General features: G+C 60.2%; 394 protein-coding genes and 8 pseudogenes (1 of these 402 cut by a window edge). 210 read left to right on the top strand and 192 right to left on the bottom strand.

The genetic code is table 11. From position 1 onward, the window contains the following. Positions 1 to 186 carry the final stretch of an ABC transporter permease gene (locus ACA070_RS15210; protein WP_497451837.1) on the top strand. The gene continues 1,413 nt to the left of window position 1, outside the view, so 186 of the gene's 1,599 nt are visible here — the last part of the coding sequence; the start codon falls outside the window, past its left edge; it ends in the stop codon at positions 184 to 186. Next, positions 183 to 1,253 (top strand): ABC transporter ATP-binding protein, encoded by a 1,071-nt coding sequence (locus ACA070_RS15205; RefSeq protein WP_497451836.1) that lies wholly within the window; start codon positions 183 to 185, stop codon positions 1,251 to 1,253. Before ACA070_RS15210 ends, ACA070_RS15205 begins: the two co-directional genes overlap by 4 nt. 3 nt (positions 1,254 to 1,256) lie before the next feature. Here ACA070_RS15205 and ACA070_RS15200 read toward each other — a convergent pair. Beyond that, a pseudogene (locus ACA070_RS15200) lies at positions 1,257 to 2,147 on the bottom strand (site-specific integrase). Positions 2,148 to 2,549: 402 nt separating this feature from the next. Here ACA070_RS15200 and arnB point away from each other — a divergent pair. From arnB to ACA070_RS15160, 8 genes are read left to right on the top strand one after another with little or no spacing between them, the layout of a single operon-like run. After that, positions 2,550 to 3,698, top strand: a complete 1,149-nt coding sequence (arnB, locus tag ACA070_RS15195) for a UDP-4-amino-4-deoxy-L-arabinose aminotransferase (RefSeq protein ID WP_497451835.1) — start codon at positions 2,550 to 2,552, stop codon at positions 3,696 to 3,698. After that, positions 3,695 to 4,714 carry an undecaprenyl-phosphate 4-deoxy-4-formamido-L-arabinose transferase gene (gene arnC, locus ACA070_RS15190; protein ID WP_497451834.1) on the top strand — a complete coding sequence of 340 codons (1,020 nt, stop codon included), beginning with the start codon at positions 3,695 to 3,697 and terminating at the stop codon, positions 4,712 to 4,714. The genes arnB and arnC overlap by 4 nt, the downstream gene beginning before the upstream one ends. Beyond that, the gene (gene arnA / locus ACA070_RS15185) at positions 4,711 to 6,717 is read left to right on the top strand and encodes a bifunctional UDP-4-amino-4-deoxy-L-arabinose formyltransferase/UDP-glucuronic acid oxidase ArnA (protein ID WP_497451833.1); all 2,007 of its coding nucleotides are present in this window, start codon (positions 4,711 to 4,713) and stop codon (positions 6,715 to 6,717) included. The genes arnC and arnA overlap by 4 nt, the downstream gene beginning before the upstream one ends. After that, entirely contained in the window at positions 6,717 to 7,601 is an 885-nt protein-coding gene (arnD, locus tag ACA070_RS15180) for a 4-deoxy-4-formamido-L-arabinose-phosphoundecaprenol deformylase (RefSeq protein ID WP_497451832.1), read from the top strand. The genes arnA and arnD overlap by 1 nt, the downstream gene beginning before the upstream one ends. Next, the gene (gene arnT / locus ACA070_RS15175) at positions 7,598 to 9,247 is read left to right on the top strand and encodes a lipid IV(A) 4-amino-4-deoxy-L-arabinosyltransferase (protein ID WP_497451831.1); all 1,650 of its coding nucleotides are present in this window, start codon (positions 7,598 to 7,600) and stop codon (positions 9,245 to 9,247) included. Before arnD ends, arnT begins: the two co-directional genes overlap by 4 nt. Beyond that, positions 9,244 to 9,588 carry a 4-amino-4-deoxy-L-arabinose-phosphoundecaprenol flippase subunit ArnE gene (arnE, locus tag ACA070_RS15170; protein WP_497451830.1) on the top strand — a complete coding sequence of 115 codons (345 nt, stop codon included), beginning with the start codon at positions 9,244 to 9,246 and terminating at the stop codon, positions 9,586 to 9,588. Before arnT ends, arnE begins: the two co-directional genes overlap by 4 nt. Further along, the gene (gene arnF, locus ACA070_RS15165) at positions 9,585 to 9,986 is read left to right on the top strand and encodes a 4-amino-4-deoxy-L-arabinose-phosphoundecaprenol flippase subunit ArnF (RefSeq protein WP_497451829.1); all 402 of its coding nucleotides are present in this window, start codon (positions 9,585 to 9,587) and stop codon (positions 9,984 to 9,986) included. The genes arnE and arnF overlap by 4 nt, the downstream gene beginning before the upstream one ends. Then, positions 9,983 to 11,362, top strand: coding sequence for a UDP-glucose dehydrogenase family protein (locus ACA070_RS15160; protein WP_497451828.1), 1,380 nt, complete (start codon positions 9,983 to 9,985; stop codon positions 11,360 to 11,362). The genes arnF and ACA070_RS15160 overlap by 4 nt, the downstream gene beginning before the upstream one ends. On the opposite strand, the gene ACA070_RS15155 is transcribed toward ACA070_RS15160, so the two are convergent. Beyond that, a complete protein-coding gene (locus ACA070_RS15155) occupies positions 11,329 to 11,565 on the bottom strand; it encodes a hypothetical protein (RefSeq protein ID WP_497451827.1) in 237 nt (78 codons plus the stop codon). The genes ACA070_RS15160 and ACA070_RS15155 overlap by 34 nt on opposite strands. Between ACA070_RS15155 and ACA070_RS15150 the strand changes: the two genes are divergently transcribed. Then, the gene (locus tag ACA070_RS15150; protein ID WP_497451826.1) at positions 11,555 to 12,082 is read left to right on the top strand and encodes a GNAT family N-acetyltransferase; all 528 of its coding nucleotides are present in this window, start codon (positions 11,555 to 11,557) and stop codon (positions 12,080 to 12,082) included. The two genes, ACA070_RS15155 and ACA070_RS15150, sit on opposite strands and share 11 nt — an antisense overlap. Here the strand turns inward: ACA070_RS15150 and ACA070_RS15145 are convergent. After that, the gene (locus tag ACA070_RS15145) at positions 12,066 to 13,031 is read right to left on the bottom strand and encodes a LysR family transcriptional regulator (protein WP_497451825.1); all 966 of its coding nucleotides are present in this window, start codon (positions 13,029 to 13,031) and stop codon (positions 12,066 to 12,068) included. The genes ACA070_RS15150 and ACA070_RS15145 overlap by 17 nt on opposite strands. Before the next feature lie 307 nt (positions 13,032 to 13,338). Between ACA070_RS15145 and argH the strand changes: the two genes are divergently transcribed. The 11 genes from argH (at position 13,339) to ACA070_RS15090 (ending at position 25,317) form a co-directional block, all read left to right on the top strand. Next, on the top strand, positions 13,339 to 14,766 hold the full coding sequence (gene argH / locus ACA070_RS15140) for an argininosuccinate lyase (protein ID WP_497451824.1): 1,428 nt from the start codon (positions 13,339 to 13,341) through the stop codon (positions 14,764 to 14,766). A gap of 152 nt (positions 14,767 to 14,918) precedes the next feature. Further along, on the top strand, positions 14,919 to 15,797 hold the full coding sequence (locus tag ACA070_RS15135) for an amino acid ABC transporter permease (RefSeq protein WP_497451823.1): 879 nt from the start codon (positions 14,919 to 14,921) through the stop codon (positions 15,795 to 15,797). A gap of 10 nt (positions 15,798 to 15,807) precedes the next feature. Continuing rightward, a complete protein-coding gene (locus ACA070_RS15130; protein WP_438659849.1) occupies positions 15,808 to 16,572 on the top strand; it encodes an amino acid ABC transporter ATP-binding protein in 765 nt (254 codons plus the stop codon). A gap of 39 nt (positions 16,573 to 16,611) precedes the next feature. Next, positions 16,612 to 17,436, top strand: coding sequence for an ABC transporter substrate-binding protein (locus ACA070_RS15125; RefSeq protein ID WP_497451822.1), 825 nt, complete (start codon positions 16,612 to 16,614; stop codon positions 17,434 to 17,436). Positions 17,437 to 17,649: 213 nt separating this feature from the next. Further along, positions 17,650 to 18,498, top strand: a complete 849-nt coding sequence (locus ACA070_RS15120) for a polysaccharide deacetylase family protein (RefSeq protein WP_497451821.1) — start codon at positions 17,650 to 17,652, stop codon at positions 18,496 to 18,498. Continuing rightward, the gene (locus ACA070_RS15115) at positions 18,491 to 19,378 is read left to right on the top strand and encodes a polysaccharide deacetylase family protein (RefSeq protein WP_497451820.1); all 888 of its coding nucleotides are present in this window, start codon (positions 18,491 to 18,493) and stop codon (positions 19,376 to 19,378) included. Before ACA070_RS15120 ends, ACA070_RS15115 begins: the two co-directional genes overlap by 8 nt. Beyond that, positions 19,375 to 20,754 carry an MmgE/PrpD family protein gene (locus tag ACA070_RS15110; protein WP_497451819.1) on the top strand — a complete coding sequence of 460 codons (1,380 nt, stop codon included), beginning with the start codon at positions 19,375 to 19,377 and terminating at the stop codon, positions 20,752 to 20,754. The genes ACA070_RS15115 and ACA070_RS15110 overlap by 4 nt, the downstream gene beginning before the upstream one ends. A 106-nt stretch (positions 20,755 to 20,860) precedes the next feature. Further along, positions 20,861 to 22,039, top strand: a complete 1,179-nt coding sequence (locus tag ACA070_RS15105) for an MFS transporter (protein WP_497451818.1) — start codon at positions 20,861 to 20,863, stop codon at positions 22,037 to 22,039. Positions 22,040 to 22,198: 159 nt separating this feature from the next. After that, positions 22,199 to 22,906 (top strand): HPP family protein, encoded by a 708-nt coding sequence (locus ACA070_RS15100; RefSeq protein WP_497451817.1) that lies wholly within the window; start codon positions 22,199 to 22,201, stop codon positions 22,904 to 22,906. A gap of 149 nt (positions 22,907 to 23,055) precedes the next feature. Further along, a complete protein-coding gene (locus ACA070_RS15095; RefSeq protein WP_497451816.1) occupies positions 23,056 to 24,162 on the top strand; it encodes an enoyl-CoA hydratase/isomerase family protein in 1,107 nt (368 codons plus the stop codon). A gap of 3 nt (positions 24,163 to 24,165) precedes the next feature. After that, the gene (locus ACA070_RS15090; protein WP_219097380.1) at positions 24,166 to 25,317 is read left to right on the top strand and encodes an acyl-CoA dehydrogenase family protein; all 1,152 of its coding nucleotides are present in this window, start codon (positions 24,166 to 24,168) and stop codon (positions 25,315 to 25,317) included. A gap of 108 nt (positions 25,318 to 25,425) precedes the next feature. Here the strand turns inward: ACA070_RS15090 and ACA070_RS15085 are convergent, their stop codons facing one another. The 5 genes from ACA070_RS15085 to ACA070_RS15065 all read right to left on the bottom strand — a co-directional run bounded on the left by ACA070_RS15085 (position 25,426) and on the right by ACA070_RS15065 (position 31,255). Then, the gene (locus ACA070_RS15085) at positions 25,426 to 26,199 is read right to left on the bottom strand and encodes an enoyl-CoA hydratase (protein ID WP_497451815.1); all 774 of its coding nucleotides are present in this window, start codon (positions 26,197 to 26,199) and stop codon (positions 25,426 to 25,428) included. Positions 26,200 to 26,340: 141 nt separating this feature from the next. After that, on the bottom strand, positions 26,341 to 27,468 hold the full coding sequence (locus ACA070_RS15080; RefSeq protein ID WP_109631727.1) for an acyl-CoA dehydrogenase: 1,128 nt from the start codon (positions 27,466 to 27,468) through the stop codon (positions 26,341 to 26,343). A 140-nt stretch (positions 27,469 to 27,608) separates the two neighbouring features. Beyond that, positions 27,609 to 28,802 (bottom strand): acetyl-CoA C-acyltransferase, encoded by a 1,194-nt coding sequence (locus ACA070_RS15075; protein ID WP_497451814.1) that lies wholly within the window; start codon positions 28,800 to 28,802, stop codon positions 27,609 to 27,611. An 11-nt stretch (positions 28,803 to 28,813) separates the two neighbouring features. Beyond that, positions 28,814 to 29,575 (bottom strand): SDR family NAD(P)-dependent oxidoreductase, encoded by a 762-nt coding sequence (locus ACA070_RS15070; protein WP_497451813.1) that lies wholly within the window; start codon positions 29,573 to 29,575, stop codon positions 28,814 to 28,816. Between the two features lie 15 nt (positions 29,576 to 29,590). Beyond that, a complete protein-coding gene (locus ACA070_RS15065; protein ID WP_497451812.1) occupies positions 29,591 to 31,255 on the bottom strand; it encodes an AMP-binding protein in 1,665 nt (554 codons plus the stop codon). A gap of 373 nt (positions 31,256 to 31,628) precedes the next feature. On the opposite strand from ACA070_RS15065, the gene ACA070_RS15060 reads away from it, so the two are divergent. Then, positions 31,629 to 32,591, top strand: coding sequence for an IS110 family transposase (locus tag ACA070_RS15060; RefSeq protein ID WP_497450301.1), 963 nt, complete (start codon positions 31,629 to 31,631; stop codon positions 32,589 to 32,591). 91 nt (positions 32,592 to 32,682) lie between these two features. Here ACA070_RS15060 and ACA070_RS15055 read toward each other — a convergent pair whose 3' ends face one another. Further along, on the bottom strand, positions 32,683 to 33,699 hold the full coding sequence (locus ACA070_RS15055; protein ID WP_497451811.1) for an AraC family transcriptional regulator: 1,017 nt from the start codon (positions 33,697 to 33,699) through the stop codon (positions 32,683 to 32,685). A gap of 284 nt (positions 33,700 to 33,983) precedes the next feature. On the opposite strand from ACA070_RS15055, the gene efeU reads away from it, so the two are divergent. The 5 genes from efeU (at position 33,984) to ACA070_RS15030 (ending at position 39,563) form a co-directional block, all read left to right on the top strand. After that, positions 33,984 to 34,835 (top strand): iron uptake transporter permease EfeU, encoded by an 852-nt coding sequence (gene efeU, locus ACA070_RS15050; protein WP_497451810.1) that lies wholly within the window; start codon positions 33,984 to 33,986, stop codon positions 34,833 to 34,835. An 8-nt stretch (positions 34,836 to 34,843) separates the two neighbouring features. Continuing rightward, the gene (gene efeO, locus ACA070_RS15045; protein ID WP_497451809.1) at positions 34,844 to 36,043 is read left to right on the top strand and encodes an iron uptake system protein EfeO; all 1,200 of its coding nucleotides are present in this window, start codon (positions 34,844 to 34,846) and stop codon (positions 36,041 to 36,043) included. A gap of 17 nt (positions 36,044 to 36,060) precedes the next feature. Then, positions 36,061 to 37,359, top strand: a complete 1,299-nt coding sequence (gene efeB, locus ACA070_RS15040; RefSeq protein WP_497451808.1) for an iron uptake transporter deferrochelatase/peroxidase subunit — start codon at positions 36,061 to 36,063, stop codon at positions 37,357 to 37,359. Positions 37,360 to 37,382: 23 nt separating this feature from the next. Then, entirely contained in the window at positions 37,383 to 38,207 is an 825-nt protein-coding gene (efeO, locus tag ACA070_RS15035) for an iron uptake system protein EfeO (protein WP_497451807.1), read from the top strand. Between the two features lie 186 nt (positions 38,208 to 38,393). Continuing rightward, positions 38,394 to 39,563 carry an MFS transporter gene (locus ACA070_RS15030; RefSeq protein ID WP_461973767.1) on the top strand — a complete coding sequence of 390 codons (1,170 nt, stop codon included), beginning with the start codon at positions 38,394 to 38,396 and terminating at the stop codon, positions 39,561 to 39,563. A gap of 3 nt (positions 39,564 to 39,566) precedes the next feature. Here ACA070_RS15030 and pssA read toward each other — a convergent pair whose 3' ends face one another. Continuing rightward, positions 39,567 to 40,910 carry a CDP-diacylglycerol--serine O-phosphatidyltransferase gene (pssA, locus tag ACA070_RS15025; protein WP_497451806.1) on the bottom strand — a complete coding sequence of 448 codons (1,344 nt, stop codon included), beginning with the start codon at positions 40,908 to 40,910 and terminating at the stop codon, positions 39,567 to 39,569. Between the two features lie 216 nt (positions 40,911 to 41,126). Between pssA and ACA070_RS15020 the strand changes: the two genes are divergently transcribed. Continuing rightward, the gene (locus tag ACA070_RS15020; RefSeq protein WP_461989254.1) at positions 41,127 to 41,690 is read left to right on the top strand and encodes a TetR/AcrR family transcriptional regulator; all 564 of its coding nucleotides are present in this window, start codon (positions 41,127 to 41,129) and stop codon (positions 41,688 to 41,690) included. 57 nt (positions 41,691 to 41,747) lie between these two features. Next, complete coding sequence (locus tag ACA070_RS15015; protein ID WP_462027257.1) at positions 41,748 to 42,224, top strand: nuclear transport factor 2 family protein; 477 nt, start codon at positions 41,748 to 41,750, stop codon at positions 42,222 to 42,224. Positions 42,225 to 42,341: 117 nt separating this feature from the next. On the opposite strand, the gene sfnG is transcribed toward ACA070_RS15015, so the two are convergent. Further along, entirely contained in the window at positions 42,342 to 43,436 is a 1,095-nt protein-coding gene (gene sfnG, locus ACA070_RS15010; RefSeq protein ID WP_497451805.1) for a dimethylsulfone monooxygenase SfnG, read from the bottom strand. A 470-nt stretch (positions 43,437 to 43,906) separates the two neighbouring features. Between sfnG and ACA070_RS15005 the strand changes: the two genes are divergently transcribed. Further along, a complete protein-coding gene (locus ACA070_RS15005; protein WP_462027259.1) occupies positions 43,907 to 44,686 on the top strand; it encodes a TSUP family transporter in 780 nt (259 codons plus the stop codon). Here ACA070_RS15005 and nudC read toward each other — a convergent pair. The 3 genes from nudC to ACA070_RS14990 form a co-directional block, all read right to left on the bottom strand. Then, positions 44,654 to 45,484, bottom strand: a complete 831-nt coding sequence (nudC, locus tag ACA070_RS15000; RefSeq protein WP_497451804.1) for an NAD(+) diphosphatase — start codon at positions 45,482 to 45,484, stop codon at positions 44,654 to 44,656. The genes ACA070_RS15005 and nudC overlap by 33 nt on opposite strands. Before the next feature lie 6 nt (positions 45,485 to 45,490). After that, on the bottom strand, positions 45,491 to 46,303 hold the full coding sequence (locus tag ACA070_RS14995) for a crotonase/enoyl-CoA hydratase family protein (RefSeq protein WP_497451803.1): 813 nt from the start codon (positions 46,301 to 46,303) through the stop codon (positions 45,491 to 45,493). Between the two features lie 220 nt (positions 46,304 to 46,523). After that, on the bottom strand, positions 46,524 to 47,297 hold the full coding sequence (locus ACA070_RS14990) for a class I SAM-dependent methyltransferase (protein ID WP_497451802.1): 774 nt from the start codon (positions 47,295 to 47,297) through the stop codon (positions 46,524 to 46,526). Positions 47,298 to 47,478: 181 nt separating this feature from the next. Between ACA070_RS14990 and ACA070_RS14985 the strand changes: the two genes are divergently transcribed. From ACA070_RS14985 to ACA070_RS14970, 4 genes are all read left to right on the top strand, one after another. Then, positions 47,479 to 47,991 (top strand): cytochrome b, encoded by a 513-nt coding sequence (locus ACA070_RS14985; protein WP_497451954.1) that lies wholly within the window; start codon positions 47,479 to 47,481, stop codon positions 47,989 to 47,991. A 27-nt stretch (positions 47,992 to 48,018) separates the two neighbouring features. Continuing rightward, the gene (locus tag ACA070_RS14980) at positions 48,019 to 48,549 is read left to right on the top strand and encodes a tetratricopeptide repeat protein (RefSeq protein ID WP_497451801.1); all 531 of its coding nucleotides are present in this window, start codon (positions 48,019 to 48,021) and stop codon (positions 48,547 to 48,549) included. A gap of 66 nt (positions 48,550 to 48,615) precedes the next feature. Then, the gene (locus ACA070_RS14975; protein ID WP_461973786.1) at positions 48,616 to 49,101 is read left to right on the top strand and encodes an RNA polymerase sigma factor; all 486 of its coding nucleotides are present in this window, start codon (positions 48,616 to 48,618) and stop codon (positions 49,099 to 49,101) included. Then, on the top strand, positions 49,098 to 49,865 hold the full coding sequence (locus ACA070_RS14970) for an anti-sigma factor family protein (protein WP_497451800.1): 768 nt from the start codon (positions 49,098 to 49,100) through the stop codon (positions 49,863 to 49,865). Before ACA070_RS14975 ends, ACA070_RS14970 begins: the two co-directional genes overlap by 4 nt. A 204-nt stretch (positions 49,866 to 50,069) precedes the next feature. On the opposite strand, the gene ACA070_RS14965 is transcribed toward ACA070_RS14970, so the two are convergent. Then, the gene (locus ACA070_RS14965; RefSeq protein WP_497451799.1) at positions 50,070 to 51,371 is read right to left on the bottom strand and encodes an ATP-binding protein; all 1,302 of its coding nucleotides are present in this window, start codon (positions 51,369 to 51,371) and stop codon (positions 50,070 to 50,072) included. A 4-nt stretch (positions 51,372 to 51,375) separates the two neighbouring features. Next, positions 51,376 to 52,077, bottom strand: a complete 702-nt coding sequence (locus ACA070_RS14960; protein WP_084321554.1) for a response regulator — start codon at positions 52,075 to 52,077, stop codon at positions 51,376 to 51,378. Positions 52,078 to 52,362: 285 nt separating this feature from the next. On the opposite strand from ACA070_RS14960, the gene ACA070_RS14955 reads away from it, so the two are divergent. The 7 genes from ACA070_RS14955 to ACA070_RS14925 all read left to right on the top strand — a co-directional run bounded on the left by ACA070_RS14955 (position 52,363) and on the right by ACA070_RS14925 (position 60,690). After that, positions 52,363 to 53,520 carry an efflux RND transporter periplasmic adaptor subunit gene (locus tag ACA070_RS14955; RefSeq protein WP_497451798.1) on the top strand — a complete coding sequence of 386 codons (1,158 nt, stop codon included), beginning with the start codon at positions 52,363 to 52,365 and terminating at the stop codon, positions 53,518 to 53,520. Between the two features lie 14 nt (positions 53,521 to 53,534). Continuing rightward, positions 53,535 to 56,633 carry a multidrug efflux RND transporter permease subunit gene (locus tag ACA070_RS14950; RefSeq protein ID WP_497451797.1) on the top strand — a complete coding sequence of 1,033 codons (3,099 nt, stop codon included), beginning with the start codon at positions 53,535 to 53,537 and terminating at the stop codon, positions 56,631 to 56,633. A 156-nt stretch (positions 56,634 to 56,789) separates the two neighbouring features. Further along, on the top strand, positions 56,790 to 57,701 hold the full coding sequence (locus tag ACA070_RS14945) for a hypothetical protein (protein WP_497451796.1): 912 nt from the start codon (positions 56,790 to 56,792) through the stop codon (positions 57,699 to 57,701). A gap of 94 nt (positions 57,702 to 57,795) precedes the next feature. Next, positions 57,796 to 58,437 carry a DUF1345 domain-containing protein gene (locus tag ACA070_RS14940; RefSeq protein WP_497451795.1) on the top strand — a complete coding sequence of 214 codons (642 nt, stop codon included), beginning with the start codon at positions 57,796 to 57,798 and terminating at the stop codon, positions 58,435 to 58,437. 76 nt (positions 58,438 to 58,513) lie between these two features. After that, entirely contained in the window at positions 58,514 to 59,353 is an 840-nt protein-coding gene (locus tag ACA070_RS14935; RefSeq protein WP_497451794.1) for an AraC family ligand binding domain-containing protein, read from the top strand. A 53-nt stretch (positions 59,354 to 59,406) separates the two neighbouring features. Continuing rightward, positions 59,407 to 60,018 (top strand): LysE family translocator, encoded by a 612-nt coding sequence (locus ACA070_RS14930; RefSeq protein WP_497451793.1) that lies wholly within the window; start codon positions 59,407 to 59,409, stop codon positions 60,016 to 60,018. A gap of 168 nt (positions 60,019 to 60,186) precedes the next feature. After that, a complete protein-coding gene (locus ACA070_RS14925; RefSeq protein WP_497451792.1) occupies positions 60,187 to 60,690 on the top strand; it encodes a hypothetical protein in 504 nt (167 codons plus the stop codon). Between the two features lie 228 nt (positions 60,691 to 60,918). Here ACA070_RS14925 and ACA070_RS14920 read toward each other — a convergent pair whose 3' ends face one another. The 4 genes from ACA070_RS14920 to ACA070_RS14905 all read right to left on the bottom strand — a co-directional run bounded on the left by ACA070_RS14920 (position 60,919) and on the right by ACA070_RS14905 (position 66,688). Then, positions 60,919 to 63,351, bottom strand: coding sequence for an autotransporter outer membrane beta-barrel domain-containing protein (locus ACA070_RS14920; protein WP_497451791.1), 2,433 nt, complete (start codon positions 63,349 to 63,351; stop codon positions 60,919 to 60,921). Between the two features lie 262 nt (positions 63,352 to 63,613). Continuing rightward, positions 63,614 to 64,252 (bottom strand): hypothetical protein, encoded by a 639-nt coding sequence (locus ACA070_RS14915; RefSeq protein WP_497451790.1) that lies wholly within the window; start codon positions 64,250 to 64,252, stop codon positions 63,614 to 63,616. Between the two features lie 50 nt (positions 64,253 to 64,302). Further along, positions 64,303 to 65,721 (bottom strand): hypothetical protein, encoded by a 1,419-nt coding sequence (locus tag ACA070_RS14910; RefSeq protein ID WP_497451789.1) that lies wholly within the window; start codon positions 65,719 to 65,721, stop codon positions 64,303 to 64,305. 115 nt (positions 65,722 to 65,836) lie between these two features. Continuing rightward, positions 65,837 to 66,688, bottom strand: coding sequence for a hypothetical protein (locus tag ACA070_RS14905; RefSeq protein WP_497451788.1), 852 nt, complete (start codon positions 66,686 to 66,688; stop codon positions 65,837 to 65,839). A gap of 238 nt (positions 66,689 to 66,926) precedes the next feature. On the opposite strand from ACA070_RS14905, the gene ACA070_RS14900 reads away from it, so the two are divergent. From ACA070_RS14900 to ACA070_RS14880, 5 genes are all read left to right on the top strand, one after another. Continuing rightward, entirely contained in the window at positions 66,927 to 67,952 is a 1,026-nt protein-coding gene (locus tag ACA070_RS14900; RefSeq protein ID WP_497451787.1) for a LacI family DNA-binding transcriptional regulator, read from the top strand. 154 nt (positions 67,953 to 68,106) lie between these two features. Next, entirely contained in the window at positions 68,107 to 68,889 is a 783-nt protein-coding gene (locus ACA070_RS14895; protein WP_497451786.1) for a sugar phosphate isomerase/epimerase family protein, read from the top strand. After that, on the top strand, positions 68,882 to 69,868 hold the full coding sequence (locus ACA070_RS14890; protein ID WP_497451785.1) for a sugar kinase: 987 nt from the start codon (positions 68,882 to 68,884) through the stop codon (positions 69,866 to 69,868). Before ACA070_RS14895 ends, ACA070_RS14890 begins: the two co-directional genes overlap by 8 nt. 95 nt (positions 69,869 to 69,963) lie before the next feature. Beyond that, complete coding sequence (locus ACA070_RS14885; RefSeq protein ID WP_497451784.1) at positions 69,964 to 71,262, top strand: MFS transporter; 1,299 nt, start codon at positions 69,964 to 69,966, stop codon at positions 71,260 to 71,262. Positions 71,263 to 71,283: 21 nt separating this feature from the next. Further along, complete coding sequence (locus tag ACA070_RS14880; protein WP_497451953.1) at positions 71,284 to 72,264, top strand: NAD(P)-dependent oxidoreductase; 981 nt, start codon at positions 71,284 to 71,286, stop codon at positions 72,262 to 72,264. 129 nt (positions 72,265 to 72,393) lie between these two features. On the opposite strand, the gene ACA070_RS14875 is transcribed toward ACA070_RS14880, so the two are convergent. From ACA070_RS14875 to ACA070_RS14860, 4 genes are all read right to left on the bottom strand, one after another. After that, entirely contained in the window at positions 72,394 to 73,581 is a 1,188-nt protein-coding gene (locus tag ACA070_RS14875; RefSeq protein WP_497451783.1) for a pyridoxal phosphate-dependent aminotransferase, read from the bottom strand. 43 nt (positions 73,582 to 73,624) lie between these two features. Then, on the bottom strand, positions 73,625 to 75,250 hold the full coding sequence (locus tag ACA070_RS14870) for a methyl-accepting chemotaxis protein (RefSeq protein WP_497451782.1): 1,626 nt from the start codon (positions 75,248 to 75,250) through the stop codon (positions 73,625 to 73,627). A gap of 373 nt (positions 75,251 to 75,623) precedes the next feature. Next, entirely contained in the window at positions 75,624 to 76,766 is a 1,143-nt protein-coding gene (locus ACA070_RS14865) for a glycerate kinase (RefSeq protein WP_497451781.1), read from the bottom strand. Positions 76,767 to 77,055: 289 nt separating this feature from the next. Continuing rightward, positions 77,056 to 78,168, bottom strand: coding sequence for a sugar diacid recognition domain-containing protein (locus ACA070_RS14860; RefSeq protein WP_497451780.1), 1,113 nt, complete (start codon positions 78,166 to 78,168; stop codon positions 77,056 to 77,058). 170 nt (positions 78,169 to 78,338) lie between these two features. Here ACA070_RS14860 and ACA070_RS14855 point away from each other — a divergent pair, with 170 nt between their 5' ends. Beyond that, a complete protein-coding gene (locus ACA070_RS14855) occupies positions 78,339 to 79,649 on the top strand; it encodes an MFS transporter (protein WP_497451779.1) in 1,311 nt (436 codons plus the stop codon). A 257-nt stretch (positions 79,650 to 79,906) separates the two neighbouring features. Here ACA070_RS14855 and ACA070_RS14850 read toward each other — a convergent pair whose 3' ends face one another. Next, a complete protein-coding gene (locus tag ACA070_RS14850; protein WP_497451778.1) occupies positions 79,907 to 80,269 on the bottom strand; it encodes a DUF6124 family protein in 363 nt (120 codons plus the stop codon). A gap of 445 nt (positions 80,270 to 80,714) precedes the next feature. On the opposite strand from ACA070_RS14850, the gene ACA070_RS14845 reads away from it, so the two are divergent. From ACA070_RS14845 to ACA070_RS14775, 15 genes are all read left to right on the top strand, one after another. After that, positions 80,715 to 81,728 carry an aldo/keto reductase gene (locus ACA070_RS14845; RefSeq protein ID WP_497451777.1) on the top strand — a complete coding sequence of 338 codons (1,014 nt, stop codon included), beginning with the start codon at positions 80,715 to 80,717 and terminating at the stop codon, positions 81,726 to 81,728. A gap of 190 nt (positions 81,729 to 81,918) precedes the next feature. Continuing rightward, positions 81,919 to 82,191 (top strand): type II toxin-antitoxin system Phd/YefM family antitoxin, encoded by a 273-nt coding sequence (locus ACA070_RS14840; protein WP_497451776.1) that lies wholly within the window; start codon positions 81,919 to 81,921, stop codon positions 82,189 to 82,191. Further along, the gene (locus ACA070_RS14835) at positions 82,188 to 82,514 is read left to right on the top strand and encodes a type II toxin-antitoxin system RelE/ParE family toxin (RefSeq protein WP_497451775.1); all 327 of its coding nucleotides are present in this window, start codon (positions 82,188 to 82,190) and stop codon (positions 82,512 to 82,514) included. The genes ACA070_RS14840 and ACA070_RS14835 overlap by 4 nt, the downstream gene beginning before the upstream one ends. A gap of 528 nt (positions 82,515 to 83,042) precedes the next feature. Continuing rightward, positions 83,043 to 84,629 (top strand): glycogen synthase GlgA, encoded by a 1,587-nt coding sequence (gene glgA, locus ACA070_RS14830; protein ID WP_497451774.1) that lies wholly within the window; start codon positions 83,043 to 83,045, stop codon positions 84,627 to 84,629. Positions 84,630 to 84,645: 16 nt separating this feature from the next. Continuing rightward, the gene (gene treZ, locus ACA070_RS14825; RefSeq protein WP_497451773.1) at positions 84,646 to 86,442 is read left to right on the top strand and encodes a malto-oligosyltrehalose trehalohydrolase; all 1,797 of its coding nucleotides are present in this window, start codon (positions 84,646 to 84,648) and stop codon (positions 86,440 to 86,442) included. Beyond that, a complete protein-coding gene (gene malQ / locus ACA070_RS14820) occupies positions 86,439 to 88,517 on the top strand; it encodes a 4-alpha-glucanotransferase (RefSeq protein ID WP_497451772.1) in 2,079 nt (692 codons plus the stop codon). The genes treZ and malQ overlap by 4 nt, the downstream gene beginning before the upstream one ends. Then, positions 88,514 to 91,291: a malto-oligosyltrehalose synthase gene (locus tag ACA070_RS14815; protein ID WP_497451771.1), complete on the top strand. Its 2,778-nt coding sequence runs from the start codon at positions 88,514 to 88,516 to the stop codon at positions 91,289 to 91,291. Before malQ ends, ACA070_RS14815 begins: the two co-directional genes overlap by 4 nt. Before the next feature lie 21 nt (positions 91,292 to 91,312). Continuing rightward, positions 91,313 to 91,630: a DUF2934 domain-containing protein gene (locus ACA070_RS14810; RefSeq protein WP_497451770.1), complete on the top strand. Its 318-nt coding sequence runs from the start codon at positions 91,313 to 91,315 to the stop codon at positions 91,628 to 91,630. A 279-nt stretch (positions 91,631 to 91,909) separates the two neighbouring features. Beyond that, complete coding sequence (glgX, locus tag ACA070_RS14805) at positions 91,910 to 94,069, top strand: glycogen debranching protein GlgX (RefSeq protein WP_497451769.1); 2,160 nt, start codon at positions 91,910 to 91,912, stop codon at positions 94,067 to 94,069. 1 nt (position 94,070) lies between these two features. Beyond that, positions 94,071 to 95,060: an acyl-CoA dehydrogenase family protein gene (locus ACA070_RS14800; RefSeq protein WP_497451952.1), complete on the top strand. Its 990-nt coding sequence runs from the start codon at positions 94,071 to 94,073 to the stop codon at positions 95,058 to 95,060. Next, positions 95,057 to 95,815, top strand: coding sequence for a PIG-L deacetylase family protein (locus tag ACA070_RS14795; RefSeq protein ID WP_497451768.1), 759 nt, complete (start codon positions 95,057 to 95,059; stop codon positions 95,813 to 95,815). The genes ACA070_RS14800 and ACA070_RS14795 overlap by 4 nt, the downstream gene beginning before the upstream one ends. Next, positions 95,812 to 96,411, top strand: a complete 600-nt coding sequence (locus ACA070_RS14790) for an SAM-dependent methyltransferase (protein WP_497451767.1) — start codon at positions 95,812 to 95,814, stop codon at positions 96,409 to 96,411. Before ACA070_RS14795 ends, ACA070_RS14790 begins: the two co-directional genes overlap by 4 nt. Beyond that, complete coding sequence (locus ACA070_RS14785; protein ID WP_497451766.1) at positions 96,408 to 97,067, top strand: glycosyltransferase family 2 protein; 660 nt, start codon at positions 96,408 to 96,410, stop codon at positions 97,065 to 97,067. The genes ACA070_RS14790 and ACA070_RS14785 overlap by 4 nt, the downstream gene beginning before the upstream one ends. Before the next feature lie 125 nt (positions 97,068 to 97,192). Next, positions 97,193 to 97,951: a PIG-L deacetylase family protein gene (locus ACA070_RS14780; RefSeq protein WP_497451765.1), complete on the top strand. Its 759-nt coding sequence runs from the start codon at positions 97,193 to 97,195 to the stop codon at positions 97,949 to 97,951. Positions 97,952 to 98,204: 253 nt separating this feature from the next. After that, complete coding sequence (locus ACA070_RS14775) at positions 98,205 to 99,005, top strand: endonuclease/exonuclease/phosphatase family protein (RefSeq protein ID WP_497451764.1); 801 nt, start codon at positions 98,205 to 98,207, stop codon at positions 99,003 to 99,005. 12 nt (positions 99,006 to 99,017) lie between these two features. On the opposite strand, the gene ACA070_RS14770 is transcribed toward ACA070_RS14775, so the two are convergent. After that, a complete protein-coding gene (locus ACA070_RS14770) occupies positions 99,018 to 99,581 on the bottom strand; it encodes a hypothetical protein (RefSeq protein ID WP_497451763.1) in 564 nt (187 codons plus the stop codon). Position 99,582: 1 nt separating this feature from the next. Next, positions 99,583 to 100,353, bottom strand: coding sequence for a DUF2092 domain-containing protein (locus ACA070_RS14765; protein WP_497451762.1), 771 nt, complete (start codon positions 100,351 to 100,353; stop codon positions 99,583 to 99,585). A 528-nt stretch (positions 100,354 to 100,881) separates the two neighbouring features. Here ACA070_RS14765 and ACA070_RS14760 point away from each other — a divergent pair. Next, positions 100,882 to 101,955 (top strand): autotransporter domain-containing protein, encoded by a 1,074-nt coding sequence (locus ACA070_RS14760; protein WP_497451761.1) that lies wholly within the window; start codon positions 100,882 to 100,884, stop codon positions 101,953 to 101,955. Between the two features lie 107 nt (positions 101,956 to 102,062). On the opposite strand, the gene glgB is transcribed toward ACA070_RS14760, so the two are convergent. From glgB to ACA070_RS14745, 3 genes are all read right to left on the bottom strand, one after another. After that, positions 102,063 to 104,294 (bottom strand): 1,4-alpha-glucan branching protein GlgB, encoded by a 2,232-nt coding sequence (glgB, locus tag ACA070_RS14755; protein WP_497451760.1) that lies wholly within the window; start codon positions 104,292 to 104,294, stop codon positions 102,063 to 102,065. 2 nt (positions 104,295 to 104,296) lie between these two features. Continuing rightward, the gene (treS, locus tag ACA070_RS14750) at positions 104,297 to 107,638 is read right to left on the bottom strand and encodes a maltose alpha-D-glucosyltransferase (protein ID WP_497451759.1); all 3,342 of its coding nucleotides are present in this window, start codon (positions 107,636 to 107,638) and stop codon (positions 104,297 to 104,299) included. 182 nt (positions 107,639 to 107,820) lie between these two features. After that, positions 107,821 to 109,818, bottom strand: a complete 1,998-nt coding sequence (locus tag ACA070_RS14745; protein WP_497451758.1) for an alpha-1,4-glucan--maltose-1-phosphate maltosyltransferase — start codon at positions 109,816 to 109,818, stop codon at positions 107,821 to 107,823. Positions 109,819 to 110,025: 207 nt separating this feature from the next. Here ACA070_RS14745 and ACA070_RS14740 point away from each other — a divergent pair, with 207 nt between their 5' ends. Next, complete coding sequence (locus tag ACA070_RS14740) at positions 110,026 to 110,193, top strand: hypothetical protein (RefSeq protein ID WP_497451757.1); 168 nt, start codon at positions 110,026 to 110,028, stop codon at positions 110,191 to 110,193. Positions 110,194 to 110,196: 3 nt separating this feature from the next. On the opposite strand, the gene ACA070_RS14735 is transcribed toward ACA070_RS14740, so the two are convergent. Further along, positions 110,197 to 110,709 carry an MgtC/SapB family protein gene (locus ACA070_RS14735; RefSeq protein WP_497451756.1) on the bottom strand — a complete coding sequence of 171 codons (513 nt, stop codon included), beginning with the start codon at positions 110,707 to 110,709 and terminating at the stop codon, positions 110,197 to 110,199. A 126-nt stretch (positions 110,710 to 110,835) separates the two neighbouring features. Between ACA070_RS14735 and ACA070_RS14730 the strand changes: the two genes are divergently transcribed. From ACA070_RS14730 to mapR, 3 genes are all read left to right on the top strand, one after another. Continuing rightward, positions 110,836 to 111,069 carry a DUF3203 family protein gene (locus ACA070_RS14730; protein ID WP_497451755.1) on the top strand — a complete coding sequence of 78 codons (234 nt, stop codon included), beginning with the start codon at positions 110,836 to 110,838 and terminating at the stop codon, positions 111,067 to 111,069. A gap of 196 nt (positions 111,070 to 111,265) precedes the next feature. After that, positions 111,266 to 112,696 carry a cytochrome c oxidase accessory protein CcoG gene (gene ccoG, locus ACA070_RS14725; RefSeq protein ID WP_497451754.1) on the top strand — a complete coding sequence of 477 codons (1,431 nt, stop codon included), beginning with the start codon at positions 111,266 to 111,268 and terminating at the stop codon, positions 112,694 to 112,696. 165 nt (positions 112,697 to 112,861) lie between these two features. Further along, complete coding sequence (gene mapR / locus ACA070_RS14720; protein WP_131061905.1) at positions 112,862 to 114,271, top strand: GntR family transcriptional regulator MpaR; 1,410 nt, start codon at positions 112,862 to 112,864, stop codon at positions 114,269 to 114,271. A gap of 166 nt (positions 114,272 to 114,437) precedes the next feature. Here mapR and ACA070_RS14715 read toward each other — a convergent pair whose 3' ends face one another. From ACA070_RS14715 to tpx, 7 genes are all read right to left on the bottom strand, one after another. Beyond that, complete coding sequence (locus ACA070_RS14715; protein ID WP_497451753.1) at positions 114,438 to 115,184, bottom strand: SDR family oxidoreductase; 747 nt, start codon at positions 115,182 to 115,184, stop codon at positions 114,438 to 114,440. A 233-nt stretch (positions 115,185 to 115,417) separates the two neighbouring features. Then, on the bottom strand, positions 115,418 to 117,556 hold the full coding sequence (locus tag ACA070_RS14710) for a putative bifunctional diguanylate cyclase/phosphodiesterase (RefSeq protein ID WP_497451752.1): 2,139 nt from the start codon (positions 117,554 to 117,556) through the stop codon (positions 115,418 to 115,420). Between the two features lie 315 nt (positions 117,557 to 117,871). Beyond that, a complete protein-coding gene (locus ACA070_RS14705; protein WP_497451751.1) occupies positions 117,872 to 119,353 on the bottom strand; it encodes an efflux transporter outer membrane subunit in 1,482 nt (493 codons plus the stop codon). Then, entirely contained in the window at positions 119,350 to 122,457 is a 3,108-nt protein-coding gene (locus ACA070_RS14700) for an efflux RND transporter permease subunit (protein WP_462027319.1), read from the bottom strand. Before ACA070_RS14700 ends, ACA070_RS14705 begins: the two co-directional genes overlap by 4 nt. Next, positions 122,454 to 125,558, bottom strand: a complete 3,105-nt coding sequence (locus tag ACA070_RS14695; protein ID WP_497451750.1) for an MdtB/MuxB family multidrug efflux RND transporter permease subunit — start codon at positions 125,556 to 125,558, stop codon at positions 122,454 to 122,456. The genes ACA070_RS14700 and ACA070_RS14695 overlap by 4 nt, the downstream gene beginning before the upstream one ends. Beyond that, positions 125,555 to 126,871 (bottom strand): MdtA/MuxA family multidrug efflux RND transporter periplasmic adaptor subunit, encoded by a 1,317-nt coding sequence (locus tag ACA070_RS14690; RefSeq protein WP_497451749.1) that lies wholly within the window; start codon positions 126,869 to 126,871, stop codon positions 125,555 to 125,557. Before ACA070_RS14690 ends, ACA070_RS14695 begins: the two co-directional genes overlap by 4 nt. 178 nt (positions 126,872 to 127,049) lie before the next feature. Continuing rightward, positions 127,050 to 127,550, bottom strand: coding sequence for a thiol peroxidase (gene tpx / locus ACA070_RS14685; protein ID WP_497451748.1), 501 nt, complete (start codon positions 127,548 to 127,550; stop codon positions 127,050 to 127,052). 401 nt (positions 127,551 to 127,951) lie between these two features. Between tpx and ACA070_RS14680 the strand changes: the two genes are divergently transcribed. Next, on the top strand, positions 127,952 to 128,377 hold the full coding sequence (locus ACA070_RS14680; protein ID WP_497451747.1) for a YciI family protein: 426 nt from the start codon (positions 127,952 to 127,954) through the stop codon (positions 128,375 to 128,377). A 52-nt stretch (positions 128,378 to 128,429) separates the two neighbouring features. Here the strand turns inward: ACA070_RS14680 and ACA070_RS14675 are convergent, their stop codons facing one another. The 4 genes from ACA070_RS14675 to ACA070_RS14660 form a co-directional block, all read right to left on the bottom strand. Next, the gene (locus tag ACA070_RS14675) at positions 128,430 to 128,873 is read right to left on the bottom strand and encodes an SRPBCC family protein (RefSeq protein ID WP_497451746.1); all 444 of its coding nucleotides are present in this window, start codon (positions 128,871 to 128,873) and stop codon (positions 128,430 to 128,432) included. Between the two features lie 56 nt (positions 128,874 to 128,929). Further along, positions 128,930 to 130,453, bottom strand: a complete 1,524-nt coding sequence (locus ACA070_RS14670) for an S-type pyocin domain-containing protein (RefSeq protein ID WP_497451745.1) — start codon at positions 130,451 to 130,453, stop codon at positions 128,930 to 128,932. Positions 130,454 to 130,550: 97 nt separating this feature from the next. After that, positions 130,551 to 130,826, bottom strand: a complete 276-nt coding sequence (locus tag ACA070_RS14665; protein WP_497451744.1) for a bacteriocin immunity protein — start codon at positions 130,824 to 130,826, stop codon at positions 130,551 to 130,553. After that, complete coding sequence (locus ACA070_RS14660; RefSeq protein WP_497451743.1) at positions 130,823 to 133,390, bottom strand: pyocin-S2/colicin E7-DNase domain-containing protein; 2,568 nt, start codon at positions 133,388 to 133,390, stop codon at positions 130,823 to 130,825. Before ACA070_RS14660 ends, ACA070_RS14665 begins: the two co-directional genes overlap by 4 nt. A gap of 435 nt (positions 133,391 to 133,825) precedes the next feature. On the opposite strand from ACA070_RS14660, the pseudogene ACA070_RS14655 reads away from it, so the two are divergent. The 6 genes and pseudogenes from ACA070_RS14655 to ACA070_RS14630 all read left to right on the top strand — a co-directional run. Further along, positions 133,826 to 134,068: pseudogene (locus ACA070_RS14655) on the top strand (hypothetical protein); the annotation flags it as partial. Positions 134,069 to 134,168: 100 nt separating this feature from the next. Beyond that, positions 134,169 to 134,381 (top strand): hypothetical protein, encoded by a 213-nt coding sequence (locus ACA070_RS14650; protein WP_497451742.1) that lies wholly within the window; start codon positions 134,169 to 134,171, stop codon positions 134,379 to 134,381. A gap of 27 nt (positions 134,382 to 134,408) precedes the next feature. After that, entirely contained in the window at positions 134,409 to 135,812 is a 1,404-nt protein-coding gene (locus ACA070_RS14645; protein WP_497451741.1) for a DUF1254 domain-containing protein, read from the top strand. A 78-nt stretch (positions 135,813 to 135,890) separates the two neighbouring features. Beyond that, positions 135,891 to 136,202 (top strand): annotated as a pseudogene (locus ACA070_RS14640) (spermidine synthase); the annotation flags it as partial. Positions 136,203 to 136,298: 96 nt separating this feature from the next. Continuing rightward, a complete protein-coding gene (locus ACA070_RS14635) occupies positions 136,299 to 137,672 on the top strand; it encodes a J domain-containing protein (RefSeq protein WP_497451740.1) in 1,374 nt (457 codons plus the stop codon). Further along, the gene (locus ACA070_RS14630; protein ID WP_497451739.1) at positions 137,669 to 138,664 is read left to right on the top strand and encodes a DUF3829 domain-containing protein; all 996 of its coding nucleotides are present in this window, start codon (positions 137,669 to 137,671) and stop codon (positions 138,662 to 138,664) included. Before ACA070_RS14635 ends, ACA070_RS14630 begins: the two co-directional genes overlap by 4 nt. A gap of 113 nt (positions 138,665 to 138,777) precedes the next feature. Here the strand turns inward: ACA070_RS14630 and ACA070_RS14625 are convergent, their stop codons facing one another. Beyond that, complete coding sequence (locus ACA070_RS14625) at positions 138,778 to 139,449, bottom strand: DUF3313 domain-containing protein (RefSeq protein ID WP_497451738.1); 672 nt, start codon at positions 139,447 to 139,449, stop codon at positions 138,778 to 138,780. Between the two features lie 214 nt (positions 139,450 to 139,663). Here ACA070_RS14625 and ACA070_RS14620 point away from each other — a divergent pair, with 214 nt between their 5' ends. Then, entirely contained in the window at positions 139,664 to 142,018 is a 2,355-nt protein-coding gene (locus ACA070_RS14620; protein WP_497451737.1) for a tetratricopeptide repeat protein, read from the top strand. Between the two features lie 165 nt (positions 142,019 to 142,183). On the opposite strand, the gene ACA070_RS14615 is transcribed toward ACA070_RS14620, so the two are convergent. The 3 genes from ACA070_RS14615 to nirA form a co-directional block, all read right to left on the bottom strand. After that, positions 142,184 to 143,152, bottom strand: coding sequence for a hypothetical protein (locus tag ACA070_RS14615; protein WP_497451736.1), 969 nt, complete (start codon positions 143,150 to 143,152; stop codon positions 142,184 to 142,186). 263 nt (positions 143,153 to 143,415) lie between these two features. After that, complete coding sequence (locus ACA070_RS14610) at positions 143,416 to 143,895, bottom strand: DUF934 domain-containing protein (protein ID WP_497451735.1); 480 nt, start codon at positions 143,893 to 143,895, stop codon at positions 143,416 to 143,418. Then, positions 143,892 to 145,565: a nitrite reductase NirA gene (nirA, locus tag ACA070_RS14605; RefSeq protein WP_497451734.1), complete on the bottom strand. Its 1,674-nt coding sequence runs from the start codon at positions 145,563 to 145,565 to the stop codon at positions 143,892 to 143,894. The genes ACA070_RS14610 and nirA overlap by 4 nt, the downstream gene beginning before the upstream one ends. A gap of 425 nt (positions 145,566 to 145,990) precedes the next feature. Here nirA and ccoN point away from each other — a divergent pair, with 425 nt between their 5' ends. Together ccoN and ACA070_RS14595 are read left to right on the top strand one after the other, a co-directional pair. Beyond that, positions 145,991 to 147,418, top strand: a complete 1,428-nt coding sequence (ccoN, locus tag ACA070_RS14600) for a cytochrome-c oxidase, cbb3-type subunit I (RefSeq protein ID WP_497451733.1) — start codon at positions 145,991 to 145,993, stop codon at positions 147,416 to 147,418. A 15-nt stretch (positions 147,419 to 147,433) separates the two neighbouring features. Beyond that, positions 147,434 to 147,655 carry a cbb3-type cytochrome c oxidase subunit 3 gene (locus ACA070_RS14595; RefSeq protein ID WP_497451732.1) on the top strand — a complete coding sequence of 74 codons (222 nt, stop codon included), beginning with the start codon at positions 147,434 to 147,436 and terminating at the stop codon, positions 147,653 to 147,655. Between the two features lie 63 nt (positions 147,656 to 147,718). Here the strand turns inward: ACA070_RS14595 and ACA070_RS14590 are convergent, their stop codons facing one another. Further along, on the bottom strand, positions 147,719 to 148,213 hold the full coding sequence (locus tag ACA070_RS14590) for a hypothetical protein (RefSeq protein ID WP_497451731.1): 495 nt from the start codon (positions 148,211 to 148,213) through the stop codon (positions 147,719 to 147,721). A 280-nt stretch (positions 148,214 to 148,493) separates the two neighbouring features. On the opposite strand from ACA070_RS14590, the pseudogene ACA070_RS14585 reads away from it, so the two are divergent. Further along, positions 148,494 to 149,185: pseudogene (locus ACA070_RS14585) on the top strand (aspartate/glutamate racemase family protein). Between the two features lies 1 nt (position 149,186). On the opposite strand, the gene ACA070_RS14580 reads toward ACA070_RS14585, so the two are convergent. The 20 genes from ACA070_RS14580 to gspG all read right to left on the bottom strand — a co-directional run bounded on the left by ACA070_RS14580 (position 149,187) and on the right by gspG (position 183,965). Further along, a complete protein-coding gene (locus ACA070_RS14580; RefSeq protein WP_497451730.1) occupies positions 149,187 to 149,708 on the bottom strand; it encodes a GNAT family N-acetyltransferase in 522 nt (173 codons plus the stop codon). A gap of 185 nt (positions 149,709 to 149,893) precedes the next feature. Continuing rightward, complete coding sequence (locus tag ACA070_RS14575; protein ID WP_497451729.1) at positions 149,894 to 150,874, bottom strand: LysR substrate-binding domain-containing protein; 981 nt, start codon at positions 150,872 to 150,874, stop codon at positions 149,894 to 149,896. A 90-nt stretch (positions 150,875 to 150,964) separates the two neighbouring features. After that, on the bottom strand, positions 150,965 to 151,912 hold the full coding sequence (locus ACA070_RS14570; RefSeq protein WP_497451728.1) for a peptidylprolyl isomerase: 948 nt from the start codon (positions 151,910 to 151,912) through the stop codon (positions 150,965 to 150,967). Next, the gene (locus tag ACA070_RS14565; protein ID WP_497451727.1) at positions 151,909 to 152,388 is read right to left on the bottom strand and encodes a YbjN domain-containing protein; all 480 of its coding nucleotides are present in this window, start codon (positions 152,386 to 152,388) and stop codon (positions 151,909 to 151,911) included. The genes ACA070_RS14570 and ACA070_RS14565 overlap by 4 nt, the downstream gene beginning before the upstream one ends. 20 nt (positions 152,389 to 152,408) lie before the next feature. After that, a complete protein-coding gene (locus ACA070_RS14560; protein ID WP_497451726.1) occupies positions 152,409 to 153,038 on the bottom strand; it encodes a DNA repair protein in 630 nt (209 codons plus the stop codon). Between the two features lie 17 nt (positions 153,039 to 153,055). Further along, a complete protein-coding gene (locus tag ACA070_RS14555) occupies positions 153,056 to 154,756 on the bottom strand; it encodes a putative porin (protein WP_497451725.1) in 1,701 nt (566 codons plus the stop codon). Between the two features lie 39 nt (positions 154,757 to 154,795). Beyond that, entirely contained in the window at positions 154,796 to 155,500 is a 705-nt protein-coding gene (locus tag ACA070_RS14550; protein ID WP_497451724.1) for an energy transducer TonB, read from the bottom strand. Between the two features lie 2 nt (positions 155,501 to 155,502). Next, positions 155,503 to 155,928, bottom strand: coding sequence for an ExbD/TolR family protein (locus tag ACA070_RS14545; protein WP_461959094.1), 426 nt, complete (start codon positions 155,926 to 155,928; stop codon positions 155,503 to 155,505). An 11-nt stretch (positions 155,929 to 155,939) separates the two neighbouring features. Further along, positions 155,940 to 157,739 (bottom strand): DUF2341 domain-containing protein, encoded by a 1,800-nt coding sequence (locus tag ACA070_RS14540; protein ID WP_497451723.1) that lies wholly within the window; start codon positions 157,737 to 157,739, stop codon positions 155,940 to 155,942. Between the two features lie 22 nt (positions 157,740 to 157,761). After that, complete coding sequence (locus ACA070_RS14535) at positions 157,762 to 159,351, bottom strand: ShlB/FhaC/HecB family hemolysin secretion/activation protein (protein ID WP_497451722.1); 1,590 nt, start codon at positions 159,349 to 159,351, stop codon at positions 157,762 to 157,764. A 53-nt stretch (positions 159,352 to 159,404) separates the two neighbouring features. After that, entirely contained in the window at positions 159,405 to 160,007 is a 603-nt protein-coding gene (locus ACA070_RS14530; RefSeq protein ID WP_497451951.1) for a transposase, read from the bottom strand. Between the two features lie 1,045 nt (positions 160,008 to 161,052). Beyond that, positions 161,053 to 173,673: a filamentous hemagglutinin family protein gene (locus tag ACA070_RS14525; protein WP_497451721.1), complete on the bottom strand. Its 12,621-nt coding sequence runs from the start codon at positions 173,671 to 173,673 to the stop codon at positions 161,053 to 161,055. A gap of 210 nt (positions 173,674 to 173,883) precedes the next feature. After that, positions 173,884 to 175,056 (bottom strand): substrate-binding domain-containing protein, encoded by a 1,173-nt coding sequence (locus tag ACA070_RS14520; protein WP_497451720.1) that lies wholly within the window; start codon positions 175,054 to 175,056, stop codon positions 173,884 to 173,886. Between the two features lie 541 nt (positions 175,057 to 175,597). Continuing rightward, the gene (gene gspF, locus ACA070_RS14515) at positions 175,598 to 176,809 is read right to left on the bottom strand and encodes a type II secretion system inner membrane protein GspF (RefSeq protein WP_497451719.1); all 1,212 of its coding nucleotides are present in this window, start codon (positions 176,807 to 176,809) and stop codon (positions 175,598 to 175,600) included. Next, positions 176,809 to 178,227: a type II secretion system ATPase GspE gene (gene gspE / locus ACA070_RS14510; RefSeq protein ID WP_497451718.1), complete on the bottom strand. Its 1,419-nt coding sequence runs from the start codon at positions 178,225 to 178,227 to the stop codon at positions 176,809 to 176,811. Before gspE ends, gspF begins: the two co-directional genes overlap by 1 nt. Before the next feature lie 184 nt (positions 178,228 to 178,411). After that, complete coding sequence (gene gspD / locus ACA070_RS14505; protein ID WP_497451717.1) at positions 178,412 to 180,793, bottom strand: type II secretion system secretin GspD; 2,382 nt, start codon at positions 180,791 to 180,793, stop codon at positions 178,412 to 178,414. Next, a complete protein-coding gene (locus ACA070_RS14500) occupies positions 180,790 to 181,347 on the bottom strand; it encodes a type II secretion system protein M (protein ID WP_497451716.1) in 558 nt (185 codons plus the stop codon). Before ACA070_RS14500 ends, gspD begins: the two co-directional genes overlap by 4 nt. Then, on the bottom strand, positions 181,340 to 182,515 hold the full coding sequence (gspL, locus tag ACA070_RS14495; RefSeq protein WP_497451715.1) for a type II secretion system protein GspL: 1,176 nt from the start codon (positions 182,513 to 182,515) through the stop codon (positions 181,340 to 181,342). The genes ACA070_RS14500 and gspL overlap by 8 nt, the downstream gene beginning before the upstream one ends. After that, entirely contained in the window at positions 182,512 to 183,498 is a 987-nt protein-coding gene (gene gspK / locus ACA070_RS14490; protein ID WP_497451714.1) for a type II secretion system minor pseudopilin GspK, read from the bottom strand. Before gspK ends, gspL begins: the two co-directional genes overlap by 4 nt. Positions 183,499 to 183,506: 8 nt before the next feature. Beyond that, complete coding sequence (gspG, locus tag ACA070_RS14485; RefSeq protein ID WP_497451713.1) at positions 183,507 to 183,965, bottom strand: type II secretion system major pseudopilin GspG; 459 nt, start codon at positions 183,963 to 183,965, stop codon at positions 183,507 to 183,509. A gap of 147 nt (positions 183,966 to 184,112) precedes the next feature. Between gspG and gspI the strand changes: the two genes are divergently transcribed. After that, complete coding sequence (gene gspI, locus ACA070_RS14480; RefSeq protein WP_497451712.1) at positions 184,113 to 184,493, top strand: type II secretion system minor pseudopilin GspI; 381 nt, start codon at positions 184,113 to 184,115, stop codon at positions 184,491 to 184,493. A 31-nt stretch (positions 184,494 to 184,524) separates the two neighbouring features. Here the strand turns inward: gspI and ACA070_RS14475 are convergent, their stop codons facing one another. Then, positions 184,525 to 184,956 (bottom strand): type II secretion system protein N, encoded by a 432-nt coding sequence (locus tag ACA070_RS14475; protein ID WP_497451711.1) that lies wholly within the window; start codon positions 184,954 to 184,956, stop codon positions 184,525 to 184,527. 120 nt (positions 184,957 to 185,076) lie between these two features. Here ACA070_RS14475 and gspH point away from each other — a divergent pair, with 120 nt between their 5' ends. Both gspH and ACA070_RS14465 read left to right on the top strand, forming a co-directional pair. Beyond that, entirely contained in the window at positions 185,077 to 185,529 is a 453-nt protein-coding gene (gene gspH / locus ACA070_RS14470; protein WP_497451710.1) for a type II secretion system minor pseudopilin GspH, read from the top strand. After that, positions 185,526 to 186,134, top strand: coding sequence for a type II secretion system protein GspJ (locus tag ACA070_RS14465; protein WP_497451709.1), 609 nt, complete (start codon positions 185,526 to 185,528; stop codon positions 186,132 to 186,134). Before gspH ends, ACA070_RS14465 begins: the two co-directional genes overlap by 4 nt. A gap of 80 nt (positions 186,135 to 186,214) precedes the next feature. Here the strand turns inward: ACA070_RS14465 and ACA070_RS14460 are convergent, their stop codons facing one another. Genes ACA070_RS14460 through ACA070_RS14450 form a run of 3 tightly spaced genes read right to left on the bottom strand, consistent with a single transcriptional unit; the run spans position 186,215 to position 188,322 of the window. Further along, a complete protein-coding gene (locus ACA070_RS14460) occupies positions 186,215 to 187,141 on the bottom strand; it encodes a FecR family protein (RefSeq protein WP_497451708.1) in 927 nt (308 codons plus the stop codon). 51 nt (positions 187,142 to 187,192) lie between these two features. Beyond that, positions 187,193 to 187,738 carry an RNA polymerase sigma factor gene (locus tag ACA070_RS14455; protein ID WP_461959111.1) on the bottom strand — a complete coding sequence of 182 codons (546 nt, stop codon included), beginning with the start codon at positions 187,736 to 187,738 and terminating at the stop codon, positions 187,193 to 187,195. Next, positions 187,735 to 188,322 carry a secretin and TonB N-terminal domain-containing protein gene (locus ACA070_RS14450; protein WP_497451950.1) on the bottom strand — a complete coding sequence of 196 codons (588 nt, stop codon included), beginning with the start codon at positions 188,320 to 188,322 and terminating at the stop codon, positions 187,735 to 187,737. The genes ACA070_RS14455 and ACA070_RS14450 overlap by 4 nt, the downstream gene beginning before the upstream one ends. Before the next feature lie 287 nt (positions 188,323 to 188,609). Here ACA070_RS14450 and ACA070_RS14445 point away from each other — a divergent pair, with 287 nt between their 5' ends. Continuing rightward, positions 188,610 to 188,957, top strand: coding sequence for a hypothetical protein (locus ACA070_RS14445; RefSeq protein ID WP_497451707.1), 348 nt, complete (start codon positions 188,610 to 188,612; stop codon positions 188,955 to 188,957). Here ACA070_RS14445 and ACA070_RS14440 read toward each other — a convergent pair whose 3' ends face one another. After that, a complete protein-coding gene (locus ACA070_RS14440; protein WP_497451706.1) occupies positions 188,958 to 189,398 on the bottom strand; it encodes a carboxymuconolactone decarboxylase family protein in 441 nt (146 codons plus the stop codon). Positions 189,399 to 189,604: 206 nt separating this feature from the next. Between ACA070_RS14440 and pdxR the strand changes: the two genes are divergently transcribed. The 4 genes from pdxR (at position 189,605) to ACA070_RS14420 (ending at position 193,108) form a co-directional block, all read left to right on the top strand. Continuing rightward, on the top strand, positions 189,605 to 191,038 hold the full coding sequence (pdxR, locus tag ACA070_RS14435) for a MocR-like pyridoxine biosynthesis transcription factor PdxR (RefSeq protein WP_497451705.1): 1,434 nt from the start codon (positions 189,605 to 189,607) through the stop codon (positions 191,036 to 191,038). A gap of 123 nt (positions 191,039 to 191,161) precedes the next feature. After that, positions 191,162 to 191,455 carry an antibiotic biosynthesis monooxygenase family protein gene (locus tag ACA070_RS14430; RefSeq protein WP_462027353.1) on the top strand — a complete coding sequence of 98 codons (294 nt, stop codon included), beginning with the start codon at positions 191,162 to 191,164 and terminating at the stop codon, positions 191,453 to 191,455. A 305-nt stretch (positions 191,456 to 191,760) separates the two neighbouring features. Beyond that, entirely contained in the window at positions 191,761 to 192,174 is a 414-nt protein-coding gene (locus tag ACA070_RS14425; protein WP_497451704.1) for a cupin domain-containing protein, read from the top strand. A 226-nt stretch (positions 192,175 to 192,400) separates the two neighbouring features. Next, entirely contained in the window at positions 192,401 to 193,108 is a 708-nt protein-coding gene (locus ACA070_RS14420; RefSeq protein WP_497451703.1) for an ATPase, read from the top strand. Between the two features lie 166 nt (positions 193,109 to 193,274). Here the strand turns inward: ACA070_RS14420 and ACA070_RS14415 are convergent, their stop codons facing one another. Next, on the bottom strand, positions 193,275 to 198,176 hold the full coding sequence (locus ACA070_RS14415; protein WP_497451702.1) for an NAD-glutamate dehydrogenase: 4,902 nt from the start codon (positions 198,174 to 198,176) through the stop codon (positions 193,275 to 193,277). Positions 198,177 to 198,679: 503 nt separating this feature from the next. Here ACA070_RS14415 and ACA070_RS14410 point away from each other — a divergent pair. The 10 genes from ACA070_RS14410 (at position 198,680) to ACA070_RS14365 (ending at position 211,866) form a co-directional block, all read left to right on the top strand. After that, complete coding sequence (locus tag ACA070_RS14410) at positions 198,680 to 199,033, top strand: hypothetical protein (RefSeq protein ID WP_497451701.1); 354 nt, start codon at positions 198,680 to 198,682, stop codon at positions 199,031 to 199,033. A 276-nt stretch (positions 199,034 to 199,309) separates the two neighbouring features. Then, the gene (locus ACA070_RS14405) at positions 199,310 to 200,269 is read left to right on the top strand and encodes an AAA family ATPase (RefSeq protein ID WP_008150800.1); all 960 of its coding nucleotides are present in this window, start codon (positions 199,310 to 199,312) and stop codon (positions 200,267 to 200,269) included. A gap of 5 nt (positions 200,270 to 200,274) precedes the next feature. Next, the gene (locus tag ACA070_RS14400) at positions 200,275 to 201,219 is read left to right on the top strand and encodes a DUF58 domain-containing protein (protein WP_497451700.1); all 945 of its coding nucleotides are present in this window, start codon (positions 200,275 to 200,277) and stop codon (positions 201,217 to 201,219) included. Then, positions 201,216 to 201,710 carry a DUF4381 domain-containing protein gene (locus ACA070_RS14395; protein ID WP_497451699.1) on the top strand — a complete coding sequence of 165 codons (495 nt, stop codon included), beginning with the start codon at positions 201,216 to 201,218 and terminating at the stop codon, positions 201,708 to 201,710. The genes ACA070_RS14400 and ACA070_RS14395 overlap by 4 nt, the downstream gene beginning before the upstream one ends. Continuing rightward, a complete protein-coding gene (locus tag ACA070_RS14390) occupies positions 201,703 to 202,782 on the top strand; it encodes a vWA domain-containing protein (protein WP_497451698.1) in 1,080 nt (359 codons plus the stop codon). Before ACA070_RS14395 ends, ACA070_RS14390 begins: the two co-directional genes overlap by 8 nt. Beyond that, positions 202,779 to 204,515 (top strand): tetratricopeptide repeat protein, encoded by a 1,737-nt coding sequence (locus tag ACA070_RS14385; RefSeq protein WP_497451697.1) that lies wholly within the window; start codon positions 202,779 to 202,781, stop codon positions 204,513 to 204,515. The genes ACA070_RS14390 and ACA070_RS14385 overlap by 4 nt, the downstream gene beginning before the upstream one ends. Continuing rightward, positions 204,512 to 206,152 carry a BatD family protein gene (locus ACA070_RS14380; RefSeq protein ID WP_497451696.1) on the top strand — a complete coding sequence of 547 codons (1,641 nt, stop codon included), beginning with the start codon at positions 204,512 to 204,514 and terminating at the stop codon, positions 206,150 to 206,152. Before ACA070_RS14385 ends, ACA070_RS14380 begins: the two co-directional genes overlap by 4 nt. Positions 206,153 to 206,390: 238 nt before the next feature. After that, positions 206,391 to 207,635 carry an exonuclease SbcCD subunit D C-terminal domain-containing protein gene (locus ACA070_RS14375; RefSeq protein WP_438659136.1) on the top strand — a complete coding sequence of 415 codons (1,245 nt, stop codon included), beginning with the start codon at positions 206,391 to 206,393 and terminating at the stop codon, positions 207,633 to 207,635. Then, positions 207,632 to 211,273, top strand: a complete 3,642-nt coding sequence (locus tag ACA070_RS14370; protein ID WP_497451695.1) for an AAA family ATPase — start codon at positions 207,632 to 207,634, stop codon at positions 211,271 to 211,273. Before ACA070_RS14375 ends, ACA070_RS14370 begins: the two co-directional genes overlap by 4 nt. Beyond that, positions 211,270 to 211,866 (top strand): glutathione S-transferase, encoded by a 597-nt coding sequence (locus tag ACA070_RS14365; RefSeq protein ID WP_497451694.1) that lies wholly within the window; start codon positions 211,270 to 211,272, stop codon positions 211,864 to 211,866. The genes ACA070_RS14370 and ACA070_RS14365 overlap by 4 nt, the downstream gene beginning before the upstream one ends. Before the next feature lie 167 nt (positions 211,867 to 212,033). Here the strand turns inward: ACA070_RS14365 and ACA070_RS14360 are convergent, their stop codons facing one another. From ACA070_RS14360 to ACA070_RS14320, 9 genes are all read right to left on the bottom strand, one after another. Next, a complete protein-coding gene (locus tag ACA070_RS14360; protein ID WP_461959129.1) occupies positions 212,034 to 212,291 on the bottom strand; it encodes a hypothetical protein in 258 nt (85 codons plus the stop codon). Next, positions 212,288 to 212,500 carry a hypothetical protein gene (locus ACA070_RS14355; RefSeq protein ID WP_497451693.1) on the bottom strand — a complete coding sequence of 71 codons (213 nt, stop codon included), beginning with the start codon at positions 212,498 to 212,500 and terminating at the stop codon, positions 212,288 to 212,290. The genes ACA070_RS14360 and ACA070_RS14355 overlap by 4 nt, the downstream gene beginning before the upstream one ends. 115 nt (positions 212,501 to 212,615) lie before the next feature. Continuing rightward, positions 212,616 to 212,741: a hypothetical protein gene (locus ACA070_RS14350; RefSeq protein ID WP_497451692.1), complete on the bottom strand. Its 126-nt coding sequence runs from the start codon at positions 212,739 to 212,741 to the stop codon at positions 212,616 to 212,618. A 210-nt stretch (positions 212,742 to 212,951) separates the two neighbouring features. Then, on the bottom strand, positions 212,952 to 213,131 hold the full coding sequence (locus ACA070_RS14345; protein WP_010459844.1) for a hypothetical protein: 180 nt from the start codon (positions 213,129 to 213,131) through the stop codon (positions 212,952 to 212,954). A gap of 155 nt (positions 213,132 to 213,286) precedes the next feature. Further along, complete coding sequence (locus tag ACA070_RS14340; protein WP_497451691.1) at positions 213,287 to 214,456, bottom strand: lactonase family protein; 1,170 nt, start codon at positions 214,454 to 214,456, stop codon at positions 213,287 to 213,289. Continuing rightward, positions 214,449 to 214,748 (bottom strand): DUF5629 family protein, encoded by a 300-nt coding sequence (locus tag ACA070_RS14335; RefSeq protein ID WP_497451690.1) that lies wholly within the window; start codon positions 214,746 to 214,748, stop codon positions 214,449 to 214,451. Before ACA070_RS14335 ends, ACA070_RS14340 begins: the two co-directional genes overlap by 8 nt. 200 nt (positions 214,749 to 214,948) lie before the next feature. Continuing rightward, the gene (locus ACA070_RS14330) at positions 214,949 to 216,529 is read right to left on the bottom strand and encodes an aldehyde dehydrogenase (NADP(+)) (protein ID WP_497451689.1); all 1,581 of its coding nucleotides are present in this window, start codon (positions 216,527 to 216,529) and stop codon (positions 214,949 to 214,951) included. A gap of 10 nt (positions 216,530 to 216,539) precedes the next feature. Next, complete coding sequence (araD1, locus tag ACA070_RS14325; protein WP_497451688.1) at positions 216,540 to 217,532, bottom strand: AraD1 family protein; 993 nt, start codon at positions 217,530 to 217,532, stop codon at positions 216,540 to 216,542. Positions 217,533 to 217,684: 152 nt separating this feature from the next. Continuing rightward, entirely contained in the window at positions 217,685 to 219,007 is a 1,323-nt protein-coding gene (locus ACA070_RS14320; protein WP_497451687.1) for an MFS transporter, read from the bottom strand. 193 nt (positions 219,008 to 219,200) lie between these two features. On the opposite strand from ACA070_RS14320, the gene ACA070_RS14315 reads away from it, so the two are divergent. From ACA070_RS14315 to ACA070_RS14305, 3 genes are all read left to right on the top strand, one after another. Continuing rightward, the gene (locus ACA070_RS14315) at positions 219,201 to 220,937 is read left to right on the top strand and encodes an IlvD/Edd family dehydratase (RefSeq protein WP_497451686.1); all 1,737 of its coding nucleotides are present in this window, start codon (positions 219,201 to 219,203) and stop codon (positions 220,935 to 220,937) included. A gap of 208 nt (positions 220,938 to 221,145) precedes the next feature. Further along, entirely contained in the window at positions 221,146 to 221,865 is a 720-nt protein-coding gene (locus ACA070_RS14310; protein ID WP_131062060.1) for a FadR/GntR family transcriptional regulator, read from the top strand. A gap of 289 nt (positions 221,866 to 222,154) precedes the next feature. Then, positions 222,155 to 226,855 carry a dermonecrotic toxin domain-containing protein gene (locus ACA070_RS14305; RefSeq protein WP_497451685.1) on the top strand — a complete coding sequence of 1,567 codons (4,701 nt, stop codon included), beginning with the start codon at positions 222,155 to 222,157 and terminating at the stop codon, positions 226,853 to 226,855. 63 nt (positions 226,856 to 226,918) lie between these two features. Here ACA070_RS14305 and ACA070_RS14300 read toward each other — a convergent pair whose 3' ends face one another. The 9 genes from ACA070_RS14300 to ACA070_RS14260 all read right to left on the bottom strand — a co-directional run bounded on the left by ACA070_RS14300 (position 226,919) and on the right by ACA070_RS14260 (position 238,236). Then, a complete protein-coding gene (locus tag ACA070_RS14300; RefSeq protein ID WP_497451684.1) occupies positions 226,919 to 229,303 on the bottom strand; it encodes an efflux RND transporter permease subunit in 2,385 nt (794 codons plus the stop codon). Positions 229,304 to 229,331: 28 nt separating this feature from the next. Further along, positions 229,332 to 230,405, bottom strand: coding sequence for a WD40/YVTN/BNR-like repeat-containing protein (locus tag ACA070_RS14295; protein WP_497451683.1), 1,074 nt, complete (start codon positions 230,403 to 230,405; stop codon positions 229,332 to 229,334). A gap of 504 nt (positions 230,406 to 230,909) precedes the next feature. Continuing rightward, the gene (locus ACA070_RS14290) at positions 230,910 to 231,155 is read right to left on the bottom strand and encodes a hypothetical protein (RefSeq protein WP_497451682.1); all 246 of its coding nucleotides are present in this window, start codon (positions 231,153 to 231,155) and stop codon (positions 230,910 to 230,912) included. A gap of 566 nt (positions 231,156 to 231,721) precedes the next feature. Further along, positions 231,722 to 234,379 (bottom strand): aminopeptidase N, encoded by a 2,658-nt coding sequence (gene pepN, locus ACA070_RS14285; protein WP_497451681.1) that lies wholly within the window; start codon positions 234,377 to 234,379, stop codon positions 231,722 to 231,724. Positions 234,380 to 234,389: 10 nt separating this feature from the next. Further along, the gene (locus tag ACA070_RS14280; protein WP_461973993.1) at positions 234,390 to 235,220 is read right to left on the bottom strand and encodes a DUF2797 domain-containing protein; all 831 of its coding nucleotides are present in this window, start codon (positions 235,218 to 235,220) and stop codon (positions 234,390 to 234,392) included. Beyond that, on the bottom strand, positions 235,217 to 235,477 hold the full coding sequence (locus ACA070_RS14275; protein WP_090183249.1) for a YeaC family protein: 261 nt from the start codon (positions 235,475 to 235,477) through the stop codon (positions 235,217 to 235,219). Before ACA070_RS14275 ends, ACA070_RS14280 begins: the two co-directional genes overlap by 4 nt. A gap of 31 nt (positions 235,478 to 235,508) precedes the next feature. Beyond that, positions 235,509 to 236,378 (bottom strand): rhomboid family intramembrane serine protease, encoded by an 870-nt coding sequence (locus ACA070_RS14270; protein WP_497451680.1) that lies wholly within the window; start codon positions 236,376 to 236,378, stop codon positions 235,509 to 235,511. Then, entirely contained in the window at positions 236,375 to 237,346 is a 972-nt protein-coding gene (locus ACA070_RS14265) for a metallophosphoesterase (RefSeq protein ID WP_497451679.1), read from the bottom strand. Before ACA070_RS14265 ends, ACA070_RS14270 begins: the two co-directional genes overlap by 4 nt. Then, a complete protein-coding gene (locus ACA070_RS14260) occupies positions 237,346 to 238,236 on the bottom strand; it encodes an NAD(+) kinase (protein WP_010459816.1) in 891 nt (296 codons plus the stop codon). Before ACA070_RS14260 ends, ACA070_RS14265 begins: the two co-directional genes overlap by 1 nt. 107 nt (positions 238,237 to 238,343) lie before the next feature. Between ACA070_RS14260 and ACA070_RS14255 the strand changes: the two genes are divergently transcribed. Next, positions 238,344 to 239,294, top strand: coding sequence for a DUF1853 family protein (locus tag ACA070_RS14255; RefSeq protein WP_497451678.1), 951 nt, complete (start codon positions 238,344 to 238,346; stop codon positions 239,292 to 239,294). A 113-nt stretch (positions 239,295 to 239,407) separates the two neighbouring features. Here ACA070_RS14255 and ACA070_RS14250 read toward each other — a convergent pair whose 3' ends face one another. The 3 genes from ACA070_RS14250 to ACA070_RS14240 form a co-directional block, all read right to left on the bottom strand. Continuing rightward, positions 239,408 to 240,691: an arsenic transporter gene (locus ACA070_RS14250; protein ID WP_461985958.1), complete on the bottom strand. Its 1,284-nt coding sequence runs from the start codon at positions 240,689 to 240,691 to the stop codon at positions 239,408 to 239,410. Positions 240,692 to 240,722: 31 nt separating this feature from the next. Continuing rightward, the gene (locus tag ACA070_RS14245; RefSeq protein WP_497451677.1) at positions 240,723 to 241,070 is read right to left on the bottom strand and encodes a metalloregulator ArsR/SmtB family transcription factor; all 348 of its coding nucleotides are present in this window, start codon (positions 241,068 to 241,070) and stop codon (positions 240,723 to 240,725) included. Positions 241,071 to 241,315: 245 nt separating this feature from the next. Then, positions 241,316 to 241,876 (bottom strand): NADPH-dependent FMN reductase, encoded by a 561-nt coding sequence (locus ACA070_RS14240; RefSeq protein ID WP_497451676.1) that lies wholly within the window; start codon positions 241,874 to 241,876, stop codon positions 241,316 to 241,318. A 174-nt stretch (positions 241,877 to 242,050) separates the two neighbouring features. Between ACA070_RS14240 and ACA070_RS14235 the strand changes: the two genes are divergently transcribed. Together ACA070_RS14235 and ACA070_RS14230 are read left to right on the top strand one after the other, a co-directional pair. After that, a complete protein-coding gene (locus ACA070_RS14235) occupies positions 242,051 to 242,311 on the top strand; it encodes a hypothetical protein (protein WP_497451675.1) in 261 nt (86 codons plus the stop codon). Positions 242,312 to 242,399: 88 nt separating this feature from the next. Beyond that, on the top strand, positions 242,400 to 243,293 hold the full coding sequence (locus ACA070_RS14230) for a LysR family transcriptional regulator (RefSeq protein ID WP_497451674.1): 894 nt from the start codon (positions 242,400 to 242,402) through the stop codon (positions 243,291 to 243,293). Here ACA070_RS14230 and ACA070_RS14225 read toward each other — a convergent pair. The 3 genes from ACA070_RS14225 to dnaQ all read right to left on the bottom strand — a co-directional run bounded on the left by ACA070_RS14225 (position 243,259) and on the right by dnaQ (position 247,260). After that, a complete protein-coding gene (locus ACA070_RS14225) occupies positions 243,259 to 243,873 on the bottom strand; it encodes a GNAT family N-acetyltransferase (RefSeq protein WP_462027382.1) in 615 nt (204 codons plus the stop codon). The genes ACA070_RS14230 and ACA070_RS14225 overlap by 35 nt on opposite strands. Positions 243,874 to 243,887: 14 nt before the next feature. Beyond that, complete coding sequence (locus tag ACA070_RS14220; RefSeq protein ID WP_497451673.1) at positions 243,888 to 246,143, bottom strand: Orn/Lys/Arg family decarboxylase; 2,256 nt, start codon at positions 246,141 to 246,143, stop codon at positions 243,888 to 243,890. 358 nt (positions 246,144 to 246,501) lie between these two features. Next, entirely contained in the window at positions 246,502 to 247,260 is a 759-nt protein-coding gene (gene dnaQ / locus ACA070_RS14215) for a DNA polymerase III subunit epsilon (protein ID WP_010459800.1), read from the bottom strand. Positions 247,261 to 247,449: 189 nt separating this feature from the next. Here dnaQ and ACA070_RS14210 point away from each other — a divergent pair, with 189 nt between their 5' ends. Then, positions 247,450 to 247,755 (top strand): DUF2388 domain-containing protein, encoded by a 306-nt coding sequence (locus ACA070_RS14210; RefSeq protein WP_497451672.1) that lies wholly within the window; start codon positions 247,450 to 247,452, stop codon positions 247,753 to 247,755. Positions 247,756 to 247,881: 126 nt separating this feature from the next. On the opposite strand, the gene rnhA is transcribed toward ACA070_RS14210, so the two are convergent. Together rnhA and ACA070_RS14200 are read right to left on the bottom strand one after the other, a co-directional pair. Beyond that, positions 247,882 to 248,334 carry a ribonuclease HI gene (gene rnhA / locus ACA070_RS14205; protein WP_008028618.1) on the bottom strand — a complete coding sequence of 151 codons (453 nt, stop codon included), beginning with the start codon at positions 248,332 to 248,334 and terminating at the stop codon, positions 247,882 to 247,884. 91 nt (positions 248,335 to 248,425) lie between these two features. Beyond that, entirely contained in the window at positions 248,426 to 249,184 is a 759-nt protein-coding gene (locus tag ACA070_RS14200; protein ID WP_131062911.1) for a class I SAM-dependent methyltransferase, read from the bottom strand. Between the two features lie 65 nt (positions 249,185 to 249,249). Between ACA070_RS14200 and gloB the strand changes: the two genes are divergently transcribed. The 8 genes from gloB (at position 249,250) to fabI (ending at position 260,072) form a co-directional block, all read left to right on the top strand. Continuing rightward, positions 249,250 to 250,017 (top strand): hydroxyacylglutathione hydrolase, encoded by a 768-nt coding sequence (gloB, locus tag ACA070_RS14195; RefSeq protein ID WP_497451671.1) that lies wholly within the window; start codon positions 249,250 to 249,252, stop codon positions 250,015 to 250,017. Positions 250,018 to 250,116: 99 nt separating this feature from the next. Then, on the top strand, positions 250,117 to 251,574 hold the full coding sequence (locus ACA070_RS14190) for a transglycosylase SLT domain-containing protein (protein WP_497451670.1): 1,458 nt from the start codon (positions 250,117 to 250,119) through the stop codon (positions 251,572 to 251,574). A gap of 300 nt (positions 251,575 to 251,874) precedes the next feature. Next, positions 251,875 to 253,707, top strand: a complete 1,833-nt coding sequence (locus tag ACA070_RS14185) for an extracellular solute-binding protein (protein ID WP_497451669.1) — start codon at positions 251,875 to 251,877, stop codon at positions 253,705 to 253,707. Continuing rightward, entirely contained in the window at positions 253,704 to 255,545 is a 1,842-nt protein-coding gene (locus ACA070_RS14180) for an extracellular solute-binding protein (protein WP_497451668.1), read from the top strand. The genes ACA070_RS14185 and ACA070_RS14180 overlap by 4 nt, the downstream gene beginning before the upstream one ends. Positions 255,546 to 255,549: 4 nt before the next feature. After that, positions 255,550 to 256,623: a microcin C ABC transporter permease YejB gene (locus ACA070_RS14175; protein WP_497451667.1), complete on the top strand. Its 1,074-nt coding sequence runs from the start codon at positions 255,550 to 255,552 to the stop codon at positions 256,621 to 256,623. Between the two features lies 1 nt (position 256,624). Continuing rightward, entirely contained in the window at positions 256,625 to 257,644 is a 1,020-nt protein-coding gene (locus tag ACA070_RS14170; RefSeq protein WP_010459784.1) for an ABC transporter permease, read from the top strand. Position 257,645: 1 nt separating this feature from the next. After that, entirely contained in the window at positions 257,646 to 259,256 is a 1,611-nt protein-coding gene (locus ACA070_RS14165; protein WP_497451666.1) for an ABC transporter ATP-binding protein, read from the top strand. A gap of 21 nt (positions 259,257 to 259,277) precedes the next feature. After that, positions 259,278 to 260,072, top strand: coding sequence for an enoyl-ACP reductase FabI (fabI, locus tag ACA070_RS14160; RefSeq protein WP_008152082.1), 795 nt, complete (start codon positions 259,278 to 259,280; stop codon positions 260,070 to 260,072). A 183-nt stretch (positions 260,073 to 260,255) separates the two neighbouring features. On the opposite strand, the gene ACA070_RS14155 is transcribed toward fabI, so the two are convergent. Beyond that, positions 260,256 to 261,122 carry a LysR family transcriptional regulator gene (locus ACA070_RS14155; RefSeq protein ID WP_497451665.1) on the bottom strand — a complete coding sequence of 289 codons (867 nt, stop codon included), beginning with the start codon at positions 261,120 to 261,122 and terminating at the stop codon, positions 260,256 to 260,258. A 116-nt stretch (positions 261,123 to 261,238) separates the two neighbouring features. Between ACA070_RS14155 and ACA070_RS14150 the strand changes: the two genes are divergently transcribed. Then, positions 261,239 to 261,664: a VOC family protein gene (locus ACA070_RS14150; protein WP_497451664.1), complete on the top strand. Its 426-nt coding sequence runs from the start codon at positions 261,239 to 261,241 to the stop codon at positions 261,662 to 261,664. Continuing rightward, entirely contained in the window at positions 261,661 to 262,938 is a 1,278-nt protein-coding gene (locus ACA070_RS14145; RefSeq protein WP_497451663.1) for an amidase, read from the top strand. The genes ACA070_RS14150 and ACA070_RS14145 overlap by 4 nt, the downstream gene beginning before the upstream one ends. On the opposite strand, the gene ACA070_RS14140 is transcribed toward ACA070_RS14145, so the two are convergent. The 5 genes from ACA070_RS14140 to ACA070_RS14120 all read right to left on the bottom strand — a co-directional run bounded on the left by ACA070_RS14140 (position 262,929) and on the right by ACA070_RS14120 (position 267,991). Continuing rightward, complete coding sequence (locus tag ACA070_RS14140; RefSeq protein WP_497451662.1) at positions 262,929 to 263,522, bottom strand: GGDEF domain-containing protein; 594 nt, start codon at positions 263,520 to 263,522, stop codon at positions 262,929 to 262,931. The genes ACA070_RS14145 and ACA070_RS14140 overlap by 10 nt on opposite strands. Before the next feature lie 74 nt (positions 263,523 to 263,596). Further along, entirely contained in the window at positions 263,597 to 264,175 is a 579-nt protein-coding gene (locus ACA070_RS14135; protein WP_497451661.1) for a hypothetical protein, read from the bottom strand. 1 nt (position 264,176) lies between these two features. Beyond that, positions 264,177 to 266,345, bottom strand: a complete 2,169-nt coding sequence (locus ACA070_RS14130; protein WP_497451660.1) for a xanthine dehydrogenase family protein molybdopterin-binding subunit — start codon at positions 266,343 to 266,345, stop codon at positions 264,177 to 264,179. A 26-nt stretch (positions 266,346 to 266,371) separates the two neighbouring features. Beyond that, positions 266,372 to 266,827, bottom strand: a complete 456-nt coding sequence (locus ACA070_RS14125; protein WP_010459764.1) for a (2Fe-2S)-binding protein — start codon at positions 266,825 to 266,827, stop codon at positions 266,372 to 266,374. A gap of 318 nt (positions 266,828 to 267,145) precedes the next feature. After that, positions 267,146 to 267,991: an oxidoreductase gene (locus ACA070_RS14120; protein ID WP_497451659.1), complete on the bottom strand. Its 846-nt coding sequence runs from the start codon at positions 267,989 to 267,991 to the stop codon at positions 267,146 to 267,148. A 112-nt stretch (positions 267,992 to 268,103) separates the two neighbouring features. On the opposite strand from ACA070_RS14120, the gene ACA070_RS14115 reads away from it, so the two are divergent. Continuing rightward, a complete protein-coding gene (locus tag ACA070_RS14115) occupies positions 268,104 to 269,021 on the top strand; it encodes a LysR family transcriptional regulator (RefSeq protein WP_497451658.1) in 918 nt (305 codons plus the stop codon). Here ACA070_RS14115 and ACA070_RS14110 read toward each other — a convergent pair. Together ACA070_RS14110 and ACA070_RS14105 are read right to left on the bottom strand one after the other, a co-directional pair. Then, positions 269,018 to 270,172 (bottom strand): NnrS family protein, encoded by a 1,155-nt coding sequence (locus tag ACA070_RS14110; protein WP_497451657.1) that lies wholly within the window; start codon positions 270,170 to 270,172, stop codon positions 269,018 to 269,020. The two genes, ACA070_RS14115 and ACA070_RS14110, sit on opposite strands and share 4 nt — an antisense overlap. Then, positions 270,172 to 270,420: a transmembrane sensor/regulator PpyR gene (locus ACA070_RS14105; protein WP_461959166.1), complete on the bottom strand. Its 249-nt coding sequence runs from the start codon at positions 270,418 to 270,420 to the stop codon at positions 270,172 to 270,174. Before ACA070_RS14105 ends, ACA070_RS14110 begins: the two co-directional genes overlap by 1 nt. Before the next feature lie 262 nt (positions 270,421 to 270,682). Here ACA070_RS14105 and ACA070_RS14100 point away from each other — a divergent pair, with 262 nt between their 5' ends. From ACA070_RS14100 to ACA070_RS14090, 3 genes are all read left to right on the top strand, one after another. Continuing rightward, positions 270,683 to 271,180, top strand: coding sequence for a VOC family protein (locus tag ACA070_RS14100; RefSeq protein ID WP_497451656.1), 498 nt, complete (start codon positions 270,683 to 270,685; stop codon positions 271,178 to 271,180). Between the two features lie 35 nt (positions 271,181 to 271,215). Then, positions 271,216 to 272,049 carry an AraC family transcriptional regulator gene (locus ACA070_RS14095; RefSeq protein WP_497451655.1) on the top strand — a complete coding sequence of 278 codons (834 nt, stop codon included), beginning with the start codon at positions 271,216 to 271,218 and terminating at the stop codon, positions 272,047 to 272,049. Positions 272,050 to 272,218: 169 nt separating this feature from the next. Continuing rightward, a complete protein-coding gene (locus ACA070_RS14090) occupies positions 272,219 to 275,905 on the top strand; it encodes a hypothetical protein (protein WP_497451654.1) in 3,687 nt (1,228 codons plus the stop codon). A 20-nt stretch (positions 275,906 to 275,925) separates the two neighbouring features. Here the strand turns inward: ACA070_RS14090 and ACA070_RS14085 are convergent, their stop codons facing one another. The 6 genes from ACA070_RS14085 to ACA070_RS14060 all read right to left on the bottom strand — a co-directional run bounded on the left by ACA070_RS14085 (position 275,926) and on the right by ACA070_RS14060 (position 282,490). Next, positions 275,926 to 276,513 carry a LysE family translocator gene (locus ACA070_RS14085; RefSeq protein ID WP_497451653.1) on the bottom strand — a complete coding sequence of 196 codons (588 nt, stop codon included), beginning with the start codon at positions 276,511 to 276,513 and terminating at the stop codon, positions 275,926 to 275,928. Between the two features lie 270 nt (positions 276,514 to 276,783). After that, on the bottom strand, positions 276,784 to 278,292 hold the full coding sequence (locus tag ACA070_RS14080; RefSeq protein ID WP_497451652.1) for a tripartite tricarboxylate transporter permease: 1,509 nt from the start codon (positions 278,290 to 278,292) through the stop codon (positions 276,784 to 276,786). Positions 278,293 to 278,316: 24 nt separating this feature from the next. Next, positions 278,317 to 278,811, bottom strand: coding sequence for a tripartite tricarboxylate transporter TctB family protein (locus ACA070_RS14075; protein WP_497451651.1), 495 nt, complete (start codon positions 278,809 to 278,811; stop codon positions 278,317 to 278,319). Next, positions 278,808 to 279,779, bottom strand: a complete 972-nt coding sequence (locus tag ACA070_RS14070; RefSeq protein ID WP_497451650.1) for a Bug family tripartite tricarboxylate transporter substrate binding protein — start codon at positions 279,777 to 279,779, stop codon at positions 278,808 to 278,810. Before ACA070_RS14070 ends, ACA070_RS14075 begins: the two co-directional genes overlap by 4 nt. Before the next feature lie 124 nt (positions 279,780 to 279,903). Then, positions 279,904 to 280,974, bottom strand: coding sequence for a sterol desaturase family protein (locus tag ACA070_RS14065; RefSeq protein ID WP_497451649.1), 1,071 nt, complete (start codon positions 280,972 to 280,974; stop codon positions 279,904 to 279,906). 184 nt (positions 280,975 to 281,158) lie between these two features. Beyond that, positions 281,159 to 282,490, bottom strand: coding sequence for an aminotransferase-like domain-containing protein (locus tag ACA070_RS14060; protein WP_497451648.1), 1,332 nt, complete (start codon positions 282,488 to 282,490; stop codon positions 281,159 to 281,161). An 89-nt stretch (positions 282,491 to 282,579) separates the two neighbouring features. Here ACA070_RS14060 and ACA070_RS14055 point away from each other — a divergent pair, with 89 nt between their 5' ends. The 4 genes from ACA070_RS14055 (at position 282,580) to ACA070_RS14040 (ending at position 286,131) form a co-directional block, all read left to right on the top strand. Further along, complete coding sequence (locus tag ACA070_RS14055) at positions 282,580 to 283,476, top strand: DMT family transporter (RefSeq protein ID WP_497451647.1); 897 nt, start codon at positions 282,580 to 282,582, stop codon at positions 283,474 to 283,476. 543 nt (positions 283,477 to 284,019) lie between these two features. Then, entirely contained in the window at positions 284,020 to 284,649 is a 630-nt protein-coding gene (locus tag ACA070_RS14050) for a DUF3885 domain-containing protein (RefSeq protein WP_497451646.1), read from the top strand. An 89-nt stretch (positions 284,650 to 284,738) separates the two neighbouring features. Continuing rightward, complete coding sequence (locus ACA070_RS14045) at positions 284,739 to 285,200, top strand: hypothetical protein (protein ID WP_497451645.1); 462 nt, start codon at positions 284,739 to 284,741, stop codon at positions 285,198 to 285,200. A gap of 310 nt (positions 285,201 to 285,510) precedes the next feature. Beyond that, positions 285,511 to 286,131, top strand: coding sequence for a LysE family translocator (locus tag ACA070_RS14040; RefSeq protein ID WP_497451644.1), 621 nt, complete (start codon positions 285,511 to 285,513; stop codon positions 286,129 to 286,131). Positions 286,132 to 286,382: 251 nt separating this feature from the next. On the opposite strand, the gene ACA070_RS14035 is transcribed toward ACA070_RS14040, so the two are convergent. From ACA070_RS14035 to ACA070_RS14025, 3 genes are all read right to left on the bottom strand, one after another. Continuing rightward, positions 286,383 to 286,745: a DUF6124 family protein gene (locus ACA070_RS14035; RefSeq protein ID WP_497451643.1), complete on the bottom strand. Its 363-nt coding sequence runs from the start codon at positions 286,743 to 286,745 to the stop codon at positions 286,383 to 286,385. Positions 286,746 to 287,448: 703 nt separating this feature from the next. Further along, entirely contained in the window at positions 287,449 to 288,399 is a 951-nt protein-coding gene (locus tag ACA070_RS14030; protein WP_497451642.1) for an alpha/beta fold hydrolase, read from the bottom strand. Positions 288,400 to 288,461: 62 nt separating this feature from the next. Further along, a complete protein-coding gene (locus ACA070_RS14025; protein WP_497451641.1) occupies positions 288,462 to 289,667 on the bottom strand; it encodes an MFS transporter in 1,206 nt (401 codons plus the stop codon). Positions 289,668 to 289,772: 105 nt separating this feature from the next. Between ACA070_RS14025 and ACA070_RS14020 the strand changes: the two genes are divergently transcribed. The 7 genes and pseudogenes from ACA070_RS14020 to ACA070_RS13990 all read left to right on the top strand — a co-directional run bounded on the left by ACA070_RS14020 (position 289,773) and on the right by ACA070_RS13990 (position 294,545). Then, positions 289,773 to 290,414: a TetR/AcrR family transcriptional regulator gene (locus ACA070_RS14020; RefSeq protein ID WP_497451640.1), complete on the top strand. Its 642-nt coding sequence runs from the start codon at positions 289,773 to 289,775 to the stop codon at positions 290,412 to 290,414. Between the two features lie 105 nt (positions 290,415 to 290,519). Next, positions 290,520 to 290,666, top strand: a pseudogene (locus tag ACA070_RS14015) (LysE family translocator); the annotation flags it as partial. Positions 290,667 to 290,749: 83 nt separating this feature from the next. After that, complete coding sequence (locus ACA070_RS14010) at positions 290,750 to 291,241, top strand: arsenate reductase ArsC (protein WP_497451639.1); 492 nt, start codon at positions 290,750 to 290,752, stop codon at positions 291,239 to 291,241. Next, complete coding sequence (arsH, locus tag ACA070_RS14005; protein ID WP_497451638.1) at positions 291,241 to 291,930, top strand: arsenical resistance protein ArsH; 690 nt, start codon at positions 291,241 to 291,243, stop codon at positions 291,928 to 291,930. Before ACA070_RS14010 ends, arsH begins: the two co-directional genes overlap by 1 nt. Positions 291,931 to 291,994: 64 nt before the next feature. Then, positions 291,995 to 293,077: a bifunctional transcriptional activator/DNA repair enzyme AdaA gene (locus ACA070_RS14000; RefSeq protein WP_497451637.1), complete on the top strand. Its 1,083-nt coding sequence runs from the start codon at positions 291,995 to 291,997 to the stop codon at positions 293,075 to 293,077. A 41-nt stretch (positions 293,078 to 293,118) separates the two neighbouring features. Next, complete coding sequence (locus tag ACA070_RS13995; protein ID WP_497451636.1) at positions 293,119 to 293,922, top strand: isocitrate lyase/PEP mutase family protein; 804 nt, start codon at positions 293,119 to 293,121, stop codon at positions 293,920 to 293,922. A 5-nt stretch (positions 293,923 to 293,927) separates the two neighbouring features. Then, positions 293,928 to 294,545 carry a DNA-3-methyladenine glycosylase family protein gene (locus tag ACA070_RS13990; RefSeq protein WP_497451635.1) on the top strand — a complete coding sequence of 206 codons (618 nt, stop codon included), beginning with the start codon at positions 293,928 to 293,930 and terminating at the stop codon, positions 294,543 to 294,545. A gap of 207 nt (positions 294,546 to 294,752) precedes the next feature. On the opposite strand, the gene ACA070_RS13985 is transcribed toward ACA070_RS13990, so the two are convergent. The 3 genes from ACA070_RS13985 to ACA070_RS13975 all read right to left on the bottom strand — a co-directional run bounded on the left by ACA070_RS13985 (position 294,753) and on the right by ACA070_RS13975 (position 297,947). Further along, the gene (locus ACA070_RS13985; protein WP_497451634.1) at positions 294,753 to 295,850 is read right to left on the bottom strand and encodes an extracellular solute-binding protein; all 1,098 of its coding nucleotides are present in this window, start codon (positions 295,848 to 295,850) and stop codon (positions 294,753 to 294,755) included. Between the two features lie 2 nt (positions 295,851 to 295,852). Next, on the bottom strand, positions 295,853 to 296,962 hold the full coding sequence (aguA, locus tag ACA070_RS13980; protein ID WP_497451633.1) for an agmatine deiminase: 1,110 nt from the start codon (positions 296,960 to 296,962) through the stop codon (positions 295,853 to 295,855). A 100-nt stretch (positions 296,963 to 297,062) separates the two neighbouring features. Next, positions 297,063 to 297,947: a LysR substrate-binding domain-containing protein gene (locus ACA070_RS13975; protein ID WP_131062795.1), complete on the bottom strand. Its 885-nt coding sequence runs from the start codon at positions 297,945 to 297,947 to the stop codon at positions 297,063 to 297,065. A gap of 267 nt (positions 297,948 to 298,214) precedes the next feature. Here ACA070_RS13975 and ACA070_RS13970 point away from each other — a divergent pair, with 267 nt between their 5' ends. The 3 genes from ACA070_RS13970 to ACA070_RS13960 all read left to right on the top strand — a co-directional run bounded on the left by ACA070_RS13970 (position 298,215) and on the right by ACA070_RS13960 (position 300,056). Then, the gene (locus tag ACA070_RS13970) at positions 298,215 to 298,619 is read left to right on the top strand and encodes a PaaI family thioesterase (protein WP_131062794.1); all 405 of its coding nucleotides are present in this window, start codon (positions 298,215 to 298,217) and stop codon (positions 298,617 to 298,619) included. Between the two features lie 46 nt (positions 298,620 to 298,665). Beyond that, a complete protein-coding gene (locus ACA070_RS13965) occupies positions 298,666 to 299,154 on the top strand; it encodes a GFA family protein (RefSeq protein ID WP_497451632.1) in 489 nt (162 codons plus the stop codon). Between the two features lie 101 nt (positions 299,155 to 299,255). Beyond that, positions 299,256 to 300,056 (top strand): MipA/OmpV family protein, encoded by an 801-nt coding sequence (locus ACA070_RS13960; protein ID WP_497451631.1) that lies wholly within the window; start codon positions 299,256 to 299,258, stop codon positions 300,054 to 300,056. A gap of 112 nt (positions 300,057 to 300,168) precedes the next feature. Here ACA070_RS13960 and ACA070_RS13955 read toward each other — a convergent pair whose 3' ends face one another. The 3 genes from ACA070_RS13955 to ACA070_RS13945 form a co-directional block, all read right to left on the bottom strand. Then, positions 300,169 to 301,455 carry an ATP-binding protein gene (locus tag ACA070_RS13955; protein WP_497451630.1) on the bottom strand — a complete coding sequence of 429 codons (1,287 nt, stop codon included), beginning with the start codon at positions 301,453 to 301,455 and terminating at the stop codon, positions 300,169 to 300,171. Further along, the gene (locus tag ACA070_RS13950) at positions 301,456 to 302,163 is read right to left on the bottom strand and encodes a response regulator (RefSeq protein ID WP_131062811.1); all 708 of its coding nucleotides are present in this window, start codon (positions 302,161 to 302,163) and stop codon (positions 301,456 to 301,458) included. Between the two features lie 247 nt (positions 302,164 to 302,410). Continuing rightward, positions 302,411 to 303,019 carry a MiaE family protein gene (locus tag ACA070_RS13945; protein WP_046032069.1) on the bottom strand — a complete coding sequence of 203 codons (609 nt, stop codon included), beginning with the start codon at positions 303,017 to 303,019 and terminating at the stop codon, positions 302,411 to 302,413. Positions 303,020 to 303,180: 161 nt separating this feature from the next. Between ACA070_RS13945 and uspL the strand changes: the two genes are divergently transcribed. Continuing rightward, a complete protein-coding gene (uspL, locus tag ACA070_RS13940; RefSeq protein WP_497451629.1) occupies positions 303,181 to 304,044 on the top strand; it encodes a universal stress protein UspL in 864 nt (287 codons plus the stop codon). 107 nt (positions 304,045 to 304,151) lie between these two features. Here uspL and ACA070_RS13935 read toward each other — a convergent pair whose 3' ends face one another. After that, positions 304,152 to 304,622, bottom strand: a complete 471-nt coding sequence (locus ACA070_RS13935; RefSeq protein ID WP_497451628.1) for a DUF1289 domain-containing protein — start codon at positions 304,620 to 304,622, stop codon at positions 304,152 to 304,154. 509 nt (positions 304,623 to 305,131) lie between these two features. Here ACA070_RS13935 and acnB point away from each other — a divergent pair. Further along, entirely contained in the window at positions 305,132 to 307,741 is a 2,610-nt protein-coding gene (gene acnB / locus ACA070_RS13930; protein WP_497451949.1) for a bifunctional aconitate hydratase 2/2-methylisocitrate dehydratase, read from the top strand. A 167-nt stretch (positions 307,742 to 307,908) separates the two neighbouring features. On the opposite strand, the gene ACA070_RS13925 is transcribed toward acnB, so the two are convergent. Both ACA070_RS13925 and ACA070_RS13920 read right to left on the bottom strand, forming a co-directional pair. Continuing rightward, positions 307,909 to 309,570 carry a SulP family inorganic anion transporter gene (locus ACA070_RS13925; protein ID WP_497451627.1) on the bottom strand — a complete coding sequence of 554 codons (1,662 nt, stop codon included), beginning with the start codon at positions 309,568 to 309,570 and terminating at the stop codon, positions 307,909 to 307,911. A gap of 317 nt (positions 309,571 to 309,887) precedes the next feature. Further along, the gene (locus tag ACA070_RS13920) at positions 309,888 to 311,168 is read right to left on the bottom strand and encodes a serine/threonine transporter (protein ID WP_497451626.1); all 1,281 of its coding nucleotides are present in this window, start codon (positions 311,166 to 311,168) and stop codon (positions 309,888 to 309,890) included. A 268-nt stretch (positions 311,169 to 311,436) separates the two neighbouring features. Here ACA070_RS13920 and ACA070_RS13915 point away from each other — a divergent pair, with 268 nt between their 5' ends. From ACA070_RS13915 to ACA070_RS13905, 3 genes are all read left to right on the top strand, one after another. Beyond that, on the top strand, positions 311,437 to 311,820 hold the full coding sequence (locus tag ACA070_RS13915; protein ID WP_497451625.1) for a tautomerase family protein: 384 nt from the start codon (positions 311,437 to 311,439) through the stop codon (positions 311,818 to 311,820). Positions 311,821 to 311,889: 69 nt separating this feature from the next. Beyond that, the gene (locus ACA070_RS13910; RefSeq protein WP_497451624.1) at positions 311,890 to 312,486 is read left to right on the top strand and encodes a TetR/AcrR family transcriptional regulator; all 597 of its coding nucleotides are present in this window, start codon (positions 311,890 to 311,892) and stop codon (positions 312,484 to 312,486) included. Between the two features lie 101 nt (positions 312,487 to 312,587). Then, a complete protein-coding gene (locus ACA070_RS13905; RefSeq protein ID WP_497451623.1) occupies positions 312,588 to 313,556 on the top strand; it encodes a 2-hydroxyacid dehydrogenase in 969 nt (322 codons plus the stop codon). Between the two features lie 5 nt (positions 313,557 to 313,561). On the opposite strand, the pseudogene ACA070_RS13900 reads toward ACA070_RS13905, so the two are convergent. Further along, positions 313,562 to 313,722: pseudogene (locus ACA070_RS13900) on the bottom strand (type VI secretion system protein TssA); the annotation flags it as partial. Positions 313,723 to 313,932: 210 nt separating this feature from the next. Between ACA070_RS13900 and ACA070_RS13895 the strand changes: the two are divergent. The 3 genes from ACA070_RS13895 to ACA070_RS13885 all read left to right on the top strand — a co-directional run bounded on the left by ACA070_RS13895 (position 313,933) and on the right by ACA070_RS13885 (position 317,297). After that, complete coding sequence (locus tag ACA070_RS13895) at positions 313,933 to 315,000, top strand: phosphotransferase family protein (RefSeq protein ID WP_497451622.1); 1,068 nt, start codon at positions 313,933 to 313,935, stop codon at positions 314,998 to 315,000. 48 nt (positions 315,001 to 315,048) lie between these two features. Continuing rightward, on the top strand, positions 315,049 to 315,816 hold the full coding sequence (locus ACA070_RS13890; protein ID WP_219093920.1) for an SDR family oxidoreductase: 768 nt from the start codon (positions 315,049 to 315,051) through the stop codon (positions 315,814 to 315,816). Between the two features lie 365 nt (positions 315,817 to 316,181). Next, a complete protein-coding gene (locus tag ACA070_RS13885) occupies positions 316,182 to 317,297 on the top strand; it encodes a Gfo/Idh/MocA family protein (protein ID WP_497451621.1) in 1,116 nt (371 codons plus the stop codon). A gap of 3 nt (positions 317,298 to 317,300) precedes the next feature. On the opposite strand, the gene ACA070_RS13880 is transcribed toward ACA070_RS13885, so the two are convergent. The 5 genes from ACA070_RS13880 to ACA070_RS13860 form a co-directional block, all read right to left on the bottom strand. Continuing rightward, the gene (locus ACA070_RS13880; protein ID WP_497451620.1) at positions 317,301 to 317,927 is read right to left on the bottom strand and encodes a trimeric intracellular cation channel family protein; all 627 of its coding nucleotides are present in this window, start codon (positions 317,925 to 317,927) and stop codon (positions 317,301 to 317,303) included. 409 nt (positions 317,928 to 318,336) lie between these two features. Beyond that, positions 318,337 to 318,591, bottom strand: coding sequence for a DUF1652 domain-containing protein (locus tag ACA070_RS13875; RefSeq protein ID WP_497451619.1), 255 nt, complete (start codon positions 318,589 to 318,591; stop codon positions 318,337 to 318,339). A 195-nt stretch (positions 318,592 to 318,786) separates the two neighbouring features. Beyond that, positions 318,787 to 320,283: a helix-turn-helix transcriptional regulator gene (locus ACA070_RS13870; protein ID WP_497451618.1), complete on the bottom strand. Its 1,497-nt coding sequence runs from the start codon at positions 320,281 to 320,283 to the stop codon at positions 318,787 to 318,789. Positions 320,284 to 320,660: 377 nt separating this feature from the next. Beyond that, the gene (locus ACA070_RS13865; RefSeq protein ID WP_497451617.1) at positions 320,661 to 321,944 is read right to left on the bottom strand and encodes a Zn-dependent hydrolase; all 1,284 of its coding nucleotides are present in this window, start codon (positions 321,942 to 321,944) and stop codon (positions 320,661 to 320,663) included. 141 nt (positions 321,945 to 322,085) lie between these two features. Continuing rightward, the gene (locus ACA070_RS13860; protein WP_497451616.1) at positions 322,086 to 323,570 is read right to left on the bottom strand and encodes an NCS1 family nucleobase:cation symporter-1; all 1,485 of its coding nucleotides are present in this window, start codon (positions 323,568 to 323,570) and stop codon (positions 322,086 to 322,088) included. Between ACA070_RS13860 and ACA070_RS13855 the strand changes: the two genes are divergently transcribed. From ACA070_RS13855 to preA, 4 genes are all read left to right on the top strand, one after another. Then, complete coding sequence (locus tag ACA070_RS13855) at positions 323,569 to 323,721, top strand: hypothetical protein (protein ID WP_497451615.1); 153 nt, start codon at positions 323,569 to 323,571, stop codon at positions 323,719 to 323,721. The genes ACA070_RS13860 and ACA070_RS13855 overlap by 2 nt on opposite strands. Positions 323,722 to 324,123: 402 nt before the next feature. Continuing rightward, complete coding sequence (gene hydA, locus ACA070_RS13850; RefSeq protein ID WP_497451614.1) at positions 324,124 to 325,563, top strand: dihydropyrimidinase; 1,440 nt, start codon at positions 324,124 to 324,126, stop codon at positions 325,561 to 325,563. A 203-nt stretch (positions 325,564 to 325,766) separates the two neighbouring features. Beyond that, positions 325,767 to 327,134, top strand: a complete 1,368-nt coding sequence (locus ACA070_RS13845; protein WP_497451613.1) for an NAD(P)-dependent oxidoreductase — start codon at positions 325,767 to 325,769, stop codon at positions 327,132 to 327,134. Next, positions 327,135 to 328,409 (top strand): NAD-dependent dihydropyrimidine dehydrogenase subunit PreA, encoded by a 1,275-nt coding sequence (gene preA, locus ACA070_RS13840; RefSeq protein WP_462027450.1) that lies wholly within the window; start codon positions 327,135 to 327,137, stop codon positions 328,407 to 328,409. Between the two features lie 141 nt (positions 328,410 to 328,550). Here the strand turns inward: preA and ACA070_RS13835 are convergent, their stop codons facing one another. Further along, entirely contained in the window at positions 328,551 to 329,171 is a 621-nt protein-coding gene (locus tag ACA070_RS13835; protein ID WP_084320882.1) for a TetR/AcrR family transcriptional regulator, read from the bottom strand. Between the two features lie 138 nt (positions 329,172 to 329,309). On the opposite strand from ACA070_RS13835, the gene copC reads away from it, so the two are divergent. The 9 genes from copC (at position 329,310) to ACA070_RS13790 (ending at position 338,158) form a co-directional block, all read left to right on the top strand. Continuing rightward, positions 329,310 to 329,675: a copper homeostasis periplasmic binding protein CopC gene (copC, locus tag ACA070_RS13830; RefSeq protein WP_497451612.1), complete on the top strand. Its 366-nt coding sequence runs from the start codon at positions 329,310 to 329,312 to the stop codon at positions 329,673 to 329,675. Positions 329,676 to 329,678: 3 nt separating this feature from the next. After that, on the top strand, positions 329,679 to 330,536 hold the full coding sequence (gene copD / locus ACA070_RS13825) for a copper homeostasis membrane protein CopD (RefSeq protein WP_497451611.1): 858 nt from the start codon (positions 329,679 to 329,681) through the stop codon (positions 330,534 to 330,536). A gap of 249 nt (positions 330,537 to 330,785) precedes the next feature. After that, entirely contained in the window at positions 330,786 to 332,081 is a 1,296-nt protein-coding gene (locus ACA070_RS13820; RefSeq protein WP_497451610.1) for an OprD family porin, read from the top strand. Between the two features lie 298 nt (positions 332,082 to 332,379). Then, positions 332,380 to 333,198, top strand: coding sequence for an NAD-dependent epimerase/dehydratase family protein (locus ACA070_RS13815; protein WP_497451609.1), 819 nt, complete (start codon positions 332,380 to 332,382; stop codon positions 333,196 to 333,198). A 53-nt stretch (positions 333,199 to 333,251) separates the two neighbouring features. Continuing rightward, entirely contained in the window at positions 333,252 to 334,145 is an 894-nt protein-coding gene (locus ACA070_RS13810) for an SMP-30/gluconolactonase/LRE family protein (RefSeq protein ID WP_497451608.1), read from the top strand. Positions 334,146 to 334,206: 61 nt separating this feature from the next. Beyond that, positions 334,207 to 335,178, top strand: a complete 972-nt coding sequence (locus tag ACA070_RS13805) for a TRAP transporter substrate-binding protein (RefSeq protein ID WP_497451607.1) — start codon at positions 334,207 to 334,209, stop codon at positions 335,176 to 335,178. A gap of 78 nt (positions 335,179 to 335,256) precedes the next feature. Beyond that, positions 335,257 to 335,784 carry a TRAP transporter small permease gene (locus ACA070_RS13800; RefSeq protein WP_497451606.1) on the top strand — a complete coding sequence of 176 codons (528 nt, stop codon included), beginning with the start codon at positions 335,257 to 335,259 and terminating at the stop codon, positions 335,782 to 335,784. Next, entirely contained in the window at positions 335,785 to 337,065 is a 1,281-nt protein-coding gene (locus ACA070_RS13795; protein WP_497451605.1) for a TRAP transporter large permease, read from the top strand. A gap of 208 nt (positions 337,066 to 337,273) precedes the next feature. Next, the gene (locus ACA070_RS13790) at positions 337,274 to 338,158 is read left to right on the top strand and encodes an aldose 1-epimerase (RefSeq protein WP_497451604.1); all 885 of its coding nucleotides are present in this window, start codon (positions 337,274 to 337,276) and stop codon (positions 338,156 to 338,158) included. Here ACA070_RS13790 and ACA070_RS13785 read toward each other — a convergent pair. The 12 genes from ACA070_RS13785 to pedF form a co-directional block, all read right to left on the bottom strand. After that, positions 338,143 to 339,870, bottom strand: a complete 1,728-nt coding sequence (locus tag ACA070_RS13785; RefSeq protein WP_497451603.1) for a PAS domain-containing hybrid sensor histidine kinase/response regulator — start codon at positions 339,868 to 339,870, stop codon at positions 338,143 to 338,145. The genes ACA070_RS13790 and ACA070_RS13785 overlap by 16 nt on opposite strands. Then, on the bottom strand, positions 339,854 to 341,017 hold the full coding sequence (gene ercA, locus ACA070_RS13780) for an alcohol dehydrogenase-like regulatory protein ErcA (protein WP_461954414.1): 1,164 nt from the start codon (positions 341,015 to 341,017) through the stop codon (positions 339,854 to 339,856). The genes ACA070_RS13785 and ercA overlap by 17 nt, the downstream gene beginning before the upstream one ends. Positions 341,018 to 341,246: 229 nt before the next feature. Beyond that, positions 341,247 to 342,380: a pyrroloquinoline quinone biosynthesis protein PqqE gene (pqqE, locus tag ACA070_RS13775; protein ID WP_497451602.1), complete on the bottom strand. Its 1,134-nt coding sequence runs from the start codon at positions 342,378 to 342,380 to the stop codon at positions 341,247 to 341,249. Next, positions 342,377 to 343,129, bottom strand: a complete 753-nt coding sequence (gene pqqC, locus ACA070_RS13770) for a pyrroloquinoline-quinone synthase PqqC (protein ID WP_497451601.1) — start codon at positions 343,127 to 343,129, stop codon at positions 342,377 to 342,379. The genes pqqE and pqqC overlap by 4 nt, the downstream gene beginning before the upstream one ends. 144 nt (positions 343,130 to 343,273) lie before the next feature. Further along, on the bottom strand, positions 343,274 to 344,188 hold the full coding sequence (gene pqqB / locus ACA070_RS13765) for a pyrroloquinoline quinone biosynthesis protein PqqB (protein ID WP_497451600.1): 915 nt from the start codon (positions 344,186 to 344,188) through the stop codon (positions 343,274 to 343,276). A gap of 53 nt (positions 344,189 to 344,241) precedes the next feature. Next, entirely contained in the window at positions 344,242 to 344,313 is a 72-nt protein-coding gene (gene pqqA, locus ACA070_RS13760) for a pyrroloquinoline quinone precursor peptide PqqA (protein WP_010455123.1), read from the bottom strand. 257 nt (positions 344,314 to 344,570) lie between these two features. Beyond that, complete coding sequence (gene exaC / locus ACA070_RS13755; protein WP_497451599.1) at positions 344,571 to 346,091, bottom strand: acetaldehyde dehydrogenase ExaC; 1,521 nt, start codon at positions 346,089 to 346,091, stop codon at positions 344,571 to 344,573. 297 nt (positions 346,092 to 346,388) lie between these two features. Further along, on the bottom strand, positions 346,389 to 348,167 hold the full coding sequence (locus tag ACA070_RS13750; protein ID WP_497451598.1) for a PQQ-dependent methanol/ethanol family dehydrogenase: 1,779 nt from the start codon (positions 348,165 to 348,167) through the stop codon (positions 346,389 to 346,391). Positions 348,168 to 348,485: 318 nt separating this feature from the next. Next, positions 348,486 to 349,424 carry a quinoprotein relay system zinc metallohydrolase 1 gene (locus tag ACA070_RS13745; protein ID WP_497451597.1) on the bottom strand — a complete coding sequence of 313 codons (939 nt, stop codon included), beginning with the start codon at positions 349,422 to 349,424 and terminating at the stop codon, positions 348,486 to 348,488. Positions 349,425 to 349,440: 16 nt separating this feature from the next. Then, a complete protein-coding gene (locus ACA070_RS13740; protein ID WP_497451596.1) occupies positions 349,441 to 350,202 on the bottom strand; it encodes a quinoprotein dehydrogenase-associated SoxYZ-like carrier in 762 nt (253 codons plus the stop codon). Further along, entirely contained in the window at positions 350,199 to 351,077 is an 879-nt protein-coding gene (locus tag ACA070_RS13735; protein WP_497451595.1) for a substrate-binding periplasmic protein, read from the bottom strand. Before ACA070_RS13735 ends, ACA070_RS13740 begins: the two co-directional genes overlap by 4 nt. Before the next feature lie 3 nt (positions 351,078 to 351,080). After that, complete coding sequence (gene pedF, locus ACA070_RS13730) at positions 351,081 to 351,542, bottom strand: cytochrome c-550 PedF (protein ID WP_497451594.1); 462 nt, start codon at positions 351,540 to 351,542, stop codon at positions 351,081 to 351,083. 243 nt (positions 351,543 to 351,785) lie between these two features. Here pedF and ACA070_RS13725 point away from each other — a divergent pair, with 243 nt between their 5' ends. The 6 genes from ACA070_RS13725 (at position 351,786) to ACA070_RS13700 (ending at position 357,005) form a co-directional block, all read left to right on the top strand. Next, on the top strand, positions 351,786 to 352,970 hold the full coding sequence (locus ACA070_RS13725; RefSeq protein ID WP_497451593.1) for an ABC transporter substrate-binding protein: 1,185 nt from the start codon (positions 351,786 to 351,788) through the stop codon (positions 352,968 to 352,970). Between the two features lie 39 nt (positions 352,971 to 353,009). Continuing rightward, on the top strand, positions 353,010 to 353,984 hold the full coding sequence (locus ACA070_RS13720; protein ID WP_497451592.1) for a YVTN family beta-propeller repeat protein: 975 nt from the start codon (positions 353,010 to 353,012) through the stop codon (positions 353,982 to 353,984). Next, complete coding sequence (locus tag ACA070_RS13715) at positions 353,981 to 354,712, top strand: ABC transporter ATP-binding protein (RefSeq protein WP_497451591.1); 732 nt, start codon at positions 353,981 to 353,983, stop codon at positions 354,710 to 354,712. Before ACA070_RS13720 ends, ACA070_RS13715 begins: the two co-directional genes overlap by 4 nt. Further along, complete coding sequence (locus ACA070_RS13710) at positions 354,709 to 355,500, top strand: ABC transporter permease (RefSeq protein WP_497451590.1); 792 nt, start codon at positions 354,709 to 354,711, stop codon at positions 355,498 to 355,500. Before ACA070_RS13715 ends, ACA070_RS13710 begins: the two co-directional genes overlap by 4 nt. A gap of 225 nt (positions 355,501 to 355,725) precedes the next feature. Then, on the top strand, positions 355,726 to 356,283 hold the full coding sequence (locus ACA070_RS13705; RefSeq protein ID WP_497451589.1) for a PQQ-dependent catabolism-associated CXXCW motif protein: 558 nt from the start codon (positions 355,726 to 355,728) through the stop codon (positions 356,281 to 356,283). A 56-nt stretch (positions 356,284 to 356,339) separates the two neighbouring features. Beyond that, positions 356,340 to 357,005 carry a response regulator transcription factor gene (locus ACA070_RS13700; protein ID WP_094471953.1) on the top strand — a complete coding sequence of 222 codons (666 nt, stop codon included), beginning with the start codon at positions 356,340 to 356,342 and terminating at the stop codon, positions 357,003 to 357,005. A gap of 178 nt (positions 357,006 to 357,183) precedes the next feature. On the opposite strand, the gene nahK is transcribed toward ACA070_RS13700, so the two are convergent. The 3 genes from nahK to ACA070_RS13685 all read right to left on the bottom strand — a co-directional run bounded on the left by nahK (position 357,184) and on the right by ACA070_RS13685 (position 362,072). After that, positions 357,184 to 359,781: a hybrid sensor histidine kinase/response regulator NahK/ErcS' gene (nahK, locus tag ACA070_RS13695; protein ID WP_497451948.1), complete on the bottom strand. Its 2,598-nt coding sequence runs from the start codon at positions 359,779 to 359,781 to the stop codon at positions 357,184 to 357,186. After that, positions 359,750 to 360,913, bottom strand: a complete 1,164-nt coding sequence (gene nosP, locus ACA070_RS13690; protein ID WP_497451588.1) for a nitric oxide-sensing protein NosP — start codon at positions 360,911 to 360,913, stop codon at positions 359,750 to 359,752. The genes nahK and nosP overlap by 32 nt, the downstream gene beginning before the upstream one ends. Positions 360,914 to 361,265: 352 nt before the next feature. Next, positions 361,266 to 362,072 carry a sulfite exporter TauE/SafE family protein gene (locus ACA070_RS13685; protein WP_497451587.1) on the bottom strand — a complete coding sequence of 269 codons (807 nt, stop codon included), beginning with the start codon at positions 362,070 to 362,072 and terminating at the stop codon, positions 361,266 to 361,268. 162 nt (positions 362,073 to 362,234) lie between these two features. On the opposite strand from ACA070_RS13685, the gene ACA070_RS13680 reads away from it, so the two are divergent. Continuing rightward, the gene (locus tag ACA070_RS13680; RefSeq protein ID WP_497451586.1) at positions 362,235 to 363,098 is read left to right on the top strand and encodes an MBL fold metallo-hydrolase; all 864 of its coding nucleotides are present in this window, start codon (positions 362,235 to 362,237) and stop codon (positions 363,096 to 363,098) included. Between the two features lie 1,424 nt (positions 363,099 to 364,522). On the opposite strand, the gene bkdR is transcribed toward ACA070_RS13680, so the two are convergent. Beyond that, a complete protein-coding gene (bkdR, locus tag ACA070_RS13675) occupies positions 364,523 to 365,011 on the bottom strand; it encodes a Bkd operon transcriptional regulator BkdR (RefSeq protein WP_008005367.1) in 489 nt (162 codons plus the stop codon). Positions 365,012 to 365,197: 186 nt separating this feature from the next. Here bkdR and ACA070_RS13670 point away from each other — a divergent pair, with 186 nt between their 5' ends. The 5 genes from ACA070_RS13670 (at position 365,198) to ACA070_RS13650 (ending at position 371,414) form a co-directional block, all read left to right on the top strand. Beyond that, positions 365,198 to 366,433, top strand: coding sequence for a 3-methyl-2-oxobutanoate dehydrogenase (2-methylpropanoyl-transferring) subunit alpha (locus ACA070_RS13670; RefSeq protein ID WP_461954435.1), 1,236 nt, complete (start codon positions 365,198 to 365,200; stop codon positions 366,431 to 366,433). 1 nt (position 366,434) lies between these two features. Then, complete coding sequence (locus tag ACA070_RS13665; protein WP_438658656.1) at positions 366,435 to 367,493, top strand: alpha-ketoacid dehydrogenase subunit beta; 1,059 nt, start codon at positions 366,435 to 366,437, stop codon at positions 367,491 to 367,493. Then, entirely contained in the window at positions 367,494 to 368,765 is a 1,272-nt protein-coding gene (locus tag ACA070_RS13660; RefSeq protein ID WP_497451585.1) for a dihydrolipoamide acetyltransferase family protein, read from the top strand. 3 nt (positions 368,766 to 368,768) lie between these two features. Continuing rightward, positions 368,769 to 370,151 (top strand): dihydrolipoyl dehydrogenase, encoded by a 1,383-nt coding sequence (gene lpdA / locus ACA070_RS13655; protein WP_497451584.1) that lies wholly within the window; start codon positions 368,769 to 368,771, stop codon positions 370,149 to 370,151. Between the two features lie 243 nt (positions 370,152 to 370,394). Further along, positions 370,395 to 371,414 (top strand): branched-chain amino acid aminotransferase, encoded by a 1,020-nt coding sequence (locus ACA070_RS13650; protein ID WP_497451583.1) that lies wholly within the window; start codon positions 370,395 to 370,397, stop codon positions 371,412 to 371,414. Positions 371,415 to 371,467: 53 nt separating this feature from the next. On the opposite strand, the gene ACA070_RS13645 is transcribed toward ACA070_RS13650, so the two are convergent. The 3 genes from ACA070_RS13645 to ACA070_RS13635 form a co-directional block, all read right to left on the bottom strand. Then, on the bottom strand, positions 371,468 to 372,304 hold the full coding sequence (locus tag ACA070_RS13645) for a TIGR03915 family putative DNA repair protein (protein WP_497451582.1): 837 nt from the start codon (positions 372,302 to 372,304) through the stop codon (positions 371,468 to 371,470). After that, entirely contained in the window at positions 372,301 to 373,521 is a 1,221-nt protein-coding gene (locus tag ACA070_RS13640; RefSeq protein WP_497451581.1) for a putative DNA modification/repair radical SAM protein, read from the bottom strand. Before ACA070_RS13640 ends, ACA070_RS13645 begins: the two co-directional genes overlap by 4 nt. 80 nt (positions 373,522 to 373,601) lie before the next feature. Continuing rightward, positions 373,602 to 374,351 carry an ArsR/SmtB family transcription factor gene (locus ACA070_RS13635; protein ID WP_497451580.1) on the bottom strand — a complete coding sequence of 250 codons (750 nt, stop codon included), beginning with the start codon at positions 374,349 to 374,351 and terminating at the stop codon, positions 373,602 to 373,604. A gap of 82 nt (positions 374,352 to 374,433) precedes the next feature. On the opposite strand from ACA070_RS13635, the gene ACA070_RS13630 reads away from it, so the two are divergent. Continuing rightward, positions 374,434 to 375,546 (top strand): cytochrome P450, encoded by a 1,113-nt coding sequence (locus tag ACA070_RS13630; RefSeq protein ID WP_497451579.1) that lies wholly within the window; start codon positions 374,434 to 374,436, stop codon positions 375,544 to 375,546. A 143-nt stretch (positions 375,547 to 375,689) separates the two neighbouring features. Here the strand turns inward: ACA070_RS13630 and ACA070_RS13625 are convergent, their stop codons facing one another. After that, positions 375,690 to 376,571, bottom strand: a complete 882-nt coding sequence (locus ACA070_RS13625; protein WP_497451578.1) for a LysR family transcriptional regulator — start codon at positions 376,569 to 376,571, stop codon at positions 375,690 to 375,692. 116 nt (positions 376,572 to 376,687) lie between these two features. On the opposite strand from ACA070_RS13625, the gene ACA070_RS13620 reads away from it, so the two are divergent. From ACA070_RS13620 to ACA070_RS13610, 3 genes are all read left to right on the top strand, one after another. Further along, positions 376,688 to 377,719, top strand: a complete 1,032-nt coding sequence (locus tag ACA070_RS13620; RefSeq protein WP_497451577.1) for a D-cysteine desulfhydrase family protein — start codon at positions 376,688 to 376,690, stop codon at positions 377,717 to 377,719. 377 nt (positions 377,720 to 378,096) lie between these two features. Further along, positions 378,097 to 378,474, top strand: coding sequence for a DUF6124 family protein (locus ACA070_RS13615; RefSeq protein WP_497451576.1), 378 nt, complete (start codon positions 378,097 to 378,099; stop codon positions 378,472 to 378,474). 197 nt (positions 378,475 to 378,671) lie between these two features. Next, a complete protein-coding gene (locus ACA070_RS13610) occupies positions 378,672 to 379,019 on the top strand; it encodes a pyocin S6 family toxin immunity protein (protein ID WP_497451575.1) in 348 nt (115 codons plus the stop codon). A gap of 72 nt (positions 379,020 to 379,091) precedes the next feature. Here the strand turns inward: ACA070_RS13610 and ACA070_RS13605 are convergent, their stop codons facing one another. The 3 genes from ACA070_RS13605 to ACA070_RS13595 all read right to left on the bottom strand — a co-directional run bounded on the left by ACA070_RS13605 (position 379,092) and on the right by ACA070_RS13595 (position 380,228). After that, positions 379,092 to 379,430, bottom strand: a complete 339-nt coding sequence (locus tag ACA070_RS13605) for an FKBP-type peptidyl-prolyl cis-trans isomerase (protein ID WP_497451574.1) — start codon at positions 379,428 to 379,430, stop codon at positions 379,092 to 379,094. Between the two features lie 137 nt (positions 379,431 to 379,567). Then, positions 379,568 to 379,882, bottom strand: coding sequence for a hypothetical protein (locus tag ACA070_RS13600; RefSeq protein ID WP_497451573.1), 315 nt, complete (start codon positions 379,880 to 379,882; stop codon positions 379,568 to 379,570). A gap of 37 nt (positions 379,883 to 379,919) precedes the next feature. Then, complete coding sequence (locus ACA070_RS13595; protein WP_497451572.1) at positions 379,920 to 380,228, bottom strand: RcnB family protein; 309 nt, start codon at positions 380,226 to 380,228, stop codon at positions 379,920 to 379,922. A gap of 149 nt (positions 380,229 to 380,377) precedes the next feature. Between ACA070_RS13595 and ACA070_RS13590 the strand changes: the two genes are divergently transcribed. Together ACA070_RS13590 and ACA070_RS13585 are read left to right on the top strand one after the other, a co-directional pair. Continuing rightward, on the top strand, positions 380,378 to 380,983 hold the full coding sequence (locus ACA070_RS13590) for a DJ-1/PfpI family protein (RefSeq protein WP_497451571.1): 606 nt from the start codon (positions 380,378 to 380,380) through the stop codon (positions 380,981 to 380,983). A gap of 196 nt (positions 380,984 to 381,179) precedes the next feature. Next, the gene (locus ACA070_RS13585) at positions 381,180 to 382,991 is read left to right on the top strand and encodes a monovalent cation:proton antiporter-2 (CPA2) family protein (RefSeq protein WP_497451570.1); all 1,812 of its coding nucleotides are present in this window, start codon (positions 381,180 to 381,182) and stop codon (positions 382,989 to 382,991) included. 121 nt (positions 382,992 to 383,112) lie between these two features. On the opposite strand, the gene hcnC is transcribed toward ACA070_RS13585, so the two are convergent. The 5 genes from hcnC to ACA070_RS13560 all read right to left on the bottom strand — a co-directional run bounded on the left by hcnC (position 383,113) and on the right by ACA070_RS13560 (position 388,097). After that, a complete protein-coding gene (hcnC, locus tag ACA070_RS13580) occupies positions 383,113 to 384,363 on the bottom strand; it encodes a cyanide-forming glycine dehydrogenase subunit HcnC (RefSeq protein ID WP_497451569.1) in 1,251 nt (416 codons plus the stop codon). Continuing rightward, the gene (hcnB, locus tag ACA070_RS13575) at positions 384,356 to 385,765 is read right to left on the bottom strand and encodes a cyanide-forming glycine dehydrogenase subunit HcnB (RefSeq protein WP_497451568.1); all 1,410 of its coding nucleotides are present in this window, start codon (positions 385,763 to 385,765) and stop codon (positions 384,356 to 384,358) included. Before hcnB ends, hcnC begins: the two co-directional genes overlap by 8 nt. After that, complete coding sequence (locus ACA070_RS13570; RefSeq protein ID WP_497451567.1) at positions 385,762 to 386,076, bottom strand: (2Fe-2S)-binding protein; 315 nt, start codon at positions 386,074 to 386,076, stop codon at positions 385,762 to 385,764. Before ACA070_RS13570 ends, hcnB begins: the two co-directional genes overlap by 4 nt. 235 nt (positions 386,077 to 386,311) lie before the next feature. Continuing rightward, positions 386,312 to 386,851: a hypothetical protein gene (locus ACA070_RS13565; RefSeq protein WP_497451566.1), complete on the bottom strand. Its 540-nt coding sequence runs from the start codon at positions 386,849 to 386,851 to the stop codon at positions 386,312 to 386,314. A 301-nt stretch (positions 386,852 to 387,152) separates the two neighbouring features. Beyond that, complete coding sequence (locus tag ACA070_RS13560) at positions 387,153 to 388,097, bottom strand: hypothetical protein (RefSeq protein WP_497451565.1); 945 nt, start codon at positions 388,095 to 388,097, stop codon at positions 387,153 to 387,155. 375 nt (positions 388,098 to 388,472) lie between these two features. Between ACA070_RS13560 and ACA070_RS13555 the strand changes: the two genes are divergently transcribed. Both ACA070_RS13555 and ACA070_RS13550 read left to right on the top strand, forming a co-directional pair. Next, a complete protein-coding gene (locus ACA070_RS13555; protein WP_010455216.1) occupies positions 388,473 to 389,156 on the top strand; it encodes a response regulator transcription factor in 684 nt (227 codons plus the stop codon). Then, the gene (locus ACA070_RS13550) at positions 389,134 to 390,528 is read left to right on the top strand and encodes a sensor histidine kinase (RefSeq protein WP_497451564.1); all 1,395 of its coding nucleotides are present in this window, start codon (positions 389,134 to 389,136) and stop codon (positions 390,526 to 390,528) included. Before ACA070_RS13555 ends, ACA070_RS13550 begins: the two co-directional genes overlap by 23 nt. A 176-nt stretch (positions 390,529 to 390,704) precedes the next feature. On the opposite strand, the gene ACA070_RS13545 is transcribed toward ACA070_RS13550, so the two are convergent. From ACA070_RS13545 to ACA070_RS13535, 3 genes are read right to left on the bottom strand one after another with little or no spacing between them, the layout of a single operon-like run. After that, positions 390,705 to 391,115 (bottom strand): SRPBCC family protein, encoded by a 411-nt coding sequence (locus tag ACA070_RS13545; RefSeq protein WP_497451563.1) that lies wholly within the window; start codon positions 391,113 to 391,115, stop codon positions 390,705 to 390,707. Positions 391,116 to 391,142: 27 nt separating this feature from the next. Further along, entirely contained in the window at positions 391,143 to 391,940 is a 798-nt protein-coding gene (locus ACA070_RS13540; protein ID WP_497451562.1) for an SDR family NAD(P)-dependent oxidoreductase, read from the bottom strand. Between the two features lie 11 nt (positions 391,941 to 391,951). After that, a complete protein-coding gene (locus tag ACA070_RS13535) occupies positions 391,952 to 392,959 on the bottom strand; it encodes an aldo/keto reductase (protein ID WP_497451561.1) in 1,008 nt (335 codons plus the stop codon). Between the two features lie 199 nt (positions 392,960 to 393,158). Here ACA070_RS13535 and ACA070_RS13530 point away from each other — a divergent pair, with 199 nt between their 5' ends. Then, positions 393,159 to 394,055: a LysR substrate-binding domain-containing protein gene (locus ACA070_RS13530; protein WP_497451560.1), complete on the top strand. Its 897-nt coding sequence runs from the start codon at positions 393,159 to 393,161 to the stop codon at positions 394,053 to 394,055. Positions 394,056 to 394,277: 222 nt separating this feature from the next. Further along, the gene (locus ACA070_RS13525; RefSeq protein WP_497451559.1) at positions 394,278 to 395,465 is read left to right on the top strand and encodes an MFS transporter; all 1,188 of its coding nucleotides are present in this window, start codon (positions 394,278 to 394,280) and stop codon (positions 395,463 to 395,465) included. 156 nt (positions 395,466 to 395,621) lie between these two features. On the opposite strand, the gene ACA070_RS13520 is transcribed toward ACA070_RS13525, so the two are convergent. Continuing rightward, positions 395,622 to 396,965 carry an MFS transporter gene (locus ACA070_RS13520; RefSeq protein ID WP_497451558.1) on the bottom strand — a complete coding sequence of 448 codons (1,344 nt, stop codon included), beginning with the start codon at positions 396,963 to 396,965 and terminating at the stop codon, positions 395,622 to 395,624. A 286-nt stretch (positions 396,966 to 397,251) separates the two neighbouring features. On the opposite strand from ACA070_RS13520, the gene ACA070_RS13515 reads away from it, so the two are divergent. Beyond that, positions 397,252 to 398,685 (top strand): aldehyde dehydrogenase family protein, encoded by a 1,434-nt coding sequence (locus tag ACA070_RS13515; RefSeq protein ID WP_497451557.1) that lies wholly within the window; start codon positions 397,252 to 397,254, stop codon positions 398,683 to 398,685. A gap of 216 nt (positions 398,686 to 398,901) precedes the next feature. Here ACA070_RS13515 and ACA070_RS13510 read toward each other — a convergent pair whose 3' ends face one another. After that, positions 398,902 to 400,188, bottom strand: a complete 1,287-nt coding sequence (locus ACA070_RS13510) for an OprD family porin (RefSeq protein ID WP_497451556.1) — start codon at positions 400,186 to 400,188, stop codon at positions 398,902 to 398,904. A 195-nt stretch (positions 400,189 to 400,383) separates the two neighbouring features. On the opposite strand from ACA070_RS13510, the gene gcvA reads away from it, so the two are divergent. The 9 genes from gcvA to ACA070_RS13465 all read left to right on the top strand — a co-directional run bounded on the left by gcvA (position 400,384) and on the right by ACA070_RS13465 (position 409,204). Continuing rightward, positions 400,384 to 401,289, top strand: coding sequence for a transcriptional regulator GcvA (gene gcvA, locus ACA070_RS13505; protein ID WP_497451555.1), 906 nt, complete (start codon positions 400,384 to 400,386; stop codon positions 401,287 to 401,289). A gap of 93 nt (positions 401,290 to 401,382) precedes the next feature. Further along, positions 401,383 to 402,288 (top strand): NAD(P)-dependent oxidoreductase, encoded by a 906-nt coding sequence (locus tag ACA070_RS13500; RefSeq protein WP_497451554.1) that lies wholly within the window; start codon positions 401,383 to 401,385, stop codon positions 402,286 to 402,288. A gap of 278 nt (positions 402,289 to 402,566) precedes the next feature. Further along, positions 402,567 to 402,926, top strand: a complete 360-nt coding sequence (locus ACA070_RS13495) for a Zn-ribbon domain-containing OB-fold protein (protein WP_497451553.1) — start codon at positions 402,567 to 402,569, stop codon at positions 402,924 to 402,926. Next, complete coding sequence (locus ACA070_RS13490; RefSeq protein ID WP_497451552.1) at positions 402,923 to 404,068, top strand: thiolase family protein; 1,146 nt, start codon at positions 402,923 to 402,925, stop codon at positions 404,066 to 404,068. The genes ACA070_RS13495 and ACA070_RS13490 overlap by 4 nt, the downstream gene beginning before the upstream one ends. A gap of 3 nt (positions 404,069 to 404,071) precedes the next feature. Then, the gene (locus tag ACA070_RS13485; protein WP_497451551.1) at positions 404,072 to 404,836 is read left to right on the top strand and encodes an SDR family NAD(P)-dependent oxidoreductase; all 765 of its coding nucleotides are present in this window, start codon (positions 404,072 to 404,074) and stop codon (positions 404,834 to 404,836) included. Positions 404,837 to 404,846: 10 nt separating this feature from the next. Beyond that, entirely contained in the window at positions 404,847 to 405,653 is an 807-nt protein-coding gene (locus ACA070_RS13480; protein ID WP_497451550.1) for an enoyl-CoA hydratase/isomerase family protein, read from the top strand. 19 nt (positions 405,654 to 405,672) lie between these two features. Further along, positions 405,673 to 406,884: a CaiB/BaiF CoA transferase family protein gene (locus tag ACA070_RS13475; RefSeq protein ID WP_497451549.1), complete on the top strand. Its 1,212-nt coding sequence runs from the start codon at positions 405,673 to 405,675 to the stop codon at positions 406,882 to 406,884. A gap of 643 nt (positions 406,885 to 407,527) precedes the next feature. Next, positions 407,528 to 407,887: a DUF6124 family protein gene (locus ACA070_RS13470; RefSeq protein ID WP_497451548.1), complete on the top strand. Its 360-nt coding sequence runs from the start codon at positions 407,528 to 407,530 to the stop codon at positions 407,885 to 407,887. Between the two features lie 396 nt (positions 407,888 to 408,283). Beyond that, entirely contained in the window at positions 408,284 to 409,204 is a 921-nt protein-coding gene (locus ACA070_RS13465; RefSeq protein WP_497451547.1) for a LysR substrate-binding domain-containing protein, read from the top strand. Here ACA070_RS13465 and ACA070_RS13460 read toward each other — a convergent pair. The 4 genes and pseudogenes from ACA070_RS13460 to ACA070_RS13445 form a co-directional block, all read right to left on the bottom strand. Continuing rightward, positions 409,125 to 409,718: a DinB family protein gene (locus ACA070_RS13460; protein WP_497451546.1), complete on the bottom strand. Its 594-nt coding sequence runs from the start codon at positions 409,716 to 409,718 to the stop codon at positions 409,125 to 409,127. The two genes, ACA070_RS13465 and ACA070_RS13460, sit on opposite strands and share 80 nt — an antisense overlap. Positions 409,719 to 409,977: 259 nt before the next feature. Next, positions 409,978 to 410,076: pseudogene (locus ACA070_RS13455) on the bottom strand (hypothetical protein); the annotation flags it as partial. A 60-nt stretch (positions 410,077 to 410,136) separates the two neighbouring features. Next, positions 410,137 to 410,925, bottom strand: coding sequence for an SDR family oxidoreductase (locus ACA070_RS13450; RefSeq protein WP_497451545.1), 789 nt, complete (start codon positions 410,923 to 410,925; stop codon positions 410,137 to 410,139). A 65-nt stretch (positions 410,926 to 410,990) separates the two neighbouring features. Continuing rightward, the gene (locus tag ACA070_RS13445) at positions 410,991 to 411,929 is read right to left on the bottom strand and encodes a cyclase family protein (RefSeq protein ID WP_497451544.1); all 939 of its coding nucleotides are present in this window, start codon (positions 411,927 to 411,929) and stop codon (positions 410,991 to 410,993) included. Between the two features lie 630 nt (positions 411,930 to 412,559). Between ACA070_RS13445 and ACA070_RS13440 the strand changes: the two genes are divergently transcribed. The 6 genes from ACA070_RS13440 to ACA070_RS13415 all read left to right on the top strand — a co-directional run bounded on the left by ACA070_RS13440 (position 412,560) and on the right by ACA070_RS13415 (position 419,424). Beyond that, on the top strand, positions 412,560 to 412,835 hold the full coding sequence (locus tag ACA070_RS13440) for a hypothetical protein (protein ID WP_497451543.1): 276 nt from the start codon (positions 412,560 to 412,562) through the stop codon (positions 412,833 to 412,835). A gap of 287 nt (positions 412,836 to 413,122) precedes the next feature. Beyond that, the gene (gene mgtA, locus ACA070_RS13435) at positions 413,123 to 415,843 is read left to right on the top strand and encodes a magnesium-translocating P-type ATPase (protein ID WP_497451542.1); all 2,721 of its coding nucleotides are present in this window, start codon (positions 413,123 to 413,125) and stop codon (positions 415,841 to 415,843) included. Between the two features lie 170 nt (positions 415,844 to 416,013). After that, positions 416,014 to 417,669, top strand: a complete 1,656-nt coding sequence (locus ACA070_RS13430; protein ID WP_497451541.1) for a Na/Pi cotransporter family protein — start codon at positions 416,014 to 416,016, stop codon at positions 417,667 to 417,669. Next, entirely contained in the window at positions 417,657 to 418,010 is a 354-nt protein-coding gene (locus tag ACA070_RS13425; RefSeq protein WP_497451540.1) for a DUF2493 domain-containing protein, read from the top strand. Before ACA070_RS13430 ends, ACA070_RS13425 begins: the two co-directional genes overlap by 13 nt. Positions 418,011 to 418,226: 216 nt before the next feature. After that, on the top strand, positions 418,227 to 418,997 hold the full coding sequence (locus tag ACA070_RS13420; protein WP_497451539.1) for a PA4824 family protein: 771 nt from the start codon (positions 418,227 to 418,229) through the stop codon (positions 418,995 to 418,997). Between the two features lie 109 nt (positions 418,998 to 419,106). Further along, on the top strand, positions 419,107 to 419,424 hold the full coding sequence (locus tag ACA070_RS13415) for a DUF2388 domain-containing protein (protein ID WP_497451538.1): 318 nt from the start codon (positions 419,107 to 419,109) through the stop codon (positions 419,422 to 419,424). Positions 419,425 to 419,475: 51 nt separating this feature from the next. On the opposite strand, the gene ACA070_RS13410 is transcribed toward ACA070_RS13415, so the two are convergent. Together ACA070_RS13410 and ACA070_RS13405 are read right to left on the bottom strand one after the other, a co-directional pair. Next, positions 419,476 to 420,396, bottom strand: a complete 921-nt coding sequence (locus ACA070_RS13410; RefSeq protein ID WP_497451537.1) for a pyridoxal-phosphate dependent enzyme — start codon at positions 420,394 to 420,396, stop codon at positions 419,476 to 419,478. A 101-nt stretch (positions 420,397 to 420,497) separates the two neighbouring features. After that, complete coding sequence (locus ACA070_RS13405; protein ID WP_497451536.1) at positions 420,498 to 421,289, bottom strand: SDR family NAD(P)-dependent oxidoreductase; 792 nt, start codon at positions 421,287 to 421,289, stop codon at positions 420,498 to 420,500. 124 nt (positions 421,290 to 421,413) lie between these two features. Between ACA070_RS13405 and ACA070_RS13400 the strand changes: the two genes are divergently transcribed. Both ACA070_RS13400 and ACA070_RS13395 read left to right on the top strand, forming a co-directional pair. After that, entirely contained in the window at positions 421,414 to 422,361 is a 948-nt protein-coding gene (locus ACA070_RS13400) for a GlxA family transcriptional regulator (protein ID WP_497451535.1), read from the top strand. Positions 422,362 to 422,548: 187 nt separating this feature from the next. Then, positions 422,549 to 423,208: pseudogene (locus ACA070_RS13395) on the top strand (methyltransferase family protein). Positions 423,209 to 423,316: 108 nt separating this feature from the next. Here ACA070_RS13395 and ACA070_RS13390 read toward each other — a convergent pair. The 7 genes from ACA070_RS13390 to ACA070_RS13360 form a co-directional block, all read right to left on the bottom strand. Next, positions 423,317 to 423,985, bottom strand: a complete 669-nt coding sequence (locus ACA070_RS13390; RefSeq protein ID WP_497451534.1) for an HAD-IA family hydrolase — start codon at positions 423,983 to 423,985, stop codon at positions 423,317 to 423,319. Positions 423,986 to 424,032: 47 nt separating this feature from the next. Further along, positions 424,033 to 424,440, bottom strand: a complete 408-nt coding sequence (locus ACA070_RS13385; RefSeq protein WP_497451533.1) for a response regulator — start codon at positions 424,438 to 424,440, stop codon at positions 424,033 to 424,035. A gap of 110 nt (positions 424,441 to 424,550) precedes the next feature. Next, positions 424,551 to 426,158 carry a GMC family oxidoreductase gene (locus tag ACA070_RS13380; protein ID WP_497451532.1) on the bottom strand — a complete coding sequence of 536 codons (1,608 nt, stop codon included), beginning with the start codon at positions 426,156 to 426,158 and terminating at the stop codon, positions 424,551 to 424,553. Positions 426,159 to 426,318: 160 nt separating this feature from the next. Continuing rightward, positions 426,319 to 427,536, bottom strand: a complete 1,218-nt coding sequence (locus ACA070_RS13375; protein ID WP_046046632.1) for a mandelate racemase/muconate lactonizing enzyme family protein — start codon at positions 427,534 to 427,536, stop codon at positions 426,319 to 426,321. 1 nt (position 427,537) lies between these two features. After that, entirely contained in the window at positions 427,538 to 428,857 is a 1,320-nt protein-coding gene (locus tag ACA070_RS13370) for an MFS transporter (RefSeq protein WP_462027499.1), read from the bottom strand. Positions 428,858 to 428,941: 84 nt separating this feature from the next. Then, on the bottom strand, positions 428,942 to 430,366 hold the full coding sequence (gene aldA / locus ACA070_RS13365) for an aldehyde dehydrogenase (RefSeq protein WP_497451947.1): 1,425 nt from the start codon (positions 430,364 to 430,366) through the stop codon (positions 428,942 to 428,944). Between the two features lie 233 nt (positions 430,367 to 430,599). Next, positions 430,600 to 431,532 carry a LysR substrate-binding domain-containing protein gene (locus tag ACA070_RS13360; protein WP_497451531.1) on the bottom strand — a complete coding sequence of 311 codons (933 nt, stop codon included), beginning with the start codon at positions 431,530 to 431,532 and terminating at the stop codon, positions 430,600 to 430,602. Positions 431,533 to 431,716: 184 nt separating this feature from the next. Here ACA070_RS13360 and ACA070_RS13355 point away from each other — a divergent pair, with 184 nt between their 5' ends. Together ACA070_RS13355 and ACA070_RS13350 are read left to right on the top strand one after the other, a co-directional pair. Next, entirely contained in the window at positions 431,717 to 432,895 is a 1,179-nt protein-coding gene (locus ACA070_RS13355; protein WP_497451530.1) for a hypothetical protein, read from the top strand. Between the two features lie 228 nt (positions 432,896 to 433,123). Beyond that, on the top strand, positions 433,124 to 433,999 hold the full coding sequence (locus ACA070_RS13350) for a LysR substrate-binding domain-containing protein (RefSeq protein WP_497451529.1): 876 nt from the start codon (positions 433,124 to 433,126) through the stop codon (positions 433,997 to 433,999). A gap of 180 nt (positions 434,000 to 434,179) precedes the next feature. Here the strand turns inward: ACA070_RS13350 and ACA070_RS13345 are convergent, their stop codons facing one another. From ACA070_RS13345 to ACA070_RS13315, 7 genes are all read right to left on the bottom strand, one after another. Next, the gene (locus tag ACA070_RS13345; protein ID WP_497451528.1) at positions 434,180 to 435,544 is read right to left on the bottom strand and encodes an MFS transporter; all 1,365 of its coding nucleotides are present in this window, start codon (positions 435,542 to 435,544) and stop codon (positions 434,180 to 434,182) included. A 163-nt stretch (positions 435,545 to 435,707) separates the two neighbouring features. Continuing rightward, positions 435,708 to 437,141 (bottom strand): NAD-dependent succinate-semialdehyde dehydrogenase, encoded by a 1,434-nt coding sequence (locus ACA070_RS13340; RefSeq protein WP_497451527.1) that lies wholly within the window; start codon positions 437,139 to 437,141, stop codon positions 435,708 to 435,710. Further along, positions 437,138 to 438,172, bottom strand: coding sequence for an aldo/keto reductase (locus tag ACA070_RS13335; RefSeq protein WP_497451526.1), 1,035 nt, complete (start codon positions 438,170 to 438,172; stop codon positions 437,138 to 437,140). Before ACA070_RS13335 ends, ACA070_RS13340 begins: the two co-directional genes overlap by 4 nt. A gap of 10 nt (positions 438,173 to 438,182) precedes the next feature. Further along, positions 438,183 to 438,695, bottom strand: a complete 513-nt coding sequence (fae, locus tag ACA070_RS13330; protein ID WP_497451525.1) for a formaldehyde-activating enzyme — start codon at positions 438,693 to 438,695, stop codon at positions 438,183 to 438,185. 288 nt (positions 438,696 to 438,983) lie between these two features. Beyond that, on the bottom strand, positions 438,984 to 439,259 hold the full coding sequence (locus ACA070_RS13325; protein ID WP_497451524.1) for a pentapeptide MXKDX repeat protein: 276 nt from the start codon (positions 439,257 to 439,259) through the stop codon (positions 438,984 to 438,986). Between the two features lie 71 nt (positions 439,260 to 439,330). Then, positions 439,331 to 440,110 carry a molybdopterin-dependent oxidoreductase gene (locus ACA070_RS13320; RefSeq protein WP_497451523.1) on the bottom strand — a complete coding sequence of 260 codons (780 nt, stop codon included), beginning with the start codon at positions 440,108 to 440,110 and terminating at the stop codon, positions 439,331 to 439,333. Continuing rightward, entirely contained in the window at positions 440,107 to 440,727 is a 621-nt protein-coding gene (locus ACA070_RS13315; protein WP_497451522.1) for a cytochrome b/b6 domain-containing protein, read from the bottom strand. Before ACA070_RS13315 ends, ACA070_RS13320 begins: the two co-directional genes overlap by 4 nt. A gap of 172 nt (positions 440,728 to 440,899) precedes the next feature. Here ACA070_RS13315 and ACA070_RS13310 point away from each other — a divergent pair, with 172 nt between their 5' ends. Then, on the top strand, positions 440,900 to 441,841 hold the full coding sequence (locus ACA070_RS13310) for a class I SAM-dependent methyltransferase (RefSeq protein WP_497451521.1): 942 nt from the start codon (positions 440,900 to 440,902) through the stop codon (positions 441,839 to 441,841). A gap of 123 nt (positions 441,842 to 441,964) precedes the next feature. Here the strand turns inward: ACA070_RS13310 and ACA070_RS13305 are convergent, their stop codons facing one another. After that, the gene (locus tag ACA070_RS13305; RefSeq protein WP_497451520.1) at positions 441,965 to 442,738 is read right to left on the bottom strand and encodes a helix-turn-helix transcriptional regulator; all 774 of its coding nucleotides are present in this window, start codon (positions 442,736 to 442,738) and stop codon (positions 441,965 to 441,967) included. Between the two features lie 111 nt (positions 442,739 to 442,849). On the opposite strand from ACA070_RS13305, the gene ACA070_RS13300 reads away from it, so the two are divergent. Further along, a complete protein-coding gene (locus ACA070_RS13300) occupies positions 442,850 to 443,953 on the top strand; it encodes a polyamine ABC transporter substrate-binding protein (protein ID WP_497451519.1) in 1,104 nt (367 codons plus the stop codon). Between the two features lie 211 nt (positions 443,954 to 444,164). Then, positions 444,165 to 445,292 carry a DmpA family aminopeptidase gene (locus ACA070_RS13295; protein WP_497451518.1) on the top strand — a complete coding sequence of 376 codons (1,128 nt, stop codon included), beginning with the start codon at positions 444,165 to 444,167 and terminating at the stop codon, positions 445,290 to 445,292. 49 nt (positions 445,293 to 445,341) lie between these two features. On the opposite strand, the gene ACA070_RS13290 is transcribed toward ACA070_RS13295, so the two are convergent. Both ACA070_RS13290 and ACA070_RS13285 read right to left on the bottom strand, forming a co-directional pair. Then, a complete protein-coding gene (locus ACA070_RS13290) occupies positions 445,342 to 445,794 on the bottom strand; it encodes a cupin domain-containing protein (RefSeq protein WP_497451517.1) in 453 nt (150 codons plus the stop codon). A gap of 145 nt (positions 445,795 to 445,939) precedes the next feature. Then, on the bottom strand, positions 445,940 to 446,389 hold the full coding sequence (locus ACA070_RS13285) for a winged helix-turn-helix transcriptional regulator (RefSeq protein ID WP_497451516.1): 450 nt from the start codon (positions 446,387 to 446,389) through the stop codon (positions 445,940 to 445,942). Between the two features lie 194 nt (positions 446,390 to 446,583). Here ACA070_RS13285 and ACA070_RS13280 point away from each other — a divergent pair, with 194 nt between their 5' ends. The 6 genes from ACA070_RS13280 to msrA all read left to right on the top strand — a co-directional run bounded on the left by ACA070_RS13280 (position 446,584) and on the right by msrA (position 450,629). Then, a complete protein-coding gene (locus ACA070_RS13280; protein ID WP_497451515.1) occupies positions 446,584 to 447,366 on the top strand; it encodes an SDR family NAD(P)-dependent oxidoreductase in 783 nt (260 codons plus the stop codon). 170 nt (positions 447,367 to 447,536) lie between these two features. Continuing rightward, entirely contained in the window at positions 447,537 to 447,956 is a 420-nt protein-coding gene (locus ACA070_RS13275) for an organic hydroperoxide resistance protein (RefSeq protein ID WP_497451514.1), read from the top strand. Positions 447,957 to 448,494: 538 nt separating this feature from the next. After that, positions 448,495 to 448,947 (top strand): Ohr family peroxiredoxin, encoded by a 453-nt coding sequence (locus tag ACA070_RS13270; protein WP_461954486.1) that lies wholly within the window; start codon positions 448,495 to 448,497, stop codon positions 448,945 to 448,947. Positions 448,948 to 449,059: 112 nt separating this feature from the next. Beyond that, on the top strand, positions 449,060 to 449,512 hold the full coding sequence (locus ACA070_RS13265; RefSeq protein ID WP_497451513.1) for an Ohr family peroxiredoxin: 453 nt from the start codon (positions 449,060 to 449,062) through the stop codon (positions 449,510 to 449,512). 145 nt (positions 449,513 to 449,657) lie between these two features. Next, the gene (locus tag ACA070_RS13260) at positions 449,658 to 450,119 is read left to right on the top strand and encodes a MarR family winged helix-turn-helix transcriptional regulator (protein ID WP_462027520.1); all 462 of its coding nucleotides are present in this window, start codon (positions 449,658 to 449,660) and stop codon (positions 450,117 to 450,119) included. 3 nt (positions 450,120 to 450,122) lie between these two features. Beyond that, positions 450,123 to 450,629, top strand: a complete 507-nt coding sequence (msrA, locus tag ACA070_RS13255) for a peptide-methionine (S)-S-oxide reductase MsrA (protein WP_497451512.1) — start codon at positions 450,123 to 450,125, stop codon at positions 450,627 to 450,629. 46 nt (positions 450,630 to 450,675) lie between these two features. On the opposite strand, the gene ACA070_RS13250 is transcribed toward msrA, so the two are convergent. Both ACA070_RS13250 and ACA070_RS13245 read right to left on the bottom strand, forming a co-directional pair. Then, positions 450,676 to 451,764, bottom strand: a complete 1,089-nt coding sequence (locus ACA070_RS13250; protein ID WP_497451511.1) for a polyamine ABC transporter substrate-binding protein — start codon at positions 451,762 to 451,764, stop codon at positions 450,676 to 450,678. 38 nt (positions 451,765 to 451,802) lie between these two features. Further along, positions 451,803 to 453,104: an NAD(P)/FAD-dependent oxidoreductase gene (locus ACA070_RS13245; protein ID WP_497451510.1), complete on the bottom strand. Its 1,302-nt coding sequence runs from the start codon at positions 453,102 to 453,104 to the stop codon at positions 451,803 to 451,805. Between the two features lie 148 nt (positions 453,105 to 453,252). On the opposite strand from ACA070_RS13245, the gene ACA070_RS13240 reads away from it, so the two are divergent. Next, positions 453,253 to 454,146: a LysR substrate-binding domain-containing protein gene (locus ACA070_RS13240; protein ID WP_497451509.1), complete on the top strand. Its 894-nt coding sequence runs from the start codon at positions 453,253 to 453,255 to the stop codon at positions 454,144 to 454,146. Between the two features lie 42 nt (positions 454,147 to 454,188). Here ACA070_RS13240 and ACA070_RS13235 read toward each other — a convergent pair whose 3' ends face one another. Continuing rightward, positions 454,189 to 455,112 (bottom strand): LysR family transcriptional regulator, encoded by a 924-nt coding sequence (locus ACA070_RS13235; RefSeq protein ID WP_497451946.1) that lies wholly within the window; start codon positions 455,110 to 455,112, stop codon positions 454,189 to 454,191. 503 nt (positions 455,113 to 455,615) lie between these two features. On the opposite strand from ACA070_RS13235, the gene ACA070_RS13230 reads away from it, so the two are divergent. Beyond that, positions 455,616 to 456,992, top strand: coding sequence for an MFS family transporter (locus ACA070_RS13230; RefSeq protein WP_497451508.1), 1,377 nt, complete (start codon positions 455,616 to 455,618; stop codon positions 456,990 to 456,992). 132 nt (positions 456,993 to 457,124) lie between these two features. Here the strand turns inward: ACA070_RS13230 and ACA070_RS13225 are convergent, their stop codons facing one another. Then, complete coding sequence (locus ACA070_RS13225) at positions 457,125 to 458,018, bottom strand: LysR family transcriptional regulator (protein ID WP_497451507.1); 894 nt, start codon at positions 458,016 to 458,018, stop codon at positions 457,125 to 457,127. Between the two features lie 104 nt (positions 458,019 to 458,122). Here ACA070_RS13225 and ACA070_RS13220 point away from each other — a divergent pair, with 104 nt between their 5' ends. From ACA070_RS13220 to ACA070_RS13205, 4 genes are read left to right on the top strand one after another with little or no spacing between them, the layout of a single operon-like run. Next, positions 458,123 to 458,791 (top strand): RraA family protein, encoded by a 669-nt coding sequence (locus ACA070_RS13220; protein ID WP_497451506.1) that lies wholly within the window; start codon positions 458,123 to 458,125, stop codon positions 458,789 to 458,791. Continuing rightward, on the top strand, positions 458,788 to 459,450 hold the full coding sequence (locus ACA070_RS13215) for an RraA family protein (RefSeq protein ID WP_497451505.1): 663 nt from the start codon (positions 458,788 to 458,790) through the stop codon (positions 459,448 to 459,450). The genes ACA070_RS13220 and ACA070_RS13215 overlap by 4 nt, the downstream gene beginning before the upstream one ends. After that, a complete protein-coding gene (locus ACA070_RS13210; RefSeq protein ID WP_497451504.1) occupies positions 459,450 to 460,088 on the top strand; it encodes an RraA family protein in 639 nt (212 codons plus the stop codon). Before ACA070_RS13215 ends, ACA070_RS13210 begins: the two co-directional genes overlap by 1 nt. Beyond that, positions 460,085 to 461,299 carry a pyridoxal phosphate-dependent aminotransferase gene (locus ACA070_RS13205; protein ID WP_497451503.1) on the top strand — a complete coding sequence of 405 codons (1,215 nt, stop codon included), beginning with the start codon at positions 460,085 to 460,087 and terminating at the stop codon, positions 461,297 to 461,299. The genes ACA070_RS13210 and ACA070_RS13205 overlap by 4 nt, the downstream gene beginning before the upstream one ends. The last annotated feature ends 74 nt before the right edge of the window (positions 461,300 to 461,373 follow it).

Genomic DNA, 461,373 nt, shown 5'->3' with positions numbered 1-461,373 from the left:
AATGAGCTGACCGCGACCCTGCTGCTCGCCCCCAATGGCACGCGCACACTGGCCACCGGTTTCTGGGCACTGACCAGCGAAATCGACTATGCCGCCGCGGCGCCCTATGCCTTGCTGATGATTTTGCTGTCGCTTCCGTTGACCGGACTTCTTTATCACCAATCCAAACGAACGGCTGGCCGATGAACGCTCTTGAGCTCGATTCAATCTACAAATCCTACGGCGCTCACAAAGCCCTGGAGAACATCAGTCTGTCGGTACCCGCCGGCAGCCGAACGGTGATCGTCGGCCCATCCGGTTCCGGCAAAACCACATTGCTGCGGATGATCGCCGGCTTCGAATTCCCGGACACCGGCAAGCTGTCGCTCAATGGCCAGACGCTGGTCGACGACACCCATGAAATCCCGGCCCACCAGCGCTTGATTGGCTATGTTCCCCAGGACGGCGCCCTGTTCCCGCACATGACCGTGGCCGCCAATATCGGATTCGGGCTTTCGACCAAGGGTGACGCCAAGCACCAGCGAATCGCTGAGTTGATGGACAGCGTCGCCCTCGATTCGAGCATGGCCAGACGTTGGCCCCATGAGCTTTCCGGCGGCCAGCAACAGCGTGTGGCATTGGCCCGGGCCCTGGCACAGCAGCCGCGCTTGATGTTGCTGGACGAGCCGTTTTCGGCACTCGACACCGGCCTTCGGGGCGACATGCGCAAAATGGTCGCGCGGCTGCTGAGCGACGCCGGCGTCACCACCATTCTGGTGACCCATGACCAGAGTGAAGCGTTGTCGTTCGCCGATCAGCTGGCGGTGATGCGCGACGGTCGTCTGGTGCAGTCGGGGCATCCGCTGGACCTTTACCGCTATCCCGACGATGAAGAAACCGCGCTGTTTCTCGGGGATGCCGTGGTCATGCCCGCCCGGATCGAAGCCGGTTGGGCCCATTGCGATCTGGGCCGTATTCCGGTCAACAACCACCGCAACAACAAATCGGCGCAGATCATGCTGCGCCCCGAGCAACTGCAACTGGTCAGCATCCAGCCCAGTCCGACCGAAGTCGCCGGGTGCCGCGCCGTGGTAACCGAGCGGGATTTCAGCGGCAACACCTGCACCTTGACCGTGGAGTTGCAGCCTACCGTCGCCGGTGACCCGCACGGTCGATCATTGATGGTGCGCAGTTCCGGCATGTACGCGCCACCCGCCGGCAGTGCGGTTCATGTCTCGACCATCGGCCATGCCCATGTGCTGAGCGAACCGTGAACATCAAAGATCGAAACGATCCACCGCCCGACGCCGCTCGTTGTCATCGCGCACATCGTAGTTGGCCGTCGTCTGGATGTTGCTGTGATGAGCCAGTTTCTGCGCGATCGACAGGTCGTGCTCTTAGATCACCCGGGTAATGAACGAGCGCCGGAAATCGTGGGGCATGATTTTCACCCCGACCTGCGCACCGCGCTGCCGGGCGATGTAGTAGATCGCGTGTTTGGTGATGCGCTCGCGGGTGATGTGGCTGCCACGACGGATACGGTTGAACAGGAACGGGTCGTCCACCTCGCCTTCCTTGAGGTGTGAACGGCGCAGTTCCAGCCACGCCTGCAGTTTTTCAAAGGCCCAGGCCGGGGCGTATTTGATCAACTGCTTGTTGCCCTTGGCGATGACCCGCAAGCTGCGCTCGCTGAAATCCACTTGTGACAAGTCCAGGTTCACCGACTCGGATTTGCGCATCCCCGAGCCATACAAAATCCCGATGATCGCCGCGTCTCTCAACCCTTGAGGACGCGGGTCGGCGGCACACGCCGCCATCATCTCCTGAATCAGCGAGCGCCTGAGGTTGCGGCCTTGGGACAACCGCGTGCCGGCAATCCCTTTCACCGAGCGCATTTTCAGCAAGTGTTCCTGGCTGATCAGGCTCATGCGCCACGCCTCGTTCATCACTCCGCGCACCGCGTTGACGTACAGCGAAGAGGTATTCGGTGCGTACCCGTCTTCACGCAGGGCCGCGACCAGCGCAATGACATTCTCAGGTTGGAGTTGATGCCAGGGAATCTCCTCGACGTTCATGTCTTCGAAGCCCAGACGGTCGGCCGCATCCTGCAAAACGTAACGCATGGTCAGTTGGCTGGACGGCGCCAGTCGGGCCAGGTACACGGTCATCGGGCTGGTTTTCGACGCAACAGGATCGGTATCAGGTAAGTCAATCAAACGAAACGGCCTTGAGTGGAAACAATTCAGTAAAGACAACTAAGGATTGAAACATTCTTCATATAAAGCGGAACACTTCGGTGGGACTTTTCTTCTGCAAATCGCGATAAACGGTAGAAGTCTGAACAGTGGCTGTATGACTTTCAGATAAACGATTCGCAGACCGGTTTTTCATGTTCCTTTCACAAAATCGGGCATAACCTTCAATCAACCCGACGAGCCCTTGTGGGCCGTCACGCTGCCGGCCGCAGCCCGGAATGTCAATTGATGGCTTCCTGCTCTGGCGGATAAACCCTTGAAAACACGCTTCTTTCGGCGATTTCGCTGAAGGGCGTCGTTCGCCCGGAGATTCTAATGAGTGAGGCATTTCTCCCCTTCTCCCGCCCCACTATCGGCGATGAAGAAATCGCTGCCGCAGAGCAAGTATTACGTTCCGGCTGGATCACTACCGGACCGAAAAACCAGCAACTGGAAGAGCAATTCGCCCACTATGTCGGCTGCCGACACGCCGTTGCACTTTCGTCTGCCACCGGCGGTATGCACATCGCATTACTGGCATTGGGAATCGGTGCTGGCGACGAAGTCATTACGCCGTCCCAGACGTGGGTGTCCACCGCCAACATGATTTGCCTGCTGGGTGCCCAACCGGTTTTCGTCGACGTAGACCGCGACACGCTGATGAGCGACCTGGCAAGCATTGAAGCGGCGATCACGCCGCGCACCCGGGCAATCATTCCAGTGCATTACGCCGGTGCCGCCTTCGACCTCGATCCGCTCTACGCCTTGGCCGACAAACACGGCATCCCCGTCATCGAAGACGCCGCCCATGCGGCTGGCACCTTCTACAAAGGTCGGCATGTCGGAGCGAAAGGCACGGCGATTTTCTCGTTCCACGCGATCAAGAACATGACCTGTGCCGAGGGCGCGATGTTCGTCAGCGACGACGAAGCACTGGCAAACCGGGTGCGCATGCTCAAGTTTCATGGTCTGGGCGTTGATGCCTATGACCGCATGACCCACGGCCGTAAACCTCAGGCGCAAGTGATGGAACCAGGTTTCAAATACAACCTGGCCGACATCAATGCCGCCATTGCCCTCGTGCAACTGGAGCGTCTGGGGGAGATCAATGCCAAGCGCGCCGCGCTGGCGCGTACCTACCTGCAACGCCTCGAAGGTTCAACGGTGCAACCGCTGGCCATTCCGTCATACCCGCAGCGACACGCCTGGCACCTGTTCATCCTGCGCATCGACGCCGAGCGCTGCGGGCTCGACCGCGAAACGTTCATGAGAGCCTTGCAGGAACAGAACATCGGCACCGGCATTCATTTCATCGCCACGCACCTGCACACCTATTACCGCCGCCGTTTCCCCAACATTTACCTGCCCAACACCGAATGGAACTCGGCGCGCCTGTGCTCGATTCCGTTGTTCCCCGACATGACCACCGATGACGTCAATCGCGTTGTCGATGCCATTGAACACACCCTGGACAGAAGCCTTTGAAACCCTATCCGATCCGATGCGTGTCGATCGTTATCCCGGTCTACAACGAGCAAGACAGTCTGCCCGAATTACTGCGGCGCACCGAAGCGGCGTGCCAGCAACTGCACCATGACTACGAAATTGTGCTGGTGGATGACGGCAGCCGTGACAACTCGGCGCAAATCCTCGAGGACGCCGCCAATCGCGAGTGCAGCCCGGTGGTGGCGGTCATTCTCAACCGCAATTACGGCCAGCACGCGGCAATCATGGCCGGTTTCGAACAGTGCAAAGGCGACGTGGTGATCACCCTCGACGCCGACCTGCAAAACCCGCCGGAAGAAATCCCTCGATTGGTAGCGCAGGCCGAGCTTGGTTATGACGTGGTCGCCACGGTGCGCAGCAATCGCCAGGACTCCGCGCTCCGCCGCTGGCCGTCGAAGCTGATCAACCTCGCGGTGCAGCGTTCCACCGGCGTGGCCATGAGCGATTACGGCTGCATGCTGCGCGCCTACCGCCGCAGCATTGTCGACGCGATGCTCGCCTGCCGCGAACGCAGCACTTTCATCCCGATCCTGGCCAACAGCTTTGCCCGGCACACCACGGAAATCCTGGTGATGCATGCCGAACGTGAACACGGCGAATCCAGGTACAGCCCCATGCGTCTGGTCAACCTGATGTTTGACCTGATTACCTGCATGACCACCACGCCGCTGCGGCTGCTGAGCATCGTCGGTTTCGCCATGGCCGGCCTCGGTGTGGCGTTCGCCACCGCGTTGATCGTCCTGCGCCTGGTCTTCGGCGCGCAATGGGCCGGCGACGGCACGTTCGTGTTGTTCGCCGTGCTGTTCGTGTTCACCGGCGGCCAATTTATCGGCATGGGCCTGTTGGGCGAATACCTGGGCCGCATGTACAGCGACGTCCGCGCCCGCCCCCGTTTCTTCGTCGAGAAGGTCCTGCGTAGCCAGCCCGCCACCCCTGCTCCCGTTGTCACCGTCGACGGCCTCACTTCCACTTCTTCCGATCAGGTTCTCTCATGAGCGCAAAAGCTGTTGTCTTCGCCTATCACGATATTGGCTGTACCGGGATCGAAACTCTGCTCAACTCGGGCTTTGATATCGCCGCGGTGTTTACCCACGCCGATGATCCGAAGGAAAACGCCTTTTACGGCTCCGTGGCGCAACTGTGCGCGAGCAAGGGCATTCCGGTTCACGCCCCGGAAGATGCCAACCACCCGCTGTGGATCGAGCGCATCAGCAAGCTCAATCCCGATTACCTGTTCTCGTTCTACTACCGCCACCTGCTGAGCGAACCACTGTTGGCCACGGCCCGCAAAGGCGCGTTCAACCTGCACGGTTCGTTGCTGCCACGCTACCGGGGTCGCGCGCCGGCCAATTGGGTGCTGGTCAACGGTGAAACCGAAACCGGCGTGACCCTGCACCGCATGGTCAACCGTGCCGACGCCGGCGCGATCGTCGCCCAGCAACGAGTCGCCATTGACCGCAACGACACGGCGCTGAGCCTGCACGGCAAATTGCGCGTGGCCGCCACCGACTTGCTGCGCGATGCCTTGCCGGCGTTGCTCGCCGGTCAAGTCAGCGAAACCCCGCAGGACGAATCCAAAGCCACAGTGTTTGGCCGTCGCACCCCGGCCGACGGCAAGCTGGTGTGGAAGCGCCCCGCCGAAGCACTGTTCAACCTGGTGCGTGCCGTGACCCAGCCGTATCCGGGCGCGTTCTGCGCCGTGGGTGAACACAAGCTGATTGTCTGGAGCGCAGACGTTGCCAAGGGCAATGAAGGCCAGGCACCGGGCCGGGTCATCAGCGTCGATCCGCTGCGCATCGCCTGTGGCGAAGACTCGTTGGTGATCACCGCTGGCCAACGCAACGACAACGGCTTTTTCCTGAGCGGACCGCAACTGGCCAACGAACTGGGGCTGGTCGAGGGTTCGGTGTTGCGAGGCGCGGAGTCCGGCCGTGCGCCGCGTCGCACTCGCGTGCTGATCCTTGGCGTCAACGGGTTCATCGGCAATCACTTGTCCGAGCGCCTGCTGCGTGACGAACGATACGAGGTGTACGGACTTGACATCGGTTCGGACGCCATCGACCGCTTGCGCAGCCATCCGCGTTTCCACTTTGTCGAAGGCGATATCAGCATCCACTCCGAGTGGATCGAGTACCACATCAAGAAGTGCGACGTGATCCTGCCGCTGGTGGCGATTGCCACGCCGATCGAATACACCCGCAACCCGTTGCGGGTGTTCGAGCTGGACTTCGAAGAGAACCTGAAACTGGTTCGCTACTGCGTCAAATACAACAAGCGCGTGATCTTCCCTTCCACCTCCGAAGTCTATGGAATGTGCCAGGACCAGAACTTCGACGAAGACACCTCCAACCTCGTCGTCGGCCCGATCAACAAGCAGCGCTGGATCTATTCGATCTCCAAGCAATTGCTCGACCGGGTGATCTGGGCCTACGGCCAGAAAGGCCTGAACTTCACCCTGTTCCGCCCTTTCAACTGGATGGGCCCGCGCCTCGATCGTCTCGACTCGGCACGTATCGGCAGCTCCCGGGCGATCACCCAATTGATCCTCAACCTGGTGGAAGGCACGCCGATTCGCTTGTTCGACGGCGGCGAGCAGAAACGCTGCTTTACTGATATCGCCGACGGCGTCGAAGCGCTGGCCCGGATCATCGACAACGACAACGATGCCTGCAATGGCCAGATCATCAACATCGGCAACCCGGACAACGAGGCCAGCATTCGTCAGTTGGGCGAAGAGCTATTGCGTCAATTCGAAGCGCACCCGCTGCGGGGCAACTTCCCGCCGTTCGCCGGTTTCCGCGACGTGGAAAGCAAGGCGTTCTATGGCACCGGCTATCAGGACGTGTCCCACCGCAAACCGAGCATCGCCAACGCCAGGCGTCTGCTGGACTGGACGCCGACCGTGGAAATGAGCGAGACCATCGGCAACACCCTGGATTTCTTCCTGCGTGAAGCCATGCTTGAAATCGCGGAGCACGCTACAGAAGAAGCATGCTGATGCAGGCAGGCCTTCGAATCGATGTCGACACTTACCGAGGCACTCGTGATGGAGTGCCCCGGCTGCTGGAAATCCTCGATGAAGCACAGGTCAAGGCGACGTTTTTCTTCAGCGTAGGGCCAGACAACATGGGGCGCCATCTGTGGCGCCTGATCCGCCCGCAATTCCTCTGGAAGATGCTGCGTTCCAATGCTGCCGGCCTGTATGGCTGGGACATTCTGCTGGCCGGTACGGCCTGGCCGGGCAAACCCATTGGTCGCGACCTTGGGCACCTGATGCGTCAGGCCCGGGATGCCGGCCATGAAGTCGGCCTGCACGCCTGGGATCACCATGCATGGCAAGCCAATGCCGGGCGCTGGAGCGACGCGCAGCTGATCGAACAGATCCGCCAGGGCGTGGACACCCTCAGTGACATCCTTGGGCAAACAATCCAGTGCTCGGCGTCTGCCGGTTGGCGCGCGGACGAGCGTGTGATCGAGGCCAAGCAGGCGTTCGGCTTTCGCTACAACAGCGATTGTCGTGGCCAAAGCCTGTTCCGGCCGACCCTGGCCGGGGGTGGGTTGGGGGCGCCGCAAATTCCGGTGGACCTGCCGACCTTCGATGAAGTGGTCGGCCCTAGCGTCGCGGCCAAGGACTTCAACGGCTTCATTCTCGATCGATTCACCCCCGACAAACTCAACGTCTATACGGTCCACGCCGAAGTAGAAGGGATTCTGATGGCCAACGATTGCCGCCGACTGCTGGCCGATGCACGCCAGCGTGGCATCTGCTTCAAACCCCTGGGCGATCTGCTGCCCGAAGCCCTCGGCACCTTGCCAAGCGGCCGTGTCGTGCGCGGCACGCTCGCAGGCCGGGAAGGCTGGCTGGGAGTGCAAGGCGTATGAGTAAACGCTGGGCATTGCCGCTGCTGCTGGGGATTTTCCTGTTGGCGTACCTGTTGCCATTGGGCAGCCATGGTTTATGGATCCCCGACGAAACCCGCTACGCGCAGATCAGCCAAGGCATGCTCCTGAGCGGCGACTGGGTGTCGCCGCACTTCTTGAGCCTGCGCTATTTCGAAAAACCGGCGGCCGGTTACTGGATGATCGCCGCCGGCCAAGCGCTGTTTGGCCAGAATCTGTTTGGCGTGCGCTTTGCCTCGGCCCTGAGCACCGGCCTGAGTGTGATGCTGTGCTTCCTGATTGCCCGCCGACTGTGGAACGACCCGCGCAAGAGCTTTGCCTGTGCGCTGCTGTACATGAGTTTCACCGTCATCGCCGGCGCTGCAGGCTACGCCAACCTTGATCCGCAATTCACTTTTTGGGTGAATCTGAGCCTGGTCGGTCTGTGGTTTGCGCTGGACAGCGTCCGCCGTGGCCCGCGCCTGATCGGTTGGGCAGTGTTGGGACTGGCTTGCGGCATGAGTTTCCTGACCAAGGGTTTCCTGGCCTGGTTGCTGCCGGTGCTGATCGCCCTGCCCTTCATGGCGTGGCAAAAACGCTGGCGTGAGCTGCTGATCTACGGCCCTGTGGCGATTATCGTGGCCATCGCGGTGAGTTTGCCGTGGGCGCTGGCGGTCCACTCCCAGGAACCCGATTACTGGCGATTCTTCTTCTGGCACGAACACATCCGTCGCTTTGCCGGTGACGACGCCCAGCACGACGCGCCGTGGTGGTTCTATTTGCCGTTGCTGGTGGCGTTCAGTCTGCCGTGGGCAGCGTTATTGCCGTCGGCGCTTGCGCAGGCGTGGAAAAGCCGTGGCCAGGCCAGCATCGGTTTTCTGCTGCTGTGGCTGCTGATGCCGCTGCTGTTTTTCAGCCTGAGCAACGGCAAATTGCCGAGCTACATCCTGCCCTGCCTGCTGCCATTGGCCTTGCTGCTGGGCCATGCCCTGGCCGACCGGCTCAAGCTGGAACAAGGCCGGGTCCTGGGCATCAACGGCTTGCTGAACCTGCTGCTGGGCCTGACCACCCTGCTCGCCCTGGTTTATCTGCAACTGCAAAAGCCGATCTATGACCATGAACTGCACAACCTGGTGCTGGTGTTCATCGGCCTGATCGGCTGGATCATGGCCAACCTGCTGCAAGCCTTCAGACCCCTGCAATGCTGGGCAGCACCGGCGTTCGGCAGTCTTTTGCTGATTGGTCTGCTGCCCGCGGGGCTACCCAATTCGGTGGTGGCCAACAAGATGCCCGACCAATTCATCCTCGAACATGCCCAGGAACTCGGCCAGACCAACCGACTGCTCGCCAACGATCTCGGCGCCGCAGCCGCCCTGGCCTGGCGCCTGAAACGCCCGGACGTGGCGTTGTACAACACGATAGGCGAACTGAAATATGGCCTTGCTTATCCTGACTCGGTGCAGCAGCGCGTCGATCCCGATCAGGTTCAACAGTGGATGCGCAACGCCCGGCAAAGCGGCTCGGTCGGCGTGGTGATGCGGGTCAAGGGTGAGGACGAGCTGCAAGAAATCGAACGCCTGCCCAAGGATGGCAAACGCTATGAACAAGGCAATCTGGTGATTCTGATCTTTCCTCAGGGTGCGTCATGAGCCTGCTTCTGCTGTTGGCCGCGTGCCTGCTGACCTGTCTGGGCCAGATCGCCCAGAAGTACGCCGTCGAGAGCTGGCGCGCGAAGCCGTCGGCCTGGGGCGAGAAACTGCGCTCGCCGTGGTTGTGGCTGGCACTCGCTGCGCTGGGGTCAGGCTTGCTGATCTGGCTGCTGGTGTTGCAGCGCCTTGAAGTCGGCGTTGCCTATCCGATGCTGAGCCTGAACTTCGTACTTATCACGCTGATCGCCCGCTTTGTCTTCCACGAACCCATCGACCGTCAGCACTGGCTGGGCGTGGCGCTGGTGATCGGCGGCGTGATTCTGCTGGGGCAACACGCATGAGCCGGCGTCGCGGAATCACTTTCGCCATGGGCAGCGTGTTGCTCGGCAGCGCGGCGCAATTGGGCATGCGTTGGAGCATGACGCGCCTGCCGTCCCCCGAACACTTACTGACGTCCAGCATCGATCCGACAGCCGTCGCCGTGGTGCTGGGCGCGATCCTGGCCTACGCCCTTTCAATGGTTTGCTGGCTCGCCGCCCTGCGCGATGTGCCGCTGGGCCGGGCCTATTCGCTGCTGAGCATCAGCTACGCGCTGGTGTATCTGCTGGCCGCCAGCCTGCCGCTGTTCAACGAAACGTTCAGCCTTTCCAAAATCCTTGGGGTGGCCTTGGTCATGCTCGGGGTCATCGCCATCAATTCACGTCCAGCTCGCGCGCCCGAACTCAGGAGTGCCTCATGAAAATCAGTGTATTTGGTAGCGGTTACGTTGGCCTGGTGCAAGCCGCCGTCCTGGCTGAAGTCGGCCACGACGTGGTCTGCATGGACATCGACGAGAAGAAAGTCGAGTTGCTGCAACAAGGCCACGTGAGCATTTTCGAACCGGGGCTGGCCAGCCTGGTGCGCGAAAGCCTGGAAGCCAGACGCCTGCAATTCACCACCGATGAAAAACTCGCGGTGCAGCATGGTCAGGTGTTGTTTATCGCAGTCGGTACGCCGTCCCGGGACGATGGCTCGGCAGACCTGCGTTACGTGCTGTCCGTGGGCGAAGCGGTGGCCCGGCATCGTGAGCAGCCGGTAATTCTGGTAGAAAAATCCACGGTGCCGGTGGGCACGGGCGACACCTTGCGCGCGCATATCGACAAGTGCCTGATCAAGGTCGGCCGCTTGCTGCAGTTCGATATCGTCTCCAACCCCGAGTTTTTGAAAGAAGGCTCCGCCGTGGCGGATTGCCGGCGCCCGGACCGCATCGTGATCGGCTGTGAAAGCGATGACGTGCGCGATGTGATGCGCGACCTCTACGCGCCGTTCAACCGCAATCACGACCGCATCATGTTCATGGACCTGCGCAGCGCCGAGCTGACCAAGTACGCCGCCAACTGCATGCTGGCGACCAAGATCAGCTTCATCAACCAGATCGCCGAACTGGCCGAACACTTGGGTGCCGACATTGAATCGGTGCGCCTGGGCATCGGCGCCGACTCGCGCATCGGTTACCACTTCATCTACCCCGGCTGCGGTTATGGCGGCTCGTGCTTCCCGAAAGACATGCGCGCGCTGATCCACAGCGCTGAAGAGGCACACTGTTCCAGCGACCTGCTGCAAGTGGTGGAAGCGATCAATCAGCGGCAGAAGCACAAGCTGTTCGAGCGCATCAATGCGTTCTACAAAGGCGACTTGCGCGGCAAGACCTTCGCTGTGTGGGGGCTGGCCTTCAAACCCAACACCGATGACATGCGTGATGCGCCGAGCCGTGTCCTGCTGGAATCGCTGTGGGCCGCCGGCGCCAGCGTGCGGGCGTTCGATCCGGAAGCCATGCAGGAAACCCAGCATTTGTATCCCGACGAGTCGAAGTTGATGCTGATGGGCACACCGGAATCGGTACTGGCCGGCGCCGACGCGTTGATCATTTGCACTGAATGGCAGCAATTCAAGGCCCCGGATTTCGGCCTTATTCAGCAGCGGTTGAAGGCGCCGGTGATCTTCGATGGACGCAACCTGTACGACGCCGAACGCCTCGCCCGCAATGGTTTCCTGTACTTCCCGATGGGCCGAGGCGAATCACGCAAACTGCCGATTCCGCATCAGCAATGGCCGGCGGCGCAGGTTGTCGCTTGATTTGACACCGAGGTGTTGACGCATACCGATCCCTTGTAGCAGCTGCCGAGCAACGCGAGGCTGCGTTCGGCGACGAAGTCGTCGTAAAACCTGCGCATACGGTTTGCCTGATAAACCGCGTTGGCTGATTTCACGACTGCTTCGCAGCCGAACGCAGCCTCGCGTTGCTCGGCAGCTGCTACAGTGCCGCGCATGAATTTCATTGTCCGCCGTGCCCAACTTTCCGACGCCACCGCCCTCCCCGCCATCGAGCGTTCGGCGGCCGGGCTGTTTCGCTGTGACGCTTCTCTGGCCTGGCTCGCCGACGCTAAGGTGCACGATGCTGGGCACCATCAACGGGTGATCGAAACGGATGACGTCTGGGTGGCGCAATCGGCCGATGGCGCACTTATGGGATTTGTCAGCGCGGTCCAGGTCGACAACGAACTGCATATTCAGGAACTGTCAGTCAGCCAACACTTTCAGGGTCGCTGCGCTGGACGAAAGTTGCTGTTAGCAGCCATTGAATGTGCCCGGGATCGAGAACTCTATGGTCTGACCCTGACCACGTTTCGCGATGTGCCGTGGAATGAAGCGTTTTATCAGCGCATGGGCTTTGAAACATTGAGCCCCGCACAACTGAGCTCCCGTTTAACAGTGGTATTGAACAACGAAGTGGCCCATGGTTTACCCGGCGAACGCCGTTGTGCAATGCGTTTGATCCTTAGACTGGCGCCTTAAGATCCACACCCAGCGCCCGCGCAAATGCCTTGACCAGCGGACTGCGCACGGTGTTGTGCCGCAGGATCAGATTGAACGGCGTGACGATGCTGATCAGGTCCGGGCGCACCGCGCGAAATTGCCCCTGAGCCACCATCGATGCGGCGTAATGCTGGGGCAGAAAACCCACGAAGCGCCCGGTCTTGATCAACAACGCCACGGCTTCGACCTGGGTCGCCGACGCCGAAAAACTGTCGTAGTGGGCAAAATTCAGTTTGTCGCGATGAATCGCGTATCGGTGGTTGATGCACTCGTAATCCTTGAGCACATGGCTGCCAATTTCTGCCTCCGGCACCGAGAACAGCGGATGCCCGACCGCGCAATAAACCTCAGAACGTTCTTCGTAGAGTGCGTAGTAATCGAACTCTTCGCGTTTCTGATAAACCGGGACAATGCCTGCCACTAACCGACCCTCTACCACGCCTCTTTCCACTTCATCCAGTTGCGAGGCCTGAAGTTGAAACCTTACTTTCGGAGACTCTTCATTAATCCTTCTAAGCGCAGCAACTAACGGTGAATTAGCGTCAGAGATTGTATTGTCAATTACGCCCACGCCAAGATCGCCGACAAGTTCATTCTGCGCCGAACTAAGCCGATCACGAAAGTTGTCGACCGAGGCAAACAAGTCGATGGACGCCTGGTACACCAGGCTGCCTTCCTCGGTGAGGTGAAATCCTTCGCGGCCGCGGGTACACAGGCGCATGCCGATGCGGATTTCAAGGTCGGAGATCTGTTTGCTGATGGCTGCCAGCCCCACGTTCAGCTCGTTCTGGGCGGCACTGAAGCCCCCGGCCTCGACCACGGCCTTGAACACTTTGAGCAGTTTGAAGTCCAGACCACTGAGGGTCAGCGGTGCGCGATGCGCCGTTTTCAGCGGCGGGTTTCCGGAATTGGAAAGTGGGGTTTCCATAATGCTTATTTACCTCTGGCGCCCTATTCAACACTCTGTGCCCAACAACAAAAATAGTGCTGGTAAATAATAATGAACACAGAAAACCAGGCTTGGCAACCGCTAATAATCCCCGTACTTCAGTGCCAACTCACTGATTTCGAACTATTAAAAGCTGACACTTCGATCAGCTCTCGCCACTTCGTAACTGCCCCTATTGAAAACTGCTTTGGCCTGACCACGCCCGGTTGATTTTTTAACGATCCCGGCAACGGTTCCAGGCCCGGCACACCGATTTCAATTCGCTTTACCGACGAGGAAAACAACAATGTCTCAAACCACCGACCGTCTCTGGGGTGCGCGCTTCAAAAGCGGCCCATCCGAAGCCCTGGCGGCCTTGTCCCGTTGCCCCGAGCGCTACTTTCGCCTCACCCCGTATGACCTCGCCGGTTCCAAGGCACATGCCCGTGAACTGCAACGCGCCGGGCTGTTGAGCGAGCAAGAAACCCGGACCATGCTCGACGCTTTGCAACGCATCGGTGATGACTTCCGCGCCGGCAGCATTGCGCCGACCCTGGACGACGAAGACGTCCACACCTTCATCGAACGCCTGCTGACCGAACGCCTCGGCGCCCTCGGCGGCAAGCTGCGCGCCGGTCGTTCGCGTAACGACCAGACTGCCAACGACCTGCGTCTGTTCCTGCGGGATCACGTGCGCACCCTGGCCGTCGAAGTGCTGGCTTTGCAACAAGCATTGGTGGATCAGGCCGAGCAACATATCGAGAGCATTTGCCCGGGCTTTACTCACCTGCAACAAGCCCAGCCGATCGTCTTCGCCCACCACTTGCTGGCCCACGCGCAATCGATGCTGCGTGACGTGCAACGCCTGGTGGACTGGGACAATCGCACTTCGCTGTCGCCACTGGGCGCGGCGGCCATGGCCGGTTCTGCGATCGCTCGCCTGCCGCAGCAGTCGGCCAAGGAAATGGGTTACAGCGGCGTCTGCGAAAACTCCATCGATGCCGTGGCCAGCCGCGACCACGTCGCCGAGTTCCTGTTTATTGCCAGCATGTTGGGGATCAACATTTCCCGCCTCGCCGAAGAATTCTGCCTGTGGTCGTCGCGGCAATTTCGCTGGGTCGCACTGGACGATGCCTACGCCACCGGCAGCTCGATCATGCCGCAGAAGAAGAACCCGGACATTGCCGAACTGGCCCGGGGCAAGGCTGGCCGGCTGATCGGCAACCTCACCGGTTTGTTGTCGACGTTGAAATCCCTGCCGCTGTCGTACAACCGCGACTTGAGCGAAGACAAGAACGGCGTGCTCGACAGCGTCGATACCTTGTTGCTGGTGCTGCCGGCCATGGCCGGGATGGTCGCGACCATGAAGGTCAACGTTGAAGAATTGCGTCGTCAGGCTCCGCTGGGTTTCACCCTCGCCACCGAAGTCGCCGACTGGCTGGCCATGCGTGGCGTGCCGTTCAAGGAAGCACACGAAATCACCGGTGCGCTGGTCCAGGCTTGCGAGAAACACGACATTGAATTGTGGGAAGCGTCCCCGGCGCTGTTGGCCGAGATCGATCCACGCCTGACCGCGGAAGTGCGCGACAGCCTGACCCTCGAAGCCGCCATCGCTGCGCGCAGTGGCTGGGGCGGAACGGCGCCGCAACAGGTGCGCGAGCAGATCGGCCGTTTGAAGACCGCCCTCGCCGCGCAGCAGCAGTGGACCGAGAACTATCAGGGTTTCCGCCTCTAACGGCCGCCACGCATAACCCTGTGGGAGCTAGCCTGCTAGCGATTTGGCTCTGTCTGACAACCATTCGCTGATTGACACACCGCAATCGCTAGCAGGCTAGCTCCCACAAGGATCTGTGTTGGATTTGAAAGAACAGTGTACGGAGAAACAACATGAGCCAGACTCAGGCAGAACGACTCCAGTCGGAGCGAAAACTGGCGGAAAACCAGTTCGATATCACCCAGTACCACCATGTGCCTCGGCGCTACTACGGGCGGATTTTCTTCGCCACCGTTATCGTCATTGCGATTCTCGGGCTGGTACGGGCCTTCGCCGAAGGCAAGATCGAGTGGTCGTACATCGGCCAGTTCCTCACCTCACAAGCGATCATGTGGGGCTTGCTCAACACCATCGTCATGGCGGTGCTGGCGATGGCGCTGGGCATCGTCTTCGGGGTGATCACGGCGATCATGCGCATGTCGGCCAACCCGATCCTGCGCTACGTGGCGGTGACCTACACCTGGCTGTTTCGCGGTACGCCGCTGATCCTGCAACTGCTGTTGTGGTTCAACCTGGCGCTGATCTTCCCCACCATCGGCATCCCCGGCCTGTTCGAAATGGACACCGTGACCCTGATGACGCCGTTCGTGGCAGCCCTGCTCGGCTTGAGCATCAACCAGGGCGCCTACACCGCCGAGGTGGTGCGCGCCGGCCTGCTGTCGGTCGATACCGGTCAGTACGAAGCGGCGAAGTCGATCGGCATGCCGCGCCTGCAAGCGCTGCGCCGGATCATCCTGCCGCAAGCCATGCGGGTGATCATTCCGCCCGTCGGCAACGAATTCATCGGCATGGTGAAAATGACCTCCCTGGCGAGCGTCATCCAGTATTCGGAACTGCTCTACAACGCCCAGAACATCTATTACGCCAACGCCCGGGTGATGGAGCTGCTCATCGTCGCGGGTATCTGGTACCTGGCGACGGTCACCGTGCTGTCCTTTGGTCAAAGCCGTCTGGAGCGTCGATTCGCTCGTGGCGCCGGCAAGCGTTCTTGAGGAGTTGAACATGCGAAACATCGTCAAGGCCGTGAGCCTGAACAAGTATTACGACCAGTTCCACGCCCTCAAGGACGTCAACATCGAAGTCGAGCAAGGCGAAGTGCTGTGCATCATCGGCCCGTCCGGCTCCGGAAAAAGTACCTTGCTGCGGTGCGTCAACCAGCTGGAAAAGATCGATAAGGGCGGCCTCTGGGTCGACGGCGAACTGGTGGGCTACCGGGTCGTCGGCAACAAACTGCACGAACTCAACGAGTCGCAGATCGCCCGTCAACGCTTGTCCACCGGCATGGTGTTCCAGCGTTTCAACCTGTTCCCGCACATGACGGTGCTGCAAAACATCACCGAAGGGCCGTGCCAGGTGCTCAAGCGTTCGCCCAAAGAGGCGCACGAAGAAGCCCTGGAACTGCTCGCCCGCGTCGGCCTGGCCGACAAGCGCGACAGCTACCCGATCGAGCTGTCGGGTGGTCAGCAACAACGCGTCGCCATTGCCCGAGCCCTGGCCATGCGCCCCAAGCTGATGCTGTTCGATGAACCCACTTCGGCACTCGACCCGGAACTGGTCGGTGAGGTGCTGTCGGTGATGCGCGACCTCGCGCAAACCGGCATGACCATGATCGTCGTCACCCATGAACTGGGCTTCGCTCGCGAAGTCTCCAACCGCATGGTGTTCATGGACGGCGGGCAGATCGTGGAGGCTGGAAGCCCCGAAGAAATACTAATAAGTCCGCAAAACCCGCGCACCCAAAGCTTCATTTCTGCCGTTCGAACCTAGGTGCCGTTTGGCGCTCACAACACTCATAAGAGAACGACCATGAAGAACATAGTTATCCCAGCAGTACTCGCCGGCCTGATGGCTTCCAGCGTCTCCTTCGCCGCCGAATTGCCGGCCAGCATCAAAGAGAAAGGCGAGGTCGTGGTAGCGATCATGCCGAACTACCCGCCCATGGATTTCAAGGACCCGGCCACCAACACCCTCACCGGCCTCGACGTTGACCTGGGCAACGCCCTGGCCGAACGTCTGGGCGTGAAGATCAAATGGCAGGAAACCGGCTTCGAGCAAATGATCAATGCGCTGACCACCGACCGTGTGGACATGGTGATGTCAGGCATGACCGACACCGCCGAACGCCAGGCCAGCGTGACCTTCGTCGACTACTTCACCAGCGGTCCGCAGTTCTACACCTTGCAGAAGAACAAGGACTTCAACGAGATCACCGACCTGTGCGGCAAGAAAGTCGGCACCAGCCGCCGTACCACCTTCCCGGCGGAAATCGCTGAATACAGCAAGGCCCACTGCGAAGCCGCCGGCAAACCGGCCATCGTGGTCGTCGGCACCGAAGGCTCGGCGGACGCCCGTGCGCAACTGCGTCAGAGCCGTATCGATGCGGCGATGCAGGGCAGCGAGACTTTGTCGTACCTGAAGACTCAGGAAAAGGACATGTACAAGACTGTGGGCCTGCCGATTTCCGTGCAGTTCACCGGGCTGGGCGTGAGCAAGAAAAAACCTGAATTGAGTGAAGCGGTGAAGGTTGCGATGCAGAGCATGGTGGATGACGGCACTTACCAGACCATCCTGAAGAAATGGGACCTGGAACTGGGTGCGATCAAAACCGTAACCATCAACGCCGGCAAGTAACTCACTGGCCGTAGCAGCTGCTGCGTCTGCTCGTAGCAGCTGTCGAGCAGCGCGAGGCTGCGTCCGACTGCGAAGCAGTCGTGAAATCAGACAACGCGGTGTGCCAAGAGAACCTCGCGTGTTGGTTTGACGACTGCTTCGCAGCCGAACGCAGCCTCGCGGGCTCGGCAGCTGCTACAGATGTTTCAATCATAAATTGCCGGAGTGCCACTGATGTCCGCCTCTGCTCCGCCCATCTGGCCCGCCCCGCACAAAGCCTGCCTGGCCCTGGCCTTCGATCTCGACGGCCCCACCGGCGATGCCATGCTCAACGGCTCGATCTGGCGCAAGCCCGAGTACTTCGGTTTCGGCGGTTACGGCCCTTACCGGGCCTTGCCACGGATCCTCGATCTGCTCGACGAATACCGGATCCCGACGACGTTTTTCGTCCCGGCCTGGGTCGTGGAAAACTGGCCGAAACAATGCCAGGCGATTGTCGAGCGCGGGCATGAAGTGGCGTACCACGGCTACAAACACGAATCCTTTTACGCCCTGACGCTGGACCAGCAAAAGGACGTGATGAACAAATCCCGCGAGGTGTTCTGGAAACACCTGAACATCCGCGCCGAAGGTTTCCGCACCCCGTCCGGGGACTGGCGGGCCGAGACGCCGGCAATGCTGGTGGAAGCGGGCGTGACCTATTCCAGCAGCATGCGCGGCGACGACCGTCCGTACCTGGTGAAAGTGCCGGGCCATGAAACGCCGCTGGTGGAAATCCCCGGTCGCTGGGAAATGGACGACTACGCCTCCCTCGCCTACACCCGTGCGCCGGACTTCCCCTCCGGACTGGACCGCACCGCCAGTTACGCACTGACGCTGGACAACTGGTGCCGCGAGTTCGACGGCGCCATGAACGAAGGCCTGTGCCTGACCACCCTGTTCCACCCCAAGATCACCGGCAAACCGGGGCGCATCCTGCTGCTGGAAAAGCTCTTCGAACACATGCGTCAGCGTGACGACGTGTGGTTTGCCACCTGCCGCGATGTCGCCCAGTGGTGGCTCAAGGAGCATCACCATGGCTGATTCCACTGTCTGGCCCAAAGGCTACCGCTGCGCCGTGGTCCTGACCGTCGACTACAACGACATCCACGGCATCCTGACTCAAGCGCCTGAAGTCGCCGGGCGCGACAAGACGTTATCGGTCTGGCGTTACGGCACCCAGCGCGGCGTCGACCGTTTGCTCGATCTGTTCGCCGAACTCGGCGTAAAAAGCAGCTGGTGCATCCCCGGCATCGTCGCCGAGGAAAACCCGCAACACATTCGGGCGATTCAGGCCGGCGGGCATGAGATCGCCTGCGCAGGTTATCGCCATCAGAACTACGACCTGCTCGATCTCGCCGCACAAAGCGCCGAGATCGCCAAGGGATGCGAAGCACTGACGGCGTTGACGGGTCAGCGTCCGACCGGGTTTCGCATTCCGGCCGGCAACGGCGCGCCGGGTTTCATCGAAGCGTTGAGGGATCAAGGCATTCGCTGGTCGTCGTCGTGGCGCGGCGATGATTTGCCATTCGCTCACCCCACGGCCCCCGAAGTCATCGAGTTGCCGCTGCACTACGAACTGGAAGACGAACCCTACTTCGCCTTCAACCTCAGCCCGGCGGTGCCCCCGGCGCAATCGCGAATCGCCTCCTACAGCCACACCCTGGGCAACCTGCAAATGGACTTCGCCGGGTTTCACCGCTTTGGCTTGTGTTACGTGCTGCGCCTGCACCCGGAAATCATCGCCACGCCAGGGCGAATCGGGGTGTTGCGCGAATTGCTTCAGGGCATCCAGCAGCACGATGACGTGTGGATCGCCACGGCCGGCGAAGTCGCGCAATGGTGGGCGAATTCGGCAGTACCCGTGACCGAAGATCACCCGGCATCGGTGTATGAGCGCCATTATCGGGATTACCTCGTATGACTGAACGCATGCAGCGACTGGCGCAGTTTTGCGTCGACACTCGATTTGAAGATTTGCCACCGGCCTTGGTGGCGCAAGCCAGGCGGCACATTCTCGACACCTTCGGCGTGACCCTGGCTGGGGCGGACAGCGAAGTGGCGAAACAGGCGCGGCAGGTATTCGCGGGTGAAACCGGCGACACCCTGGTTTGGGGCACGGACTTGCGGGTGGGTGCTGCTCAGGCAGCGATCCTCAACGGCATCGCCGCCCATGCCCTGGAACTCGACGATACCGGTGGCTGCGATCACTCCGGCGCGGTGGTGCTGCCGGCGGTCATGGCCGCGGTGTCGATGCAGACAAAACCGGTCAACGGTCGCGAGTTAATTACCGCGGTGGTGATTGGCTACGAAGTCAGCCGCCGAGTGCTCGAAGCGTGCGGCGGTTACTCGGCGCACAACGGCGCTGGCTGGCATTCGACCGCGACCTGCGGGGTGTTCGGCGCCGCGGCAGCCAGTGCGCGGATTCTCGGCCTGAACGCCGCGCAAACCGTGTCGGCACTGGGCATCGCTGGCAGTTTCAGCGGCGGTTTGTGGGCCTTCATCCACGACGGCTCGCAAAGTAAAAAGCTGCACAGCGGTCGAGCGGCCGAAGGCGGATTGCTTGCAGCGCGGTTTGCTCAACAAGGCATCAGCGGGCCGAAGAAGTTGTTTGAGGATGTCTGGGGCGGTTTTCTCAGAACCCTGTCCGGCGTGGCTTCAGACCCGAGCGCGCTTGATGCGGATCTGGGCGTCGTGTGGAAACTCGCCCGCTGTTCGATCAAGCCCTACGCCGCGTGCCGGGGGACTCATTCGGCAATCGATGCGTTGGGGCTGCTGCTGGATCAACTGCAGGTCGGCGTCGATCACATTGAAGACATCGAGGTTTCGTTGTGCGGGTTTCTTCAGGATATGTGCGGCGGCCAGGATGTGACCAGTCTGGCGGCGGCCCAGATGAGCCTGCCGTATGCCCTCGCCGCCCGGCTGGTGCATGGGCATTGCCGGCTGGAGGCGTATGAAGATGCGCAACGGAGCGATCCGCGGATTGCTCACTGGATGTCGCGCATTCGCCTTGAAGTGGACCCGCAACTGTCAGAGGATGGCGAGCCCGTTGTCAGCGTGCGGACCGTGGACGGTCGGCAGGCAAGCCTTTGTGTCGACCCACCATTGGGCGCTCCGGGGAATCCGTTGAGTGATGAGGCGCTGGAGGAGAAGTTTTTCAGTCTGGCGATGCGGGTGATGCTGCGGGAGCAGGCTGGGGAATTGCTTGAACAGTTGTGGCGGTTGGACACGATTGAATCGGTGTCTTGTCTGTGCGGGCCTCTTCGCGGGCAAGCCTCGCTCCTACAGGTCATGCGTTGATCATGCGAACACCAACAACCCGTAGGAGCGAGGCTTGCCCGCGAATGGCCGCGCCTCGGTCCCGCGTCGAACACTACAAAATCTAAATAAGGACATTTGCCCCACCGTGGCCACTTACTCGCTCGTAATCCGTCGGTTGATGATCGTTTCGCTGACCATCGTCGTCAGCCGCGCCATCACCAGCCCGCTGCTCACGTTGTTCCTGAGCAACAAGCTCGGCCTCAACCAACAGGATGTCGGTTTGCTGCTGGGCATCGCGGTGTTCATCGCCACCCTGCTCGCGCTCTACGGCGGTTACATCATTGACCGTCTAGAGAAGCGTCGGCTGCTGATCCTCGCCATGCTCTCCAGCGCCATCGGCTTCGTGTTGCTGACCTTCGCCGAAAACCTCTACCTGACCACCGCCACCCTGGTGATCACCGAAACCGCCTCGGCGCTGTTCCTGATCGGCTCGAAGGCGATCCTCAGCGAAAACCTGCCCATGGGCCAGCGCGCCAAGGCCTTTTCGCTGCGCTACACCCTGACCAACATCGGCTACGCCACCGGCCCGATGCTCGGCGTGGTGATTGCCGGCGTGTACCCGATTGCGCCGTTCCTGATTGCCGGCGGCATCGCGTTCTTCAGTATTTTCCTGATGATCGGGATCCCCAAGGACTCGGCCCCGACGCCCGCAATCGGCCAGCCCCAGAGTTTTCTCAAGACGCTGATCACCCTGAAGAACGACCGCACGCTGATCATGTTCACTTGCGGCTGCCTGCTCAGTACCGTGGTCCACGGCCGGTTTACCTTGTATCTGTCGCAATACCTGCTGGTGACTCACGACTCCAAGCGTGCGCTGGAAACCATGGCCGCCCTGCTCGCGTGCAACGCCATCAGCGTGATCCTGCTGCAATACCAGATCGGCCGTTTCCTCAAGCGCGAGCAACTGCGTTACTGGATCGCGGGCGGTACCAGCCTGTTTATCGTCGGGCTGATCGGGTTCAGTCTGGCCGACAGCCTGGTGAGCTGGTGCGTGGCGATGTTCATTTTCACCCTAGGCGAAATGATCATTTACCCCGCCGAATTCCTCTTCGTCGACACCCTGGCCCCGGAAGAACTGCGTGGCAGTTACTACGGCGCACAGAACCTCGCAGCCCTCGGCGGTGCGCTGAGCCCGGTGATTTGCGGATTCCTGCTGATGCACACACCGGCGCCCACCATGTTTTATGCCCTTAGTGCGCTGACAGCCATGGGCGGGTTCCTGTGTTTCATGAGTGGTCGCCGAGTCGCCTTACAGCAAAAATAATGCACTCAAACTGCATTAATATGAATTTGTCAGCATCGGCAATGAACGGCACACTGTGCCCGTTCCTCCCCCAATTGTTGGAGCAACTTCAAGGGCTTTCTGGGTTTCCCAGCTAAGCCTTTTTTTTTCATGGTTTTTTGCCAACGGATCGTTTGCCTCATGCTCGCTCGCTGGTTACCTGCCGCCATCAACACCCGTCCTTCCGAATGGAGCCGCGCCGCCATCGGCATGTCCCTGGGCACGATGTTCAGCGTCTGGATTTGCGCGCAGGTCTTCGGCATGGAGGTCGCCCAGCATTTGATCGGGCCGTTGGGCGCATCGGCCGTGTTGTTGTTTGCGGTGTCCTCCGGCGCCCTCGCCCAGCCGTGGTCGATTCTGGGCGGATATTTGAGCGCCGGCGTCGTGTCGCTGCTGGTCGCTCACGTACTCGGACGAACCCTCGGCAGCGCATGCCTGGCCGCCGGCATGGCGCTGATTCTGATGTGTTGGCTGCGTTGCCTGCACCCGCCGGCCGGGGCGCTGGCGCTGCTGTTGGTATTGGCAGACCCGGCGACCATCGCAATGGACTGGCAAGCCCTCGGCCCAGTGATGCTCGGCGCATCGACCCTGCTGCTCAGTGCCTTGGCTTATAACAACCTGACGCGCATTCGCTATCCCAAACGCGCCAGCGAACCGGTGGCCGTGGTGCCGGCCGATCATCCACCGATCGATAGCCAGGCCATCACCGCCCAGGACCTGAAACTGGCGTTGGCGGAGATGGAAGCGTTCTTCGATGTCACGCCGGAAGACCTTGAACAACTGATCCATATCAGTGAGTTGCATGCCAAACGTCGCAGTATTGGTGAAGTCCTTAGCCAAAGATCCTGACAGCACACCTCCCACATTGAAAGTCATGCAAATATGCAGGAAGCACCTGCATATATCCCGGTTGTACATCACAATTTTGCACTGGTACGATCCGGGATCGCTCGCGCGCGAGCTTCTCTATAAAGAACAATAAAAGCAGGGAGTTAGTGATGACTGCTCAGGTTTCATCGAAGGGGACTTCGTCCATGGATGCCACGCAAAACGAAGTGCTGGCCGAGGTTCGCAACCACATCGGTCACCTGACCCTCAATCGCCCCGCCGGTCTCAACGCCATTACCCTCGACATGGTTCGCCACCTGCAGCGTCAGCTCGACGCCTGGGCGCAGGATTCGCAGATCCATGCAGTGGTCTTGCGCGGTGCCGGCGAGAAAGCATTCTGTGCCGGCGGCGATATCCGCTCGCTGTATGACAGTTTCAAAAGTGGCGACACGCTGCACGAAGATTTCTTCGTCGAGGAATACGCCCTCGACCTCGCCATTCACCACTACCGCAAACCGGTGCTGGCCTTGATGGACGGCTTTGTCCTGGGCGGCGGCATGGGCCTGGTGCAAGGTGCCGACTTGCGGGTGGTCACCGAGAAGAGCCGTCTGGCGATGCCGGAAGTGGCCATCGGCTATTTTCCGGACGTCGGTGGCAGCTACTTCCTGCCAAGGGTCCCCGGTGAGCTGGGGATTTATCTCGGCGTCAGCGGTGTGCAGATCCGTGCGGCCGATGCGCTCTATTGCGGTCTGGCCGACTGGTACCTGGAAAGCGACAAGCTCGGCACCCTCGACGAGCAACTCGATCAGCTCGAATGGTGCGACACGCCGCTCAAGGACCTGCAAGGCCTGCTGGCGAAACTCGCGGTGCAACAACTCCCCGATGCACCATTGAAAGCGTTGCGCCCGGCCATCGATCACTTCTTCGCCCTGCCCGACGTGCCGAGTATTGTGGAGCAACTGCGTGAAGTAACGGTCGCTGACAGCCATGAATGGGCCACGACCACTGCCGACCTGCTGGAAAGCCGTTCGCCGCTGGCGATGGGCGTGACCCTGGAAATGCTGCGTCGTGGCCGGCACTTGAGCCTGGAAGACTGCTTCGCCCTTGAGCTGCACTTGGACCGTCAGTGGTTCGAGCGCGGCGACCTGATCGAAGGCGTGCGCGCCTTGCTGATCGACAAAGACAAGAAGCCGCGCTGGAACCCACCGACCTTGCAGGCGCTGGACGCCGAGCACGTCGCGAGTTTCTTCAGCGGTTTTGACCAGAGCGGGAACTGAGCCATGCACGATATCGAATTGAGCGAAGAACAAGTCATGATCCGCGACATGGCCCGGGACTTTGCCCGCGGCGAAATCGCGCCCCATGCGCAAGCCTGGGAAAAGGCCGGCTGGATCGATGACGGTCTGGTGGCGAAAATGGGCGAGCTGGGCCTGTTGGGCATGGTGGTGCCGGAAGAATGGGGCGGTACCTATGTCGACTACGTCGCCTATGCCCTGGCAGTGGAAGAGATTTCCGCCGGCGACGGCGCCACGGGCGCACTGATGAGCATCCACAACTCCGTGGGCTGCGGCCCGGTGCTCAATTACGGCACCGAAGAACAGAAACAAACCTGGCTGCCGGATCTGGCCAGCGGCCAGGCGATCGGCTGCTTTTGCCTGACCGAACCGCAAGCCGGCTCCGAAGCGCACAACCTGCGCACCCGCGCCGAATTGCGCGACGGCCAATGGGTGATCAACGGTGCCAAGCAATTTGTCAGCAATGGCAAACGGGCGAAACTGGCGATTGTCTTTGCCGTGACCGATCCGGACCTGGGCAAACGCGGCATCTCGGCGTTCCTGGTGCCGACTGATACAGCCGGTTTCATCGTCGACCGCACCGAACACAAAATGGGCATTCGCGCCTCCGACACCTGCGCGGTGACGTTGAGCAATTGCACGATTCCCGAAGCCAACCTGCTGGGTGATCGCGGCAAGGGATTGGCCATCGCCCTGTCCAACCTCGAAGGCGGTCGCATCGGCATCGCCGCGCAGGCGTTGGGGATTGCTCGTGCGGCGTTCGAAGCCGCGCTGGCTTACTCGCGGGATCGGGTACAGTTCGACAAGCCGATCATCGAGCACCAGAGCATTGCCAACCTGCTGGCCGATATGCACACCCGGTTGAACGCAGCACGTTTGCTGATTCTGCACGCTGCGCGCTTACGCAGTGCCGGCAAGCCGTGCCTGTCCGAGGCTTCGCAGGCCAAGCTGTTTGCGTCGGAGATGGCCGAGAAGGTTTGCTCGTCGGCGATGCAGATTCATGGCGGGTATGGATATCTGGAGGATTACCCGGTGGAGCGGTATTACCGGGATGCGCGGATCACGCAGATTTATGAAGGGTCGAGTGAGATACAGCGGATGGTGATAGCCCGTGAACTCAAAAATTATTTGGTGTAAGCCCTAAAAGCATCGCGAGCAGGCTCGCTCCTACAAGGGATCTCATGAACACTGGAGATCCAATGTGGGAGCGAGCCTGCTCGCGATGGCGTCATTGAGAACGCCGCATTACTTACCGGTGAACTCCGCCTCACGCTTGGCAATAAACGCCGCCATCCCTTCCTTCTGATCCTGCGTCGCAAACGCCGCATGGAACACCCGGCGCTCGAAGCGCACGCCTTCCGACAGGCTCACTTCAAACGCGCGGTTGACGCTTTCCTTGACCATCATCGCAATCGGCAGCGACTTCTGGGCGATCAGCGCGGCGACTTTCAGCGCTTCCTCCAGCAGTTCATCCGCCGGCACGATCCGCGCGACAATCCCGCAACGCTCGGCTTCAACCGCATCGATCAATCGGCCGCTGAGGCACATTTCCATGGCCTTCGCCTTGCCCACTGCGCGGGTCAGGCGCTGGGTGCCGCCCATGCCCGGCAGCACGCCGAGATTGATTTCCGGCTGGCCGAATTTCGCCTTGTCGCCGGCGAGGATGAAATCGCACATCAGCGCCAGTTCACAGCCACCGCCCAACGCAAAACCGTTGACCGCGGCAATGATCGGCTTGCGGCGGTTGGCCACGCGATCGCTGTCGCTGAACAGGTCGTCCAGATAGATCTGCGGGTAGGTCAGCTCGGCCATTTCCTTGATGTCAGCACCGGCGGCAAAGGCTTTTTTCGAGCCGGTCAGCACGATGCAGCCGATGTTCGAGTCGGCTTCCAGGCCATCGAGGGCGTGGTTAAGCTCGCTGACGATCTGAGCATTCAACGCGTTCAGCGCCTGCGGACGGTTGAGGGTAATCAGGCCAACACGACCGTGGGTTTCCAGCAAAATCGTTTCGTAACTCATAACTAACTCCTGTTTTGCAAAAAGCTCGATCTCTGTAGCAGCTGTCGAGTGAAACGAGGCTGCGAGCTGTTGATCTTGCTCGTTAAAACAACATCAAAAGCTCGCAGCCTCGTTTCACTCGACAGCTGCTACAGGTCCTTTTCAGAGATTGCGCGAAATAACCATGCGCTGAATATCGCTGGTGCCTTCGTAGATCTGGCAAACCCGCACGTCGCGGTAGATCCGCTCCAGCGGGAAGTCGTTCAGGTAACCGTAACCGCCGAGGGTTTGCAACGCGGAGGAGCAGACCTTTTCGGCCATTTCCGAGGCGAACAGTTTCGCCATGGACGCTTCGACCAGGGCTGGTTTGCCGCTGTCACGCAGTGCTGCGGCGTAATGCACCATTTGCCGCGCGACGGCGATTTGCGTTGCCATGTCTGCCAGGCGGAACGCGACCGCCTGGTGTTCGATGATCGGCTTGCCGAAGCTCTCACGCTCACGGGCGTAGTCGCGGGCCGCCTCAAACGCGGCGCGGGCCATGCCCACCGATTGCGAGGCGATGCCGACACGGCCGCCTTCAAGGTTAGCCAGGGCGATCCGGTAACCTTCGCCCTCCTCACCCAATCGGTTGGCCACCGGCACTTTCACGTCTTCGAACAGGATCTGACAGGTGTCGGAGGCGTGCTGACCGAGTTTGTCTTCGACCCGTGCGACTTTGTAGCCCGGCGAATCGGTCGGCACAATCAGTGCCGTGATACCCCGCTTGCCGGCGCTCGGGTCGGTCACGGCAAACACGATCACCACTCCGGCGTTCTGCCCGGAGGTGATGAACTGCTTGCAGCCATTGAGCACGTAATGATCGCCTTCCAGACGCGCGCGGGTTTTCAAGCCGCTGGCGTCGGAGCCGGCCTGCGGTTCGGTCAGGGCAAAGGCCCCGAGCATCGCACCGCTGGCCAGGGGCTTGAGGAAACGTTCTTTCTGATCGTCGTTGCCGTACTTGAGGATCGGCACGCAACCCACCGAGTTGTGAACGCTCATGATGGTCGAGCAGGCGCCATCACCGGCCGCGATCTCTTCCAGGGCCATGGCGTAGGCCAGGTAGCCGGTGTCGCAACCGCCCCACTCTTCTGGCACCAACATGCCAAAGAAGCCCAGTTCGGCCATCTCGCCGATGGCTTCCTTGGGAAAGCGATGCTCACGGTCCCACTCGGCGGCGAACGGTTTCAGCCGTTCCTGGGCGAATTGCCGGGCCGCGTCGCTGATCTGAAGTTGTTCGTCATTGGGAATCATGGTGAATCCTTAAAATCCGGGGTACGACACAGAACTCTGTGGGAGCCAGCCTGCTGGCGATGGCGTCGTGTCAGTCAATGTTTACTTTTATGACACACCGTCATCGCCAGCAGGCTGGCTCCCACAGGGGCGAGGTTGGCCTAGTAAAGGCATTCCACGGCCATGGCCGTGGCTTCGCCGCCGCCGATGCAGATCGCAGCAACGCCGCGTTTCAGGCCTTTCTGGCGCAAGGCCGAGAGCAAGGTCACAAGGATTCGCGCGCCAGACGCACCAATCGGGTGACCCAAGGCGCAAGCGCCGCCGTGCACGTTGATCTTCTCGTGGGGGATTTCCAGTTTGGTCATGGTCACGAGACTGACGACGGCGAACGCTTCGTTGACTTCGAACAACTCCACTTCATCCACGGACCAGCCGGTTTTCTTCATCAGCTTCTTGATCGCACCCACCGGCGCCACCGGGAACAGGCCCGGGGTGTCGGCAAACGCGGCGTGGCCATGGATCACCGCCAGCGGTTTCAGACCTTGTTTCTGTGCTTCGGAACGGCGCATCAGCACCAACGCCGCCGCACCGTCGGAGATCGAACTGGAGTTGGCCGCCGTCACCGTACCGCCCTCGCGGAACGCCGGTTTCAGCGAGGTGATCTTGTCCAGTTTGGCTTTTGGCGGCTGTTCATCGTTGCTGATCACAACCTGCTCTTTGCCCACGGTCACGGTGAGCGGCACGATCTCGTCCTTGAAGCTGCCGTCGTTGATCGCTTGCTGCGCACGGGTGGTCGAGGCAATGGCGAATGCGTCCTGGGCTTCGCGGCTGAAACCGTTGGTTTCGGCGCAGTCCTCGGCGAAGGTGCCCATCAGGCGGCCCTTGTCGTAGGCGTCTTCCAGGCCGTCGAGGAACATCGAATCGAGCACGCGACCATGGCCCATGCGGTAACCGCTGCGGGCGCGGTCCAGCAAATACGGCGCGTTGGACATGCTTTCCATGCCGCCCGCAACGACCACGTCGGCGCTGCCGGCGACGAGCATGTCGTGGGCCAGAATCGCCGCTTCCATGCCCGAGCCGCACATTTTGTTCAGGGTGGTGCAGCGGGTCGATTTATCCAGCCCTGCACCCAATGCGGCTTGCCGCGCCGGGGCCTGGCCGAGGCCTGCGGGCAGTACGCAGCCAAACAGCACTTCTTCGACCGATTCAGGCGCGATACCGGCGCGTTCGACCGCTGCACGAATCGCGGCAGCACCCAGTTGCGGTGCGGTCAGGCTTTTCAGTTCGCCCTGGAAACCGCCCATCGGGGTGCGGACGGCGCTGACGATTACGATTGGATCGTTGGCAATAGTCATGACAAATCTCCTTACTTGGCGGCCATGCGCAAGGCACCGTCGAGACGGATCACCTCGCCATTGAGCATGCTGTTTTCAATGATATGCCTGACGAGCGCGGCATACTCGCCCGGTTTGCCCAGGCGTGGCGGAAAGGGCACGCCGGCCGCCAGGGACGCGCGGACTTCCGGGGTCATGCCAGCCATCATCGGCGTTTCGAAAATGCCGGGGGCGATGGTCATCACACGGATGCCGAAGCGCGCCAGTTCACGGGCGGCGGGCAGCGTCAGGCTGACAATCGCGCCTTTGGACGCGGCGTAGGCAGCCTGGCCGATCTGGCCATCGTACGCCGCCGCCGAAGCGGTGTTGATGATCACGCCGCGCTCGCCGTCGGCATCCGCTTCGGTTTCGGCGATGGCCGCCGACGCCAGACGCAGCATATTGAAGCTGCCGATCAGGTTGACGTTGATCACCTGGCTGAAACTGGCCAGCGCGTGCGGGCCGTTCTTGCCGAGGATCTTCTCACCACGCACGATGCCGGCGCAGTTGACCAGCCCGTTAAGGCCGCCGAAGGCTTTCACCGTCGCCTGCACCGCGGCTTCGGCGGCGGCTTCGTCGCTGATGTCGGCCACCACGCTTTGTGCGCCAAGACGTTCAGCCTGGGCCGCAACGGCTTCGGCGTTCATGTCCACCAGCATCACTTTGGCGCCGGCCGCCACCAGCATTTCAGCGGTGGCTGCACCGAGGCCCGACGCACCGCCGGTGACGAGAAAAACCTTGTTTTCGATCTGCATCATTGTGTCCTTGATTCAAGCTTTAACGTTCTTCGCGGCGGCCTCTTGAGCCTTGGCGATTTCCTGGTTGCGCAAGATAAAGCGCTGCAATTTGCCGCTTGGGGTTTTCGGCAACTCGCTGACAAATTCGATTTCACGCGGGTATGAATGCGCGGCCAGACGCTTGCGCACATGTTGGCGCAGCTCTTCGGCCAGTTCCGGCGCGGCGCGGTATTGCGCGCTGAGCACGACAAAGGCTTTGACCAACTCGGTGCGCTCCGGATCGGGTTTGCCGACCACGGCCGCTTCGACCACCGCCGGGTGTTCGATCAGCGCGCTTTCCACGTCGAACGGGCCCACGCGATAGCCGGAAGTAGTGATCACGTCATCGCTACGGCCGACGAAGCTGATGCTGCCGTCCGGGTTCCACTCGACGGTGTCGCCGCTCAGGTAATAGTTGCCGACGAACGCTTTGGTTGGCGCGCCTTCATAACCGGCGAACCAGCACATCGGCGACTGGGTGCGGTCGATGGCCAGGATGCCTGGCTGACCGACGCCAAGTTCTTTGTATTCGTCGTCGAGCACCACGATGCGGTGGCCCGGCGAAGCAAAACCGGCGGCGCCCATGTGGATCGGGTGTTCAATGCCGTGGTGATTGCACAGGACCATGCCCAGTTCGGTCTGGCCGTAATGGTCGTGAATGACCACGCCGAGGTTGTCGGCAAACCAGCGGATCACTTCCGGGTTCAGCGGCTCGCCGGCGCTGCTGACAATGCGCAGCTTGCCCTTGATCGAGCGGGCGAATTCGTCCCCCCCGGCAATCAGCAAGCGGTACGCGGTCGGTGAGCCAGTGAGGTTGGTGATCCCGTATTTGTTGATCACCCGGCAGGTACTTTCGAGGGTGAACGGGCCGTCGTAAAAGGTGATCGGATGCCCCATCGCCATCGGCCCGGTGACGCCAAAATAGATGCCATAAGCCCAGCCCGGATCCGCCACGTTCCAGAACGCGTCTTCGGGACGCAGGTCCACGGCGTCGCGGGTGTAGCTCTGGAATGCGACGATGGCCTTGAGCGGAACGGACAAGGCTTTCGACGGGCCGGTGGTGCCCGAGGTGAACATCAGCAGGAACGGGTCTTCGCCGGTCAGCAACACCGGTTCACACTCGGAGGGATAATTGGCCAGTTCGGCCCAGAAGCTGTAATCGCCACGGACGATGCCTTGGCCCTTTGGACCGGCGACAGTGACGAGGGTCGGGCAGTCGGCGACTTCATCGAGTTTGGAGCGATTGACCGCGTCGGTGACCACCACTTTGGCACCGGAGCAGCTGAGGCGGTGTTCGATGGCTTTCGGGCCGAAGGCGGTGAACAGCGGCTGATAGACCGCGCCGATGCGCCAGGTGGCGAACACGGTGATCAGCAATTCGATGTTACGTGGCAGCAGGCCGGCGACCTTGTCGCCTTTCTTCACGCCCTGGGCCAGGAGGAAATTGGCAAACCGCGCGGCTTTGTCCTGAAGGTCGCTGAAGGTGTACGTCGCGCTGGCGCCGTCGCGGCCTTCCCAGAACAGCGCAATGCGCCCCGGCAAGGCATGCCGGTCGCAGCACTCGACGCAGGCGTTGAGGGCAGTCAAATCACCCGCAAGTGCGGCGTCGACGGTGTGCTGATAATTGAACTGTGACGTGGCAGACAAGTAATCGCGCATTGCCAGAATCCCTCTGTATTTTTATTAGGTTGGGGGAACCGTAAAAACCACAGAAATACTCGCCCCGCGCGAGGATCGGGGCAATGGTCAAAGCTATCAAATTGTCTGACTGGTTTGGCCAAGGTTCAGGAGGTGTGGTGCCTTTGCGGGCCTCATCGCGAGCAGGCTCGCTTGTATGTTTAGACTTGAAGGGGTGGGCGGGACTAAAAGCTCGATTCCGACTCTAGCCAGTACGGACCGTGGGAGACTTCTCGTCCCGCCCTTTCTACCCAAAGCGCCGATAAGGAATTCATCGGTAAAACCGACGATAGAGGCAAGCCAGCGCAAGGGTAAACCCCGACAAGCACCTAAACCCTAGCTCCGAGGATTCGTCATGACAATCCTTACCTCGCCAACGGTAATCGGTATCGATGTGGCCAAGGCCGAAATCGTCGCTTACCGCGAAGACCTGAAAATCACTCAAGCCATCAACAACGATCGGGAAACTCTTGGCCGTTGGCTCAAAACGCTGCCTGCGCAAAGCTCAATTGCCCTGGAAGCTACCAGCATTTACCACTTAGACACGGTTGAGCTGGCCCACGAAATGGGGCATCGGGTTTACGTTGTGGATGCTTATCGGCTGAGCCACTACCGCGAAAGCATTGGCCAGCGGGCGAAAACCGACCCTTGTGATGCGCGTTTGCTGGCGCGTTACCTGACTAGCGAGCAGGAACGGCTGCGCATCTGGAGTCCACCTCCGCAGGCCTACAAAGTATTGAAAAGTCTGCTGCATAGACGCGCAGAACTCATCAACGTGCGTGTGGGGATCACGTTGAGCTGGTCGAGCGAACCGCTTCTGAAAGAGGAGTTGGCCCAGCAGTTGAAGTCCTTCAAACAAGCTGAGCAGGTCATTCAGAAGTTACTGCACAAAGTCAGCAAAGAAGCGGGGATCACCGAAAACATCAAGCGTTGCAAAGCCATTGAGGGGATTGGTGATCTTACTGCTATTGGCTTGGCGACCGCGTTCATGCGTGGCCAATTCGTCAGTGGCGATGCGTTCATTGCCTTTTTGGGGATGGACTTGAGAGCAAGAGATTCCGGGAAAAAGAACGGCCCACGTCACCTGAGCAAAAAAGGCGATACGGAGATACGGCGCCTGGCTCACAACGCGGCAATGGCGGCATGTCGGTCCCCCACTTGGAAACCGTACTATGAGTCCTACCTGGCCAGAGGCTTGGCAAAAACCCAAGCCCTGGTCATTCTCGCCCGCAAGCTGTGCCGGGTGGCATTCGCGCTCATGAAAAACCAGAGCGAATACCAGCCGAATTTGAGGCTGCAGGGTTCCCCTGCAACATAGAATCTCCCACAGGGATTTTTGTACGCCACAGATCCACTGTGGGAGTGAGCCTGCTCGCGATGAGGCCGGCTGCAACACCAACAAATCCGGATCAGTGGGCTTCGTTGAGGATCAAACTCCGGTAATGCCCAGGATTGGACCCCGACCACTTGCGAAACGCCTTATAAAACGAACTGGCATCAGCAAACCCCAACCGCGTAGCGATTTCGGCGAAGCTGATATGCGGCTCGGCCAGCCACACAATCGCCAACTCCTTGCGCACGCTGTCCTTGAGCCCTTGGTAGGTCTGCCCTTCTTCAGCCAGCCGCCGGCGCAAGGTCGAAGCCGACATGCACAGTTGCTGCGCCAAAGGTTCGGTCTCCGGCCACTGTTCAGCGGGCAACTGGCGCAAATCATGTTTGATCCGGCTCGCCAGGCTCTCGAGGTCACGGTACTTGACCAGAATATTCGCCGGCGCATGGGCCAGAAACCGCTTGAGCTCTTCAGTGCTGCGTTTGATCGGCAGGTCCAGGCAATCTGCCGAGAAAATCATCCGCGTGCGTGGCCGGTCGAAACGCAGGTTCTCGGAGAACATCACCTGATAGTCATCGCAGAAATCCGGCGCCGGGCAGCGCAATTCGATGGCCAGAATAGGTATGCGCCGCCCTGCCAGCCAACAGGCAACGCCGTGAACGATCATCCAGTAAGTGAAATACGTGAAGGCGCGGCGCGGGTCCTGATCGTCTTCCAGCAACACAATCTCCGCCAGGCTTTGCTGACGAACCAGCTGCGCCGGCATGTGTTCAAGCATCAACGACAGAAAGCTCAAGCCAGACGTAAGGCCGGCCGCCAGGCTCGGCTGGATCATCGAGCTGCGACACAGAAACTCAAGACTGCCGGATTTGAGCTTGCGCGGGTCCATGCCAAAAAACTCATCATCCCCGCGCCGGGCCAGTAAACGCCATAAGCGTGCATAGGCGGTGGCCGGAACCCGGGCATTGTTGGTTTGCAGCAGCGCCGGATCGATGCCGACCTTGTTCAACACCTCGTCGGTGGCGGCTCCGGGGGCGCAGCTTTGCAACAGTGCTTCGCGCACCAGTTGAATCGCGATGGTGTCTTTTTCCGACATTGAGCGGGGTGGGCCTTGTTCTTGGTTGAGTGCCGGCATCTTAGCGCAGCCGTCAGCTTGATGCAGAACCCTGTAGGAGTGAGCCTGCTCGCGATGAGGACCTGTCAGTCAACATGGATGTTGAATGTAAGACCGCTATCGCGAGCAGGCTCACTCCTACAGGGTATCGGGGGATATTCAGGGTTGTTCAGCTTACGTTCAGGTAAATGCCAATGAATGCCATTTGGGAATGAGTGTCATTATGTTACAAATTAGCACCCTATCTAATTCCGAGACGGTGCTGAATGCTTGTTCCTTTTCTGATCATGCTGCGCGAAGGCATTGAAGCCGCGTTGATCGTTGGCATCATCGCCAGCTACCTCAAACAGACCGGCCGTGGCCAGTGGATGCCGGCCGTGTGGATCGGTGTGTTCCTCGCCGTGGCGCTGGCCCTGCTGGTGGGCGGTGGTCTGGAGCTGGTCAGCGCTGAATTTCCGCAGAAACAACAGGAACTGTTTGAAGGCGTGGTCGGCCTGGTGGCCGTCGGCATTCTCAGCTCCATGGTGTTCTGGATGCGCAAAGTGGCGCGTTCGATCAAGCACTCGCTGCACGTCTCCCTCGATCACGCGCTGACTGGCTCCAGGCATCAAGTGATCGCACTGATCGCCATGGTGTTTTTCGCTGTGGCCCGTGAAGGCCTGGAAACGGTGTTCTTCCTGCTCGCCGTGTTCCAGCAGAGCGAAGGCCCGGCGGCACCGATCGGTGCCCTCCTCGGCCTGATCCTGGCGATCATCGTCGGCTTCCTCATCTACACCGGCAGCATGCGCTTGAACCTCGGCGCGTTCTTCCGCTGGACCGGGCTTTTCATCCTGGTGGTGGCGGCCGGCATTCTCGCCAACTCGGTGCAGGCCCTGCATGAAGCCGGAGTGTGGAATCAGCTGCAAACCGTGCTGTTCGACTTCAGTGCGACGCTACCGATGGATGGCCCGGTGGGCTCGGTGCTGGCCGGCATGTTCGGTTACCAGGACGCGCCGACGGTCAGCACCCTCGGGGCGTATCTGATTTATCTGGTGGTGGCGCTGGTGATGTTTTTTTACCCGGTTCCGGCTACCTGTCCGGCACCCGCCGAACAACCTTCTTCCGTTTCCAGCCAGTAAGGGCACCCATGCCAAATCAAGCCCCTCCCCAGGCCTCGCCTCCCCGCGCCTTGCGCTGGGCGGTGGCCGGTTCGGTGATCGTGATGATCGCCGCCGGTGGCCTGTTCTACTACGCCTCGAAAATGGCGGCGGCCAAGCGCCAGACCAATCATGACGAAGTCGTAGTGACCATTCACTCTCACAGCTGCGAGCCGAATGCGCTGACCGTTCCGGCCGGCCAAGCCAGTTTCCGCATCGTCAATCGCTCGGACCGGGCGGTGGAGTGGGAAATTCTCGACGGCGTGCTGGTGGTCGAAGAACGGGAAAACATCGCGCCGGGCCTGAGTCAGGTGATCAATGCCAACCTGTTGGCTGGTGACTACGCGATCACCTGCGGACTGCTGAGCAACCCGCGCGGCACCTTGCACGTGACCCCGACGGCTGCTTCCGAAGCGGCGGCCAAGGCCAAACCGTCAATGGTCGCGTTCGTGGGGCCATTGTCGGAGTTCCGGGTGTACCTGAGCAGCCAGGGCAGCGCGCTGATCAAAGCGGTCAACGCACTTGAGCAAGCGATCACGGCCGGTGACCTGAGCCAGGCACAAGCGCTGTATGTGCCCGCTCGAGCGGCCTATCAACGGATCGCCCCGGCCGCCCAGCGCCTGGCCCAACTGGACAACGCCATCAACGCCCGCGCCGATTACTTCGAGAAACGCGAACAGGATCCGGCCTTCAGCGGTTTCCACCGGATCGAATACGCGCTGTTCCAGCAACGCAACCTTGACGGTATGACGCCGGTTGCCCAGCGTCTGAAGAGCGATGTCTCCACACTCAAACAGCAACTGCTCGCCCAGTCGCTGCCACCGGAGCAACTGGTGAGCATTGTCGCGCGCAATTTCCACAGCCTCGCCGATGTACGTGCCAGCAGCGGTGAAGAAGAACGCTACAGCCACACCGACTTGAACGGTTTCGCCGGCAACCTCTTTGCCGCCCGCAAAGTCGTCGACCTGTTGCGCCCGTTGCTGACCAAATCCGCCGCTGTGCTGTTGCCGAGCATCGACAGCGCTGTCACCGCCCTCGACGCCGAACTCAATGGCCTCAAGGTCAAGGACGGCTACGCGAGCTACGACACGGTGAGCGCCGAACAGCGTAAGCAGATCGCCGACAAGGCCAAGGCGCTGGCCGATGCACTCGATGGAATCGATCCCGCCCTTGGCCTTTCCGGCCTTTAAGCAGAAGACCCAAACCGATGAACGATTCAGAACACTTCAACCTCCAGCGTCGCCGCGTATTGATGGGCATGGGTGCCGCAGGCGTGGCATTGGCGGGCACGGCGTTGAGCTGCCCCGCAATGGCCGCGAGCCCCGCGCAAGTCACCGAAGCGCCAAGCAGCGACAAGACCGAAGACCGCCACGCGTTCCACGGCAAGCACCAGACCGGCATCGTCACCCCGCGCCCGGCGTCCGGCATGCTGGTGTCGTTTGATGTGCTGGCCAGTGATCGCGAAGACCTGGAGCGTCTGTTCCGCACCCTCAACGAACGTATCGCGTTCCTGATGCAGGGCGGCCCGGTGGCTCAAGTCGATCCAAAACTGCCGCCAGTGGATTCGGGAATTCTCGGCCCGGTGGTCACGCCGGACAACCTGACCATCACCGTGTCGGTGGGCGAGTCGCTGTTCGACGAGCGCTTCGGCCTGGCCGCCGCCAAACCGAAACGGCTGATGCGCATGGTCGGTTTTCCCAACGATGCGCTGGAAGCCAATTGCTGCCACGGCGACCTGAGCTTGCAGTTCTGCGCCAACACCACCGACACCAACATCCACGCCCTGCGCGACATCGTGAAAAACCTGCCGGACCTGCTGCTGGTGCGCTGGAAACAGGAAGGCAGCGTACCGCCCCAGGCCCCGGCGAAACCCGGTGTGCCGGCGCAGAGCGCGCGCAATTTTCTCGGTTTTCGCGACGGCTCGGCGAACCCGGATTCCAACGACGCCAAGGCCATGGACAGCCTCGTCTGGGTGCAACCGGGCAGTGACGAACCGGCGTGGGCGGCCAATGGCAGCTACCAGGCGGTGCGGATCATCCGCAACTTCGTCGAGCGCTGGGACCGTACGCCCTTGCAGGAACAGGAAAGTATTCTCGGACGCATCAAAAGCACCGGCGCGCCCATGGGCGGAGCGCATGAAACCCAGGTCCCGGACTATGCCAATGACCCGGAAGGCAAGCTGACCAAACTCGACGCGCATATCCGCCTGGCCAACCCGCGCACCACCGCGACCCAGGCCAACCTGATCCTGCGGCGGCCGTTCAACTATTCCAACGGCGTGAACAAGAACGGGCAATTGGACATGGGCTTGCTGTTCATCTGCTACCAGGCCGATCTGGAAAAAGGCTTTATCACCGTGCAGACCCGACTTAACGGCGAGCCGTTGGAGGAATACCTCAAACCGGTCGGCGGCGGTTACTTCTTCACCCTGCCGGGTGTGACGGGCGACAAGGACTTCATCGGTCGCTCGCTGCTTGACGCCACCTCACCAAAAACCAACACCTGATCAACCCCCAACGGAACCGTCCCATGAAAAAGTCGCCACTCGCGTTATTGCTGACCCTTGGCTTGCTCAATACCCCGCTTTCGGCTTTCGCGGCGACGGCTCCGCTGGAGCTGGTACAGCCGATTTCGGACTACAAAATCTACGTCACCGAGCAACTGGATGAGCTGGCCAGCCACACCCAACAATTCACCGATGCGGTGAAAAAAGGTGACTTGGCCACCACCAAAAAACTCTATGCGCCGACCCGGGTTTACTACGAGTCGATCGAGCCGATTGCCGAGCTGTTCAGTGACTTGGACGCCTCCATCGATTCGCGGGTGGATGACCACGAAAAAGGTGTGAAGGCCGAAGACTTCACCGGTTTCCACCGCATCGAATATTCGCTGTTCTCGGAAAACAGCACCCAGGGCCTCGATGAACTGGCCGATGGCTTGAACAAAGACGTCAAAGACCTGCAAACCCGCGTTGCCGGCCTGACCTTCCCGCCTGAAAAAGTGGTAGGCGGCGCCGCTGCGCTGCTGGAAGAAGTGGCGGCCACCAAGATCTCCGGTGAAGAAGATCGCTACAGCCACACCGACCTGTATGACTTCCAGGGCAACATCGACGGTGCGAAGAAAATCGTCGACCTGTTCCGTCCGCAGATTGAAAAGCAGGACGCGGCGTTTATTGCCAAGGTCGACAAGAACTTCGCCAGCGTGAACACGATTCTGGCGAAGTACAAAACCAAAGATGGCGGTTTTGAGACGTATGACAAGGTGAAAGAGAATGATCGGAAGGCGTTGGTTGGGCCGGTGAATACGTTGGCTGAGGATCTGTCCACTTTGCGTGGGAAGCTGGGTTTGAATTGACGTTTTTTTAGCGTCTGTGCGGGCCTCTTCGCGGGCAAGCCTCGCTCCTACAGTTGATCGCATTCCCCTGTAGGAGCGAGGCTTGCCCGCGAAGACATTATCACGCTCACCAATATTCCTCCTGCCTTGCACATAACCCGCGCTAACATCCCCCGCCAATAACAAAAGCTCACGGAAGACTCACCCATGACCACCCCTGCCTTCGACCTGCGCCCACTCATGGTCGCCAACATGGCCTGTTCCATGTCGATGATGGCGTTCGTTTCCCTGATCGGGCCGATCGCCCGGGTGTTGGGCCTGGCCACCTGGCAGGCCGGCGCGGCGGTGACGGTGTCCGGGGTGATCTGGATGTTGCTTGCCCGCCCCTGGGGCCAGGCCAGTGATCGCTATGGCCGGCGACGGATTCTGCTGATCGCCACGGCCGGTTTCACCCTCGCCTATTGGGCCTTGTGCCTGTTCATCGATGCCTCGTTGCGGTTTCTGCCGTCAGCGCTGTTGGGGTTTATCGGGTTGATGATCGGACGCGGCCTGATCGGCGTGTTCTATGCGGCGATTCCGGTGGGTGGCAACGCGCTGATCGCCGACAACATCGAACCGCAACACCGCGCCAAAGCCATGGCTGCCCTTGGCGCGGCCAACGCCTGCGGCCTGGTGATCGGCCCGGCGATTGCGGCGTTGTTGTCACGCTTCAGCCTGAGCTTGCCGTTTTACGCCATGGCGATCCTGCCGTTGCTGGCGTTCGTGGTGCTGCGCTACAAGCTCAAAGGTCAGGAACTGCATCTACGGCAAGCGCCGCGCAAGGTTCATCTGAACGATCCACGACTGCGTCGGCCGATGGCGGTCGCGTTTGTGGCGATGCTGTGCGTGTCGATTGCGCAGATCACCGTTGGCTTCTTCGCCCTCGACAGGCTCGGCATGAGCCCGGCCGACGCCGCGCAAACCGCTGGCATCGCCTTGACCATGGTCGGGTTCGCACTGATCTGTTCGCAATTGGTGGTGCGTCGGCTCGAATGGCCGCCGCTGCGGCTGATTCGCGCGGGCGCACTGGTGGCGGCCGTGGGCTTTGCCGGCAGCATCCTGGCGGATACCGCGTGGGGTTTGTGGCTGTGCTTTTTCGTGTCGGCGGGCGGGATGGGGCTGATTTTTCCGTCGTTCGCCGCCCTGGCGGCCAACGCGGTCGACGCCTCGGAACAAGGCGCCACCGCCGGTTCCATTGGCGCCGCGCAGGGCTTTGGCGTGGTCATCGGACCGTTGGCGGCGACGTTGATCTACGACATTGAACCGCGCCTGCCCTATCTGGTGGCTGCCGGGCTATTGCTGCTGGTGGCGGTGTGGCCACAGCCCCGGCAGCACTGAGCCTTACAGAATGCGATAGAGCAACCGCTCGATCCGCACCCGACTGACACGCTTGAGGAACTTGGCCACCGCCGCCGGGTATTCCAGCAGGGTTTCCAGGTCCTGATAACGCTGGATGCGCGTGGTGTTCTGGAAAATCTCGCCCAGTTCTTTACTGCGCGGTTCCAGCAGTTCGCCCTTCGGATCGTCGATCAGCAGCGCGTTTTCCAGATCGAGACGGAACGCCCGTGGATTCAGGTTATTACCGGTCAGCAAGGTGTAGCGCTTGTCGATCCACATGCCTTTGAGGTGATAGGTGTTGTCACCGTCCTTCCACAGATGCAGGTTGAGCTTGCCGCTGTCGATGCTGTGCTGATGCCGTTTGGCGAAGCGCCGCAGGCTGATCTCGTAGAGATACGGCAGCGCCGCGATCACCTTGAACGGCTCGCTCGGCGGGATGAAGAAGTCATTCGCGGTCTTGTCGCCGACCACGATATCGATCTTCACACCACGGCCCAGCGCCCGGTTGATTTCCCGGGTCACCGCCAGCGGCAGGTTGAAGTACGGCGTGCAAATGGTCAGCTGATGCTGGGCACTGGCGATCAATTCGCAGATCACCCGGCTTAACGGGTTGTTCTTGCCCACGCCCAGCAACGGGCTCACCGACAAACCGCCCTTCGCCGTGCTGCCGGCCGTGGTGTCGTACGTCGCGTGCTTGAGGCGGCTGCGCAAATCGCCGATGTCGTTGCGCAGGCTGCGGGTGGTCGGCAGATTCGGCAGGTCGAGACGATGCACCGCTTTGGAGGCGACCAGGCCATGCTGGATCAGGTGCTGCATTGAATCGGCCAGCGCGTGGTTCTGCAGCAGGTGATAACGGTCGTAGCGGTACTTGTCGAACTTGTGCAGGTAAACGTTATTCAGGCTCGCGCCGCTGTAGATCACGCAGTCATCGATCACGAAGCCTTTCAAATGCAGCACGCCGAACAGCTCCCGGGTCTGCACCGGCACGCCGTACACCGGCACTTCACTGGCGTGAGTGCGCGTCGCCTCTTGATACCAGGCCGAGTTGCCCGGTTGTTTGCCGGCACCGATCAAGCCGCGCTGGGCGCGCAGCCAGTCCACCACCACAACCACGTCCAGCTCCGGACGCGCCAGTTTGGCGGCGTGCAAGGCATCAAGGATTTCCTGACCGGCCTCGTCCTGTTGCAGGTACAGCGCGACGATATAGATGCGCTGGGTGGCACTGGCGATTTTTTCCAGCAGGCAACGACGGAACTCGGCAGCGCCGGAAAGAATGGTGACGGCATCGGCGGTCAGCGGAAAACTGCGCAGTTTAGGCAGCAGAGAGCGTTTGAAAAGCGACGGCATAGGGCTCGCAAAGGGTCAATTCCGAATAGCCCGAGAGCTTACACCATGGATCAGCTTGGGTCTTGCTGGCGTCTGTACTGCCCCCATCGCTAGCAGGCTAGCTCCCGCAGGGGAATGCATTTCAAATGTGGGAGCTAGCCTGCTAGCGATAGCAATTTATCAGGCGCCACAAATATCCGCTTGACCAAGGAGAACGATCGTTCTACTGTTCGCCACATGAACGAAATCACTAGCAACGACACACGCGACATCATTCTGGATGTCACCGAAAAGTTGATCTACAAAAGTGGCATCGCTGCCACCGGGATGGATCTTCTGGTGAAAACCGCCGGCGTCTCCAGAAAGAGTATCTACCGCTACTTCGCCAACAAGGAGGAGCTGACCGTCGCCGCCCTGCAACGCCGCGACGTGCGCTGGATGCACTGGTACAAAAGCGAAGTCGACCAGGCCGAAACCCCGGCTGATCGCCTGCTCAACCTGTTTACCGTGCTCAAGGCCTGGTTCGCCTCCGAAGGCTTCCGCGGCTGCGCGTTCATTAACACAAGCGGTGAAACCGGCGACCCGCAAGACCCGGTTCGCCTCGTCGCCAAAGACCATAAACAAAAGCTGCTCGACTACGTGTGCGAGCTCTGCACCGAACATGGCGCTACCGATCCGGAGAAGCTGGCCAAACAGCTGCTGATCCTGATCGATGGAGCCATCACCGTGGCGCTTGTCATGGGTGATCACAGTGCCGCCGATAATGCGCAATGCATGGCGCGAAAGTTATTGGACCTGTAAACACTTAAACCAAGCCCGACAACTTGCTTGAACTTTAATTTGAGAGGGAGACTTTAAATGTCCAACACCGAAGTTCGTCCGCCATTACCGCCCTTCACCCGTGAATCGGCCATCGAAAAAGTTCGCCTGGCCGAAGACGGCTGGAACTCCCGCGACCCGGAACGCGTGTCGCTGGCCTACACCCTGGACACCAAGTGGCGTAACCGCGCCGAGTTCGCCTACAACCGTGAAGAGGCCAAAGGTTTCCTGACGCGCAAATGGGCCAAGGAACTGGATTACCGCCTGATCAAGGAACTCTGGGCTTTCACCGACAACCGCATCGCCGTGCGTTACGCCTATGAATGGCACGACGACTCGGGCAACTGGTTCCGTTCCTACGGCAACGAAAACTGGGAGTTCGCCGAGAACGGCTTGATGGCCAACCGGTTTGCCTGCATCAACGACATGCCGATCAAGGAAAGCGACCGCAAGTTCCACTGGCCGCTGGGGCGTCGTCCGGATGATCACCCGAGCCTGTCCGACTTGGGCCTGTAACCACATAGCCCACTGTAGGAGCCGGCTTGCTGGCGATAGCGGTCATCCAGTCGACATCATCGTTTATTGGCAAACCGCTTCGCCAGCAAGCCGGCTCCTACAGGGGTTTTAGGGTGTTCAAGCGACTGCGGTTTGCGGTTTGGCCGCTGTTTTTGCTTCAAGCTCTCGCACCAACGGCAACACCCGCTTGCCGAAATATTCCACCTCTTCCTGAAAGTGCAGGAACCCCGCCAGCACCAGGTCCACGCCCACTGCTTTCAACGCCACGATGCGCTCGGCAATCTGTTGCGGCGTGCCGATCAGGTTGGTCTTGAAGCCGTCGTTGTACTGCACCAGGTCCTCAAACGTCGACTTGGCCCAGTTGCCCTCGCCCTCTGGCGACGCCCTGCCCGCTTGCTTCGCCGCATCACCAAAGGCATTCACCGCTTCCGGGGCCGCCTGATCGATGATTTGCGCCAACACGGCCCGCGCCTCTTCTTCCGTATCCCGGGCGATGACAAACGCGTTCACCCCGATCTTCACCGAATGATTGTTGGCTGCAGCCTTGACGCGAATGTCGTCGACCTGGGCCTTGATGCCTTCAGGCGTGTTGCCATTGGTGAAGTACCAGTCCGACACCCGCGCCGCCATGTCTCGGGCTGCGCGCGAACTGCCGCCCTGGAAGATTTCCGGCTGGCCCAGCGGTTTGGGCTTGAGGCTGTAGTTGTCGAACCGGTAGAAGTCACCGCGGAACGTGAAGTTGTCCTGACTCCAGATGCCTTTGAGCGAGCGGATGAACTCCTCTGAACGGCGATAACGCTCGTCGTGTTCCAGCCAGTGTTCGCCAATCGCCTGGAACTCGCCCTTGAACCAGCCGCTGACGATATTCACCGCCACCCGGCCGTCAGTCAGTTGATCGATGGTCGCCAGTTGCTTGGCCGCCAACGCCGGCTGCCAAGGCCCCGGCAGGATCGCCGCGATCACTTTCAGTTTAGTGGTAGCGGCCAGCAACGCATGGCTGAAGGCGACCGATTCGTGCTGGAACTCGGCACCGTAACCGGCGGTGAAACGAATCTGGGTCAGGGCGTATTCAAACCCGGCCTCTTCGGCCAGCTGCGCCAGTTTGCGGTTGTAATCGATGCCCCAATGGGTGCGTTGTTCGATCTTGCTGACCACCAGCCCGCCGCTGACGTTCGGCACCCAGTAGGCAAATTTGACGGCTTGCTGACTCATTGGCTTGTCCTCGGGATGTTGGGAAGTCCCAGAGTCAGAGCAGCAACCGTGCCAGTGCTGGTTACTTGCGAGAGACCTGTGGCGAGGGAGCTTGCTCCCGCTTGAGTGCGCAGCGCTCACAAAAATTCTGGGGCCGCTGCGCAGCCCAGCGGGAGCAAGCTCCCTCGCCACAGATGTCGGTGTGTCTGAGGCAATTTGCGGATGCGCTGTTGGCTGAGCAACAGTTGGGCACACCTGGAAATCGACCACACCGCGCAAAACCTCGCCAGAAGCGCCAGGCATGGACCGTGCAATCCCCTTGGCATCCACTGCCGTTCCAAGGAACCTCCCACAGGGGGAATGCATTTCAACTGTAGGAGCGAGCCTGCTCGCGATGAGGCCAGACGGGTCGCCGCAAAGTCTGGATATAGGTAAGATATCGGCCCTTCCCCGCAGCCCCTTGCTGCTCCCCGCCGAATAAGCCGATTTCCATGCCTTTCGAACTCAGCGTTGACCTCACCACCCTGGCCATTCTGGCCGTCGTTGCCTTCATCGCCGGTTTCATCGACGCCATTGCCGGCGGTGGTGGTCTGCTGACCACTCCGGCGCTGTTGACCGCCGGCCTGCCGCCGCACCTGGTGCTGGGCACCAACAAACTGAGTTCGACCTTCGGCTCTGCCACCGCCAGTTTCACCTTCTACCGGCGCAAGCTGTTCCATCCCCGCCAGTGGGTGCACGCCATCGTCGGCACCCTGGTCGGTGCGCTGACCGGTGCCGTGGTCGCGCATTACCTGCCGGCCGAATGGCTGAACAAAATGCTCCCGGTGATCGTCTTCGCCTGTGGCCTGTACCTGTTGTTCGGCGGCACGCCGAAAGCGCCGCTGGACAGCGACGCACCCATCAAGAAAAAGTGGCAATCGACCCAAGGCTTCAGCCTCGGTTTCTACGACGGTGTGGCCGGCCCGGGCACCGGCGCGTTCTGGACCGTCAGCAGCATGCTGATGTATCCCATTGACCTGGTGAAGGCCAGCGGCGTGGCGCGCAGCATGAACTTTGTCAGCAACATTGCGGCGCTGTCGGTGTTTGTGTTTTCCGGGCAGGTGGACTGGATCATCGGCCTGAGCATGGGCCTGTCGGTGATGGTCGGCGCGTTTTTCGGGGCTCGCACCGCCATCAGCGGCGGCGCGAAGTTCATTCGCCCGGTGTTCATCACCGTGGTGCTGGGCTTGACCGTGCGGTTAGCCTGGCAGCACTGGTTCAGCGTGGCCTAAGCGCCGCGCCACATAGACGTCGATGAGGTAACGGGCAATCGAGCGTGACGCCGGCAAGGGCGGCAACGCGTGAACGTTGAACCACTGGGCGTCTTCGATCTCGTCTTCCTGACAGACGATCTCGCCCCCGGCGTATTCGGCGTGAAAACCGAGCATCATCGAATGCGGGAACGGCCAGCACTGGCTGCCCAGGTACTGGATGTTTTTGACCTCGATCTGCACCTCCTCGCGCACCTCGCGAATCAGGCAGTCCTCGGCTGATTCACCCGGCTCGGCAAACCCCGCCAACGTGCTGTACACCCCGGGCACAAAGCGAGGCGAACGCCCCAGCAGAATCTCGTCACCACGGGTGATCAGCACAATCATGCTCGGCGAGATGCGCGGGTAATAACGCAAATCACACGGCTCGCAGTACATCGCCCGCTCACGCGGCACCTGATGGGTGGCCTGACCGCAATTACCGCAGAAGCGGTGCTCGCGATACCACGTCCCGATTTGCGCGGCGTAACCGAGCACCTTGTAGACCGTGTGATCGCCCTCGAGCATGAACGCCCGCAAGCCTTTCCAGTTGCAGCCCGGTACGTCGCTGTGGCTGCGCAGTTCCAGCAGGTAGACCGGTTCGCCATCCAGGTGACCGATGCCATGTTCGGCAAGGATCGACAGGTCCTGACGCTTGAGCCATTCGCGAGGGAACAGCGCGCCGTTGTCATCGAACAGAAAGCCTTCGGGGCTGCGAGCCACGGCCCAGCCGCCGGGTTGATCGGTGTCCAGTACTGCGGTGGTCCAGCGTGAAATCATTTTTAATCAATCCAGAAATTCGGGTTTCTGTTTGCTCATGTGGGCGGCCATGGCCACGCGCAAATCGGTGGATTGCAGCATGGCGGCGTTCCAGGTGGCGACGTATTCGAGGCCGTCGTCGATGCGGTGGTCGCGCATGTAGCTGATCATCTCTTTGGTGCCGGTGACCGCAATCGGCGACTTGCTGGCGATTTCGCGAGCAATGCCCATCACACCTTCCAGCAGGCTGGCAGTGTCGCTGTAAACGCGATTGACCAGGCCGATGCTGCGCGCTTCCTCGGCGCCAAAGGTGCGACCAGTGTAAGCCAGTTCACGCAGCATGCCGTCACCGATGATCCGCGGCAAGCGTTGCAAAGTGCCAACGTCGGCGGCCATGCCGATGTCGATTTCCTTGATCGAAAATTGTGCGTCCTCGGCGGCGTAGCGCATGTCGCACGCGGCAATCAGGTCAATGGCGCCGCCCAGGCAATAACCCTGAATGGCTGCCAGCACGGGCTTTCGGCAATTATCGACGGCGTTGAACGAGGCTTGCAGGGCGAGGATCTTGCGGCGCAGCAGGCGGGCATTGCGGCCGACGTCCTTGCCCAGTTCATTGGCCACCCCGGCCAGCATCATCAGGTCGATGCCGGAGGAAAAGTGCTTGCCGGCGCCGCTGAGGACCACCACCCGCGCTTCGTCGGTGTCGTCGATCCACTGGAAAATCTCGATGATCTCGCTCCAGAACGCGGCGTTCATCGAATTGATCTTTTCCGGGCGGTTGATCTGCACATGGGCGATTTTATTGGCCAGTTCGACGGTGAACGCAGTGTACTGAGACATGGCAGTGATCCTTTTACCGGGCAAAAAATGAGGTCCGGACTATAACAAGGCATTGCCTGGGGGAGTAAGGCAGTGGTTCGGCCAAAAGCGGGACTGGCTTCAGAATCTCGGGTGACTGGGCCGGCCTCTTCGCGAGCAGGCTCGCTCCTACATTTGGATCTGTGGCGTTCACAAATCCCCTGTGGGAGCGAGCCTGCTCGCGATTCGCCGCACCACCGATCTAACGGCCCTTCACTGCCACAAACGCCACCGTTTCATAAGGCACCGTCACCACATTCTTCCCCCGCAATTCAGGCTCCCCGGCAATCAACGCCCGCAGCTGTTCATCCACCCTCTCCCGCTGCTCCTGAGGCAACGCCGCAATGAAACTGGTCGAGCGCACCCGATTGAAGATCACATCCTCCGGCGCCCCGGTGTGCCCATGGCTGAAATGCTGCGCCTGCAACGGCCCGAACGCCGGATGAGGAAAGGCCTGACGCCACACCCCGGTGTGATAGCGCGGCGTATCGCCTTCCAGCGCGCAGACGATCGCATCCATTTTCAGCACCCAATTCACCTGGGTATCCCGAAGGTTCCAGACCAGACCCAGCTTGCCGCCGGGTTTCAGGACCCGGGCGATTTCGGTCAGTGCTTCGGTGCTGGCAAACCAGTGAAAGGATTGGGCGCAGACCACCGCATCCACCGAAGCATCCGGCAGCGGCAAGTCCATCGCGGTGCCGCTCACCGCCAACACATCGGGGAACGCGGCGGACAACTTCTCAAGCATCTGCGGCACCGGCTCCACGGCAATCACCTGCGCCCCGGTCGCTACCAGACGCCCGGTGAATTTACCGGTGCCCGCTCCCAGATCGATGACGGTTTTTTCCGCGTTCAACCCCAGCGTCTCGCTCAGCCACTCGGCCACTTGCGGCGGATAGTCCGGACGGCCGAGCACATAGGTGTCGGCGCCGATTTTATAGCCCGCAGCCGCAGAGTGATGGACCTGATCTTTCATGGCAGTTCTCCCACAACGAATGCTGTCGAGCATAGCGCCTGGGTTTGAGCTTTCCCTGCAATTATCGTCAGAAGGAAATGAATAATTGTTCACCCTGCGGTGTTCTCCGATCAACGCCCCATGAGTATTGTCCGTGAACAACCTGAACGTCGATTCACCGCCCCGTTATGACCGCCTCACCATGACCCTGCACTGGCTGACCGCCCTGCTGGTGATCGGCATGTTCGCCAGCGCACAGGTCTGGGAGCAACTGGAAAAAGGCACGCCGCTGCGCAAGGAATTGCAGTCGCTGCACATTTCCTGCGGCATCCTGCTGGCCGTGATCGTGATCGGCCGACTGCTTTGGCGCCTGTCTCGCGGGCGTCGTTTGCCACCCGCCAACCGGGGCGTGATGAATGTGCTGGCGAAGTCCGCGCACTGGGCGCTTTATGTCTTGCTGCTGAGCCAGATCGTGCTGGGTTTTGTGTTTCGCTGGGCTCAGGCAGAACCTTTCAACTTTTTCGGTCTGTTCGATGTCCCAACGTTGCTGACGTTTGATAAAAGCATGCGTTCGGTCTTCGGCGACCTGCACGAACAAGTGGCCTGGGCCATCGTGATTCTGGCCGGCCTGCATGCGGTCATGGCGCTGGTTCACCATTACGGCCTGCGGGACAACACCTTGCGCCGGATGCTGCCCGGGCGTGGTTCGAACTGAAACGAATTCAACTGCGGAGAATTGCTTATGAACATCCGTTTTGCTGGTTTCACCGCTCCGCTGCTGCTCGCCGTCGCTTTGTCCGGTTCGCTCGCCTGGGCAGATGGTGACGAAGAAGAACCGGCCAAACCCAATTGCCCCAAAGGCCAGGTCTGGGACAGCAAGCAACAGAAGTGCCTGATGCAAACCAGCAGCCTGGTCCCGGATGCCGACCGCACCGACTACGCTTATCGTCTGGCCAAGGACGGTCGTTACGAAGAAGCCTTGGCCCTGCTCGACACGCTCAAGAATCCGAATACCGCCAAGGCCCTGAACTACCGCGGCTACGCTACGCGTAAACTGGGGCGCACCGACGAAGGCATCGGTTATTACCTGCAATCGGTCAAACTTGATCCGCAGTATGCGCAAGTGCGTGAATACCTCGGCGAAGCTTACGTGGTCAAAGGGCGACTGGACCTGGCGCAAGAGCAGTTGCAGCAGATCAAATCGATCTGTGGCAACACGTGCGAGGAATACCAGGACCTGGCCGAAGCCATCAACGATTCATCGAAAACCTGATACACCGAACAGACGGAGGTCGCTATCGCCAGCGATCAGGCAATACGAGCAGAGCTGGGCCAGCATTTGGCGCGTTTATGGCGTTACGGCCTGCTGTTGTCCCGGCAACGGCATGTCGCCGAAGACCTGGTGCAGGCCACCTGCGTGCGGGCGCTTGAACGCGCCGGGCAGTTTGTCCCTGGGACCCGCATGGACCGCTGGCTGTTGAGCATTCTGCATTCGATCTGGCTCAACGAAGTGCGCGCCCGGCGGGTGCGCCAGGGTCAGGGCCTGGTCGACGCCGAGAGCCAGTTGTCGTTCGACGGAGAATCGGCGGCGCAGACCCATGTGCTCGCCGCCCAGGTCATCCGCCGCGTCGACGCCCTGCCCGAGGCGCAGCGCGAAACGGTGTATTTGGCTTACGTCGAAGGCCTGTCGTATCGCGAAGTCGCCGAGGTGCTGCAGGTGCCCATCGGCACCGTCATGAGCCGCCTCGCCGCCGCCCGGGTGAAACTGGCCGAATACCCGCCACTGCACACGGTACCGAACCCTTTCACGGGAGAACGTCGATGAACGAACGCACGACACCGTCGGACGAGCAACTGGTGGCGTACCTCGACGATCAACTTGATGCCGACCAGCGCACCCGCATCGACACAGCCATTGCCGAAGACTCGACACTCAACCTGCGCCTGCAATGGCTGGCCCGCAGCAGCCTGCCGTTCAAAGAAGCCTACGACGAACTGGCGCAACAAGCGCCCGTCGACCGCTTGCAGTCGATGCTCGACACCTTGCCTTTGCCTGAACGCCCAGCCATGAATCGACGCTGGTTTCTCGCCGCTGCAGCAAGCCTGGTCGTGGGCGGTGTGGTGGCGGATCGTTTGTTCCTCGGCTGGCAATTGAGTCAGGAAAAAAGCAACTGGCGGGGCCTGGTCGCCGACTATATGTCGCTGTACGTGCCGCAAACCCTGGAGCACCTGCCCGTCGATGAAGCTTCGCAACGGGCGCAACTGCGCACCATCGACGCACGGCTGGGCCTGAGCCTGACACCTGCGCAACTGGCCCTGCCACGGTCCGAATTGAAGCGCGCGCAAATCCTCGAATACGACGGTATGCCGATCGCACAGATTACTTATCTGGACCCGGCCCATGGTCCGATTGCCCTGTGCGCCAAGCGTTCCAACAGCGGCAGCCGGCATTTTGCCCATGAGGTTCGACACAGGATGAATGTGGTGTATTGGGCGGACATGGAACATGCCTGGATGCTGATCGGGCATAACCCGGCGGCGGAACTGGAGGTCATGGCGAAGTTATTGCGAAGCCGGCTTAGCGCGTAAGGCTGCCGCTAACGTTGTAGCAGCTGTCGAGCGAGGCTGCCGCTAATGTTGTAGCAGCTGTCGAGCTTGCGAGGCTGCGTTCGAGTGCGCAGCACTCGCCAATCCGGTATACGCGGCTTTCCTGATAAAACCGTTTGCCTGATTTTACGACTGCTTCGTCCAAACACTGCCTCGCGCTGTTCGGCAGCTGCTACAAAATCTGCTTCAGGCTGAGGTGGGCAGCCACAACCGGAACCGCGCACCACCCAGCGGCGACGGTTCCACGGTCAGCGTCCCACCCTGCGCTTCCAGCGCCCGACGACTGATCGCCAGCCCCAGACCAAACCCGCCCGTCGCCCGATCCCGGCTGCGGTCCAGCCGATAGAACGGTTCAAAAATCCGTTCGCGCTCATCATCGGGAATGCCGATGCCGTCGTCATCGACCCAGATTTCGCAGCCTTTCGGGCAGACCTGCACGCCAATCTGAATGCGCTTTTCGCAATAGCGCATGGCATTACGCAACAGGTTCTGAATCGCTCGGGCGGTCAGTCGTGGGTCCAGCACAAAGCGTTCAAGTTGCCCATGCAGCAACACGTCGATCACGATTTCGGGTGAGTCGAGCTCTTCGTCGACGCTGCCCAGAATGCTGTCGATAAACTCATCCAGTGACACTTCGACTTGCTCAGGCAACCGTGCCGGGTTTTGCAGTCGGCTGTAGGACAGCAATTCGAGCACCAATTCATCCAGTTCCCGAATGTGCGCGACCAACCCCAGCAGCCGCTCGCGACTGGCGGCCGGCAAGTCGTCGGACAGCGCCAGGGCCAGGCCGAAATCCAGGCGCGTCAGCGGTGTGCGCAGTTCGTGGGACACGGCGTTGAGCAGGTCGCGCTGCTGGTTGAGCAGGTTTTCGATATCGCCGGCCATGGTGTCGAAGACGTTGGCCAGGCTGCCGATGTTGGAGTGCGGGGATATCTGCGTGCGCTCGCCGAGGTGGCCTTTGCCGAAGCGTTCGGCGGTGCCTTTGAGGCGCTCCAGGTCGCGCCAGTGCGGGCGCAGCCACAGCAACAGGCAGGCGAGCATGGTCGCGCCGATCAGGACGTTGATGCTCCAGTACAACAGGCTGACGTCCATCGGGTCCGGCGGCACGACCATTTGCACGACCGTCGATTTGTTCAACGGTGCGACGGCCAGGGTGCGCCAGCCCCAGTCGCCAATGCGCACGACCTTCTCGCCGCGCTGCAAACGCTCTTGTTCATCGGGGGTGAAATCGGGGTCGTCATTGCCGGTCAGGACGATGTGCAGCGGGGAAAATTCCTTGTCCATTTCGCTCGCCAGCGCCGGCCACTGCGCTTCGGGCACGGCGTGAAACTGTTTGACGATGAGGGTTTGCAGCCCGCGCGAATAATCGAGGTTGTAGGTGACAAACCGCTCGTGGAAAACCTTGATCACCAGGTCCGGCACCAGGTAAATCGCCGCGCTGTACGAGACGATCATCACCAGGTACAGGCGAAACAGGATCCTGAACATCGTCTCAGCATTCCCACTCGGAGCGGCTGAACAGGTAGCCCTTGCCCCATACGGTTTTGATTTTGCGCGCCTCGCCCGCGTGGTCGTCGAACTTGCGCCGCAACTTGGAAATCGCCACGTCCACCGAGCGGTCGGTGCCGTTGAATTCGATGCCGCGCAGGCGTTGCAGGATCTGGTCGCGGCTCAGCACTTCGCCGGCATGCCGGGCCAGCACCACCAGCAGGTTGTATTCACCGCTGGACAGTTCCACCAGTTGCTCGCGCCAGGTCACGGTGCGCTCCGACAGGTCGATGCACAGGTTGCCCATGAGGATGCGGTCGTTGGCGGTCTGCGGTTCGCTGAGGCTGCTGCGGCGCAACAGCGTGCGCACCCGGGCCAGCAACACGCGGGGCTCGCAGGGTTTGGTGACGTAATCGTCGGCGCCCATTTCCAGGCCCAGCACCTGGTCGTGGCTGTCGTCACGGGCGGTGAGCATCAGGATTGGCAGCGTCGCCGAATCCGCCCGCAGCAAGCGGCAGACTTGCAGGCCATCGAGCCCCGGCAGCATCAGGTCGAGGATCACCAGGTCCGGCGGATTGACCCGCGCCCGCTCGCGCACGTGGTCGCCACGGCTGATCACACTGACTGAATAGCCATTGCGTTCCAGGTAGCTGGCAATCAGTTCGGAGAGCGCGGTGTCGTCTTCGACCAGGAGGATGTTGGGCATGGGGTGTTTCCAGAAAGTGCAGTGGCGACCTTTAGGGCCTCTTCGCGGGCAAGCCTCGCTCCTACAGGAATGCGTTATTTCGAAACTGGCGCATGACCTGTAGGAGCGAGGCTTGCCCGCGAAGGCGGCCTGACAGGCGCAATAAATTTCAAGCGGCCAAGGATATACGCCCACACACGCCCTTGAGTAAAACCCTTACACAATTTCACACAGCACCAACAAAGCTTCACCGCTACTCTCCTCGCCTCCCCGTAGGATGCGGGCAGTCATTATTGGGGTATTTACATGTCAAAGAACCTGCTTGCCAAGCTCAGCCTGATTGCATTGGCGTTGACGCTGAGCGCTTGTGACAAGTCCTCGAACGCCGAGGAACAGGCACCTCTGGCCACGGTCCGCGTCGAGACCATCGAAGCCCGGCCCCTGTCGATCACCAGCGAATTGAGCGGGCGGATTGCGGCGCCACGGATTGCCGAAGTCCGCGCCCGGGTGGCCGGCGTCGTGTTGCAACGCGCCTTTCGCGAAGGCAGCGACGTGAAAAAAGGCGATGTGCTGTTCCGTATCGACCCGGCGCCGTTCAAGGCAGACCTGGACAGCGCCGAAGCCGCGTTGCGCAAAGCTGAAGCCAACGCCTTCCAGGCAAAACTGCAAGAACAGCGTTATGCCCAGTTGATCGAAGGCAACGCCATCAGCGGCCAGGATTACGACAACGCCCGGGCCAGTGCCCGGCAAACCGCCGCCGATGTCGCCGCCAGTAAAGCCGCGGTGGACCGGGCGAAACTCAACCTCGGTTACGCCACCGTCACTGCGCCGATTTCCGGGCGCATCGGCCGTGCACTGGTAACTGAAGGCGCGCTGGTCGGGCAGAACGAAACCACGCCACTGGCACTGATTCAGCAGCTAAACCCGATTCATGCCGACCTGACCCAATCGACCCGCGAACTCAACGACCTGCGCCGCGCGTTCCGTTCTGGTGAGTTAAAGGAAGTGGGTCAGGGCCAGGCCAAAGCCACGCTGATTCAGGATGACGGCAGCCTCTACCCGCTGCCGGGCAAGTTGCTGTTCACCGACATCACCGTCGACCCGGGCACCGGCCAGATCATCGTGCGTAGCGAGTTCCCCAACCCGGACCTCGACTTGCTGCCCGGCAGTTTCGTGCGGGTGCGCCTGGAGCAAGCGGTGAATCAGCAAGGCATCAGCGTGCCGCAGCGGGCCATCCAGCGTGACAGCGCCGGTATTGCTCAAGTGCTGGTGCTCGACGCTGAGCAGCGCATCGGCCAGCAACCGGTAGAACTGGGCGCCGTGCAGAACGATCGCTGGATCGTCATCGGCGGCCTGAAACCCGGCGACCGCATCGTCACCGAAGGCCTGCAACATGCCAAGCCCGGTGAAAAAGTCCAGATCGACAACACCCCTCTTCCACTTGCCCAGGTTTCTGGTCAGTAAGCAGGACGCTTTTTATGCCGCAGTTCTTTATCGATCGCCCGGTATTCGCCTGGGTGGTTGCCCTGTTCATCCTGCTGGCCGGCGCGTTGGCCATTCCACAGTTGCCGGTGGCGCAATACCCCGACGTTGCGCCGCCGCAGATCGAAATCTACGCCGTGTACCCCGGTGCCTCGGCGCAAACCATTGATGAAAGCGTGGTCAGCCTGATCGAGGAAGAACTCAACGGCGCCGATCATCTGTTGTATTTCGAATCCCAGAGCAGCCTCGGCAGCGCCACCATCAAAGCCACTTTCCAACCGGGCACTAACCCGGAGATGGCCCAGGTCGATGTGCAAAACCGCCTGAAAGTGGTGGAATCGCGTCTGCCGCAAGCGGTCAATCAGCAAGGCTTGCAGGTGGAGAAAGTCTCCGCCGGTTTCCTGTTGTTGATCACCCTGACTTCCAGCGACGGCAAGCTCGACGATGTGGCGCTCAGTGATTACCTGGCGCGCAACGTGATGAACGAGATCAAGCGTCTGGACGGTGTCGGCAAGGCCCAGTTGTATGGCGCCGAACGGGCGATGCGCATCTGGATCGACCCGCAGAAGCTGGTCGGTTTCAACCTGACTCCGGCCGACGTCAACGCCGCCATCGTCGCGCAGAACGCCCAGGTCTCGGCCGGCAGCATCGGCGATTTGCCGACGCGCACCACCCAGGAAATCACCGCGACCATTTTGGTGAAAGGCCAATTGTCGACCCCGGAAGAATTCGCCGAGATCGTCCTCAAGGCCAATCCCGACGGTTCCAGTGTCCGTATCAAGGACGTGGCGCGGGTCGAGATCGGCAGCGAGCAATACCAGTTCGGCACACGTCTGAACGGCAAGCCGTCCACCGCCGTCAGCGTGCAGTTGGCGCCGGGCGCCAATGCCCTGAGCACCGCGACCCTGGTGCGGGCGAAGATGGACGAACTGGCGCGCTACTTCCCGGCGGGCGTGGAATACAAGATCCCGTACGACACCTCGCCGTTCGTCAAAGTCTCGATCACCAAGGTGGTTTACACCCTCGGCGAGGCGATGCTGCTGGTGTTTGCGGTGATGTTCCTGTTCCTGCAGAACATCCGCTACACGCTGATCCCGACCCTGGTGGTGCCGGTGGCGCTGATGGGCACCTTTGCGACCATGTTGGCGCTGGGCTTCTCGATCAACGTGCTGACCATGTTCGGCATGGTCCTGGCCATCGGCATTCTGGTGGACGACGCCATCGTGGTGGTGGAAAACGTCGAACGGATCATGGCCACCGAGGGCCTGTCGCCCAAAGAAGCGACACGCAAGGCCATGAAACAGATTACCGGGGCGATCATCGGCATCACCCTGGTGCTGGTGGCGGTGTTCATTCCGATGGCGTTCATGCAGGGTTCGGTCGGGGTGATTTACCGTCAGTTCTCGCTGTCGATGGCCACCTCGATCCTGTTCTCGGCGTTCCTCGCGCTGACCTTGACCCCGGCGTTGTGCGCGACCCTGCTCAAGCCGATTGCCAAGGGCGAGCATCACGAGAAAACCGGTTTCTTCGGCTGGTTCAACCGTGGTTTCGAACGATTGACCGCGCGTTATCAAGGCTGGGTCGCCTATGCGCTGAAACGCACCGGTCGTTATCTGCTGATCTACGGCGTGCTGCTGATCGGTCTGGGCCTGTGCTTCAGTCGCCTGCCCTCCTCGTTCCTGCCGGTTGAAGATCAGGGTTACACCATCACCGACATTCAGCTACCACCGGGCGCGAGCAAAAACCGCACGGTGCAGGTCGTGGAGCAAATTGAAGCGCACAACGCCACGGAACCCGGCGTTGGCGACAGCACGGTGATTCTCGGCTTCAGTTTTTCCGGCAGCGGGCAGAACGCCGCGCTGGCGTTTACCACGCTGAAGGATTGGTCGGATCGGGGCAGCGATGACTCGGCGAGTTCGATTGCCGACCGTGCCAACATCGCACTGAGCCAGATCAAGGACGCCGTGGCTTTCTCGGTACTGCCGCCGCCGGTTGACGGTCTCGGCACGTCCAGCGGCTTCGAGTTCCGCTTGCAGGACCGTGGCGGCCTCGGTCATGCCACGCTGATGAAAGCACGCAGCGAGTTGCTCGCCGCCGCCGAGAAAAGTCCGATCCTGATGAACGTGCGCGAAAGCGCGCTGGCCGAAGCGCCGCAAGTGCAGCTGGAAGTCGACCGCAAACAGGCCAACGCACTGGGCGTGTCCTTTGCCGACATTGGCAACGTGCTGTCCACGGCGGTCGGTTCCTCCTACATCAACGACTTCCCCAATCAGGGGCGGATGCAGCGGGTGGTGGTTCAGGCTGAAGGCGATCAGCGCAGTCAGGTCGCCGATCTGTTGAAGATCCACGTGCGTAACGATGCCGGAAAAATGGTGCCGTTGTCGGCGTTTGTTCAGGTGAAATGGATTCAGGGCCCCGCGCAATTGACCCGTTACAACGGCTATCCGGCGATCAGCATTTCCGGCGAGCCGTCGCCCGGTCACAGCACCGGGGAAGCCATGGCGGAAGTCGAGCGCCTGGTTGCGCTCGGCCCGGCAGGGTTGGGTCAGGAGTGGACCGGGTTGTCATTGCAGGAACGTTTGTCCGGCAGCCAGGCGCCGATTCTGCTCGGGTTGTCGCTGTTGATCGTGTTCCTGTGTCTGGCGGCGTTATATGAGAGTTGGTCGATTCCGACCTCGGTGCTGCTGGTGGTGCCGCTGGGTGTGCTCGGCGCCGTACTGGCGGTGACCTTTCGCGGTATGCCCAACGACGTGTTCTTCAAGGTCGGGCTGATCACCATCATCGGCCTGTCGGCGAAGAACGCGATCCTGATCATCGAATTCGCCAAGAGCCTGTACGACGAAGGGCATGACTTGATCGACGCCACGCTGCAAGCCGCGCGCCTGCGATTGCGGCCGATTGTGATGACGTCGCTGGCGTTCATTCTCGGCGTGGTGCCATTGGCGATTGCTACCGGGGCCAGCTCGGCGAGCCAGCAAGCGATCGGCACCGGGGTGATTGGCGGGATGATCACGGCGACGCTGGCGGTGGTGTTCGTGCCGGTGTTTTTTGTGGTGGTGATGAGGCTGGTCATACGTTTAAAGAAAACGCACTGAGTCTTTTCATTCTATTAATTGTATTTTTTAAGCCAACGCGCCCCCGTGAACTGTCAGATCTGACAGTTCACGGGGGCTGCATTCCTCTTTACGCTGGGATCAACGCTCGACGACATCGTTGAGCACGAGATGAACCCTCAGCGAAGGAATGCCCAGATGAAAAAATCAACCAGTCGTACACCCAACGCCACTATCGGAACGTGCACCGCTGATCTTGGCGAGCGCGACAAGTTTGTGGGCGACGAAAATAAAATGAAGTTATACAAGGATCCTGATGAAGGTCGCTGGTATGCAATGGCCACCCATAACGTCAAGGAAGATGAACTTCGTTTTTACGATCTCGACCTCATCATTCCTTTTGATGGAAATGTGGAGAACAAGGATTACGAAATTGATGACGATTTCGCCAACCCGAAAACCGTAAAGGCGATCTTTTGGAAGCGCAATGGACCGGGCGTCGAAGCGTTCATTGCTAAAACGGGTCGTTTAACCTGCACCATCGACGAAAGTACCGAGCAAGCCACCGCCACCTTCGAGTTCAAGACAAAGAACCTGGACGTTATCGTGACCGAAGGGGTGTTCGACCTTGAAGGCTTTGATCCAAGCCTCACCGGACCTATGGACCTCAAAGCGTCTGGCGACTTCACAGCGGCTATTCAAGACGGCGAGATCACGAAAGATTACAGCGCCAGTGAGCTTGCCCTTTCCTGGCAACACGGTAACGACACTAATTTTCCGGCTCCGCATTGGTGGGCCTGGTCCAAGCAGTCGGGCTCCCCTAATGTCGTTATCGCCCTGTTTATCGCGGACACGCTTGAGATCAACAAGAAGTACACGCTCACCCGGGACAGTGCTGAAGTTCGGGCGATGTACATCGATTTTGATCCCTCCGGGATACGGAGTCATGTCTCAATCGACGGGACGCTCATACTCACCTCCGTTCCGCCACAGGGTTCATCTACGGGCGTCTTGACCGGTACCATCAATTTCGAAGCCGAACACTCCGACGGGGCAAAAACCATCGAGGTGGAAAACGGGGTGTTTAATTTCAACGGCACAAAACACTGACTTGAGTGCTTTTGAAAAAGGTTAAAAACCCCGCACTTGCTGCATCACTCACGGCAGGGCTATGGTGCTGCAAAGCCCCTGACCGTGAGTCTTCATGCCCTTCCTCGCCCGCACCCACCCTCGCCTGTCCGCCGCCGCCACCCTCGGTGTCGCGGCAGGCATTCTGGCTCCGGCCGATTCGGTCATCAGCAAAATCCTCATTGGCTGGAATGTCGGGGTCTGGACTTATCTGATCCTGATGATCTGGCTCGCCGCACGCGCCAAGGCGCCTGACGTAAAGCGTATTGCCGAGGTCGAAGACGAAAACGCCGGCCTGGTGCTGTTTGTAGTGTGCATCGCCGCGCTTGCCAGCCTCGCGACCATCACCTTCGAACTGGCCGGCAGCAAAGAGCTGGAAACCAATCTCAAACTGCTGCATTACGGCTTTACCGCGTTGACCATCATCGGTTCATGGTTGTTGATCGGGGTGATTTTCAGCGTGCATTACGCTCGCCTGTTCTACACCTGGGACGGCAAGGACCTGGCGTTGCGCTTCGCTGAAGGACTCGAAACCCCCAATTACTGGGACTTTCTGTATTTCTCTTTCACCATCGGCGTGGCGGTGCAGACTTCGGACGTGGGCGTGGCGACCCGGAGCATGCGCAAGATTGTGCTGGCGCAATCATTGATCGGATTTCTGTTCAACACGGCGATTCTCGGGTTTTCGATCAATATTGCAGCGGGGTTGTTTGGCTGAGGGCTGCACAAACGTTCTAGCCACACAAATCGCCGCAAGCATTAAATAAGTTTGCAATCCGTCTATCAGGTGCAGCATGACCACTCACAACTGGATCGATCTGACCCAGGACGCCGATACCGGCATCGAAACCCTGCGCGCGCATTTCGAAGGCCATGCCTACGATCCGCACTGGCATGACAGTTATCTGGTGGTTTTGACGGAGCAAGGGGTTCAGCAGTTTCACTGTCGGCGAACAAAGCACCAGAGCACGCCGGGCAAGGTGTTCCTGCTCGAACCGGGTGACATCCACGACGGCGACGCACCGACCGACGATGGTTTCACCTACCGCATGTTGTACCTCGATCCACAGTGGCTGAAACGTGAACTCAGTGCAGTCTTCGAAAATGCCACCGACAACAGTCAACTGAGTTTCGCCAATACGTTGGCCAGCGATAGCCGACTGGCCCACGCCACCAGCCTTGCGTTTCAAACCCTGCATCACGGTGAGCTGAAAATCGTTCGCCAGACCGCTCTCGACGGCTTGCTCGAACGCCTGACCAGCCACCTGCATTGGCGCACTCGTTACGGTGATGACCCACGCCTGCCGCTGGTGGCCCAGAGGGCTCGGGAGTATCTGCACGCCAACGCTCAATACGACATCGGCCTGGACCAACTCGCAGTCGCGACAGGCGTCGACCGCTTCCGACTGACCCGCGCATTCAAGGCGGCCTATGGGCTCGCACCCCACGCCTATCTGGTGCAATTGCGCCTGTCCAAGGCTCGGCGAATGCTCTCCAGCGGCGTGCAACCGGCGGCGGTGGCGATGGAGTTGGGTTTTGCCGATCAAAGTCACTTGGGACGCTGGTTCGTCCGGGCTTATGGGATGACGCCGGCGCTGTACCGCAAGCGCTGCTCAAATGTTCCAGACGCGTGATGCTTTAACCGTAAAAATCGACTCCGGGGAATGAATCTTCTGGAGCTCTGATAATGCTAGCCACCGCCACGTCTTTTTTACCGTTTGTGCTGTTTGCCTTTGTTGCCTCTATCACGCCAGGGCCGACCAACATTCTGGTGCTCAGCAATAGCGCCCGATTTGGCTTCAAGTCCGCGCTGCCGATCGTTCTCGGAGCCTGCACCAGTGCGGCGTTGCTTGTGTGGCTGGCAGGTAGCGGCATTTCTCATTCCCTAAAGGAGCATTCCGATGTCCAGCAGGTAATGCGCTGGGTCGGGGCGTTCTGGCTGAGCTATCTCGCATGGCAAATTTTTCGGGCGTCGGCGCAGGTGACTGACCCAAAGTCATCACCAGTACAGATCGGGTTTTGGGGCGCAGCGGCATTGCAATGGGTGAATCCCAAAACCTGGATGATGGCCATCGCGGTTGTCAGTGTATTTGCCGATGACCACAATAATCGGCAAATTCGGCTACTAACGTTGTCTGTCATCTTTTTTTGCGTTTCGCTTCCATGCCTGACAAGTTGGGCATGGTTGGGAACCGGCGCCCGATTACATCTTGATTCGCCAATAAAGCGTCAAAAACTTAACCAATTCATGGCACTGCTTTTATTTGTGTCTGCCTGGTTAAGTTTTATACCTGGTTAAACTACAAGCCGTTGATTCAACGCATCGAATAGTTCACAAAAATCATCAACTGTAAACTGTCAGCTCTGACAGTTTACAGTCAGTCGTCAGTTGGGGTTTTATACCTCATCCAGGATTAGGACTACTCAGTCTTTGGATTCCACACACCACCCTTCTGGAGATACTCTCATGAGCCAAGCAGCGCTAAAAACATTCGCGACGATCCGGCCAGCCACTGCGCAGCCTTATTTTTCCGCGGCAGTAAACGGATCGTCCATCCCTCAATATGCCCACATCAAGCAGCCCCCCCAACTTGAGTTTCGAGCGACATCCGCCCCGACCTTTAAATGGGTGGAGTACCCGAACGGTACTTTCTTGCGGTTAAACGCCGACCACACTGAAAACGGTTTGACCAGAAGCTTTCAGATCGTTTTTTGGGTAAAGCCAACATCGACCACTTACACAATAAGCGAGTACAGCGACACGATCGCCCTCACTTACTATTCCGATCCCGTGAATGCTGCTTTGCACCTCGGTGTCGGTGGTTCAATCACGATAGAATATGACGAAGCAGAGGAGACACTCAGCGGAAAATTCAATGGATTGTTTGATCATGGAGGTGATGGAGGTGCCGATATCTTCCCGATCGACGGGTCTTTTTATGCTACTGGTTGTAAACCCACTCGAACATAGAGTCCGTTCAAATATGCGATCAAAATGAAGCTTGACGTTAAAGCCAGCCTGTTATGTCCACCGTTTGATGTATTTGCAAAAAATAAACCGATGCCTGAACAGGCATCGGTTTATTTATGCATTGGATTCGAATGCGGTAGCTGAGAAGCTGACCTGAATCAAAACCGGTCAGCTTGACTGGCAGGGATTAATCTTAGGGTTCCATGCAAGATTTTTAGAAGTTGTAGCTCAATCCAATACTCCCCCCAGTTCCTGGTCAACTTTGTTGCCGCGACTGGTACCCACTTCGGCGTACACCTGCCATTTCCTGGCAGCAGGTATCCAGTTGAGTCCACCCGTCAACTCAACGCTGTTGCTGGACTGATCATTATCAAATTCAATATCGTTGACACTGACGCGATTGTTATTGACGAACTCACGACTGACCGCGGCGCGTACCCGGGGCTGAAGCTTGCTTCCGTTGAGCAGAGCTATCTCCCGCCCTACCGCCATACCGACTTTGCCGATCAGAGAACGGGTCTTGTCATTGTTCACGTGCAGGCCATTATTCAGGCTGTAGTCCTCGCCTCCCACTATGGCAGCCCCAACGTTTGCGGAAGGCTCAAAGAAGTAGCCATTGTCCAGGACAAAGTGCTTGCCGACCTCGACAGAACCGCTTACGCCTGTATTACTGAAGCTGCTCTTCGCATGGGAGTCATCGCTCATCGTGACGTTCACATCGTTATCAAAGCGGTTGACCTTTGCAACAATATCCACGTAATAACCCGTCGCTTCATCGAAATAGGTCAAGTAGGTTCCTGCATACATGCTGTCAATCGATCCGGTACTGCCGCTCGCCAGGTTCAGGTTAGTGGTACTTTTGCCGACAAATGCGCCGTAAAGCCATTGACCGTCCCCTATAGGCAAGGGGGCATCCACCCCGATCGCGACACCCGCCTGATTTTGCTTGTATCCATTACCGTAGGAATTTTTGACGTTGTATTGATTGCCGTAAGTTCGCATCCAGATACCGTATCCGGAACCCTCGGCATCCGCAGACAGTCGGTTGGCCGATGGTGCTTTCGGCTGAGTGCCGGCCATGCGCCGGTCCCCAAGACGAGTGTTCAGCGTCGTCATTTCCGCATAAATCACTGTTGGGACCGTCCCGGCTATGGCCATAGCCGTTGTTGTGCCCGTGCTTGGAGCCGGATTCTCTGCATCGGGTCGCAAGTACAGGCCTTCGCCATCCTTGACCAGTTTGTAGGCCAGGGCACCGACGTCGACCTGGTCGTTTTTCAGGGAGAACTCCGCGTCCCCGGAGGCGATGGTGCCTATCATGACTGGTGTACCACTGGCAGGCTCACTCCCGGTCGCGGCTACCTGTAACTCGTAACGCCCGGTTGCAGACTGTGTGACATTCAAAAAGTCGGACTTTCCGGCGGGCAGGTCAGCCCGCATATAGAATTTACCGTCGCCCGAGAGGTTCTCAATGTCCAGACTCGTGAAGTCTTCGGTCGTGCCAAAGCGAACACCGCCTCCTCCCAGTTTCAGATTTTTAATGGAGTTGCTACCCGCCATGTACCACTCGGCATCACGACTGATGGAGATGTCGCTGACACCGGTAACGGCTCCGTGGAAAACCGAGTTATTGTCCAGCGTCACCACGCCGGCTCCGAAACCCTGGACATTGCCGGTCAGGAAGCTTTGTGTATCAAGATTCACCGAATCAACGTTATTCAGATTACCGTTCAGGCGGGCATTGTTTCGCAGCACCACACTGGCACTACCGCCAGTAGCAACCTCAATGTTGCCTTCCAGCTCGCTGTTGTCGACCTGGAATCGGGCTGCGGCCCCCTCGATGACCTCAAGAATATTGTCATTGCCCCCAATCAGGCTCGAACCGTTTCGCACGTCGATCAGGACTGGCTGGCCGGTCGGCGTAGCGTAATTGACACTGATCGCGGCACCGGTTGTGCCTTGCACAGTTGAATGGTCCAGGGTTACCAGGCTTTGCCCCGTGACAGCGCCAGGATCCAGAAAAAAATCTTCCTCGAACATAATGCCATTCAGGCCGCCAACGACCTGGCTGCCTGCACTGATATTGGCGTGACCGCCAATCAACTCAAGACCGATGCCGTCCAAATCGGTGCCTTCCACCCGGGTATTAACCAGGTTCAATGTACTTAAAGAAGTGACTGCAGCACCGGAAAAACCGCCCAGCACGGAGCTATTGGTAACCGTCGCGACAGAACCCACAGGAATAAGCTGATCGCGTGCCAACGTCAATGCCGTGTTCTGACTGGTTAAAGTGCTATTTGTCACCGAGGCATGACTGTCCATTAATGCTAACGCCGCATCGAACCCCGTACTGGTCACTGTAGAGGAAGTCAGATTGATGCGGGCATTCGCAGAACCACTTATTTGCGACGTGATGGCTGTGTCAGCGTTAAGTGTTCCGCCACCGACGCTAATATCCAAAGCGCCCGCATTGTTTATATTGAGTTCGGCGGTAGCTGGAATAGTCCATTGTTCAGGCGTAGCGCCTGAGGATACTGTTTCTATCTCCCCTGGCAGCAGAGTCCTTGAATACGCGAAATCGGGTGCAGCGACCATAAAAAAAGTATATGAAATTGCACTGGTAAACTTAAAAAAAACAAACCCGGACTTGTTTTTAAACCTCATGGAAAACTACTCAATTAGTGTTTCTGTGGAACAGCGGAAGGAGGATCGACAGGCGAGCTTCTTCAGACCACCGTCATTGACAGCGTCGGAGATTATCTACATTTCAACGCCGGCTATGTAGGACAAATCTTTTTATAAGTCGGATAAATTCCTCGGACCCAAAACACACTGCGTATTTTTCACCAGCAGGAAGGAACTGCTGCGGGCCGGAAAAGCGTCACGCTTTCCCGGCAACCGCGGCATCACTGTTATTGATTAGCAGCTACAGGGCTGGGTCCCATCCAGGTTCAGACTCACAATACAAGTAGTCTGCGTTGAGTAAATAAACAGTCATCTCAGTAACCACCGATGTAGTCACTACTGGAGTCGAATACCAGACTTTCACGTAACCGGCATAAAATTCGGTTTCGTCTGGTGTAGTTGGCGGAGGTCGCGGGACATTCCTTATGACCGGGTCATAAGGTTCAACATCGAAGATCATTCCGGCGACCAACTCAGCTGCAGTAATTTTCCGGGTCCTTGTGAAATCGGTGTCTGTAGGAGCTGGTTGGCTATAATCTTCGGTTCGAAAGCCGCGCCAGTTGAAGGTTATATCCATATCCAATTCGAAATGAGGATTGGGTGGGATGCGGAATCGGGCCACGTGGTCGGTACCCGTCAAACTCGGGCAAATAATGAAATCATCCGGTGTATTATCTTCAGGCGGCCTTACGAACTCCGGCTTATCCAGAATAATGACCACTGTATTGACCGTCAGTGCTGTTTCTGCTGCCTTTTGATCATTGGTGCGATCAGGGCTTTCCGTCGTCCACCAGATCCGTTTCTGCCCAAGACCGCCAGGGTTAACAATGCCAGGGGTCAAATCCATCTCGATGATGGTATTGACATTAGTGGTGGTCAACGCCGTCGAGCCAACTACAACTTCACCCGCGTCCCCTCGATAATGCACAGTTACAAGCTCGTTCGATCCGGGGCCGGGTCCGGCCACGTTCCGCCGCTCTCCGGAGACAGATCAATGAAAATCGTGGCGGTTTGATTGACGTCCTGTGGGCCGAGTTCGTTGTCTGTAACGGGGGCTTGGCCGCGAACAATCAGCGGTTTCAACTCAGGGTTGATTTCTGCGGGAGGGTTGATCTGGTCAGGCGGATAGGGAACACCGACCACTGAGTAGTCTGTATCTACGGTGGTACTCGAATTGCTGATGGAGCTGCCACCCCGCATCAGATCAGCGGTGACCAACACCGGCAGGATATAGTCGGTACCGGTTTGTTTAGTAAAGTATTCGTTCTGCAATTTCGCCCAGGGAATGGTGAACAACAGTTGCATTAGTGTACCAAAAGTGAGGTCTTCGGCCGCTTCATCACCCCATTTCAAACTCACACTGTCGGTATTGAGTGCATTGGTCGGGCGCATTACCCTCACCTGTACCCCTAGGCGTACATCCGGGAGATCGATCAGATTGTCTGTCTGTGCTTGCAGAACGACAGGATCGCCCAGCACCGGCAACGGTAGAAACATGACATTTCTGTAGTTCACCGACCAATTGCTGAAGTTGCCCGCCACGTCAGTAAGACGAAACCAGATCTGAATCCTGCCGGTGGTCACCGCGCGAAGAACGTCCATCGGAACAAGGACTGAACCGCAGGCAGGTACAGGCCCATCGAAAATGGGCGCTACTTCGGGCGGGTCAGTTCGGGTACCGGCCGCATAAACTGTGAGTTGATCATTTGCATCGAAATTCACGTACGTCAAGTCGACAGTCACTTGCAACCCGGGTGCGTTGCCAGGGATTTCTGCCCACCTGTCGTCGATGTTCGTGCCAACAGTTTGCGCATTGGGAAAAGTCACCAGCGGAATCGATTTCAAACCGGGTGTCACACCCGGAACCGGCCCTGTCTGCAATGGTTTTGCCTGCCAAGGAGCTCGACGGTCAATAAAGAATTGAGCGATGTTGGATGTCAAACCATTGAGATTGCGCTGATAAATGACAACCCTTACCCAAATCGGTGTCGCCGTTTCTGGAGTCGCAGCCTCGCCCAGAAACCTCGCGGGTAGAGTCACCGGGAAAACCGCTGGCCTGCCTGCCACCGGTCCTAGTTGGACCCGTGCAAGCGTTTCAAAGTCCGCATTTGTCGGATTGGCAGGCGGCTGGATGCGCGTAACCTGTACTGCCACTGTGTCATTGTCATGGGGGCCATCCCAAGTCGTCGTCGATATTTCGAGCGACAAGTCCCGCCCTGCAGGAATCGCAGCAAACGGAATAATATCGGCGTTCGACCCACGACCGTCCGGCACTGTGGGGACGGGGGCAAACCGTAAGCTGCCTGCTCCTCCGGATACGCCTGCCTCACTATCCTGATAAGTTGTCATTTGTATTCTCCATTACGATGAAAGTTTAATGAGAAACTACAAGTCCCCGATAAAGCGCTCTAACCATCTCGGTTCTTGCAGTCAAACATTCGTTACGACTCCACAACATGCGTTACTACATCCAGCTCGCACTCGAGCAAAATTCTTTCTCACCTGGAATAACCCTGTCTATTTTCACCAACCCTGTACGAGACCTGAACATCGGAATGCCATTTCGCACCAATGTATAAGTTGCCAGTGCCGAATCATTATTCGTCATGGGCTCGATATGAGGAATGAACGGTCTGACAACAATCAATACGTTATTTTTATCTCTGACGTCCGCCGCAGTGACCGTGCCCGAAAACCTGGTTAATGGTGTTAGTGCGGCACCTGAGCCGTTCAGCGAATCCCATCCCTGCCACATGAGTTCAATAATATCCAGTGGCTGAAAGCGATCATCAAACGGGATGAATATTCGAACCCCCTCCCAAATGTATAACGCCTCTGGATCGGAATTACTCTTATGGCAGTGGATATACCCCCATAAACTGGCATCAGGAAATATGGGTTCTTTAAGCACCAGCGGTGGTGGCGCAAGGGTGAACGTCAAACGCCGAGAGGGTGAAGTTGTAGGGTTAGGCGTCCGTACAATATAAAAAACTTCAAATGAAGCCGTGTTGGGCAGTGATGCCGGCGGTACCAGGATAAAAAACTCGGGGGCGCTATCTGCGGCACCGTATGTTCGTTGCGCGACCGAATCGGTGATGCCAACTATATAAATGTCGACCGTGTGCGTCCGCCCCCCTGCTGGAAAATCGGGCCAGCGAGGAACGATGACTTCGATGCCTCTTTCTTTCGCATCTGACGGCAGTGCTCCCATCGGGTCCGAGGGATCGACGCCCACAACACCGGGAATATCCACCAAAACCCCCGAATCGGAGGCCGTTGTGGCAGATGTTCGTTTCGGGTCGTTAGTCAATGGCATCGAGTCTCTCGCCTTGAACCTGTTACGTTCGATTTATAGAAATTAGATACTTACGCACCGCACTTGCCTACTGTCAGATCTGACAGGTATTACGACCGCCCGTCGGAAAAACTCGTTATCCGGCGGTTGCAATCATCATCTGCCAGTTGACGGCGAAGCCCGTTATGGGGTTTCCTGAAACCGGTTTCAGTCATTTCAGGCTGAATCCCGAACGCTTCTAAGAACAAGGTCCATCTACGTGAACGACTTTTCCGCCGCCCAGCGCAGCCGCGTCACCATGCTCGACGTCGCCGAACACGCTGGCGTCTCCAAGGCCAGTGTCTCGCGCTTCATCGGCGATGACCGTGCCCTGCTCTCCGATGCCATTGCCCTGCGCATCGAACAAGCCATTGCCGAACTCGGCTATCGCCCCAACCAGATGGCCCGCGGCCTGAAGCGCGGGCGCACTCGCCTGATCGGCATGCTGGTGGCCGATATCCGTAACCCTTATTCGATTGCCGTGATGCACGGGGTGGAAACCGCCTGCCGTCGTCATGGCTACAGCCTGGTGGTGTGCAACACCGATCGCGATGACGAGCAGGAGCGCCAGCATTTGGCGTTGCTGCGTTCGTACAACATCGAAGGCTTGATCGTGAACACCCTTGGCCACCACCGCGATGAGTTGCGTGAACTGCACCGGGAGATGCCGATGGTGCTGGTGGATCGCAAGGTCGAACAGCTTGAGAGTGATCTGGTCGGCCTGGACAACCCGGCCGCGGTGGAAATGGCCATCGCCCATTTGCAGGAACGCGGGTATCGCGACGTGCTGATGGTGACGGAACCGTTTGACGGCACCAGTTCGCGGATTGAGCGGGTCGACAGTTTCAAGGCGCAGATCGGGCAGCGTCCGACGCTGACCGGCGCGGTGGTGGAAACCGGTAGTGAGTTGACTGCGCAGCTGAAAACCTTCCTCGACACACCTGGCTCGGGGCCGAAAGCGTTGTTTTGTGCCAATGGCATTGCGGCGTTGGCCGTTACTCATTCCTTGCGTGAGTTGCAGTGCAATCTGTTTGAGGATGTCGGGCTGATCGCGCTGGATGATCTGGATTGGTTTCCGTTGGTGGGCAGCGGGATTACGGCGCTTGCCCAGCCGACGGCGGAGATTGGCGCGAGCGCGTTTGAGTGTTTGCTCAAGCGGTTGCGCGGGGATGACGGGCCGGTGCGGAAGATGGATTTTTCGGCGCGGTTGATTGTGCGGGGGTCGACTCTTGGAAATCTTCGGTGAATGTTAGGGCCCTATCGCGAGCAGGCTCACTCCCACAGGTGTACGCATTCCAATGTGGGAGCGAGCCTGCTCGCGATGAGGCCCGAAAGCACACCCCATCACTTATGCCATTTTTTTTGAACAAAAATGAAACCGGTTTCAGAGGTGTAAAACAATGAATAAACCACCCGTCTCCATCAGTCTGTCGAGCTACGGCGCCGACCTGGTCCGCCAACGCGGCCAAGGCAGTTTTATCGAGGTATTGGCCGCGGCCGGTGCCACGCGTATTGAATGGCGCGAAGAGTTGCTGACCGATGAAGATCCGTTGCAACTGGCCGACGCTACCCAATCCCAAGGTCTGGAAAGCATTTATTCGTCGCCGATGGAATTGTGGCTCGCCGGTCAATCGAAACCCAATCCTGAACTGGTCACCACCCTCCAACGCGCCGAAGCGTTTGGCGCCAAATGGCTGAAAGTCTCCCTGGGTTACTTCACCGACAACAACGATCTCCAGGCCTTGAGCCGAATCCTCGCGCAAAGCCCGGTGCAGCTGCTGGTGGAAAACGACCAGACCTTGCACGGCGGCCGTATCGAACCGTTTCAACGGTTCTTCGGCGATGTCGAGCAGCACAATCTGCCGATCAAAATGACCTTCGACATCGGCAACTGGCAATGGCAGGACCAGTCCGCCGCCAGCGCTGCGCGGTTGCTCGGCCGGCATGTCGGCTATGTGCATTGCAAAGCTGTTGCGCGGCGGGCCGACGGCAAACTGGTCGCCATCCCGCCGGCCGCCTGCGACGTGCATCTGTGGGAACAACTGCTGCGGCACATGGCCCAAGGCGTAATGCGTGCGGCGGAATATCCGCTGCAAGGCGATGACCTGGTGCGGTTGACCACCGAGCACGTCGCCACCCTCGCCCGCCTCGGTCAATCCCGCCTGGAGAGTGCTCATGTCTGAGTTCGACATCCTGTCGTTCGGCGAAACCATGGCGATGTTTGTCGCCCAGCAGAACGGTGATCTGGCGGCCGTCAGTCAATTCCACAAGCGCATTGCCGGGGCGGACAGCAACGTCGCGATCGGCCTGTCGCGGCTGGGTTTCAACGTAGCGTGGTTGAGCCGGGTGGGTGCCGATTCGCTGGGGCGGTTTGTCGTCGACACGTTGAAAAAAGAAGGCCTGGATTGCAGGCATGTCGCCATCGACCCGGCGCACCCGACCGGATTTCAGCTCAAGTCCCGCACCGAGGATGGCAGCGATCCGGCGGTCGAGTATTTCCGTCGCGGTTCGGCGGCCAGTCATTTGTCGGTGCAGTCGATCTCCCCGCCATTGCTCAACGCTCGGCATTTGCACGTCACTGGTATTCCTCCGGCGCTGTCCGCGTCCGCCCGGGAGATGTCGTTTGAACTGATGACCCGCATGCGCAATGCCGGGCGCAGCGTTTCGTTTGATCCGAACCTGCGCCCGAGCCTGTGGGCCAGCGAGCTACTGATGATCCGCGAAATCAATCGCCTCGCCGCCCTCGCCCATTGGGTGTTGCCGGGGTTGAGTGAAGGCCGGTTGCTGACCGGGTTTGAAGACCCGGCGGATATCGCAGCGTTTTATCTCGATCAAGGTGCTGAAGCGGTGGCCATCAAGCTCGGGCCGCACGGTGCGTATTACCGCACGCATCAGGATGAGGGGTTTGTCGCGGGCGTGCCGGTGGCAACGGTGGTCGACACGGTTGGGGCTGGCGATGGCTTTGCCGTCGGCATGATCAGCGCCTTGCTGGAAAACCACAGCTTTGCCGATGCCGTGCAACGGGCCAACTGGATTGGCAGCCGGGCGGTGCAGAGTCGGGGGGATATGGAGGGGTTGCCTACCCGAGCCGAGATGTCTGCTGAATTTGAGATAGCTGTTCGCGGGCAAGCCTCGCTCCTACAGGATCACGCACCACTGTAGGAGCGAGGCTTGCCCGCGAAGAGGCCCGCACAGTCACTGAAGATTTGTAACCCGTTACCTGCTGCGACAAAAACAACAAGCTCAGGAGCACCATCATGAAAACCGCCTCACTCGCCACCCGCCGCTGGTGGTACATCATGCCCATCGTCTTCATCACCTACAGCCTGGCGTATCTGGACCGCGCCAATTACGGGTTCGCCGCCGCCTCCGGAATGGCCGCCGACCTGATGATCACCCCCGGCCTGTCGTCGATGCTCGGCGCGCTGTTCTTCCTCGGTTACTTTTTCTTCCAGGTGCCGGGCGCGATCTATGCGCAGAAGCACAGCGTGAAGAAGCTGATTTTCGTCAGCCTGATCCTCTGGGGCGGGCTCGCCACATTGACCGGCATCGTCTCCAACGCTTATTGGCTGATCGTGATTCGCTTCATGCTCGGCGTGGTCGAAGCCGCGGTGATGCCGGCGATGCTGGTGTACCTGTGCCACTGGTTCACCCGTGCCGAACGCTCCCGGGCCAACACCTTTCTGATCCTCGGCAACCCGGTGACCATGCTCTGGATGTCGGTGGTGTCGGGTTACCTGGTGCAGCATTACAGCTGGCGCTGGATGTTCATCATCGAAGGGTTGCCGGCGGTGCTGTGGGCCTTTATCTGGTGGCGCCTGGCCGATGACCGTCCGGCCCAGGCCAAGTGGCTGACCGACCAGGAGAAGCACGATCTGGAAAGCGCCCTCGCCGCCGAACAGGTCGGCATCAAAGCGGTGAAGAACTACGCCGAAGCCTTCCGCTCGCCGAAAGTGATCATCCTCGCGCTGCAGTTTTTCTGCTGGAGCATTGGGGTCTACGGGTTCGTGTTGTGGCTGCCGTCGATCCTCAAGGCCGGCGCGCAGATGGACATGATCGAAGCCGGCTGGCTCTCGGCGCTGCCGTACCTGGCCGCGGTGATCGCCATGTTGCTGGTGTCCTGGGGCTCGGACAAATTGCAGAAGCGCAAACGCTTCGTCTGGCCACCGCTGCTGATTGCCTCCATTGCGTTCTACGGCTCCTACGCCTTGGGCGCCGAACATTTCTGGTGGTCCTACACGCTATTGGTGATCGCCGGTGCCTGCATGTATGCGCCGTATGGACCGTTTTTTGCGATCGTTCCGGAAATCCTTCCGGCCAACGTTGCCGGGGGTGCCATGGCGTTGATCAACAGCATGGGTGCGCTGGGTTCGTTTGGCGGTTCGTATCTGGTCGGTTACCTGAACAGCTCCACCGGGTCGCCCGGCGCTTCGTATTTGCTGATGAGCGGCGCATTGATGCTCTCGGTGGTGCTGACGATTTCCCTCAAGCCCGGCGCCAGTGACCGGGTCGTCGCCAAGGCCGCTGCGCAACGGCCAGCGGCTGCTCACCCTTGAATTGAAGTTGAGATGATGACGATGAAAAAGCAGGTCGTGCTGTACAAGAAACTTTCGCCGCTGTTGATGGCTCGCCTGCATGAACACACCGACGTGACGCTGATCGACAACCTCAACCCGGAGGGTATCGCACAACTGCGCGCCGCCCTGCCCCGTGCCCACGGCCTGCTCGGTGCGAGCCTGAAGCTGGACGCCGAACTACTCGACATGGCGCCGAATCTGCAAGCCATCGCCAGCGTCTCGGTGGGCGTCGACAATTACGACATCGACTACCTGACCGAGCGGCGCATCCTGCTCAGCAACACGCCCGACGTGCTGACGGAAACCACGGCTGATACGGGTTTCGCGCTGATTCTGGCGACGGCCCGGCGGGTGGTGGAGCTGGCCAACATGGTCCGTGCCGGGAAATGGACTCGCAACATTGGGCCGGTGCATTTTGGCACCGATGTGCACGGCAAGACGCTGGGCATCATTGGCATGGGGCGGATTGGCGAGGCGTTGGCGCAACGTGGGCATTTCGGCTTTGGCATGCCGGTGATCTACCACAGCCATTCGCCGAAACCGGCGGTTGAGCAACGATTTGATGCTGAGTACCGCAGCCTGACCGAGCTGTTGCAGCAGGCGGATTTCATTTGCCTGACCTTGCCGCTGACGGCTGAGACCGAAGGCTTGATTGGCGCCGAGGAATTCGCCTTGATGCGGGCGGAGAGCATTTTCATCAATATTTCCCGGGGCAAGGTCGTGGATGAAGTGGCGCTGATCGAGGCGTTGCGCACCGGGCAGATTCGCGCGGCCGGGCTGGATGTGTTTGAGCGTGAACCGCTGAATCTGGATTCTCCGTTGTTGGCGTTGAACAACGTGGTGGCGACGCCGCACATGGGGTCGGCAACGCATGAGACGCGGGAGGCGATGGCTGGGTGTGCGGTGGATAATCTGCTGGCCGCGTTGGCTGGGGATCGGCCTGCAAATTTGGTGAATGTTGGGGCGTGGTCCGAAGCGTAAGAATTTCGTCGTCTGTCAGTCAGCCTTCGCGGGCAAGCCTCGCTCCTACACTGGGTTTGTGGGGTTCACAAAAACCCTGTAGGAGCGAGGCTTGCCCGCGAAGAGGCCAGCACAAACAACACAAAACTGTCAGGCACGCCGTGCTTCGAGCAGGTCCGCCGCACATAAGGCAATCCGCCGGCAGGCATCCGCCAGTTTCACTTGATCCACTACCAACCCGATCCGGATATGCCCCGCCGCACTCGGTCCGAAAGCCTCCCCGGCGAGTACGGACACGCCGTAACCTTCCAGCAAGCGCTCGGCAAATCCTTGGGCGCACAACCCGGTCGGGCGCACATCCACCATCACAAACATCCCGCCATCCGGCTGGATCGGGCGAATACCCGCGCAACCACTCAACCTGGCGCACACCAAATCGCGACGCTGACGGTATTCCTCACGCATCAGCGCCACTTCCGGCAGGTCTTCATCCAGCGCCACTTGCGCGGCTTTCTGCACAAAATCCGGAATGCCGAACAGCATGCACAACGACAAATGCACCAGGTGTTCGGCGAGCATTTTCGGGCCGATTGACCAACCCACCCGCCAGCCGCTCATGGCGTGGGATTTGGAAAGACTGTTGATCGTCGTGGTGCGTTCGGCCATGCCCGGCAGGCTCGCCGGGCTGATGTGTTCTCCCTCGAACAAAAGATCGCTGTAGACCTCGTCGCTGATCAGCCACAGATCATGGCGCACGCACAACGCGGCCAGCGATTGCCAGGTCTTGAGCGGCAAACTGGCACCCGACGGATTGTTGGGGCTGTTGAGCAACAGGACGCGGGTCTTCGGCGTGATCAGCGCCGCCACATCCGCCGGGTCAACGCGAAAGCCGTTCTCCGGCCGCACCGCCACTGGCACCACTTTGGCGGCGCAGGCGCCGAATACGCCTTCGTAAGTCACGTACATCGGCTCAGCGACGATCACCTCATCGCCCGGATCGAGCAGGCATTGCGCAACCGAATACACCGCACATTGCGCCCCCGGAAACACGATCACATGATCGGCATCCACCGCCTGACCACTGCGCTGTCGATGGCGCCGCGCAACGCTGTTGCGCAACCCGCGGCTGCCGCGCACTTCCGGGTAATGCGTGTCACCGGCCCGCAAACTGTCGATGGCCGCCTGGACGATGGGCGGCGGCGTGTCGAAATCCGGATCGCCGATCGACAGCAGCAGCACATCGATTCCTTGCTCGCGCATTTCCAGCGCTCGGTCATGAATCTGCCAGGCTGCTGCTCCGTCGCCGGCGATTCGTTGGGTCAAGGCTGAATAGCGCATGTGTTTCTCCTGTCGCGCGCGGACTTCCAGACTCAACCCTATCTCAAATCACGAAACGCGCCACCATCGCATTCAAATCCACCGCCAGGCGCGACAGCTCATGGGTCGCGGCACTGGTCTGATGGGCACCGGCGGCGGACTGAGTCGCGAGGTCGCGGATGTTCACCAGGTTACGGTCAACTTCACGGGACACCTGGGCCTGTTCTTCCGAGGCGCTGGCGATCACCAGGTTGCGTTCGTTGATCAAGTGGATCGACTGGGTGATTTGCTCCAGTGCCACACCGGCGGCGCGAGCCATTTCCAGAGTACTTTGGGTGCGCTGATTGCTTTGCTGCATCGATGAGACGGCTTCGCCCGTGCCGTTCTGGATGCCGGCGACCATTTTTTCGATTTCCTGGGTCGATTGCGCGGTGCGATGGGCCAGGGCCCGGACTTCGTCCGCGACCACGGCAAACCCACGTCCGGCTTCACCGGCACGCGCCGCTTCAATCGCCGCGTTGAGGGCCAGCAGGTTGGTCTGTTCGGCGATGGCGCGGATCACGTCCAGCACTTTGCCGATGTCGCGACCCTGAGCGGCCAGGCCTTCGATCATCAGCGAAGTGTTTTGCACGTCGTGGGTCATGGTCTGGATTGCGTCGACGGTTTCCACTACGCGGTCGCGGCCTTCGCGCGCGGCCTGGGTCGACTGGTTCGAAGCTTCGGAGGTCGACACGGCGTTGCGCGCGACTTCTTCCACGGCGGCGGTCATTTCGTTGACCGCTGTGGCGGCCTGTTCGATTTCGTTGTTCTGTTGTTGCAGGCCGCGAGACGCTTCCTGGGTCACGGTGCTCAACTCTTCAGCTGCCGCGCCCAGTTGCGTGGCGGAACCGGCGATCTGTTCGATGGTTTTGCGCAAGTTACCCTGCATGACAGACAAGGCGCCGAGCAGACGGGCCGGTTCGTCCTTGCCGTCGATCTCGATGGCTTTGCTCAGGTTGCCGCCGGCAATGGTTTCGGCGGCCTGCACGGCGCGATTGAGCGGCGTAACGATGCTGCGGGTCAACAGCCAGGCGAGCAGCACGGTCATGAGCGAGGCCACTACCGACACCGCGATGATTCCGTTCACGGCAGTGTTGTAGTTTTCTTCAGCGATCACACCGGCCGCTTTCGCGCCATCCTGGTTGTACGCCACCAGTTTATTGAGCTGTTCGCCCATCTGGTCAGTGCCTTCCTTGATCCGAGTGTTGATCAAGGTGCGCATCTCATCCACCTTGTTCTGGCGCGACAGGTCCATCATCTCGCGCTGCGCTTGCATGTATTTGTCCAATGTCGCACTGAACACCTTGTACAGCGCCGCTTCGTCCGGGCCTGCCGGCAACTCGGCGTAGCTGGCCTGTGCCTTGCGTGCCTTGTCGGTGAGCACGCCAATTCGGGTTTCAGCCTCTTGCAAGCTCGCCGGCTCGCGGTTGACCAGAATCCGGAACGACAAAATGCGCATGCGCAGGATATTTTCGGTGACATTGCCCAGGTAGCTGACGCTGGGCAGTTGGGTGCTGCCCATGTCGACCGAGGACTGGCGGATGATCGACATGCGATTCACCGCAAAAACGCCCAGTACGATGACGAGCAAGGCAATGAAGGCAAACCCCAGGAAAGCTCGAGGCGCGATATTCAGATTACGCAGGGACATAGGACGATACTCGGGTGATTGAGGCGGCGAGCGTCCTTGCGGTGATGGCTGAGTGGCGGGCGTTGGCGCGCGCGGGGTCAGCTTGGCGCCACTGTTGTAATAGGTTTGTGTGCGCCTATTGGGTGTATCGGCTGGGGATGAGGTTTTATGCGGGGAATTGGGAAAAATATTTCAAGGGGCTGCAAGTGTTTCAACCTTGAAACACACATCCCTGTAGCAGCTGTCGAGCCTGCGAGGCTGCGTTCGGCTGCGAAGCAGTCGTAAAACCAGACAACGCGGTCATTCAGGCAAACCGCATGTTTCGGATTGGCGAGGACTGCGTCCTCGAACGCAGCCTCGCAGGCTCGGCAGCTGCTACAGGAATGGATTGACTTCAGGATTTGCGAGCGGCCATTCGCCAAACCCGCGCGATATCACTGGCGCGATCTTGCAACAACCGCGGTGCCTCGGCACAGGCCTGTTCCAGCGTCATTGGCCCACTGGCTAACGCAAACGCCGCATCGATGCCATGCGCATACAAATCCTGATACCCCTCGCCCAACGTCCCCGCGATCACAATCACCGGCACGCTTTGCTCTCGGGCAATACGCGCCACGCCGAACGGCGTCTTGCCGCGCAAGGTCTGCGCGTCGAAACGTCCTTCGCCAGTGATCACCAGATCGGCGCCCTTCACCGCCTCAGCCAACCCGACCAACTCGGCGACGACTTCCACGCCGGCCTTGAATTGCGCCTCCAGAAATGCCTTGGCCGCGAACCCCAGACCACCCGCCGCGCCGCTGCCCGGTTCGTCCTTGACGTCTTTGCCCAATGCCTGTGCGCACAGCCCGGCGAAGTGTCCAAGGGCTGCATCCAACTGCTGAACCTGCTCAGGCGATGCGCCTTTCTGCGGACCAAAAATCGCTGAAGCGCCGTGGGGACCGCACAGGGGATTGTTGACGTCGGCGGCGATGTCGAAGCGCACGTTGGCCAGGCGCGGATCGATTTGACTCAGGTCGATCCGAGCCAGTTGCGCCAAGTCCAAACCGCCCGGTGCCAGCGTCTGCCCTTGGGCGTCCAACAATTTAACGCCCAGCGCCTGCATCGCCCCGGCGCCGCCGTCGTTGGTGGCGCTGCCGCCAATGGCCAGGATCACCCGTTGCGCCCCGGCATCCAGCGCCGCACGAATCAGCTCGCCGGTGCCAAAGGTGCTGCTGATACACGCATCGCGTTGCCCCGGCGGAACCAATTGCAGGCCGCTGGCTTCGGCCATTTCGATGATCGCGGTGTGGGTTTGCGGCAACCAGCCCCACGCGGCATCGACGGTGGTGCCGAGCGGGCCGCGAACCTGCGTCCTGTGCATTTCGCCTTCACACGCCGCCAGAATCGACTCGACCGTGCCTTCGCCGCCGTCGGCCATCGGGCATTTGACCAACTGCGCGTCGGGCCAGACCTGCGCCAGGCCAAGGGCAATGGCGTCGGCCACACCCTGGGCACTCAGGCTGTCCTTGAACGAATCGGGGGCGATGACGATTTTCATGCGAATTCTCCAGTTCCAATGCGTTCCATGCTGCCAGCAGCCCCGAACAATAACGCCGGTCCGCTGCACAAGCGGGTGTGGCGTTTATTGTTCATTTTCACAAAGCCCTGCCGACGTACACACTTGTTGTAGCAGCTGCCGAGCAGCGCGAGGCTGCGTTCGAGGACGAAGTCCTCGCAAATCCGGTATATACGGTTTGTCTGATTCACCGCAGCGGATGATTTCACGACGGCTTCGCCGCCGAACGCAGCCTCGCGCTGCTCGGCAGCTGCTACAAAATTGGGGGTTGTCAGTCGGTTGGGGGGAGGAGCTGCACGCCCAGGTACAGCGCAAGCATCCCGTCCAGTTTCAGCGGATCAACCCCACTCAACTCGGCAATCCGCTCCATCCGATAGCGCAGGCTATTGCGATGAATCCCCAACGCCTCCGCACACGCCTGGCTCTGCCCGTCGTGTTCGCACCAACTGCGCAAGGTCGCCAGCAGTTGGCCGTTGCCGTCCTTGGCGATGACTTTGCGCAGTGGCTTGAGCAGCTCATCCAGCGCGTCGTCATTGCGATGCCGCCACAGCATCACCGGCAGCCGATAACGGTGGAGCGTCAGCAACCGCGAACGCGGCAACACATCGCGCCCATACGCCAGCAAGTCGCCGACCCGTCGATAGCAACGACGCAGCCCCGACAATCCATCCGCCTGCCCACCCACGGCAATGCGCAAAATGTTCCAGCCCAGACCGTCGAGCTTCTCCAGCAGCCGATCATTCTCGATCGCCTGACTTGCCGGTCGGCACCAAAGCAACGACGACTTCGCCGAACTCACGCACCAACTGTCCGGGTAACGTGATGTCAGCCAAGCACTGAGCGCATCGACGGTTTGCCCCGGACCGTGCTCCATGCCCAACTCAAACAAATACGGCACCCGAGTCATCTGCGGCTTGAGTCCCAGTTGCTGCGCTTCATCCAGCAGTCGCGGCGAATCCCCCGCCTCGCTCAGCAGCAACGCCAACAGATCATCGCAACGCTGTCGCCGCCATTGCTGCTCGGCCTGCTGATTGCGCTGGCCCACCAGCATTTCGGCGGTCATCCGCACCAGCTCGGCGTAGGTGCGCAGTTGCTCAGGTTCGCCGGTAATCCCCAGCACACCGATCAAGCGTTGATCGAGCAGCAACGGCAGATTGATCCCCGGCTGCACGCCTTTGAGATGAATCGCGGTTTGCGCATCGATTTCCACCACCCGCCCGTTGGCCAGCACCAATTGCGCGCCTTCATGGCGGGTGTTGATCCTCTCCGGTTCGCCGCTGCCGAGGATCAATCCCTGACTGTCCATGACGTTGACGTTGTACGGCAGGATGGCCATCGCCCGGTCGACGATGTCCTGGGCCAGGTCGTGATCGAGTTCGAACATATCGGGATCCTTGGAAGCGTGATGGGACGGGGTTGTTCACCCGCACAGGGCTTGGTTGCAAACCCTGTGCTCAGGCACAAAGACAGCAACCCCGAGGGTGGCCGAGACTCTCTGGGCGATCAACGTTACCCTGCGCATCGCAAAAAATCATAATAAAGAGAGAGCCCGCCATGTCACAGAGCGCCGCCGCTACCCAGGCCATCGTTGACGACAAAAACGCCGTCTACAAACGCATTACCCTGCGTTTGATCCCCTTCATCTTCATCTGCTACCTGTTCAACTACCTCGACCGGGTCAACGTTGGATTCGCCAAACTGCAGATGCTCGACGCACTGAAATTCAGCGAAACCGTGTACGGCCTCGGCGCCGGGATCTTCTTCATCGGCTACGTGCTGTGCGGCGTGCCGAGCAACCTGGCCCTGACCAGATTCGGCCCACGGCGCTGGATCGCGCTGATGATGATCGTCTGGGGCACGCTCTCGACCTGCCTGCTGTTCGTCACCACCCCGACCGAGTTCTACACCTTGCGCCTGTTCACCGGCGCGGCCGAAGCCGGGTTCTTCCCGGGCGTGGTGCTCTACCTCTCGCAGTGGTTCCCGACCTTCCGCCGTGGCCGCATCATGGCGCTGTTCATGTCGGCGATCCCGGTCTCCGGCCTGCTCGGCAGCCCGTTTTCCGGCTGGATCCTCAACCACTTCGCCGCCGGCCAGGGCGGTTTGGCGGGCTGGCAGTGGATGTTCCTGCTGCAAGGCATTCCGACCGTGATCCTCGGCGCCCTCGCCTATTTCCTGCTGAGCGACAGTTACGCCAACGCCAAATGGCTCACGCCGTTCGAGCGTTCGGTGCTGGAAGCCGACCACGCCGAAGACCTGGCCAACAAACCAAAAACCAACACCGACTCGCTGCTGGCCGTGTTCAAGAACCCGGCGATCTGGGCGTTCGGCCTGATCTATTTCTGCATCCAGAGCGGCGTCTACGCGATCAACTTCTGGCTGCCGTCGATCATCAAGAACCTGGGCTTCAGCGATAACCTGGTGATCGGCTGGTTGAGCGCGATTCCGTACCTGCTCGCGGCGCTGTTCATGTTGATGGTCGGCCGCTCGGCTGACCTACGCAAAGAACGCCGCTGGCACTTGGTGGTGCCGATGCTGATGGGCGCGGTGGGTCTGCTGATCGCCGTGAACTTCGCCACCACGCCGGCCATTGCGATTCTCGGCCTGACCATCGCCACCATGGGCGCCCTCACCGGCTTGCCGATGTTCTGGCCAGTGCCGACAGCAATGCTGAGCGCGGGCGCGGCGGCGGGCGGTTTGGCGTTGATCAACTCCATGGGACAGATGGCGGGTTTCCTGAGCCCGTACCTGGTGGGTTGGGTCAAGGACAGCACCGGCTCGACCGATGCGGCGCTTTATCTGCTGGCGGGCGTGATTGTGTGCGGGAGCATGTTGGCACTGCGCATGACGCGGACGTTGCGGGTTTAAGGCTTCACTTCACCACGCGTGATCACCAACAAAAACGGCCCTTTCGGGCCGTTTTTCATTTCGCGCGTGCAGACACGCTTTACGGGGGGCAGACACACTTTTGTGGCGAGGGAGCTTGCTCCCGCTGGGCTGCGAAGCAGCCCCAAAACCATTCACCGAAGTGTTTCAGTCAAACCGCGCACACGATTACGACTGCTGCGCAGCCGAGCGGGAGCAAGCTCCCTCGCCACAGGTTTATGCGCTCTTCAGGATCTGGGTTAACTCTGCAGGCCGACGTTATCCAACACCCGGTTCGCCGCAATCTCCGCCACCATGATGCTATTGGAAATCCCCAAAAGCGCATAACGCGACTCGCCCTCCAGATGATCCACCAACTGATGGACCATCACATCGACCGAGGCCAGTGTCTCGACCAGATAAACCGCCAGGGTTTCGGTCGTGGCCTCCGGGTCCACGGAAAACAGGGTGCTGCGGGTTCGCGGGGTGGCTTTGATGTCGGCATTCGACGGGAAGTGGAAATCGAGCGCTCGCTCGGCGGCCTCGTTGAGTTTTTTGGAATCGGCGGTTTCGTAGGGGGAAACGTTGTCCGCTTCTGGTGGGTTTGGTGTTGGTTTGAACATAGATGAAACTCCTTGTGCTACCAAAAAAGGAGCCATCACCCTCGCTACCAAACGAAGGGTGGCGGCCATGCGCAGGTTGGTAGACCGGGCACAAGGAACCGGCGCGTCCGAAGACGCCCTGTGCATGACCACCATAAAAGCTGAGGCGGAAAGACGCCTCAATTGATGGTGCATTGCACTCTTGTGAAAAACCGGGCTACCAAACCCCATCGCTGTTTTCAGCGACGGGGTAACGATAAAACCCAGGCCCAAGGCGCACAAGCCGGCGGATTCTGGCGCAGTCGTAGGCAACGGCGCAAGGATGTGTAGCCTGAGTACGTGTCTGAAGGTGTCCGTTAAACAGTGCTGTTTATTACTGTCACGTCTGTGTCGTTAATTTCACTTTTCTGCGCGCAGGCGTTCTGGTATTTGATTGAGGCTTTCCCACCGGTAAAAGGATTTCGTCATGAGCTATCGCACGCTGGGTCATTCGGGTTTACAGGTGTCGACCCTGACACTGGGCACCATGATGTTCGGCGAACAGACCAGCACCGAAGATTCCCTGCGGATCATCGACAAGGCCTGGGACCAGGGCATCAATTTCATCGACACCGCTGACGTCTACACCGGCGGCCGTTCCGAAGAGATCGTCGGCGAAGCGATTGCCGGCAACCGGCACGAATGGGTGCTGGCGACCAAGGTCGGATTCGGCCCGGTGGATGGTGTGCCGAACCGCAGCGGGTTGAGCCGCAAGCATATTTTCAACGGCCTCGACGCCAGCCTGACGCGGTTGGGCACGGACTATCTCGACATCTATTACCTGCACCGCGAAGACCACAACACGCCGCTGGAAGTGACAGTGTCGGCGATTGGCGATCTGATTCGCCAGGGCAAGATTCGGTATTGGGGGTTGTCGAACTATCGTGGCTGGCGGATTGCCGAGGTGATTCGTGTGGCCGATCAACTGGGCGTCGACCGGCCGGTGATCAGCCAGCCGCTGTACAACATTGTTAACCGTCAGGCCGAGACCGAGCAGATCACCGCCGCGCAAAATTATGGTCTGGGCGTGGTGCCTTACAGCCCGTTGGCTCGCGGTGTGCTCAGCGGCAAGTACGCACCCGACGTGAAACCGGACGCCAACAGCCGCGCCGGTCGCGCGGACAAACGTATTCTGGAAACCGAGTGGCGGGTGGAGTCGTTGCGCATTGCCCAACAGATTCAGCGGTACACCCAGGAGCGTGGCGTGGGCATTGTCGAGTTCGCGATTGCCTGGGTGCTGAACAACGGCGCCGTGACGTCGGCGATTGTCGGACCGCGCACCGAGGAACAGTGGGATGCGTACACCAAGGCGCAGGCGGTGAAGATTACGACTGAAGATGAGGCGTTTATTGATTCGCTGGTCACGCCGGGGCATTCCTCGACGCCGGGGTTCAATGATGTGAGTCATTTTGTTTCAGGACGTAAACCGCGTACGGCATAGTATTTTCGCGAATGGGCTCGCACGTTGGATCTGTGTCATCTACTCATCTCTGCGGCAGCGAGCCCATTTGTGAAGGCATCAGCCGTAATGGCCAGGTAGAACCGGAATCAATAAACGCTGGTCAACTGAATCTGACGCAGGACTGAATTAAGACTAAACTCGGTCCTACTCAATCCAGCGAGGCTCACCCATGAAGCTTTCATCTCAAATCAAGCCGATCAGCTACCTGAAAAGCCACACTGCCGAAATCGTCAAAGCACTTACAGAGAGCCGCGAGCCCTTGGTGATTACCCAAAACGGTGAAGCGAAGCTTGTGGTCATGGACGTAAAAAGTTTCGAAGAGCAGGAAGACACCATGGCCTTGCTTAAGCTCTTGGCGATGGGAAATCGTGAGGTAGAAGACGGCAAGTTTCGCGATGCCGAAGATGTCTTTGCTGAACTGGACAGGGCTGACCCTCAATGAGTTTAAAGGTCGTCATTCTTCAGTCTGCCGAGATTGACCTGAAAGAACTTCGTATTTATCTCATCCAACAGTTCTCTACCCAAACCTGGCAAAGCACCTATGCCGATCTGAAGGCCGCCATCCGCTATTTGGGGACACAGCCCTATTCAGGATCGATGCCGGAGGAAATCAAGAAACTTAATCTGAGTCAGTATCGACAAACCCTGTCAGGGATGAACCGGATCATCTATGAGATTCGAGAGCAGACGATCTATGTCCACATCATTGCTGACACCCGAAAGAGTCTGCCTGCACTGCTGATGAAGCGGCTGCTTCAAGGGTAGTCCCACCACTCCTCCAAGCCTGAAAATACAAGCGAGCCTGCTCGTGAAGAAGCCCTCAAACCCGACACCTCTCGCACCGCAATGGTGCGTCGCCCTATAAATTCCGCCCATTTCCATGACTCTCCAGTCCCGTTTTGACCCACTCTCAAAAATAAACCTGCCCTTCGTCGGTGCGTTCCCCCCTGAAAGCGCTGTGCCTTTACCCTCTTCTCACTGATTGTCGAACAATTTCGCCACTTGACCTGTCCCGCTCTAGGATCTGGCCTAGACTCATTTTCGCGAGGTAAAACCGGTCAGTCATCTGGTGGTAAGAAACTCGAAACTTTTGGTCCTGGCAGGGGGTCAGGTTAAAGGTAGGGCCACAGCGACTGGTGCATTCCTTGCAACGGCCCCTCCACCCTTTCTGCATTAGCGCATTGGGCAGCATTGCTCACCGATGCGTAGCGCGTTTGCGCCCGGCCACAGGATTTGGCCACGAACACCGTTTGTGTCAGACCTGGAATTAGATCAACAACACGGGAGATTCATATGATTAGTGCGGCTTTAGATATTCAGGGAGAGCGTGCTCATCAGCAGGTCGGCGAATCAAGCGCCGTGAATGCTCCGGGCGCCCAATCGATCAGCGTTCCGGGCACCAAGACGTTGACACCGGCTGCCAGTCAGAATCCGAACAGAAAGAAAGTGTTGTTCGTCACCTCCGAGATCGCCGATCTGGTCAAGACCGGCGGTTTGGGCGACGTTTCCGCAGCACTGCCCCGGGCGATGGCGCAACTGCACGATGTGCGGGTGCTGATCCCCGGTTATCCGCAAGTGCTGCACAGCGAGAACCCGATTCATATCATCGGTGAACTGGGCGGGCACGCCGCACTACCACCCTGCCAGATCGGGCGCATGGACATGCCGGACGGTCTGGTCATTTACGTGTTGATCTGCCCCGAGCTCTACGAGCGCGAAGGTTCGCCTTACGGTGCCAACAACGGCCGCGACTGGCCGGACAACCACATCCGTTTTGCACGCCTGGGCCTCGCCGCCGCCGATATTGCCGCCAATCTTGCACAAATTCACTGGTGCCCGGATCTGGTGCATGCCCACGATTGGCCAGCCGGGCTGGCGCCTGCTTATATGCACTGGCGTGGTCAGCGCACCCCGACGCTGTTCACCATTCACAACCTGGCCTATCAAGGTGTCACCAGCCTTGGTTCGTGCCCGGAACTCGGTATTCCAAACCATGCCTTGCAACAGGAAGGCATGGAGTTCTACGGCAAGATGTCGTTCCTCAAGGCCGGCATGGCCTACTCGAGCCACATCACCACCGTCAGCGCCACCTACGCTCAGGAAATCACCACGCCGGCCTTCGGCTGTGGACTCGACGGCTTTCTCGCCGCCAAGACCCAGCAAGGCCTGCTCAGCGGTATTCCCAACGGCATTGATGAAAGCTGGGACGCCGCCACCGACACGCACCTGTTCCGCCCGTTCAGCATCGGCGACTGGGAAGGCAAAGCGGTCAACGCTGCCCACGTCCGTGAACTGTTCGGCCTGGAAGACTCCGAAGGCCCGCTGTTCGCCGTGGTCTCGCGTCTGGTCTATCAGAAAGGCCTGGACCTGACCGAAGGGGTTTCCGAATACATCGTCAACAACGGCGGCCAGATCGCGATCATCGGTCGTGGCGAGCCGGAAGAAGAACAAGCCATGCGTGAGCTGGCATTGCGCTTCCCCGGGCAGATCGGTGTGCGCATCGGCTTCAATGAAACCGACGCCCGTCGCATGTTCGCCGGCAGTGATTTCCTGTTGATGCCGTCGCGTTACGAGCCTTGCGGCCTGAGCCAGATGTACGCCCAGCGCTTCGGTTCGTTGCCGGTGGCACGCAATACCGGCGGTCTGGCCGACACCATTGAAAACGGCGTGACCGGTTTCCTGTTCGACGAATCCACGGTCGAGAGCTACCAGGAAGCCCTGAGCCGCGCGTTCAAGGTGTTTGCTTTCCCTGGCCTGCTCAACGCCATGCGTTGCCGCGCCATGGCCGCGCCTTTCAACTGGTGCCAGGCAGTAGAACCCTACGCCGAACTCTACGAACAACTTGTCGCCAAAGCCTTGGGTAAATCGGGCAAACAGTAAAAAGAGGTTTTCAAAGATGCCGTTACGGACCCTTGAGACCTGGCCCCACGGCGCAATTATGCTGGACGCAGAACACACGCGTTTTGCCTTGTGGGCGCCAGATGCGTTTTACGTCAGTGTCGAACTGGAAGATGGACAATCCTTGCCACTCCTGCCTCAGGCAGATGGCTGGTTCGTGATCAAGACCCGCTGCCCTGCGGGTATGCGTTACCGCTACAACATTGATGGCGAGCTGGAGGTGCCGGACCCGGCCTCCCGCGCGCAGGCCGGCGACATCGGCGACCACAGCGTGGTGGTCGATCCCCTCGCCTATCAATGGCAAAACAGCGCCTGGACCGGCCGCCCCTGGAACGAGGCCGTCATCTACGAATTGCACGTCGGTGCGCTCGGCGGCTTCAGTGAAGTCGAACAGCACCTGGCGCGCCTGGTTGACTTGGGCATCACCGCGATCGAACTGATGCCGCTGGCGCAGTTCCCCGGCGATCGAAACTGGGGCTACGACGGGGTTCTGCCCTACGCGCCCCAAGCCTCCTACGGCACTCCCGAACAACTCAAACACCTGATCGACACCGCCCACGGCCATGGCCTGGCGGTAATTCTCGACGTGGTCTACAACCACTTCGGCCCGGACGGCAATTACCTGCATCATTACGCCAAGGGCTTCTTTCGCGAAGACAAGCACACGCCATGGGGCGCGGCCATCGACTTCCGGCGGCGCGAGGTACGGGACTTCTTCATCGACAACGCGCTGATGTGGTTGCTGGAATACCGCTTCGATGGCTTGCGTCTGGATGCGGTGCACGCCATCGAGAGCCCGGACTTTCTTCAGGAACTGGCGCAACGGGTTCGGCAACAGACCGATCCGGCGCGGCATGTCTGGCTGACGGTCGAGAACGAACACAACCAGGCCAGCCTGTTGGAAGAAGGCTTCGACGCGCAGTGGAACGATGACGGCCACAACGCCTTGCACGTTTTGCTGACCGGTGAAACCGACGCCTATTACGCCGACTACGCCGAGAACCCCACCGGACAACTGGCACGCTGCCTGAGCCAGGGTTTTGTGTTTCAGGGCCACGTGACCCGCCACGGTACAACCCGGGGCGAGCCCAGCGGTCACTTGCCGCCTAGCGCGTTTGTGCTGTTTTTGCAGAACCATGACCAGATTGGCAACCGTGCCTTTGGCGAACGACTGCATCAACTGACCCACCTAGACGCCTTGAAAGCCGCGACCGCGCTGTTGCTGCTGTCACCGATGATCCCGCTGATGTTCATGGGCGATGAGTTCGCCGCCGAGGAGCCGTTCCTGTTCTTTACCAGCCACCACGGTGAATTGGCGGAGCTGGTCCGCGAAGGGCGACGTAACGAATTTGCAGCGTTCAGCGCTTTTACTGATCCGCATAAACGCGAACTGATCCCCGATCCCAACGCACAACAGACCTTTGAAGCGTCGCGGCCGCAACTGACCGCCACCCGACAATCGGCCATGCAGGGCCTGTATCGCCAGCTGTTGCAGATTCGCCATGACCACATCATTCCGCATCTGCCGGGTGCTCAGGCCCTGGGTGCCGAGGTGCTGGCCGAGGGTGCGGTGACGGCGCGCTGGTTACTGGGTAATGGCCGTCAGCTGCGCATTGACCTGAACCTCAGCGACACGCCAGTGGTCCACTCCCCACAGGCCGACGCCAGGTTGTTGTTTGAAACTCCGCCTCAGTCAGCCGGCCTGTTGGAACAGGGCACCCTTGCCCCGTATTGCGCGCTAGTCAGCCTCACGGCCGCAGCCCCCTTGCTACCCCCGGATGGAGAGCGCCAATGAGTGATGCGCAACTTGAAATACTGGCCAGCCGAGCCGGATTGGCAGTCGACTGGATCGACGCCAACGGCCGCCCGCAGAAAGTCGCCCCATCGGTATTGCGTAACGTCCTGATCGGACTTGGCCACCCTGCCAGCACCGCGCAGGAAATCGACGCCAGCCTCCTGCAATTGCAGGAGGTGCAACAGACCCGTCATCTACCGCCACTGATCACCGCAGACTTCGGCGTCAGCCTTGATCTGGCGCATTTCTTCGAGCCGGAAACACCGTGCGAGATCCACCTTGAAGATGGCTCACGGCTTAACCTGAAACTGGATGCCGAGGCGTTGCTGCCCGGCCTGGTTCCGGTTGGTTATCAACACGTCAGCATCGATGGACAATCATTCACTCTGGCCGTGGCACCGACGCGCTGCTACAGCGTCGGCGATGCCGTCGACAGTCCGATCCCGCGCACCTGGGGCCTCAGCGTGCAGTTGTATTCGCTGCGTCGCCCCGGCGATGGCGGGTTCGGCGATACCCAGGCGCTGGAAGACCTCGCCCGAGTGGCTGGCGAACGCGGCGCCGAGGCGTTGGCGATCAGTCCGCTGCATGCGATGTTCGGCAGCGACACCCAACGCTACAGCCCGTATTCACCGTCCAGCCGTTTGTTTCTCAACAGCCTCTATGCCGCACCGGGCGCGATTCTCGGCGAGCGTGCGTGGCGTGCCGCGATTGACGCCACTGGCCTGGCCGCCGAACTGCAACAGCTGGAAGAACAGCCGCTGATTAACTGGCCCGTGGCCGCCGAAGCCAAGCATCGCTTGCTGCAAGCCTTGTACGAAGGCTTCGTCCAGGGCGAACACCCGTTGCATGCCGACTTCAGCAGCTTCCGCCATGCACAGGGCGAAGCATTGGAAAACCACTGCCGCTTCGAAGCCATTCAAGAAGCCCGCGCCGCCAAGGGTGAAACCCTCGACTGGCGCGAGTGGCCGGAACAATGGCGCGACCCGCGCAGCGCCGCCCTTGCCGAATTTGCCGAAGAGAACGCCGGGCGTATTGGCTTCTTCGCCTTCAGCCAATGGCTGATAACCCGCTGCCTTGAGCGTGCACAAACCGCCGCCCGCAGTGCGGGGATGAGCATCGGTCTGATCGCTGATTTGGCCGTGGGTGCCGACGGTGGTGGCAGTCAGGCCTGGAGTCGCCAGGACGAATTGCTCGCCTCACTGACGGTCGGCGCGCCGCCGGACATTCTTAACCGCACCGGTCAGGGCTGGGGCATTTCCGCGTTTTCCCCTGAAGGCTTGGTGCGCAACGGCTTTCGCGCATTCATCGAAATGCTCCGGGCCAATTTCGCTCACGCCGGCGGTTTGCGCATTGATCACGTCATGGGCCTGCAACGGTTGTGGGTGATCCCTAATGGTTCACCGCCCGCCGACGGCGCCTACCTGTATTACCCGGTGGACGACCTGCTGCGTTTGCTGAGCCTTGAATCCCATCGTCATCAGGCAATCGTCCTCGGCGAAGACCTCGGGACGGTAGCGGATGGCCTGCGGGAAAAACTCATCGCGCGCTCGATCCTCGGCATGCGGGTGTTGTTGTTTGAACAGGACAACGCGCACTTCAAAACGATTCTCGACTGGCCGGACAACGCCCTCGCGACCACCAGCACCCATGACCTGCCGACGCTCAATGGCTGGTGGCATGGCCGTGATATCGACTGGAATGCCCGACTGGGCCTGGTCGACGCCACGAGTGAAATCGAATGGCGCCACCACCGTGAACGCGAGCGCGAAGGCCTGCGTCGTGTGTTGAGCGAGGACCCGCAGAACTTTCGCGAAGAGTCCCATGAAACCGACCAGGTGCTGGACGCCGCGGTCCGTTTTCTCGGGCATACCCGGGCGCCGCTGGTGTTGCTTCCGCTGGAAGATGCCTTGGGCGTCGAACAGCAGGCCAACCTGCCCGGCACCATCGACACGCATCCCAACTGGTCGCGGCGTTTGCCCGGCGGCAGCGAAGCGCTGCTCGACGACCCGGACGCGGCCCGGCGCCTGGAATTACTCGCCTGCGCGCGACTTCAGGCTGGCGAGCGTGACCAATGAATCACCCGTTAATCCAACCGTTGCGCGCAACCCTGCGGCTGCAATTTCATAAAGGCTTCACGCTGGATCAAGCGGTGCCGCTGGTGCCGTACTTTGCCAGCCTCGGCATCAGCCACGTCTACGCCTCGCCACTGCTCGCTGCCCGATCCGGCTCCATGCACGGCTACGACGTAGTGGACCCGACCACGGTCAACCCTGAGTTGGGTGGCGAAGCGGCCTTGCGCCGATTGGTCGGTGCCCTGCGCGAACACAAGATGGGGCTGATCCTCGACATCGTCTCCAACCACATGGCCGTCGGTGGCAGTGATAACCCGTGGTGGCTGGACTTGCTGGAATGGGGACGCCTGAGCCCTTACGGCGAGTTCTTCGACATTCAATGGCACTCGCCCGACCCGCTGATGGAGGGTCAGTTGCTGCTGCCTTTCCTCGGCAGCGATTACGGTATCGCGCTGCAAGACGGCACCCTGCCCTTGCGTTTCGATGCAGAGCGCGGCGAGTTTTATGTCGAGCACTACGAGCATCATTTTCCGATCTGCCCGTCGAGCTACGGTGAACTGCTGCGGACCGACGACGAACCGCTCAAGTTTCTCGCCGACCGCTTCAGTGCCTTGAGCTACCAGACCGATGCGCACAGCCTGGCGCAACCGCTGAAGGCGGAGCTGCGTGAACTGGCCAGTGACCCTGCGCTACTCAAGTGCATCCAGCAGAATCTCAGCGCCTATGATTCGCTGACGCCCGAAGGTTTCCAGCGCCTGCACCACTTGCTCGAACGCCAGAGTTATCGCTTGGCCAGTTGGCGCACGGCGGCGGATGACATCAATTGGCGGCGGTTTTTCGATATCAACGAACTGGGCGGCCTGCGGGTCGAACGGCCGGCGGTGTTCGAAGCGACCCACGCGAAAATCTTCGAGCTGGTCGCTGAAGGCCTGGTCGACGGTCTGCGCATCGACCACATCGACGGCCTCGCCGACCCGCGTGGTTACTGCCGCAAACTGCGGCGTCGGGTCGATACGCTGTCGCCCGACCGGCACTTGCCGATCTTCGTCGAGAAGATCCTCGGCGAAGGCGAAACCCTGCACCGTGACTGGTCGGTGGACGGCACCACCGGTTACGAATTCATGAACCAGTTGTCGTTGCTGCAGCACGATCCCGACGGCGCCCAGACCTTGGGCGAGTTTTGGAATCGCTACAGCGAACGGCCTGCGGACTTCCGCCAGGAAGCGCAACTGGCGCGTCAGCAGATTCTCAACGGCTCATTGGCCGGTGATTTCGAGAGTGTGGCCAAAGCACTGCTGCAAGTGGCCCGGGACGACTTGATGACCCGCGACCTGACCCTGGGCGCGATCCGTCGGGCCTTGCAGGAGCTGATCGTACATTTCCCGGTGTATCGCACCTATATCAGTCCGCGTGGCCGTTCTGCCGAAGACGACGTGTTTTTCCAGCAAGCCATGGACGGTGCCCGGCAAACCCTCAGCGAGGCTGATTGGCCCGTGCTGGACTGCCTGGCCGGTTGGCTCGGCGGTGAGCCGTGGCGCAAACGCCCGGTGGGTCGTCAGCGCAAGATCCTTAAGCACGCCTGCGTACGTTTCCAGCAACTGACGTCACCGGCGGCCGCCAAGGCAGTGGAAGACACCGCGTTCTATCGCTCGGCGGTTCTGCTGTCGCGCAATGATGTGGGGTTCAGCACCGAGCAGTTCAGTGCGCCGGTTGCCGATTTTCATGCCGTCTGCATTAACCGTCTGGAACAGTTTCCGGACAACCTGCTGGCCACTGCCACTCACGACCATAAACGCGGCGAAGACACCCGTGCGCGTTTGGCAGTGTTAAGCGAACGCAGTGCCTGGTATGCCGAGCAGGTCCCGTTGTGGAGGACGCTTGCCCGGCCCCTGCGTGACGACGACCACATGCCCTCGGCCGGCGATGAATTGATCCTGTATCAGGCAATCCTCGGCAGTTGGCCGCTGGATCTGCGCGGTGACGATCAATCGGCGCTCGAGGACTACGCCAAACGTCTGTGGCAGTGGCAACAGAAAGCCTTGCGTGAAGCCAAGCTGCAAAGCAGTTGGAGCGCGGCGAACGAGCCTTATGAAAAAGCCATGCAGGTGTTTATCGAGCGCCTGCTGCTGAGTCCGGAGGGTGAACTGTTACGCGCCGCCCTCGGCAAAGCGGTGCAAACGATTACCGCCCCCGGCGCGATCAACGGTTTGGCGCAAACCTTGCTGCGCATGACCGTACCGGGGATCCCGGACCTCTATCAGGGCAACGAGTACTGGGATTTCTCGCTGGTGGATCCGGACAACCGCCGGCCGGTGGATTACGCCGCCCGCCAACAGGCAATGCAGGTGCCGTTGAATCTGCCCGACCTCTTGGCCAACTGGCGTGACGGGCGGATCAAGCAAACCCTGATCAAACTGGTGTTGAACCTGCGGGCCGAGCACGCCGATCTGTTTCGGCGCGGGACGTATCAAGCCCTTGAGGTCGTCGGCAGCCAGGCTCACCGGGTGCTGGCCTTTGCTCGCGAGCATGAAGGAATACGGGCCATCGTGATCGTACCGATACGTTGTGCCCCACTGCTGGAAAACAGTGCCGAACCCCGGGTTGACGCGCTGCGTTGGGGCGATACGCGGGTCAAACTGCCGTTCACCGCCTCTGAGGAAAATCTGAAGGGACTTTTCTCGAGCACAGCAGTCACACCCCACAGGGAGCTGAACATCAGCGCCGCGCTGGGGGATTTCCCGGTCAATCTCTTTATTCAAACGTTTACCCAAGCTTGAGTTCAGTTCAGGAGTATTGCGATGAGTACCGACGATAAACGCGTTCGCGAATTTGCCTATCAAATCTGGGAGTCGGAAGGGAAACCCGTAGGCCAGGAAGCCCGGCATTGGGAGATGGCGCGCAAACTGGCTGAAGCCGAAGCGCTGGCACCGAGTAAATCGCCGAAGGCTGCCGGCAGTAAAACGGCTGCCAAACCTGCTGTGGCCAAAGCCGCCAATGGCAAGGTTCCCGAGCCGAAAGCCAAATCCAAGCCTGCAGCGGCCTCCAAGGTGATTCCGCCAGGCGAAAAAGCTGCAGAGAAGAAGCCTCGCGCCGCGAAGAAACCTCCGGCAGTCTGACGCTTCACTATCGCTTCCTGATTGACCTCGTGGCCAGCCCCCTGGCCACCGTGGAATCGTTCGCCCGAAATAAAGAGCCATTGTGGGAGCGAACTGTGGCGAGGGGATTTATCCCCGTTCGGCTGCGAAGCAGTCGCCAATCCGTACAACTCAGCTGTTTGAACGGACGCTGGGGGCCGCTTCGCAGCCCAACGGGGATAAATCCCCTCGCCACAAGTCGCTCCCACATGGTTTCGTGGCATTAAGTTATTCGTTTACCCCTTTTTTGCAGGAGCATGTATGACCAGTCCAAAGAAAGCCGCGCCAGAACCTCACGCCGAGGCCTCGCGAATCCGTGAAGGCCTGCCCTTCCCGCTGGGCGCGACCTGGGATGGCCTGGGGGTCAACTTTGCCTTGTTTTCCGCCAACGCCACCAAAGTCGAACTGTGCATTTTCGACGATGCCGGCGAGGTCGAACTCGAGCGGATCGAACTGCCGGAATACACCGACGAGATCTACCACGGCTACCTGCCCGACGCCCATCCGGGGCTGATCTACGGCTACCGTGTCTATGGCGCATACGACCCGGCCAACGGTCATCGCTTCAACCACAACAAACTGCTGATCGACCCCTACGCCAAGCAATTGGTCGGCCAGTTGAAATGGTCTGAAGCGCTGTTCGGCTACACCATCGGCCACCCCGACGCCGACCTGAGTTTCGATGAGCGCGACAGTGCGCCGTTCGTACCGAAGTGCAAGGTCATCGACCCGGCTCACACCTGGGGCAACGATCAACGGGTCAGCATCCCGTGGGACAAGACGATCATTTATGAAACCCACCTGCGCGGCATCAGCATGCGTCACCCCTCCGTCCCCGAGAACGTGCGCGGCACCTGCGCCGGGTTGATGGTCGATGACGTGCTGGAACACATTCGTAAACTCGGGGTGTCGTCGGTGGAATTGCTGCCGATCCACGCCTTCGTCAACGACCAGCACCTGCTGCATAAAGGCATGACCAATTACTGGGGCTACAACAGCATCGCCTTTTTCGCCCCGGACCCGCGCTACCTGGCCAGCGGCAAGATCGCCGAGTTCAAGGAGATGGTCGCGCATCTGCACGAGGCCAATCTGGAAGTGATCCTCGACGTGGTCTACAACCACACCGCCGAGGGCAACGAACAAGGCCCGACCCTGTCCATGCGCGGCATCGACAACGCTTCGTACTACCGCTTGATGCCCGATGACAAGCGCTACTACATCAACGATTCCGGCACCGGCAACACCCTCGACCTGAGTCACCCGTGCGTGCTGCAAATGGTCACCGACTCCCTGCGGTACTGGGCCACGGAAATGCACGTGGACGGTTTCCGCTTCGACCTGGCGACCATTCTCGGCCGCTACCACGAGGGCTTCGACGAACGTCACAGCTTCCTCGTCGCCTGTCGCCAGGACCCGGTGCTGCGCCAGGTGAAAATGATCGCCGAGCCTTGGGATTGTGGCCCTGGTGGTTATCAAGTCGGTGGGTTCCCGCCGGGCTGGGTCGAATGGAACGACAAATTCCGCGACACCGTGCGTGCATTCTGGAAAGGCGATGACGGCCAACTGGCAGACTTCGCCAGCCGCATGACCGCTTCCGGCGAAATGTTCAACCAGCGCGGCCGGCGGCCCTATGCCTCGTTGAACTTCATCACGGCGCATGACGGTTTCACCCTCAATGACCTGGTGTCGTACAACGACAAGCACAACGAAGCCAACGACGAGAACAATCAGGACGGCAGCAACAACAACCTGTCGTGGAACCACGGCGTCGAAGGCCCGACCGATGACCCGGAAATCAATGAGCTGCGTCAGCGGCAAATGCGCAATTTCTTCGCCACATTGCTGCTGTCCCAAGGCACACCAATGCTGGTGGCCGGCGACGAATTCGCCCGCACCCAGGAAGGCAACAACAACGCCTATTGCCAGGACAGCGAGATCGGCTGGGTCAACTGGGACCTGAGCGAAGACGGCAAGGCCCTGCTCAAGTTCGTCAAACGCCTGATCAAGTTGCGCCTGGCCTATCCGATCCTGCGTCGTGGACGCTTCCTGGTGGGCAATTACAACGAGGACATCGGCGTCAAGGACGTGACCTGGCTCGCCCCGGATGGCAGTGAAATGTCCACCGAACAATGGGGAGAAGGCCATGGTCGCTGCCTCGGCATGCTGCTCGATGGCCGTGCACAGGAAACCGGTATCCGCCGCAAGGGCGGTGACGCGACCTTGTTACTGGTGGTCAACGCGCACCACGACATCGTCAATTTCACCTTGCCGGAAGTGCCGGACGGCTTTCACTGGACGTGCATGATCGACACCAATCAACCGAAGATTCGCGGGCAGGAGCTTTTCGAGTTCGGTCACGAATATTCCGTCACCGGTCGTTCGCTGCTGCTGTTCGAATTGCAGCATGAGGAAGAAGAGTGAAATGGGCCTTCAGGCGTTTCTCTCCCGTCAGCCACCGGACTACGCCGATACTCAGGCGCTAGGCCGGTGCCTGCGGGCGCTGGTGGAGGCTGGACTCGATCAGCTTCCGCTGCCGGGCAGCGGCCAGACGCTGGAGCGATTCCAGCGGTTGGCCGAAGTCGGTGGCCATGACCTCGGGTTGTGCAAATTGTACGAAGGCCATACCGATGCGCTGGCAATCATCCAGCAACTCGGTGGCTCGCCAACCCCCGGCAGCACGTGGGGGATGTGGGCGGCCGAACCGCCACAAGCGCGGGTGCGCGTGCGTCCGCAGGGGCAGATGGTCGTGTTGAACGGGCGCAAGGCCTGGTGCTCGGGCGCGTCGGTATTGAGTCATGCGTTGCTCACGGCCTGGGATCATCAAGATTGCCAGCAATTGGTCGCGGTGGCGCTGGATCAACCCGGCGTAACCGTTACCGATGAGGGCTGGCAAGCGGTCGGCATGGGCGCAACCGGCAGCGTCGAAGTGCTGTTCGAAGGCGCCGAAGCCCAAGCCATCGGTTACCGCGGCGATTACCTTAATCGGCCCGGTTTCTGGCAAGGCGGAATCGGCATTGCCGCGTGCTGGTACGGCGCGGCACAGAGCATTGCCGAACGCCTGCGCGACCATTGCGCCCAACGTGAAGAGCCCCACGCCCTCGCCCACCTGGGCGCCGTCGACAGTGCGTTGCATGCCGCTGCCGAGGTGCTGCGGGTCAGCGCATTGATGATCGACGCGGCACCGCTGGACGACGCCGAACTGCCGGCCCGGCGTGCCCGGGCGGTGGTGGAACACGCCGCCGAACAGGTGATTCTGCACGTCGGCCACGCCCTCGGTGCAGGTCCCTATTGCAGGGATCGGCAGTTCGCCCGACTGCTCGCCGACCTGCCGGTGTTCCTGCGCCAAAGCCACGCCGAACGGGACCTCGCCGCCCTCGGCCAGCAAGTCATTACCGGGACATGGACGTTATGAAAGCCAATCCAATCGTCGGCCAGGGCACGCCGCTTCATATGTGGCAGACCTCCAGTCAGCTGGCACAGCTGCCGGTCATCGACATCCTCAGCCTGGTGCCGGAAGGCACCCGCGCGGTGATCATCGCACCGCATCCGGATGACGAAGTGCTGGGCTGCGGCGGTTTCCTGCAATTGCTCGCCGCCGCCGGCCGCCCCTTGCAACTGATTTCGGTCACCGATGGCAGCGCCAGCCACCCCGGCTCCGAACGTTGGCCGGTGGAGCGCCTGAGCGCGGTCCGGCCTCAGGAGTCGGTCGAAGCTTTGCGTCGTCTCGGCCTGCCACTGCACAGCCTGAAATGGCTGCGCGGCGGTTTCAAGGACAGCCAGGTCGCGGCTCGAGAAACCGAATTAAGCGAATTCATCGAACGTCATCTGCGCCCCAACGACGTGGTGTTCACCACTTGGTGCGAAGACGGCCATTGCGATCACGAGGCCGTGGGCCGGGCCAGCGCCGCTGCGGCGAAGCGGGCCGGGGCGACCGTGCATGAGCTTCCCGTGTGGACCTGGCACTGGGCCGCGCCCGAAGACAGTTTTGTGCCGTGGCACCGGGCGCGGAAAATCCTCCTTGCCCCGCATCTGGTGGCTCGAAAACGCCACGCGATCCACGCCTTTGCCAGCCAGTTGGAAGGTGACCCGCAAATCGGCTTGCCACCGGTGTTGGCGCCCTATGTGTTGGAGCGGCTGCTGCAACCGTTCGAGGTGGTGTTTATATGAGCGTCGAGGATCGCTATTTCGACGGTTTGTTTGCCGGCAACGATGATCCCTGGTCCTTTCGTCAGCGCTGGTATGAACAGCGCAAACGCGCCATCACCCTCGCCGCATTGCCGCGTCCGCACTACCGGGCGATCTTTGAACCCGGCTGTGCCAACGGCGAGCTGAGCTTTGAGCTGGCCAGCCGCTGTGATCGTCTGCTGTGTTGCGACACTGCCGCCGCGGCCGTCACGCTGGCCCGCACCCGCCTCGGGCCGTTCGACCATGCCGAAGTCCGCCACAGCCGCTTGCCTGCGGATTGGCCGGACGAAAAATTCGACCTGATCGTGCTCAGCGAAGTCGGCTATTACCTCGATGCCGACGACCTGAAACGCCTGATCGAGCGGGCCGAAAACTCGCTGACTGCCGACGGCCAACTCCTGGCCTGCCACTGGCGCCCGCCCATCGACGACTGCCCGTTGAATGCCCGGCAGGTCCATGACTTGCTCCACGAACATTTGCATTTGCCGCGCCTGGTCCTGCATCAGGAAGCGGATTTTCTGCTGGAACTCTGGAGTCGTGAACCACGCTCCGTGGCGGCTCTGGAGGGCTTGCGATGATTGGTATCCTGATCCCCGCGCATAACGAAGAAGACTTGCTCGCAGATTGCCTTGAGGCGGCCCTGCTTGCCGCACAACACGAACATTTGGGCGGTGAAACCGTCGAGGTGCTGGTGGTGCTCGACAGTTGCACCGACCGATCATCAGAGATCGTCAGTGCTTACCCCGTGCACAGTCTGGTGATCGAGGCGCGTAACGTCGGCCAGGCTCGCGCGGCCGGTGCGCGGTTTCTGCTGGATCGCGGGGTGCGCTGGATTTCCTGTTCCGATGCCGATAGCCGTGTGGCGCAGGATTGGCTGGTGGCGCAACTGGCCCTCGACGTCGATGCGGTGTGCGGCACGGTCACGGTGGACGAATGGCACGCGTCGATCGATGAGTCGGCACAAATTCGCTATCACCAGGGCTATCAGGCCCGGGATGGTCATCGGCACATTCACGGCGCCAATCTTGGCATCAGTGCTGACGCCTATCAGCGCGCCGGCGGTTTCGAACCGCTGGCCTGTGATGAAGACGTGCAACTGGTGCGGCAACTCGAACGCTGCGGCGCCAATATTGCCTGGAGCCATCGCCCGCAAGTACTCACCAGTACTCGACTGGACAGTCGGGCGCGCGGCGGCTTCGGCGATTATTTGCGAGGCCTGGCACAGGTTGGTTAAAAAAAAACGTCTCAGAGGTCACCACTACGCGACGAATAGTCTTACTTGAGCAATACTCTGCTCGCGGCAATCCAGGGTACGGAGCGCTGCACATTGCTATCAAACTGAACAAGGACGTAGCGCCGATGAAATCCGTTTCCATCATCGAAAGCAGCCTGCCAGGACAAATCTGGAACAGCGCCCGGCAGCTGGACAACATTCCCGTCATCAACACTGAGACCCTGGTCCCCTTTGGCGCACGCGCCGTGGTGATCGCGCCGCATCCCGGCGATGAAGTGGTCACCTGCGGCGGTTTGCTGCAGCTGCTGTCCACCCTCGGTCATCCCCTGCAAATCATCTCGATGACCGATGGCAGCGCCAGCCATCCGGGTTCACAACAATGGTCAGAGAAGCGCCTGAGCGTGTTTCGCGGCCAGGAAAGCGTCGAAGCCTTGCGTCGGCTGGGATTGCCGATGCACAGCCTGAAGTGGATTCGCGGCGGCTTCACCGACAACGCCCTGGCCGAGCGCGAGACCCGAATGACCGATTTCATCGCCCGTTACCTGCGCCCTGGCGACGTGGTGTTCAGCACCTGGCGCGAAGACGGCACCTCCGATCATGACGCCGTCGGCCGCGCCAGTGCCAATGCGGCGAGCATGGTCGGGGCAACGTTCAACGAACTGCCGGTCTGGGCCTGGCATTGGCCGAGCCGGGATCAAGGACTGTTCCCCTGGCATCGTGCGCGCAAGATTCGCCTCGACACCTGGACCGTCGCCCGCAAAAGCCACGCCACCCACGCCTACGCCAGCCAGCTCGACGGCGAACCCGCCATAGGCATCGCACCGCTGCTGCCCCGGGTGATCCTGGAGCGCATGCGTTTGCCCTATGAAGTTGTTTTCGTCTGACCCAACACGCGCTGTAGCAGCTGTCGAGCCTGCGAGGCTGCGTCCGGCTGCGAAGCAGTCGTAAAATCAGGCAACGCGGATTATCAAATAAACCGTGCATTCAGGATTTACGACTGCTCCGCAGCCGGACGCAGCCTCGCAAGCTCGACAGCTGCTACATTTTTGTGTGGAGACTGCTGGCGACGAATCACTCTGAACTGCCCGCCGCTGCGTCAGTCGCATACATAAGCAGCCCAGATTCAGAGGAGTGAACGTGACCAGCGATTCCGAGCAGCGAGCCGTCGAATCAGTGCCCTTGAATTCGCCCCCGGCGGTTCATCGATTGAGAGTGCTGACGGTCAACACCCACAAGGGATTTACCGCCTTCAACCGGCGATTCATCCTTCCGGAGCTGCGCGAAGCGGTGCGCAGTACATCGGCCGACCTCGTGTTCCTGCAAGAAGTGGTCGGTGAGCACGATCGGCATTCTTCACGTTACAACGACTGGCCGCAGACTTCGCAATACGAGTTCCTGGCCGACAGCATGTGGAGCGATTTTGCTTACGGTCGCAACGCCGTCTACCCCGACGGCCATCATGGCAACGCCTTATTGTCGAAATACCCGATTCGCGAGCACCGCAACCTCGACGTCTCGATCACCGGCCCCGAACGGCGCGGGTTGCTGCATTGCGTACTGGACGTGCCAGGGCACTCTGAAGTCCACGCGATCTGCGTGCATTTGAGCCTGCTGGAAAGCCATCGTCAGTTGCAGCTCCAGCTACTCTGCCAGCTGCTCGAGTCCCTGCCTGAAGATGCGCCGGTGATTATCGCCGGTGACTTCAACGACTGGCAGCTGCACGGCAACACCGCCCTCGCCCGTCGCGATTACTTGCATGAAGCCTTCGAACGCCACAATGGCCGACCCGCAAAAACCTACCCGGCGCGTTTTCCACTGCTGCGCCTGGACCGGATCTACCTGCGCAACGCCAGCAGCCACAACCCGCGCATTCTCGGCAATAAGCCCTGGACACACCTGTCGGATCATTTGCCGTTGGCGGTTGAAGTGCACCTCTGAGCAGTCCGCGCATCAAGGTGCGTTGACCACGATGTAGGTCACATTGCTGCCCTGATACTGCGGTTGATACCAGGTCGATCCACACTGCATGTACACCGTGTTGTACTGCATGACCTGCACGCAACTGGTGGGCATTTGTGCCGGTGTCATGATCGAGCCGACCACCGCTGCCGTCACCGCGACCGTCGCAGTAACGGCCGCCGCCGTGGCGATCGGATGGTAGTGATTGTCGTAGCCATAGCGGCCCCGCCCGTCGACATCGATGTCGACATCGCGGTTGTTATTGATGTTGACGTTACGGGTGCTGTTGTTGATGTTGGTACGGTTGCCGACGTTGTTGCCGGCATTCACCCGGTTGCCTGAGTTCACCCGATTGCCCGCATTGACATTGGTCGCTCGTTGCGACGTGTTCATCCGCTGCGCCCGTTGAGCATTTGGCGCTGGTGCGCGGTTGACCGACGCCCGTGCCTGCCCTTGGCCCCGTGGCCGGGCATCCGCTTCGGCGATCAGGCCGACGGTCAACACGGTGGCGGTAGCGAGCGATAACAACAGGCTCCACGACATTGTCCGGTTCATGTCATTCCCCTCCCTGCTCAGCGGCTTTCTTCAGCGGAATCGCCACGTCGCCTTTGCCCGGTTTGAAGGTGAACATCGACTCCTGCAGGCCAGGCTTCAGGTTCCAGTGATACACCGCGCTGTATTCCGGATAGCTCTTCTCATCGGTGGTGGTGATCACCAGTTTGCACGGCAGCGGCTTCTCGGACCGGGTGATCCACAATTGCCAGTCCACGCCCTCTTGCCGAAAGGCCAGGTGATCACAGAGTTGGCCCTTGATCGTCGACGGGCCAACGTACAGGGCTTCTTTCAATCCATCGATCTGCGCCTGATCGCTGCCGAACAGAAACAGGTCTTCCATGGGGATCTGAATACCGTAATGGTCTTCGATCATGTGCAGGGCTTCGGCCACCTTGGGTGGGGCATCCACCGTGGTGTAGTACTTGAGGTACGGTGAGTACTGAGTCAGTTTCTTGCCGTTGTAGAAGAACTCTCGCGTTCGAACATCGCCTTCTGTCTTGGCGTACATTCGATCATGCCCCTGCACCTTCAGGGTGGTGGAGGCCTCGGACTTGATCTTTTGGCCGGTCTCCAGAACGGTATCCCGGGATACTTCGGCGTCTACCTGAAACTTCGACAGGCTGCGCAGGTAGTTGCCCATATCAATCAGTTTATCGACCACTTGAGGATTGATGGTCGGGGTAACGTCCGCCGCAGGGGCATCTTCGGCGCGAGCTCCCGAGGCAAGAGCCAGAGTGAACATCAGGCAGAAAACACCGGGTTGAGTTCTCATTGATTTCGCTCCTGTCCCTGCGCCGGGCATGAGGCCCGAATCTCATGGCTGATTGTTCAGCCTAGTCGCTGCCTACCCTGTTCGCCAGACAGACAAATCGATGCGGGGATGCCGGTGACCTTGCGTTCATCCCGACGCAGCATTACTGACATTATCGAGACACATCATCGGTGGGCAAACCTTGCCGGGGAACACGCCCCAACAGACCGATAGCCCACTATCCAAAGGCTCTGGCACGCGGGTTTTTTGACGATTTTTCGTACAAACAAGAACTTAGAAGTGCGGCATAAATCAGTCACTTGCGAGCACTAAAATAACACTACCACTTATCGGGCATTTTCTTGACGCGATGTCAAGGGTCTTCTTAGCTACACGTACTACCCCCGGAAATTCCACCAGGGGCAAACCTCCAGGACACCCGCGAAATCGGGCGGCCAGCGGCTTGCCTCAATCCATTCGGTCGCCCCTCATTCGGGGTAGGAGAGACGCCAAAGCGAGATTCCGCATGCGATTGCAAGGTAGACCCCCATGAAAACTTCATTCACCCAACAAGAGATCAAAATCACTTTTTGCACTGTCTCAAGTTCGCTGCTGCTGTGTTCTTCCATGGAGGTGCAGGCAGGGCCCGCAGAGGATGACACCGCCCCCTGGTATCGCCAGGATATTCCGGTAATGACCTTGCCCACGGTCAATATCACCGCCCCCTACCCCGGCCACTTCAGCGCCGCCTCCGATACCCGAAGTTCACGCCTGACCATCGAAGACGCCGCGCCTTCGGCCTGGGATCAACTGTACGGGCAGGCTTCGCGACAAGCACAAACCGATGTAATGGCGCAGGGTTTCTCCAACCCTGCCAGCACAGAATTCAAAGGCCCGGCGATCCTGACCCTGCAGAGCGGTAGCGGCCATACCCAGCGGGTCGGCCTGATCGGCGGGATAACCCAGTTACAAGGCAACAGCAACGGTCTGCTGACCAGTCGCGCCCTCGCCGACCCTGCCACTGACACCCTCAACCTTCAGGGCGAGAGCCTCGGCGCCTACTGGAGCCTGACTGGCCCCCAAGGCTGGCACGTGGATTTGTCGGCCAGCGGCGGCCGGGTCAACGGCTTCAGCCGTAACGACCAGGGCGCACGACAAGCGACCGAAGGCAGCGCGGTGACGTTGTCGGTTGAAGGCGGTTTCCCGATTGGCCTGAGCGATAACTGGGTAGTCGAACCGCAAGCGCAGTTGATCAATCAGCGCATCACCCTGGATACGCCGTATGCCGGTTCAGGCAATGCGACGTCCAGCGACCTGACGTCCTGGAGCGGCCGGGTCGGCGCACGATTGAAAGGTAGCTACGACATCAATGGCCTGGGGGTCGAACCCTATGTGCGGACCAACTTGTGGCACACCGTGTACACCGGCAATACCGTGAACCTCGATCAGGTCGAGAAGATCAGCAGCAGTCGCAATTCATCGACGGTCGAAGTGGGGTTGGGGCTGGTGGCCAGAGTCACGCCCGCGGTGAGTTTTTACGTCAGTGCCGATTACAGCAGTGATGTGGATGACAATGATTTGAACGGGCTGATTGGGAGTCTGGGTGTGCGGATGCGGTGGTGACTTCAAGATTAGTATTGTTTGAGCTGACGCCTTCGCGGGCAAGCCTCGCTCCTACGGGTTATCACCGTTCTGTAGGAGCGAGGCTTGCCCGCGAAAGCGGTTTTAGATCAACCTTCCGGCCGCAGGATCAACACCGCCAGCGGTGGCAGATTCAACACCAGCGAAAGCGCCTGGCCATGGCTCGGCTCCTCCTCGGTAAACGCCCCGCCACTGTTGCCGTAGTTGGACCCGGCATACATCGCAGCATCGCTGTTGATCGACTCGCTCCAGCGCCCGGCGACCGGTACGCCAATGCGATAAGCCTGACGCGGCACCGGCGTGAAGTTCGCCACCACCAGCACCGGCCGCCCTTCCTTGCTCCAGCGCAAGAACGCGTAAACGCTGTTGATCGCATCATCGCCGATCAACCACTGGAAGCCCTGCGGCGCGTCGTCCTGGTCATGCATCGCCGGCTCTTCGCGGTACAGCCGGTTAAGGTCGCCAACCAGTTTCTGCACACCCTTGTGTTCCGAGTATTGCAGCAGGTACCAGTCCAGTTGCTGATCGTGATTCCACTCGCGCCACTGGCCGAATTCGCAGCCCATGAACAACAGCTTCTTGCCCGGATGCGCCCACATGAAGCTCAAATAGGCCCGCAGGTTGGCGAATTTCTGCCAGCGGTCGCCGGGCATCTTGTCGATCAGGGAATGCTTGCCGTGAACCACTTCATCGTGAGAGATCGGCAGAATGAAACGCTCGGACCAGGCATACACCAGGCCGAAACTCAGTTCGTTGTGGTGATGCGCGCGGTACACCGGATCCTGCTGAATGTAATGCAGCGAATCGTGCATCCAGCCCATGTTCCACTTGTAGTCGAAGCCCAGTCCGCCCTGTTGCGTACTCTGGCTGACACCCGGCCACGCGGTGGATTCCTCGGCGATCACCAGCGCACCCGGCGCTTCGAGGTTGACCACATCGTTGAGGTGGCGCAAAAAGTCGATGGCTTCAAGGTTCTCGCGCCCGCCATGACGGTTCGGCACCCATTCCCCGGCCTTGCGCGAGTAATCACGATAGAGCATCGACGCCACGGCATCGACCCGCAGGCCATCGACGTGGAAATGCTTGAGCCAGTGCAGTGCCGAGGCCAGCATGTAGCCGTGCACTTCGGTGCGGCCCAGGTTGTAGATCAGCGTGTCCCAGTCCTGATGGAAACCTTCTTGCGGATTGCCGTATTCGTACAGCGCGGTGCCATCGAATTGCGCCAGGCCGTGGGTATCGGTGGGGAAATGCGCCGGTACCCAATCGAGGATCACACCGATGTCAGCCTGGTGGCAGGCATTGACGAAGGCCGCGAAGTCTTCCGGCGATCCGTAGCGAGCGCTCGGGGCAAATTGCGAGAGCAGCTGATAACCCCAGGAACCGCCGAACGGGTGTTCCATGATCGGCATCAGTTCAATGTGGGTAAACCCCAGCTCCTTCACATAAGGAATCAGCCGTTCGCCCAGTTCGTGCCAGGTGTACTGGCGCGCCACTTCACCCAGATCGTCCAGTTCACACTGCCACGAGCCGGCGTGCAGTTCGTAGATCGACAGCGGCGCGCTCGGCATATGACGGTCGGCACGGGACTCCATCCAGGCCTGATCCTGCCAATCGATGTTCAACGGCGAAGCGACTTTTGACGCAGTATCCGGCGGCAGCGAGGTGGCCAGGGCCATCGGGTCAGCCTTCAGCGGCAAAATGCCTTGGGCGCCGAGGATTTCGTATTTGTAGGTTTCCCCCGCCTGCAGGCGCGGAATGAACACTTCCCAAACCCCGGTAGGATGGCGCAGGCGCATCGGGTGCCGACGGCCGTCCCAATTGTTGAAGTCACCGACCACCGACACCCGTTTGGCGTTCGGTGCCCACACGGCGAAACGCACGCCGTCGACACCGTCGACCGACTTTAGCTGCGCACCGAGGCAGGCGCTGAGGTCGCGGTGATTGCCTTCGGCGAACAGGTACAAATCCATCTCGCCAAGCAACGGGCCGAAGCTGTAAGGGTCCTCGGAAATCTGTTCACCGCCGGCCCAACGGGTGCGCAGCAGATACGGCTGCGCCCGATCGAAATGCCCGACAAACAGCCCTGGCGTCTGGGTGGCCTCAAGGTTGCCGAGTTCTTCCCCGGAGTCCCTGGCCAATACCTGAACGCTCAGCGCGTCTGGCAGATAAGCCCGAATGAATTGCCCACCGGCGTCATCGCCATGGGGGCCGAGAATTGCAAAAGGGTCGTGATGTTCGGCGCGAACCAGCGCGTCGATATCCCGCGATCTGGGCAGCAGCGCCTCTTTGGCGTGACCCTGTTCCTTGTTCGAGAAACTCATAACTACTCTCCACCAAGATCGGAAAAGGGTTTAAGCCCACTCAATAATCCAAACAAACCGTGCAATGGCACCGGCAGCCACGTGGGGCGATTTTCCGCCTCATAGGCCACCTCATACGCCGCCTTCTCCAGCCCGAACAACGCCAACGCGGCGTCCTCGCCTTCCGGATCTTGCCACGCATGAGCAAGACTAGCTGCCGCCAGCCGATAAGCGTCGACAAATGCCTTTTTTGCTTCATTCAAATAACGATCGGCTACCCGTTGCCGTGCCGCGCGGGCCTCGGCGGTGTTGTCGACGTTGTGCACGTTGATCGCCATCGCCGCGGCGTAATCGAAGGAGCGCAACACGCCACTGACATCTTTATACGGACTGTGCTTGCCGCGTCGTTCGCTCAGCGGCCGCGCCGGCTCACCCTCGAAATCGATCAGGTAAGCGTCGCCCTTGATCACCAGCACCTGCCCCAGGTGCAAGTCGCCGTGGACGCGAATGCGTAAACCGCCGACGGCCTTTTTGCCCAGGTCCTGGACATGGCTGAGGATGGCTTTTTTGTTGTCCAGTAAACGAGTGACCAGCGCTTTGTCCGCCGGGTTCAGTTCACTTTGATGCTGTTTGAGCAACTTCAACGAGTGCTCAAGTTGCGCTGCGACGTCCTTGGCCGAGGCCAGAGCGTCTTTCTGTGTGGTGGCCTGCGGAGCGAAGTCCGGGTCATCGGTCGGGGCCGCCAGCACCTGGTGCATTTCACCCAGCCGTTGGCCGAGCATGCCGGCGAAGTCCCTCAGTTCACCCAAGGCGTTGTAGTGCTGCTCCTGCTCCGACATGGCATCGGCCAGTTCGTCGCGTATCGCCCGCTCAAGGTTGTTCTGGGTCCATTCCCAGGCGTCGCCCTGATTGCTCAAATAGCCTTGGGCAATCATCAGCAGATTGTCTTCGCCCTTGGCATCGCGGCGAACCACCGAACCCAACAGCGGCGAAATGTTGCTGAAACCGGCATGGGTCAGGTACGCGCTCATTTCCAGTTCCGGGTGCACGCCCGACGCGACTTTGCGGATCAGCTTCAGCACCAGGCTACTGCCGATCACCACCGAACTGTTGGACTGCTCGGCAGACAAGTAGCGCACTTCCGATTCGGCGGTCAGGCCCAGTTTGGCCAGTTCGGCGGTCGGTTCGAAACGAATCTCGCCGCCATCCGAAGGCAACACGGTGTTTTCCTGCATGCCTTGCAGCACTGCGCGGATAAAGTTTTCCAAGCTGAAGGCATCGGTGATCAAACCCACCTGAGGGCCACGTCGTACCCGAGACAGCGCCAGTTGCTGCGGCAACGCCGGACCGACCTGATCATCGGCAATGAAGCCGAACGGCAACTGGTATTGGCTGGTCTGGCCACCGCTGGTGACTTCGATTTCGCTCAAAAGCACCGGATGCTGCGCGTCACCGAAGCGCACGCCATAGGCCAGGTTGACCTTCTCGATGGCCGCGTCCTTGCCGGCGAACCAGCGGCGGTTTTGCAGCCAGTTCGGCAGGATGCCCTGCTCCAGCGTCCCGCGGGACGGCGCTTCGAGCAGTTCTTCCAGGCGTTTTTTCAGCACCAGGGTGGTGAAGTCCGGCAGGCTTTGCGCCGGTTCTACGTGCCAGCTAGGCATTTGATTCTCCGCGGCGAGTCCGAACCAGTAAAAGCCGTACGGCGCCAGTGTCAGGAGGAAATTCAACTGGCCGATCGGCGGAAAGGCGTTACCGCCGAGCATCTCCACCGGCACCATGCCGACGTAGGCCGACAGGTCAAGCTCGGCCGCTTGCGCACTGCGCGATACGTTGGCGACACACAGGATGGTTTCGTATTTGCCATCCGGCCCGGTGTATTCACGGGTATAGGCCAGAATCCGCCGATTGCTCGGCGACAGCATTTTCAGTGTGCCACGGCCGAAGGCCTTGGATTGCTTGCGCACGGCGAGCATCCGGCGGGTCCAGTTCAGCAGCGAATGCGGGTCGCCGGCCTGGGTTTCGACGTTGACCGACAGGTAACCGTATTGCGGGTCCATGATCGGTGGCAGCACCAGGCTCGCCGGGTCGGCGCGAGAGAAGCCGCCGTTACGGTCGATTGACCACTGCATCGGCGTGCGCACGCCGTCGCGGTCGCCGAGGTAGATGTTGTCGCCCATGCCGATTTCATCGCCGTAATACATGGTCGGCGTGCCCGGCATCGACAGCAGCAGACTGTTGAGCAGTTCCACGCGACGACGATCACGCTCCATCAACGGCGCGAGACGGCGGCGAATACCCAGGTTGATCCGCGCCCGACGGTCGGCCGCGTAGTAATTCCACAGGTAATCGCGCTCCTTGTCGGTGACCATTTCCAGGGTCAGCTCATCGTGGTTGCGCAGGAAAATCGCCCACTGACAGTTGGCCGGGATCTCCGGGGTCTGGCGCAGGATGTCGGTAATCGGGAAGCGATCCTCCTGGGCCAGCGCCATGTACATGCGCGGCATCAACGGAAAGTGGAACGCCATGTGGCATTCGTCGCCGTTGAGGCCTTTTTTGTCGGTGTCACCGAAGTACAGCTGCGTGTCTTCCGGCCATTGATTGGCCTCGGCCAGCAGCATGCGGTCCGGGTAATTGGCGTCGATTTCGGCGCGGATCTGCTTGAGGACGTCGTGGGTTTCGGGCAGATTTTCGTTGTTGGTGCCGTCGCGTTCGATCAGGTACGGAATCGCGTCCAGCCGCAGGCCGTCGATGCCCATGTCGAGCCAGTAGCGCATCACCGACAGCACCGCTTTCATGACTTGCGGGTTGTCGAAGTTCAGGTCCGGCTGGTGCGAATAGAAGCGGTGCCAGAAGTACTGGCCGGCGACCGGGTCCCAGGTCCAGTTGGACTTCTCGGTGTCGAGAAAGATGATGCGGGTGCCGTCGTATTTGTGATCGTCATCGGACCAGACATAGAAGTCTCGCGCGGCCGAACCGGGCTTGGCTTTACGTGCGCGCTGGAACCAGGCGTGCTGGTCGGAGGTGTGGTTGATGACCAGCTCGGTAATCACCCGCAGGCCACGTTTGTGGGCCTCGGAGATGAAACGCTTGGCGTCGGCCATGGTGCCGTAGTCGGGGTGGACGCCACGGTACTCGGCAATGTCATAGCCATCGTCGCGCCGTGGCGACGGATAGAAGGGCAAGAGCCAGATGGTGTTGACGCCGAGATCGGCAATGTAATCGAGTTTGGCGATAAGACCGGGAAAGTCGCCGATCCCGTCATTGTTGGAGTCGAAAAAAGATTTAACGTGTACCTGGTAGATCACCGCATCCTTGTACCAGAGCGGGTCCTTGATGAAGGTGGCTGCCTTGGGTTTCTTCGCCATTTGAAACTCCTGTTGAATTCAGTGCAGCCCCTGAGCCGAACGCCTACCTGTGGCGAGGGAGCTTGCTCCCGCTCGGCTGCGAAGCAGTCGCAAAACCTGTAAGTCAGATGAACCTGGAGAAAATAGGGCCGCTTCGCAGCCCAGCGGGAGCAAGCTCCCTCGCCACAGGGGTCGCGGTGCCTTCAGGAAGCGGTTATGCGCCAGATACCGAACGGTTGATGCGCCGGGTCGATCCGCATGAACTGATACTTGCCGTGCCAGGTCCAGCGATGGCCGCTCATCAAGTCTTCGCCCTGGATGCTGGCGTCGTCGGGCAAGCCCATTTCCCACAGCGGCAATTCGAAGTTCGCTTCCTGGACGTTATGCGGGTCGAGGCTGACGGCCACCAGAATGAAGTTGCTGCCATCCGCGCTGCGTTTGCCGAAATACAGAATGTTGTCGTTCCACGCGTTGTAGACCGTCAGGCCCAGGTGCGTGTGCAACGCCGGGTTCTGCCGGCGGATGCGGTTGAGCTGGGCGATCTCGGCGATGATGTTGCCGGGTGCGTTGAAGTCCCGTGGGCGGATTTCGTACTTCTCGGAATTGAGGTATTCCTCCTTGCCCGGCACCGGCGCGGCTTCACACAGTTCGAAGCCCGAATACATGCCCCACAGCCCGGAGCCCATGGTCGCCAACGCGGCACGGATGAGAAAACCGGCGCGTCCTGACTCATGGAGAAACGCGGGATTGATGTCCGGCGTGTTGACGAAGAAGTTCGGCCGATAGCATTCGCGCCACGGTGATTCATTCAATTCGGTGAAATAGGTCGCCAGTTCCGTCTTGGTATTGCGCCAGGTGAAGTAGGTGTAGCTCTGGGAGTAACCGACCTTACCCAGCCGCGCCATCATCGCCGGGGTGGTAAAGGCTTCCGCGAGGAACATCACCTCGGGGTACAACGCCCGCACATCGGCGATCAGCCATTGCCAGAACGGCAGCGGCTTGGTGTGAGGGTTATCGACGCGAAAGATCTTCACGCCCTCCTCGACCCAACCGACCACAATGTCCCGCAGTTCGACCCACAGACTGGGAATCGCATCGCTGGCATAGAAATCGACGTTGACGATGTCCTGGTATTTTTTCGGCGGGTTCTCGGCGTATTTGATCGTGCCGTCCGGGCGCCAGTTGAACCAGCCCGGGTGCTGTTTGAGCCACGGGTGATCCTGGGAACACTGGATCGCGAAATCGAGGGCAATTTCCAGACCGTGATCCGCCGCCGCTGCAACCAGTCGACGGAAGTCTTCGCGCGTGCCGAGTTCGGAATGAATCGCCTCATGCCCGCCCTCTTCGCTGCCGATGGCATACGGGCTGCCCGGATCGTCGGGGCCGGCGGTCAGTGAATTGTTCGGGCCTTTGCGGAAGCTGCGTCCGATCGGGTGGATCGGCGGGAAGTACAGCACATCGAAACCCATGTCCTGAATCATCGCCAGTCGCGAGTGCACGTCGTTAAACGTACCGTGGCGGGCCGGATCGTCGGTGATCGAACGCGGAAACAACTCATACCAACTGGCGAACTGGGCCAACTCCCGCTCGACGTCCAGCGCAAACTCGGGACTGAGACTCAAGTAGGCACGGTGATCGGCCTGGGCCATCAGGTCGGCGCTACGCTGGTGCAGAAACAGGGCGACCTGCTCGGTTTCGAGCAGACCGGACAATTCATGGTGCAACGCCGCCAGTTCTTCGCTCAACGGCCCTTCCGAGCGTTCGGCTGCCTGCTGCACCTGGTTGCGACCTTCCTGCAATTCCAGGCTGACGGGCACGCCCGCTATGTTCTTTTTCTCAATCTCATAACAGAAGCTGGCGAACTGATCGATCCAGGCCTCGATACAAAAGACGAATCGACCCTGCTCCTCAACTCGGAACTGGCCTTGCCAGCCGTTGTTGCCAAGCTCGGTCATGGCCTCGCTGTGCCAGGCCTCATCACCGTCGGCACGCCAGCGTATGCGCACGGCCAGCTTGTCGTGACCGTCGGCGAACACTTTGGCGGTGACCACCACGTCCTGACCCACCACGGCTTTGGCAGCAAACTGCCCGCCATCCAGAGTCGGCATGATATTTTCGATGGCAATGCGCGGCAGCAGCAGAGCCTGCGAAAGCGGCATATGAGGGTTGTAATTCAGCTCTGTCGGTTTTTCAGCAGTCATCGAGCATCTCTCCTTTACGCCCCATGGACGCTCTTGTGTCTGGTCGTCATTCACACGGAACCGTCTGCCCCGAAATGAACTCACTTAGGTTCCGAGCGACAAGCGCGGGGAAAAGTTCACGCCCATTTGCCGGGGAATCAAATCCCTTGCGCGACGGTCAACTCACTTAAGCACGACTTACGCCATGTGCCACTGGAGGCTTCAACGATGAGTATTCCAATCCCGGCCGAAACACCCGATCCGAACATCGACAGCCCGACCATTCCGCCGACCGAGCCGGAACCGGTACCCGAGCAAGAGCCGCCTGGCACCACTCCACCGCCTCGGGAAGAACCACCCGCCACCATGCCGCCGGTGATCCTGACGCCAGAGTGATGGCTACGGCCGCTCTTGCTCGTCTTTTTCCCTGTCGATCATTTTCACGATCCTTGGCATGACGCTGAAAATCGCCAATGCCAGCAGCGTACTGAACACCGCCGTTGCCTCGCGACCCAGTCCGGCCGAAACACCGATGGCGGCGGTCATCCACAACCCGGCGGCGGTGGTCAGGCCTTTGACATGGCCATCATCGCCTCCCTGGTTTTTCAGGATGGTGCCGGCACCGAGAAAGCCGATGCCTGCGATCACGCCCTGCACCACCCGGCTCATGGCATCGGCCTGGGAGCCGGACATTTGCGGCACCAGCACAAACAACGCCGCACCCAGCGCCACCAGCATGTGCGTGCGAACCCCGGCAGCCTTACCCTTTTGCTCACGCTCGAAACCAAGAATGCCGCCCAAAATTGCCGCAATCAGCAATCTCACGGTTATACGTGTCAGTTGTGACGCATCGCCGATGTCGGCGAACTCCGCTTGCAGCGTTACCCAAACCTCATGCCACCAGGCGTCCATGGTGCAATCCTTGTGATTGATTGTTATTGGAAGGATGGACCGCGCCGACCATTAATCGGTTGCACAGAACGATGACCGTCGGATGCGCCCTAACAGTTTAGAACCCGCAAAAAAAAGGACACCGCCATGACTGTGCGCATCGAAAACCAGACCTGCTTTTTCACAATCGAGAACGGCGAAGAAATTCGCCTGTGCCCCGATGTCACGATCATTACCGACTCGGAAAAAGCGATGTCGGCGGTTGAGCTCAATGGCCAGCGCGTCTACATCACCGAAGCAGAAGCCGACGCATTGACCGTAGCAGGCGCAGTGGACGGTCGCAGGCATTTGAAGGCTACCGACAGTGATTCGGTGATTTGACTGACCCGGATCAGCAACGCCCGCAGGCGCCTGATATAGGTACCTGCGTCCCGCTGTGACGGGGTGCATCAAGTTGTCGCAGGCAGCGGATCAAAACCCATCTGATCCGCTTTTTATTGCAATACCTGAGTCTGTTATGCAAACAGATCGCTGGTCATAGTGCTCATGCCTGATGGAGGCTGATGAGCGAAAGACCATGAGCGAAAGAATCCCCGTCCGAACCGTAAAAAGCCCCACGTTAGTAAAAACTTTTGAGCCTTTACGTCCAAAGATAAAGGCCAAATCCAGCGACAACCTGATCCACACCCGCAGCTTCACCGGCCTGTTCCGTACCTTGCGATTGAGCGGTGCGGGATTTCTGTTTTTGCTGTTCTTCGGCACCGTGTGGCTGAACTGGGGCGACCGTCAGGCGGTGCTCTGGGACCTTTCCGAAAGCAAATTCCACATCTTCGGCGCGACCTTCTGGCCGCAGGATTTCATCCTGCTCTCGGCGCTGCTGATCATCGCCGCCTTCGGCCTGTTTGCGATCACCGTGTTCGCCGGTCGGGTTTGGTGCGGTTACACCTGCCCGCAGAGCTCCTGGACCTGGATCTTCATGTGGTGCGAGAAGATCACCGAAGGCGAACGCAACCAACGGATCAAGCTTCAAGCGGCGCCGTGGGGCCTGAACAAACTCATCCGCCGCTCGGCCAAGCACACCCTGTGGCTGGCCATCAGCCTGCTCACCGGGCTGACCTTTGTCGGTTACTTCACGCCAATCCGGCCACTGGCCGAAGAGCTGCTGACCTTGCAGATGGGTGGCGTCAGCCTGTTCTGGGTGTTGTTTTTCACGGGCGCGACGTACATCAACGCCGGCTGGCTGCGTGAGGCGGTGTGCATGCACATGTGCCCGTATGCGCGATTCCAGAGCGTGATGTTCGACAAGGACACCCTGACCATTTCCTACGACGTGGCCCGCGGTGAAAACCGTGGCCCGCGCAAACGTGACGTGAAACCGGCCGAGGCTGGCCTGGGTGATTGCATCGATTGCCATGTGTGCGTGCAAGTCTGCCCGACCGGGATCGACATTCGCGACGGCTTGCAGATGGAGTGCATCGGCTGCGCGGCGTGTATAGACGCCTGCGATTCGATCATGGACAAAATGGGCTATGCCCGTGGCCTGATCAGCTATACCTCGGAGCATGAGTTGCAAGGTGGCAAGACCCACCTGCTGCGGCCGCGGCTGATCGGTTACACCGCGGTGCTGCTGGTGATGATCGGTGCCCTCGCCCTCGCCCTGGTCGAACGGCCGATGGTGTCGCTGGACGTGAGCAAAGACCGTGGCCTGTTCCGCGAGAACAGTCAGGGGCAGATCGAAAACATCTACAGCCTGAAGGTGATCAACAAGACCCAGCAACGTCAGGATTACCAACTGAGCCTGGTGGATGGCGAAGGCTTCCAGCTGCAAGGCAAGACCGAACTGAGCCTGGCGCCGGGGGAGATTGTTGATGTGCCGGTGTCGGTGGCAATGCTGGCGGATCGGCCGAGCAGCAGCTCACAGACGATCAGCTTCAAGATTGTCGACAGTGACGAGCCGGACATCTACAGCGTGGCCAAAAGCCGGTTTGTTGCGCCGATGAACCGTTGATCCCTTAGACTGCGGTGCCCTGTGGCGAGGGGGCTTGTCGGAACGCCGCACCGTCCCGTTCGGCTGCGCAGCAGTCGTGGATTTGGGGGCGCTTCGCACCCCAGGGGGAGCAAGCTCCCTCGCCACAACAGCGTACCCATTGAATTACTTCAATCCAGGCACTCGATGAAACGCTACGAAAAATTCGCCGACGACATCGCTGAACTGATCCGCTCCGGCGTCCTGGGCCCCGGCCAGCGCGTGCCGTCGGTGCGCTACGCCAGCCAGACCTACGGGGTCAGCCCTTCCACCGTGTTCCAGGCCTATTACCTGCTCGAACGCCGTGGCCTGATCCGTGCCCGGCCGCGCTCCGGCTACTTCGTCAACGCGCACGCGCCGAGCCCGTTCTCGGAGCCGGTGATCAGCAGCCAGGTCAACGAATCCACCGAAGTCGACGTCAGCGAACTGGTGTTCTCGGTCCTCGACTCGATCAAGGACCCGACCACCGTGCCCTTCGGCTCGGCCTTCCCCAGCCCGACCCTGTTCCCGTTGCAGCGCCTGTCCCGCTCCCTGGCCAGCGCCGCCCGGGACATGGATCCGCGCATGGTCGTCACCGACATGTCGCCGGGCAACCCGCAACTGCGGCGCCAGATTGCCCTGCGCTACATGGTCGGCGGGCTGATGCTGCCGATGGAAGAATTGCTGATCACCAACGGCGCGCTGGAAGCCCTGAACCTGTGCCTGCAAGCGGTCACCGAACCCGGCGACCTGGTAGCCATAGAAGCGCCGGCGTTCTATGCCTGCCTGCAAATCCTGGAACGGCTGAAGCTCAAGGCCGTCGAGATCCCGGTGCACCCGCGCGATGGCATCGACCTGGGCGTGCTCGCCCAAACCCTGGAACGCCACCCGATCAAGGCGTGCTGGTGCATGACCAGTTTCCAGAACCCGATGGGCGCCACCATGCCCGAAGCGAAGAAGCAGGAGCTGGTCGAATTATTGCGCAGCCACCAGGTGCCGCTGATCGAGGACGACGTCTACGCCGAACTCTATTACGGGCAACAGGCGCCGAAACCGGCCAAGGCGTTTGATACCGAAGGGTTGGTGATGCATTGCGGTTCCTTCGCCAAGAGCCTGGCCCCGGGCTACCGCATCGGCTGGGTCGCCGCCGGGCGTTACGCGCAGAAGATCGAACGGCTGAAACTCATGACCTCGCTGTGCGCCTCGATGCCGGCCCAGGCCGCCATCGCCGACTACCTGCAACACGGCGGCTACGACCGGCACTTGCGCAAACTGCGCTATGCCCTGGAAGAACAGCAAAGCGCCATGCTTGCGGCCATCGCCCGCTACTTCCCGGCACAGACGCGCGTCAGCCAACCGGCCGGGGGCTACTTTTTATGGCTGGAACTGCCGCCGCAGATGGATTCGCTGAAGTTGTTTCAGATGGCACTGGCGCAAGGCATCAGCATCGCGCCGGGGCCGATCTTTTCACCGACGCAGCGGTTCAGGAATTGTATACGGCTGAATTATGGGAGCCCGTGGACTGAGGATTCGGAGAAGGCGATGGAGACGTTGGGGCGGATTGTGCGGTCGTTCTGAGAATTTGATGTCGTTTGGGCTATCGTCATCGCGAGCAGGTCGAATCGTCGCACCGTCACTCCCACAGGGGTTTAGTGTCGTCCACAAATACTGTGTTCACATCAGTCCACTGTGGGAGCGAGCCTGCTCGCGATGAGGCCAGCTCCAGCAATACGAATCTTGGGGGTTAACGCCCGCCGCCAAGATCAACAAAAGTCCCGGTCGCATAAGAAGCCTTGTCCGACAGCAACCAGATAATCGCCTCAGCCACTTCATCCGGCCGTCCACCCCTGGCCATCGGGATTGCCGATTCCAGCTTGCTGACCCGATCCGGATCACCGCTCAGTGCATGAAAGTCGGTGTAGATGTAGCCGGGGCGCACGGCGTTGACGCGGATGCCTTCACCGGCAACTTCCTTGGATAGACCGATGGTGAAGGTATCCAGCGCACCTTTTGAGGCGGCGTAATCGACATATTCGCTCGGGGCGCCCAGACGTGCTGCAACCGAAGAGACATTAACAATGCTACCGCCCTGCCCGCCATGTTTGGGCGACATGCGCATGATCGCGTGCTTGGCGCAGAGGATCGGCGCCAGGACGTTGGTCTTGAGGGTTTTGAGAATGCGGAACTCGGACATTTCGTCGACGCGGGATTTGTGCCCGACGGTGCCGGCGTTGTTTACCAGCGCCGTGACCCGACCCAGTTCGGTGTCGACACGGTGGAACAGACTGATCACTTCGTCTTCGATGCTGACGTCAGCGCGCACGGCAATGGCTTGAGCGCCCAGTGCGCGAACTTGCGCCAATACACTATGCGCAGCCGATTCGTCGGCCTGATAGTTGATACAGATCCGATAGCCAAGCCCTGCGGCCAACAGCGCGGTTGCAGCGCCGATGCCACGGCCGCCGCCGGTGATGACAATGACTTTGTCCATGCTGACTTTCCCCCTTCACGCGTAAGCAGTCGGGGCCAAGAGTAACCGCCATTGCCGGTTTTTGCATGGACTCACATCAACAGATCCCGTCAACGCTGTGCGCATTGGCCTTCCCTGTAGCGGCTAGCTGCGATCTTCTGTAGCAGCTGTCGAGCCTGCGAGGCTGCGTTCGGCGACGCAGTCGTCGTAAAACTTGCGCATGAAATCTTACTGAATCACCGCGTCGCCTGATTTCACGACAGCTTCGCTGCCGGACGCAGCCTCGCAGGCTCGACAGCTGCTACAGGCATAACGCCCGTCGCCACTCGTTCCTCACGAACAATGTCGGCCATGAAGCGATCCGCCGGCAGCGGGTGACCGAGCAGGTAGCCCTGCAATGAATCGCAGCCCAGTTTGGTCAGGAAGTCTTGCTGGACACCGGTCTCCACGCCTTCGGCCACAATGCGCAAGCCCAACGCCTGGCCGAGGGCGACGATGGCTGACACGATGGCCGCGTCGTCACTGTCGTGTTCCAGATCGCGGACGAAACCGCGGTCGATCTTCAGTTCGTTGGCTGGCAGGCGCTTGAGGTACATCAAGCTCGAATAGCCGGTGCCGAAGTCGTCGATGGACAGGTCGACGCCCATTTCCGAGAGTTCCTGAAGCACCGTCATGCTCGCATCGGCATCGCTCATCGCGGTGGTTTCGGTGATTTCCAGGGTCAGGCTATTGGCCGGCAGCTGATGCGTGGTCAAGGCTTTGGAGACGCTCTTGACCAGGCCTGCATGGCAGAACTGCAATGCCGAGAGGTTCACCGCGATGCGCCAGTCGGTGTAGCCGAGCACGTACCACTCGCGCATCTGGCGGCAGGCTTCGTTCAGGACCCATTCGCCAATGGGAATGATCAGGCCGGTTCTTTCCGCGAGATCGATAAACTTGTCCGGCAGCAGCATGCCCTGGGTCGGATGCTCCCAGCGCAGCAGCGCTTCGGCGCCCACTGGGCGGCCGTTGCCGGCGTCGAACTTGGGCTGGTAATAGAGGCTGAACTGCTGCTGATCGAGGGCGTTGCGCAAATCCTGCAGCAATTGCAGTTGTTTGCGCGCGTTGCTGTTCATCGAGGCGTCGAAGAAGCTGTAGCCGTTTTTCCCGGCGCCCTTGGCGTGGTACATCGCCGCATCGGCGTTCATCAGCAATTCCTGGGCAGTCTGGCCATTGCCCGGATACAGCGCGATGCCGAGGCTGGCGGAAATCTGCAGCTCATGTTCGGCGACCCGGAACGAGCTGCCGATCAGCCCGACTTGACGTGCCGCCAGGCTCAACGCGTCATTTGGCTCACTGAGCCGCACCAGCAGCACGAACTCATCGCCACCAATTCGCGCCAACGTGTCCTGACTGCGCATGTCCTCGCGCAGGCGCAAACCGACCTCACGCAACAACTGATCGCCCATGTGGTGGCCGAACGCATCATTCACCGGTTTGAAGCCGTCGAGGTCGATGAACATCAGCGCAAAACAACCGCCCTGCTCCTGAACCTTGGACATGGCCTGCTCGATGCGGTCGGCCAGCAACATGCGATTGGGCAGACCGGTCAGGGTGTCGTGCAGGGCCAGTTGGGTCAGTTCGCGGTTGGCTTCCGTCAGCGAGCGCGCCAGGTCAGCGGTGCGGGCCTCAAGACGTGCATCGAGTACCGAGGTCAACAAGGCGATGCTCAACACTGCGAGCGTGGTGATCAGCACCAGGTTGTCGAGGCCTTTGCCGTTCAAGCCGCTGATGGCGGCGCCACAGAAACTGCCGTCCGGGAATCGCGCCGCGGCCATGGCGGTGTAGTGCATGCCGACGATGGCGATGCCCATGATCACCGCAGCACCGGCGCGAAACAGGCCCACATACGGCGTGTGCTGACGCAGGCGGAAGGCGATCCATAACGCGGCGCCGGAAGCGCCGACTGCGATGAGCAGTGACGCTCCGAACAGCGTCGGGTCGTAATCGATACCCGGCTGCATGTGCATGGCGGCCATGCCGGTGTAGTGCATGGCACTGATCCCGGCCCCCATGATCAACGCGCCGAACGCCAGTTGCCAGGTCGGCAGCCGTGGCTGGCTGACCAGCCACAGGGCAAAACCGCAGGACAGGATCGCGGTCAGCAGCGAGAGTGCCGTGAGGGTGAAGTCGTATCCCAGATCGATCGGCAGTGTGAACGCGAGCATGCCGATAAAGTGCATCGACCACACGCCCACGCCCATGGCAAACGCACCGCCCGCCGTCCATAAAAACACGGCACGGCCTTTGGCCGTGGAAATGCGCTCGGTCAGGTCGAGCGCGGTATAGGAGGCGAGAATCGCTACGCAGAGCGAAATGATAACCAGCGTGGGTGAATAGCTACCAATGAGCATGTGACTTCTCGCGATCACCCCACCGTACTGCTTCCGTTCTCGGGAGGGCAAATTGGGCGATTGTACTGATTGCACACAAGAACGCACTGACAAAGTAATCAGATGGCCATCAAACCGATGAAACGCTTGTTTGACTCCCCGATGACTCAAGCAATCGTTGGTAGCAGCTGTCGAGCCCGCGAGGCTGCGTTCGGCGACGAAGTCGTCGTGAAATCAGGCGACGCAGTGTTTCAGGAAGACCGCATGCGCAGGTTTTACGACGACTGCGTCGCCGAACGCAGCCTCGCGGGCTCGACAGCTGCTACAACAGCCGCGCTATTTGTTTTCGCTCACTTGAAGCGCGCCATCCCAACCACCGCCCAGCGCCGCAATCAGCTGCACACTGGCGATCAAGCGGCTCTGCAACAGGCTCAACACGCTGCGTTCGTTATTCAACGCGGTGGCCTGGACCACCACCACTCCCAGGTAAGCAATCACCCCGGCCTTGTATTGGTTTTGCGTCAAGCGAAGGGATTCACGCGCGGCATCCAGCGCTTCCTGTCGCACACCGGCTTCGTCTTCCAGCACCTTGAGCTGCACCAGGTAGTTTTCTACTTCGCGGAAGCCATCAAGCACGGTCTGACGGTACTTGGCGACGGTTTCGTCGTAGGCCGCTTCACTGCGATCGACCTCGGCGGAACGCTGGCCGCCATCAAACAAGGTCATGGCCAGTTGCGGCCCCACCGACCAGAAGCGGTTCGGCACGCTGATCCAGTTGGCATACGTGCTGCTGCTATAACCGCCGTTCAGGCTCAGGGTCAGGTCCGGGTAGTAGGCAGCCTTGGCCACGCCGATGTTGGCGTTGGCCGCCATCACCGAACGCTCGGCGGAAGCGATGTCCGGGCGGCGCTCGAGCAACTGCGAAGGCAGGCTCAGCGGTATTTCGGGCAACGCCGGTATGTTCTTGGATTCGGCCAGGCTGAACTCGGCTGACGGCAGACCGATCAATACGGCGATGGCGTTCTCAAACTGGGCGCGTTGCCAGATCAGGTCGACCATGTCCGCCTGGGTGCTTTTGAGCTGGGTCTGGGCCTGGGCCACCGCATCCTTGCCGGAGACGCCGGCGCGGTACTGGTTTTCGGTCATTTTCAGCGAGCGCTGATAGGCCTCGACGGTCGCTTCCAGCAGGCGTTTCTGTTCGTCGATCACTCGCAGTTGCAGGTAGTTCTGCACCAGTTCCGATTGCTGGCTGAGGCGCATCGCTGCCAGATCGGCAAAACTGGCCTCGGCGTTGGCAGTGTCGGCTTCAAGGCCGCGACGCAATTTGCCCCAGATGTCCGCTTCCCAACTGACCCCGGCCTGCGCGGTGTAGGTGTCGCGAATACCGCTGGAGGAACTGGTCAGGCTCGAACTGCTGCTGCCGGTACCCTGGCTGGAGCGGTTTTTCCCGACGGTCAGGTCCACGGTTGGGAAAAACGCACCGCGGGCGCTGCGCACCAAGGCCTGGGCCTGACGGTACTGGGCTTCGGACTGGGCGACGGTCTGGTTGGAGCTGTTGAGTTTTTCGATCAGGCCATTGAGCTGCTGATCGCCATACAACTCCCACCAGGCGCCACGGGCCAGGGCATCACTCGGGCTGGCCTGACGCCAGCCGGCGGCTTCCTTGTATTGCACCGGCGCAGCGGCCTGCGGGCGCTGGTAGTCCGGGCCGACAGCGCAAGCGCTGAGCATCGCCACGCACAGCGCCAGGCTCAGCAAACGCGAGCCCCGGGCCGCCGCCAACGGCGTGGCCAGATTGATAAGCGAACGGTCAGTCATAGCGGAGTTTCCAGAGCAGCATCGGTACGCACCCCACGCCATTTGTTGAAGCGATGGCGCAGTTTATCGAGATAGAGGTAAACCACCGGGGTGGTGTAAAGGGTCAGCACCTGGCTGAAGATCAGCCCGCCGATGATGGTCAGGCCCAGCGGCTGACGCATTTCCGCGCCTTCGGCACGGCTCAGCAGTAAGGGCAAGGCGCCGAGGATGGCCGCCAGGGTGGTCATCAGAATCGGCCGCAGACGTTGCAGGCAGGCGCTGCGAATCGACTCCAGCGGCTCCAGGCCCTGATGGCGCTCCAGTTGCAGCGCCAGGTCGATCATCAGAATGGCGTTTTTCTTCACCACGCCGATGAGCAGGAACAACCCGAGCAACGAAATCAGGCTGAACTCACCGCCCAGCGCATAGATCGACAGCAACGCGCCGACCCCGGCCGACGGCAACGTCGACAAAATGGTCAGCGGATGGATGTAGCTTTCATACAACACACCCAGCACCAGATACACCGCCACCAGCGCGCCGAGAATCATCCATGGCTGGCTCTTTTGGGTGGCAGCGAAGGCATCGGCGGTGCCGGCCATTTTCGCAATCACGCTTTCCGGCAGACCAACCTTGGCGATGGCCCGCTCAATCGCGGCCGTGCCCTGCTCCACCGTCACCCCGTCGGCCATGTCGAAAGACAGGCTTTCGGACGCGAACTGGCCTTCATGGCTGACCCGGTCGTCTTCCAGGCTGTTTTCGTAGTGGGCAATGGTCGACAGCGGAATCCGTGCGCCGTCGGCCGTGATCACTTGCACCTGCTTGAGCGTGATTGGGTCCTGGGCGTATTTCGGATTGACCTCCATCACCACCTGGTACTGGTTGAGGCTGTCGTAAATCGTCGAAATCTGCCGCTGGCTGTAGGCGTTGTTCAACACCGAAGTGACCATGTCCATGTCGACCCCCAGGCGCTTGGCTTGATCGCGGTCGACGATCAGGGTCACCTGTTGCGCGCCGCGACCTTCACGAGCATCGATCGCCGTCAGCTCCGGCAACGCTTTCAACGCGGTGACGACTTTCGGGTACCACTCGCGCAAATCACCCAGGTCGCCGCTTTGCAGGATGTAGGAATACTGCGAGGTGGTTTGTTCGCGACCGCCACCGAATTGCAGGTCCTGATCCGCCATCAACATCAATTGCGCGCCAGGGACTTTGGGCATTTCCTTGCGCAAGCGTTCGATGACCTTCTGCGCGGAAATGTTGCGTTCCTTGATCGGTTTCAACCGCACCAGCATGAAGGCGTTGTTGGTGCCGTTGGTGCCGCCGATGAAACCGGCGACGCTTTGCACCGCGTCGTCCTTGAGCACGGCGCGGCGGAAGATTTCCATTTTCGGCTGCATGACGCTGAACGACAGCCCATCGTCGCCACGCACAAAACCGATCAGCTGGCCGGTGTCCTGCTGCGGCATAAATGTTTTAGGAACAACAACATACAGCGCGATGTTAACGCCAACTGTCACGAAAAGACTGAGCAAGGTCAACCGGCGGTGACGCAACACCCAATCGAGGCTGGTCGCGTATTTGCCGACCATCCACTCGTTGGCCCGCTGACTCCAGCGCTGCAAACGGTTTTCCTGCCCCGGTGTGTGCGGCTTGAGCCAGCGAGCGCAGAGCATCGGCGTCAGCGTCAGCGAAACCACCAGCGAGACCACGATGGACGCCGCCAACGTGATGGAAAACTCGCGGAACAGGCTTTCGACAATCCCGCCCATAAACAGGATCGACAGGAACACCGCCACCAGCGAGACGTTCATCGACAGCAAGGTGAAGCCGACTTCCTGAGCACCGAGGTAGGCGGCCTTCATCGGCGGCACGCCTTTGTCGATGTGCCGGGAAATGTTCTCCAGCACCACGATGGCGTCGTCCACCACCAGCCCGGTAGCCAGAATCAACGCCATCAACGACAGGTTGTTCAGGGAGAAGCCGTAGAGGTACATCACCGCAAACGTGCCGACCAGCGACACCGGCACCGCCAGGGTCGGAATCAGCGAGGCGCGGAAGTTACCGAGAAACAGGAACACCACCAGAATCACCAGTGCCACGGCGATCAGCAGGGTCATTTCCGCTTCGTGCAGGGTCGCCTTGATCACCGGTGAGCGGTCCATCGCCAGGTTCAGCTTGACGCTGGCCGGCAGCACGGCCTGCAATGCCGGCAGCTGCGCTTTGATTTCGTTGACCGTCTCGATGATGTTGGCACCGGCCTGGCGGTTGATCACCAGCAGCACCGCCGCGTCATTGTTGAAGAAGCCGCTGTTGTAGCGGTCCTCTACCCCGTCGCTGACCTTGGCCACATCCTTCAGGCGCAGTGCGGCGCCGTCTGCGTAGTGAATGATCAGCGACTCGTAATCCTTGGCTTTTTCCAGTTGATCGTTGGCCTGCACCTGCCACAGCCGCTGGCCGTCTTCGACCGAGCCTTTCGGCCGGCGCACGTTGGCGTTTGCAATGGTGTTGCGCACATCGTCCAGGGCCACGCCGTACTGGTTGAGCGCCTGGGGTTCGAGCTCGATGCGCACCGCCGGCAAGGAGCTGCCGCCAATCTGCACTTCGCCCACGCCCTGCACCTGGGACAGGCTCTGGGACAGGATTGTCGAGGCCAAATCGTAGAGCTGGCCTTTTTCCAGTACGTCGGAGGTCAGCGACAGCACCATGATCGGCGCCTGGGACGGGTTGACCTTCTTATAGGTCGGCATGCTGCGCATCCCGCTCGGCAGCAGGTTACGCGAGGCGTTGATCGCCGCCTGCACTTCCCGCGCCGCGCCGTTGATGTCGCGGTCCAGGTCGAACTGCAAAATCACCCGGGTCGAGCCCTGGCTGGAGCGGCTGCTCATGGTGTTGACGCCGGCGATGGCGCCGAAGGAGCGTTCCAGCGGCGTGGCCACGGTCGAGGCCATCACTTCAGGGCTGGCGCCGGGCAGGCTGGCCTGCACCACGATCACCGGGAAGTCCATCTGCGGCAACGGCGCCACCGGCAACAGGCCGAAGCTCACGCCGCCCAGCAGCATGATCGCCAGGCTGAGCAACATGGTCGCAACCGGGCGCTTGATGAAAGGTCCGGACAGGTTCATGGCTGCTCTACCGCTTCCGCGGCTTCAGACTTGCGGCCCCAGCGTCGACCGAGGCGGTCGAAATACAGATAGATCACCGGCGTGGTGAACAGCGTCAGTACCTGACTCAGCAACAAACCGCCGACCATCACCAGACCCAACGGCTGGCGCAATTCCGCGCCGGAACCGGTCGCCAGCATCAACGGCACCGCACCAAACAAGGCGGCCAGCGTGGTCATCAGAATCGGTCGGAAACGCAACAGCGCTGCCTGATAGATCGCTGTTTCCGGGTCCATGCCCTGATTGCGTTCAGCGTCGAGGGCGAAGTCGATCATCATGATCGCGTTCTTTTTCACGATGCCGATCAGCAAAATGATGCCGATGATCGCGATCATCCCCAGGTCGTTGCCGCTCAACAGCAACGCCAGCAAGGCGCCGACCGCTGCCGAGGGCAACGTCGAGAGGATGGTGATCGGGTGGATGTAACTCTCATAGAGCACGCCGAGCACGATGTACATGGTCACCACCGCCGCCAGAATCAGCAGCAAGGTGCTCGACAACGAGGCCTGGAACGCCTCGGCTGCGCCCTGGAACTGAGTCTGCACGCCAATCGGCATGCCGATGTCTTTCTGCACCTGATCGATGATTTCCACCGCATGCCCCAGTGCCACGCCGGGTGCGAGGTTGAAGGACATCATCACCGCCGGGAACTGGCCAATGTGGGTGATCGCCAGTTGAGCCTGGCGCTCCTCGATGTGCGCCAAGCTGGACAGTCGCACTTGTCCGCCGTCGGTGGTCTTGACGTGAATCTGGTTCAACGCATCCGGGCCGATTTTCTCGCCGGACTGCGATTGCAGTACCACACGGTACTGGCTGGCCTGGGTGTAAATGGTGGAAATCTGCCGCTGGCCGAAGGCGTCGTACAACGCATCAGTGATGTTCGACACCGACACACCCACCCGTGACGCCGCATCGCGGTCGATCACCAGATAGACCTGCAACCCCTTGTCCTGCAGGTCGCTGGCGACGTCAGTCAATTCCGGCCGTTGCGCCAGTGCCTCCACCAGACGCCCGCTCCACAGGCTGAGCAACTCGGAATCCGGCGACGACATGCTGAACTGGTATTGCGTGCGGCTGACCCGGTCTTCGATGGTCAGGTCCTGCACCGGCTGCATAAACAGGCGAATGCCGACCAGCTTGTCCAGTTCCGGTTGCAGGCGGGCGATCACTTCGGTGGCGCTCAGGTCGCGGTTGCTGTGGGACTTGAGGTTGATCAGCAGGCGACCGCTGTTCAGTGTCGAGTTGTCACCGTCGACGCCGATGTAGGACGACAGGCTTTCCACCGCCGGATCGGCCAGGATCACCTTGGCCAGTTCTTGCTGACGCTCGCTCATCGCCGCAAAGGAAATCGACTGCGGCGCCTCGGAAATTCCCTGGATAACACCCGTGTCCTGCACTGGGAAGAAGCCTTTGGGCACGACCATGTAAAGGACCACAGTCAGCGCCAACGTGCCGATAGCCACCAGCAACGTCAGCGGTTGATGCTTGAGAACCCACTTTAACTTGCGTCCGTAAGCCGCGATCATCCAATCAATTGTCGCGCCGCTGGCCCGGTAGAACCGGCCCTGTTCTTCTTCCTTGGGTTCACGCTTGAGCAAGCGTGCGCACATCATCGGGGTCAGGGTCAGGGACACGACCAGGGAAATCAGGATCGCCACCGCCAGGGTGATGGCGAATTCGCGGAACAGGCGCCCCACCACGTCCGCCATGAACAGCAGCGGAATCAGTACCGCAATCAGCGACAGGGTCAGGGAAATCAGGGTGAAACCGATCTGCTTGGCGCCCTTGAGCGCGGCATTGAGGGGACTGTCCCCTTCTTCGATAAACCGGGAAATGTTCTCCAGCATCACGATCGCATCGTCCACCACGAAACCGGTGGCGATGGTCAGGGCCATCAAGGTCAGGTTATTGACCGAGAACCCGGCGAGGTACATCACGCCAAAGGTACCGATCAGCGACAGCGGCACGGCCACTGACGGAATGATCGTAGCGCTGGCCCGCCGCAGGAACAGGAAGGTGACCATGACCACCAGCGCGATGGCGATCAGCAATTCGTGTTGCACGTCGGTGACGGAGGCGCGGATGGTCTGGGTGCGGTCGGTGAGGACCGTGACGTCGAGGCCGGCCGGCAGGTTATCCGTGATGCTCGGCAGCAAGGCCTTGATCCGGTCGACCACTTCGATGACGTTGGCGCCGGGCTGACGCTGAATGTTCAGCAGCACCGCCTGGTTTTCATTGGCCCACGCCGCCAGCCGCTCGTTCTCGGCGCCGTCGACAATTTCGGCCACGTCCTTGAGGCGCAACGGCGCGCCGTTGGCGTAGGCGAGAATCAGATTGGCGTAGTCCTTGGGCGAGGTCAGTTGATCGTTGGCATCGAGCATCGACACCCGGGTCGGGCCGTCGAAGTTGCCTTTCGGCTGGTTGACGTTGGACGCGCCAATCAAGGTGCGCACATCCGACAGGTTCAAGCCATTGGCCGCCAAGGCCTCCGGGTTGACCTTGATCCGCACCGCCTGACGCTGGCCGCCAGCGATGCTGACCATGCCGACGCCGCTGATCTGGGCGATTTTCTGCGCCATCCGCGTGTCGACCAGGTCATTGAGCTTGGGCAACAGCATGGTCTTGGAGGTGATGGCGAGGGTCAGCACCGGGGTGTCCGCCGGGTTGACCTTGTTGTACACCGGCGGCGCCGGCAGGTCCTTGGGCAGCAGATTGGTCGCGGCGTTGATTGCGGCCTGCACCTGCTGCTCGGCAACGTCCATGTTGATGTCGAGGCTGAACCGCAGGGTCAGCACCGAGGCACCGCCGGAGCTGGTCGACGCCATCTGGGTCAGGCCGGGCATCTGCCCGAACTGACGCTCCAGCGGCGCAGTCACGGCGCTGGTCATCACATCCGGGCTGGCGCCGGGATACAGCGTCATGACGCGAATGGTCGGGTAATCCACCTGAGGCAATGCCGACACCGGCAGCAGCCGATAGGCGATCACGCCGGCCAGGATAATGGCCAGCATGCTCAGCGTGGTGGCGACCGGGCGAAGGATGAACAGCCGCGAGATGTTCATGCGCCGCCCTTTTTCGCCTTGTCGGCGGCGGCCGGCTCAGTCGAGCTGGCCGCCGATTTACCTTGCAGGTGGCCAGTCGGGGTGGTCGGTACGTCCTTGGTGTCGTTGACCACTTCCACTTCGCTGCCTTCCTTCAGGCGGTCGGTGCCTTCGAGGACCACACGATCTCCAGGGGCCAGGCCCTCGGTAATCACGGTGTTTTCACCGTCACTGGCGCCGACTTTCAGCTGGCGGATCGCGACTTTTTTGTCGCCGTCCAGGGCGTAGACGAAGGTGCCGTTGGTGCCGAACTGAATCGCCGCCGAAGGTGCGAGCACTACGTCTTTGAGGGTGTCGGCCAGCAGGTGGACGTTGACGAACTGGTTGGGGAACAGCGCCTGATCACGGTTTTCGTAGCGCGCCTTGAACTTCAAGGTGCCGGTGGTCACGTCAATCTGGTTGTCCAGGCTCTGCAAGACGCCGGTGGCTTGCAACTTGGTGTCGCCACGGTCCCAGGCTTCGGCGGGCAGTTTGGCGCCGGTGCGATAGCGGGCCAGCACGACGTCGAGGCTGTTTTCCGGCAAGGTGAAGGCGACGCTGATCGGTTGGGTCTGGGTGATGATCGCCAGCGCCGTGGTGTCGTTGGCGGCCACCAGGTTGCCGACGTCCAGTTGCCGCAGGCCTACACGCCCAGCAATCGGGGCGCGGATCTTGGTGAATTCGAGATTGAGCTTGGCGTCGTTGACCGCTGCCTGATTGGTCTTGACCGTGCCCAGGTACTGACCGACCAGTGCTTCGGCGGTGTCCAGGGTTTGCTTGGCGATACTGTCTTCCTTGAACAGACCACGATAACGCTCGACATCGACTTGAGCGTTTTTCAGCTGTGCCTGGTTCTGCAGCAAGGTGCCTTCGGCCTGAAGCAAGGCGTTCTGGTAAGGGCGCGGGTCGATTTCGGCCAGCAGGTCGCCAGCCTTGACCATCTGCCCTTCTTCGAAGGAGATCTTCATCAGTTCGCCGCCAACGCGACTGCGCACATTAATGGTGTTCAGCGCGGTAACGGTACCCAGCGCCTTGTAGTACAGCGGGAAATCACCCTTGACCGCCGGCGCCACGCGCACCGGGATCGGCCCGGTCGCCCCGCCGAAACCTGGACGCATCCCCCCTGACTTGCCGGTGTGGCCGGCCACGGCTTTGGGCGCAGCACCGTCCTTGTGGGCAGTGCCGGCAGGCCAGAATTTCCAGCACAGGCCAGCGATGACCAACAGGACAAGCAGGCCGAGCAGCCAGCGACGAGGATTACGGGAAGCGGAGGATTGCATGGAATGATCAACCATTGGGCGCGTGAGCTTCTTTCTACAGGAGGCTGAACGATAAGCACTGGTGGGTATTAAGCAAAGCGCCTTTACCGGCAATTTACCTTCGGCTTACGTAACAGGATGTTTTGCCAAGACTCTGAATCACAAATGAAAACGGCCTGGACAGGGCCAGGCCGTTAACAATTGTAATAGCTACTTACTTCAGAACGGCAAGTGCCGCTTCGTAGTTCGGTTCTTCAGCGATTTCCTTGACCAGTTCGCTGTGCAGAACGTTGTCGTTTTCGTCCAGCACCACGACGGCACGGGCAGTCAGGCCTTTGAGCGGGCCGTCAGCGATAGCCACACCGTAGTTCTCGATGAACTCGGCACCGCGCAGGGTCGACAGGTTCTGGACGTTGTCCAGGCCTTCGGCGCCGCAGAAGCGTGCTTGAGCGAACGGCAGGTCAGCGGAGATGCACAGCACCACGGTGTTGGCGATGTCGTTGGCCTGGGCGTTGAACTTGCGCACCGAAGTGGCGCAGGTCGGGGTGTCGACGCTTGGGAAGATGTTCAGCACTTTGCGCTTGCCGGCGAAGTTCGCCAGGGTCACGTCGGACAGATTGCCGGCAACCAGGGAAAAGGCTGGCGCCTTGGAACCGGCTTGTGGCAGGTGGCCGTTGACTTGAACCGGGGAGCCTTTAAGAGTGACTTGAGCCATGAACGGAGTCCTTCTGACGTTGTTGTGGAGAATTTTGAAGAGGCCGAAGTTAACCACGAAATGGTCCGACGACCTATGCCCGGATACAAATTGTGAAGTGTCGCCCCCTCAATTGGATACAACTCCCCCAAACGACACAAAAACCTGTGGGAGCGTGCTTGCTCCCACCGGGTCGGATGCGTGCCGACTATCTCAGCAACCGCAGCATATTGCGGTGCCGCGCCTCGAAAATCCGGCGTATATCCACACGGTCGGTTCAGCGTACCGCCCTCTCCCGCCCCCACCCGGCATTCATGACGAAAGGCAGCCATCGCCACCACATTTCATACATCGCCTGTCGATTCAGGCCACGGTTATTCGACTAGACGATGAATCACCCACAATCCAGCGGAGACAAGACCATGCGATTCATGATCATTGTAAAAGCCAGCCCGGACTCCGAGGCCGGTGTGATGCCCACCGAGGAACTGATGACCGCGATGGGCAATTACAACGAAGAACTGACCAAGGCCGGCATCCTCATCGACTGCGACGGTCTGCAACCGAGCAGCAAAGGCGCGCGGGTGCGATTCTCAGGCGAAAAACGCACGGTCATCGACGGCCCGTTCGCCGAAACCAAGGAACTGATCGCCGGTTACTGGATTTGGGAGGTCAAGTCGAAAGAGGAAGCGATCGAGTGGGTCAAACGCTGCCCCAATCCGATGCCGGGCACCGAAGCAGAGATCGAGATTCGCCCGATATACGGGGCGGAGGATTTCGGCGAGGAGTTCACGCCGCAGCTGCGCGAGCAGGAAGAACGGATTCGCGAGCAGATGAAGAACCGTTGACGCGCTGTGGGAGCGAGCGTGCTCGCTCCCACAGGTCTGCATACAGGCGCCGTTAACCGAGCAAGCGCAGCATATTGCAGTGCCGAGCATGGAAGATTCGGCGCATGTAGGCATTAACCACCAGCCATTCCAACGGTGCACCGCCAATCGCCGAATAAGTCACCCGATCAGTGTACAGCGTACCGCCGTCGCTGGCCGCAACCCTGTGTTCATGTCGGAAGGCAGCCATCGGACCTTTGAGCATTTCGTCGATGAAATGATGCTCGCCGACCTCGCGTATTACCACCGTCCAGCTCGCCGGAATGCAATTGAACATCCAGTGCCGAAAGCAGAATTGTCGGCCGGCTTCGATACGCAGGTTACTCAAGTCGATGTCGCTCAGCAGCGAGACTCGCTCGGGGAAAATCTTCGGGAAGTTGAGGCCCTCCAGACAGAAGTCGAGGACAAATTCGGGTGTTCGGTTGGGAATCAGCGTGGTGAGTTCCAGTACAGGCATAGAAAGCGACATTCCTTTGTTTTTCTGATAACAGCCGGTTGTGTTCGACGTAGGGCCTAAGGCCTTGCTTCAGCGATTGTCGTATCAGGATATTCGCGCCGATCTCTGAACATGACGTACACCGGGTCCAGTCCTGCCTCGACGGGGAAGACAACGATGTAGTCGTCGAACCGGACGTCTCCCATCGAAGTTTCAAGTACCGGCACCGAAGACGATCGAACAAAACCCAAACGACGCCATGGGGCTGGAGAAACGGGTGGGCTAGCTTCCAGAGTGACCGGGGCATACCAGTAAACAGTGATCGGTGCGGCGTCATCAGCCGTAAAACTGAAAGTATTCAGTCGCTCATTATGTTGTGCTGCTCTGACCCGAACTCCGGATGCCGGATGACTGCCTTTGGACGGTGTGATGTGAACCTGTGACAGCGTTTTGATTTCGCGTAATCCCTGGAACATCGCTCTGGGTTTTGCCGGGACCACGGCGGTGCTCATCCTGTACGGAACGTCGACCTCAGCCCTGCTCGACGCCAGACTTTGCCAATCCAGTCCTTCGATTGGTAGAAGCTCAGCCAGGGGAACGCTGAGACCGTAAACCTGCTTATCTACGCGGCTGGAAAACTCGAAGTGCAACACCGCAGCGCGCTGGATCTCATCGGCGGGTTCGCCTGAGGTGTTCTGCCAGGTAAATTCTGCAACGGCCGAGCGAATCGCTTTTTGCAGCTCTATCTGTTGTGACACCAACAATGCCGATGGCCCGCTTTCAAGCAAAACATCGGGGCGTTTATCGGCAAAAGCCAATGATGCAGTGATCGTACAGGCAGCCTGAGCCGGACCGGCCCCTGTCAGATGACGTGAGCGAATCAATTGATTCTGCGCCGCTATCAACAACACTTCGGCCTCGTCATGCAGAACGCGATGGCGTTGGGTAATGCCGGCCAATTGCGCGATGTACCGGTCGTGTGTCGAGTTGATCTGTAGCACGATGCTCTGCCACAGCGCTTGCTCGGACCGGGCATAGGTCAGGTTGCGCGAAGCATCGCTTGTGGCAAATTCCATACGCATTTTCCAGCGTTCGAACTTACTGATTGCTATAACAGTTTCATACTGGGCAATTTCCAGAGTCCGGCTGTTTGTTTCCTGCTCAGGGATACTCAGGTGGACCTTCAGCTGACTCCGTAAGTGCTGGATACCTTGTTCGAAAAAGCCGAACGCCGTTTCGACAGCCCGTTCCGATTCGTCCGCGCCTGCAGCGATCCTTTGTACCTCGGCCAGGTTCCGGGCGGCATGGCTTGACTGCACCAGCGGAGTCGATACTAAAACATGCTCGTCCTTAAATGCTGCGACACCCCGCTTGTGATGCCAGTCCTTGACGAAAAGCACAACCGATCCAACGCGATTCAATTTGACTTTGTCGTTAAGGTAAAACAGCAAGTCCGCGCCGTTGGGATGCCCGACGATCCGGTCGAAATGATTGATCAGCCGGTCATGATCTTGCTTGGATAAATCAACGGCCAAAATCTTGTTGAACAGCGCCTGGAATTCCGGCTCGGTGTAATCCTTGAGAGTTGGTCTAAGTTCCATCTTTGGTTTTTCCTTGTGTCTATTGGGCAAACTGCAGAAAACAATGGCATCTGCTCATTTCGTTATGAACAGATGCCAGTTAGTCAATGGCGGCAAGTCACTCGGGTTTGAAGCTAGGTTTATTGTTGGCTGCTCGCCACTTCTTGACTTCTTTCAGAATCCCTTCGGGACTGTCCTCCTGACCCTCCTTGGGATAGAAAATGACGTCTGATCGGTCTGGGTGTTCGGTGATCACCTCGAAATGCTTGACGCGTTCAATCATGTATTTATCAAACTCGTCCGCCGTTAAGCTCTCTCCACCATTAAAAAGTTCTCTGAGGAAGTCCATAAACTCAGACTCTGTGTAATCTTCAAGACGTGAGTAGTTTTTCATAGCTGCTTACCTCCTTTATGCACGAGAACATGTCGTCTCGGTGTCATCACGACAATGTTTTCCATGCCGTACACAGCACCTCCCTGCGCAACCTCCAATTGGTGATGGAGTTCAAATTTTACTCGACCTCCGTACTGATCGTTTGCGATAGGGAAAGGTGCAGCGCCCTTGCGCATAAACCTCAAGTTTGTGGCATTGAATTGAGTACTTAAACTTACGTCAGCCGCAACTGCCTTCCAAAATGCCTCCCTGAATCTATGGAAATTAGGAAATTCCTTCCCTCTTAACTGATCAGCGATCTGCGAAGGAATAGGCGCTCCCTCCCCTCGAGAGGCTTCTCCCAACCATACTCCTGAAACCGACTGTCCAACCCCTGTCGCCACACCCGGATCGTCTCGCCGATCAAAAAACAGAACATCCGGCGAAGGTAATTCCATGTCCGCCGGATACCCAGGAATACTGGCACCAATCTGCCCTTCGTCAACAGCCGGAAACGTCTCGTTTTGCGGTAGGACCGGGATGATTGGTGCGCCGGGATAAACCGCGGGGATCGATGGTGAGACCGGCGAGGTCGTTGGCCCGAGATGTTCGATGCCGGGTGGAACCAACGGGGTCCAGGTACCACCACCAATCGGCCGAACCGGCCAGGGGATAACCGCCGGCACGATCCCCGGCCGACCTTGGGTGCTTTGCGGTGTGGTGATGCTTATTTTGTCGAGATTGAAGAGGTTCGCGCCGAGTTCTGCCCGCTCCTGATAACGCAGTTCGAATTCACGTCGTTCACCGACCCAGGTACTTTTCGGCGCATACGGCGCGAAACCTTGTTCGATGCGTTTTTTGTTCACCTCATCGAATTGGGCGACAAGCACCGGGTGTTCGCCAACCGTACGCCACAGCGCTTCATCGAAGGCGCTGAACGACGGGATTTCCCGGCCGCGAAATTGATCGCCGATCTGCACGGGAATGGCCGCACCCTGCGCCAGGCTTGCAGCTTTCCACCAATCATTCGCAGCAGGTTGACCGGTCCCGATGACGACGCCTGAGCCCAAGGGCGGCAGGTTGAAGGACATATAGATTGGCGGCTGGCCCGGCACGCAAACGATGCAATCCTGAATGCGCAAGTCGACACCTGCCGGGATGTCCAGGATCTGCGGTGTCGTCACCGCCAGCCCGGCTTGGCCGGAAGTGGCGACTTGAGGTGTGGATTCGGTTGTGAACTGCAGGAGTCGTCGCGGTGAACCCGGGACTTCGGCGCTGTAGACACCGGTCAGCGGGTCAATTACGGCATTGATGACCGGCACATGAGCATCCACCTCACCACCGGTGCTGGTAACGATGATCGCGGTACCTTCCGGCACGGCTTCGGGTTTGAGCCGGTACGCAACCTCCACCGAACCACCCGCCTCTGCGATTGATTGCAGCGCCCGACTGTCAGTAAGGCCCAGTGCCTTGACCGGGACACCAATGCCTTGGAACAAACGCCGGCGTTGTTCCGCAGTCAATTCGCCATTGCCAAGGGTTGGCGAATAAACCATTGCAGTGACAAATACTGGCCCCGTCCTGGCTACGATGCGCCCGGCATCGATAAGGGTGTCGATGGCAGCCTGGACAGCCCTTTCAAGCGCAGCGGCGACGTCTTGCGCAACCAACACGCTTTCTCGAGTCAAAAACATTCCGCCAGCGGCCACCGAAGTTACCGGAGCCGTCAGCGTGTTGGCGTGCCTGACCCGTTCGACACGAACATCTTCATCAGCCTGCTGCTTGAAGCGGACTCGCGCTTCGCGCTGCTCAGCGAATTGCCGCTGAGCCTCCCAGACGGCCTCCCGCTCGCGCCAGGCGATGGTCTGCTCGGCATGATGCCTGGCCAGTGCATTGGATTTACCCGTGAGGGCATTTATCTGTGCCGATAGCAGTCGCGCTTCATGAGCTGCGTTGTAGGCGTTTTCCCAGATTTGATGGCCGTCATTGAGTCCTGCACCGAATTGCCTGAGGCGCGTCAGGTAATCGCTCGTCGTGCGGGTGAGTGGATCGTGCCCGTCAAATGATCGGGCAACCGCGTTCTTGGCATTGAGTTCTGCAGTCTTGCGGGCGATCAACCCGTCGATTTCGTTTTTTTCTTTGGTGATGAGGTAAAGCTGCCAGCGCTCGGTTGAGTCAGAGGTATGGTGCCGGCGCGATGCTGAGATTTCGTGGTCAAGCAATGGCGCGAGTTGTGCGGCCTTGTCGGCAAAGCCGCGGTCGGCCTCGGCTCTTATGGCGTCATAACGCTGCCCCAGCCCCGTAAAAAACTGATTCTGGGCCTGGATGCGCGCCTGTTCCTGAGCATGTGCCGCCTCGGCTTGCGCCTGAGCCGCTGCTTGCGCGCTCGCTTGTTCCCTTGCCTTACGATCAGCTTCTATGGCCCGCTTTCGGGCTTTTTTCTTTCTCTTGCTGGTTTTACCAAAGCCGCCTGAAACCCCACCGCCGCCACCGAAACCTCCGCCAGAACCACCACTCGAAGCGGGCGGTCCGGACCTGATAACTACGCTCCCTGATGATCCATCGTCAAATGTGTGTTGTGCCATACAGTCACTCCTTGTCTGTAGGGCACAGCATGTCGATGAAGCAGTAGTGAGGTGCGGTACATAGTTATATGAGTTGATTTATTCCGAGGATCGGCACTGATCGAGCACTGCGGATCCAGGCGACGTTTTGGGGGCGGCGCTCCGACAAGCCCTCTCGCCACATCAGCGATCCGTCACTCCCAACCTCCTGTTTAGTATTAACTTTTTAGTACACAGAGATTCACGCAAACGGGCACAGAAAACCAAAGATTCTTCCCCTTCGACTGGCGAACCCCTCTTTAACTGCTAACTTCAACAGACGCGTCCTACAGGCCTGATAGGAAAGAGCTTACGAAGTAACGGCCGTCAAGTGCCGAGTCGCCCAATGAGCCACGAAGGAACGGGGGAGTCATGTCGAAGAGTTTGGGAGCGCACGCCTGTTTGTGGGCGGCATCAATGGCGTCTGCCATTTGCGCCCATGCAGACAACGCGGATACGGCCAACAAAAGTAACAACCCGCTGAACCTGGCACCCGGTGCCAACCTTCAGGACTACTACACCCCCAAGCTTTACGACACCAACGCCCACACCAACGATCTCCTGCTGCGCGGCACACTGCCGATTGCCCCGGGCAACTTCATCGGTGTGCCGCAATTACTGCGCGCCACCGTGCCGATCAGCACGCGCCCCGCCCCGAACGGCGAACCGCAGTGGACCGTAGAGCGCAAAGGCGATGGCCTGCCACAGTTCACGCTGTTCGCCGGGATCAACGTTACGTTTGGCAAATAAGGAACTCCGTATGCACAGTGCAATTCGCATAGCCGGCTACAGCCTGATGACCATGTTCGTCAGTTGTGGCGTTGGCGCACAGGATGTTGAGACGCGGATCGGCAAGATTGCGATGGAAGGCGAGCTGCCGGCCCATGAATCCATTCCCAGGCTCTACACCGCTCCGTTGGTGATCGAACTGCCGTCGCGCCCGGCACTCGACGACATCACGGCCGTGGAATGACGCCCAAGGATTCACTTAGGAAGCTCTATGAATAGTCGCCTGTTGCTCACCGTTCTCTCCGTCACCCTGAGCACCAGCGCCTGGGCCGACTTCACCGCGACACCCGAAGAAGCCCGAGGCATCGCCAAGGAGGCCTACCTGTACGGCTTCCCCGTGGTGGAAATGTACAAAACCCTCTACACCCAAGCCGTGGACAAAAAGAGCGCGAACTTCAAGGCGCCGTTCAACTGGATCGGCAACACCGCCAAAGCCTTCACCGACAAGGACACCGCGTTCGTCACACCGAACGCAGACACGCCCTACTCGTTCGTCTGGATGGACCTGCGCGCCGAACCGGTGGTGCTGACCTTGCCGCCCATCGATGAACACCGTTACTACTCCGTGCAATTGATCGACGCCTACACGCAGAATTTTGCGTACCTGGGCACCCGCAGCACGGGCAACAACGGCGGGCATTTCATGGTCGCAGGCCCCGACTGGAAGGGGCAGCAACCCGTAAAAATGGATCGCCTGTTGCGCAGTGAAACCAACATCGCCTACGCCCTGTATCGCACGCAGCTATTGGATGAAAAGGACCTGGCGAAGGTCAAGAAAATCCAGAAAGGCTACAAGGTCGAGACGCTGAGCCACTACGTCAAACAGAAGGCCCCGCCAAAAGCGCCGAAGATCGCCTGGCCGAAACCCACACCGACCATGAGCGATACCCCTGACCTGTTCCGCTACCTGAACTTCATGCTGGCCTTCGCCCCGGCGCAGGACGCGGAAAAGGACCTGCTCGCGCGCTTCAAGACCATCGGCATCGAAGCCGGGCAGCCTTTCAAGCTGCACGACTTCACGTCTGAACAGCGCCAGGCCCTGGAAGACGGTATCAGCGATGCCAAGGCCGAATTTGCCCAGTTCAAAAAAGACAAGGTCGATACCCACGAGATCACCAGCGGCGACTTCTTTGGCACCCGCGATCACCTGAAGGGCAATTACCTGTACCGCTACGCCGGCGCCAATATGGGGATTTTCGGCAACTCGGCCGAAGAGGCGAATTACATCGGCTATTTCGTCGATAAGGACGGTCAGCCGGTCGACGCCTCGAAACACGATTACACCCTGCATTTCGACAAAGGCGCCCTGCCCCCGGCCGATGCGTTCTGGTCGCTGACGATGTACGACGGCAAAAACAAGCTGCTGGTGGCCAACCCGCTGAATCGCTACCTGATCAACTCGCGGATGCTGCCCGAGCTCAAGCTCGACGCCGACGGTGGCCTGACCCTTTATCTACAAAACGAGGCCCCGGACAAGGACTTGCAGAGCAACTGGCTGCCAGCGCCGAACGGCCCGTTCTATGGGGTCTTGCGCCTGTACCTGCCAAAACCGGAAGTCGCCAGCCGCCAGTGGAAAATGCCGCTGCTGACTCCCGTCAACTCACAAAAACAGTAAGCGGAGTCAGTCATGGGCAGGTCTTTTGCAGTGCGTCCCTTGCTGGCTCTGTGTGTGATCGGTGCAAGCCCCTTGGGTTTCGCCGTCGATGCGTTGCCTGTGACCGACGACCAACCGCGCATCGAATACGCACCGTGGGTGCGCGCCAAGGAAATCAGTCGGGTGTTGCCAACCCTGCTCGACCTGCGTCAGCCACCGTTGCTGTTGAATGCCGACACAACGTTCATCGAGCGCATGAACGCCCATCAGCAGCGGCTGATGCAGTTCTATCGGGCAAGCCTGCACGCTTATGACGGTGACCGGGACGCCTGGGCCAGGGACATCCGCGAAGTGATGCGCGGTGATGGCGGCAATCCGTATTACCGCTGGTTTGTCGGCGACTTGAAGTAAGACCAGAGGACTTTTCGACGCGAAACAGGTAGGGTGCGCAGAATCAAACTGCCACTATTGGATCGCGTCGCGGGTTTTCATGGAGTTGCACACGCAATGAGTTGCTGGACCATCCTTGGCCTCCCGGCCGATGCCGATACGCGCAGTATCAAACGCCAATACGCAGCCCTGCTCAAACAGACGCGCCCGGATGAAGACCCCGAGGGTTTTCAGCGTTTGCGTGAGGCGTATGAACACGCGCTGAGCATCAAAGAGTGGGAGCAATTGCGCGAGGAGAACTCGGGCGACGATGCCCCGTGGGACCTGACCGGGCTGTCGGTCGTGGAAGTCGACACGCTGCAACTGGTTACCCGTTCGCTGGAGGGTGTCAGCCGTGTCGAGCTCGAACGACGTCATGCCACCGCCGTCGAACATGGCGCGGTGGACGTCATGGAAGATGCGGTGCTGAGGCATTGCGTTGAACACTTCGAAACGTGCGAAACACTGCTCGAATGGGCGATGGAAACCTTTCACTGGTTCAGTCTCTGGCAGCGACTGGAACTGGACGAAGAGCTAATCGTAGAGTTGTCGGAACAGCGCAAGCGCTTGGCCGAGCGTCGTGAAGCGCCGATATTTCTGGCCCGGCATCAGCTGCTGGCCACGCAACCTGCCGCCACGCCGGAGCATCGCGCCGCCCACTTGCTGTTGGCGCCGGGCCCTTTCAGTCAGCGCCGCGCCCTCGCCCGACGTTTGCGCGACGAAGACTGGGTGCAATGTCGCAAGCTGAGCTCTGCGTTGCACGCCAACCACCCGGACATCTGCGCAGACCTGCCGGGCGGCACACCGTTCTTTTGGCGTGACTGGGAATACAGCTACGACAGTTGGCCGATGTACTTGGGCATCGCCCTCGCCTGCCTGATCTGCACCTTTGTTCAATACGCGCCGGACGGCGCCCGGCTGGGGAGCTTGATCAGTGTCGCGGTGTTCTGGTCGGTGATTTACGCCGTGGGTGGTTGGGTACTCAACTGGCTGATGCATCAACTCGCCCATCGATTCTGGCTCTTGGATGATCGACTCAGCGCACGCCTGTTGCCCCGGTGCAATCCGCCGCAACCTGGCGTGCTGCGCGACCTGATGCCTTGCGCGGCCATGTCTACCGGACTCGGTTATGTCTACGGTCCGCTGGCGAGTGCCGTTTACGCCAGCACGTTGCTCGGTGTCGGCCTGATACGCCGGCGCCAGATCAAACCCCGTGTCTCCTGGGAACAGGCCAGCCCGATTTTCAAGTACGGCCTGATGGGCGTTGGCGTTCTGGTGCTGGTCGTCCTACTTGGCGTGTTCAAAGTCATCTCCAACCAAGGCACAGTCAACCGCAATCAGGGCCTGCAACAATGGAGCGAACGTTTGTGCAGCCGCATGCCGGCCAGCGCTGCCGAATGCAATGCTCCAGCCAACCATGAGCAGTGGTATGGCAAGGAGGCCGGGCGATGAATCGGGAATGGATGTTCCCCCTGGGGATTTTCTGGGGGCTGATTGCCTTGGGGATGTTCGGGATCGGAAAACCCCTGACAACGTTCGACTTGTGGCTGGACAAGCACGATGCATCCGTCACCGCGCAGGCCAATGCGTTGAGCCCGGTGATCAATTGTCTCAATCGGGTCGACGTACCTTGGCGGGTTGCTTATGAGCGCTACACATCGTCGGAGCATCCGGTGGAGCCGGTGCGTGACTGGATGGCCAACAAACATGATTTCGACGATGGCGGCTTCAGTGATGCGTCCTTTTCCCAAAGGGATGTCTGTTCGCAGAAAATCAGCGAGAAACTCAACATCCTTGAGTACGACAGCCCCTTGGCACTGATGGCTGACCGTTACGTGCAGGTGCTGGAGGGGGTGACGCCCCTGACGCTGAACATCGGCGTTTTCCAGCAAACCACCTATTTACCGACCAACTACGCATTGCCGCCCGATTTTGCCGAGCAATTTCAGCCCAGGGCTGACCAGTACCTCGCGGCCTCAACGGCGCTGAGACAACAAGTCGAATCGCTCGACCTTGAACAGCGACAGGCTCAGCTCAAGCTGATTGAAACGCGTCTGGGCAAGGACATTCACTGGTATTTGCTGGCTTACATGATCCAGGCCAGAGACACGCTGAACCTTGTCACCGAGGGCGTGAAAAATCGGACCCTGACGCCGCAGGCACTGGCTAAAACCACCGCTGAACTGCAATTGGCCTGGGATTACCGGCAGCAGTTCATCCGACGTCAATTGCCGGAAACGCAACAACGCAACGAAGTGCCGAGTTATCTCTGGTCGCATATTGCCAGGCCGACGCAGAAGTATCTGAATGCGTTGAACACCTTGCACAAGGATTGGCAGAACAAAGCCGAACCGCAGCGATTGAGCGATGACTTTTATGCGGTGACGCGTGGGTATGATTCGCTGATCAGCCATTACAACCGGTTGGCGCGGGCTGAGTATTGAGAAAAGTGTTGTTTTTGAGGCCGCCTTCGCGGGCAAGCCTCGCTCTCCTACAAGGGTCACCGAAACCTGTAGGAGCGAGGCTTGCCCGCGAAGAGGCCATCCGCCTCACTGCATCACTTGGACTTAAGCTTCAGATACGACTGATGCAAATCCGACGCCCAACCATCGATCACGCCTTTCACGTCATCGGCCTTCATCACCTGTGAATCGTTTTCCAGCGGCTTGCCGGTGCCCTTGCGCACGACCTGGGCTAAAACGTGATTGTTGCCGCCATCGAGAAACACTGCTTCGGTGGCCAGATCGGTCTCTTGATCACGAATACCGCTGGCCGTGCTGACCGCCGCGGCCACCAGCGCAATCGGGATCACTTCATAAGGCTTCAGCCCTTCTGTCTTGCTGCTCACTGCCGTAATCGCGGCACGCACCACAATTACGCCCGGGCCGGGACCTGCGGCCAGAGGCAAGGAGTTACCGATTTCACGCTTCAGCGCCTGGTCGTAGTAACCGGTGATGCCGTTGAGGGTGGCCTGGGGGATTTTCACCGTCGGTTGTGGCTTGGGATAGAGCTGGGTCGGCTCGATGTAGACGCTGGTGTATTTACTGATGTCGAGCTTGGGATCGACCCAGCGCATCACCGTCGCACCCGATGGCGACTTGGCTTCCTTGAGCTGGCTGTAGTCCTTGAGGAAACCTGAATACTGGTCCGGCTCAACGACTTTGCTGGCACACCCCACTACCCCGAGCGAGGCAATGCACAACGTGCCCATCATTAACGCTAGCTTCATGCTGTAACTCCTGTCAGAAGGCCGACAACGATATTGCATACGGGAATTACAGTTATAGCCAACACACGGCGTTTTGCGATCAAAAAGCACAATATTCATATCGCCCAGTGGCTTCGCCCGTCGCGCCATTTGACAGACGCGGATCATCCGGCAAAGCTGCACCGAGCTTGAACGCGCGCCTGACGGCAAACGCAACCGGACTACGGAAGTCGCAATGCCGAACCCTAAAAATAAAGCAGCAACCCCAAACCCTGATTCGCCGCCATCCCTGATTCACCGTTACCTGTTTCCCGTCACCATCGGCGTATTACTGGTGGCCGTCGCGGCGATCGGCTGGTTTCTGTTCAGCAGTACTCCAGCGCCGCTCAACACCGTGTCCGTCAGTACTCCGGTCGTTCACCCGACCAAACCGCAACCCGTCGCCGTGGCACCGGCGAAGATGGTCGACGAGCAACAATGCCAGGGCTGTCACAGCGAACAGATGAAGGACTGGCAAGGCTCCCATCACCAATTGGCGATGCAGGAGGCCAATGCCGAGACGATGCTGGGCGACTTCAATAACGTCACGTTCAAAGCGCAAAACGAAACCACGCGCTTCTCGCGCAAGGACGACGGGTTCTGGGTCAACACACCCGGCATTGACGGCAAGAATGCCGACTTCAAAGTGGCCTACACCTTTGGCATCGCGCCGTTGCAGCAATACCTGATCGAGGTCGGCGAAGGTCGCTTGCAGGCGCTGGGCGTAGCCTGGGATACCGAGAAAAACCGCTGGTTCCATCTCTATCCGGGCCAGGGCGTGAACTTCAAGAACCCGCTGCACTGGAGCAAGCCGAGCCAGAACGCCAACTTCATGTGCGTCGAGTGCCACACCACCGGTTTCAAGCGCAATTTCGATGCGGCAAAAAACACCTTCGACAGTCACTGGAACATCCTCGGTGTCGGTTGTCAGGCGTGCCACGGCCCCGCGTCCAGTCACCTGGAATGGACGGCGAAAAAAGGCGATCTGATCCATGCCGGTTTTGCGGTCGACCTCAAGGACAAGGACGCCACCGTCGAAATCGAAACCTGTGCCCGCTGCCATTCGCGCCGCGCACCGCTGGACGACGGCTACACCGTCGGCAAGCGTTTGATGGACGATTACCTGCCGAGCCCCCTGACCCGCGAGTTGTATGCGCTGGACGGCAAGATCAAGGATGAAGTGTTCGAGCACGGCTCCTTCGCCCAAAGCAAAATGTTCGACAAGGGTGTGCGTTGCAGCAACTGCCACAACCCCCACAGCACCGAACTCAAGGCCCCGGGCAACGGCGTTTGCCTGCAATGCCACAACACCGCCGGCAAGACTTCGGTGGCGGGCGTCGACGGCAAGGGTTTGCAAGCGAAAAACTACGACTCCATCAAACACACCCGCCACACCCTGGGCCAGCCCGGCTCCCAATGCGTGGATTGCCACATGCCCGGCAAGTTCTACATGGGCAACGATTTCCGGCATGACCACAGCTTCAGCATTCCTAACCCGCAGCGAGCAAAAAAACTCGGTACACCGGACGCCTGCCTGACCTGTCACCAAGGCAAGGCCGGCGACAAGATCACCGAGCAATTCAAGCTGTGGAATACCGCCGACACCGCGCAGGCGCCACGTTATGACGAAAGTCTGTGGCTGGTTCGTAACGGTCAGCCCGGCGCCGCGCAAGCCTTGTACGAGCAACTGCAGCGCAGCAACCTGCCGGCGATCCAGCGTGCCACCTTGCTGGCGGAATTACCGCTGTACCCGAGCGAGCAAGCGTTAAAACTTGCGACCAAAGACCTGAGCCACCCGGCACCGCAAGTGCGTGAAAGCGCGGTGCGGGCGATCAGCGCGTTCCTGCCGCCACCGGAGCGCGCGCCGCTGCTGACGTCGCTGCTGGGCGATCCGGTGAAGGCTGTACGGATCGTCGCGGCCCGGGACCTGCTGAGCGTGGCTCGCAATGGATTGGGCAACGCCCAGGCAAACTGGAATGCGGCGATTGCCGAGTACGAAGCGGTGCAGATCAGCCTGGCCGAGCGCGCCGAGGCCAACCTCAACCTGGCGATGCTCTATCAGGCCAGCGGTCGCAACGGCGAAGTCGAAGCGCTGCTGCGCACTGCCCTCAAGCGTGATCCGGATTTCTACCCGGCGCTGGTGACGCTGGTGCAATGGCTGGAAGCCAATGGACGCGGTCAAGAGGCGCAAACGCTGTTGGCGCAAGGCCTGAAAGACCACCCGGATGCCGCCCTGTTGCAACACACCCAAGGCTTGTCGCTGGTGCGTGCAGGCCAATCAGCCCAAGCCATGAAGGCCTTGCGCAAAGCCGCGCAACTGGAACCGCAGAGCGCCCAATACGGCTACGTGCTGGCCGTGGCGTTGCACGACAGCGGCAAGGTCGATGAGGCTTGCGAAGAGCTGGAGCGATTGTTGAAAGTGCAGCCGGCCAATCGCAATGCGCGGCTGTCGCTGATCCAGTACTACCTGGATAACGGACAGGAACCGAAGGCGCAGGTGCTGTTGCAAGGCTGGAAGAAAATGAACAGGGGCGATCCGGCGTTGAAGTGACGCTTTGTAGCAGCTGCCGAGCAGCGCGAGGCTGCGTTCGGCGACGCAGTCGTCGTAAACCTGCGCATGCGGTCATCCTGATGCACCGCGCGGCCTGATTTCACGACGACTTCGTCGCCGAACGCAGCCTCGCGCTGCTCGGCAGCTGCTACATGAACCGTGGAATCACCAGGACGAGCCGCTTTTAAGCGCCAACTCCCGCCGACTGTTCGCCCGCATCGCCTTGATCAGCGACACCGTGCCCACCAGGATAATCACCCCGGCAAACAGGAAGTCGATGGTGTACAGCTGGAAGTCCTTCACCGGCCCCACCAGCAAAACCCGAATCGCACCGATGCTCACCAGCGTGGCGAGAAAATCGATCCCCGGTTCATCGCGATAGAACACGTGCAGCAGCGGCAGGCACAGCACCAGTAGCAACAACAGCACGATCACCTTGAACGAGCCTTTGCGCTCGACGCTGAATGCGCACTCGTGGGCGCCATAGGCCTTGTAGTCTTCATCGCGGATCATCGAGTTGCGTTCGTTGATGTAGTCGACGCGGTTGTACTTCTGGATCGGCGTGAAGGTGTTCGACATCTCCATCAGGGTGGTGATGTTTTTGAACCTCAGATCGATGCGCTCGTTGCCCTTGAGGTAATACAGCACCGGCTTGTAGCCATAGCGGTAGGTATCGAAGGGAAATTCCGTGGCCCGGCCCTGCACTCCGATCGGTCGTGGTTCGAGTTCGGCGTAGGCGCTTTTGCTGGCCGACGCGAGGTTGCGGCTCAGCGGCTGGATCTTGACCTGTTCAAGGAACATCGGCGTGACACCGAACGACCACTGCAAGGGTTCCAGACGCAGGCGCAGTTCGTTGCGGCCCAGGTCGTAGCGGTTGAAGGTGCGTTCGGACACCACCACTGCGCCGCTGAGCATGAACTCGCCGCGCAGCGTGTTGGTGACGCGCAGCGTCAGTTGATCCTTGCCCAGCGCAGCGGCATCGCTGGTCGGTGGTGTGCCGCACCAGGCCGTACTGTCGAAGGCGCCGCCCAACTGGCCGTCGCGATTTTCCTTGAACACATAAAAGTAACTGGCCCACAGCGCCACTATCAGCAACAGCGCAATCAGCCCCAAAATCTTTTTGCCCACGCTCAAACCAGACTCCTTTCTTTGCCAACTCCCTGATGAGGCGCGGACTCTACCAAAATGCCATCAGCGGCCCAAGCAAAAATACCGAGGGCGGACTTGTAGCAGCTGTCGAGCTTGCGAGGCTGCGTTCGGCGACGAAGTCGTCGTAAACCCTGCAAACGCGGTTTTCCTGTAAAAACGCATCGCTTGATTTCACGACGACTTCGTCGCCGAACGCAGCCTCGCAGGCTCGACAGCTGCTACAAAAAGCAGGTGTTGGGGTTTGTGTGTCAGCGTCTTCTGAACAACGGCCGCGGTTCAATCACCGAACGCCCGTACAACACGCTCATCCCGGCCAATCCTTTCAGCGCATCCTCGGCGGATTTGTCTTCGCGCACCGCAAAACTGTCGAACCCGCATTGGCGCATGTGGCTGAGCTGATCGCGCAGCACGTCGCCGACCGCTCTCAACTCCCCCGTCCAGCCCAACCGAGTGCGCAGCAGGTACGCCTGGCTGTAACCGCGACCGTCGCGAAAGCTCGGAAAATCCAGGGCAATCAGCGGCAATGAGTCAAACCACGGTTTGAGGCTTTCCACCTCGTCATCCGGCCCCAGCCAGACCGCACGCTGTGCCGGCGCTTGAAGCCAGCGACTCAACGGCAATATCAGCGACCCGGTCGGTAACTCACCCTCCGGTTCCCGGACCAGCACCCACGGATCGTCAGCCACGATCCGCGCCACACCCTCCTCCAGTCGCAGCAGATTGTTCATGCCGAGACCTCCAGCACCTTCGGATAAACCTGCTCCTTGAAAGGCTCAAGACCGATGCGCTGCAAGGTGTCGACGAACAGTTCTTCGCTCTCGCGATAATTGACGAACGTGGCGATGATCCGCTCGATCACCTCCGGCACTTCGACGGCGCTGAAGGACGGGCCGATGACCTTGCCCAGGGCGCTGTTCTTGCCCTGGCTACCGCCGAGGGTGATCTGGTACCACTCGCTGCCGTTTTTATCGACCCCCAGAATGCCGATATTGCCGATGTGGTGGTGACCGCAGGCGTTCATGCAGCCGGAGATGTTCAGGCTGATGTCGCCCAAGTCGTGGAGGTAATCCAGGTCCTCGAAACGGCCTTGAATCGCCTGGGCAATCGGGATCGATTTGGCGTTGGCCAGCGCGCAGAAGTCGCCGCCGGGGCACGCGATGATGTCGGTCAGCAAACCGATGTTAGCGCAGCCCAGGCCCTGCTTGCAGGCCAGGCACCACAGCGTGTAGAGATCAGCCTTGGGCACGTCCGGCAGTACGATGTTCTGTTCATGGGCGATGCGAATTTCGCCAAAGCCGAACTGTTCGGACCACTCGGCCACGGCCGTCATCTGCTCGGTCGTCACGTCCCCCGGTGGTGAGTCAAAGCCCGGTTTGGTCGACAGCACCACGCTGGTGTACCCCGCGACCTTGTGCGGCTGCACGTTGCGCGTGACCCAGCGCGCGAAGGCAGGGTTCTCGGCCAGGCGCGTACCGAAATCCAGGTCAGTGTCGGACAGTGAACGGTAGTCGGGGGACACGAAGGCACTGGCGACACGCTCATATTCGACGTCGGTCAACTGCGCCGTGCCGTCCTTGAGGTACTGCCATTCTTCCTCCACTTCCTTGGCGAACGCTTCGATGCCCAGGGCCTTGACCAGAATCTTGATCCGCGCCTTGTACTTGTTGTCGCGTCGACCGTGACGGTTGTAGACCCGCAGCACCGCCTCGACGTAGGACAGCAAATGCTGCCACGGCAAGCCCTCGCGGATCTGCAGGCCGAGAATCGGCGTGCGCCCCAGCCCGCCGCCGACAATGACGCGCAACAGCATCTGCCCACTGTCATCGCGATAAAGGTAGAGCCCGATGTCATGCATCATGATGGCGGCGCGGTCCTGCTCAGCCGAACAGATGGCGATCTTGAACTTGCGCGGCAGAAACAGGAATTCCGGGTTGATGGTCGACCACTGGCGCAGGATCTCGGCCAGCGGGCGCGGGTCCATCAGCTCGTCAGCCGCCACACCGGCAAACGCTTCGGTGGTGATGTTGCGCACGCAGTTGCCGGAGGTCTGGATCGCGTGCATCTCGACCTGGGCCAGGCGTTCGAGAATGTCCGGCACCTGCGCCAGCTCGATCCAGTTGAACTGCATGTTCTGCCGGGTGGTGAAGTGGCCATATCCTCGATCGTAGTCCCGGGCGATGCTCGCCAGCGTGCGCATTTGCCTGGCGCTGAGGGTCCCGTAAGGAATCGCCACGCGCAGCATGTAGGCGTGCTTTTGCATGTACAGGCCGTTTTGCAAACGCAGCGGCAGGAACTCTTCTTCGCTCAACTCGCCCGTCATGAAACGCTCGACCTGATCGCGAAACTGCGCAACGCGTTCGAAGACCAGGGCCCGGTCATAGTCATCGTACTGATACATGTGGCTACCTCATCAGGGTGAATCGCACGCTCTGCATACCCCGTAGCAGCTGTCGAGCACCGCGAGGCAGCGTTCGGCTGCGCAGCAGTCGTAAACCCAGCACACACGGTTCACCTGACAGACCGCGTCGCCTGGTTTGACGACTGCTTCGCAGCCGAACGCTGCCTCGCGGTGCTCGACAGCTGCTACGGGGGTGGCGGTGCTTGTGATGGGGACTATGAACCTGCGGCGCAGTGCGTTACAGATTCACCTGACTCCTAAAAAACCGTATCAGACTGCGTCAGAACACCGCAGGCAAGCCCTGTATCTGATCCGCATAAACTCGGTTTTTCTGAGCCTGTTTTGTTTCCGGCAGGGTTTCTACAGTTGACGGCATGCCAGTCCGGGTGGCCTGGCAAGACTTTGCAACCGTGGAAGCATTGACCATGAGCACAGCAACAATCGGACAGGCCTATAACTACAAGGTCGTCCGCCAATTCGTCGTGGCAACCATCATATGGGGTGTCGTGGGGATGGCGATGGGGGTGTGGATCGCCTCGCAACTGGTGTGGCCCGAAATGAACCTCGACCTGCCGTGGACCACCTTCGGCCGCTTGCGCCCGCTGCACACCAGCCTGGTGATTTTCGGCTTTGCCGGCAGCGCGCAATTCGCCGCCAGTTACTACGCGGTGCAGCGCACGTGCCAGGTGCGGCTGTACTCCGACAAACTCGCCGCGTTCACCTTCTGGGGCTGGCAATCGGTGATTGTGGTGATGCTGATCACCCTGCCGCTGGGCTACACCACCACCAAGGAGTACGCCGAAATCGAATTCTCCGGCGCGGTATGGATGACCGTGGTGTGGGTCGCTTATGCCATCGTCTTCTTCACCACCGTGGTGCAACGCAAGACCAAGCATATCTACGTCGGCAACTGGTTCTTCGGTGCATTCATCGTCGTGATCGCGATGCTGCACGTGGTCAATCACCTGTCGATTCCGGTGGACTGGTTCAAGTCCTACCCGGTGTATTCCGGGGCCACCGACGCGATGGTCCAGTGGTGGTACGGGCACAACGCAGTCGGGTTTTTCCTGACCACCGGGTTCCTCGGGATGATGTATTACTTCGTGCCGAAACAGGTGGGTCGGCCGGTGTATTCCTATCGTCTGTCGATCGTGCATTTCTGGGCGCTGATCACCCTTTACATTTGGGCCGGCCCGCACCACTTGCACTACACCGCGTTGCCGGACTGGGCGCAGTCACTGGGCATGGCGATGTCGCTGATCCTGCTGGCGCCGAGCTGGGGCGGGATGATCAACGGCATGATGACGCTCTCGGGCGCCTGGCATAAATTGCGCACCGACCCGATCCTGCGCTTTTTGGTGCTGTCGCTGGCCTTCTACGGCATGTCGACCTTCGAAGGGCCGATGATGGCGATCAAAACCGTGAACGCCCTCTCCCACTACACCGACTGGACCATCGGCCACGTGCATGCCGGTGCCCTGGGTTGGGTGGCGATGATCACGTTTGGCGCCATCTACCACATGGTCCCGAAAGTCTTCGGCCGCGAGCAGATGTTCAGCACGCCGCTGATCAACCTGCACTTCTGGCTGGCGACCATCGGCACGGTGTTGTACATCGCCTCGATGTGGGTCAACGGCATCACCCAAGGGTTGATGTGGCGTGCAATCAACGACGACGGCACGCTGACCTATTCGTTCGTCGAGGCGTTGCAGGCCAGCCATCCCGGGTTCGTGGTGCGCTTTGCCGGTGGCGTGTTCTTCCTCAGCGGGATGTTGCTGATGGCGTACAACACCTGGCGCACGGTGCGGGTTGCGGACGTGGCGCTGGCCGAACGTGAAGCGCAGATTGCCTGAAGCGAGGGACTTGAGATGACCGAGATTGTGCTGAATCTGTTTGGGGTCGTGGGGTTTTGGCTAGTGATCGAGTATTGCTTGAAACACCAGACGGCTGAGAGCCTGGAGGAAGCCAGCCTGATGCCGTTTGCCGATGACCCTGAGGTGGCGCGGCGGGTGGAATTGGCGACCGGGAAGACAGTGAAAGCGGTGGCCCCGGAAGAAGCTAAACCCGGTTGGGGCAACATCGAAATCTGACCAACACCAATCTAATGTGGGAGCGAGCTTGCTCCCACAGGGTTTGGTGTTAATGCTGAGCGATCAGCCGCGTTCGCGGGGAATAAGGCTCTGCAACTGCTGCGCCAGGAAGTTCGCATCAAACGCAAACGTATCCGGGTCCTTCAGCCCATTGGTCTTGCGCCATTGCCAGCTCGTCGACGGCGGCAGGCACACCAGCGAAATGCTGCCATAGCGCGCGGCCGTCAACCCCATCACCGCCAATGAAATCTGCCCGCCCGTGCCCATCACATCCGGCACAAACTCCACCGGCTTGCCGGCAATGACAATGCCCAGTTTCTCGGTCTTGAACGTCGAGGTCTCGACCGGAACACTCGGCCCTGAAGCGACATACGACTCGCGACTCACCTCCAGAAGATTCGGCGTTTGGACCGGCTCCAGCCACTGCTGGATCTGATCGAACAGTTCACCGATGCGCGTCGTCCACACGGCTGATTGCGACTCAAACACTTGCTTCTTGTGCGCTTCGCTTTCTGCATAGTGGCGAAGCATTTCGCCCAGTTGCTGTACGTCGTCCATTGCGGTGTTCCTTTGGTTGAAGCGGTGCTGCGGAAATCAATCATGGCAGATGCAAGCCGCCGGCGTACGACAAAGCTGACGTGTGAGCATTTTTTAACGGTGGATGATAACGACGAGCGGTTACTTTAAAGGGATTACCCCTTGCCTGAAAAAAGCACCATGACACTTCAACGGAATATAAGCATTACAGTTGATTTGTCGCTGGTGCCCCCCATCGAACATAGGGAAACTCCCTCTCAGGCCTGATCTGTCAGCACAGGCCATAGCCTGAGGAAATCCAATGCGCACCATCGGCCTTATCGGCGGCATGAGCTGGGAGTCCAGCGCCGAGTATTACCGTCTCATCAACCAACAGGTTCGCGACCGGCTCGGGCCGTTGCGTTCGGCGAAATTGCTCATGTACAGCGTCGACTTCGGCCCTGTCGACAGGCTCAGCATGCCGGGCGCTGGGACGATGCGGCGGCGATTCTGGTGGATGCGGCGCGGCGGCTGGAGGCTGGCGGCGCCGAATGCGTGGTGCTGTGTACCAACACCATGCACAAGGTGGCCGGGCAGATTCAGGCCGCGATCAGCATTCCGTTTTTGCACATCGCCGACCCGACCGGTCAAGCTGCCGTGGATGCCGGTGCACTGAAGGTCGGTTTGCTCGGGACTGCCTTCACCATGGAACAGGATTTTCTCAAGGATCGCTTGAGCGCGATGGGTTTGACGGTGCTGGTGCCGGACGCCGAGGAACGCAACGCCGTACACCGGATCATCTATGACGAGTTATGCGTCGGGGTGATCAGCGAGGCGTCACGCAAGGTGTATCAGCAGGTCATCGAGTCGCTGACGGCGCGAGGCGCTCAGGCGATTATTCTTGGCTGCACCGAAATCGGTATGTTGATCAAATCTGAGCACAGCGCCCTGCCCTTGCTCGACACCACCGAACTGCATGCGCAGGCGGCGGTGGCGTTCGCATTGGGCGACTGAGTCAGTCAGACCTGGGCGTGCGACGCAAGCGCGCCATGCTCAGGGTATCGACCAGTCGGCCGTCCCGCACGGCGTAGTCGCGGAACAGGCCTTCGGTTTCGAAGCCAAACTTGCCGTAGAGCCCGATAGCCGCTTCGTTGTCGGCGTACACCGAAAGCTCGACCCGTTGCAGGTTCATCCAGTTGTCGGCGACGTCCAGCGCCGCTGCCAGCAGTTTTGAGCCCACGCCTTTGCCCTGCCACGCCACCGCAACAGCCATGCCGAGACTGCCGGCATGGCTACGGCGGATCCGCGAGAATTGCTCCAGGCCAATGTTGCCGATGACCACGCCCTGATGCAGCGCCACCAGTTTCACCAGCCGCTCGTTATCCGATGCCAGGCGTTGGCGCCAGATCTCGGTGGATTGAAACGGCATTTGCAGCACCTGACGCGTAATGGCCGGGTCGTTGTAGAGCGCGGTGATGCCGTCGATGTGGGATTCGCTGAAGCGTTCGAGGGTGATGGCCGGTTCGGTGGCGGGCATGGGTGACTCATCCTTGATGCAGACATGGCCGCTTACTCTACAACGCAGGCTTGCGGCATGGCGAGATCCAATGTGAAGCACCCATGTGGGAGCGAGCTTGCTCGCGATTGGGCCTTAGGATTCAACATCAATGTCGACTGTCCAGCCCCCATCGCGAGCAAGCTCGCTCCCACAGGGTAATGCGATCAGCCTTCGAACCACTCGCGGCGTTCGTTGAAGGTGTTGTGGATCAGCTCGACGATCATCTGCACTTCTGCCTGCCCCGTGGACCCGGCATTGACCGCCATCCATACCTGGCGCTGCATCGGTTGGTTGAACAACCCCGATAACGCGATCAGGCCCCGGTCGAACCGGCTCATGTAATTGGGCAGCAGACCGATGCAGGCGCTGCAACGGATCATCTCCAGCATCAGCTCATAAGAATGCAACTGCACCACCCCGGCCAGACGCTGATCGACCACACCGTTCCACGGCCGGAAACTCTCGACCTGACGATCAGGCTGCCATTGCACCAACATGAAGTCAGCCAGGTCATCGAGGCTGTCGGGCCGGGCCGATACTCGCGAATAACGTTTAGCGATGTGTGGCAGATAATCCAGTCGCGCCAGGCGCTGCGGCTCACTTATCGGGAAACTCGGGCCCGGCAGCGGTGAATCGGGGCCGGCCAGCCACAGCACCACGTCGGCACTGATCGCTTGCAACGACAATTCGCTGTCGAGGGAGATGATATCCAGGCGCACGCTGGCATTGCGTCGCAACAGCGAGACCAGATCGCGGCCCAGGATGTCGTGCAGAATCGACTCGGCCACGGCCAACCTGACCAAGGGCTGCTCAATGACCGGTATTTTTCGCTCATGCACCAGAGCGATCAACTGCGCCTGCAACAGCTGGCCGTCACGACTGAGGGTCAGCGCACTGCCCTTGAACTTGAACAGCGTTCGTTGCAGCTGATCTTCCAGCTGCGCCAAGTGCTTGCGTAACAGGCTTGCCCGCACATTGAGGCTGCGCGCAGCCTGCATGAAACAGGCACAACGGGCGCTGACCATAAAATATTGTGCCACCTCGGCATCAATCCCCGTCGCCAGCGCCAGCCAGGAATCGGACTTCACGCCGGGGGATCGGTAATCGGCTACACCCTGGCGTCCTGTGGGTTCTATAAATGACATCGATGACTCCCTGTCGATCTTTGTTTTTTGAATATTCAGCCCATTCCCTACGCGAGCAAGACAGCTCCCACGGAGGGATGCGCCCAAGCGCTATGGCTTTTCCTCCAGCGCCTTGTTCAGCACGGCGCCATCAATACTCAGCGTTGCGGTATTAAGCATTCCTTCCAGATACGCCTTGGCGATTTGCTCCTGACGCTGGGCACGCAATGCCTCGGACAGGCGCTCGCGCACTTCATCCAGGGTGGCGACGCGTGCCGGTTGCTGCTCGGTGAGTTTGATCACATGAAAACCGGCAGCGCTCTGTATCGGCTCCGACACGGCACCCGGTTTGAGTCGCGACACGGCACCGCGCACCTCCGGCACCAGTTGCTGCAACGTTTGCAGACCGGTGTCGCCGCCCTTCTCGGCGCTGGCTCGATCCTGGGAATACTGAGTGGCCAAGACCGCAAATTCCGCGGGAGCGGCCTGGGCTTTTTTGCTCAATTCCGACGCTTGCTTGCGCACGGCTTCAAGGTTCTGCGCATCGGCAACACCGAGGAAAATCTGGCTGACGCGGTACATCGGCGGCGTCATCCAGCCCGATTTGCCTGCCTCGTAGGCCTGCTGCAATTGCGCGGCACTGGGGTAATCGGCGGGCACTTGGCTGACCGACTGCAAATAATCACGAAAGATGATTTGCTCGGTGGCTGCGCGGGTTTGTCGCTCCACCTCGGGGCGCTGGCTCCAGCCCTGGGCATCGGCCTGTTCAAGCACGGCTTTCTCGGCCAGTCGTGAACGAATCCAGCTTTCCAGCGCAGCACGATTGGCCCGTAGTTGCTCCCGGGATTCGGGTGGCAATGTGGCGAGTACCGCTTTGAGTTCTTCGGGTGTCACCCGTTGATTGCCCAGGCGCGCCACCGCAGGTTCATTCGTCGTCAGCACGGAGGGCGCAGACTGCTGGGCCGCGACCGGGTCGTTACCCGGTCGCAGTCCCAGTGCCACGGCAACCACCAGCACGGCCAATGCGCCTGCACTGACCACTACCGTACGTTTTTTCACAGGGCTGCGACCTCTTGCACCGGCACGCCGGCGGGCTCGGCCTCGGCTTGCATCTGCGCGGCGTTCTGGCTGTACTCGCGCAGATACACGATGAATTCCTGCAGCAAACGATCCCAGAGTTCGAGATTGCCCCGCAGATGATCGGCGCTGACCCCGGCGGCGACCACGACGTCCATTTCCATCACCAGAAACTCGCCCGGTACCGACAACCGGGCAAAACGGCGCGAGGCATTCCACAGCTCTGCCAGCCCGGCCGGTAATTCGCCCTGCACCCGCAAGGCGCAGCTGAACGTGAAGTCGACGTATTGGCCCGGCTCAACCGCCGGGTTGCCGAAGCGCACGGCATAGCCGATGCCCTGACTGGCGCTTAGCAGCTGCACGATGTTGTTTTGTTCGGTCTGGTTGACCCGATAACCGGCAGCTTGCAGGACCTCGGTGAGGGACAATGGCGATACGTGGGTGATCAATTGCGTCATGTTATGTTCTTCCCTGGTGATCAGTGAGCGATCGCGGCTTGAGGCGCGTCGAATTGCGTCTTATAGAGTTCGTCGCCAAAGCCCTGGGCCAGTTCTTCGAACTTGACCCTTGCACCGCCGGCGAACGGCTGGCGAATCTTCATCACTTCGGCGACGTCGATTTTTTCGTAGGCCGTGAGAATCTCTTTGGCCACGCCATACATCTGCTGATTTTTGACTGAACATTGCTGCATTTGTGTGTCACGTTCAGCCAGTTGTGCCTGAAGCCTGGCTCGTTCGGCCTCTTTGCCACGGGCCATTACCAACAGTTCTTCGTAAGCCTTCTTGAATTTGCCGATTTGCTCGCTACTGGCTGCCGCTTGTGCCTGAGCCTGGCTTTGCAGGCTGTCATGCTGGCCGGCCAATTGCTCTGCCACGCCTTTTGTCTTGGCCAGGTCGGCCGTCAATTGCTTGATTTGCGCCTGTGCTGCCTTGGCCTCGCCCTGCGCCGCCAGTTGCGCGGCGCTGGCCTGAGCCTGTTGGCTTTGCAAGGCTTGCAGCTGTTGAGTGGTGCTGCGCAACTGAATGCGCAGACGCTCCTCCATGCCTTCGGCACTCGCGCCCTGAGCCATCATCAGCCCCAGTGCAAGCAGCAGGAATGTTGATTTCATGAAGCCCTCCCTGCGCCTTAGAAGCGCGTGTTGATTTCAAGCTGCAAGACATCGATGTCGAACGGCGCGCCGTACACCGCTTCGGAACTCAACCAGCGACCGGTGGCGACCACGTTCTTGGCCAGGCCGTAGTTGCCGCCCAGGAAGTAGCCCTTGGCGTTGGTGCCGCCCAAGTGGAACGACGAGTCGTTGAAGCCGTCCGGCAAGGCGTCGGGCTGGATGTATTTGTAGCCAGCGAAGAAGTTCCAGTCGCCCTGCTTCTTCAGCTCCAGTTCGTTGCCGAGGGTGAACTGAACCATCCAGGCATTGGCACCACTTTCGATATTGCCGTCACTGTCGAGGTTGTTGACGATCTGCCCGGCCGAGCGCTTGCGCATGTCGCCTTCGTCATAGCCGAGGTTGTGGATGTAGTTGCCCTGGCTGCGCAACTTGAAGTCCTGCGGTAAATCGACGTCCCACACCGCGTTCAGGTCCAACAGATTGAACTCTGAGGCCAGGCCGACGAATTGCGGTTGCGCCGTGGTGGCCGGGTTGAGCGGATTGGGCGTGATGTCGCGCAGCAGGAATACGCTGTTGCCCTTTTGCATGAAGGCCGAGCGCGTGCCATCGGTGTCGCAGCCCGGGGCACCGGCCCACGGTTCGCAAGGGCTGGAGCGTTGGCCTTCGATATCGTCGAAACGGTAGTAAGCCAGTGCACCCTTCAAGCGGTTGCTGCTGTTGATCGCCCATTTGGCGCCAATCTGCGCGCCGTACAGCCACTTGTTGTCGCTTTCTTCCTTGTCGAAGCCGTTACTGCTGCTGGTGTCGTTGGTGTATTCCACCGGGAACGCGCCGACGGTGCCGAATACGCCCCAGTCGCGGTTGAGCTTGTGATCGAAGATCGCCGCCACACCGTCGAAATTCAGGTCGTTGGAATAGAGCATGTCGGTGGACAGGAAGGGATTGGCAAAGCGCCCGCCGGTCAGGGTCAACTGATCGGACGGTTTCCAGTTCAGGTACCCCTGATCAAGCCAGATGTCTTTCTTGGCGAAACCGCCGCCGAGGGTCTGGGTGGTGGACACCGGGTTGTTGTCGGAACCGGTGCCGATGCGGATGCCGGCAGTCCATTCTGGCGAGATCACCGCTTTCATGCCCAGGCGGGCCCGCAGGCGAAACAGGTTTTCGCGGTCTTCGCGGGTGTTGAGCAAGGGCGGCAGGTTGGTGCTGCTGTTGGGGTTCACGTCGTACGGGCCGTTGTTGTTGAGTTTGGCGAAGTCGACGATTTCGTTACTGTTGGTCCCCGAGTAGTAGCGCGATTCGTCACGCAGGCGAATATCGCCGTCAAAACTGATGCGCGAGATCCAGTCTGGAAAGGTGTTGGGTTGCGCCCAGTTTTCCTGTTTGGCCGTGGCCATGACCTCGGCCTTGACCTGATCGCGGATCTGATCGCGAACCGCAGCCGGCACGTATTGCACCCGCACGTCACCCGGTGCCGCGACCGGACCGGCAGCGACGACGGTGGACGCACTCGCCGCCTGGCGGGCCTGCACTGCTTCGTTCTGGGCCTGGGCGATCAGCGCGTCGGCCTTGTCCTGCTTCAATATGCCCTGCTCGACCAGCAAGCGGATCAGATTGACCGTGGCGTTTTCCGAGGGCGCAGGGGCTGCCAACCCGTGGCCGGCCAGGGTCACCAGCACCATGCCGACTGCCAGGGACAATCGATTCACGTTGGAAATCATCTGCACACAACTCCTTTTGGCAACACTTGAAATATTCGGTTAACCCGGACGCCGCCCTTGCAGGGACAGGCGCACAGGCAAAGTCATGGAGGCCGGAGGCCGCTCGGTTAAATGCGGTGCGCTGCGCAGTGCGGCGATCACCTGCGTGTCCACCTCGGGGTTGCCGCTGGACTTCACCAACTCGACCCGGGTGATCTCGCCGACGCTGCTCAGCCAGACATCGGCCTGAAGCGAAAAAGCCAGGTTGCGCAGGTCCGGGTTCTCGCGCAGCAAACGCTGGAAGGTGAACGCCAGAAACTGGCTGTACGTGCCATTGCCCAACCGTCCGCCGCCCGCGCCAGCCATGCCGCCGCCCTTGCCCGCGCCGATGTTGAAGGCGTCGTTGCCGGACTGTGCATCGCCATCCATCTGCATCGGATTGGCCAGATCGTCGGCCGGGCTCGGTGGCGCCTCTTCCTCGGGTTTAACCTCAGCAGGCTCGGGCGTCGGTTCGGGCTCGACCATTTTTTCTTCCACCGGCGTCTCGGGCTCCGGTGGTTTTTCCGGCGGCGGAGGTGGCGGTGGCGGCAACGGGATAATCGTCGGCACCTTCGGCGCTTCCCGGCGTACACCGCTCATGTCGTTGGCCCATTGCCAGAGCAACCAGGCAGCCACGGCACCCAGCAGCAGGCCTGCGCCCCATTTCACAAAACCCAGGCGTGAGGGTTTGACGGGTGACGGGCGGATTGGGAGTTGTGCAGTCATGGTCAGCCCTGGGTCGGTTTGCCGGTCACGAGACCGACCTGGGACAGTTCAAGCCGGCGCAACAGGTCCAGCACTTCGATGACTTTCTGGTACTGCACCGTAGCGTCGCCGCGCACAATCACCGGAAAATCGGGGTTCTGTGCCTTCTCGATGCGCAAGCGATCTTCAAGCTCCGCCAGGGTCACCGGGTAGGCATCGAGGAACACCTGCCCGCCATCGTTGACCGAAATCGCCTTGGTCTTGGCTTCAGACAGCGACACCGAGGCACTGGCCTTGGGCAAGTTGATCTGGATGCCTGAAACCTGCGCCGTGGCGGTGAGGATGAACATCACCAGCACCACCATCAGCACGTCCACCAGGGGCGTGATGTTGATGCTGTCCACCGCGGCGTCATCGTCGTCATCATGGGAGGCATTTACGGAAGCCATGTCGATGCTCCTCAGGCCGGTACGGACGATGGGGTGTGGTTGCCACGGCGATGGGCCGCTTCACTGAATTGGCTTTCGCCGTGCATCTCCGCCAGGCGGGTGATGAACTCATCGACGAACACCCGCATGTCGGCGCTGACTTCCTTGTTGCGCGTGATCAGGCGGTTGTAGCCAAACAGCGCCGGGATCGCGACAAAAAGGCCCATGGCCGTGGCCAGCAATGCCGCGGCCATGCCCGGCGCGATGGCGTTGATGTTGACGTCGCCGGCCATGGCCGTGCCGAGGAACACCACCATGATCCCCAACACGGTGCCAAGCAGGCCGATGTAAGGCCCACCGGCAATAGCGTTGGACAACGTCGAGAGTTTGGAACTGAGTGCCTGGTTTTCCCGGGTGCGTACCCCGTCCATCGAGCAACGGATGGCTTCGATGGTCGCCGCCGAGACCGATGACGTGTCAGCGCCCTGCTCGCGACGGGTACGGATTTCCTTCACCGCGACCTGATACAAACGCCACAGCGAGGAATACTGAAGACGCTGGGCGAGTTCCTGGTCGTCGGCAAACATTTCCAGGCGCGTGCCGACCTTCGCGAACTGCTCGCGAAAGCTTTCGTTAGCGGCGCTGAGGCGACTGACCATGCGGTTTTTGCGGATCATGATGACCCACGACTGGAACATCATCAGCACCAGCACGGCGATGATCACCCACGCGTCGATCGGTACCGCATTGAGCAGGAAGCCGAGGCTGCCGAAGCCATAACCCGACTGTTCTTCATCGACACCGTAGGCCACCAGTTTCGACTCGGCGCCCTGGGAATTCGCATCAGCCAGCAACTGTGCGGCAGGCCGGGCGACCTTTGACAGGCGCAGTTCATCCATGGCGCCGTTGAAGGGCAAATAAGCGCTGGCGGACAGGTCGGCGCCGATGGCCATGGCCGAATTGAAGGCTGGCATTGCCACCGCAAGGCTCGCGGTTTCGCGACCGTTGACGTACAGCGAGACCTTGCTGCCTTCAGCGGTCAGTGCCAGGTGCTGCCATTGGCCTGGGTTCAGCGGTTGAGTGGACACCGCGCGCTGACCGTCGATTTCCACAAACGGCATGCCTTGGTTCAACCCCAGCAACAGGCTGTTCGCGCCTTCGCGGCGGGCCAGCACCAGTTGCTCGCCATTGGCCTGATCCAGACGCAACCAGGCACTGAAGGTGAATGCACTGCCCGCGTTGTGTTGCAACGACGGACTGGCGGGCAAGAGCAAGGGTTGACCGTTCCACTGCAAGGCACGGCCGATGACGCCGTCGAGGCTCGCACCCGTGGCGCTTTGCGCAGTGTTGCCATAAGCCGTGGTGTCTTTGGCCGGCGTGCCATTGGCGCCATCGAAATGGTAGAGCGCGGTGTAATTGGGGTCGAACGTCAGCTGGCCGTTGCCGGTGGCCGGGGCTTTCTGGTTGCCGTAATACATCCAGAGGTCCTGACGCTGGCCACCCTCGACTTTCGGTACGTCGACCCAAATCAGCGCCATGCCCATCAGCGGATCGAAGCTTTCGATCTGGTGGTTGAGCACAGTCTTGTCATCGGCGGCGACGAAGCGCAGGTCCGAACCGTCTTCCTTGACGCCGTCGAAGGTGAAGTTGCCGGTGTGCAGGCGCACCAGCAGCGCGGTACGCCCCAGCGCCTGGTTGATCGCCGCGCCCTGGGGTGTGGTGTCGACCGAAATCTGTTTGCGGTAATGCCAGTCGTCCTGCCACCACGCCTGGGCGGTGGCCGGGAGTACGAAGCCCAGGCAAATCAGGAAGGTGATGAATAAGCGCTGCATGAAGAGTTACTCCGTGTAGGGGTCAGAATGTCGCTTGCAGGTCGAAATGCAGGCGCGATTCCTGTTTCGAGGTATTCGGCCCTTCGAGCAGCGGGTAGCCCCAATCCAGGCTGCCGGAAAGCCATTTGCTCAAGCTCGCGCGGGTGCCCAGGCCGACACTGGCCAGGGCGTAATCCGCGTCCTGATCGGGGAGCTCGTCACGCAGGTACAACTGGGCGCCTTCGGCGAAGGCATACAAACGCCATTCCTGGACGTAACTGCCCAGGTACTTGGCGAGGGACGGCGTGCGTAGCTCCTGGCTCAGCAGGTAGCCGTCGTCGCCGGTACGCTCGGCGGCCAGATAGCCGCGCACCGAGGTCGCACCGCCGGCGGAGAATTGCTCGTTGGAAACCAACGGCCCGGAGGCCAGTTGGAACGCGATCTTGGATGCGCTCTGCCAGTCATTGGCGAAGGTGTAGGTGTAATTGCTGTCGCCCTTGAGCACGGCGAAACTCGGGTTGGAACGGTAGCGCTTGTAGTCGAAGTCTTCGTCGGAGCTGCCATAGCCAAACAGACTGCGCGTGCCGGCCACGAGGCTCAGGCCAAGTCCCAACTGTGAGTTTTCGGTGTAGCGAAAGCCGTTGTAGGCGAAGGTGAACGGCGCATATTGAAGCGGCACCTTGTCACTCTCGCCGGACAGCGTCAGGCGTTCGTCGAAGTCCTTGAAGTCGACCCCGGCCGACAGCGAGTTCGACCAGTTGCCGCTCGATGGCAAGGTGTAAATCGCCGAGATCCCGTAGGAGTGCCCCTTGCCCAGCACGTTGCTGCCGCCGATGGTGGCGACGTTGCTGTCGGACTGATAACCAGACAGCTGCACACTCCAGCGTTCACTGAGCGGCGCGGTGTAGGAACCGGACCAGACCTTGGCGTTGTCGGTGTCCTGGGGGGCGGTGAAGTACGTCAGCGAAATGCTGTGCCCGAGCTGCCAGAGGTTGTTGTAGCCCAAGCTGGTGACGGCGCGCAGCTTCTCGGTGTCGGCGCTGTAATCATTGTTCAGACCCACGCTGGCCTGCCACGGATTCTGGTCCTCGACCTGCAAGTCGACGTCCATGGTTCCCGGGCGTTGACCTTCATGCACCAGCGGCATGACTTGCCGGCCCGGCGTTTTGTTGAGTTGCGCCAGTTCGCTCTGGACCTTGCTGAAATCCGGCACCTCGCCTTCCTTCAGCGCCGGCACCTCTTCACGAATGTCCAAGGGCGAATAGTGTTTGGCACCGACCACGCGCACCCGGCCGACCTTGGTTTCGCTGACTTGCAGGTAGACGATGCCATCGTCGACTTTCTGCTCTGGCAACTCGACGAACACCGACTGATAACCGCGAGCCTGATACGCTTTCTGCAACGCCTCGCGGGCGCCTTCGATATCGCTCAAGGCCTTTTGCGGGCCGAGAAACGGATACACCGCTTCTTCGATCGCCCGTGCATCGAGCACGGTATTGCCGCGCACGAAATACTCGTTCACGTCGACCAGCCTGGCCGGCGCCGCCGCGTCTTCGGCGAATGCCGGCTGCGCGCCAGCCGCCACCAGCAGCCAGCTCCACAGCGCCAGCCGTGACTTGAAAAGATGCTCCACACCACCCCCTGAATTCGAAATGACCGTCGCTGTTTGCTCAGCGTTTGGCCCACTCAATTGCTTGCTGTCGATGTCGCAGCGTGTTTGCCCAGCCAGGTGTGCAGCAGCGCAAAGTTCAACGAGAACTCGGGCATTTGCAGCAAGGCACCGCAGAACACTTCGCCAATGATTTTCTGGATCACCTGCACCGCCCGCGGGTTGTTCAGCAGCGTGGCGATGTCGCGGCTCAATGCGTTGAAGCTCCAGACCTTCTGATTCAGGTCCAGGCCGACGAACCAGCGGAACAGCAGGTTGTAATTGAGCTGCTCGTACAACTGCTGCTCGCTGGGCACCGAATAGAGCAACTGCAACAGCAGGATGTGCATGACGGTTTGCGGGGCGATGAGCATCCCGGACTCGGCGTTGAGGCTGTGCAGAACGTCGCGATGATCGTCGAGCAGGTCATCGATTTGTGGGCGCAGCAGCACCAGTGAATGGCCCGGCGGGATGTAGCTGGACACTTCCTTCAAAGCGCCCTGCCAGTCATCTTGTGACACGATCCAGACCCATGGTGCGCCGTAGCGATAGACCGAAACCGGCTTCTTGCGCGCGGCTTCGACGATCTTCGACAGGCGTTGATCGAGTTCTTGCATGCCCACTTTCGAGTAGCGTTCCATAGTCCCCATTGCCTCACTCCCGGCGTCCCGCCTCGGCTTAAAAAAGTGGCCTATCGGCCCCCTCAAGCGCGTCACATAGGCATGACGGGACTGGCGATGTGCTACCGAACTTTTGTCACAAAAGCTTCATTTCTGCGGGGTTGGTTTCTTTTGGGGGGGATTCGGGGTTGGGGGCATATCCGTTGTTTGGGTTACGGCGGCTATTGGTTCCGCCCTTACGGCGGGTCACTTGGAAAAGCGCCAAGTAACCAAGCGCTCTTGCCCCTGACGTTCGGTGCCTCGCTGTGGCTCGGCATGCCCTCGCTCCGGTCCTGCTCCGTGGGCCCGCCGCCATCGGCCGTCCATGGCCGGGGGCGGCTAACCCGGCATCCATGCCGGGTTGCCCACTGCGCAGAACCTCCACTCGGCCTCTCGAGGGGGCGCTCACCGCCACAGCGCCGCGAGGCGGCCTACCGGCCGGCCTGGCTCGCGCACGTGTTTCCCTGTAGGAGCTGTCGAGTGGAACGAGACTGCGATCTTTTGATCTTGCCGTTGCTTTCGCTGTTTCTATGTTCCGCTATCGACACGAGGCTTAACTCTTGTGCATCGGTGACGCAGAGCCTGGGAACGATCAAAGAAAAAGCCAAGATCAAAAGATCGCAGCCTCGTTCCACTCGACAGCTGCTACAGAGGTCGGGGGGCGCAGGCTTTTCACCACTCATCAGGCCGAGCGTTAGCTCGCCTGCAGCTTTTGATCTTGATCTGCGCCGTCGGGAGGCCGAGCGCAGGTTCTGCCCAGTGGGCACCGCGGCAGGGATGCCGCGGTAGCCGCCCCCGGCCATGGATGGCCGATGGCGGCGGGCCCACGGAGCAGGACCGGAGCAAGGGCATGCCGAGCCTAGGCGAGGCACCGTACGTCAGGGGCGCGAGCGCTTGGTTACTTGGCGCTCTTCCAAGTGCCCCGCCGTAAGGGCGGAACCAATAGAAGCCGTTACCGCAAAAACGGATATGTACATCGCAAAAAAAAGGCGACCCAAAGGCCGCCCCAAACGTTACAACGAGAGTTCTACAACGTGAGGCTCCCCCGCTCCTCGTCAGTCAACCGCTGCCGCGCGGATTCATCCAGCACACCCGCCCCCAGCACCTGCACCGGGCTGTCCGGGTTATATACGGTCGCTGGCGCACGGCTGGCGCCATCACGCGACGGAGCCAGTTGCTCAGAGCCGAAACTCAGCACCTGCACGGTAAACACCGACGCCTGATGCTGCCGCGCCGCAGCCTGCTGCTGCCGTGCCACGTCCTCCGCTGCCTGGGTGGCCGACGATGCCGCCGAGCTGGCGGAAGTGATCGCCCCGGTGTTCACCGATGCCGTGACCGGCACCCCGGTCGATTTGCCCTGGGTCTGGATGTTCGCCGCATTCACCACCGTCAGCGCCGCGATATTTACGTTGCCGGAAACACGGATCCCCGCCTCGCCCGCATCGATCGTACCCAGCGGCGCGATCAGGTCGATGTCACCCGGCGCCACTTCAGGAATCGGGTTGAGCGTCGCAATACCGGCCCCGGTGCTTGGCACCGACGGCGACAGGGTCACATTGCCCCAGGTGTCATACAGACGCTTGGGCGGCGTGTAGACCACCGTGGTTTTCGAACCACGACCGGCGTTGATATCGCCTTCGGCCGACCAGCCCATGATCGAGCCACCGAACGTGGTCATGATCCGGCTCTGGCCGAGCAGGATGCTGCCTTTGGCGTACAACTCAATGTCGCCCTCACCCTGGGTGATCACCCCCGCCGTGGACGGCGGCGCCGTGCCTTCGATACCGAAGATCTGTCCACCGCCCGGCGTCAGCATCTGGATACCGCCTCCAAAGTCGGTGTGGACGCCCGCGCCGCCGTACATCGTGATATCGCCCTGGTAAGCGATCGGATTCCCGGCCACGTCCTTTTCCGGGAACAACCCGGCGATGGCCTCTCGACCTCGCAGGTAACTGCCCTGACGCGGGCCGCCCTTTTCGTTGTACTCGCGACCACCGGCCTTGAGTTCGGCGAAGTACACCTCACGGGCAAACACTCGACGCTGTTCGGCCGGCAAGGCCGCGTAGAAACGGCGCGCCTGCTCCGGGTTGCCGCTGAAACCATAACGGGCAGCCAGCCAATTGATCAGTTCGGTCTCATAGGTCTTGGCGACTTTGCCGTCCTGGCTGGCCAGCGAAAGACTGCTGGCCGCCTGGTTCGCGGCAGACAGGTAGGCGCTGACGAAGCGATCGTAGTCAGGGCCGTCGGGACCGACACCGGCCTGCATGACGATACTTGCGCCGGCTCGGGAATCCCCCGGCACCACTGAGCCGATACTGGTGACGCCGACCTTGTCTTCCATCAGCAGATTGCGACCGGCGCTGATCTCCAGCGTGCCGGGCCCGGCGACGTTGAAATTGCTGTAGAGAATGTCGCGACCGGCGGAGACGATGGAGATGTCATTCGGGTCGTTGTGGATGAACAGGTTGCCAGCGCTGCGGTAGTTGCCCAATGCATCACTGGCGCCGGCCATTTCATCCTTTCCAAGCGCAGTGCCGCTGCTGACAATGTCTCGCCCGGCCATCATCCATACAGGTCCGCCGCCCTCGTACCAGGTGCTGCCAAAACGGCTATCGCCGATTGCCGAGATAAAGGTGACCGCACGACCGCTGGACACACCCAGCAGATCACCGCTCATTGCATAGAAGCGTGCAGGTTCGCTGCTGGTTCGGGAGGACGCGCTGTTGGCGCCGAACGCAAACAACGGCAAGACCCCGCTGCTGACCGATGCGCGATTGCCTTCCTCGGACAAATTGCTGCCGCCCGCGGCGCTCACACCGTTGATTGTGCCGACGAACGCAGGGCGCTGTGGTGTCGCTAACGCGTCCGCAGACGCCCCGGACTGGCTGACGGTAAAACCGCCAGCGTAGATCGAGTCGCCTGCCAGCATCTGCAACTGGCCGTTTTGCGAAGGCGCCAGCACCAACGGTTGTCGATAAAAAACATCGCTGTTGGCAACGGCGGCAGCCTTGCCGTAGTACAGGCTGCCGGCAGCCGCGACGGCCCTGAGAATCGAAGGGTAGATCACTGCCGAATCGCTGCCCACGGCCTGGGTGAACGGCGTGAGATTGCCGCCCGCCGAAAACAGGTCGATCGCAGTGTGGTCGGTCCACAAGGTGAACCAGCTGTTGCCAACGCCTTTTTCACCGGTGCTGGACGTAAAGGGCGAACCGCTCATCAGCGGCGCACGTCCCGGGTCAGCCACATCTTGAAGCACCAGATCGCCTCGGGTCGACAAGCTGAACACCGCGTCCCCCGGCATCAAGGTCAGCCCCCCGGATGCAATGGCGCGGGTGGCCCGGAAAGAGTCATAGGCGCGGCTTTCCCCCGGTGACTGGTCCGTCGCCTGGCTTCCGTAATGCAGGGCAATGCTGCCCGTTGCGCCACTCTCGATTTGAGCGTGACCCCGCAGGTCAATCGCAGCGCCATTGAGATGATCGGCGACAATCTGGCTGGCTGGATTCAATGCACCGCTGACGCGCACATCAAGGTCACCCCCGCCGGTCAGCTGCACGCTGCCATTGGCGGCTACCCGGCCGGTGCCGCCTACTGCCAATACCAGCCCTTGGCTACGCGCGTTGATATTTGAGTTGAACGTGCTGCCAGCCAGCGTATTCAGTACCCCGGCATTTCCGCCCACCTGAACATTCAGATCGCCACCGCCCAGCGTGCCGAAACCGGTAAAGCCCACCATCTGATCGGCACCGTTGGCGACCATTGAAGCGGTGTAGCTGCCGAAGTTGATCCACCACGCCGCAGGTTGCGTCGTACCGCCGGTGGCCACTGCGCCGCTGCCCTGTCGCCAGAGCCAGTTGCCGGTGTTGACCGAGTCATAACCCACATCCGCCGGGTTAGGTCGGCCGAAAGCGCCCGCTGACGCGGCAGCGTTGCCAGTCAGATCGCCACCGACCTTGAGCATCAGGTTGCCACCGCCGTCCGGGTACCAGGCGCGATAGACGCTGTCGGCACCGCCATTGACGAGTTTTTCGTAACTGCCGTTTTCGTCGTTGAGCACCATTCCCTTGGCGCCAAGGGCCTTGGGCTGATTGAACGGGTCGCCAGGGAAAGTCGCGCTGGCCGAAGTGCCGGCGGTGTAGACACCGAACAACGAATCCATGCGCAGGCTGCCACCGCTCAGCAGTTCGAGATCTCCGGTGCCGGTGCGGATCACGCTGAACCGGCTGCTGCCGGGCTTGAGTCCGTATTCGACTTTGCCGCCGGCGATGCAATAGGTCGGGGTACTGGCACAGAAGTCACCGACGTCTCCCACCAGTGCCGGGTCTACCGGATCGCCTTCCACCACATTGATGCCGGCATCGGCGAGTTCAAGCACCGCCTGGGCACTCCATACGAACGTGACCGCAGGGGCACAATAGGTCGGCGTGCTGGCGCAGAAGTCTTCGACATTGCCGACCAGGTCGGGATCTACCGGATCGCCTTCCTTGACGATAATCCCGGCGTCCGCCAACTCCAGCACCGCCTGGGCACTCCAGACAAAACCGGCCTTGGGCGGCAACGCCTGGCCAAACATCCCATAGTGACTGTCGGCCAGACGCAAATCGCCATGGGCGGGATTGGCCTGCACGACACGACTGTCCGCTGCCGTGGTGTCCGCGCCGGAGACCAGGCGCAGCGACCAGGATTGCGAACCGTCGGCGAGCATCGGCGCAATCGCCCAGATCGCACCCTGACGGCCTGCCACTTCCGGTCGCAACTGGACCGAATCCACCCCGGTGGGCAATTTCACATCGGTGCCGGACGGGATCAGCGAGCCCCGATTCAGCGCCAGGCTGCCATTGAGTTTCAACACATTGTTCTGTGGATTGCCCGCACCTTCGACGTTCGGCAACGGCACGCCCTTGGGCCAGGTAAAGGCGCGCAGCGAAGCGCCGCTGGTCAGCAGGCTCCCGGCATCCAGTTGCGAGCCGGCGGCCAGGGTCAAGTTCTGATGCAGTAACGTCCCGGCGGCGAACAGGACATTGCCCGAACCATCGCGTACAGCGGCCGCGAGAACGGTGCCCGCCGGCAACAGCAACGGCTGATCGAGGGTCACGGCTACCGGCGAACGGGTGCCGGCGGCCAGGCTCACGTCTTTGATCGGCACGTCGTAGTTCAACGTCGTTCCGGCCGGAAACGCGGTGCCGTCGGCCAGCGTCACGCCGGCGCCCGGTACCACGATATCGCCACCGGTGAAATCAATGCCGGGCAGCAAGGACCAGCCGTTGTCGTCCTGCGTCGCCGGAGGCGGTGCGAACCCGTCGTTGATGCTGCCGTAGATACTCAGGTCGCCACCGGCACGCAGGGTCAGGCTGCCGGACTCGCCGGAGCCATAAATCGACGTCTTCTGGGTATGAGGATTGACGCTCGCGTAGCGGTAACCCGACAGGTCAAGGTCGCCTTGCACCACAAGGTCGCCATCGGCGCTGGCACTGACAATCTCGACCCCCGGTCGCAGGTGGAACGCATCGGCATAACGGGCATTGTTCAAGCCGGCCAGTTTGCGCTGCATCAAGTCGTTGTTGGCCAGTGCGGCGTTAATGAACTGCCCGCTCTGCACATGCTTGCCGTCCAGGTACGCCTGGTCGATCACTTGATACGGACGACCGCTGGCCGCCGGGTCAGCGCCCAGCGGTGCGTCGTCGTACTGCCAGGTGGCGTTCAACGCGATGGACCGGGCGCCCTGGATATCCAGGTTGCCACTGGCATCGATGGCGATGTCACCGTAGACCGGATCGGCAGCACCGGGTCCCATGCGTCGGGCATTGAGTTCGAGGGTGCCGCGCGCACGACCGTCGTTCTGCCCCGGAAGATTACCGACAGCCACATCGGTGCCATGACGCAGGTCGATGCGCGCACCGTTCGCCAGGGTCAGCACGCCTTCTCGAGACGTCAGGTCGACCATGGCGCGGTTCGGTGAGTCGATGATCTTGCCGTAGCTGTCTACCCGAAGGCGCTTGCCATGGGCATCGAGCACCGCACCGCTGCCCAGGGTCAGGTTATTTTTCGCCGCCAGTCGAATGCTGCCGACCCGTTCGCCACTGGCGTCCACCGTACCGTTGACCGACAGGCTGCCGTTATCCAGCGACACGGTGATGTTCGACGCTTTCAGATCGTTGCCGATCGCCAGGTCGCCTTGCTTGAGCTGGAAGCTGCGCGCGCCAAACACCTCGCCCTGATTCAAACGCTGGTTCAGGGCCGCGAATTGTTCACTCAGGTTGCCGCTGCCACCCAGGCGTTGTGCCTGGATCTCGACCTCACCGGCCTGGTACGGCATCGACGTGCCGCCGGCGTCGAAAAATCCACTGCTGCTGCCCAGAATGCTGCCTTGCAGGTCGACCACCCCGGCGGCCGGATCCAGCGCCACGGCACTGAGTTGGCCGGCGCGATTGTTGCGGGCCGACAGATCAATCCGAGAACCGGCGCTCTGCAGAATGTTGCCGTTGCGGCTCTGAAGAATGACTTCGCCGCCGCCACTGTACTTGGTCAGGTCATTGAAGGTGATGGCCCGCCCGGCCACATCGATCAGCGAGCCATCGGCCAGCGTCAGATCATGGGTCGCATTGAGGGTCAATTTACCGCTGGGCAACACCACCGCACTGGCCAGGCTGATCCGGCTGCCGCTCAGCAACAGTTCGGCGCCCAGGCCGACAGCGCCGGCTCCGGCATTCGCCGCGCCGCTCACATCAATGGCACCACCGGCGGTGATGCGGTTGACCGAACCGGCTTCACCGGTCATCAACGGTGTGACAATGTTCAGGTTGCCGCCGCTGTAACTGAAACCCTTTTGCGCGTCGAAAGCACCCTGGGTCTGGTACACCGCGAGGCTGCCTTTGTGATTGGCCGTGATGCGTTCGCTGGCATTCAGGTTGACGTCGGCAAACCCCACCGCCAGACGATCAAGCGTATCGACAGAAGCAGGCTGGGCGAAATCGCCATAACCGAACTCGATGCGCTCGGCCTGAATGTCCAGGCGCCCGCTGCCGGTACCGGCGCCGTCGGCGATCACGGTGCCGGGTGAGCCTTGGGCGCCGTTCCAGATCAGGTTGGAGGTGTGGATCGTCGCCACGTCGTTCGCACCGCCCGCACCATACATCGCCGGGGTCGTGAGCATCAGGTTGCTCAGGCGCGAGCGACCGGTCTGGGCGTCGTAGGTGTCGAGGGTGGCGCTGCCATAGAAGTTCATCGCCTCGCGGGCGGACAGCTCCAGGGTTTCCAGTGCAGGAGCACCGTACTCGGTGTCGCCTCGCAGCAAGCGCTCAAGCACCGGCTGGCTCAAACTCAAACCGGTGGGCAACACGTTGCGCGTCGCCGCATCGGCGAGTGCCTGGCTGCTGCCGACGTTGATGTTGCCCACGGCCAGGGTCAGGTGGCGAGTGCCATAGCGAACCTGATCGCCCAGCTCCAGGGTTGTGCCTGTCGCCGCGACGATGCTGCCGTCGGAGTACAGCCGTGTCTGGCCGGTGCAGGGCGTGCTGTCGCAACCACCCACGCTGATCGAACCACTCACGGTATTGGGCGCGAGCCGCACGTTGAGCAAGCCGTTGGAAACCGCGAGCAGGTTTGTCGCCTGGTAGATGAAGCCGTCCCGGGCATCGAACGACGCCGCGCCTCGGCCAATGGTGTTGATCATCGCCCCCTGTTCCACCACCAGATTACCGTTCCCCGTCACCAGGAAGACTTCCGGGGCAGAGAGGGTTGCACCCTGGCGCAGGGTAATGTTCGAACTGGCACCCACGCCGGTAAAGTTGATGTAGTTACCGCCCTGGCCATAGAGCACGTAAGGCAGCCGGCCGACCATCAACCGCGTCGCCTGCAAGGCATTCAGACTGTCGGCGTCCAGCGTGATACCGGCGAAGCCCGGGGTAGTCTGTTGCCCCGGCGCGACGATTTCCAGGTCGACATTGGGGATGACCGAAGACGCCACCACGGTTCCGCCGTACCCGCCCGGTGCAGCGTCGAACTTGCCGCTGCCATTGAACGAAAACGACTGTTCCTGTGCCCCCTTGAGCATCGCCAGCTTGAGGGTTTTCGCGTCCATCGGCAGCATGGCTCGCGGAACGCCTGAGCGCGCCGCATCAGCCATTGCGAACTGGGCGTAACTGGTTTCGTCGTATTGCGAATAGCGGCGCAAGACATCACCCGACGTCAGGATCAACTGGCTGGTGATGCTGTCGCGCAGTCCGGTATTGGCCACCGATAACGTACCGGCGGTGGTCCACGAACCATTGCGCATCCGTTGTGCACCCGCCACGCTACCCAACCCCGCCAGACCGTTGACCTCGACCCGGAACGCTCCCGGCAGCAACGCATAGTTGGAAGGCATCAACGTGTAGGTGCCGGCTGCCAGCCCGGGCACGCCCGCACCAATGGTGACTTGGCGACCGATCACCGGGTCGACGCCCCCGCCTTCGGCCGCCACGGGTGCGTAAGCGCTCTGGTTGCCCGGCACGATGGCGTACACCGGGTTGGTGGAAAGGCCCGGCAAGGTGAAACCACCGTTGGCGCCGATCTGCACCAGCGGGTTGTAACGGGCGTCGGTCGAACCTCCGCGACCGGAGACAAACCCGGCCCCCAGCAGGTCGCCGCCACCGGACAGGTCCAGGACAGACCCTGCCTGGGCCTCGATCGACTGGCCTCCGAGAATCACCCCGACGGTCAGATCACCGTTCTCGTTGAGAACAGATCCTTGTCCGACCAGCGCTACATTTTTGCCCCCGTAGCTATAGGTCTGACCATCGACGGTGCCGCCATAGGGCAAGACCAAGCCTTTGCCGCTGACCGAGGTGAGGCTGCCGGACAGCAGTTGCACCTGTGTCGTCTTGGCCGCGGAGGTGTTGTCCGTCGTACCCAGTTCGAGCTGACCCAACGGTGCGCGAACCACGCCACCTTGTTTGATCGTTGCAGAACCCAGCTGTAACCGACCGAACACCGAGTACGGTACATCCGGGGTCACGTCACCGACGCGGCCGATGACCAACGCCCGCGACAGGTCATAGAACATTGACCCCGCCACTGACCCCATGCTCAAACCCGCCAGGACCCGGGCGCCGACGCCCGTGGCCGGGTACAACTGTGCCGCCCGCAAGGTCATGTCGCCGGGGGTCACTATTTGCGTGGTAAAGCCGACCGGCATCCCCTGCCCCCCAGTACCGGCCAGGAAGCGCAGATCACCACGACTGGTCAGTTCGACCCGGTCGAAACCGTCGCGCTCGACGGTAACCGTCGACGTGTCGGCGCGCCTGAACGTCCCTTTGTTGCTGAAGGTCACGCTGCCCTGAACATCAAGCAGGTCGGCATTGATCGAAAACAACGCCTGATTGGTCGACGAGAACACAGTGGCATCAAGCACCGGGCGGTTATAGCCGTCCTTGCCCACGACCTCCGGGACACCGGCCAACAGCACATGCGGCGCGCTCAGTTCAACCCGGGAATTGCTGGCGGCGCCTTCGGCAAGGCCGATGCCCCGGGCATACAGATTCAGGCTTTGACCGGTGGTCAGCGACACATCCCCGGCCATGCTCAACAAACCATTGCTGAGCAGCGACACCGTGTCGAAACCGCCGGCCTGCACCTGATCGACGCCCAACCGGCCGCGACCGTAAACCAGCGAACCAGCGGCGTCTTCGGGCGAATCTTTCAAGGTCTCGGACACATGCGTCTGGCTGAGGATCAACTCACGGGCCTGCAACACCCGATCCGTGACACTGGCGTTCGGGTAATACGGAGTTTCGAGCGCCACCGCCAGATTGCCGCCCGCCGCACCCGCGCCGCCGGCCCGGGCGTTGAAGCGACCGTCCAGGTACAAGCCATTGTTGGAGGCCAGGGAAATACTGCCGCCATTGCTTGCCACCCAGGTTTTGCCCTGGCCCGCAATGTCCAGCAAGGCCTGAGTGCCTGAGGCTTCCAGGCGCGATCCTTCGCGCAGCACCACGAACAGATCGGACGCCGTGGACACCCCGGTTTTGCTGTCGATCTGGCCGCCGATCACAATCCTGCCGCCGTCACGCACCAGGCCATAGGTCCGGCCACGTGCATCCACCGCCGTTGCCGCGCGTGCCGCCACGTCGATCAGCGCCTGCTCTCCGAGCCAGATGGAGCGACCGTGGCCGGTGGCGTTCACGGCCTCGGAAACCGGTTGTGCGACACTTAGCGCACCCAGAGTGACCTGCCCGCCCCAGGCATTCAACGTGCCGTTGGCCGTCAATTGACCAATGCTGCGCAGGTTGATTGACTGGCCAGGATCGACGCTGATCACCGAACCCTGGCCGAGGGTCAACGCAGTACTGGCCATCTGCGCGGCGCCCGACAGCGATGTGCCGGCGTTCAGGTTCAGGCTGGCGCCGCGACGCTGGGTCAGCAGGCCTTTGAGCGGGTCTTCCTGATACAGGGTCGGCAACCAACGCTCAAGCGCCATCGCCGGTTCTGCGCCCGAGGCGGTGCTCGCCGCCTCTTCTGCAAAGCGGTACGCCGGTGCGGTGACGTCGACCTGCGCACCGTCGGCGACGATCAAGCCTTCGTTGCCGGTGATGACGTAGGCCGAAAAACCCTTGTTGAAGAAATCGGTGGCCAGGTTCAGCGAATCGCTGCCCGACGCTGTATCCGTGTCGCCAATCTGTACAGTGCGGGACTGGATTTTCAAGGTGCCACCACCCGTTACACCGTCCCCGCGCAACTCGGCTCCCAGGGTCAATTTCCCCGCGCCGGAAGCAACGCCATCAGCCGCCGCCAGGGTCAGGTCACCGCCCTTGCCCCCACGGGTCTTGCCATCCGCAAGCACAGCGCCGCCGGAAGAGACATCGATCAGGCTACCCGCCTGCAAATCGATGTCCCCGGAGCTGCGCAACGACACCGTGCCGCCATTGAGGTAAGGCAATCGGCTGGTGTCACCGGCATCCAGCAGCAGGTTGCTCCAGCGACCGGCCGTATTCAGTTGCACACCCTGCGCCACCGTCACCTGGGCCTTGGCGTTGCCATTGGGAGCCAGCACGACATCCCCCACCACGAAGCTGCGATCACTGGCCACTTGCTTGAGCACGTTGCCCAGACGGAGGCTGCCACCGCGCGCAGTGAGATCAGCGTTGGCGTTGACCTGGGGGGCGTACAGCGTAATTTCGCCCCCGTCAGCCACCACCAGCGGCGCATCGACCTGTACCTGTTGCCGCGCCGCGACGTTCACCGCGCCGAGCTGGAAACCGTTGAGCTGGTCGCTATCCAGTTGCAGCTTGCCCTTGCGGTCACTGGCCACTGCCGAAGTCAGGTCCAGGCCGGCGGCGATCTTCTGCTCGACATCGCCGATCAATACCTGATCCAGTACCGGGTTCAGGCCGCTGTTGACCACGCCCGTGGTCTTGTCGTAGACCGGCGTGTAATTGCCGACCAGCAACTGCGCCCGTCGAGCCACCGCTGTCTGCGATTGCCGGTAACCGTCAAGACTCGGGTTCGGTGCCTGGGTCTGGCGTTCGCCCTTGAACACTTCACCGACAATCTGGCCTTCCAGCACCGCGCTGTTGGTCGCGACCACCAACTTGCCGGCATCGCGGCCCACGGTGTAGCCGTCTTCGTAACGTTGCTTTGGCGCGATCAAGGGGCTGTAGTAATAGGACGTCTGCCCCCAGCGCTGACTGTGGTCTTCGTAGCCGTTGTAAAACCCTGAATAGAGAATGTCCCCCGGTGCGCGCGACAACTCATACAACCGTCCATTCGGGCCCTTGAGCCAGGATTGCTGGACGAATCCACTCTGCACATCCAGCGTGCCGCCCGACAGGTTGAGCTGCGCGCGCTCCTGAGTGACCACATCGTTACCGGTGAAACTCAAGGTGCCGCCCTGGGCCATCCACTCGCCGACACTGTGGTTCTGTGTGCCGAGATAACCACCGACTTCGAGCAAACCACCGGCGGTGTACCAACGCTCGGTGGCGTAGCCGTTGGTGCCTGCGGCTACCTTCACCAGGTCACGCATGTCGACCCACACGTCACTGTTGCTCAGTTTGCCGCCCTCGCGGTTGACCGGCGCGTCACGCTGCTCGTTGCCCTGGACGTTGACCTTGATGCTGTTGGCTTCCATCGCCACCTTGACGCCGATGGCGCCGGACACGTCGATCACCGCGCCGTCGCGCACCAGGCTGCGAACCCCGGCGCTGACCGCGACCTGGCCGCCAGTGGCGAGGGTGATCGAACCCTTCTGGAAATCGACACTGGCGCCGCTGACGATCTCCACCCGCGACTGATCGGTGCGGTCCGCCACCGCGCTGAGGTTGTTGAATCGGCCAGTGTTCAAGGTGTTGGAGGCGCCATCGAGCCCAGCCAAGGCGGCGTCACGCTGGCTGTTCAGGGCCTGGCCACTGGCGGCGTCGAGGAGGATCGCCGTGGTACTGCCCTGGCCGAGTGTCACGCTACCGGTGTCGTCGGTGGCCGAATTGAGCAGGTGTACAGTGCCGCGAATATCGACTGAGGTGCTGGCCACGGCGACAGCGTTCTGCTGCACCTGATGACCGGTCAGCGTGATGTCGCCAGTGGACGCTTGAATCAGGCCGTTATTGATCACCGTGCCGGCGCTGCTCCCCGTGTTCAGCGCAGTCGCCACTTCGTTGCCCCGGGTCGTCGAGCGCAGGTTGCCGCTGGTGCCGACACCCCGACGAATATAGAAGCTGTCGCCAGCCGCCAATGTCGCCTGGCCTTTGGCGGCGACGATGGAACCGGCGTTCTCCACTTCGTTGCCGAGCAACAGCGTGTAACCGCCAGCGTCGGTGGACGATGCCGCCTTGTGCGTTTCGATCAGGGCGCCACGCTCCACCAGCACTTTGCCGGCGGCATCGCTGAAGGTCGGCTGGCTACCGGTCGCATCGACGTACAGGCCGCGCTGGCTGAACTGCTCATCGGTAATCGTCGCGGCGGCGGCCACCAGGTTGCGCACGTTGACCTGGCTGGTGCCGCTGAACACGATGCCGTTGCGGTTGATCAGCATCACCGTGCCGTCACCCTTGATCTGTCCCTGAATCTGAGTCGGTCGCGCACTTGGGTCGTTGATGCGGTTCAACACCGCCCAGTTCGATTGCTGCTGGAAATCCACGGTGGTGTTGCGCCCGACGTTAAACGTTTCCCAGTTCAGGATCGCCTTGTCGGCCGTCTGTTGGACCTTCACCGTTGTCTTGCCGTCGGCCTGGATTTGCTCGGGTGCCTGGGCATTGAGCCAGCCTTGGGTCAGGCTGTTGTCGACTTTCAAACCGCCCTCGCCCAATCCATCCGGCACCGTTTGTACCCGGCCGAACGAGGCCTGCCGCCCTGCCGCTTGCGCCGCCTGTTGAGCGGCAATCGCGGCCACGGTGTTGTTGAGGTTGGTCAATGAGCGCTGCAACTGCTGATTGGCTTTTTGCTGCTGCGCCAGCGGTGGCGGTATGCCCGGCATTGTCGCACTGGGTCGCATCGCGCCAGCCGACTGCGCGGCACCCTTGGCGGCAAACCAGCTGGAACTGAATGCCGTGGCCGCGTGGGCATTGCCGGCGACCATCAATAGCGCGATGGCCTGGGCCAACGGCTTGAGCCGCAGTATCGACAGCTCGCCATCACGACGCGGGGCATTCGGTTTTGCCAGAGGTTTGCAGCGCAGCATCACTACTCATCCTTTCGAATTGCGGAAGGTCTGCAACGCCGTGCCATCAAGCGGCCAGCGTTGCTTATAGGGGATAGTCGGTTACACCGGTGCGCGACCGAACTGCTGTCACGCAATGTTCATCTGATTGTTTTGCGCAGGTCACACGCAAAAAATCAGCAACGGCTCACGCCGTTGCTGATCAGGTATTGCGGGTCGTTGAAGCGAGGGTTACAGCGGACGACCGATGGCGTTGCAAACGCTGGTGTTACCGATGCTCAGGCCGCTGGAGGCGGTGACGAAGCTGTTACGTACAGCGGTTTTCCAGGCCGAAGGCAGTGGCACGAAACGGTTGCTGCTGATGGCTGCGTCGTTGTTGTTCGCAGCCAGGGCACCGTAGTGACGGTTGAAGAACGCACGAACCTGTGTGGTCTGGGTCGCGTCGGCGTAGCACTGGCTGAACACCAGGTTGGTGAAACCCAGGATCGGGTAGCCGGTGGTTGGGTAAGCGACAACGCTTGGATCGGACGGGTTGGTGGTGGCGGCGAACACTGGGACCCAGGCGTTCGGGTTGGACAGGTTGGCAGCAGTCGGCACGGCGACGGCGGCGATAGCGGCCGAAACGTTAGCTGGAGCTGGCGATACACCGGCGACCTTGGCGACTTTGGTGGCGTCGTCCAGGCCAGCAAGTGTTGGTGCAGCGTAGTCCGGGCTCATGTAGGTAATGCGACCGTCAACGGCATTCAAGGCATCCATCACGCCTTGGCTGGTCACGGCTGGAACGGCACCGGCCGGCAAGCCACCCGAGTAGCTGGAGGCGAAGCTGGTGGTGACGGCGAAGGTGCCGGTTTCAGCACACTTGGCGTTCAGGAAGCGAGTGAACAGCTCAGTGGTGCCGCTGCTTTCGTTACGGTAAACCACATTGATCGCGCCAGTACGGCCCGAACCGGTGATCTGGCTCCAGTCGGTCAGACGGCCGGAGAACACGCCGCACAGCTGGTTGACGCTCAGATCAACGTTGGCAGTGCCGGCCTTGTTGAACGGAATGGCAACCGAAGTGGCCACCGAAGGCACCTGGATCAGTGGACCCCAGGCAGCGCCATGCGCCGACACATAGTTGCTCAATTCGGTAGCGCTGAGTTTGGAATCGCTACCGGCCCAATGCACGTTCTTGCCGGTGGTGCCGGCCACGAACTTGGTGTAATCGTTGTTCAGGAAGGCAGCCTTACCGTTGCCGCTGCCGACACCGATGTAGGCGGCGAAGCCAGTGGTCAGTACGCCAGTGGTCTGGTACAGCGGTTGTGGCAGGGTCGCGCCACCACCATTGATGTCAGCCATTGCAGCCTGTGCCGAGCACAGGGCAGCGAGGGTCAGGGATACCGCGAGAACGTTGCGCTTAAACATGAAGAATCTCCTTTCGTCGTGTTCGTACGTTGAGTGAGTTGCTCGTGCATGACGCCATGGCGCTCAAGTCCGTGGGGGTGAGGCCATGGAGTAGAAACTCGCAGCTTCCGGTGACAGAGAAAGGAAAAAACCTCGGGAGGTACGCGGTGATTTTCCAGCAGATTCTCGGGTGTTCGAGGGGGCTTTCAACGGTGTTTGCCACGAGATTTTCGGCGGTTTGGCCCAAGCGCGGCTGGAGGGCTTAATGGGTCGCGGCACATGACAGAACGACGAACCCGAGGATGGCGCAATTGAGGCTCGGGTGATGGTGCAAGGCTTGATAATAATTTTGTGTGGGTGAACAAAATCATGTGCCCCTGTAGCAGCTGCCGAGCCTGCGAGGCTGCGTTCGGCTCGGTCCGCGCTCGGGCAAAGCAGTCGTAAATGCGGCTAACGCGGTTAGTCTGATGTACTGCAATCTCTGGTTTCACGACTGCTTCGCAGCCGAACGCAGCCTCGCAGGCTCGGCAGCTGCTACAGGTCGTATTGCGACTCGATGCCTTCACTGCACCAGTTGGTTGATCTCGATAATCGGCAGCAACACCGCCATCACGATCACCAGCACCACCCCGCCCATGACCACGATCATCAGCGGCTCGAGCAGCGCAGTCATGCCCATCGCCCGGCGTTCGATGTCCCGGGACAGGGTTTGCGCCGCGCGCTCCAGCATCGGCGGCAGCGAGCCGGTTTTCTCGCCGCTGGCGATCAAGTGGATCAATACCGGCGGGAAGACTTTCTCGACCCGCAACGCAGCCGCCAGGTTAACGCCCTCGCGCACCTTGGCGGTGGCGTCGCTGACACTCAGGCTGAGCCGGTCGTTGGACAAGGTCTGGCGGGCCGCTTCCAGCGCACGCAACAACGGCACGCCAGCGCCGCCGAGAATCGCCAGGGTCGAGGCGAAACGTGCGGTGTTCAGCCCCAGGACAAATCGCCCGAACAGCGGTAAGCGCAGGATCCGGCTGTGCCAGCTCAGGCGTGCCGCCGGGTTGCGCAAATACAAGCGCCAACCCCAGAAACCACAGGTGATCACGCTGAAACACAACCAGCCCCAACCACGAATAAAATCACTGGCGTTGAGCATCGCCAGCGTCAGTCCTGGCAAATCCTGGCGGGCCTGTGAGAACGCGCTGACTACTTGCGGCACCACGTAGCTGAGCAGAAAGATCACGATGGCAATCGATACCAGCCCGACGACGCCCGGATAGATGAACGCCGTCAGGATCTTGCCCCGCAGGTTGTTGCGTTCTTCGATGTAATCGGCGAGCCGCTCCATGACCTGCGCCAGGTCGCCGGACTCCTCGCCCGCCGCAATCAACGCCCGATAGATCTCTGGAAAGTCCCGGGGGCGCGCCGCCAGTGCTTCAGCCAGGCGCATGCCACTGCGAACATCGGCGCGTACCGCGCTCAACGTCTGGGCGATGTGTTTGCGTTCGGCTTGTTCAACCGTCGCGCTCAACGCGGCTTCCAGCGGCAGGCTGGCGCCGAGCAGGCTCGCCAGTTGCCGGGTGGCCCAGGCTAAATCGTTGTCTGAGAGCCTGGCGCTGAACATCCCGCCACCACCGCTCGCAGGGGGGTTGTTTTCAATCTGCACCAGCAACGCGGTCAGTCCACGGCTGCGCAGTACACCGAACGCAGCACTCTGGCTGTCGGCCTCAAGGTGCCCGGTCTCAATCTTGCCGGTGGCATCGGCGGCTTCAAAACGGTAGCGGTTCATCAGGCGTCCCGTGTCACGCGGTGGATTTCTTCCGGCGCAGTGGTGCCGCTGCGCACCCAACGCTCGCCATCTTCGCGCATGCTGAACATCCCGGCCTGACGGGCCGCGGCCCTTAATGCCTGCTCGCCGGCACCCTGATGAATCAGGCTGCGAATGTCGTCGTCGATGCAAAACAACTCATGAATACCGGTCCGCCCGCTGTAGCCGGTGTGGTTGCACACGGCACAGCCAACCGGGCGCCAGGTCCCGGGGACCGTCGGGTCCTCCTGCTTGCAGTGCTGACACAAACGTCGCACCAGGCGTTGCGCGAGTACACCGAGCATTGATGACGCCAGCAAGAACGGTTCAACACCCATGTCGATGAGCCGGTTGACTGCCGAGACCGCATCGTTGGTGTGCAGGGTCGCCAATACCAGGTGCCCGGTGAGCGATGCCTGCACGGCGATTTGTGCGGTTTCGAGATCGCGGATCTCGCCAATCATTATGATGTCCGGGTCCTGGCGCAGGATTGCCCGCAGCGCGAGTGCAAAGGTCATGTCGATTTTGGCGTTGACCTGAATCTGGCTGATGCCCGGCAAGTCGTATTCCACCGGGTCTTCGACGGTGAGGATATTGCTGGTGCTGGCGTCCAGCCGGGCCAGCGCCGCATACAGGCTGGTGGTTTTGCCACTGCCGGTCGGGCCGGTGACCAGCACAATGCCGTGGGGCTGGCGGATCAGGCTATCCAGTCTGGTCAACACCTGGGCGTCCATGCCCAGGGTCTCCAATTGCAGGCGCCCGGCCTGTTTGTCCAGCAGGCGCATCACCACCCGTTCACCATGGCCAGTGGGCACGGTGGAAACGCGGATATCGATCGGCCGACCGGCCACGCGCAAGGCAATGCGTCCGTCCTGTGGCAGGCGTTTTTCCGCGATGTCGAGTTGCGCCATAATCTTGATCCGCGAGACCAGTGCACCGTGCAGCGCCTTGCGCGGCGACACCACGTCACGCAGCGTGCCATCGACCCGGTAGCGCACCACCGAGTGGCTTTCATAGGGTTCGATGTGAATGTCACTGGCCTCGTCACGCGCGGCTTGCGTGAGCAAGGCGTTGATCATGCGGATCACCGGCGCGCCATCCTGCGTGTCGAGCAGGTCGGTGATTTCCGGGATGTCCTGCATCAACCGGTCGAGATCGACTTCGTTTTCCGCCGCGCCGACCACCGCCGCCGCGCTGCCAGTGTCGGCGTAAGCGCTGGCGAGCAATCCGTCAAGCTCATCGTCGCGCACCCGCTCCAGCCGCGCTGGCCCGAACTGCCGCCGAACTTCACTGATCGACCAGCCCGGTGTCGACGGACACACCGTCAGCACCGCGCCCTCCTCGCCATTGCGCAGCACAATCCGTTGGGCCTTGGCCCAGGCGTAGGGTAATGCGCTCATGAACAGGCCCCCTTGATCAATGAGTTCCACACGTCCCCTGTAGCAGCTGGCGAAGCCTGCGTCCGGCTGCGCAGCAGTCGTAAAACCAGACAATACGGTGTTTCAGGTAAACCGTGGATGCAGGCTTGGCGACTGCTGCGCAGCCGGACGCAGGCTTCGCCAGCTGCTACAGGGGGCGGTGTGTTCATTGGATCGGCACCGCACGAATGGTCGCCCGGGGTTGGGTGGCGGAGGCCGGCACCGCGGCGGGAACACCCTGCGCCGTCGTCGGCAACTGCGGTGCCTGCATATCCGGCATCGCCCAGCTGCGCTCAGGTTGCAGCCCACCCTGGGCGCGGCGCATGAAGTCATAACGGTTAAGGGTGATGCTGCGCCCCGCCGCGCTGTCGCGAATGATGTACGGCCGCAGGAACACCATCAGGTTGGTCTTGGTGATTGCCCGGCGCTCATTGCGAAACAGTGCGCCGATCCCGGGAATGGTCGAGAGCCACGGCACGGCGTCGTTGCTCTGGCTGTAACCATCCTGCAGCAGGCCACCGAGCACCATGATCTGCCCGTCATCGAGCAGGATGCTGGTATCAATCGCGCGTTTGTTGGTGACAATGCCCGCCGCTGTCGCACTGTTTGAGGCTCGCTCATCGATGCTGCTGACCTCCTGGTAAATATCGAGCTTGACGGTGCCGCCCTCGGAAATCTGCGGGCGGACGTTGAGCTTCAGACCAACCTCTTCGCGGGTCACCGTCTGGAACGGATTATTGCTGGTGCCACCACCGCCAGTGACGTAGCTGCCGCTGACAAACGGAATGGTCTGGCCGACAAAAATACTCGCGGCTTCGTTGTCGAGGGTCAGCAGGTTCGGCGTCGACAGCACGTTGGTGCCGCCCTTGCTCTTCAAGGCGCGGGCGAGGACTTTGAGGTCGAGGATCTTGCCGATGCCGGGCACGTCGACGGTGCCGTTTACCAACCCGAGATTCAGGCCTTGGGGCAGCACGTCGATGCTGGTCTTGCCATTGAGGTTGATCCCCGTGCCACCCAGATTGGCACCGCCAATGACACCGCTGCCGCCCAGATTGCCGGTCTGCCATTGCACACCGAATTCGCTGGCATCGTCCTCACCGACTTCGACGATCAGGCTCTCGATCACCACTTGTGCGCGACGCTGGTCGAGCATGTCGATGACTTCGCGCAAGTTGCGATACACCGGGTCCGGGGCCGAAATCAATAAGGTGTTGGTGGTTGCATCGGCCTGAATGGTCACGCCACCGGCACTGAAAGCGACGTTCTGATCATTCTGCTGACCGCTCCCCGCCTGAGCCCCGGAGGCAGCGCCGCCCTGCCCGTAACCATTGCCGCTGGTGGAAGCACCCGACAGTGCGGTTTGTGTCCCGGTGCTGCTTGCGTTGCCACCTTGTCCGTTCTGCCCGCCATTGGTGCTGCTGCCCATCGCGCTGAGTACCGAGCGCGCACCGTCGCTGCTGCCACTGTCGCTTTCACCGGTAAGCAAGCCGCGCAAGGCCTGAGCCAGTTTCGCCGCCTGAGCATTACGCAGGTACACCACGTGCAGATTGCTCGGGTTGCTTTGCGCATTGTCGAGTTTGTAGATCAGGTTGCGCGCCAGCTCGGTGCGTTCCGGGCTGCCGGCACGGATGATGATCGAGTTGGAGCGCGGGTCACCGATCACCGAAATCTTCTGCGTCGGATCGTTGCCCGGGGCCTCCAGCAAGTCCGAGACCATGCCGGCAATATCTGCCGCGATACCGTTCTGGATCTGCACCACGTCGGTGTCAATGGCACTCGGCGTGTCGATACCCTGGATCAGCTGCGCCACCCGCGTCAGGTTCTCGGCGTAATCGGTCACCACGATGGTGTTGTTGCCGGGGTAGGCATTGATCGGGTTGTTCGGTGAAACGATCGGGCGCAACACCGGAATCAGGTTCACCGCGTTTTCGTACTGCAGGCGAAAAGTGCGGGTCAACATACCGTTGGCGGCTGGTTTGTCGGCGCTGTAAATCGGCCCGCCGAGCAGCTTGGCGTCGGCCTCCGGCACCACGTGGGAAACGCCGCCGACATCGACCACGCTGAAGCCCTGCATGCGTAATGTCGAGAGCAGCATGTCGTAGGCCTGATGCGCCGGCACCTCACCTTCAGAGACCAGGGTCAGGTTGCCCTTGACTCGGGGATCGACCAGGAACTGGCGCCCGGTAGAGCGGGACAATGCACGAATCACCGCCGGTATATCGACGTCGACGAAATTCAGCGTCACCGGTTGATTGCCCAACGGATTGCTCGCCAATGCAGCGCCCGCCGGCGCCGGGTTGCTGCGCCCCGGCGTGGTGATTTTATGCAGCACACCCGGTGGCTGCTTGAGCTGCGCCTGAAGCCGCTGGCGCTCCGCCAAGGGATCGTCGTTGCGCTGGGTTTCGGCCAACGGGCGTCCTAAATCGCTGTCCACCAGCAACGGGGGTTGCGGCGAGGTTGCGGTGTTGCTGCACGCACCCAGCGCCAGCAACAAAAACGGCGCAGCCATGCGGCAATGGCGCACATACAGAGAACCTGACCACTTCATGAAGCTTCCTTAGCGCCGAGCGCCTGATCCATGCGAACGGTTCCAGACAGAGTGCCTGCCGTGTCATTGGGCAGAGGATCGCCTGCGCGCTGCAAACGAACCTCCACCACCTCGAGCAAAAATTGTCGGGGATTGCCCAGCAGCCAACCGATCAAGGCATCTGCCGGCGCTGCTTCGAACGTAAGGTGCCAGGCCTGTGGCGTTGCTGTGTCCGGCGCCTGCAACTGGTAGTGCCCGGCCAAGCCGCTGGCGTCGAGGTTCTGGCGCAGCGACAGTTCGAGGCTTTGTCCGTCAACCGGGCGCGCCACTTCACGCAACAACACCTCGAGCGTTTCAGTCTGAGTGCGTAACTTCGGGGTTTCGGCTTGCCAGTAATCGATCTTTTTCAGCGCTGGCTGAACCAGTAGCAGCCAGCTCACCAGGCCCGCCAGCACCACTGCCGTGCTGCCAACCATGCGTTTCTCACGCAAGGCCAAGCCCTGCCAAAACTGGCGGGTCCGGCTGTTGAAGTGCTGCCAGCGGGCGCGATACTTCGCGAGGGACGGCTTACTCATCGTCGGCTCCGGGGGCGGTGTCAGCGTCGGGGGTTGCGGTAGTGCTGGCTGGACGCAGGGTCCAGCCTTTGTCGGTGGCGATGACGTCGATGCCGGCCTGAGTCAGCGCGGTTTGCCACGACTGGGCAGCCGGACTTTTGCGTGCATCGGCCAACAGGCTCAGTTGTAATTCACCGTTTTCAAACACCAGGCCTTGGACGCTGCCCGCCATCAAAGGCATGCCGCTGCCGGCCTGCAATACCAGGCTGGCAAAGCGCTGGTTCGGGTCAGTTGCGGCACCGCTGTTGCGCGCAGCCAATTGCTGACGGGCCTGTTGCAGCGGGTTGAGGATCACTGGCAACGCTGGAAAGGCCTGCTTTACCCGCAGGTTCATCTGCGTCTTTAATTGCTGCCCTTGCGCCGCTTCACGGGCGGCGTACAGGTTCAAACCCAGGGTCCAGACCGCCACCGCGACTGCACAGAAAATGGCGGCTCGGCCCCAACCCGGTTGACTGCCTGTGCGTTGCGAAATCCCGCCGTGTACCCCCCAACCGGGCAACGCACCGGTCCAGCGCTGCTCGGCCGGTAGCTGAGTGACGGTCGCATCCGCCAGCGTGTCGCCAACCCACCGCACGCCATCACCGGCCTCCAGCAACACATCGCTCAGCGCTTCATCCATTGCCGGATGCACCACGGCATGTTGAAGGCTGTAACGCACCATCAGATGACCGTCACGGACACACGCCACGGGGCCGTCCATCACGGGCAGACAATAGGCCGCCGAGTACACCCCGCGCAGGGTCAACCGCGCCGTTCGCAGCAGTTGACCAAAGCGGGTCAACCACTCACGGGACAGCCATGCAATATGCACCCGACCCTGTTCATCCCTTGGGCTATGGGCGATGTGCATCTGCTCGCACGCCCCAAGGATCAACGCCTGCGCCGCACATTGCACCGCCGCGACGGTCTTGCTGGCGGGCAGGATCGGTAAATCGATACTCGCTAAAAGGCTGTCCTGCGGGTGCAGAAAAAACGCAATCGGCGGGGTCTTGCCGCCTTGGCCCAATTGCAACAACGTACTTTGCCCCTCGCGAGTCAACTGCCCCTGACGGTCCAGCCAGGCGAACTCCAGCGGGCTATCCAGGGTCAGGTCGGCCAGCGGTGGCAAGGCAACGCGCAGCTGACTCATACGCCCACCCGTGACCAGATCACTTGGGGCAAACGGTCTTCGTTGCGGTGGAGCAAAGCGTCGAGGCTGACCCGACGCTGATCGCTGCGAACCTTGCCGCGCAAACGGAACCAGTCACTGGTGATCCCGACCTTAAGGGTCGTGAGCTCAAGTTGCGGCATGCGCAGACGGTTGACGAAATCACCACGATTGATAAACCACTGGCCGCCGTCCCGCTCAGCGATCAGTGCGGTCGCGCGCTGGATCGACAGGCCCGGCACATAGGCGGCCAGGACCGGTGCGCTGGCGGTGTTGCCGTTGAGCCAGGTGTTGGCCGGCAAAATCGTGAGGTAAGGCCCTATTTCTGCCAGAAGCGCCTGGTCCATCCCTTCGACACTGATCAAATCATCGAGGCTGCGCAACATTGGACGCGTGGGCAACTGCGGTTTGCGCGCGGCATTGGGCGAAGTGTCGCGGCCACTGTCAAAGGTGCTTTGGGAAGGTACCTTGTCGGCCAGCTCGGGATTCAACAATCGTGGATACGAAGCGATAACCCGCTGGATGATGCGCTGGCTCAGGCCCGCATTGATTCCGATCGACTGACACAGACGCTGGAAATTCGCCAATTGCTCTTCATCGACCCGCTCATTGGCGACCAGATTGCGCAGGTTGAATTTGCCCTGCTCATCTTCCAGCCGGCCTTCGAACGGCAAGTCGCGGGCGTCGTAGCGCGGCATCAGCACAGGTTGCGCCCACGACTGATCGAGCCGCGTCAACGGATCACGCTGGCGGGACTCCCACAGTAACTGTCGGCTGATTTCGATGCTGCCCTGCAGCACCCAGGTGCCCTGCACCCTTGACTGCTCGGCCTCAAGGCTGCGGGTAAACACGGTTTGCCGGGTGAGCATGCCACCAGCAATCACCGCCACCACCGCCGCGATCAACAAGGCGCTGATGATCGCCATGCCGCGCTGCTTCGCCGCTGTCAGTGAATACGCTTTCATGGTCGCGCTTACAGCTGCCAGGAGCCGATATCGGCATTCACGCCCTCGCCGTCGGGCTGGCCGTCGGCACCGAGGGAGAAGATATCGACTTCGCCGTTCGCACCCGGATTCAGGTAGTTGTAAGGCCGGCCCCAAGGGTCATTGGGTAACCGCTCCAGGTACGAACGCCAGTTGCTGTTCTTGGCATCCGCCGGCTTTTCCACCAGCACTTTCAGCCCCTGAGTCATGTTGGGATAAGTGCCGTGGTCGAGGCGATACAACTTCAAGGCTTGCATCAGCCCGCCAATGTCTTGCCTGGCGGCCGTGGCTCGTGCCTGGTCCGGGCGGTCCAGCACTTTGGGCACCACCATTGCCGCCAGAATCCCGAGAATAACCACCACCACCATGATCTCGATCAGGGTGAAGCCTTGTTGCCCGCGAGGCAGACGGGGCTTGTGATCCAGCAACTTGAAGTGCGCGATATCCATCTCGACATTCCCTGGCTTGATTCGATTCGACGCGCAGTGTTGCAAGAAGATATGTCAGTGATGTTGAAAATTCACGGGAGCTTTGGTCGTCAAGCGGTCAAGCCCGGGCGCTACTGTAAAGCGCTGTCCAGACCGCTCGAGAACCCGATGCGCAGCCCTCCCCGACAAGCCGGTTTTACCTTGATTGAAGTGCTGGTGGCGCTGGCGATCATCGCCGTCGCGATGTCCGCCGCCGTGCGGGTATCCGGGTTGATGACCCAGAGCAATGGCCTGTTGCGCGACAAATCGATCGCGCTGCTGGCGGCGCAGAGTCGTATGGCCGAATTGCGACTGGAAGGCCGATTGCCGCTGGGCGCGAAAGCGATGGAATGCGATCAGGGACGGCTGTTGTTGCGCTGTGAGCAGGCGATTGGCAACGCGCAAAATGGCCGCTTGTTGCGGGTCGATCTGCAAGTGTTCGACCGCAGTCGTGATGCGCCGCCACTGGCGCGGCTCGACACCCTATTGAGCCGGCCGCCAACGAAATGAGTCCGCAACGCGGCCTTCCAGGGATTGCGGACTACGGTTGGGTCAACACGGGCAGCAACGGTGACACTGCCAGCTTGCCGAGCAGCAGGCGGGTTCGCTCGGCGCCGCGTTCGATCACCACGGCGTCGCCCTCGATGGCCACGACTTTCACCCCTTGGCTCACGCGCTCGCCCACCAGAAAGCTGCGGGGCGGGCCGTCGTTGAGGCTGAGGATGGCCACGGCCCCACGGCTCCCCGCCAGCACACCGCTGACTTTGATATCAGTGGCAGCCGGCTGGTTGGAAAACCATTGCAGCGCCGGGTTATCGGAGCGTGGGGCGAGCAGTTGCGGGGCGGCATCCGGGGTTCTGGATTCGGCGGACGTGAGCAGCAGCGATGACCAGGTAACAACGCCGGCTAATGCGGCGAGCAAGGCAACGGCCTGGACACACTGGGCCGATGAAAATCGATCGGTAAACAACATGGGCTGAATCTCCTTTTAGTCCCTGCTCAGAGCCTACAGCGCAATTCTCACGTTTTTATTTCACACGCCCATCATCTTCAACCGTCAGGATAAAAAACGATGCAAAGGAGCGCGCAGTTGATGAATGGTTTCAAACAACAGGGCTTCACGCTGATCGAGTTGATGGTGGTGCTGGTGATCATCGGCATTGCCAGCGCGGCCATCAGCCTGAGCATCAAACCGGACCCGCTGCATTTATTGCGCAAGGATGCCGAGCGTGTCGCGCAACTGCTGCAAGTGGCGCAGGCCGAAGCGCGCAGCGATGGCCGAGCGATCACTTGGCTGGCCGACGCCAAGGGTTATCACTTCAGTCGGCGTAATGACAGCGACAAAGGCTTCGACCATTTCAAGAGCGACCCACAACTGCGCCCTCGTCCCTGGCAGACACCCGGGCTGGAAGTGCGCGTGGCGTCCAGGCAAAAAGTCGTGCTGAACGCAGAATGGATCAACCCGCCTTTGCAGGTGACGCTGTCGGACGGCCTCAACAGCATCAGTGTGCAACGCAGCGCTGCCGGTCAAGTGAGTGTCCAATGAAGGTCCAACAAGGTTTTACCCTGATCGAAGTCATGGTGGCGATCATGCTGATGGCAGTCGTCAGCCTGATCGCCTGGCGTGGCCTGGACAGCGTCACCCGGGCCGACGCACATTTACAGGCCAGCACCGGGCAAACCGAAGCCCTGCTGCGCGCGTTGAACCAGATGGAGCGCGATGTGGCGATGCGCGCCAGCATCGAGTTGACCGAGCCGGCGCAGCCCGGTGTCGATAATGAGCCTTCCAGCGCGCCAGCGGCATTGACCGTGCGCAGTACCGACGACAAGGGGTTTCGCCTGGACGTGATTCGCGTCGCGGCTGACGGTAATGGTGCGTTGCAGCGGGTGCGCTGGTGGCTCAAGGGCGACACGCTGTATCGGGCGCAAGCACCCTCGCGCACTCAGTACCCGCTACCGGCACCCACCGGGGGCGTGGCAGTGCTTAATGAGGTCAGTGAGGCGGCTTTGCGGGTCTGGGAGGCCGACAAGGGTTGGCGCAAACTCAGTGGTAACCGTAAGGAAGATCCGTTGGGGATCGAGATCAGCCTGACGCGGCAAACGCCTCAGGGGATCGAAAAATATCGGCAGGTGATGGGGCCGTTGGAGTAAGTCTGACAGACCGCGTCATCGTCCTTCGCGAGCAGGCTCGCGAAGATGTCAGTCAAGGCACCTCCTGCCCCAGCCAGCCATCAGCTGAGCACCACCACTCCACCCGGCAATTCGGTGCACTTGACGCCATACGCATCACGAATCAACAGCGCCACTCCCGCCAGTTGATCGAGGCTGAAGCGTGCCTGTACTTTGCGTTTGCCCAGTTCGCTGTTGAGCAACAGCAACATGCCGGGGCGGTAGCGGTTGATCTCATCGATGACCGTCGACAACGTGGCATCGTTGAACAACAGCACTTGTTGACGCCAGGCAACCACGGCCGAGGTGTCGACCGTTTGCGGCGCGCTGACGTGCTGCACGTCATAGGTCAGTTGCTGACCCGCCTCCAGGCGAATGCTGCGCCCCAGAACATCCACCTGCAACGCGCCGTCCAGGCAAGTGACGCACACGCTCTGGTCGGTGTTGCGCAGGTTGAACCGGGCCTGACTGGCACTCAACCACCCTGCCCCGGCCTGCAAGTTCAGCGGCGCGGGGGTTCGCGCCAGGACTTCGACTTCGCCGCTGAGCAACACCAGTTGGCGACGGCCATCGGCACTGTCGCGCTGATTGATGCGTGTCTGAGTGTTGAGCTCCAGGCTCACGCCATCTGCCAGATCCACACGGCGTTGCTCGCCGACTTCGGTGATGTAATCGGCTCCCAGCCCGGAGAACCCCCCGGGCACGGTGGCGCGAATCAGAAAAAATGCCGCAGAGGCCGCGATCGCCCCACCGAGAAATGCCCGTCGGCCAAAATGGCGCGGGCTCTGCAAGCGCTCGGTGGCAGGCTGCAATTGCTGCCACAACCGCTTGCTTTGCTCAAACGCGCGGGCATGCTCGGGGCTCTGTGCGCACCACTGACGCAAGGCCCGGGCATCGGCGACGGTCGCCCGACCCGAGGTCAACAGGATCAACCAGTCCATGGCTTCGCTTTGCAGCGGGTCCTGGGGTGTCGCCTCAGGAGATGACATATGGAAGATTTTCAAGCGCGGCGATACTCACGAATTATCTGGACTCTTCTATCAAGACGGTTTTCCCGCGCCGGGACCGAACCGCTGAACCACTTTTCTTTCAAGGCGTGCGGCGCAGTGGCCCAAAGCGGCTTTGATTTCCTTCTCGACCATTCGCGTGGAAATCCCGAAACGCCGGGAGATTTCCAGGTGCGGAGCCTCTTCCAGGCGTGCGGCGATGAAGATTTTGCGTCGGCGCGCCGGCAGCTCATACAACGCGTTGAGCAAAGACTGGATTTCTCGCTGGCCGCCCACCACCCGTGCCGGGTCGAGCGCTTCGTCCGAGATGTGCAGCAACTCTTCCACTTCGCTGCCGGTCAGCAACCGGGCATCCGACTGGCGCCGGTCCGCCGCGATGTTCAGCGCCATGCGATAGAGGTAGGCATTGGGCTGGGCGATGTTCGGCGGTGTTTCCATGCGGTCGACCCGCAAATAGGTCTCGTGCAGGACGTCATTGGCCAGATCCTCCGACCCCAGGCGCCGGCGCAGGCGCACCTTGAAATCGTCGTAGGACGTCAGGAACAGCCTGACCATCGAACTTTGTCCGGTGTCTTTCATCCCCCGGAAACTCCTTCCCATTGTGTGCATTCCATGCGTTTTCCTGACGATTGCGGTAGCAAAAGCAGCGTGACCGGCTGCCCCAGAGAACTGGGCGCCGGACGTTCGATGTTGAGGTCGCGTAAACTTTCCACCAACGCCGAATCGCGCTGGACATCACCTGTAGAACTGACAAGACGGCTGTGCTGCACCACGCCGTCACGGCCGATCCACAGTTGCAACAAGGCCCGAAAAGTCCCGGGGCGGGTCAGTGACGAGCGACACAGATTGCGTTCGATCGCTGCTTGAATCGCCGTGGCATAACTGCTGCCGGACAGCGCCGTGGTGTGGGTGACCGTCTCTGCAAGCGTTGGCACGTCGGCGACCTGCGCCACTTGCAAGGTGAAGGCATCCGCTCGGGCATACCGAGCCATCAGGCCACTGCCACCGAGCATCCGGTTCAAGGCATCGGTCGCACTCAGGCGCCCTTTCACTGCAACGGAGCGACGACCGCGACTCAGTTGGCGATCCACCAGGACCGCCATGCCGGTTGCACGGCTGAACTGTTCGAGCGCGCTGGCCAGCTCCTGGGCCGGGATATCCATGTCCAGTATTACGTGCGAATCAACCGTGCCGGCAGCCAACGCCGACGACGTCAGCCAAAACAGCAACGCCAGGCAAGCCTGGCGAAGGTGAATCGTTAAAGCCTGGCGCCCGTCCCTGGCTCTGCCTTGATGCACGGCTGACGTACCCCTGAAAACCGTCATCCTGAGGGCTGTATATGAATCTGATGTGACGGCCGGTGCAAAAAAACCATCACGAGCCGTCTGACCGCTTTGCATTAGACTCAGGCTCCAGAGCGGCCCGTTCGCGGCCGGTCAGGAGGCCTTCAATGAAAAATGTGTGGCGGGTGACAGTGGGCGTGCTGCTGATCAGCGCATTGACAGCGGTTCAAGCCGAGGAACCGTTGGGGTGCGTTGACGTTACGGTCGCCGGTTACAAGGCACCGGACTACAACTGCCTGAGCCAGCAAATGGGCGGCAATACCAATGGCGCGGCGGCAGCAAAAAACAACAGGGATGCCATGAATGTACCGGTGAACAAACGTCCCCCGAATCAGGTCGGTCTGGCGACCCCGGCCGCAACAAGTATGCGCATGGGCAATACGTTCGGTACGTCCGTGAAACCGCAGCGGCCTGCGCCGCTCTCCGGGACTTCGCCGCTGCTCAACGCAAAGTGATCAGGCACTGGGCGCTTGCCGAAAACTCACCGCCAGGCGATTCCAGCTGTTGATGGTGGTGACCGCGATGGTCAAGTCGACCATTTCGCCTTCGTTGAACTGCTCCCAGGCCAAGGCGTAGACGTCGTCCGGCACATGGTTTTCAGAGAGCAAGGTCACCGCTTCGGTCCAGGCCAGCGCCGCGCGTTCGCGAGGGTTGAAGAAGCCGCTGTCGCGCCACACCACTATCGAATACAAGCGCCGATCCGTCTCGCCGAGGCGCCGCGCGTCCACCGAGTGCATGTCGGTGCAAAAGGCGCAGCCATTGAGTTGCGAGGCGCGGATCTTGATCAGGTGCAGCAACGCTGGCTCGATACTGAGGTTACTGGTCAAGGCCTCCATGGCAATCATCGCTTTCATCGCTTTGGGCGAGGCGCTGTAGTAATCCAGGCGGGAACTCATGGGGCGACCCTCTTGGATCAAATAGAGACCTCCAAGGTAGGCGCTGACGCACGGACGTTACAGATCCAATTCAGCGAAAAAACCGTGGACCATTCGACGGCAGACCAATCCGCGGTTTTTCGCCCACGCAACTTCTGCACGACGTCTCATGCGGGTAATCTGGCGCGACGCATACGCGCCTCAATCGCCCCGGGAGCCTCGCCGGTATGGAACTTCATGTTGTCATCAACGGCCGCAAGGACCTGGCAGGCCAGTTGTACAACCAACTGCGCAGCGCCATTGAATCCGGCCGCCTGGCAGCCGGGACGCAGTTGCCGCCCAGCCGCTTGCTGGCCGAACAGCTGGGTATCTCGCGCAAGACCATTTCCGACACCTATGCGCAACTGACGTATGAGAACTTCCTCACCGGGGTGATCGGCAAAGGCACGTTCGTCAATGCCCGGACAGCGAAAGCCGCGCCCAAGCAAAGCCATTCGCAGCTGGCGAGCTTTGAGGTGATCGAGTCCTGGCGCAAGCTGCCGGTATTTTTGCGTCACCCGACCCTGGAAGGCTCGTTACGCTACGACTTCATCGGTGGCGCGACCAGCAAAGGCCAGTTCCCGCAGGACGATTGGCGGCGCTGCACCTCCCACGCGTTGCGCCAGATCGCCGCGTCGAAGGGCTTTTACAGCCTGCCGGAAGGCTTGCCGGCGCTGCGCAACGCGATCGCTCGGCACATCGCGTTTTCTCGCGGGGTCAATTGCCAGGACGAAGACGTGGTGGTGTGCAACGGTGCGCAACAGGCGCTGGACTTGATCTCCCGGGTGCTGACGCGTCCCGGCAGCATTGTCGCCATGGAAGACCCCGGCTATCCGCCGGCCCGCCTGTTGTTTGGCAGCCACGGGGCCACAGTGATCGGGGTGCCGGTGGATGCCGAAGGGATAGATGTGGACAAAATCCCCTTGGGCACTCGGCTGATTTACGTCACGCCGTCCCACCAGTTCCCGCTGGGCATGCCGATGAGTCAGGCGCGCCGGGTCGCGCTGCTGGAACGGGCTTACGAGCTGGGCGCGATCATCATCGAGGACGATTACGACAGCGAGTTCCGCTACGAAGGCCGCCCGACGGATTCACTGCAAAGTATGGATGAGCGCGGCATCGTCGCCTACGTCGGGACCTTTTCGAAAACCATGTTGCCGGAGCTGCGGCTCGGTTATGCGGTGTTGCCGCCGGCGATACTTGAAGCGGTGATCCGCGCCAAGCAGCTCACCGACCTGCACACCTCCACCCTGCCTCAATGGGCCCTGGCCAAATTCATCGCCGAAGGCTGCCTGCTCAAGCACATCCGGCGCTGCCATACGATCTATGCCGGGCGCCGCGAGCGGATCCTGACGCGCATGGCGGGCGACCTCTCACCCTGGCTCGAACCTGTGCCCACCACGGCCGGCTTCCACATGGTGGTTATGTGCAAAGTGCCTATCGATATTCCATTGGTGATCGAACTGGCCAAAAAAGTCGAAGTCGGGCTCTACGCGATCGACAGCTTTTTCTACCAGCAAACGCCGCGGGCCGGGCTCTACCTCGGTTTTGGCGCCATCGAAACCCTGGACATCGACATCGCCCTGGACCGCTTGCGCGACATTCTGCAACAGGTGGCCTGATCGATTGGACTGCGGCTTTATCCGGCGATTGGCTATTGGCGGTCCCAAGGTGCAGGCCTATCCTGCATAAGCGTTATCCCTCAGTGAGCAGGATTCGTCCGGCCTGATTCAGGAGTGTGAGCAATGTCCAACGAAGTGATCAATACCGTAAAGGTGCAGGCCGCCGCCGGCCGCTCGGAAGAACTGGGTAAGCAACTGCAAAAGATTGTCGACACCCTGCGTCAACAACCGGGCTGTGATTCCTATATGGTCGACCGCTGCCCAGAGGACAGCAACCGCTGGACCGTCAGCGCCCGCTGGCAGTCGGAAGCGGCCATGCAGATGCATTTCAACTGCCCTGAAGTACAAGGCTTTATTGGCCTGATCGACAACCAATTGGCTAATTCCGTCGACTTCAACAGCTTCCCGATTCGCTAGACGCCCTGTAGCAGCTGCCGAGCAGCGCGAGGCTGCGTTCGGCGGCGAAGCCGTCGTAAACCCGGCGCACGCGATACTCATGACACACCGCGCAAGCTGATTTTACGACTGCTCCGCAGCCGAACGCAGCCTCGCAGGCTCGACAGCTGCTACAGCGCCGAACGCAGCCTCGCGCTGCTCGGCAGCTGCTACAAAAATTGCACCGCCCGATTGGTCCCCTCACCTTTGCGAATATTGGCTGTTTGATCGGCCCCACCTGCGGACTATCGTTGGTTCTGACAACTCACCACCGCAGGTACAGAACCATGAAAGCTTTGCGTTTCCTTGCTGCTCCGCTAGCCGCCCTTGCCCTGACCGTATCCGCGGCCGCCATTGCTCACGAAGGCCCTTCAGAGAAGGTCACGGTTTTGCAGGATGAAGCGCTGAAAAACGTGCCCGGCAAAAAGGCCATGATGATCGAGGTCGACTACACGCCTGGCCAGTCCTCTATTGCCCATAAGCATGAAGGCACTGCCATGGCGTACGTCCTTTCCGGCTCGATCATTTCTCAAGTGAAGGGTGGAAAAGCGATCACCTACAAGACCGGGCAGTATTGGTACGAACCGGCTGGCTCGGAACACTTGGTCTCGAAAAACGCCAGTGCAACCAAGCCTGCCAAACTGTTGGTATTCATGGTGTTGTCCCCGGACGAGAAAGTATTGATCCCCTTGGAAAACTGATAGCTGAAGGGATAGCCATAAATAAATAGGCCCGAATTAACTTTTCGGGCCTTATTATTTCCCGACGTCATTACCGGGCATCGTTTAAACCCAATTAAACTATTGGTCACCCAAGAAGTACTGTTATTGGCTATTTCATTCAGTGGCGACAGGTTTAGTCTGGAAGCACGCCGGACAACCTGGCACTACAACTTTGCGACTCAAGTTGTTTCACTGGAGAAACACCATGAAACTTGCGCTTGTCAGTACATTAACAATGACTGTTCTCTTGACGGGTTGCTCCGTTCCCACAGCGCCAAAAGCCGTGTCGTCGCTGGATGGCCTCTTCACCGAACCGGTTGGCCGCAGCAGCGCCACGCACGTTCCCAACGGCAGCCAGGTTTCGTTGGGCATCGTCTACAGCCGCAACACCCAGGCCAACCGCGCCTACCTGCAGCATTACCAGGCCAACGCCGGCACCGGTTTCGGCCAGAGCCTGCTGGTGCAGCCGATCCACGACGCCTACGTGGCCACCTCCAGGCCAGACCATGCGGTGGACTGGGTCAAGGCATCCTTGCAACGCCAGTTCGGCTTGGTGACGGTTTACCCGGACATGCAAAGCCTTAGAGCGGCGAAGCCGGACGTAGTCGCCATTGTTGACGCCCGCAGCCAATTGATGACGTCGCGCAGTTCAGATATTGAGGCGAACGTGAGTGCGGAGTTCTATGACTCGAACTTCAACTACATTGGTACCGCGCAGGGGCATGATGCCAAAGCACTGAGTCCGTTATGGGCAGATTACAAACGTAGCGAAGAGATAGTGGCGGATATTAACGAACAACAGAATGTGCAAGTTCGGGCGCTGCAGAAGTTTGACCAGTCGCTCAGCAATTTATTGACCAAGCCGACAGATAAAGTGTCGATGATCGATAACACATCAGGTCAGAAGTTGTAATTAAGCTAATGGCCTCTTCGCGGGCAAGCCTCGCTCCTACAGGGCACGCGAAGTTCCCTGTAGGAGCGAGGCTTGCTCGCAATGAAGGCCGAACAGACAACACAAAACCATCAGACAAAAAAAACCCCGCATCTCTCAATGCGGGGTTTTTTCATTTATCGCCTGATCAGGCAGCCGGTTCCAGCTCGGCAGCTGCAGTGACAGGTGCAGGCACTACCGCTTGCCCACTCAACGCCAGATCCAGCAACTCACGGTTGGCCACGGCATACATCGCGTAGTCAGTGCCGCTCGCCGCACGGATCTCAACCAGCATCGCGCGCCAGCGTTCGATCATGCCTTTGTGCTCTTCCATCCACAGCGCCAGGCGTGTTTCCACGTCCTGGGTGCCGTCGCCCTGTTGCAGGACCGAGATGGTGATCGCACGCTGTTGCCAGTCGACGTCATCACGGAACGCTTCACGGGCCAGGGCCTGCCAGTTGTTTTCAACCGGCAGAGCGCTGATCTGTTGCAGGTACCAGGTGATGTCCAGCGCGCTGCCCACGGCGAAGTAAGCCTTCGCCACGTCCGCAGGGTTCTGGCCAGTCACGTCGGAGGCCTCGATGATCGGCAGCAGCGTGTACAGGTGCGAAGTGCCCGCCACCATGCGCGCGAGCAACTCCGGCACACCGGCTTCGACGTACGCCTGATAACGGGCCTGCCAGTTCTCGTGGATCTCGCCACTCAGCAGTTCGTCGAGCTTGAGACCCAACTCCTTCAGATGCGGGCCGAAATGAGCGACGTCACGGGCAGCGTTCTGCTCGTTGCGACGGGCACGCAGGAACCAGCGCGTAGCGCGACGGCCCAGACGCATCAGCTCGTCCATCAGCTCCAGTTGCACGTCGGCGGCGACCTGGTAATCCAGGGCTTCGATCTGACGGAACCAGTGCGGGAGATGGAAAATGTCACGCACGATCACGTACGCACCGGCCACGTTCGCCGGGCTCATGCCGGTCGACTCTTTGAGTCGTTGAACGAAGGTGATGCCCATGTGGTTCACCAGATCGTTGGCGATCTGGGTGCTGACGATTTCGCGCTTCAGACGGTGACGGCGCATGGCTTCGGAGAACTTGCTCACCAGGCTTGGCGGGAAAGCGGTTTCCATGTCGCGCGTCAGGTAGTCGTCGTCCGGCACCTGGGAGTTGAGCAGGGCTTCCTTGAGGTCGATCTTGCTGTAGGAGATCAGCACCGACAGCTCGGCACGGGTCAGGCCGTGACCTTCCGCGAGGCGTTCGTTGATCGCTTCTTCAGCCGGCAGGAACTCGATGGCGCGATCCAGCTTGCCGCGGCCTTCCAGATCGTTCATCAGACGTTTGTATTCGGCAATCCGCACGAAAGCACGACGGGCCGCCAGGGACAGCGCCTGAGTCTGCTTGTAGTTGTTGCCCAGTACCAGGTTGCCGACTTCGTCGGTCATGCTCGCCAGCAACTGGTTACGTTGCTTGTCGGTCATGTCACCGGCCTGAACCACTTCGTTCAGCAGGATCTTGATGTTCACTTCGTGGTCGGAGCAGTCCACGCCACCGGCGTTGTCGATGAAGTCGGTGTTGGAACCGCCGCCATTGAGACCGAATTCGACACGACCCAGTTGGGTCATACCGAGGTTACCGCCCTCGCCCACGACTTTGCAGCGCAGTTCGTTGCCGTTCACGCGCAGTGCATCGTTGGCCTTGTCGCCGACATCGGCGTGGCTTTCGCTGCTGGCTTTGACGTAGGTACCGATACCGCCGTTCCACAACAGGTCTACCGGCGCCTTGAGCAAGGCATTCAGCAGTTCGGTCGGGGTCAGCTTGTCAGCCTGAATGTCGAAACGCTCTTTCATCTGCGGGGAAATCGCGATGCTTTTCGCGCTACGGGAGAAGATCCCGCCGCCTTCCGACATGATGCTGGTGTCGTAGTCCGACCACGCCGAACGCGGCAGGTCGAACAGGCGCTGACGCTCGGCGAAGCTGTTGGCAGGCTCCGGGTTCGGGTCGATGAAGATGTGCAGGTGGTTGAACGCGGCAACCAGTTGCAGCGTTTCGGACATCAACAGGCCGTTACCAAACACGTCACCGGCCATGTCGCCGACACCGACCACGGTGATGCTGTCTTTCTGGACATTGATGCCGCGCTCGCGGAAGTGACGTTGTACGCCAACCCACGCGCCTTTGGCGGTGATGCCCATCTTCTTGTGGTCGTAACCGGCCGAGCCGCCCGAGGCGAATGCATCACCGAGCCAGAAGCCGTAGTCGATGGCGATACCGTTGGCGATGTCGGAGAAGGTTGCAGTGCCCTTGTCCGCAGCGACCACCAGGTACGGGTCATCGTCGTCATGACGCACGACGTTGGCCGGCGGAACCAGCGCGCCGTCTTTCAGGTTGTCGGTGATGTCCAACAGGCCCGAGATGAAGATGCGGTAGCAGGCGATGCCCTCGGCCGCGATCTCGTCACGGTTACCGCCCAGTGGCAGGCGACGCGGCAGGAAGCCGCCCTTGGCGCCGACCGGCACGATGACCGAGTTCTTCACTTGCTGGGCTTTTACCAGGCCCAGAACTTCGGTGCGGTAGTCTTCTTCACGGTCAGACCAGCGCAGGCCGCCGCGCGCAACGTTGCCGAAGCGCAGGTGCACGCCTTCGACGCGTGGCGAGTAAACGAAGATTTCGAACTTCGGTACTGGCTTCGGCAGCTCTGGAATCTGGTGCGGGTTGAACTTGAAGCTGAAGTAGGACTTGTTCTTGCCGTTCGCATCGGTCTGGTAGAAGTTGGTCCGCAACGTGGCTTTGATCAAGTCCAGGTAGCGACGCAGGATGCGGTCTTCGTTCAGCACCTGGACTTCGTCCAGCGCGGCGATGATCGCGTGTTCCAGGCGTTGCTGCTTGTCTTCCAGATCGTCGCCGGTCAGCTTGCGCGCCAGGTAGAAACGGGTCTTGAACAACCGGGTCAACTCGCGAGCGATGTCGGTGTGGTTGTTCAGGGTACTGGCGATGTAACCCAGGTCGAAGCCCAGACGGATCTGCTTCATGTAACGGGCGTAGGCACGCAGCAGCGCCACATCGCGCCATGGCAGGCCGGCGGTCAGCACCAGGCGGTTGAAGGCATCGTTCTCGGCATCGCCACGCACGATGTGGACGAAGGCGTCCTGCAAGGTGTCGTTGAGTTGCTGGATGTCGAGTTCCAGGCCTTCGGCGGCGGTGAACGCGAAGTCATGAATCCAGAACTCGCGGCCGTTGTTGTGACGCAGGCGATACGGGAATTCACCCAGCACGCGCAGGCCGAGGTTTTCCAGGATCGGTAACACGTCGGACAGCGCCAGAGGGGTATCAGCGTGATACAGCTTGCAGTGCAGTTCGCGTTGACCGGAGACCTGACCCAATGGCTGATAGAAGCTCATCACCAGTGGATTTTTTTCGGTCAGGCTCAGCAGGTGCTGCATGTCGACCACCGCCGAATGCGCGGCGAAGCGCTCGCGGTACCCGGCCGGGAAGCCTTTCGGGAAATCGGCCAGCACGTTGGTGCCGCTCGCCTCACCGAAGCTTTCAACCGTCAGGCTCGCGTAATCGTCCTGCCAGCTGCGGCAGGCTTGAACCACTTCTTTTTCCAGCAGAACCGGATCGATGTCCAGACGGTTCTTCGGATCGACGCGCAGAATCAGCTGCACACGGGCCAGCACGGACTCGGAGAAGAAGGTCCAGAACTCGCAATCCGAGGCTTTCAGGCGATCCATCAGCACTTGCTGGATCTTCTGGCGCACTTCGGTGGAGTAGATGTCACGCGGCACGTAGGCCAGGCAGTAGCAGAAACGGCCGTACGGGTCTTTGCGCAGGAACACGCGGATCTTGTTGCGTTCCTGGATCTGCACGATCGACATCACGGTGCTGAACAGCTCGTCCACCGGGGTCTGGAACAGATCGTCGCGCGGCAGCACTTCGACCACCTGCGCCAGTTCCTTGCCCAGGTGAGCCTTGGGCTGGAAGCCGGAACGGCGTTCGATTTCTTCGACCTTGCGGCGGATGTACGGAATGACCCGCACGCTCTCGCCATACACCGACGAGGTGTACAGGCCCATGAAACGGCATTCCTTGATGACTTTGCCGTCGGCATCGATTTCACGGATCGACACGTAATCCGGGTAGGCCGGACGGTGTACACGGCTTGGGTGTGCAGCCTTGGCGAACGACAACAGGGTCGGTTCACGCAGGTAGTTCACGGCGTAGTCTTCGATGCGCAGGTCATCGTAGGTCAGGCCGGTGCGCAGCAGTTTGGTCAGACCGAGGAAGGAATCCTGGTCGTAGACGATGTGGCCACCGTCGACTTCATCGCGAACCACAAACTCTTCATAGCCCAGGAACGTGAAGTGGTTGCCCACCAGCCATTCCAGGAAGCTTTTGATTTCGGCTTTTTCTTCTGGATCGACAGCGAACTGGCTGTTGTCCAGGTGGCTCAGGATTTCCTGGACCTTGGCTTTCATCGGTTCAAAATCGGTGACCGCGACGCGGACTTCACCGAGAACCTGCTCCAGCTCTTTGGTCAGGACATTGAGCTCGGCCGCGTTGGCGCAACGGTCGATTTCCAGGTACATCAGCGATTCTTGCAGAATGCCTTCGCCCTGGGTGCCTTTCGGCAGGATTTCCAGCAGCTCGCCCTTGCTGCCGCGACGCACGCTCAGCACAGTGGTTTGCAGGGTATGAATGCTGTAGCCGCGACGGTTCAGCTCGGTACGCACCGAGTCCACCAGAAATGGCAGGTCGTGGTGCAGCACTTCGACCGCGGTGTGGGTCGACTGCCAGCCGTGGCGTTCGTAATCCGGGTTGTAGACGCGCACTTGCGGTTGCGCGTGATCGAAGCGCTCAAGCAGGCGCCACGCAGAAAGGGTGCAGCCGGCGAGGTCGGACAACCGACGCTGGGTCAGCTCGTCCAGGGAAATGATGCCGAAGAATTGTTCAGCGAACAGCGCCACTTGTGGCAGTGCCTGTTCACTGATGTGCTGGGCCAGTGCCGCTTGCAGTTGGTGCTGGAAGTCGGCTTTGCTGGCTGCGGTGAAGAACGCCATCTGTGGTACTCCGCTTGGGCTTGTTATTGATGGAAGCGTCGCGTGCAAAACCCCTTTCGGGGCGATCCGTCACCCTGTTCCTGATTCTCGGGCAGAGGAAACAGGATGACAGGTGGGTGAAGCTGGACGAGACACTCAGGTCACATTCACCTTCCATGAAGGGTTATCGGCAAAAACGCCTGTGCGATGAATTGCACAATGCCTTTACGGATATCCATTCGATGCGCAGCTTAACGAGTGCGGCAAGGCCTGTGCTTGCGGTGCTGCGACATATTCGGTCATCGGTACGCAGCTCGCGTCATATGCCTCGAACAACACTAGCAGTCGCGCAGGAAAACGGGCGTTTTATCCCCGGTTTTACGGCACATCCGTACCAGAAATGACCAGCAGCACGCCAAGTGTTCACGACACATCCTCTGACACTCAGGCAAGCAGAAATTCCCGAGGGCTGGCAGAATCGCCTTTTATTGCGTTCACAACGCTCGCCGAGCCAGGATTTTCCCATGCAAATGACCACCTCACTCTTGATCGTCAACCCGTGCGATGACGAAGAAGACAACATGGCCATGCTCTGCTGCCACAGCGAACAGGGCGACATGTTCCTGATGACCCGCTACCCGGACGAAGACGCGCTGGACATCAGCCTCGGCGACGAGCCTTCGACGCTCGACGGCGTGAAAGTGACCCTCAGCGCTACCCGACTGCTGATCGAAATCGCGGCGGCGGATGCGGATGCGCTGAATGGGGATGACTCGCTGGAGATCATTCACAGCACGGATGCGGGCGATCTGGCTGAGGTTGAAGAAACCTTGCAGAACATTCTTAAAGGGACTGGCACTTACATCAGCGAACTCTGATGGTGCCTGGGCGGGCCTCTTCGCGGGCAAGCCTCGCTCCTACACGTTTGGCCGAACGCAATATCGCGGCGGCCCTGATCCTGTAGGAGCGAGGCTTGCCCGCGAAGGCGTCCGCAAGATCATCACTGCATTGGAAAAAAACATCGATCACCCCACCCCTGCGCACATTTGCACAAAATGCCGTTAGTCGCCGCCCCCTGCGATGGATTAAAGTAACGCCCCCAGCCCTGGCGTTATTCGAACGTCTTCGGTCACCCTTTCCAGGAACAGTCATCGATGGAACATCGTGAAGCGCTGCTAGCGCTGCGAACCTTTCTTTCAACGCAGATTCTCGGCCAGGAAAAACTCATCGAGCGCTTGCTCATCGCCTTGCTCGCCGACGGCCATATGCTGGTCGAGGGCGCCCCGGGGCTGGCCAAGACCAAAGCCATCAAAGAACTCGCCGAAGGCATCGAAGCCCAGTTCCATCGCATCCAGTTCACCCCTGACCTGCTGCCGGCCGACATCACCGGCACGGAAATCTATCGCCCGGAAACCGGCAGCTTCGTGTTCCAGCAAGGGCCGATCTTCCATAACCTGGTGCTGGCGGACGAAATCAACCGCGCCCCGGCCAAGGTTCAGTCCGCCCTGCTCGAAGCCATGGGCGAACGCCAGGTCAGCGTCGGACGCAGCACATACGAGCTGTCGCCGCTGTTTCTGGTGATGGCCACGCAAAACCCGATCGAACAGGAAGGCACCTACCCGCTGCCTGAAGCCCAGCTCGACCGTTTCCTGATGCACGTGAAAATCGGCTTCCCGGACGCCGCCGTCGAGCGTCGGATCCTGCAACAGGCCCGTGGCGAAGCCCTGAACGGCGAAACCAAGCCAGAGCGTCGGGTCAGCCAGCAGGCGATTTTTGCCGCGCGCAAGGAAATCCTCGGTCTGTACATGGCCGACGCCGTGGAGGAATACCTCGTGCAACTGGTCATGGCCACGCGCACCCCGGCCAAGTTCGACCCGGAGATGGCCGAATGGATCGCCTACGGCGCCAGTCCTCGCGGCTCGATTGCCCTCGACCGCTGCGCCCGGGCCCACGCCTGGCTGGCCGGTCGTGACTTCGTCAGCCCGGAAGACATTCAGGCGGTGTTGTTCGACGTGTTGCGCCACCGCATCATTCTTTCCTTTGAAGCCGAAGCCGCTGGCATCGATCAGGACCGGGTGGTCCAGCGGATTCTCGACGTCGTAGCCGTCGCTTGACCCCGATGAACGCCCCCCTGCCGCCCGAGCCGGGCATCCGCGTCAGCCTCGCCGAGCTGATCGAGATGCGCCATCGCGTGCGCGAAGTGCAGCTGTTTTCCACGCCGAGCCAGCGCAGCCCGCTGATCGGCCTGCACCACTCCAAGCTGCGTGGCCGCGGTGTGGACTTCGATCAGGTGCGGGTCTATCAGGCCGGCGATGACGTGCGAAGCATCGACTGGCGGGTTACCGCCCGCACCCAGGAACCCCACACCAAGCTGTTTCACGAAGAACGCGAGCGGCCGATTTTCATCATGGTCGAGCAAAGCCGCCGGCTGTTTTTCGGCTCCGGGCTGATGTTCAAATCGGTGCTCGCCGCCCAGGCTGCGAGTCTGATTGGCTGGGCAGCCCTTGGCCATAACGACCGGGTCGGCGGACTGGTGTTCGGCGACAACGAGCACTACGAGATCAAGCCCCGGCGCAGCAAACAAAGCCTGCTGCAACTGCTTAACCGTCTGGTGCGGGTCAATCAGTCCCTGCACACCGAAAACGAACAGAATCGCGATTCCCTCAACCTGGCGTTGCGTCGGGCTCGGGAAGTGCTGCGCCCCGGCAGTCTGGTGATCGTGATCTGTGATGAACGCGCCTTGACCGAAGGTTCTGAACAGCAATTGAGCCTGTTGTCGCGCCATTGCGACCTGTTGCTGCTGCCGCTGTCCGACCCGCTGGACCACGCCCTGCCCGCCGCCGGGCTTCTGCGCTTCGCCGAGCGCGGCGCGCAACTGGAACTCGACACACTGAATTTCGACCTGCGCCAGACTTACCGCGCCCAAGCAGAAGCGCGCATCGCCCGCTGGGAATTGCTCGCGCAAAAGCTGCGTGTATTGCTGATGCCGCTGAGCACCCAGAGCTCGATGGTCGAGCAACTGCGCGAGTACCTGAACCCACAGAAACCGGGGAAAGGTCGATGAGCAGCCTCGATCAACTGCAACCGCTGATCTCCCCGCCTCCCATCGAATTCTGGCCGCCCGCGCCTGGCTGGTGGCTGTTGCTGTTGTTGCTGCCGCTGATCGGTTTCGGGCTGTGGAAGGCGCGGCGATTCATTCCAAATAAACGTCCGATCGTACGCGCCGAACAGCCGCTGGACCCGGTGCGTGTCGCCGCGCTCGCCGAACTGGCGCGGTTGCCGAAACCCTACGACGGCGCACCGGCCGGCGCCTGGTTGCAGCAACTCAACGGTCTGCTCAAACGCCTGTGCCGCAACCACTACCCCTACAGCCAGAGCCATACCCTCAACGGGCGAAAATGGCTGGCGTTCCTCGACAATCGCTGCCCGGCCGCCGGCCTGACCCGCTGGATGGTGCTGGTCGAAGGTGCCTACAAACCCGAATGCAAACTCGACGACAAGGCCATCGCCGGCCTCACCCAGGCCGTCGACACCTGGATTCGCAAACATGTTTGAGTTCGCCTGGCCGTGGATCTTTGCCCTGCTGCCGCTGCCCTGGTTGATGCGCGTCCTGCTGCCGGTGGCCGACAGTGGCGAACCGGCGCTCAAAGTCAGTTTCCTCAACGACCTCGAAGGCCTGGCCCGCCGCCGTGCCCGGGCCAACCTGCCAGCCTGGCGCCAGCAAGCGCCGTTCATTCTGTTATGGCTGTTGCTGCTGATCGCCGCGGCGCGCCCGCAATGGCTGGGCGAGCCACTGCCGATTGCCGCCAGTGGTCGCGATCTTCTGGTGGCGGTGGACGTGTCCGGCTCGATGGATTTCCCCGACATGCAATGGCAGGACGAGGACGTCAGCCGACTGTCGCTGGTTCAGCATTTGCTTGGTGACTTCCTTGAAAGTCGCGACGGTGATCGCGTCGGCCTGATCCTCTTCGGCAGCCAGGCTTACCTGCAAGCGCCATTGACGTTCGACCGGCACACCGTGCGGGTGTGGCTCGACGAAGCGCGAATCGGCATCGCCGGCAAGAACACCGCCATTGGCGATGCCATCGGCCTGGCCCTCAAACGGCTGCGCATGCGTCCGGCCCAGAGCCGCGTGCTGATTCTGGTCACCGACGGTGCCAACAACGGCGGTGAAATCGACCCGCTGACGGCGGCGCGACTGGCGGCTAAAGAAGGCGTGAAAATCTACCCGATCGGCATCGGCGCCGACCCGGAGCAAAGTGGCACCTTGGGTTTCCTCGGGATCAATCCGAGCCTGGACCTGGACGAACCGGCGTTGAAGGCCATCGCCCAAGCCACCGGCGGCCAGTACTTCCGCGCCCACGATGGCAAAGAATTGCAGACGATCAAGGACACCCTCGACAAACTGGAGCCGGTGACTCAGCAACCGACCCAGGCCCGCCCGGCGCAGGCGTTGTATCACTGGCCTCTGGCGATGGCCCTGCTGCTGAGCATGTTGCTGGTGGTGCGCGAGCGTTGGCCGGACAACCCGCTGCAGCGACTGTTTACCAAGGATCTGTTTTTGCAAACGCAACTGCCTGACTGGCGCCAGCGGCTCAAACGCTTGCGTCTGCGGAGGCGCCGATGAGTGCCCTGTGGCCGTACTGGTTCCGCCCCTGGTGGCTGCTGTTGTTGCCGTTGCTGGGCTTGTTGCTCTGGCAACTCTGGCATCGGCAAAAACGCGCCGGGCGCTGGCAGATGATCCTGCCACCGGCCTTTCACGCCGCCCTGTTGAGCGGTGGAAACGGTCGCGACAGCAAGTTGCCGTGGGTCGTCCTCGGCGTGGCGTGGGTGCTGACCATCCTGGCCTTGCTGGGGCCGAGTTGGGAGCGCGTCGAACAAATCAGTCAGAAACCCGCCGACCCGCTGGTGGTCGTGCTTGAGCTGACCCCGGAAATGCTCGCCACCGACGTTGCGCCGAACCGGCTCGAACAGGCCCGACGCAAACTGTTGGACCTGCTGCAAATCCGCAGCGACGCCCAGACCGCCATCGTCGTCTACGCCGGCAGCGCCCACACCTTGGTGCCCCTGTCGGATGACCTCTCGACCAGCCGCAATCTGCTGGACGCACTCAAGCCTTCGCTGATGCCCGAGGCCGGCCATCGCGCCGATCTTGCGGTGACCAAGGCCCTGGCGCTGCTGAATCAAGGCGCCTTGGGTGACGGACGGATCCTGTTGATCGGTTCAACCCTGACGGAGCTTGAACGGGAAGGCATTCACCAGGCGCTGGACAGAAAATCGACGCAGTTTCTGATGCTCGGAATCGGCACCGCCGAAGGTGCGCCGGTCGCCCAGGAGGACGGCAGTTTCCTCAAGGACGATCAGGGCGCGATTCTGGTGCCGCGCCTGGACAGCCCAAGCCTGAAAGCCTTTGCCAATGAACTCGGCGGTCGCTATCGCCCGGCGCGTCTGGGCGATGCCGACCTGCGTGGGCTCGGCCTGCTCGACGGTCCACGCTCGCTGCGCAACGACGGCCAGACCTTGCGCCTGGACACCTGGGCCGATCAGGGTTACTGGTTGCTGCTGCCGTTGTTGTTGCTGGCGGCGTGCGCCGGTCGCCGTGGCTGGTTGTTCTGCCTGCCTTTACTGTTCCTGCTGCCGCAACCGAGCTATGCCTTCGACTTCGAAGACTTGTGGCTGCGCCCCGATCAACGGGGCCTGCATTTGCTCAGGCAAGGCCATCCGGCCAAGGCTTCGCAGCATTTCGAAGATGCGCAGTGGCAAGGTGTGGCGCTCTACGAGGCCGGTGACTACAGCGGCGCCGCCCAGCGGTTCGCCGAGGGCAATGACGCCCACGCCCACTACAATCGTGGCAACGCCCTCGCCAAAAGCGGCGAACTGGAAGCGGCGCTCGATGCTTACGACCAGGCGCTGGAACGGCAACCGGATTTGCGCCCGGCACAGACCAACAAGGCACTGGTAGAAATTCTGCTCAAGCAGAAAAACGCGCCGCCGGTTGAGCCGCAGAAATCCGCGGATGACGACGCCGAGTCCAGCGCGCAGGAACCGCCACCGGGTGCCGCCACGCAACCGGCGGACAATGACCATCCGAAATCCGACGCCGAGCAGACCACGCCGGACGCCGGGCAACAGGCCACAACGCCGCCAAAACCAGGCGCCAATGAAGTTCCGGGCAGCGAACTGGGGGACGAGCAAACCACCACGCCACCGCTGCGTCCGGCCACCGACAATATCGATGGCGAACAGCGTCAGGCGCTGGAGCAATGGCTGCGCAAGATCCCGGATGATCCGGGTGAATTGCTCAGGCGCAAATTCTGGTACGAACAGCAACAACATCAGGATCAGGAAAAAACTCGATGACCCGCTTCACCCTTCTCATGCTCGCCCTGCTGTTCTGCACCGTTCAGGCCCAGGCAGCGGCGCTGGTCGCCAGTGTGGATCGCAGTCGCCTGAACTCCGGCGAGACGGTCGAACTGACCCTGGAATCCAACGACGTGACGCAGTTCGGCAAGCCTGACCTGGCGCCGCTGGAACCGCTGTTCGAAGTGCGCGGCACCCGCCAGGTCAACCAACTGACGACCCTTAGCGGCGACAATCGCGCCACCACGCGCTGGATCATCACCTTGCTGCCGAAGGCAAACGGCAGCGTGACGATTCCACCGCTGCAGCTGGGCGAGGTGCAAAGTCAGCCGATCACCGTGCAAGTGGTCGAGAGCGAAACCCAGGACACCACGAACAAACTGGCCCCGGTGTTTATCGATGCCAGCCTCGACCAGACCAGCGTGTACGTGCAAGCCCAGGCCATCCTGACGTTGCGCATCTACCATTCGGTGTCGCTGTACGACGACAGCAGCCTGACCCCGTTGCAGATTCCCGATGCGCGTATCGAACAACTCGGCGAGTCACGCACGTACGAGAAAGTCATCAACAATCTGCGGCATGGCGTGATCGAAATGCGCTATGCGATCTACCCGCAACACAGCGGCGAACTGACCATTCCGGCGCAGATGTTCAGTGCCACGCTCGTCGACGCGCAGCCCGCCCAGGACGCCGCCGCCCAGGTGCCGAAATCCGGAAAGCTGCTGCGCGTCAGCTCCTCCCCGATTCTGCTGACGGTCAAGGCTAAACCCATTACTTACCCTGCCGACTTGCCATGGCTGCCGGCCCGCAGCCTGAGCCTGAGCGAAAGCTGGAACCCGGAGCCGGACCATGCGCAGGTGGGTGACTCGCTGACCCGTAGCCTGACCTTGAAGGCCGAAGGCTTGGCCAGTTCACAACTACCGCCGCTGCCCGCCACCGACGTCAACGGTCTGCGGCGCTATCCGGATCAACCGGTGCTGAGCAACCAAAGCACCGAGCGCGGCTTGATCGGCAGTCGTGAAGATCGCGAAGCGCTGGTACCGGGGCGAAGCGGCGCAATCGAGCTGCCCGCGGTGGAAGTGGTCTGGTGGAACACCTTCGAAGATCACCTGGAACACAGCAGCCTGCCGGCCCGAAGCCTGCAAGTGGCGAGTAATCCGAGCATGGTGGTCGATACGCCGGCGAACACCGCGCAGGTGAATGCAGGCGTCGACAGCGAAATCCTTTGGCGCTGGAAGCTCAGCACCCTGATCCTGGCCTGCACTACCCTGCTCGGCTTCGGTCTCTGGTGGCGCGGCCGCTGGCAACCAGCCGTCCTGCGTGCCGCGCAGACCGGCCCGAGCCCGCGCACCGTCCTCGACGAACTCAAGCGCGCCTGCCAGGCCAACGATTCCCACGCCACCCGCCAGGCCCTCGACGCCTGGGCCCGGCAACAACCGGAAACCCTTGCCGACATGGCCGCCCGCTTCGTACCGCTGTCCGATGCGCTGGACGGCTTGAACGGCGCGCTCTACAGCGAAACCGGCCAGCACTGGCAAGGCGAAGAATTGTGGCGGGCGATCAAGGCGATCCCGATCGCCGAGCGGGTGCAGGATCCGGTGGGTGACAGTGGCCTCCCGCCGCTGTATCCGAAGTAAGACCGCGTCATCGTTCATCGCGAGCAGGCTCGCTCCCACAGGGGATCTGCGGTGTACACAAATCCAATGTGGGAGCGAGCCTGCTCGCGATGACGGCCTAAAAATCACCACACACATCAAGCCAGGGCAAAAATAACGGCCCTGACGCGCCCGAACGACAGTTTGCCAGTAAACTCTCTCCCCTTTCGCCGCCATCATTTTCCTCGCGGCCATTACCTTATTTCCTACGGAGTTCGCCTTGCGTCTGTTTCATACCTCCGACTGGCACCTTGGGCAGAACCTGCACGGCCAGGAACGCGATTTCGAGCACGCCTGTTTTCTTGAATGGCTGCTGCGTCAGCTGAAGCTGGACCAGCCCGATGTGCTGTTGATCGCCGGCGATATCTTCGACACGGTCAATCCGCCGGTCAAAGCTCAGGAACGCCTCTACGAATTCATCGTCAGCGCCCACGAGCAGCAACCGTTGCTGACCATCGTGATTATCGCCGGCAACCACGACTCGGGCTCGCGGATCGAACTGCCCGCGCCATTGATGCGCCGTTTGCGTACCCACGCGCTGGGCCGAGTGCTGTGGCTGGATGACGGCCAACTGGATGCCGAACGGTTGTTGCTGCCATTGCCGGATGCCAGCGGAGAAATTGCCGGCTGGTGCCTGGCGCTGCCGTTTTTGCGGCCCGCCGAAGTGACCGGTGCGCAGTTGGGCGACAACTACCTGCGGGGCATCGGTCAGGTTCACGAATGGCTGATCGAAGCGGCCAATGCCAAACGCAAGCCTGGCCAGGCGCTGATTGCCATCAGCCATGCGCACATGGCCGGTGGCTCCGTCTCGGAAGACTCCGAGCGCAGCCTGATCATCGGCAACGCTGAAGCGCTGCCCGCCAGCCTGTTCGGGCCGAGTATCAGCTACGTGGCGCTGGGGCATTTGCACAAGCCACAGAAGGTCAACGGTGAAGAACGCATCCGCTACAGCGGCTCGCCGATTCCGTTGTCGTTCTCCGAAATCGGTTATCAGCATCAGATTCTCGACGTCACGCTCGACGGCGAAACCCTGGTCAGCGTCGAACCGAAACTGATCCCCCGCGCCGTCAACCTGCAACGCATCGGTCCGGCGCCCCTGGCCGAAATCCTCTTGCAACTGGCTGACCTGCCGAACATCGACTTGCTCGCCGATATCCAGCGCCAGCCGTGGCTGGAAGTTCGCGTGCGTCTTGATGAACCGCAACCCGACCTGCGTCATCAAGTAGAAACCGCCCTGCAAGGCAAAGCCGTGCGCCTGGTGCGCATCGCCGCCGAATATGCCGGCAACGGCAGTCGCGAGGGCGTCGATGACGGCACGACGTTGATAGAGCTGGACCAGCTCACGCCTCAGGAATTGTTCAGTCGCGCCTGGCAGGACAGCTACGGCAGTGAGGTCGATGAGCAGACGCTGAAAGACTTTGCCGAGCTGTTGCAGGATGTGCAGATGGAGAGCGAACAACCATGAAGATCCTCGCGATCCGCCTGAAAAACCTCGCCTCGCTGGCCGGGCCATTTGAAATCGATTTCACCGCTGAACCGCTGGCCAGCGCCGGCCTGTTCGCGATCACCGGGCCGACCGGCGCCGGTAAAAGTACCTTGCTCGACGCCTTGTGCCTCGCCCTGTTTGGCGCCGTGCCACGGTTGAGCAACGCCCAGGTGTCGGCCAAAGCGCCGGATGCCGACGGCGAAATCGGCACGGGAGACCCGCGCACGTTGCTGCGCCGTGGCACCGGCGAAGGGTATGCCGAGGTGGATTTCGTCGGCATCGACGGCCGTCGTTACCGCGCGCGCTGGGAAGCCAATCGTGCCCGGGAAAAGGCCGGCGGCAAGCTGCAGGCCAGTCGTCAGAGTTTGCGCGACATCGATCAGGATCAACTCCTGGCCAGTCAGAAAGTCGAGTTCAAAACTCAACTCGAAGCCGTGCTGGGCCTGAACTTCGAACAGTTCACCCGCGCCGTGCTGCTCGCCCAGAGCGAGTTCAGCGCCTTCCTCAAGGCAAACGACAACGAACGCAGCGAACTGCTGGAGAAGCTCACCGACACGGCGCTTTATACCCGTCTCGGTCGCCGGGCTTTCGACAAAGCCAAAGAGGCCCGTGAAGCGCACAAGCTGTTGCAGGATCAGGCCACCGGCGTGACGCCGCTGTCACCCGAAGCCCGGGCCGAGCTTGATGAGCGCTTCAACGAGGCGCAGCAGCAACTCAAGACCCAGCAAGCGCAGCTCAAACAGCTTGAATTGCAGCACACCTGGCTCAAGGACCTGCGTCAATTGCAGGACGAGCAACAGAGCGCCACCGAGCAACTGACCAGCGCCCGCCAGCACTGGGAAAGCCTGGCTGGCGAACGGTTGAAACTGACGCGCCTGGAACAACTGGCCCCGCAGCGACACCAGTTCGCCCGCAAGACCGAACTCACCGCCCAGCTCACACCGCTGTCGGCGCAGATTCAGCAGCAGACACAACAGCAAGCCGAGTTGAACGAGCGTCAGGCGCAACTCGAACAGAGTTCGAGCGCTGCGCAGACCGCGCTGGTCGAAGCCCAAAGCCAACACACCGCAAAGGGTCCGCTGCTGCGACAGGCCTTTGAAGCGCAAAGCACCCTCGCCCGGCTGATCAAAGACGCCAGCGCGAGTGCGGACCTCAAGCAACAAGCGGAACTGGCCAGCATCCAAGGGCAGAACACCATTCAAGGCCTGCTCGAGCAACAAAAGCAGGTGGCTGCACGTCTGGAGCGGATTGCCGGGGAGCTTGAGCAAAGCACACCTCTGGCGCCGTTGAGCGAGGCGTGGAACGCCTACCGGGATCGCCTGCAACAGCTGATGCTGATCGGCAATCGCTTGAACAAGGGCCAGGCTGAACTGGCCGCTCTGGAGCAAAGCGCCGCCCGCGCTGGCGAAGAACTGGCGGCTCAAAAGCAGCATCTGGAAGTGCTCTACAAAGAAGCCGGCGCCGAACCTGAGGCCGTGGCCGAACAGATCCAGCTGCTGGGCAATCTGTTGAAAGACAACCGCAAACAGCTGCGAACGTTTGAAGAACTGACACGGTTGTGGGCCAGCCAGCAAGAGATCGACAAACGCGGCGCCGAGCTTCAGCAACGCCAGCTCAGCGCGCAGCTGGAACGTGATCGCCTGACCCAGGACGGCGTGAAGACCAAGAACGACCTAGTCGTCGCCGAACAGACCCTCACCGTCACTCGCGAACTGCTGGAGCGTCAGCGTCTGGCCCGCAGCGCCAGCGTCGAAGAGTTGCGCGCACAGCTGCAGGACGATCAGCCGTGTCCGGTCTGCGGCAGCCCCGACCATCCTTATCATCAACCCGAAGCGTTGCTGCAAAGCCTTGGTCGCCATGATGAAAGCGAGCAGGCCAGCGCGCAGAAAGCGGTTGATCTGCTGAAAGAAAAACTCACCGATTTGCGCGCCGAAGTCGGCGGTTTGATCGCTCAGCAAAAAGAGCTGTTGCAGCAACAGGACCAACTCGCCACCCAGCAACAGGGCCTGACACCGAGCCTCGAAGCGCATCCGTTGTCCACGCAATTGCTGGCTCAGGACGCGAGCAAACGCGACGGTTGGCTGGTGCAGCAAAATAGCCAGTTGAACCAGAGCATCGCCCAGGACGAACAACGGCAAACCGCCCTGCTCACCCTGCAACATGACGCCGCTCGTCTTCAGCAGCAACTGCGCAGTGCCGAAGCAGCCAGCCAACAAGCGACGCAGCACCTGAGCAACCAGCAACGTGAACTGAGCAGTGATCGTCAGCGACTTGACGAAGAGTCGAACGCCTTCAGCACCCTGCTCCCTGCCGACACGCTCGAGGCCTTGCGCAACGAACCAGCCGCGACCTTTATGCAGCTCGACCGGCAGATCGCCCAGCGTCTGGAGCAACTCGACCAGCAACGCGATGAACTTGGCGAGCAGCAACAACGGCAGCAGACCCTGGAAAAAGAACAGGACCGCCAACTGGCCCGCGTCCAGACGCTGGAAGCGGCTCAGCAACAGTTCACCGTCCTCGCCGAGCAACAACAGGCTTGTCAGCAACAACTGATGCAACTGCTTGGCGAACACAGCAGCGCCGAACAATGGCAGCAGCAACTGGATCAGGCCGTCGAACAGGCGCGCAATGCCCAGGTTACGGCCAATCAGGAACTGCAAACCGTGCGCACGCGGTTAGTCGAACTGGCCGCCGAACTCAAAGCCAAACAAGAGCGTCTGCTGGCCCTGGAAGCCGAGGACCGCGAGCTGAGCGCGAAGATCGCCGACTGGCGCGCCTTGCATCCGGAGCTGGACGATGGCGGACTGGAAGCACTGCTGAGCATCGACGATCAACAGGTCAGCGAGCTGCGCCAGCAATTGCAGCAAAGCGAAAAAGCCATCGAGCAGGCCAATGTGCGCTTGCAGGAACGCGATCAGCGTCTGCTCAATCATCAGGCGCAGCACAACGGCAATCTCGACGCTGAGCAACTCGCCACGGCCCTGACAGAGCTGCAAAACCTGTTCGCCGCCAGCGAACACCGTTGCGCCGAACTGCGTGCCGAACAGGCCGAGGATCAGCGTCGGCAAAACGCCAATCAGGCCCTGGCGCAGCAGATCGCTGACGCCTATAGCGAATACCAGCGCTGGGCACGGTTGAATGCGTTGATCGGTTCGGCCACAGGCGACACCTTCCGCAAGATCGCTCAGGCCTACAACCTCGATTTGCTGGTGCATCACGCCAACGTGCAATTGCGGCAACTGGTGCGGCGTTATCGCCTGAAACGCGGTGGCAGCATGCTCGGCTTATTGGTGATGGATACGGAGATGGGCGACGAACTGCGTTCGGTGCATTCGTTGTCGGGCGGCGAGACGTTCCTGGTGTCGCTGGCCTTGGCGCTCGGCTTGGCGTCGATGGCTTCGAGCACACTGAAAATCGAATCGCTGTTCATCGATGAAGGCTTCGGCAGCCTCGATCCGGAATCCCTGCAACTGGCCATGGACGCGCTCGATGGCCTGCAAGCCCAGGGCCGCAAGGTCGCGGTGATTTCCCACGTGCAGGAAATGCATGAACGGATTCCGGTACAGATTCAGGTCCACCGCCAGGGCAATGGCTTGAGCACCCTGGAGGTGAAATGAACACGCTGTACTCCTTCCGCCGCTGCCCTTACGCCATGCGAGCGCGCATGGCCCTGCGGTATTCGGGCGTTGCGGTTCAGATTGTCGAGGTCAGCCTGAAGGCCAAACCTGCCGAGATGCTCGCGCTGTCGGCAAAAGGCACGGTCCCGGTGTTGAGTGTCGACGGTCAGGTGATCGATGAAAGCCTGGCGATCATGCGCTGGGCCTTGGCGCAGAATGACCCGCAGGATTGGTTGCTCAAGGATGATCCAGCCGGACAGGCGCAAATCGCCGCGCTGATTGAAGAGAACGATCAGACATTCAAGGTGCATCTGAATCGCTACAAGTACGCCGAGCGTTACCCCGAGCAGCCGATGGAAACCTATCGCGCTGCGGGTGAGGTGTTCTTGCGCAAGCTGGATGAGTTGCTGGAGGGGCGCGACTACTTGCTCGCCGGGCATCCGAGTCTGGCGGATGTGGCGTTGATGCCGTTCATACGGCAATTCGCCCATGTCGATCGCGAGTGGTTCGGGCAGACGCCTTATGTGCGGTTGCAGGTTTGGTTGCAGCGGTTTTTGGAGTCAGATCTGTTTGTAGGCGTGATGCAGAAGTAGTCGCACCACCCCCTGTAGCAGCTGGCGAAGCCTGCGTTCGGCTGCGCAGCAGTCGTGAAACCAAAGCACGCGGTCTTCTAGATACATCTGACATACCGGATTCACGACTGCTGCGCAGCCGAACGCAGGCTTCGCCAGCTGCTACAAAGAGTGCGTCGTCTGGAGGTTCAGGCGAACACCTCACACATCTCCAGCACCGAGCAATCAACCTGGAACGGCCCGAAGAAATCGTCCTGGCGCTTGATTGGCGGATTACCTGCCAGCAGTCCCAAGGCCTTCGCCGTTTCAATGTCACGCGCAAGGTTGTGATTGGCTTCGATGGACCGTGCAACGGAACCTGCCGAGCCCTGCCCTATCCCTAACAGGGAAGAGCCATTGGTCATGAACGCCAGGAAGGCGATGACCCAGAGTTTGCCCCCTTTCATGCCCCTGCCACTCCCGCCAAGTCTGCTTGATCGACCACCACGGTTTGAGCGCGGTGTTCGAACTGGATGGCGGGATAAGCGACCTGAATGGGTGCTTCAACGGTGTGTTGCAATTGAGCCGACAGGCTGACGACCAACACCAGGGCCACATAAAGACCTATGGCCAGGTAGGCGCCGTATTTGGCAGAAGTGAGAATTGAGCTGGCCATGGTGTTCTCCGTGGGCATGTTTCAGAGCCCACAGAATCGATCAAAAAAGCGGTGATAACCACTCAGGGTTTTCCATAGTAGCCATCAGCTTCGTTAATCATTAAGCCAGTCTATTTCAGTCTTCAATAAAACTCATCAAGCGCTCGCGGGCCGCATCCGGCTTGTCTGGAACGGGCTGGGCAGCCGAAAGAATGGGGGTGGAATAGAGAAAAAGAAGAACCACTGCCAGACGCATCGCCATGCTGTCGATCCTTGTTATTAGATAAGGAGTCAAAAACTCAGCGTCAAATCTAAACGCGTGGCTATGTGATATCAAGCGCTTGACTGATGGCAATGTGATGCTGTCGAAAACGCGTTATGCAGGAGCGACATCACTCAGGTTTCTCGAAGCTGTTCAGCCCGATCGGCGCAAGTGACTTCGCTCCTGCATAAAAGGTGCAGGGCTGGAATTTCAGGCTTGGGTCTTGTGATCCAGCGCCGCGTAGAAGTTGGCGCTCTGTTGCAGGTATTTCTGGGTATAGCTCTGGGCGTGGGATTTTTTGTCGCTGATTTCAACGTTGGCGCTGGCTGGCAGAGCAACGGTGGCAGAGATGGCAGAAGCGGCGATGATGGAGAAGAGATTGAAGTTCATGGCGGTATTCCTCGGATTCAGTTGGCTTGCTTGCCCGGTGGGGCCGTGAAGCAAACTTAACCTTCGAGGTTGGCGCCTTGAAATCTTTTGTAGCATTAGCAGATATCAGTCTCATTAATACAAGGATGCAGGCCCCATCAACCGGGGCCTGCGGCCTATTGACGCACCAGGAACTTGAGGTCGCTCGGGGCATCCATCGGCAGCTTCTGCACGGTTTTACCCAGCAAACCGCTCTTGGCATCGCGTTCGACGACGACAATCTGGTTGCTCTTCTGATTGGCAACCAGCAAGAACTTGCCACTCGGGTCGAGGCTGAACTCGCGCGGGTGATCACCTTCCACCGAACGGCGCTGCAACTCCTTGAGGTGGCCGGTCGCGGGATCGATGGCAAACACCAGCAACTGATTGGCGGTGCCACGGTTGCTGACATAAAGGAACTTGCCATCGGCCGACGCGTGCAGCGCAGCGGCGGCCTTGTCTGAGACAGGCTGACCCGCCGCCAGATCAACCATCTGGGTTTGCTCAAGCTTGCCGTTCTGGTAATCGAACACCGCCACCTGCGCGCTCATTTCCATGGTCAGCCAGGCGTGTTTTCCATCGGCGCTGAACAGCAAATGACGCGGCCCGCTGCCGGCAGGCAACTGGACGGATGCCGGGGTGGCGGCAACCAGCGGCAGCTCCGCATTCGTCTTGGGATCGAAGCGGTAGACAAAGACCTTGTCTGCGCCCAGGTCATTGGAGAACACAAACTGGCCATCCGGCGACGAAACCGTCGAATGCACATGCGCCGACATCTGCCGCTCGGGGTTGACCCTGCTCGACGGGTGACTGCTCATCTGCACCACGGGTTTGAGCTTGCCATCAGCGCCAACCGGCAACACCGCCAGCGTGCCACCCGGGTCTTCAACCACCGAATAGTTGCTGACGAACAAGTGACTGGCATCACCGCTGAGGCTCGAATGCGTCGGCTCGTTGCCCAGGCTCTGCACCTGATTGATCAGGCTCAGTTCGTGGGTCTTGGGATCGATCGCATAGCTGCTGACGCGCCCTACCGGATCTTTCTGTCCCGGGCCATTTTCATTGACCACGAACAGGCGTTGCTGATCTTTGGAGACGGTCAGCCAGGAAGGGTTTTCACTGGTGACCACTTGCAGCGGCTTGGCGTTGATCTGCCCGGTGGCGCTGTCGAAGTTCAGGCGATAAATGCCCTGGCTCTGCCCCGCCGTGTAGGAACCGACCAGCAATTGATAGTCGTCGGCGGACGCAGCTTCAATGCCCATCGCGCCGAGGCTGCCGGCCATCAACAGTGGCCAGAACTTATGCATCCTGATTCCCTTCTTCTTCCTCGTCGTCATCACCGCGGAACGCGGTCATGCACACCAAGCGGTGCTCGCCGGAATCACCGGTAATCAGCCAGCTTTGCAGAGTCGGGTCGAAGGTCGCGGCCTCGACCTCGGCCGGGGTGAACTCCCAGTGCTTGGACACGCGGCCGTCGAGGCATTCGATGTGCAGATTGTCGTCTTCATCGAGGGAGAACTCGAAGGCGTGCAGCCCGTCGATTTCCACCATATCGCAGTGTTCGAGGGTGGCGAGCAAGGTGTCGGTTGGGGCAGTCATGGCAGTCAATCTTTGAAGGGGAAAGACGCAATGATAGCTCAATGTGAGGGCGCCCTAACGCCGACCAGTAAACTCGGACAAAACGCAGAACAAATGTGGGAGCGGGCTTGCTCGCGAATGCGGTGCAACAGTCAAAGATTAGTCGACTGACACTCCGACTTCGCGAGCAAGCCCGCTCCCACAGGGATTGCGGTTAACAGTTAGAGGGCGTCGCGGGAGGGTTTGCCGTCCACCAGGCGCTGGATTCTCAGTGGATTAGCGTTCTTCAACGCCTCCGGCAGCAGGCTGTCCGGATAGTTCTGGAAGCACACCGGACGCAGGAAACGGTCAATCGCCAACGTGCCCACCGACGTGCCGCGCGCATCGGAAGTTGCTGGATAAGGCCCGCCGTGGACCATCGAGTCGCAGACTTCAACCCCCGTCGGATACCCATTGAGCAGGATCCGTCCGACCTTTTGCTCCAGCAGCGCCGTCAGCTCGCTGAACTGTTCGAAGTCCGTCGGTTCGCCAATGATGGTCGCCGTCAGCTGCCCGTGCAGGCCGTTCAATGCGGCACTGAGTTGCGCTTGATCCGCGACTTCGACGAACACCGTGGTCGGGCCGAACACTTCTTCCTGAAGCACTTCATCGCCATTGATCAACAGGCTGACGTCGGCTTTGAACAACTGCGGCTGCGCCTGATTGCCCTGCTGCGGGCTGCCAGCCAGATGCTCGATACCCGAATGAGCGAGGAGTTTTTGCAGGCCATTGCCATAGCTGCTCAAGGTCCCGGCATTGAGCATCGTCTGCGCCGGCTGATCGCCGATGAGCCCCGCGACCTGCTGCACGAAGGCGGTGAATTGCGGCGAGCGAATACCGATGACCAGACCGGGATTGGTGCAGAACTGACCGCAACCCTGCACCACCGAAGCGGTCAACTCACGGGCAACGGTGTCTGCGCGAACGTCCAGGGCCTGCGGCAACACGATCACCGGGTTGATGCTCGACATCTCGGCGAACACCGGGATGGGCTGCGCACGTGCTGCGGCCATGTCACACAACGCGCGGCCACCCTTCAGCGAACCGGTAAAACCCACCGCCTGGATCGCCGGATGCTTGACCAGCGCTTCGCCGACTCCGCCGCCGTAGATCATGTTGAATACACCGGCCGGCATACCGGTTTTTTCCGCCGCGCGAATCAGCGCGTCTGCCACCTGTTCAGCAGTGGCCATGTGGCCGCCGTGAGCCTTGAACACCACCGGGCAACCGGCGGCCAACGCCGATGCGGTGTCGCCGCCCGCGGTGGAGAATGCCAACGGAAAATTACTCGCACCAAACACGGCAACGGGCCCAAGACCGATGCGGTATTGGCGCAAGTCCGGACGTGGCAGCGGTTGGCGATCCGGCAATGCCTGATCAATCCGCGCGCCGTAGAAATCACCGCGACGCAGCACTTTGGCGAACAGCCGCATCTGGCCGCTGGTGCGCCCGCGCTCGCCTTGAATACGTCCGGCAGGCAATGCCGTTTCGCGGCAGACCACAGCGACGAAATCATCGCCCAAGGCGTCGAGTTCATCGGCAATCGCATCGAGAAATTGCGCGCGACGTTCGGCACTCAGGCTGCGGTAAGTCGGGTAAGCGGCTGCGGCTGCCTTCGCGGCGGCATCCACTTCTTCAGGCGTGGCCTGGAAAAAATCATGAGGCAAGGCTTCGCCGGTGCTGGCGTCGATGCTCTGCAGCTTGATGGTACCGACAGCGCTACGCTGGCCGCCGATGTAATTGTGACCAAGAATCCGGGTCATGGGTGTCTCCTTAAAGGGTGCCGACGGTGCCGGGCTCGAACGCTGCTTCAACCGGTGCAATCCCGTTGATCAACGGCGCGCCGAACTCGGCCTGACTGATCTCGAACACATCACCCGGTCGGGTGCGAATGCCGTCGGCAAAGGACAGGGTCGCGGTGCCGAAAAAATGAATGTGGACGTCCCCCGGACGCAGGAACTGGCTGTATTTGAAATGGTGGTACTCGAGGTTTTCCAGGCTGTGGCACATGTTGGCCTCGCCGCTGAGGAACTCGTTCTGCCACAGCACCTCGCCGTCACGCAGGATGCGGCTGGTGCCGGCCAGATGCGCCGGCAACGGGCCGACGCGAAGTTCCGGGCCATAGCTGCAACTGCGCAGTTTCGAATGCGCCAGGTAGAGGTAGTTCTTGCGTTCCATCACATGGTCAGAGAACTCGTTGCCCACCGCGAAACCGAGCCGATACGGTTTGCCGTCGTGGCCGATGACGTAGAGGCCGCTGAGTTCAGGCTCTTCACCCGCGTCCTCGGCAAAGGGCGGCAGCGGGAACGGTTGGCCCGGACGCACGACGATGCTGCCGTCGCCCTTGTAGAACCACTCCGGTTGTACACCGGCCTGCCCGGCCGCCGGTTTACCGCCCTCCACGCCCCATTTGAAAATGCGCATGGTGTCGGTCATCGCGGCTTCGTCGCCGACCTGCTGATGCATCTTGTCCCGGGCCGAAGCGCTGCCAAGATGGGTCAGGCCGGTGCCGCTGACCAGCATGTGCGCCGGGTCCGGGTGATCCAGCGGCGGCAGGATCCGCAGTTGGGCCTGTAATTCTGCGTAGTCATGGCTGACGCCCAGGCCCAGGGTTTTTACCTGCTGCTCCAGATTGACGCCCGCCTCGATCGCCGCCAGGGCCAGGTCGCGAACCGTCCGCGCGTCCTGCACTTCGCGGATCCGCCCCTCCTCGACCACGCCCACCCGGCGCTCGCCGTTACTCAGTTCGAACTGCACTAAACGCATGGATTTTCTCCCATAAACAAAAATTGAATACACCGCAAAACCCATGTGGGAGTGAGCCTGCTCGCGATAGCGATCTGACAGTCGACTCCATTGGTGAAAGTGAGTCAGTCATCGCGAGCAGGCTCACTCCCACAGTGGATCGGTGTAACTCCTCAGGTACGGGTTGCGCCTCTGGCACTGGCGGCAAACTGGTCACCTGGAAGCACATGCTTGCGCTCCAGCAACCGATACACCACGCCAGTCAACACCAGCCCGAACACCATTACCCCCGACAGAAAATACAGCCCCGACGCCAGGTTGCCGGTGTATTCCTTCAGCGCACCGATCACGAACGGACCGATATAGCCGCCCAGGTTGCCCACCGAGTTGATCAGCGCGATCCCCGCCGCCGCACTGGCGCCGGCGAAGAAACGACCCGGCAAGGTCCAGAACACCGCGGTGCAGGAAAACAGCGCAAACGCCACCAGGCACAACGCCGCGAGTTGCAGCACCGGCACCGTCAGCCAGGCACTGAGGAACAGGCCGATGGCACCCAGCACGTAAAGCACCGCCAAGTGGCCGTAACGATCATTCAAGCGGTCGGAACTGCGCGGGATGATCAGCAACCCAATGATCCCGAAGATGTACGGCACCGATGACACGAATCCGGTCACCAGGTCAGTGCCGCCAAACTGTTTGATCAACGTCGGCAGCCACAGACCCAGGCCATAAATGCTCAAGGTCACTGGCAGATAAAACAGCGCCAGCAACAACACGCGCTTGTCCTTCAGGGCATGCAGCGGATTGCCGTGCCGGGTCTGGCCGTATGCCTCAAGGTCCTTTTTCAGCTCGCCGGTCAGCCAGTCTTTCTCGGCCTGGTCCATCCATTTCACTTGCTGCGGGCCGTCCGGCAAATAGCGCAGTACCGGCCAGGTCAGCAGAATCGCCGGGGTGCCGATGACGATGAACAGCCACTGCCAGCCATGCAGACCCAGGATGCCGTCCATGCCGAGCAAGCCGCCGGACACCGGGCCGGTGATCATCATCGCGATGGGTTGGGAAAGGATGAACAGCCCGAGGATCTTGCCGCGATGGCGAACCGGAAACCATTGCGTGATGTAGTAGAGAACGCCCGGGAAGAAACCGGCTTCGGCCGCGCCGAGCAGAAAGCGCATGACATAGAAGCTGTGCGGCCCCTGGACGAAGGCCATGCCGATGGTGATGGCGCCCCAGGTGACCATGATCCGCGCGAACCAGCGCCGGGCGCCGAAGCGGTCGAGCATCAGGTTGCTGGGGATTTCCAGCAGGAAGTAACCAATAAAGAACAACCCTGCGCCGAGACCATAGGCCGCATCGCCCAGGCCAATGTCGGCGCCCATGTGCAGCTTGGCGAAACCTACGGCGGAGCGATCCACATAGGCGATCAGGTACAGCAGGATCAGGAAGGGAATCAGTTTCAGCGTGATGCGACGGATAAGCCGCAGTTCCTGGCTCATGAGATCGGTCTCCGATTGTTGTTGTTATAGAACCTCGGGGGACGCCTCTCGCCGAAATCTGCCAGGGCAATCCCTCCGTTGAAAGCGACTATATAGTAATACTAATTACCCAACAACACTTCCAAAGCAGCCAAATTGCGCTTATGTTACGCCTTAGCTCGAACAATATAGTCATACAATAAGAGAATCGATCATGTCTGATAAGAAACCCAACCTGCGCTCCGCCCAATGGTTTGGCACCGCCGACAAGAACGGCTTCATGTACCGCAGCTGGATGAAGAATCAGGGCATCGCCGACCACCAGTTCCACGGCAAGCCGATCATCGGCATCTGCAACACCTGGTCGGAACTGACCCCGTGCAACGCGCATTTCCGCCAGATCGCGGAGCACGTCAAACGTGGGGTAATCGAGGCCGGTGGCTGGCCGGTGGAATTCCCGGTGTTTTCCAACGGCGAATCGAACCTGCGCCCGACCGCGATGTTCACCCGCAACCTGACCAGCATGGACGTCGAAGAAGCGATTCGTGGCAACCCGATTGATGGCGTGGTGTTGCTGACCGGTTGCGACAAAACCACCCCGGCGCTGCTGATGGGCGCGGCCAGTTGCGACGTGCCGGCCATCGTCGTCACTGGCGGGCCGATGCTCAACGGCAAGCACAAAGGCCAGGACATTGGCTCCGGCACCGTGGTCTGGCAGCTCAGCGAACAAGTGAAAGCCGGCACCATCACCCTCGACGATTTCCTCGCGGCCGAGGGCGGCATGTCGCGCTCGGCCGGCACCTGCAACACCATGGGCACCGCGTCGACCATGGCCTGCATGGCTGAAGCACTGGGCACGTCCCTGCCCCACAACGCGGCGATTCCAGCGGTGGATGCGCGGCGTTATGTGTTGGCGCACATGTCCGGCATGCGTGCGGTGGAGATGGTTCGCGAGGATTTGAAGCTGTCGAAGATCCTGACCAAGGAAGCCTTCGAAAATGCCATCCGTGTGAACGCCGCCATCGGAGGCTCGACCAACGCCGTGATCCACTTGAAAGCCATCGCCGGTCGCATCGGCGTCGAGCTGGACCTGGATGACTGGACCCGCATGGGTCGCGGTATGCCGACCATCGTCGACCTGCAACCGTCCGGGCGTTTCCTGATGGAAGAGTTCTACTACGCCGGCGGCCTGCCAGCCGTGCTGCGCCGCCTCGGTGAAGCCAATCTGATCCCCAATCCGAACGCCTTGACCGTCAACGGCAAGACTCTCGGCGAGAACACCAAGGACGCGCCGATCTACGGCCAGGACGAAGTGATCCGCACCCTCGACAACCCGATCCGCGCCGACGGCGGCATTTGCGTGTTGCGTGGTAACCTCGCGCCGCTGGGTGCGGTGCTCAAGCCATCCGCGGCCAGTGCCGAATTGATGCAGCACCGCGGGCGTGCGGTGGTGTTCGAGAACTTCGACATGTACAAGGCGCGGATCAACGATCCGGAACTGGACGTCGATGCCAACTCGATTCTGGTGATGAAGAACTGCGGACCGAAGGGTTATCCGGGCATGGCCGAAGTCGGCAACATGGGCTTGCCGGCCAAGCTGCTGGCTCAGGGCGTGACGGACATGGTGCGCATTTCCGACGCACGCATGAGCGGCACAGCGTACGGCACGGTGGTTTTGCACGTCACCCCGGAAGCGGCAGCCGGCGGGCCTCTGGCGACGGTGAAGGAAGGCGACTGGATTGAACTGGATTGCGCCAACGGGCGTTTGCACCTGGATATTCCGGATGCGGAACTGGCGGCGCGCATGGCGGATCTGCAACCGCCGCAGCAATTGATCGTCGGCGGTTATCGTCAGCTGTACATCGACCATGTGCTGCAAGCGGATCAGGGTTGCGACTTCGACTTCCTGGTCGGATGCCGCGGCTCCGAAGTGCCCCGCCACTCCCACTGATCACCCCCCCCCCCTGTAGGAGTGAGCCTGCTCGCGATAGCGATCGAACACTCAACATTGATGTTGACTGAACTACCGCTATCGCGAGCAGGCTCACTCCCACATTGGTTCTTCATCTTATTCAAGACCGTGCTTGCTCTGGCGACCGTCCGCGCCGCGCCTGCTATCATGCGCGGCATCTCCATCGCACAGGATCGCGCCGTTCCCCATGGATTACCGCAAACCCTCCGACCGCAAAAGCATGCACTCGCGCATCGTCCAGGAATTGGGCATGCAGATCGTTTCCGGGCGCTTCAAACCGTGTGACAAACTGCCCGCCGAAGCCTTGCTGTGCGAGGAGTACGCGGTCAGCCGCCCGGTTCTGCGCGAAGCCACCCGCGTGCTGGTTGCCAAAGGCCTGGTGTATTCCCGTCCGCGGGTCGGCACCGTGGTCAAGCAGCGCAAGGAATGGCACATGCTCGATCCGGATGTGCTGCATTGGCTGATGCAAAGCAGCCCGCAGAATGAATTCTTCGATTTGCTGACCAGCGTACGCAGCATCATCGAACCCGCTGCCGCCGCCCTCGCCGCACAATTCGCCACCGATGCGGACATCGCCTCCATCGGTGAAGCCTACCAGCGCATGGAAGCCGCACCGACGCCTGAAGCCTTGTTGCAGCCGGACCTGGACTTCCACAGCCGGATCGCCGATGCGACCCACAATGATCTGCTGGCCAACCTGTGCAACATGCTGTCGGTGGCGATTGCTGAAGCGCTGAAGCATTCCAACCAGCGGCCGAATCTGCATGAGCTGGCGTTGCCTCGGCACAAGGCGATTCTGACCGCGATCGAGAATCGTGATGCGCTGGGTGCGCGGCATGCGACGCTGGTGCAGCTGGATGATGCGCGCAGTGCACTGAACGTCGTGCTCGGCAGCGATCCCTCATAACCAATGCGATCCCTTGTAGGAGCCGGCTTGCTGGCGATGGTGTGTCAGCCACATTGATGTCGACTGACACACCATCGTCGGAACGCCGCCCGCAGCAAGCCGGCTCCTACAAAGGGTTGTGTGAATATTCAGATGAAAAAAAAGCCGCAACCCGGGTTGCGGCTTTTTCGTTTGCGGCATGAAAGCGTCTCTTACCCCATCGAATCGATCAATGTGCGGTAACCGGCTACCGCACATCCTGTCCGACGTTGATTTACGTTGAGGAACCCTTCATGCAATGGATTGCATCATGCCGACATCTGCCTCACCACCCGTCACCGCGGACTACACCGACATCACCGCGCGCGCGGTCAACACGCGATTCAATACCCGCCCCACCTTTCGCTCGCAAACCGCTCGCATGCTCAAGGACGGCATTCTGGAAAAATACCCGAAACTGGAGTTCGACCCTGACCGAACCAAAGTGGCCCAACCCATACCGGAGGGTGCCTGGCGGCTAACACCACTTGTGGACGTGGTGCTGGAATATCTGGCCAGCGGTGCGTTTCCCGATTTGAACGAGCAATTGGGTCGCAGCTGCTTTTTGACAAACCGAGCCCCCGCGCTACTCACCGTCGACAAAACGACCTCCCGGCTGCCCGATATGCAAGTGATCGCGGATGTCATCCGCGAATTACCCGGCATTCTCTACATCGGCTTTCAGGAATCATTGACAGCCTGCTGGAACGAGAAAGATGAAACCGGCGTAAGCCGCTGGCAATGGCTGGGGGAATTGCTCGCCGGCGTGTTGAAAACATCCGCTACGCGCCTGTCAGCAAATGATTCGTTGCAGGCAGAAATCCTCATGGAACTGGCCCGCCAACCCGACAACCGGCAACGCCTCCAGCGACCTTGGGAGAAAGGCGTCATAGAGGCTTGCACGCTTCAAACCACGCTGACCAAAGGCGATATGCCCTTCACGCTGCAGACGCCCGACATCCTGGTGATTTGCGGTGACACCCATTTATTGTGCAGCGTGACCGGTACCATCGAGTCTTACCCTTCCCCGCAAGCATTTGGCCAGGCGTGGGGCGCGCGGTTTCAGCAAGATTTCGTGTTTGATTCCATGACATGGAAACGTTTCAAACCTGACGGCAATATCTTTGATACCCAGGCCGCCCTGCTCCTGAACCAGCAACTGGAAGATCTGGAAGCGCTCAAACTGCCGGCAATGCAACGCCTGGATGAGCTTGAAAAACGCTTTGATTCGATCACCGATGTCGCCGCGCGGTTTATCGGCGGCGACCACAACCCGGCGCACCTTCAGCCGATACAGACAACGATTCCCAAGTGGTTGCAGGGTGCGAGCAGCACTGATCGTATGGCGTGGCGCAAGCACACGTTGTCGATGGCCAGCGTCAAACAGCAGACTCAGGGGCACACGTTACGCGACGACGTCGTTGACCTTCGCACCTTTGCCAGAAATGCGCTGCATGAGCAAATGCTCAAAGACCAGCCCCTGGCTCCCGGTTACAAGTCCGATGAACTGGAATTGACCTTTCATGTGCCTGTCGGCGACTTGGGCAGCGGCTACCTCGAGCCCGTCAAAATGTCTCTGACCGACCTGGCCATCATCAACCTGTCAGGCAAACCCAAAGGCCGAATGACCATCCGCCACACCGAGAACCAGCTGATTCAAGACTGGACCACCGAGGCCTACTTGATCAACCTGGTGGGCCAGGTTGATATCGGGAAACATTACCCCGAATACATTGAGACACAGCTTCTGGGGAATAGCCCCGAAGCGAAGGAACGTCTGCGACTCTTTGGTCTGGAGCTGAGCCTGCATTTACCGTTGCGTGCCCTTGAACACTCGATCAAGGGTGAGCACGGATTCACCCTCCTGGGCTATCGATATGTCGATGCTGTGCTCCATCCGCTGGCTGCCGAGCGAGTCGTTGATGAGCAGTCGATCGTCATCAGGCCTTTGGCGTTTCAGCGCAAGGCAGGCGCCGCGTGTGACGTGGTCAGCAACATGTTCATCATCGAGCCAAAAGACCTGAATGCCGTCGCCCCCCATATTCTTTACCGTCCGCTGTACCCGGAACCGCTGCATCAATATTCCACCCGTCAGGCCTTGCACGCTGCAATTGCTCAAGCCGGCCCGTTGCAAACCAGTGTGCTGACCTGGCTGCCGGACCGCGCACGACCGATTTACGATAACAACGGCTTCAACGAGCCACACATTGTTCACTTCCATGCCGGCGACGAATTCACACGGCCGGAAAAACCGGGCCCGACAATTCTGGCAGGCGACGAAGCCGTCGGTGACTGGCTAACCGCGCTGGAAGAAGGTCGATTGCTGGCCAGCCTGTATACCAGCAACGCGCGTACATTGATCGATCTGGCTGACCGGCAATCGGTGTCCAATGCCGAGAGCCGTTGGGCGATCATCCTTGAAGGGGGTTGGCTGGTATTCAACAACGTCATTCTGCCCTTCTTGCGCGGCCCCGCCATGGTGGTGGGCTGGATGCTGCAAATCGCCCACAGCCTGATCAACGATCTTCCAGAGCTGGACAGTGATGACCCGAAAGCGCGGAACCAGGCATGGATCGATGTGCTGTTGAACATTGGCCTGCTGGTTCTGCATGTGGCCCGAGAGGGAGGGAGCCCGTCATTTTCCGACGGCGCAGCGACGGCGGTTCCGGACGCACTCGTCTCCTTGCGCCGTCCTCCACAGACGTTCTCAGGGCCTACCGAAACGACCATCACCCAGGACACTCCGGGTCTGCCCTCCGAGCCGCCAGGCAGCGGCAATACCCTGCTGGACTTCAACCTGTCGAACGCTCGCGATTCGGCATCAACCCGCCTGTTCAACACGTTAAGGGAGGTGCGGGTCCCATGGCCGACTCCATTGCCGGAACCCGTTGCAAGCGGCGCCTTCAAGAGCTTGTACCTGATCGACAACAAATGGCACGCCTCCGTCGCGGGTCTGCTGTTTCGCGTCAGTATCGTGCCCGGGTTCGGTGAGGTTTATCTCATCCATCCAGAGCACCCGGATCATCCGGGGGTCAAACTTCAAACCAATGGAGATGGCCGCTGGACGCTGAATCAGGGGCTAAAACTGCTCGGCGGCGGGCGCAATGCGCGAATCAACGCCCAGCGAGAAATGACGCAACAACGCATCAGCCTGCTGGAAGTGAATCGTCAAGAGTTCGTGGACCAACAAGCTCGGGTGCAGAAGCGTGTCGACATCGCTGAAAACCTGATGCAGCTGAAAAGAAACGACCCCGCCAGCACCGAACTCGATCGCGCCACGTACCGGCAACGGTTCGTTGATGAGTTGGGCAAACAGACCGAAAGCTACGCCACGCTGATGGACGAGATCCGGGAGTTGAGCGAATTGACCAAATCCGATCCCGATCCGGTGCAACTGTGCAGCCTGTCGGAAAATCTCATCAACAACACTCGCAAACAGATCGTTATCGCCGACTGGGAGCGCGAAGCTGCCGACCAAACCTACGGGGACTTGAGAAATGGCGTCGGGCATTTGCATGAAGTGCTGAAAACCGAGGGCGACGTGGTGCTGGATCGGTACTTCGAATTCATGCGCAAAACCTCCGAAATCAACGAAACCATGATCAGGCTTTATGAACAGGTGGACAGCCGCCTGCAGGAGCTCAAACAGATTCCTCGCCTGGGCATCGAGTACTGGAAGCGACTGACCGGCAACAGGCCCGAAAATGAAATGACGGCTTTGCGGGTCAAGTCCTACCAACTGAGTGTCTTGCGCATACTCAGCCTCAAGATACTTGGAAGCACCACCATGAAAGTGCTGGAACGCACCGTCAGCCCCCTGCTGTTGCTGTCTCGCTCACATGCAGAACTGCAAACGGAGCACACTTACACCGACAGCGACCGGATCGCCGTTCTGGACAACCTGGTCGATCAGTACAACAAGGCTCGGGACGGTCTTGAGACGATAGGCATTTTCAGTACCGATGAACTGCAAACACAGCCCTTCAATCGTCTTCGCGAGCTCATTGATCAGCTGCGTATCGATGCCGAGCGACGGCTGGCGGAAGCACTTGAACTGCAGCCGCAAGCCGACGCACCGCCAACTTCTGTACCAGGATCCAGCAGGACGCCGGCGAAACATCCCTATTCATGGTCCAGTCGCAAGCGGGTTATCAAAACCGCCAAGGGCACGTTGATCGGCGATCTTCGCCAGCGCATTGCCAACCAGGGAGGAGACATTGTCGACATCAACGGTCCTGTCGAAGAAAAACCACTGGCCTCGTTTCATGAACATGAGCCCAATGTCTGGGTAGAAATTGTCGAATCCAGACCCGTAACATCCAAAGCCCCACGCCCCTATCAGCAGGTCAAAGGTGATGCTCGCAAAGCGTTGGCCGACGTCGATAAACATGTGCAAAAGATCGAGGGTTACGCGCAACGCGCCAGTTCTCCCAAGGAAATCGAAGAGCAGTTGCAGCGTGAGGCGCAGAAACTGACCGGGTACGCCGATAGCCTCGAACAGCATGAAAGCCCTCCGGCCAATCGGGACCCAGACGTTTCGCTGATCAGCGGGCTCCGGGATAAAGCGCGCGCCCTCGACACCAAGGCGACCGAACTGCGCACCCGCATGACCCTCGCCCGGCCGCCCAGTAGTGAAGGTGTGGAATATCTGCTGCGGCGCAACGCAATTTTTGCGCGGATCATCGGCAACCGGGTTCAGCTGAAAACCGGACGGCGTGACTTCATGCAAGAGTACGTCTTGTTGAATAACGACAGTCAACCCTGGTGGTACGGGCATTTCCACTACGCCAACGCGGATGATGCCAAGGCTGACTACACCCAGGCCCATCTAAAAACCCGGGAACAACGCTTCGAAACCTACGAATCGGCCATGGCCAAGGCTAAAGATCCCAAGCAAAAAATCGATATTCATCATGGAATCATCAGCAAGGAACTGGCAAACAGCGATTTTCTCCCGCTGGAACCGCGCTGAGTTTTTCAATCGCCCATAAAAAAGCCGCAACCTGAGGTTGCGGCTTTTGGCACTGCCTGAAGTTTAGTGAGCGAACAGCGAGTTGCCCTTCTGCCCCGCCAGTTTCTCCGGCTTGATCAGGAACCGTGCCAGCGCTGGCAACAGCCACAATGCGCCGAACATGTTCCAGAGCAGCATGAAGGTCAGCATCAGGCCCATGTCGGCCTGGAACTTGATGGCCGAGAAGATCCAGGTGCACACGCCGATCGCCAGGCACAGGCCGGTGAACAGCACGGCTTTACCGGTGGACTTCAGCGTCTGGTAGTACGCCTCTTGCAACGGCAGGCCCGCACGCAGGAAGCTTTCCAGACGGCTATAGATGTAGATGCCATAGTCCACGCCAATCCCTACACCCAGCGCCACCACCGGCAGGGTCGCGACTTTCACGCCGATGCCCATGAAGGCCATCAGGGCGTTGCCGAGTACCGACGTCAGCACCAGCGGCAGCACGATGCACAAAGTCGCCGCCCAGGAACGGAAGGTGATCATGCACATGGTCGCGACGCAGATGTAGACGAGGATCAGGATGGTCAGCTCGGACTCCTTGATCACCTCGTTAGTGGCCGCCTCGATGCCCGCGTTACCCGCCGCGAGGATGAATTCCAGGCCGTCCTTGTTGTTTTCCTTGGCGAAGTCCTGCACCGCATGCACCGCGCGATCCAGGGTGGCGGCCTTGTGGTCGTTGAGGAACACCAGCACCGGCGCCAGGGAGCAACTGTTGTTGTATAGGCCATCGGCACGGGCGATGGAGTTGTTCAGTACGTCAGGGTTGCGCGACAGGGTTTCCCATTTCAGGTTGCCCTCGTTCATGCCCTTGATCATCTGCTTGGACACGGTCACCAGGGAGATCGCCGACTGCACGCCCTCGGTGTTCTGCATCTTCCACATCAGTTCGTCGATCGGCGCCATGGCTTCGTAGCGCGAGCAGCCTTCGGACTTGGTCTTGACCATCACCACCAACACATCGGAACTGGTGGAGTAGTTGCTGATGATGAAGTTGTTGTCCTTGTTGTAACGCGAGTCCGGACGCAACTCGGGAGCACCCTGATCGAGGTCACCGATCTTCAGGTTCTGGCTGTACCAGAGGCCGCCACCGAAGGCCAGCAAGGCCAGGATGATCGACACCGGTGCGACTTTCGGGCTGGCAAAGCTCGACAACAGGCGCCAGAACGGGTGTTCGCGGTGTGCGTCTTTTTTGCTGCGTTCTACGGCGCGTTTGCTGATACCGACGTAGGAGATCGCTACCGGCAGCAGGATCAGGTTGGTGAACACGATCACCGCCACACCAATCGATGCGCCGATGGCCAGTTCACGAATCACACCGATGTCGATGATCAGCAGCGTGATGAAGCCCACCGCGTCCGCGAGGATCGCGATCATCCCCGGCAGGAACAACTGACGGAACGTCCGCCGTGCGGCGGTCAAGGCATTGTCCGCCTCGCTCGACTGCAAGGCGATACCGTTGATCTTCTGCACGCCGTGGGAGATACCGATGGCGAAGATCAGGAACGGCACCAGCATCGAATAAGGATCGAGTCCGAAACCAAAGAAGTGCATCAGACCCAACTGCCAGACCACCGCCACCAGCGTGGTACTCAACACTGCCACGGTACTGCGCATGCAGTTGGTGAACCAGTAAAGCAGGATCAACGTGATGATGAAGGCGACGCCGAAGAACATCACCACCATGACCAGGCCATCGATCAGGTCGCCGACTTTCTTGGCAAAACCGACGATGTGGATCTGCACGTTAGGGTTCTGCGCTTCAAACTTGTCGCGGATCTTATCTTCCAGCTCGTGGGAGAACTTGCGGTAGTCCAGCGCCAGCAGCTTGCCCTGGTCCTGCGGGTCCGGGTAGGACTCCAGCAGCGGGATATCGACGATGCTCGACTTGAAGTCGTTGGCCACCAGACGTCCGACCTGACCGGACTTGAGCACGTTGTTGCGCAGCAGGTCGAGGCTTTGCTGGGAGCCGTTATAGCTCTGCGGGATCACTTCGCCACCGGCGAAACCCTCCTCCGTCACCTCGGTCCAGCGTACGCTCGGGCTCCACAACGACTTGAGGCCGGAACGGTCGACACCGGAAATGTAGAACACCTCGTCGTTGATCTGACGCAGGGTCTCCATGTATTCCTTGGAGAAGATGTCGCCATCGGTGGCTTCCACCGAAATGCGCACCGTGTTGCCCAGGTTCGCCAGATCGTTACGGTGCTCCATCATCTTTTGAATGAATGGATGCTCCAGAGGGATCATTTTTTCGAAGCTGGTGGACGGCCGGATCAGCGTCGCCTGCCAGAACAGGAAGATGCTGACCAGCAGGCAGATGACGATCACTGCCGGGCGGTTGTTGAAAATCAGGCGTTCAAGAAACGTCGCCTTGTCTTGGTGATGACTGCTCAAGGATGTCATAGACCCGCCTTCTTATTATTTGCCCGGCTCATTTGGACGACCCGTTTTTGCCATTCTCTGCGCTGGCGCCGGTTAACGAGGTGACGCGAACGCCGCCCTGTCCTGCCAGGATCAGATTGCCGTTGCCTGCCGCCGTCACTGCCGAAACGGAAATGCGATCCGGACGGTTGAACACGCTGAAGGTTTCGCCGTTGTCGTTGCTGCGGATCACCGAGCCGCCGTTGCCGACAATCACGATGGAGCCGTCGTCAAGCAGCGTTGCGCCGGACAGACCGAACTCCAGCGCACCGCGGGCAGCCTTGAGTTCGACTGGCTCCCATGTGGTGCCGAAATCGGTGGAGCGAAACAGATTGCCGCGCAACCCGTAGGCCAGCAGCGTATTGGCTTGAGCGGTGCCGATCACGCCGAACAGCGAACCTTCGTATGGGCCTTCAAGCTTTTCCCAGGTCTGGCCCCAGTCGGCGGAGCGGAACATGCTGCCCTGCTCGCCGACGATGAACAGCCCGGCATCCTTGACCGCCGCAATGCCGTTGAGGTGGTACTGGTCTTCGTTGTCGAGGCGATCGCTGACATCTTCCCAGTGCTTGCCACCGTCAGTGGTGGCCATCAACGCACCGTAGGCGCCCACGGCAAAGCCGCTGTTGACGTCCTGGAACCAGACGTCGAGCAGCGGCGATTCGCGTTTCAATTCTTCGAATTGTTTGGTCCAGGTGACACCACCGTCCTCGCTGGCGAGGATCTGGGCGTCATGGCCGACGGCCCAGCCGTGTTTGTCATCGGCGAAAAACACCGAAGTCAACAATTGCCGGGTAGGCACCTTGGCCTGGGTCCAGGTTGCACCCTGGTCATCAGAATACAGAATGTGCCCGCGATCCCCGACGGCCACCAGGCGCTTGCCGGCGTGCACGACGTCGAGCATCAGGCTCTTGGTGGCTTTGGCTGATTCAACGGAATACACAATGTCGGACGCTGGCGCCGCAGCGGCCAACGCAGGTGCCGACAGCACCGCACAACCCAACAGCGAGAGCGCTGTGGCCAGCAACGCGAACTTGCGTAATGCCGGCGGGCGGCAAATACCCACACCCATGACAGGCTCACTCATAGACCTTCCCCCATTATTATTGTTAGGTCGTTCAACCTTTCTGGGCGCCGTAAGGGGTGCTCATCGGGATTGCCTGTTCTGGAGCATAGTCCTGAAATGCGCAATCTAGAGCCCCTTCGGAAGCTGGCTTATCCTATCGGGGTTTGGAAAGGTCTGACAATCGACGCCACGTTATGTTTTGTTAACCTGAGGTGGATGGGGGGTTGGTTGAATGATTGGGTATCAGGTGGGGTGATTGGGGTTTCTGAGTTTGTTCGGTGTTCGGTGTTCGGTGTTCAGTGTACATATCCGTTTCTGCGGTAACGGCGGCTGGCGGTTTCGCTCTTACAGCGAGTCCCTTTTTCAAACGCCAAAAAGGAACCAAAAGGCTTCGCCCCGGCGTACGGCGCCTCGCTGAGGCTCCGCGTTCCCTCGCTACGGTGTCCATCAGGGGGCATCGCCTACGGTCTGCTTCGCGACGACCTCCTCTCGATGTGTGCGGCTTCGCCGCACGGCGCTGCGCGCCTAACCCCCTGATGAACACCTACGCTCGGCCTGCCGAAGGGGCGAGAGATCAAGATCAAGATCAAGATCAAGATCAAGATCAAGATCAAGATCAAAAGCCAAAGCCAAAGCCAAAGCCAAAGCCAAAGCCAAAGCCAAAGCCAAAGCCAAAGCCAAAGCCAAAGCCAAAGCCAAAGCATCCTCACACTGTAGGAGCGAGCCTGCTCGCGATTGCGGTAGTTCGATTAATATTGCTTTGCCTGACACACCGCCATCGCGAGCAGGCTCACCCCCACAGTGGATTGATGTACACCTGCAAGAAATCGGTCGGCTGTCAGGCCGCCTTCGCTGGCAGGCCAGCTCCCACATAAAGCAGAGCAACGTACGGCTTTTGTTTCTCACCACTCATCAGGCCGAGCGTTAGCTCGCCTTCAGCTCTTGATCTTGATCCACCCGCCCCTTTCGGGAGGCTGAGTGGAGGTGTTCATCCGGGGAGTGGCGCGTAGCGCCGTTCGACGCAGTCGAACACGCTGCATGTAGGTGGCGCGAAGCCAACCGGAGGGCAGTGTCCCCGGATGGATACCGGAGCGAAGGAACGCCGAGCCTTAGCGAGGGGCCGGACGCTCGGGGCGAGCCTTTTTTTGCTTACTTTTTTTTGGCGTTTCCGGTTTGAAAAAAAAGTGAGTCGCCGTAAGGGCGAAACCCTAAGCCGCCGTTACCGCAGGAATGGATATGTACTCAGTCAACAACAGCATGGTCGGCCCGAAGGCCGCCATTACAGCCAAGCCAACTCCCACAGGGCCCAAGTGAACCCCGAGGGAGCACAGCCAAACTCAAGCCAGGCTTTTGCTGACCACTTCAAACACATCACTGGACAGCTGACCCGAAGCACGAATCCGCTCCAGCTCACCTTTCATCAACGCCTGACGCGCGTCGTCGTATTTGCGCCAGCGAGTCAACGGCGCCAGTTGGCGAGAAGCGATCTGCGGGTTAAACCCGTTCAACTCAATCACCAGATCCGCCAGGAAGCGATACCCGGAACCGTCGGCCGCATGGAAGTTGATCAGGTTCTGCCCGGCAAACGCGCCGACCAGTGCCCGCACCTTGTTCGGGTTCTTGATGTTGAACGCCGGATGCTCCATCAACTGACGAACACGCTCCAGACCACCCGGCAACGTGCTGCCCGCCTGGACACTGAACCACTGATCCATGACCAGCGGATTGTCTTTGAAGTGCTCGGCAAAACTCGCCAGCGCCCGGGCTTTGTCTTCTTCATAGGGCGAGTTGACCAACACCGCCAACGCCGTCAGGCGTTCGGTCATGTTGTCGCTGGTCTCGAATTGTTCAAGCGTCGCCGCCAATACTTCCGGCTTGCCGCTGAGCATCAGGTACGACAGCGCAATGTTCTGCAACGCGCGACGCGCAAAATGCTCCGCCTCAGCCACATACGGGGTCTTCTTCGACAGGTCACGGTTGGCCTGATAACGCAGCCACAACGCTTCGAACAAACCCTCAGCCAATTGCTTGCGGGCAAACTCGCGAGCGATATGGATGGCATCGACGTCAGCCACTTCGCTGATTTCAGTCAGGTACGCCTCGCCCGGCAGCGAAAGCATCTCCGCAACCATCGCCTGGTCCAGCGTCTCGTCGGACAGCACGGTGCGCAAGGCAGAAATCAGGCGCTGATCCAGCACCAGTTTCTCGCCCTTCTGCTGCTGAGCGATCAGCTCCTGCAGCACCTGCACCGACAATTGCTGACCGGCATCCCAACGGTTGAAACCGTCGCTGTCGTGCTGCATCAGGAACATCAGTTGATCGCGGTTGTACGGGAAGCTCAGTTTCACCGGTGCCGAGAAGCCGCGCAGTAACGAAGGCAGCGGCTGTTCGGCGATGTCGACGAAGGTGAAGGTCTGCTCGGCTTCGGTCACCGAAATGACCCGCGAAGTACCCTGAACGCGGTCTTCTCCGGAAAGACGCAACGCAATGGCCGCCCCTTTCGAATCCAGCAGGCCCAATTCCACAGGAATCACGAACGGCAGTTTTTCCACCTTGTCCGGGGTTGCCGGGCAGCTCTGGCGGAAGGTCAGGCTGTAGGTTTTCGCTGCCGCATCGTAAGACTCGCTCACCGCCAGACGCGGCGTACCGGCCTGGCTGTACCAGCGTTTGAACTGGGTCAGGTCGACACCGTTGGCATCTTCCATGGCTTTGATGAAGTCATCGCACGTCACGGCCTGGCCGTCATGGCGTTCGAAGTACAAGTCGCTGCCTTTGCGGAAGCCTTCGGCGCCGAGCAAGGTGTGGATCATGCCGACCACTTCCGAACCCTTTTCGTACACGGTCAGGGTATAGAAGTTGGAAATCTCGATGAAGCTGTCCGGGCGCACGGCGTGAGCCATGGGACCTGCGTCTTCGGCAAACTGATGGGTACGCAGATAAGCCACGTCCTGGATGCGCTTCACGGTGGCCGAGTTCATATCGGCGGAGAAACCAGAATCGCGGAACACGGTGAAGCCTTCCTTGAGCGACAACTGGAACCAGTCGCGGCAGGTCACGCGGTTGCCCGACCAGTTGTGGAAGTACTCGTGGGCGACGATCGCTTCTACACGCTGGTGCGCGGCGTCGGTCGCGGTTTCGGCGCGGGCCAGCACGGCGCTGGAGTTGAAGATGTTGAGGCCCTTGTTCTCCATGGCGCCCATGTTGAAGTCGTTGACCGCGACAATCATGAAGATGTCCAGATCGTACTCGCGACCGTAGACCTCTTCGTCCCAGCGCATCGACTTCTTCAGGCTATTCATCGCGTGCTGGCATTTGTCGATGTTTTCCGGCTCGACGTAAATGCGCAGCGCGACGGAGCGCTCACTCATGGTGGTGAAGGTGTCTTCGACGCACCACAAGTCACCGGCCACCAGCGCGAACAGGTAGGCCGGTTTCTTGAACGGGTCTTCCCAGGTCGCCCAGTGCCGGCCCTCTTCGCCAGGACCTGAGGCAATCGGGTTGCCGTTGGACAGCAACACCGGATAGCTGTGCTGCTCGGCGACGACCGTGGTGGTGAAGGTGCTCATCACGTCCGGGCGGTCGAGGTAATAAGTAATCTTGCGGAAGCCTTCGGCCTCGCACTGGGTGCAGAACATCGTGCCGGATTTGTACAGGCCTTCCAGCGCAGTGTTGGTTTCCGGGTGGATCTTGACGCTGGTATCGACCGTGAACGTGGTGCTGGTCGGGTGCAGGGTCAGGTGGTTTTCGGTCAATTGGTAGTCGGCTGCGCTCAACTCGTTGTCGGCCAGGGTGACCGACAGCAGTTCGAGTTGCTGGCCATCCAGCACCAGCGGCGGCAGGCCCGGGCCACGATCAGGATTACGGCGCATCACCAGTTGCGCATGGACCAGGCTGTGGTCCTCGAACAACTCGAAGGTCAGGTGCGTCTCGTCGATCAGGTACTCGGGCGCCTGATAGTCCTTCAGGTAAATCATCTTCGGTTGTTCGGTGCGCATGCTGGAGTCCTTACTGATGCACGGCGAGCTGATAAGCCGTGTATTTACGAATATTGATCACGCCGGTGTCAAAAATCAGGTACTGGCCCTTGATCCCCAACAGCGTGCCTTCGGCAATCGGATTCTTGTCCAGGTTGAAGCTGACGATCTTGGCCGGGTATTGCTCGACCGGATAGCGGATTTCGAGGACGTCTACATCGGCAATAGTCTGGATTGCTTGTAGGCCGAATCGTTCCTGCAAACCTTGCAACCCTTCGGCGCAACTGTCGAACAACTGATCGCGGACCTCGGCCAGGTTCACCGACACCGCGTCGCCCTTGAGTAAAGCACGCCAATTGGTCTTGTCCGCCACTTGACTGCGGAACAGGTCTTCGACGAAACCCGATTGCTGGCGGGTCGAGACGCGCATGATTGGCAATGCCTGACGGGCGCCCTGGTCGATCCAGCGAGTCGGCAGTTGGGTGGCACGGGTAATCCCAACCTTAACCCCGGATGAGTTCGACAGATACACAATGTGATCGGTCATGCAGAACTTCTCGCCCCACTCCGGCTCACGGCAAGTGCCAGCGTCGTAGTGGCAACGCTCCGGGCTCATGATGCAGAGATCGCACTGCGCCAGTTTCGTCATGCACGGGTAGCAATAGCCCTGGCTGAAACTGGTTTTGGTCTTGCGCCCGCAATGGGAGCAATGGATCGCCCCCAGGTATTCCAGACGCACCGTGGAGCCGATCAATGGATTGACCGGCACCTCGACGTCATCCAGACGAAACGCGTATTGCACGTTCGGCCCGTCAAGGCGCGCCGACATTTTGCTGATTGCACCGCGGCCAATCTCAATCAATGGACGGCATCCGACTTGAACAGGATGTTCGGCACGCTGATCGACTTCGAACTGCATTCCTGCGGGCCCATGTAGCCAGTACGCTCTTCCTCGGGCAGGTTCTGGATTTCCCAGGCGATCATCGCTTGCAACGACAGTTCGCGTTGCTCGGCGGTGAGTTTGCCACCGTCGGACCATTTGCCGATTTCCACCGCCAGTTTCAGGCTCTGGTAAATATCGGGGGTGATGTTTTGAATCATTTCGTTAAAAGAGGACATCAAGGGCTCCGCTCTTTAATACATAACTGATTTAGACGGCCAGTTTACGGCGGTTGTACAAACCACCCAACAAACCGGTCAAGCATCCGACGAGCAACCCGCTGACGTGGGCGGCGTTTGCGATTTCACCGAAACCGATCATCGAGACCAGCCCCGACAGGCACAGCACCAGCCACACCAGCATCATGACCAGCACACCGCGCGGCAGGCGATAAGCCGGGTTCGGCGACAACAACTGGAAAATCCAGCAATGCCCGAGCAAGCCGTACAGCACACCGGACAACCCGCCAAACAAGGTCGGACCGCTGAAAACAAACTGGGCGTAGTTGGAAACCAGGCTGAAGAGCAAGGTCAGGCCGATCAGGTTGATGCTGCCCTGGCGCGACTCGATACGCCGGCCCAGCTCCCAGTACCACATGCCGTTCATGGCCAGGTGCAGGATGCTGAAGTGGATCAGCATCGGCGTCACCAGGCGCCACCACTGCCCCGCCGCCAGGCTGTCAGCCAAGGGCACAAAATGGATGTACTCGCCGACAATGCGGAAATCGAGGAAGGTCAGCCAGCGCAGCGTGTCGAGGTTTTCGCCCAGCAGCGTCACCGCACCGACAATCAGGCTCAGCAGCAACACCAACCCGGTCGCCTTGGCATGACGCAGCTGCTCGACGAAACCGGGCCGCTTGGTGGTTTGCGCGACCGGAATGTCCAGCTGCTGATCCGGGTCGCCCGCCGGGAAACGTTCATATAAGGAGCGAACGTCTTCGCTGATATTGGCCGGCACCCACAGCACCTGCTCGCCCGCCTCTTCGCTGACCCGATGCGGCACCTGCATGCGTTGCAACAATTTGACGAACCCACTCAAATCCACCGCCAGCGGCAGACGTAAAACGGCAACGGTACTCATTGCAGCACCTCCGGCCGCTCGACATCGACCCAGACAAATTTTTGCGGGTCGAGACGGGTTTCCTGATCCAGACGATAGGCGACCAGTTTGCCGTAAAGCACCGCGCTGTAATCCAGGCAGGCCAGGTTCGGGCGGATCGGTGCCGGTTTACCGCTGCGCCAGTAGTGCCCAACGAACAACAGCGGCTCATCGACGCCGTAACGCAGCAAGGTATTTTTTTCGGTGGACGACAGTGGCGTCTGGGCCACGGGGTCGGGCAAGGCGTCAGGCTGGAACACAATGTCTCCGTAGGTTTGCGGGTCATCTTCCCAGAACTTGGTGCGGAAGAACGATCGCGTCAGGCCATCGCCGCTGGTCATGGTCAGCCCGTGGGGTAGACGCATGTCGGTGCCACGCAGCAAGCGATCGAACACGGTGCAGGCGAAACTGCCCGGCACGGCGGAGGCCTGGAGGAAATGTTCGTCGACGCAGCCATTGGGGAACAGCGCTCGCAGCGGTTCGATCAGGCCGGAATCCCAGCAGGCGTGCACCACCCGGAATCGTCCGGCATCCACGAACAAGGGCAATTCGTAGAACCATTGCTGGAAGTCATGCCAGTCACCGGGATGATCTTCAAACTGGGTCAGGGTTTCACCGAGCAGGCGCGCGTGACGCGGCGTGTGTTCGCGCACGAACTGCTTGCCGCTGCCCGGCGGCGCCGGCGTGGCCCAGCCAAGGGCGTTGAATTCATGGTTGCCCATGATGCACAGCGCCTGACCGGCCTCGACCATGTCGTGGACGATGTGCAGCGCCTCGCGAATCCGCGGGCCGCGGTCAATGATGTCACCGACGAACACCGCCATGCGCGACGGATGCCGCCAGACGCCACCTTGTTTGTGGTAACCGAGCCGGTCGAGCAAGTGCTCAAGGGTCAGAGCGCAACCGTGCACGTCACCGATCAGGTCGTAGCTACGCGCGGGATCGAGCATCAGTCGCCTCCACCACCCAACCGGCTGCCCCAGCCAAGCTTGGTCCGGCAGACCTCATAGTAGTTGTGGTCGAGCGGGTGAATCAGCCGCAGCTTCTGGGCTTTTTTGCTGATGGTGATGGTGTCACCCGGCGCGCAGGTGAAATGGTTCTGCCCGTCACAGGAGACTTGCGGGTAAATTTGCATATCTTTGGACACGACGATTTTCAGCTCACTGTTGCCATCGACCACAATCGGCCTGCCCGACAAGGTATGGGGGTACATCGGCACAATCACAATAGCATCGAGCTTGGGGTGCATGATCGGTCCGCCCGCCGACAGCGCGTAGGCGGTCGAACCGGTGGGCGTGGCGACGATCAGGCCGTCAGCCTTCTGGCTGCAGACGAACTGGCCGTCGATGTACAGCTCGAATTCGATCATCCGCGTCGATTTGCCGGGGTGCAGCACCACGTCGTTCAGTGCGTCGCCCTGGCCGATGGCCTCGGCGTGGCGTCGCACTTCGGCTTGCAGCAGGAAGCGGTTTTCCACCAGATAGTGGCCGTCGAGCACTTCGGCGACTTTGACTTCCAGTTCATCAGGGCGAATATCGGTCAGGAAGCCGAGGCTGCCGCGGTTGATGCCGAGCACCGGAATATTGTGTCGGGCCAAGGCACGCGCGGCGCCGAGCAGGCTGCCGTCACCGCCGACCACAATCACCATGTCACATACTTCGCCGAGCATCTTGCGTGACGAGGTTTGCAGGCCATGACCCGGCAGGACTTCGGCGATGGTGTCTTCGAGGATCACGTGCAGGTGACGATCGAGCAGAAACCGTTTCAGTCGGCGGACGGTATCCAGCACCTGCGAACTGCCCAGGCGACCGATGATGCCGATATTACGAAATTGCTCCATGAGGTTCCTGCGCGACGGTGAAAAACTCGATTATGGTCGAAAGCGCGGGATAGACAAAATCCTTTCAGCCACAAGGGTGTACTCATGTTTAGGGCTATGCTCGCAAGATGATCCTATTTCCCGATTTGCTCCAGTTACCCCACCAGTTGCGCCACCCCGAAGTGCGCGACCTGGCCTGGGTCATCCTCGCGCCGCCGATGCTCGACATCACCCCGTGGCCGCAACGCCATCCGCTGGCCGGCAGCGACTGGGTGCGGGCGCCGGAGCGGCTGGAACAGTGGCTGAGACAACTCGACCGTGACAGTTATGACTTGCTGCACTGGCTGGCACAGGCCAGGACCCGGCGACTGGGCCTGTATTACGAAAGACTGTGGCAATACGCCGTGCGTCATGCGCCGGGTATCGAGTTGATTGCCGCCAACATGCCGATCCGCCGCGAAGGCCACACGCTGGGTGAGCTGGACATGCTGTTGCGCGACCGTGATGGCGTGCATCACCTGGAACTGGCAATCAAACTTTATCTGGGCCCGCAGAAGGGTGACGGACACGACACGGCGCAGTGGCTCGGGCCGGGTTGTCATGATCGTCTGGACCGCAAACTGGCGCACCTGACGCAACATCAGTTACCGATTTCCGCCCGACCAGAAAGCCGCGAGGTGCTGGCGGCGCTGGATATCCAGCAGTTCAGCGCGCATTTGTGGCTGGGCGGCTATCTGTTGTATCCGTGGCCAGGACAAGCCGAACCACCCAACGGCGCGCATCCGCAGCATTTGCGCGGCAGCTGGCTGCATCAGAAGGACTGGGCGGATTTTGTCGTGCAGCGCCCGTTCGGCCGCTGGCAACCCCTGCCCCGCCATGCCTGGCTGGCGCCGGCGCATTATCCGGTGGAACAGACCTGGAATACCGAGCAGTTGAATGCGTGGCTCAACGATCTGGAGCCTTTGGCCCCGGCGCAGTTGATGGTGCGGCTGATCGAGAATGCAGAGGGAGATTGGGAGGAAGCGGAGCGGTTGTTTCTGGTGGCGGATCTTTGGCCGAATGTGCCGGGTAGTGGTTGAGATTTGTAGTGGCTGGACTGGCCCCTTCGCGGGCAAGCCTCGCTCCTACAGGATTTCTGCGCTCACCAAATCCCTGTAGGAGCGAGGCTTGCCCGCGAAGGGGTCGCCCCGGTCTAGATGGACAACCGCAAAGCCAAAGCCGCCAAGGTCACCAACAAAACCGGCACCGTCAACACAACCCCGACCTTGAAGTAATACCCCCAGCCAATCTGAATATTCTTGCGCTGCAGCACATGCAACCACAGCAACGTCGCCAGGCTACCAATCGGGGTAATTTTCGGCCCCAGATCGCTGCCAATAACGTTGGCATAAATCATCGCCTCCTTCACTGCCCCTGTGGCCTGGCTTGCATCGATCGACAGCAAACCAATCAACACTGTCGGCATGTTGTTCATCATCGACGACAACAGCGCCGTCAGCACGCCCGTGCCCATGGCCGCGCCCCAAACGCCGTAATTCGCAAACCCATCCAGCCACCCGGCCAGATACCCGGTAAGCCCGGCATTGCGCAGGCCATACACCACCAGGTACATGCCCAGAGAGAAAATCACGATCTGCCACGGTGCTTCTTTAATTACCTTGCGCGTGGAAATCTTGTGGCCACGGGCGGCGATGGCCAGCAGCAACGCCGCGCACACGGCGGAAATGGCGCTGATCGGAATGCCCAGCGGTTCAAGGGCAAAGCAGCCGAGCAGAAGAATCACCAGCACCACCCAACCGGCATAAAACGTGGTCTTGTCATGGATCGCGGTTGACGGAAGTTCCAGTTGTTCGGGGTCGTAATCCTTGGGAATGTCACGACGGAAAAACCACATCAGCATCGCCAGCGTGGCGGCGACACTGACGAAGTTGACCGGAATCATGACCGCCGCATAACGGTTGAAGGTGATATTGAAGAAGTCCGCCGAAACGATGTTCACCAGGTTCGACACCACCAACGGCAGGCTCGCGGTGTCGGCGATGAAACCGGCGCCCATCACGAACGCCAGGGTGGCGGCCGGGGAAAAGCGCAGCGCCAGCAGCATGGAAATCACAATCGGCGTCAGAATCAGCGCCGCGCCGTCGTTGGCAAACAATGCCGACACCAGCGCGCCGAGCAGCACCATATAAGCAAAGAGTTTGCGCCCGCTGCCCCGCCCCCAGCGGGCCACGTGCAAGGCTGCCCAGGCAAAGAACCCCGCCTCGTCCAGCAGCAGACTGATGATGATCAGTGCCACGAAGGTGCCGGTGGCGTTCCAGATGATCTGCCACACAATCGGGATGTCACCCAGGTGCACCACCCCGAAAATCAGCGCCAGCACTGCGCCGAATACCGCACTCCAGCCCACTCCCAGGCCTTTGGGTTGCCAGATCACCAGGGTGATTGTCAGCAGAAAAATCAGCGACGCGATGAGCATGCGGAGCAGCCTTTAAAGAAAAATCGGGGGATTAGCAGCAGCGTACCGGGCGATCAGCCATAGCCTGCAAACGGTCGACATCAGCGGCCAGCCACTCAGCGTGATCGGCCAGTGCGCCCTGCAACAGCGTGATGACCCACGGCGACAATTGCGGGTGCAGGCGATAAAAAACCCACTGCCCCTGACGCCGGTCCGTCAGCAATCCATTGCTGCGCAACTGCGCCAGATGACGGGAGATCTTTGGCTGGCTAAGCTCCAGCCCGGCCGTCAACTCACACACGCACAACTCGCCTTCGCGGGCGATCAACAGTGCGATTCGACTGCGGGTGTCATCGGCCAGGGCCTTGAAGATATCGACGGGGTTGCGAGAGCTGGACATGAAGGAACACGCCTCTGGACAAACGAGGCGTGAATATATGGAATTTCGAATATGCAGTAAAGCAAAGACTGAAAACTTGGTCTTTGTAGCAGCTGCCGAGCAACGCGAGGCTGCGTCCGGCGACGTAGTCGTCGTGAAATCAGACCCTGCGGTGCATCAGGAAAACCGCACTCGCAAGGTTTACGACGACTTCGTCGCCGAACGCAGCCTCGCGCTGCTCGGCAGCTGCTACACGGGTTTTCCAGTCACTCTTTTTTGTGTTGCTCGACCCACTTTCCATAAGCATCGATAAACTTTTGCAAGAACGGCCTCACCGATTCGGACAATTTGCCCGCCTCATCGAACGCCGAACCCGCACCACTCAGGTAGGCTTCCGGTTGCTGCATGCACGGCACGTCCAGAAACACCATGGACTGGCGCAAATGATGGTTGGCCCCAAACCCGCCGACAGCGCCCGGTGAAACGCTGATCACCGCTCCTGGCTTGCCGCTCCATGCGCTCTTGCCATACGGGCGCGATCCCACGTCGATCGCATTCTTCAGCGGCGCCGGCACCGAGCGGTTGTATTCAGGGGTGACGAACAGCACTGCGTCGGATGAACTCACTTGTTGTCGGAAAGTGCTGTAGGCTGCCGGCGGTGAAGTTCCATCGATGTCTTCGTTGTAGAGCGGCAGATCGCCGATTTCGACGATGGTGAGCTTGAGATTGTCAGGCGCCAGGTCGGCCAGGGCCAGTGCAACCTTGCGGTTGATCGATTCCTTTCTCAAGCTGCCGACCAGTACGGCGATCGTGTAGACGTTGCTCATGGAAGATTCTCGACTGTTCGGTGGAAAGACTTGTAGTTATAGATGACGATTCACCCAGTGGGCTGTTGAATTCACCGCCCATGACTATTTTTTTCCTGTAGGAAAACTTACTTCGCTTAACCACGGTCTACAGAACCGCAAATTGAGTGATTTATCTCCAGAGGTTCTAAGCAGATGGCAGCAGTACTCGTCGGTCAGTTCCATGCAAGAGACGCGGAAGGCCGCGTTTATTCCGTGCATGAGTTCCAGGAATCCACCCCCTCGCATGACGGCCTCACTGGCTCGGTGCCTGTGACCACCTACAAACTGGCCATTGGCGATCGCGTCAACAAGCTCGACGACAACCAATTTCTGCTGGTGCAATCGAACATCACCATCGTGCGCGAGCCTGACACCTACGTCGGCAGCCGGCCGGAAACCACCACCGCCTCATAACCCTGCGTTATGAGCAGAAGTCATATGCGCGCACTTGAGTTAGGATTCAGTCACTGACTCCCTCACCTGCTGAACATGGACTTCACGCATGCGTTTACGTCATATCGAAGTGATCCACGCGCTCCTGCAGACCGGTCACCTGGGCACCGCCGCCGAATGGCTGCAGTTGCCGGTGGCCGAGGTTGAAAGCATTCTGCGCGACGCCGAGGACCAGTTGGGATTCATGCTGTTTTCCAGCGTGCGTGGACGTCTGCAGGCAACACGTGAGGCGCGGGAGCTACAGGTTGAAATCGCCCACGTCTACGACGCGCTTGAGCCGGTCCAGCGAATGGCCAGCAGCCTCAAGCAATATCAGGCGCACCCGCTGCGCATCATCTGCACCCCGCCGTTGGCGCAACAGTTGTTGCCCCACAGCATCGCGGCCCTGCGCCGACGCCTTCCCGATGCGCCTTGCACCCTGCTGAGCCAACCCACCCGCGAGATCGTCAGAAGCCTGCTGCTGCGTGAAAGCGATCTGGGGCTGAGCCTGCATGATCCCGACCACGCCGACATTCATTGCCAGGTGATTGCCCAGGGCAAACTTCAGCTATTGGCGCCCCATGGCTGGCTGCAACCGAAACAGAAGTACATTTCGTTGCAGGACCTGGCCGGCCAGTCGATGGTTGGCCTGGAAGGTCATGATCCGCTGAGCCCGGCGCTCGATAATAAATTGCATGCCTTGCGCCCTGCCCCGGTCATCCAGACGCGGGTGCAGACTCATCAAATGATGCGCAGCATGGTCGAGGCCGGCGAAGGCCTGGCGATCGTCGACCCGTTTACCGCCCTCGGCGCCAAGTCGAGCGGGCTGGATGCTTGCCCGCTGGCGCCTGCGGTACCGATCAGCCTGTATGCCCTGACCCTGAAGAACGGCGAGCCAATGCCCGCCGTTCAGGTGCTGCTGGAGATCATCACGGTACAAGCCGCGGCGATGTTGTCGAGCTGAGCGGATTTTCCAGCGGATTATCGAACAAGCGATACCAGAACAGCGCCACTTCGGCGGTATTCGGGTCAATGCCGCGATAACGCAGATGATCGATCCCGCCAATCACAAAACCACAGCGCTCATACAGTCGACAGGCACCCAGATTGTTGTTCTGGGTTTCGAGCATGATGCCCGGCAGTTTCTTCTTGCGGCTCCAGAACTGCGCCACGTCCAGCAACGCCTTGGCCACACCGTGCCGGCGCGCCGGCGCATGCACGGCCAACTCGTCGATATGAGCGAAGCCGTTCCAATTGGTGCTGACCACCAGATGGCCGACGGGCTCGTCATCGAGATAAGCCATGAACACCGCACTGTCGGCCGCATCGCGGAAACTGCTGAACTCTTCGGGATCAATGCCGTAGCACTTTCGATAAGGGGTGATCGGCGTTACCGGCCACTGCTCCACTGGCTTGCCGATTTCGGCTGCGCCATAGGCCGCGACTTCAAAACTGAAGTCGCTGCCCCAGATATAAGGCGCGAAACCCTCGTCGGCGACACGCACCGAGAGGCCTGGGTATTTGGGATTCATGATCGGTTGCATGCTGGGAAAGGTCCTCACTCCTTGATGCAATCAACGGTGTAAAGCCGTCCATTGCCCTCGTCTTCGTGTTGCAGTCCATGCACATCAGCGACAAACCCGGGGAAACTACTATCGAACGTGCGAGCAAACGACAGGTAATCGATGATCGACCGGGTCGACTCGGTGAACCGCTCACCCGGCATGATCAACGGGATACCTGGCGGATACGGCACCAGCATCACCGCGGCAATTCGCCCCTCCAGGGCATCGATCGATACCGCCTCCACTTCACCACGCACCAAATGATCATAGGCGTCCGCCGGCTTCATGGCGATTTCCGGCAGCACGGTGTACATGCGCTTGAGGTGTTTAGCCGTAGCATTGCTGCGATAACAGGCGTGCAATTGATCGCACAAATCCCGCAAACCCATGCCTTGATAACGCGCGACGTTCTGTTGCGCCACGCACGGCAGGCACGTAGCCAGACTGACATTGGCGTCGTAACTGCGCTTGAACTCCAGCAACTCGGTCAGCAGCGTGCTCCATTTGCCTTTGGTGATGCCCATCGAGAACAGCACCAGGAATGAATAGAGGCCAGTCTTCTCGACCACCAACCCACGTTCCCACAGAAACTTGCTGACCACCGCCGCCGGAATCCCGCGCTCGCTCAGTGCACCACCCGCCGTCAGGCCGGGCATGACCAGGGTGACCTTGATCGGGTCGAGCAACACGTAATCGTCGGTCACGCCACCAAAGCCGTGCCAGTCGGCGTCGGGTTGCAGCAGCCAGTCTCCGGTGACAACACGGTCGATGCCTTCCACCGAGGGCGGCTGCCAGATGGAAAACCACCAGTCATCCGCAGCGATGTGCTGACGCAAATTGGCCAGGGCCCGGCGAAAGCTCAGCGCCTCGTCGAACATCTCCTGCAACAGCGAGCTCCCGGCCGGGCCTTCCATCATCGCCGATGCGACGTCCAGCGACGCGATGATGCTGTACTGCGGCGATGTCGAGATATGCATCATGAACGCTTCATTGAAGCGGTCGCGGTCCAGTTGCCGCGCACCGCCGTCCTGAACATGAATCATTGAAGCCTGGCTAAACGCGGCCAACAGCTTGTGCGTGGAGTGCGTGGTGAAAACCAGCGGACTGTCTTCAGTACGGGACGTGCCCATGCCGTAACGGCCGGCGAAAAACTCGTGGAACGCCGCGTAGGCATACCAGGCCTCGTCGAAATGCAGGACCTCGACGCTGTTGCCCAGTTTCTGCTTGATCAACTCGGCGTTGTAGCACAGGCCGTCGTAGGTCGAATTGGTCACCACGGCCAACTTGACCTTGGGCTCACGGCCCTGGGTCAGCGGGCTGGCGTTGATCTTGGCCTGAATCGACTCGCGGCTGAATTCGCTCAGCGGAATCGGGCCGATGATCCCCAGTTCATTGCGCTCCGGGCACAGGTACAGCGGAATCGCGCCGGTCATGATGATCGAGTGCAGCACCGACTTGTGGCAGTTGCGGTCCACTAGCACCAGGTCGTCGCGAGCGACCATCGAATGCCAGACGATTTTGTTGGCGGTCGAGGTGCCATTGATCACGAAAAAGGTGTGGTCGGCGCCGAAATTGCGCGCCGCCCTGGCTTCCGCCTCGGCTAGTGGACCTGTGTGATCGAGCAACGAGCCCAATTCCGGCACCGATACCGACAGGTCCGAACGCAGGGTGTTTTCCCCAAAGAACTGGTGAAAGGCCTGGCCGACCGGGCTCTTGTGATACGCCACGCCGCCGCCATGTCCGGGGGTGTGCCAGGAATAATTGGAGTCGGCGGTGTGTTGCACCAGCGCCTTGAAAAAGGGCGGGAGCAGACCATCAAGGTATTTGCGGGCCGCCCGGGCCACTTGCCGGGCGAGGAAGGGCACGGTGTCTTCGAACAGATAGAGAATGCCGCGCAGCTGATTGAGCTCGGCCATGGCGTCGGCCGGAGCGTTTTCCAGCGTTACTTGTTCGCCCAGCGCGAAGATCGGCAAGTCCGGCGCACGCACCCGCGCCAGGCCGATCAGCTCAGCCATATTGTGTAACAGATGCGAATGGGCGCTGGCGTCTTCAGCGGCAATCAACATGCAGGAGAGGCCGTGATGGGTCGAAGCAACCAGCCGTCCTTCGGTGTAATCCACCGCCGAAACAATGCTGAAGCCTTCCTGCTCCAGCTCCCGGGCGATGCCACGCACGCGATCGCCGGCGACGGTGTCGGCCTTGATGTCGCGGTGGACGATCAAAACCGGGAATTTCAAATCTTTATACATGGGGCTCAGTGTCCTGAGGCTGCAGACCGTGGCCTGCCAATATGCTCAGGGTAGAGGGTTGAAGCGGATGTGGCGAGCGTCGATGCCCCGAAGCGGGTCAATGAGTGCACCATCATGTGGCCATCAAACACTAGCTGAAATAGAGACGCTGGCCCTTTGTAGCAGCTGCCGAGCTGCGCGAGGCGGCGTCCGGCGACGAAGTCGTCGTGAGACCATTCCCGCGGAGTGCCAGGAAAATCGCATTCGCAGGGTTTACGACGACTTCGTCGCCGGACGCCGCCTCGCGCAGCTCGACAGCTGCTACAGGCCACGTGTGCCGGTTCTACTCAACAAATGCCTGGCCACGATATTTGACAGGTCAAGCCTGCGCCTTGGCCTCGACCAGTTGCTGCCACAGCGATGGGGCGCCGGCGGACTTGGCGATGGCTTCCAGACGCGCTACGTGCCGGGCCAGGTCGTCTTCGCTGGCGGGGATGATCCGGGTCGGCTGGCGATCGGCTGGCAAGCGGCGGATTTCGGTGGCTGAGTTGTCCGCGCCTTCGCCGGAACCGTTGCCATCGGACGCATTACCGGCCAGCGACAGGCTGGTCTGGCCGCCGGTCATGGTCAGGTAAACGTCGGCGAGGATCTCGGAGTCGAGCAAGGCGCCGTGGAGTTCACGGCCAGAGTTGTCGACGCCATAACGTTTGCACAACGCATCGAGGCTGTTGCGCTGTCCCGGGTGACGTTCCCGGGCCATCATCAGGGTGTCGAGGATCGAGCAATGCTGCGTGATGTCCGCACGATCGTGCTGGCCCATCAAGGCGAATTCGTTGTTGATGAAGCCAACGTCGAACGCCGCGTTATGGATGATCAGCTGCGCGCCCTTGATGAATTCGAAAAACTCATCGGCCACTTCAGTGAAACGCGGTTTGCCCACGAGGAATTCGTTGGTGATGCCGTGGACGCCGATGGCGCCTTCGTCACTCTCGCGATCCGGTTGCAGGTAAACGTGGAAATGCCGGCCCGTGAGGCGCCGACCGATCAACTCGACACAACCGATTTCGATAATCCGGTGGCCGTCGGTCACCGGCATGCCGGTGGTTTCGGTATCGAGTACAACGGATCTGGTGGCCATCAGTGCTCAGCTCTCAACGGGTCAATCGTGCAAAAGCGGCGATGTTAACACGCTCGCGGGATCCGGCGCGCGCACAGCCAGGTGACTGACGCTCATGCAGTTTTTAACAAACATTAGCAATGTTCATAAAGTCTGGAGTAGTACGGCTTGTTAGCGTGCGGTGCTTGTTTCCAAGGGATTGAGTCCGCCATGAAGACCGCACGATTTCTATTATTGAGTACCTGCTTGTGGGGTACGGGCGCGCAGGCCACCAGTTTGGTGATCAGTACTGACGTGACGGTTAGTTTGACGCTGAGCTCGAGCAAAGGCACGAGCGGGTCATTCAGCGATGACAAGATTGTGCTGGCGGCGAAAGATGATGCGGCAGCGTTTGTGGCGAGCGAGGGGGCGATCCGCGGGGCGCGGATCGAGGCGGCGTTTTTGCGGATTCGTGGGGTGATTCCGGAAAAGTCCTATACCGACCAACAACTGGCGAGTGCGATCTTGATGCTGTGAACCCGTCACATGATCGTTCCCACGCTCTGCGTGGGAATACTTCAAGGGACGCTCCGCGTTCCAATGGGACGCAGAGCGTCCCGGGCTGCATTCCCACGCGGAGCATGGGAACGATCAGTCTGAGGCTCAAGCTTGTTTGTACCCGCGCACTTCATCCACGCCACGGTTGGCCAGTTGGTCGGCCCGTTCGTTGCCGTGGTGGCCGATGTGCCCGCGCACCCATTTCCAGGTGACGTTGTGGCGGTTGACCTGCTCGTCCAGCAATTTCCACAAGTCAGCGTTTTTGACCGGTTCCTTCGCCGCCGTTTTCCAGCCGCGCTTCTTCCAGTTGTCCATCCACTCGTTGATGCCCTTCATCACGTACTGGGAGTCGGTCACCAGCAGCACGTCGCAGGAACGCTTGAGCTCCTCCAGGCCGCGGATCGCGCCCATCAGCTCCATGCGGTTGTTGGTGGTATTGGCTTCGCCGCCCCACAGTTCCTTTTCCACGCCTTTGCACACCAGCAATGCGCCCCAGCCGCCAGGGCCAGGGTTGCCTTTGCAGGCGCCGTCGGTGAACAGTTCTACGCTATCGCTCATGCCAATCTATCCAGAAAATGCGGTGGCTCGCCGATCAGTGACCGACGATGCCCGAGGCCGGGGCGAACCCGGCCGGGAAATAAAGAGTGTCTTACGGTTCGATGTTGCGACGGTTGACCTTGGCCATCGGCAATGGAATCAGCTTGCCCATCGGTTCGCGCCGCTCCTGACGGACCGGCCGCAGGCCCACCACGATCTTGCGCGCCACCAATAAATAGAAGCCGCCACCCGACAGTTGCCAGTCACCAGCCTTGCGCTCCCAACCGGCCAAACGAGCCTGCCAGGCGGGTGACGCAAGCGGCGGACGATAGCACCCGAAGCGGCGTTTCTCCAGCGCGAAGCCCAGTAGATTCAGCCAGTCGCCGACCCGCGACGGCGAGATGCAGCGCGCCTTGCGCAACCCATCGTGGGCAAACACATGGCGCAAACCCCAGCTGCTCCACGGATTGATCCCGATGATCAGCAGATGCCCGCCGGGCCGTACGCTGCTCGCGGCTTCACGCAGCAAACCGTGGGGTGACAGGCAGAAATCCAGACCATGCTGCATCACCACCACATCAGCGGCGTGCTCGCTCAACGGCCAGGCCTGCTCTTCGCAGACGATCTCGACACCCGGCAACGGTGCACCGAGCCGCACATTGCGTTGTACTTGCGGTGCAGACGGTGGCGTCTGGGCGGACGGACCGTAATGCACCAGGTAGCCACCGAAGAAGCGGCCCAGCTCGTCTTCGAGCATGCGTCGTTCTTCGTCCAGCAAAAATTGCCCGATGGGGCCGGACAGCCATTCACGGGCTGCGCTGATCAATGCCAGCCAGTCAGGATCGGCCTGAGCGAACGCTTTATCGGTCATTGCATTCTCCAACGCGCCAGGAAGTTCTAAGATGCGCCATTGTTTTCCGCTTGGCGAATTCGACGATGATACAGATCAGTGCCCTGCCCGCCTTCACCGACAACTACATCTGGTTGTTACAAGACCACAACACCCATCGCTGCGCTGTGGTCGATCCGGGAGATGCTGCGCCCGTGCAAGCCTGGCTGGCAGCGCATCCGGGTTGGGTATTGAGCGATATTCTGATCACTCATCACCATCATGATCATGTCGGCGGCGTCGAGCAGCTGAAAAAAGCGACGGACGCGAAAGTCTACGGCCCGGCCAGCGAAACCATCCCGATGCGGGATATGGCGCTCAAGGACAACGATCGCGTCAACGTGCTGGGCTGGGACTTCGATGTCTTCGCCGTTCCCGGACATACTCTGGGACATATTGCCTATTACCATCACGGCCTGCTGTTCTGCGGCGACACCCTCTTTGCCGCCGGTTGCGGGCGCTTGTTCGAAGGCACGCCAGAGCAGATGCACACCTCGCTGAGCCGCCTCGCTGCCCTGCCTGAAGATACGCTGGTCTATTGCACCCACGAATACACCCTGAGCAACCTGAAGTTTGCCGCAGCGGTCGAACCGGGCAACCCGGACACTGCCGCACGTCTGGAAAAAGTCACCGCGCAACGTGAAGCCGGAATCATGACGCTGCCCTCTACTCTGGCGCTTGAAAAGCAGACCAACCCCTTTTTGCGTGTCGACGAAACATCCGTTAAAGAAAAAGTGGACGAACGGAATGGAACCCAAAACCGGGCTCCGAGTGCGGTCTTTGCTGCTCTTCGGGCTTGGAAAGATAAGTTCTAACTAGCCGGCCCGTTGGTACAAAAATTCTGAATGGTTGACCGCAAGGGGTACGCTTTCTAGAATCGCCCGACATTTTTGCCCGGAACTTACTTCCAGCCAATGTCGTCATCTATTCGTAAAGCCATCAATTCAGACGCATTGACCCGCTTGGCTCAAGCCATAGCGGTGGCTGTGTCCGCCACTCTGGCGGGCTGTTCCAGCCATGTGCCGCAGACCGAAGCGACACACGTTCCGAATATTGCCGCGCGAGCCAAGCAGAAAACTATCTGGCTTAGCGAAAAGCCGACTCCACAAATTCCACAAGATGTCTGGGAGCGCATGCGGCAGGGCTTCCAGTTGCAGGACAGCCTGGGCGTCAACCCGCGCATCGAGCAACAGCGCCTGTGGTTCGCCAGTAACCCGTCCTTCCTCGAAAACGCCGGTGAACGTGGCAGCCTCTACATTCATTACATCGTCGAACGCCTTGAAGAACGCAACATGCCGCTGGAACTGGCGCTGTTGCCGGTGATTGAAAGCGCCTACAACCCGATGGCCTATTCCCGGGCCAACGCGGTTGGCTTGTGGCAATTCATCCCCTCCACCGGGCGTTACTTCAACCTGCGTCAGACCCGTTTCTATGATGGCCGTCGCGACATCACCGCCTCGACCACCGCGGCCATGGATTACCTGACCCGCCTGCACGACATGTTCAACGGTGACTGGTTGCTGGCCCTGGCAGCCTACAACGCGGGTGAAGGCACGGTCAGCCGCGCCATCGAGCGCAACGAAAAACTTGGCCTGCCAACCGATTACTGGAACCTGCCGCTGCCAGCGGAAACCCAGGCTTATGTGCCGAAGTTGCTGGCCTTGTCCCAGGTCGTGCTGGCCCCCGAAGCCTACGGCGTGAACCTCAACCCGATCGCCAACGAACCGTACTTCCAGGTCGTCGAAATCAACCAGCGCATGGACCTGTCCAAGGTTGCCGCAGTGGCCAACATCGACGAAGACGAACTGTTCCAGCTCAACCCGGCCTTCAAACAGCGCACCACCATCGACGGTCCCCAGCATTTGCTGGTGCCAACGTCCAAGGCGCAATTGCTGACCGCCAGCCTCTCGACCATGCGTCCTGAAGAGTTGATCAGCAAGAAGCAGATCAAACCGGTCTTCGAAGGTGCTGATGAATCCGAAATTGCCAGCCTCAAACGTGCCTACCGCGTGAAACGCGGCGACAACCTCGCGGCCATCGCCAAGGCCAACAAGGTCGACGTCAAGGACCTGCAGCGCTGGAACAAGATGACCGGCAAGAACCTCAAGGTCGGCCAGACCCTGGTGATGCAGGACACCAACAAGCGCAGCAGCGGCGGTCGCGTTAACACGGTCGTGGCGGCGAACAGCAAGGCAAACAGCAAGGCGTCCAAAGAAAAGCCGCAGACCCAGTACAAAGTCAAGCAAGGTGACTCGTTGTACATAGTCGCCAAGCGCTTCAATGTCGAGATGCAACACCTCAAGCGCTGGAACCCGCGTGTCGGCCAGGCGTTGAAGCCTGGGCAGATGTTGACGGTTTCTTCGCCGCGCTAAAAACGAGCCCCTGATTTTCAGGGGCTTTTTTTGCCCCCAAAGTTTTGCTCAAATCCCTGTAGCAGCCGGCGAAGCCTGCGTTCGGCTGCGCAGCAGTCGTAAAACCTGAGAATGCAGTTTTACTGAAACACCGCGCCGTCTGAATTCACGACTGCTGCGCAGCCGAACGCAGGCTTCGCCAGCTGCTACAGGGGCCGCATGTGTAATTAACAACGCATTAAGCCAGTGTCTTTTTCCTGTCGATACAAGCTGTTACTGTACGGCCCACAAAGCCCAAGCCGCCTGGATCGGATCTCTGACTTGAAGCGTCCCCTCCTCCTACTGCTGATCAGCCTGGCCTTGAGCTCCCCCGCAAGTGCGACGATCAGCGAAAGCCATGGTTATGCGCAGTTCGGCACGCTCAAGTACCCGGCCAGATTTACCCACTTCGACTGGGTCAACCCGCAAGCGCCCAAGGGCGGTACGTTGCGGGTGATGGCGTTTGGCACCTTCGATACGCTCAATCCCTACACTTTCAAGGGTTCCAGCCCGGTTTCCACGCCCAACTTCCTGCAGTACGGCATCAACGAGCTCAACGAACCGTTGATGGTCGGCACCGGCCAATACGCGCCGTCCGGCGATGAGCCGACCTCCAGTTATGGCCTGATCGCCCAATCGGTGGAATACAGCGAAGACCGCAGCTGGGTGGTGTTCAACCTGCGCCCTGAAGCGCGGTTCCACGACGGCACACCGATCACCGCCTACGACGTGGCGTTCTCCTACCGTTTGCTGCTCAAGGAAGGTCATCCGCAGTACCGCACCAGCCTCCAGGAAGTGTTGCGGGTCGACATCCTCAATCCGCAGCGCATTCGGTTCGTCTTCAAGCGCGCCGGCAATCCGTTGCAGATCCTGCGCCTTGGCGAGTTGCCAGTGCTGCCGCAGCATTATTGGAAAGGTCGTGATTTCAAGGCCACCACCTTCGAACCGCCACTGGGCAGCGGGCCGTATCGCATCACGTCGGTAACGCCTGGACGTCAGATCATTTTCGAACGGGTCAAGGATTACTGGGGCAAGGACCTGCCGGTCAATCGCGGCAAATACAACGTCGACCGCATGGAAGTCGAGTTCTACCGCGACAGCGATGTGGCCTTCGAAGCCTTCAAGGCCGGCGAATTCGACATCTACATCGAACACCAGGCGAAGAACTGGGACAACGGCTACAACTTCCCGGCCGTGCGCCGCGGCGACGTGATCAAGGCGCAGATCCCGCACCAGATCCCGACCCAGACCCAGGGCTTGTTCATGAACAGCCGGCGCCCGACCTTCTCCGAGACCAAAGTCCGTGAAGCTTTGGGGCTGATGTTCGACTTCGAGTGGACCAACCGCACCCTGTTCAGCGGCGCGTACAAACGCGCCATGAGTTACTACCCCAATAGCGAGTTCTCCGCGACAGGCCTGCCGGTCGGGCACGAATGGCTGATGCTCAAGCCGTATCGCGAGCAGTTGCCCGCCAAGCTCTTCACCGAGCCGTTCAGCCTGCCCAAGACCGATGGACGCGGCATTCCCCGGGAAACCATGCGAAAAGCTCTGGCGCTACTCGCCGAGGCCGGCTGGAAGCTCAATGGTCAACGGATCGAGAACGCCAAAGGCCAGCCGCTAAAGCTCGAGATCCTGCTGGTCAACCCTAACCTGGAACGCATCCTTCAGCCTTACGTCGAGAACCTCGCCAGCATTGGCATCGACGCGCGGCTGCGCACCGTCGACCGCGCCCAGTACAAACAACGTCTGGATCAGTTCGATTTCGACATGATCCTGATGACTCAAAACCAGACCCTCAGCCCGGGCCTGGAGCAATGGCAGTATTTCCATTCCAGCCAGGTCGGGGTCAAGGGCAGCAAAAACTACGCCGGCATCGCCAACCCGGTGGTCGATCACTTGCTCGAACAATTACTCGCCGCGCAAACCCGCGACGAACAAGTCGCCGCCGGCAAAGCCCTGGACCGGGTATTGCTGTGGCAGCACTACATCATTCCCAACTGGTACCTCAATTATCACCGCCTGGCCTACCGCAACCGGTTCGCCTTTGTCACCACGCCGCCCTACACCCTGGGCCTCTCCGCGTGGTGGCTGAAATCTTCGGAGAAAGATCGATGAAACCCGTACGCGCCCTGCTGTTGCAGGCCAGCGGTCTGCTGTTCGCCGGGCTGGCCTGCGCCGCCCCGCAACATGCCGTGACCCTGTACAACGAGCTGCCGAAATACCCGGCCGACTTCAAACATTTCGACTACGTGAACCCCGATGCACCCAAGGGCGGGATCTTTCGCCAGGCCGGGTTCGGCGGCTTCGACAGCCTTAACCCGTTTATAAGCAAAGGCGTGCCGGCCGACGACATCGGCATGATCTACGACACCCTGGCCAAACAAGGTCTGGACGAGCCGTTCACCGAATACGGGCTGGTCGCCGGCAAGATCGAGAAGGCCCCGGACAACAGTTGGGTGCGTTTCTACCTGCGTCCTGAAGGTCGCTTCCACGACGGTCATCCGATCCGCGCCGAAGACGTGGTGTTCAGCTTCCAGAAGCTGACCACGGACGGCGCCCCGCTCTTTCGCGGTTACTACAGCGATGTCGAGGAAGCGGTCGCCGAAAACCCGCTCACCGTGCTGTTCAAGTTCAAGCACACCAACAACCGCGAACTGCCGCTGATCCTCGGCCAGTTGCCGGTGTTGCCGAAGCATTGGTGGGCAAACCGCGATTTCAACAAGGGCAACCTTGAAATCCCCTTGGGCAGCGGCCCCTACAAGGTCACCGAAGTGAAGGCCGGGCGCTCGATACGCTATGAGCGGGTCAAGGATTACTGGGGCAAAGACCTCCCTGCCAACCGTGGCTTCTACAATTTCGACGTGATGACCACCGACTACTACCGCGACAATACGGTGGCGCTGGAAGCCCTCAAGGCCGGTCAGTTCGATTTCTGGATGGAGATGAGCGCGAAGAACTGGGCCAACGCCTACAACATCCCGGCGGTCACCGAAGGCCGATTGAACAAGGAACAGATCCCCAACGGCAACCCGACCGGCATGCAGGGCTTTGTGTTCAACCTGCGCCGCCCGGTGTTCCAGGACGTGCGCGTGCGCCAGGCGTTCACGTTGTTGCTGGACTTTGAATGGACCAACAAGCAACTGTTCAACGGCGCCTATGTGCGTACCCGCAGTTTCTTCGAAAACTCGGAAATGGCCGCGACCGGCTTGCCCGACGCCGATCAGCTTGGAATTTTGAGTCCGTTCCGCGGCAAGATTCCCGAACAGGTGTTCACCGAGGCCTTCCAAAACCCGGTGACCGACGCCAGCGGCATGATCCGCACGCAGCAGCGCAAGGCTTATCAGCTGTTGCAGGAAGCCGGCTGGCGGATCGTCGACGACAAGATGGTCGACGCCACCGGCAAACCGGTGAATATCGAATTCCTGCTGGCCCAGACCGAATTCGAACGGGTGCTGCTGCCGTTCAAGCGCAACCTCAGCGACCTGGGCATTGACCTGGTGATCCGCCGGGTCGATGTCTCGCAATACATCAACCGCGTGCGTTCACGGGACTTCGACATGATCGTCGGCAGCTTCCCGCAGTCCAACTCGCCGGGTAATGAACAGCGCGAGTTCTGGATGTCCGCCGCGGCCGACAAACCCGGCAGCCGCAACTCCATGGGCCTCAGGGATCCGGTGGTCGATCAACTGGTCGAACAACTGATCAACGCCGATTCGCGCAAAAGCCTGGTGGCCCACGCCCGGGCACTGGACCGCGTGCTGCAATGGGGCTATTACGTGATCCCCAACTGGCACATCAAAACCTGGCGCGTGGCGTACTGGAACCACATCGGTCACCCGAAAGTCTCTCCCAAGTACGACATCGGCACGAACACCTGGTGGGTCAAACCTGACGCGACACCGGCGATAGAAGTCGAAACCAAACTGCAAGCCGACCCTGCGGGCACGGAGTAATCAGATGCTGGCGTATATTTTTCGGCGACTGCTGCTGATCATTCCGACCTTGCTCGGCATTTTGCTGATCAACTTCGTGATCATCCAGGCCGCCCCCGGCGGACCCGTGGAGCAGATGATCGCCAAGCTCGAAGGCTTCGAAGGCGCCACCAGCCGCATTGCCGGCGGTGGTGCCGAAGTGTCGGTGGCCGGCTCCGCCTATCGCGGCGCGCAGGGCCTGGACCCGATGCTGGTCAAGGAAATCGAGCACATGTACGGCTTCGACAAATCGGCGCCGGAACGCTTGTGGATCATGATCAAAAACTACGCCACCCTGGATTTCGGCGACAGCTTCTTCCGCGACGCCAAGGTCATCGACCTGATCAAGGAAAAGATGCCGGTGTCGATCTCGCTCGGGCTGTGGAGCACGCTGATCATGTACCTGGTGTCGATCCCGCTGGGGATCGCCAAGGCAACGCGACACGGCAGCCACTTCGACGTCTGGACCAGTTCGTTGATCATCGTCGGCTACGCGATCCCGGCGTTCCTGTTCGCGATCCTGCTGATCGTAGTATTCGCCGGCGGCAGCTATTTCGACTGGTTCCCGCTCAGGGGGCTGACCTCGAACAATTTCGATGAACTGAGCACCGCCGGCAAGATCCTCGATTACTTCTGGCACTTGGCATTGCCGGTGACCGCGCTGGTGATCGGCAACTTCGCGACCATGACCCTGCTGACTAAAAACAGCTTCCTCGACGAAATCAACAAACAGTACGTGGTCACCGCCAAGGCCAAGGGCCTGACCAATCACCGCGTGCTTTACGGCCACGTGTTCCGCAACGCCATGCTGTTGGTGATCGCCGGTTTCCCGTCGGCGTTTATCGGGATCTTCTTCACCGGCTCGCTGCTGGTTGAAGTGATCTTCTCCCTGGATGGCCTCGGATTGATGAGTTTCGAAGCGGCGATCAACCGCGATTACCCCGTGGTGTTCGGCACGCTGTTTATCTTCACCTTGCTCGGTCTGGTGGTGAAATTGATCGGTGACCTCACGTACACCTTTGTCGATCCGCGCATCGACTTCGAAAGCCGGGAGCATTGAGATGAATTTGTCCCCGCTCAATCGCCGACGTTTCGAACTGTTCAAGGCCAACAAGCGTGGCTGGTGGTCGCTGTGGCTGTTTCTGGTGCTGTTCGGCCTGAGCCTCGGCGCCGAACTGATTGCCAACGACAAACCGCTGGTGGTGCATTACGACAATGGCTGGTACTTCCCGGCACTCAAGCGCTACCCGGAAACCGCGTTCGGCGGCGAATTCCCGCTGGAAGCCAATTACAAGAGCCCGTACATCCGCGAATTGCTCAAGGCCAAAGATGCCTGGGTGCTGTGGGCGCCGATTCCCTACAGCTACCAAAGCATCAATTACGACCTGAAAGTCCCGGCGCCCGCGCCGCCTTCCGCCGACAACCTTCTAGGCACCGACGATCAGGGCCGCGATGTGCTGGCGCGGGTGATTTACGGCTTCCGGATTTCGGTGCTGTTTGCGTTGACCCTGACCATTCTCAGCTCGATCATCGGCGTGATTGCCGGGGCCTTGCAGGGGTTTTATGGCGGCTGGGTGGATCTGGCCGGGCAGCGTTTCCTGGAGATCTGGTCCGGGTTGCCGGTGCTGTATCTGCTGATCATTCTGGCCAGTTTCGTCCAGCCGAATTTCTGGTGGCTGCTGGGGATCATGCTGCTGTTCTCGTGGATGAGCCTGGTGGATGTGGTGCGCGCCGAGTTCCTGCGCGGGCGTAACCTTGAATACGTGCGCGCGGCCCGGGCGCTGGGGATGCAGAACGGCGCGATCATGTTCCGCCATATCCTGCCCAACGCCATGGTCTCGACCATGACCTTCATGCCGTTCATTTTGACCGGCGCCATCGGCACCCTGACCGCCCTCGATTTCCTGGGCTTCGGTCTGCCGCCGGGCGCGCCATCGTTGGGCGAACTGGTGGCCCAGGGCAAATCCAACCTGCAAGCGCCGTGGCTCGGAATGAGTGCGTTTGCGGTGCTGGCATTGATGTTGAGTTTGCTGGTGTTCATCGGCGAGTCCGCTCGCGATGCCTTCGACCCGAGGAAGTGAAATGAATCAGGACAATCTGATCGAAGTGCGCGACCTGGCCGTCGAATTCGTCGTCGGCGATCACTGCCAGCGGGTGGTGGAAGGCGTCAGCTTCGACATCAAGCGTGGTGAAACACTGGCACTGGTGGGCGAAAGCGGCTCGGGCAAATCGGTGACTGCGCATTCGATCCTCCGACTGCTGCCCTACCCCCTCGCCCGACATCCGTCGGGGACCATCGAGTATTCGGGCCAAAATCTGCTGAGCCTGAAAGAGAAGACCATCCGCCACATCCGCGGCAACCGGATCGCGATGATCTTTCAGGAGCCGATGACCTCGCTCAACCCGCTGCACTCGATCGAGAAGCAGATCAACGAGGTGCTGGGCATTCACAAGGGGCTGGTCGGCAAAGTGGCGACCAAACGCACCCTGGAATTGCTGGAGATGGTCGGCATTCCCGAGCCGCACAAGCGTCTCAAGGCCCTGCCCCATGAATTGTCCGGCGGCCAGCGTCAGCGAGTGATGATCGCCATGGCCCTGGCCAACGAGCCGGAACTGCTGATTGCCGACGAGCCGACCACCGCGCTGGACGTGACCGTTCAGCTGAAAATCCTCGAATTGCTCAAGGAATTGCAGGCCCGTCTGGGCATGGCATTGCTACTGATCAGTCACGATTTGAACCTTGTGCGAAGAATTGCGCATCGCGTATGTGTCATGCAGCGCGGTTGCATCGTCGAACAGGCATCGTGCGAAGAGTTGTTCCGCGCGCCGCAGCATCCGTACACTCGGGAACTGCTGGCAGCTGAGCCCAGCGGCAAGCCGGCTACCAACATAATTGGCCCGCCGCTGCTGCAAGTCGAGGACCTGAAAGTCTGGTTCCCGATCAAAAAAGGCTTTCTGAAAAAGACCGTCGACCACATCAAAGCGGTGGACGGAATCAATTTCAGCCTGCCCCAGGGCCAGACCTTGGGGATTGTGGGAGAAAGCGGTTCTGGCAAGTCGACGCTTGGTCTGGCGATTTTGCGGCTGATCGGCAGTAAAGGCGCCATCCGTTTTGAAGGCAAGCAGCTAGACTGCCTGACTCAGGCCGAGGTTCGGCCGTTGCGCCGGGAGATGCAGGTGGTGTTTCAGGACCCGTTCGGCAGCCTGAGCCCGCGGATGTGCGTGAGCCAGATCGTCGGCGAAGGCCTGCGGATCCACAAGATGGGCACCGAGACGGAACAGGAACAAGCGATTATTGCGGCATTGAAGGAGGTAGGTCTGGACCCGGAAACCCGGAACCGCTACCCCCACGAATTTTCCGGTGGGCAACGGCAGAGAATCGCCATTGCCCGGGCATTAGTGCTAAAACCGGCGTTGATTCTGCTGGACGAGCCGACTTCGGCCCTCGACCGCACCGTGCAACGCCAAGTGGTGGAGCTTTTGCGTTCACTGCAAACCAAGTACAACCTGACGTATCTGTTTATCAGCCATGACCTGGCTGTCGTCAAGGCGCTGAGCCACCAGCTGATGGTGGTCAAGCAAGGCCAAGTGGTCGAACAGGGAGACGCGCAAAGTATCTTTGCCGCCCCCCAACATCCGTATACACAGCAGTTGCTGGAAGCCGCTTTCCTGGCTCCAGCCACTGCGCAATAACCTGAAAGAGAGGAGCAACACATGGGTTTTCTCGCCGGTAAGCGCGTACTGATCGTCGGTGTCGCCAGCAAGCTGTCCATCGCATCCGGCATCGCTGCCGCCATGCATCGCGAGGGCGCTGAGCTTGCCTTCACTTATCAGAACGACAAACTCAAGGGTCGTGTCGAAGAGTTCGCACAAAGCTGGGGTTCCAACCCTGATCTGTGCTTCCCGTGCGACGTGGCCAGCGATGAAGAAATCGCCAAGGTCTTCGTTGAGCTGGGCAAGAAGTGGGACGGCCTGGATTGCATCGTGCACTCCGTCGGCTTCGCCCCGGGCGACCAACTGGACGGCGACTTCACCGAAGCCACCACCCGTGAAGGTTTCCGCATTGCTCACGACATCAGCGCCTACAGCTTCGTGGCCCTGGCCAAGGCTGGCCGCGAAATGATGAAAGGCCGCAACGGCAGCCTGCTGACCCTGTCGTACCTGGGCGCCGAGCGCACCATGCCGAACTACAACGTGATGGGCATGGCCAAGGCTTCGCTGGAAGCTGGCGTACGTTACCTGGCCGGTTCCCTCGGCCCGGACGGCACCCGCGTCAACTGCGTATCGGCGGGCCCAATCCGCACCCTCGCCGCTTCCGGCATCAAGAACTTCCGCAAGATGCTGGCTGCCAACGAAGCGCAAACCCCGCTGCGTCGCAACGTCACCATCGACGAAGTCGGCAACGCCGGCGCCTTCCTCTGCTCGGACCTGGCGTCCGGCATCAGCGGCGAAATCATGTATGTAGACGGTGGCTTCAACACCACTGCGATGGGTAGCCTGGAAGAGTAATCTTCGGTTAGCCAATAAAAAACCCGCCTCTTCAGGCGGGTTTTTTGTGCCTGAGATTTCAGGCGTGATGCAATCCCCTGTGGGAGTGAGCCTGCTCGCCATAGCGGTGTATCAGTCGATATCATTTTTTGAATGTTAGTCCGCTATCGCGAGCAGGCTCACTCCCACAGGGGGAGGTTGTGGTTAGTTTTCGATTTGGGTCAGGCACAGGGCAAACAGCTGCTGAATCGGCTGTGTCCGCTGGCTATAACGCTGCAACAGCACAATCTCCCGATAAAACGTCAACTCGCCCAGCGGGATAATCCTGACCTTCGCCCCATGCTCAAGCCACAACCCGGCCTCGGGCAGCAGCGAAACGCCGAGCCCGCATTCGACCATCTTCACGATGGCTTCCAGCTCATCCAGTTCCAGTGCCACCCCCACTTCAATCTGCTGCTCTCGCAAAAACCGCGTCACCAGGCGACCACCAAATGAATTGCGGTCGTAGCGCACGTGCGGGTGACTCGCAAGGATCTGCAACGGTTCATTGCTCTCAAGGTCCATTGGCACAATCAACACAAACGGTTCCCGACGGATAACTTGCGCCGACAACTCCTTGGGCAGTTCGAACGGCGGCTTGATCAATATCGCCAAGTCGACCTCCCCGGTGTCCACCTGGCTCAACAGGTTCAATGACACGCCGGGCACCAGTTTCGGTTCAAGCAACGGCGCCTGCTGCCTCAACCGCAACAACGCCTGAGGCAACAAACCGGTCTGGACCGTGGCCACCGCGCCAATTTTCAACTCGCCGCGATACTCGCTGACATCATCGCTGACGGCCATCCGGCTGAACGTCTCGAGGATTTCCCGCGCCATCGGCAACGCCCGCTGCCCTGCTGCATTGAGAATCGCCTGGCGCCCGGTGCGATCGAACAGGCGAATACCCAGCGCCTGTTCCAGATTGCGCATCTGTGCGCTGACCGCCGACTGCGTCAGGCCGATGTGCATCCCGGCGGCCGCGAACGTGCCGTAGCGTGTCACGGCGATGAAGGTTTTCAATTCGCGCAGCATAAGGCGGTCTCGATTGAACGAAATATTTTGAGCTCGACGCAAAAACTATCGTCTTTCAATCAAAAAGCATAGCGCTAAACTTAGCCTCGTCCCCTAACAACAAGAAGGCGAACCCGATGCAACTATCCCCTTTTCACTTGGCGATTCCGGTGTATGACTTGGCAGCGGCCCGTAACTTTTACGGTGAAGTGTTCGGCCTGGAAGAAGGACGTTCCAGTGACCACTGGGTCGACTTCAACTTTTTCGGCCATCAACTGGTGATTCACCTGGCGCCGAAAAACGCTTCTCAGGAAGCCGCGCACACCAATGCCGTGGACGGACATAACGTGCCGGTGCCGCATTTCGGTGTGGTATTGGGGATGGCGGAATGGGAGGCGCTGGCCGAGCGCTTGAAAGACCTGGGTACTCGCTTCGTGATCGAGCCGGGTATCCGCTTTCAGGGCTTGGTGGGTGAACAAGCCACGATGTTTCTCTTCGACCCCTGTGGCAACGCTTTGGAGTTCAAGGCATTCAAGAACATCACTCAGTTGTTCGCCAGATGATTCGCCCGGACTTTGACGCCACCACCCTCAGTGAAGCGGTGGTCGATGGCGATACCACCGCTGCCGCCATCGCCGAAGCCTTTCTTGAGCGCATTCAGGCGCAGGAACCGGATATCCAGGCCTTCGTCTCGTTCGACACCCGGCAGGTACGCGCCGATGCTGCGCAGAACAACGGCCGTGGCCTGCTGGCCGGCATCCCCGTGGGCATCAAGGACATCTTCGACACCGCGGCCTACCCGACGCAATTCAACTCGCCCATTTACAACGGCCATCAACCGTCCCGGGACGCCCACGTGGTGACGCTGTTGCGCCAGGCCGGCGCGCTGATCATGGGCAAGACCCACACCACCGAATTTGCCTACATGCACACCGGCCCGACCCGCAATCCCCACGACCTCGCTCGCACGCCCGGCAGCTCCAGCGCGGGTTCGGCGGCCGGGATGGCGGCGGGTTTCTTTGCCTTGGCGCTGGGCACCCAGACCGCTGGCTCATTGCTCAAGCCGGCCTCCTATTGCGGCCTCTTCGCTTACAAGCCGTCGCTGGGACTGGTGTCGCTGGAAGGTGTAAAACCGCTGGCGCCGAGCTTCGACACCGTGGGTTGGTATGGACGATCGGTACGCGATCTGCACCTCGTGGCGCGCGTGTTGATTCCCGGTTTCGTTGTACCTGATGTCGAGCGGCGTCCTCTGCGACTGGGTTTCTGCCGCACGTCGCGCTGGGATCAGGTGGACCCCGAGGTGGCCCACGCTCTGGAGCAGGCAGCGGATCAGTTGAGCCGCGCCGGCCATCACGTGAGCGAACTGCAACTGCCCGACGAATTTGCCGGTGTATTCGACGACCATCAGTTGATTAACGATTGCGAAGGTGCCCGCTCGCTGGCCAAGGAATTTCAACGCCACCGTACCCAATTGAGCCCCTCGACACTGGCCATGTTCGAGCGAGCGGCGGCGACAACGTGGGAACAGGAATCCGCTGCCAAGGTGCGTCTGGCCGTGCTTGCCCCACGTTTGAATGAGCTTTGCCAACCCTTCGACGCCATGCTCGGTGCTTCTTGCGGAATGGTTGCGCCGATGGGCCTGGAAAGCACCGGACCGTCGGATTTCATCAAGTTCTGGGGAGCGTTTGGCTGGCCGCAGGTCAATATCCCGCTGAAGCGCACGGAAGGCAGTCTACCGATTGGATTACAGCTGATCGGCAGGTTCAGGGACGACGGCCGGTTGTTGAGAACCGCCGGGCACGTTACAGCCGTTTTGCACCGGGCCACTCAAGAATGATGAGTGTCGTGCATCGCCGTATCGGCCAGTGCCAACACGTCTTCGGCTGTCTGGTTTAGCCGCGCATCAAACTCGATCTGGCCAATGCTGAACTGAATGATGAAACTGCGATTCGCCGTGGCATTGCGCTCGGCGAGTATTTCTTCGAGGCGTGCCATGATCGCCGACAGCTCTACAACGCTTGCCCCCGTCAGCAGGGCGACAAACTCGTCGTTGCCCAGCCGGCCAATCACATCGCTTTCACGAAAGGCAATTCGCAACACGTCAGCAAAGGTTTTCAGGGCGTTGTCACCCTCGGCTCGACCGAACAGATAGTTGATTCGCTTGAAATTATCGAGGTCGAAATACAGCAGCGTTGCCGGTATTCCCAATTGCTGGCAGGCGTCCAGCCCCTGTTGGGCCAGCGCCGTGAAACCGTGACGGTTGGGCAGCAGCGTCAACTCGTCCATGCTCGCCATCTGCACGCCCGTCAGTTCTTGCTCGGCCTTGCGGGCCAGATCGCGCAGCAATTCACGTTCCTTAAGTGGCGAACGCATCGGGTCTGTGCAAGCACCTCGCTTGACCGGTTTGCCTGGGATCAGCATTACTCACTCCATTGGCGGATATGCACTTTAGAGTCGTGCGTACCCGGATTGACTCCCTGTTAACGGACCGCCGGTCAACTGCCCTCCACCGGACATGGCCCACCCGCGTCAGCCCACAGCTTGAATTGGCTGACGAAAATATCGTGGGGCACCGGCACCGGCGCCCTTCCCTCGCCCGGATTCCAGCCCCACAGCACTAGCTTGTCTTCGCTGACGTGCTTGATCAGTGCCGCGAAGTCTCGGTCACCATTACTGGAACGATCCTTGATCATCGCGCACAACCTGTCGGCCGGCAGACCGATCCAGGCCATCTTGTGTGTGGCTGGCGGTAAGCTCCAATGCGGCGCTCCCGGTGGCGTATGTGGCCCGTAACTGGCGGGGGGATTGGTCTCGGCGTGACAGGTCGCGCAGGGCAAACCGGCAGCGCCCTTGCCGTCCATTCCGCGCACCACACTCATCGCATGGGGAGTCCCGGCGTCGAATTGCAACGGCGAATCGCCCGGGATATGACAGTTCTGGCAACGCGGGCTCTGGAAAACTTTTTGCACGGTATCAAACGCCTTGATGGCTTCCTTGTCGTCAGCAAGCACGTGCTCGGCGTAGACAGCCAGGCCGATCAACACCACCGTGCCAAGTATCAAATGTCGTTTCATGTCACACCCCCGACAGTTGCAACGGCAGTTCCCGCAAGCGTTGCCCGGTCAGGGCGAACACCGCGTTGGCCACCGCCGGCGCCGTGGGTGGGACACCGGCTTCACCGATACCGCCGGACCTTTCGGTGCTCGGCACGATATGCACTTCGACCACCGGCATTTCGTTCAGCCGCAGCACCCGATAGTCGTGGTAATTGGATTGCACCACCTGGCCGTCCTTGAACGTCAGTTTGCTGTGCAAGGTAAAGCCGAGGCCGAAGGTGATGCAGGACTCCATTTGCGCAGCGATGCTCATCGGGTTGACCGCGATCCCGCAGTCCACCGCGCACACCACCCGGTGCACCCGAATCGCCAGATTGTCCTGGGACACTTCAGCGACCTGGGCCACGTAGCTGCCGAAAGATTCATGCACTGCCACGCCCAACGCGTGGCCGTCCGGCAATGGCGCCTTCCAGTTGGCTTTCTCGACGGCAAGGTTCAGCACGCCCAAATGCCGCGGATGCGCCTTGAGCAAGGTTCGTCGGTAGTCCACCGGATCCTTGCCGACCGCCTCCGCCAGTTCGTCGATCAACGACTCCATGACAAACGCCGTGTGGCTGTGCCCCACCGAACGCAGCCACAACACGCTGATGCCGGTTGTCGGTGAGTGCAGTTCCACCTGGTGATTGGCCATGCCTACCAGGTAAGGGCTGTCGGCAACGCCTTCGACCGACGTCTTGTCGACACCGTCCTTGACCATGGTCGCCTCGAGCAGGGTGCCGGCCATGATCGACTGACCGACCATCACGTGCTTCCAGGCAATCGGCATGCCTCCGGCGTCCAGGCCGATGCGCGCCTGATGCAGGAACGCCGAGCGATAATAGCCGCCGCGCACGTCGTCCTCCCGGGACCATACGGTTTTCACTGGCCCACCTGCCGCCTTGGCGACCTGCACGGCTTCTGCGACAAAGTCCGAAGTCGGATTGGCCCGACGACCGAAGCCGCCGCCGAGAAATTCAGTGTGGATTTCAACCTGTTCCGGCTTGAGCCCGGTGATCTTGCCCGCGATCATTTGATCCAGGGTCTGGAACTGCGTGCCGGTCCAGATCTCGCACTTGTCCTTGGAGATTTTCACCGTGCAGTTGAGCGGTTCCATCGGCGCGTGGGCCAGGTACGGCACGCTGTATTCGACGTCGATGGTCTTGGCGGCTTTGCCCAGTGCGGCAGTGGTATCGCCGGCCTTACTGGCCGAGGTGCCGGGGGTGGCCGCGAGTTTGCGGAAACTCTCCAGCAGTTTTTGACTGTCGAGGCCGGCGTTCGGCCCCAAATCCCACTCGACCTTCAGCGCATCGCGCCCAAGCTTCGCCGCCCAGTAATGGTCGGCAATCACCGCCACGCCAGTAGGCACCTGCACCACTTTGTGCACGCCCGGCACGGCCAGCGCTTCGGCGCCTTCAAAAGATTTGACGCTGCCGCCGAAGACCGGCGAACGGGCAACCATGGCGGTCATCAAGCCATCGAATTGCACGTCCATGCCGAACTTGGCCCGGCCGGTGATTTTCTCCGGGGTGTCCAGGCGCTTGGTGGGTTTGCCGATCAGCTTCCAGTCCTTGGCCTCCTTGAACTTGATCGAGGCCGGATCCGGTACCGGCAGCTTGCCGGCGTCATCCGCCAGTTCGCCGTAGGTCGCGCGTTTGTCGCCGGCAATGACCACGCCAGACTCGGTGTGAATCGCCGAGGGCGCGACGTTGAAACGCTTGGCGGCCGCATCGATCAGCATCAAGCGCGCTGCCGCGCCGGCCTGGCGGTAGCGGTCGAACTCCATCCAGGTCGAGGTTGAGCCGCCGGTGATCTGCATGCCGCCGAACCCTGCCATGCCGTAATCCGCCGCCGACGCGGGGGAATGTTCAACGCGTATTTTTGACCAGTCGGCGTCCAGCTCTTCGGCGATCAACATGGTCAGGCCGGTCCAGATGCCCTGGCCCATTTCCGAGTGGCCGAGCAACACGGTGACGACGTTGTCGTTGCCGATCCGTAAAAACGCATTGGGCGCGAAAATATTGCCTTCATTCTCCGCCCCCAAGGCAAAGCGATGAGCGCCGGGGATGACGAACGCCACCACCAGACCACCGCCCAACAGTGCGCTGCCCTTGAGAAAACCGCGGCGTGACAGAGGGTTGAAGCTGTTCATGGCTCATGACTCCCGTCAACGTGGCATCAACCGATCTCGGCGGCGCGTTTGACCGCGGCACGGATCCTTGGGTAGGTGCCACAGCGGCAGATATTGCCGGAGAGCGCCTGATCGATGTCGCTGTCGGTGGGCTTGGGGATCTTCGCCAGCAACGCGGCGGCGGACATGATCTGCCCGGACTGGCAGTAACCGCACTGAACCACGTCGAGTTCGGCCCAGGCTTGCTGCACCGGGTGCGAGCCGTCGGTGGAAAGGCCTTCGATGGTGAGGATTTTTTGCCCGTGGGCCACCGCAGTGGCGGGCGTGATGCAGGAACGCAGTGGCGCGCCGTCGACGTGCACGGTGCAGGCGCCACACTGGGCCATGCCGCAACCGAATTTGGTGCCGGTCAGGTGCGCGACATCGCGCAGGACCCAGAGCAGCGGCATGTCTGCGGGGACATCCAGTTCCTGATCCTTGCCATTGATGTTCAGGGTCAGCATTGCGAATTTCCTCAGACTCACGGTGTTCTGAAGGGACGTCGCTGTGACAACGGAATGCCTACGCGCGCCTCGGGTTATCCCTTCAGCTAAGCGCAAATTGCCGGGGGAGACCGGTTCATCGACCACCGGTCACACAAGGAAGGTGAACTGGATTGCTTTGTAGCAGCTGTCGAGCCTGCGAGGCTGCGTCCGGCGACGAAGTCGTCGTAAACCCTGCGGACGCGATTTTCCTGACGCACCGCGGGGCTGATTTCACGACGACTGCGTCGCCGAACGCAGCCTCGCAGGCTCGGCAGCTGCTACAGACCGTGATGGGGCTTAGAAGTCGGTAGAGACTGACACTTCACGCCATGTCTGCAATTCATCGGCAACGAAGGCGTTCTTGGCTTCGATCGCCGCGACGCAGTCACTGCCCAGCGGCAGGCGCAGCGGTGCTTTTTTCGCTTCCACCAGAGTGATCATGGTCTGGGCGAGCTTGTCCGGGTCGCCCGGCTGATTCAGGGTCACGGCCTTGGCAATTTTGCGCACTTCACCTGCGGTGCTGTCGTAGTCGGCAATCGTCGACGGGGATTCGACCAGGGAATTGCCTTCGAGGAATTCGGTGCGGAAGTAACCAGGCTCAACCACTGTGACTTTTATACCCACCGGGGCCAACTCGGCGTGCAGCGCCTCGCTCAGGCCCTCGACGGCAAACTTGGTCGAGCAATAGACGCCGAAGCCCGGCCCCGATGCGTAACCGCCCACCGATGACAGGTTGATCACATGCCCACTGCGAGCGGCACGCATGTACGGCAGGACGGCGCGAGTGACGTTCAGCAAGCCGAAGACGTTGGTTTCGTACACGCGCCGCACTTCGTCGGCGCTGGCTTCTTCGACCGCACCCAGCAAGCCGAAGCCCGCGTTGTTGACCAGCACGTCGATGCGCCCAAAGTGGTCGATGGCAGCCTTGGCGACCGCAACGCCTTGGGCTTCGTTGGTGACATCCAGGGACACGGCGAGCAACGCGGATTGAGTGCCAAAACGCTTTGTAACGCTGCTGGCATCACGGGCGGTGGCAACCACTGCGTCGCCGTTGGCCAGCGCGGCGGCGGCGATCTTGGCGCCAATACCGCGGGAAGCACCAGTGATGAGCCAGACACGTTTGAAGTTATGGGAAGTGGTCATGATCGAGTTCCTTGTTTGGGTTGGGGTGAGCACAAGGTACGCAGGAAGATTGGTCGGAAAAATGCCCTCGTGTTACAAGCACTATGAAACTGTCTTTCATAATGGCGCCGACATGAATCACGACCCATTCGACGGCTTGACCGAGTTTCTGGCGGTGGCCGAGCACAAAAGCTTCACCCTCGCCGCCACCCGGTTGGCGGTGACGCCCACGGCGGTCAGCCACGCGATCAAACTGCTGGAGCGGCGCACCGGCGTGTTGCTGTTCCAGCGCACGACTCGCCGGGTGGCGTTGACCGAGGCCGGTGCCAGCCTGTTCGCCCGTTTGCGTCCGGCGGCCAGTGAAATCGATGAAGCCCTTGCAGTGCTCAGCGGTTTTCGCGACCAACCGATGGGCACGCTGCGCATCACTGCACCTCGCCTGTCCGGCGCCTTGTTGATCGAGCCGCTGATGCCGCTGTTTCGCCAGGCTTATCCGCAGGTCAGCCTCGACATTTCCCTGGACGACGCCACGGTCGACCTGATGGAGAGCGGTTTCGATGCCGGGATCCGGCTGGGAGAGTCCATCGAGAAAGACATGATCGCCGTGCGCCTGACACCGGACCTGCAATGGTCGGTGGTGAGCTCGCCGGCTTACTTCGCCAAGGCCGGCAAACCGCTCAGCCCGGAAGAGCTGACCCGGCATGAGTGCATCGGCTTTCGCTTCGCCAACTCCGGCAGCGCGCATCGCTGGGAGTTTCGCCGCGATGGGCGAGACTTCACGGTGGGCGTCGAGAGTGGCGTGATCGTCAACGATCGCAAGCTACTGGTCTCCGCAGCCCGAAACGGGCTCGGACTAGCTTACGCCTGCAACCTGGAGATCATCGACGAGCTGGCGAACGGTCAGCTGGAGCGAGTGCTGCAGCCATTTGTGCCGCTGAGTTCGGCGTTGTACCTGTACTTCCCCAGCCGTACTCAGACTCAACCGAAACTGCGCGCCTTCATCGATATGGCCACGCAGTGGATTGCTGATAAGGGAGTTCTGGCGCGTTAGAGCCTCGGCTTGAGCAAGATGCCGGTGTAGTGCAAGAGAAAAAGGCCGAAAGCACTGCTCCAAAGCAGCGCCGAAAGGCCTAGCCCGACCCCGGAAAACGGCACAAGAAACACCCGGCTCGCCGCAGCGATCACCAGCAAGGCAAACCCCAGGACCACGGCGTTCGACGGCTGCAACAGGCGCCCGGTATGACCGAGGCTGACCCGCGCGATCATCGCCAGAATCAACCCGCCGATACCGCCGACCGCCAAGGCGTGTGTGGCCAGACTTTGCTGTGGCATCAAGCCCGCATGCCACAACGCCATCGCCAACGCGGCAACCACCAGCCAGGCGTAAGCGAGGTACAGCGACCAGAGCAGCGGCACGCGCCAGATACCCCGATCATGCCAGCGCCACAGGCGCAGCAGATGCAATGCACCTATCAGCAGAAATAACGCGGCCAGCCAGGGTCTGGGGGCATCGTTCAACCCACCGGCAAAGGACACGGCCGCGAGCAGGCTGCACAGCCACAACACGTTGGTTGGCAACGGGTGAGCGGCGGGTGCAGCGGCACGGTTCAAGCCGCGCTGGATGAAGAAGGGAATGACCCGGCCGCCAATCACCGTCATCAGCGCCGCCACCAACCACAAGGCCGCCAACACGCCACGCCGTTGCAGGCCCGCGTCATCCATCGCGATCCCCCACAACGTCATGCCCTGACAGCCGGCCATCAGCGCAATCACCAACAGAATCGGGTAGTTGTCGCGCTTGCCGGCCGCCACCAGATCCCGTCCGATCGCCCAAGCCAGAAGCGGTAGAAACGGCACTTGCAACACCAGCAGCACGCTATCGGAAACGGGCAGCATCCAGGCCAGTCGCGCCAGCAGCCACACCAGTACCAACCCCATCAACGGCCAGCCGTTGAAGCCCGGGCGTCCGGTCCAGTTCGGCACAGCGGTGAGCAAGAAGCCGGCGATGATTGCCGTGGCAAAACCAAACGGCATTTCATGCCGGTGCCAGGCCAGCATCCCGCCAACAGGCTGCGCGCCGGGCAATCGTCCGTACAGCCAAAGCGCCCAGATTGCCACCGCGATCGCAGCAAACCCGGCACCGGCCAAAAAGAACGGTCGAAAGCCGAGACTGAAGACTGGCGCAGCGGAAAGTCGGCGCATCAGGCCACCGCCCCGACCAGGCCTTTACCCAAGCGATGCTGGGCCAGCAGGCGCATGACATAGCCGATCTTGATCAGGGTCGGCCCGATAATGGTCATGGCATGCATCGTCACCAGAGCGACAATCGGCAAATGACCGTCGTAGAGGTAAGCGCCGTAGATACCCACCAAAAGCAGCGCCAGGCCTGCGCCTAATACGCGACTCGACAAGTGCAGAACGTTCTGAGGATTGCTGAAGAAATCGAACATTTTCCGTACTCCTGATGCAGTTCAGTTGTACGTTTTACTTATCAAGTCCCGTGCCAGTTTTTTAATCCATACAAATCAGCAGCCTGAAGCAATCGGAGTCATATCGACTACTTACTCAAATAGTCGATATGACTCACATGATTGTCATTTTGACTCTGCACTGCTATGCCTGCTGGCAAATGTCGATCTACGGTCCAGCCAATCGACTACAAGCTGGCTACGCTGATAATCCAGCATGAGTAACCCGTAGAGGAGCATCACCATGCAACGCGTGCAAAAACTGACTCCCTGCCTCTGGTTCGACAATCAGGCCGAAGAGGCTGCGAGGTTTTACTGTTCGATCTTCGATCATTCGAAAATCACCGCCCTCACCCACTACGGCAAGGCTGGCCAGGAGGTGCATGGCATGCCTGAAGGTTCGGTGCTGACGGTCAGCTTCGAACTCGATGGACAGCCGATGACAGGGCTCAATGGCGGCCCGGTTTTCACGTTCAGCGAAGCGGTTTCATTTCAGGTCAATTGCCAGACCCAGGACGAAGTCGACCATTTCTGGGGCGCCCTTTCCGCCCATCCAGAGAATGAGCAGTGCGGATGGGTCAAGGACAAGTTCGGCCTGTCGTGGCAGATCGTGCCGGTCGCCATGATGGATATGCTCAAAGACCCCGACACGAAGAAATCGCAACGCGCCATGCAAGCCATGATGCAGATGAAAAAACTCGACATCGCCGCCTTGCAGCGCGCCTTTGACGGCGAGAGCTAATACACTCCGTTGCTGGCCTGCCGAGGACGCTGACGATGAAGCACACCGTTGCCAAAGACGCTGATAAAGCCCCCCGCTTCTGGCGCGACGATGCCCTGCCCTTCATCGAAGCCCGATCCATCGCCGACGGCCGCGAGGTCTGCTACACCCGGCATGCCCACGAGCACTTTTCCATCGGTGCGATCACCGCTGGGCGCAGTACCTATCTTCATGAGCAAGCGCAGTTCCAGGTCAACGCCGGCACCGTGGTGTTGATGAACCCTGATGATGTGCATGCCTGTAATCCGATCGACGATCAACCTTGGTCGTACCTGATGTTGTACGTTGAGACGCCTTGGCTGACCGATTTGCAGCATCAGCTCGGCTTCAGCCAGGACTCTGCGTTCCGGCGGTTTTCCATCACCCACACCCGCGATGGCAACCTGTTCGCCGGCCTCAACGGTCTGTACGAAATCCTGGTGGATCCCCTGCAAGACGTGTTGTGCAAACACAGTGCGGCGGTGGAGTTTTTTACCGAGGTGCAACAGCGGCTCAACCCGATCGATCAACCGCTGCGCGAACCCAATTTCAAGCTGGAACGGGCCGCCGACTACATCCGCGACCACTGCACACTCCAGCTCAAGCTCGAGGACATTTGCGAGGCGGCACAACTGTCGCCGTCCTATCTGATTCGCGCCTTCAAACACCATTACGGGATGACGCCCCACGCCTTTCTGGTCAACCGGCGCATCCAGTTCGCCCGTGATCAATTGCGTAGCGGCAAGTTGATTGCTGATGTAGCGCTGGAAGCAGGATTTGCCGATCAGGCGCACTTTCAGCGGGTATTCAAACAGCACTTGGCAGCGACGCCGGGGCAGTATCGCGGCTAAGTTAATTTCAAACACATTAAAAACCTGGTTATCCGTATTGCAACAAACGAACCGCCCCACTTGGAAGTCATACCTAGACATATAACTAAAATGACAACACACCACCCTCTTATCTAAGCTCCCGCTCCACTTTACAACCAACTCAACACCAGAAGACGGAGCTTCTAACTTGAACTATCCAGACAACATCCTGTTTCATTCCAACGAGCACCGTGAGAAGCAATCCGTCATTGACGCCATTACCAACTTCCTCGGTGATGAATATGTCATGGAAAGCATCGGGTGGTCGTGGGATCGCTTATCGGTCAATCGTATTACCGACTCCCACTTCGAGAACCTGCATCGCCCCGCCGCCATGTGCCTGTCGAGGCTAATTCGTCATCCTGACTTTTTAAAGATCCGATCCGAACAGCCCATCCCGCCGACAAGTTCATTTCAAGTCGATGAGCGGGGTCATCTTTTTTACACCCATGAGAATGTAAGTACCCGCACTGTCGATTCCGAAGATCTTACCGTTGGCTATTTCTCTGCTCGCACAGACATCACTCGCTATCTCGCCGGCCTCGAATCTTTCGAAGAAGATCTGCAACTGTTGGCAAGCATGGCCAAGTTAACCGGTGGGTGGGTGACGTCCACCGAAAAAATGGCGATCAGTCAGTGGTTACGCGTTTACGGCTTGCCACTTCCTGCCACGGTAGAAAGTGCCAGAGAGCTGATCGACTTGATCAATAACTCGACACTCCCGGACAGCCAGCAGTATCAAGATTACTGGCAACTGCTGGATGCTCCTGCAGACTCGCCGTTCAATCTCACGGAAGAAAATCGCGCAATCATTCGTAGTGTTTCCGAGGACCAAACGGCAGGGGAAGTCCCTCTGGTGACACTGCTGGGCGGTTCGCTCATTACTGAAAGCGGCTCCGCCGATGGATTTCCCACCAGCCAAGGCTACCGAATGGCGAGGCTGATCGACATCGCCGTGTGGGCATCCGACAGAGGGCAAGAATACCTCGACGCCTTAGGATGGTTTGCCGATGAGAATGGCCCCAAACCCACAGAGCAGTTTATTGAGCAGCTGATCATTGCGGCGATGCTGCTTGACCTGGACCCCGACGCTGATCGGGCTGGTACCACGTTTGCCGGCTTCGATCTCTATTCAAAACGTTATTTACTCGCCAGCCCAGCAGAGGTGCGCACGCAACTTGAACAGCATTTGATTTCTAAATTCAATCTTCATGAACTCTTTGCGCCGTTGGTGGCAGAACTAATCCTGGGCGGCATGGCTCCGCAATACCTTTTCCGTGATGTGCCTTCCGAATTGCGTGTGGGAACACCTGCATGGGTCGTGTTCACCCAAGCCGTCCATTTTGCCGAATCGATTGCTCCGGGCGTATCCCGAAGCATGACGTATCAGCACCTGCTAGGGTTTGGCCGGATATCGGAATTGAGCCCTGAATTGAACACATTGTTCGCCTCGCACTCGACTGACCCGGTGATCACGTGGGCGTTGACTAACCGGCTTATTGCCCGCGACGCCGAGGGTCATCTGAGTCAGGAGGCCGTTACCCTTGCACTGGAAGAGTATCGACAACACGTCGATATGATGACGAACGCTCTGAGCCAACTTGACAAGCCACTGCCCCACCGCAAGCCTTTGGCTCTGAAAGAACTCACATCCCAAGTGCCTGCCTGCGACCCGGACGAACTACTGGTCAAGCATCGTGGCACAGGTGGAGGCGCCGGGAGAAACGTATCGGTGTTAGACCTTTACATGGGTGATGAACTTGATAGCCAGGATTGGGACCGAGCAACCGGTAAAAGTATTTACCAGGCGTTCCCTGACTTGGCCCGTCTGTATCCCGTTGCTGACTTATACGAACAGGCCATTCACAACCATCACAACGCAATGCTGGAAGCGATGGCCGCCACAATAAATGTCGCGTTTTCGCAACTCAGACCGCTGGATAGGCAGTTCATCGAAGATGGCCACTTGGGTGTTTACTGCGTTCAAGAACACACCACCACCCGGTTTCCGGATTTGCCTAATCCCGGAGGTGCTGTCAGACCCCTTACTTCTTTGCCTGGAAAAACCGGTCGTTACGGCGTGCTTCTCTGCGCAGTACTTGATTCAAAAATTCGTTGCTACCAAATTTTCCCTATGCGAATGGAATGCAAGTTCCGCGAAGAACTCAGCGATACCTTTCGTCCCCTTCTGACGGCAGATGATTTTGCAACCGAAGCTGATTTTGTAAACCAGAAAGAGTTCCTGAGAGCCCCGCTGGACATGCGTGCTTATAAAGAAAACATAGAGCCCCGCGAAAATGTCCGCACTGATCTGTTCATTCGCAAGATCGGTGAGTTCAAGGCTTCGACAGATGACGCGGACTCCTCGTCGCCGAATCGCTACTTCCGTTCTGAACGCAAGAAAACTATCAGCACCCTTATTGCTAAAGAGAACCCTCATTTCACTGAAGATGAACTCAAGGAACTGGGCCTCGACTCGACGCAACGTGAAAAAGCGATTGAAAAAACCGACGCTGTGTTCAATGTAATTTTGAACCTGATCATTCCATTCAAAGGGTGTATAGAGGCGCTGACCTCGGGTGATCTGGCAAAACAAAGGGGCGCACTTCTGGGTTGCGTCATGGACGCAGCGGTCCTGCTGATTTCCGTCGCGGTGATCGGTGTAAGAATTGCCGCTATCAGCGCAAAAGCCGTGACCCTGGTTTCGAAACTGCTGTCTGCCTCCAAAGTTGTTGCCAGCACCGCCGTCGGTCTTTTCAACCCTGTTAGCGGTGTACCTCAACTGCTCAAGGGTGGCGCCAAACTACTAGGCCGGAGCGTAACGAAATTAAGCGGCAACGTCCTCTCCGAGTCACACGCTGCCAGACAGCAACTGCGTTATCTCACCGGTACAAACAGCTACAACCTGATCAAAGCCATCGACCATACGGGCTCGGCACCCCGGATCCGTATGTCCCTGGACACGGTTGCCCATGGGCGTGCGCTATTCAAAGATGACAACATTGCGACCGTCGAACAGATTGTGACCCGTCTGGGTAACAAGAATAATCGCTTACCGGAAGGCGCCTCACCTGTCGAACTGGAGCAGTTGTTCAAGAATGCGGTTGTTGAATCGGCGTCCAAATTCAAGCAGGCGCAAGACCTGGAGGCATTGATCGGCCGAACGGCTGTCGATGACCTGTTCAAGGCAGTCCTGGACAAATCTCAATACGGCTACACCACCGCACGTTCCGCGTCAGGTGCCCAGGGTTATGCCGATACGCTGGCAACCTATGCCCAAGTCGAAGCAAAAAACGTCAATTACATGAAGGGCTACCAGCAGAACGTGCTGAAGCAGGATCTGGGTAAGGCGCCATTCAACCAGGTCATGCCGGAATCAGCGTTCAACCCCAACGGCTTGACCGATAATTCGCAGCGGGCCGGCGCCTGGATAGTCAACGGTTCAACCTCTCCAGGTAATGACGTTGACAGCATCGTTCGGGTACTGCGCGAGTATGCGGGCAACAAAAAATCGCTGACCGATCCGGCCGTCATCAAAGAGGTGCACGCACGGATTGCACCTGCCACCTCGGACATCGTGCGCATCGGCGTCAATGACAAGAAATACGCCAGCAACATCAGCGGATTCGCGGCGATGGAACAGCATCTGAAAACACTGGACACCGGCCATGAGCATTTCGACAAACATTTGTTGGCGACCGTCGTGGGTTTCCACGGTTTGGGCGACGGTAACGGTCGCACCGGTCGTGCGCTGTATGCCATCGGCCAACTTCGAAACAACCGGTTCACGCCGCTGACAAAAAACGAGTTCAGTTTGCTGCACGGCCTCGATTGAGGTGATTGTCTGGGGGGAGTTTAGGTAAACAGCAGATACGCCGCACTCGCCCCCAGCAGTGACGCCATGATCCGATTGAACAAACGCATCCCGGCCGGGTTGTCCAGGTAGCCGCGCAAAAAGGTTCCGGCGTAAGCCCAGCAACCGACGGATACGTAGCAAATCACCAGGTACACCGCCGCAAACTGCCAGACCAACCGCGCCTCGCCGTCCGCGACGAAGGCGCCCATGCCCGCCACGCACGCCAGCCAGGCTTTCGGGTTGAGCCATTGCATTACCGCGCCGTAGAGCATCGACGGTGCCCGGCGTGACTCTTTTGCATCGATGCGTCCATCGTCCGCCGCCAGTTTCCAGGCCATGAACAACAGAAACGCCACCCCCGCCAGTTGCACCACCCGCGTCAGCGCCGGCCACAGCCGCAACACCTCATGCAAGCCCAAACCCATCAACACCAGCAACAAAACAAAACCCAACGTGGCCCCGGCCACATGCCGCTGACTGGCGCGAAAACCGAACTGCGCCCCCGAACTCAACGCAACAATGTTCACCGGTCCCGGCGTTATCGACGCCACCAGGGCAAATGTCGCCATGGAAATAATCAGACTCATCGCACACCTTCTTCAATTCAGGGAAATCAGCGCTCAAGGTACTGAGCGCCTTGCCCTGCGTATTGAAGAAAACTGCCCAAGTTACAGAGACACGGTCTGTGTAGCAGCTGGCGAAGCCTGCGTTCGGCTGCGAAGCAGTCGTGAGATCAGACAATGCGGTGTTTCAGGGAGACCGTGTTTTCAGGTTTTACGACTGCTTCGTCCGAACGCGGCCCGCACCGAACGCAGGCTTCGCCAGCTGCTACACGGGGTGCGGTGAGCTTTAAATGATCAATCATCCTCGTGCAACTTGATGCCCCGAGCGTGCAGCAGATGAGGCACGATCAACACCAGCAGCGTCAGCGCCAGGACCGACGCGGCGATGGGTTGCGTCAGAAAGATCATCCAGTCGCCCTCGCTGATGGACAGCGCGTTACGCAGTTGTTTTTCAGCCATCGGCCCCAGCAGCATGCCCACGATCACTGGCGCGACGGGGAAATCGAAACGCCGCATCAGCACCCCGCCCCAACCGATCGCGAGCATCAGCAGCAGGTCGAACGAAGAGTGGCGCATGCCGTACACGCCGATGGTGGCGAACACCAGAATCCCGGCATTGAGGTACGGTCGGGGAATCTGCAGCAGCTTGACCCACAACCCCACCAGCGGCAGGTTCAACACCAGCAGGATGACGTTACCGATGTACAGCGAAGCGACAAGGGTCCAGACCAGATCACCTGACGTCTGGAACAGCATCGGCCCCGGCTGCAGGTTGTAGTTCTGGAACGCCGCCAACAGGATCGCCGCTGTCGCGGAGGTCGGAATACCCAACGTCAGCAGCGGCACCAGAGAACCGGTTGCGCTGGCATTGTTAGCGGCCTCGGGGCCGGCAACCCCCTCGATGGCACCCTCACCTTTGTTCCCCGCGAACTCTTGAGGAAATTTGCTCAGTTTGCGTTCGGCGGAATAGGACAAGAACGTCGGGATTTCAGCACCACCCGCCGGAATCGAACCAAACGGGAAACCGATAAACGTGCCCCGTAACCAGGCCGGAATGGAGCGTTTCCAGTCAGAGCGCGTCATCCACAAGGACGTCAGCCGGTGCCGGCCGGACGCTTCTTCTTTTTGATACAGCAGGCTGTACAACGCCTCGCCCACGGCAAACAAGCCGACCGCCACGAGCACCACTTCAATGCCATCCACCAATTCCGGCACACCCAACGTGTAGCGGGCAATGCCAGAGGTCGAGTCCAGGCCGATCAGGCCGATGGTCAGCCCAATCCCGAGCGAGGCGAAACCCCGCAGCATCGAAGCGCCGAGCACTGCCGACACGGTGGTGAAGGACAGCACCAGAATCGCAAAATATTCCGCAGGACCGAATTTCAGCGCCAAGGTGGCAACGATGGGCGCAAACAGGGTGAGCAGAACCGTCGCGATGGTGCCGGCGACAAACGAACCGATAGCCGCCGTCGCCAGGGCCGGCCCTGCCCGTCCGTTACGGGCCATGAGGTTGCCTTCCAGGGCCGTGACCATGGACGACGACTCTCCGGGAGTATTGAGCAGTATGGAGGTGGTCGAGCCGCCGAACTGTGCGCCGTAGTAGATGCCGGCGAACATGATCAGCGCCCCGGTGGGATCGACCTTGGCGGTGATCGGCAACAGCAACGCAACCGTCAGTGCCGGTCCAATCCCCGGCAAGACACCGATCGCGGTGCCGAGCAAACAGCCGATGAACCCCCACATCAAATTGATCGGTGTCAGGGCGGCGGCAAAACCGACGGCCAGGCTTGAGAGAATTTCCACCGTGTTGATCTCCTTGGGCCGGGGTCAGAGCCAGGCGTTGATGAGGGGCGGAAGGGAAACCCCGAGCCCGGCGTTGAACAGCCAGTAAATCGGCAGCGTCAGGGCAATGCCGATGGCCAGGTCCCGCACCGGACGGCGACTGCCAAACCCCCGGGCCGAACAGGCAAACAGCAACCCGGCCGCCAGGACGAACCCGATGACGTTAATCAGCACGGCCACGGCCACCAGCCCTGCGGTCACCCAGGCGGCCCCAATTTTGCCTCCGGGCCGCGCTTTGGCGGACTCGTCATCGTGGTCGGCCAATTCGCGGAAACCACCGGTGACGGCCTGATAACACAGCAACAGACCGACGACACCGAGGAACGCCGCCAACGCGTAGGGATAGACGTAAGCGCCGAGGATGACGAAGCCCATCTCCTCGGGAAAGCGGTAGGCGCCGAGGGCCAGCACGGCACTGATGGCGACCACTCCCAAGCCGATCGCCAGTTGTACCGGCAGGACTTTATGAGACGGGTTCATTTCGCAACCAGCCCGACCTCGACCAGCATCGCACGCAGCCGCACGTGTTCTTCGTCGACGAATTTACCGAACTCATCGCCGGTCAGGACGTTGGGGGCCCATTTATTGGTCTCGACATTGGCTTTCCAGCCTTGGCTTTCGGCGGCAGCCAGGACGGCGTCGGTCACTTCCTTGCGCTGCTCGGGCGTGAGGCCCGCCGCACCGTAAACACCCCGCCAGTTGCCGATGATCACGTCGTAACCACTCTCTTTCAGCGTCGGCGCATCGATCCCGGCAACGCGCTCGGGCGCGCCGATGGCGAGCACCCGGAACTGGCCGTTCCTGATGTATTGACCCAGCTCGGCATAACCACCGGTAATCACCTTGATCTGGCCACCCAATACCTGAGCCACGACTTCGCCCCCACCCGCGAACGCCACGTAGTTCACCTTGTTGACGGGGATCCCCATTTTGCTGGCCAGATCGGCGATACCGATGTGATCAATCGAGCCCTTGGAGCCACCGCCCCAGGTGATGCTGGAGGGTTTGTCCTTGAAGGCCTTGAGCAAGTCGTCGAGGGTTTTGAACTCGGACTCCTTGCGCACGGCAATCACGTTGTATTCGGTAAACAGTCGGGCGATCGGCGTCACGTCCTTTAAGGTGATTTGCGGTTTGTTCTGTTCAATACCCGCGACCATGATCGCGCCGACCACCAGCAGCGCATTCGGATCGCCCTTGGTGCTGTTGGCAAACTGCGCCAGCCCCAGAGTACCGCCTGCCCCGCCCTTGTTCTCGAAGGTGACGGATTTGGCCGCTTTGGCTTCGACCATGGCTTTGCCCAGATCCCGGGCGGTCTGGTCATAGCCGCCACCGACCGAACCGGGGGCCATGAACTTGACGGTGTCCAGCGCAAAGGCCGGCGTAGTGAGCGCGGCAGCGGTGATGGCAACTGCGATGCAGCGGCTGAATCGACGGAACAAGGCGAGCATATGGAGTCTCCCGATATTGTTTTTGTGGGTGCCGATTGAATCTCGCTCAGGAGCAGACCCTGCTCACTGAACATGCGTCTGTGAACAAGCGTAGGTCATGGTTGTGTTTGGTGACGCCCTTCGCTCAGTTGAATGCTTTACGAGATCCTTCGGCGGGCAACGTTGGTGGGTGTGAAGCGGCGGGGGCAGCAGCCTGCGGGCGTTTCGCCAGACGAATTTTGCGAGCGATGTCCACGAACGGCGTGACGATCAGGCTGTAGACCGACAGGTAACGTTCGTGGTCCTGCTCACCGGTGCCGAAGCGAATGGCTTCCGGTTTCGAGGTGGTGACGTAGAGCGTTCCGAACATCCAGTCCCAGAGTGACAGGTTGACTCCGAAGTTCTTGTTGAAGTGTCGGGCCGCGTCACTGTGGTGAATCTGGTGCTGGGCCGGACTGTTCAACACATGCTCGAACACTGGCCCGAACGACAGCCAGACATGGGTGTGACGCAGGTTTGCGGCAAAACCGTTGAAGATCAGTACCAGCCAGGTCACGCCAAACAAGGTGTAGCGGCTGATCTCACCACCACAGGCGTACCAGAAGATGCCGGCAAAGGCTGCGATGCAGACCGTATTCGTCAGTTTTTCCACAATTTTTTCCACGAAGTGAACCCGGCTGGCGGTGGCCGGGACCAGAACGGCGGCCGAATGATGGACCTTGTGAAATTCCCACAGCCATCGGGAATGAAACGCTCGGTGCACCCAATAGTTGGCAAAATCCCTGACCAGAAACACCCCCAATCCAAACAGTAGCGAGAGTGAGAGGTGGTCCCCGGCTTGCACCCGCGAGCCCCAAAGGTTGGTCATGAAACGGACGTAGTCCCCGGACCGCAGGATGTATGGGTCCACCAGACCGACGATGGGCACTACCAGCGCGACTTTCAGGATGGCGCGGACGAAGTAATACCGATAATCCAGCAACGCCGAGCGATGCAAATGCACCCGGGTCCCGCCGATGAATTGCCCGAAAGAACGTGCGTCAGTCAGCCCGCGGGATTTCCTGAAACGGAACAGGCCATAGGCAACGCTGTAGGAGGAAAAGAGAAACACTAGACCGAAGCGGCCGTTCAAATCGAAGATGCCAAGAAACTGGTCGGTGACCGGCTTGATCACCCACAGAGACAGGAAGTCATGGAAAAGCGCCAGAACATCCACTCGCGGCTGGCCTCCATCAAAAAAAGCAAAGTGTAGATCAGATCGCCAGAGTGGTGAATGCCCCGGCCCCACAGGGAAAACGCATTTCAAATGTGGGAGCGGGCTTGCTCCGGGCGGCGTTCCGACGAAGAACGATAACGCGGTATATCTGCCAGTCATCCGGCTTTGGCCAGGTATGGCTTCGCTACGTATAAGCCCCCACCACCCGCTTCACCTTCTTGAGCGCCACGGCGAGCGCGTCCATGTCCACCGAGCCCAGTGCCAGGCGGATCGCGTGCGGTACATGGGCCGAGGTCGCAAACGGTTCGGCGGTCGATACCGCCACCTGCTCGCGCATCAACGCCATGGCGATCTGGTCGGCCCGTGCGTCTTCCGACAAGGGCAGCCAGATGAAGTAGGAAGATGGGTGGCGCACGAAATGCAGCCCGGCCAGGTGCTGGTCGGCCACAGCTTGCCGGGCCTGTGCATCTGCGCGCTTTTGCGCTTCCAGCAGGCTGACAGTTCCGTCATCGATCCACGCGCAAGCAATCGCCGTCAGCACCCCGGGAGTATTCCAGGTGGTCGCCCTGATCGTACGCTCCAGTGCGGGCACCGTTTGCACGGGCGCTGCGACAAATCCGACGCGTAGCCCGGTGGCGACACTCTTGGAAAATCCTGAAACGTACACCGTTCTTTCGGGTGCCAATTGCGCTATCGGCGGCAGTAAATCTTCAGCCAGAAACGCGTACGCAGCGTCCTCGATGATGTGCAGATCATGTTTGCGCGCAATCGCCACGAGGTGCTCGCGTTGATCCGCTGCCAGCACCCACCCCAGCGGATTGTGCAGCGTCGGCATGGTGTAAAGGGCACGTACCGATCGCCTCCTGCAGAGCTTTTCGAGTGCATCGAGATCAGGCCCGGTGTCAGTGCCGGGAATGGGCACGACTTCAAGATGCAGCGTTTCAGCCAGCACCTTGAACCCCGGGTAGGTCAACGCATCTGCGGCGATCACATCACCGGGTTGCAACAACGCCATCAGGGCCACCGTCAATCCATGCTGCGCGCCACTGACCAGCAACACTTGCTCGGCCTGGACCGTCAGCCCGCGCGCCTGCAGATGGCGCGCGACCGATGCCCGCTCATGCGGACGGCCCGCATGCGGCTGGTAGCGCAGATGGGATTCCAGATCTCCGGACAACGCGAGTTGACGCAAGGCAGTGCGCAGCAGTTCGGCCTGCCCCGGCACGGAGGGATAGTTGAAGTTGAGGTCGATCATCCCCGCCACAACGCTGGGCTGCTGAATGCCCAGGCTCGGTGGCAGCGAAGTCTCGCGGACGAAAGTCCCGCGCCCCGTTTCGCCACTGACCAGGCCCATCGCCTCCAGCTCTGCATAAACCCTGCTGGCAGTGACCAGGGCCAATCCGTGGCTGGCGGCAAGCAGACGGTGAGTCGGCAAGCGCGTACCCGGCGGCAAACGCCCTGAACGGATATCGGCTGCAAAGGCGTCCACCAGCGACTTGTACCGGGAGCGAGGCATAGGAAATGTATCCATGACAATTTTTTGATTGTATCGATAGTCGGTCATACGATGCGCGGAATGCAACCCGGCACATGAATGGACCCAAAATGGAACGGACATCGAAGCTGCAAAACCAGACGCTGGAAAAGAACACCAGCGGGTTGATCAATGGGCTGATCGGCGTAGTGATCTTCAGCGGTTCGCTGCCCGCGACACGGGTGGCCGTCCTGGAATTCGACCCGGTCTTTCTGACCGTGGCCCGAGCCACCATCGCCGGCGTTCTGGCGCTGTGCATACTGTGGTTGTTCAAGGAAAAGCGGCCTTCGCGAAACCAATTGCTGCCCCTGGTCATCGTCGCGATGGGCGTTGTGGTCGGGTTTCCGCTGCTGACCGCGTTGGCGCTTCAGTACGTGACCTCCGCGCATTCCATTGTCTTCGTCGGCATGTTGCCGCTCGCGACCGCCGCGTTCGGTGTGTTGCGCGGTGGCGAGCGTCCCCGGCCGGCGTTCTGGTTCTTCTCGGTTTTGGGCAGCCTGCTGGTGGTCGGGTTCGCCGTTTCCCAAGGGCTGACTGCCTCGCCGACAGGCGACATCCTGATGCTGCTGGCCATCCTTGCCTGCGGCCTCGGATACGCCGAAGGCGCGAAGCTGTCCAAGACACTGGGCGGCTGGCAGGTGATTTCCTGGGCATTGGTTTTGTCGCTGCCGATTGTCGCCCCGCTGACCTGGTGGCTGACGCCCCCTACGTTCTCGGGGATCACTGCGCCGGCCTGGTTGAGCCTGGCGTACGTGTCGCTCTTCAGCATGCTAATCGGCTTTGTATTCTGGTATCGCGGATTGGCACAGGGAGGGATTGCGGCCGTTGGACAGCTTCAACTGCTTCAGCCTTTCTTTGGGTTGGCGCTGGCGGCCACGTTGCTTCACGAGCAGGTCAGCATCGGCATGCTTGGGGTTACTGTTGCGGTGATCCTGTGTGTGGTGGGTGCGAGACGGTTTGCGAGATAACGCCCCGATACCCGGCAAAGCCCGCAGGTCTTGCGGCTACCAAAAACCCCCAGTGATCGGCAGAACACGGGGGTTTTCTTCGCGTTTAAAACGAGGTGGCAGCTGTACGCGGGTTGACCGACCGGAAATCAAGGAATCCGGCACACCCGAAGATGTCCCACGCACAGCCACCGCAAAAAAGCCGGAAGCTTTTCTTGGGCACTGGTACGCCTTGATTGAGTCGGACGGTCAAATCCGGACGCTGAATTGGCAGCGACCCGGAAACGATAGAGCCCCGGCCCAAGGCGTACAAGCCGGCGGATTCTGGCGCAGCCGTAGGCAACGGCGCAAGGTTTTGTAGCTTTCAGGAAGTAAACTTGATGACGATTAAACACGCGCCCTCAAATCATGTTGAATGGCCGGACGCGCGCTCTGTTGGATCGACCGGTTGAATCCACAGCCAACAGCGGACGCTCGCGGCTTAGCTCAGATCTTACGTATACAGTAATATCCGTCTGCACCACCCAAGCTATGGAGTCGGACAATCAGCTATGAAGGGATCAAGTGAATCTACAACTTGAAATTGAGAGGATCTTTGGGGGTAGAGCATTTGCTAGGCCACTTTTCTATTCCTATCCAGGAGGTTTGCGTTTTGAGCTATCTGAAACTGGTGGAGTGATTGAGCAATTTCTAACAGCACTACGAAAATCAACAAAGATATGCAGCGATATTTTCCTTGATGACGCGACGCTTGTTGCTTGTCTGCGCATTCATTCTGGCAACAACCGATTTGCTCATCGGCCCCTGATTCACGCTCTTCGATCTGCCGGCATTAACATACCCACGGAATGTTCAGTCTGGAGTGAGGAGATAGATCCGGAGGAATGGTTTTGCGAAAGCGAGCCGGAGTATTGGATCAACGTCGCATTTGAAGCGCCTGCGACTCTGCTTCAAGCTTTTCTTTGGTGTGCTTTGGCTAGGGACTTTGCCGCAATTCAGCCTAAGCCCAACTGCGTTTTATACCTCTTCAATTTGAAGAAGCACGTCATGGTTTTTCCCTACGACGACAGAGGTATGGACGTAGTCGGCCCCAACAAAGATCTGCTTTCACAGCTGTATCGTCTGCATCATTCATACCTGCTGGATTACGACCGACACACGATGGACACCACATTCGCAGGGCCTGCGCGCTAGCATCATTGCTTACATTGGAGCCGAAACCGTGCCCACAGCCAAGAGCAGACGTTCAAACCTAAGGTAATGCGATGAAGGGAAAAACAAGAATGACTGCACTTCTGACCAGTAAAGCAGCTCCCCAGTCTGGGCCTGGCTGGACATTTGACCCTGATCGCATGATCCGAATACCCGATTGTCATTCGATCATCGAAGTACTTCGCCGCATCAAACACGGTGGGCCTGAATGGGCGCATCGTAACGTCAATATATGCTTTCCCGGCCCATCAAATGCTTGGGCTCTCGTGTACTCGCTTCAGAATGCCAGTGCCCCGTACTTTGACTTCATGTACACCCGCAAAGAGCCGCCTCAGGAAGCCCTGTCCGCACTGCTAGGGAAGCATCCAAAGTGCTCCGTCATCGACTGGTCGGTTGGACGCTTGGCCTGCATCAAAGCCCAAGGGGTGGATGTTGAGACGCTCGCGGAAATTATCCGGGATGTCGCTGAAGCTGCTTGGGATGAGCGCGTCACGGTCGTCGATGCTTCGTACGAGGAAATGGGTAGAGCGTGACCCAAGAGCGGACAGTCGACCTTAGCTTCCCAAACGCGTGCGCAAAGACCAGGTCTTGGGCAACAATCGTTATCAGCTTCCCACCCTGATAAGGAGGGTTCGATTCCCTTTACCCGCGCCACTATTTTCAAGGCCTCCAGGCACGCACTGTCTACACGCAGTTAAAACCTCAAGAAAACCGAGTAGGTTTACCCGATAGCTTATTTTCTAAGAGAAGCAAAAGTGTACGGCGACTTGCGTCCACCGCTGTACGGGGAAAGCCCCCCGCCGTCCATGATAAAAATACCGTTCTCGCTTCCGGAGACCGGTCATGGACCTCGCCACGCTCACGCTGTTTCTCCCCGCCTGCTTCGCACTGAACATGGCGCCGGGCCCGAATAATCTGCTGTCGGTCAGCAATTCGACCCGCTACGGCTACCGCATCTCGTGCGTGGCCGGGATCGGTCGGTTACTGGCCTTTGCCGGGATGATCGCCCTGGCGTCGGCCGGGTTGGCGGTGGTGCTGCAAACTTCAGAGTTGCTGTTCTACGGCATCAAAATTGTCGGCGCGGCGTATCTGTTTTACCTCGCGTGGCAATTGTGGCGCGCCGATCCGGGGGCCGAGAAAGCTGTAACGGGCGCGTCGGTCGGCGTGTTGGCATTGGCGCGGCAGGAGTTTCTGGTAGCAGCCGGCAACCCCAAGGCGATCCTGATCTTCACCGCATTCCTGCCCCAGTTCGTCGACCCGACCCGCGCGGTGACGCCGCAATTTGCGTTACTCGGCACGTTGTTCCTGATGCTGGAATGGATCGCCATCAGCGCCTACGCCTACATGGGCCTGCACATGCGCCGCTGGTTTGCCGAGCCTCGGGGCAAGCGGATATTCAACCGTTGCTGTGCAGGGTTGTTGTCGGCGGCGGCCTCGGTGCTGTTGATGGCGCGCCGTGCGTGAGTTCCAGGGTTGACCGGATGCTGCGCAGGTTCAAACTGCGGTGCGGAACTGGCGCAGTCACATCACTGCTTACATGAGCATTTGACCGGCGATGAAGCCGTCCGGTCTTGCTGCCAACAAAAGCCCCCTGTGATCGGCAAACCACCGGGGGATTTCATCGCGTTATGAAACGCAGCGAGTCGCTGCTATGTCACTTCTGGCCCTGATTAACAGCCAAACATCAGTTCGCCACTCACCACAGCAAGCGGCACCTACTTGGACAGATCAATCTTATCCAACACCCGATTCGCTGTGATCTCCGCCGTCATGATGCTGTTTGAAATACCTAGCAGCGCGTAACGCGATTCACCCTCCAGATGATCCACCAACTGATGGACCATCACATCGACCGAGGCGAGCGTCTCGACCAGATAAACCGCCAGGGTTTCGGCCGTGGCCTCAGGGTCTACGGAAAACAGGGTGCTGCGGGTTCGCGGGGTGGCTTTGATGTCGGCATTCGACGGGAAGTGGAAGTCGAGTGCCCGCTCGGCGGCTTCGTTGAGTTTTTTGGAATCGGTGGATTCGTAGGGGGAAACGTCATCCGCTTCTGGTGGATTGGGTGTTGGTTTGAACATAGATGAAACTCCTAAAGCACTTAATAAGGAGCCATCACCCTCGCTACCAAACGAATGTGGTGGTGGCCATGCGCAGGTTGGTAGACCGGGCTCTAGGAAAACGGCGCACCCGAGGGTGCCCTGCGCATGACCACCATAAAGACGAGACGAAAAGACTCGACAACAGGCAGTGCTCTGCAACTAAAGACCCGGGCTACCAAACCCGATCACTGATATTCAGCGACCCGGAAACGATAAAACCCAGGCCCTAGGCGCACAAGCCGGCGGATTCTGGCGCAGCCGTAGGCAACGGCGCAAGGATTTGTAGCTTTCAGGAAGTAAACCCGATGGCGTTTAAACAAGCGCCCTCAAATTCTGTTGAATGACGGGCGCGCACTCACTTTGAGCAATAAAAGTGTACGGCGACTTGCCTACACCGCTGCACGCGGATGAAGTCACTATTTTGCCAGAGAATTAAAAATGCTAACCAACCTGCAGGCCCGCGGCCCCCTCAAAGAGCTAATTGAAAAATACCTGAAGGGAAGTGAGCAACTGATGTGTGACCTGGGCTGAGTAAGCCAAAACATTCCGGAGTGGAAGCGGCTAACAAGGGTTTTGACACACTCTGGGCCAGAAGCCGACGTTGGCCAAGCCCCCGACCACGGCTCTCATCAGTGGCACCCGCGTTTCAAATAGCAGCCACCTTACGTATCAAGAGCATCCGTCAGTTATTCAAGAATTTGACCACCAGAGGATTCAATTCAGCGGAACACTCCTCCGGCAACCAGTGCCCACAATTGGGCAAGACTTGGCCTTCTACATTCGTCGCGTACTCTTTCATCTGATCCACTTGAAATTGCCCCATTCCGCCGTGCCCTCCACCGCCGATTGCCAGCACGGGCATGTTCAGGGAGGTCTTCGACAGCTCGACGTTTTCAGCGACCGATTGGTTAAGCGCTCGGTAGTATTCGAACGACGCGTTCAGCGTATGGGGCTTGGCGTATGACTTGGCGTACAGATCGAGCAGCTCAGGCGTGAAGACATCCTTGTTGGTCGCGTGTTCTTTGATGAAGTGCGAGAGGAACAGCTTTTCATGCCCTGTGATCAACTTTTCGGCCAACTGGTCGCCAGCGGCGAAGAAGCTGAAATGCCAGACCAGTGACTCACCCTGTGGTGAGAATGCCGGGAAATCGTAAATGCGCTTGTCGGGAATCGGTGCCTCCATGTAGACCAGTTTCTTTATCTGGCTTTGGTGGGTTACTGCCATTGGATAGGTGTTCCAGATACCGATGTCATGCGCAACCAAGTCAAACGGCTGGTTGCCGCTTAGCTGTGTCGCGAGGGCGAACAGATATTTCGAGACGTCAGTGCCGGTGTAACTGGTCTTTGGCGGTTCCGACTCGCCCAGGCCCGGTAAATCCACCGCAACGACGGTGTGAGTCTTCGCAAGTTCGGGCATCAAGCTGTGCCACTCATACCAGGCTTGACCAAATCCGTGGACCAGGTAAACCAAAGGCCCTGAACCGCCCTTCACATAGTGGAGCCTGACGCCGTCTATGATTTTAAACTCACTCTTGAATCCCGCTGGAACAGGAAACTCTGCCGCTTGTGCCTGGTATGGCAAAGCCACGGTGATTGCGACTGCGGCGAGGGCCGATCTAATGCTCTTTTTCATTTTATTTCTCCATCGAGTTATGACTGAAAATGACGACCATGCGAAGGCGTGCTACCCGTCGATCAATGACTGTGGATCGCCTGGGTGGTGTGCCGTTGACCTTGCGGAAAACCATGCGCCCGTGCCCGAAATGCAATGGCCAGGCTGATCAATAGCAACGCCAGCAACACCCCCGGAAATGCACTCGTTCCCCATTGGCCGAGTAACACGCCACCCAGCAGTCCTCCGCCGGCAATAGCGCTGTTCCAGACCACTACGTTCATGGAGAGCGCAACATCGGAGCCCTTACCTGCGGCGTCGGCGAGTGCTGTTTGCAGCAGGGTGGCCGCGCCACCAAAGGTCAGCCCCCACATGAAGACACCCACATAAATGGCCGCGGCGGAGCCCGAGAACACTCCGAGGAAAATCGAAACCGCTGCGAAGGTTGCAAGGCTGACCAGCACGGTTGTTCGCAGGTGCCGATCAACCAGTCGGCCCGTGAGCCAGATGCTGGCCAGCGCCGCGACACCAAATGTGAGCAATACCAAATCGACGTCACTGTTCAGCCCAGCCTTGGAAACAAAGGGCGCGACATAGGTGTAAAGAATGTTGTGGGCCAGCATCCAGGTGAAGACGACAGCCAATACCGAGCGGACGCCTGGGGTGAAAAACACCTGACGTAACGGCATGCGCTGTGAGGATGATTGGCCTGGGTAATCCGGCACTTTGATCAGCACCCAAACGATCAATACAAGGGTCATGCCGGACATCAATCCAAAGGCCATGCGCCAGCCCATGAATCCACCCAGCCACGTTCCCATCGGCACACCCAACGACAACGCGATGGGCGTACCCACCATGGCCACCGCCAATGCGCGCCCCTGCAAATGAGGGGCGACCATGCGCCGTGCATAGCCCGCGATAAGGCTCCAGGCCAGCCCGGCTGAAACCCCGGCGAAAAACCGTGCAATCAGCGTCAACCAGTAATCGGAAGACAGCGCCGTGAGGGAGTTGAATACCAGGAAGCCGACAATGGTCACCAGCAGTACCGTTCTACGGCGCCAACTTTGCGTGGCAATGGTCAGCGGGATTGCCGCCAGCAGCGATCCCAACGCATAGACAGTCACCATCTGCCCGGCCAGAGACGCAGAGACACCCAGGCCACTACCAATTTCGGGCAGCAAGCCCGCTGGCAAGGTCTCAGTGACAATGCAAATGAAACCCGTCATCGCCAGTGCAAGTAATGCCCCAAGCGGAAGCTTTCCGCCCTGTCGCTCATCTGTAGTCATTTGTCACCTCACATGTATACCGATCGGTATAATATGGAGGCGTACCGCGATCTAGTCAACGACTTATATATCGATTAGTATTTAAGTGATCGAGAGGAGGTTCACATGGCACAGATGGGACGTCCACGCACCTTTGACCGTGGCGTGGCAATTACTCAAGCGATGCATTTGTTCTGGGAGCACGGCTATGACGCAACATCACTCAGCCAGCTCAAGGCAAATATCGGCGGCGGCATCACCGCACCCAGCTTCTACGCTGCATTCGGCTCAAAGCAGGCGCTGTTCAATGAAGTGATGGAACGTTATCTGAACACCCACGGCCGGGTGACCGATAGCCTGTTTGACACCACGCTCCCCCCGAGAGAGTCGATCGAACTAACGCTGCGGCGCTCCGCGAAAATGCAGTGTGAGCCCGACCACCCAGCAGGATGCCTGGTGGCGCTGGGTCTGCTGAGTGCCTGCACGGATGAAAGCAAAGCCATCTCCCAGCCGCTGGCTGACGCAAGATCCTTGAACCGTGCAGGGATGGTGGCATGTGTCGAACGCGCTATCGCATCTGGAGAGCTGCCACCCACGGTTGTGCCCGAGGCATTGGCCACGGTGTTTGACAGCTTCGTGTTGGGGATTTCGGTACTGGCCCGAGACGGCGTGCCCCTCAAACAGATAGATGACGCGGTGACGCAAATCATGACGTTATGGGATGCGTCGTGTATCGATCGTCCGGCTATTGGTTCAGGCAATCCCTAAACGGCAGTAAACAGCGAACGACCGCGGATCGATTTAGCCAATCTGTTGCGTCGACCGGTTGAATCCACAGCCGAAAGCAGCCCCTCCGGGCATAGCGGAATCAAATTAGGCTCCAGCAACCCCAAGGCGATTCTGGTCTTCACCGCATTCTTGCCCCAGTTCGTCGACCCGACCCGCGCGGTGACGCCGCAATTTGCGTTGCTCGGCGCGTTGTTTCTGATGCTGGAATGGATTGCCATCAGCGCCTACGCCTGAGGCAACGGCACGTAAAAGGGAGTTGGCAACTCGTGAAAGCATCCGTATATTCGGATATCCATATATACGAGCCTTCAGCGATGAGCCCACTCCCCCATCCCACCAAAGTCCTTTTCATGTGCACCGCCAACAGCTGCCGCAGCGTGTTGAGCGAAGCGCTGTTCAATCATCTGGCTCCCGAAGGTTTTGAGGCAGTGAGTTCCGGCAGTTTCCCCAGCGGCCGGCTCAACCCTCAAGCCGTACAAACATTGCACACCCTCGGTGTCTCGACCGAAGGCCTCTACAGCAAAGACTCTTCGGTGTTCACCGACTCCCCACCCGATATCGTCATCACCGTTTGCGACAAAGCCGCCGGGGAAGCGTGCCCGGTGTACTTTGGCCCGGCGATCAAAAGTCATTGGGGACTGGCCGATCCGTCGGAGGTGCATGGTACCGAGCAGGAGATTCAGGCCGCGTTCGACAGCACCGTCGAAACGATCAAGCAACGGTTTGCAGCCTTCTTCGCCCTGGACCTGGAAAAACTTTCGGACGCCGAACTGAAAGTCGAACTGGACCGCATCGGAGCCCTTTAATGAATGACGACCTGCCCAATCTCGACCTGGAACTGCTGACGCTTTCAACCGAAAGCACCCACAAACCACGCATCCTGCTGCTCTACGGCTCCACCCGTGAGCGCTCTTTCAGTCGGCTGCTGACCGAGGAAGCCGCACGAATTTTGCGTCTGCTGGGCGCCGAAACGGTGATCTTCGATCCTTCCGGCCTTCCCCTCCCCGACGATGCGCCCAGCGACCATCCGAAGGTCCAGCAACTGCGCGAGCTGGTGCTCTGGTCAGAAGGCCAGGTCTGGTGCTCACCGGAACGCCACGGTTCGATGTCGGCGGTGTTCAAGGCGCAAATCGACTGGATCCCGCTGACGATGGGCGCGGTTCGTCCGACCCAAGGCAAAACCTTGGCGGTGATGCAGGTCTGTGGCGGCTCCCAGTCGTTCAACACGGTCAATCAACTGCGTGTGCTGGGCCGCTGGATGCGCATGTTGACCATCCCCAATCAATCCTCGGTGCCCAAGGCTTTTATGGCGTTCGACGAGGCTGGCCGGATGAAGCCTTCCGCGTACTACGACCGGGTGGTGGATGTGATGGAAGAACTGATGAAGTTCACATTGCTGGTGCGTGGCCGCGAGGAGTTTTTGGTGGACCGTTATTCAGAGCGCAAAGAGAGCGCGGAAGAGTTGTCGAAGCGGGTCAATCAACGCTCGATCTGAAGCAGCGGAATTCTCTGTCGATTTTCCGGTGGAGGCGTCGGTCAACGCGTCTTATGCTCAACCCATGAACCTACAAAACGCTTTGCTTCCGCCCCACGCCGAGATGGTTCGCGCCATGCTCGAACGAGACACCGCCTACGAGGGGGTGTTCTTTACCGCCGTGAAGACCACCGGGATCTTCTGCCGCCCCAGTTGCACGGCGCGTAAACCCAAGCCGGAGAACGTTGAGTTCTTCGCTCACGCTGATGAGTGCATGTCGGCGGGTTATCGCGCGTGTCTGCGCTGCAAGCCGCTGGACGCAGCGGCCATCGCGCCGGACTGGGTGCAGGCGTTGCTCAAGTCGGTGGACAGCGATCCCGACCTGCGCTGGACCGATGCCCAGCTTGTGGCCGAGGGCATCGAGCCGCTGAAACTGCGGCGCTGGTTCAAGCAGCATTTCGGCATGACGTTCCACGCCTGGCTGCGCACCCGGCGCCTGGGCATGGCGTTGGGCGGTATCAAGCAGGGTGACTCCATCGACAACGCGGCGTTCGACTCGGGCTACGAATCCCTGAGTGGTTTTCGCGATGCGTTTCAAAAATCCTTCCACATCACGCCGGGCCGCGCGGCCAACAGTGAGCCGCTGCTGTTCACTCGCCTGACCACGCCGCTGGGGCCGATGATCGCCATGGCCGAACGCCGTGGGCTGGTGCTGCTGGAATTTCTTGATCGTCCGGCGTTGACCCGGGAAGTCGAAGAACTGCAGAACCGTTATGGCTATGCCGTGGCGCCGGGGCACAACGCTCATTTACAGCAGATTGAAGCCGAGCTGACGCAATATTTCGCCGGCAAACTCACCGAGTTCAACGTTGCGCTGCATTTGCCCGGCAGCGAATTCGCGCGGCAAGTCTGGGCCGAACTGGCGAAGATCCCCTACGGCCAGACCAGCACCTACGGCACCATCGCTGCCACACTGGGCAAGCCCGGCGCCAGTCGTGCAGTGGGCCTGGCCAACGGGCATAACCGTCTTTCGATTGTGTTGCCCTGCCACCGGGTGATCGGTGCAGACGGCTCGTTGACGGGCTATGGTGGAGGACAACCGCGCAAGGCGTTTTTGCTCAGGCTGGAAAAAGCCGCCGTACAGGTGACCGGACAACTCGCTTTCTGATCCCCTGATTCTCTGCAAAAAGTCATAAGGAAGGACATTCGATGGACACGCAATTTCATCAACTGCACCACGACGGCCTGCTGATCCTCGCCAACGTCGCCGATGCCACCGGGGCGCGCATCGTCGAGCAACTGGGCTGCAAGGCCGTGGCCACCAGCAGCGCAGCGGTGGCCTGGGCGCATGGGTACGCGGACGGCAATGCCCTGCCCCTTGAACGCCTGATATCCACCGTTGAATCCATCGCCCGCGTGATCTCGGTGCCGTTGACCATCGACGTCGAGGCCGGTTATTCCGATGACCTGACGCGAGTTGGCGAGGTCATCGATGCGGTGATCGCGGCCGGTGCAGTCGGGATCAATATCGAAGACGGCTCTTCCCCGCCGGAGTTGCTGGTACGCAAGATCGAAGTCGCCCGTCAGGTTGCCGATCGCCGCAACGTGAAGCTGTTCATCAATGCCCGCATCGACGTGTACCTCAGAGGCCTGGTGCCTGCCGAAGATCGCGTAGCCGAAACGCTCAAGCGCGCCGCGTTGTATCAGGCGGCGGGCGCCGATGGGTTGTTTGCGGCGGGCGTCACTGCAAAATATGAAATTGAGGCACTGTGCCAGGGCACATCATTGCCGGTGAATGTACTGGGGCTACCGGGTTTGCCATCGCCTGAAGAGCTGCAAGCGCTCGGCGTGCGGCGTTTGAGCGCCGGCTCGGGCATCGCCGAGTTTCTGTATGGCGCCATGGCTTCCCTGGCCAAAGGCTTTCTGGAGAACGGCAAACTGGACAGCAGCCACCTCAAGGCCTTCACGTATGGGGAAGTTAACGCCCTGCTGAAAACGGCCGGGAACGCTTGATCGCCATGCCCGATCCCTACCTGCCCGCGACTGAATTTCTGTCATCGATCGATGACGACTGGCGGCTCCACATCGCCGCCGTCGGCCCGTGCCTGCATCAGCCCCATGCGGCTCGCGATCCGTATGAATCGCTGGTGCGGGCGATTGCGTATCAGCAACTGCACGCCAAGGCCGGGAATGCGATTGTCGGTCGGCTGCTGGCGTTGTTTCCGTCGACGACGTTTCCAAGGCCTGAGCAGATTCTGGCGACCGGGTTTGATCAGATGCGCAGCTGCGGGTTTTCCGCAGGCAAGATCGCGACCATTCAAGGGATTGCGCAGGCAGCGTTGGACGGTGTGGTGCCGGATTACGCAACGGCACTGGCGATGGACGATGAGGCGCTGATTGAGCGCTTGATCACCTTGCGTGGGGTTGGGCGCTGGACGGTTGAAATGCTGCTGATCTACAGCCTGGAGCGCCCGGATATTTTGCCGGCGGATGACTTTGGGGTGCGTGAGGGGTATCGGCGGCTCAAGGGGCTGGAGGTGCAGCTGACGCGCAAGCAGATGGTTGAGATCGGGTTGGCGTGGAGTCCGTATCGCACGGTGGCTTCCTGGTATTTGTGGCGGATGACGGGCAAGTAGACCGCCCCTGTGGGAGCGAGCCTGCTCGCGAAAGCGGTGTCACATGCCCTCCATTATCCAAGGTCGGATGACGGGCAAGTAGACCGCGTTATCGTTCATCGCCAGCAGACTGGCTCCCACACTGGATCTCGAGTGTTTACAAAACCCCTGTGGGAGCGAGCCTGCTCGCGATGGCGATTTCACATTCACCGCATGACTCAAAACCGATCACAATCCTGACTTCAACCGAGTAAACGCCCGAATCAACGCCCGGTTGAACGCCTTGCCATTGTCATTCTTGCTATACAACGAAGCCCTCACCTGCGCCGATGGATACGTCCCCGGATCATTGCGGATCGCCGGATCGATCAACCCATCCGCCGCCGTGATCGCGTTGGCGTAGTGAATGGTGTCAGTGATTGGCGCAATCACTTCAGGCGTCATCAGGTAATCCATCAACGCCAGCCCGGCCTCGGGGTGCGGTGCATCCTTGGGAATGACCATGGCGTCAAACCAGATCAACGTGCCCTCTTTCGGTATCCGGTAATTGAGCTTGAACGGTTTGTTCGCCGCCTCGGCCTGCCCGGCCGCGATGGCCACGTTGCCGTTCCACGACATCGCCACGCAGGTGTTGCCGTTGGCCAGATCGCTGATGTTCAGGTCATTGTCGAAGTAGCGAATGTACGGCCTGATCTTCGCCAGTTGTTGCTCGGCCAGTTTCAGGTCATCGAGATTCTGCCTGTTGATGTCCAGGCCCATGTACTTCATGACCGCGGCGAAAACCTCGTTGGGATCATTGAGCAGGCTGACCCCGCAATCGGAAAATTTCGCCACCACGGCCGGGTCGAACAGCATTGCCCAACTGTCCCGTGGCGCGTCCGGCAAGCGCTGTTTGACCGCCTCTTCCTGATAGCCGACGCCGGTAGTGCCCCAGGCGTAGATCCCGGCGTAACGGTTACCCGGATCGAACGCCGCCATGTGCTGGCGGAACTCTTCTCCGACGCCGGCAAAGTGCGGCAGTTGTTGCGGGTTCAGTGTTTGAATCGCCCCGCTCTGGATCGCCCGGGACAGATGTTGCCCCGCCGTCAGCACCAGGTCATAACCGCTGCGGCCGGTCAGCAGTTTGGTCTCCGCCGTTTCCAGGGAGTCGAAGTGATCGACCACCACATGGATGCCGGTTTTTTTCTCGAAATTGGTCAGGGTATCCGGGGCCAGGTACTCGCCCCAGATGTACAGGTTTACCACCGGTTTCGCGGTGTCGGCGGCCTGCACACACAAGGGTGCAAGCACCAGCAATAACGCTTGAGTCAGTTTGTGCAGGCCCATGTTCAAACCCCCTTTGCGGCGTATTGAGGCATGGTGATACAGGCGACATTGCCGCCACCCAGAAGAATTTCCCGAGAGTTTTCGATGCCGACGATTTTGTGTTGCGGGAACAATTCGGCCAGGGTTGCCTGCGCTGCCTGATCATTGCGATCACCAAACAGCGGCACCACGATCGAGCTGTTGCCGGCGTAGTAGTTGATGTACGACGCGCAGATTTGGGTCCCGGCCTGACGGGTATGGGTGCTGTCCTGCTGGTCCAGGCCTTCGGCCTCTTCAGCGGTCCATTCCAGCACATCCGGTTGCGGCAGCTTGTGCACGATCAACTCGCGGCCACGGCTGTCGCGGGTGCTGCGCAGAATGTCGTAGGCCTCCTGATAGATCTCCCACTGCGGGTCATCGCGATTGTCGGTCCATTGCAGCACCACTTCGCCGGGACGCACGAAGCAGGCGAGGTCGTCGACGTGGCCGTCGGTTTCGTCGAACTTGCAACCCCGTGGCAGCCAGATGATTTGCTCGGCACCGAGGTAATCGGTCAGGCGGCGTGTGACTTCATCCTTGCCCAGATGCTGGTTGCGATTGCGGTTGAGCAGGCATTGTTCGGTGGTGAGGATGCTGCCCTGGCCGTCACTCTGGATCCCGCCCAGTTCGGCAATCAGTGGCGCGCGATAACGGTCGAAGCGTTCGATTTCGAGGATTTTGCTGGCGATCTGATCATCCTTGTCCCACGGGTAGTACAAGCCGCCGTCAAGACCGCCATAGGCGTTGAACTCGAAGTCGACCCCGCGCACTTCACCGCTGGCATCGTTGACCACAAAGCACGGGCCGCTGTCGCGGAACCAGGTGTCGTTGCAGGTCATTTCCACCACCCGAACCTGAGGCGGCAACTGGCGGCGGGCGGTGGCGAATTGCGCGGCGGAAGCACACACCGTCACCGGTTCGCTCTGGGCAATGGCGGTAACAATTTGCACCCAAGCCTTCTGCGCAGGCTTGGCACCGTTGCGCCAGACGTCGGTGCGCTCCGGCCAGCCGAGCCAGCAACCAGACTTGGTTTCGAATTCGCCGGGAAGGCGAAAGCCGTCGAGTTTCGGGGTGGATTCGAGCAAACGTGCCATGGTCAGACCTCATCAGCGGGGATTGGAATGACCACAGGCTAAGGTCGTCGGCGCCCTCCTCGCCAACGATGATTATTTCGGAATACTTGAATTCAACTCATCAATCGATCAGCTGATCGTTGAACCATTCCAGCATTTGCGCCACGGCCGGACGCTCCAGCCGCACCCGCTCACACACCAGCGCATATTGCCCGAGCGCGGTCATGCTGGCAGTGAAGGGCCGGACCAGACGACCGCTGAGCAAGTCTTCCTGAGCCGTCAGATTGTCGCCCATGGCCACGCCCTGCCCTTGCACCGCGGCTTCCAGCGCCAGGCCCGCGTGGGCGAAATACAGTTGCCGTTCGGGACGTTGATCGCCGGCGTGACTGGTGAGCCACGCGGTCCAGGTCTTGCCGTCTTGATCGTCATGCAACAGGCAATGGCGCGCCAGGTCCTTCGGGGTTTTCAGAGTGCCCTGGTTGAACAGGCCGGGGCTGCACACCGGGAAGAATTGCAGCGCTGGCAAGGGTCTGACGAAGTACGCGCTGCTGTCGACCGGGCCGGTGCCGTAGGTGATCGCCAGATCGATGTCTTCCCCCGGCGCAGTGGCGTCAATCGGTTGTTCGTAGAGGTGCAGCGTGATGTGCGGATAGCGCGCGTAAAAGTCAGTGAGGCGACTCATCAGCCACTTCTGCGCCAACTCGGCGGTGACCGCCAGACGCAACACGGCCAACGATGACGGGTCGCGCAATTCATCGCAGGCTTCGCCGATCAGTTCGAAGGCTTGCTGCAGACTTTGCATCAACCGGCCAGCGGCCATGGTCGGGCGGATCTGCCGGCCTTCGCGGATGAACAGCGAAACGCCCAGATGCTCTTCGAGCTGGCGGATCTGATGGCTGACGGCGCTGTCGGTGACGCACAGCTCGGCGGCTGCCCGGCCGAAATGGGCGTGGCGGGCGGCGCATTCGAAGGTTCTGAGTGCTGCTAAGGAAGGCAGTCGTCGCATGAATTCAGCCCCGGTGATGAAGGCGCCCATGCTGCCTTGGCCGTTGGTGGGCGTCCAGTAAGACCGAGTTATCGTTCATCGCGAGCAGGCTCGCTCCCACAGGGGACCGCATTCATCGGGAAGAACTCGGTCAACTGTGGGAGCGAGCCTGCTCGCGATGAGGTCGGCACATTCACCACAAATCCAACAGCCCATCACCCTCCCTTATCCACCATGACATCCCCCCAAACCCGGCGCATGTTGGTGTCTCAACCGGAGGGATTCGCCATGCTCAACGCTCTCAAACAAATCAACTCAACCTCGGCCTTCAACCGCTGGGCCGGTTTCGAAGTGACCGCCGCCGCAAGCGGCGAAGCCGAGCTGACCCTGGCTTTTCGCGAGGCCGACATGGCGCAATACGCCGGCTTCCTGCACGCCGGCCTGATCGGCGCGCTACTCGACACGGCCTGCGGATTCGCCGCCGGAACGGTCGCCGGCAACGTGCTGGCTTCGCATTTTTCGGTGAACTGCCTGGCGCCCGCTGTCGGTGAAGTGTTCATCGCCCGGGGCCGGGTGGTGAAAGCCGGCAAGAAGCAGGTGTTCGCCCGCGCGGAGCTGTTCGCACAAACCGGCGACCAGTTGAAACTGGTGGCGACCGGCGATGCGATTCTGGTGCCGGTCGAGGGGCGCTGACGGTCTAGGCTGTCTTGGGTAACTCCAACCCTCGTCGGAGGTTCCCATGCAGCTTGAAGGTTCCTGCCATTGCGGCGCTGTGTCGTTCAGCCTGAACAGCGCCCACCCCTACCCGTATCAGCGTTGCTACTGCTCGATCTGCCGCAAGACCCAGGGCGGTGGCGGTTACTCGATCAATATTGCCGGTGATGCCGCCAGCCTGAAGGTCCGTGGGCGCAAGCACGTCGCGGTTTACCATGCCCAACTCAAGAACGAAGGCGACAAGCGCGCCCATCGCAGTAGCCTCGGCCGGCATTTCTGCGCGGTTTGCGGCTCGGGCCTGTGGGTGTATAGCCCTGAATGGCCGGAGCTGATTCACCCGTTCGCGTCGGCCATCGACACCCCGCTGCCGGTGCCGCCTGAACACACGCACTTGTTGCTCGACTCAAAGGCGCCATGGGTGGAAGTCGACATGCGTCCCGGCGACAAGCGGTTCGACGTCTATCCCGAAGAGTCCATTGCCGACTGGCATGAACGCTTGGGTTTGAGCCGCTAAGCCCCTTCACAGTCTTTGACAGTTTCCCGACAAAGCTGTCAAAGATTGCGGACCGGCAGCCGCCTAGCATGGGCGTATCCAATCTCCCTTCGGGTACTCCCATGTTACGTTCGCTGTGTCTGTCGTTGACTTCACTTGGCCTGCTCCTTCCCGCTGACTCATTACGCGCTGAAGACTGGCAATACACCCTACGCGCCGGTGCCGCCAGCGTGCCGCGTTACAGCGGCAGTGACGAGCGCGTGGTCGTGCCGCTGCTGGGCGCCAAGGTGGTCAGCCCGTATGGAGTCTTTCTGGACACTGAAAAGGGACTGGGCTGGGCGTTCGATGAAGAAGACTTCGGCCTGAGCGTGTACATCGGCGCAAGCGATGTGCGCAAGGATCGCAAGACCGGATTCAAAGGCTCGGATGAGCTCAACGGCATGGGCTCGATCAAATCGCGGCCGGCGCTGGGTCTGGACGGGACTTACCACATGGGCCCGATCATTCTTGGTGCCAGTTTTGAGCATGCGCTGGAAAAGGACGATGACGATGACGATGACGATCACGACACCGGCTCAGCCTGGAATCGCCTGAAGCTGAGCATCAGCGCGCCGTTTTATGAGGGTGACTACGGCAAGGTCACGGGCAGCCTGAACAGTCAGTTTGGTGACAGCAATTACGTGCGCACCTGGTATGGGGTGAGTGCGGCGCAGGCGTCGCGCAGTCAGTTCAGGACGCATGACACTCGCGGTGGGCTGGTGAGCCGCGGGGCTGATTTGACCTGGTTGTTGCCGATCGATGAGCAATGGAGTGTTTCGACGGTGCTGGCCGTGCAGTATCTGGCGGGTGATGCAGCGGACAGTTCGATTGTTGAGCGGCGGATGCAGACTTCGGTGGGTGGGCAGGTGGCGTACACCTTCTAACCATGCTGTGTTGCTGATGGCCCCATCGCGAGCAGGCTCACTCCCACATTTTGGAATGCATTCCCCTGTGGGAGTGAGCCTGCTCGCGATGGCGTCAGTAACAGCAACACAACTAATCCAGATGCGCCCAGGTCATGCGAAACGACGCCCCACCCCACGGCGAGTCCGCCACTTCCACTTGCCCGCCATGGGATTGCGAGACCCGCCGAACCAACGCCAACCCCAAGCCAAACCCACCCGTGCGGCGATCACGGCTGGCATCCAGGCGCGAGAACGGTTCGAAGATCTTCTCGCGTCCGTCCACTGGCACGCCTGGGCCGTCGTCGTTGACCAGTACCTCGTAGTGATCACCGGTACGGGCCAGCGACACTTCCACCCGCTCATCGGCATAACGAATGGCATTGCGCAGCAGGTTGATCACAGCGCGGGCCATGAAGCGCGGTTCAAGGCGAACCTGATCGACCTGACACTCGACAATCAACAACTGCACCCCGGCAGCCTCGGCCTCCAGCGCCACGCTGCCCACCACGCTGTCGAGCCAACTGCTGGCCTGAATGTTTTCCCGAGTGATGACCGTGGCGCCACGCTCCAGACTGGCGTAGGTCAGCAGCTCGGAAACCATTTCTTCCAGCTCGCCGAGGTCGGCGTACATGTCGGCAATCAGTTCGCGGTTCTGGGTCGGATCGGATTGTTGCTTGAGCTGATCGAGTTCAAAGGACAACCGGGCAATCGGCGTGCGCAACTCATGGGACACCGCGTTGGTCAGCTCGCGCTGATTGGCGATCAAACCTTCGATGCGCGCCGCCATCAGGTTGAAGTGTCCGGACAAATCACGAATGTTCGAGCGCTTGGACAGCTGGATCCGCGACGACAGGTCGTTATCGCCAAAACGCTCCGCCGCCAGGCGCAGCTTCTCCAGGTCGCGCCAATGCGGCCGGACCCAGAACATCAACACGAAACCGATCATCACCGCGATCATCAGATACGCCGCAGCAATGTAGAACGGCATCAGACTGGGCTCGGCTGGCAACTTGATGCTCAGCAGCTGAGAACCGTCGTCGATGCGCGAGATGAACTGCGTGTACTTGTCGCGAATCACCAGCAGCCCCAGGGCCAACTCGGCTTTCTCCTGATCGGTCAGGGACAGTTTCCCGCTCTCGACCAAGGTCAGGCCCAAGCCATAGTGGGGCCGCACCGCTTCCAGTTGTCGCTCCCGGCCCGAACCGTCCAGATCGCGCAACTGCTCGGCCAGTGTCCAGGCCTGGCCGCGTACCGCCTCACGGTTGTAGCTCTGCATCTGACCGTCGAGAAGCGCATCGAACGTGCGCTCGACCGTTTGCAGTCCCAGGACCAGGCCAACCGTCATCACCAGAAACAGCCCAAGAAATAACCGCAGCATTTACAGCTCCCACGCAAACGGATTGAACAAGTAACCCTTGCCCCAGATGGTCTTGATGCACACCGGTTCGCGCGGGTTGTCCTTGAGCTTGCCGCGCAATTTGCTGATGTAGACGTCGACACTGCGGTTGAGGCCATCGAAGGCGATGCCGCGCATGCGGTTGAGGATGTCGTCGCGGGACAGAATCTTGCCGGCAGCGCTGGCCAGCAACCACAGCAGTTCGAATTCCATGGTGGTCATTTCGATGACATCGCCCGCCAGCCGCACTTCGCGGCAGCTGCGGTCGATGCTCAGGTGGCCGAACTCCAGGGCGCTGCACACGCTGCTGTCCGGGGTCTGACGCCGTTGCAACGCGCGTAGACGGGCCAGCAGCACCGGCGGCTTGATCGGTTTGATCACGTAGTCGTCGGCGCCGGACTCCAGGCCGAGGATGTGATCGAGGTCATCTTCCTTGGCCGTGAGGATGACGATCGGCGTGTCGGACACGCTGCGGATCTCGCGGCACACGTGCAGGCCGCTCTGACCCGGCAGCATCAGGTCAAGCACGACAACTTTCGGTTTGAACTCGAGGAATGCGGCCAACGCGAGGTCACCGCGGTGCACCTGCCGGACCTCAAAGCCATGTTGGGACAGAAAATGCGCGATCAGCCCGGCGAGCTTCTCGTCGTCTTCCACCAGCAATACTTTGCCAAAACCCAGGTTATCCATAACGACCGTCTGCTGCCCCTTGTGTGAAGTGGCCGGCATTATGGCGCCAATCGGTGACGGGACGGTGATGACGGGCAGCAAAAACCGGCCTCGGGGGCCGGTTTCTGGCGATGTTTCATACTCTTAAGAGTTTTTAACAATTCAGACGCAAAAGATCGCAGCCTCGTTTCACTCGACAGCTGCTACAGGGGATACGCAGTTCTATGTAGGAGCTGTCGAGTGAAACGAGGCTGCGATCTTTTGATCTTCACGCCGCGGCTGGCACGCCGCTGTGAAAGCGGAATTCCACGTCCGGCGATTCGATCAGCTCCTGCTCTGCCGCGCGGACTTTGTCGATCACCTGGGCAATGTCCTTGGCGTCACCGTACTGGTAAGCCAGCTTCAGGTAACCCTGAAAGTGCCGCGCTTCACTTTTCAGCAAGCCGAAATAGAACTTGCCCAGTTCTTCGTCCAGATGCGGCACCAGCGCCTCGAAACGCTCGCAACTGCGGGCCTCGATAAATGCGCCAACCACCAGCGTATCCACCAGTTTGACCGGTTCGTGGCTGCGCACCACTTTGCGCAGGCCCGAGGCGTAACGCCCGGCGGACAGCTGACGCAGCTCGATCTTGCGCTTTTTCATCAGGCGCATGACCTGTTCGTGGTGCACCAGCTCTTCCCGGGCCAGACGCGACATCAGGTTGATGAGGTCGACGTGGGAGTGATACTTGGCGATCAGGCTCAACGCCGTGCTGGCCGCCTTGAACTCACAGTTCTTGTGGTCGATCAGCAGGGTTTCCTGATCGGCAAGCGCGGCCTGGACCCAGCCGTCGGGGGTGCGGCAGCCGAGGAACTCGTGAATTTCGGGAAGGATCATGGGGCTCACGGAATAAAAGGTATAAATCGAAGGGCGCCGATTATACCGGCCTGCCGCAAGACCACCAGTCGCCACCGTTGATATGCATCAAGTACCGGGTTGGCGGCGAGCAACTATAGTTGTCCAACGCAGTATTTTTTACCTTCCTGGAGATCCCGATCATGCAAGCCATTCGCAGCATCCTGGTGGTCATCGAACCCGAACACTCGGAAAGCCTGGCGCTCAAACGGGCCAAACTGATTGCTGGCGTGACCCAGGCTCACCTGCACCTGCTGGTGTGCGATCGCAAGCACGACCATAGCGGCATGTTGGGCGTGCTCAAGGCAGCCCTGCTGGAGGACGGCTATAGCGTCACCACCGAACAGGCCTGGAATGAAAGCCTGTACGAAACCATTGTCGATGTGCAGCAGGCGGAAGGCTGCGGGCTGGTGGTCAAGCAGCATTACCCCGACAGCCCGTTGAAAAAAGCCCTGCTGACCCCGGCGGACTGGAAATTGCTGCGTTATTGCCCGACACCGGTGCTGCTGGTGAAAACCTCGAAACCGTGGATGGGCGGGGTCATTCTGGCGGCCATCGACGTCGGCAATACCGAGAAGGAGCACCGCACCTTGCACGCGGCCATCGTCGATCACGGCTACGACATCGCCAGCCTGGCCAAGGCTCACCTGCACGTGATCAGTGCGCACCCGTCACCGATGCTTTCATCGGCTGATCCGACGTTGCAGCTCAGCGAAACCATTGAGGCGCGCTATCGCGAACAGTGCAAATCGTTTCAGGCCGAGTTCGATATTGACGATGAACACCTGCATATCGCCGAAGGCCCGGCGGATGTGTTGATTCCGTTCATGGTGCACAAGCTTCAGGCGTCGGTGATCGTCATTGGTACTGTCGCGCGGTCCGGGCTGTCCGGGGCGTTGATCGGGAATACGGCGGAGGTGGTGCTGGATGCGGTGGAGAGCGATGTGCTGGTACTGAAGCCGGATACGATCATGGATCATCTGGAGGAGATTGTGACGCAGCATTGAGATGTGCGGCGCCGATAAGGACGCCATCGCGAGCAGGCTCGCTCCCACAAGGGGATTTGTGAACGCCACAGATCCAGTGTGGGAGGCCTAGCCTGCTAGCGATGCTTTTAGGCGCCGAAGGCGTCTCTGAGGAAACCGGGGGCGATGTAGCGCTGGTAATGCGCCTCGGAGAGCAAAAAGAATTCCCGATCAATGGCATCGCGCAATTCCGGCAGGTTCCAGTCGCGAAACTCCGGCATCAGCACCATCCCGTAGGCCTCCAGATTGTTGATCACCCGCGCACCACGGGCGATCAGCTGATAAGCCCAGCAATACTCGGACTGATGCGGCACAAAGCGGATCTTGCGCTGCTCCAGTTGCAAGCGCAGGCGCTGGGCATCGAAAACCTCCAGCTTGCTGGCCATCACCTGGGACAACAGCTGCTCAAGACGCAGCCACACCGCGCGCTTTTCCTCCTCGTTGTAACCATTCCAATTGATCACTTCATGGTGGAAACGCTTGCAGCCACGGCACACGAGATCACCGTAAACAGTGGAGCAGAGGCCGACGCAGGGGGTCTTGATGGTCTGATTGGGCATAGGTAGGCAAAGCACGGGAAAGCAGAACAGGCCGGCATGTTAGCCCTTTGTCCGGCATTCATCACCCCTCAAAATGCAGGGGTTCAGGGTCTGTGGGACTTTGGTGACGGCCACGACGGATGCCCGCGCTTTGTCTCGCACACGTTGCCCGGCAATGCGGCTCGCCACCAAAGTCCAATAGCCCCTGACTTACCTTTAATTTTTTTTTGCCGTAGAATCAGCCAGCCTTTTAAGGCGCCAATGTCCGTTAGAAGCTGTTTTCAAAGCGTCACGAGCACAGTCGTTCCTTCAGAGCGGTGTTGGCGACGGGTTTTTCCAGCGGGGAAAAGCCCAACGCCAACCCTCATCAGCTCCCGTTCTGCAGGCGTAAAACTTTGAAAGCAGCTTCTGTAAGGAATTGTCGGTAATTCTGGCTAAGTGGCCCACAACGCCACGCAGCGCATGAGTACGGCAATTTCGGGATGAGCGTCCCGGACACCCATTTGGGACCACTGATGAGGGTAATAACTGTGCTTGAAGCCTACCGCAAACATATCGAAGAGCGTGCAGCACTGGGTATCGTTCCCCAGCCGCTAAACGCCGAACAAACTGCAGGCCTGGTTGAGCTGCTGAAGAATCCCCCGGCTGGCGAAGAAGCTTTCCTCGTTGACCTGATCACCAATCGCATTCCGCCTGGCGTGGACGAAGCAGCCTATGTAAAGGCTGGCTTCCTGTCTGCCCTCGCTAAAGGCGAAGCAACATCCCCTCTGATCGACAAGAAACGCGCTGTTGAACTGCTTGGCACCATGCAAGGCGGCTACAACATCGTGACCCTGGTTGACCTGCTCGACAGCGCCGAACTGGCCCCTGTCGCTGCCGCTCAACTCAAGCACACCCTGCTGATGTTCGATGCGTTCCACGATGTGGCGGAAAAAGCCCGCAACGGCAACGAACACGCCAAAGGCGTGATCCAGTCCTGGGCTGACGGCGAGTGGTTCCGCAACCGCCCAACTCTGGCCGACAAGATCAGCCTGCGCGTGTTCAAGGTCACCGGCGAAACCAACACCGACGACCTGTCCCCTGCTCCGGACGCCTGGTCCCGCCCGGACATCCCGCTGCACGCCCTCGCCATGCTGAAAATGGCCCGTGAAGGCATCGTGCCTGACGTCCAGGGCGTTACCGGCCCGATGAAGCAGATCGAAGAAATGCGCAACTCCGGTTTCCCGATCGCCTACGTCGGTGACGTGGTCGGTACCGGTTCTTCGCGTAAATCCGCTACCAACTCGGTACTGTGGTTCTTCGGCGACGACGTTCCTAACGTTCCGAACAAGCGTGCCGGCGGTTTCTGCTTCGGCAGCAAAATCGCTCCGATCTTCTACAACACCATGGAAGATGCCGGCGCGCTGCCGATCGAATTCGACGTCTCCAACATGCACATGGGCGACGTGATCGACCTGTACCCGCATGCTGGCAAAGTCTGCAAACACGGCACCGACGAAGTCCTGACCACCTTCGAAATGAAGACCCCGGTGCTGTTGGACGAAGTTCGTGCCGGCGGCCGTATTCCGCTGATCATCGGCCGTGGCCTGACCGACAAGGCCCGTGCCGAATTGGGCCTGGGCCCTACCGATCTGTTCAAACTGCCTGAAGCACCTGTCGACACCGGCAAGGGCTTTACCCTGGCACAGAAAATGGTCGGCAAGGCTTGCGGCTTGCCAGAAGGCAAAGGCGTTCGTCCTGGCACCTACTGCGAACCGAAAATGACCACCGTCGGCTCTCAGGACACCACCGGTCCTATGACCCGTGACGAACTGAAAGACCTGGCGTGCCTGGGCTTCTCGACCGATCTGGTGATGCAGTCCTTCTGCCACACCGCGGCTTACCCTAAGCCGATCGACGTGACCACCCACCACACCCTGCCAGACTTCATCATGACCCGCGGCGGCGTTTCCCTGCGTCCGGGCGACGGCATCATCCACAGCTGGCTGAACCGCATGCTGCTGCCGGACACCGTCGGTACCGGTGGTGACTCGCACACCCGTTTCCCGATGGGCATTTCGTTCCCGGCCGGTTCCGGTCTGGTAGCGTTCGCCGCAGCCACTGGCGTTATGCCGCTGGACATGCCGGAATCGATCCTGGTGCGTTTCAAAGGCAAAATGCAACCGGGCGTCACCCTGCGTGACCTGGTTCACGCCATTCCTTACTTCGCGATTCAGGCTGGCCTGTTGACCGTTGAGAAGAAAGGCAAGAAGAACGCATTCTCCGGTCGCATCCTGGAAATCGAAGGCCTGGACAACCTGAGCATCGAGCAGGCTTTCGAGCTGTCCGACGCCTCGGCTGAACGTTCGGCTGCCGGTTGCACCATCAAGCTGTCGAAAGACTCGATCACCGAGTACCTGAACTCGAACATCACCCTGCTGCGCTGGATGATCGGCGAAGGCTACGGCGATGCTCGTACTCTGGAACGTCGCGCTCAAGCGATGGAAGCCTGGGTTGCCAACCCTGAGCTGATGGTTGCCGATGCTGACGCCGAATACGCTGAAATCATCGAAATCGACCTGGCCGACATCAAAGAGCCTGTGCTCTGCGCACCAAACGATCCGGACGACGCCCGTCTGCTGTCCAGCGTTGCTGGCGAGAAGATCGACGAAGTGTTCATCGGTTCGTGCATGACCAACATCGGTCACTTCCGCGCTGCCGGTAAACTGCTGGATCAGGTCAAGGGTCAGCTTCCAACCCGTCTGTGGCTGTCGCCGCCGACCAAGATGGACGCTCACCAGCTGACCGAAGAAGGCTACTACGGCATCTACGGCAAGGCCGGCGCACGCATGGAAATGCCAGGCTGCTCGCTGTGCATGGGTAACCAGGCACGTGTAGAGCCGAACTCCACCGTGGTGTCGACGTCGACCCGTAACTTCCCGAACCGTCTGGGTGACGGCGCGAACGTCTACCTGGCTTCGGCCGAGCTGGCGTCTGTCGCTTCCATCCTGGGTCGCCTGCCGACCGTCGAGGAATACATGGAATACGCTGGCAAGATCGACAGCATGGCGGCCGATGTCTACCGCTACCTGTCCTTCGACCAGATCGCCGAGTTCCGTGAAGCTGCTGCGAACGCCAACATCCCGGTCGTTCAAGCCTAACGCTGCAACGCAATAAAAAACGCCGCCCATCGTGAGATGAGCGGCGTTTTTTTATGCCTCTATGAAGATCAAATGTGGGAGCGGGCTTGCTCGCGAATGCGGTGTGTCAGTCAGCAGCTATGGTGATTGACACACCGCATTCGCGAGCAAGCCCGCTCCCACAGGGGTTATGCGTTCGGCTTGATGGCTTGTTGCACCGCTTCGTCGACACTTAACCCGCTCAGAATCACCTGCTCCAGCTCCTGCGCCGGTAAACGCGCAAGCACCGCTTTAGCCTGGTGCTTCATCCGCGCCAGGATCAACAGTTTGTCCTCGGCCCGCACCTGCAAAAAGAACGCCCCCAGCGCTTCGATGCTGGTGCCGTCCAGATCGGGCGATTCTTCCAGGCTGAGAATAATCGTATGCACCGGCGGCTCTGCGTGCCGCGCCAGGCGCAGTGCACCACCCAGAATGCGTTCCACATTGGCGAAAAACAGCGCTTCACTTGGCCGTACGATCAACACCCCGGGGATCTCCCGGGCATCCGTATGCCGCTGCACATCGACGTAATCGTGACCGCTGCCCATTTGCCCCAGCACTTGAATATCCGCCGACGACATCTGCTTGAGCATCAGCACCACGCTGATCACCACCGCCACCAGCAAGCCGTCCAGCACACCCAATACCAGCACGGCCGCCACCGCGCAGATCACCAGCAGACGGTCGCGGCGCCAGATGAAATAGCGGCCCAATGGCTGCAGGCTCAAGCCTCGCGCCAAGGCATGAATGACGATGGCGGCCAGCACCGGCGCGGGAGTCAGGGCAATGTAAGGCAACATCGTCAAGACGATCAGCAGCACCACCGCCGCGGCTACCACGCCGGACAGTCGCGAGGCGGCTCCGGCGGCCTCGTTGGCCGACGTCGCGGAGTAACCGGCACCCGCCGGCATGCCATGGAACAGGCCGGACAGCAAATTCGCCGCGCCGAGGGCCAGCAGGTCGCGGTTCGACGACACTCGATCACCATGCTTGAGCGCAAAGGAGCTGATCGAACCGTAGGACTCGGCATACAGAATCATCACCATGGCGAACGCCAACTCCCCCAGGCGCAGCCAGTCGGTAAACGGCAGCACCGGCAACCGGGGCACTTCGAGGCTCAGGTCGATCACACCGATCAGTTTCACCCCGTAGGCCGGCAGGTTCAGCCATTGGCTGGCAGCGATGCCGAGCGCCACCACCAGCAAACCGCCGGGCACCCGCCGGTATCGCGCGCACACGCACAACACCAGCAACGCCACGGACGCGACCAGCAAACCGACCCGATTCCACTGCGGCCACTGCTCCAGCAGTTGCGGCAGGAAGCGGATCAGGTTGCCGTTGCTCAAGTGCACGTCGACGATGCTCGCCACCTGCTTGAGGATGATGGTCACGGCCAGCCCCAATGCAAAGCCGCGCAGTACCGGCTTGGCGATAAATGAGGTCACGCTGCCGAGTTTGAACAGCCCGGCCAACAGGAAGAAACCACCGGTCACCAGCACCAGGCCGATCGCCAGGGTCATGCGCAGGCCGGAATCACTGTTGGCCAGCGTGGCGGTGGCGGCGGCCAGAACGGCGGCGGAAGAGGAAGTCGCGGAAACAATGGCAAAACGACTGGTGCCGAACAGTCCGTAGCACAGCAGTCCGGCAAACAGCGCAATCACCCCGGCCTGTGGCGGCAGCGCGGCAATGCTGGAATAGGCCACGGCCTCGGGTAACAACAAACCGGCAATAGACAAACCGGCCAAAACGTCGAGCCAACGGTTTGGCGTATCGGCACGGGGTTGCACCGATGCGCCGTGGGCACCTGCCATAAAACGTCTCCAGAGAAAGGGGCCATCCTGCGGCAAACGCTCTACGACGCGCTGAAGCCGCCGCAAGCTTAGCCGTTAATCCTACTGAACGGATGCTCTGGGTCAGGGGCGAGCGTTTTTCAACGAAACAAAAAACGCCGCGCATCGTTAGATGAGCGGCGTTTGTTTATGCCCTAACAAATGTGGGGCTCACTGCTTGGTCTACTTGACGACCGAGTCGCCCCAATCGCGAGCAGGCTCGCTCCCACAGGTTCTGCGCGGTCCTTATGGGAGCGAGCCTGCTCGCGATAGCGGACTCACATCCCCCACAGAATCCATCAGGCAGTCAGGGAGTAGATCAACGCCGAAATCGCCACCAAACCAACCGCCGTCACGAAGACGTTGGACGCTTGCCCACGGAAGCGCGCCATCGCCGGCACTTTGCGGATCGCGTACATCGGCATCAGGAACAGAATCGCCGCGATGACCGGGCCGCCGAGGGTTTCGATCATGCCGAGGATGCTCGGGTTTAGCGTGGCAACGATCCAGCACACCACCAGCATGAACGCGGCAGTCATGCGGTCCAGGGTCTTGGGCGTCGGGCGTTTGCCGCTTTTCACGATCAGGCCTTTGAGGCCTTCGCTGGCGCCGATGTAGTGGCCCAGGAACGACTTGGAGATCGCCACGAACGCAATCAACGGCGCCGCGAAGGCAATGGTTGGGTTGCTGAAGTGGTTGGCCAGGTACGACAGGATCGAAAGGTTCTGCGCCTTGGCTTCGGCCAGTTGCGCTGGCGACAAGGTCAACACGCAGCTGAAGACGAAGAACAGCACCATCACTACCATCAAGACGTGGGCGCGGGACAGGATCTGCGAGCTACGTTCTTCAGCATGTTCGCCGTAACGACGCTTCTGGTCCACCGCGAACGCCGAGATGATCGGCGAGTGGTTGAACGAGAACACCATCACCGGAATCGCCAGCCACAGTGTGTGCAGCAGCGCCGACGGCTCAGGCAGGGTCGATGCCGTGGCCAGGATGCCGCCGTTCCAGTGCGGAATCAGGAATACCGCCAGAAACAGTAACGCCACAATGAACGGATAGACCATCAGGCTCATGGCCTTGACGATCATTTGCTCGCCGCAACGCACCACGGCCAGCAGGCCGAGGATCAGCACCAATGAGAGCACGGCGCGCGGCGGCGGCATGATGTGCAGTTGATGCTCGAGGAAACTGCCCACGGTATTGGTCAGGGCCACGCTGTAGATCAGCAGGATCGGGAAGATCGCGAAGAAGTACAGCAAGGTGATCAGCGCACCGGCCTTGATGCCGAAGTGTTCTTCAACCACTTCGGTGATGTCCGCGCCTTCGCGTCCGGACAGCACAAAGCGGGTCAGGCCACGGTGCGCATAAAAGGTCATGGGGAACGCCAGCACCGCCAGGATCACCAACGGCCAGAAACCGCCCAGGCCTGCGTTGATCGGCAAAAACAGGGTACCGGCTCCGATTGCCGTGCCAAACAGGCCCAGCATCCAGGTGGTGTCATGGCGATTCCAGCTTGTGAGAGTCGCTGGTGTCGCCGCTACATAGCGTTCGTCGACGCTATTGGCCTGATCATTCATCCGGTGGGATCTCCGCATTCCGGTCATTTGCTACCCGGTCAGGACGAGTCGGAAAAATCCGACGGGCAGCGCCCTGGCCGAAACAGGGGCGCGATTGTCCGGGATTAATCAACAGAAGCAAAGACTTAGCTGAGGAGTGGTTGTGCGGATCAGATTCCGCAGTACTTTATCAAATAGATGCTTTAAAAAATCTATTTGATAAAGAATCAGCGTCAGGTACTTTCAACCCCTGCCTGCTGACCAGCAGCCCTGACTGCGGAGCCCTCCCATGCCACTCGTTCGCGTCGACATCAAAAAGCATCAAGACCCCACTTTCGCCAAACGTGTCGGGCAGTTGATTTACGCCGCCATGCACAGCTCGATTGGCGTGCCGGAAAACGATAATTTCCAGATTCTTGCCGAGCACGATGAACAGCATTTCATCTTTGATCCCGGCTACCTGGGCATCAGTCGTACCGACAGCCTGGTGGTGATTCAGATCACACTGAGCGAAGGCCGCACCGTCGAGCAGAAGAAACTCCTCTATAAAACCATCGCCGAGAGCCTTGACGCGGAACTGGCGGTGCGGCTGGAAGACGTCTTCATCAATCTGGTGGAAGTGAAGAAAGAGAACTGGTCGTTTGGCAACGGCATCGCTCAATACGCCCTTTGAGCGGCCTGACACGCGACTACTGCCCCTAAGATGCAGTCATCCATACACCCTCAACACCTGTGAGCCGCCATGCCTCGAGTCTCCCGTAAACAAGCCGAACTCAACCGCGAGATCATCGTCGAAGCCGCCACGCGGCTGTTTCGCGAGCGCGGCCTGCACGGGATCAGCGTCGTCGATGTAATGGGCGCGGCCGGCCTGACCCATGGCGGCTTCTATGGTCATTTCGAATCCAAGGAAGCGCTGGCGACAGAGGCCTGCACTCGGGCGTTCACCCAGTCGATGGAACGCTGGAAACAGAAAATCGACGCCAACGACGACAGCGTCTCGGCGCGCACGAGCATCATCGCGCGCTACCTGTCGGCGGCCAATCGCGACAACCCGGGCGAAAGCTGCCCGGTGACTGCGTTTGCCGGGGACATGTGCCACGAAACAGCCGAAAGCGGTTTGCACCAGACCTACACCCAAGGGCTGGAAGCCTTGCTGCAGATACTCACACCCTTGATGGGTGCGGATAATCCCGAAGCCAATCGCCAACAAGCCTTGGTGGATTATTCCTTGATGGTCGGCGCGCTGACCCTGGCTCGCGCCACCCACGGGCAAGGCCTGTCCGATGAGATTCTCGACGCCGCCCGCAATTTTCTGACCTCGCAAGGTCAATCAATCTGACCAACAGCATGTGCGATCCGTGGTCATTGCTAAACTCCTCTAGAATCAGCAATCTGAAGCAACATTCGAGATCCGACATTCAATACCCACAGGAGCCCAGCATGCCTGCAACCGTTCTGGTACTGGTTGAAACCATCAATGATTACTTGCCGATTCTCGAACATCAGGGCTTTCACCTGATTCTGGCCCCGACGCCTGCCGAGCGCGTCGCCGCCATCACACGGCATGGTGCTCAGATCGATGCGGTATTGACCCGCGGCCCATTGGGCCTGTACGCCGATGAAATCGCCGCCCTGCCCAACCTCAAGATCATCTGCGTGATCGGCGCGGGTTACGAACACGTCGACCTGCAAGCCGCCGCCAACCGGGACATCACCGTCACCAATGGCGCCGGTGTCAATGCCTCGTCAGTCGCCGACCACGCCATGGCGATGTTGCTGGCGCTGGTACGCGACATTCCCCGATGCGACGCCGCTGTACGCCGCGGCGAGTGGCCGAAGATCATGCGCCCTTCCCTGGCCGGCAAGCGCCTGGGGATTCTCGGCCTCGGCGCCGTCGGCATGGCCATCGCCAAACGCGCCGCCGCAGGCTTCGACATGACCGTGAGCTACCACAACCGCCAACATCGCAGCGACGTCCCCTATACCTTCTGCTCGACGCCGACCGAACTGGCACGCGCCTCGGACTTCTTGATCATCGCCACGCCCGGTGGCCTGGGCACCAAACACCTGATCAACAAACAAGTACTCGAGGCCTTGGGCCCCAAGGGGTTCGTCGTGAACATCGCCCGAGCCTCGGTGATTGCCACGGCAGACCTGGTCAGCGCGCTTGAACAACGACGCATTGCCGGTGCCGCACTGGATGTGTTCGATGCCGAACCTCACGTGCCGGAAGCACTCAAGGCGCTGACCAATGTGATCCTGACGCCGCATGTCGCGGGATTGTCCCCGGAAGCGACCCAAGGCACCGTTGAGCTGGTGGGACAAAACCTGATGGCGTTCTTTGCCGGCCTGCCGGTATTGACGCCCATTGCCTTGCCCGCGCCGCTCACGGCCGCACACGTTCGCTGAGACCAAAGGACGCCCGACAGCGTCCAGAGGCGCCGTGATTCGGCGTGGGCCAAATCAGTTCGCCCAGCATCTCGCTCAGCGGCTTGTTGCCCCACTCCACCCCGCGCTTGATCAAATACGGGACGGGGCTGTGAGGTTCGGTGCGCGCCAGGTACTCGGCAATCAACGACTGGCAGACAGCCCATTTCAAACCTCCTTCCTGGAACAGAGCTCTCCCGCTGATCCATAGTCCGCTGTGCCTGTTCTCGCGTATCAGGAACGCTGATTATCCAGCAACACGCTAACCTATAAGACCGTGCCACGCTTGTGGCGACCCCGGCGCACCATTAGATTAGCCAATGATGTCTGGCCTCCAAAATAAGCAGAAGGGATAAGCATGGCGCTTACTGACCAGTCCACCCGTATCCGTACCGGCGAAGAACTCGATGCCAGCCTGATCGATCCGTACCTCAAGGCCCACATTCCGGGCTTGAGTGGCGCGCCTGTGATCAGCCAGTTTCCCGGCGGTGCGTCGAACCTCACCTACCTGCTGGAATACCCGGAGCAGGAATTTGTCCTGCGTCGCCCACCTTTTGGCCACAAAGCCAAGTCCGCGCACGACATGGGCCGCGAATTTCGCATCCTCAATCAGCTGCGCGACGGTTTTCCGTATTGCCCCAAGGCCTATGTGCACTGCACCGACGAATCGGTGATCGGCGCCGAGTTCTATGTGATGGAACGGGTCAACGGGATCATCCTGCGCTCCGAACTCCCGCCGGAACTGAACCTGGACTCGGCGAAAACCGAAGCCCTGTGCAAAAGCTTCATCGACAAGTTCGTTGAACTGCATCGGGTCGACTACAAGGCCTACGGCCTGGGCGACCTCGGCAAGCCCGAAGGCTATGTGGCGCGGCAGATCAAAGGCTGGAGCGATCGCTACGAAAAAGCCCTGACCCCGGACGCGCCGAAGTGGGAAGCGGTCAAGGCCTGGCTCAATGACAAAATGCCGGCCGATCACCCGACCTCCAGCATCGTCCACAACGACTACCGCTTCGACAACGTGATCCTCGACCCGAACAACCCGATGCAAATCATCGGCGTGCTCGACTGGGAACTCACCACCCTCGGCGACCCGCTGATGGACCTCGGCAACACCCTCGCCTACTGGATCGAAGCCGCAGACCCAGCGCCGGTGCAACTGATGCGTCGTCAGCCGAGCCACGCCCCGGGCATGCTGTCCCGCCGTGAATTCGTCGATTACTACGCCGAGCGTTCCGGCATTCAGATCGACAACTTCGACTTCTATTACACCTATGGCCTGTTCCGCCTGGCCGGCATCGTGCAGCAGATTTACTACCGCTTCTTCCACGGTCAGACCCAGGACAAACGCTTCGCGCAGTTCATTCACATGAACAAACTGCTGGAGCAGATGAGCCTGCAAGTCATCTCGAAATCCAGCCTCTGATCGCGCGGCTCTGATTACATTCCCTGGCCCCTATAACAAGGAAAAACCATGTCCAAGACTCAGTTGTTCGACCTCGACGGCAAAATCGCATTCGTCTCCGGCGCCAGCCGCGGCATCGGTGAGGCCATCGCCAAACTGCTCGCCCAGCAAGGCGCCCACGTCATCGTCTCGAGCCGCAAGCTCGACGGCTGCCAACACGTGGCCGACGCGATCATCGCCGCCGGCGGCAAAGCCACCGCTGTCGCTTGCCACATCGGTGAAATGGAACAGATCAGCCAGGTCTTCGCCGGCATCAAGGAACAGTTCGGGCGCCTGGACATTCTGGTCAACAACGCCGCGACCAATCCACAGTTCTGCAACGTGCTGGACACAGACCTCAGCGCCTTCCAGAAAACCGTCGACGTCAACATCCGCGGCTACTTCTTCATGTCGGTCGAAGCCGGCAAACTGATGCGCGAAAACGGCGGCGGCAGCATCATCAACGTTGCGTCGATCAATGGCATCTCGCCGGGCATCTTCCAGGGCATCTACTCAGTGACCAAGGCCGCCGTGATCAACATGACCAAAGTGTTCGCCAAGGAATGCGCGCAGTTCGGTATTCGCTGCAACGCTTTGTTGCCAGGGCTCACTGATACCAAGTTTGCGTCGGCACTGGTGAAGAACGATGCGATCCTGAAGACCGCGTTGCAGCAGATTCCACTCAAGCGCGTGGCCGATCCGAGTGAGATGGCCGGTGCCGTGCTTTATCTGGCCAGCGATGCGTCGAGCTACACGACCGGGGTTTCGTTGAACGTGGATGGCGGGTTCTTGTCCTGATTCGTTTCTGCAGATGTACAAAAGGCAGCCTTTGGGCTAATGCCAGTCAGTCGAGCCGTAACGCAGTCGGTGTAGCAGCTGGCGAAGCCTGCGTTCGGCTGCGAAGCAGTCGTAAAATCAGACGATACGGTGCTTCAGGAAGACCGCAAACTCAGGTTTTACGACTGCTTCGCAGCCGAACGCAGGCTTCGCCAGCTGCTACACCGACCGCGTTACGGCTTGACTGACTTTTGTTCACCCGATCGTTCCAACGCGTGGGAACGATCAAACCACGAACCAAATGAATATTTATTCCGACGATTGCAATAACCGAATATTTATTCCATAAAGACCTTCTGAAAATAAAATTCAAAAGGCCTTCCATCATGCGCGAACTCGGAATCGGACTCATCGGCACAGGATTCATGGGCCGCGCCCACGCCCTGGCCTTTCGCAACGTCAGCGCAGTGTTCGAACTCCCCCTGAAGCTCAAACTGGCCGCCCTCGCCGACGCCGATCCACACCGCGCGCGACATTGCGCTGACGCCTGGGGTTTCGAAACCGCGCACAGCGACTGGCAACAGCTGATCGATGACCCGAAGGTCAATCTGATCGCCATCACCACCCCCAATCACCTCCACTATCCCATGGCCATGGCCGCCCTCGCCGCTGGCAAACCGGTGTATTGCGAGAAACCTTTGGCGGTGAATCTGCAGCAAGCCAACGCCATGCGGCAGGCCGCCAAAGCCGCGGGCCTGGTGACGCGGGTGGGTTACAACTATCAGCACAACCCTATGATAGGGCTGGCGCGGGAGCTGATCGACAGTGGCAAGCTGGGGCAGATCATCAGTTTCCAGGGTGAGTTCAGCGAAGACTTCATGGCTGACCCTTCTTCGCCGTGGTCATGGCGTTGCGATGCCGATCACGCGGGCGGCGCGCTGGCGGATCTGGGCAGTCATTTGCTGGCGATGGCGCGCTATCTGGTGGGCGATGTCGAATCGGTGTGCGCCGACACCCAAACCGTACACCGGCAGCGTCCTGCGACGGCGGGCAGCCAGGAACAACGGCACATTGCGATCGACGATCAGGTTCACGCGTTGCTGCGGTTTGCCAACGGCGCGCGCGGTACGTTCAGCAGCAGTTGGCTCAAGCATGGCTACAAGAATCACCTGAGCTTCGAAATCAGCGGCACTGAAGGCACGCTGGCGTTCGACCAGGAACGCTTGAACGAGCTGCGGCTGTATCGCGCCGACCAGGACGGTTTCCAGCGTTTGCTCGCGGGGCCGAACCTGCCGGGTTACGCGGCGTTCAGTCCGGCGGCGGGTCATCAGTTGGGATACAACGAACTCAAGACGCTGGAAGTGCATGACCTGGTGATGGCGCTGGCCGGCCTTTCCAAGGGTGGCACTGACTTTGAGCAAGCGTGGGAAGTCGAACGCCTGGCGACGGCGATCCGCTTGGCGGCAAACGAATCACGCTGGGTCAGGATCGAGGACGTCTGAAGCTCAGGCGCCCGTAACTTTCGGCAACTGCCAGCCGTAACTCACTGACAGCATTCGCAACGCCAGGCACGCCGCCCCCGCCAGCAACGCGCAGGCCACGGGCGGCACGCCGCAACGGCGTCCAATAATCAGCACAGCGGCACCAACAAAGGCCGAACTCGCATACAGATCGGCCTGCAACACCACCGGCACTCGCGCCAGCACGATGTCGCGCAGCACCCCGCCACCCACGCCGGTAATGGTGCCCATAAGCATCGACACGAACGGCGAGATGCCGAAATTCAGCGCCTTCTGCGCCCCGGCCACGGCGAACAACGCGAGCCCGGCGGCGTCCAGGACGATCAACGTCGAACCGGACCAGCTCAGCACCTGTTCATGCAGGACAAACGCGACCCCGCCCATCAAAAAGGCCAGCGCCGGATAACGCCAATCGGCGACGGCATTGGGCGGCGTGGCGCCGATCAACAGATCCCGGGTGACCCCGCCACCCAGGGCGACGATGAAAGCGATCACCATCACCCCAAGCAGGTCGAGGTTGCTGCGCATGGCGCTGATCGCGCCTTCAACGGCAAACACCGCGGTGCCGACCAGGTCGGCCACCAACACGATTTTTTCGACACGGGGCTTCAACGATGCAGTCGCCCTGGCTTATTGAGTGACGCAACGGGTCAGCGTCGTTTCCCGGGTCACTTCCTCGGTTACTCTCGCATCTCCCATTACATCGGTTTGTTCAATGGTTTCGCAGGTGCGTTCAGGAATAGGTGGTGGTGCGGCAGGTGGCGGAGGTGGCGGACTGGCGCAACCGCTGAGAATCGCTACGCAGAAGGCGAGCGACAGAGGCGAAAAAGCACGTTTCCCAAGACTGTTCATAGGCTGTCCCGCGATAAGTAATCGACACTTTCCGCGACCCGACACACCTACCGCGAAGCCGCGGACTGGTCACAGAAAACAATACCCTCGCAGTTCTTATAGCCTAGCCAGCGGCCAATGCCAGCAAACAAGGCACTTTGCGCCTTCAACCCGGAAAAAACGACAGCTCCTACGAAACCGTATCCGACCGCCGGTGCAAGCTGTTGCTCTCAAGTTCATAACGCAGCTCGTCAATCAACGTCGTGACCGCTTCCGGGGATCTCAGGTTCGCGACGCTCAACCCACTGACCACCAGATCCACCTGCCCCGATACCGGGTGATACAGTTTCACCGTCACCGAGTTGTCACCCGACACACTGCAGTCACAAGCCAGCGGGGAAAAGTGCTGTTCCAGTTGCGCACGCAATTGCGTCAGATAAATCATCGCGATTCACCCATGGGCCGGCTGACCCCGTCGACTGAAAATCTGTTGAATTGGCCAAGCATGCGGCTGTTCCTTAAGCTGTTTCGTAGAGGAGACGACACCGGCAAAAGATCCGTGTCGCACCCTTACAGACTAAGAATTGCCACCGCCCGCCAGAACATCCATTTGCACTGCCCGACCTAGTGCATTTGCACCTTAGCGCTGCCCCTTCGGCCGCCACTCGCTGGAGAACAAACCGCGCTCGCGAGCCCACACAATCGCCTCGCTGCGACTGTGTACATCAAGCTTGGAATACACCGTCGACACATGGTTGCGCACGGTGTTGGGCGCCAGTTTCAGGCGTGCCGCAATTTCCTTGTCCGCCAGGCCCTCGCAGATCAGGCCGAGCACATCGCGCTCGCGGGCGGTCAGGTCGGTGAAGGACACGCTGGGCAACTGCGGCGAGTTGATGTTCTTCACGTTGGCGAGTTTCTCGATCAGCGTTCGGGTGAACCACGAGGCATCTTTCATCACCTCCTCGATCGCCGACACCAGCTCCAGCTCGGTGCGCTTGCGTTCGGTGATGTTCATCAACACCAGCAGGTAGCAAGGCTTGTCCTGAATATTCACGGTGTCGGCCGACACCGTGCAGTCAATCAGGGTCGAGTCTTTCCTGCGGATCCTGACATCGACCCGATCCAGGCTACCGGCCTTCTCCAACGCCGCAAACACCCGGCTGCGCGCGCCCTTGTCATCGATGAAGTCGATCTCTGCAACGGTCTTGCCGAGCACTTCTTCACTGGGGTACGCGAGGGTATCCAGAAAGGCTTCGTTGACGTCGATCACCACCTGATCCTGCGCATCGCAGACCAATGTCGGCACCGGCGTCAGGCGAAACGCCTTGGCAAACCGCTCCTCGCTTTGACGCAGCGCAACCTCGGCCTTGTGTCGCGGCTCCATGTCGACGAAGGAAAACAGCATGCAGTCTTCCTCGTTGAACTCCAGCGGTTGACCGGCGACGATCACTTGCTTGCTGCCGCCGTCAGCCATTTTCAGCTCAGCCTGCATCTGCGGAATCGTCGCGTGCTCACGTAGGCGCTCGATCGCCAGGTCTTTCTTTTCGGCACCGTCAAGGATGTCCAGCTCATACGTCGATACCCCAATCACTTGCTCACGGGTATAGCCGGTCATTTCCAGGAAGCCTGCGTTGACCTTGATGTAACGCAAGTCACTGAGACGACAGATCACCGCCGGCGCCGGGTTGGCGTTGAAGGTCTTTTCGAAACGCTGCTCGGCGCTGGCCCACTCCGTGACATCGTCCATGATCAAAACCAGCAACTCCGGTTCGCCCGCCCTGTCGGCCAGCACCAGGCTGCGCACGCTGTGAACCCACGTCCGTTCTTCGTCATCGGCCGGCGTCACCTCCACCAGCACATCGCTGAACATCTCGCCTTTGGCAACGCGGCTGATCGGGTAATTCTCCGGCAGCACCGGGTGATTATTGCGATAGCGCAAGGCAAAGCGCCTGGCGTACTCCTTGGCATTGACGCCCAGTTCGCCGATCCGACTGACGCCGTGCATGGCCAGCGCGGCATCATTGGCCCACAGGATCGTCTGATCGAGTTCCAGCAGAATCACCCCGTCGGACAAACCGGCGATGATCTGCTGCAACTGACGGCGATTGGTTTCAGTGGTCAGGACGTCCTGGCTCATTGGATCTCCACGGGTGCAACGGCGCAGTGACACGCCGCCTGTGAAGATTACGACCGCGGGGGGGTGGGATAGTGCAAAGCAGGTGCAGCCGCTGTGGCACGTGTAGCAGCTGTCGAGCTTGCGAGGCTGCGTTCGGCGACGCAGCCGTCGCTCGATCCGGCACTGCGGTGTATCAGGAGATCCAGCACTCAGGATTTACGACGACTTCGTCGCCGAACGCAGCCTCGCAGGCTCGACAGCTGCTACAGGCGGTGTGACTACTGCGTTGGGTGTTCGACGACATCGTGTTGCTCCACTGTTTGAGGGGTTCAACAGGATGACGATTGAGGCATCGGGTTTGTGACGTGCGCTGAAATTTTCAGCGTACGTCACAGGTTTCAGGCCGCCAACTGGCCGCTGGCAATCGCTGCCGAAGCCGCCAGCATCGCCCGTAACAGGACCGCACAGCCGGCCGCCAGGTCATCCGGCGCGGCGTTTTCGATTTCGTTGTGGCTGATACCGCCTTCGCACGGCACGAAGATCATCCCGGCCGGGCCGAGTTCGGCGAGGAAAATCGCGTCGTGCCCTGCTCCGCTGACGATGTCCATGTGCGACAGCCCCAGACCCTGGGCGGCGCCACGTACCGCTTCGACGCAACCCTTGTCGAAGTACAGCGGCGGGAAGTCGGCGGTGGGCGTGAGTTCGAAGGTCAGGCCGTGTTCCTCGCAAGTGGTTTCGATGACTTCGCGGACTTCGGCGATCATCGAGTCCAGGCGCGCCGGTTCCAGATGCCGAAAGTCCAGGGTCATGCGCACTTCGCCGGGGATGACGTTGCGTGAGCCGGGATAGGCTTGCAGGCAACCGACGGTGCCGCAGGCGTGAGGTTGATGGCCGAGAGCGGCGCGGTTCACCGCACCGACGATCACCGCGGCGCCGACCAGGGCATCCTTGCGCAGGTGCATCGGCGTCGGGCCGGCGTGGGCTTCGACGCCGCGCAGTTTCAGGTCGAACCATTTCTGGCCGAGGGCGCCCATCACCACGCCGATGGTTTTGCGTTCGTCTTCGAGGATCGGGCCTTGCTCGATGTGCGCCTCGAAATAGGCACCGACGGCGTGCCCGCTGACTTTACGTGGGCCGGCGTAGCCGATGGCATTGAGTGCTTCGCCGACGGTGACGCCCTCGGCATCGACCTTGGCCAGGGTTTCTTCAAGGGTGAATTTTTCCGCGAACACGCCGGAGCCCATCATGCACGGGGCGAAGCGCGAGCCTTCTTCGTTGGTCCAGACCACCACTTCCAGCGGCGCTTCGGTTTCCACGCCGAGGTCGTTGAGGGTCCTCAGCACTTCGACGCCGGCCAGCACACCGAAGCAGCCATCGAACTTGCCGCCGGTGGGTTGGGTGTCGATGTGGCTGCCGGTCATCACTGGTGGCAGGTTCGGGTTGCGCCCGGGGCGGCGGGCGAAGATGTTGCCGACGGCGTCGATGCTGACGGTGCAACCGGCCTCTTCGCACCAGTTGACGAAGATGTCCCGGGCCTGACGGTCCAGATCGGTCAGGGCCAGGCGGCAGACGCCACCCTTGACCGTGGCGCCGAGTCTGGCCAGGTCCATGAGCGACTGCCACAAGCGGTCGCGGTTGATGTGCTGATGGGTGGACTGCAGAACGTCTACAGCAGCGTTCATGATGATCTCCTCAGGCAGTTGTTATGGATTTCTTCAGGCATTTCTTTGGTGAATTTGAGGCCGCCATCGCGAGCAGGCTCGCTCCCACATTTGGAATGCATTCCCCTGTGGGAGCGAGCCTGCTCGCGATGGGGCCAGTGTTCACACCGCAGATTTCGCAACAGACGGGTTAGGTCGCATCGAGCACAACCCGTAATAAATCAGCCCACCCAGCGCCGAGCCGGTAAACCAGCCGTAGCTGTAAAACCAGCTAAACGCATCGCTGCCCAGCGACAGCACCGTCAGCATCACCGGCACGCCAAACGCAATAAACCCAAACCAGTTCCACGCCGGGTACACGTCATCGCGATATAACCCGGCCAGGTCCAGTTGCTGTTTCTTGATCAGGAAATAGTCCACCACCATGATCCCGGCGATCGGGCCCAGCAGGCTCGAATAACCCAGCAGCCAGTTGGAATACACCGTTTCCAGGCTCAGATCCGAGACGATCAACCCGAGTTTCTTCAACAGCTCATGGGCCATCAGCGCCAGGCCGACAAGGCCGGTGAGGATCACAGCTTTGGTGCGGTTGATGAACTTGGGCGCGACGTTCTGGAAGTCGTTGGTCGGCGAAACAATGTTGGCCGCGGTGTTGGTGGACAACGTGGCGATGATGATCAGCGCCATGGCCAACGCGACCCAGACCGGGCTCTGGATATGGCCGATCAGAGTGACCGGATCGGAGACGCTGACGCCCACCAGTTTGACAGAGGCCGCCGTCATCACTACGCCCAGCGAGGCGAACAGGAACATGGTCAGGGGCAAGCCGATGATCTGCCCGACGATCTGATCCTTCTGGCTTTTCGCATAGCGGCTAAAGTCCGGAATGTTCAGGGACAACGTGGCCCAGAACCCGACCATGGCGGTCAGCCCGGCGGCAAAGTAACTGACCACGCTGGCCCCTTCTGGACGCTTGGGCGGGATCGCCATCAATTCGGTCATCGATACGTTCGGCATGGCCCACACCAGCAGCCCCACGCCCACCAGCACCAACAACGGCGCCGAGAGGGTTTCGAGCCATTTGATCGAGTCCGCACCGCGAATCACCACCCACAGGTTCAAGGCCCAGAACACCATGAAGCCGATCACTTCACCGGTTCCGCCGAGGGTTTTCCAACCGTCGAACACCGAGCCGAGAAACAGGTGAATGGCCAGCCCGCCGAACATCGTCTGAATGCCGAACCAGCCACACGCCACCAGCGCACGGATCAGGCACGGAATGTTGGAGCCCAGAATGCCGAAGGACGAACGCAGCAGCACCGGAAACGGAATGCCGTACTTGGTGCCGGGAAAGGCGTTCAGGGTCAGCGGGATCAGAACGATGATGTTGGCGAACAGAATGGCCAGCAGTGCTTCGCCGACGCTCAGGCCGAAATAAGCGGTGAGCACGCCACCGAGGGTATAGGTCGGCACGCAGATCGCCATGCCAACCCACAACGCAGTGATGTGCCATTTGTTCCAGGTTCGTTCGCGCACCTTGGTCGGTGCCATGTCGTGGTTATAACGGGGACTGTCGAGGACGTCGGTGCCGGCTTCGAGCTCAAACAAGCCGTCGCGCTCGGTCACTTGCGATCTGATCTGTTGCATGGCCGCTCCACTGTTCTTTGAATTATTTTTTGCTCATCAGGGGCTGGCGGCATCAATAAACGTGCCGGGCACCCCGTTTGCGCATCGGGCAGTTCCACAAAAACTTCGCAACCAACTGATGTTTATCAGTTTTTATATAGAGTCCGGATAAGCCCCCGGTTATTTGCTTGTTCACTCAGGCCGAATGCCAGGCAAGTTGTCCGAAGAGCCAGGGATCAATCTGGTGCATGCCTGTTTTTTTTAAAGTTGCGCATCAACCATAGACCATCCTCAAGCAGCTGATTTCACATAAGAAATCTCGTCCATTTTTAGAACCTGTCAAGTGCGTCAAAATGGTTCGAGGCCACACCATTTTGGTGATTTTCATTTTTAATCGTTATTAATCAATACTTTAAAACATGAATAAGCTTATAAAAAATATTCTTGCTCATTCCATAAACTCAGACTAGCTTCTATTCCTGACAGCGTTGACAGGAATACACCTGTTTGCGTCGGCTTCATATAAAACATTTAGAACCGACATAAGTCGGTCATTGCCTGCGAGGAACTCGGAATGTCTCTGTTGATCCGTGGCGCCACCGTTATTACCCATGATGAAAGTTATCGCGCCGACGTCTATTGCGCCGACGGCGTGATTAAAGCCATCGGCGAAAATCTTGATGTTCCGGCCGGCGCCGAAGTGCTCGACGGCAGCGGCCAATACCTGATGCCTGGCGGCATCGACCCGCACACACACATGCAACTGCCCTTCATGGGCACCGTGGCCAGCGAAGACTTTTTCAGTGGCACCGCGGCAGGACTTGCCGGTGGCACCACGTCGATCATCGATTTCGTGATTCCCAATCCACAGCAATCCTTGATGGAGTCTTTTCATCAGTGGCGCGGCTGGGCCGAGAAATCGGCGTCGGATTACGGCTTCCACGTCGCCATTACCTGGTGGAGCGAACAGGTTCGCGAGGACATGGGGGAGCTGGTCAGCCAGTACGGGGTCAACAGCTTCAAACATTTCATGGCGTACAAGAACGCGATCATGGCGGCCGACGACACCTTGGTGGCGAGTTTCGAGCGCTGCCTGGAACTGGGCGCGGTGCCGACGGTGCACGCGGAAAACGGCGAGCTGGTCTATCACCTGCAGCGCAAGTTGATGGCCCAGGGCATGACCGGCCCGGAAGCGCATCCGTTGTCGCGGCCTTCTCAAGTGGAAGGCGAAGCCGCGAGCCGGGCGATCCGCATTGCCGAAACCCTGGGCACGCCGCTATACCTGGTGCATGTCTCGACCAAGGAAGCGCTGGACGAAATCACCTATGCCCGCAGCAAGGGCCAGCAAGTCTACGGCGAAGTGCTGGCCGGGCATTTGCTGCTGGACGACAGCGTCTACCAACACCCGGACTGGCAGACCGCCGCCGGTTACGTGATGAGCCCGCCCTTCCGTCCACGCGGCCATCAAGAGGCGCTTTGGCACGGGTTGCAATCCGGCAACCTGCACACCACCGCCACTGACCATTGCTGCTTCTGCGCCGAGCAAAAAGCCGCCGGCCGCGATGACTTCAGCAAGATCCCCAACGGCACCGCCGGTATCGAAGACCGCATGGCGGTGCTGTGGGATGAAGGGGTGAACACCGGGCGGTTGTCGATGCAGCATTTCGTGGCGCTGACTTCCACCAACACCGCGAAGATCTTCAATCTCTACCCGCGCAAAGGTGCGATTCGCGTGGGTGCGGATGCAGACCTGGTGCTGTGGGATCCGGAGGGGACGCGGACCATTTCGGCGAAGACTCACCACCAGCAGGTCGACTTCAACATCTTCGAAGGCAAGACCGTACGCGGCGTGCCGAGCCATACCGTGAGCCAGGGCCGGGTGGTTTGGGCGGATGGCGATCTGCGGGCCGAGCGTGGTGCCGGGCGGTATGTCGAACGGCCGGCTTATCCGGCGGTGTTTGATTTGCTGAGCAAGCGGGCTGAGTTGAACAGGCCGACTGCAGTGAAACGCTGACCCGTCCCTGTGGCGAGGGAGCTTGCTCCCGCTGGACTGCGCAGCAGGCCCAAAACCAGTCGACTCGGCGTGTCAGGACAACCGAGTTGGCTGGACATGGGGCGGCTTCGCCACCCAGCGGGAGCAAGCTCCCTCGCCACAGGATGATGTGAAAAAACCAATGCCCATCAGAGGCAGCCCTCAATAACCGTGAGGCCAACACCGTGATCAAGACTCTAAGCCACCTCCCGCATCCCTACGAGAATGCAGCCGCCCTCGCCGGCCATTTCACCGACCTCGCGCCGCCCCTCAACGACCGCCAGGCGCATCTGGAAGCCTCGCGCTGTCTGTATTGCTACGACGCGCCGTGCGTGAATGCCTGTCCGAGCGAGATCGACATTCCGTCGTTCATTCGCAATATCCATCAGGAAAACGTTCAGGGCGCCGCGCAGAAAATCCTCTCGGCGAACATCCTCGGCGGCAGTTGCGCCCGAGTGTGCCCGACGGAAATCCTCTGCCAGCAAGCTTGCGTGCGCAACAACGATCACGAGTGCGCACCGGTATTGATCGGTCTGTTGCAGCGTTACGCCGTCGACAACGCGCATTTCAGCGAACACCCCTTCCAGCGTGCCGCCTCTACCGGCAAACGTATCGCCGTGGTCGGTGCTGGCCCGGCCGGGTTGTCCTGTGCTCATCGCAGTGCGATGCATGGCCACGACGTGGTGATTTTCGAAGCCCGTGAAAAGGCCGGCGGCCTCAACGAATACGGGATCGCCAAATACAAACTGGTGAACGACTACGCGCAGAAGGAACTGGATTTTCTCTTGGCGATTGGCGGCATCGAAATCCGCCACGGCCAGAAACTCGGCGAGAACCTGACCCTCAGTGAACTGCATCAGCAATTCGACGCGGTGTTCCTCGGCCTCGGCCTGGCCGCCAGCAAACAACTCGGCTTGCCTCACGAGGATGCACCCGGCCTGCTGGCCGCAACCGATTACATCCGCGAACTGCGTCAGGCGGATGATCTGAGCCAACTGCCGCTGGCGGATCATTGCATCGTCCTCGGCGCCGGCAACACGGCCATCGACATGGCCGTGCAAATGGCCCGCCTCGGGGCCCGCGACGTGAATCTGGTGTACCGCCGCGGTGTCGAGGAAATGGGCGCCACCGGCCACGAACAGGACATCGCCAAAGCCAATCAAGTGCGCTTGCTGACCTGGGCACAGCCCGAAGAAGTGCTGCTCGACGACCAAGGCAACGTGCGCGGCATGCGCTTCGCCCGAACGCATCTGGTAGAAGGTCGTCTGCAAACCACCGGAGATACTTTCGAACTGGCCGCCGATGCGATTTTCAAAGCCATCGGCCAGGCCTTCGATGCAAGCGCCCTCGCCGATCCGCTGGCGCGCGAACTCAAGCGCCAAGGCGATCGAATCGAGGTCGATGAACAGCTGCGCACCAGCATCCCCGGCGTGTATGCCGGCGGCGACTGCACCAGCCTCGATCAGGACCTCACCGTGCAAGCCGTGCAGCACGGCAAACGGGCTGCCGAAGCCATCAACGTTCAACTGATGCTCAATGTGGAGGCTGCGTAAATGGCCGATCTTTCGATTGTCTTCGCCGGCATCAAATCCCCGAATCCATTCTGGCTGGCCTCCGCGCCGCCGACCGACAAGGCGTACAACGTGGTTCGCGCCTTCGAGGCGGGCTGGGGCGGCGTGGTCTGGAAAACCCTGGGTGAAGACCCGGCGGCGGTCAACGTTTCGTCGCGTTACTCCGCACTTTTCGGTGCCAACCGAGAAGTGGTGGGTTTCAACAATATCGAGCTGATCACCGACCGCTCGCTGGAGATCAACCTGCGGGAAATCACCCAGGTCAAAAAGGACTGGCCGGACCGCGCACTGATCGTTTCGCTGATGGTGCCCTGCGTCGAAGAGTCGTGGAAATTCATCCTGCCGCTGGTGGAAGCCACCGGCGCCGACGGCATCGAGCTGAACTTCGGTTGCCCGCATGGCATGCCGGAACGGGGCATGGGCGCGGCGGTCGGCCAGGTGCCGGAATACGTCGAGCAGGTCACCCGCTGGTGCAAGACGTATTGCTCGCTGCCGGTGATCGTCAAGCTCACGCCGAACATCACCGACATCCGCGTCGCCGCCCGTGCGGCCCATCGCGGCGGGGCCGATGCGGTGTCGCTGATCAACACCATCAACTCGATCACCAGCGTCAATCTGGAACGCATGGTCGCCAATCCTGCCGTCGGCAGCCAAAGCACCCATGGCGGTTATTGCGGCTCGGCGGTGAAGCCGATTGCGCTGAACATGGTCGCCGAAATCGCCCGCGACCCGCAGACCCAAGGCTTGCCAATCTCCGGCATTGGCGGCATCGGCAGTTGGCGCGATGCCGCGGAATTCATCGCCCTGGGCAGCGGCTCGGTGCAGGTGTGCACCGCGGCGATGCTGCATGGCTTCCGGATTGTCGAGGAGATGAAGGACGGGTTGTCACGCTGGATGGACAGTCAGGGTTACGCCAGCATCTCGGAGTTTTCCGGGCGGGCGGTGGGCAATACCACGGACTGGAAGTACCTGGACATCAACTATCAAGTGATCGCGAAGATTGACCAGGAAGCGTGCATTGGTTGCGGGCGTTGCCACATCGCTTGCGAAGATACTTCACACCAGGCGGTCGCCAGCCTGAAACAGGCGGACGGGACGCATAAGTATGAAGTGATTGATGATGAGTGCGTGGGCTGCAATTTGTGCCAGATCACCTGCCCGGTGGAGGACTGCATTGAGATGGTGCCAATGGAGAATGGGAAGCCGTTTCTGGATTGGAATCATGATCCGAGGAATCCGTACCATGTTGCGGTCTGAGATGTGCGTCGCCTGAACTGACGCCTTCGCGGGCAAGCCTCGCTCCTACAGGGTCCAGCGTTGATCATTTAATCGGTGACGACACAAAACCTGTAGGAGCGAGGCTTGCCCGCGAAGAGGCCAGCAGCCACCCCAAAAATATCAAGGCTCCAACCCGATCCCCCGCAATATCACACTCGTCACCGTCTGCACCGCCCGCTCGAACTGCATGTCCGACAGCGGCTGATGATCATTCAAAATATTCACCTGATGATCAAAGTCTGCGTAATGCTGGGTCGAGGCCCAGATCATGTACAGCAGGCTTGAAGGCTCCACCGGCAGGATGCGTTTGTCATCCACCCACTGGCGGATTTTCGCTTCTTTCATCTTCGCCCAGTCGTACAGGCTCGCGTCCAGCGCCACGCCCAGTGTGGGGGCGCCGTGGATGATTTCGTTGGCCCAGACTTTCGAGCCATAAGGCCGGCTGCGGGAGTGGTTCATCTTGGCGCGGATGTAGCTGCTGAGCACCACGCGCGGGTCGTCGAACATCTCGAAGCACAACGCGTCCTGCTTCCAGACTTCCAGCAGATCGAACAGCACCGCGCTGTACAGTTCGGTCTTGGTGCTGAAGTAGTAATGCAGGTTTGAGCGCGGCAGTTGCACTTCAGCTGCAATGTCGGCCATGGCGGTGCCGCCGAAGCCTTTTTCGGCAAAGACCTTTTCGGCCCCCAGCAAAATCTTCTCGACGTTACTGCGACGAATCTCGATCTTGTGATTGCCCATGAAGCCTCCCTGACAACAGCGTTGGCCAAGACTAGCATCCGCTCTACCTCGCGGCGACAAGGGAAAACGAAACTTCGTACACCCAGGTTCTCGCAGGTAAACTGGCGCCTCTTCGAACTTGCCTCTGAGGTCTTCACGATGCTGCTCAAGAAAGCCCTGACCACCGCCGCCCTGCTCGGCTCGATGCTCGCCGCTTCGTCGGTGTTTGCCCATGCCCATCTGAAAGACCAGACCCCGGCCGCCGACAGCACCGTGAGCGCGCCGTCAGAACTGCGCCTGGTGTTTTCCGAAGGCGTCGAAGCGACTTTCACCAAGGTCACGATCAGCAAGGACGGTGCCGATGTGCCCGTGAAAAACCTGGCCACCGAAGGCAGTGACAAGAAGGCCCTGATCGTCACGCCAGCAGTGCCTCTGACGACGGGGACCTACAAAGTCGAATGGCATGCGGTGTCGGTCGATACCCACAAAAGTGAAGGCGCGTACAGCTTCAAGGTTGGCCAGTAATTCATGACCAACGCGATGGTGCTGTGCCGCTTTCTGCATTTCACCGTGGTACTGATGCTGTTCGGGGCCTGGGTGTTCAGGCCTTTGCTTTTAGGCCGTGACACGACGCTGGATCAGCCGCTGGTGCGAGTGACCCGATTGCTCGCTGCGGTGGCGCTGGTCACTGGGGTCTGCTGGTTGCTGTTGATCACCGCCAGCATGGCCGGGGCCTGGGACGCGGCATTCGATCCGTCGACCCTGCGGCTGGTGGTGGGCAACGCGTTTTTCGGTCAGGTCTGGCGCTGGCATCTGCTGTTCAATGTTCTGTTGGTGGCGCTGCTGCTGACGCCATTGTGCTCCAGCATGCCCCTGCGGATCGGCCTCGCGAGCCTGTTGTTGGCGACCCTTGCACCGGTTGGTCACGGCGCCATGCTCGACGGCCTCAGCGGCCAACTGCTGATCCTTAATCAAATCATTCACCTGACCTGTGTCGGCGCCTGGCTTGGGGGGTTGATGCTGTTGGTGATGATCCTGCGGCAACCGACGGGACATCCCGTCCGCGCACTATTGCTGCGTTTTAGTGGCGTCGGTTATGCCTTGGTCGCCGGGTTGCTGGTGACCGGTTTGATCAACGTGCGTGTCCTCACCGGGCAGTTTTGGCCAACGCCGTTGCTGTCCGGGTTTGCGTTGATTCTGCTGATCAAGGTTGTGTTAGTGGCGATGATGCTGGGGTTGGCGTTGTTCAATCGGTTGCGGATCAAGGCGTGCGAGCAACGCCTGGCGACGCTGAGAACCAGCGTGATCGTGGAATGGTTATTGGGGATAGGCGCAGTGGCTGCGGTTTCCCTGCTGGGCACCCTGCCCCCGATGATCGTGAACTGAAACCGGGCCCCTGTGGGAGCGAGCCTGCTCGCGATGGCGGCGGCACAGTCAACATCAATGCAAGCTGAACTACCGCTATCGCGAGCAGGCTCGCTCCCACAGGGGTTCGCCTACATGAAGTGAGCTCCTCCGCAACTCATCGTACAACTTCTGATTGACATTCCCTGAAAGCCCCGCAAATAATCGCCCCAATGTTGTACGACGACGTATGACAAAAAATAAAAACAACAAAAAAAAGGGAGCGTCACTGTGAGCAAACTCGTCCGCAATTCCTTCGCCAGCACCCCTCGCCCGACCTTCGTACGCCGCCACACCCTGAGCCTGATCGGTTGCAGCAGCCTGGCCTTCGCCTTGCCCATGACCAGCAACGCAGAAGGTTTCGTTGATGACGCCAAAGCCACGCTGAACCTGCGCAACGCCTATATCAATCGCAACTACACCAACCCGGCCTATCCACAGGGCAAGGCTGAAGAGTGGACGCAGAACTTCATCCTCGACGCCAGGTCCGGGTTCACTCCGGGGCCCGTGGGTTTCGGCGTGGATGTGCTGGGTCTGTACTCGCAAAAACTCGACGGCGGCAAAGGCACGGGTGGCACACAACTGTTGCCGATCCACGATGACGGCCGTCCTGCCGACAATTTCGGTCGCATGGGCGTGGCGCTGAAAGGCAAAATCTCGAAGACCGAAGTTAAGGTCGGGGAATGGATGCCGGTGCTGCCGATCCTGCGCTCCGACGATGGCCGCTCGCTGCCGCAAACCTTCCGGGGCGGACAGGTGACGTCCACCGAGATCAGCGGCCTGACGCTCTACGGCGGCCAGTTCCGCCAGAACAGCCCGCGTAACGATGCGAGCATGGAAGACATGTCCATGAACACCAAAGCCGCGTTCACCTCGGACCGCTTCAACTTTGGTGGCGGCGAATATGCCTTCAATGACAAGCGCACCCAGGTCGGCGTCTGGTACTCGGAACTCAGCGACATTTACCAGCAGCAATATTTCAACCTGAGCCACAGCCAGCCCATCGGCGACTGGACCTTGGGCGCCAACCTCGGCTACTTCATCGGCAAGGAAGACGGCAGCGCCTTCGCTGGCGACCTGGACAACAAAACCGCGTTCGCCATGCTTTCGGCCAAGTACGGCGGCAACACCTTCTATGTCGGCCTGCAAAAACTCAGCGGCGACGATGTCTGGATGCGGGTCAACGGTACCAGCGGCGGCACCCTGGCCAACGACAGTTACAACTCCAGCTACGACAACGCCAAGGAAAAATCCTGGCAGCTGCGCCACGACTACAACTTCGTCGCCCTCGGCATCCCCGGCCTGACGATGATGAACCGCTACATCAGCGGCGATAACGTGCACACCGGGGCGATCACCGACGGCAAGGAATGGGGCCGCGAATCGGAACTGGCCTACACCGTGCAAAGCGGCCCGCTGAAGAACCTCAACGTCAAATGGCGCAACGCGACCATCCGCAAGAGCTTCAGCACCAACGAATTCGACGAAAACCGGATCTTCATCAGCTACCCGATTTCGTTGTTGTAACGCAGACATCCTTGGCAGGCTCACATTAAATCTGTGGCGAGGGAGCTTGCTCCCGCTGGGCTGCGAAGCGGCCCCCTGCAATCATCCAGGAAAAACGGATTGTATGATTTACGTCTGCTTCACAGCCGAGCGGGAGCAAGCTCCCTCGCCACAGACGTCTTGCTTGACACAAAGATGTGCGTAATGACCCTCCGTCATTTTCAACCAAAGTCGCGTTGACAAGACTCGGAAAGCCTAACGATACTCCGACAAAGTCATACGACAACTTACAACAATAATTGCGTACTCAGGGACTTCCATGACCAGCACTCCTACAGCCCCTTTCAATCGTCTGCTGCTGACCGGTGCCGCCGGTGGCCTGGGTAAAGTCTTGCGCGAAAGCCTGCGCCCTTATGCCAACGTCATTCGCCTGTCGGACATCGCCAACATGGCACCGGCCGTCGATGACCGCGAAGAAGTCGTCACCTGCGATCTGGCCGACAAGCAGGCCGTCCACCAACTGGTCGAAGGTGTGGACGCGATCCTGCACTTCGGCGGCGTATCGACGGAGCGCTCGTTTGAAGAAATCCTCGGCGCCAACATCTGCGGCGTCTTCCACATCTACGAAGCTGCGCGCCGTCATGGCGTGAAGCGGGTGATTTTCGCCAGTTCCAACCACGTCATCGGGTTCTACAAGCAAGGCGAAATCATCGACGCCCAGTGCCCTCGCCGCCCGGACAGCTACTACGGCCTGTCCAAGTCCTACGGCGAAGACATGGCCAGTTTCTACTTCGATCGCTACGGCATCGAGACCGTCAGCATCCGCATCGGCTCCTCGTTCCCGGAACCGCAAAACCGCCGAATGATGAGCACCTGGCTGAGCTTCGGCGACCTGACCCATTTGCTCGAACGCGCGCTGTACGCCCCCAACGTCGGCCACACCGTGGTCTACGGCATGTCCGATAACAAGAACGTCTGGTGGGACAACCGTCTCGCGACCGCCCTGGGTTTTGCACCTCAGGACACCTCCGAAGTGTTCCGCGACAAAGTCGAAGCGCAACCGATGCCCGCCGCTGATGACCCGGCCATGGTTTACCAGGGTGGCGCGTTTGTCGCCTCCGGCCCGTTCGGTGACTGAACCCGCTGACCTCACTTGATCCCCACAACAAAAACCCAAGGGAATGAGTTGCCATGCAAGCCGAATTGATTGTCGATGCCCGTAACGCGGTCGGTGAAAGTCCGGTCTGGGTCCCCGAGGAAAACGCCCTGTATTGGGTGGATATTCCTGCCGGTGGACTGCAGCGCTGGAGCGCCGACAGCGGTCATGTCCATGCCTGGACCGCCCCGGAAATGCTCGCCTGCATCGCCCGCCACAGCGACGGCGGCTGGGTCGCCGGGATGGAAAGCGGCTTCTTCCATTTGCAACCGCACAACGACGGCAGCCTCGACAGCGAACTGCTCGCGCACGTCGATCATGCCCGCCCCGACATGCGCCTGAACGACGGTCGCTGTGATCGTCAGGGGCGTTTCTGGGCGGGCAGCATGGTGCTGAACATGGGCGCCAACGCCGCCGACGGCACGCTGTATCGCTACAGCGCCGGACAGCGTGGGCCGCTCGAAGCGCGACTCAACGGCTTCATCGTGCCCAACGGTCTGGGCTTCAGCCCGGACGGCCGGACGATGTACTTGTCTGATTCTCATCCCTTGGTTCAGCAGATCTGGGCCTTCGATTACGACATCGACAACGGCACGCCGTCCAATCGGCGGCTGTTCGTCGACATGAGTCAGTTCCCCGGCCGCCCCGACGGCGCCGCCGTCGATGCCGAAGGCTGCTACTGGATCTGCGCCAACGACGCCGGGCTGATTCACCGCTTCACCCCGGACGGCCAACTGGACCGATCCCTCGCCGTCCCCGTGAAAAAACCCACCATGTGCGCCTTCGGTGGCAGTCGACTGGACACGCTGTTCGTGACCTCGATCCGCCCCGGTGACGACCATGACCCTCAGTCATTGGCCGGCGGCGTGTTCGCACTCAACCCCGGCGTCAAAGGTTTACCGGAACCGCTTTTCAACGATCTGCTTTAACCGCTTCTGCTGCACCGCTGCGCCTTGAATACAAAAAAAATAACAAACTGGAGACACCCCCATGGACTTCAAACGCACCTTGCTCGCCGCTGCACTCCCCTTGGCCTTCACCCTCAGCAGTGCCGCTCAGGCGCTGGAAATCAAATTCGCCGACATTCACCCCGCCGGTTATCCGACCGTGGTGGCTGAGGAACAGCTGGGCAAAACCCTGGTGGCCGACAGTAACGGCACACTGACTTTCAAGATGTTCGCCGGCGGTGTGCTCGGCTCGGAAAAAGAGGTGATTGAACAAGCCCAGGTCGGCGCCATTCAAATGGCCCGGGTCAGCCTCGGCATCGTCGGGCCGGTGGTACCGGACGTGAACGTGTTCAACATGCCGTTCGTGTTCCGCGACCAGGCACACATGCGCAAAGTCATCGACGGTGCCGTGGGCGACGAGATCCTCGACAAGATCACCCAGTCCGAATTCAACCTCGTCGCCCTGGCCTGGATGGACGGCGGTACGCGCAACATCTACACGAAAAAACCGGTGCGTAAACTTGAAGACCTCAAGGGCATGAAAATCCGCGTGCAAGGCAACCCGATGTTCATCGAGACCATCAACGCCATGGGTGGCAACGGCATCGCGATGGACACCGGCGAGATCTTCAGTGCCTTGCAGACCGGGGTGATCGACGGCGCGGAAAACAACCCACCGACCCTGCTCGAACACAACCACTTCCAGAACGCCAAGTTCTACAGCCTGACCGGCCATTTGATCCTGCCTGAGCCTATCGTGATGTCGAAAATCACCTGGGACAAACTCACTCCCGAGCAGCAAGTCCTGGTGAAGAAAACCGCCAAAGCTGCACAGGCCCAGGAACGCACGTTGTGGGACGCCAAATCCGCCAGCAGCGAAGAAAAACTCAAGGCAGCGGGCGTCGAATTCATCACCGTCGACAAGAAACCTTTCTATGAGGCCACCGCCTCGGTCCGCGAAAAATATGGCGCGCCTTACGCCGACCTGATCAAGCGCATCGAAGCCGTTCAGTAACCCTCCCAGCACTCATGAAAGGCCCGGCGCCGCGGACGTTGGCTGACGCCCGCGCGCGCCCGGTTACGGTGAAACCCGATGAAGAATCTGCTGCTACGCATCAACGACAGGATTTACATGGCCTGCATCTGGGTCGCCGGTCTGTCGGTCCTGACCATTTCCCTGATCATTCCCTGGGGCGTCTTCGCCCGCTACGTACTCGGCACCGGCTCAAGCTGGCCGGAGCCCACCGCCATCCTGCTGATGATGGTCTTCACCTTCATCGGCGCCGCCGCCAGTTACCGCGCCGGTGCGCACATGGCGGTGGCGATGCTCACTGATCGCATGGCACCCGAGCTGCGCAGAGCCATGAGTATTTTCTCCCAGCTGTTGATGGCGACCATCTGCCTGTTCATGGCGATCTGGGGCACCAAGCTGTGCCTGTCGACCTGGAACCAGTTCATGAGCGCCATGCCGACGCTGCGCGTGGGCATTACCTACATGCCGATCCCGATTGGCGGAGTGCTGACGCTGATCTTTGTATTGGAAAAACTCTTGCTCGGTGACCAGAGCAATCGTCGGGTCGTGCGTTTCGACCTCGTTGAAGAAAGCGAAGGGGCTGCCTGAATGGACGCGTTGATTCTGTTGGGCAGTTTTATCGCGTTGATCCTGATCGGCATGCCGGTCGCCTATGCGCTGGGCCTTTCCGCCCTGATCGGCGCGTGGTGGATCGACATCCCGTTCCAGGCGCTGATGATTCAGGTCGCGGGCGGCGTGAACAAATTCTCCTTGCTGGCGATTCCGTTCTTCGTATTGGCGGGCGCGATCATGGCCGAGGGCGGCATGTCCCGGCGGCTGGTGGCGTTTGCCGGGGTGCTGGTCGGGTTTGTGCGAGGCGGCTTGTCGCTGGTCAACATCATGGCCTCGACCTTCTTCGGCGCAATCTCCGGTTCTTCAGTGGCCGACACCGCCTCGGTCGGTTCAGTGCTGATTCCGGAAATGGAACGCCGTGGTTATCCCCGGGAATTCGCCACGGCGGTCACCGTCAGCGGCTCGGTGCAAGCCCTGCTGACGCCGCCAAGCCACAACTCGGTGCTCTACTCGCTGGCGGCTGGCGGCACGGTGTCGATTGCGTCGCTGTTCATGGCCGGCGTGGTCCCGGGCCTGTTGATGAGCGCGTGCCTGATGGTGCTGTGCCTGATCTTCGCGAAAAAACGCAACTACCCCAAGGGCGAAGTCATTCCCTTGAAGCAGGCGCTGAAAATCTGCGGCGAAGCGATGTGGGGCCTGATGGCGATGGTCATCATCCTCGGCGGGATTCTCTCGGGTATTTTCACCGCCACCGAATCGGCGGCGATTGCGGTGCTGTGGTCGTTCTTCGTGACCATGTTCATCTACCGCGACTACAAGTGGAGCGAGTTGCCAAAACTGATGCATCGCACGGTGCGGACCATTTCGATCGTGATGATCCTGATCGGTTTTGCCGCGAGCTTCGGCTACATCATGACTCTGATGCAGATTCCGTCGAAGATCACCACGATGTTCCTGACCCTGTCGGATAACCGCTACGTGATCCTGATGTGCATCAACGTCATGCTGCTGTTGCTCGGCACCGTGATGGACATGGCGCCGCTGATCCTGATCCTGACGCCGATCCTGATGCCGGTGATTCTGGGCATTGGCGTGGACCCGGTGCAGTTCGGCATGATCATGCTGGTGAACCTGGGGATTGGATTGATCACGCCGCCGGTGGGCGCGGTATTATTTGTGGGGTCGGCCGTGGGCAAAGTCAGCATCGAAAAAACCGTGAAAGCGTTGCTGCCGTTCTACGCGGTGCTGTTCCTGGTGCTGATGGCCGTGACCTACATTCCGGCGCTGTCGCTGTGGTTGCCGCATTTGGTGTTGTAACAAATGGCCCCTCCGTAAACGAGGGGCACGCACATTCTTGTAGCAGCTGGCGAAGCCTGCGTTCGGCTGCGCAGCAGTCGCAAAACCAGACAACGCGGTGTATCAGGAAAACCGTGGATACCAAATTGACGACTGCTTCGCAGCCGAACGCAGGCTTCGCCAGCTGCTACAGGGGACATCGGTGTTCTTTCATTAGGGCTCGACAGATATGACGCCAAAGATTCTCGAACTCAAAGACGATCTCACCCACCTCACCCTCGCCCCCGAACTCGGCGGCAGCCTCGTCAACTGGACCGTTCGCAGCACCGGGCAACCGCTGTTGCGCCACAACGACGCCCACGCTCTGAACACTGGCCTGCCAGGAAAACTCGGCTGCTACCCGTTGGTCCCATGGTCAAACCGCATCGCCGAAGGGGGATTTGACTGCCCCGATGGCTGGCTCGCCTTGACGCCCAACAGCCTCACCGATCCACTGCCAATCCACGGCAGCGCCTGGCAGCAGCCGTGGCAGGTGCTGTCGCAGACCCATGACGAAGTCGTCTTGCAACTCAACAGCGCTACACCCTTCGCCTATCGCGCCCGGCAGCGGTTTCATCTGACCGAGGGCCGATTGAGCATCGATTTGCACGTCACCCACTTGGCCAAACACCCCGCGTGGCATGGGCTCGGACTGCACCCTTACTTTCCGCGCACAGCGAACACCCGGCTACAGGCCAAGGCGAAAAATGCCTGGTTATGCGATGGATCGAAACTGCCGACCGAGCTGATGGAGTTGCCCGCCGAATGGGACTTTCATCAACTCAAGGCGCTGCCCGACACACTGGTCGACAACGGTTTCTGCGAATGGGACGGTCATTGCCTGATCCAGCAACCCGAGCTCGGTTATGAACTGGAATGCCAGGCCACCGGCAGCGATTACTACCTGCTCTACTGCCCTGTGGGCCTGGAGTTTTTCTGCATCGAACCGGTCAGCCACCCGGTCAACGCCCACCACTTGCCTGGCCGGCCGGGGCTGCGTTTGCTGGAGCAAGGTCAATCCATCGAACTCGGATTCAGCCTGCACTATCGCAAGCTTGATCAGCCCAGCATCTGACTCAGCACCGCACGCAACTTGCCGGGTTTCACCGGTTTGTTCAGCAGCGGTGCGGCGAGTCGCTGCAACGAGCGCCGGCACTGGTCGGTGCGGTCGGCGGTGATGATCACCGCTGGAATCGTCAGATTGAAATGCTCGCGCAAATGCCGCACCACATCACAACCCACCACCCCGTGATCGAGATGATAATCCGCGAGAATCAGTTCCGGCGCCTGCCCCTCCAAAGCTGCCAATGCGGAGTGCTCATCCGTGGCAATGACCACCTCGCAGCCCCACTGCCCGAGCAGCGCGCTCATGCTCTCAAGAATGCTCACTTCGTTGTCCAGCACCAGCAGGCGCCGGCCCGGCAACGGATTGCCCGTGCCCGGTTGCGGCGCGGCCAGACTGATCGGCAGCGGCACCTCATGGGAAATCGGCACGTCGATGCTGAACACCGAACCGCGTCCCGGCCGTGAATGGACCTGGATCCGGTAGTTGAGGATCTTGGCGATACGCTCAACGATGGCCAGCCCCAGCCCCACGCCCTTGCGGTCGGCGGCGCGCCCGACATCCAGTTGGTTGAACTCCAGGAAGATCGAATCCAGCCGATCCGCCGCGATCCCGCGCCCGGTGTCCCACACTTCCAGGCGCAGCATGTCGCCGCGCCGTCTGGCCCCCAGCAGAATGCTGCCCTCATCGGTGTAACGGCAGGCATTGCTGAGGAAGTTGCGCAGGATCCGTGTCATCAAGCGCAAGTCGGTATGAATGGCGTAATCGCCCATGTGCACCCGCAGGTTCAACCCGGCGGCCTCGGCCACCGACTGGAACTCCGAGACCAGCGGCGCGAGCAATTCGTCGAGGCGGTACAACGCGACGTCCGGTTTGACCGCGGCCTGATCGAGCCGGGAAATGTCCAGCAGATCGGTAAGCAAATCTTCCGCGCCTTCCAGGGCTTGGTGCGTTCGCTCCACCAACACCTGCTCGACATCGGGCAACTTGCGTTCGCGCAACGTCGAGATCAACAAACGGGCAGCGTTGAGCGGCTGCAACAGGTCATGACTGGCGGCGGCGAGGTATTTGTCCTTGCTGCGATTGGCGGACTCGGCGGCGTCCCGGGCATCGCGCAAGGCTTCTGCGATCTGTTTGCGCTGGGTGATCTGCTGTTGCAGGTTGCGGTTGGCTTCCAGCAATTCATTGGTGCGCGCGGTCACCCGCTGCTCCAGTTCGTCATTGAGTTGTTGCAGGCGTTGCTGGGCGAGTTTGCGTTCAGTGATGTCGGCGACAAAGCCCTCCACCAGCCCTTCCTGATCGGGTTTGAGCAGCAGGTTCATCAGTACGTCGAGGCTGCTGCCGTCCTTGCGCCGCAACTGGGTTTCATAGCCGTGCAGGCTGCCCTGATGCCGGAGGATTTCGCCGATGTTTTCCAGCTCCCCGGCACCGCCGACAAACAGATTGCTCGCCAGGTCCGCCAGCGAGAACAGCACCTCTTGCGGGTCCTGATAGCCGAGCATCCGCGCCAGCGCCGGGTTCGCGGCACGCATGCCCTCCAGGAGGCTGGCCTGGAAGATCCCGTGCACGGCGTTTTCGAACAGCCACTTGTAGCGATTGCGCTCGGCTTCCAGCTCGTCCAGTCGTGCGGAGAGTTCCGGATAATGGCTTTTGCGCGCCGAGTGGCTGCCTAATCCCAGTAGCCCGGCGAGCGCGCGTTGCTGCTCGTCAGAGGGCTTCGCCATAGACGACCTCGACATCACGCTGGCTGGATTCGCGTGGGTTGGTGAGGATGCACGGGTCGTGCATGGCGTGTTGCGACAGGAACGGAATGTCTGCGGTGCTGACCCCGTGCAAACCGAGGGTTTCATGGAAGCCTATCGCATGTTTCAGGGCGATCAGGTGTTCCACTAGACGCCCGCAAATCTGCCGGTGATTGAGGCCACGGCAATCGATACCGAAGGTCTCGGCGATCACCTTGAAGCGATCCGGCGCCGAGCTGTAGTTGAACGCGACCACGTGTTCCACCAACACCGCGTTGCACAAGCCGTGGGGCAAATCGAGGAAGCCGCCGAGGCTATGGGACATCGCGTGCACCGCGCCGAGGATCGCGTTGGAGAACGCCAGACCGGCCTGCATGCTGCCGAGCATGATCTTCTCGCGCAGGGCGATGTCGGTAGGGTTAGCGATCATCTGCACCAGGTTGCCGTTGATCAGGCGCATCGCTTCCAGCGCATGCGGGTCGGTCAGCGGCCCGTGGCCCGTGGAGACGAACGCTTCGATGGCATGCACCAGCGCATCGATGCCGGTACAGGCTGACAGGAACGGGTCCATGCTCAGGGTGGTTTCCGGGTCGATCAACGAAACGTCCGGCACCACGGCCTTGCTGACGATGGAGAACTTCATGCGTTCTTGCTGGTTGGAAATGATCACGAATTGCGAGACATCGGCCGAGGTGCCGGCGGTGGTCGGAATCAGGATCAACGGCGGGCTGGGCACGCGGATGGTGTCCACGCCTTCGAACTCAAGGATGTTGCGCCCGTGGGCGACGACGATGCCGATGCCTTTGCCGCAATCCATCGGGCTGCCACCACCGACCGCGACGATCACATCGCAGTGGTTTTCCTTGTACAGCTCGGCGCCGAGCATGACTTCCTCGACCCGCGGGTTGGGCGAAACGTCGCTATACAAAAAGTAGTCGATGCCCTGGGCTTGCAGGCTGGCTTCGACATCGGCCACCCAACCGGCGGCAATCACACCGGGGTCGCTGACCACCAGCACCTTGCGCGCACCAAAGGTCTTGGCGCAGTTGCCGACGTTGTGCCGGCAACCGGCGCCGAAGATGATTTCAGGCGAAACGAATTTACGCAGCTGGCTGAGACTCTGGCTCATTGGAAAGCCTGTTTTTATTGTTTTGAAGGTAGAACCACACTAACCCATCCCGTCGCGAATGCAATCAGACCAATGGGTAGAGCTCACACGGGGATTTTGTATTCACCCCAGATCCCCTGTGGGAGCGAGCCTGCTCGCGATAGCGGACTTCCAGTCAAAAATGATGTTGACTGACACTCCGTCATCGCGAGCAGGCTCGCTCCCACAGGGGATGTGTGTCGTCCTGGATTCATCCGCGATAGATCAGCCGCGAAGCCTTCTCATTACGCAACGTCAGGTGTTCCATGCCCTGCCCCGGCGCGTCCGCTTCGTCGCGGGCCTTGAGGATCACCCCGTGATGCGCCGACTTGCTGCACACCGGGTCGGCATTTTCGGCATCGCCTGTCAGCATGAACGCCTGGCAGCGGCACCCGCCCAGGTCCTTGTGCTTTTCATCGCAGGAGCGGCACGGCTCTTTCATCCAGTCATCGCCACGAAAGCGATTGAAGCCGAACGATTCGGTCCAGATGTGCGAGATGCTGTGCTCGCGCACGTTGGGAAACTCCACCGGTAACTGACGGGCGCTGTGACAAGGCAGCGCCGTGCCGTCGGGGGTGATGTCGAGAAACAGGTTGGCCCAGCCGTTCATGCAGGTCTTGGGGCGCTCTTCGTAGTAGTCCGGGGTGACGAAGATCAGCTTGCAGGGATGGCCTTGGGCCTCAAGACGCTCGCGGTATTCATTAGTGATGCGCTCGGCGCGCTGCAATTGCTCACGGGTCGGCAGCAGGCCGACGCGGTTGAGCTCGGCCCAACCGTAGAACTGACACGTGGCCAGTTCGACGAAGTCCGCTTCCAGCTCCAGACACAGGTCGATGATCTGCGCGATCTGGTCGATGTTGTGCCGATGGGTGACGAAATTCAGCACCATCGGGTAACCCTGGGCTTTCACCGCCCGGGCCATGGCGAGTTTCTGCGCGAAGGCCTTGCGCGAGCCGGCGAGCATGTTGTTGACCTGCTCGTCGGCGGCCTGAAAGCTGATCTGAATGTGGTCCAGCCCGGCGACCTTGAAGTCGCGGACTTTTTGCTCGGTCAGGCCGATGCCTGAGGTAATGAGGTTGGTGTAGTAACCCATGTCCCGCGCGGCTTTGATCAGCTCGGCCAAGTCCTGGCGAACCAACGGCTCACCGCCGGAAAAACCCAGTTGCGCCGCGCCCATCTCCCGCGCCTCGCGGAACACCCGAATCCACTCTTCGGTGCTCAGTTCCTCGCCTTGCTGGGCGAAATCCAGCGGGTTGGAGCAATACGGGCATTGCAACGGGCAGCGATACGTCAGCTCTGCCAGTAACCATAAAGGCGGACCGGGTGGCTGTTCGATCAGGTTCACAGGGTGATCCCCCGGTGCCAGATATTCTCCGTGGTCACGGTGTGATACGGCGGACGGCCCAGCTCGTAGGCCATGCTCATCGCGTCGAGCATGCTCCACAGCACGTCGAGTTTGAATTGCAAAATCTCCAGCATGCGTTGCTGGCCTTCGACCGTCACGTAGTGCGCCAGGGTAATGCGCAAACCGTGCTCGACATCGCGCCGCGCCTGGCTCAGACGCGTGCGGAAATAGTCATAACCGGCCGGGTCGATCCACGGGTAATGCGTGGGCCAGGCGTCGAGACGGGACTGATGGATCTGCGGCGCGAACAGCTCGGTGAGCGAACTGCTGGCCGCTTCCTGCCAACAGGCGCGACGGGCGAAATTGACGTAGGCGTCTACCGCGAATCGTACGCCGGACAGCACCAGTTCCTGAGAGAGGATTTGCTCACGGTCCAGTCCCACCGCTTCGCCCAGCCGCAACCAGGCTTCGATGCCGCCCTCGCTGCCGGGGACGCCATCGTGGTCGAGGATGCGTTGCAGCCATTCACGGCGCACGTCGCGGTCGGGGCAGTTGGCGAGGATCGCGGCATCCTTGAGCGGAATGTTCACCTGGTAATAGAAGCGATTGGCGACCCACCCCTGAATCTGCTCGCGGGTCGCGCGGCCGGCATACATGGCTTGGTGGAAGGGGTGGTGGATGTGGTAGCAGGCGCCTTTGGCGCGCAGGGCGGCTTCGAATTCGGTGGGGGACATGGGTTGGTCAGTCATTGGGGTTCTCCTGAAGCTCTGCGGTGTCTGGTCTGGCCTCATCGCGAGCAGGCTCGCTCCCACATTGGTTCTCTGTTGTTCACACATTTTGTATCCAGTGGAGATTCCCTGTGGGAGCGAGCCTGCTCGCGAAGGGGCCATCCGCTACAACTCAAGAGTCATGCCGTCAAACGCAACCTCAATCCCCCGCCGCGCCAGCAACGCCCGCTCCGCGGAGTCTTCATCAAGGATCGGATTGGTGTTGTTAATGTGGATCAGCACCTTGCGCTGGCGGCTGAACCCCTCCAGCACCTCAAGCATCCCGCCAGGACCGCTTTGCGGCAGATGCCCCATTTCACTGCCCAGGCTCTGGCCGACTTCGCACACGCGCATTTCGTCGTCGCGCCACAACGTGCCGTCCAGCAGCAGGCAATCGGCGCGCTGCATCCAGCTCAACACTTCATCGTCGACTTGGCCAAGGCCCGGGGCATAGAACACGCTGGCACCATTGCGCAGGTCTTCGATAAACAAACCGATGGTGTCGCCCGGCTGCGGATTGCCGCGATTGGGCGAATACGGCGGTGCGTTGCTCACCAAGGGAATCGCACGAAATTGCAGGTGCTCGCACGCCGCGATGCTAAACGGTTCACGGTCCAGCTCCACCGGTTGCCACTGCAAGCCGCCGTTCCAGTGCTCGAGCATGGTGAACAAGGGAAAGCCACTGCTCAGGTCTTGATGAACGCGTTCCGTGCACCAGACCGAATGCGGGCAACCTTCGCGCAGGCTCAACAGGCCGGTGCAATGGTCGATCTGGCTGTCCAGCAGCACGACCGCGGCGATTGCCGTATCGCGCAGCTGACGGGCCGGTTGCATCGCCGGGAAACCTTCAAGCTGCGCGCGAATGTCCGGTGAAGCATTGCACAGCACCCACTCCACACCGTTGTCGCTCAGGGCAATTGACGACTGCGTGCGACGCTGCGCGCGCAGGCTGCCATTGCGCATTCCGGCGCATTGGCGGCAGTTGCAGTTCCATTGCGGAAAACCGCCACCAGCGGCGGAACCGAGAACGCGGATGTGCATGGGAGGCTCCAGAAGGCAGGCCCGGCCAACGCCACGGTTGGCCGGGTGGACAATCAACGGTTGGCGAAATACATCGTCACTTCAAAACCAATGCGCAGATCGGTGAACGCGGGTTTATTCCACATGGGTCAATCCTCTTCTTGTGCCGGGTTATTCCGGTAAAGCCATTAATGCACGGGGCGCCCGGTGCCCGAATGCTACTTTGGAACGAGTTGGCGGCGTGCGTTGGTAGGGGGTGTTTGCGCGGTTTCCGGTACACACAAAACCAATGTGGGAGCGAGCCTGCTCGCGATGACGGTGTATCAGTCAACTGAGATGTTGAATGTACTGGCCTCATCGCGAGCAGGCTCGCTCCCACAGGAGTTGCGGCGTGATTACGGGGCTAGAAGAACCCCATCGGGTTGATGTCGTAGCTCACCAGCAGGTTTTTGGTCTGCTGATAGTGGTCGAGCATCATCTTGTGGTTTTCACGGCCGACACCGGACTTCTTGTAGCCACCGAACGCAGCATGGGCCGGGTACAGGTGGTAGCAGTTAGTCCAGACGCGCCCGGCCTTGATCGCCCGGCCCATGCGGTAGGCGCGGTTGATGTCGCGGGTCCAGAGGCCGGCGCCGAGGCCGAACTCGCTGTCGTTGGCAATCGCCAGGGCTTCTGCTTCGTCCTTGAACGTGGTGACGCCCACCACCGGCCCGAAGATTTCTTCCTGGAACACGCGCATTTTGTTGTGGCCCTTGAGCAGGGTCGGCTGGATGTAATAGCCGCTGGACAAGTCACCCTCCAGACGCTCGGCCGCGCCGCCGGTGAGCAGCTCGGCGCCCTCCTCCTGAGCAATTTTCAGGTACGAGAGGATCTTGTCGTATTGCTGCTCGGACGCCTGGGCGCCGACCATAGTTTCAGTGTCCAGCGGGTCGCCGCGCTTGATCTTGACGATCTTCTGCATCACCACTTTCATGAAGTCGTCGTAGATCGATTCCTGCACCAACGCTCGCGACGGACAGGTGCAGACTTCGCCCTGGTTGAAGAACGCCAGCACCAGACCTTCGGCGGCTTTCTCGATGAACTGCGGCTCGGCTTGCATGATGTCTTCGAAGAAGATGTTCGGCGACTTGCCGCCCAGCTCGACGGTGCTTGGAATGATGTTCTCGGCCGCGCATTTCATGATGTGCGCGCCAATCGGAGTGGAGCCGGTGAACGCGATCTTGGCGATGCGCTTGCTGGTGGCCAGCGCTTCACCCGCTTCGCGACCGAAACCCTGGACTATATTCAGCACGCCGGCCGGCAGCAAGTCGGCGATCAGCTCAGCGAAGACCATGATCGACAGCGGCGTCTGCTCGGCGGGTTTGAGCACCACGCAGTTGCCGGCAGCCAGGGCCGGGGCGAGTTTCCAGGCAGCCATCAGCAACGGGAAGTTCCACGGGATGATCTGTCCGACCACGCCCAGTGGCTCGTGGAAGTGATAGGCGGTGGTCAGCTCGTTGATCTCGGCGGCGCCGCCTTCCTGAGCGCGGATGCACCCGGCGAAGTAACGGAAATGGTCAGCGGCCAATGGCACGTCGGCATTGAGGGTCTCGCGCACGGCCTTGCCGTTGTCCCAGGTTTCGGTGACGGCGAGGATTTCCAGATTTTGTTCGATGCGGTCGGCGATTTTCAGCAGCACCAACGAGCGATCCTGAGCCGAGGTCTTGCCCCAGGCATCCGCCGCGGCATGGGCGGCGTCGAGGGCTTTTTCGATGTCGGCGGCGCTGGAGCGCGGGAACTCGGCAATCACTTCACCGGTGACTGGCGAGGTGTTGGTGAAGTACTCGCCATTGACCGGGGCAACGAACTCGCCGCCGATGAAATTGCCGTAGCGCGCTTTGAAGGAAACGACGGCGCCGGGTGTTCCGGGTTGTGCATAGATCATGGTGGGCCTCTGTCTGGGTCGATGCCTGTCGGGCAAACAGGCGATGAACCGATAGTAGAGAGCCCCGCGCGCCAGACGAATGCGCCGTTGGCAGGGGGACTCTCGTTATTTGGTAGTAGAAAACGCCGCTGTACCAGCAGGCTTTTGTGGCGAGGGAGCTTGTCGGATCGCCGCACCGTCCCGTTCGGCTGCGCAGCAGTCGTAAATCCAAACGACTCGGTTGGGGCCGGGAACGTAGGGGGCTGCTTCGCAACCCAGCGGGAGCAAGCTCCCTCGCCACAGGTTGTGTTGTATGGGTCAGTGCTTCGCCACCACCAGGTCTTTCGGCAGCTTGAAGGTCCAGAGCATCCCGCCCTGATTGAAGTCCTTGATGCGCTTGGCCACTTCGCCGCCCCACAGCGGCACAGCGCCACCCCAACCGGACAGCACCGAGACGTACTGCTCGCCGTCCATTTCCCAGGTCACGGGCGAACCGAGGACGCCGGAGCCGGTCTGGAATTCCCAGACTTTCTCGCCGGTCTTGGCATTGAACGCCTGCAGGAAACCTTCCGGCGTACCGGTGAACACCAGGTTGCCCTTGGTGGTCAGCACCCCGCCCCACAGCGGCGCGAAGTTTTTGTGGCGCCAGACTTCCTTACCTGTTTTCGGGTCGATGGCGCGCAGCACGCCGATGTAGTCTTCATTCAGCGGCTTGATGGTGAAGCCGGCGCCGAGGAACGCCGCGCCTTTTTTGTAGGCGATGCCTTCGTTCCAGATGTCCATGCCCCACTCGTTGGACGGCACGTAGAACAGCCCGGTGTCCTTGTTGTAGGCCATCGGCATCCAGTTCTTCGCGCCGAGGAACGCTGGGGCTACGAACACCGAACTGCCTTTGGCTTCGGTGCCTGGCGCACCAGGTCGGCTGGCTTCGTTGTAGATCGGCCGGCCCTCTTTATCGAGGCCGGTGGCCCAGGTGATCTTGTCCACGAACGGAAAGCCACGAATGAATTTGCCGTTGGTGCGGTCCAGCACGTAGAAGAAACCGTTACGGTCAGCGGTCGCGGCGGCTTTGATCTCCTTGCCGCCTTCGGTGTAGTTGAACGAGACCAGCTCGTTCACCCCGTCATAGTCCCAGCCGTCGTGTGGCGTGCTCTGGAAGTGCCACTTGATCGTGCCGTCGTCCGGATTCAGCGCCAGACGCGACGACGAGTACAGGTTGTCGCCAGGACGCAGGTGCGAATTCCACGGCGCCGGGTTGCCGGTGCCGAACAGCAGCAGATTGGTTTCCGGGTCGTAGTAACCGCCGAGCCAAGGCGCTGCGCCACCGGTTTTCCACAGATCGCCAGGCCAGGTCTTGCCCGCTTCACCGCCGGAGATGCCGTTTTCTACCGCTTTGCCGTCCTTGTAGGTGTAACCCATGTGGCCTTCGACGGTGGGCCGGGTCCACAGCAGGTCGCCGTTTTTCGGATCGTAGGCTTCGATCTTGCCGACCACGCCGAACTCGCCACCGGCCACACCGGTGATCAGTTTGCCGTTGATCACCAACGGCGCGGCGCTGATCGAATAGCCTTCCTTGTGATCGGCGACTTTCTTGCTCCAGACGACTTTGCCGGTGTCCTTGTTCAGGGCGACGAGCTTGGCGTCGAGGGTGCCGAAGAACACCAGGTCGCCGTACAGCGCGACACCACGGTTGATCACATCGCAGCAGGGACGGATGTCATCGGGCAGGCGCGCATCGTATTGCCAGAGTTTTTTGCCGGTGCGCGCATCCACCGCAAACACCCGCGAGTAGGAACCGGTCATGTACATCACGCCGTCCTTGATCATCGGCTGTGCTTGCTGACCGCGTTGTTTTTCCCCGCCGAAGGAAAATGCCCAGACCGGACGCAGGTCCTTCACGTTGTTGACGTTGAGGGTGTCCAGCGGGCTGTAGCGCTGACCCTGGACGCCCAGACCGTTGGTGACGATCTGCTCCGGGTTCTTGGGGTCCTGGAGAATGTCTTGATCGGAGACGCCGGCCAGCGCGGTGCCGGACAACAGCATGGCACTGAGCAGCACACTCAAGACAAAGGGTTGGCGACGTGCGGGTTGGGTCATGACAGCTACCTCTGCGGTTTTTGTTATACCCGGGAAATTTTCCCGGTCTGGTGCAGATTCTTCGGCGCCGCCGCTCTTGGGACAATTGCCCGCAGTGTTGAGATTGCTAGTTCCTTAGTAGTGGGTCGGAAAAGATAAACACTGGTTTCTGATCGCCACAGACCTGTAGCAGCTGGCGAAGCCTGCGTTCGGCTGCGCAGCAGTCGTGAAATCAGAGTTCGCGGTGCATCAGGCAAACCGTGCAAGTCGGGTTTACGACTGCTGCGCAGCCGAACGCAGGCTTCGCCAGCTGCTACAAGGGATTGCGGGGCCGCTGGGTCATTTGTTTGCGGTGGAATCGACTCGGGTCATTTGTGCGCGCTCGTAACGGGGATACAGATGGCTAACGCTGCGAATCAGCTCGTAACGACTCAGGCTGATCCCGGCAAACCGCTCAGGAATGGGACTGCGGATCATCTCGCTCATGTCGCTGCCATTGGCGGCACCATCACGCATAAGCTGATCGAGCCAGCCGAGGTAGTCGCGCATTTGCTCGAACGGTTGCTGATCGCTGGCCACCGGCCCATGGCCGGGCACGATCAGCGTCCACGGCAGGCTCTGAAGCGTGGCGAGGTCCGCCAGCCACACTGACAGCCCCGGCCTGTTGGGCGTGGTCAGCGCCCGTTGGTAAAACACCAGGTCCCCGGCAAACAGCACGCCGGTTTGCTGGTCGAGAACAGCCAGATCCGCGCCAGTGTGCCCACCCAGGCTCAGCAGGCGCAGATCGTGATTCCCAAAACTTTGGACGCTGGGCGTCAGCGTCCGGGTCGGCAGCACCACTTCGGTGCCGCGCATCCAGTCACCCACCAGCCGATACATGTTCTCGGCCATGGCGTCGCCCTGCTGATGCAGCAGATCGGTGGTGCCGGCCAGCGCGCCGATTGGCACGTCGCTGAAGGCCTGGTTGCCCAACACATGGTCGGGATGGTGATGGGTCAGCAGCACCTGGATCACCGGTTTGTCGGTGATCGCGGCAATGGCTTTGCGCATCGCTTCGCCGTAGCGTTTCGACGGTCCGGTGTCGATCACCACCACACCACGTTCGGTGACGATGAACGCGGTATTGACGATGTTGCCGCCGTTGGCCTTGGCGAAATTGTCGGTGCTGCCTTCCAGCAGCCAGGTGTCTTCGGCGATTTGTCGGGGCTTGAGTGAATACTCGAGCTCGGCCAGCGCCGGCAGACTCAGGCTTATAAACAACAGCAGCATCCAGCGCATGACGCGCTCCTTGGGGTCAGGGTATGGCCGCATCGAATTGATTGCCGCTGTTGTCGCGCAGCAACAGGCGCGTCTGCCCTGCCCCTTCGATGTCGAAGGCCAGGCTGGGGTTTTCGCTGACGGCGGGAAACAATTCCATCCGGGCCAGCAGCTGATCGTTCTGGTCGCGCAGCTCGGCATGGTTGATAAAGAATTCCGGAATGCCACTGACCATGCCGTTGTCCATCGGATGCGCCACTTGAAGGCGTACACGGCTGAACTCTCCACGGGGATAACGACCGCCCAGCACTTCACCGATATGGTCTTCCCAGCCCGGCTGGGTGCGCACGACGCTGGGCGCCGTGCATCCACCGCCCGCCGCATCGATCAGGGTCGAGCCGACATGCCACAGTCCATCGCGGGTCAGCACCGCCGCACGCAACGGCGTGGCTTGCTCGATACGGATACGAATCGACAGCCAAGGCAGCACGCGGTCGACGGGTTGAAAGTCGACGATCTTCGGCAGCGGATTGAGCTCAGCCCAGGCAAGGATTTTTACCACTTCACCCTTGAACGCCCGGGCGTCGATTTCCAGCGGCACTTGCCGGGCATCTTCGGCGAACGGCGGCGCCAGCAACTTGACCCGGTCATCGAACACGAACGGTGCGTCGCCGAGCATCTGCTTGTGATAGAAGGCCCACATCACCGAGGGCACCGGGTCTTTGCCCGGCTCGATGGTGGCAGCGTGCGCCGCCAAGGATAACCAGCAGAGCAACAGACAACTCGCGCGCCAGTTCACTGTTGATACATCTCGGGCACGTCATAGCGCAGGCCGTAATGACCGTAAATGGTTTTGACCGCACCCTCGCGGATCAACGCCTCCAGCGCCTCCTCCACGGCATAGGCCAGTTGACGGTTGCTTTCGTGCACCGCCATGCCGATTTCCCAGAGCTGCTTGCCCATGTTCGGGTAGGCGTTTTCCGCCAACGCCACTTGCGGATCGTTGGCTTCGTGAACTTGCCAGTCGATCTCGCCGCGCATGGCCATGACCGCGTCGACTTCACCGGCCTTCATCGCCGCGAACGCTTGAGGCACACCGGGATAATGGTGGGTTTTGCCCGCGAGCATGCCGTTGAATACAGAGGTCAGGTAGAACGACGGCACGCTGTCGACTTCGACGCCGATCGGGTGGTGTTCGAACACCGCGACGCTGCCCACTGATTCCAGACGGCGGCGGTCAAAAGCGACTTGCCATTGTTCGTTCTGGTACGGCCCGAACATCACCACGTGGCCGTTTTCCAGTTCACCCAGTTCGTTGCGTTTTTGCGCGTAATCACGGTCGTAGGGCACGCGCATCATCAGGTCGGCCAGTTGCAGATCGTGCAGCTGACTGGCGCGCCAGATGTAATCGCGCAGGTCGTCATCAAGCTTTTCGCCGGCGGGCGCCCAGATCAGCGTCAGGCGCACACCCAGCGCCTTGGCCAACGCTGCGGCAAGCTCGACATCAACCCCGCGGGCCTGACCGGCGTCTTCGAAACTGTAGGGGGCGAAGTCCTTATAGACCGCCACTTTCAGCTCCCCGGCGGCGATCATTTCGTCATAGGTTCGGACCTGCGCCTGCACTGCCTGGCAGCACAGCAACACAGCGCTGATCAACACAGCGAGCAGGCGCATGGGTTACTCCTCGACGTGAACGCTGTCCAGGTAAGTGCGCACCGCCCACAAGGCTTCCTGACTCAGGTAATCGGCCATCTTCGGCATGTAGACCCGACCGTCCCGCACGGCACCGTTACGCACACGTTCGACGAACCATTCATCACCCGCCTCGGCGACATCGAGCATGCGCAAATCCGGGGCGATGCCGCCGGACTTGGCTTCCAGGCCATGACAGGCCGCGCAGTTCTGGTTGTACGCCGACGAGCCGATTTCCACGGCCTTGTCGTGTTCCGGGGAGGTGCGATACGGGTTCACCGCCGCCCAACCATCGGCATCCACCTGCACGCCGGCGTCCTTGATCGGGGTCAGCCCGTTGGTTTCGATGGCCTGAGGCACCACGTTGCCGTGGGCCCAGACCGAACCTGCGCCGATCAAACCGGCCAGGAGTCCGGCAACGAGTAAGGCGTTGCGTTTTGTTGTCATTGTTATGCCCTCTTGATTGCACGCAAAACCTCTGTGAAGAGGCTATGGCACCCATCTTAGGAAGGGCTTCGCACAATCCCCATGCTGCTTTGGTGGCCGCCTTCTCGTCCCTTGGTAGTAGGGCTTGTGGCGCACACCCAAATCAGAGCTACTACCTTGGTACTGCCTGACTGGTACTTTCTGCATATTTCATTCTGCCTCGCAGGCTTCCTATGCTGGCGCTACCTGTAATGGAGTGCCTTTATGCGCCTGCTTGCCCCTTACGCCCTGATCTACCTGCTGGCGATTGCCTGCGCCGCCGGGTTAGCGACTCAGAGCCAGGCCGCGGAGGCGCCGTTGCAGGTGCAGATCGGCTACCTGGGCTATCGACCTGACCCCGGCCCGCTGCTGTCAAACGTGATTCCCGAACCGGTCGATGCCGGACTTCGCGGTGCCGAACTGGCGATCACCGACAGCAACAGCACCGGGCGTTTTCTGAACCAGAGTTACAGCCTGGTCAGCGTCAACGCCGAGAGCCCGGATGCCCTGATCGACGCGGCCAAGGCCCAGCACGAACAGGGTCTGCGCCTGTTTGTGGTGAATGCTCCCGCGGAGAGTCTGCGTCGGCTCGCCGCCGTGCTGCCCGACAGTTTGCTGTTCAATGCCGGCAGCCCGGATGACAGCCTGCGCAGCACCGACTGCCTGCCGAACGTGCTGCACAGCCTGCCGAGCCGGGCAATGCTCGCCGATGCATTGGCGCAGTTTCTGGTGGTGCGCAAATGGCAACGGGCGCTGCTGATCGTCGGCCCGACCCCGGACGATCAGGCCTATGCCGCCGCCCTGCGCCGCGCCACCAAACGTTTCGGTTTGAAACTGGTCGCGGAGAAAGCCTGGAGTTTCGACAACGATCAGCGCCGCAGCGCCCAGGCTGACATGCCGCTGTTCACCCAGACCACCGAGTACGACGTGGTGCTGGTCGCGGATGAACGCGGTGATTTCGGCGAATACGTGCCCTACCAGACCTGGTACCCGCGGCCGGTCGCCGGCACTCAGGGCCTGACCCCGGTGGGCTGGCACAAAACTGTGGAAACCTACGGCGCCGCCCAGTTGCAGAAACGCTTCGAAGCGCTGGCCGGGCGCTGGATGAATGACCGCGATTTCGCATCATGGATCGCCGTGCGCAGCATCGCCAGTGCGGTGAGCAAGCTGCGCCAGGTCGATCCGATGGCGATCCGTGCGCTGGAAATCAGCGATCAATTGCCGCTGGACGGTTTCAAGGGTCGCAAGCTCAGTTATCGCCCGTGGAACGGCCAGTTGCGTCAGCCGATTCCCATTGTCCAGCCCCGCGCGCTGGTCAGCACGTCGCCGCAGGACGGGTTCCTGCACCCCTTCAACGAAATGGACAGCCTCGGCTACGACAAGCCCGAGGTCAGTTGCCGCTTTCCCTGATATCGCCTCCAGACAACGACAACAAAAAAGGAATCCGCCATGCGTCGCACCCTGCTTTGCCGCTCCCTACTTTTCTGGGCCCTGCTGCTCGCCGCCGGGCACGCCGCGGCCAGCACCGCCTGGGTCTCCAACGAAAAGGACAACAGCCTGAGCCTGATCGACCTGCAAACCCTGCAGGTCACCGACACCCTGCCCGTCGGCCAGCGCCCCCGCGGTTTGCTGCTGTCCCACGACAATAAGCTGCTGTACATCTGCGCCAGTGACTCGGACCGGGTCCAGGTGATGGACGTCGCCACGCGCAAGATCATCAAGGAACTGCCCTCAGGCAAAGACCCCGAGCAGTTCGCCCTGCACCCCAACAATCGCTGGCTATACGTTTCCAACGAAGACGATGCGCTGGTGACGGTGATCGACACCGAAACTTCCAAGGTGCTGAGTCAGATCAACGTCGGCATCGAACCCGAAGGCATGGCTGTCAGCCCCGACGGCAAGTGGGCGGTGAACACCAGCGAAACCACGAACATGCTGCACTGGATCGACACCAGCACCCAGACCCTGGCCGACAGCACCCTGGTGGATCAGCGGCCGCGTTTCGTCGAGTTTGCCCCGGATGGCTCCAAGCTCTGGGCCTCGGCGGAGATCGGCGGCACGGTGACCATTCTCGATGTCGCCACCCGGCAGATCCTCAAGACCCTGACCTTCCAGATCAAGGGCGTGCACCCGGACAAGGTCCAACCGGTGGGCATCAAGCTCAGCGCCGACGGCAAGTACGGTTTTGTTGCCCTCGGTCCGGCCAATCATGTGGCGGTGATTGACGCCAAGACGTTCGAAATTCTCGATTACTTGCTGGTGGGCCGGCGCGTCTGGCAGATGTCGTTTACCCCGGATCAGAAGCAGTTGCTGGCCACCAACGGGGTCAGCGGCGATGTGTCGGTGATCGATGTCGACAGCCTCAAGGTCACCAAATCTGTGAAGGTCGGGCGCTATCCGTGGGGCGTGGTGGTGACGCCATGAACGCACTGGAAGTCAGCGACCTAAGTTTCGCTTATGGGGCGCGGGAGGCATTGCGCCAGGTGAGTTTCAGCCTGGCACCCGGGCGCTTCGCGGCGCTGTTGGGGCCGAACGGCGCGGGGAAATCGACGCTGATTGCCTTGCTCACTCGACTCTACGATTTGCAGCGCGGTGATATCCGGGTCGGCGGTTGTTCGCTGCGCAATGCGGCGCGCCCGGCGCTCAAGCAACTGGGTGTGGTGTTTCAGCAAAGCACGCTGGACCTGGACCTTAGCGTCGAGCAAAACCTGCGTTATCACGCGGCGCTGCATGGAATGTCTCGGCGCCAGACCGGCCTGCGTGTCGACGCCGAACTGGCGCGCCAGGCCCTGACCGAACGCCGTCGCGAGCGGGTTCGTGAACTCAATGGTGGTCACCGTCGCCGGGTGGAAATCGCCCGCGCCTTGCTGCATGAGCCACGGCTGTTGTTGCTCGACGAAGCCAGTGTCGGCCTCGATCCGGCCAGCCGTCTGGCGCTCAATCAACACATTCGCGGTCTGTGCCGCGAGCAGAACATCAGCGTGCTCTGGACCACTCATTTGCTGGATGAAGTGCAGCCGAGCGACGACTTGCTGATTCTTCATCAGGGCCGCTTGGTCGCCAGCGGGCAGGCTGATGCTTTGAGCCAGGAACATGGCGGCGATCTCGGTTCAGCCTTCTCCCGCCTGACCACATCAGGAGCCACTCAATGAATGCGTATTGGCAATGCTTCAGCGGCATCGTGCTGCGTGAATGGCTGCGATTTGTGCTGCAACGCACGCGGTTTCTCAGTGCGCTGGTGCGCCCGCTGCTGTGGTTGCTGGTGTTCGCGGCCGGGTTTCGCGCGGCACTCGGGATCGCGATCATCGAGCCCTACGACACTTACATTCCGTATGAGGTCTACATCATCCCGGGGCTGGCCTGCATGATTCTGCTGTTCAACGGCATGCAAGGTTCGCTGTCGATGGTCTACGACCGGGAGATGGGCAGCATGCGCGTGCTGCTGACCAGCCCCCTGCCCCGAACCTTTTTGCTGTGCAGCAAACTGCTGGCCACTTCGCTGATTTCGCTGTTGCAGGTGTACGCCTTTCTGGCGATTGCCTGGGTGTACGGCGTGCAGCCGCCGGCCATGGGTTTGCTGATCGCCTTGCCTGCGTTGCTGCTGGTGGCGTTGATGCTCAGCGCACTGGGCTTGCTGCTGTCAAATGCGATCCGCCAGCTGGAGAACTTTGCCGGGGTGATGAATTTCGTGATCTTCCCGCTGTTTTTCCTGTCGTCGGCGTTGTATCCGCTGTGGAAGATGCGCGAGTCCAGCGAATGGTTGTACTGGCTGTGCGCGTTGAACCCGTTCACCCATGCGGTGGAGCTGGTGCGGTTTGCCTTGTATGAGCGCTTCGATCCGCTGGCACTGACAGTGTGCGCGGGGCTGACACTGGTGTTCGCACTGCTCGCCGTACTCACCTTCAACCCACAACACGCCGCCCTGCGCAAAACCAGCTGACACCACATCCCCCTTGTGGGAGCGAGCCTGCTCGCGATAGCGGAGTGTCAGTCAATAGAGATGTTGAATGTTGAACCGCCATCGCGAGCAGGCTCGCTCCCACAGTTGATCTCTGTTGAATGGGGTGAAATTACTACTTTAGTACTGGTTTCCCTGTCTATCGTCGCATTCCCAATGCACCGAGACTGGCATGTAATGGGTTCTTAACTGTAAGGATTGAACCCCATGCCGCGTGCCCAACGTCGTCTGTTGCGCCCTTCCCTTGCTGCACTGTCGCTGAGCCTGTTGCTGAGCGCCGCGCACGCCGGCACACCGCTGTTCTCCGCCGACGGCTATCGCATCAGCCTCTACCGCAGCCCGACGCCGAATCAGCTTCAAGGCGCGGCCATCATCGACACCGCCGCCCTGCAAACCCTGCTCACTCAGACACCGCGCCCGGTGCTGATCGACGTCTACCGCCGCCAATGGCTGAAAGGACAATTCATCGAAGACCAGCCTCACGAAAACCTGCCCGGCAGCCATTGGCTGGCCAATACCGGCGACGGTGACCTGACACCTGACTGGCAGGGCTATTTTGCGCGTAACCTGAACACATTGACCGCAGGAGATCTCGCGAAACCGCTGGTCTTCTACTGCCGCTCCGACTGCTGGCTGAGCTGGAATGCGGTCAAACGCGCCGCTGCCATGGGCTATAAAACATTGTATTGGTATCGCGACGGCCTGGACGCCTGGCAAGCCGCGAACCTGCCCGTTGAACCGGCCCGGCCTGAGCCCTTCCCCTGACCTTTACGCGTGCGTGTTGTTGCCACACCATAATGAAAATAATGAGGTGAAAGGCTATGTACAAAATTCTGATTGCCGATGATCACCCGCTGTTTCGCGAAGCCATCCATAACGTCATCAGCGACGGTTTTCCGGGCAGCGAGGTGATGGAAACTGCCGACCTCGACAGCGCCCTGCTGCTGACTCAGGAACATGACGACCTGGACCTGATCCTGCTCGACCTGAACATGCCCGGCATGCACGGCCTCAACGGCCTGATCAACCTGCGCAACGAGGCGCCGACCATTCCGGTGGTGATTGTCTCGGCCGAGCAGGACAAACAGATCGTGCTGCAAGCCATCACCTATGGCGCGGTGGGTTTCATCACCAAATCCTCGCCACGGGTGCAGATGACCGAGGCCATCCAGCAGATTCTCAACGGCAATGTGTACCTGCCACCGGACATCATCCGTACGCAAAAATGTGGCACCCACCGACGCATGAATGACAACCCAAGCTTCCCGCCGGAACTGCTCCAGGCCCTGACCCGCAAACAATTGCTGGTGCTCGAACGCATGACCAAGGGTGAATCGAACAAGCAGATCGCCTACACCCTGGAAATCGCCGAAACCACGGTCAAGGCGCATGTCTCGGCGATCCTGCGCAAACTCAATGTGCACAACCGGGTGCAGGCGATATTGAGTGCCGGGGACATAGATTTTGGGTCTTATCTTCGGCGCTGAATGTTGGGGTTTCCCTGATACTGTGGCGAGGGAGCTTGCTCCCGTTGGGTCGCGAAGCGGCCCCCTTCAAACTTCAGATAAACCGAGTTGCCTGATTTACGACTGCTTCGCAGCCGAACGGGAGCAAGCTCCCTCGCCACAGAAAGCCTGCTCGCCACGGGACTGGTTTCCGGCGTAACTACCGGGATGGGCCAAGCAAATGACTCATCGCCGTCTTCAGCTTCATCGGCCTTATCGGCTTATGCATCAAGGTATGCCCCAACTCGCGAATCTGCTGCTTGAGCTCATTGCTGTAATTGGCGGTAATCATCATCGCCGGGATCGCTGAACCGCGACGGGCGTTGATCCGGGCCACCGCATCGACGCCGTTCTGATCGTCATCCAGGTGATAGTCGGCGATCAGCAAGTCGGCTTCTTCATGATAATTGTCCACCTGCCGCGCCAGGTCTTGTTCCGACAGCGCCGTGACCACCCGACACCCCCACCCTTCAAGCAACGTGCGCATGCCCGCGCAAATAGCCGCGTCGTTATCCAGCACCCACACCCGCGCTCCGCGCAGACGTTCCAGCATCGGCTCACTCATCAGCAGCGCCGGTTGAGCCTTGGGGGCGGTGGCGCTCAACGGCACTTCGACGGAAAACATCGAGCCCTTGCCCGGCCACGAACGCACGTGAATGCGGTGACCGAGGATCCCGGCAATCTTCTCGACAATCGCCAGCCCAAGACCCAACCCGCGATCCTGATCCGGACGCTGCACATCGCCACGCTTGAATTCCTGGAAAATCTCTTCCAGCCGATTTTCAGCAATGCCCATCCCGCTGTCCCACACCTCGATCGTCAACCGCTGATGATGACGCCGACACCCGAGCACCACACGACCGCTATAGGTATAACGAATGGCGTTGCTCAGCAGATTGCGCAGGATCCGCGCGAGCAACTGGATGTCACTGCGCACCAACGCCGAACACGGGATGAAATGCAGTTCAAGCCCTTCACTCCGGGCCACTTGGGTGTACTCCACCGCGAGGTTTTCCAGCAGTTCGCTCAGGGCGAACGGCGCAATGTCAGCCTTGATCACCCCGGCATCCAGTTTGGAGATGTCCACCAGGGTGCCCAGCAGGTTTTCCACGTCTTCCAGGGAGTTGCTGACGTTACGCACCAAAATCGCATTGGCCACCGGTTCGCGTCGTTCCAGCAAAGCGCTGGTAAACAGCCGCGCGGCATTGAGCGGTTGCAGCAGGTCATGACTGACGGCGGCGAGAAACTTGGTCTTTGACAGGTTGGCCTGCTCGGCCTCTAGTTTGGCCTCGCGCAAGCGCGATTCAACGCGTCGACGCTCGTCGATTTCCCGCAGCAATTGGTCATTGAGGGTGGTCAGTTCGGTGGTGCGTTCGCGCACCCGCAACTCGAGATTTTGATAAGCCTGGTGCAGCGCCTCGGCGGTGCGCCGGCGCTCGGTAATGTCGCGGATCAACACGAAAATCCCCACCACTTCGCCAGTGGCCAGGCGATTGGGCACATAGGAACGCAGCATGTAGCGTTCCTGATTATTGATGTTGGTTTCGGCGAATTCGAACGTCACGCTCTCACCGGCCAGGGCCCGGGCCACATAGGCTTCGAGGCGCTGGTAATGCTGCTCACTGTGGACTTCGCGCAGGCTCTGCCCGAGCATCACGCCGCGAGGCCAGCAGTACCATTCTTCGTAGACTTTGTTGGTGAACTCGTAGACCAGATCCGCATTGAGGTAAGCAATCAGCGCCGGCACATGGTCGGTGATCAGGCGAATCCAGCGCTCGCTTTCGCTCAGTGCTTCGGCGTGCTGGTAGCGTTCGGTGATGTCGGTGAAGGTGTTGACGAAGCCGCCGGTGGGCAACGGATGGGTGCGGATTTCCAGCACCCTGCCATCGTAGAGGCGCTGCTCTAACTCCTGCACGTGCCGCCCGTTGGCATCGCGACTGGCCGGGGTCAGCAGGTTTAACTCGCTGTCGGCGATCACCTCGGCAAACGGCCGGTGGGCCGCCACCGGGGCCAGCCCGCTGAGTTCCAGGAAACGGCGGTTCCACAGTTCCAGGATGCCCTCGGCATTGACCATGGCCACGCCTTGGGACAGGTTGTCGACCGCCCGTTGCAGCAAATGGGATTTCTGCGCCACCGCCTGCTCCCGGCGCACGGTTTCGCTGAGTTTGACGTCGGTAATGTCGGTGAACAGGATCACCCGACCGCCTTCTTGGGTGGGCCGTTCGCTGACTTGCAACCAACGCCCGTTTTGCAGGCGATAAATCAGGTTTTCGTCAGCATGCCCCCGGGGTTCTTCGGTGAACAGCCCGGTGGCACTCATCAGGCGCTTGACCTCGGCCAGGCGCATACCGGCGTTGATTCGCACCCGGCTGTTGCTCCAAAACGCCTTGAAACGGCTGTTGAACAAGACGATGCGCTGCTCGGCATCGAACAGCACAAAGGCGTCGGAAATGCTCTCGATGGCATCGATCAAATGCTGGTGAGCGGTTTCTGCGCGCAGGCGCGCTTCGCTGAGCAAGTGATTGCCCGACTTCAGTTCGGCCATGGCCTGATTCAAGGCATCGGTACGCTCACGCACCTGCTCGGCCAGCACCACCGAATGCTGGAAGGCCGCGTAGGGGTCGTTGCCGCGGGTGATGCCGGATTCGATCCGCTCGATCAGCGCGCCATTGATGCGCTGCAGTTTTTGATTGTCGTGGCGCAGGCTGGCGAGCTGTGCCTGGAGCTCAACGATGTCCAGGGGACCGGCCTCGGGCAATGGCAACCCCGGTGAAGGTCTGGTTGATGTGCATGCCATTGAACTGTTCTCCGTAGGTGTTGAAACCCATCACCCGCTGGTCGCGCAAAAACGTTCCGATCTGCTCCAGGCTGCCGCCGTCTTCCAGTTCCAGACGCCTGAGAAAGCAGTCGCAGCCGATGGTCAGCAACAGATCGCCAAGACGCTCCTGCAAGCCTTCAAACAAGGTTTGCAGGTTCGGCAGCATCGGGCCGGGCGTCATGACGGTGAGGACGATGCCGTTTTCCACGGCGCAGTAAAAACTCAGGCTCAGGTCCGGATGAACCTGCTGGATGGCCCGCACGTAATACTGATCGTTGATCCGCACGGCCAACGGGTGCGCAGCAAAGACACGGTGATCGAGCTCGGCCACCGGTACGCCGATGTGTCGGGCGTACTCCTCGGCAGCCGGTTCGGCATTGAGTTCGAAGACCCGGCGCGAGGCGCTGTTCGCGCCGGTGACCACCAGTTTCTCGGCCCTTGGCAGAATGTGGTGGGTGGTGAACACCTCGAAATCCAGCCAGGTATTGACCAGCACCACCACCGCCGCGCCGCTGTGGAACTCGCCGCCAAAATAGACGTGGGTGTGGGTCAGGTAGTTATCGTCGCCGGCCGAACCACCGAAATGCGGGATGTCGCCCAACGCTGCGCTCAAGGCGGCGAGGACCATTTCTTCACGGCTGGACAGGCCATCGAGCAAGGTCAGGGCAAAGCTGTTGCCCTTGATCGGCGCCAGGGTATTGCTGCGACAGCCGCTGACCAGGCGCTCGACCATTTGCTGGGCGTCGATCAGGCTGAAGCGCTCCATCTCGCTGATCAGTTCGGCGTCGATGGAAAAATGCCGATGATCGAACCCCACCGCCGTCACGCAGTTGCGACCGTAGCCCAACGGAGTGATTTCCCCGGCGCTGGTGCAGCCCACCAGGCGAATCCCGCCGAAGCTTTGTTGCAAGGCCTGGCCCAGCGTCTGCAAGTCGTACTCGGCGGAACAGAAGAACAGCACGAAGCCCAGATGCGGGTGCAATAGCTGACGCGCGAGCTCCTGTGCCACTTGTTGGGCATCGGTGGCCTGGGACATGCCACTGACCACCCCTTCACTCTGGACCTGCTGCATGGTCGCCCCCCGCAGGTGCGCGTGTATGAGGCACGAGTGTACGAAGCCTGCGGGCTGCGACGTATGCTACTTGGGTAGTGGGTAGCCGCTTCGATGGGATGAGAGTGGTGTCGAAAATCTACAAAACACCACACATCCCCTGTGGGAGCGGGCTTGCTCGCGAAGGCGGCCGTCCAGCCAATAATGATGTTGCCTGACACACCGCTTTCGCGAGCAAGCCCGCTCCAACATTGGATCTGCGTGATGCCGATTCCAGCGATTACCAGTTCAACACCGCCCCCAGCACGCCAAAACCCGGAACTTAGGATGTACGCTCGCCCGCCAGACTGGCGGCCACAGGAACCGGTACTTCCTAGACGCCCGCTCTGAACAGCATGTAAGCGGCGACCACGACACAGACGCTGGCGAAGCCGATTTGCAGCGCTCGGGCCGGGACTCGCGCGCAGAGCTTGCGGCCAACGATCATACCGACCACGCTGGCGACGATGAATGACACGCCCAGTGCGTCAATCCTGACACCGGCATGAAACGCGCCGATGACCCCGATGGCCGATATCAGGCTGATCACCATCAATGAAGTGGCAACGATGCCGCGCATCTGCACATCGGTCAGTTGCTTGAACGCAGGCACGATCAGGAAGCCACCGCCGACGCCGAGCAACCCCGACACCACGCCAGTCACTGCGCCGAGGGCTGCCAGGGTCGCGGTGCATTTGGCGGTCCAGGAAAAACGCCCGGTCTGCTGATCGAGCATGCAGTTTCTCTGGCCCCAGTTGGCGTGGCCGTGGTCGCTCGGGCCCTCTTCCTGGCGCTCACGTCGCAGCATCCGCCAGGCCACCATGACCATCAGCAGACTGAACAGGATCATCAGGATTTTTTCCGGCAACTGATGGGCAAAGTAGATGCCGACCGGCGAAAAAACCGCCCCCAGCAGCGCGATCAGCAACGCTGCGCGATAGCGCACCAGACCATGGCGCAAACCGTCAATGGCCCCGACCGCTGCCGCACTGCCCACCGCAAACAACGCCACCGGCGCGGCCTGGGTCATGGTCAAACCCAGTCCCAGCACCAGGGCCGGCACCGCAAGAATGCCGCCACCGGCCCCGGTCAATCCAAGGACCAGGCCCATCACCACACCAAAAAAACTCGCCAACAACATAAAACGCTCGGGATCCGCGAAAAAAAGCCGGGAACGCCCGGTATCGATGACTGACAGGATAGAGCCCGTGCGGATTTTTTCCTTCATGAATTAACGCGGGGCTGGTCAGCGCAGGGAAAATGACACTACCCTCATGGCTTGTCCTGAAAGAAAACGGCCACCATGCCTGCCTTGATTGAAGCTTTTCTAGACCCTGCCTCGTCGACCTACAGCTACGTGATCTACGAAGGAAATGGCGGTCAATGCGCCATCGTCGACCCGGTCCTCGACTACGACCCCGCCGCCGGGCGCACCGCCACCACCCAGGCCGACAAAATCATCACCTTCGTGCGCGATCACCAGTTGCAGGTGCAATGGCTGCTGGAAACCCACGCCCATGCCGATCACCTGTCCGCCGCACCGTATCTGCGTCTGGAGCTGGGTGGCAAAATCGCCATCGGCCAGTCGATCAGCAAGGTTCAGGGCGTGTTCAAGACCCTGTTCAACCTTGAGCCGGAGTTTCGCAGTGACGGTTCGCAATTCGACCATTTGTTCGCGCCGGACGAGTCGTTCATGATCGGTAACCTCAAGGCCACCGCCCTGCATGTGCCCGGCCACACACCGGCAGACATGGCTTATTTGATCGACGGTGATGTGATCCTGGCGGGCGATACCTTGTTCATGCCGGACGTGGGCACTGCCCGTTGCGACTTCCCCGGCGGCAACGCCAACCAGATGTTCGCCTCGATCCACAAACTGCTGGCCTTTCCCGCCAGCGTTCGGCTCTACGTCTGCCACGACTACCCGCCCGAAGACCGCGAATCCCGGTGCATGACCACGGTGGGCGAGCAGCGTAAAAGCAACATCCACGTTCATGACGGCATTGATGAAGCAGCATTCGTCGCCATGCGCACCCAGCGCGATGCCGGGTTGGGCATGCCGACGCTGTTGCTGCCGGCGATTCAGGTGAATGTGCGGGCGGGAAATTTGCCGCCGGCGGAAGACAATGGCGTGGTCTACCTGAAAATCCCCCTTAATAAACTCTGACGCTCGATCGTTCTCACTCGTGGGAACGGTCATCAAAACTCGAACTTCCCACCTCCGTAGCAGCTTTCGAGCAGCGCGAGGCTGCGTCTGCGGTGTGCCTGAAGGTACTCGATTGCAGGTTTGCGACGGCTTCGCCGCCGAACGCTGCCTCGCGGTGCTCGACAGCTGCTACTGGGGAACGATTCGGTCTTTCTGAATAAATTCCGACTGTGTAGCAGCTGTCGACCAGCGCGAGGCTGCGTCTGCGGTGTGCCTGAAGGTACTCGATTGCAGATTTGCGACGGCTTCGCCGCCGAACGCTGCCTCGCGGTGCTCGACAGCTGCTACTGGGGAACGATTCGGTCTTTCTGAATAAATTCCGACTGTGTAGCAGCTGTCGACCAGCGCGAGGCTGCGTCTGCGGTGTGCCTGAAGGTACTCGATTGCAGGTTTGCGACGGCTTCGCCGCCGAACGCTGCCTCGCGGGGCTCGACAGCTGCTACTGGGGAACGATTCGGTCTTTCTGAATAAATTCCGACTGTGTAGCAGCTGTCGACCAGCGCGAGGCTGCGTCTGCGGTGTGCCTGAAGGTACTCGATTGCAGATTTGCGACGGCTTCGCCGCCGAACGCTGCCTCGCGGTGCTCGACAGCTGCTACTGGGGAACGATTCGGTCTTTCTGAATAAATTCCGACTGTGTAGCAGCTGTCGAGCAGCGCGAGGCTGCGTCTGCGGTCTGCCTGAAGGTACTCGATTGCAGGTTTGCGACGGCTTCGCCGCCGAACGCTGCCTCGCGGGGCTCGACAGCTGCTACTGGGGAACGATTCGGTCTTTCTGAATAATTCCGACTGTGTAGCAGCTGTCGAGCAGCGCGAGGCTGCGTCTGCGGTGTGCCTGAAGGTACTCGATTGCAGGTTTGCGACGGCTTCGCCGCCGAACGCTGCCTCGCGGGGCTCGACAGCTGCTACTGGGGAACGATTCGGTCTTTCTGAATAAATTCCGACTGTGTAGCAGCTATCGAGCAGCGCGAGGCTGCGTCTGCGGTCTGCCTGAAGGTACTCGATTGCAGGTTTGCGACGGCTTCGCCGCCGAACGCTGCCTCGCGGGGCTCGACAGCTGCTACTGGGGAACGATTCGGTCTTTCTGAATAAATTCCGAATGTGTAGCAGCTGTCGAGCAGCGCGAGGCTGCGTTTGCGGTGTGCCTGAAGGTACTGGATTGCAGGTTTGCGACGGCTTCGCCGCCGAACGCTGCCTCGCGGGGCTCGACAGCTGCTACTGGGGAACGATTCGGTCTTTCTGAATAAATTCCGACTGTGTAGCAGCTGTCGAGCAGCGCGAGGCTGCGTCTGCGGTGTGCCTGAAGGTACTCGATTGCAGGTTTGCGAGGGCTTCGCCGCCGAACGCTGCCTCGCGGTGCTCGACAGCTGCTACAAGGGATTTGTGTTTAGTTGTTGAGGGTCAGGCCGTTGGCCGGCAATGGCAGTGCGGTTTTGTAGCGCACTTGCTTGAGCGCAAAGCTTGAGCGGATGTTGGCGACGCCCGGGACTTTGGTGAGGAAGTCCATCATGAAACGCTCCAGCGACTGAATGGTCGGCACCAGCACCCGGATCAAATAGTCCGGGTCACCGGCCATCAAATAGCACTCCATCACTTCCGGGCGATCCGAAATCGCTTCCTCGAAATGCTGCAACGCCTCTTCCACCTGTTTTTCCAGGCTCACATGAATGAACACATTCACGTGCAGCCCCAGCAGGTCGGCGTCCAGCAGCGTCACTTGCTCGCGAATCAGCCCCAATTCCTCCATCGCCTTGACCCGATTGAAGCACGGTGTCGGCGACAGGTTGACCGAGCGTGCGAGGTCGGCGTTGGTGATTCGGGCATTCTCCTGAAGGCTGTTCAAAATGCCGATATCGGTACGGTCCAGTTTGCGCATGAGACAAAACCACCTGTTTTTTATGTTTATGCAGATTTTTTATCCTCAAATGATCTTCAACGCAACGAAACAGAGATAAATATTCTTCTGCGCCGGGCCTATGATGTTTGTAGGACAAGATTTCCATAACACGTGGAATGACGGTCAGCTCACTACAAGAAATTCACAAGATCGAGCGTAGAAGCCATGAACCAAGCGTACGAACCGCTGCAACTGCACGTTCCCGAACCATCGGGCCGTCCTGGCTGCAAAACCGACTTCTCCTACCTGCGTCTGACCGACGCCGGTACGGTGCGCAAACCCCCAATCGACGTTGAACCGGCCGACACAGCTGATCTGGCCAAGGGCCTGATTCGCGTGCTCGACGACCAAGGCAATGCCCTCGGTCCATGGGCTGAAGGCGTACCGGCCGAGATCCTGCGTAAAGGCATGCGCGCCATGCTCAAGACGCGGATCTATGACAACCGCATGGTGGTCGCCCAGCGTCAGAAGAAAATGTCGTTCTACATGCAGAGCCTTGGCGAAGAAGCCATCGGCAGCGGCCAGGCCCTGGCGCTGAATGTCGATGACATGTGCTTCCCGACGTACCGCCAGCAAAGCATCCTGATGGCGCGGGATGTGCCGCTGGTGGACCTGATCTGCCAACTGCTGTCCAACGAGCGTGATCCGCTCAAGGGACGTCAGTTGCCGATCATGTACTCGGTCAAAGACTTCGGCTTCTTCACTATTTCCGGCAACCTCGCCACCCAATTCGTACAGGGTGTGGGCTGGGGCATGGCGTCGGCGATCAAGGGCGACACCAAAATCGCCTCGGCCTGGATCGGCGACGGCGCCACCGCTGAATCCGATTTCCACACCGCCCTCACCTTCGCCCATGTTTACCGTGCGCCCGTGATCCTCAACGTGGTCAACAACCAGTGGGCGATCTCGACGTTCCAGGCGATTGCCGGTGGTGAAGCCACTACGTTCGCCGGTCGTGGCGTCGGTTGCGGTATTGCCTCCCTTCGGGTCGACGGCAACGATTTCGTCGCGGTCTACGCGGCCTCTGCCTGGGCTGCCGAACGCGCCCGCCGCAACCTCGGTCCGACCATGATCGAATGGGTCACCTACCGCGCTGGTCCGCACTCCACGTCTGATGACCCTTCCAAATACCGTCCTGCCGACGACTGGAGCTACTTCCCGTTGGGCGACCCGATTGCGCGCCTGAAGCAGCACCTGATCAAAATCGGTCAGTGGTCCGAAGAGGAACACGTCGCCGTCAGCGCCGAACTGGAAGCCGAAGTGATTGCCGCGCAAAAAGAAGCCGAGCAGTACGGCACCCTCGCCGGTGGCCAGATTCCGAGCGCCGCGACCATGTTCGAAGACGTCTATAAAGAGATGCCGGAGCACTTGAAGCGCCAGCGTCAAGAGTTGGGGATCTGACATGAACGATCACAACAACAATATTCAGCCGGAAACCGCCATGACCACGACCACCATGACCATGATCCAGGCCCTGCGCTCGGCCATGGATGTGATGCTTGAGCGTGATGACAACGTCGTGGTCTTCGGCCAGGACGTGGGCTACTTCGGCGGCGTGTTCCGCTGCACCGAAGGCTTGCAGAACAAATACGGCACCTCCCGGGTGTTCGATGCACCGATCTCCGAAAGCGGCATCGTCGGCGTCGCCGTGGGCATGGGTGCCTACGGTCTGCGACCGGTGGCCGAGATTCAGTTCGCCGACTACGTTTACCCGGCGTCGGACCAGATCATTTCCGAAGCCGCGCGCCTGCGTTATCGCTCGGCCGGCGAGTTCACCGCGCCGATGACCCTGCGCATGCCATGCGGCGGCGGCATCTACGGCGGCCAGACCCACAGCCAAAGTATCGAAGCGATGTTCACTCAGGTCTGCGGCCTGCGCACGGTCATGCCGTCCAACCCGTACGACGCCAAAGGCCTGCTGATCGCCTCCATCGAAAACGATGACCCGGTGATCTTCCTGGAGCCAAAACGCCTGTACAACGGCCCGTTCGACGGCCACCACGACCGTCCGGTAACCCCGTGGTCGAAACACCCGGCTGCACAAGTCCCGGACGGTTACTACACCGTGCCGCTGGACGTTGCCGCCATTGCCCGTCCGGGCAAAGAAGTGACCATCCTGACCTATGGCACCACCGTTTACGTCTCGCAAGTTGCCGCTGAAGAAACCGGCATTGATGCTGAAGTCATCGACCTGCGCAGCCTGTGGCCGCTGGACCTGGATACCATCGTCAAGTCGGTGAAGAAAACCGGCCGCTGCGTGATCGTTCACGAAGCGACCCGCACGTGCGGCTTCGGCGCCGAACTGGTCGCCCTGGTGCAAGAGCATTGCTTCCATCACCTGGAAGCGCCGATCGAACGCGTCACCGGTTGGGACACTCCCTATCCGCACGCGCAAGAGTGGGCGTATTTCCCTGGTCCGTCCCGAGTGGGCGCGGCTTTGAAACGGGTTATGGAGGTCTGAATGGGCACGCACGTTATTAAAATGCCGGACATTGGTGAAGGCATTGCAGAAGTTGAATTGTCGGTGTGGCACGTCAAGGTCGGCGACATGGTCGTCGAGGATCAGGTACTGGCCGACGTGATGACCGACAAGGCGATGGTCGACATCCCTTCGCCGGTGCATGGCAAGGTGATTGCGCTGGGCGGTGTGCCGGGCGAAGTCATGGCGGTTGGCAGCATCCTGATCAGCATTGAAGTCGAAGGCGCGGGCAACGTTAAAGAGTCGGCTCAGCCTGCACCTGTTAAAGAAGCGCCGGTTGCGGCCCCTAAAGCTGAAGCCGTGGTGGCAACCAAGCCGGTCGCTGCTGCAGCGCCAAGAGCCGCCGTTTGCCAAGGCCCGATGGTCGCTCGCGAAGCCGACGAACGCCCGCTGGCCTCCCCGGCCGTGCGCAAACATGCGCTGGACCTCGGCATCCAGTTGCGTCTGGTTCGTGGCACCGGCCCTGCCGGTCGCGTGCTGCACGAAGACCTCGACGTTTATCTGGCCCAAGGTCAGCAGCCGCAATCGACCGTGGCTGCTGCTTACGCACAGCGTAACGACGAAGAACAGATCCCGGTCATCGGCATGCGCCGCAAGATCGCCCAGCGCATGCAGGACGCCACGCAACGTGCCGCTCACTTCAGCTATGTCGAAGAAATTGACGTGACTGCCGTGGAAGAACTGCGCGCACACCTGAACGAAAAACACGGTGCGACCCGTGGCAAGTTGACCTTGCTGCCATTCCTGGTCCGCGCCCTGGTCGTCGCCCTGCGTGACTTCCCGCAGATCAATGCCCGTTACGACGACGAAGCCCAGGTCATCACCCGCCTCGGCGCCGTCCACGTGGGCATCGCCACGCAAGCCGACATCGGCTTGATGGTGCCGGTCGTGCGTCACGCCGAAGCCCGCAGCTTGTGGGACAACGCACAGGAAATCTCCCGTTTGGCCACTGCCGCGCGTAATGGCAAGGCCAGCCGCGATGAGCTGTCCGGCTCGAGCATCACCCTGACCAGCCTTGGGGCGTTGGGCGGTATCGTCAGCACGCCGGTGCTGAACCTGCCGGAAGTGGCGATCGTCGGCGTCAACAAAATCGTCGAGCGCCCGATGGTCGTCAAAGGCCAGATCGTGATTCGCAAGATGATGAACCTCTCCAGCTCCTTCGATCACCGCGTGGTCGATGGCATGGACGCGGCGCAATTCATCCAGGCCATTCGTGGCCTGCTCGAACAACCCGCCACCCTGTTCATGGAGTAAGCAATGCAGACTTTGAACACCACGCTGCTGATTATCGGCGGCGGCCCTGGCGGTTATGTGACGGCGATTCGTGCTGGCCAGCTGGGCATCTCGACCATTCTGGTGGAAGGCGAATCACTGGGCGGTACTTGCCTGAACATCGGCTGCATTCCGTCGAAGGCGTTGATTCACGTCGCTGAACAGTTCCACCAGACGCAACACCACAGCCAACACTCGGCTCTGGGCATCAGCGTGTCCGCGCCTACCCTCGACATCAGCAAGAGCGTCGAGTGGAAGGACGGCATTGTCGATCGCCTGACCACCGGCGTCGCGGCCCTGCTGAAGAAGAACAAAATCCAGGTCATTCAAGGCTGGGCCAAAGTCATCGACGGCAAAACCGTTGACGTTGGCGACACGCGGATCCAGTGCGAGCACCTGGTGCTGGCGACCGGTTCGAAAAGCGTGAACCTGCCGATGCTGCCGATTGGCGGGCCGATCATCTCCTCCACCGAAGCCCTTGCGCCGACATCCGTGCCGAAACGGCTGGTCGTGGTCGGTGGCGGTTACATCGGTCTGGAGCTGGGGATTGCCTATCGCAAGCTCGGCGCTGACGTGAGCGTGGTCGAGGCTCAGGATCGCATTCTGCCGGCCTACGATGCCGAACTGACCCAGCCGGTACATGACGAACTGAAAAAACTTGGTGTGAAGCTTTACTTGAAGCACAGCGTTCAAGGCTTTGATTCTGCTGGCAATACACTGCAAGTTCTTGAGCCGGGTGGCGATACCCTTGACCTGGAAACGGATCAGGTGCTGGTGGCCGTCGGCCGCAAGCCGAACACCCAGGGCTGGAACCTTGAAGCACTGAATCTGGACATGAACGGCTCGGCGATCAAGATTGACAATCGCTGCCAGACCAGCATGCGCAACGTGTACGCCATCGGCGACCTGAGCGGTGAACCGATGCTCGCGCACCGGGCCATGGCTCAGGGCGAGATGGTTGCGGAACTGATCAGCGGCAAGTCCCGCGAGTTCAACCCGACCGCCATCGCTGCCGTGTGCTTTACCGACCCGGAACTGGTGGTCGTCGGCCAGACCCCGGACGACGCCAAGGCTGTGGGCCTGGACTGCATCGTTTCCAGCTTCCCGTTCGCGGCCAATGGCCGGGCGATGACGCTGGAATCGAAAAGCGGCTTCGTGCGCGTCGTGGCACGGCGAGACAATCATGTGATTGTCGGCTGGCAAGCGGTGGGTGTGGGCGTTTCGGAGTTGTCGACCGCGTTCGGCCAGAGCCTGGAAATGGGCGCGCGGCTGGAAGACATTGCCGGCACCATCCATGCGCATCCGACGCTCGGCGAGGCGGTGCAAGAAGCCGCGCTGCGTGCTCTTGGCCACGCGCTGCACCTGTGATTCAGAACAATGGATGGCGGCATAGAGGGCCCCATCGCTAGCAGGCTAGCTCCCACATTTGGAATGCGTTCTCCTGTGGGAGCTAGCCTGCTGGCGATTTCTTGAGGTCAACTCGATTTATCTGTCTGCCATCCGATAGTCCGGGCTGCGAAATGGGCCCGGAATGAAGTATTGTTGTCCCCATCCAGAAAAACGTCAGAAGCCTTGAACCGTTTCGGCGGTTGTTAAGTGATAGAGGGTGTCATGGGTAACGAAAGCATCAATTGGGACAAGTTGGGTTTTGACTACATCAAGACAGACAAGCGCTATCTGTCGCACTGGCGTAATGGCGAGTGGGACGCAGGCACCCTGACCGAAGACAACGTGCTGCACATCAGCGAAGGCTCCACTGCCCTTCACTATGGCCAGCAATGTTTCGAGGGCCTGAAGGCCTATCGTTGCAAGGACGGTTCGATCAACCTGTTCCGCCCGGATCAGAACGCCGCACGCATGCAACGCAGCTGCGCCCGTCTGCTGATGCCACAGGTGTCCACCGAGCAGTTCATCGAAGCCTGCAAGGAAGTGGTTCGTGCCAACGAGCGTTTCATCCCGCCTTACGGCACCGGCGGCGCGCTGTACCTGCGTCCGTTCGTGATCGGCGTGGGTGACAACATCGGCGTGCGTACCGCACCCGAGTTTATCTTCTCGATCTTCGCCATTCCGGTCGGCGCTTACTTCAAGGGTGGCCTGACCCCGCACAACTTCCTGATCTCCAGCTACGACCGCGCTGCACCACAAGGCACCGGTGCAGCCAAGGTCGGCGGCAACTACGCGGCCAGCCTGATGCCAGGTTCCCAGGCCAGGAAGGCGCATTACGCCGACTGCATCTACCTGGACCCGATGACCCACACCAAAATCGAAGAAGTCGGCTCGGCCAACTTCTTCGGGATCACCCACGACAACAAGTTCATCACGCCGAACTCGCCGTCGGTACTGCCGGGCATCACCCGTCTGTCGTTGATCGAACTGGCCAAATCGCGTCTGGGCCTGGAAGTGGTTGAAGGTGACGTGTTCATCGACAAGCTGTCCGACTTCAAGGAAGCCGGCGCTTGCGGTACTGCTGCCGTGATCACTCCGATCGGCGGCATCAGCTTCAACGACCACCTGCACGTGTTCCACAGCGAAACCGAAGTCGGCCCGGTCACCCAGAAGCTCTACAAAGAGCTGACCGGTGTACAGACTGGCGACATCGAAGCACCAGCGGGCTGGATCGTTAAGGTTTGATCTGACCCCTGCTGCATCCAAGCCCTCCATCGCATTGGCGATGGGGGGCTTTTTTATGAGCGATGATCGGCATCTGCCCGCGCAATGCGTTTACCTCCCCTGCCCTTGATCCCGCTCGCCTGGCCATCTTGCTGCTTACCCGTGCGTGCCTGGGTGATCAGCCCCGGAATCAGCGCGCCTTCAGGCAGGTTTTTCCAGAAGCGGGCTGGCAAATGCCCCTGCATGACTTTCGGGTTCAGGCGCGCCGGATTGAAGATGTGGCTGTAGTAGGTCAACCACATGTCGCTGTGCGGGTCGTCGACGTTTTGCGCCAGCTGCTGCCATTCAATCGGGCACTGCCGTTGGTAGACCAACTGCTCGCCATCGTAATAAACCCCATCCCTGGGCGTGGCAATCAACCAGCGATGCCGGCCCATGCGCCCAATAAAGTGCTCACTGGCACTGTGCAGGATGTCGTGCGCCGGTTCGTGCCAGGCGACGTACTGCGGCCCCTCACCTACAGGCATCGCGACAAAGCGTACAAATGCATGTAAATGATGAGCTTCACGCTGTACCTGTTTGATTCTTCTATGAAATTCACTACCAAGCTTGTCCCCGGCCAGCATCGCGGTGTGGTCACCATGACTGACCCGCCACAGCACTTCGTACAACAGACTCCAGCGTTGATCGCCCCGATAACGGGCGGCGCGCTCAAGGGTGTCCAACAGCGTTCGCGGTATCCGAGCCAGAAACGGCCCTTGGGTTTGGGGTGGCGCATCATCACTGGCGAACAGATCGGGCACGCCTTCACTGGCCCAACTCACGCGGCTCGGGTCCACTTCATGACTGAGCAGCCAGCGCGCCTGTTGGCGCCAGGTGTCGAACAGGTCGTCGCAATCCAGACTGATCATCCCCATAACCCCATTTGTTGCGGCTGCGGCCGGTCGCGCAATTGCTGATACAGCAAATGGCTGGTGACCTCGGCCTGCTGCGGGTGGTAGTCGCTGGTAATGAAGAACGGTTTGGCCTTGGCCAGCACGCAACGCATTCGGGCCAGGTCTTCGTAGCGAATGCGTCGCTGACGGCGCAACTCAACCAGCCGCTCGGTGGTGCGCAGGCCGATACCGGGAATGCGCGCGATCAACGCTGCCTCGGCGCGATTGAGGTCCAGCGGGAAGACCTCGCGATTCTCCAGTGCCCACGCCAGCTTCGGGTCAATGTCGAGCGCCAGGTGCCCGGGCCCCTTGAACAGTTCGCCAGCGGTGTAGCCGTAGCTGCGCAACAGGAAGTCCGCCTGATACAAGCGGTGCTCGCGCATCAGCGGAGGCGCGGCCAGCGGCACGCTTTTCGGGCTGTTGGGGATCGGGCTGAACGCCGAGTAATAGACCCGACGCAAACTGAAGTTGCCATACAGCGCCTGGGCACTGTGGAGAATGGTGCTGTCATCGGTGTCATCGGCGCCGACGATCATTTGCGTGCTCTGCCCGGCCGGGGCAAATTTCGGCGCGCGCGGTTCGTTGAGTACGGTCTGCACGCCGGTGTAGATGGTTTTCATCGCTTGCTTGATCGAGCCCAGCTGTTTCTCCGGGGCCAGGGTTTGCAGGCTGGCGTCGGTGGGCAGTTCAATGTTCACGCTCAAGCGATCGGCATAGCGCCCCGCTTCCTCGATCAGCGCCGGATCGGCTTCGGGAATGGTCTTGAGGTGGATGTAACCGCGGAACTCGTGGTCTTCGCGCAGCAATTTGGCCACGCGGATCAGTTGCTCCATGGTGTAGTCCGCCGAGCGAATGATCCCGGAACTGAGAAACAGCCCACTGACGCAGTTGCGCCGGTAGAAATCCATGGTCAGCGTCACCACTTCTTCCGGCGTGAAGCGTGCGCGTGGCACGTCGCTGGAACGTCGATTGACGCAGTATTGGCAATCGTAAAGACAGAAGTTGGTCAGCAGCACCTTCAGCAATGACACGCAGCGCCCGTCCGGCGTGTAGCTGTGGCAAATGCCCATGCCGTCGGTCGAGCCCAGGCCGCTCTTGCCCTCGGAACTGCGCTTCGGCGCACCACTGCTGGCGCAAGACGCGTCGTACTTGGCGGCGTCGGCGAGAATGCTGAGCTTGTCGATGAGTTCCATGAGGCACGCCTTTTACTGTGTGGATATACAGTATAGGGTCGACCTCCAAGGCACAAGCCATCAACGGACCCTTGGTCGGGTCAGATAACATCATGCGCTGGCAGAGGTTGGCGCCGTGCCCGGACCGGCTGTACGTCTGGCAGCGTCAGGTCGAACCGCGCGCCAAGCTCCCTGCGCCCCAGCGCCGTCAATGCCAGCGCCCGGCTGTCCAGATCCTGGATCACCCATTTGCGCTTGATCGCCGCTTGCAGCAACGCCGCCCCGAGCGACCCACCCAAATGTGGCCGACGCATGCTCCAGTCCAGGCACGGGCAAGCAAAGCGGCGGCGCAAGGTGTTCAGGTCGTTGACTTCGATGCCCAGCCCTTGCATCAACGCCTCGCCGCTGTCGCTCAGGCGATAAACCTGTTCGTCAGTTTCCAGCAACCAGCCTTTTTCCAGCATCCGGTCATGCAACAGCACCGCCAGCGTCCCCGCCATGTGGTCGTAGCAGGTGCGGGCGAATTGCAGGCGATCCGGCGTTCGCGAGTTAAAGGTCGGCGCGCTGTTCTGGCCAATCACCATCAGCGCTTCCAGTGCCTGGGCCACGCGCTTGTCCGCGAGGCTGTAATAGCGATGGCGGCCCTGCACGTGCAAGCGCAGCAGCGCCAGCTCCTTGAGCTTGGCCAGGTGCGCGCTGGCGGTGGAGGCGCTGACTTCGGCAATCGCCGCCAGCTCGGTGCTGGTGCGGGCGTGGCCGTCCATCAGCGAACAGAGGATTTTCGTCCGGGCCTGTTCCGCGATGGCCGCGGCCACTTGAGAGACGCCGATGTCGTGTTGTTCAACGTTCATATTTCGCTCCCGGACGAATCAAGGCCCTTTCGAACTGGAGATAGTAGCAACACTTCCCCCACCAAGAACAAGGCTGCGACCCATGGACCCGATCATCGCTGCGACTCATGCCGACCCCTATCCCTATTACGCCCGACTGCGTGCCGAGTGTGGACTGGTGTTTCATCAAGGACTGAACCTTTGGGTGGCGAGTAGCGCCCAAGCCGTTGCGGCGGTGCTGGCGCATCCGGATTGTCATGTTCGGCCGGCCGCTGAGCCTGTGCCCAAAGCGATTGTCGGCGGGTTGGCCGGCAAGGTGTTTGGGCAATTGATGCGGATGAATGAGGGCGAACGACAGTGTTGCCCGAGATCGGCGATTCAGCCGGGTTTGGCGCTGATTGATGAGAACGAGGTCAATGCACTGGTGACCTCGCGGTTGATCACGCCGGATGCCGCTGGATTGTACAACGCCATGTTCCGCGGGCCGGTTTGCGTGGTGGCAGCGTTGTTGGGGTTCTCGCCGGCTCAGGGACGGGTGATCAGCGAGCTGACGGCGGATTTCGTGGCGTGCCTGTCGCCGCTGAGTGATCAGGCACAACTGAAGGCGTCCCATGCAGCGGCGGAACAGTTGAGGGGGTATTTCGTTGAGCTACTGGATGATCCGGACAACAGAAGCGCACTGCTCGCCGGGATTCGGTCACGCTTCGCCGGCGACACCGAAACGCTGATTGCCAATCTGATCGGGCTGTTCTCCCAGACGTATGAAGCCACCGCCGGGTTGATTGGAAACGCGATAGTGGCGCTGATACGAAACCCATCATTACTGCGCGATTCGCCGCGCGTTGACGACTTGATCAACGAAGTTCAGCGCTTCGACCCTTCGGTGCAGAACACCCGCCGGTTTGTCGCGGCACCCTGCGAAATCGAAGGTGTGAACCTCAATTCAGGCGACGTGATTCTGGTGCTGCTGGCTTCGGCTAATCGGGACCCGCTGCTCAATGAACGTCCCGACGCCTTTGTTCTGAATCGCCCGCATCGGCGCAGTTTTACGTTTGGCGCCGGGCGACATCAATGTCCGGGGCAAATGCTGGCGCTGGGGATTGCCAGTGCCACGTTGAGCAATTTTCTGGCGCATCAACCGGTGCTGGATCGATTGGCCTGGAAGTACCGGCCTTCACTGAACGGGCGTATTCCGGTCTTCAGCGTTTCGCCATAAAACCGCATCATCGTTCTTCGTCGGAACGCCGCCCGGAGCAATCCCGCTCCCACATTCAACCGCGTTCCTACAGGAGAAATGCGGACAAATGTGGGCGAGCCTGCTCGCGATGGCGGCATAACAAACGACGCACCTCTGCCCTGTCACCCCAATCGATCCGCAATAAAATCGACAAAGGCTTGCAACTTGGGCAGCGATTTTCTGTAACGCGGATACACCATCTGCACCGGTTTGGGCGGCGGAACATAGGCATCCATGATCCTGACCAGTTCCCCTTTGGCCAACGCCGCCGACACCAAAAAGTCAGGCTGCATCAAAATCCCCTCTCCAGCCACGGCCGCCTGCAACAGCACCTGACCATCATTACTCTTCAACACCGCGCTCTCAGGCCAGGGCACTTCACTGGCGCCGTTTCTCAATGGCCAGGCGAAGCGGTTGTTCCAGGATGTATGGGTGAGAATTCTATGTCGGTGCAGGTCTTCGGGACACTGGGGCTCCTGCCATTTCTCCAGATACCGCGGTGAGGCGCAGATCACCATCCGATACGGCGGCAACGGCGTGGCCAGCAGGTTGACGCCGATCAGTTCGGAGATCCTGAACGCCAGATCGAATGACGTTTCGTACAAGTCCACCACTTCATTGCTCAAGATCAACTCAACCTGGATCTGCGGATAACGCTGCATGAATTCGGCCACTAGAGGCCCGACCAGGGAAACGCCGAGACTCATCGGCGCGGTGATTCGCAACAGGCCGCTGGGCTCAGGGCTGGACGCTTCCACCCGACTGAACGCGTACCTCACTTGTTCCAGCGCCAGTTTGGCTTCTTCGTAAAACAATCGCCCCTCGCCCGTGATGGATTGCCGCCGGGTGGTGCGTTGAATCAGCTGGGTATTGAGGGTTTTCTCCAGGCTCTGGATATGCCGCCCGACCATGACCGCCGACATGCCGATTGCATTGGCCGCATCGGCGAAGCTGCCCGCCTCGACGACCGCGACGAAGACTTCCATTTGCCTGAGTTTGCTCATCACCCTGCCTTGCATTCAATACATCAGGTTAAAGGAGTAATAACCGGCGATACGTTTATCACCCGGGACTTTGTCCCTAGAGTCACTTTAATAAAGTGCATAACGAGGCGCCATTGATGCAAACCCTACTGGACACGTCACTGAATTCTTTTGCGCGGGCAGACCTGTTGCAAGGCCCCACGCCGATTCAGCGGGCCGAACGCCTGGAACAGCTGCTGGGTTTGAAGGCTCAAGGCATCGGCCTGTTTCTCAAGCGCGATGATCACATGTTGATCGGCGGTGGCGGCAACAAACTGCGCAAACTCGAATTCCATCTCGGCGCGGCGCTCGCGGCCGGGGTCGACACGGTCATCACCATCGGTGGCCTGCAGTCCAACCATGCGCGCCTGACCGCCGCCGTGTGTGCCCGTTTGGGCATTGCCTGCGAATTGATCCTGACCCGGTCGGTGCCCAAATCCGAAGTGGACTACGAGCTGAACGGAAACGTCCTGCTCAACCAGTTGTTCGGCGCTGAAATACGGGTGCTGGCCGGTGGCAGCGACTCACTCGCCGAGGCCGAAAAACGCGCCGCACAGCTTCGGGACACCGGACGCAAAGTTGTGGTGATACCGACGGGGGGGTCAACGCCGCTGGGCAGCTTCGGCTATGCGCGCTGTGCAGCGGAGATCGCGCAGCAGGAAACGGAACTGGGCCTCATCTTTAAGCAGGTTGTCGTGCCCAATGGCAGCGCTGGCACCCACGCCGGGCTCGCTGCGGGTTTCCAATTGCTGGATCGAGGGACGTCGATCGTCAAGTCGTATTCGGTCTTGTCTGATCGGGACACGTCAGCGGAAAGAACCGTGCGATTGACTCAGGACGCGCTGACGTTGCTGGGCAGCAATGACGTTGTTCAGGCTTCAGAGATTGTCATTGATGGCAGTCAACTGGGCGACGGTTACGGTCTGCCAACCTCCGCCATGCTGGACGCGGTGCGCTTGATGGCTCGCGCTGAAGGCTTGTTGATTGACCCGGTGTATTCCGGAAAGGCCTTCGCCGGGTTGTTGGCTGATCTCAGGCAAGGACGCTTTCAGCGCGGTGACAATGTGCTGTTTGTGATGACGGGTGGAACGCCGGGTTTGTATGCGTATCGGGAGACGTTTCAGGCCTGATCGTCAGTCATTGCGGGCGGTGGCAGCGGCTAAATCACTACATCATTTGTAACTGTCGCAGGAGGCTACATCACCTTGCGCCATTGCCTACAACTGCGCCAGAATCCGCCGGCTTGTGTGCCTTGGGGCTCGTCGGTAACTTGAATCCCGTCACTGCTCATCAGTGATCGGGTTTAGTCGCCCGGTGATTTCCAAAGCAGCACGCACTCCGTTCAGTCAGGTACTCCCACGCCTGCGCTTAATGGCAGCTGTGCGCAGGGCACCTTCGGGTGCGCCGGTTAAAGCTTTGGTATCCCGGTCGACTAACCTGCCTACAGCTGCCACCCCCTTTGTTTAGTCGCGAGGTGGTTTCAGCATCGACTAAGGTACCTAAGCAAATGATTAAGCACACTCCAAATCCCCCTGAATCAGAAACCGATACAGATCCGGCCTCTCCCTACGAATCCCTCGATTCAAAAAAACTCCACGAAGCCGCCGAGCGCGCCCTCGATCACTACCTCAATCCCGCCGCCCTCAAAGAAGCCAAAACCCCACGCAAACCCAGCACCATGTTCATGCTCGCCCCCGACATGGACAGCGAAAGCCTGCTGGCCAATGCCTGCGAATCCATGGCCTCCGCGAGCGTCATGCTCAGCGACTTCGCCGACCTGCTGGAAGGCCCGCATCGCAACAAGGCGCTTGGGATTGCGCAAGTCGTCATGCTGGGCGAACTGGCGGTAAACCGGGCGCTGGATAACATCGATCCGAAAGGCTAGCGGGAATCGGTGGTGAGGGGGTTTCTCCCTCACCACAAAAAAACCGGAAAGCCTTTGGCCCGCCCGTTTCAGCGCCACGGACGTAGCGAGCCGTACCTTTTGCAACAACAACTCAACATTCAGAAAATGCCTACATCCATTTAATGCCCGTTGAGATAGCGTCCGCATCGCTTTCAAAAGTTGAAACAAGGACGCTCATGGCTAGCAAAACAAACATACCTCCGATTCAAAACCCATCGTCAGGCGACGGGCACCTCGCCCGCAACACCCCGCAGGACTACCCGGGCAAAAATCAGGAGGCCCATTATGTTTTTTGGATCAGTGGATTTTCAAAAGGTGATCAAGAGGGTGACGACTTAAAGTACGAACTGACCGTTCTGCCTGAGTTTGAAGACGCAATGATGCGTGTACTCGGCTGGAAAAATCTTGAAGAAAGCGCGTACGGGGACTGTTTACTGACCGCCACGCAAATCCGAAAAATCGCCATGGCGATCGATGTGCAGCTACCGACGGACCTGGATCTCTTCATAGGGGTGCGAGAGTAGTGGGGAAAGCTGTTTGATTGCGGCGAGGGGCTTGCTCCCTCGCCGCATGTGCCATTTCAACCCACGCGCCAATCAATCATCCCGCGTCAGCACTTCTAACAACTCAATCTCAAAAATCAGGTTCGAATTCGGCGTGATCTTGTCCATCGTCCGCTCGCCGTAGGCCAAATGCGCCGGCACCAGCAATTTACGCTTGCCGCCAACCTGCATGCCCATAATCCCCTGATCCCAACCCTTGATCACCCTCCCCGTGCCAATCACGCACTGGAAAGGTTTACCACGGCTGTAGGAAGAATCGAATTCAGTGCCGTCTTCCAGCCAGCCGCGATATTGGGTGGTGATCAGCGCGCCTTTGACGGCGGCTTTGCCGTCGCCAATTTCAAGATCGATTACCTGCAATTCATCATTCATCACGTTCACTCGATTGTTCTCTCACCCGACAGGCCCAATGGGCGCCGTTTTCCCAGAAATGTGCGCCATTGGCAACTCATTCGGTACGGTTTTCAGAATTATCGTCAACTAAGATAAGCGACATCAAGACACACGCGTCAATACGACACGATGGCACTGCGCTCAAGCGGTTGCCCGTAAGGAATGCCGTTGAAGCTATGGGTGCAGCAGCGGCAGAAAGTGGCCATGTTCTCGGCAGTCAACTCAGGCGCGACCATTGCGAGCAGGCCTTGATCATCGACGAACAAGCCGCTGAAGTAGCTGGCCTCACCTGTCCTGACGAAATCCTGCTGCTCACTTTTACGTAAAGCAACTATCCAGAAAACCGGCTCAGGTCGATCAAGCCGAGCGACCGCCTCACTGAAAACTTCGTCCCAACGCTCACCGACTCTGGACAGTAAAAACTTGTACATCGGCGTGTAATCGTACCCATACCGACGGGCTGGCGGCCTAACGCTCGATCGGCGTGATATCCACAATCGTCCCGTTGGTCACCATCACCATCATGTACTTGTCATTGATCTGCACCCACTGCGCCTGTTCCTTCGGTGCTTTCAGGCCTTTCGCTTTCCAGTTGCCCAGCGCTTTTTCGCTGCGCTGGTAAATGTCCGGGGCGCGGTCGCCGACCACCAGTTGGCGGGTGTTGCTGACCCCAGGCTGAACGGTTTTTGCGGGGGGATCATCCGCCTGAACGATGGGGCTGATACCGGTGAGGCCTGCGACGAGGGCAAGGCTGGCGATAAGGGTCTTGTTGTTCATCGATGAACCTCCAGTAAATTCGTGGCACCTGAACTCCGACTGCGCCCGTGTGGAATCATTCCTTACTGTTGCGATGATTCTGCCGCGGACTGTACGGGGAACCGGGCATTCGCCGGGCGTACGCTTGGCAAAAACCAGCAGGATTAGCCATGCACATCGCCATTCTGACCTTCGACGGCTTCAACGAACTCGACTCCCTGATCGCCTTCGGCATGCTCAGCCGGATTTCCCTGCTGGGTGACAAGGACTGGCGCGTGAGCATCGCCTCGCCGACGCCACGCGTCACGTCGATGAACGGTTTGACCCTCGATGCGCACATCGATCTGGCGCAAGCCTGTCAGGCTGACGCGGTATTGGTGGGCAGCGGCAGGAAGACCCGTGAAGTGGCCGCCGACCCGGCGATCATGGATCAGCTGCGCTTCGACTCAAGCCGTCAGTTGCTGGGGGCGCAATGTTCCGGCACCTTTCTGTTGGCCAAGCTCGGGCTGCTCGGTGATGCACCGGCCTGCACCGACGCCATCAGCAAGCCGTGGGTGCAGGCGGCTGGCGTCAATGTCGTGAATCAGGCGTTCTATGCCAACGGCAATATCGCCACGGCGGGGGGGTGTCTGTCGGCGCAGTATTTGGCGGTGTGGTTGCTGGCGAGGCTCAAGAGCACTGAGGCGGCGCGGGAGGCGTTGTACAATTTCGCGCCGGTGGGTGAGAAGGAAGAGTATGTGGCTCGGGGGATGGCGCATATTGAGGGGTTTATCTGATTCATCGGTTGCCCCTTCGGACGCCATCGCGAGCAGGCTCGCTCCTACATTGGATTCGTGTCGAGCACACCCCTGTAGGAGCGAGCCTGCTCGCGATGGCGGTCTATCGGTCAACATCAATTCATGTTCATGGCTGACGCCTGAAGCCCCACCCTTTATCCTTGGCACTCCGCCGTACCGAGTTCTGGAGTAAGCCATGCCCCATGAAGGCAACCTGTTGCAAGCCGCTGTCGTTTTTCTGTTCGCGGCGGTGCTGACCGTGCCCTTGGCCAAACGTCTGCAGCTGGGCGCGGTGCTGGGTTATCTGTTTGCCGGGGTGATCATCGGGCCGTCAGTGCTGGGTTTGATCGGCAATCCACAAAGCGTCAGCCATATTTCCGAACTCGGCGTGGTGTTGCTGCTGTTCATCATCGGCCTGGAATTGTCGCCGCGACGTTTGTGGGTGATGCGCAAATCGGTGTTTGGCGTGGGCCTGGCGCAAGTACTGCTGACCGGCTCGGTGATCGGCGTGCTGGCGTTGTTTGTCTTCGGCCAGTCGTTGAACAGCGCCATCGTGCTCGGCCTTGGCCTGGCGCTGTCGTCCACCGCGTTTGGCCTGCAAAGCCTGGCCGAGCGCAAGGAACTGACCAGCCCTCACGGGCGCTTGGCGTTCGCGATTCTGCTGTTCCAGGACATCGCCGCGATCCCGTTGATTGCCATGGTGCCGCTGCTGGCGGGTGGCGACCACACCACTACGGCGACCGAGGACCTGAATCACGGCTTACGGGTATTGGGCAGCATCGCGGTGGTGGTGATCGGCGGGCGGTATCTGCTGCGCCCGGTTTTTCGCGTGGTGGCCAAGACCGGTTTGCCCGAGGTGTCCACGGCCACCGCGTTGCTGGTGGTGATCGGCACGGCATGGCTGATGGACCTGGTCGGCGTGTCGATGGCGCTCGGGGCGTTCCTCGCCGGGTTGCTGCTGGCGGACTCTGAATACCGTCATGAACTGGAAGCGCAGATCGAGCCGTTCAAGGGCCTGTTGCTGGGGCTGTTCTTCATCAGCGTCGGCATGGGCGCCAACCTGAGCCTGCTGCTCAGCGCGCCGATCGCGGTGTTGGGGCTGACCCTGTTGCTGATCGCAATCAAACTGCCGCTGTTGTTTGTGGTGGGCCGATTGGCCGGCGGGTTGGGCAAAGTCAGTGCGATTCGCCTGGGCATCGTGCTGGCGGCCGGTGGTGAATTTGCGTTTGTGGTGTTCAAGATTGGTCGCGACCAGGGGTTGTTCGAGCCGCGCCTGTATGACTTGCTGGTGCTGACAATTACCTTGTCCATGGCCGTCACTCCGCTGTTGTTGCTGCTCTGCGCACGCCTGTATTCGCCGAAGGTGCAGCCCGTGGTGGTGCCGGAGAAATTCCGCGAAATCGACACCGACGCACCGCGCGTGGTGATTGCCGGCATGGGCCGGATGGGACAGATCGTGGCGCGGATTCTGCGGGCGCAGAACATCAAGTTCGTGGCGCTGGACACTTCAGTGGAAACCATTGAGCTGTCCCGCAGCTTCGGCGGTGTGCCGGTGTTCTACGGCGACCCGATGCGCCCGGAAATCCTCAGCGCGGCCAAGGTCGAGCAGGCGGAATACTTTGTCATCGCCACCGATGACCCGGACACCAACATCAAGACTGCCGAGGTGGTGCATAAGCTCTATCCGCACATCAAAATCATCGCCCGGGCACGTAACCGTCAGCACGTGCACCGGTTGGTGGACCTTGGCGCCGAGGCGATTCGGGAAACTTATTATTCGAGTCTGGAAATGAGCCGGCGCACGCTGGTCGGGCTGGGGCTGACCCAAGCGCAGGCTGATGCGCGGATCAAGCGCTTCAAGCATCACGATGAACAGGTGCTGGAAGCTCAGCATGCGGTTTATGACGATGCGGCGAAAGTGCTGCAGACTGCGCAGGAAGCGCGAGCGGAATTGGCGCGGTTGTTTGAGGCGGATCAGATGGAGGAGCGGCAAGCGGGTAAAGTTTGAGGTTTGTGGCGGCAGATATGCCGCCATCGCGAGCAGGCTCGCTCCCACATTGGATTTGTGTCGATCACAAAAACCCTGTGGGAGCGAGCCTGCTCGCGATGAACGATAACGCGGTCTGACGTCAGGCCAACTTCTTCAGTTCAACCCTCTCGCCACCAAACCGATCCGCCAAAAACGGTGTGATATCCAGCGGCAACGTCTCACCATTCACCAGCTTATCCAGCAACACCCCGGTAATCGCCGACGTCAAAATCCCCGTGCGGAAATGCCCGCAGGCATTGAGATAACCCTCCACCCCGCTCATTGGCCCGAGAATCGGTAACTCATCCGGCGACCCCGGCCGCAGCCCCGTCCAGGTCCGTTTGAGGTTCACATCCGCCAACTCAGGAAGACACCGCACCGCCCCCTGCACCAACCCGGCAATTTCTGGGTAGGTGGTGGTCACGTCGAAGCCTTTATCCTCCGTCGTGCTACCGATCAGGATCTCGCCATTGTCCTTCTGGGCCACATAACAATCGCTGGTGGTCAGGCAACCGTTGAGGATTTTCGGCATGCGCTCGGTCAGCAGAATCTGCCCCTTGACCGGTTTCACCGGAATCCGGATCCCGGTGGCCTGCTCACTCAAATCCGCCGCCCAGGCACCCGCCGCGTTGATCAGCGTGTTGCAGTGAAACACCCCGGCCTCGGCCGTCTGCACGCCGCTGACGCGCGAACCATGGTGCAAAACCCCGGTGACGTTGGTGTTGAAGTACAGGTCCACGCCGTTTTGCCGCGCGCCCTCGGTGTAGGCATCGGCCAGCCGAAACGGGCTGACCTGATGGTCGCAGAGAAACTCCAGCGCCCCGCTCGCCTCATGGCTGACACTCGGTTCGGCCTCGCGCAACGCAGCCTGATCGAGCCAGCGCACCTGATCGGCCAGGTGGGGAATGCAGGCGACGATGTGCTCGGCATAGAGGCGGTCTTCATCGTCGTAAATCACGAATTTCAGCCCGGTCTTTTCGAACTTGAAATCCATCCCGTGGTTGTCCTTCAACTCCTGGTGCAGCGCCGGGTACATGGCGTTGGACTGCAAGGCAAAATCGAAGAACGACTGCGGCAGGATGTGCGGCGTGCTGGAATCCACCACCACCGCCGAACCCTGGGCCTCGCGCTTGCGATTGGCCGACATCATGCGAAAGAAAATGACCCCGCAACCCAGCCCTACTGATTCGCCGATTGCCCACAAGCCACCGGCTGAAGCACGGGTTGCGTTACCCGGGCGCTTGCAGTCGATCAACGCGACCTTGAGGTTTTTGCGTTTCGACAATTGATAGGCGCAGGACGCCCCGATCACTCCGCCCCCGGCGATGACCACGTCATAGAACTTACTCATGATGCGCGGCCTCCGTGCCGATGGAAGTGAAGGCAGAAAAGGGAATCGGATCGATCGGAAAGCGCGGCCGCAACCAGCCCACGTCCTTGCGGCCCGTGGCTTCGCGCAAGCGGTCGGTGCAATAGCCAACGCACATCCGCCCCTGACAATCGCCCATGCTCACGCGAGTGCGCATTTTCAGGCTGGCCAGGTCTTGCACGCCCTGTTCCAGCGCCCGGTCGATGTCGGCGCGGGTCGCGTGTTCGCAGCGGCAGATCACCGTGTCGGCGGCCGGCAGCGCGGTTTGCCCGGCACCGCGTTCGGTGTAGCGATCGACCGCCGCGCGAAAGCGCACGATGGCCTTGAGTTTCGACATATAGCGGTTGCGCCGCACCAGGGCCAGTTCCGCGTCCAGCACGTCCCGTTGCAACAGGATCGACGTGGCCGCGATCCGTCCCGCGAGCATCGCCGCTTCGCCACCGCGAATCCCGCCCATGTCGCCGGCCAGGTGCACGTGAGGCTCGCTGCTTTGCTGCCAGATATTGGCGCTGGCCCGCAGGTAACCGTCGTCGCTGAAGCCGTGGTTCAGGCCCATCTGCTGACTGAGTTGGGTACGCGGGATGAAACCGTAGCCCACCGCCAGGGTTTGCGCCGGAATCTGCTCGGCACGACTGAGGTCCGGCACCCAGGTGCTGGAATACGGTGCTACGGTAACGCAGCTCAGCTCACCGTCGCCCTGCGCCGCCACCACGCCCCAACCGTAATGCATCGGGATACCGTGCAGTTTGAGGAACGCGAGCATGCTCAAGCCATCGAGGAACAGCTGCGGCTTGTTCAGCAGCGACAGGCTTTCCCGCGCGATCTTGCCGAATGCGCACGCCTCATAAACACCCGCGACGGTCACGCCGGACGCGTGCAGCTGACAAGCCACCAGCGGCAATAAAGGCCCGGTGCCGGCAATCACCACGGGGCCCTGAGGCTTAACCACCCCGCTCTTGATTTGCAATTGCAGGCCGCCCAGCAGGATCACGCCGGGCAAGGTCCAGCCGGGAAACGGAACGCTGCGTTCATGGCAACCGGCCGCGAGCAGCAGTTGCGGATACTCGATCTCCTGCAAATGTTCGTCGGCGTCCAGCACCACCAACGCGCGCGTACCTTCAGCACCAATCACGCGGTGGTTCAAGCGCACGTCAATCAGCGCCGAGTGTGCCTGAAACTCGCCATGCAACCTGGCCAGCACTTCCGAATACCGCGGCCCCAGATAGTCGAGTTGCACGCCATCGCGCAACGGTCCGCGATAGACCACGCCGCCCAGCCGCGAAGCTTCTTCGAGCAACGTGCAACGCACGCCGTGTCGGGCCAGTTCAATGGCCGCGGCCATCCCCGCCGGCCCACCGCCGACGATCACCGGAAGCAGGCTCATACGCCCTCCTGCTCAACGACGCGGTTGACTTGGGTTTCGACCTTCATGCCCTCACGCACCACGGTCTGGCAGGCACGACGTTTGTGCCGGCCATTGATTTTCAACAGGCAGCACTGGCACACGCCCATGCCGCAATAGGCGCCGCTGATTTGGTCGTGATCGTTGCGGGCCACCTGGCGCACGCCAAGGGATTGAATGACCGAGAGGACGGTTTCGCCGATGGCGGCACTGACCACCTGGCCGTTGATGTGCACAGTCATATCCGCGCGCGGCAGCGGCTGGATATCAAACGTTCTGTCTAAGCGAGGCATTGCGATGTTCTTCCATGAGAGTTCAGGTGAGGTTCCACAGCTCCTTGCTGCACTACACCTTGCGGGCCAACAGCCAGGTAAAACGCTCGCACCGGTACTTCGACAGCGCAACAACTGCGCGTCAAAGCAATGTAGTCGAAGCCGCAGAAGGGGCTTGGATCTTTTACGGTAGGGGATATCGCCGAAGGAAATATTGATCCAGGCCAGTGAAAGACGCCGAGCCCCAACCCATCGATCAGTTGGAGAACACGTACTCGCCCTTGACCTTTTTCGCGCCGATGAAGCCCAGGTCCGGGAACAGCAGGTTTTTGACCAAGGCGACGAAGAACGCCATGCCCAAGGTGATTGCTACGCCGACCACGGTCATCACCGGGTCTTCTTCATAACCCTTGAACATCCGCGACACCTGGCTGACCGTCAGAATCACGTAAATGGTGTAAGCCTGTGGCACGTACTTGTAGAAGCCCCAGGCAAACGCCAGCGGTACCAACGCCGCAAACAGGGTGAAGAACACCACGGCACCGGGACCGATCATCAAGCCCAGGAAAAACCCGGAGACCGCACCCAGCAAGGCTTGAACGCAAGTCAGCGCGATCAGAATGTTGACTTTGAGTGAGTGTTTTTCCCGCAGTGCCGGGTCCGGCCGGGCGCCGATCCAGTAAGCCAGCACCCGGTCCTTTACCGCCCCACCGGAGAACGCCTTGAACGTCTCGGTTTTCGAGCGCCCGGCGTCTAGCATGGCCACCAGTTGCCGTTTGATTTCCTTTTTGTCCAACGTACTTCTCCCCTTCTTGAGTCAACGAAAATAAATGTGGGAGCGAGCCTGCTCGCGATATCGGACAGTCAGTCAACGAAGAGGCTGAACTTAAGTCCGCTATCGCGAGCAGGCTCGCTCCCACAAGGGTTCATCTTCGCTTTAATGGGCGCCAGAAAGCAAAACGCCGCTTCCACCAGAGGCAGAAGCGGCAGAGGCATGAGCCTCATAATCAATGCATGAATATGGCGATCAGGATGATGATCGGGATTGGCACGCCAAGAAATAACAGCAGTAATGAGCGCATGGTAATTCTCCTGGGTTAGCGAACGGGTGGCAGCGTAGTGGTAGTGGTCACGTAATCGTCGGATTCCAGATACTCCACGGCATCCCGACGACGACCGCCGTAGGTCGCGGCGAGGCTGGCGAAAAACGCACCGATCAGCAGCGCAATGAACATCCACAGCGCAGTCCAGGCAGCGACTTTGGCGGCAGTGTCAGCAGCTTGCTGCGCAGCCAGTTTGGCGTCGGCCACGGCTTTTTGGGTGCGGGCGTAGACCTCATCGACACGGCGCTCGGCATCGGCCTGGGTCAGGTTGGTACGTTGAGCAACCATTTGCGCCAGGTAAGTCCGGTCCTCGGCAGCCAGTTGACCGTCGTTGCTCAGGGAGCGGGCGAAGATGCGAGTCACGGTGCTACGGGCGGCGTCATCGCTGATAGCAGCCGGGCGATCATCGCGGAACAGAGTGTCGACGAAGTAGCCATATTGGTCGCTGCTGGTATTGCCCGCAGCAGTGCCAGCGGCTTGAGTCGCGGCACTCGCAGCGCCACCGACAACACTCGCCCCGGCTTGCACACCGCCGCTGACGATACTGCTGACCGAGCCGACGACCAACGTCGCGGTCACTAGCGTTGCCACGCACCAGGCCAGGAAGCCATGGGCCGTGTCACGGAAATAGACTTCATCACCGTGCATGTAGGCCCACTTCACCCGCAGACGACCGGCGATGTAACCACCGGCACCGGACGCCACGATTTGCGTAACGGCCAGCCAGACAATCGTTGAAATCCCCAGGCCCTTGGCACTCATACCCTCGTGGGCCCATGGTGAAACAGCTGAAAATCCAAGACCAAACCCAAGCAGCACTAAAATCAGTGATAACGCCGCCGCCGCAGCGGCACCGGCGAAGATCGCTCCCCAGGACACACCCGAGAGCGTGCTTGATTCTTCTGCGGCAGGATAGAAACCATCAGAGGATCTATTCATTGTTGTATCGCTCCAGGCAGGAAAGATGGTGTTACAACTCTTCAAAGAAGTGAGTGCAGTCACCGTGCCAGTCGCCGAATTTAGATAATTCGTTTTCTTTCAACGACTTATAAATTTTGAACTTCCGATTTCCATGCATTTTGCAAGGTAGGGTCGATCTCAGCGGGTTTTATGCATTGAAGATCTAAAGATCGCAGCCTCGTTTCACTCGACAGCTGCTACAGGGGATACGCAGCTCTATGTAGCAGCTGTCGAGTGAAACGAGGCTGCGATCTTTGACTTTCCTTTACGTGAAGTTTTATTTAGAAAGTCGGCATGCATTTATAGGCAAAATGCCCACACACTCCGCCATGAACTGACTATCAGGCACGCCCTATGACCCGCATCTTGACCATCGAAGACGACGCCGTGACCGCCCGGGAAATCGTCGCCGAACTCAGTAGCCACGGCCTCGACGTCGATTGGGTCAACAATGGCCGCGAAGGCCTGGAGCGTGCGGTCAGCGGCAATTACGACCTGATCACCCTCGACCGCATGCTGCCGGAGCTCGATGGCCTGGCCATTGTCACCACCCTGCGGACCATGGGCGTGGCCACGCCGATTCTGATGATCAGCGCCCTTTCCGACGTCGATGAGCGAGTACGCGGCTTGCGGGCCGGCGGCGATGATTACCTGACCAAGCCGTTTGCCACCGATGAAATGGCCGCCCGGGTTGAAGTCCTGTTGCGCCGCCAGAACACCGTGACCGCCCAGGCGACCACGTTGCGGGTCGCCGATCTCGAGCTGAACCTGATCAGCCACGAAGCCAGCCGCGACGATCAGTTGCTGACGCTGTTGCCCACTGAATACAAGTTGCTGGAATTCCTGATGCGCAACACCGGGCAGATCCTGTCGCGGATGATGATTTTCGAAGAGGTCTGGGGTTATCACTTCGACCCCGGCACCAACCTCATCGACGTGCACATCGGCCGGCTGCGCAAAAAGATCGACCCGCCTGGCAAAGTCCCCCTGATTCGGACCGTGCGAGGCTCGGGTTATGTCATTGCTGAACCCCTCTAACGGCTGGCGCTCTTCCAGCAGCCGCTTGCTCGCGCTCTACAGTTCACTGTTTGTGATCTGGAGCGGGATTCTGATGGGGGTCATGTACTACGAGGTGTCCGCTTATCTGGACAACCTGGCCAAACACTCGCTGATGCAGCGTCAGCATTTGTTTTCGCACTTCCAGGGCGAACAATTGGCCGACGCCCTCGCCGTCAGCATGACCTTCGACATTCGCGGCATCGACGCCTATGGCCTGTTCGACTCGCAGCACCGCTACCTCAGCGGAGCGCTGCGGCACATGCCCGAAGGCCTGCTGCTGGATGGCAAGATTCACATGCTCGGCGACTGCGCCGAGTCGGACGACCCCAGCCTGCCCACCGACAGTTGCGACGCGGTCGCGACCCAGACAAAGGACGGCCGCTGGCTGGTGCTGGTGCGCGATAACGGTTCGCTGTTTGCCGTGACCCGAATCATTTTGCACGCGTTGTTCTGGGGCGTGACGCTGACCATCCTGCCCGGCATCGCCGGCTGGCATCTGTTGCGACGGCGTCCGTTACGGCGGATTCGTGCGATTCAGGCCAGCGCCGAGGCCATCGTCGCCGGTGACCTGACCCGGCGTTTGCCGCTGTCGAATCGCCGCGATGAGCTGGACATGCTCGCCGCCATCGTCAACGCCATGCTTGAACGCATCGAACGCCTGATGAACGAGGTCAAGGGTGTGTGCGACAACATCGCCCATGACCTGCGCACACCGCTGACCCGCTTGCGGGCCCAGTTGTACCGAATCCAGCAGCAGGCAGATGACGGCTCGACCCTGGCCGTGCAGCTGGACTCCGTACTCGGTGAAGCGGATACCTTGATGGCGCGGTTTCGTGGATTGCTGCGGATTTCCGAACTGGAGGACCGCCAGCGCCGTTCCGGTTTTGTGCAACTGGACCCGGTGCCGTTGCTGCAGGAGCTGCATGACTTTTACCTGCCGCTGGCGGAGGAAGGCGAACTGGTGTTCAAGCTGCAATTGCCAGCGTCGTTGCCGATGTTGAATGGCGATCGGGCACTGTTGTTTGAAGCGGTCGCGAACCTGCTGAGCAACTCGATCAAATTTACCCCGCCGGGTGGCGAGGTGATTTTGCGGGGGGTCAATGACGGTGGGCGCACGCGAATCGAAGTGCTCGATTCAGGGCCCGGTATCCCAGAAAGCGAACGCGAAGCGGTGTTCCAGCGCTTTTACCGTGCCGAGGGTGGGATTCAGAAAAGCGGGTTCGGGTTGGGCCTGTCGATCGTCGCGGCGATTGTCAGCCTGCATGGGTTTGCGCTTGAAGTGGGTACCAGTGAACTCGGAGGGGCACGGATGGTGCTCGATTGCGGACAGGATCTGATTCCCCAAACCTGAAGCGGCACACCATTGCGTAGCAGCTGCCGAGCCTGCGAGGCTGCGTTCGGCGACGAAGTCGTCGTGAAATCAGGCCCCGCGATGTGTCAGGGAAACCGCGTTCGCAGGTTTGCGACGACTGCGTCGCCGAACGCCGCCTCGCAGGCTCGGCAGCTGCTACAAGGGTGCGTTGGCTTCTAGTTTGGGTAGTTCGCCCGCAGGGCCTCAAGCCCGCCCTGATAAATCCCGGCAAACAACTCTTCAACCTCCTGATCACTCACCCCAACCGGCAAGAACCGCCCTGACCACGTCACCCGAGCGCCCCGCCCTTGGGCCTCTACCTTAATCGTCGCCAGATACTCGGTCGCCGGAAACGGTGCCTCCATAATCGAGTAGCTGTACGTCTTCCCGGCGTTATCAAACGTCTCCAACCGCTCAACCACCACCGCCCCGTCCGCCGTTTGCAGGCTACGCACCCGCCCGCCTTCACTCAGTTCGCTTTTCGGGATAAACGGCAGCCAGTCCGGCAGGGTGTCGAAGCCACCAATCAATTGCCAAACCTCATCGGCCGAAGCCGGAATGTCGATAAACGCTGATGCACTTGCCATGTAATGTTCTCGCTTAATCAATAGAATTCAGATCGCCATGCTGTCGACAACACCGCCGTCGACCCGTAAGGCCGCGCCCGTCGTGGCGGAGGACAGTGGCGAGGCGATGTAGGCCACCAGGTTGGCGACTTCCTCGACATCCGCGACACGCTGGATGATCGAGGTCGGCCGCGCCTTGCGCACGAATGCATCGGCTTCTTCGCGAACACTGCGCCCCGATTCGGCGGTGGCGTCCTTGAGCATCTGTTCCAGGCCATCGGTCAACGTCGGGCCCGGCAGGATCGCGTTGACCGTCACGCCAGTGCCCGCCAGTCGTTTGGCCAAGCCGTGGGACACCGCGAGGTTGGCGCTTTTGGTCACGCCGTAGTTGAGCATGTCGGCCGGGATCGCGATGCCGGATTCAGAGGACAGGAAAATCACCCGGCCCCAGCCCTGCTTGACCATGTCCGGCACGTAATGCCGGGACAGGCGCACGCCGGAGATCACGTTGACCTCATAGAAGCGCGTCCACTCGCTGTCTGGCGTGTCGAAAAAATCCACCTCGTTGAAGATCCCGAGGTTGTTCACCAGGATGTCGGCACGCGGTTCAGCGACGAACAACTGCTCGGCACCTTCGGCGGTGCCAAGGTCGGCGGTCAGGCCACGCAGTTGCGCGCCCGGCACGCTCTGGCGAATGCTCGCCAGCGCCTGTTCGACCTTGGCCGTTTCGCGGCCGATCACCACCACCGTGGCGCCGGATTCGGCCAGCGCCTTGCTGATGCCCAGGCCAATGCCGGCGGTGCTGCCGCTGACAATGGCGAGTTTTCCAGTCAGATCGATCTTCATGCTCAAACTCCTCAGATTGGCAATGGAGCGCGTTCGCTCACCAGTTTCGCGTCGCGCATCGCCTGCCAGAAAGCAGGGGGAATGACCGCCGAGAGTGCGGCAACATCTTCAGCAATCCGGTCCGGACGGCTGGAGCCCGGAATCACCGCCGCCACGGCCGGGTTAGCCAGCGAGAATTGCAACGCAGCGGCCTTGATGTCGACACCATGGGCAGCCGCGATGCGTTTGATCTGCTCGACTTTGTTGACGATCGCCGGGCTGGCCTTCTGGTATTCGAAGTGCGCGCCGCCGGCCAGAATGCCCGAGCTGTAAGGACCGCCGACCACAATCTCGACGTTCTGCGCCAGGGCTGCGTCCATCAAACGCTGCAAGGCACGGTCGTGGTCGAGAAGAGTGTAGCGACCCGCCAGCAGAAAACCGTCAGGCTGGGCTTCGGTCAGATCAAGGGTCAGTTCGCAAGGCTCGACCTTGTTCACGCCCAGGCCCCAGCCCTTGATCACGCCTTCTTCGCGCAAACGGGTCAGCACTTTGAACGCGCCAGCGCGGGCCTGGTTGAAGTATTCCAGCCACTGATCGCCGTAGAAGTCTTGCGCGATGTCATGCACCCAGACGATGTCCAGGTGATCGGTTTGCAGGCGCTTGAGGCTGTCTTCGATCGAACGCATCGTCGCGTCGGCGCTGTAGTCGTTGACGATTTTGTTCGGGCGGCCGTGTTCGAACACGCCGCTTTTTTCACCCAGGTCACGGGCGGCGGCGTCTTCGACTTCGTCCAGGATGACCCGGCCGACTTTGCTGCTCAGCACGTAGTCGTCGCGGTTGTATTTAGCCAGTGCGGTGCCCAGGCGAATCTCCGACAGGCCCGAGCCGTAAAACGGTGCGGTGTCGAAGTAACGCACGCCGGCATCCCAGGCAGCGTGGACGGTGGCCTGCGCCTCGTCTTCAGGGATGACGCGGAACATGTTGCCCAATGGGGCGGTACCGAAACCCAGCGCGCCGGGCAGTTTGTCTTTCAAGCTCATGGAAAATACCTCTCAAATGTCTGATAAACCCTGTAGGAGCCGGCTTGCTGGCGATGGCGGCGAAACAGTCGACACATCTATCGCTTGACGAACCGCATCGCCAGCAAGCCGGCTCCTACACCGTTGAGCAGATCCTAGATTGCGATGATCGGACCGTCCAAGACATAATGCGCAGCACTTGAGTCCCCCGAGGTCTGACATGATCGACATCCGTCAATTGCGCTACTTCGTCGCCGTCGCCGAAGAAGAACACGTCGGTCGCGCCGCCGAACGTTTGCACATTTCCCAGTCGCCCCTGAGCCGGCAGATCGCCCAGCTCGAAGAACGCCTGGGCCTGACCCTGTTCGAGCGCAGCCAGCAGCGCATCCGCCTGACCCGCGACGGCCAGACCTTCCTCGCCGAAACCCGCGCCCTGCTGACCCACGCCAACCGCCTCGAATCCCTCGGCAAACGCCTCGGTCGCGGCGAAGAAGGCGGCTTGTGCATCGGCTACATCGAAAACGCCATGCACGCCGGCGTGCTGCCCAACGCGTTGCGGGTGCTGCGCGTCGACCGGCCGAACGTGCACGTTGCGCTGTACAACCAGAGCTCCGCCGAACAACTCGAACGCCTGCGTCAGCGTAGTCTCGATATCGCGCTGGTCAGCGAACCGCCCGTCGCCGACGATCCGGACCTGCTGGGTTTTCAAGTGCTGGACGACCCGATGCTGCTGGCCCTGCCCGAAGACCATCCCCTCGCCCACCAAGCGACACTGACCCCGGCCGACCTCGCCGATCAGGAGTGGATCGGCGTGCAGCACCTCACTAGCCGCGCAGATTTCGTCAGCGCTTGCATCCGCGCCGGCTTCACCCCGGACATCCGCATGGAAGCCACCGGCCCTTTTACTGCAATGGCTCTGGTGGCCTCGGGGCTAGGCATCGCGATGATTCAGAAAGGCTTGAGCCGCAACGCACCGCCGGGCGTGGTGTTGCGGGAAGTGCCGTGGATTGGCTACACCAGACCGCTATGGGCGGCGTGGCACCGGATCAATTTGCGGCCGTTGGTGGAGACGTTCAGGAAGGTGCTGACCGAATCGGAGCCGGGTCCCACCAGCTGAAATGTGTGGCGTTCGGACCGGCCTCATCGCGAGCAGGCTCACTCCCACATTTTGGAATGCATTCCCCTGTGGGAGTGAGCCTGCTCGCGATGAGGCCGGCCCGACCACCGCAGATCCAACGCATGAGATTTGCTCAAGCGGGCCTGCGGTTTTGTGCTTTGACCCGTTTCCCTTCCGCCGACTACAACAGCAACTCGCTTGTCATTCCCAGGGGAACACCAGATGCCTGAAAACAAAACCGCATTGCCCGCCAGCCTGGCGATCACTCTGGCGCTGTGTTGCGGCTTTTCGGTTGCGACCATCTATTACAACCAGACCATGCTGCCGTTGATTGGCGCGACGTTCAGCATCTCGGGCGCGCATGTCGGCCAGATCGCCATGCTCACTCAACTCGGATACGCCCTCGGCTTGCTGCTGTTTGTCCCATTGGGTGATCGGGTCACTAGGCGCTCGCTGATCCTCGGCATGTTGAGCCTGAACTTCCTCAGCCTGATCGCCTCCGCCGTCGCACCGACCTATTCCTTTTTGCTGCTGGCCAGCGTAATGCTCGGCCTGTCCGCCGTCAGTGCGCAGATCATCATTCCCGCCGCCACCGCCCTCGCGCACCCGGAGCAACGCGGGAGCGTGCTGGGCATGATGGTCAGTGGCTTGTCGGCGGGCGGTCTGTTGGCGCGGGCCCTGAGCGGTGCCGTCAGCACCTGGATCGGCTGGCGCGGCATGTTCTTCGCCGCTGCTGCGATGAATGTGCTGCTGTTTATCGCGATCCTGATCCGCATGCCCGTGACCGCACCGTCCAGCACCCTGCCCTATCTGGACCTGATGAAATCGATGTGGAAACTGGTGCGCGATCACCCGACCCTGCGTCGATCTTCAGTGAGCGGTGGGCTGATCTTCGGGGCGTTGAACGTGTTCTGGGGATCCATGGCTTCGCTGCTGGCGCTTGAGCCTTATCACTACTCCAGCGGACAGGCCGGGCTGTTCGGGCTTTCGGCCATCGTCGGAATTGTCGCCGCCTCATGGCTTGGACGACTCACGCAACACTACGGCATCAAGCTGAGTTATCTGGGGACCGGCGCGGTGCTGCTGGCTTTCATCGCCTTGTATGTGGGCGGTGCCGCAGGTTTCTGGTGGTTGATCCTTGCCTGTGCCACCGCGCTGGACATCGGCAACCGGGCTAATCAACTGGCCAATCAGGCACGCATTCTGGCCCTGGCCCCGGAGGCAGTCAGCCGCCTGAACACGGTGTTCATGGTCACCTACTTCACTGGCGGCGCATTGGGATCGGCCCTCGGGGCCAGCGCCGCCGAGTATCACGGCTGGCCAGGGTTGGCAGCGGTGGGCGCGTCGTTTGCGGTGTGCGGACTGGTCTCGATCTTCCATTCCAGACGTGCTGAGAACAGCCACACATAACCAAATGTGGGAGTGAGCCTGCTCGCGATGGCGAACTATCAGGCGACATCATCTTTGCCTGACACACCGCTATCGCGAGCAGGCTCGCTCCCACAGGGTTTGTGTTTCGGGCACAAAAAAGGGGCGGATTATCCGCCCCTTTTCATTGATGTCCGATCAACGCAACGGCTGGCCCCGCGTCTCCGGCATGCGCAGGTAAACCACTGCGCTGATCGCACTGATCACCGCCAGGTAAATCCAGAACAACCCGCCATACCCCCAGCCCGCCATCGCAGCCATCAGGTACGGCGCGGTGCCGCCGAACAAGGTCACTGACAAGGCGTACGGCAAGGCGATGCCTGTCACGCGAACTTCGGCCGGGAATTGTTCGGCCATGGTCACCGCCGACGCGGCGCCGAAACCGGTCATGATCACCATCGAGACGGTCTGGATCAACGTCACTTCCATCAGGCTGATGCCGACATGCAGCAGGCCAAAGCTCGGCCAGGCCCACAGGATCGAGGCGATGGCGAAGGCAATCAGCACCGGACGTCGCCCGACGCGATCCGCCAGCTTGCCGGCGAACGGCAGCAACACCAGCGATACGCCAACCGAAATCACTCCGGCCAGCAAGGTGTCGCGGATCGACATGCCGGTGATCAGGTGCACCTGATTCGGATAGCTGACCATCCACACGTAGTTGAGCAGGTTGCCGGCCATGGCGATGCCGATCACGCGCATGGCATCGCGGCGATGGCTGAACAGCAGTTCGCGAATCGGGCGTTTTTTGCTGTGGCTGGCAACGCGCGATTTGAAGACCTCGGTTTCACGCACCGACAGTCGAATCCACAGGGTGACCATGCCCATCAACGCGGCAATCACGAACGCCACGCGCCAGCCCCAATCGTAGAGCGCGGTGTCGCTGCCCATCGACGCCAGGGCGAAGCCGAGCAGGAAAGACACCAGCGTGCCGGCGTTGATTGCAAACCACTGCCACGAACCGGCGAATGCCCGTCGATGCGCAGGGGCCGATTCGATCAGGAACGCCGAGGCGGAGCCGAACTCACCCCCCGCCGAAAAGCCCTGAACCAGCCGGGCAAGCACCAGAATGATCGGCGCGGCAATGCCGATACTTTCATAGTTGGGGCAGATCCCGATCACCAGCGAGGCGACAGACATCAGCAGGATGGAGAGCGTCAGGCCTTTCTTGCGACCGTAGCGGTCAGCCAGTTGGCCCAGCACCGCGCCACCGATCGGGCGCATGATGAAGCCGACCGCGAACACGGCCAGCACCGACAGCAAGGCGGTTGCCCCGTCACCGGCAGGGAAAAATTGCTTGGCCAGAATGGAGGAAAAGGTCGCGTAGATGACCCAGTCCGTGTACTCGACGATGGTGCCCAGGGTCGCGGCGACAATCGCTTTTTTCTCTGCGCTGTTGAGTTTTCGACCTTGAGTTTCAATCGTGGCAGTTGCTTTGGATGAGGACGGCAGTTCGCCGTCCACCGTAGGGTAGTTGCTCATGGTTCTGGCTCCCGTGGGCGCTATTATTGTTGACCTTTAGACGCGGCCTCAGTGTTGCTACGGGAGAAATATCCAGCGTCGCCGGCTTCTCGTGAAGCGAGTTTTCAGGGCGGTTCGGTTGACTAAATATCAACCCACTGCATTGAGATTTTCTCAACGCACCGTCCTTTAAAACTCGGTTGAAGGCGCTAGGGCGAGCGAGTGTAAATGCAGGTAATCATGGGGCTGCCCACGACCTCCCCCATGTACCGCATCGACAACAAAAGTTTCGCGAGGAGATCCCGCAATGTTTGAGCAAACCAACAGCTTTATCGATGGGCGCTCCGTGCCGCCGCTGGACGGCCAGTACGAAGACAAAATCGACCCGCGCACCGGCGAAAAACTCAACGAAGTGGCCAGCAGCGGCCCGGCTGACGTGGCCATCGCCATCGACTCCGCCGCTGCAGCGCTGCAAGTCTGGCGCGATATGCGCCCGGCTGACCGCGGGCGCATCCTCAACGACTTCGGCCGTTTGATCCGCGCCAGCGAAAGCACCCTCGGCGCGCTGGAGCAGGCCGAAACCGGCAAGCCCGGACGCGAGATGGCGACGCTGATGGACCTCACGGCGCAGTACTTCGAGTTCTACGGTGGCATCGTCAATGTCATGGACGGCGACGTCATCAACCAGGGCCCTAATTACCACGTCTACACCCGCCGCGATCCGTTTGGCGTGATCGGCGTGATCCTGCCGTGGAATGCCCCGCTGCATCAGGCGGCCCGGGCGATTGCCCCGGCGCTGGCCACCGGCAACACGGTGGTGGCCAAGCCTTCCGAGCACACCTCGGCTTCTCTGGTTGAACTTGCGCGCATGGCCGTGGAGGCCGGGATTCCACCGGGGGTGTTCAACGTGATCGTCGGCAAAGGCAGCGTCATCGGACCGGCCATGGCGCACAACCCGCACATCCGCAAAATCTCCTTCACTGGCGGCATTCATGCCGGCCAGGCGCTGGGCCATATTGCGGCGGACCGGATCCTGCCGCTGACCCTGGAACTGGGTGGCAAGTCGGCCAACATCGTGTTCGACGACGCTGATCTGGACGCCGCCGCCAAAGGTTCGACCCTCGCGTTCACCTGGAACAGCGGCCAATGGTGCGCTGCCGGAACGCGGCTGTTGGTACAGGAATCGATTTACGATCGCTTCGTCGACAAACTGGTGGCCGAGGTCGGCAAGCTGCGGGTCGGTCCGCAGGACGATGCAACGTCCGGCCCCATCACCACCCACGCCCAGTTCGAGAAAATCCAGAGTTACTTTGCAATTGCCGAACGCGAGGGGCTGACCCCGGCGATCGGCGGCAAGGTGGCGAGCCATCCCGGTTTCGAAAACGGCTGGTACATCGAGCCGACCGTTTACACCGGCGTGACCAATGACATGACCCTTGCCCGGGAAGAAATCTTCGGGCCGATTGTGTGCGTGATTCCGTTCAAGGATGAAGCGGACGCGCTGCGCATCGCCAACGACAGCGAGTTCGGCCTGGGGGCCGGGATCTGGAGCCGTGACATTGGTCGGGTGCATCGGGTCGCCGGGAATCTGGAAGCTGGACGGATTGTGGTCAATGAATACAGCGGCGGATTCGTCCAGACGCCGTGCGGCGGGTTCAAGCAAAGCGGTTATGGGCGTGAGCAAGGGGTTGATGCGTTGTCGCATTACACGCAGCTCAAATCGGTGATTATTCGCCTCTAAGTAACCCGCGACCTGAAGCAGCTGGCGCAGCCTGCGTTCGGCTGCGCAGCAGTCGTGAAATCAGAACACGCGGTGTTTCAGAAAGACCACATTCTCTGGTTTTGCGACTGCTGCGCAGCCGAACGCAGGCTTCGCCAGCTGCTACATGCCAGTGCGTCGCAGATGAAATTGCATACCACATAGAAACGCGACCTCTCGGTCGCGTTTTGTTTGGAGTTACCAAATCGCCAACGAGTAAGTAACGATCAACCGGTTCTCATCGATATCACTGGAAAAATTGCTCCGTGCACTGGCGTTTTTCCACTTCAGCCCGAGGTCCTTCAGCGGCCCGCTCTGAATCACATACCCCAGCTCGGAATCACGTTCCCATTCCTTGCCGCCATCCGCACGATTGCGCACGGTGACGTCGTCACCCGAGAGGTAGCGGGTCATGAAGGTCAGGCCGGGAATCCCCACGGCGGCGAAGTTGTAGTCGTAGCGCGCCTGCCATGAGCGTTCGTCCTGATTACCGAAATCGTTGATCTGCACCAGGTTGACCAGATATCCGTCAGTGCCGTTGATATTGGCAAAACCGGTGTCGCCGCTCATGCGCTGATACCCCAGGCCCAATGAATGGCCACGGGCGCTGTAGGTAAACATCGCACCCAGCGCCGAGTTATCGACATTGCTGCCGCCCTCGTCGAGGCTGCGCGCCCAGCGCAAATCGGAGTTCAACGTCTGCCCTTCGCTGATCGTCCATTTGTGGTTCAGGGTCAGGTAATGCTGCTGATAAATCCTATCCAGCTCACCGTAGTAATAAGCTGTACTCAGCGCCGGCGCCCAGCGGTAGGTGGCCCCGGCAAAGTCGAAACGGTCACTGGTGGCGTGGCGACCCAGGCGGATATTGCGCGAACCACCGTTGAAAACACTCATGTCTTCATTGTCGGAAGAGTTGCGCAGGTTGGTCTGATCCAACCGTCCAAGATCCAGCGACAGCTTGTCGAGATCCGCGCTGTTGAGCCAGGCCCCGCGAAAAGTTTGCGGCAACAGGCGTGTATCGTTGTACATGACCACCGGCATCCGCGGCAGCAAGGTACCGACTTTCAGGGTGCTGCGTGCCATGCGCAGTTTGCCGGTCAGGCCCAGCTCGCCGTAATTATCTTCGGCTCGCCCGCCCGGTACTCGTGCGGTATTGAGCAGGCCGGTGCCGGAGCGATCCGGCGATGAATCGAGCTTGATCCCCACCAACCCGATGGCGTCAAAACCGACCCCGATCATGCCGTCGGTGTAACCCGATTCCAGCCGCAGGATGAACCCCTGCGCCCATTCCTCAGCCTTGCTTTGAGCGACGCCGGACTGACGAAAATCACGATTGAAGTAGTAGTTGCGCAGCTCCAGGCTGCTTTTGCTGTCCTGAAGGAGATCGGCACAGGCCGGGTTCCACAGGGTGCTCGCCGCACTGCACAACGCTAGTTGCGAAACCAGCGGGAAGCCCTTCCGGGCGTTGGAAAAGGGGCTATTCATGGGTGTGTTTCTCTTATTGTTGTCAGGTTCGGCCACGTGCCAGACCGGCGCGTGACGGTCGATCCTGAAAGCCGCGCTGCCGACCGACAATCGAGAAAAACACGCCCTTTACTTGAGTTTTAATCAAGTGGGTTTAGGCTCTTGTTTACGTACACTGCGCGCCGCTCCTCCCATAAGAACAAGAGTTTGCTCACCATGGAACGTCTGCCACCCCTGAATGCCATTCGTGCCTTCGAATCCGTCGCCCGGCATTTGAGCATCACCCTGGCCGCCGATGAGTTGAACGTCACCCCCGGCGCAGTGAGTCGGCAGATCCGCACGCTGGAAGAATTCCTCAAGCTCGACCTGTTCGTGCGTGGGCACCGCCAGATCACTTTGACCGCTGCCGGCGAGCAGTACTTTCGCGCCGTGGCCCGGGTGGTCGAAGACCTGCGTGGGGCCACCAAAAAACTCATGTCCCCGCCCTTGCGCCGTCAGCTCAAGGTCCGCGCCTACACCACGTTCGCCATGCAGTGGCTGATCCCGCGCCTGGCGAGTTTCCATGTGCAGAACCCGAAGATCGAAGTGCTGCTGACTGCGTCTCTCGAGCCCGTGGACTTCTACAAGGAAGACATCGACGCCGCCATTCGCCTCGGTTCCGGTGAGTGGCCCAACTGCAATTGCCATGTCCTCAGCGACAACCAACTGGCCCCGGTGTGCAGCCCGTCGTTGCTGCAGCATGGCCCGGGGTTGCAGACGCCGGCCGATATCGCCAACTACACGATGCTGCACTCGATCGCCCGCCTCGAAGACTGGCGTTACTGGCTGGAAGCCTGCGGCGTCAGCCGCGAGGTCGATGCCCACGCGGGCATGACCTACCAGAGCTCGTCGATGGTGTACGCCGCCGCTGTCGGCGGTCAGGGCATTGCCATGGCGCAGCTGTTTCTGGTGAGCAAGGAGTTGCAGGACGGCACGCTGATCCGGCCGTTCGAGCAGGTGGTGGACATGGGCGTGTACACCTACTACCTGCTGATTCCCAAGCACCGCGAGGAAAGCGAAGACCTGCGGATTTTCCGTGAATGGGTCCTCGAACAGGCCCGCATTACCCGCGAACTGGCTTGAGGTTTAGTCAACGTACAGCGGCGTAAAACTGCTTTGCCGGTCAATTGTCGGCGTGTCTAGCATGGGTCTCCATTCATAAAAAAGAGACCTGCCATGACGACCCTCGATACGCCTTCCATCGGCTTCATCGGCATCGGCGCCATGGGCCAGAAAATGGCCCACCATCTGCTCGACCAGGGCTTTGACCTGAACCTGTTTGACCCCAATCCCCAAGCCCTGGCGCCGTTGCTTGAACGGGGTGCGCGCAGCCACGCCACTCCACGGGAAGTGGCGGACCACGCGCACATCGTGCTGGTATGCGTGCCGACCCCGGACATCGTCGAAAATGTGGTGCTCGGTGATGATGGCGTGATCCACGGCCAGAAGGTGAGCATTCTGGTCGACCATTCCACCACCGGCCCGAGCCTGGCCCGGCACCTGCACGCGGCACTGGCCGAACGTGGCATCGCCGCACTCGATGCACCGCTGGCCGGCGGAGTCGCGGGCGCGCAAAACGGCACGTTGTCGGTGATGGTCGGCGGTGATCGCGCCGCCTACGAGCGTTGCGCGCCGGTATTCGCTGCCTTCGGCAAGAAGGTCGAACACATCGGCACCGAGCCGGGGCTGGGCCAGACGTTGAAGCTGGTCAACAACATGATCGTCGCCGCCACCCTGGTGGCCACCAGCGAAGCGATGCTGTTCGGGGTCAAGGCCGGGCTCGACCCACGGCAAATGGTGGACATGCTCAACGCCAGCACCGCGCGCAGCTTTACCAGCGAACAGATCCTGGCGGGCACCGTGATGCGCCGGGAATTCTATTTCGGCTTTCGCCTGGATTTGATGCGCAAGGATGTGCGGTTGTTTCTTGCCGAGGCCGAAAGCACCGGGGTGCCGGCCTTCACCTCTGCGGTGGTCAAGCAGTTCTTCGATCAGGCCTTGAGCGAAGGTGATCCGGCGCGGGACATGACCCAAGTGGTGAAAGTGCTGGAGCAGATGGCAGGCGTCACATTGCAAGGCTGAGTTTCCATTAACGCCGCAAATCCCCCTGTGGGAGCGAGCCTGCTCGCGATTGCGGCGTGTCAGTTGATATGTTTGTTGCCTGACACACCGCAATCGCGAGCAGGCTCGCTCCCACAGTTTTTGCGTTTCAACTGACGGATATCGGGTGAACCCGCTATCGCCTTGGTTTGATTTTTTCTCAACCAAACCGGGTTTTTATATCGTTTGTCGGGCCTTGTGCCCTGCCCGACCATGACCTCCAGAGCTTGCTCGCAAGCGCATAACAACAGGAGGTCATCATGAGTTTTTCCACATCCATTTGGACGCCTACCACGCCACCCGGCCTGCATGCCTCGCGCCATCACCACAGCGGGGAAATCTTCTTTCCGTCCGTGCCTGCCGAGTCGCCGCTGAGCAGCCAGTTCGACGACACCGTGCTCGACGTTGAGGGCCAGGTCTACAGCTTCACCATCATGCACCCGAGCCCGAAAAGCGGCCTGCCACCGTTCGTCCTGGCGTATGTCGACCTGCCCGGGCCAGTGCGTTTGTTCGGGCGCCTGATCGGAAGCCCCGGCGTGCCTGCCATCGGCGAAAAATGCCGAGTGATTGCCGACGACACCTACGGCTACGTTTTCCAATCCCAGGAGGCCCGTCCATGAGCCAGATGCATGTAATGGGCGGCGCCATGACCGTCTTCGGCCGTCACCCCGGCGTCATGGCACCGGAACTGGCGCAACGGGCGATTCTCGATGCAGTGGCCGATGCCGGCCTGCAACTGGCCGACATTCAGGCCGTGTACTGCGCCAATGTGCTGGGCGGGATGATTCTCGGGCAGGTGATCGTGCGCGATCTGGGCCTGCAAGGCATTCCGGTCTACAACATCGAAAACGCCTGTGCCAGCGGCGCGACGGCGGTGCACCTGGCACGCCACGCCTTGCTGGCCGATCAATACGAACGCGTGCTGGTGTTCGGCATCGAGCAGTTGACTGCGTTGGGCGGCGGCATGATACCGATGCAGCGCAACGACCGCATGACCGACCTCTACGCTACGGCGGGCATGGTGCTGCCGGCGGTTTACGCGATGCGCGCCACGCGGTTCATTCACGAGCGTGACGCCAAGCCTGCCGATCTGGCTGCGGTGGCAGTGAAGAATCGCCGCCACGGTTCGCTTAACGAATACGCCCAGCAACGCACTGAAGTCAGCCTCGAAGAAGTGCTCGCCTCGCGCATGATCGCCGACCCGCTGACCCTGTTGCAGTGCTGCCCGTCGCAAGTGGACGGTGCCGCCGCGCTGGTCCTTGGCAACAAACCCGGCCCCCACGCCAAAGACGTCAAGGTGTTGGGTTCGATCATTGTTTCGGGCCTGCGCGAGAGCGGTGACGAAGACATTCTCGACGCCGAAATCACCGCACGCGCCGCACGCCTGGCCTATGAACAGGCCGGTGTCGCCCCCACCGATATCGGCGTGGTCGAGTTGCACGACGCTTTCACCATCGCCGAGCTGTTGTATTACGAAGCGTTGGGTCTGGCCGCACCGGGCGAAGCCGTCGCGCTGTTGCACTCGGGCGCCACCGCTCTCGGTGGCCGGGTGCCGGTCAATCCGAGTGGCGGCCTGTTGGCCAAAGGTCACCCATTGGGTGCCACCGGCGTCGCGCAAATGGTCGAGTTGCTCTGGCAGTTGCAAGGCCGCGCCGGCAGCCGCCAAGCCGGCACACCGCGCCTGGGCCTGGCGCAATGCACCGGCGGCGGTATCGCCGGGGTCGACCACGCGGCATCGGCCGTGCACATCCTGGGAGTCTGAGCCATGAACAACTCACATTTTGCCGCCGGCCAGGTAGCCGTCGTGACCGGCGCCGCTCGTGGCATCGGCTTGACCATTGCCAAACGACTGGCGCACCAAGGCGTGTTTGTCTACTTGCTGGATCGCGACGAACAGGCGTTGAACGACAGCGTCAGCGCATTGCAAGCCGAGGACTGGAAGGTCGCCGGCATTGCGCTGGACCTGACCGAAGGCGAGTCCGTCAACGCCGCTTTCGCGCAGATCCGCGAAGCCCATGGCCGCCTGGATTTTCTGGTGAACAACGCCGGCGTGGTCCGCGACAAACGTTTCCTGAACATGACCGAACAGGACTGGGACCTGGTGGTAGACACCAACCTACGGGCGCAATTTCTCTGCTGCAAGGCGGCTTTGCCACTGATGCTGGAGAAAGGCTTCGGGCGCATCGTCAACATGTCGTCCCGGGCCTGGCTGGGCGGTTTCGGTCAGGCCAACTACTCGGCGGCCAAGGGCGGCGTGGTCAGCCTGACCCGCAGCCTGGCGATCGAGTTTGCGGCCAAAGGCATCACCGTCAACGCCATCGCCCCCGGCATCGTCGACACGCCGTTGTTCCAGAGTTTCGCGCCTGAGGTGCAGGCAAAACTCAAGGAAACGGTGCCAGTGAAACGCATCGGCACCCCGGACGACATCGCCAATGCCGTGGAGTTTTTCCTCGCCCCGGCCAGCAGCTACGTCACCGGACAAACCCTGTATGTGTGCGGCGGACGCAGTCTGTCCTCGGCCAGTGTGTGAGGTGAGCACCATGTCAGTCACTTTGGAACTACACGGCCCCGTGGCGCTGATCACCCTTGATCGCCCGCAAGCGCTGAATGCCCTGGACCTGGATTCGCTCCAGGCCCTGCGCGGGCATCTGCGTGAAGTACGCGACCGCCGGGAACTGCGCGCGGCCGTGATCACCGGCAGCGGTGAACGCGCGTTTTGCGTCGGCGCCGATATGAAAAGTACGCGAGCCTCGTCAGCTTCGTACGCCGAGGCATTGTTTTTGGCTAACGAGCCCGCCGCAGACGCGGGGCTTTATATCCGCCAGATGGACCTCGCCGACCTCGACCTGCACAAGCCGTTGATTGCCGCCATCAATGGTCACTGCCTGGGCGGCGGCCTGGAACTGGCGCTGCAATGTGACCTGCGCATTGCCAGTGCCAGCGCGACGTTCGGTCTGCCGGAAGCCGCCGTCGGTTCGATTCCGGCGGTCAGTGGCCTGCATCGTTTGATGCGCGCGGTGCCGCCCGCCCACGCCATGCAAATGGCCCTGACCGGGGCGCGCATCGACGCGTGGCAGGCCCACGCCATCGGCCTGATTTCGGAACGTCTGGACAGTCGCGAAGCCTTGCTGCAACGGGCGATGGTGCTGGCCGAGCAGATTGCCCGCCAGGCACCGCTGGCAATTCAGGCCCTGCAAACCTTGGCCCGCAGCACCGCGCACTTGAGCGACAGCGACGCCCAGCGCTTGACCGAACTGTATTGGGGCGTGTTGCGCGACACCGAAGATCGCCTCGAAGGCCGGCAGGCGTTTGCCGAAAAACGCGCACCGCATTACACGGGCCGCTGAAGAGCCCGAGGAGGCGAACATGTTACGCAAAGCTCTGGACGGCCTGACCGTCCTCGATTTCACCCAGATCGCCGCCGGCCCAACGGCAACCATGCTGATGGCCGACATGGGCGCGCGGGTGATCAAGATCGAATCCCACGAAGGCGAGCTGGGCCGCACCCTCGGCCCGGCGTGGGTCGGCGAGGATAGCGCGCTGTATCACGCGTTCAATCGCGGCAAACTGGGTGTGAGCCTGGACCTGAAACACCCGGACAGCGCAGCGGTAATCAAACGCTTGGTACTGCAAGCCGACGTGCTGGTCGAAAGCATGCGCCCCGGCGTCATGGCCCGGCTCGGACTGGGCTACGAGGACCTGGCCGCGCTGAAACCGGACTTGATCTACTGCTCGATTTCCGCCTACGGCCAGCAAGGCCCGTATGCCGACCGGGCGGGAGTCGACGGCATTCTGCAAGCCGACTCCGGCCTGATGAGCCTGATCGGCACGCCGAACTCCGCGCCGTCCAAGGTGCAAGCGCCGGTGGTCGATGTGGTCACCGGCTACATGGCCTGCATGGCCGTGCTGGCCAAGCTGCATGCCCGGGACAAGGACGGCTTGGGCGGCCACCTCGACGTCAGCCTGATGAACTCGGCACTGGCGCTGCAACAGGCGTCACTGGCCAGCTTCCTGTGCGACGGCAAGCTGCCGACCCGCATCGGCAGCGCCGCGCCCTACTCCGCGCCCAACGAAGCCTTTGAGGCGGCGGATGGCTGGCTGATGGTCGCCGCCTATAACGGCAACCGCTGGCCCACCCTGTGCGGAGTGCTCGGGCATCCGGAATGGATCGACGACCCGCGCTTCGCCAGTTCGGCGCAACGCGTGGTTCATCGTGAAGCCATGTGCGCGGCACTGACCGACGTGTTCCTCACCCGGCCCGTTGCTCATTGGCTTAAGGTGCTGCGCGAGGCCGACATCCTTTGTTCGAAGGTCAGCGATTACAACGATGTGCTGGCCCATCCGCAGATCGCCAGCAACGGCATGCTGGTGGAACTGCACCACCCGCAGCACGGCGTGGTGCGGGTGCCGGGGTTTCCGGTGAATAGCCTGGAGGCGGCACAAACGCCGTATGCGCCGGCACCGGAGAATGGCCAACACTCGCGTTCGGTGTTGCGTGATTTCGACTTTTCCGAGGATGAGATTGCTGATTTGCTGGCGTCCAATGCGATGCGCTGTGCGGAGGTGGAGTTGGCCTGATCGAGTCCCTGTGGCGGTGAGTCCTCAATGTGTGGAGTTCACAAACCCCTGTGGTGGTGAAACTTCAATGGGGAGCCCACAAAAACCCTGTGGCGAGGGGGTTTACCCCCGTTCGCTGCGCAGCAGTCGCAAATCCTGTGCACTCGGTTTGCCTGAATAACCGCGGTTGCAGGTTTTGGGGCCGCTGCGCGACCCAACGGGGCGATGCGGCGTCCCGATAAACCCCCTCGCCACAGGTAAGCGCCCTCCTCACAAATCTGCGCTAGCCCGGCAACCTTGCTCGTTTGTTTAACCGTGAAACGGTGCTTGTTTAAATACCCTCAAAGATACTTCCTGAAAGCTACAAATCCTTGCGCCGTTGCCTACGGCTGCGCCAGAATCCGCCGGCTTGTGCGCCTGAGGGCCGCTCGGTAACTTGATTCCCGTCACTGCCCTTCAGTGATCGGGTTTAGTCGCCCGCGTTAACTCAGTTGTGCGTGCATCTGTCATGCAGGTCTTCCGTCCTGTACTTGATGGTGGCTGTACGTAGGGCGCCCTCGGGCGCGCCGGATTGCTGAGTTTCCCGGTCGACTAACCTGCGTGCAGCTGCCTCCCCTTACGTTTAGTCGCAAGAGGGGTGGCACCCAATCTGGAAACTCAGCATATGTTCAAAGTAACGCCCAATCCACCGGACACTGATCCGGCCTCCCCATACGAACCCGATTCAAAAAAACTCAACGAGGCCGCCGAGCGCGCCCTCGACTTCCACTTCCCATCGAACGCCGACATCAAAGCCACCCCGCGAGCACGCAGCACTCTGTTCTCCGTAGACCCAGAGGCCACGGCCGAAACCCTGGCGGTTTATCTGGTCGAAATCCTGGCCTCCGTCGATGTGATGGTCCATCAGTTGGTGGATCATCTGGAGGGTGAGTCGCGTTACGCCCTGCTGGGTATTTCAAACAGCATCATGGTGGCGGAGATCACAGCGAACCGGGTGTTGGATAAAATTGACCTACCCAAGTAGGTGCCGCTTGTTGTGGTGAGCCGTTAACTGATGTTGCGCTGTGCAGCGGTCACTTTTTTGCGACTGCTGCGCAGCCGAACGGGGCGGTGCGGCGTTTCGCTAACCCCCCTTGCACAGGTGAGTGGTGGCGAGATCTTGATGTGGAACCAAAAAAGACCGTGGCGAGGGAGCTTGCTCCCGTTGGGTCGCGCAGCGGCCCTCAAAACCTGCAACCGCGCTCTGTCAGGATGACCGCGACGGATGGCCTGGCGACTGCTGCGCAGTCGAGCGGGAGCAAGCTCCCTCGCCACTGGTATGCCTCCTCACTACAGATAACTCCCCTCATCACAGTCACCCCCTCGCCACAGGGTTTGATGCTTTACTGAAAAGACCCCAAAACCCTGCGAGTACCCGCACATGAACCGCAACGACTTGCGCCGCGTGGACATGAATCTGCTGGTGATTTTCGAAACGTTGATGTTCGAGAAGAACCTGACCCGGGCCGGGGAGAAGCTGTTCCTCGGTCAGCCCGCCGTCAGTGCTTCGCTGGCGAAGTTGCGGGATCTGTTCGACGATCCGTTGCTGGTGCGCAACGGTCGGGTGCTGGAGCCGACCCAGCGTGCCCTGGTGATTCTCAAGGAGTTGCAGCCGGCGATGGACACCATTTCCGGCGCGGTCAGTCGGGCCAAGGATTTTGACCCGTCCACCAGCCGCGATGTGTTTCGCATCGGACTGTCCGACGATGCCGAGTTCGGTCTGTTTCCGCCGTTGCTCAAGCAGATTCGCGAAGAGGCGCAGAACGTCGTGGTGGTGGTGCGTCGGGTGAATTACTTGCTGATGTCGTCGATGCTCGGCTCCGGGGAGATTTCCGTCGGGATCAGCTACACCACCGAATTGCCGGCCAATGCCAAGCGCAAGAAACTGCGAGACCTGAGTGTGAAGATCCTGCGGGGCGATGACCGGCCCGGCCCCCTGACCCTGGATGAATACTGCGCCCGCCCTCACGCGCTGGTGTCGTTTTCCGGAGATTTGACCGGTGCCATCGACAACGATCTGGCGAGCATCGGCCGTTCACGCCGGGTGGTGCTGGCGGTGCCGCAGTTCTCCGGGCTGCGCGCCTTGCTTGCCGGCACCGATATGCTCGCCACGGTGCCTGACTACGCCGCGTGCGCGCTGATCGAAGGCAGCAGCCAGTTGCGCGCCGACGACCCGCCGTTTGACATCGTGCTGTCCGAACTGTCCATGGTCTGGAACGGTGTCAACGATAACGATCCGGCAGAACGTTGGTTGCGCTCGCGAATAGCCCAACACATGTCGGCTGAACTGCCGGTGCTCTGAGCGAGTTGAAATCCGGATCGGTCTCGCGCAGGAAGATCGGCATGTCGGTCATCGGTGGCATGGCGGGAATGTCGAAATACATCTGGATCACCCAGCCACGGTGATAACTGGCGTGATTGACCACATGCATCAGCATCGCCCCGGCGCTCATGGTGCCGCTCTCGCCCGAGACAAATGTGAACTCGACGGGTTTATCGAGCGACGTCTCGCTTTGCCGGGCACTCCACCGGCAATACCAGTGATCGATCTCCTTTTGCGCCATGCGCAATTCAGCGAGGTCGGGATGCAGCAGATCGTGTGAGGTTTTGAAGCCGTGCCCTCGGCCTTCGAGGTGAGCCTGCCAGATGCAGTCCACGACGTAGATGTGGTTCAGGGTGCCGATCATGTTTTTGAACACCGACACCCGCTCTTTGTTGACCTCACCCGGCGGCAACGCGGCCAGGCTGTCAAAGAGGCGCTGATCGGCCCATTGCTTGTAATCGGCAAGCATGCGCGCAGTGCGTACGTTGATCATCAGAGTTCTCCCATTACGATGGGCGCACTGGCAAGCATAGCCCGCTCGGCGGGCGGCAGCGCAAAGGCTGATAACCGGCACTTCGCCGCAACACGGTTTTGGGTAGCAGCTGCCGAGCAGCGCGAGGCTGCGTTCGGCTGCGAAGCAGTCGTGAAATCAGACAACGCGGTGCATCAGAAAGACCGTGGGTTCAGGTTTTACGACTGCTGCGCAGCCGAACGGGGATAAATCCCCTCGCCACAGGGCTGCTCGGCAGCTGCTACAGGGAATGCGGAGTCAGATGGATCAGCACTCGATCCGCCAGTGCCAGGCAGCTGGTCAGACCCGGTGATTCAATGCCGAACAGGTTCACCAGCCCCGACCACCACGCATTCGATATCGACGCTTACTTGCTTGCGCTCCTTTCAAGCCCAAAAACTCAGAACGTTCCAGGGTAACTGCCGCCGTCCAGCAACAGGTTTTGCCCGGTGAGGAAACCGGCGTGGGCGCTGCAAATGAACGCGCAGTACGCACCGAACTCATCAGGCTGTCCGAAGCGCTGGGCCGGTACGTTTCTGCGCCGCTGTTCGCTAATGCTTTCGACGCTGGCACCATTGGCCTCGGCGGCGGCGCTCAGTGTCTTGTGCAACCGCTCGGTCTCAAACGGCCCGGGTAGCAGATTATTAATGGTCACGTTGTGCCCGGCCAGCCGCGACTGGCGCGCGAGCCCGGCGATGAATCCGGTCAATCCGCTACGGGCGCCGTTGGACAGGCCCAGCACATCAATCGGCGCTTTCACGGCCCCCGAAGTGATGTTGACGATGCGTCCGAACCCCCGCTCGGCCATGCCGTCGACGCATGCTTTGATCAGCTCAATGGGCGTGAGCATGTTGGCATCCAGCGCTTTCAGCCAGTCTTCGCGCTGCCAGTCGCGGAAGTCTCCGGGCGGCGGTCCACCGGCGTTGTTGATCAGGATATCAACCTGCGGGCACGCGGCCAGCACTTGCTCGCGCACCCGCGGATCGCTGATGTCGCCGGTCACCGTGCGCACATCAATGGACGGCGCCATGCTGCGCAATTGTTGGGACGCAGCTTGCAAGGCTTCGCTGCCGCGCGCGTTGATCACCAGGTTGACCCCCTCCTTCGCCAAGGCGCGAGCACAGGCCAGACCCAGCCCTTTGCTGGCCGCGCAGACGATCGCCCAGCGCCCCGAAATAGCCAAATCCATGATGTTGCTCCTGTGCCTGTCAAGTGGAGTAGTTGACGCAGGTTTCTACGTTACCACTGCGGGTATCAGTGAATCGCCACCGGGTTGATGTTGACCTGGGTTGAGCCCTTGTACAGCGGCTGTCCGAGTACAAACATGAATTCCCAGGCCTTGTCTTTCACCAGCGCACGGCTGTCGATCAGTTCAAGGTTGTAGATACCGTTTTTGGCCAGCATGAATTGGTTGACCGGGAACTCCTGGCCGTCTTTGGCCGGGTAGATTTCCGAAGCCCAGGTGTCACCGCCGAACGCGACGATCTGTTTGTCCGCCAGCCATTTGGCCGCGGCCATGCCGATCCCCGGTTCCACGGCGAGGAATTTCTCGTTGTCCTTGCCCAGCAGTTCCAGCCAACCGGTGTTGAACAGCACCACGTCACCCTTCTGAATGCTGATGCCTTGCAGGTCCAGGGCCTTCTGGATGTCGGCAACGCTGAACTCGGTTTTCTCCGGCACGATGGCGCTGCCGTATACGGCGGTCATGTCCAGCACCACGCCACGGGTGACGATGGGCGGGACTTTTTCGATGCCGAGTTTCTTCACCCCTTCAACGGTCACGAAGTCCGCGGCACGGTTACCGTTGTAATAGACGTTGTCGATGCCGATGTGGCCGATGCCGTTGAGTTGGGTACCGACGCCGGTCCAGCCGACCACCAGTTCATCATTGGAGGTGAATTTATTCGGCCCCATGGTGGTACCGCCCGCCTCGCCCGGCTGGATGTTGGTCAGGTGAAAACTGCGATGACGGAAGGCCGGCAGGGTTTTGTCGATGGGCACGGCCAGCGGGTAGGTTTTGCCGGTCTTGATCAGTTTGGAGGCGTTGATCACCGACTCGGCGTTCAACAGATTCAGTGCGCCGATTTCATCGTTGGCGCCGTATTTCGAGGGATACCACTTTTCAGCATCCGCAGCGTGAGCGGCATTGAGGGTGAACAACAGGGCAAATGGCAGTACCAATCGATTGAGCATGAGCGAGTCCTTGTGAGGTTGCAGTGGACCCAAGGTACGCAGCCCGTCTGTGGGGAAACAGACAGGTATGGGCAATACAATTGTTCTGGATTGTCACGAGTGACACCTGTAGGAGTGAGCCTGCTCGCGATGACGGCGGCACATTCAATAGATGCGCTAGCTGACAGATCGCTATCGCGAGCAGGCTCACTCCCACAAAAGCGGCGCGCTCCCACAGGGACATCTGACTGGAGTTACACCTTGGAGTCTCGCCGAGGGATTATCGCAATCGATTCTCTCGTTAATCACAGAACATGTAACTAACTGTCATTTAGCTGAACGAGTTCCAACTTCAATATTCGAATCCGCTGTTTTTTCCATTCAACTCGGCATTTAGCGGCCATTGAAGGTTGACTTCAGCGACCTCCCTGAGTAAATTGCCCGGGCCTTCTACGAAGGCCTTTTTTCAACTCACAAAAGAATCCAATGGACACAGTATCTAGTCGCTGTCGGGACACTGCGAATTTGCGGAACCTGGCACATAACCCAGTAAATGACGGGACTCGACTTTTCGGTCGGGTGAGCTGCGCTAGAGCTTGATGCTCCACCGTGACTTGCCTCACCGGCGTCCGTCCGGTCCAGAGGCATGTTATGAACTTCAAAACCACCGTAATGCCGGGCGTACGCGCCTTTGCATCGACCATGCGGGTCAAACTGTGCCGTGAGCGTCTATTGACGACTCGGGTCAGCGCCCCGTTCTCCACCCCTTCTTCCCCTGCCAAGGCACACCCTCGTGCCAACTGGCGCGTCTGCCCGATGACGGGCCGGCTTCAGCAACGCTGGAGCTTCGACGACAGCCCGGAACCACCGAGTCGGCGCATCGCGCGAATGTTCGGCCTGACCCTCGGGGCCCACACTTTCAGTTGATCTGAAGGCACTTCAAAGTCCTTCCCTCGACGTTTTCCTTAATACGGAATTCGGCAACTTCTTATTGCCTGTTAAACCATAAAATAGTTGGAGTTAGTTATGGACGAAGCCAGTAGACGGTTCGCTGCGCATCAACTTTCCATTGATACGCAGCGAACGTTAAAAACACAAGAAAACAACACTTTCGAAATTGATCGCCTGTTTGCGACTCGACATACATTCGCTCGCCTATGAATAGATGAGTGGGCTGTGTGTCGTGCCGCAAGACGGCGGCAGGAGCACACACAATGACGACTGTAAAAACTCCGGATATCCGCGCCAAAGGCGCCAGCAGCGACAACGCCAAACTGTCGATGCGTGCCGCCCGTGAAGCCCAAAACGGCCTGGCCGTGACCCTCGCCAACCTCAACGCCACCCCTGACGGTTTGACCGAACTTGAGGCCGAAGGCCGGCTGGCCCGCGCCGGCTTCAACGAAGTCGCCCACGACAAGCCGCCTCACGCCCTCGTCCAACTGCTCAAAGCCCTGAACAATCCCTTCATCTATGTCCTGCTGACCCTGGCCGGCATCAGTTTCTTCACCGACTACTGGCTGCCAATCAGCCAGGGCGAAGCCGACGAGGCGGACCTGACCAAGGTCATCATTATCATGACCATGGTCACCCTGAGCAGCCTGCTGCGGTTCTGGCAGGAATACCGCTCGGCCAAATCCGCCGAAGCTCTCAAAGCCATGGTGCGCACCACGGCGACCGTGCTGCGGCGTGGACAAAAGGGCAACGGCCCGGTGCTGCGCGAAGTGCCGATGCGCGAACTGGTGGCCGGCGACATCGTCCAGCTCAGCGCCGGCGACATGATCCCGGCGGACATCCGCCTGATCGAATCCCGCGACTTGTTCATAAGTCAGGCGGTGCTGACCGGCGAAGCCTTGCCCGTCGAGAAGTACGACACCCTGGGCGACGTCGCCCAGAAGTCAGCGACCTGCAACGCAGCCGATCAATCCAACCTGCTGGACCTGCCGAACATCTGCTTCATGGGCACCAACGTGGTCAGCGGCACCGCCAAAGCGGTGGTGGTCGCGACCGGCCCGCGCACCTACTTCGGCTCGCTGGCCAAAGCCATTGTCGGCTCGCGGGTGCAAACCGCATTCGATCGCGGGGTGAACAGCGTCAGCTGGTTGTTGATCCGCTTCATGCTAGTCATGGTGCCGATCGTGTTCCTGCTCAACGGATTCTCCAAGGGCGACTGGAGCGACGCATTCCTGTTTGCCCTGGCGGTCGCGGTCGGCCTGACCCCGGAAATGCTGCCGATGATTGTCAGCGCCAACCTGGCCAAGGGCGCGATGGCCATGGCCAAGCGCAAAGTGGTGGTCAAGCGCCTCAACGCAATCCAGAACTTCGGCTCGATGGACGTGCTGTGCACCGACAAGACCGGCACTCTGACGCAGGACAAAATCATTCTTGAACACCACGTCGACAGCAACGGTCGGCGCGATGACACGATCCTCGAACTGGCGTGGCTCAACAGCCATCACCAGAGCGGTCTGAAAAACCTGATGGACCAGGCCGTGGTGCAGTTCGCCAACGCGAATCCGAAGTTTCGCGTGCCGTTTGCCTACAGCAAGGTCGATGAGTTGCCGTTCGACTTCGTCCGTCGGCGCCTGTCGATCATCGTCAAGGACAGCCGCGACGATCACCTGATGGTGTGCAAAGGCGCGGTCGAGGAAATGCTGACCATCGCCAGCCACATTCATGAAAACGGCACGGTCGTGGCACTCGATGAACAGCGCCGCAAAGACCTGCTGGCCCTGGCCAACGAGTACAACGAGGACGGTTTCCGGGTGCTGCTGGTCGCCACCCGCGACATTCCGAAAGCGCAGAGCAAAAACCAGTACAACACCGCCGATGAACGCGAGCTGGTGATTCGCGGCTTCCTGACCTTTCTCGATCCACCGAAGGAAACCGCGGGCCCGGCGATTGCCGCACTGCGTGACATGGGCGTGACGGTCAAGGTGCTGACCGGCGACAACGCCGTGGTGACCTGCAAGATCTGCCGCGAAGTCGGGCTGGAGCCCGGCACGCCGCTGCTCGGGCCAGACATCGAGAACATGGACGACACCACCCTCAAGCTGCGGGTTGAAGAACGCACGGTGTTCGCCAAGCTGACGCCGCTGCAGAAATCCCGGGTGCTCAAGGCACTGCAGGCCAACGGTCACACCGTGGGTTTCCTCGGCGATGGCATCAACGACGCCCCTGCCCTGCGCGATGCCGATGTCGGCATTTCGGTGGACAGCGGCACCGACATCGCCAAGGAATCGGCCGACATCATTCTGCTGGAGAAGAGCCTGATGGTGCTGGAGGAAGGCGTGCTCAAGGGCCGCGAAACCTTCGGCAATATCATGAAGTACCTGAACATGACCGCCAGCTCCAACTTCGGCAACGTGTTCTCGGTGCTGGTGGCCAGTGCGTTCATTCCGTTCCTGCCGATGCTGTCGATCCACCTGTTGCTGCAAAACCTCATGTACGACATCTCTCAGCTGGCGCTGCCGTGGGACAAGATGGACAAGGAGTTCCTGCGCAAACCCCGCAAGTGGGACGCGAAGAACATTGGCCGTTTCATGCTATGGATCGGGCCGACCTCGTCAGTCTTCGACATCACCACCTTCGCCCTGATGTGGTACGTGTTCGCCGCCAACAGCGTGGAAATGCAGAGCCTGTTCCAGTCCGGCTGGTTCATCGAAGGGCTGCTGTCGCAGACGTTGGTGGTGCATATGTTGCGCACCCGGAAGATTCCGTTCTTCCAGAGCACGGCGGCGTTGCCGGTGATCCTGATGACCGGGTTGGTGATGGCGTTGGGTATCTACATTCCGTTCTCGCCACTGGGCACTTTGGTTGGCCTGCAACCGCTGCCGTGGGCGTACTTCCCTTGGCTGGTGGGCACCCTGCTCAGCTACTGCGTGTTCGCGCAGATCATGAAGACAATCTACATCCGCCGCTTCAAGCAGTGGTTCTGATGGCCTGACAAACCCAAATCACCTGAACACCACCAATCCCCTGTAGGAGCGAGCCTGCTCGCGATAGCTGACTGACATTCAAAAGAGATGTCGACTGATCCACCGCTATCGCGAGCAGGCTCACTCCTACAGGGGATGCGCTTAACCCTATCGAAAAAGGGAGAGTCCTGATGTCGGGAACTACTCTACTGATCAACCTCGCAGGCTCTATCGCACTCTTGCTGTGGGGCACTCACATGATTTCTTCGGCGTTGTTGCGCGGCTTCGGCACGCCGCTGCGCCAGTGCCTGGGCCACAACTTGAACAACCGCTGGATGGCCTTGCTCTCGGGTATCGGCATCACCGGAATCTTGCAAAGCAGCACCGCCGTCAGCCTGATGGCGACGTCGTTCACGGCCGCCGGCACCCTCGGTCTGGCGCCCGCGCTGGCGGTGATGCTCGGCGCCAATATCGGCTCGACCCTGGTGGTGCAACTGCTCAGCGTTGACGTTTCAATCCTCACGCCCATCGTGTTGCTGGCGGGTTTGATGGTGTTCCGTCTGCGCGATGACTCGCGCTATGAAAGCGTCGGCTGTGCGCTGATCGGTCTGGGGTTGATGCTCCTGGCCCTACGCATGCTCGGTGCGACACTGGCGGACGTCGAAGGCACGCCGGTCTTCCAGTTGATCATGCAGAGCCTGGACGGTGATCTGTTGATTGCGCTGCTGGTGGCGCTGATCCTCACCTGGCTGTGCCATTCCAGCGTGGCCGTGGTGTTGCTGATCGTCTCGCTCTCCGCTACCGGTATGCTGTCGGCCACCACCCTCGTCGCGCTGGTACTGGGCGTGAACATTGGCGGTGCGCTGCCCTCGGTCATCAATGCCGGTTCGAGCGTTGGCCGGCGTCTGCCGCTGGGCAATCTGCTGGTGCGTGCGGTCGGTGCCCTGGTGGTCTTGCCATTCGCCGGGCTGCTGGCCGAGCTGAAGCTTGAGCCGTCGGTGCTGGTGGTGTCCCTGCACAGCGGCTTCAATCTGCTGCTGGCGCTGGTGTTCATCGGCCTGACCGATGTACTCGCCAAATGGCTCACCCGGCTGCTGCCAGCGCCCGAGCGGGATGTCGATCCGGGCATGCCGCACTACCTCGACGAAGCGGGTCTGGAAGTGGCCAACATCGGCCTGTCCAACGCCGCCCGCGAAGCGTTGCGCATGGCCGACATGCTCTCGGCGATGCTCGACCGACTGGTGCAGCTGTTCCAGACCTCGGCGCCCGACTGTGCCGATGAAGTGCGGCGCATCGATCAGTCACTGGACCTGCTGGGCGCGGCCATTCGCGCTTATCTGGCGGACATCGGCAAGGAAGGCATCAGTGACAGCGACGCCGATCGCTCCCAGGAAATCCTGATGTTCGTGATCAACCTCGAACATGCCGCGGACATTCTTTCCAGCAGCCTGACGCAATTGGCCATGCGCCGGTTGCGCCGAGGCGAACAATTCTCGGCGTTCGAGCTGGGCAACATCGCCCCGCTGCACGATGCGCTGCTGGAAAGCCTGAGCCTGGCGATCACCGTGTTTCTGCGCGAAGACATTCCCACCGCGCACCATTTGATCCATCGCAAGGAGACCGTTAGAAGGCTCGAAGCACACGCCAGCCGCGAGCACTTTCGCAAGTTGCAGGAAGACAAAAATACCTGGGCGGAATCCGGCGACATCTTCCAGCGAGTCCTGCGCGATTACCGCCGCGTGCATCACCACATCGCCGCCCTGGGCTATCCGCTGCTGGAGCGTGCCGGTGAGCAAGCGGTTGAGAGCACCGATCTGGCCAAGGAAAACCCGTCATGCGCGTCTTGATCTGCGCGGGTCGCCATTACGCCGATAGCCGTCTGTGTCGTCGGGTCCTCGACGCCTTTCAGCGCATGCACCCGGTGCGCGTGCTGATCCATGGCGGCAATCAATACCTGGGCGGCGAAATCGAAGAGTGGGCGCGGGAACACGGCGCCGACATCGTGCGCTACCCGCCCAATTGGCAGCGCCACGGCAAGTCGGCTGAACGCCTGCGCAACCACTTCATGTTGCTCGACAGCCGACCGGACGTGGTGATCGCCCTGCCCGGCGGCGAAGACACCGAAGAACTGGTCGCCCAGGCCCGGACGGCCGGTTTGCAAACCTTATCGGTAGAGGATCGGGGCTGAGCCCCACTTCACAACGCGGTCCCGTAGCAGCTGTCGAGCCTGCGAGGCTGCGTTCGGCTGCGCAGCAGTCATAAGTCCGACTGATGCGGTCTGCCTGATGGACCGCAATCGCTGGTTTTACGACTGCTTCGCAGCCGAACGCAGCCTCGCGTTGCTCGGCAGCTGCTACGGGACCGCATTCGCTGCTCGCCATCAAAAAACTTCGAGGTATATCTCATGCAAAAACCAACTCGCCTGTTTACGTCCTTCATGCGCAGTCTGCCGCCCACCCAAAGCCGGGGCGTGCGACGTAACCTGCTGTTCGTCAGCCTCACCCTGGGCCTGATTTCATTGCTCAGCATCATCTCCAGCGCCAACGCTGCCGGCGGTGCCTATGCGGTGGATGACGCCGGGATCAACGCCCCCGGTGAGTGCAACATCGACGCCTGGTACCAGAACGGTCGGCACAATTCATCCAGCACCAGCGTGGTGTCACAGGACTGCACATTCAAAAGCCTGCCCAACGTGCAACTCGGCGCCGCCGTGCAGCACAACCGCGGTGACGGGGATTCAGAAACCCAGTTGAGCCCACAATTCAAGGCGCAACTATTCTCCCGGGAAGACCTTGGCCTGGCGTTGGCACTGGCAGGTTCGGCGCACTTCGCCTTCAATCGGGCCCATGCCTTCGATGGTGCCGACCTGAACCTGCCTTTCACCTACCAACCGCTCGCAACCCTGCGTCTGAACCTCAATGCCGGCTGGACCCACGCCTATGACGAGGGCGAGCAAAACCATCGCTGGACCTGGGGCACCGGCGTCGAATACGACCTGGCCCGCTCCCTGACGCTGATCGCTGAACGCTACGGCCAACACGGCGGAGAACAGGCATGGCAGGCCGGTCCGAGGCTGCATATCGGTGAGCGCATCGATGTCGATCTGGTGGTGGGACGCAACCTGACGGGGGAACGTGATCAGTGGCTGACCACTGGGGCAACGCTGCGGTTTTGAACGCTAACGGGCGCGGATAACGCATCAACAGGGAACTCCTGACGGTCGCCGCGCATCCTAAATAATGAGGTACTTCCTTTTTTGCTTCACGTTTTCAGAGGACACCGTCATGCGCCGTCTGATTATCCTGTCTTCCCTTTTGTTGTGTTTACCCTTCGGCTCTGCGATGGCCAAAGTGGACGCAGGCGATGTGGCCACCTCTGCCGGGGTTTCCGCATCGCTGTACTCGACGTTCAAGGACCACAAATTGGCGATTCCCGCCCGTGATGACGCCTCCAGCTTCATTGCCAGTGGCGGTACGATTCGCGGTGTGTACCTGGAGTCGGTGTTGAATCAGATTCGCCAGGCAAATCCAGGAATCAAAGCAAGCGACGAAGAGCTCGCCAGAGCGATCCTGATCCATGAAACCGTCGCTGGCGGCCAATGAAGGTTGAGGCAGGGCTCGCGCCACCCGGATAGTTTGCAGCCCTGCCTTGCTTCACCCCGAGGATAAGCGCGCCCACCCGGCCACCAGCGGCGCGCTGATGCTGACCCCGCCACACACCACAATCACCACATCATGGGCTTCGGCAATCGCCGGATGGTCCAGGTACGCCACCGCCAATGAAACACCGCACGCCGGCTCGACCAGTTGGCGCAGGTCGTTGGCATAACGCACCACGCCCATGATCGCCTCGTCATCACTGAGCACCACGCATTCGTGAGGAAATTCGAGAATGTGCTGCACCGGCCACGCGGCCACTTTTGCAGCGCCCAGCGATGTCGCGACGGTGTCGATGCGCGCCAATCTGACGGGATGCCCAGCCTCGATTGCAGCCGCGAAGGACGCCGCGCCCCGGGTTTCGCACGTAACGATCCGGCAGTCCTGGCGATGGTGCCGCATCAAACCGGTCAGGATGCCCGCCAACAAACCACCGCCGCCCACCGATGTCACCAGCGCATCAACTTGAGGACAGTCCTCGAGGACTTCATCAACCAGGGTGCTGTGCCCTTCCCACAACACGGGATGATCGAAGGCCGGCACGTATTCGGTATCCGCATCCTGTGAAAGCTCTTTCGCCCGTTGATTGGCCTCGTCCCAGACCTTGCCGTGAACGATCACCTCGGCACCGGTTTTCCTGATCCTGGCGCGGGTGGATTCCGGGGTGGTGTGCGGCACCACAATGCAGGCTTTCAACCCGAGGGCAGCGGCGGCCATGGCGGTGGCAAAACCGGCGTTGCCGCCGGAAGGACAGACGACTTTGCGTTTGCGCTGGGCCTTTGCCTGACTGCACAAAAGGCCCATGCCACGCAATTTGAACGAGCCGCTGGGTTGCAGGTTTTCCAGCTTGAGCCAAATGCGCCGGGTCGGCGTTGACAGGCCAGGGTGCAGAATCAAAGGCGTTCTGATGTGTAGCATCGCGAGCTCCCTTGGGCAGCACCGGCGTGTCGAGGTGTCGACGCGCCGGTGATGAATGATCCTTATCCAAGCTTAGTTCACCCTGCCCCACGGCTACCGTCTTACTGATAACGCGGTGCCGCCGATGAGTGGCCAAAAGACCCTGACAGCACTTGGCGCTGAGATTCGTAGGTGTCCCATTTGTCGGCCTCGTGCAAGCCCGGGATGGTCACCACTTCCCCTTTCTCCAGCCCTTTCAGCGCAGCATCGACCATCTCTTCGGCGGACATTACGATTTCTTGCGGCAGGTTTTCCACAGGGTTCCCGGCCTCGCTCCAGAAGTCGGTGGCGGTGGCGCCGGGCAACACTGCCTGGACGCGAATGCCTTTGTCGGCCAACTCATGGTGCATCGATTGGCTCAGGCCCAGCACGAATGCCTTGGTCCCGCCATAAACGCCGTTGAGGATTTCCGGAGCGATTGCGACGATGGAGGAAATGTTGATCACGGTGCCGGCGCCCCGTGCGACGAAGCCGGGCACCACGGCATAGGACAGACGCATCAGCGCGGTGATGTTGAGGGTGATCATGTCTTCCATGTCGTCCACCGGGCTGCCGAGTAACGGCATCACACCGCCAACCCCGGCGTTGTTGACCAGCAAGGTGATGCTCGCGTCATTGCGCAGAATGCTTTCAACCCGCAGCAGGCCCGCCTTGTCTTTCAGGTCGGCGGCGACTACTTCCACGGCGCGGCCGGTTTCGTTGCTCAGGTGGTTGGCCAGCGCGTTGAGTTTGCCTTGGCTGCGGGCGACCAGAATCAGGTCATAACCCTGCCGGGCGAGACGGTCGGCATAGACCGCGCCGATGCCCGAAGAAGCGCCAGTGATCAGTGCAGTGCCTTTGGATGAGAGAGCCATGTGCAATTTCCTTCACAGTGAGGCGATAAGGTCGCCGGGTGTGAACAGTTATAAATTGACTCACGCTCGTCTCAAATGACGTTTAAAGTACGTTTTCAGGACACAGGCCTTTGAGGGCATCATCATGACTTCTGTCGCGTTCGTGGTTTTCGAGGGTTTCCAGTCCATGGCGCTGGCGGCCATGCCGGTGTTCGAGTACGCCAACTTCAGCGCCGGTGAAGCGCTTTATGAGGTAAGCGTGATCTCTGAGGATGGCCGCGCCCTACGGGCTTCCGGTGGCTTGAGTGTCGGCACCCAGGCGTTTGATGAGCGGGTGTTCGATACGGTGATCGTGGTCGGTGGTGATTCGATCCTCGAGCAGGCGCCCGAAGGTGTGCTTGCTTACCTGCGCGACAGCGTGAAGACCGCACGGCGCACGGCATCGATCTGTTCGGGGGCATTCGTGCTGGCCCAGGCCGGTCTGCTCGACGGACGGCGGGCGACCACGCATTGGGCGTACGCGCGGGACCTGCAAGCGCGGTTTCCATCGATCAAAGTGGAAGAGGACCGTATTTACGTGATCGACGGTGCCATCTGGACCTCCGCCGGCATGACCGCAGGCATCGACCTGGCGCTGGCCATGGTCGAAAAAGACCATGGCGCCGAACTGGCCCGTTCCGTCGCGCAGAAGCTGGTGATGTACCAGCGCCGCGCGGGTGGCCAGTCGCAGCATTCGGCATTGCTGGAACTGGAGCCCAAATCCGACCGCATACAAACCGTCCTCGGCTACGCCCGGGAACACCTGACATCCGCGTTGTCGGTGGAGCAACTGGCGGAGGTGGCACGCCTCAGTCCACGGCAATTTAGCCGGACCTTTCGCGCCGAGACCGGGCAGTCCCCGGCCAAAGCCATCGAAAACCTGCGCCTGGAAGCGGCGCGACAGATGCTCGAACGCGGGCGCCTGACCCTCGACCAGATTGCCGCCGAGGCTGGCTTCACTGACCGTCGCCGCATGCGCGAAGCCTTCCTTCGGGCATTCGGCCAGCCGCCGCAGGTGATTCGGCGTAATGCCAGGTCGCAGATGACGGCGTGAGTGTTAGTGAATGCGCGGGAAGCGCAGGTCTTGCATGCCGAGGAAACCGACGCCGCAGGCCAGCATCGATGGGTTCACACGCCCCTCCTTTCGCCCGACTGAACCGTTCGGTGAAGCTAGCGCAATCCGGTGGATTAGCATGACCCTCTACACTGAAGACATCGGTTAAAAGCAGGAATGGGTGCCCATGAAAATCTCGGCCAGGCTGGCGTTTTTCGCCATCGTCTCCACCCTCGCCTACCTCGGTCTCGCGTTGTGGGGGCTGGGCGGTTTTGCGGCGTTTTTCGCGCATGCGCCGCTGGTGGTCGTTGCCATCGCAACGCTGGTAATGGTCGTTGCCTCGCTGTTCACCGAGGTCAATCTGAGCTCCGGGTAACGTGAAGACCGGGCCAACCGTTGGGTGCTGCCGGCGTTCGGCGTCATCGGATTGTTGAGTGGGTATCTGCCGGCGTACACCGACCGCATCGACTTCTGGACCTTCGGTGGCGAGGGGGTGCGCTGGCTGGGGGCTTTGCTGTTCATCGTCGGCGGCGCGCTACGGATGTGGCCGGTGTTTGTGCTGGGCAAGCGTTTCAGCGGGTTGGTGGCGATTCAACCGGGGCACAGTCTGGTCACCGACGGGATTTATCGCCGTTTGCGCAACCCCAGTTATCTGGGGATGTTGGTTATCGCTGTAGGCTGGGCACTGGCGTTTCGTTCTGGGGTCGGGTTGTTGCTGGCGGCGCTGACGGTGATTCCACTGATCGCCCGGATTCACTCCGAAGAGGCGCTGCTGAGGGCGCAGTTTGGCGGTGAGTATGAGGCGTACTGCGCCCGTAGCTGGCGGTTGATTCCCGGGGTTTACTGAAACAACACAACCCCAAATGTGGGAGTGAGCCTGCTCGCGATAGCGGTCTTTCAGTCACATAAATGCTGAATGTGTCATCGCTATCGCGAGCAGGCTCACTCCCACATTTTAGATTTTTGTCAGGTGGATAAGGTTGTCGGGGGCCACTTGCGCCGCAACCGAGTCGTAACTCGCCAGCGTGGCATGCGCCGTCTGAATCGGATGGTCATGTGTCGAGGTGATGATCACGAGGTCCGCCCCAGCCGCCTCTGCTGCAAGAATCCCTACAGCGGCATCTTCAAAGATCAGGCAATCAGTCACCTCAACCCCCAACCGTTGAGCCGCCAGGCGATAGCCCGCAGGGTCCGGTTTGCCGGCACTGACATCTTCGGCCGTGACCATGACATCTGGCTCGGGAATCCCCGCCGCCGCCATCCGACGCAATGCCAGCGCCCTCGGTGCGGAGGTAACGATTGCCCATTGATTGGCCGGCAAGGACCTGAGGAAATTCGCCGCGCCGGACACCTCGACAATCCCCTCCACGTCCTCGATTTCCGCCTCGGTAATCCACAACGCTTGTGCCTCGGCATCCACCCCGGGCAAGGCCAGACGGTTGATGGTGTCGATGGCGCGGGCGCCGTGAATGGTCGGCAGGAACGACTCGACATCCACCCCGTGGCGCAAGGCCCAAGTGGTCCAGATCCGCTCGGCGGCGGCGATGGAGTTGAGGACGGTGCCGTCCATGTCGAACAGGAACGCGCGATACGGCGTATTAAAAACGGAATCGTGGGCAGACAAGGATGGGCTTCCTTCGTGTGTCAGGCAGGTCCGTCAATGTACACGACCTACAGCGACCGTCGCGACTTGAAGGCCCCATCGACACAATCCAGCAGTTGGCCCAACGCCCAGGGTTTCTTGATAAAAGACACTTCATGCCGCACCCCGGAGGATTCGGGGGTTTCATATCCGGACATGATCATGATCGGCTTGTCCGGCCAGCGATCGCCGAACTGGTTGGCCAGATCCGCGCCGTTGAGTCTGCCGGGCATGGTGATGTCCGTCAGCAACAGACCCACCTCGTTCGCGTGCAACTCCAGGTACACCGATGCGGCGTCCGCGCTGACTTGCGGTTCTACCTTGAAACCTTCTTCCTGAAGAATTTCACAGAGAAACTCCAGAATCAGCGGGTCATCTTCAACCACAAGAATCAACCCGCCTGGAAGCTGCTCGCCCGCCATCGATATTGGACACATGACTTTGCCACTCCCTGATTGCCTAATGATTTCGCGGCTCAAATCCGCTGCTTACAGGTATGAGCAGCGGACTCGGCGGAAATTCATTTTTGATACAGGAAGATGACAAATCAGGCGTCTTGCAGAATAAGATCAGCGCCTTTCTCCGCCACCATCAGCACTGCCGCGTGGGTATTGCCAGAGGTTACGTTGGGGAAAATCGACGCATCAACAATACGCAAACCCTCCAGACCATGGACTTTGAGGCGCTTGTCGACCACCGAGTGCTGCTCGTCCGCGCCCATCGCGCAGGAACCGCACAGGTGATAAATCGAACCGCTGTTTTCCCGAAAGTACTGCAGCATCTGTTCGTCGCTTTCGATGGCCGGACCGGGCAACACTTCTTCGACTGTGATGCCTTTGAGCGCCGGCGCCTGCATGATTTTGCGCATCAGGCGACTGCCCTGAATCACCTCGTCGATGTCCTTTTGCGTGCTCAGGTAATTCGGGTCGATCAGCGCGGCGTCCCGTGGGTTTTTCGAAGCAATCTCGATGTGTCCGCGACTGGTCGGCCGGCACGGGTTAAAGCACAGCAGGAAGCCTGAGTACGGTTCGGGCTTGAGGCTGGCCTTGTTGTTTTTCGGAATCTGGTACGACAACGGGTTGAAGTACAGCTGCAGATTCGGGTTGGCTTGCTGTTCGTTGCCACGGAAGAATCCGCCGGCCTGATTGACGCTCATCGCCAGTGCGCCCTTGCGGGTAAACAGGTATTTGAGACCCAGCTTGAACTGACCGAACAGCGAGCTGAGTTGGTCATTGAGCGTCGGGATGTTGGCCTTGTAGTAATAGCTGGCGCACAGGTGGTCTTGCAGGTTCTGCCCCACCGCCGGCAGGTGTTTGACCAGCGGGATGTTGTGTTTGGCCAGCAGCGCCTGATCCGCGACGCCGGACAATTGCAGAATCTTCGGCGTGTCCACGGCGCCAGCGCAAAGAATGACTTCCTTGTTGGCGGCGAAGGTGCGCACTACGCCGTGCTGGGTGATGGAAATACCGGTCGCACGACCGCTGTCGAACAACACCCGATCCACCAGCGCGTAATGCTCGACCGTCAGGTTCGGCCGACTCAATGCCGGATGCAGATGGGCAAAACTGCTGGAGCAGCGTTGGCCGTTGCGGGTGTTGACGTCGTAGATCCCCGAGCCTTCGAACTTCGGCCCGTTGAAATCATCACTGTGCGGATAGCCGAGTTCGTCGCAGCCCTTGAGGAACACATCGCAGATGGGATGGGTCTGGCCCTTCATCGGGGTGATGCTGATCGGACCGCTGCCGCCGTGGTATTCGCTGTCGCCCAGCGGATGGTTTTCCAGTTTGCGGAAGTACGGCAGCACATCCTTGAAGCCCCAACCCTCGTTGCCGTTGGCCGCCCAGTCGTCGAAGTCATGGGCCTGGCCACGGACATAGATCATCGCGTTGATCGAGCCCGAGCCGCCCTGCACTTTTCCGCGCGGGGCGTAGATTTCGCGGTTGTTCAGCTGTTTTTGCGGCTGGCTGTAGTACATCCAGTTAAAGGTCGGGTTGTAATACATTTTGGCGAAGCCGACCGGAATCTTGAACCACAGGGAACTGTCCTTGCCGCCCGCTTCCAGCAGCAGCACCGAGTATTTCCCGGAAGCCGACAGCCGATTGGCAAGAATGCAGCCTGCGGCGCCAGCGCCAGCGATGATGTAGTCGTAAGTCATGCACGGTTACCGCGTAAGTCGTTGTACAAAATTCGAATGAACGAGGCGTTCCTGTGGGAGCTAGCCTGCTGGCGATGACGGTGTGATATTCAACATCAATGTCGACTGATTCACCGCTATCGCCAGCAGGCTGGCTCCTACAGTAGCTGCGCCTGCCCCGTCAGCCTCGGGCTGGCGATGTGTCTTTGACGTCAGCCGGGGTCGGCGCCATTTGCAGGTGCAGGCGCTCGCCGGTGTACGGCGAATGCTTGCGCACCACGTCCATGTTCAACTCCACACCCAGGCCCGGCTCGGTGGACGGAATGATGTAGCCGTCCTCCCATTGCAGCGGCTTGGTCAGGACTTCGGCGTGGAAACCGCCCCAGGTCATGATGCTTTCCTGGATCAGGAAGTTCGGCGTACAGGTGGCCAACTGGAAACTCGCCGCCGCGCCAATCGGCCCGTTGTAGAGGTGCGGTGCGATTTGCGCGTAATAAGCCTCGGCCATGCTGGCGATCTTTTTCGCTTCCAGCAGACCGCCGCAACGGGCGACGTTCATCTGCAGAATCGACGCACCACCGGCCTGCAGCAGCTTGAAGAATTCGTATTTGGTGGTCAGGCGTTCGCCGGTGGCAATCGGGATGCTGGTCTTGGCCGCGACTTGCGCCATGGCCTCTTCCTGCCCCGGTGGCACCGGTTCTTCGAACCACAGCGGGTCGTACTTTTCCAGACGCTTGGCCAGGCGGATTGCCGAGGACGGCACCATCTGCCCATGGGTGCCAAACAGCAGGTCACACTTGTCGCCCACCGCTTCGCGGATCTTGCGGCAGAAGGTTTCGCAGCGTTCCAGCACTTCCAGAGAGATCTGGTGCCCGGAGTACGCGGTGTACGGCCCGGCCGGGTCGAACTTCACGGCGGTGAAACCTTTGTTCATGTTCTCGATCGCGCACTCGGCCGCCAGGTCCGGGTCGTCGTAGTCGTACTCGCCCTTGCTGTTGACCGGGTACAGGTAGGTGTAGGAACGCAAACGTTCGTTGACCTTGCCGCCCAGCAGTTCATACACCGGCTTGTTCGCTGCTTTGCCGATGATGTCCCAGCACGCCATCTCCAGGCCGCTGACTACGCCCATCATGGTCAGGTCCGGACGCTGGGTGAAACCGCTCGAATAGGCCTGACGGAAGAAGCGTTCGATGTGGTGCGGGTCGTGGTTGAGCAGGTAGCGCTCGAACACGTCTTCGATGATCGGCAGCATGGCTTTCGGGCCGAAGGTCGCAGCGTAGATTTCGCCCACGCCTTCGATGCCGCAATCGGTCTTGAGCTTGACGAACAGCCAGTACATGCCGCCGATATGCGGTGGCGGTACGGCAACGATATGGGTTTCAAGGGCGACGATTTTCATCTCAGGCACCTGTCTTGTTCAAAGTTTTGCGGTTGATTCGAGCGCGCAGGGTCAGGGCCGCCAGGGTTCCGAGCAGGCCGACGAAAGCGATGTAGCCGAAATACAGTTTGTAACCAGGGGCTCCCGGGAAATGTTCGGTGAGGTAGCCATTGATCAAGGGAATGAACGCGTCCGGCAAATAACCGACCACCGAAACAATGCCGATAGCGAGGCCGGTGATGCGCAGCGGAATGTTGCAGGTATCGAGGATCGCCCAGTACAAGCCGCGAATCGCGTAGGTCATCAGGCCGATAAAGATCACCGTACCGATCAGCAAGCCCATGCTGTTGAGCGCCGGGAATACGATCAGGCCGACCATCGCCAGGGTCGCGAGGAACAGCGCCACGATCAGCACCGAAATGTTCGAGAACTTGTCACCCAGCCAGCCACCGCCGATACCGCCGATGGGGCGCATCCACAATTTGATGGTGGTGATGGTGCCGGCCATGACCGCAGTCATGCCGCCGCCTTGCAAGTAGTCGGAGAAGCTGTAGGTGGCCCAGAAGATGTGGTAACCGCAGAACACGATGGCCGTCACCAGCCACAGCTCGGGGATTTTCACCAGGGTCGTCAGATCGCTGAGCAGGTTGTACTTGCCCTTCTCCACCGCCGCCGTGTCTTCCATGGACTTCGGATCCTTGATCAACACCAGCACACAGCCGATGGCGATACAGGTGAAGGCATAGAGGTAGACCACGTGTTTGAAACCTTCAGCGGCTGACTCGCCGCGGGTTTCGGTGGCGAAGGCAAACAGCCCCAGCGCGACGGTCGCCAGCAAGGCTTCGACCAGCCCGCGACCGCCATCGAGGATGCCAAAGAACCGGCCTTGTTCAGTGTGATGAGCGATCATCTTCACGCGTTTGAGCACCGAGGCCCAGAACGTCAGGCCGGTGGTCAGGCCCCAGCAACCGAAGATGATCATCAACCCGGTCATCGACGGCGCGGTGGAATACCAAAGGCCCAAGGCGCCGGTAGCGACCAGCGAAAAGAAGATCAGAAAACGCGGGGCTATGCGGTCGGCCAGCCAACCGCTGGGCAAATAGCTGAGCAGGAAAATCGTGCCGAGCATCGAGTACAGATAACCCAGCTCGCTGTGGTTGATCTGGAACACTTCGAGCATGGTGGTCTGGTAGACCTGGCGCAAGTACAGGATCGGATAGATCGCACCGGCGGCCAGCACCAATAGCATCAGTTGGAAATAGCGACTTCCCTTGTCACTGTGGCTTTTTGAACCCGCGTTCGAACCCTGAACAGCGGCAGCAGTGGATGCATGCTTGGACATCTAGGAGACCTCGGGCAGCCCGGTGGTCCGGGCGCCCCTGATAATTGTTTTTATGGGTGCAGCGTGAGGCGTGTTGCGGGCGGATCAATATTTCATGACCACCAGACGGGTCTGGGTGAATTCGAGCATGCCGTGCTTGCCATCGTCGCCGCCCAGGCCCGAGCGTTTCCAGCCGGCGTGGAAGCCCTGGTACGGGTCCGCCGGGGTGCGATTGACGTACAACTCGCCGGCCTCGATGGCGTTGGCGACTTTCATCGTGGTGCGGTAGTTCTCGGTGTACAGCACCGAAGACAGGCCGAACTGATGGTCGTTGGCCATGGCCAGCGCTTCGTCGATGTCGCGGTACTTGAGCACCGGCAGCACCGGGCCGAAGATTTCTTCCTGGATGATTTCCATGTCCTGGCGGCAGCCGCTGAGCAGGGTCGGCGGGTAGAAATGGCCCTTGCCTTGCGGCAGCACACCGCCCGTTTCCAGTACAGCACCGGCAGCGATGGCGCGCTCGACCATGGCGTGAATGTTCTGTTGCGAGCTGGCGTTGACCAACGGGCCCATCAGGTTCGCATCGGTGGCGCGGTCGCCGAACTTCACGGCGCTGATTTTGGCTTTCAGCAGGGCGAGGAACTGTTCATAGACGCTTTCCTGCACATAGACCCGCTCGACCGCCGTGCACAATTGGCCGCAGTGAGTGGTCTTGGAGGCAACGATCGCGGTAGCGGCGGCTTCAAGGTCGGCGTCGGCTTCGATGATCGCCGGGGTCTTGCCGCCCAACTCCAGCGACGGCTTGGCGATGTTGGCCTTGCAGTAATCGAGCACAATGCGCCCGGCGTTGACGCTGCCGGTCAGGGTGATCAAACCGACGGCTTTGTGCGTGCAAACAGCGGCGGCCGTGGCGTGATCCATGGTCAGGATGTTCACCACACCGGCCGGCAAACCGGATTTCTGCACTGCCTTGGCGATTTCGAACGCCGAAGTCGGAGTGTTGTTGCTCGGTCGCACCACCACGGTGTTGCCGGCAATCAACGCCGGGGCGATTTTTCGTAGCAACGTATAGACCGGGTAATTGAACGGAATCAGGCACGCGACCACGCCAATCGGCTCGCGGTGCAGGAACAGGTTTTCGTTCGAGGTGTCGCTGGGAATGATTTCGCCTTCGATGCGGCGCGCCCATTCAGCGTGGTAACGGGTGATCTGCGCCGCATAGCGGGCTTCATTGCAGGCATCGACAACGCTCTTGCCAGATTCGGCGGCCAGGGCGGCGCCGATGTTTTCGGCGCAGGCATCAAGGGCGTCGGCGAAGGAACGCAGGTGTTCGGCGCGTTCGATGCTGGTGAGTTTGCCCCAGGTTTTCTGGGCTGCAGCGGCGGCTTCGACCGCATGGGTCGCTTCATCGGCGGTCGCGGCCGAGACGTGGCCAACCAGCGCTTCGGTTGCCGGGTTGAACACTGCGATCAGCGCTTGGCTGGCAGGTTCAATGAAGTGACCGTTAACAAAATTTCGCTCGAGTCGCATGTGCATCGCCCATCGTTGTTTTTATCCAGTGAGATGCAGTCTTGGCATCTGGACCGAGTTGAACAAACGATTTATTGAGCGATGTAACATTCGAAAAATGCAGATTACTCCAAAAATCGATGCGATCCCCTGTAGGAGTGAGCCTGCTCGCGATGGCGGAGTGTCAGGCGATGAAGTTGTCGACTGATACACCGCCATCGCGAGCAGGCTCACTCCTACAGGGGGGGAGTAGATTAGAGGGCGGCGGTCGAGGGCTCGAGCTGGCGTTGCGCCAACCAGATTTCTTCCTGCAACCACTGGCTGAACACCTGCAATTGCGGCATCAGCGTCTGCTCCGGCCGGGTCACCAGCCAGTAGGACTGATGACCTTCCACGTGCACGTTCAGCACTTGGGTCAACTGCCCGCAGGCCAGTTCCGAGGCGACCATGTGCCAATCGGCGATGGTGATGCCCAACCCGTCGATGGCCGCGCGGATCGCCAGGTCCAGCAAATCGAATTCATAGCCGCCCTGGGTATCGACACCGGTGATGCGCGCCGCGTCCAGCCAGTGTTTCCAGGTCAGGTAGCGCTGGTCCTCCCGGGCCAGTACGTGCAGCAGGGTCAGGCGATTGAGATCAATACCCTGCCCGCTCCACTCCCGCGCATACAAGGACGGCGCGCATACCGCGATGTGCCGTTCCTGGATCAGCAGCGAGCTGTCCAGCCCGTCCCATTCGCCATCACCAAAACGGATCGCGCAATCCAGCGTGCTGGTCTCGGCCAGGCTGTCCTGCAAACGAGTGGTGATGCTCAATTCCAGTTCCGGATGCTTTTCCCGCAGGCGTCCCAGGCGCGGCATCAGCCAGCGATTGGTGAAGGTCGGCGGCGCGTTGATGTGCAGGCGATTGGAATGGGTTTTCTGCTGGATGCTGCGCACGGTCAGTTCGATCTTGTCGAAGGATTGATGCAGCGCCCGCAGCAGGATTCGCCCTGCGCTCGTCAGTTCGAGGTGATGGTGGCGGCGCTCCAGCAACGTCTCTTCGAGCTGTTCTTCAAGCTGACGCACCTGGCGACTGACGGCGCTCTGGGTCACGTTCAACAACTCGGCGGCGCGGGTGAAGCTGCCCGTGCTGCCAGCCACTTCAAAGGCTTTCAGCGCGTTGAGGCCGGGCATTTTTCGTTTCATGGAGGGCTCTCAAGACCAATGACAAGACGCAAAGCATCCCACGCCTGTCGCGCATTGTCCTACAGGATTTTCTCAGTAACATGCATTTGGCGAAGGTTCTCTCACATTTTTTATCGTTTGTTCAACGCATCGCTGATCGCAAGACTGGCCGGCATCTCTAATAAAAATAACCGAGAGCCGCCCCATGCACTTCCCTGCTTCCCTGCGCCTAAGTTCATCTTGCCTCGCTCTACTCTGCACGTTTGCGGCGCCCGCCATGGCGGTACAAGTGACCGACAACCTGGACCTCGGCGGAGCCATTCGTGCCCGCTGGGATTACGACCCGGACCGTGACATTCAGAAGTTCGGCCTGGACACGGTGTTTCTCAGCGCCAAATACAACTCCGACACCTGGATCGGTGAGGCTCAGTACCGTTTCTACGGGCGGTCCTACCCTTACCAGTACACCAAAAACTACGGCGATATTCGCTTCGCCAAGTTCGCCTGGGCTGGCTACAAGTTCAATCCAGACCAGCAGGTACAGGTGGGTTTGAACACGGTGCCATTTGGTTTGCAGCCGTACTTCGGCAGCACGTTCTACGAAACCCTGGGTAACGTCATCGGCCTGGAGGATGTGCAACAGATCGGCGCCAAGTACATCCAGCAAAGCGGTGACTGGAACCTTCAGGCCGGCTACTACCTGCGTCCGGCCTGGCAGGGTAAAGGCACCAGCAAAGGCGTGACCTATTCCAGCGTGGTCTCTGGCGCCGACAGCTACGTGGCCGATGGCAGCGACAACCAGGAACGCAATACCGTGGTGTTGCGAGTGGCCAGGGCCCTGGACCTGGGCTCATGGAAATCCGAAGTGGGCCTTTCCGGCCTGAGCTCCACCCTGGAAAACAAAGACACCGGCAACGATGGTCGGCGCAATGCGGTGGCCGTGCATTACCTGGGTAAAAACGGTCCATGGGGTGTTCAGCTGCAAGCGGCACGTCAGCAGATGTCCCCGCGTAACGCCGGCACGGACGAACTGGTGACGCTGGGCGGTTACGACGGCACCTACAACGTCGCCAGTCGCGGCAATCTGTATGTGGCGGATGTGAGTTATGACGTCGCCGGCAAATACCTGTTCGATCAGGTCAGCGGCGTGAAGCTGTACGCCAACTACAGCGCCTTCGATAAATCTGCCGACGACTTCAAGACCTCGCAGCGAATGATTTTTGGCACCTCGTTCTCGTTGAGCAAACTGTGGATCGCGACGGAATGGATCTACGGCAAGAACGATCCGTACATCGGCGGTAGCAGCTACACCCAGAGTCTGGGGGCTGGCGGTAGCGACCAGTGGGAAAACCAGTTGTACATGAACATTGGGTATTACTTCTGATCCGGCGTTTTTGGCGTCCTTGAGGACGCCTTCGCGGGCAAGCCTCGCTCCTACAGTTGATCGCCCCCCCTGTAGGAACAGCCTTGCCCGCGAAGACGTCAGCCCAAACAACACTTGCATAAGCCCATTTCCAATAGTCAGATAGGCCCTACAGAACAATCACCATCCCGACAAAAACAATAAACCGACCCGAAATACCACCCGAGGCCGGTGCGGAGCCCTCCTCCCATGCGTCAACTGCCCTCGCTCAACATGCTGCGTGTCTTCGAAGAAGTCGCACGGCATCGCAGTTTCAGCCAGGCCGCCCTGGGCCTCAACGTCACTCAAGGTGCCGTCAGTCGCCAGATCAAACAGCTCGAAGACTACCTCGGCGTGGCACTCTTCATACGTACGCCCCAAGGCTTGTCACTGACCGAAACCGGCACAGCCCTCTCCCCGCATCTGGCGGAAGCCTTCGACCACATCGAACGCGCCCTGCAAGCCGTGCGCGTGCCGAACTTGCGTCAGCGCCTGCGTATTCTCGCGCCACCGACCTGGGCCACGCGCTGGTTGTCGGCGCACCTGCGAGTGTTCTGCCAACGCTACCCGGACATCAGCCTGAGCGTGACCAACCAGGCCAGCCACGACAACCTCGCAGAAATCGATTGCCACATCCGCTTCGGCCTCGAAGCCGCCAGCCATTGCAGCAGTCAGTTGCTGGTGATGGAACGTCACATCGCAGTGGCCAGCCCGGAGCTGTTCAACGACGGGCAAGCCCCGGATCTGCGGCAGTTTCCGTTGCTGCACATCTTGCACGACGGCAAGCGTTTAAAGGTCTGGGAGAACTGGCTGGCCGCGATGGGCCGGGACGATGTGGATGCCGGGCAAGGCCTGGAATTCAGCACCCTGGATCAGGTTATCCACACCGCGCTGGCGGGCGGTGGATTGGCGGTGATTGATCGGCAGATGATCGAGAAGGAACTGGCCAATGGCAGTTTGTTGCCGATCACCCCGGTGGAAGTGATCGGGCCATATGGGTATTGGCTGGATGTGGCGAACGACAAGCAAGGGTTGTCGAAAGTGCGGTTGTTTACGCAGTGGTTGGAACTGGTCAGTAATCCCTGAAGCCACACAACCTGTAGCAGCTGCCGAGCCCGCGAGGCTGCGTCCGGGTGCGAAGCAGTCGTAAACCCTGAATACGCGGTTTGTCTGAAGCACCGCGGTACATGGTTTTACGACTGCTTCGCACCCGGACGCAGCCTCGCAGGCTCGACAGCTGCTACAGAAGACGGTGGTGAGCCTCGTTTAGACCGGTGCTGCGACTTTCACGGCGACCGACGCACTTCCTTCCACCGGACTCTGCGCCTTGCACGCCTGGCTCAGCGTCAACGATTTAGTCTCCGGCGCCCAGGCCCAGGACAGCAACGCCCCAAGCGCCAGAATCGCCGCCAGAATGCCCATTGTCGGGCTCAAGCCAATCCCCGCTACGCTCACCGGCAACAGGAACGTGCTCACCGCCGAGCCCAAACGGCTGACGGCAGTCGCCAGGCCAATCCCGCTGGCCCGCACTTCAGTCGGGAAGCTCTCGGCCGGGAATACCCCCACCAGGTTGCTCACCGCCGACAACACCAGGGTAAACAAGCCAAACACCAACACCATCAAGAACGCCGCGCTACTCGGCAACACCGCCAACATGAATAACGCGACGGCCAGGATAATGAACGAGTTGATCAAGAACCCCCGGCGGGAGAATTTGATCGTGCACCAGATCCCGATCAGCGCACCGAGGATCAGCAGCATGTTAAGCATCAGCTCAGTGCCGAAGCCTTCGGCCAGGCCCATCTTCTGCAGAATCGACGGCAGGAAGGTGTAAATGGCGAAGTACGGCATCACGATGCAAACGAAGAACAGGCAGTTGAACGCGGTGCGTTTGCGGTATTCACGGCTGAACAGCACGGCGTAGCCGGAACGGGTTTCGGTGGATTGGGTTTCGTCTAGCTCAACGTTGTCACCCAGGTGTTTTTTGACGATCGCTCGCGCCTCGGCGATTCGGCCCTGGTTCACCAGCCAGCGAGGCGACTCTGGAGTACCAATGCGGGCAATCAGGATCAACGCCGCCGGGATGGCCGACGAGGCCAGCATCCAGCGCCAGGCATCGTCGCCAAGGCTGAGCATGGCGGTGCCGACGAAGGTGGCCGCGACGTAGCCGAAGGTCCAGATCACGCTGAACGAACCGAGCAGCACACCGCGATGTTTCTTCGGTGCGAACTCGGCCAGCATGGCGTGGCCGACGCTGAAGTCACCCCCTAGCCCGATACCGATCAACACCCGGCAGAGAAACAAGCCCATGGCTGTCTCGGCGTAGAACTGCATGACCGAGGCAATGGTGATCAGCACGAAGCTGACCAGGAAGATTTTCTGCCGGCCGACCTTGTCGGAAATCCAGCCGAAAAACAGACTGCCGAGAAACAGACCGATCAGTGCCGAAGCGCCGATCAATCCTTGCCAGAATGCGTCCAGCTGCATTTGCGGACTGAGCAACGTGAACGCGATTCCGATCAGGCCGAGGATGTAGCCGTCGGTGAAGTGCGCGCCAAAGGTCAGTCCGGCGATTTTGAGGTGGAAGCGCCCGATGGGCAGGTCGTCGATTTTTACCGGTTGTACGGACATGTAAGTCTCCAATTGTTGTTATTGACGGAGAAATGAAACCGATAGCTTTTAGCCCCTGTAGGAGCGAGGCTTGCCCACGAAGCCGGTGTGTCAGCCAACATCTGTATTGACCCGACACACCGCCTTCGCGGGCAAGCCTCGCTCCTACAGGGGGTTGGTGGCGTTACAGGCCGCCCATCAGCAGGTATTTGATTTCCAGGTAGTCATCCAGACCGTACTTCGAACCTTCGCGCCCCAGGCCCGATTCCTTGATGCCACCGAACGGCGCCACTTCCGTGGAAATGATCCCTTCGTTGATTCCGACCATGCCGGCTTCCAGGCCTTCGGCCACGCGCCAGACGCGGCCGATGTCGCGGCTGTAAAAGTAAGCGGACAAACCGTAGGGCGTGTCGTTGGCCTTTTGCAGCACTTCGGCTTCGTCCTTGAAGCGGAAACACGCCGCCACCGGCCCGAAGGTTTCGTCCTGGGCGATCAGCATGTCGCTGTTGGCTTGCGCGAGGATGGTCGGCTCATAAAAAGTGCCGCCGAGCGCATGGCGACGGCCGCCGCACAACAGCGTCGCGCCCTTCTGCAGCGCGTCGCTTACGTGCAGTTCAACCTTGGCCAGCGCCGCCGCATTGATCAGCGGACCTTGCTCGGTCTCCCCGTCCAGCGCACTGCCGACCCGCATCGCCGCCACGGCTTCGGCCAGCTTGCCGGTGAAGGCTTCGTACACGCCGTCCTGAATGAAAAAGCGGTTCACGCAGACGCAGGTTTGCCCGGTGTTGCGGAATTTCGAGGCCATGGCGCCTTTGACGGCGGCGTCCAGATCGGCGTCGTCGAAGACAATGAACGGCGCGTTGCCACCCAGCTCCAGCGAAACTTTTTTCAAGGTGTCGGCCGCTTGGCGCATCAGCAACTTGCCCGTGCGGGTGGAGCCCGTGAACGACAGTTTGCGCACGATGCCAGAGGCTTGCAGCGCGCCGCCAATGGCCACGGCATCGCCCGAAACAATGTTGAACACACCTGCTGGAATCCCGGCCTGCTCGGCCAGTACCGCCAGGGCAATGGCCGACAACGGCGTCTCTTCCGATGGCTTGAGAATCATCGTGCAACCCGCCGCCAGCGCCGGTCCGACCTTGCGGGTGACCATGGCCAGCGGGAAATTCCAAGGGGTGATAGCCGCAACCACGCCGATGGCTTCCTTGACCACGATGATCCGCGCATCAGCCTTGTGGCTCGGGATCACGTCGCCGTAAGCGCGTTTGGCTTCTTCGGCGAACCACTCCAGAAAGCTCGCGGCGTAGACCACTTCGCCCATGGCTTCGGCCAGCGGCTTGCCCTGTTCGCGGCTGAGCAAGGTCGCCAGGTCCTTCTGGTTGCTCAGCATCAGCTCGCTCCAGCGCTTGAGCTTCTGACTGCGTTCCTTGGCGGTCAACTTGCGCCAGGCCGGCAAGGCGCGGTTGGCGGCGTCGATGGCCAGGTAGGTTGCTTCGGCGCCGGCCTTTTGTACTTCGGCAATCAACTCACCGTTGGCCGGGTTGAAAACCGGGTAGGTCGGACCGCCGCTGGACCATTGGCCGTCGATGAAATTGCCGTTACGGATCAGCGCGCTCATGCCACAGCCTCGGTCAGATTGAAGCGTTCCAGACCCGGACGGGCCGAACGCAAGATGCGCTTTCCGGCGGTGTAATCGTTGATCACGTCGCACGGGGTGTAATTGCGTTCCAGCTCGTGCAGCTCGTCGGCGTCGAGTCTGGTGTCCAGCGCGGCCAAGGCACTGTCGAATTGCTCGGTGGTGTCGGCGCCCACCAGCATGCAATCCACGCCCGGATGGTTGGCGACCCAGGCCTGGGCGATCTGTGCATTCGACACACCACGGGCACGGGCCACACGCTGTACTGAATGGGCGATCTGGAACGAGGCTTCGTCGCTGTACATCTGCTGGGTGAAGAAGTCGGTCTGGTTGCGGGTCGACTGCACGTCGCCAGTGAGCAAGCCACGGGCCAGCGGGCTGAACACCGAGACGCCCAAGCCCTGATCGCGGCAGAACGGGATCATCTCGCGCTCTTCTTCGCGGTAGGCGCAATTCAGTTGCAACTGCATGTTGATCGGTTTGACCCAACCGTTGCGCTCGCAGGCCATGAGGATCTTCGCCAGTTGCCCGGTGAGCATGGTCGACACGCCGATGTAACGGGCCTTGCCGGAACGCACAATGTCGTTCATGGCGCTCATGGTTTCTTCAACCGGCGTGTTCACGTCGAAGTAATGCAGCATGAACACATCGACGTAATCCATGTTCAGGCGCTTCAGCGACGCATCGATGCTGTCCATGATGTGCTTGCGCGAATGACCACTGGCGTTGATCCCGGTGCGGGTGCCGTAGCCGACTTTGGTGGTGATGACCAGGTCTTCGCGACGGGCCAGGCGCTTGACGATGCGCCCGACGACTTCTTCGCCGACACCGGCCGAATAGAAGTCGGCGAGGTCGATGAAGTTCACGCCGTTGTCCAGCGCGTGCGCAACGATCGGTTCGCTCTTCTTCTCATCGAAGATCCACGGTTTCCAGTCGGGGGTACCCATATTCATGGTACCCAGGCACAGGCGGGAGACTTGCAGGCCGGAGTGGCCAAGACGAATGTATTGCATGGCGCGGACCTCAGGCTTTTGGCGTGTAGAAAGGGTTGCAGATGTGATTGACCACATCCGCCAGTTGCGCGGTTTCCGGCTTGCCGGTCAGGGCGGCGCGGATTGCGGTGCGGCAGGCGTTGTAGTTGTTCAAGTAGACCGCGTCCAGGTCATCGCAGGCCGGATTGACCCAGTTCGCGGTGACGATCGCCCACTCGTCTTCGGCTTCCGGCGGCAAGGTGCCGTCGAGCAGCGCCTCCAGAACTGCCTTGGCGATCCCGGCCTGGGACGCGCCCCAGGTGGCGTTGCCGTGCAGGTCGCTGCTGATCGCGGCTTTGTTGACGTAAAGGGTCATCGGCTTGACCGGGATGTTCGGCTGGGCAATGACCATGAATGGGCAATGGCCCTGGCTCGGCGACGCAAGGCTGTTGGCAAACGCCTGCCCCGCCGGACCGTTGCGCGGGCCGATCAGAATATTGATGTGCGCGGCGTTCACGCCTGGGCCTTCGAAGCCTTCACCGATGTACAGGTCGAGTTCTTTCATGAGTCGTTACTCTTCAGTGATTTTGGGTGATCAGAACCGCACGCAGACCGTGGAGGTCGCGTGGCATTGGTCGGGGGTCGAAGAGCGAAGGACGTGGCGGAGGGAATCAGTCATGGGTGCAAACGCTCTTTTTTGTTGTTGATGAGCTGTGTTTGCGATTTTTTAACACTGAGGGTTGGCGGGGCTGTAACCATTAAAAGTCATGAGGGCATGACTTCAAGTCATACCCTGGAATGCACGACCCTGTAGGAGCAGAGCTTGCTCCTACAGGGATTGAGTTGTATCCGATTACTGCGACATGTCGTCCTTCTTCATGGTGTCCTTGGACATGGCGTCTTTTTTCATTTCATCCTTCTTCATCGAATCCTTGGACATGGCATCTTTTTTCATTGTGTCCTTGCTCATGGCATCCTTTTGCATCGTGTCTTTTTTCATGGCGTCTTTGGACATCGAGTCCTTGCTCATGCTGTCGTTGCTCATGCCGTTGGTTGTTTCGGCGGCAAACACACTGGCAGCGCCCACAGCGAGGCACATGGACAGAACGACGGTGGTTAGCTTTTTCATGATGAAACTCCTTGGAGCGCAGGTTGCGATTGAACGCAGCGTGAGCTGCGCGTTGAAGTTGCCTGGTGCCGTCAGCTGCCACCGAACCAGTTGTAGCCCTGGTCTTCCCAGTAGCCGCCGCTGTAGGTGTTGCTGACGAAAATCGCCTGGATATGTTTGGGGTTTTTGTAGCCAAGCTTGGTGGGCATGCGCAGCTTCATCGGGAAGCCGTATTCGCGCGGCAGCACCGCGCCGTCGTAGGTCAGCGCCAACAAGGTCTGCGAGTGCAGCGCGGTGGCCATGTCGATGCTGGTGTAGTAATCGTCGGCGCATTTGAAACCGACATATTTGGCATCAGTGTCGGCACCGACCCGCTTCAGGAAATCGCTGAACCGCACGCCGCCCCAGCGACCGATCGCGCTCCAGCCTTCGACGCAAATATGCCGGGTGATCTGTTCGTTCTGCGCCATTGCGCGCAGCTCTTCGAGGCGCCAGCTGCGTTTGTCTGCGACCAGCCCGGTGACTTCCAGTCGATAGCTTTCTTCCTCGACAGTCGGCGCCTCGTCGATGCCGTAGAAGGCATTGAAGGGAAACGGCCGGGTGATCATCGACGCCGGATAGGTGGGTGCCAGCGCGTCGGGATTGAACAGCCAGCCCTGCACCCGATCGTTGAACCGCGACATGGACGACAACGCGGTCTCGACGCTGTCGTTGTCGGTGATGTTGCAGCCAGACAACATGGCCACGCCACCGAGGGTCAGCCCACGCATCAGGAACGAGCGGCGTGAGCGGTCCTCGATATGCGGCGCAATGATTTTCCGGGCGTCTTTCAGAATGGACGACTCGTCCAGACCTTCGATGCGCTGTTTCATACGGGCTCCTTGCGACCGACGATCATGGCCAGCAGCGTTTTAGGTACGAGCGCGACCATCACCAGATGCACAGCGACGAAGGCCATCAACAGCGTCATCGCGATGAAATGCACATGGCGCGCGGTTTCGTAGCCGCCGAGCAGTTCACGTAACAGCGGAAACTGGACGGACTTCCATAACACCAGCCCGGAGATCACCAACAGCGTGATGTCGACCATCACGAACAGGTACGCCAGCCGTTGCACCTGGTTGTAATATCTCAAGTCGGCATGCCCCAGCCGGCCGCGTAATGCGGCCCACAGGTCGTGCAAAACACCTTTGGGCGACACGGGGAAAAAGCGTCGTGACAGTCGGCCACTGGCGAGGTTGATGATCAGGTAGACGAGACCGTTGATGGCGAGGAACCACATCGCCGCGAAATGCCATTGCAACGCGCCGCCGAGCCAGCCGCCCAAGGTGATGCCTTTGGGGAAACTGAAGTCGTACAGTGGCGACGCGTTGTAGATGCGCCAACCGCTGGTGACCATGACCAGCACCGCGAGGGCGTTCAGCCAATGGGTGAGCCGTAGCCAGCGTGGGTGCGTGCTGACCGTGGGCGAAGCAGGCAACTGCGACATGATGGGCTCCCGGCGGTTGTTGTTTGTTGTTGGAGCCGAGTATGGGAGCCGACAAGTCGCCAAATCCTCACGTAAAGTTAAATTAACCGTGATAACTCTTGATCCCCGGCAGCGGCCCTTGCGCCGCAATTGTGGTTAAAATGCCGCCCCCTCAAATGACCGACCCGACCCGATGAATTCAGAAGCGCTCACCACCCTCCACGATCATCTGCTGACCGCATTGGCAACGGCACCCGCAGAAACCCGCCGGCTGTTCCACGGTCGCGGACGCTGCTGGCCGGGGCTGGAGCAATTGACCGTCGACTGGCTGCAGGGCGTGGTGCTGGTGTCGCTGTTCAAGGAACCTGAAGCTACGCAGCTGGATGCGTTGAAACAGCGACTGATGGACATCACCCGGTCACCCGAGTGGACGCAATCCGGCGCGCACACCCTGGCGCTGCAGCATCGTTATCTGCTGCAAAGCACCACCGAATGGTTGATCGGGGAAGTGATCGAGGACATGACCATCACCGAGGGCGGCTTGCGTTATCGCGTGGACCTGGGCCGCAAGCAGAACACCGGGCTGTTCCTCGACATGCGTTATGGCCGCGACTGGGTACGGGCCAATGCCGATGGCAAGCGCGTGTTGAATCTGTTCGCCTACACCTGCGGCTTTTCGGTCGCCGCCATTGAGGGAGGCGCCGAGCACGTGGTCAATCTGGACATGTCCAGCCCGGCGCTGAACCGTGGTCGCGACAATCATCGGCTCAATGGCCACGACATGAGCAAGGTGAGTTTTCTCGGCCACGACTTGTTCAAGTCCTGGGGCAAGGTAATCGGCAAAGGGCCTTACGACCTGGTGATCATCGATCCGCCGTCGTTTCAGAAAGGCAGTTTTCTGCTGACCAAGGACTACCAGCGCGTGCTGCGTCGGCTGCCGGAGCTGCTCAGCCCTGAGGGGACGGTGCTGGCGTGCATGAACGATCCGGCGTTCGGGGCGGACTTCCTGATCGACGGTGTGATGCGTGAGGCACCAGGGTTGCGATTTGAGCGGCGGCTGGAGAATCCGCCGGAGTTTCCGGATGCTGATGTTGAGTGCGGGTTGAAGGCGTTGGTGTTCACACTGAAAGAGTGAGTACTGCTTTTACTGTGGGAGTGAGCCTGCTCGCGATGGCGTTGGGTCAGTCGATATCCGCGTTGAATGATGAACCGCTATCGCGAGCAGGCTCGCTCCTACAGGGGGATTGGGGTGAGCCAGTCAACGCGGCTGCAACACCAGCGCAAACAGCTCGCCATGACCGTTCACGTTGAGCTTGTGATAGAGATTGCGTCGATGCACTTTCACCGTCTCCGGGGAGATGCCCATTTGCTGGGCGATGGCTTTGCTGGAGAAGCCCTGGAGAATCAGTCGCGCCGTTTCTACTTCCCGCATGGACAATCGCGCGTCGAAGCGATCCAGCAAGGTCGCCAGATCGCCGGCCACGGCCTCGGCAGTCGTGCCTTCCGGCGGCATCAACTGCAGATGCCGGCGCATTGCCGACAGCACCCAATCCCGCACGCACAATAAACGCCCCTGCTCTTCGAGGGTGAACCGCGTCGAGCGCCCCAGCGATAAACCGAGCACGGCGCCGTCGCTGTTGACCATGAACTGCAACTCGTCTCCGCCCACCACCGAACGGAAGTAGCTCAGGTAATACTCGCTCTGCTGAAACTGGTCGGGGGCCACCGAATCGAGGCTGTGCAAGCCATCGGCAATGCCGGCGCAAGCCGCCTGGTAAAACGGATCGAGCAGGTACATGCCGGCGCTGTAGTCCGCCAGTTCTTCTTGCTCGGTGGCGCCACCTTTTGAGTCGAAGTCGATCAGCAAGCGTGGCACTCGCCCCGCCCGCATCACCGCAACCAACGCGTTGTCCAGCGGCACCAGCAGCCGCAGCGTGTCGACCAGCGCGCGCCAGAAACCGTCCTGACCCAACGCGCCAAATACCCGCGCCAGCCCCTGGTGCACCGGCAACTCTTTCAACAACGCGTCCACGCACTACCCCTTTCGAGTAACCCATGATGGGAATGGGTGAGTACCCCGCCTGCCGATACGCTGCAAGCACCTGTTCATCACCGGCCTGCAGCAGGCCAGGAGTGCCGCATCATGAGTCGTCCCCGTCAACAGATCAATCTTGGACTGAGCGCCTGTTTGTGCGTTTCGCTGTCGGCGGTGGCTGCCGAAGGTCCCACGGTTCATGTCTACAACTGGTATGACTACATCGGTCCCACCACCCTGCATGACTTCAAGCGCGACACCGGTATCGAGCCGGTCTACGACACCTTCGACAGCGCCGAAGTGCTCGAAGGCAAACTGCTGACCAGCCGCAGTGGGTACGACGTGGTGGTGGCGAGCAACTTCAGCCTGCCGACCCTGATCAAGGCCGGAGCCCTGGCGCCACTGCCCCGCGCCCAGATGCCGGACTTCAAAAACATGGACACCGACCTGCTGGCGAAACTGGCCAACAACGATCCAGGCAACCAATACGCCGTGCCGTACCTGTGGGGCACCAACGGCATCGGCTACAACATCGACAAGGTGCGTGCCGCGTTGGGTGACAAGGCGCCAGTGGATTCCTGGGACCTGGTGTTCAACGAAGAGAACCTGGCCAAGCTCGGCCAGTGCGGCGTGGCGATGCTCGATTCGCCGTCGGAAATGCTGCCGGTCGCCCTGCACTACCTGGGCTTGCCACCGAACAGTACCAACCCCGAGGACTACAAAAAGGCCGAAGCGCTGCTGCTCAAACTGCGTCCGCACATCGCTTACTTCAACTCGTCGAAGTTCATCAGCGACCTGGCCAATGGCAACATTTGCGTGGCGGTGGGTTGGTCCGGCGCGATGCTCGAAGCCAGGAAAACTGCCGAGCAGGCCAACAACGGCGTGAAGATCGCTTACAGCCTGCCGAAGGAAGGTGCGCCGGTCTGGTTCGATACGCTGGTGTTGCTCAAGGACGCACCGCATCCGGAGCAAGGTCTGGCCTTCATCGACTACCTGATGCGCCCCGAAGTCATCGCCCCGGTCAGTGATCACCTGTCCTACCCCAACGGCAACCGCAGCGCGACACCGCTGGTGGCCGAAGCGACCCGCAACAACCCGGCGGTTTATCCGTCGGCCGAAGCGCTCGCCACGTTGTTCACCCTTCAGCCGTTGCCGCCAGCCACTGAACGGGTGCGCACGCGGATCTGGAGCAAGGTGAAGAACGGTCAGTAATCCCAACGAGACCTGTAGCAGCTGGCGAAGCCTGCGTTCGGCTGCGAAGCAGTCGTCTTTTCAGAGCACTCGGTATGTCAGGCGTACCGAGAAAGCCGGTTTTACGACTGCTGCGTCCGAACGCGGCCCGAACCGAACGCAGGCTTCGCCAGCTGCTACAGGGATCGCGTCAGCCACGCATTTTTTGAATAAATAGAAGATGAGAAAAACGATGAAACCACGTGCCCGCGATTTGAATATCCAATTCGGCCAACTGCAACCCGGCCCACTCAACGCCATCACCGATGTGCCCGGCGTGCGTGTCGGCCACAGCGATGTGCGCGGCCGCACTGCCAATGGCCGCGACATCTACACCGGGGTGACCCTGATCGAACCGCGTGCCGGATCGACCAATCAGCAACCGTGCTTTGCCGGCGTCCATGTGCTCAACGGCAACGGCGACGCCACGGGTCTTGAGTGGATTCGTGAAGCCGGGCTGCTGACCAGTCCGATCGCCTTCACCAACACTCACAGCCTGGGCGTGGTGCGGGATGCGCTGATTGCTCTGGATCGAGAAGCTCAGCCCGATGACGGGCGACTTTACTGGAACATGCCGGTGGTGCTGGAGACCTTCGACGGTCTGCTCAGCGACATCAACGGCTTTCATGTGAAGCCCGAGCATGTGGCCGAGGCCCAGCGCAATGCCGCGGGCGGACCGGTGATGGAAGGCGCGGTGGGCGGCGGCAGCGGGATGATCTGTCACGAATTCAAGGGGGGCATCGGCACGTCGTCGCGGCAATTGAGCAAGGCTCAGGGCGGCTGGACCGTCGGCGCCATCGTCCAGGCCAACCATGGCATTCGCAATGAACTGCGTGTCGATGGTTACCCGGTCGGGCGCTATATGGAACAGGCTGACTCACCGTTCCTCAGGGCATCGCTGCCGTATCCGGGGATGGGCTCGATCGTCGTTTGCCTGGCCACCGATGCGCCGCTGCTGCCGCATCAATGCACGCGCCTCGCACAGCGTGCCAGCCTCGGGCTTGCCCGTACCGGCGGCGGCAACGAAGACCACAGCGGCGACATTTTCATCGCCTTCGCCACCGGCAACCAACACGTGCCACCAGCCGCTTACGAAGGGAAAGGTGCGCCCACCTGTGACAACCTGAGCATGGTCAACAACGACCACATCAGCGAGTTGTTTTTGGCCGCGACTGAAGCAGTAGAGGAAGCGATCATCAACGCCCTGCTGGCCGCTGAAACCACTGAAGGTAACGGCCACACAGTGCCGGGACTAGATGCGAAAACACTGCTCAAGGCCTTGCGCCAGGCCGGTTGGCCAGGGGAGACAGCCGGGATCTGAAGACGCTGTTCACCATGCCGCCCGATGCACTGCATCGGGCGGCTATCGCTTATTTATCCAGGATCAACAGCGGTGTGCCTTTTTTCACGAGGTAGGTCGCCAGCTCCGAGGCCTTGCCGTCACCGACGTTCTTCGCGACGTGCGATGTGCCTGCCGGGATGTACAAGGAGTCGCCGGCCTTAAGCGTGATCGGCGCCCGACCTTCAAGCTGATACTCGAAGGTGCCCGAGATCACGTAAGCGACTTCCACGCCAGGGTGCGAATGCTTGGGGGATACGACGCCCGGGTCGAAATCGACACGAACCTGAATCACCTCACCCTTGGAAATATCGAGGTCCTCGCGCACCAGGTCCGTGCGGTGAAGGCCTGTCTGCCAGCTTTTTGCCGGAGTGGCTTGCGCGGGCGCTTTTGCTTCTTCAGCCGCGAATGCGTTGAGTGAAACGGCGGCAGCCAGGGCGATGCCGAGCAGGCCTGCGGTGTGACGGGATTTGATACGGGACATCGCAATTCTCCAAAGAATGCCGCGGTTGCGGTGGCTTCATTACGAGGTCGCTGTGTATCGCGCAGGTGTCGAGAAAAGCGTGGTTTTGTATGCCCAGGTAACTATCGGTGCCGGGGATACGTTCGGATACAACCGCGGGCGCACGTCAGTGCGGTACGCCCAGTTTGGTCACGATGTCTTCTGGCTTAAGACGTCGCCCGTCCGTTGAAACCAACTGCAGTTTCTGGATCGGCTGACGATCCTTTGCGTCGACCATGACGGACCCCGCTTCGCCGGGCTCGTATAAAAACTCGTTGCCCCACTGCGACAGGGCAATGAGGACGGTCTGCAACGCCCTGCCCTTTTCCGTTAGCACATACTCCTTGTAAATACTCCCGTCAGCAGCCGGTTCCATGCGCATCACCCCTTCTGTCACCAGGCCTTTGAGGCGGGTACTCAGGATGTTCTTCGCGACATTCAGGCTTTTCTGAAAATCACTGAAGCGCTTCGTGCCTGAGAGCGCATCACGAATGATCAGCAAGGACCACCAGTCGCCAATGAGATCCAGGGATCGAGCGACCGGACAGGGATTGCCCTGCAAGCTTTTGCGCTTCACGTAAACGAACCTCCAAAAAAGGGTGCCAACGCTGATGTAAATGTTTCAGTCGGCATGTGGTTGCATAATACAACCAACGCTGGTAAAAATCACAGCACTTGGTTTCATGACAAAACCAGTAACCCGTTTTCTGTGCCAGACGCACAGTCACTTCGCCATCAATGGTTGCATAATAAAACCGTAGGAGATTCCCAATGAAACTGGCTGGAAAAACTGCATTCATCACCGGCGGCAACAGCGGCCTCGGCCTGGCCACCGCCAAACTGTTTATCGCCGAAGGCGCAAAAGTGGCGATCACCGGTCGCAGTCAAAAAACCCTGGATGAAGCCCGGGAGGCGCTGGGGCCAAACCTGCTGGCGATCAAGGCAGACCTGACCGACGTGAAAGAGATCGAGCGCGCCGTATCAGCAGCGGTCGCGGTATTCGGCAAGCTGGATATCGTGTTCGCCAATGCCGGCATTGCGGGATTGACCCCGGTCGGCGGCACCACGCTGGAAACGTTCCAGAACATCATCAACACCAACCTCACCGGCACGTTTTTTACCGTGCAAGCGGCCGAACCGCACCTCAACCCGGGGGCTTCGATCATTTTGAACGGGTCGGTGCACGCCGACATGGGCTGGCCGGCATACAGCGCCTACGCCGCCACCAAAGGCGCCGTTCGCTCGATGACACGAGTGATGGCCGCAGAATTTGCTCCCCGTGGCATTCGCGTCAACCAGATCACGCCCGGGGCTGCGCGTACGCCGGTCTGGAACCCCCATGCCGCCAAGGTTGGAATGGATGCACTGGAGGAAAAACTGAAGACCACCATCCCGCTCGGTCGCATCGGTGAAGCGCATGAAGTCGCTACCGTCGCCCTGTTCCTCGCTTCCAGCGATTCTTCAAACGTCGTAGGCGCAGAGATTGTCGTCGATGGCGGTGCAACCAGTTCGCCTCTGGGCGCACCGGCTCACAGAAAAAACTGGCAGGCGTAACGGGTTTGTATCGGTGTGTATGTTCGCAGGCGATCTTACACAGCGATACACAACCACAGGATCAGGACACATAGGCACTACATAAAGGTGAAAAAGTGGGGACCTCACCCCTTCGCCCAAAGAACCGGCGGCAACAGGTGAGGCCCCCAACCTTTAGCAGGAACCCCGTCATGATCAATGAAATCGACACCGTGCTGTATACCGGCAAGACCCACACGATTGGCGGCCGCAACGGCGAGTCGCGAAGCGACGATGGACGTCTGGACATCAAGCTTTCCCCGCCCGGCTCTTCAGGCGCCGGGACCAATCCGGAACAGCTGCTGGCTGCAGGTTGGTCGGCCTGCTTTATCGGTGCGATCGGTAAAGCGGCTGCTGCGCTGAAGGTGACTTTGCCGAGCGACGTCGCCGTTGATGCCGAAGTGGATCTGGGCAAGACCGAAAACGCCTTTTTCCTCCAGGCGCGCCTCAATGTCAGCCTTCCGGGCCTGGAGCCTGCTGTTGCACGGGCGTTGGTCGATGCCGCGCACCAGACCTGCCCGTACTCCAAAGCGACCCGTGGCAACATCGACGTCACGATCAATCTGATCTAATCCAGGCACCCAATGCGGCCTGCCTTCCCGGCAGGCTGTATCTGATAGCAGTTTTCCATCCTGCCACTTTTCCGGAAGGACGAAATCGGTCTAAAAAGCCCGGTTTGCGTTCCGCAGCCTTTGCTATTCTAAATTCTGTAGGTGAAGACGCAGACTGATGCGCAAGAGGATAGCGAGGAAGCGTGGGGCGCGCTCCTAAGGGTACACGGTTAGAAAGATCTCCGAGGTGAGGTCCAGCCCTTATGCCGTGTGAAGCAGGACAGCACAAAACTGTTCTGTCAGAAGCCTGATAAACCTTGTAAGCCAGAGACCAGCGCTGGCCACCTACTCGATTCCGAAGCCCGCCTTGTGCGGGCTTTTTCGTTGCGCAGAATCGGGAGCCAGTGCCACCTCCGCAGTCATTCGACCATTCGTCGCCAAGTCCCCCTTCCCCCTCTTGACTTGGAGTGGCGGCTGCGAGAGTATTATTTCAATCGCATACGACACAAACGTATACGACACATAAACAAACCCTAATGCACCTTTGAGGATTCACCCCATGAGCAAGATCGAAAAAGTCCTGGCCTCCGGCAAAACCCACACCACCATGAGCAGCACTGGCACCACGTCACGCGGCCATAACGGCAGCCTCGACATCGTGCTTTCGTCGCCGGGTAATGCCAAGCCAGTCCACGAATTCGAAGGCACCCAGCCGCACCCGAAAGCCGAGCAATTGTTCGCCGGTGCATGGTCGGCCTGCTACATCGCCGCCGTCGGTCTTGCCGCCAAGCAGCGCAACGTTGAGCTTCCATCCGATTTGTCCGTCGATATCGAAGTCGACCTCGGCCAGACCGGCGACGCATACTTCCTCCAGGCACGCCTGACGCTGCGGGCTCCAGGTCTGGATCACGGTGTAGCGACGGAAATCGCCCACGCAGCAGACCAGATCTGCCCGTACTCGAAAGCAACACGCGGCAACATCGACGTGGCCCTGAACGTTCTCACGGCCTGAAATACCGGGAAGCTTTAGTACCCTTTTGCATGTGTAGAAACATCACATATGTCGCATGCGATGTAAGCGCATACGCACAACAACCTTATTGAAACATTCAGGTAATCACCCCATGAGCAAGATCGAAAAAGTACTGGCCACCGGCAAAACCCACACCACCGCCAGCCGCACCGGCAACACTTCGCGCGGCCATAATGGCAGCCTCGACATCGCCATCTCGTCGCCCGGCAACGCCCAGCCAACGCACGTGTTCGCCGCCACCCAGCCGCACCCGGCCGCCGAGCAGCTGTTTGCCGGGGCATGGTCGGCCTGCTACACCGCCGCCGTCGGTCTGGTGGCCAATGACCTGAACGTGGTGCTGCCGGCGGATATGTCCGTCGACATCGAAGTCGACGTCGGTCAGACCGGTGCAGAGTACTTTCTTCAAGCTCGTTTGACCCTGCGCGTGCCCGGCCTGGCAGACGACATTGCGAAAACACTGGCGCACACCGCCGACCAGATTTGCCCGTACTCGAAGGCAACGCGCGGCAACATCGACGTGGACTTGAACGTCCTCACGGCGTGATGCACGGCGCGGCAGGTTCGACTCCCTGCGTTGAACCTGCTCCTTGCCGTTGATCACACCAACACTTACGGCACTTACGACACCATCGCACACGAGGTATATTTCACGCAGGCGACAAAGCCGTCTTTGACGAACGAGGCAACCCATGAAATCCACCGACAAAACGGTACCCGAAGACCTGAAGCTCTCCGACTTCCTGTGTTTTGCGGTCTATTCAACCAACCTCGCGTTCGGCAAGGCGTACAAGCCGATCCTCGAACACCTGGGCCTGACCTACACGCAATACATCACCATCGTTGCGCTGTGGGAGCAGGACAATCAGACCGTCGGCAGCCTCGGCGAAAAGCTGTTTCTTGAATCGAACACACTCACGCCGATCCTGAAGAAACTGGAAGCGATGGGCTTCCTGCAACGCCAGCGCGACCCTGAGGACGAGCGTCAGGTGCGCATCAACCTGACGAAACAAGGCAAGGCGTTGCGCGAAGACCAACCGGAAAACGGCCTCGCCGGCGCAACGGGCCTGACGCAAGACGAGTTCACGCTACTGCAGAAGGCGATCGTGACCCTGCGCAACAACCTGATCAAATCAATGAACACTGAGGAGTAAGCGATGACCACGCAAACTGAAACCGCAATCCTGGCCGGTGGCTGCTTCTGGGGCATGCAGGATCTGATAAGGAAACAAAAAGGCGTGCTGTCGACGCGCGTCGGTTACTCCGGGGGCGATGTGCCCAATGCAACTTACCGCAACCATGGCACCCACGCCGAAGCGATCGAGGTCGTGTTTGATCCGGCGATCACCAGCTACCGTGAGATCCTTGAGTTTTTCTTCCAGATCCATGACCCGTCGACCGCCAATCGTCAGGGCAATGACATCGGCCTCAGCTACCGCTCGGCGATTTTCTATCTGAACGAAGAGCAGCAAGCAGTAGCCGAAGACACCGCAGCCGATGTGGACGCCTCGAAAATCTGGCCCGGCCGGGTCGTGACTGAAATCGTGCCCGCCGGCCCGTTCTGGGAAGCAGAACCGGAGCATCAGGACTACCTCGAACGACTGCCGACCGGTTACACCTGTCATTTCATTCGGCCGAACTGGAAACTGCCGAAGCGAGCATGATGCGGTGAGGCCTGGGTTCCAGCCACGGAACCCGGGCGCCGTTCCGTCAGGTGTTGGTTTTCAACTTGGTCCACAGACGTGTGCTCAGCCGTGCAATCGCGGCGGGCAGGTCTTCGACGGTGAACAACTTGTCCATCACGTTTTTCGGCGGGTAGATCGCCAGGTCCTGTTTCACCGCCGGATTGACCAGCGTGTCCGCCGCCAGGTTCGGGTTGGCGTAATGGATGCTGTTGCTGATATTGGCGATGACGTCAGGCTTCAACAGGTAGTTCATGTACGCGTAGCCATCCTTCTCGTGGGGCGCGCTCTTGGGCATGACCACCATGTCCAGCCACAGGGTCGAGCCTTCGTCCGGGATCGAATAGGCGATCTCGATGCCATTCTTGGCTTCCTTGGCACTGGCCGCCGCTTGCACCACATCACCGTTGAAGCCAATCACCGCGCAAATATTGCCGTTGGCCAGGTCGCTGACGTACTTCGACGCATGGAAATACTGGATGTAAGGCCGGATCTTCAGCAACGCCTGCTCGGCTTTCTTGTAATCCGCCGGCTCGTGGCTGTGGGGCGCCAGCCCCAGGTAATTAAGAGTGATCGGCAGGATTTGCGTCGGGTTATCGATAATCGCCACGCCGCATTCACTCAACTTCTTGATGTTGTTCTCATCAAAAATCAGGCTCCAGGAATGGGTGACGTCGGTGGTGCCGAAGATCGCTTTGATTTTCTCGACGTTGTAGCCAATACCGGCCGTGCCCCACATGTACGGATAGCCGTACTGGTTGCCCGGGTCATTGACCTCGAGCTTTTTCATCAGCGCCGGATCAAGGTTTTTCCAGTTCGGCAGCTGGCTTTTGTCCAGCTTCTGAATCGCGCCGGCCTTGATCAATCGCGACAGGAAATGGTTCGAAGGGCTGACCACGTCATAACCGGTGTTGCCGGTCATCAGTTTTGATTCCAGCACTTCGTTGCTGTCATGAATGTCGTACGTCGCCTTGATCCCGGTTTCCTTGGTGAAGTTGCTCAAGGTGTCGTCGGCGATGTAGCCGTTCCAGTTGGAAATATTGACCTCTTCAGCCGCCTGAGTGGCCGCCGAAAATGCCGTGAGCGCAACCATCAGGGAAATAGTATTGACCTGCATGTTCAATCACCTTTTTGTTCTTTTGTGATAACCGGAAACTAGATTTCTGTCCTGGCCCGGACGGCTTCGACGCGCATCCGAAACATCGCGCCAATGTCGAGCAAGGGTCGAGGTGGGAGCCAGCCGGGCTGGGCTCTATCCATCACGGAATCGAGCATCGGCGAGCCAACACCCGATGCCAGTTCGGCGAGCAGTCGGCCCCAAAGGGTGCCGCGCGCCACGCCCGAACCATTGCAGCCGGCCACAGCAAACACGCCCTCTTCCACCCTGGAAAAAAACGGCTGCCCGGAGCGCGAGGCGCTCAGGTGTCCGGTCCAGGTGTGCTGGATATCCTGCTCGGTCAGCCACGGGAAACGCCGCTGCAAACCCAATACGTGGTGTTGGCGACGGATCGCCAGTTCATGGCCGGACAAATCCCGCGAGCGGTATTCCGCCGTGTTGCGGATCATCACCCGACGATCCGGTGTCAGCCGCACCGTGGCGCCGAGCGGCCGGGTAGACAGCACGCCCCAAGGCTCGACACTGCCGATGTTGCGAAACTCTTCGTCACTCAACGGCCGCGTAAGGCTGGCGCTGAGCTCCATGGCAAAGGTGCCGCTGTCCTGAATGCCGGCACGCGGCACGAAGGCGTTGAGGCAGATCAGCACCTGCCTGGCCTCGATGCTGCCATCGATGCCGTTGGCCCGCACACGCCCTTTACCCAAACGATCGAGGCCGGTGATGTCGGTGTTTTCGTAAACGGTGACCGACTCCGGCAGCGCCTCCAGCAAACCCTTCACGTACTTCGCCGGTTGCAGCAACGCGTTGCCCTTGCCGCACCAGATCGCGGCGCGGTAATGCCGGGTGCCGAGTTTTTGATTCAGTTGCTCACCTTCAAAAAACTCCGCGGATGCACCGAGTGCCCGCAAGGTGTGCAGCTTTTCGTCGATGTGGGTCAGCTTGCCGGGATCGCTGACGGCGAAGAAATAGCCAGAGTCCCGGAAATCGCACTCGATGGCATGACGGGCAATCACCTCGCGCACTTCCGCACCGGCGGCACGGGAAATCGTCGTGTCCACCTCGAACCCGGCAAACCCGGAACTGCCAATCAGTTCATCGTTGGCGGGGTGTTCGTGGGCCACCACGAACCCGGAATTGCGCGCCGATGCGCCCTGCGCCGCGCGTTGCCGGTCGACCACCACGATGCGCGCCTGCGGGTGCATTTGCGCCAGCGCATGGGCGGCACTCAGGCCGGTAATGCCGGCACCGATGATGAGCCAATCGGCTTTTTGCGCGCCGATCAGACGATCACGCGCCGGAGCACTTCCTGCTTGCGCGATCCAGCCACATTCATTATTCATGCGTCACCTGCCTAGACTGTCGTTCTGCTCGCCGGCACATGCGGTAATTGCATAGGCAATGAGAGATGGCGGCTGCTACGGCTAGAATTTATTAGGTCTTCGGTGATACAACCAACGTTATAAATTCATTGAGCCATTCATAAAACGCATGGATAAGATTCGTCACGTCCCCTCCCTTCAAGCCATGCAGGCACTGGTGGAAGTTGCTGACTCGGGCAGCTTTACCCAAGCGGCACAAAAGCTCTGCCTGACCCAAAGTGCCGTCAGCCGGCAAATCCAGCAGCTGGAAAGTCATTTCGGCGTGCCGATGTTCGTCCGCAGCAGCCGCAGCATTCGCCTGACCCCGGAAGGCGAACAGGTATTGGCCAGTGCGCGCAATATTCTCGAACAACTGAAAACCCTTGAGGATCGGCTGTCTCCGCAAAAACGCCCGTTCCGCATCCGCATGCACGTCTCGTTGGCGGTGCGCTGGTTGCTGCCGAAACTGAGCGACTTCTATCGCTCTCACCCGGACATTTCCCTGTCGATCGAAACCGTGGCGACGGAGATCGTCGAGCCGGCCAGCGACAGCGACGCCTACATCCTCTACCTGCCCGAACCGTCCAGCGATCCCGCCTGCCTGACCCTGTTCGAGGAAGCGCTGGTGCCGGTGTGTGCGCCCGGCCTGGCCAGCGCCACCCAGCCGCTGGCGTCGATGGAGGATCTGGTGCGGTTCCCGCTGCTGCACCGTTCGGCCGACCAGCAAGCCTGGATTGAGTGGCTGGCCGCCAATGATGGCAGGCCGCTGGGGGACTATCGGCACATTCCCTTCAACCTCGACGAATTGGCGCTCGATGCTGCGGCGCGCGGGCTGGGGGTGGCGGTGACAGACTTGACCCTGGCGCAGGAATCGATTGATCGCGGGGTGCTGGTCGTTCCGTTTGGGCGCCCGTTGAAGACGCGGGGTCTCTACTCGTTGTACCTGCAACCTTCGGCGGCTTCTCATCCGGCGTGTGCGCTGGTCATGCAATGGTTTGCCGGGCAGGTCGAACAGCACGAATGAGGTTTGACTCTTATCAATCGATGGCTATGCGATTTTTATCGCTCAGAGCATGTGTCCAGCCCAGATCCTGCGATTAACCAGATCGACAGCAATCTCAATGAACGCATCCCCTACGAATTTGGCTGCCGGACTGACTCGCCTGTCCGCGGGAAACACCTGGACCAATTTACGCATGGGAATGGGGTCGACCAAGGGCGCCGCACTGAGCACACCCGATTCGATTTGCGCGTAAATCGATGCCAGAGGCAAAGCGGTCAAGCCGAAGCCATTGCGGACCAGGTCGATCATCGCGCCGAAAGAGTCGGCTTCAACGCTCGTCTTCAGCTTGATCCCGACTTCACGCGCACAGTTATCCAGAATCAGGCGAAGACTGTGCCGAGCGCTTGGCAATACCAAGGGCTGCTCAGTCAACGACGCGAATGACACCGGCGCATCAAGGCGCAGGTTGGCACTGGCGGGACCGACCAGCAGCAGATTTTCCATCATCACCGGCACGATACGTAGCGTGTGCAAGGGTTGGGGGTCGTAAGAGATTGCCAGTTCCAGTTCACCACGCTGAACCCAATCGAGCAGGTAGCCGCTGAAAGCCGAGGAAAACCTGATGGCGAGATTCGGATGCGCCTCTTTGATCTTGCGCACCAGAGGGACGGTGACTATTTCCGCTACCGTCGGCGTTGTACCGATGACGACCAATCCCCGAAAAGAAGACCTTCCACCCACCACCGAACTTCGAATGGACTCCATTTCTTCCATGATGCGGGTGGCATGCGCCAGCACTTCGCGGCCGGCATCCGTTATTTCCATACCTCGCCCATGCCGATCAAACAGGTAGGTGCCCAGTTCTTTTTCCAGCAATCGAATCTGTCGGCTCAGTGCCGGCTGTGCAATGTGTAGCCGATCGGAGGCCTTGCTCAAGCTGCCCAGCTCGGCCACGTGAATCAGGGTTTTGAGTTGAACGACATCCATTACCAGGCCAGTCAAAGTCGGGCTCGGCGCGATATGCGTCGAAAGTAGTGTGAGTGTAAACGCATTGGCGCTCAGTGAAATGCCGCAGGCCCGCATCGTATAAGCCTTGGCGGCGTTCGAGCCGATCCCATTGCCCCACCCTCCGGGCCTACGCGACAAGCTATAAAATTTCGGTATATCAGTTAGGCCCTGCTGACGGCTTATTACCCTCGTCACTCTGCGGTAGCGTGCAATCAACGTCGGCGCCAAGCGCGCCCGACTAACTACAAGAATAAGATTCGAGGACTCGCGCCATGATTTACTACCTTCCTCTTTACCCGAGCTACCTGTTTTATACGGACAGTGAACAGCTGACCTCTCGCCTGTACCTCCCTCCTCCGATCACCTGGCCGTCAGCGGGTTAAAGCCGCTGCGTCAAGCACATCAACCCGTCGAGCCAGCAGCGTCGGAGACGCCTCAGTGTGCTCCTCGTATCGCCTCGCCTTGAACAAAGGGTGAACACCATGTCCGCATCAACTTCAGACTCAACAGGCCACGTTACCAAGACCGATCCGGTGAAAAGTCCGAATCGTGTCAGAGCCATCATGGGTGCCTGTTCAGGCAATCTGGTGGAGTGGTACGATTTTTTCATTTACGCCTATACAGCCATTTATTTCGCGGCCTCGTTTTTCCCCAAAGGCGACACAACCAGCCAACTGCTGGCAACCGCCGGCGTCTTTGCCGTTGGTTTTTTCATGCGTCCGCTCGGTGGCTGGATTTTCGGCTGGATTGCCGACACCCGTGGTCGTAAGGTCTCGATGATTATCTCGGTATTCATGATGTGCGCCGGTTCGCTGCTGATCGCCGTCATGCCGACCTACGAATCCATTGGTGTGGCTGCCCCGATCCTGCTCGTTATCGCCAGGTTGATACAGGGCCTGTCTGTTGGCGCAGAGTACGGCACCGGTGCCACCTATATCAGTGAAATCGCGACACCCGGTCGTCGATGTTTCTATGGTTCCTTTCAGTACTTCACCATCATTGCCGGTCAACTGCTGGCCTTGATGACCGTGGTGATTCTCCAGCAAACCCTGACGGGCGATGAGTTGCGCGAATGGGGCTGGAGAATTCCATTCTTCATCGGTGCCTTGAGCTCGATCGTGGTGGTGTATCTGCGGCGCGCCATGCATGAAACCGCGACCACGAAAGACATGAACCGCAAGGATGCAGGCTCTCTGCGCGGCATGTTCAAACACAAACGCGCCGTGGCTCTGGTGGTGGCGTTCACGATTGGCGGTTCGCTGTATTTCTACACCTTCACCACTTACATGCAGAAGTTTCTGGTGATCTCGGCCGGTTTCAGCCCGGAAACGGTCAGCTTCATCATGACGGCAGCCCTGGTCGGCTTCATGTTCTGTCAGCCGCTCTTTGGTTTGCTTGCCGACCGCATCGGGATCAAGACGCACATGCTGATGTTTTCAGGGTTGGCCATGCTGCTGGTGATCCCGCTGCTCTACTCGTTGCAGTCGGTCAGCAACCCGTTTATGGCGTTCCTGCTGGTGTTTGGCGGCCTGGTCATTGCGTCGCTCTACACCCCGGTTGCCGGGATCGTCAAAGCGGAACTGTTCCCGCCAGCGGTGCGTGCGCTGGGCGTGGGCTTTCCGTACGCCGTCGGCAACGCGGCATTCGGCGGCACCGCCGAGTACGTGGCCTTGTCGCTCCGATCACAGGGTATCGAGGAGTATTTTTTCTTCTACGTCGCGGCGGTAGTGACCATCACCTTCATCGCTGCGATGTTGATGCCGAATCTGTCCCGCTACGGGTACATCAGCGGTTCCGGTGAGATCGAAGAGCGCACCGGGCTCAAAGGTTGTTCAAAACCGAGCGCTGCCAGGGCCTGACCATTACAGCGGCACGATAAAAAAGGGCCCGCTGGGTCCTTTTTGCGTCATGGCGCAGTGCTTGCGAAGAAAAGGATGCCCAGTGAATGCAGCAAATGGCTGATTGAAGAACGCTTTGATACGTCAAACCTATCAGGACCGGGTTCGAAACCGGGCGACCAACTCGTCCACCAGCGGATTGGCCCTGTCCGTATTCCAGGCCACTGCGGTAGTCACGACATTCAGTGGCTTGCTCAGCGGTCGTAACACCACATTATCGGGCGCGAGTTTTTTCAGTGAGGCCGGGACCAGGGCGATGCCTTGCCCATAGCTGACAAACGCGATTTGGGAAGCCACAGAGCGCACTTCATGTAGCACCCGAGGGGAAAAGCCGCTGGCCCGGCAGGTCGCAATCAGGTTGTCGAAGTAGACCGGGCTGACCTTTCGGGAAAACATCACCAACGATTCGTTGGACAAACTGGACAGGCTGATCCGCTTGCGCGAAGCCAGCGGATGATCAATGGGCAAGGCCACGACCAGCCGATCCTCGGTCAGCGGCAACGATTTGATCGAGGCCCCGAGGTCACCGTCCAGGCGGGCGAAAGCCAAGTCGATGTCGCCGGCCTCCAGCGCAGGAACCGCTTCGACGCTGTCGATCTCCCGCACGGACACAGTGAGTTGCGGGTAATCACTCTTCAGTTGCTCGATCAAGCCCGGCAACACATCAAACATGGCCGTGGAAATTGCGCCGATGGTCAACATCCCTGACTGCCCCGCAACCGCCTCTTCCACCGCCAGTTCCAGGCGCTCCAGTTGCTCGGCGAATTTACGCACCGCCGGCAGGATCGCCGCGCCGACGGGGGTCAGTTTCGCCCCGCGTCGCGAGCGGTCGAACAGCTTGACCTTGAGCGCCTGCTCCAGCACCTGGATCTGTTCGCTCAGCGGTGGCTGGGACATTCCCAGGCGCTTGGCGGCGCGGCCAAAATTCTGTTCTTCGGCGACGGCCAGGAACAACCAGAGGTGACGAATCAGGCGGAAATTGATCATGATCATTCCATAGGTTTAACGTATCTAATACTTCTGTGATTAGTAATATACCTATCAAATTACCTCGCCGACACTGGGCGCCTCCGTCACCACAGGGCTCCCCCATGATCCATGAGAGTTTGCTCAATCGCTTGGCGGCGCTGGATACCAACACGGTCTCCGATGCGCTCGACTTCCTCGGCCTGCCGGGTGCCACCGTTGGGCTGCGCCCCTTGTGGAACTGCCCAAGGATTGCCGGTCGCGCCAGTACCGTGCTGCTGGCCCCCAAGTCCGATAACGTCCCCACGGTGCACCTGATTACGCCAGTGATTGAACAGATTGCCAGCGACGATCGTGTGTTGGTGATCGCCGGCGGCATCGAAGGTATTTCCTGCTGGGGCGACATCCTCGCCAACGCCGCGGCCGGCAAGCACGTACGCGGCACGGTGATCGACGGTTTCAGTCGCGACATCGACGGCAGCGAAGCGATTGGCTACCCGGTTTACGGCCGCGGCGTGACCATGATCAGCGCGCGCAATCGGGTGGTGCAGATTGATGCGGGTGTCACGATCACCGTAGCCGGTGTCGACGTCAGTGAGGATGACTACCTGATCGCCGATAACTGCGGGACGGTGTTTATACCCAAGGCTGAAATCGAGAAGGTACTCGACCTTGGCGAGCGCATCGCCCGCCGCCAGGACGGCATGGTCGAGGCTGTTCGCAGCGGCCGCTCAGTCGCCGAAGTGATGCATGACACCCAGTTCGAAGCGATCCACGTGGAGCACGCCCGATGAATTTTGAAGACAAAGAACTGGTCGCCTTGTTTGCAGGCCTGGACACCCCTGGCGTATCTGACGCAATGGACAAACTCGGTCTGCCTGGCCAATGCCTCGGCGTGGCGCCACTGGACAATTACAGCAAGGTCGTCGTTGGACCTGCGTTCACCGTGCAGTACGTCTCGGCCAGCGTTCCTCCTGGCACCGTGGGTGATTTCATCGAAGACGTGGCGCCAGGCGACGTGGTGGTCATCGACAACGACGGCCGCACCGACTGCACCGTCTGGGGCGACATCATGACTCAGTACGCCGGCACTCGGCAGATCGCTGCCACGGTCATCGATGGTGTTTGCCGTGACGTGAACAAAGCACTGGGCGATGGCTATCCGATCTTCAGCAAAGGCCGCTTTATGCGCACCGGCAAAGACCGCGTGCAAGTTCAGTCGGTCAACCAGCCGGTGTCCATTGGTACGGCCCGGGTCTGTGCCCGCGACATCGTGGTCGCCGACGCCAACGGCGTGGTGATCGTCCCCCGCGCTCGTGCGGTTGAAGTGGCGGCGTGTGCCCGTCAGATCGAATCGATCGAAGCCGACATCCGCGCCCTGATCGCCCAAGGCAAAACCCTTAAAGAAGCCCGGGCCGCACTGGGTTACCACAGCTTGCAGAGGAAAGTCTGATGACCTCGCTCCCCCTTCCCCTGGATTTTCATGCACGGGCAAAAGTGCTGGGCAGCTCGACGCTGTATGAAGCATCCCATCTGCCTTGCGCTGTCGACAGTGCGATCCGCCCAATCTGGGACGGCGCCTTCATCTCCGCCCCCGCCTACCCTCTGGAATGTTCGCCGGGTGACAACCTCGCCCTGCACCTGGCGATGGAACGAGTGCCCCGTGGCAGCGTGCTGGTCGTGGGTACGGGTAGCTTCATCGCCGGTTATTGGGGCGAAGTGCTGACCGTGGCGGCCGAAGCGGCTGGCGTGGTCGGACTGGTGATCGATGGTGGCGTACGCGATATTGCGGCCCTGAAGAAACGCCAGTTCCCGGTGTTCGCCTGCGGGATCTCGGTGAAAGGCACGGTCAAGGCCAGCGCGCCTTCGGTGGGGCAACCGTTCAATTTCAACGGAGCTTTTGTGGCACAGGGCGACTGGGTGGTGGCCGACGACGACGGTGTGATCATCATTCCCAAGGCGAACGCAGCACGCACCCTGGCCGAAGGTGAAGCGCGCGCGAGCAAGGAGGCGCTGATGATGAAAGCGCTCACTGACGGCCGCACGACGCTGGAATTGATGAACCTCACAGAGTGGAGAACCCGGGCATGAGTACCGACATCCAACGGCTGAATCAGCGCCTGGCCAGCGCGCAACCATCGGCGACCTATCGCATCATAGACCGCGTGGCAGAACGTCGGGCGCAAGGTGCGCAGATCATTTCGCTGTGTGCCGGCGAGCCAGATTTCGATACGCCTAAACATGTACGTGAAGCTGCCATTCACGCTATTGAACACGGCCACACCCGCTACACCCAGGTCGCCGGTGTACGTTCACTGCGAGAAGCGGTGGCCGCCAAGTTCCGCCGTGAGAACGGCCTGGACGTCACCTGGCAAGACACCCTCGTCTGCAACGGTGGCAAGCAGGTGATCTACAATGCCTTGGCCGCGACCCTCAATGAGGGTGACGAAGTCATCGTGCCGGCGCCGTACTGGGTCAGTTATCCGGAGATGGTTCAACTGTGCGGCGGTGAAACCAGAATCGTCACCTGCGATGCCGATACCGGTTTCAAACTGACGCCCGCGGCGCTGGCCGCGGCGATCACGCCGCAGACCCGCTGGTTGATCCTCAACTCGCCGTCCAACCCGACGGGCGCGGTGTACAGCCGAGAAGAACTGCACGCGCTGGCTGAGGTTCTGCTGGCCCATTCCCACGTACTGATTCTGGCCGATGACATCTATGAACACCTGATCTTCGACGATCAAGCGTTCCATACCCTGGCACAGGTTGAACCACGGCTGGCAGCGCGAACCCTGACCATGAACGGTGTTTCCAAGGCCTATGCCATGACCGGCTGGCGCATCGGTTTTGCCACGGGGCCACGCTGGCTGCTGGAGGCCATGGAAAAACTGCAAGGTCAGCAGACCTCTGGTGCCAGTTCGATCTCACAACAGGCCGCACTCGCCGCGCTGGAGGGTCCCAAAGACTTCATTTACGAAAGCCGTGCCGCGTTCCAGGGGCGTCGCGATTTGATGGTGGAACTGTTGAACACCACACCGGGTCTTGAATGCGTCAGTCCAGCGGGGGCGTTTTACGCGTTCGCCTCCTGTGCGGGGCTGATCGGTCGTACCTCGGCGGGCGGTCGAGCGTTGCTCACCGATGAAGATGTCGCCCACGCGTTGCTCGACGAAGCGAATGTGGCCGTGGTGCATGGCAGCGCTTTTGGCCTTGGCCCCTACATTCGCATTGCCTACGCCCTGGATGACGCTTCATTGCGCAAGGCCTGCGAGGCCATCCGCGCGTTCTGTACCCGCCTGCGTTAATCCATCGCTGAAAAACCAACCCGGCCATGGCCGGGTTTTGCTGTTTATCAGCTGCGTAAACTCGATGCTTTTGG

This window comes from Pseudomonas sp. LBUM1678, from assembly GCF_059695575.1.
This window is presented reverse-complemented; position numbering and strand designations above follow the sequence as displayed.

What these genes read in the sequence shown, in the direction of transcription:
- ACA070_RS15205 (WP_497451836.1), top strand. Translation starts at nt 183, where the DNA reads ATGAACGCTCTTGAGCTCGATTCAATCTACAAATCCTACGGCGCTCAC.
- arnB (WP_497451835.1), top strand. Translation starts at nt 2,550, where the DNA reads ATGAGTGAGGCATTTCTCCCCTTCTCCCGCCCCACTATCGGCGATGAA.
- arnA (WP_497451833.1), top strand. Translation starts at nt 4,711, where the DNA reads ATGAGCGCAAAAGCTGTTGTCTTCGCCTATCACGATATTGGCTGTACC.
- arnD (WP_497451832.1), top strand. Translation starts at nt 6,717, where the DNA reads ATGCAGGCAGGCCTTCGAATCGATGTCGACACTTACCGAGGCACTCGT.
- arnT (WP_497451831.1), top strand. Translation starts at nt 7,598, where the DNA reads ATGAGTAAACGCTGGGCATTGCCGCTGCTGCTGGGGATTTTCCTGTTG.
- arnE (WP_497451830.1), top strand. Translation starts at nt 9,244, where the DNA reads ATGAGCCTGCTTCTGCTGTTGGCCGCGTGCCTGCTGACCTGTCTGGGC.
- arnF (WP_497451829.1), top strand. Translation starts at nt 9,585, where the DNA reads ATGAGCCGGCGTCGCGGAATCACTTTCGCCATGGGCAGCGTGTTGCTC.
- ACA070_RS15160 (WP_497451828.1), top strand. Translation starts at nt 9,983, where the DNA reads ATGAAAATCAGTGTATTTGGTAGCGGTTACGTTGGCCTGGTGCAAGCC.
- ACA070_RS15150 (WP_497451826.1), top strand. Translation starts at nt 11,555, where the DNA reads ATGAATTTCATTGTCCGCCGTGCCCAACTTTCCGACGCCACCGCCCTC.
- ACA070_RS15155 (WP_497451827.1), bottom strand. Translation starts at nt 11,565, where the DNA reads ATGAAATTCATGCGCGGCACTGTAGCAGCTGCCGAGCAACGCGAGGCT.
- ACA070_RS15145 (WP_497451825.1), bottom strand. Translation starts at nt 13,031, where the DNA reads ATGGAAACCCCACTTTCCAATTCCGGAAACCCGCCGCTGAAAACGGCG.
- argH (WP_497451824.1), top strand. Translation starts at nt 13,339, where the DNA reads ATGTCTCAAACCACCGACCGTCTCTGGGGTGCGCGCTTCAAAAGCGGC.
- ACA070_RS15135 (WP_497451823.1), top strand. Translation starts at nt 14,919, where the DNA reads ATGAGCCAGACTCAGGCAGAACGACTCCAGTCGGAGCGAAAACTGGCG.
- ACA070_RS15130 (WP_438659849.1), top strand. Translation starts at nt 15,808, where the DNA reads ATGCGAAACATCGTCAAGGCCGTGAGCCTGAACAAGTATTACGACCAG.
- ACA070_RS15125 (WP_497451822.1), top strand. Translation starts at nt 16,612, where the DNA reads ATGAAGAACATAGTTATCCCAGCAGTACTCGCCGGCCTGATGGCTTCC.
- ACA070_RS15120 (WP_497451821.1), top strand. Translation starts at nt 17,650, where the DNA reads ATGTCCGCCTCTGCTCCGCCCATCTGGCCCGCCCCGCACAAAGCCTGC.
- ACA070_RS15115 (WP_497451820.1), top strand. Translation starts at nt 18,491, where the DNA reads ATGGCTGATTCCACTGTCTGGCCCAAAGGCTACCGCTGCGCCGTGGTC.
- ACA070_RS15110 (WP_497451819.1), top strand. Translation starts at nt 19,375, where the DNA reads ATGACTGAACGCATGCAGCGACTGGCGCAGTTTTGCGTCGACACTCGA.
- ACA070_RS15100 (WP_497451817.1), top strand. Translation starts at nt 22,199, where the DNA reads ATGCTCGCTCGCTGGTTACCTGCCGCCATCAACACCCGTCCTTCCGAA.
- ACA070_RS15095 (WP_497451816.1), top strand. Translation starts at nt 23,056, where the DNA reads ATGACTGCTCAGGTTTCATCGAAGGGGACTTCGTCCATGGATGCCACG.
- ACA070_RS15090 (WP_219097380.1), top strand. Translation starts at nt 24,166, where the DNA reads ATGCACGATATCGAATTGAGCGAAGAACAAGTCATGATCCGCGACATG.
- ACA070_RS15085 (WP_497451815.1), bottom strand. Translation starts at nt 26,199, where the DNA reads ATGAGTTACGAAACGATTTTGCTGGAAACCCACGGTCGTGTTGGCCTG.
- ACA070_RS15080 (WP_109631727.1), bottom strand. Translation starts at nt 27,468, where the DNA reads ATGATTCCCAATGACGAACAACTTCAGATCAGCGACGCGGCCCGGCAA.
- ACA070_RS15075 (WP_497451814.1), bottom strand. Translation starts at nt 28,802, where the DNA reads ATGACTATTGCCAACGATCCAATCGTAATCGTCAGCGCCGTCCGCACC.
- ACA070_RS15070 (WP_497451813.1), bottom strand. Translation starts at nt 29,575, where the DNA reads ATGCAGATCGAAAACAAGGTTTTTCTCGTCACCGGCGGTGCGTCGGGC.
- ACA070_RS15065 (WP_497451812.1), bottom strand. Translation starts at nt 31,255, where the DNA reads ATGCGCGATTACTTGTCTGCCACGTCACAGTTCAATTATCAGCACACC.
- ACA070_RS15060 (WP_497450301.1), top strand. Translation starts at nt 31,629, where the DNA reads ATGACAATCCTTACCTCGCCAACGGTAATCGGTATCGATGTGGCCAAG.
- ACA070_RS15055 (WP_497451811.1), bottom strand. Translation starts at nt 33,699, where the DNA reads ATGTCGGAAAAAGACACCATCGCGATTCAACTGGTGCGCGAAGCACTG.
- efeU (WP_497451810.1), top strand. Translation starts at nt 33,984, where the DNA reads ATGCTTGTTCCTTTTCTGATCATGCTGCGCGAAGGCATTGAAGCCGCG.
- efeO (WP_497451809.1), top strand. Translation starts at nt 34,844, where the DNA reads ATGCCAAATCAAGCCCCTCCCCAGGCCTCGCCTCCCCGCGCCTTGCGC.
- efeB (WP_497451808.1), top strand. Translation starts at nt 36,061, where the DNA reads ATGAACGATTCAGAACACTTCAACCTCCAGCGTCGCCGCGTATTGATG.
- efeO (WP_497451807.1), top strand. Translation starts at nt 37,383, where the DNA reads ATGAAAAAGTCGCCACTCGCGTTATTGCTGACCCTTGGCTTGCTCAAT.
- ACA070_RS15030 (WP_461973767.1), top strand. Translation starts at nt 38,394, where the DNA reads ATGACCACCCCTGCCTTCGACCTGCGCCCACTCATGGTCGCCAACATG.
- pssA (WP_497451806.1), bottom strand. Translation starts at nt 40,910, where the DNA reads ATGCCGTCGCTTTTCAAACGCTCTCTGCTGCCTAAACTGCGCAGTTTT.
- ACA070_RS15020 (WP_461989254.1), top strand. Translation starts at nt 41,127, where the DNA reads ATGAACGAAATCACTAGCAACGACACACGCGACATCATTCTGGATGTC.
- ACA070_RS15015 (WP_462027257.1), top strand. Translation starts at nt 41,748, where the DNA reads ATGTCCAACACCGAAGTTCGTCCGCCATTACCGCCCTTCACCCGTGAA.
- sfnG (WP_497451805.1), bottom strand. Translation starts at nt 43,436, where the DNA reads ATGAGTCAGCAAGCCGTCAAATTTGCCTACTGGGTGCCGAACGTCAGC.
- ACA070_RS15005 (WP_462027259.1), top strand. Translation starts at nt 43,907, where the DNA reads ATGCCTTTCGAACTCAGCGTTGACCTCACCACCCTGGCCATTCTGGCC.
- nudC (WP_497451804.1), bottom strand. Translation starts at nt 45,484, where the DNA reads ATGATTTCACGCTGGACCACCGCAGTACTGGACACCGATCAACCCGGC.
- ACA070_RS14995 (WP_497451803.1), bottom strand. Translation starts at nt 46,303, where the DNA reads ATGTCTCAGTACACTGCGTTCACCGTCGAACTGGCCAATAAAATCGCC.
- ACA070_RS14990 (WP_497451802.1), bottom strand. Translation starts at nt 47,297, where the DNA reads ATGAAAGATCAGGTCCATCACTCTGCGGCTGCGGGCTATAAAATCGGC.
- ACA070_RS14985 (WP_497451954.1), top strand. Translation starts at nt 47,479, where the DNA reads ATGACCCTGCACTGGCTGACCGCCCTGCTGGTGATCGGCATGTTCGCC.
- ACA070_RS14980 (WP_497451801.1), top strand. Translation starts at nt 48,019, where the DNA reads ATGAACATCCGTTTTGCTGGTTTCACCGCTCCGCTGCTGCTCGCCGTC.
- ACA070_RS14970 (WP_497451800.1), top strand. Translation starts at nt 49,098, where the DNA reads ATGAACGAACGCACGACACCGTCGGACGAGCAACTGGTGGCGTACCTC.
- ACA070_RS14965 (WP_497451799.1), bottom strand. Translation starts at nt 51,371, where the DNA reads ATGTTCAGGATCCTGTTTCGCCTGTACCTGGTGATGATCGTCTCGTAC.
- ACA070_RS14960 (WP_084321554.1), bottom strand. Translation starts at nt 52,077, where the DNA reads ATGCCCAACATCCTCCTGGTCGAAGACGACACCGCGCTCTCCGAACTG.
- ACA070_RS14955 (WP_497451798.1), top strand. Translation starts at nt 52,363, where the DNA reads ATGTCAAAGAACCTGCTTGCCAAGCTCAGCCTGATTGCATTGGCGTTG.
- ACA070_RS14950 (WP_497451797.1), top strand. Translation starts at nt 53,535, where the DNA reads ATGCCGCAGTTCTTTATCGATCGCCCGGTATTCGCCTGGGTGGTTGCC.
- ACA070_RS14945 (WP_497451796.1), top strand. Translation starts at nt 56,790, where the DNA reads ATGAAAAAATCAACCAGTCGTACACCCAACGCCACTATCGGAACGTGC.
- ACA070_RS14940 (WP_497451795.1), top strand. Translation starts at nt 57,796, where the DNA reads ATGCCCTTCCTCGCCCGCACCCACCCTCGCCTGTCCGCCGCCGCCACC.
- ACA070_RS14935 (WP_497451794.1), top strand. Translation starts at nt 58,514, where the DNA reads ATGACCACTCACAACTGGATCGATCTGACCCAGGACGCCGATACCGGC.
- ACA070_RS14930 (WP_497451793.1), top strand. Translation starts at nt 59,407, where the DNA reads ATGCTAGCCACCGCCACGTCTTTTTTACCGTTTGTGCTGTTTGCCTTT.
- ACA070_RS14925 (WP_497451792.1), top strand. Translation starts at nt 60,187, where the DNA reads ATGAGCCAAGCAGCGCTAAAAACATTCGCGACGATCCGGCCAGCCACT.
- ACA070_RS14920 (WP_497451791.1), bottom strand. Translation starts at nt 63,351, where the DNA reads ATGAGGTTTAAAAACAAGTCCGGGTTTGTTTTTTTTAAGTTTACCAGT.
- ACA070_RS14910 (WP_497451789.1), bottom strand. Translation starts at nt 65,721, where the DNA reads ATGACAACTTATCAGGATAGTGAGGCAGGCGTATCCGGAGGAGCAGGC.
- ACA070_RS14905 (WP_497451788.1), bottom strand. Translation starts at nt 66,688, where the DNA reads ATGCCATTGACTAACGACCCGAAACGAACATCTGCCACAACGGCCTCC.
- ACA070_RS14895 (WP_497451786.1), top strand. Translation starts at nt 68,107, where the DNA reads ATGAATAAACCACCCGTCTCCATCAGTCTGTCGAGCTACGGCGCCGAC.
- ACA070_RS14890 (WP_497451785.1), top strand. Translation starts at nt 68,882, where the DNA reads ATGTCTGAGTTCGACATCCTGTCGTTCGGCGAAACCATGGCGATGTTT.
- ACA070_RS14885 (WP_497451784.1), top strand. Translation starts at nt 69,964, where the DNA reads ATGAAAACCGCCTCACTCGCCACCCGCCGCTGGTGGTACATCATGCCC.
- ACA070_RS14880 (WP_497451953.1), top strand. Translation starts at nt 71,284, where the DNA reads ATGAAAAAGCAGGTCGTGCTGTACAAGAAACTTTCGCCGCTGTTGATG.
- ACA070_RS14875 (WP_497451783.1), bottom strand. Translation starts at nt 73,581, where the DNA reads ATGCGCTATTCAGCCTTGACCCAACGAATCGCCGGCGACGGAGCAGCA.
- ACA070_RS14870 (WP_497451782.1), bottom strand. Translation starts at nt 75,250, where the DNA reads ATGTCCCTGCGTAATCTGAATATCGCGCCTCGAGCTTTCCTGGGGTTT.
- ACA070_RS14865 (WP_497451781.1), bottom strand. Translation starts at nt 76,766, where the DNA reads ATGAAAATCGTCATCGCCCCCGATTCGTTCAAGGACAGCCTGAGTGCC.
- ACA070_RS14860 (WP_497451780.1), bottom strand. Translation starts at nt 78,168, where the DNA reads ATGTTCGAACTCGATCACGACCTGGCCCAGGACATCGTCGACCGGGCG.
- ACA070_RS14855 (WP_497451779.1), top strand. Translation starts at nt 78,339, where the DNA reads ATGTCACAGAGCGCCGCCGCTACCCAGGCCATCGTTGACGACAAAAAC.
- ACA070_RS14850 (WP_497451778.1), bottom strand. Translation starts at nt 80,269, where the DNA reads ATGTTCAAACCAACACCAAACCCACCAGAAGCGGACAACGTTTCCCCC.
- ACA070_RS14845 (WP_497451777.1), top strand. Translation starts at nt 80,715, where the DNA reads ATGAGCTATCGCACGCTGGGTCATTCGGGTTTACAGGTGTCGACCCTG.
- ACA070_RS14840 (WP_497451776.1), top strand. Translation starts at nt 81,919, where the DNA reads ATGAAGCTTTCATCTCAAATCAAGCCGATCAGCTACCTGAAAAGCCAC.
- ACA070_RS14835 (WP_497451775.1), top strand. Translation starts at nt 82,188, where the DNA reads ATGAGTTTAAAGGTCGTCATTCTTCAGTCTGCCGAGATTGACCTGAAA.
- glgA (WP_497451774.1), top strand. Translation starts at nt 83,043, where the DNA reads ATGATTAGTGCGGCTTTAGATATTCAGGGAGAGCGTGCTCATCAGCAG.
- treZ (WP_497451773.1), top strand. Translation starts at nt 84,646, where the DNA reads ATGCCGTTACGGACCCTTGAGACCTGGCCCCACGGCGCAATTATGCTG.
- malQ (WP_497451772.1), top strand. Translation starts at nt 86,439, where the DNA reads ATGAGTGATGCGCAACTTGAAATACTGGCCAGCCGAGCCGGATTGGCA.
- ACA070_RS14815 (WP_497451771.1), top strand. Translation starts at nt 88,514, where the DNA reads ATGAATCACCCGTTAATCCAACCGTTGCGCGCAACCCTGCGGCTGCAA.
- ACA070_RS14810 (WP_497451770.1), top strand. Translation starts at nt 91,313, where the DNA reads ATGAGTACCGACGATAAACGCGTTCGCGAATTTGCCTATCAAATCTGG.
- glgX (WP_497451769.1), top strand. Translation starts at nt 91,910, where the DNA reads ATGACCAGTCCAAAGAAAGCCGCGCCAGAACCTCACGCCGAGGCCTCG.
- ACA070_RS14800 (WP_497451952.1), top strand. Translation starts at nt 94,071, where the DNA reads ATGGGCCTTCAGGCGTTTCTCTCCCGTCAGCCACCGGACTACGCCGAT.
- ACA070_RS14795 (WP_497451768.1), top strand. Translation starts at nt 95,057, where the DNA reads ATGAAAGCCAATCCAATCGTCGGCCAGGGCACGCCGCTTCATATGTGG.
- ACA070_RS14790 (WP_497451767.1), top strand. Translation starts at nt 95,812, where the DNA reads ATGAGCGTCGAGGATCGCTATTTCGACGGTTTGTTTGCCGGCAACGAT.
- ACA070_RS14785 (WP_497451766.1), top strand. Translation starts at nt 96,408, where the DNA reads ATGATTGGTATCCTGATCCCCGCGCATAACGAAGAAGACTTGCTCGCA.
- ACA070_RS14780 (WP_497451765.1), top strand. Translation starts at nt 97,193, where the DNA reads ATGAAATCCGTTTCCATCATCGAAAGCAGCCTGCCAGGACAAATCTGG.
- ACA070_RS14770 (WP_497451763.1), bottom strand. Translation starts at nt 99,581, where the DNA reads ATGAACCGGACAATGTCGTGGAGCCTGTTGTTATCGCTCGCTACCGCC.
- ACA070_RS14765 (WP_497451762.1), bottom strand. Translation starts at nt 100,353, where the DNA reads ATGAGAACTCAACCCGGTGTTTTCTGCCTGATGTTCACTCTGGCTCTT.
- ACA070_RS14760 (WP_497451761.1), top strand. Translation starts at nt 100,882, where the DNA reads ATGAAAACTTCATTCACCCAACAAGAGATCAAAATCACTTTTTGCACT.
- glgB (WP_497451760.1), bottom strand. Translation starts at nt 104,294, where the DNA reads ATGAGTTTCTCGAACAAGGAACAGGGTCACGCCAAAGAGGCGCTGCTG.
- treS (WP_497451759.1), bottom strand. Translation starts at nt 107,638, where the DNA reads ATGGCGAAGAAACCCAAGGCAGCCACCTTCATCAAGGACCCGCTCTGG.
- ACA070_RS14745 (WP_497451758.1), bottom strand. Translation starts at nt 109,818, where the DNA reads ATGACTGCTGAAAAACCGACAGAGCTGAATTACAACCCTCATATGCCG.
- ACA070_RS14740 (WP_497451757.1), top strand. Translation starts at nt 110,026, where the DNA reads ATGAGTATTCCAATCCCGGCCGAAACACCCGATCCGAACATCGACAGC.
- ACA070_RS14735 (WP_497451756.1), bottom strand. Translation starts at nt 110,709, where the DNA reads ATGGACGCCTGGTGGCATGAGGTTTGGGTAACGCTGCAAGCGGAGTTC.
- ACA070_RS14730 (WP_497451755.1), top strand. Translation starts at nt 110,836, where the DNA reads ATGACTGTGCGCATCGAAAACCAGACCTGCTTTTTCACAATCGAGAAC.
- ccoG (WP_497451754.1), top strand. Translation starts at nt 111,266, where the DNA reads ATGAGCGAAAGAATCCCCGTCCGAACCGTAAAAAGCCCCACGTTAGTA.
- mapR (WP_131061905.1), top strand. Translation starts at nt 112,862, where the DNA reads ATGAAACGCTACGAAAAATTCGCCGACGACATCGCTGAACTGATCCGC.
- ACA070_RS14715 (WP_497451753.1), bottom strand. Translation starts at nt 115,184, where the DNA reads ATGGACAAAGTCATTGTCATCACCGGCGGCGGCCGTGGCATCGGCGCT.
- ACA070_RS14710 (WP_497451752.1), bottom strand. Translation starts at nt 117,556, where the DNA reads ATGCTCATTGGTAGCTATTCACCCACGCTGGTTATCATTTCGCTCTGC.
- ACA070_RS14705 (WP_497451751.1), bottom strand. Translation starts at nt 119,353, where the DNA reads ATGACTGACCGTTCGCTTATCAATCTGGCCACGCCGTTGGCGGCGGCC.
- ACA070_RS14700 (WP_462027319.1), bottom strand. Translation starts at nt 122,457, where the DNA reads ATGAACCTGTCCGGACCTTTCATCAAGCGCCCGGTTGCGACCATGTTG.
- ACA070_RS14695 (WP_497451750.1), bottom strand. Translation starts at nt 125,558, where the DNA reads ATGAACATCTCGCGGCTGTTCATCCTTCGCCCGGTCGCCACCACGCTG.
- ACA070_RS14690 (WP_497451749.1), bottom strand. Translation starts at nt 126,871, where the DNA reads ATGGTTGATCATTCCATGCAATCCTCCGCTTCCCGTAATCCTCGTCGC.
- tpx (WP_497451748.1), bottom strand. Translation starts at nt 127,550, where the DNA reads ATGGCTCAAGTCACTCTTAAAGGCTCCCCGGTTCAAGTCAACGGCCAC.
- ACA070_RS14680 (WP_497451747.1), top strand. Translation starts at nt 127,952, where the DNA reads ATGCGATTCATGATCATTGTAAAAGCCAGCCCGGACTCCGAGGCCGGT.
- ACA070_RS14675 (WP_497451746.1), bottom strand. Translation starts at nt 128,873, where the DNA reads ATGCCTGTACTGGAACTCACCACGCTGATTCCCAACCGAACACCCGAA.
- ACA070_RS14670 (WP_497451745.1), bottom strand. Translation starts at nt 130,453, where the DNA reads ATGGAACTTAGACCAACTCTCAAGGATTACACCGAGCCGGAATTCCAG.
- ACA070_RS14665 (WP_497451744.1), bottom strand. Translation starts at nt 130,826, where the DNA reads ATGAAAAACTACTCACGTCTTGAAGATTACACAGAGTCTGAGTTTATG.
- ACA070_RS14660 (WP_497451743.1), bottom strand. Translation starts at nt 133,390, where the DNA reads ATGGCACAACACACATTTGACGATGGATCATCAGGGAGCGTAGTTATC.
- ACA070_RS14650 (WP_497451742.1), top strand. Translation starts at nt 134,169, where the DNA reads ATGCACAGTGCAATTCGCATAGCCGGCTACAGCCTGATGACCATGTTC.
- ACA070_RS14645 (WP_497451741.1), top strand. Translation starts at nt 134,409, where the DNA reads ATGAATAGTCGCCTGTTGCTCACCGTTCTCTCCGTCACCCTGAGCACC.
- ACA070_RS14635 (WP_497451740.1), top strand. Translation starts at nt 136,299, where the DNA reads ATGAGTTGCTGGACCATCCTTGGCCTCCCGGCCGATGCCGATACGCGC.
- ACA070_RS14630 (WP_497451739.1), top strand. Translation starts at nt 137,669, where the DNA reads ATGAATCGGGAATGGATGTTCCCCCTGGGGATTTTCTGGGGGCTGATT.
- ACA070_RS14625 (WP_497451738.1), bottom strand. Translation starts at nt 139,449, where the DNA reads ATGAAGCTAGCGTTAATGATGGGCACGTTGTGCATTGCCTCGCTCGGG.
- ACA070_RS14620 (WP_497451737.1), top strand. Translation starts at nt 139,664, where the DNA reads ATGCCGAACCCTAAAAATAAAGCAGCAACCCCAAACCCTGATTCGCCG.
- ACA070_RS14610 (WP_497451735.1), bottom strand. Translation starts at nt 143,895, where the DNA reads ATGAACAATCTGCTGCGACTGGAGGAGGGTGTGGCGCGGATCGTGGCT.
- nirA (WP_497451734.1), bottom strand. Translation starts at nt 145,565, where the DNA reads ATGTATCAGTACGATGACTATGACCGGGCCCTGGTCTTCGAACGCGTT.
- ccoN (WP_497451733.1), top strand. Translation starts at nt 145,991, where the DNA reads ATGAGCACAGCAACAATCGGACAGGCCTATAACTACAAGGTCGTCCGC.
- ACA070_RS14595 (WP_497451732.1), top strand. Translation starts at nt 147,434, where the DNA reads ATGACCGAGATTGTGCTGAATCTGTTTGGGGTCGTGGGGTTTTGGCTA.
- ACA070_RS14590 (WP_497451731.1), bottom strand. Translation starts at nt 148,213, where the DNA reads ATGGACGACGTACAGCAACTGGGCGAAATGCTTCGCCACTATGCAGAA.
- ACA070_RS14580 (WP_497451730.1), bottom strand. Translation starts at nt 149,708, where the DNA reads ATGCCCGCCACCGAACCGGCCATCACCCTCGAACGCTTCAGCGAATCC.
- ACA070_RS14575 (WP_497451729.1), bottom strand. Translation starts at nt 150,874, where the DNA reads ATGTCATTTATAGAACCCACAGGACGCCAGGGTGTAGCCGATTACCGA.
- ACA070_RS14565 (WP_497451727.1), bottom strand. Translation starts at nt 152,388, where the DNA reads ATGACGCAATTGATCACCCACGTATCGCCATTGTCCCTCACCGAGGTC.
- ACA070_RS14560 (WP_497451726.1), bottom strand. Translation starts at nt 153,038, where the DNA reads ATGAAATCAACATTCCTGCTGCTTGCACTGGGGCTGATGATGGCTCAG.
- ACA070_RS14555 (WP_497451725.1), bottom strand. Translation starts at nt 154,756, where the DNA reads ATGATTTCCAACGTGAATCGATTGTCCCTGGCAGTCGGCATGGTGCTG.
- ACA070_RS14550 (WP_497451724.1), bottom strand. Translation starts at nt 155,500, where the DNA reads ATGACTGCACAACTCCCAATCCGCCCGTCACCCGTCAAACCCTCACGC.
- ACA070_RS14545 (WP_461959094.1), bottom strand. Translation starts at nt 155,928, where the DNA reads ATGGCTTCCGTAAATGCCTCCCATGATGACGACGATGACGCCGCGGTG.
- ACA070_RS14540 (WP_497451723.1), bottom strand. Translation starts at nt 157,739, where the DNA reads ATGCAGCGCTTATTCATCACCTTCCTGATTTGCCTGGGCTTCGTACTC.
- ACA070_RS14530 (WP_497451951.1), bottom strand. Translation starts at nt 160,007, where the DNA reads ATGGAACGCTACTCGAAAGTGGGCATGCAAGAACTCGATCAACGCCTG.
- ACA070_RS14525 (WP_497451721.1), bottom strand. Translation starts at nt 173,673, where the DNA reads ATGCTGCGCTGCAAACCTCTGGCAAAACCGAATGCCCCGCGTCGTGAT.
- ACA070_RS14520 (WP_497451720.1), bottom strand. Translation starts at nt 175,056, where the DNA reads ATGTTTAAGCGCAACGTTCTCGCGGTATCCCTGACCCTCGCTGCCCTG.
- gspF (WP_497451719.1), bottom strand. Translation starts at nt 176,809, where the DNA reads ATGAACCGCTACCGTTTTGAAGCCGCCGATGCCACCGGCAAGATTGAG.
- gspE (WP_497451718.1), bottom strand. Translation starts at nt 178,227, where the DNA reads ATGAGCGCATTACCCTACGCCTGGGCCAAGGCCCAACGGATTGTGCTG.
- gspD (WP_497451717.1), bottom strand. Translation starts at nt 180,793, where the DNA reads ATGAAGTGGTCAGGTTCTCTGTATGTGCGCCATTGCCGCATGGCTGCG.
- ACA070_RS14500 (WP_497451716.1), bottom strand. Translation starts at nt 181,347, where the DNA reads ATGAGTAAGCCGTCCCTCGCGAAGTATCGCGCCCGCTGGCAGCACTTC.
- gspL (WP_497451715.1), bottom strand. Translation starts at nt 182,515, where the DNA reads ATGAGTCAGCTGCGCGTTGCCTTGCCACCGCTGGCCGACCTGACCCTG.
- gspK (WP_497451714.1), bottom strand. Translation starts at nt 183,498, where the DNA reads ATGAAAGCGTATTCACTGACAGCGGCGAAGCAGCGCGGCATGGCGATC.
- gspG (WP_497451713.1), bottom strand. Translation starts at nt 183,965, where the DNA reads ATGGATATCGCGCACTTCAAGTTGCTGGATCACAAGCCCCGTCTGCCT.
- gspI (WP_497451712.1), top strand. Translation starts at nt 184,113, where the DNA reads ATGCGCAGCCCTCCCCGACAAGCCGGTTTTACCTTGATTGAAGTGCTG.
- ACA070_RS14475 (WP_497451711.1), bottom strand. Translation starts at nt 184,956, where the DNA reads ATGTTGTTTACCGATCGATTTTCATCGGCCCAGTGTGTCCAGGCCGTT.
- gspH (WP_497451710.1), top strand. Translation starts at nt 185,077, where the DNA reads ATGAATGGTTTCAAACAACAGGGCTTCACGCTGATCGAGTTGATGGTG.
- ACA070_RS14465 (WP_497451709.1), top strand. Translation starts at nt 185,526, where the DNA reads ATGAAGGTCCAACAAGGTTTTACCCTGATCGAAGTCATGGTGGCGATC.
- ACA070_RS14460 (WP_497451708.1), bottom strand. Translation starts at nt 187,141, where the DNA reads ATGTCATCTCCTGAGGCGACACCCCAGGACCCGCTGCAAAGCGAAGCC.
- ACA070_RS14455 (WP_461959111.1), bottom strand. Translation starts at nt 187,738, where the DNA reads ATGAAAGACACCGGACAAAGTTCGATGGTCAGGCTGTTCCTGACGTCC.
- ACA070_RS14450 (WP_497451950.1), bottom strand. Translation starts at nt 188,322, where the DNA reads ATGGATATCCCGGCCCAGGAGCTGGCCAGCGCGCTCGAACAGTTCAGC.
- ACA070_RS14445 (WP_497451707.1), top strand. Translation starts at nt 188,610, where the DNA reads ATGAAAAATGTGTGGCGGGTGACAGTGGGCGTGCTGCTGATCAGCGCA.
- ACA070_RS14440 (WP_497451706.1), bottom strand. Translation starts at nt 189,398, where the DNA reads ATGAGTTCCCGCCTGGATTACTACAGCGCCTCGCCCAAAGCGATGAAA.
- pdxR (WP_497451705.1), top strand. Translation starts at nt 189,605, where the DNA reads ATGGAACTTCATGTTGTCATCAACGGCCGCAAGGACCTGGCAGGCCAG.
- ACA070_RS14430 (WP_462027353.1), top strand. Translation starts at nt 191,162, where the DNA reads ATGTCCAACGAAGTGATCAATACCGTAAAGGTGCAGGCCGCCGCCGGC.
- ACA070_RS14425 (WP_497451704.1), top strand. Translation starts at nt 191,761, where the DNA reads ATGAAAGCTTTGCGTTTCCTTGCTGCTCCGCTAGCCGCCCTTGCCCTG.
- ACA070_RS14420 (WP_497451703.1), top strand. Translation starts at nt 192,401, where the DNA reads ATGAAACTTGCGCTTGTCAGTACATTAACAATGACTGTTCTCTTGACG.
- ACA070_RS14415 (WP_497451702.1), bottom strand. Translation starts at nt 198,176, where the DNA reads ATGGCGTTCTTCACCGCAGCCAGCAAAGCCGACTTCCAGCACCAACTG.
- ACA070_RS14410 (WP_497451701.1), top strand. Translation starts at nt 198,680, where the DNA reads ATGCAAATGACCACCTCACTCTTGATCGTCAACCCGTGCGATGACGAA.
- ACA070_RS14405 (WP_008150800.1), top strand. Translation starts at nt 199,310, where the DNA reads ATGGAACATCGTGAAGCGCTGCTAGCGCTGCGAACCTTTCTTTCAACG.
- ACA070_RS14400 (WP_497451700.1), top strand. Translation starts at nt 200,275, where the DNA reads ATGAACGCCCCCCTGCCGCCCGAGCCGGGCATCCGCGTCAGCCTCGCC.
- ACA070_RS14395 (WP_497451699.1), top strand. Translation starts at nt 201,216, where the DNA reads ATGAGCAGCCTCGATCAACTGCAACCGCTGATCTCCCCGCCTCCCATC.
- ACA070_RS14390 (WP_497451698.1), top strand. Translation starts at nt 201,703, where the DNA reads ATGTTTGAGTTCGCCTGGCCGTGGATCTTTGCCCTGCTGCCGCTGCCC.
- ACA070_RS14385 (WP_497451697.1), top strand. Translation starts at nt 202,779, where the DNA reads ATGAGTGCCCTGTGGCCGTACTGGTTCCGCCCCTGGTGGCTGCTGTTG.
- ACA070_RS14380 (WP_497451696.1), top strand. Translation starts at nt 204,512, where the DNA reads ATGACCCGCTTCACCCTTCTCATGCTCGCCCTGCTGTTCTGCACCGTT.
- ACA070_RS14370 (WP_497451695.1), top strand. Translation starts at nt 207,632, where the DNA reads ATGAAGATCCTCGCGATCCGCCTGAAAAACCTCGCCTCGCTGGCCGGG.
- ACA070_RS14365 (WP_497451694.1), top strand. Translation starts at nt 211,270, where the DNA reads ATGAACACGCTGTACTCCTTCCGCCGCTGCCCTTACGCCATGCGAGCG.
- ACA070_RS14360 (WP_461959129.1), bottom strand. Translation starts at nt 212,291, where the DNA reads ATGAAAGGGGGCAAACTCTGGGTCATCGCCTTCCTGGCGTTCATGACC.
- ACA070_RS14355 (WP_497451693.1), bottom strand. Translation starts at nt 212,500, where the DNA reads ATGGCCAGCTCAATTCTCACTTCTGCCAAATACGGCGCCTACCTGGCC.
- ACA070_RS14350 (WP_497451692.1), bottom strand. Translation starts at nt 212,741, where the DNA reads ATGGCGATGCGTCTGGCAGTGGTTCTTCTTTTTCTCTATTCCACCCCC.
- ACA070_RS14345 (WP_010459844.1), bottom strand. Translation starts at nt 213,131, where the DNA reads ATGAACTTCAATCTCTTCTCCATCATCGCCGCTTCTGCCATCTCTGCC.
- ACA070_RS14340 (WP_497451691.1), bottom strand. Translation starts at nt 214,456, where the DNA reads ATGCATAAGTTCTGGCCACTGTTGATGGCCGGCAGCCTCGGCGCGATG.
- ACA070_RS14335 (WP_497451690.1), bottom strand. Translation starts at nt 214,748, where the DNA reads ATGACTGCCCCAACCGACACCTTGCTCGCCACCCTCGAACACTGCGAT.
- ACA070_RS14330 (WP_497451689.1), bottom strand. Translation starts at nt 216,529, where the DNA reads ATGACCCGGATTCTTGGTCACAATTACATCGGCGGCCAGCGTAGCGCT.
- araD1 (WP_497451688.1), bottom strand. Translation starts at nt 217,532, where the DNA reads ATGCGTTTAGTGCAGTTCGAACTGAGTAACGGCGAGCGCCGGGTGGGC.
- ACA070_RS14320 (WP_497451687.1), bottom strand. Translation starts at nt 219,007, where the DNA reads ATGAGCCAGGAACTGCGGCTTATCCGTCGCATCACGCTGAAACTGATT.
- ACA070_RS14315 (WP_497451686.1), top strand. Translation starts at nt 219,201, where the DNA reads ATGTCTGATAAGAAACCCAACCTGCGCTCCGCCCAATGGTTTGGCACC.
- ACA070_RS14310 (WP_131062060.1), top strand. Translation starts at nt 221,146, where the DNA reads ATGGATTACCGCAAACCCTCCGACCGCAAAAGCATGCACTCGCGCATC.
- ACA070_RS14305 (WP_497451685.1), top strand. Translation starts at nt 222,155, where the DNA reads ATGCCGACATCTGCCTCACCACCCGTCACCGCGGACTACACCGACATC.
- ACA070_RS14300 (WP_497451684.1), bottom strand. Translation starts at nt 229,303, where the DNA reads ATGACATCCTTGAGCAGTCATCACCAAGACAAGGCGACGTTTCTTGAA.
- ACA070_RS14295 (WP_497451683.1), bottom strand. Translation starts at nt 230,405, where the DNA reads ATGAGTGAGCCTGTCATGGGTGTGGGTATTTGCCGCCCGCCGGCATTA.
- pepN (WP_497451681.1), bottom strand. Translation starts at nt 234,379, where the DNA reads ATGCGCACCGAACAACCGAAGATGATTTACCTGAAGGACTATCAGGCG.
- ACA070_RS14275 (WP_090183249.1), bottom strand. Translation starts at nt 235,477, where the DNA reads ATGTCCTCTTTTAACGAAATGATTCAAAACATCACCCCCGATATTTAC.
- ACA070_RS14270 (WP_497451680.1), bottom strand. Translation starts at nt 236,378, where the DNA reads ATGAGTACCGTTGCCGTTTTACGTCTGCCGCTGGCGGTGGATTTGAGT.
- ACA070_RS14265 (WP_497451679.1), bottom strand. Translation starts at nt 237,346, where the DNA reads ATGCTCGATCCCGCGCGTAGCTACGACCTGATCGGTGACGTGCACGGT.
- ACA070_RS14260 (WP_010459816.1), bottom strand. Translation starts at nt 238,236, where the DNA reads ATGGAGCAATTTCGTAATATCGGCATCATCGGTCGCCTGGGCAGTTCG.
- ACA070_RS14255 (WP_497451678.1), top strand. Translation starts at nt 238,344, where the DNA reads ATGATCCTATTTCCCGATTTGCTCCAGTTACCCCACCAGTTGCGCCAC.
- ACA070_RS14250 (WP_461985958.1), bottom strand. Translation starts at nt 240,691, where the DNA reads ATGCTCATCGCGTCGCTGATTTTTCTGCTGACAATCACCCTGGTGATC.
- ACA070_RS14245 (WP_497451677.1), bottom strand. Translation starts at nt 241,070, where the DNA reads ATGTCCAGCTCTCGCAACCCCGTCGATATCTTCAAGGCCCTGGCCGAT.
- ACA070_RS14240 (WP_497451676.1), bottom strand. Translation starts at nt 241,876, where the DNA reads ATGAGCAACGTCTACACGATCGCCGTACTGGTCGGCAGCTTGAGAAAG.
- ACA070_RS14235 (WP_497451675.1), top strand. Translation starts at nt 242,051, where the DNA reads ATGGCAGCAGTACTCGTCGGTCAGTTCCATGCAAGAGACGCGGAAGGC.
- ACA070_RS14230 (WP_497451674.1), top strand. Translation starts at nt 242,400, where the DNA reads ATGCGTTTACGTCATATCGAAGTGATCCACGCGCTCCTGCAGACCGGT.
- ACA070_RS14225 (WP_462027382.1), bottom strand. Translation starts at nt 243,873, where the DNA reads ATGCAACCGATCATGAATCCCAAATACCCAGGCCTCTCGGTGCGTGTC.
- ACA070_RS14220 (WP_497451673.1), bottom strand. Translation starts at nt 246,143, where the DNA reads ATGTATAAAGATTTGAAATTCCCGGTTTTGATCGTCCACCGCGACATC.
- dnaQ (WP_010459800.1), bottom strand. Translation starts at nt 247,260, where the DNA reads ATGGCCACCAGATCCGTTGTACTCGATACCGAAACCACCGGCATGCCG.
- ACA070_RS14210 (WP_497451672.1), top strand. Translation starts at nt 247,450, where the DNA reads ATGAAGACCGCACGATTTCTATTATTGAGTACCTGCTTGTGGGGTACG.
- rnhA (WP_008028618.1), bottom strand. Translation starts at nt 248,334, where the DNA reads ATGAGCGATAGCGTAGAACTGTTCACCGACGGCGCCTGCAAAGGCAAC.
- ACA070_RS14200 (WP_131062911.1), bottom strand. Translation starts at nt 249,184, where the DNA reads ATGACCGATAAAGCGTTCGCTCAGGCCGATCCTGACTGGCTGGCATTG.
- gloB (WP_497451671.1), top strand. Translation starts at nt 249,250, where the DNA reads ATGATACAGATCAGTGCCCTGCCCGCCTTCACCGACAACTACATCTGG.
- ACA070_RS14190 (WP_497451670.1), top strand. Translation starts at nt 250,117, where the DNA reads ATGTCGTCATCTATTCGTAAAGCCATCAATTCAGACGCATTGACCCGC.
- ACA070_RS14180 (WP_497451668.1), top strand. Translation starts at nt 253,704, where the DNA reads ATGAAACCCGTACGCGCCCTGCTGTTGCAGGCCAGCGGTCTGCTGTTC.
- ACA070_RS14175 (WP_497451667.1), top strand. Translation starts at nt 255,550, where the DNA reads ATGCTGGCGTATATTTTTCGGCGACTGCTGCTGATCATTCCGACCTTG.
- ACA070_RS14170 (WP_010459784.1), top strand. Translation starts at nt 256,625, where the DNA reads ATGAATTTGTCCCCGCTCAATCGCCGACGTTTCGAACTGTTCAAGGCC.
- ACA070_RS14165 (WP_497451666.1), top strand. Translation starts at nt 257,646, where the DNA reads ATGAATCAGGACAATCTGATCGAAGTGCGCGACCTGGCCGTCGAATTC.
- fabI (WP_008152082.1), top strand. Translation starts at nt 259,278, where the DNA reads ATGGGTTTTCTCGCCGGTAAGCGCGTACTGATCGTCGGTGTCGCCAGC.
- ACA070_RS14155 (WP_497451665.1), bottom strand. Translation starts at nt 261,122, where the DNA reads ATGCTGCGCGAATTGAAAACCTTCATCGCCGTGACACGCTACGGCACG.
- ACA070_RS14150 (WP_497451664.1), top strand. Translation starts at nt 261,239, where the DNA reads ATGCAACTATCCCCTTTTCACTTGGCGATTCCGGTGTATGACTTGGCA.
- ACA070_RS14145 (WP_497451663.1), top strand. Translation starts at nt 261,661, where the DNA reads ATGATTCGCCCGGACTTTGACGCCACCACCCTCAGTGAAGCGGTGGTC.
- ACA070_RS14140 (WP_497451662.1), bottom strand. Translation starts at nt 263,522, where the DNA reads ATGCTGATCCCAGGCAAACCGGTCAAGCGAGGTGCTTGCACAGACCCG.
- ACA070_RS14135 (WP_497451661.1), bottom strand. Translation starts at nt 264,175, where the DNA reads ATGAAACGACATTTGATACTTGGCACGGTGGTGTTGATCGGCCTGGCT.
- ACA070_RS14130 (WP_497451660.1), bottom strand. Translation starts at nt 266,345, where the DNA reads ATGAACAGCTTCAACCCTCTGTCACGCCGCGGTTTTCTCAAGGGCAGC.
- ACA070_RS14125 (WP_010459764.1), bottom strand. Translation starts at nt 266,827, where the DNA reads ATGCTGACCCTGAACATCAATGGCAAGGATCAGGAACTGGATGTCCCC.
- ACA070_RS14120 (WP_497451659.1), bottom strand. Translation starts at nt 267,991, where the DNA reads ATGACCACTTCCCATAACTTCAAACGTGTCTGGCTCATCACTGGTGCT.
- ACA070_RS14115 (WP_497451658.1), top strand. Translation starts at nt 268,104, where the DNA reads ATGAATCACGACCCATTCGACGGCTTGACCGAGTTTCTGGCGGTGGCC.
- ACA070_RS14110 (WP_497451657.1), bottom strand. Translation starts at nt 270,172, where the DNA reads ATGCGCCGACTTTCCGCTGCGCCAGTCTTCAGTCTCGGCTTTCGACCG.
- ACA070_RS14105 (WP_461959166.1), bottom strand. Translation starts at nt 270,420, where the DNA reads ATGTTCGATTTCTTCAGCAATCCTCAGAACGTTCTGCACTTGTCGAGT.
- ACA070_RS14100 (WP_497451656.1), top strand. Translation starts at nt 270,683, where the DNA reads ATGCAACGCGTGCAAAAACTGACTCCCTGCCTCTGGTTCGACAATCAG.
- ACA070_RS14095 (WP_497451655.1), top strand. Translation starts at nt 271,216, where the DNA reads ATGAAGCACACCGTTGCCAAAGACGCTGATAAAGCCCCCCGCTTCTGG.
- ACA070_RS14085 (WP_497451653.1), bottom strand. Translation starts at nt 276,513, where the DNA reads ATGAGTCTGATTATTTCCATGGCGACATTTGCCCTGGTGGCGTCGATA.
- ACA070_RS14075 (WP_497451651.1), bottom strand. Translation starts at nt 278,811, where the DNA reads ATGAACCCGTCTCATAAAGTCCTGCCGGTACAACTGGCGATCGGCTTG.
- ACA070_RS14070 (WP_497451650.1), bottom strand. Translation starts at nt 279,779, where the DNA reads ATGCTCGCCTTGTTCCGTCGATTCAGCCGCTGCATCGCAGTTGCCATC.
- ACA070_RS14060 (WP_497451648.1), bottom strand. Translation starts at nt 282,490, where the DNA reads ATGCCTCGCTCCCGGTACAAGTCGCTGGTGGACGCCTTTGCAGCCGAT.
- ACA070_RS14055 (WP_497451647.1), top strand. Translation starts at nt 282,580, where the DNA reads ATGGAACGGACATCGAAGCTGCAAAACCAGACGCTGGAAAAGAACACC.
- ACA070_RS14045 (WP_497451645.1), top strand. Translation starts at nt 284,739, where the DNA reads ATGACTGCACTTCTGACCAGTAAAGCAGCTCCCCAGTCTGGGCCTGGC.
- ACA070_RS14040 (WP_497451644.1), top strand. Translation starts at nt 285,511, where the DNA reads ATGGACCTCGCCACGCTCACGCTGTTTCTCCCCGCCTGCTTCGCACTG.
- ACA070_RS14035 (WP_497451643.1), bottom strand. Translation starts at nt 286,745, where the DNA reads ATGTTCAAACCAACACCCAATCCACCAGAAGCGGATGACGTTTCCCCC.
- ACA070_RS14030 (WP_497451642.1), bottom strand. Translation starts at nt 288,399, where the DNA reads ATGAAAAAGAGCATTAGATCGGCCCTCGCCGCAGTCGCAATCACCGTG.
- ACA070_RS14025 (WP_497451641.1), bottom strand. Translation starts at nt 289,667, where the DNA reads ATGACTACAGATGAGCGACAGGGCGGAAAGCTTCCGCTTGGGGCATTA.
- ACA070_RS14020 (WP_497451640.1), top strand. Translation starts at nt 289,773, where the DNA reads ATGGCACAGATGGGACGTCCACGCACCTTTGACCGTGGCGTGGCAATT.
- ACA070_RS14010 (WP_497451639.1), top strand. Translation starts at nt 290,750, where the DNA reads ATGAGCCCACTCCCCCATCCCACCAAAGTCCTTTTCATGTGCACCGCC.
- arsH (WP_497451638.1), top strand. Translation starts at nt 291,241, where the DNA reads ATGAATGACGACCTGCCCAATCTCGACCTGGAACTGCTGACGCTTTCA.
- ACA070_RS14000 (WP_497451637.1), top strand. Translation starts at nt 291,995, where the DNA reads ATGAACCTACAAAACGCTTTGCTTCCGCCCCACGCCGAGATGGTTCGC.
- ACA070_RS13995 (WP_497451636.1), top strand. Translation starts at nt 293,119, where the DNA reads ATGGACACGCAATTTCATCAACTGCACCACGACGGCCTGCTGATCCTC.
- ACA070_RS13990 (WP_497451635.1), top strand. Translation starts at nt 293,928, where the DNA reads ATGCCCGATCCCTACCTGCCCGCGACTGAATTTCTGTCATCGATCGAT.
- ACA070_RS13985 (WP_497451634.1), bottom strand. Translation starts at nt 295,850, where the DNA reads ATGGGCCTGCACAAACTGACTCAAGCGTTATTGCTGGTGCTTGCACCC.
- aguA (WP_497451633.1), bottom strand. Translation starts at nt 296,962, where the DNA reads ATGGCACGTTTGCTCGAATCCACCCCGAAACTCGACGGCTTTCGCCTT.
- ACA070_RS13975 (WP_131062795.1), bottom strand. Translation starts at nt 297,947, where the DNA reads ATGCGACGACTGCCTTCCTTAGCAGCACTCAGAACCTTCGAATGCGCC.
- ACA070_RS13970 (WP_131062794.1), top strand. Translation starts at nt 298,215, where the DNA reads ATGCTCAACGCTCTCAAACAAATCAACTCAACCTCGGCCTTCAACCGC.
- ACA070_RS13965 (WP_497451632.1), top strand. Translation starts at nt 298,666, where the DNA reads ATGCAGCTTGAAGGTTCCTGCCATTGCGGCGCTGTGTCGTTCAGCCTG.
- ACA070_RS13960 (WP_497451631.1), top strand. Translation starts at nt 299,256, where the DNA reads ATGTTACGTTCGCTGTGTCTGTCGTTGACTTCACTTGGCCTGCTCCTT.
- ACA070_RS13955 (WP_497451630.1), bottom strand. Translation starts at nt 301,455, where the DNA reads ATGCTGCGGTTATTTCTTGGGCTGTTTCTGGTGATGACGGTTGGCCTG.
- ACA070_RS13950 (WP_131062811.1), bottom strand. Translation starts at nt 302,163, where the DNA reads ATGGATAACCTGGGTTTTGGCAAAGTATTGCTGGTGGAAGACGACGAG.
- ACA070_RS13945 (WP_046032069.1), bottom strand. Translation starts at nt 303,019, where the DNA reads ATGATCCTTCCCGAAATTCACGAGTTCCTCGGCTGCCGCACCCCCGAC.
- uspL (WP_497451629.1), top strand. Translation starts at nt 303,181, where the DNA reads ATGCAAGCCATTCGCAGCATCCTGGTGGTCATCGAACCCGAACACTCG.
- ACA070_RS13935 (WP_497451628.1), bottom strand. Translation starts at nt 304,622, where the DNA reads ATGCCCAATCAGACCATCAAGACCCCCTGCGTCGGCCTCTGCTCCACT.
- ACA070_RS13925 (WP_497451627.1), bottom strand. Translation starts at nt 309,570, where the DNA reads ATGGCAGGTGCCCACGGCGCATCGGTGCAACCCCGTGCCGATACGCCA.
- ACA070_RS13920 (WP_497451626.1), bottom strand. Translation starts at nt 311,168, where the DNA reads ATGAATGATCAGGCCAATAGCGTCGACGAACGCTATGTAGCGGCGACA.
- ACA070_RS13915 (WP_497451625.1), top strand. Translation starts at nt 311,437, where the DNA reads ATGCCACTCGTTCGCGTCGACATCAAAAAGCATCAAGACCCCACTTTC.
- ACA070_RS13910 (WP_497451624.1), top strand. Translation starts at nt 311,890, where the DNA reads ATGCCTCGAGTCTCCCGTAAACAAGCCGAACTCAACCGCGAGATCATC.
- ACA070_RS13905 (WP_497451623.1), top strand. Translation starts at nt 312,588, where the DNA reads ATGCCTGCAACCGTTCTGGTACTGGTTGAAACCATCAATGATTACTTG.
- ACA070_RS13895 (WP_497451622.1), top strand. Translation starts at nt 313,933, where the DNA reads ATGGCGCTTACTGACCAGTCCACCCGTATCCGTACCGGCGAAGAACTC.
- ACA070_RS13890 (WP_219093920.1), top strand. Translation starts at nt 315,049, where the DNA reads ATGTCCAAGACTCAGTTGTTCGACCTCGACGGCAAAATCGCATTCGTC.
- ACA070_RS13885 (WP_497451621.1), top strand. Translation starts at nt 316,182, where the DNA reads ATGCGCGAACTCGGAATCGGACTCATCGGCACAGGATTCATGGGCCGC.
- ACA070_RS13875 (WP_497451619.1), bottom strand. Translation starts at nt 318,591, where the DNA reads ATGATTTATCTGACGCAATTGCGTGCGCAACTGGAACAGCACTTTTCC.
- ACA070_RS13870 (WP_497451618.1), bottom strand. Translation starts at nt 320,283, where the DNA reads ATGAGCCAGGACGTCCTGACCACTGAAACCAATCGCCGTCAGTTGCAG.
- ACA070_RS13865 (WP_497451617.1), bottom strand. Translation starts at nt 321,944, where the DNA reads ATGAACGCTGCTGTAGACGTTCTGCAGTCCACCCATCAGCACATCAAC.
- ACA070_RS13855 (WP_497451615.1), top strand. Translation starts at nt 323,569, where the DNA reads ATGGCCGCTCCACTGTTCTTTGAATTATTTTTTGCTCATCAGGGGCTG.
- ACA070_RS13860 (WP_497451616.1), bottom strand. Translation starts at nt 323,570, where the DNA reads ATGCAACAGATCAGATCGCAAGTGACCGAGCGCGACGGCTTGTTTGAG.
- hydA (WP_497451614.1), top strand. Translation starts at nt 324,124, where the DNA reads ATGTCTCTGTTGATCCGTGGCGCCACCGTTATTACCCATGATGAAAGT.
- preA (WP_462027450.1), top strand. Translation starts at nt 327,135, where the DNA reads ATGGCCGATCTTTCGATTGTCTTCGCCGGCATCAAATCCCCGAATCCA.
- ACA070_RS13835 (WP_084320882.1), bottom strand. Translation starts at nt 329,171, where the DNA reads ATGGGCAATCACAAGATCGAGATTCGTCGCAGTAACGTCGAGAAGATT.
- copC (WP_497451612.1), top strand. Translation starts at nt 329,310, where the DNA reads ATGCTGCTCAAGAAAGCCCTGACCACCGCCGCCCTGCTCGGCTCGATG.
- copD (WP_497451611.1), top strand. Translation starts at nt 329,679, where the DNA reads ATGACCAACGCGATGGTGCTGTGCCGCTTTCTGCATTTCACCGTGGTA.
- ACA070_RS13815 (WP_497451609.1), top strand. Translation starts at nt 332,380, where the DNA reads ATGACCAGCACTCCTACAGCCCCTTTCAATCGTCTGCTGCTGACCGGT.
- ACA070_RS13810 (WP_497451608.1), top strand. Translation starts at nt 333,252, where the DNA reads ATGCAAGCCGAATTGATTGTCGATGCCCGTAACGCGGTCGGTGAAAGT.
- ACA070_RS13805 (WP_497451607.1), top strand. Translation starts at nt 334,207, where the DNA reads ATGGACTTCAAACGCACCTTGCTCGCCGCTGCACTCCCCTTGGCCTTC.
- ACA070_RS13800 (WP_497451606.1), top strand. Translation starts at nt 335,257, where the DNA reads ATGAAGAATCTGCTGCTACGCATCAACGACAGGATTTACATGGCCTGC.
- ACA070_RS13795 (WP_497451605.1), top strand. Translation starts at nt 335,785, where the DNA reads ATGGACGCGTTGATTCTGTTGGGCAGTTTTATCGCGTTGATCCTGATC.
- ACA070_RS13790 (WP_497451604.1), top strand. Translation starts at nt 337,274, where the DNA reads ATGACGCCAAAGATTCTCGAACTCAAAGACGATCTCACCCACCTCACC.
- ACA070_RS13785 (WP_497451603.1), bottom strand. Translation starts at nt 339,870, where the DNA reads ATGGCGAAGCCCTCTGACGAGCAGCAACGCGCGCTCGCCGGGCTACTG.
- ercA (WP_461954414.1), bottom strand. Translation starts at nt 341,017, where the DNA reads ATGAGCCAGAGTCTCAGCCAGCTGCGTAAATTCGTTTCGCCTGAAATC.
- pqqC (WP_497451601.1), bottom strand. Translation starts at nt 343,129, where the DNA reads ATGACTGACCAACCCATGTCCCCCACCGAATTCGAAGCCGCCCTGCGC.
- pqqB (WP_497451600.1), bottom strand. Translation starts at nt 344,188, where the DNA reads ATGCACATCCGCGTTCTCGGTTCCGCCGCTGGTGGCGGTTTTCCGCAA.
- exaC (WP_497451599.1), bottom strand. Translation starts at nt 346,091, where the DNA reads ATGATCTATGCACAACCCGGAACACCCGGCGCCGTCGTTTCCTTCAAA.
- ACA070_RS13750 (WP_497451598.1), bottom strand. Translation starts at nt 348,167, where the DNA reads ATGACCCAACCCGCACGTCGCCAACCCTTTGTCTTGAGTGTGCTGCTC.
- ACA070_RS13745 (WP_497451597.1), bottom strand. Translation starts at nt 349,424, where the DNA reads ATGCGCTGGATGCTGCTGTTGTTTATAAGCCTGAGTCTGCCGGCGCTG.
- ACA070_RS13735 (WP_497451595.1), bottom strand. Translation starts at nt 351,077, where the DNA reads ATGCGCCTGCTCGCTGTGTTGATCAGCGCTGTGTTGCTGTGCTGCCAG.
- pedF (WP_497451594.1), bottom strand. Translation starts at nt 351,542, where the DNA reads ATGACAACAAAACGCAACGCCTTACTCGTTGCCGGACTCCTGGCCGGT.
- ACA070_RS13725 (WP_497451593.1), top strand. Translation starts at nt 351,786, where the DNA reads ATGCGCCTGCTTGCCCCTTACGCCCTGATCTACCTGCTGGCGATTGCC.
- ACA070_RS13720 (WP_497451592.1), top strand. Translation starts at nt 353,010, where the DNA reads ATGCGTCGCACCCTGCTTTGCCGCTCCCTACTTTTCTGGGCCCTGCTG.
- ACA070_RS13715 (WP_497451591.1), top strand. Translation starts at nt 353,981, where the DNA reads ATGAACGCACTGGAAGTCAGCGACCTAAGTTTCGCTTATGGGGCGCGG.
- ACA070_RS13710 (WP_497451590.1), top strand. Translation starts at nt 354,709, where the DNA reads ATGAATGCGTATTGGCAATGCTTCAGCGGCATCGTGCTGCGTGAATGG.
- ACA070_RS13705 (WP_497451589.1), top strand. Translation starts at nt 355,726, where the DNA reads ATGCCGCGTGCCCAACGTCGTCTGTTGCGCCCTTCCCTTGCTGCACTG.
- ACA070_RS13700 (WP_094471953.1), top strand. Translation starts at nt 356,340, where the DNA reads ATGTACAAAATTCTGATTGCCGATGATCACCCGCTGTTTCGCGAAGCC.
- nosP (WP_497451588.1), bottom strand. Translation starts at nt 360,913, where the DNA reads ATGCAGCAGGTCCAGAGTGAAGGGGTGGTCAGTGGCATGTCCCAGGCC.
- ACA070_RS13685 (WP_497451587.1), bottom strand. Translation starts at nt 362,072, where the DNA reads ATGTTGTTGGCGAGTTTTTTTGGTGTGGTGATGGGCCTGGTCCTTGGA.
- ACA070_RS13680 (WP_497451586.1), top strand. Translation starts at nt 362,235, where the DNA reads ATGCCTGCCTTGATTGAAGCTTTTCTAGACCCTGCCTCGTCGACCTAC.
- bkdR (WP_008005367.1), bottom strand. Translation starts at nt 365,011, where the DNA reads ATGCGCAAACTGGACCGTACCGATATCGGCATTTTGAACAGCCTTCAG.
- ACA070_RS13670 (WP_461954435.1), top strand. Translation starts at nt 365,198, where the DNA reads ATGAACCAAGCGTACGAACCGCTGCAACTGCACGTTCCCGAACCATCG.
- ACA070_RS13665 (WP_438658656.1), top strand. Translation starts at nt 366,435, where the DNA reads ATGAACGATCACAACAACAATATTCAGCCGGAAACCGCCATGACCACG.
- ACA070_RS13660 (WP_497451585.1), top strand. Translation starts at nt 367,494, where the DNA reads ATGGGCACGCACGTTATTAAAATGCCGGACATTGGTGAAGGCATTGCA.
- lpdA (WP_497451584.1), top strand. Translation starts at nt 368,769, where the DNA reads ATGCAGACTTTGAACACCACGCTGCTGATTATCGGCGGCGGCCCTGGC.
- ACA070_RS13650 (WP_497451583.1), top strand. Translation starts at nt 370,395, where the DNA reads ATGGGTAACGAAAGCATCAATTGGGACAAGTTGGGTTTTGACTACATC.
- ACA070_RS13645 (WP_497451582.1), bottom strand. Translation starts at nt 372,304, where the DNA reads ATGATCAGTCTGGATTGCGACGACCTGTTCGACACCTGGCGCCAACAG.
- ACA070_RS13640 (WP_497451581.1), bottom strand. Translation starts at nt 373,521, where the DNA reads ATGGAACTCATCGACAAGCTCAGCATTCTCGCCGACGCCGCCAAGTAC.
- ACA070_RS13635 (WP_497451580.1), bottom strand. Translation starts at nt 374,351, where the DNA reads ATGAACGTTGAACAACACGACATCGGCGTCTCTCAAGTGGCCGCGGCC.
- ACA070_RS13630 (WP_497451579.1), top strand. Translation starts at nt 374,434, where the DNA reads ATGGACCCGATCATCGCTGCGACTCATGCCGACCCCTATCCCTATTAC.
- ACA070_RS13625 (WP_497451578.1), bottom strand. Translation starts at nt 376,571, where the DNA reads ATGAGCAAACTCAGGCAAATGGAAGTCTTCGTCGCGGTCGTCGAGGCG.
- ACA070_RS13620 (WP_497451577.1), top strand. Translation starts at nt 376,688, where the DNA reads ATGCAAACCCTACTGGACACGTCACTGAATTCTTTTGCGCGGGCAGAC.
- ACA070_RS13615 (WP_497451576.1), top strand. Translation starts at nt 378,097, where the DNA reads ATGATTAAGCACACTCCAAATCCCCCTGAATCAGAAACCGATACAGAT.
- ACA070_RS13610 (WP_497451575.1), top strand. Translation starts at nt 378,672, where the DNA reads ATGGCTAGCAAAACAAACATACCTCCGATTCAAAACCCATCGTCAGGC.
- ACA070_RS13605 (WP_497451574.1), bottom strand. Translation starts at nt 379,430, where the DNA reads ATGAATGATGAATTGCAGGTAATCGATCTTGAAATTGGCGACGGCAAA.
- ACA070_RS13600 (WP_497451573.1), bottom strand. Translation starts at nt 379,882, where the DNA reads ATGTACAAGTTTTTACTGTCCAGAGTCGGTGAGCGTTGGGACGAAGTT.
- ACA070_RS13595 (WP_497451572.1), bottom strand. Translation starts at nt 380,228, where the DNA reads ATGAACAACAAGACCCTTATCGCCAGCCTTGCCCTCGTCGCAGGCCTC.
- ACA070_RS13590 (WP_497451571.1), top strand. Translation starts at nt 380,378, where the DNA reads ATGCACATCGCCATTCTGACCTTCGACGGCTTCAACGAACTCGACTCC.
- ACA070_RS13585 (WP_497451570.1), top strand. Translation starts at nt 381,180, where the DNA reads ATGCCCCATGAAGGCAACCTGTTGCAAGCCGCTGTCGTTTTTCTGTTC.
- hcnC (WP_497451569.1), bottom strand. Translation starts at nt 384,363, where the DNA reads ATGAGTAAGTTCTATGACGTGGTCATCGCCGGGGGCGGAGTGATCGGG.
- hcnB (WP_497451568.1), bottom strand. Translation starts at nt 385,765, where the DNA reads ATGAGCCTGCTTCCGGTGATCGTCGGCGGTGGGCCGGCGGGGATGGCC.
- ACA070_RS13570 (WP_497451567.1), bottom strand. Translation starts at nt 386,076, where the DNA reads ATGCCTCGCTTAGACAGAACGTTTGATATCCAGCCGCTGCCGCGCGCG.
- ACA070_RS13560 (WP_497451565.1), bottom strand. Translation starts at nt 388,097, where the DNA reads ATGAATAGATCCTCTGATGGTTTCTATCCTGCCGCAGAAGAATCAAGC.
- ACA070_RS13555 (WP_010455216.1), top strand. Translation starts at nt 388,473, where the DNA reads ATGACCCGCATCTTGACCATCGAAGACGACGCCGTGACCGCCCGGGAA.
- ACA070_RS13550 (WP_497451564.1), top strand. Translation starts at nt 389,134, where the DNA reads ATGTCATTGCTGAACCCCTCTAACGGCTGGCGCTCTTCCAGCAGCCGC.
- ACA070_RS13545 (WP_497451563.1), bottom strand. Translation starts at nt 391,115, where the DNA reads ATGGCAAGTGCATCAGCGTTTATCGACATTCCGGCTTCGGCCGATGAG.
- ACA070_RS13540 (WP_497451562.1), bottom strand. Translation starts at nt 391,940, where the DNA reads ATGAAGATCGATCTGACTGGAAAACTCGCCATTGTCAGCGGCAGCACC.
- ACA070_RS13535 (WP_497451561.1), bottom strand. Translation starts at nt 392,959, where the DNA reads ATGAGCTTGAAAGACAAACTGCCCGGCGCGCTGGGTTTCGGTACCGCC.
- ACA070_RS13530 (WP_497451560.1), top strand. Translation starts at nt 393,159, where the DNA reads ATGATCGACATCCGTCAATTGCGCTACTTCGTCGCCGTCGCCGAAGAA.
- ACA070_RS13525 (WP_497451559.1), top strand. Translation starts at nt 394,278, where the DNA reads ATGCCTGAAAACAAAACCGCATTGCCCGCCAGCCTGGCGATCACTCTG.
- ACA070_RS13520 (WP_497451558.1), bottom strand. Translation starts at nt 396,965, where the DNA reads ATGAGCAACTACCCTACGGTGGACGGCGAACTGCCGTCCTCATCCAAA.
- ACA070_RS13515 (WP_497451557.1), top strand. Translation starts at nt 397,252, where the DNA reads ATGTTTGAGCAAACCAACAGCTTTATCGATGGGCGCTCCGTGCCGCCG.
- ACA070_RS13510 (WP_497451556.1), bottom strand. Translation starts at nt 400,188, where the DNA reads ATGAATAGCCCCTTTTCCAACGCCCGGAAGGGCTTCCCGCTGGTTTCG.
- gcvA (WP_497451555.1), top strand. Translation starts at nt 400,384, where the DNA reads ATGGAACGTCTGCCACCCCTGAATGCCATTCGTGCCTTCGAATCCGTC.
- ACA070_RS13500 (WP_497451554.1), top strand. Translation starts at nt 401,383, where the DNA reads ATGACGACCCTCGATACGCCTTCCATCGGCTTCATCGGCATCGGCGCC.
- ACA070_RS13495 (WP_497451553.1), top strand. Translation starts at nt 402,567, where the DNA reads ATGAGTTTTTCCACATCCATTTGGACGCCTACCACGCCACCCGGCCTG.
- ACA070_RS13490 (WP_497451552.1), top strand. Translation starts at nt 402,923, where the DNA reads ATGAGCCAGATGCATGTAATGGGCGGCGCCATGACCGTCTTCGGCCGT.
- ACA070_RS13485 (WP_497451551.1), top strand. Translation starts at nt 404,072, where the DNA reads ATGAACAACTCACATTTTGCCGCCGGCCAGGTAGCCGTCGTGACCGGC.
- ACA070_RS13480 (WP_497451550.1), top strand. Translation starts at nt 404,847, where the DNA reads ATGTCAGTCACTTTGGAACTACACGGCCCCGTGGCGCTGATCACCCTT.
- ACA070_RS13475 (WP_497451549.1), top strand. Translation starts at nt 405,673, where the DNA reads ATGTTACGCAAAGCTCTGGACGGCCTGACCGTCCTCGATTTCACCCAG.
- ACA070_RS13470 (WP_497451548.1), top strand. Translation starts at nt 407,528, where the DNA reads ATGTTCAAAGTAACGCCCAATCCACCGGACACTGATCCGGCCTCCCCA.
- ACA070_RS13465 (WP_497451547.1), top strand. Translation starts at nt 408,284, where the DNA reads ATGAACCGCAACGACTTGCGCCGCGTGGACATGAATCTGCTGGTGATT.
- ACA070_RS13460 (WP_497451546.1), bottom strand. Translation starts at nt 409,718, where the DNA reads ATGATCAACGTACGCACTGCGCGCATGCTTGCCGATTACAAGCAATGG.
- ACA070_RS13450 (WP_497451545.1), bottom strand. Translation starts at nt 410,925, where the DNA reads ATGGATTTGGCTATTTCGGGGCGCTGGGCGATCGTCTGCGCGGCCAGC.
- ACA070_RS13445 (WP_497451544.1), bottom strand. Translation starts at nt 411,929, where the DNA reads ATGCTCAATCGATTGGTACTGCCATTTGCCCTGTTGTTCACCCTCAAT.
- ACA070_RS13440 (WP_497451543.1), top strand. Translation starts at nt 412,560, where the DNA reads ATGAACTTCAAAACCACCGTAATGCCGGGCGTACGCGCCTTTGCATCG.
- mgtA (WP_497451542.1), top strand. Translation starts at nt 413,123, where the DNA reads ATGACGACTGTAAAAACTCCGGATATCCGCGCCAAAGGCGCCAGCAGC.
- ACA070_RS13430 (WP_497451541.1), top strand. Translation starts at nt 416,014, where the DNA reads ATGTCGGGAACTACTCTACTGATCAACCTCGCAGGCTCTATCGCACTC.
- ACA070_RS13425 (WP_497451540.1), top strand. Translation starts at nt 417,657, where the DNA reads ATGCGCGTCTTGATCTGCGCGGGTCGCCATTACGCCGATAGCCGTCTG.
- ACA070_RS13420 (WP_497451539.1), top strand. Translation starts at nt 418,227, where the DNA reads ATGCAAAAACCAACTCGCCTGTTTACGTCCTTCATGCGCAGTCTGCCG.
- ACA070_RS13415 (WP_497451538.1), top strand. Translation starts at nt 419,107, where the DNA reads ATGCGCCGTCTGATTATCCTGTCTTCCCTTTTGTTGTGTTTACCCTTC.
- ACA070_RS13410 (WP_497451537.1), bottom strand. Translation starts at nt 420,396, where the DNA reads ATGCTACACATCAGAACGCCTTTGATTCTGCACCCTGGCCTGTCAACG.
- ACA070_RS13405 (WP_497451536.1), bottom strand. Translation starts at nt 421,289, where the DNA reads ATGGCTCTCTCATCCAAAGGCACTGCACTGATCACTGGCGCTTCTTCG.
- ACA070_RS13400 (WP_497451535.1), top strand. Translation starts at nt 421,414, where the DNA reads ATGACTTCTGTCGCGTTCGTGGTTTTCGAGGGTTTCCAGTCCATGGCG.
- ACA070_RS13385 (WP_497451533.1), bottom strand. Translation starts at nt 424,440, where the DNA reads ATGTGTCCAATATCGATGGCGGGCGAGCAGCTTCCAGGCGGGTTGATT.
- ACA070_RS13380 (WP_497451532.1), bottom strand. Translation starts at nt 426,158, where the DNA reads ATGACTTACGACTACATCATCGCTGGCGCTGGCGCCGCAGGCTGCATT.
- ACA070_RS13375 (WP_046046632.1), bottom strand. Translation starts at nt 427,536, where the DNA reads ATGAAAATCGTCGCCCTTGAAACCCATATCGTTGCCGTACCGCCACCG.
- ACA070_RS13370 (WP_462027499.1), bottom strand. Translation starts at nt 428,857, where the DNA reads ATGTCCAAGCATGCATCCACTGCTGCCGCTGTTCAGGGTTCGAACGCG.
- aldA (WP_497451947.1), bottom strand. Translation starts at nt 430,366, where the DNA reads ATGCGACTCGAGCGAAATTTTGTTAACGGTCACTTCATTGAACCTGCC.
- ACA070_RS13360 (WP_497451531.1), bottom strand. Translation starts at nt 431,532, where the DNA reads ATGAAACGAAAAATGCCCGGCCTCAACGCGCTGAAAGCCTTTGAAGTG.
- ACA070_RS13355 (WP_497451530.1), top strand. Translation starts at nt 431,717, where the DNA reads ATGCACTTCCCTGCTTCCCTGCGCCTAAGTTCATCTTGCCTCGCTCTA.
- ACA070_RS13350 (WP_497451529.1), top strand. Translation starts at nt 433,124, where the DNA reads ATGCGTCAACTGCCCTCGCTCAACATGCTGCGTGTCTTCGAAGAAGTC.
- ACA070_RS13345 (WP_497451528.1), bottom strand. Translation starts at nt 435,544, where the DNA reads ATGTCCGTACAACCGGTAAAAATCGACGACCTGCCCATCGGGCGCTTC.
- ACA070_RS13340 (WP_497451527.1), bottom strand. Translation starts at nt 437,141, where the DNA reads ATGAGCGCGCTGATCCGTAACGGCAATTTCATCGACGGCCAATGGTCC.
- ACA070_RS13335 (WP_497451526.1), bottom strand. Translation starts at nt 438,172, where the DNA reads ATGCAATACATTCGTCTTGGCCACTCCGGCCTGCAAGTCTCCCGCCTG.
- fae (WP_497451525.1), bottom strand. Translation starts at nt 438,695, where the DNA reads ATGAAAGAACTCGACCTGTACATCGGTGAAGGCTTCGAAGGCCCAGGC.
- ACA070_RS13325 (WP_497451524.1), bottom strand. Translation starts at nt 439,259, where the DNA reads ATGAAAAAGCTAACCACCGTCGTTCTGTCCATGTGCCTCGCTGTGGGC.
- ACA070_RS13320 (WP_497451523.1), bottom strand. Translation starts at nt 440,110, where the DNA reads ATGAAACAGCGCATCGAAGGTCTGGACGAGTCGTCCATTCTGAAAGAC.
- ACA070_RS13315 (WP_497451522.1), bottom strand. Translation starts at nt 440,727, where the DNA reads ATGTCGCAGTTGCCTGCTTCGCCCACGGTCAGCACGCACCCACGCTGG.
- ACA070_RS13310 (WP_497451521.1), top strand. Translation starts at nt 440,900, where the DNA reads ATGAATTCAGAAGCGCTCACCACCCTCCACGATCATCTGCTGACCGCA.
- ACA070_RS13300 (WP_497451519.1), top strand. Translation starts at nt 442,850, where the DNA reads ATGAGTCGTCCCCGTCAACAGATCAATCTTGGACTGAGCGCCTGTTTG.
- ACA070_RS13295 (WP_497451518.1), top strand. Translation starts at nt 444,165, where the DNA reads ATGAAACCACGTGCCCGCGATTTGAATATCCAATTCGGCCAACTGCAA.
- ACA070_RS13290 (WP_497451517.1), bottom strand. Translation starts at nt 445,794, where the DNA reads ATGTCCCGTATCAAATCCCGTCACACCGCAGGCCTGCTCGGCATCGCC.
- ACA070_RS13280 (WP_497451515.1), top strand. Translation starts at nt 446,584, where the DNA reads ATGAAACTGGCTGGAAAAACTGCATTCATCACCGGCGGCAACAGCGGC.
- ACA070_RS13275 (WP_497451514.1), top strand. Translation starts at nt 447,537, where the DNA reads ATGATCAATGAAATCGACACCGTGCTGTATACCGGCAAGACCCACACG.
- ACA070_RS13270 (WP_461954486.1), top strand. Translation starts at nt 448,495, where the DNA reads ATGAGCAAGATCGAAAAAGTCCTGGCCTCCGGCAAAACCCACACCACC.
- ACA070_RS13265 (WP_497451513.1), top strand. Translation starts at nt 449,060, where the DNA reads ATGAGCAAGATCGAAAAAGTACTGGCCACCGGCAAAACCCACACCACC.
- ACA070_RS13260 (WP_462027520.1), top strand. Translation starts at nt 449,658, where the DNA reads ATGAAATCCACCGACAAAACGGTACCCGAAGACCTGAAGCTCTCCGAC.
- msrA (WP_497451512.1), top strand. Translation starts at nt 450,123, where the DNA reads ATGACCACGCAAACTGAAACCGCAATCCTGGCCGGTGGCTGCTTCTGG.
- ACA070_RS13250 (WP_497451511.1), bottom strand. Translation starts at nt 451,764, where the DNA reads ATGCAGGTCAATACTATTTCCCTGATGGTTGCGCTCACGGCATTTTCG.
- ACA070_RS13245 (WP_497451510.1), bottom strand. Translation starts at nt 453,104, where the DNA reads ATGAATAATGAATGTGGCTGGATCGCGCAAGCAGGAAGTGCTCCGGCG.
- ACA070_RS13240 (WP_497451509.1), top strand. Translation starts at nt 453,253, where the DNA reads ATGGATAAGATTCGTCACGTCCCCTCCCTTCAAGCCATGCAGGCACTG.
- ACA070_RS13235 (WP_497451946.1), bottom strand. Translation starts at nt 455,112, where the DNA reads ATGGATGTCGTTCAACTCAAAACCCTGATTCACGTGGCCGAGCTGGGC.
- ACA070_RS13230 (WP_497451508.1), top strand. Translation starts at nt 455,616, where the DNA reads ATGTCCGCATCAACTTCAGACTCAACAGGCCACGTTACCAAGACCGAT.
- ACA070_RS13225 (WP_497451507.1), bottom strand. Translation starts at nt 458,018, where the DNA reads ATGATCAATTTCCGCCTGATTCGTCACCTCTGGTTGTTCCTGGCCGTC.
- ACA070_RS13220 (WP_497451506.1), top strand. Translation starts at nt 458,123, where the DNA reads ATGATCCATGAGAGTTTGCTCAATCGCTTGGCGGCGCTGGATACCAAC.
- ACA070_RS13215 (WP_497451505.1), top strand. Translation starts at nt 458,788, where the DNA reads ATGAATTTTGAAGACAAAGAACTGGTCGCCTTGTTTGCAGGCCTGGAC.
- ACA070_RS13210 (WP_497451504.1), top strand. Translation starts at nt 459,450, where the DNA reads ATGACCTCGCTCCCCCTTCCCCTGGATTTTCATGCACGGGCAAAAGTG.
- ACA070_RS13205 (WP_497451503.1), top strand. Translation starts at nt 460,085, where the DNA reads ATGAGTACCGACATCCAACGGCTGAATCAGCGCCTGGCCAGCGCGCAA.